Source organism: Pseudomonas sp. JQ170C (assembly GCF_035581345.1).
In the GTDB taxonomy this organism is placed as follows: domain Bacteria; phylum Pseudomonadota; class Gammaproteobacteria; order Pseudomonadales; family Pseudomonadaceae; genus Aquipseudomonas.
Window position 1 is genome coordinate 2,235,298 of the sequence record NZ_CP141608.1, and the last position, 461,373, is coordinate 2,696,670.

386 protein-coding genes, 1 tRNA gene and 3 pseudogenes (2 of these 390 cut by a window edge) are annotated in these 461,373 nt (G+C 62.9%); 220 read left to right on the forward strand and 170 right to left on the reverse strand.

Features of this window, described 5'->3' with window-relative positions; translation table 11 throughout:
- The 4 genes from U9R80_RS10525 to U9R80_RS10540 all read left to right on the forward strand — a co-directional run.
- Positions 1–1,748, forward strand: the 3' portion of a protein-coding gene (locus U9R80_RS10525; protein WP_301839727.1) for an efflux RND transporter permease subunit. It extends 670 nt beyond the left edge of the window; only the last 1,748 of its 2,418 coding nucleotides appear in the window; its start codon lies beyond the left edge, outside the window; its stop codon occupies positions 1,746–1,748.
- Between the two features lie 203 nt (positions 1,749–1,951).
- Positions 1,952–3,187: a helix-turn-helix transcriptional regulator gene (locus U9R80_RS10530; RefSeq protein ID WP_301839726.1), complete on the forward strand. Its 1,236-nt coding sequence runs from the start codon at positions 1,952–1,954 to the stop codon at positions 3,185–3,187.
- Positions 3,188–3,256: 69 nt separating this feature from the next.
- Positions 3,257–4,024, forward strand: coding sequence for an SDR family oxidoreductase (locus U9R80_RS10535; RefSeq protein WP_301839724.1), 768 nt, complete (start codon positions 3,257–3,259; stop codon positions 4,022–4,024).
- Between the two features lie 11 nt (positions 4,025–4,035).
- Entirely contained in the window at positions 4,036–4,869 is an 834-nt protein-coding gene (locus U9R80_RS10540; RefSeq protein WP_301839723.1) for an SDR family NAD(P)-dependent oxidoreductase, read from the forward strand.
- Positions 4,870–5,255: 386 nt separating this feature from the next.
- On the opposite strand, the gene U9R80_RS10545 is transcribed toward U9R80_RS10540, so the two are convergent.
- The 5 genes from U9R80_RS10545 to U9R80_RS10565 all read right to left on the reverse strand — a co-directional run bounded on the left by U9R80_RS10545 (position 5,256) and on the right by U9R80_RS10565 (position 9,470).
- Complete coding sequence (locus U9R80_RS10545) at positions 5,256–5,663, reverse strand: ACT domain-containing protein (RefSeq protein WP_301839722.1); 408 nt, start codon at positions 5,661–5,663, stop codon at positions 5,256–5,258.
- Between the two features lie 178 nt (positions 5,664–5,841).
- Positions 5,842–6,864, reverse strand: a complete 1,023-nt coding sequence (gene dmpG / locus U9R80_RS10550) for a 4-hydroxy-2-oxovalerate aldolase (protein ID WP_301839721.1) — start codon at positions 6,862–6,864, stop codon at positions 5,842–5,844.
- Between the two features lie 10 nt (positions 6,865–6,874).
- On the reverse strand, positions 6,875–7,801 hold the full coding sequence (locus tag U9R80_RS10555) for an acetaldehyde dehydrogenase (acetylating) (protein ID WP_301839720.1): 927 nt from the start codon (positions 7,799–7,801) through the stop codon (positions 6,875–6,877).
- 30 nt (positions 7,802–7,831) lie between these two features.
- Positions 7,832–8,623 carry a fumarylacetoacetate hydrolase family protein gene (locus tag U9R80_RS10560; protein WP_301839719.1) on the reverse strand — a complete coding sequence of 264 codons (792 nt, stop codon included), beginning with the start codon at positions 8,621–8,623 and terminating at the stop codon, positions 7,832–7,834.
- Positions 8,624–8,696: 73 nt separating this feature from the next.
- The gene (locus U9R80_RS10565) at positions 8,697–9,470 is read right to left on the reverse strand and encodes a glucose 1-dehydrogenase (protein ID WP_301839717.1); all 774 of its coding nucleotides are present in this window, start codon (positions 9,468–9,470) and stop codon (positions 8,697–8,699) included.
- A 481-nt stretch (positions 9,471–9,951) separates the two neighbouring features.
- Here U9R80_RS10565 and U9R80_RS10570 point away from each other — a divergent pair, with 481 nt between their 5' ends.
- The 5 genes from U9R80_RS10570 to U9R80_RS10590 all read left to right on the forward strand — a co-directional run bounded on the left by U9R80_RS10570 (position 9,952) and on the right by U9R80_RS10590 (position 16,837).
- On the forward strand, positions 9,952–11,139 hold the full coding sequence (locus U9R80_RS10570; protein ID WP_301839715.1) for an acyl-CoA dehydrogenase family protein: 1,188 nt from the start codon (positions 9,952–9,954) through the stop codon (positions 11,137–11,139).
- Positions 11,140–11,195: 56 nt separating this feature from the next.
- Complete coding sequence (locus U9R80_RS10575; protein ID WP_301839714.1) at positions 11,196–12,218, forward strand: ferredoxin--NADP reductase; 1,023 nt, start codon at positions 11,196–11,198, stop codon at positions 12,216–12,218.
- A gap of 5 nt (positions 12,219–12,223) precedes the next feature.
- Complete coding sequence (locus U9R80_RS10580) at positions 12,224–13,843, forward strand: FadD3 family acyl-CoA ligase (RefSeq protein WP_301839713.1); 1,620 nt, start codon at positions 12,224–12,226, stop codon at positions 13,841–13,843.
- A 128-nt stretch (positions 13,844–13,971) separates the two neighbouring features.
- Positions 13,972–15,603 carry a DUF1302 domain-containing protein gene (locus U9R80_RS10585; RefSeq protein ID WP_301839712.1) on the forward strand — a complete coding sequence of 544 codons (1,632 nt, stop codon included), beginning with the start codon at positions 13,972–13,974 and terminating at the stop codon, positions 15,601–15,603.
- Positions 15,604–15,619: 16 nt separating this feature from the next.
- Positions 15,620–16,837, forward strand: a complete 1,218-nt coding sequence (locus U9R80_RS10590) for an NADH:flavin oxidoreductase (RefSeq protein ID WP_301839709.1) — start codon at positions 15,620–15,622, stop codon at positions 16,835–16,837.
- Between the two features lie 730 nt (positions 16,838–17,567).
- Here the strand turns inward: U9R80_RS10590 and U9R80_RS10595 are convergent.
- On the reverse strand, positions 17,568–18,401 hold the full coding sequence (locus U9R80_RS10595) for an alpha/beta fold hydrolase (protein ID WP_301839706.1): 834 nt from the start codon (positions 18,399–18,401) through the stop codon (positions 17,568–17,570).
- 262 nt (positions 18,402–18,663) lie between these two features.
- On the opposite strand from U9R80_RS10595, the gene U9R80_RS10600 reads away from it, so the two are divergent.
- From U9R80_RS10600 to U9R80_RS10610, 3 genes are read left to right on the forward strand one after another with little or no spacing between them, the layout of a single operon-like run.
- A complete protein-coding gene (locus U9R80_RS10600) occupies positions 18,664–19,407 on the forward strand; it encodes an SDR family NAD(P)-dependent oxidoreductase (RefSeq protein WP_301839705.1) in 744 nt (247 codons plus the stop codon).
- A gap of 10 nt (positions 19,408–19,417) precedes the next feature.
- Entirely contained in the window at positions 19,418–20,191 is a 774-nt protein-coding gene (locus U9R80_RS10605; RefSeq protein WP_301839703.1) for an SDR family NAD(P)-dependent oxidoreductase, read from the forward strand.
- Positions 20,191–20,820, forward strand: coding sequence for a nuclear transport factor 2 family protein (locus U9R80_RS10610; protein ID WP_301839702.1), 630 nt, complete (start codon positions 20,191–20,193; stop codon positions 20,818–20,820). Before U9R80_RS10605 ends, U9R80_RS10610 begins: the two co-directional genes overlap by 1 nt.
- A 68-nt stretch (positions 20,821–20,888) precedes the next feature.
- On the opposite strand, the gene U9R80_RS10615 is transcribed toward U9R80_RS10610, so the two are convergent.
- Together U9R80_RS10615 and U9R80_RS10620 are read right to left on the reverse strand one after the other, a co-directional pair.
- Entirely contained in the window at positions 20,889–22,076 is a 1,188-nt protein-coding gene (locus U9R80_RS10615) for an acyl-CoA dehydrogenase family protein (protein ID WP_301839701.1), read from the reverse strand.
- On the reverse strand, positions 22,073–23,242 hold the full coding sequence (locus tag U9R80_RS10620) for an acyl-CoA dehydrogenase family protein (RefSeq protein WP_301839700.1): 1,170 nt from the start codon (positions 23,240–23,242) through the stop codon (positions 22,073–22,075). The genes U9R80_RS10615 and U9R80_RS10620 overlap by 4 nt, the downstream gene beginning before the upstream one ends.
- 192 nt (positions 23,243–23,434) lie before the next feature.
- On the opposite strand from U9R80_RS10620, the gene U9R80_RS10625 reads away from it, so the two are divergent.
- From U9R80_RS10625 to U9R80_RS10710, 18 genes are all read left to right on the forward strand, one after another.
- The gene (locus U9R80_RS10625; protein ID WP_301839697.1) at positions 23,435–24,325 is read left to right on the forward strand and encodes a VOC family protein; all 891 of its coding nucleotides are present in this window, start codon (positions 23,435–23,437) and stop codon (positions 24,323–24,325) included.
- 11 nt (positions 24,326–24,336) lie between these two features.
- A complete protein-coding gene (locus U9R80_RS10630; protein ID WP_301839696.1) occupies positions 24,337–25,212 on the forward strand; it encodes a CoA transferase subunit A in 876 nt (291 codons plus the stop codon).
- Positions 25,213–25,224: 12 nt separating this feature from the next.
- Positions 25,225–26,022 (forward strand): CoA-transferase subunit beta, encoded by a 798-nt coding sequence (locus U9R80_RS10635; RefSeq protein WP_301839695.1) that lies wholly within the window; start codon positions 25,225–25,227, stop codon positions 26,020–26,022.
- 16 nt (positions 26,023–26,038) lie between these two features.
- The gene (locus tag U9R80_RS10640) at positions 26,039–26,959 is read left to right on the forward strand and encodes an enoyl-CoA hydratase (protein WP_301839694.1); all 921 of its coding nucleotides are present in this window, start codon (positions 26,039–26,041) and stop codon (positions 26,957–26,959) included.
- A complete protein-coding gene (locus tag U9R80_RS10645; RefSeq protein WP_301839693.1) occupies positions 26,956–28,080 on the forward strand; it encodes an NAD(P)H-dependent flavin oxidoreductase in 1,125 nt (374 codons plus the stop codon). Before U9R80_RS10640 ends, U9R80_RS10645 begins: the two co-directional genes overlap by 4 nt.
- Positions 28,077–28,829, forward strand: a complete 753-nt coding sequence (locus tag U9R80_RS10650) for an enoyl-CoA hydratase family protein (protein ID WP_301839691.1) — start codon at positions 28,077–28,079, stop codon at positions 28,827–28,829. The genes U9R80_RS10645 and U9R80_RS10650 overlap by 4 nt, the downstream gene beginning before the upstream one ends.
- A gap of 9 nt (positions 28,830–28,838) precedes the next feature.
- A complete protein-coding gene (locus U9R80_RS10655) occupies positions 28,839–30,002 on the forward strand; it encodes an acyl-CoA dehydrogenase family protein (RefSeq protein ID WP_301839690.1) in 1,164 nt (387 codons plus the stop codon).
- 9 nt (positions 30,003–30,011) lie between these two features.
- Entirely contained in the window at positions 30,012–31,070 is a 1,059-nt protein-coding gene (locus tag U9R80_RS10660; RefSeq protein WP_301839689.1) for an acyl-CoA dehydrogenase family protein, read from the forward strand.
- Positions 31,071–31,073: 3 nt separating this feature from the next.
- A complete protein-coding gene (locus U9R80_RS10665) occupies positions 31,074–32,225 on the forward strand; it encodes an acetyl-CoA C-acetyltransferase (protein WP_301839688.1) in 1,152 nt (383 codons plus the stop codon).
- A gap of 16 nt (positions 32,226–32,241) precedes the next feature.
- Entirely contained in the window at positions 32,242–33,120 is an 879-nt protein-coding gene (locus U9R80_RS10670; RefSeq protein ID WP_301839687.1) for an SDR family oxidoreductase, read from the forward strand.
- 864 nt (positions 33,121–33,984) lie between these two features.
- The gene (locus tag U9R80_RS10675) at positions 33,985–34,770 is read left to right on the forward strand and encodes an SDR family oxidoreductase (RefSeq protein WP_301839686.1); all 786 of its coding nucleotides are present in this window, start codon (positions 33,985–33,987) and stop codon (positions 34,768–34,770) included.
- A 10-nt stretch (positions 34,771–34,780) separates the two neighbouring features.
- A complete protein-coding gene (locus U9R80_RS10680) occupies positions 34,781–35,251 on the forward strand; it encodes a MaoC family dehydratase (protein ID WP_301839684.1) in 471 nt (156 codons plus the stop codon).
- Between the two features lie 8 nt (positions 35,252–35,259).
- On the forward strand, positions 35,260–36,468 hold the full coding sequence (locus U9R80_RS10685) for an acetyl-CoA C-acyltransferase (protein ID WP_301839683.1): 1,209 nt from the start codon (positions 35,260–35,262) through the stop codon (positions 36,466–36,468).
- Between the two features lie 115 nt (positions 36,469–36,583).
- A complete protein-coding gene (locus U9R80_RS10690; RefSeq protein WP_301839682.1) occupies positions 36,584–37,558 on the forward strand; it encodes a WD40/YVTN/BNR-like repeat-containing protein in 975 nt (324 codons plus the stop codon).
- A 7-nt stretch (positions 37,559–37,565) separates the two neighbouring features.
- Positions 37,566–39,980, forward strand: a complete 2,415-nt coding sequence (locus U9R80_RS10695; RefSeq protein ID WP_301839681.1) for an efflux RND transporter permease subunit — start codon at positions 37,566–37,568, stop codon at positions 39,978–39,980.
- Between the two features lie 27 nt (positions 39,981–40,007).
- Positions 40,008–41,216, forward strand: a complete 1,209-nt coding sequence (locus tag U9R80_RS10700; protein WP_301839679.1) for a helix-turn-helix transcriptional regulator — start codon at positions 40,008–40,010, stop codon at positions 41,214–41,216.
- Positions 41,217–41,304: 88 nt separating this feature from the next.
- Positions 41,305–42,705, forward strand: a complete 1,401-nt coding sequence (locus U9R80_RS10705; RefSeq protein WP_301839678.1) for a DUF1329 domain-containing protein — start codon at positions 41,305–41,307, stop codon at positions 42,703–42,705.
- 138 nt (positions 42,706–42,843) lie between these two features.
- The gene (locus U9R80_RS10710; protein ID WP_301839677.1) at positions 42,844–43,884 is read left to right on the forward strand and encodes a Rieske 2Fe-2S domain-containing protein; all 1,041 of its coding nucleotides are present in this window, start codon (positions 42,844–42,846) and stop codon (positions 43,882–43,884) included.
- A gap of 1,190 nt (positions 43,885–45,074) precedes the next feature.
- Here the strand turns inward: U9R80_RS10710 and U9R80_RS10715 are convergent.
- Complete coding sequence (locus U9R80_RS10715; RefSeq protein ID WP_442964948.1) at positions 45,075–45,968, reverse strand: LysR family transcriptional regulator; 894 nt, start codon at positions 45,966–45,968, stop codon at positions 45,075–45,077.
- Positions 45,969–46,116: 148 nt separating this feature from the next.
- Between U9R80_RS10715 and U9R80_RS10720 the strand changes: the two genes are divergently transcribed.
- The 5 genes from U9R80_RS10720 to U9R80_RS10740 are packed head-to-tail and all read left to right on the forward strand — an operon-like array spanning position 46,117 to position 51,940.
- Entirely contained in the window at positions 46,117–47,304 is a 1,188-nt protein-coding gene (locus U9R80_RS10720) for a 3-hydroxyacyl-CoA dehydrogenase NAD-binding domain-containing protein (protein WP_442964970.1), read from the forward strand.
- The gene (locus U9R80_RS10725; protein WP_301839674.1) at positions 47,301–49,091 is read left to right on the forward strand and encodes an acyl-CoA dehydrogenase C-terminal domain-containing protein; all 1,791 of its coding nucleotides are present in this window, start codon (positions 47,301–47,303) and stop codon (positions 49,089–49,091) included. The genes U9R80_RS10720 and U9R80_RS10725 overlap by 4 nt, the downstream gene beginning before the upstream one ends.
- A 42-nt stretch (positions 49,092–49,133) precedes the next feature.
- Positions 49,134–50,297 (forward strand): iron-containing alcohol dehydrogenase, encoded by a 1,164-nt coding sequence (locus U9R80_RS10730; protein WP_301839673.1) that lies wholly within the window; start codon positions 49,134–49,136, stop codon positions 50,295–50,297.
- Between the two features lie 9 nt (positions 50,298–50,306).
- Positions 50,307–50,738, forward strand: a complete 432-nt coding sequence (locus U9R80_RS10735) for an acyl-CoA thioesterase (protein WP_301839672.1) — start codon at positions 50,307–50,309, stop codon at positions 50,736–50,738.
- Between the two features lie 17 nt (positions 50,739–50,755).
- Positions 50,756–51,940: an acetyl-CoA C-acyltransferase gene (locus tag U9R80_RS10740; protein WP_301839671.1), complete on the forward strand. Its 1,185-nt coding sequence runs from the start codon at positions 50,756–50,758 to the stop codon at positions 51,938–51,940.
- A 6-nt stretch (positions 51,941–51,946) separates the two neighbouring features.
- Here U9R80_RS10740 and U9R80_RS10745 read toward each other — a convergent pair whose 3' ends face one another.
- Both U9R80_RS10745 and U9R80_RS10750 read right to left on the reverse strand, forming a co-directional pair.
- Complete coding sequence (locus tag U9R80_RS10745; RefSeq protein WP_301839669.1) at positions 51,947–52,966, reverse strand: AraC family transcriptional regulator; 1,020 nt, start codon at positions 52,964–52,966, stop codon at positions 51,947–51,949.
- Positions 52,963–53,883 (reverse strand): LysR family transcriptional regulator, encoded by a 921-nt coding sequence (locus U9R80_RS10750; RefSeq protein WP_301839855.1) that lies wholly within the window; start codon positions 53,881–53,883, stop codon positions 52,963–52,965. Before U9R80_RS10750 ends, U9R80_RS10745 begins: the two co-directional genes overlap by 4 nt.
- A gap of 97 nt (positions 53,884–53,980) precedes the next feature.
- Here U9R80_RS10750 and U9R80_RS10755 point away from each other — a divergent pair, with 97 nt between their 5' ends.
- The 3 genes from U9R80_RS10755 to U9R80_RS10765 all read left to right on the forward strand — a co-directional run bounded on the left by U9R80_RS10755 (position 53,981) and on the right by U9R80_RS10765 (position 58,129).
- The gene (locus tag U9R80_RS10755; RefSeq protein WP_301839667.1) at positions 53,981–54,838 is read left to right on the forward strand and encodes an AraC family transcriptional regulator; all 858 of its coding nucleotides are present in this window, start codon (positions 53,981–53,983) and stop codon (positions 54,836–54,838) included.
- A gap of 115 nt (positions 54,839–54,953) precedes the next feature.
- Positions 54,954–56,777, forward strand: coding sequence for a DUF1302 domain-containing protein (locus tag U9R80_RS10760; RefSeq protein ID WP_301839666.1), 1,824 nt, complete (start codon positions 54,954–54,956; stop codon positions 56,775–56,777).
- A 14-nt stretch (positions 56,778–56,791) separates the two neighbouring features.
- On the forward strand, positions 56,792–58,129 hold the full coding sequence (locus U9R80_RS10765) for a DUF1329 domain-containing protein (RefSeq protein WP_301839665.1): 1,338 nt from the start codon (positions 56,792–56,794) through the stop codon (positions 58,127–58,129).
- Positions 58,130–58,961: 832 nt separating this feature from the next.
- Here the strand turns inward: U9R80_RS10765 and U9R80_RS10770 are convergent.
- The 5 genes from U9R80_RS10770 to U9R80_RS10790 form a co-directional block, all read right to left on the reverse strand.
- Entirely contained in the window at positions 58,962–60,944 is a 1,983-nt protein-coding gene (locus U9R80_RS10770) for an alkyl/aryl-sulfatase (protein ID WP_301839664.1), read from the reverse strand.
- 104 nt (positions 60,945–61,048) lie between these two features.
- The gene (locus tag U9R80_RS10775) at positions 61,049–62,761 is read right to left on the reverse strand and encodes a diguanylate cyclase (RefSeq protein ID WP_301839663.1); all 1,713 of its coding nucleotides are present in this window, start codon (positions 62,759–62,761) and stop codon (positions 61,049–61,051) included.
- A gap of 88 nt (positions 62,762–62,849) precedes the next feature.
- Positions 62,850–64,283 carry a coniferyl aldehyde dehydrogenase gene (locus U9R80_RS10780; protein WP_301839662.1) on the reverse strand — a complete coding sequence of 478 codons (1,434 nt, stop codon included), beginning with the start codon at positions 64,281–64,283 and terminating at the stop codon, positions 62,850–62,852.
- A gap of 3 nt (positions 64,284–64,286) precedes the next feature.
- Complete coding sequence (locus U9R80_RS10785) at positions 64,287–65,906, reverse strand: GMC family oxidoreductase (RefSeq protein WP_301839661.1); 1,620 nt, start codon at positions 65,904–65,906, stop codon at positions 64,287–64,289.
- A gap of 43 nt (positions 65,907–65,949) precedes the next feature.
- Complete coding sequence (locus U9R80_RS10790; RefSeq protein ID WP_301839658.1) at positions 65,950–66,636, reverse strand: OmpW/AlkL family protein; 687 nt, start codon at positions 66,634–66,636, stop codon at positions 65,950–65,952.
- A gap of 134 nt (positions 66,637–66,770) precedes the next feature.
- On the opposite strand from U9R80_RS10790, the gene U9R80_RS10795 reads away from it, so the two are divergent.
- Positions 66,771–67,820, forward strand: coding sequence for an AraC family transcriptional regulator (locus U9R80_RS10795; protein WP_301839657.1), 1,050 nt, complete (start codon positions 66,771–66,773; stop codon positions 67,818–67,820).
- A gap of 517 nt (positions 67,821–68,337) precedes the next feature.
- Here the strand turns inward: U9R80_RS10795 and U9R80_RS10800 are convergent.
- From U9R80_RS10800 to U9R80_RS10815, 4 genes are read right to left on the reverse strand one after another with little or no spacing between them, the layout of a single operon-like run.
- A complete protein-coding gene (locus U9R80_RS10800) occupies positions 68,338–69,906 on the reverse strand; it encodes an FAD-binding oxidoreductase (RefSeq protein ID WP_301839656.1) in 1,569 nt (522 codons plus the stop codon).
- 11 nt (positions 69,907–69,917) lie between these two features.
- On the reverse strand, positions 69,918–70,610 hold the full coding sequence (locus U9R80_RS10805; RefSeq protein ID WP_324804923.1) for a hypothetical protein: 693 nt from the start codon (positions 70,608–70,610) through the stop codon (positions 69,918–69,920).
- Positions 70,611–70,620: 10 nt separating this feature from the next.
- A complete protein-coding gene (locus tag U9R80_RS10810) occupies positions 70,621–70,956 on the reverse strand; it encodes a c-type cytochrome (RefSeq protein ID WP_301839654.1) in 336 nt (111 codons plus the stop codon).
- A gap of 37 nt (positions 70,957–70,993) precedes the next feature.
- Positions 70,994–72,469 (reverse strand): aldehyde dehydrogenase family protein, encoded by a 1,476-nt coding sequence (locus tag U9R80_RS10815; RefSeq protein WP_301839652.1) that lies wholly within the window; start codon positions 72,467–72,469, stop codon positions 70,994–70,996.
- A gap of 330 nt (positions 72,470–72,799) precedes the next feature.
- Between U9R80_RS10815 and U9R80_RS10820 the strand changes: the two genes are divergently transcribed.
- Complete coding sequence (locus tag U9R80_RS10820) at positions 72,800–74,638, forward strand: sigma-54-dependent Fis family transcriptional regulator (protein ID WP_301839651.1); 1,839 nt, start codon at positions 72,800–72,802, stop codon at positions 74,636–74,638.
- Positions 74,639–74,651: 13 nt separating this feature from the next.
- On the opposite strand, the gene U9R80_RS10825 is transcribed toward U9R80_RS10820, so the two are convergent.
- Positions 74,652–75,575, reverse strand: coding sequence for a SphA family protein (locus U9R80_RS10825; RefSeq protein WP_301839649.1), 924 nt, complete (start codon positions 75,573–75,575; stop codon positions 74,652–74,654).
- Positions 75,576–76,285: 710 nt separating this feature from the next.
- On the reverse strand, positions 76,286–77,170 hold the full coding sequence (locus U9R80_RS10830) for a helix-turn-helix domain-containing protein (RefSeq protein ID WP_301839648.1): 885 nt from the start codon (positions 77,168–77,170) through the stop codon (positions 76,286–76,288).
- 187 nt (positions 77,171–77,357) lie between these two features.
- Here U9R80_RS10830 and pobA point away from each other — a divergent pair, with 187 nt between their 5' ends.
- Both pobA and tatA read left to right on the forward strand, forming a co-directional pair.
- Entirely contained in the window at positions 77,358–78,545 is a 1,188-nt protein-coding gene (gene pobA, locus U9R80_RS10835) for a 4-hydroxybenzoate 3-monooxygenase (RefSeq protein WP_301839647.1), read from the forward strand.
- A 17-nt stretch (positions 78,546–78,562) separates the two neighbouring features.
- On the forward strand, positions 78,563–78,751 hold the full coding sequence (gene tatA / locus U9R80_RS10840) for a twin-arginine translocase TatA/TatE family subunit (protein WP_036990060.1): 189 nt from the start codon (positions 78,563–78,565) through the stop codon (positions 78,749–78,751).
- Between the two features lie 25 nt (positions 78,752–78,776).
- On the opposite strand, the gene U9R80_RS10845 is transcribed toward tatA, so the two are convergent.
- Entirely contained in the window at positions 78,777–79,409 is a 633-nt protein-coding gene (locus tag U9R80_RS10845) for an ankyrin repeat domain-containing protein (RefSeq protein WP_301839852.1), read from the reverse strand.
- 123 nt (positions 79,410–79,532) lie between these two features.
- Between U9R80_RS10845 and U9R80_RS10850 the strand changes: the two genes are divergently transcribed.
- A complete protein-coding gene (locus U9R80_RS10850) occupies positions 79,533–80,414 on the forward strand; it encodes a LysR substrate-binding domain-containing protein (protein ID WP_301839634.1) in 882 nt (293 codons plus the stop codon).
- Positions 80,415–80,435: 21 nt separating this feature from the next.
- On the opposite strand, the gene U9R80_RS10855 is transcribed toward U9R80_RS10850, so the two are convergent.
- The 4 genes from U9R80_RS10855 to U9R80_RS10870 all read right to left on the reverse strand — a co-directional run bounded on the left by U9R80_RS10855 (position 80,436) and on the right by U9R80_RS10870 (position 83,960).
- Positions 80,436–81,050: an START domain-containing protein gene (locus tag U9R80_RS10855; protein ID WP_301839633.1), complete on the reverse strand. Its 615-nt coding sequence runs from the start codon at positions 81,048–81,050 to the stop codon at positions 80,436–80,438.
- 159 nt (positions 81,051–81,209) lie between these two features.
- The gene (locus U9R80_RS10860; RefSeq protein ID WP_028944847.1) at positions 81,210–82,046 is read right to left on the reverse strand and encodes a bifunctional allantoicase/(S)-ureidoglycine aminohydrolase; all 837 of its coding nucleotides are present in this window, start codon (positions 82,044–82,046) and stop codon (positions 81,210–81,212) included.
- Between the two features lie 159 nt (positions 82,047–82,205).
- Entirely contained in the window at positions 82,206–82,802 is a 597-nt protein-coding gene (locus U9R80_RS10865) for a hypothetical protein (protein WP_301839631.1), read from the reverse strand.
- A 30-nt stretch (positions 82,803–82,832) separates the two neighbouring features.
- On the reverse strand, positions 82,833–83,960 hold the full coding sequence (locus U9R80_RS10870) for a hypothetical protein (protein ID WP_301839630.1): 1,128 nt from the start codon (positions 83,958–83,960) through the stop codon (positions 82,833–82,835).
- A gap of 291 nt (positions 83,961–84,251) precedes the next feature.
- Between U9R80_RS10870 and U9R80_RS10875 the strand changes: the two genes are divergently transcribed.
- The 3 genes from U9R80_RS10875 to U9R80_RS10885 all read left to right on the forward strand — a co-directional run bounded on the left by U9R80_RS10875 (position 84,252) and on the right by U9R80_RS10885 (position 88,504).
- Complete coding sequence (locus U9R80_RS10875) at positions 84,252–85,805, forward strand: DUF2272 domain-containing protein (RefSeq protein WP_301839628.1); 1,554 nt, start codon at positions 84,252–84,254, stop codon at positions 85,803–85,805.
- A 180-nt stretch (positions 85,806–85,985) separates the two neighbouring features.
- Positions 85,986–87,686 (forward strand): amidase, encoded by a 1,701-nt coding sequence (locus U9R80_RS10880; RefSeq protein ID WP_301839626.1) that lies wholly within the window; start codon positions 85,986–85,988, stop codon positions 87,684–87,686.
- Positions 87,687–87,769: 83 nt separating this feature from the next.
- Positions 87,770–88,504, forward strand: a complete 735-nt coding sequence (locus U9R80_RS10885; RefSeq protein WP_301839625.1) for a phytanoyl-CoA dioxygenase family protein — start codon at positions 87,770–87,772, stop codon at positions 88,502–88,504.
- 123 nt (positions 88,505–88,627) lie between these two features.
- Here U9R80_RS10885 and U9R80_RS10890 read toward each other — a convergent pair whose 3' ends face one another.
- From U9R80_RS10890 to U9R80_RS10910, 5 genes are all read right to left on the reverse strand, one after another.
- The gene (locus tag U9R80_RS10890) at positions 88,628–89,863 is read right to left on the reverse strand and encodes a saccharopine dehydrogenase family protein (protein WP_301839624.1); all 1,236 of its coding nucleotides are present in this window, start codon (positions 89,861–89,863) and stop codon (positions 88,628–88,630) included.
- Positions 89,864–89,889: 26 nt separating this feature from the next.
- Positions 89,890–90,987 (reverse strand): carboxynorspermidine decarboxylase, encoded by a 1,098-nt coding sequence (locus U9R80_RS10895; protein ID WP_301839623.1) that lies wholly within the window; start codon positions 90,985–90,987, stop codon positions 89,890–89,892.
- A 186-nt stretch (positions 90,988–91,173) separates the two neighbouring features.
- Complete coding sequence (locus U9R80_RS10900) at positions 91,174–92,961, reverse strand: IlvD/Edd family dehydratase (RefSeq protein ID WP_301839622.1); 1,788 nt, start codon at positions 92,959–92,961, stop codon at positions 91,174–91,176.
- Between the two features lie 33 nt (positions 92,962–92,994).
- On the reverse strand, positions 92,995–94,383 hold the full coding sequence (locus U9R80_RS10905) for an MFS transporter (RefSeq protein WP_301839621.1): 1,389 nt from the start codon (positions 94,381–94,383) through the stop codon (positions 92,995–92,997).
- A gap of 48 nt (positions 94,384–94,431) precedes the next feature.
- The gene (locus U9R80_RS10910; protein WP_301839619.1) at positions 94,432–95,613 is read right to left on the reverse strand and encodes a fumarylacetoacetate hydrolase family protein; all 1,182 of its coding nucleotides are present in this window, start codon (positions 95,611–95,613) and stop codon (positions 94,432–94,434) included.
- A 115-nt stretch (positions 95,614–95,728) separates the two neighbouring features.
- Here U9R80_RS10910 and U9R80_RS10915 point away from each other — a divergent pair, with 115 nt between their 5' ends.
- From U9R80_RS10915 to U9R80_RS10940, 6 genes are all read left to right on the forward strand, one after another.
- Positions 95,729–96,688: a LysR family transcriptional regulator gene (locus tag U9R80_RS10915; RefSeq protein ID WP_301839618.1), complete on the forward strand. Its 960-nt coding sequence runs from the start codon at positions 95,729–95,731 to the stop codon at positions 96,686–96,688.
- 97 nt (positions 96,689–96,785) lie between these two features.
- On the forward strand, positions 96,786–98,369 hold the full coding sequence (locus U9R80_RS10920) for an aldehyde dehydrogenase (NADP(+)) (RefSeq protein WP_301839617.1): 1,584 nt from the start codon (positions 96,786–96,788) through the stop codon (positions 98,367–98,369).
- 85 nt (positions 98,370–98,454) lie between these two features.
- Positions 98,455–99,831 (forward strand): MFS transporter, encoded by a 1,377-nt coding sequence (locus U9R80_RS10925; protein WP_301839616.1) that lies wholly within the window; start codon positions 98,455–98,457, stop codon positions 99,829–99,831.
- Positions 99,828–100,568 (forward strand): SDR family oxidoreductase, encoded by a 741-nt coding sequence (locus U9R80_RS10930; RefSeq protein WP_301839615.1) that lies wholly within the window; start codon positions 99,828–99,830, stop codon positions 100,566–100,568. Before U9R80_RS10925 ends, U9R80_RS10930 begins: the two co-directional genes overlap by 4 nt.
- A gap of 28 nt (positions 100,569–100,596) precedes the next feature.
- Positions 100,597–101,445, forward strand: coding sequence for an ureidoglycolate lyase (locus tag U9R80_RS10935; protein WP_301839614.1), 849 nt, complete (start codon positions 100,597–100,599; stop codon positions 101,443–101,445).
- Positions 101,446–101,454: 9 nt separating this feature from the next.
- On the forward strand, positions 101,455–102,363 hold the full coding sequence (locus U9R80_RS10940; RefSeq protein ID WP_301839613.1) for a 2-hydroxyacid dehydrogenase: 909 nt from the start codon (positions 101,455–101,457) through the stop codon (positions 102,361–102,363).
- Positions 102,364–102,395: 32 nt separating this feature from the next.
- Here the strand turns inward: U9R80_RS10940 and U9R80_RS10945 are convergent, their stop codons facing one another.
- A complete protein-coding gene (locus U9R80_RS10945) occupies positions 102,396–102,947 on the reverse strand; it encodes an AAA family ATPase (protein WP_301839612.1) in 552 nt (183 codons plus the stop codon).
- 400 nt (positions 102,948–103,347) lie between these two features.
- Between U9R80_RS10945 and tssB the strand changes: the two genes are divergently transcribed.
- The 8 genes from tssB (at position 103,348) to vgrG (ending at position 116,139) form a co-directional block, all read left to right on the forward strand.
- A complete protein-coding gene (gene tssB / locus U9R80_RS10950; RefSeq protein WP_301839610.1) occupies positions 103,348–103,851 on the forward strand; it encodes a type VI secretion system contractile sheath small subunit in 504 nt (167 codons plus the stop codon).
- A gap of 34 nt (positions 103,852–103,885) precedes the next feature.
- Complete coding sequence (gene tssC, locus U9R80_RS10955) at positions 103,886–105,424, forward strand: type VI secretion system contractile sheath large subunit (RefSeq protein WP_301839609.1); 1,539 nt, start codon at positions 103,886–103,888, stop codon at positions 105,422–105,424.
- 22 nt (positions 105,425–105,446) lie between these two features.
- The gene (tssK, locus tag U9R80_RS10960; RefSeq protein WP_301839608.1) at positions 105,447–106,802 is read left to right on the forward strand and encodes a type VI secretion system baseplate subunit TssK; all 1,356 of its coding nucleotides are present in this window, start codon (positions 105,447–105,449) and stop codon (positions 106,800–106,802) included.
- On the forward strand, positions 106,799–107,479 hold the full coding sequence (gene tssL / locus U9R80_RS10965; RefSeq protein ID WP_442964949.1) for a type VI secretion system protein TssL, short form: 681 nt from the start codon (positions 106,799–106,801) through the stop codon (positions 107,477–107,479). The genes tssK and tssL overlap by 4 nt, the downstream gene beginning before the upstream one ends.
- Before the next feature lie 10 nt (positions 107,480–107,489).
- Positions 107,490–109,229, forward strand: coding sequence for an OmpA family protein (locus U9R80_RS10970; RefSeq protein ID WP_301839605.1), 1,740 nt, complete (start codon positions 107,490–107,492; stop codon positions 109,227–109,229).
- A gap of 15 nt (positions 109,230–109,244) precedes the next feature.
- On the forward strand, positions 109,245–109,736 hold the full coding sequence (locus tag U9R80_RS10975; protein ID WP_301839604.1) for an Hcp family type VI secretion system effector: 492 nt from the start codon (positions 109,245–109,247) through the stop codon (positions 109,734–109,736).
- A gap of 152 nt (positions 109,737–109,888) precedes the next feature.
- Positions 109,889–112,558, forward strand: a complete 2,670-nt coding sequence (gene tssH / locus U9R80_RS10980) for a type VI secretion system ATPase TssH (protein WP_301839603.1) — start codon at positions 109,889–109,891, stop codon at positions 112,556–112,558.
- The gene (vgrG, locus tag U9R80_RS27310; protein WP_442964950.1) at positions 112,555–116,139 is read left to right on the forward strand and encodes a type VI secretion system tip protein VgrG; all 3,585 of its coding nucleotides are present in this window, start codon (positions 112,555–112,557) and stop codon (positions 116,137–116,139) included. Before tssH ends, vgrG begins: the two co-directional genes overlap by 4 nt.
- A gap of 183 nt (positions 116,140–116,322) precedes the next feature.
- Here the strand turns inward: vgrG and U9R80_RS10995 are convergent, their stop codons facing one another.
- Complete coding sequence (locus U9R80_RS10995) at positions 116,323–117,249, reverse strand: LysR family transcriptional regulator (RefSeq protein WP_301839602.1); 927 nt, start codon at positions 117,247–117,249, stop codon at positions 116,323–116,325.
- 128 nt (positions 117,250–117,377) lie between these two features.
- Here U9R80_RS10995 and U9R80_RS11000 point away from each other — a divergent pair, with 128 nt between their 5' ends.
- Positions 117,378–118,505, forward strand: coding sequence for an alkene reductase (locus U9R80_RS11000; RefSeq protein ID WP_301839601.1), 1,128 nt, complete (start codon positions 117,378–117,380; stop codon positions 118,503–118,505).
- Here the strand turns inward: U9R80_RS11000 and U9R80_RS11005 are convergent.
- Positions 118,490–119,311, reverse strand: coding sequence for an alpha/beta fold hydrolase (locus tag U9R80_RS11005; RefSeq protein WP_301839600.1), 822 nt, complete (start codon positions 119,309–119,311; stop codon positions 118,490–118,492). The genes U9R80_RS11000 and U9R80_RS11005 overlap by 16 nt on opposite strands.
- Before the next feature lie 138 nt (positions 119,312–119,449).
- On the opposite strand from U9R80_RS11005, the gene U9R80_RS11010 reads away from it, so the two are divergent.
- The 3 genes from U9R80_RS11010 (at position 119,450) to U9R80_RS11020 (ending at position 121,621) form a co-directional block, all read left to right on the forward strand.
- The gene (locus U9R80_RS11010) at positions 119,450–120,064 is read left to right on the forward strand and encodes a dihydrofolate reductase family protein (protein ID WP_301839599.1); all 615 of its coding nucleotides are present in this window, start codon (positions 119,450–119,452) and stop codon (positions 120,062–120,064) included.
- A 97-nt stretch (positions 120,065–120,161) separates the two neighbouring features.
- On the forward strand, positions 120,162–120,590 hold the full coding sequence (locus U9R80_RS11015) for a TOBE domain-containing protein (protein ID WP_301839598.1): 429 nt from the start codon (positions 120,162–120,164) through the stop codon (positions 120,588–120,590).
- 218 nt (positions 120,591–120,808) lie between these two features.
- Complete coding sequence (locus U9R80_RS11020) at positions 120,809–121,621, forward strand: class I SAM-dependent methyltransferase (RefSeq protein WP_301839597.1); 813 nt, start codon at positions 120,809–120,811, stop codon at positions 121,619–121,621.
- Between the two features lie 65 nt (positions 121,622–121,686).
- On the opposite strand, the gene U9R80_RS11025 is transcribed toward U9R80_RS11020, so the two are convergent.
- From U9R80_RS11025 to U9R80_RS11045, 5 genes are all read right to left on the reverse strand, one after another.
- Complete coding sequence (locus tag U9R80_RS11025) at positions 121,687–122,895, reverse strand: MFS transporter (RefSeq protein ID WP_301839596.1); 1,209 nt, start codon at positions 122,893–122,895, stop codon at positions 121,687–121,689.
- Between the two features lie 73 nt (positions 122,896–122,968).
- Positions 122,969–124,015, reverse strand: a complete 1,047-nt coding sequence (locus tag U9R80_RS11030; RefSeq protein ID WP_301839595.1) for a heme-dependent oxidative N-demethylase family protein — start codon at positions 124,013–124,015, stop codon at positions 122,969–122,971.
- Positions 124,016–124,032: 17 nt separating this feature from the next.
- Positions 124,033–124,998, reverse strand: a complete 966-nt coding sequence (locus U9R80_RS11035) for a PDR/VanB family oxidoreductase (protein ID WP_301839594.1) — start codon at positions 124,996–124,998, stop codon at positions 124,033–124,035.
- The gene (locus U9R80_RS11040) at positions 124,995–125,600 is read right to left on the reverse strand and encodes a dimethylamine monooxygenase subunit DmmA family protein (RefSeq protein WP_301839593.1); all 606 of its coding nucleotides are present in this window, start codon (positions 125,598–125,600) and stop codon (positions 124,995–124,997) included. The genes U9R80_RS11035 and U9R80_RS11040 overlap by 4 nt, the downstream gene beginning before the upstream one ends.
- Before the next feature lie 237 nt (positions 125,601–125,837).
- Positions 125,838–127,262: a gamma-aminobutyraldehyde dehydrogenase gene (locus U9R80_RS11045; protein WP_301839592.1), complete on the reverse strand. Its 1,425-nt coding sequence runs from the start codon at positions 127,260–127,262 to the stop codon at positions 125,838–125,840.
- 251 nt (positions 127,263–127,513) lie between these two features.
- Between U9R80_RS11045 and U9R80_RS11050 the strand changes: the two genes are divergently transcribed.
- Positions 127,514–128,266 carry a FadR/GntR family transcriptional regulator gene (locus U9R80_RS11050; RefSeq protein WP_301839591.1) on the forward strand — a complete coding sequence of 251 codons (753 nt, stop codon included), beginning with the start codon at positions 127,514–127,516 and terminating at the stop codon, positions 128,264–128,266.
- Positions 128,267–128,323: 57 nt separating this feature from the next.
- Complete coding sequence (locus U9R80_RS11055; protein ID WP_301839590.1) at positions 128,324–129,073, forward strand: PDC sensor domain-containing protein; 750 nt, start codon at positions 128,324–128,326, stop codon at positions 129,071–129,073.
- Positions 129,074–129,596: 523 nt separating this feature from the next.
- Here U9R80_RS11055 and U9R80_RS11060 read toward each other — a convergent pair.
- Entirely contained in the window at positions 129,597–130,043 is a 447-nt protein-coding gene (locus U9R80_RS11060; protein WP_301839589.1) for an NUDIX hydrolase, read from the reverse strand.
- Between the two features lie 111 nt (positions 130,044–130,154).
- On the opposite strand from U9R80_RS11060, the gene U9R80_RS11065 reads away from it, so the two are divergent.
- From U9R80_RS11065 to U9R80_RS11080, 4 genes are all read left to right on the forward strand, one after another.
- Positions 130,155–130,820 (forward strand): ABC transporter ATP-binding protein, encoded by a 666-nt coding sequence (locus U9R80_RS11065; RefSeq protein WP_301839588.1) that lies wholly within the window; start codon positions 130,155–130,157, stop codon positions 130,818–130,820.
- Positions 130,820–133,282, forward strand: a complete 2,463-nt coding sequence (locus U9R80_RS11070) for an ABC transporter permease (RefSeq protein WP_301839587.1) — start codon at positions 130,820–130,822, stop codon at positions 133,280–133,282. Before U9R80_RS11065 ends, U9R80_RS11070 begins: the two co-directional genes overlap by 1 nt.
- On the forward strand, positions 133,272–134,333 hold the full coding sequence (locus U9R80_RS11075) for a lipocalin-like domain-containing protein (protein WP_301839586.1): 1,062 nt from the start codon (positions 133,272–133,274) through the stop codon (positions 134,331–134,333). The genes U9R80_RS11070 and U9R80_RS11075 overlap by 11 nt, the downstream gene beginning before the upstream one ends.
- A 486-nt stretch (positions 134,334–134,819) precedes the next feature.
- Positions 134,820–135,248, forward strand: coding sequence for a glycine zipper domain-containing protein (locus U9R80_RS11080; RefSeq protein ID WP_301839585.1), 429 nt, complete (start codon positions 134,820–134,822; stop codon positions 135,246–135,248).
- An 11-nt stretch (positions 135,249–135,259) separates the two neighbouring features.
- On the opposite strand, the gene U9R80_RS11085 is transcribed toward U9R80_RS11080, so the two are convergent.
- The 5 genes from U9R80_RS11085 to U9R80_RS11105 all read right to left on the reverse strand — a co-directional run bounded on the left by U9R80_RS11085 (position 135,260) and on the right by U9R80_RS11105 (position 138,047).
- Positions 135,260–135,766 carry a GNAT family N-acetyltransferase gene (locus U9R80_RS11085; protein ID WP_301839584.1) on the reverse strand — a complete coding sequence of 169 codons (507 nt, stop codon included), beginning with the start codon at positions 135,764–135,766 and terminating at the stop codon, positions 135,260–135,262.
- Positions 135,757–136,137, reverse strand: a complete 381-nt coding sequence (locus U9R80_RS11090) for a hypothetical protein (protein WP_301839583.1) — start codon at positions 136,135–136,137, stop codon at positions 135,757–135,759. Before U9R80_RS11090 ends, U9R80_RS11085 begins: the two co-directional genes overlap by 10 nt.
- Before the next feature lie 12 nt (positions 136,138–136,149).
- Positions 136,150–136,692: an ATP-binding protein gene (locus U9R80_RS11095; RefSeq protein ID WP_301839850.1), complete on the reverse strand. Its 543-nt coding sequence runs from the start codon at positions 136,690–136,692 to the stop codon at positions 136,150–136,152.
- Between the two features lie 80 nt (positions 136,693–136,772).
- The gene (locus tag U9R80_RS11100; RefSeq protein ID WP_301839849.1) at positions 136,773–137,363 is read right to left on the reverse strand and encodes an HD domain-containing protein; all 591 of its coding nucleotides are present in this window, start codon (positions 137,361–137,363) and stop codon (positions 136,773–136,775) included.
- A 126-nt stretch (positions 137,364–137,489) separates the two neighbouring features.
- Positions 137,490–138,047, reverse strand: a complete 558-nt coding sequence (locus U9R80_RS11105; RefSeq protein WP_301839582.1) for a helix-turn-helix domain-containing protein — start codon at positions 138,045–138,047, stop codon at positions 137,490–137,492.
- A 239-nt stretch (positions 138,048–138,286) separates the two neighbouring features.
- Here U9R80_RS11105 and U9R80_RS11110 point away from each other — a divergent pair, with 239 nt between their 5' ends.
- Positions 138,287–139,381: a DUF3616 domain-containing protein gene (locus U9R80_RS11110; protein WP_301839581.1), complete on the forward strand. Its 1,095-nt coding sequence runs from the start codon at positions 138,287–138,289 to the stop codon at positions 139,379–139,381.
- Between the two features lie 135 nt (positions 139,382–139,516).
- On the opposite strand, the gene U9R80_RS11115 is transcribed toward U9R80_RS11110, so the two are convergent.
- Entirely contained in the window at positions 139,517–140,413 is an 897-nt protein-coding gene (locus U9R80_RS11115) for a LysR family transcriptional regulator (RefSeq protein ID WP_301839577.1), read from the reverse strand.
- A 99-nt stretch (positions 140,414–140,512) separates the two neighbouring features.
- Between U9R80_RS11115 and U9R80_RS11120 the strand changes: the two genes are divergently transcribed.
- Complete coding sequence (locus U9R80_RS11120; RefSeq protein WP_301839576.1) at positions 140,513–141,511, forward strand: cyclase family protein; 999 nt, start codon at positions 140,513–140,515, stop codon at positions 141,509–141,511.
- A 251-nt stretch (positions 141,512–141,762) separates the two neighbouring features.
- Here the strand turns inward: U9R80_RS11120 and U9R80_RS11125 are convergent, their stop codons facing one another.
- The 13 genes from U9R80_RS11125 to U9R80_RS11185 form a co-directional block, all read right to left on the reverse strand.
- On the reverse strand, positions 141,763–142,575 hold the full coding sequence (locus U9R80_RS11125) for an enoyl-CoA hydratase-related protein (RefSeq protein WP_301839575.1): 813 nt from the start codon (positions 142,573–142,575) through the stop codon (positions 141,763–141,765).
- A gap of 51 nt (positions 142,576–142,626) precedes the next feature.
- A complete protein-coding gene (locus tag U9R80_RS11130) occupies positions 142,627–144,174 on the reverse strand; it encodes a class I adenylate-forming enzyme family protein (protein ID WP_301839574.1) in 1,548 nt (515 codons plus the stop codon).
- A 261-nt stretch (positions 144,175–144,435) separates the two neighbouring features.
- A complete protein-coding gene (locus U9R80_RS11135) occupies positions 144,436–145,950 on the reverse strand; it encodes a nucleobase:cation symporter-2 family protein (RefSeq protein WP_301839573.1) in 1,515 nt (504 codons plus the stop codon).
- Between the two features lie 136 nt (positions 145,951–146,086).
- Positions 146,087–147,445 carry an 8-oxoguanine deaminase gene (locus tag U9R80_RS11140; protein ID WP_301839572.1) on the reverse strand — a complete coding sequence of 453 codons (1,359 nt, stop codon included), beginning with the start codon at positions 147,443–147,445 and terminating at the stop codon, positions 146,087–146,089.
- A gap of 861 nt (positions 147,446–148,306) precedes the next feature.
- Positions 148,307–150,706, reverse strand: a complete 2,400-nt coding sequence (locus U9R80_RS11145; protein ID WP_301839571.1) for a TonB-dependent siderophore receptor — start codon at positions 150,704–150,706, stop codon at positions 148,307–148,309.
- A gap of 79 nt (positions 150,707–150,785) precedes the next feature.
- A complete protein-coding gene (locus U9R80_RS11150) occupies positions 150,786–151,766 on the reverse strand; it encodes a FecR family protein (RefSeq protein ID WP_301839569.1) in 981 nt (326 codons plus the stop codon).
- A complete protein-coding gene (locus U9R80_RS11155) occupies positions 151,763–152,260 on the reverse strand; it encodes a sigma-70 family RNA polymerase sigma factor (RefSeq protein ID WP_301839568.1) in 498 nt (165 codons plus the stop codon). The genes U9R80_RS11150 and U9R80_RS11155 overlap by 4 nt, the downstream gene beginning before the upstream one ends.
- Positions 152,261–152,506: 246 nt before the next feature.
- Positions 152,507–153,382 carry a universal stress protein gene (locus U9R80_RS11160; protein WP_301839567.1) on the reverse strand — a complete coding sequence of 292 codons (876 nt, stop codon included), beginning with the start codon at positions 153,380–153,382 and terminating at the stop codon, positions 152,507–152,509.
- A gap of 138 nt (positions 153,383–153,520) precedes the next feature.
- A complete protein-coding gene (locus tag U9R80_RS11165; RefSeq protein WP_324804954.1) occupies positions 153,521–153,787 on the reverse strand; it encodes a PLD nuclease N-terminal domain-containing protein in 267 nt (88 codons plus the stop codon).
- Between the two features lie 59 nt (positions 153,788–153,846).
- Complete coding sequence (locus U9R80_RS11170; RefSeq protein WP_301839565.1) at positions 153,847–154,677, reverse strand: alpha/beta fold hydrolase; 831 nt, start codon at positions 154,675–154,677, stop codon at positions 153,847–153,849.
- 335 nt (positions 154,678–155,012) lie between these two features.
- Positions 155,013–155,660, reverse strand: coding sequence for a hypothetical protein (locus U9R80_RS11175; protein WP_301839562.1), 648 nt, complete (start codon positions 155,658–155,660; stop codon positions 155,013–155,015).
- Positions 155,657–156,016 (reverse strand): hypothetical protein, encoded by a 360-nt coding sequence (locus tag U9R80_RS11180; RefSeq protein ID WP_301839561.1) that lies wholly within the window; start codon positions 156,014–156,016, stop codon positions 155,657–155,659. Before U9R80_RS11180 ends, U9R80_RS11175 begins: the two co-directional genes overlap by 4 nt.
- A gap of 266 nt (positions 156,017–156,282) precedes the next feature.
- Positions 156,283–157,433, reverse strand: a protein-coding gene (locus U9R80_RS11185) for an IS3 family transposase (RefSeq protein WP_301843448.1) whose coding sequence is annotated in 2 segments (ribosomal slippage) — positions 156,283–157,196 and positions 157,196–157,433 — 1,152 coding nt in all. Because the reading frame shifts where the segments join, the coding sequence is not laid out codon by codon here.
- 248 nt (positions 157,434–157,681) lie between these two features.
- Here U9R80_RS11185 and U9R80_RS11190 point away from each other — a divergent pair.
- Positions 157,682–158,158: a hypothetical protein gene (locus U9R80_RS11190; protein WP_301843427.1), complete on the forward strand. Its 477-nt coding sequence runs from the start codon at positions 157,682–157,684 to the stop codon at positions 158,156–158,158.
- Positions 158,159–159,076: 918 nt separating this feature from the next.
- Entirely contained in the window at positions 159,077–160,210 is a 1,134-nt protein-coding gene (locus U9R80_RS11195; RefSeq protein WP_301843428.1) for an aminotransferase class V-fold PLP-dependent enzyme, read from the forward strand.
- A gap of 22 nt (positions 160,211–160,232) precedes the next feature.
- On the opposite strand, the gene U9R80_RS11200 is transcribed toward U9R80_RS11195, so the two are convergent.
- The gene (locus tag U9R80_RS11200) at positions 160,233–160,850 is read right to left on the reverse strand and encodes a hypothetical protein (RefSeq protein ID WP_301843429.1); all 618 of its coding nucleotides are present in this window, start codon (positions 160,848–160,850) and stop codon (positions 160,233–160,235) included.
- Positions 160,851–161,020: 170 nt separating this feature from the next.
- Here U9R80_RS11200 and U9R80_RS11205 point away from each other — a divergent pair, with 170 nt between their 5' ends.
- Both U9R80_RS11205 and U9R80_RS11210 read left to right on the forward strand, forming a co-directional pair.
- Positions 161,021–161,746, forward strand: coding sequence for a tellurite resistance TerB family protein (locus tag U9R80_RS11205; protein WP_301843430.1), 726 nt, complete (start codon positions 161,021–161,023; stop codon positions 161,744–161,746).
- A gap of 241 nt (positions 161,747–161,987) precedes the next feature.
- Entirely contained in the window at positions 161,988–163,448 is a 1,461-nt protein-coding gene (locus tag U9R80_RS11210; protein ID WP_301843431.1) for a flavin monoamine oxidase family protein, read from the forward strand.
- A gap of 865 nt (positions 163,449–164,313) precedes the next feature.
- On the opposite strand, the gene qhpR is transcribed toward U9R80_RS11210, so the two are convergent.
- On the reverse strand, positions 164,314–165,324 hold the full coding sequence (gene qhpR / locus U9R80_RS11215; protein ID WP_301840430.1) for an AraC-like transcriptional regulator QhpR: 1,011 nt from the start codon (positions 165,322–165,324) through the stop codon (positions 164,314–164,316).
- Between the two features lie 264 nt (positions 165,325–165,588).
- Between qhpR and U9R80_RS11220 the strand changes: the two genes are divergently transcribed.
- Positions 165,589–167,031, forward strand: a complete 1,443-nt coding sequence (locus U9R80_RS11220; protein ID WP_301840431.1) for an arylsulfatase — start codon at positions 165,589–165,591, stop codon at positions 167,029–167,031.
- Between the two features lie 124 nt (positions 167,032–167,155).
- A complete protein-coding gene (locus tag U9R80_RS11225) occupies positions 167,156–167,527 on the forward strand; it encodes a c-type cytochrome (RefSeq protein ID WP_301840432.1) in 372 nt (123 codons plus the stop codon).
- Positions 167,528–167,629: 102 nt separating this feature from the next.
- Here the strand turns inward: U9R80_RS11225 and U9R80_RS11230 are convergent, their stop codons facing one another.
- The 5 genes from U9R80_RS11230 to U9R80_RS11250 form a co-directional block, all read right to left on the reverse strand.
- Complete coding sequence (locus U9R80_RS11230; RefSeq protein WP_301840433.1) at positions 167,630–168,202, reverse strand: hypothetical protein; 573 nt, start codon at positions 168,200–168,202, stop codon at positions 167,630–167,632.
- A 211-nt stretch (positions 168,203–168,413) separates the two neighbouring features.
- Positions 168,414–170,882: a TonB-dependent siderophore receptor gene (locus U9R80_RS11235; RefSeq protein WP_301840434.1), complete on the reverse strand. Its 2,469-nt coding sequence runs from the start codon at positions 170,880–170,882 to the stop codon at positions 168,414–168,416.
- Between the two features lie 99 nt (positions 170,883–170,981).
- The gene (locus U9R80_RS11240) at positions 170,982–171,938 is read right to left on the reverse strand and encodes a FecR domain-containing protein (RefSeq protein ID WP_301840435.1); all 957 of its coding nucleotides are present in this window, start codon (positions 171,936–171,938) and stop codon (positions 170,982–170,984) included.
- Positions 171,935–172,441: a sigma-70 family RNA polymerase sigma factor gene (locus U9R80_RS11245; protein ID WP_301840436.1), complete on the reverse strand. Its 507-nt coding sequence runs from the start codon at positions 172,439–172,441 to the stop codon at positions 171,935–171,937. The genes U9R80_RS11240 and U9R80_RS11245 overlap by 4 nt, the downstream gene beginning before the upstream one ends.
- Before the next feature lie 97 nt (positions 172,442–172,538).
- Positions 172,539–173,213 (reverse strand): NADPH-dependent F420 reductase, encoded by a 675-nt coding sequence (locus tag U9R80_RS11250; RefSeq protein WP_301840437.1) that lies wholly within the window; start codon positions 173,211–173,213, stop codon positions 172,539–172,541.
- 279 nt (positions 173,214–173,492) lie between these two features.
- On the opposite strand from U9R80_RS11250, the gene U9R80_RS11255 reads away from it, so the two are divergent.
- The 4 genes from U9R80_RS11255 to U9R80_RS11270 all read left to right on the forward strand — a co-directional run bounded on the left by U9R80_RS11255 (position 173,493) and on the right by U9R80_RS11270 (position 178,260).
- Positions 173,493–175,034 (forward strand): DUF3300 domain-containing protein, encoded by a 1,542-nt coding sequence (locus tag U9R80_RS11255; protein ID WP_301840438.1) that lies wholly within the window; start codon positions 173,493–173,495, stop codon positions 175,032–175,034.
- Between the two features lie 14 nt (positions 175,035–175,048).
- A complete protein-coding gene (locus U9R80_RS11260) occupies positions 175,049–175,939 on the forward strand; it encodes a DUF2950 domain-containing protein (protein WP_301840439.1) in 891 nt (296 codons plus the stop codon).
- Between the two features lie 130 nt (positions 175,940–176,069).
- Positions 176,070–176,453 carry a tautomerase family protein gene (locus U9R80_RS11265; protein WP_301840440.1) on the forward strand — a complete coding sequence of 128 codons (384 nt, stop codon included), beginning with the start codon at positions 176,070–176,072 and terminating at the stop codon, positions 176,451–176,453.
- A 247-nt stretch (positions 176,454–176,700) separates the two neighbouring features.
- A complete protein-coding gene (locus U9R80_RS11270; protein WP_301840443.1) occupies positions 176,701–178,260 on the forward strand; it encodes a diguanylate cyclase in 1,560 nt (519 codons plus the stop codon).
- Positions 178,261–178,330: 70 nt separating this feature from the next.
- Here the strand turns inward: U9R80_RS11270 and U9R80_RS11275 are convergent, their stop codons facing one another.
- From U9R80_RS11275 to U9R80_RS11300, 6 genes are all read right to left on the reverse strand, one after another.
- Positions 178,331–178,768, reverse strand: a complete 438-nt coding sequence (locus U9R80_RS11275; protein WP_301840447.1) for a nuclear transport factor 2 family protein — start codon at positions 178,766–178,768, stop codon at positions 178,331–178,333.
- Between the two features lie 307 nt (positions 178,769–179,075).
- Complete coding sequence (locus U9R80_RS11280) at positions 179,076–179,693, reverse strand: hypothetical protein (protein WP_301840449.1); 618 nt, start codon at positions 179,691–179,693, stop codon at positions 179,076–179,078.
- 34 nt (positions 179,694–179,727) lie between these two features.
- Entirely contained in the window at positions 179,728–181,029 is a 1,302-nt protein-coding gene (locus U9R80_RS11285) for an OmpP1/FadL family transporter (protein WP_301840450.1), read from the reverse strand.
- Between the two features lie 69 nt (positions 181,030–181,098).
- Entirely contained in the window at positions 181,099–181,773 is a 675-nt protein-coding gene (locus U9R80_RS11290) for a DUF3313 domain-containing protein (protein WP_301840452.1), read from the reverse strand.
- 112 nt (positions 181,774–181,885) lie between these two features.
- The gene (locus tag U9R80_RS11295) at positions 181,886–183,838 is read right to left on the reverse strand and encodes an alkyl/aryl-sulfatase (RefSeq protein ID WP_301840453.1); all 1,953 of its coding nucleotides are present in this window, start codon (positions 183,836–183,838) and stop codon (positions 181,886–181,888) included.
- Positions 183,839–184,414: 576 nt separating this feature from the next.
- Entirely contained in the window at positions 184,415–184,759 is a 345-nt protein-coding gene (locus U9R80_RS11300) for a DUF6124 family protein (protein ID WP_301840454.1), read from the reverse strand.
- A 691-nt stretch (positions 184,760–185,450) separates the two neighbouring features.
- Between U9R80_RS11300 and U9R80_RS11305 the strand changes: the two genes are divergently transcribed.
- The gene (locus U9R80_RS11305) at positions 185,451–185,867 is read left to right on the forward strand and encodes a RidA family protein (protein ID WP_301840456.1); all 417 of its coding nucleotides are present in this window, start codon (positions 185,451–185,453) and stop codon (positions 185,865–185,867) included.
- A 401-nt stretch (positions 185,868–186,268) separates the two neighbouring features.
- Here U9R80_RS11305 and U9R80_RS11310 read toward each other — a convergent pair whose 3' ends face one another.
- Positions 186,269–187,192 (reverse strand): LysR family transcriptional regulator, encoded by a 924-nt coding sequence (locus U9R80_RS11310; RefSeq protein ID WP_301840458.1) that lies wholly within the window; start codon positions 187,190–187,192, stop codon positions 186,269–186,271.
- Positions 187,193–187,442: 250 nt separating this feature from the next.
- On the opposite strand from U9R80_RS11310, the gene U9R80_RS11315 reads away from it, so the two are divergent.
- Together U9R80_RS11315 and U9R80_RS11320 are read left to right on the forward strand one after the other, a co-directional pair.
- Positions 187,443–188,753 (forward strand): MFS transporter, encoded by a 1,311-nt coding sequence (locus U9R80_RS11315; RefSeq protein WP_301840459.1) that lies wholly within the window; start codon positions 187,443–187,445, stop codon positions 188,751–188,753.
- Between the two features lie 30 nt (positions 188,754–188,783).
- The gene (locus tag U9R80_RS11320; RefSeq protein ID WP_301840460.1) at positions 188,784–189,929 is read left to right on the forward strand and encodes an alpha-hydroxy acid oxidase; all 1,146 of its coding nucleotides are present in this window, start codon (positions 188,784–188,786) and stop codon (positions 189,927–189,929) included.
- A gap of 5 nt (positions 189,930–189,934) precedes the next feature.
- Here U9R80_RS11320 and U9R80_RS11325 read toward each other — a convergent pair whose 3' ends face one another.
- The gene (locus tag U9R80_RS11325) at positions 189,935–190,309 is read right to left on the reverse strand and encodes a hypothetical protein (RefSeq protein ID WP_301840461.1); all 375 of its coding nucleotides are present in this window, start codon (positions 190,307–190,309) and stop codon (positions 189,935–189,937) included.
- A 635-nt stretch (positions 190,310–190,944) separates the two neighbouring features.
- Between U9R80_RS11325 and U9R80_RS11330 the strand changes: the two genes are divergently transcribed.
- Positions 190,945–191,715 (forward strand): DUF3313 domain-containing protein, encoded by a 771-nt coding sequence (locus tag U9R80_RS11330; RefSeq protein ID WP_301840463.1) that lies wholly within the window; start codon positions 190,945–190,947, stop codon positions 191,713–191,715.
- 54 nt (positions 191,716–191,769) lie between these two features.
- On the opposite strand, the gene U9R80_RS11335 is transcribed toward U9R80_RS11330, so the two are convergent.
- Both U9R80_RS11335 and U9R80_RS11340 read right to left on the reverse strand, forming a co-directional pair.
- The gene (locus U9R80_RS11335; RefSeq protein WP_301840464.1) at positions 191,770–193,065 is read right to left on the reverse strand and encodes a DUF1254 domain-containing protein; all 1,296 of its coding nucleotides are present in this window, start codon (positions 193,063–193,065) and stop codon (positions 191,770–191,772) included.
- A 26-nt stretch (positions 193,066–193,091) separates the two neighbouring features.
- Positions 193,092–194,519 carry a DUF1254 domain-containing protein gene (locus tag U9R80_RS11340; RefSeq protein WP_301840466.1) on the reverse strand — a complete coding sequence of 476 codons (1,428 nt, stop codon included), beginning with the start codon at positions 194,517–194,519 and terminating at the stop codon, positions 193,092–193,094.
- A 366-nt stretch (positions 194,520–194,885) separates the two neighbouring features.
- Between U9R80_RS11340 and U9R80_RS11345 the strand changes: the two genes are divergently transcribed.
- Positions 194,886–196,514 (forward strand): sulfatase-like hydrolase/transferase, encoded by a 1,629-nt coding sequence (locus tag U9R80_RS11345; protein ID WP_301840468.1) that lies wholly within the window; start codon positions 194,886–194,888, stop codon positions 196,512–196,514.
- 208 nt (positions 196,515–196,722) lie between these two features.
- Here the strand turns inward: U9R80_RS11345 and U9R80_RS11350 are convergent, their stop codons facing one another.
- Positions 196,723–197,370, reverse strand: a complete 648-nt coding sequence (locus tag U9R80_RS11350; RefSeq protein WP_301840469.1) for a glutathione S-transferase family protein — start codon at positions 197,368–197,370, stop codon at positions 196,723–196,725.
- 112 nt (positions 197,371–197,482) lie between these two features.
- Between U9R80_RS11350 and U9R80_RS11355 the strand changes: the two genes are divergently transcribed.
- Positions 197,483–198,049, forward strand: coding sequence for a TetR/AcrR family transcriptional regulator (locus tag U9R80_RS11355; protein WP_301840470.1), 567 nt, complete (start codon positions 197,483–197,485; stop codon positions 198,047–198,049).
- 125 nt (positions 198,050–198,174) lie between these two features.
- Here the strand turns inward: U9R80_RS11355 and U9R80_RS11360 are convergent, their stop codons facing one another.
- The 4 genes and pseudogenes from U9R80_RS11360 to U9R80_RS11375 form a co-directional block, all read right to left on the reverse strand.
- Positions 198,175–198,744, reverse strand: coding sequence for a DJ-1/PfpI family protein (locus U9R80_RS11360; protein ID WP_301840471.1), 570 nt, complete (start codon positions 198,742–198,744; stop codon positions 198,175–198,177).
- Positions 198,745–198,866: 122 nt separating this feature from the next.
- Entirely contained in the window at positions 198,867–199,631 is a 765-nt protein-coding gene (locus tag U9R80_RS11365) for an aminoglycoside phosphotransferase family protein (RefSeq protein WP_301840709.1), read from the reverse strand.
- Between the two features lie 5 nt (positions 199,632–199,636).
- Positions 199,637–199,834 (reverse strand): annotated as a pseudogene (locus U9R80_RS11370) (acetoacetate decarboxylase (ADC)); the annotation flags it as partial.
- 192 nt (positions 199,835–200,026) lie between these two features.
- Complete coding sequence (locus tag U9R80_RS11375; RefSeq protein ID WP_301840472.1) at positions 200,027–200,887, reverse strand: CAP domain-containing protein; 861 nt, start codon at positions 200,885–200,887, stop codon at positions 200,027–200,029.
- Between the two features lie 220 nt (positions 200,888–201,107).
- Between U9R80_RS11375 and U9R80_RS11380 the strand changes: the two genes are divergently transcribed.
- Together U9R80_RS11380 and U9R80_RS11385 are read left to right on the forward strand one after the other, a co-directional pair.
- The gene (locus U9R80_RS11380) at positions 201,108–201,980 is read left to right on the forward strand and encodes a GNAT family N-acetyltransferase (RefSeq protein ID WP_301840473.1); all 873 of its coding nucleotides are present in this window, start codon (positions 201,108–201,110) and stop codon (positions 201,978–201,980) included.
- A complete protein-coding gene (locus U9R80_RS11385; RefSeq protein WP_301840474.1) occupies positions 201,980–202,873 on the forward strand; it encodes a polysaccharide deacetylase family protein in 894 nt (297 codons plus the stop codon). The genes U9R80_RS11380 and U9R80_RS11385 overlap by 1 nt, the downstream gene beginning before the upstream one ends.
- A 289-nt stretch (positions 202,874–203,162) precedes the next feature.
- Here U9R80_RS11385 and U9R80_RS11390 read toward each other — a convergent pair whose 3' ends face one another.
- The 4 genes from U9R80_RS11390 to U9R80_RS11405 form a co-directional block, all read right to left on the reverse strand.
- Positions 203,163–203,693, reverse strand: coding sequence for a glyoxalase superfamily protein (locus U9R80_RS11390; protein ID WP_301840475.1), 531 nt, complete (start codon positions 203,691–203,693; stop codon positions 203,163–203,165).
- A 327-nt stretch (positions 203,694–204,020) separates the two neighbouring features.
- Positions 204,021–204,917, reverse strand: coding sequence for a serine hydrolase domain-containing protein (locus U9R80_RS11395; protein ID WP_301840476.1), 897 nt, complete (start codon positions 204,915–204,917; stop codon positions 204,021–204,023).
- Between the two features lie 7 nt (positions 204,918–204,924).
- Positions 204,925–206,619, reverse strand: coding sequence for a DUF262 domain-containing protein (locus U9R80_RS11400; protein WP_301840477.1), 1,695 nt, complete (start codon positions 206,617–206,619; stop codon positions 204,925–204,927).
- A 123-nt stretch (positions 206,620–206,742) separates the two neighbouring features.
- The gene (locus U9R80_RS11405) at positions 206,743–207,660 is read right to left on the reverse strand and encodes a LysR family transcriptional regulator (protein WP_301840478.1); all 918 of its coding nucleotides are present in this window, start codon (positions 207,658–207,660) and stop codon (positions 206,743–206,745) included.
- 125 nt (positions 207,661–207,785) lie between these two features.
- On the opposite strand from U9R80_RS11405, the gene U9R80_RS11410 reads away from it, so the two are divergent.
- From U9R80_RS11410 to U9R80_RS11435, 6 genes are all read left to right on the forward strand, one after another.
- Positions 207,786–208,544 carry a 5-oxoprolinase subunit PxpA gene (locus U9R80_RS11410; RefSeq protein ID WP_301840479.1) on the forward strand — a complete coding sequence of 253 codons (759 nt, stop codon included), beginning with the start codon at positions 207,786–207,788 and terminating at the stop codon, positions 208,542–208,544.
- 69 nt (positions 208,545–208,613) lie between these two features.
- Positions 208,614–208,859, forward strand: coding sequence for an acetyl-CoA carboxylase (locus U9R80_RS11415; protein ID WP_301840480.1), 246 nt, complete (start codon positions 208,614–208,616; stop codon positions 208,857–208,859).
- Between the two features lie 10 nt (positions 208,860–208,869).
- Positions 208,870–210,243 carry an acetyl-CoA carboxylase biotin carboxylase subunit gene (locus U9R80_RS11420; RefSeq protein ID WP_301840481.1) on the forward strand — a complete coding sequence of 458 codons (1,374 nt, stop codon included), beginning with the start codon at positions 208,870–208,872 and terminating at the stop codon, positions 210,241–210,243.
- Positions 210,240–211,112, forward strand: coding sequence for a 5-oxoprolinase subunit B family protein (locus U9R80_RS11425; protein WP_301840482.1), 873 nt, complete (start codon positions 210,240–210,242; stop codon positions 211,110–211,112). The genes U9R80_RS11420 and U9R80_RS11425 overlap by 4 nt, the downstream gene beginning before the upstream one ends.
- Entirely contained in the window at positions 211,109–212,083 is a 975-nt protein-coding gene (locus U9R80_RS11430) for a biotin-dependent carboxyltransferase family protein (RefSeq protein ID WP_301840484.1), read from the forward strand. The genes U9R80_RS11425 and U9R80_RS11430 overlap by 4 nt, the downstream gene beginning before the upstream one ends.
- Positions 212,084–212,213: 130 nt before the next feature.
- Positions 212,214–212,690: an isochorismatase family protein gene (locus U9R80_RS11435; RefSeq protein ID WP_301840486.1), complete on the forward strand. Its 477-nt coding sequence runs from the start codon at positions 212,214–212,216 to the stop codon at positions 212,688–212,690.
- 8 nt (positions 212,691–212,698) lie between these two features.
- On the opposite strand, the gene U9R80_RS11440 is transcribed toward U9R80_RS11435, so the two are convergent.
- Positions 212,699–213,472 (reverse strand): ParA family protein, encoded by a 774-nt coding sequence (locus U9R80_RS11440; RefSeq protein WP_301840488.1) that lies wholly within the window; start codon positions 213,470–213,472, stop codon positions 212,699–212,701.
- Between the two features lie 214 nt (positions 213,473–213,686).
- Between U9R80_RS11440 and U9R80_RS11445 the strand changes: the two genes are divergently transcribed.
- Genes U9R80_RS11445 through U9R80_RS11455 form a run of 3 tightly spaced genes read left to right on the forward strand, consistent with a single transcriptional unit; the run spans position 213,687 to position 216,482 of the window.
- Positions 213,687–215,003, forward strand: a complete 1,317-nt coding sequence (locus tag U9R80_RS11445) for an alpha/beta hydrolase (protein ID WP_301840489.1) — start codon at positions 213,687–213,689, stop codon at positions 215,001–215,003.
- Positions 215,004–215,017: 14 nt separating this feature from the next.
- Positions 215,018–215,422: a hypothetical protein gene (locus U9R80_RS11450; RefSeq protein WP_301840490.1), complete on the forward strand. Its 405-nt coding sequence runs from the start codon at positions 215,018–215,020 to the stop codon at positions 215,420–215,422.
- Positions 215,406–216,482, forward strand: coding sequence for an alpha/beta fold hydrolase (locus tag U9R80_RS11455; RefSeq protein ID WP_301840491.1), 1,077 nt, complete (start codon positions 215,406–215,408; stop codon positions 216,480–216,482). Before U9R80_RS11450 ends, U9R80_RS11455 begins: the two co-directional genes overlap by 17 nt.
- Before the next feature lie 122 nt (positions 216,483–216,604).
- On the opposite strand, the gene U9R80_RS11460 is transcribed toward U9R80_RS11455, so the two are convergent.
- Together U9R80_RS11460 and U9R80_RS11465 are read right to left on the reverse strand one after the other, a co-directional pair.
- A complete protein-coding gene (locus U9R80_RS11460) occupies positions 216,605–217,399 on the reverse strand; it encodes an SDR family NAD(P)-dependent oxidoreductase (protein WP_301840492.1) in 795 nt (264 codons plus the stop codon).
- 72 nt (positions 217,400–217,471) lie between these two features.
- The gene (locus U9R80_RS11465) at positions 217,472–219,181 is read right to left on the reverse strand and encodes a response regulator (RefSeq protein WP_301840493.1); all 1,710 of its coding nucleotides are present in this window, start codon (positions 219,179–219,181) and stop codon (positions 217,472–217,474) included.
- 151 nt (positions 219,182–219,332) lie between these two features.
- On the opposite strand from U9R80_RS11465, the gene U9R80_RS11470 reads away from it, so the two are divergent.
- Positions 219,333–223,535: an autotransporter outer membrane beta-barrel domain-containing protein gene (locus U9R80_RS11470; RefSeq protein ID WP_301840494.1), complete on the forward strand. Its 4,203-nt coding sequence runs from the start codon at positions 219,333–219,335 to the stop codon at positions 223,533–223,535.
- A gap of 64 nt (positions 223,536–223,599) precedes the next feature.
- On the opposite strand, the gene U9R80_RS11475 is transcribed toward U9R80_RS11470, so the two are convergent.
- A complete protein-coding gene (locus U9R80_RS11475) occupies positions 223,600–224,817 on the reverse strand; it encodes an MFS transporter (protein ID WP_301840495.1) in 1,218 nt (405 codons plus the stop codon).
- A gap of 110 nt (positions 224,818–224,927) precedes the next feature.
- On the opposite strand from U9R80_RS11475, the gene U9R80_RS11480 reads away from it, so the two are divergent.
- Entirely contained in the window at positions 224,928–225,698 is a 771-nt protein-coding gene (locus tag U9R80_RS11480; RefSeq protein WP_301840496.1) for an AraC family transcriptional regulator, read from the forward strand.
- 16 nt (positions 225,699–225,714) lie between these two features.
- Positions 225,715–226,194, forward strand: coding sequence for a VOC family protein (locus U9R80_RS11485; protein WP_301840497.1), 480 nt, complete (start codon positions 225,715–225,717; stop codon positions 226,192–226,194).
- 700 nt (positions 226,195–226,894) lie between these two features.
- Here the strand turns inward: U9R80_RS11485 and U9R80_RS11490 are convergent.
- Together U9R80_RS11490 and U9R80_RS11495 are read right to left on the reverse strand one after the other, a co-directional pair.
- Positions 226,895–229,195: an Ig-like domain-containing protein gene (locus U9R80_RS11490; RefSeq protein WP_301840498.1), complete on the reverse strand. Its 2,301-nt coding sequence runs from the start codon at positions 229,193–229,195 to the stop codon at positions 226,895–226,897.
- Between the two features lie 34 nt (positions 229,196–229,229).
- On the reverse strand, positions 229,230–230,621 hold the full coding sequence (locus U9R80_RS11495) for a hypothetical protein (protein ID WP_301840499.1): 1,392 nt from the start codon (positions 230,619–230,621) through the stop codon (positions 229,230–229,232).
- A 697-nt stretch (positions 230,622–231,318) separates the two neighbouring features.
- Here U9R80_RS11495 and mnxG point away from each other — a divergent pair.
- Complete coding sequence (mnxG, locus tag U9R80_RS11500; RefSeq protein WP_301840500.1) at positions 231,319–237,105, forward strand: manganese-oxidizing multicopper oxidase MnxG; 5,787 nt, start codon at positions 231,319–231,321, stop codon at positions 237,103–237,105.
- Between the two features lie 785 nt (positions 237,106–237,890).
- Here the strand turns inward: mnxG and U9R80_RS11505 are convergent.
- Together U9R80_RS11505 and U9R80_RS11510 are read right to left on the reverse strand one after the other, a co-directional pair.
- The gene (locus tag U9R80_RS11505; protein ID WP_301840501.1) at positions 237,891–239,690 is read right to left on the reverse strand and encodes a hypothetical protein; all 1,800 of its coding nucleotides are present in this window, start codon (positions 239,688–239,690) and stop codon (positions 237,891–237,893) included.
- A gap of 127 nt (positions 239,691–239,817) precedes the next feature.
- A complete protein-coding gene (locus U9R80_RS11510) occupies positions 239,818–240,972 on the reverse strand; it encodes a GGDEF domain-containing protein (protein WP_301840502.1) in 1,155 nt (384 codons plus the stop codon).
- A 261-nt stretch (positions 240,973–241,233) separates the two neighbouring features.
- Between U9R80_RS11510 and U9R80_RS11515 the strand changes: the two genes are divergently transcribed.
- Positions 241,234–242,520, forward strand: coding sequence for an OmpP1/FadL family transporter (locus tag U9R80_RS11515; protein ID WP_301840503.1), 1,287 nt, complete (start codon positions 241,234–241,236; stop codon positions 242,518–242,520).
- A gap of 28 nt (positions 242,521–242,548) precedes the next feature.
- Here U9R80_RS11515 and U9R80_RS11520 read toward each other — a convergent pair whose 3' ends face one another.
- Positions 242,549–243,217: a class I SAM-dependent methyltransferase gene (locus U9R80_RS11520; protein WP_301840504.1), complete on the reverse strand. Its 669-nt coding sequence runs from the start codon at positions 243,215–243,217 to the stop codon at positions 242,549–242,551.
- Positions 243,218–243,301: 84 nt separating this feature from the next.
- Between U9R80_RS11520 and U9R80_RS11525 the strand changes: the two genes are divergently transcribed.
- Both U9R80_RS11525 and U9R80_RS11530 read left to right on the forward strand, forming a co-directional pair.
- Complete coding sequence (locus U9R80_RS11525; RefSeq protein ID WP_301840505.1) at positions 243,302–243,688, forward strand: GFA family protein; 387 nt, start codon at positions 243,302–243,304, stop codon at positions 243,686–243,688.
- Positions 243,689–244,731: 1,043 nt separating this feature from the next.
- A complete protein-coding gene (locus U9R80_RS11530; RefSeq protein WP_301840506.1) occupies positions 244,732–245,883 on the forward strand; it encodes an HPP family protein in 1,152 nt (383 codons plus the stop codon).
- Here the strand turns inward: U9R80_RS11530 and U9R80_RS11535 are convergent.
- Positions 245,857–246,720 (reverse strand): LysR family transcriptional regulator, encoded by an 864-nt coding sequence (locus U9R80_RS11535; RefSeq protein WP_301840710.1) that lies wholly within the window; start codon positions 246,718–246,720, stop codon positions 245,857–245,859. The genes U9R80_RS11530 and U9R80_RS11535 overlap by 27 nt on opposite strands.
- A 281-nt stretch (positions 246,721–247,001) precedes the next feature.
- Entirely contained in the window at positions 247,002–247,652 is a 651-nt protein-coding gene (locus U9R80_RS11540; protein WP_301840507.1) for an HAD family hydrolase, read from the reverse strand.
- Positions 247,653–247,728: 76 nt separating this feature from the next.
- On the opposite strand from U9R80_RS11540, the gene lexA reads away from it, so the two are divergent.
- From lexA to U9R80_RS11560, 4 genes are read left to right on the forward strand one after another with little or no spacing between them, the layout of a single operon-like run.
- On the forward strand, positions 247,729–248,349 hold the full coding sequence (gene lexA / locus U9R80_RS11545) for a transcriptional repressor LexA (RefSeq protein WP_301840508.1): 621 nt from the start codon (positions 247,729–247,731) through the stop codon (positions 248,347–248,349).
- Positions 248,349–248,966, forward strand: coding sequence for a translesion DNA synthesis-associated protein ImuA (gene imuA / locus U9R80_RS11550; RefSeq protein ID WP_301840509.1), 618 nt, complete (start codon positions 248,349–248,351; stop codon positions 248,964–248,966). Before lexA ends, imuA begins: the two co-directional genes overlap by 1 nt.
- 6 nt (positions 248,967–248,972) lie before the next feature.
- Positions 248,973–250,385 (forward strand): Y-family DNA polymerase, encoded by a 1,413-nt coding sequence (locus U9R80_RS11555; protein WP_301840510.1) that lies wholly within the window; start codon positions 248,973–248,975, stop codon positions 250,383–250,385.
- Positions 250,361–253,468, forward strand: a complete 3,108-nt coding sequence (locus U9R80_RS11560) for an error-prone DNA polymerase (protein ID WP_301840511.1) — start codon at positions 250,361–250,363, stop codon at positions 253,466–253,468. Before U9R80_RS11555 ends, U9R80_RS11560 begins: the two co-directional genes overlap by 25 nt.
- A gap of 75 nt (positions 253,469–253,543) precedes the next feature.
- Here the strand turns inward: U9R80_RS11560 and U9R80_RS11565 are convergent, their stop codons facing one another.
- Both U9R80_RS11565 and U9R80_RS11570 read right to left on the reverse strand, forming a co-directional pair.
- Positions 253,544–254,371, reverse strand: a complete 828-nt coding sequence (locus U9R80_RS11565; protein WP_301840512.1) for an aldo/keto reductase — start codon at positions 254,369–254,371, stop codon at positions 253,544–253,546.
- Entirely contained in the window at positions 254,359–255,264 is a 906-nt protein-coding gene (locus tag U9R80_RS11570; protein ID WP_301840513.1) for a LysR family transcriptional regulator, read from the reverse strand. The genes U9R80_RS11565 and U9R80_RS11570 overlap by 13 nt, the downstream gene beginning before the upstream one ends.
- A 137-nt stretch (positions 255,265–255,401) precedes the next feature.
- On the opposite strand from U9R80_RS11570, the gene U9R80_RS11575 reads away from it, so the two are divergent.
- From U9R80_RS11575 to U9R80_RS11590, 4 genes and pseudogenes are all read left to right on the forward strand, one after another.
- Positions 255,402–256,100 (forward strand): CoA transferase subunit A, encoded by a 699-nt coding sequence (locus tag U9R80_RS11575; protein WP_301840514.1) that lies wholly within the window; start codon positions 255,402–255,404, stop codon positions 256,098–256,100.
- Positions 256,101–256,136: 36 nt separating this feature from the next.
- Positions 256,137–256,793, forward strand: coding sequence for a CoA transferase subunit B (locus tag U9R80_RS11580; RefSeq protein ID WP_274114310.1), 657 nt, complete (start codon positions 256,137–256,139; stop codon positions 256,791–256,793).
- A 110-nt stretch (positions 256,794–256,903) separates the two neighbouring features.
- Positions 256,904–257,110: pseudogene (locus tag U9R80_RS11585) on the forward strand (TIGR00366 family protein); the annotation flags it as partial.
- 66 nt (positions 257,111–257,176) lie between these two features.
- A complete protein-coding gene (locus U9R80_RS11590; protein WP_301840515.1) occupies positions 257,177–258,718 on the forward strand; it encodes a recombinase family protein in 1,542 nt (513 codons plus the stop codon).
- 279 nt (positions 258,719–258,997) lie between these two features.
- Here U9R80_RS11590 and U9R80_RS11595 read toward each other — a convergent pair whose 3' ends face one another.
- Positions 258,998–259,612, reverse strand: a complete 615-nt coding sequence (locus tag U9R80_RS11595; RefSeq protein ID WP_301840516.1) for a hypothetical protein — start codon at positions 259,610–259,612, stop codon at positions 258,998–259,000.
- Between the two features lie 124 nt (positions 259,613–259,736).
- Here U9R80_RS11595 and U9R80_RS11600 point away from each other — a divergent pair, with 124 nt between their 5' ends.
- Positions 259,737–260,120: a Rap1a/Tai family immunity protein gene (locus U9R80_RS11600; RefSeq protein ID WP_301840517.1), complete on the forward strand. Its 384-nt coding sequence runs from the start codon at positions 259,737–259,739 to the stop codon at positions 260,118–260,120.
- A 295-nt stretch (positions 260,121–260,415) separates the two neighbouring features.
- Here the strand turns inward: U9R80_RS11600 and U9R80_RS11605 are convergent, their stop codons facing one another.
- Positions 260,416–260,988, reverse strand: a complete 573-nt coding sequence (locus U9R80_RS11605) for a recombinase family protein (RefSeq protein WP_301840518.1) — start codon at positions 260,986–260,988, stop codon at positions 260,416–260,418.
- A gap of 450 nt (positions 260,989–261,438) precedes the next feature.
- Here U9R80_RS11605 and U9R80_RS11610 point away from each other — a divergent pair, with 450 nt between their 5' ends.
- Positions 261,439–261,846, forward strand: coding sequence for a hypothetical protein (locus U9R80_RS11610; protein ID WP_301840519.1), 408 nt, complete (start codon positions 261,439–261,441; stop codon positions 261,844–261,846).
- 87 nt (positions 261,847–261,933) lie between these two features.
- Here U9R80_RS11610 and U9R80_RS11615 read toward each other — a convergent pair whose 3' ends face one another.
- The 9 genes from U9R80_RS11615 to U9R80_RS11655 all read right to left on the reverse strand — a co-directional run bounded on the left by U9R80_RS11615 (position 261,934) and on the right by U9R80_RS11655 (position 268,734).
- Positions 261,934–263,151: a hypothetical protein gene (locus U9R80_RS11615; protein ID WP_301840520.1), complete on the reverse strand. Its 1,218-nt coding sequence runs from the start codon at positions 263,149–263,151 to the stop codon at positions 261,934–261,936.
- Between the two features lie 147 nt (positions 263,152–263,298).
- Positions 263,299–263,562 carry a hypothetical protein gene (locus U9R80_RS11620; RefSeq protein WP_324804995.1) on the reverse strand — a complete coding sequence of 88 codons (264 nt, stop codon included), beginning with the start codon at positions 263,560–263,562 and terminating at the stop codon, positions 263,299–263,301.
- Between the two features lie 46 nt (positions 263,563–263,608).
- The gene (locus U9R80_RS11625; protein WP_324804997.1) at positions 263,609–265,864 is read right to left on the reverse strand and encodes a hypothetical protein; all 2,256 of its coding nucleotides are present in this window, start codon (positions 265,862–265,864) and stop codon (positions 263,609–263,611) included.
- The gene (locus U9R80_RS11630) at positions 265,861–266,256 is read right to left on the reverse strand and encodes a hypothetical protein (RefSeq protein WP_301840523.1); all 396 of its coding nucleotides are present in this window, start codon (positions 266,254–266,256) and stop codon (positions 265,861–265,863) included. Before U9R80_RS11630 ends, U9R80_RS11625 begins: the two co-directional genes overlap by 4 nt.
- On the reverse strand, positions 266,243–266,530 hold the full coding sequence (locus U9R80_RS11635) for a DUF7375 domain-containing protein (RefSeq protein WP_301840524.1): 288 nt from the start codon (positions 266,528–266,530) through the stop codon (positions 266,243–266,245). Before U9R80_RS11635 ends, U9R80_RS11630 begins: the two co-directional genes overlap by 14 nt.
- Positions 266,527–266,691 (reverse strand): hypothetical protein, encoded by a 165-nt coding sequence (locus U9R80_RS11640; RefSeq protein ID WP_301840525.1) that lies wholly within the window; start codon positions 266,689–266,691, stop codon positions 266,527–266,529. Before U9R80_RS11640 ends, U9R80_RS11635 begins: the two co-directional genes overlap by 4 nt.
- A 59-nt stretch (positions 266,692–266,750) precedes the next feature.
- Complete coding sequence (locus U9R80_RS11645) at positions 266,751–267,224, reverse strand: hypothetical protein (RefSeq protein ID WP_301840526.1); 474 nt, start codon at positions 267,222–267,224, stop codon at positions 266,751–266,753.
- The gene (locus tag U9R80_RS11650) at positions 267,212–267,472 is read right to left on the reverse strand and encodes a hypothetical protein (RefSeq protein WP_301840527.1); all 261 of its coding nucleotides are present in this window, start codon (positions 267,470–267,472) and stop codon (positions 267,212–267,214) included. Before U9R80_RS11650 ends, U9R80_RS11645 begins: the two co-directional genes overlap by 13 nt.
- A 545-nt stretch (positions 267,473–268,017) precedes the next feature.
- Positions 268,018–268,734 carry a hypothetical protein gene (locus U9R80_RS11655; protein WP_301840528.1) on the reverse strand — a complete coding sequence of 239 codons (717 nt, stop codon included), beginning with the start codon at positions 268,732–268,734 and terminating at the stop codon, positions 268,018–268,020.
- Between the two features lie 68 nt (positions 268,735–268,802).
- Between U9R80_RS11655 and U9R80_RS11660 the strand changes: the two genes are divergently transcribed.
- Both U9R80_RS11660 and U9R80_RS11665 read left to right on the forward strand, forming a co-directional pair.
- Positions 268,803–269,444 (forward strand): hypothetical protein, encoded by a 642-nt coding sequence (locus tag U9R80_RS11660; RefSeq protein ID WP_301840529.1) that lies wholly within the window; start codon positions 268,803–268,805, stop codon positions 269,442–269,444.
- Between the two features lie 9 nt (positions 269,445–269,453).
- Positions 269,454–270,686, forward strand: a pseudogene (locus tag U9R80_RS11665) (TIGR00366 family protein); the annotation flags it as partial.
- Between the two features lie 60 nt (positions 270,687–270,746).
- Here the strand turns inward: U9R80_RS11665 and U9R80_RS11670 are convergent.
- Together U9R80_RS11670 and pdxR are read right to left on the reverse strand one after the other, a co-directional pair.
- Entirely contained in the window at positions 270,747–271,184 is a 438-nt protein-coding gene (locus U9R80_RS11670; protein WP_301840530.1) for a carboxymuconolactone decarboxylase family protein, read from the reverse strand.
- A gap of 91 nt (positions 271,185–271,275) precedes the next feature.
- Positions 271,276–272,718 carry a MocR-like pyridoxine biosynthesis transcription factor PdxR gene (pdxR, locus tag U9R80_RS11675; protein ID WP_301840532.1) on the reverse strand — a complete coding sequence of 481 codons (1,443 nt, stop codon included), beginning with the start codon at positions 272,716–272,718 and terminating at the stop codon, positions 271,276–271,278.
- 167 nt (positions 272,719–272,885) lie between these two features.
- Between pdxR and U9R80_RS11680 the strand changes: the two genes are divergently transcribed.
- Entirely contained in the window at positions 272,886–273,140 is a 255-nt protein-coding gene (locus U9R80_RS11680) for a DUF2790 domain-containing protein (protein ID WP_301840533.1), read from the forward strand.
- On the opposite strand, the gene dkgB is transcribed toward U9R80_RS11680, so the two are convergent.
- Positions 273,137–273,940: a 2,5-didehydrogluconate reductase DkgB gene (gene dkgB / locus U9R80_RS11685; RefSeq protein WP_301840534.1), complete on the reverse strand. Its 804-nt coding sequence runs from the start codon at positions 273,938–273,940 to the stop codon at positions 273,137–273,139. The two genes, U9R80_RS11680 and dkgB, sit on opposite strands and share 4 nt — an antisense overlap.
- A 149-nt stretch (positions 273,941–274,089) precedes the next feature.
- On the opposite strand from dkgB, the gene U9R80_RS11690 reads away from it, so the two are divergent.
- Positions 274,090–274,710 (forward strand): TetR/AcrR family transcriptional regulator, encoded by a 621-nt coding sequence (locus U9R80_RS11690; RefSeq protein ID WP_301840535.1) that lies wholly within the window; start codon positions 274,090–274,092, stop codon positions 274,708–274,710.
- Between the two features lie 71 nt (positions 274,711–274,781).
- Here the strand turns inward: U9R80_RS11690 and U9R80_RS11695 are convergent, their stop codons facing one another.
- Entirely contained in the window at positions 274,782–275,261 is a 480-nt protein-coding gene (locus U9R80_RS11695; protein WP_301840537.1) for a GNAT family N-acetyltransferase, read from the reverse strand.
- Positions 275,262–275,354: 93 nt separating this feature from the next.
- On the opposite strand from U9R80_RS11695, the gene tam reads away from it, so the two are divergent.
- Positions 275,355–276,119: a trans-aconitate 2-methyltransferase gene (gene tam, locus U9R80_RS11700; RefSeq protein ID WP_301840538.1), complete on the forward strand. Its 765-nt coding sequence runs from the start codon at positions 275,355–275,357 to the stop codon at positions 276,117–276,119.
- On the opposite strand, the gene U9R80_RS11705 is transcribed toward tam, so the two are convergent.
- The 4 genes from U9R80_RS11705 to hydA all read right to left on the reverse strand — a co-directional run bounded on the left by U9R80_RS11705 (position 276,100) and on the right by hydA (position 280,769).
- Positions 276,100–276,465: a DUF2784 domain-containing protein gene (locus tag U9R80_RS11705; protein WP_301840539.1), complete on the reverse strand. Its 366-nt coding sequence runs from the start codon at positions 276,463–276,465 to the stop codon at positions 276,100–276,102. The genes tam and U9R80_RS11705 overlap by 20 nt on opposite strands.
- 134 nt (positions 276,466–276,599) lie before the next feature.
- Entirely contained in the window at positions 276,600–277,874 is a 1,275-nt protein-coding gene (gene preA, locus U9R80_RS11710) for an NAD-dependent dihydropyrimidine dehydrogenase subunit PreA (protein ID WP_301840540.1), read from the reverse strand.
- Positions 277,875–279,242: an NAD(P)-dependent oxidoreductase gene (locus U9R80_RS11715; protein WP_301840541.1), complete on the reverse strand. Its 1,368-nt coding sequence runs from the start codon at positions 279,240–279,242 to the stop codon at positions 277,875–277,877.
- An 81-nt stretch (positions 279,243–279,323) separates the two neighbouring features.
- On the reverse strand, positions 279,324–280,769 hold the full coding sequence (gene hydA, locus U9R80_RS11720) for a dihydropyrimidinase (protein WP_301840542.1): 1,446 nt from the start codon (positions 280,767–280,769) through the stop codon (positions 279,324–279,326).
- Between the two features lie 345 nt (positions 280,770–281,114).
- Between hydA and U9R80_RS11725 the strand changes: the two genes are divergently transcribed.
- Both U9R80_RS11725 and U9R80_RS11730 read left to right on the forward strand, forming a co-directional pair.
- Complete coding sequence (locus U9R80_RS11725; protein ID WP_301840543.1) at positions 281,115–282,602, forward strand: NCS1 family nucleobase:cation symporter-1; 1,488 nt, start codon at positions 281,115–281,117, stop codon at positions 282,600–282,602.
- Between the two features lie 43 nt (positions 282,603–282,645).
- Positions 282,646–283,929, forward strand: a complete 1,284-nt coding sequence (locus U9R80_RS11730; RefSeq protein ID WP_301840545.1) for a Zn-dependent hydrolase — start codon at positions 282,646–282,648, stop codon at positions 283,927–283,929.
- Positions 283,930–283,993: 64 nt separating this feature from the next.
- On the opposite strand, the gene U9R80_RS11735 is transcribed toward U9R80_RS11730, so the two are convergent.
- Positions 283,994–284,863 (reverse strand): LysR family transcriptional regulator, encoded by an 870-nt coding sequence (locus tag U9R80_RS11735; RefSeq protein ID WP_301840546.1) that lies wholly within the window; start codon positions 284,861–284,863, stop codon positions 283,994–283,996.
- Positions 284,864–285,143: 280 nt separating this feature from the next.
- Here U9R80_RS11735 and U9R80_RS11740 point away from each other — a divergent pair, with 280 nt between their 5' ends.
- The 4 genes from U9R80_RS11740 (at position 285,144) to U9R80_RS11755 (ending at position 290,755) form a co-directional block, all read left to right on the forward strand.
- Positions 285,144–286,460, forward strand: coding sequence for an MFS transporter (locus U9R80_RS11740; RefSeq protein ID WP_301840549.1), 1,317 nt, complete (start codon positions 285,144–285,146; stop codon positions 286,458–286,460).
- Between the two features lie 20 nt (positions 286,461–286,480).
- Positions 286,481–287,872 carry an FAD-dependent oxidoreductase gene (locus tag U9R80_RS11745; protein WP_301840551.1) on the forward strand — a complete coding sequence of 464 codons (1,392 nt, stop codon included), beginning with the start codon at positions 286,481–286,483 and terminating at the stop codon, positions 287,870–287,872.
- Positions 287,873–287,967: 95 nt separating this feature from the next.
- Positions 287,968–288,675, forward strand: a complete 708-nt coding sequence (locus tag U9R80_RS11750; RefSeq protein WP_301840552.1) for a YebC/PmpR family DNA-binding transcriptional regulator — start codon at positions 287,968–287,970, stop codon at positions 288,673–288,675.
- A gap of 190 nt (positions 288,676–288,865) precedes the next feature.
- Positions 288,866–290,755 (forward strand): propionyl-CoA synthetase, encoded by a 1,890-nt coding sequence (locus tag U9R80_RS11755; RefSeq protein ID WP_301840553.1) that lies wholly within the window; start codon positions 288,866–288,868, stop codon positions 290,753–290,755.
- A 21-nt stretch (positions 290,756–290,776) separates the two neighbouring features.
- Here the strand turns inward: U9R80_RS11755 and zapE are convergent, their stop codons facing one another.
- Entirely contained in the window at positions 290,777–291,880 is a 1,104-nt protein-coding gene (zapE, locus tag U9R80_RS11760) for a cell division protein ZapE (RefSeq protein ID WP_442964971.1), read from the reverse strand.
- Between the two features lie 249 nt (positions 291,881–292,129).
- Here zapE and U9R80_RS11765 point away from each other — a divergent pair, with 249 nt between their 5' ends.
- The 9 genes from U9R80_RS11765 to U9R80_RS11805 all read left to right on the forward strand — a co-directional run bounded on the left by U9R80_RS11765 (position 292,130) and on the right by U9R80_RS11805 (position 300,717).
- Positions 292,130–292,618: a Csu type fimbrial protein gene (locus tag U9R80_RS11765; protein ID WP_301840712.1), complete on the forward strand. Its 489-nt coding sequence runs from the start codon at positions 292,130–292,132 to the stop codon at positions 292,616–292,618.
- A gap of 35 nt (positions 292,619–292,653) precedes the next feature.
- Entirely contained in the window at positions 292,654–293,187 is a 534-nt protein-coding gene (locus U9R80_RS11770; protein WP_301840554.1) for a Csu type fimbrial protein, read from the forward strand.
- Between the two features lie 15 nt (positions 293,188–293,202).
- Positions 293,203–293,736, forward strand: coding sequence for a Csu type fimbrial protein (locus tag U9R80_RS11775; RefSeq protein WP_301840556.1), 534 nt, complete (start codon positions 293,203–293,205; stop codon positions 293,734–293,736).
- A gap of 3 nt (positions 293,737–293,739) precedes the next feature.
- A complete protein-coding gene (locus U9R80_RS11780; RefSeq protein WP_301840558.1) occupies positions 293,740–294,243 on the forward strand; it encodes a Csu type fimbrial protein in 504 nt (167 codons plus the stop codon).
- Positions 294,244–294,303: 60 nt separating this feature from the next.
- Positions 294,304–295,074, forward strand: coding sequence for a fimbrial biogenesis chaperone (locus U9R80_RS11785; protein ID WP_301840713.1), 771 nt, complete (start codon positions 294,304–294,306; stop codon positions 295,072–295,074).
- A 92-nt stretch (positions 295,075–295,166) separates the two neighbouring features.
- Entirely contained in the window at positions 295,167–297,488 is a 2,322-nt protein-coding gene (locus U9R80_RS11790) for a fimbria/pilus outer membrane usher protein (protein ID WP_301840714.1), read from the forward strand.
- Complete coding sequence (locus U9R80_RS11795; RefSeq protein ID WP_301840560.1) at positions 297,479–298,450, forward strand: Csu type fimbrial protein; 972 nt, start codon at positions 297,479–297,481, stop codon at positions 298,448–298,450. Before U9R80_RS11790 ends, U9R80_RS11795 begins: the two co-directional genes overlap by 10 nt.
- 102 nt (positions 298,451–298,552) lie before the next feature.
- Positions 298,553–300,235 (forward strand): nitrite/sulfite reductase, encoded by a 1,683-nt coding sequence (locus U9R80_RS11800; protein WP_301840562.1) that lies wholly within the window; start codon positions 298,553–298,555, stop codon positions 300,233–300,235.
- Positions 300,223–300,717, forward strand: a complete 495-nt coding sequence (locus tag U9R80_RS11805) for a DUF934 domain-containing protein (protein ID WP_301840563.1) — start codon at positions 300,223–300,225, stop codon at positions 300,715–300,717. Before U9R80_RS11800 ends, U9R80_RS11805 begins: the two co-directional genes overlap by 13 nt.
- Here U9R80_RS11805 and U9R80_RS11810 read toward each other — a convergent pair.
- Entirely contained in the window at positions 300,714–302,330 is a 1,617-nt protein-coding gene (locus tag U9R80_RS11810) for an inorganic phosphate transporter (protein ID WP_301840564.1), read from the reverse strand. The genes U9R80_RS11805 and U9R80_RS11810 overlap by 4 nt on opposite strands.
- Before the next feature lie 113 nt (positions 302,331–302,443).
- Here U9R80_RS11810 and U9R80_RS11815 point away from each other — a divergent pair, with 113 nt between their 5' ends.
- The 6 genes from U9R80_RS11815 (at position 302,444) to pgsA (ending at position 306,952) form a co-directional block, all read left to right on the forward strand.
- The gene (locus U9R80_RS11815; protein WP_301840565.1) at positions 302,444–302,827 is read left to right on the forward strand and encodes a DUF488 domain-containing protein; all 384 of its coding nucleotides are present in this window, start codon (positions 302,444–302,446) and stop codon (positions 302,825–302,827) included.
- 29 nt (positions 302,828–302,856) lie between these two features.
- On the forward strand, positions 302,857–303,282 hold the full coding sequence (locus tag U9R80_RS11820) for a GNAT family N-acetyltransferase (protein WP_301840566.1): 426 nt from the start codon (positions 302,857–302,859) through the stop codon (positions 303,280–303,282).
- Between the two features lie 124 nt (positions 303,283–303,406).
- Positions 303,407–303,793: a helix-turn-helix domain-containing protein gene (locus U9R80_RS11825; protein ID WP_301840567.1), complete on the forward strand. Its 387-nt coding sequence runs from the start codon at positions 303,407–303,409 to the stop codon at positions 303,791–303,793.
- Positions 303,794–303,892: 99 nt separating this feature from the next.
- The gene (gene gacA, locus U9R80_RS11830) at positions 303,893–304,531 is read left to right on the forward strand and encodes a response regulator transcription factor GacA (protein WP_301840569.1); all 639 of its coding nucleotides are present in this window, start codon (positions 303,893–303,895) and stop codon (positions 304,529–304,531) included.
- Between the two features lie 4 nt (positions 304,532–304,535).
- Positions 304,536–306,359, forward strand: a complete 1,824-nt coding sequence (gene uvrC / locus U9R80_RS11835; RefSeq protein WP_301840571.1) for an excinuclease ABC subunit UvrC — start codon at positions 304,536–304,538, stop codon at positions 306,357–306,359.
- Between the two features lie 32 nt (positions 306,360–306,391).
- Entirely contained in the window at positions 306,392–306,952 is a 561-nt protein-coding gene (pgsA, locus tag U9R80_RS11840) for a CDP-diacylglycerol--glycerol-3-phosphate 3-phosphatidyltransferase (RefSeq protein ID WP_301840574.1), read from the forward strand.
- A gap of 75 nt (positions 306,953–307,027) precedes the next feature.
- Here pgsA and U9R80_RS11845 read toward each other — a convergent pair whose 3' ends face one another.
- Complete coding sequence (locus tag U9R80_RS11845) at positions 307,028–308,041, reverse strand: ABC transporter substrate-binding protein (RefSeq protein WP_301840576.1); 1,014 nt, start codon at positions 308,039–308,041, stop codon at positions 307,028–307,030.
- 202 nt (positions 308,042–308,243) lie between these two features.
- Between U9R80_RS11845 and U9R80_RS11850 the strand changes: the two genes are divergently transcribed.
- Positions 308,244–308,319, forward strand: a tRNA-Gly gene (locus tag U9R80_RS11850).
- A gap of 179 nt (positions 308,320–308,498) precedes the next feature.
- On the forward strand, positions 308,499–308,714 hold the full coding sequence (locus tag U9R80_RS11855) for a DUF3079 domain-containing protein (protein ID WP_301840577.1): 216 nt from the start codon (positions 308,499–308,501) through the stop codon (positions 308,712–308,714).
- A 25-nt stretch (positions 308,715–308,739) separates the two neighbouring features.
- Here U9R80_RS11855 and U9R80_RS11860 read toward each other — a convergent pair whose 3' ends face one another.
- From U9R80_RS11860 to U9R80_RS11870, 3 genes are all read right to left on the reverse strand, one after another.
- Positions 308,740–308,988: a hypothetical protein gene (locus U9R80_RS11860; protein WP_301840578.1), complete on the reverse strand. Its 249-nt coding sequence runs from the start codon at positions 308,986–308,988 to the stop codon at positions 308,740–308,742.
- 180 nt (positions 308,989–309,168) lie between these two features.
- Positions 309,169–309,690, reverse strand: coding sequence for a lactoylglutathione lyase (gene gloA, locus U9R80_RS11865; RefSeq protein ID WP_301840579.1), 522 nt, complete (start codon positions 309,688–309,690; stop codon positions 309,169–309,171).
- 214 nt (positions 309,691–309,904) lie between these two features.
- Positions 309,905–310,264 carry a histone-like nucleoid-structuring protein, MvaT/MvaU family gene (locus tag U9R80_RS11870; RefSeq protein WP_301840715.1) on the reverse strand — a complete coding sequence of 120 codons (360 nt, stop codon included), beginning with the start codon at positions 310,262–310,264 and terminating at the stop codon, positions 309,905–309,907.
- A gap of 364 nt (positions 310,265–310,628) precedes the next feature.
- Here U9R80_RS11870 and U9R80_RS11875 point away from each other — a divergent pair, with 364 nt between their 5' ends.
- Both U9R80_RS11875 and cobF read left to right on the forward strand, forming a co-directional pair.
- Complete coding sequence (locus U9R80_RS11875) at positions 310,629–311,918, forward strand: OprD family porin (protein ID WP_301840580.1); 1,290 nt, start codon at positions 310,629–310,631, stop codon at positions 311,916–311,918.
- A gap of 67 nt (positions 311,919–311,985) precedes the next feature.
- Positions 311,986–312,735: a precorrin-6A synthase (deacetylating) gene (cobF, locus tag U9R80_RS11880; protein WP_301840581.1), complete on the forward strand. Its 750-nt coding sequence runs from the start codon at positions 311,986–311,988 to the stop codon at positions 312,733–312,735.
- Here cobF and U9R80_RS11885 read toward each other — a convergent pair.
- Positions 312,701–314,014, reverse strand: coding sequence for a glycosyltransferase (locus U9R80_RS11885; RefSeq protein ID WP_301840582.1), 1,314 nt, complete (start codon positions 314,012–314,014; stop codon positions 312,701–312,703). The two genes, cobF and U9R80_RS11885, sit on opposite strands and share 35 nt — an antisense overlap.
- Before the next feature lie 114 nt (positions 314,015–314,128).
- Entirely contained in the window at positions 314,129–314,470 is a 342-nt protein-coding gene (locus tag U9R80_RS11890) for a response regulator (RefSeq protein ID WP_301840716.1), read from the reverse strand.
- Positions 314,471–314,761: 291 nt separating this feature from the next.
- On the opposite strand from U9R80_RS11890, the gene U9R80_RS11895 reads away from it, so the two are divergent.
- From U9R80_RS11895 to U9R80_RS11915, 5 genes are read left to right on the forward strand one after another with little or no spacing between them, the layout of a single operon-like run.
- Entirely contained in the window at positions 314,762–318,256 is a 3,495-nt protein-coding gene (locus U9R80_RS11895; RefSeq protein ID WP_301840583.1) for a response regulator, read from the forward strand.
- Positions 318,253–319,074 carry a CheR family methyltransferase gene (locus tag U9R80_RS11900; RefSeq protein ID WP_301840584.1) on the forward strand — a complete coding sequence of 274 codons (822 nt, stop codon included), beginning with the start codon at positions 318,253–318,255 and terminating at the stop codon, positions 319,072–319,074. The genes U9R80_RS11895 and U9R80_RS11900 overlap by 4 nt, the downstream gene beginning before the upstream one ends.
- Positions 319,071–319,646, forward strand: coding sequence for a chemotaxis protein CheB (locus U9R80_RS11905; protein ID WP_301840585.1), 576 nt, complete (start codon positions 319,071–319,073; stop codon positions 319,644–319,646). The genes U9R80_RS11900 and U9R80_RS11905 overlap by 4 nt, the downstream gene beginning before the upstream one ends.
- Entirely contained in the window at positions 319,640–320,866 is a 1,227-nt protein-coding gene (locus tag U9R80_RS11910) for a hybrid sensor histidine kinase/response regulator (protein WP_301840586.1), read from the forward strand. Before U9R80_RS11905 ends, U9R80_RS11910 begins: the two co-directional genes overlap by 7 nt.
- A gap of 44 nt (positions 320,867–320,910) precedes the next feature.
- Positions 320,911–321,288 carry a response regulator gene (locus U9R80_RS11915; RefSeq protein WP_301840587.1) on the forward strand — a complete coding sequence of 126 codons (378 nt, stop codon included), beginning with the start codon at positions 320,911–320,913 and terminating at the stop codon, positions 321,286–321,288.
- Positions 321,289–321,302: 14 nt separating this feature from the next.
- Here U9R80_RS11915 and U9R80_RS11920 read toward each other — a convergent pair whose 3' ends face one another.
- Genes U9R80_RS11920 through U9R80_RS11930 form a run of 3 tightly spaced genes read right to left on the reverse strand, consistent with a single transcriptional unit; the run spans position 321,303 to position 323,957 of the window.
- On the reverse strand, positions 321,303–321,896 hold the full coding sequence (locus U9R80_RS11920; protein WP_301840588.1) for a TetR/AcrR family transcriptional regulator: 594 nt from the start codon (positions 321,894–321,896) through the stop codon (positions 321,303–321,305).
- Between the two features lie 10 nt (positions 321,897–321,906).
- Positions 321,907–322,755: a 3-hydroxybutyryl-CoA dehydrogenase gene (locus U9R80_RS11925; RefSeq protein WP_301840590.1), complete on the reverse strand. Its 849-nt coding sequence runs from the start codon at positions 322,753–322,755 to the stop codon at positions 321,907–321,909.
- Between the two features lie 17 nt (positions 322,756–322,772).
- Positions 322,773–323,957 (reverse strand): acetyl-CoA C-acyltransferase family protein, encoded by a 1,185-nt coding sequence (locus tag U9R80_RS11930; RefSeq protein ID WP_301840592.1) that lies wholly within the window; start codon positions 323,955–323,957, stop codon positions 322,773–322,775.
- Between the two features lie 168 nt (positions 323,958–324,125).
- Between U9R80_RS11930 and U9R80_RS11935 the strand changes: the two genes are divergently transcribed.
- On the forward strand, positions 324,126–325,139 hold the full coding sequence (locus U9R80_RS11935) for an AraC family transcriptional regulator (protein ID WP_301840594.1): 1,014 nt from the start codon (positions 324,126–324,128) through the stop codon (positions 325,137–325,139).
- Between the two features lie 9 nt (positions 325,140–325,148).
- Here the strand turns inward: U9R80_RS11935 and U9R80_RS11940 are convergent, their stop codons facing one another.
- Both U9R80_RS11940 and U9R80_RS11945 read right to left on the reverse strand, forming a co-directional pair.
- Positions 325,149–326,033, reverse strand: coding sequence for a dihydrodipicolinate synthase family protein (locus U9R80_RS11940; protein WP_301840596.1), 885 nt, complete (start codon positions 326,031–326,033; stop codon positions 325,149–325,151).
- A 44-nt stretch (positions 326,034–326,077) separates the two neighbouring features.
- Entirely contained in the window at positions 326,078–326,860 is a 783-nt protein-coding gene (locus U9R80_RS11945; RefSeq protein ID WP_301840598.1) for an aldolase, read from the reverse strand.
- Between the two features lie 158 nt (positions 326,861–327,018).
- Here U9R80_RS11945 and U9R80_RS11950 point away from each other — a divergent pair, with 158 nt between their 5' ends.
- On the forward strand, positions 327,019–327,564 hold the full coding sequence (locus U9R80_RS11950) for a helix-turn-helix domain-containing protein (protein ID WP_301840600.1): 546 nt from the start codon (positions 327,019–327,021) through the stop codon (positions 327,562–327,564).
- Positions 327,564–328,349 (forward strand): AraC family transcriptional regulator, encoded by a 786-nt coding sequence (locus U9R80_RS11955; RefSeq protein ID WP_301840602.1) that lies wholly within the window; start codon positions 327,564–327,566, stop codon positions 328,347–328,349. The genes U9R80_RS11950 and U9R80_RS11955 overlap by 1 nt, the downstream gene beginning before the upstream one ends.
- Here the strand turns inward: U9R80_RS11955 and U9R80_RS11960 are convergent.
- Positions 328,338–328,925 (reverse strand): LysE family translocator, encoded by a 588-nt coding sequence (locus U9R80_RS11960; protein ID WP_301840604.1) that lies wholly within the window; start codon positions 328,923–328,925, stop codon positions 328,338–328,340. The genes U9R80_RS11955 and U9R80_RS11960 overlap by 12 nt on opposite strands.
- Before the next feature lie 273 nt (positions 328,926–329,198).
- Here U9R80_RS11960 and U9R80_RS11965 point away from each other — a divergent pair, with 273 nt between their 5' ends.
- Positions 329,199–330,770, forward strand: a complete 1,572-nt coding sequence (locus tag U9R80_RS11965) for a TerC family protein (protein WP_301840606.1) — start codon at positions 329,199–329,201, stop codon at positions 330,768–330,770.
- Here the strand turns inward: U9R80_RS11965 and rarD are convergent.
- Positions 330,733–331,620, reverse strand: coding sequence for an EamA family transporter RarD (gene rarD, locus U9R80_RS11970; RefSeq protein WP_301840609.1), 888 nt, complete (start codon positions 331,618–331,620; stop codon positions 330,733–330,735). The genes U9R80_RS11965 and rarD overlap by 38 nt on opposite strands.
- A 63-nt stretch (positions 331,621–331,683) precedes the next feature.
- Positions 331,684–333,243, reverse strand: coding sequence for a cyclic diguanylate phosphodiesterase (locus U9R80_RS11975; RefSeq protein ID WP_301840610.1), 1,560 nt, complete (start codon positions 333,241–333,243; stop codon positions 331,684–331,686).
- Between the two features lie 310 nt (positions 333,244–333,553).
- On the opposite strand from U9R80_RS11975, the gene hppD reads away from it, so the two are divergent.
- Positions 333,554–334,630, forward strand: coding sequence for a 4-hydroxyphenylpyruvate dioxygenase (gene hppD, locus U9R80_RS11980; RefSeq protein ID WP_028946128.1), 1,077 nt, complete (start codon positions 333,554–333,556; stop codon positions 334,628–334,630).
- A 56-nt stretch (positions 334,631–334,686) separates the two neighbouring features.
- Here hppD and U9R80_RS11985 read toward each other — a convergent pair whose 3' ends face one another.
- Both U9R80_RS11985 and U9R80_RS11990 read right to left on the reverse strand, forming a co-directional pair.
- The gene (locus U9R80_RS11985) at positions 334,687–335,487 is read right to left on the reverse strand and encodes a CSS-motif domain-containing protein (protein ID WP_301840611.1); all 801 of its coding nucleotides are present in this window, start codon (positions 335,485–335,487) and stop codon (positions 334,687–334,689) included.
- A 113-nt stretch (positions 335,488–335,600) separates the two neighbouring features.
- Positions 335,601–336,305, reverse strand: coding sequence for a type 1 glutamine amidotransferase domain-containing protein (locus tag U9R80_RS11990; protein WP_301840612.1), 705 nt, complete (start codon positions 336,303–336,305; stop codon positions 335,601–335,603).
- Between the two features lie 149 nt (positions 336,306–336,454).
- Here U9R80_RS11990 and U9R80_RS11995 point away from each other — a divergent pair, with 149 nt between their 5' ends.
- Complete coding sequence (locus U9R80_RS11995; protein WP_301840614.1) at positions 336,455–336,913, forward strand: nucleoside deaminase; 459 nt, start codon at positions 336,455–336,457, stop codon at positions 336,911–336,913.
- A gap of 22 nt (positions 336,914–336,935) precedes the next feature.
- Here U9R80_RS11995 and U9R80_RS12000 read toward each other — a convergent pair whose 3' ends face one another.
- The 10 genes from U9R80_RS12000 to U9R80_RS12045 all read right to left on the reverse strand — a co-directional run bounded on the left by U9R80_RS12000 (position 336,936) and on the right by U9R80_RS12045 (position 351,730).
- Positions 336,936–337,895, reverse strand: a complete 960-nt coding sequence (locus U9R80_RS12000) for a lysylphosphatidylglycerol synthase domain-containing protein (protein ID WP_301840616.1) — start codon at positions 337,893–337,895, stop codon at positions 336,936–336,938.
- Positions 337,892–339,103, reverse strand: a complete 1,212-nt coding sequence (clsB, locus tag U9R80_RS12005) for a cardiolipin synthase ClsB (RefSeq protein WP_301840618.1) — start codon at positions 339,101–339,103, stop codon at positions 337,892–337,894. The genes U9R80_RS12000 and clsB overlap by 4 nt, the downstream gene beginning before the upstream one ends.
- On the reverse strand, positions 339,100–339,882 hold the full coding sequence (locus tag U9R80_RS12010; protein ID WP_301840620.1) for an endonuclease/exonuclease/phosphatase family protein: 783 nt from the start codon (positions 339,880–339,882) through the stop codon (positions 339,100–339,102). Before U9R80_RS12010 ends, clsB begins: the two co-directional genes overlap by 4 nt.
- Positions 339,879–341,516 (reverse strand): ATP-binding protein, encoded by a 1,638-nt coding sequence (locus tag U9R80_RS12015; protein ID WP_301840621.1) that lies wholly within the window; start codon positions 341,514–341,516, stop codon positions 339,879–339,881. The genes U9R80_RS12010 and U9R80_RS12015 overlap by 4 nt, the downstream gene beginning before the upstream one ends.
- A 120-nt stretch (positions 341,517–341,636) precedes the next feature.
- Positions 341,637–342,692 carry a tetratricopeptide repeat protein gene (locus U9R80_RS12020; RefSeq protein ID WP_301840622.1) on the reverse strand — a complete coding sequence of 352 codons (1,056 nt, stop codon included), beginning with the start codon at positions 342,690–342,692 and terminating at the stop codon, positions 341,637–341,639.
- A gap of 1,559 nt (positions 342,693–344,251) precedes the next feature.
- Positions 344,252–345,676 (reverse strand): efflux transporter outer membrane subunit, encoded by a 1,425-nt coding sequence (locus tag U9R80_RS12025; RefSeq protein ID WP_301843001.1) that lies wholly within the window; start codon positions 345,674–345,676, stop codon positions 344,252–344,254.
- Positions 345,673–348,852 (reverse strand): efflux RND transporter permease subunit, encoded by a 3,180-nt coding sequence (locus U9R80_RS12030; RefSeq protein WP_301843002.1) that lies wholly within the window; start codon positions 348,850–348,852, stop codon positions 345,673–345,675. The genes U9R80_RS12025 and U9R80_RS12030 overlap by 4 nt, the downstream gene beginning before the upstream one ends.
- A 12-nt stretch (positions 348,853–348,864) precedes the next feature.
- Positions 348,865–350,106, reverse strand: a complete 1,242-nt coding sequence (gene mexE / locus U9R80_RS12035; RefSeq protein ID WP_301843003.1) for a multidrug efflux RND transporter periplasmic adaptor subunit MexE — start codon at positions 350,104–350,106, stop codon at positions 348,865–348,867.
- Between the two features lie 398 nt (positions 350,107–350,504).
- Positions 350,505–350,801, reverse strand: a complete 297-nt coding sequence (locus U9R80_RS12040) for a hypothetical protein (protein WP_301843004.1) — start codon at positions 350,799–350,801, stop codon at positions 350,505–350,507.
- Between the two features lie 65 nt (positions 350,802–350,866).
- Entirely contained in the window at positions 350,867–351,730 is an 864-nt protein-coding gene (locus U9R80_RS12045) for a LysR family transcriptional regulator (RefSeq protein WP_324805220.1), read from the reverse strand.
- Between U9R80_RS12045 and U9R80_RS12050 the strand changes: the two genes are divergently transcribed.
- The 14 genes from U9R80_RS12050 to lipA all read left to right on the forward strand — a co-directional run bounded on the left by U9R80_RS12050 (position 351,650) and on the right by lipA (position 369,859).
- Entirely contained in the window at positions 351,650–351,856 is a 207-nt protein-coding gene (locus tag U9R80_RS12050) for a hypothetical protein (protein WP_324805290.1), read from the forward strand. The genes U9R80_RS12045 and U9R80_RS12050 overlap by 81 nt on opposite strands.
- Positions 351,857–352,083: 227 nt before the next feature.
- A complete protein-coding gene (gene speB / locus U9R80_RS12055; protein WP_301843006.1) occupies positions 352,084–353,055 on the forward strand; it encodes an agmatinase in 972 nt (323 codons plus the stop codon).
- Between the two features lie 14 nt (positions 353,056–353,069).
- Positions 353,070–354,578 carry an aldehyde dehydrogenase family protein gene (locus U9R80_RS12060; RefSeq protein ID WP_301843007.1) on the forward strand — a complete coding sequence of 503 codons (1,509 nt, stop codon included), beginning with the start codon at positions 353,070–353,072 and terminating at the stop codon, positions 354,576–354,578.
- A gap of 97 nt (positions 354,579–354,675) precedes the next feature.
- On the forward strand, positions 354,676–354,855 hold the full coding sequence (locus U9R80_RS12065) for a hypothetical protein (RefSeq protein WP_301843008.1): 180 nt from the start codon (positions 354,676–354,678) through the stop codon (positions 354,853–354,855).
- Positions 354,852–356,321 (forward strand): cytosine permease, encoded by a 1,470-nt coding sequence (locus tag U9R80_RS12070; RefSeq protein WP_301843009.1) that lies wholly within the window; start codon positions 354,852–354,854, stop codon positions 356,319–356,321. Before U9R80_RS12065 ends, U9R80_RS12070 begins: the two co-directional genes overlap by 4 nt.
- 4 nt (positions 356,322–356,325) lie before the next feature.
- Positions 356,326–358,017 carry a choline dehydrogenase gene (betA, locus tag U9R80_RS12075; protein WP_301843010.1) on the forward strand — a complete coding sequence of 564 codons (1,692 nt, stop codon included), beginning with the start codon at positions 356,326–356,328 and terminating at the stop codon, positions 358,015–358,017.
- 384 nt (positions 358,018–358,401) lie between these two features.
- Positions 358,402–359,820: a D-serine/D-alanine/glycine transporter gene (gene cycA, locus U9R80_RS12080; RefSeq protein ID WP_301843011.1), complete on the forward strand. Its 1,419-nt coding sequence runs from the start codon at positions 358,402–358,404 to the stop codon at positions 359,818–359,820.
- Between the two features lie 81 nt (positions 359,821–359,901).
- Positions 359,902–361,431 carry a sigma-54-dependent transcriptional regulator gene (locus tag U9R80_RS12085; RefSeq protein WP_301843012.1) on the forward strand — a complete coding sequence of 510 codons (1,530 nt, stop codon included), beginning with the start codon at positions 359,902–359,904 and terminating at the stop codon, positions 361,429–361,431.
- 263 nt (positions 361,432–361,694) lie between these two features.
- Positions 361,695–362,072: a glycine cleavage system protein GcvH gene (gene gcvH / locus U9R80_RS12090; protein WP_301843013.1), complete on the forward strand. Its 378-nt coding sequence runs from the start codon at positions 361,695–361,697 to the stop codon at positions 362,070–362,072.
- Between the two features lie 14 nt (positions 362,073–362,086).
- A complete protein-coding gene (gcvP, locus tag U9R80_RS12095; RefSeq protein WP_301843014.1) occupies positions 362,087–364,957 on the forward strand; it encodes an aminomethyl-transferring glycine dehydrogenase in 2,871 nt (956 codons plus the stop codon).
- Positions 364,958–365,071: 114 nt separating this feature from the next.
- Positions 365,072–366,325 carry a serine hydroxymethyltransferase gene (gene glyA / locus U9R80_RS12100; protein ID WP_301843015.1) on the forward strand — a complete coding sequence of 418 codons (1,254 nt, stop codon included), beginning with the start codon at positions 365,072–365,074 and terminating at the stop codon, positions 366,323–366,325.
- 27 nt (positions 366,326–366,352) lie between these two features.
- Positions 366,353–367,729: an L-serine ammonia-lyase gene (locus U9R80_RS12105; protein ID WP_301843017.1), complete on the forward strand. Its 1,377-nt coding sequence runs from the start codon at positions 366,353–366,355 to the stop codon at positions 367,727–367,729.
- A gap of 9 nt (positions 367,730–367,738) precedes the next feature.
- Complete coding sequence (gcvT, locus tag U9R80_RS12110; protein WP_301843018.1) at positions 367,739–368,863, forward strand: glycine cleavage system aminomethyltransferase GcvT; 1,125 nt, start codon at positions 367,739–367,741, stop codon at positions 368,861–368,863.
- A gap of 24 nt (positions 368,864–368,887) precedes the next feature.
- Positions 368,888–369,859 (forward strand): lipoyl synthase, encoded by a 972-nt coding sequence (gene lipA / locus U9R80_RS12115; protein ID WP_301843019.1) that lies wholly within the window; start codon positions 368,888–368,890, stop codon positions 369,857–369,859.
- Positions 369,860–369,889: 30 nt separating this feature from the next.
- Here the strand turns inward: lipA and soxR are convergent, their stop codons facing one another.
- Positions 369,890–370,360, reverse strand: coding sequence for a redox-sensitive transcriptional activator SoxR (gene soxR / locus U9R80_RS12120; protein ID WP_301843020.1), 471 nt, complete (start codon positions 370,358–370,360; stop codon positions 369,890–369,892).
- A 123-nt stretch (positions 370,361–370,483) separates the two neighbouring features.
- Between soxR and U9R80_RS12125 the strand changes: the two genes are divergently transcribed.
- Both U9R80_RS12125 and U9R80_RS12130 read left to right on the forward strand, forming a co-directional pair.
- Positions 370,484–371,581: an efflux RND transporter periplasmic adaptor subunit gene (locus U9R80_RS12125; RefSeq protein WP_301843022.1), complete on the forward strand. Its 1,098-nt coding sequence runs from the start codon at positions 370,484–370,486 to the stop codon at positions 371,579–371,581.
- The gene (locus tag U9R80_RS12130; RefSeq protein WP_301843024.1) at positions 371,578–374,661 is read left to right on the forward strand and encodes a MexW/MexI family multidrug efflux RND transporter permease subunit; all 3,084 of its coding nucleotides are present in this window, start codon (positions 371,578–371,580) and stop codon (positions 374,659–374,661) included. Before U9R80_RS12125 ends, U9R80_RS12130 begins: the two co-directional genes overlap by 4 nt.
- A gap of 23 nt (positions 374,662–374,684) precedes the next feature.
- Here U9R80_RS12130 and rimI read toward each other — a convergent pair whose 3' ends face one another.
- On the reverse strand, positions 374,685–375,830 hold the full coding sequence (gene rimI, locus U9R80_RS12135; RefSeq protein ID WP_301843026.1) for a ribosomal protein S18-alanine N-acetyltransferase: 1,146 nt from the start codon (positions 375,828–375,830) through the stop codon (positions 374,685–374,687).
- Positions 375,831–375,922: 92 nt separating this feature from the next.
- On the opposite strand from rimI, the gene U9R80_RS12140 reads away from it, so the two are divergent.
- Positions 375,923–377,509: a RimK family protein gene (locus U9R80_RS12140; protein ID WP_301843027.1), complete on the forward strand. Its 1,587-nt coding sequence runs from the start codon at positions 375,923–375,925 to the stop codon at positions 377,507–377,509.
- 29 nt (positions 377,510–377,538) lie between these two features.
- Positions 377,539–378,549, forward strand: a complete 1,011-nt coding sequence (locus tag U9R80_RS12145; RefSeq protein WP_301843030.1) for a magnesium transporter CorA family protein — start codon at positions 377,539–377,541, stop codon at positions 378,547–378,549.
- A 181-nt stretch (positions 378,550–378,730) separates the two neighbouring features.
- Here the strand turns inward: U9R80_RS12145 and U9R80_RS12150 are convergent, their stop codons facing one another.
- Together U9R80_RS12150 and U9R80_RS12155 are read right to left on the reverse strand one after the other, a co-directional pair.
- Positions 378,731–378,889: a winged helix-turn-helix domain-containing protein gene (locus tag U9R80_RS12150; RefSeq protein ID WP_324805039.1), complete on the reverse strand. Its 159-nt coding sequence runs from the start codon at positions 378,887–378,889 to the stop codon at positions 378,731–378,733.
- A gap of 95 nt (positions 378,890–378,984) precedes the next feature.
- Positions 378,985–379,365, reverse strand: coding sequence for a YkvA family protein (locus U9R80_RS12155; protein ID WP_301843033.1), 381 nt, complete (start codon positions 379,363–379,365; stop codon positions 378,985–378,987).
- 164 nt (positions 379,366–379,529) lie between these two features.
- Between U9R80_RS12155 and U9R80_RS12160 the strand changes: the two genes are divergently transcribed.
- The gene (locus U9R80_RS12160) at positions 379,530–380,978 is read left to right on the forward strand and encodes a sensor histidine kinase (RefSeq protein WP_301843034.1); all 1,449 of its coding nucleotides are present in this window, start codon (positions 379,530–379,532) and stop codon (positions 380,976–380,978) included.
- 4 nt (positions 380,979–380,982) lie between these two features.
- Here U9R80_RS12160 and U9R80_RS12165 read toward each other — a convergent pair whose 3' ends face one another.
- The gene (locus U9R80_RS12165) at positions 380,983–381,426 is read right to left on the reverse strand and encodes a MerR family transcriptional regulator (protein ID WP_301843035.1); all 444 of its coding nucleotides are present in this window, start codon (positions 381,424–381,426) and stop codon (positions 380,983–380,985) included.
- A gap of 67 nt (positions 381,427–381,493) precedes the next feature.
- On the opposite strand from U9R80_RS12165, the gene U9R80_RS12170 reads away from it, so the two are divergent.
- From U9R80_RS12170 to U9R80_RS12190, 5 genes are all read left to right on the forward strand, one after another.
- Positions 381,494–382,312: a cation transporter gene (locus tag U9R80_RS12170; RefSeq protein ID WP_301843058.1), complete on the forward strand. Its 819-nt coding sequence runs from the start codon at positions 381,494–381,496 to the stop codon at positions 382,310–382,312.
- A 218-nt stretch (positions 382,313–382,530) separates the two neighbouring features.
- Positions 382,531–384,387 (forward strand): DUF1302 domain-containing protein, encoded by a 1,857-nt coding sequence (locus U9R80_RS12175; RefSeq protein ID WP_301843036.1) that lies wholly within the window; start codon positions 382,531–382,533, stop codon positions 384,385–384,387.
- 24 nt (positions 384,388–384,411) lie between these two features.
- Entirely contained in the window at positions 384,412–385,779 is a 1,368-nt protein-coding gene (locus U9R80_RS12180; RefSeq protein ID WP_301843039.1) for a DUF1329 domain-containing protein, read from the forward strand.
- Positions 385,780–385,929: 150 nt separating this feature from the next.
- Positions 385,930–388,350 carry a LuxR C-terminal-related transcriptional regulator gene (locus tag U9R80_RS12185; protein WP_301843041.1) on the forward strand — a complete coding sequence of 807 codons (2,421 nt, stop codon included), beginning with the start codon at positions 385,930–385,932 and terminating at the stop codon, positions 388,348–388,350.
- Positions 388,351–388,437: 87 nt separating this feature from the next.
- The gene (locus tag U9R80_RS12190; protein ID WP_301843042.1) at positions 388,438–389,859 is read left to right on the forward strand and encodes an MmgE/PrpD family protein; all 1,422 of its coding nucleotides are present in this window, start codon (positions 388,438–388,440) and stop codon (positions 389,857–389,859) included.
- A 56-nt stretch (positions 389,860–389,915) separates the two neighbouring features.
- On the opposite strand, the gene U9R80_RS12195 is transcribed toward U9R80_RS12190, so the two are convergent.
- Positions 389,916–392,663, reverse strand: a complete 2,748-nt coding sequence (locus U9R80_RS12195; protein ID WP_301843044.1) for a LuxR C-terminal-related transcriptional regulator — start codon at positions 392,661–392,663, stop codon at positions 389,916–389,918.
- A gap of 328 nt (positions 392,664–392,991) precedes the next feature.
- Here U9R80_RS12195 and U9R80_RS12200 point away from each other — a divergent pair, with 328 nt between their 5' ends.
- The 19 genes from U9R80_RS12200 (at position 392,992) to U9R80_RS12290 (ending at position 412,579) form a co-directional block, all read left to right on the forward strand.
- Complete coding sequence (locus tag U9R80_RS12200) at positions 392,992–394,680, forward strand: GMC family oxidoreductase (RefSeq protein ID WP_301843046.1); 1,689 nt, start codon at positions 392,992–392,994, stop codon at positions 394,678–394,680.
- Between the two features lie 180 nt (positions 394,681–394,860).
- Entirely contained in the window at positions 394,861–396,417 is a 1,557-nt protein-coding gene (locus tag U9R80_RS12205) for a long-chain-fatty-acid--CoA ligase (protein WP_301843047.1), read from the forward strand.
- A gap of 34 nt (positions 396,418–396,451) precedes the next feature.
- On the forward strand, positions 396,452–397,636 hold the full coding sequence (locus tag U9R80_RS12210) for a lipid-transfer protein (protein WP_301843048.1): 1,185 nt from the start codon (positions 396,452–396,454) through the stop codon (positions 397,634–397,636).
- A gap of 28 nt (positions 397,637–397,664) precedes the next feature.
- Complete coding sequence (locus U9R80_RS12215; protein WP_301843049.1) at positions 397,665–398,108, forward strand: MaoC family dehydratase N-terminal domain-containing protein; 444 nt, start codon at positions 397,665–397,667, stop codon at positions 398,106–398,108.
- 10 nt (positions 398,109–398,118) lie between these two features.
- Positions 398,119–398,535 (forward strand): MaoC family dehydratase, encoded by a 417-nt coding sequence (locus U9R80_RS12220; RefSeq protein WP_301843050.1) that lies wholly within the window; start codon positions 398,119–398,121, stop codon positions 398,533–398,535.
- Positions 398,536–398,552: 17 nt separating this feature from the next.
- Positions 398,553–399,386, forward strand: coding sequence for an SDR family NAD(P)-dependent oxidoreductase (locus U9R80_RS12225; RefSeq protein ID WP_301843051.1), 834 nt, complete (start codon positions 398,553–398,555; stop codon positions 399,384–399,386).
- A gap of 78 nt (positions 399,387–399,464) precedes the next feature.
- Complete coding sequence (locus U9R80_RS12230; protein WP_301843052.1) at positions 399,465–400,613, forward strand: acyl-CoA dehydrogenase family protein; 1,149 nt, start codon at positions 399,465–399,467, stop codon at positions 400,611–400,613.
- A 25-nt stretch (positions 400,614–400,638) separates the two neighbouring features.
- On the forward strand, positions 400,639–401,439 hold the full coding sequence (locus U9R80_RS12235; protein WP_301843053.1) for an enoyl-CoA hydratase/isomerase family protein: 801 nt from the start codon (positions 400,639–400,641) through the stop codon (positions 401,437–401,439).
- 29 nt (positions 401,440–401,468) lie between these two features.
- Positions 401,469–402,881, forward strand: coding sequence for a coniferyl aldehyde dehydrogenase (locus tag U9R80_RS12240; RefSeq protein ID WP_301843054.1), 1,413 nt, complete (start codon positions 401,469–401,471; stop codon positions 402,879–402,881).
- 29 nt (positions 402,882–402,910) lie between these two features.
- Positions 402,911–403,879 (forward strand): NAD(P)H-dependent flavin oxidoreductase, encoded by a 969-nt coding sequence (locus tag U9R80_RS12245; RefSeq protein ID WP_301843055.1) that lies wholly within the window; start codon positions 402,911–402,913, stop codon positions 403,877–403,879.
- 19 nt (positions 403,880–403,898) lie between these two features.
- Positions 403,899–404,366 carry a PaaI family thioesterase gene (locus U9R80_RS12250; RefSeq protein ID WP_301843056.1) on the forward strand — a complete coding sequence of 156 codons (468 nt, stop codon included), beginning with the start codon at positions 403,899–403,901 and terminating at the stop codon, positions 404,364–404,366.
- Between the two features lie 31 nt (positions 404,367–404,397).
- Entirely contained in the window at positions 404,398–404,694 is a 297-nt protein-coding gene (locus U9R80_RS12255) for a hypothetical protein (protein WP_324805048.1), read from the forward strand.
- A 667-nt stretch (positions 404,695–405,361) separates the two neighbouring features.
- Positions 405,362–405,754, forward strand: coding sequence for a Zn-ribbon domain-containing OB-fold protein (locus U9R80_RS12260; protein WP_301843432.1), 393 nt, complete (start codon positions 405,362–405,364; stop codon positions 405,752–405,754).
- Positions 405,751–406,902 carry a thiolase gene (locus U9R80_RS12265; protein ID WP_301843433.1) on the forward strand — a complete coding sequence of 384 codons (1,152 nt, stop codon included), beginning with the start codon at positions 405,751–405,753 and terminating at the stop codon, positions 406,900–406,902. Before U9R80_RS12260 ends, U9R80_RS12265 begins: the two co-directional genes overlap by 4 nt.
- Positions 406,903–407,074: 172 nt before the next feature.
- Complete coding sequence (locus U9R80_RS12270; RefSeq protein WP_301843434.1) at positions 407,075–408,271, forward strand: acyl-CoA dehydrogenase family protein; 1,197 nt, start codon at positions 407,075–407,077, stop codon at positions 408,269–408,271.
- Between the two features lie 15 nt (positions 408,272–408,286).
- Entirely contained in the window at positions 408,287–409,429 is a 1,143-nt protein-coding gene (locus tag U9R80_RS12275) for an acyl-CoA dehydrogenase family protein (RefSeq protein ID WP_301843435.1), read from the forward strand.
- Between the two features lie 52 nt (positions 409,430–409,481).
- Positions 409,482–410,234: an electron transfer flavoprotein subunit beta/FixA family protein gene (locus U9R80_RS12280; RefSeq protein WP_301843436.1), complete on the forward strand. Its 753-nt coding sequence runs from the start codon at positions 409,482–409,484 to the stop codon at positions 410,232–410,234.
- Positions 410,231–411,172, forward strand: a complete 942-nt coding sequence (locus U9R80_RS12285; RefSeq protein ID WP_324805053.1) for an electron transfer flavoprotein subunit alpha/FixB family protein — start codon at positions 410,231–410,233, stop codon at positions 411,170–411,172. Before U9R80_RS12280 ends, U9R80_RS12285 begins: the two co-directional genes overlap by 4 nt.
- A gap of 75 nt (positions 411,173–411,247) precedes the next feature.
- Positions 411,248–412,579: an MFS transporter gene (locus U9R80_RS12290; RefSeq protein ID WP_301843425.1), complete on the forward strand. Its 1,332-nt coding sequence runs from the start codon at positions 411,248–411,250 to the stop codon at positions 412,577–412,579.
- Between the two features lie 191 nt (positions 412,580–412,770).
- Here U9R80_RS12290 and U9R80_RS12295 read toward each other — a convergent pair whose 3' ends face one another.
- Positions 412,771–414,747 carry an alkyl/aryl-sulfatase gene (locus tag U9R80_RS12295; protein WP_301843424.1) on the reverse strand — a complete coding sequence of 659 codons (1,977 nt, stop codon included), beginning with the start codon at positions 414,745–414,747 and terminating at the stop codon, positions 412,771–412,773.
- A gap of 586 nt (positions 414,748–415,333) precedes the next feature.
- Between U9R80_RS12295 and U9R80_RS12300 the strand changes: the two genes are divergently transcribed.
- The gene (locus U9R80_RS12300; RefSeq protein WP_301843423.1) at positions 415,334–417,769 is read left to right on the forward strand and encodes a membrane-bound PQQ-dependent dehydrogenase, glucose/quinate/shikimate family; all 2,436 of its coding nucleotides are present in this window, start codon (positions 415,334–415,336) and stop codon (positions 417,767–417,769) included.
- A 969-nt stretch (positions 417,770–418,738) separates the two neighbouring features.
- Positions 418,739–420,031, forward strand: coding sequence for a carbohydrate porin (locus U9R80_RS12305; RefSeq protein ID WP_301842267.1), 1,293 nt, complete (start codon positions 418,739–418,741; stop codon positions 420,029–420,031).
- Positions 420,032–420,090: 59 nt separating this feature from the next.
- Here the strand turns inward: U9R80_RS12305 and U9R80_RS12310 are convergent, their stop codons facing one another.
- The gene (locus U9R80_RS12310; protein ID WP_301842268.1) at positions 420,091–421,326 is read right to left on the reverse strand and encodes an aromatic ring-hydroxylating oxygenase subunit alpha; all 1,236 of its coding nucleotides are present in this window, start codon (positions 421,324–421,326) and stop codon (positions 420,091–420,093) included.
- A 252-nt stretch (positions 421,327–421,578) separates the two neighbouring features.
- On the opposite strand from U9R80_RS12310, the gene U9R80_RS12315 reads away from it, so the two are divergent.
- From U9R80_RS12315 to U9R80_RS12345, 7 genes are all read left to right on the forward strand, one after another.
- On the forward strand, positions 421,579–422,631 hold the full coding sequence (locus U9R80_RS12315) for a hybrid-cluster NAD(P)-dependent oxidoreductase (RefSeq protein WP_301842269.1): 1,053 nt from the start codon (positions 421,579–421,581) through the stop codon (positions 422,629–422,631).
- An 84-nt stretch (positions 422,632–422,715) separates the two neighbouring features.
- Positions 422,716–423,612 (forward strand): LysR substrate-binding domain-containing protein, encoded by an 897-nt coding sequence (locus tag U9R80_RS12320; RefSeq protein ID WP_301842271.1) that lies wholly within the window; start codon positions 422,716–422,718, stop codon positions 423,610–423,612.
- A 329-nt stretch (positions 423,613–423,941) separates the two neighbouring features.
- A complete protein-coding gene (locus U9R80_RS12325; RefSeq protein ID WP_301842272.1) occupies positions 423,942–425,249 on the forward strand; it encodes a spinster family MFS transporter in 1,308 nt (435 codons plus the stop codon).
- Positions 425,246–425,587, forward strand: coding sequence for a hypothetical protein (locus U9R80_RS12330; protein WP_301842275.1), 342 nt, complete (start codon positions 425,246–425,248; stop codon positions 425,585–425,587). The genes U9R80_RS12325 and U9R80_RS12330 overlap by 4 nt, the downstream gene beginning before the upstream one ends.
- Before the next feature lie 7 nt (positions 425,588–425,594).
- A complete protein-coding gene (locus U9R80_RS12335; protein WP_301842276.1) occupies positions 425,595–426,926 on the forward strand; it encodes an NAD(P)/FAD-dependent oxidoreductase in 1,332 nt (443 codons plus the stop codon).
- A 24-nt stretch (positions 426,927–426,950) separates the two neighbouring features.
- The gene (locus tag U9R80_RS12340) at positions 426,951–427,907 is read left to right on the forward strand and encodes a LysR substrate-binding domain-containing protein (RefSeq protein WP_301842277.1); all 957 of its coding nucleotides are present in this window, start codon (positions 426,951–426,953) and stop codon (positions 427,905–427,907) included.
- A 122-nt stretch (positions 427,908–428,029) separates the two neighbouring features.
- Positions 428,030–429,349, forward strand: coding sequence for an OprD family porin (locus U9R80_RS12345; protein WP_301842278.1), 1,320 nt, complete (start codon positions 428,030–428,032; stop codon positions 429,347–429,349).
- A gap of 108 nt (positions 429,350–429,457) precedes the next feature.
- On the opposite strand, the gene U9R80_RS12350 is transcribed toward U9R80_RS12345, so the two are convergent.
- The 5 genes from U9R80_RS12350 to U9R80_RS12370 form a co-directional block, all read right to left on the reverse strand.
- Positions 429,458–431,842 (reverse strand): efflux RND transporter permease subunit, encoded by a 2,385-nt coding sequence (locus tag U9R80_RS12350; RefSeq protein ID WP_301842279.1) that lies wholly within the window; start codon positions 431,840–431,842, stop codon positions 429,458–429,460.
- On the reverse strand, positions 431,839–432,939 hold the full coding sequence (locus U9R80_RS12355; protein ID WP_301842280.1) for a WD40/YVTN/BNR-like repeat-containing protein: 1,101 nt from the start codon (positions 432,937–432,939) through the stop codon (positions 431,839–431,841). The genes U9R80_RS12350 and U9R80_RS12355 overlap by 4 nt, the downstream gene beginning before the upstream one ends.
- 63 nt (positions 432,940–433,002) lie before the next feature.
- Positions 433,003–434,352 (reverse strand): DUF1329 domain-containing protein, encoded by a 1,350-nt coding sequence (locus U9R80_RS12360; RefSeq protein WP_301842281.1) that lies wholly within the window; start codon positions 434,350–434,352, stop codon positions 433,003–433,005.
- A 14-nt stretch (positions 434,353–434,366) separates the two neighbouring features.
- Positions 434,367–436,232 carry a DUF1302 domain-containing protein gene (locus U9R80_RS12365; protein WP_301842282.1) on the reverse strand — a complete coding sequence of 622 codons (1,866 nt, stop codon included), beginning with the start codon at positions 436,230–436,232 and terminating at the stop codon, positions 434,367–434,369.
- A gap of 120 nt (positions 436,233–436,352) precedes the next feature.
- Positions 436,353–437,693 (reverse strand): serine hydrolase domain-containing protein, encoded by a 1,341-nt coding sequence (locus tag U9R80_RS12370; RefSeq protein WP_301842283.1) that lies wholly within the window; start codon positions 437,691–437,693, stop codon positions 436,353–436,355.
- A 152-nt stretch (positions 437,694–437,845) separates the two neighbouring features.
- Here U9R80_RS12370 and U9R80_RS12375 point away from each other — a divergent pair, with 152 nt between their 5' ends.
- The 4 genes from U9R80_RS12375 to U9R80_RS12390 all read left to right on the forward strand — a co-directional run bounded on the left by U9R80_RS12375 (position 437,846) and on the right by U9R80_RS12390 (position 442,982).
- Positions 437,846–438,757 carry a LysR family transcriptional regulator gene (locus tag U9R80_RS12375; protein WP_301842284.1) on the forward strand — a complete coding sequence of 304 codons (912 nt, stop codon included), beginning with the start codon at positions 437,846–437,848 and terminating at the stop codon, positions 438,755–438,757.
- Between the two features lie 109 nt (positions 438,758–438,866).
- Positions 438,867–440,414, forward strand: a complete 1,548-nt coding sequence (locus tag U9R80_RS12380) for an AMP-binding protein (protein ID WP_301842285.1) — start codon at positions 438,867–438,869, stop codon at positions 440,412–440,414.
- 20 nt (positions 440,415–440,434) lie between these two features.
- Positions 440,435–441,598, forward strand: a complete 1,164-nt coding sequence (locus U9R80_RS12385) for an acyl-CoA dehydrogenase family protein (RefSeq protein WP_301842287.1) — start codon at positions 440,435–440,437, stop codon at positions 441,596–441,598.
- Between the two features lie 67 nt (positions 441,599–441,665).
- Complete coding sequence (locus tag U9R80_RS12390; RefSeq protein ID WP_301842288.1) at positions 441,666–442,982, forward strand: MFS transporter; 1,317 nt, start codon at positions 441,666–441,668, stop codon at positions 442,980–442,982.
- Here the strand turns inward: U9R80_RS12390 and U9R80_RS12395 are convergent.
- The gene (locus U9R80_RS12395; RefSeq protein ID WP_301842289.1) at positions 442,958–443,899 is read right to left on the reverse strand and encodes a LysR family transcriptional regulator; all 942 of its coding nucleotides are present in this window, start codon (positions 443,897–443,899) and stop codon (positions 442,958–442,960) included. The genes U9R80_RS12390 and U9R80_RS12395 overlap by 25 nt on opposite strands.
- Positions 443,900–444,079: 180 nt before the next feature.
- On the opposite strand from U9R80_RS12395, the gene U9R80_RS12400 reads away from it, so the two are divergent.
- The 6 genes from U9R80_RS12400 to U9R80_RS12425 all read left to right on the forward strand — a co-directional run bounded on the left by U9R80_RS12400 (position 444,080) and on the right by U9R80_RS12425 (position 450,853).
- A complete protein-coding gene (locus U9R80_RS12400; protein ID WP_301842291.1) occupies positions 444,080–444,460 on the forward strand; it encodes a YidH family protein in 381 nt (126 codons plus the stop codon).
- Complete coding sequence (locus U9R80_RS12405) at positions 444,457–444,768, forward strand: DUF202 domain-containing protein (protein WP_301842292.1); 312 nt, start codon at positions 444,457–444,459, stop codon at positions 444,766–444,768. Before U9R80_RS12400 ends, U9R80_RS12405 begins: the two co-directional genes overlap by 4 nt.
- An 854-nt stretch (positions 444,769–445,622) precedes the next feature.
- The gene (locus U9R80_RS12410; protein ID WP_301842293.1) at positions 445,623–446,741 is read left to right on the forward strand and encodes a CaiB/BaiF CoA transferase family protein; all 1,119 of its coding nucleotides are present in this window, start codon (positions 445,623–445,625) and stop codon (positions 446,739–446,741) included.
- Positions 446,742–446,883: 142 nt separating this feature from the next.
- Complete coding sequence (locus U9R80_RS12415; protein ID WP_301842294.1) at positions 446,884–447,399, forward strand: sigma-70 family RNA polymerase sigma factor; 516 nt, start codon at positions 446,884–446,886, stop codon at positions 447,397–447,399.
- Positions 447,396–448,316, forward strand: a complete 921-nt coding sequence (locus U9R80_RS12420) for a FecR domain-containing protein (protein WP_301842295.1) — start codon at positions 447,396–447,398, stop codon at positions 448,314–448,316. The genes U9R80_RS12415 and U9R80_RS12420 overlap by 4 nt, the downstream gene beginning before the upstream one ends.
- 116 nt (positions 448,317–448,432) lie before the next feature.
- Positions 448,433–450,853 carry a TonB-dependent siderophore receptor gene (locus U9R80_RS12425; protein WP_301842296.1) on the forward strand — a complete coding sequence of 807 codons (2,421 nt, stop codon included), beginning with the start codon at positions 448,433–448,435 and terminating at the stop codon, positions 450,851–450,853.
- Between the two features lie 38 nt (positions 450,854–450,891).
- Here U9R80_RS12425 and U9R80_RS12430 read toward each other — a convergent pair whose 3' ends face one another.
- The 9 genes from U9R80_RS12430 to U9R80_RS12470 all read right to left on the reverse strand — a co-directional run bounded on the left by U9R80_RS12430 (position 450,892) and on the right by U9R80_RS12470 (position 460,872).
- A complete protein-coding gene (locus U9R80_RS12430; RefSeq protein WP_442964972.1) occupies positions 450,892–451,716 on the reverse strand; it encodes a nucleoside-binding protein in 825 nt (274 codons plus the stop codon).
- Between the two features lie 21 nt (positions 451,717–451,737).
- Positions 451,738–453,129, reverse strand: coding sequence for an amidohydrolase family protein (locus U9R80_RS12435; protein ID WP_301842299.1), 1,392 nt, complete (start codon positions 453,127–453,129; stop codon positions 451,738–451,740).
- Between the two features lie 30 nt (positions 453,130–453,159).
- On the reverse strand, positions 453,160–454,500 hold the full coding sequence (locus U9R80_RS12440) for a nucleobase:cation symporter-2 family protein (RefSeq protein WP_301842301.1): 1,341 nt from the start codon (positions 454,498–454,500) through the stop codon (positions 453,160–453,162).
- 176 nt (positions 454,501–454,676) lie between these two features.
- Positions 454,677–455,744: a CobW family GTP-binding protein gene (locus U9R80_RS12445; protein ID WP_301842304.1), complete on the reverse strand. Its 1,068-nt coding sequence runs from the start codon at positions 455,742–455,744 to the stop codon at positions 454,677–454,679.
- Positions 455,741–456,364 carry a UbiX family flavin prenyltransferase gene (locus U9R80_RS12450; protein WP_301842305.1) on the reverse strand — a complete coding sequence of 208 codons (624 nt, stop codon included), beginning with the start codon at positions 456,362–456,364 and terminating at the stop codon, positions 455,741–455,743. Before U9R80_RS12450 ends, U9R80_RS12445 begins: the two co-directional genes overlap by 4 nt.
- Positions 456,357–457,757: a UbiD family decarboxylase gene (locus U9R80_RS12455; RefSeq protein ID WP_301842306.1), complete on the reverse strand. Its 1,401-nt coding sequence runs from the start codon at positions 457,755–457,757 to the stop codon at positions 456,357–456,359. Before U9R80_RS12455 ends, U9R80_RS12450 begins: the two co-directional genes overlap by 8 nt.
- Before the next feature lie 150 nt (positions 457,758–457,907).
- Positions 457,908–458,813, reverse strand: a complete 906-nt coding sequence (locus U9R80_RS12460) for an amidohydrolase family protein (protein WP_301842307.1) — start codon at positions 458,811–458,813, stop codon at positions 457,908–457,910.
- 4 nt (positions 458,814–458,817) lie between these two features.
- On the reverse strand, positions 458,818–459,747 hold the full coding sequence (locus tag U9R80_RS12465; RefSeq protein ID WP_301842308.1) for an amidohydrolase family protein: 930 nt from the start codon (positions 459,745–459,747) through the stop codon (positions 458,818–458,820).
- Between the two features lie 186 nt (positions 459,748–459,933).
- Positions 459,934–460,872, reverse strand: a complete 939-nt coding sequence (locus U9R80_RS12470; protein ID WP_301842309.1) for a LysR family transcriptional regulator — start codon at positions 460,870–460,872, stop codon at positions 459,934–459,936.
- Positions 460,873–461,100: 228 nt separating this feature from the next.
- On the opposite strand from U9R80_RS12470, the gene U9R80_RS12475 reads away from it, so the two are divergent.
- Positions 461,101–461,373, forward strand: partial view of a LysR substrate-binding domain-containing protein gene (locus U9R80_RS12475; RefSeq protein ID WP_301842310.1) — the beginning only. The gene runs 675 nt beyond the window's last position; the window shows 273 of its 948 coding nt (coding positions 1–273); the start codon lies at positions 461,101–461,103; its stop codon lies beyond the right edge, outside the window.

Consider the following 461,373-nt stretch of genomic DNA (forward strand, 5'->3'; position numbering starts at 1 on the left):
TGGGCGATGTGGTGGAAGGGCTGATGACGGTGATCGGTTTCTTCGTGGTGGCCTTTGTGATTACCGCTGTGCTGCTGTGGATCTACTCGCGCTCGTTGCGCCTGACCGTAGTAGCCCTGGTGGTGGCGTTGCTGCCGGTGGTCTGGCTGCTGGGCCTGCTGCCGTTGCTGGGCCTGGGCATCGACCCGATGTCGATCCTGGTGCCGTTCCTGATTTTCTCCATCGGCGTCTCCCACGCGGTGCAGATGACCAACGCCTGGAAGCAGGAGGTGATGGCCGGGCGCAATTCGGTGCAGGCGGCCCACGGGGCGTTCTGCAAGATCTTCATCCCCGGCTCCCTGGCCCTGCTGATGAATGCCCTGGGCTTTGCCGTGATCATGTTGATCGACATCCCGATCGTGCATGAGCTGGGGGTCACTGCCTGTATCGGGGTGATGCTGATGATCGCCACCAACAAACTGATGCTGCCGGTGATCATCGCCTACCTGCGCCTGGAGCCTTCGGTGCTGGCCCGGGCCAAAGCCGACGACGGTAGCCGCCATCGGCTGTGGTGGCGGCTGTCGGCGCTGGCCGAGCCCAAGCCTGCCCTGGGGGTGTTCGCCCTGAGCCTGTTGCTGCTGGCGGCGGGTGCCTACAAATCCCGCGACCTGGCCGTGGGCGACATCGGCACCGGGGCGCCGGAGCTGCGTGCCGATTCGCGCTACAACCTCGACAACCAGAAAATCGTCGACAGCTACTCCATCGGCCTGGACGTGCTCTCGGTGTTCGTCGAGGTCAACGGTATCGAGGAGGGGTGCCTGTCGCCTGCGGTGATGCGTGCCGTGGAAGCCTTCGATTTCCGCATGCGTGCGGTCAATGGCGTGCAGTCGGTGCAGAGTGTGGCCGGCAAGGGCAAGGTCGTGATTGCCGGCAACAACGAAGGCAACCCGCGCTGGGCGGCCATCCCGGGCTCGGCCCGCGGCTTGAGCCAGGGCGCCCGGGCCTACATGCCCGACGACGGCATGGTGACCGACGGCTGCCAGCAAATGGAGATCCTGGTGTTTCTGGCCGACCATGAAGGCGCCACCATCAGCCATGTGCTGGGCGAGGCGCAGCGCATCATCAAGCAGATAAGCACCCCGGAACTGACCTTCTACCTGGCCGGCGGCAACGTCGGGGTCATGGCGGCCTCCAACGAGGCGGTCAAGCATGCCGAGGTGTTCATGCTCGCCGCGCTGTTCGGTTCGGTGGCGCTGTTCTGCTGGCTGACCTTCCGCTCCTTGCGTGCCGTGCTGTGCATCCTGGTGCCGCTGGCGATCGTCGCGATCCTGTGCAATGCGCTGATGGCGATGCTGGGCATCGGCCTCAAGGTCGCCACCCTGCCGGTGATGGCTTTGGGTGTCGGTGTCGGGGTCGACTACGGCATTTACCTGTACGAGCGTATCCAGCACGAGATGGCCGCCGGTGCCGACCTGCGCGAGGCGTTCTACCAGGCCATGTGCCAGCGTGGCACGGCGGCGGTGTTCACCGCCCTGACCATGTCCATCGGGGTGATTACCTGGGCGTTCGCACCGCTCAAGTTCCAGGCCGACATGGGCGTGCTGCTGTCGTTCATGTTCCTGGTCAATGTGCTGGGGGCGATCTTCCTGTTGCCGGCCCTGGCGGCCTGGTTCAACCGTGGCCGACGACTGGTCGTGGCCAGGCCTGCAGCGAAGCAGGCGCCGCAAGGGGAGTACAGCCTGAAGTCGAGCCCGGCGGCGCGAAAATAAACATGGCTGGGCTACTTGTGGAGATGTTGGTGGCACTGGAGACTGGGAGCTCTTCGCGGGGCAAGCCCGCTCCTACAGGGGCCTTTCGCGGGGCTAGCCCGCTCCTACAGAGGTGGTGGTGGCGGGCTTGCCCGTGATCCCGGCCGAAATAATAAAAATAACAAGGGAAGGCCACCGGGCCTTACCCGAGCAAGGAGACGACTGTGGAAAATCCCGTGTTGACTCACGCTGCACTGGCCGAGCTGGGCCTGGACCTTGCCGGCTACGACCGCCTGGTTGGCGACATCTATGATGGCGCCCTCGATCCCAGGCCCATGGCGCACACCCTCGAGAACCTGCGCCAGGCGTTTCAGGCCAACTACGTGACCCTGATTTTGCGCGTTCCCGACCAGCCCGACATGGGCGTGATGATCGTCGCCGGCGACATCGAGGGCGAAGGCGAGGTCATCTACATGGCCTACCCCCAGGCCCATACGCCCTTCAGCGGTCAGCCGCTGGACCAGGTGGTCACCATCGACGACATCATGACCTCGGCGCAGTGGGAGCAGGACCCTTACTTCAAGATGTACTGCAGCCAGCAGAACGTCTACCACGTGATGGGCGTCGATATCTCCACCCCCGACAGCGGCAAACTGCGCTTTCGCGTGACCCGGGCCAAGACATCCCCCAACTTCTCGCTCAGTGATCGGGCACTGTGCGCAAGCTTCATTCCGCACCTTCGCCGGGCCCTGAACATTCATAACCTGCTCGATCGCAGCGAGTCGATCAGCGAGCTGTATGCCCAGGCCATCAGCCGCCTGTCGGTGGCCACCCTGGTGCTGGACGAGAGCGGCAGCGTGCTGCGGGTCAACCCCGTGGCGCAGAGCATCCTTGCCAGCGGCGATGGCCTGAAGCTAGTGGGCGGCCGCCTGGAGGCCACCTACCCGAGCGACAACCGCGAACTGCAGCGCCTGATCCGCTCGGCCTTCTCCGAAGATACCCTCAAGACCGCCGAGGCCATGTCGGTGACCCGGCCTTCGGGGCAGGTGAACCTGGGGCTGGTGGTCGAGCCCATTCCGTCCATGGACTGGGCCGACGAGAAGGGCAAGCCGGCGGCGCTGGTGTACATCCGCGATGCGGCGAGCAAGTCGCTGGCCAGCGAGGTGGTCACCAAGCAGCTGTTCAACCTGACCAAGGCCGAAACCGCCCTGGCCATGGAGCTGGCCAACGGCCTGTCGCTGGAGGAGGCCGCCGAGATTCTCAACATTCGCCGCAACACGGCCCGTGCGCACCTGCGCTCGATCTTCTCCAAGACCGGTGTGCGTCGCCAGACAGAGCTGGTGCGCATCCTGCTCAACAGCGTGGTGGCGCTGGGTAAGCCCCAGGCGACCCTTAAGGTCGCGGCAAAACCCAAGGTCCAGGTGCCCCCCTTGGCCCTGGCCAGCCGTCGCCAGGCGTAGTCCGCACGGACGATGCCGGCGCAGGGCAGGGCTTTGGATACTGCCTGCACCCCTCATGGAGATTGATCTATGCCAGTTACAGCTATCACCGGCAGCGCCTCGGGTATCGGCGCTGCCGTCAGCGCCGCGCTGCGCGCCGCCGGCCACCGGGTCATCGGTATCGACCGGGCCAATGCCGAAGTGCTTGCCGACCTGTCCACCGCCAGTGGCCGTCAAGCGGCCATCGCCGCCGTGCTGGAGCAGAGCGAAGGCGTGCTCGACGGCCTGGTGTGCTGCGCCGGCGTGGGCGTCACGGCGCCGTCGTGCGGCCTGATCCTGTCGGTCAACTACTTCGGCGTCAGCCAACTGCTCGACGGCCTGTCCGGCGCGCTGGCCAAGGGCGCTCAGCCGGCGGCGCTGGTGATCGGCTCGGTGGCCTCGACCCAGCCGGGCGCGGACCAGCAACCGATGACCGAGGCGCAGTTGGCCGGCAACGAAGCCGACGCCTGTGTCCTGGCCGACAGCCTCGGCCAGCCCCACGTGGCCTATGCCAGTTCCAAATACGCCATCACCCAGCACGCACGCCGCCTGGCCAAGCCGTGGGCCGAGCAGGGCATCCGCCTCAACGTGGTCGCCCCCGGCGCGGTACAGACGCCCCTGCACCAGGCCTCGCTGGACGACGCCCGCTTCGGCAAGGCCGTGCGCGACTTCGTCGCCCCGCTGGGGCGCGCCGGCACCCCTGAAGAAATCGCCAGCCTGGTGGCCTTCCTGCAATCGTCCAAGGCGGCCTTTATCCACGGCAGCGTGGTGTTCATCGACGGCGGCATGGATGCTATGGTCCGCCCGCAACGCTTCTAGAAGGAAACCCCATGAACAAGGTGGCATTCATAACCGGCGCCAGCCGTGGCATCGGCCGTGAGGCAGCGCTGGCGTTCGCCCGTGCAGGCTTTGACCTGGCGATCAGTGCGCGCACCGTCGACGAGGGCGAGCAGCATGAACACGCCCTTCGCGATGCGGCGGGCGAGCCGCTGGCCGGTAGCCTCAACAGCACCGCGGCGGCCATTCGCGAGTTGGGCCGGCGCGTGCTGGTGATACCGATGGACCTGCTCGACAGCGCCTCGGCCCTGGCGGCGTGTGCACAGGTGATCGCCGAGTTCGGCCGCATCGACGTGCTGGTCAACAACGCGATCTACCAGGGGCGTGACCTCAACAGCGGCTTTCTGGCCTTGCAACCGCAGACCCTGGAGCGGGTGTTCCAGGGCTACATCCTCACCCCCTTCCTGCTGACCCGGGCGGTGGCGGAGCACATGCTGGAGCAGGGCGGCGGGGTGGTCATCAACGTCACCTCCGGCGCCGGCGAGAGCGATCCGCCGGTGGCGGCCGAAAAGGGTGGCTGGGGCTATGCCTATGGCGCAGGCAAGGCAGCGGTGTCGCGGCTGGCGGGCGTGATCGCGGCGGAGCTGGGTGAGCGGGGTATTTGCGCCTACACGATCAACCCGGGCGTGGTGAGCACCGAAGCATTGAAGGCGACCATTGGCGACAAAGGCGTCATTGCCTTGCGCGCGGGCATTGCGCCGCCACAGGTGCCGGCGCAAGTGATGCTGTGGCTGGCGACCTCACCCGAGGCGCCGCGTTATCAGAAACGCACCATCGCCGCCCAGCCGTTCGCCCTGGAGCAACAGATAGTGGCGGACTGGCGCTAACGCTGTGGAAGCAGCATTGGCGACTGCTACGCAGTCGATCGCAGCCTGTCGGCAGCGGCTACGGCGATGTAGCCGCTGCCGAGGTACGAGGCTGCGATCGGCCGCGCAGCGGGCGTAGATCGTTTCCCGGACTGATCGCAGTGGGAGCAGGCTTGCCCCACGATGCGACGGAACAGGACGACGCTATCGCGGGGCAAGCCCGCTCCTACAGATTCGCGCAGCGCCTGACATCACCGCATTGGCGACTGCTACGCAGTCGATCGCAGCCTGTCGGCAGCGGCTACGGGCGGTGTAGCCGCTGCCGAGGTACGAGGCTGCGATCGGCCGCGCAGCGGGCGTAGATCGTTTCCCGGACTGATCGCTGTGGGCTTGTATCGGGATGATCGCTATCGCGGGGCAAGCCCGCTCCTACCTAGCGCTTCCAGTACCTCGACGGCCCGCTGGGCATCCGCTTTTGCGACAAAAATATGGTCATGGTAGTAAGCGGCAATCACATTGCAGCTGATCCCTGCATTGCCAAGCGCGGTCGCGAACGCAGCCGTCAGCCCCACGGCCTCCAGGGCCGAGTGGATGGTCAGGGTGATCCAGGCCGCCACGTAGCTGTATTGCAGGCCCAGCGCCTCGGCCTGGCTTCGCTCCAGAATGACCGTCAGCCCTTCTTTTTCCCGGAAGCTACCCAGCACCTCTGCCTCCAGGCGCGTGCCCGGTTCGAGTGTGCAGAACACGTAGTCGCCATCGTTGAGTTCGGGCTTCATGCCGCTCAGGAGTTTGGACAGGGATTTTTCGCCGGACATTGGCACGCCTCAGTGGAAGGATGAGGCGTCAGTGTGTCGCAAAATCGCCATAAGCCCAGTTAATTGTGATGATGATGGATTAGCCAGGCTAATGGGGCTGTAGGAGCGGGCTTGCCCCGCGATAGCGTTTTTCCTGACACAACGCTATCGCGGGGCAAGCCCGCTCCTACACGCGCGATCACGCGCGCAAGCGCGCCAGGGTCATTGCGGTGTCTTCGATCATGTCTTCCTGGCCACCGACCATCCCGCGCCGGCCCATTTCCACCAGGATCTCCCGCGCCGGCACGCCGTACTTCTGCTCGGCACGCTTGGCGAACAGCAGGAACGAGCCATACACCCCGGCATAACCCATGGTCAGGGCATCGCGGTCGCTGCGGATCGGGAAGTCCATGATCGGCACCACCAGGTCTTCGGCCACATCCTGAATGCCGAACACGCTGACGCCGGTTTCGATACCCATGCGGTCGCACACCGCCACCAGCACTTCCATCGGTGTGTTGCCGGCACCGGCACCCAGGCCTGCGCAGGCCGCATCGATGCGGTTGGCACCCGCGGCGATGGCGGCGATGGAGTTGGCCACGCCCATGGACAGGTTGTGGTGGCCATGAAAACCGATCTCGGTCTCAGGCTTGAGCGCCGCCCGCATGGCCGCCACCCGGGCGCTGACGTCATGGGGCAGCAGGTAACCGGCCGAGTCGGTCAGGTAGATGCAGTTGGCGCCGTAGCTCTCCATCAGCAGGCCCTGCTTGACCAGGCCCTCGGGGCTGTTCATGTGCGCCATCATCAGGAAGCCGACGGTGTCCATGCCCAGGTGGCGGGCGTGGACGATGTGTTGCTCGCTGACATCCGCCTCGGTGCAGTGGGTGGCCACGCGGATAGTGTTGACCCCCAGCTCATGGGCCATTTTCAGGTGATCGACCGTGCCGATGCCCGGCAGCAGCAGGGCCGAGACTTTGGCGTTGTTCATCAGCGGGATCACCGCCGACAGGTATTCCTCGTCGCTGTGCGCCGGAAAGCCGTAGTTCACCGAGCTGCCGCCCAGGCCATCGCCGTGGGTGACTTCGATCAGCGGCACACCTGCCTGGTCGAGGCCGCAGGCGATGTCTTTCATCTGCTGCAGGCTGATGCGGTGGCGCTTGGGGTGCATACCGTCACGCAGGCACATGTCGTGGACGGTAATTTTCTTGCCGTTAAGTTCCATGGGCCGTTCCTCAGGCAATGGCAGATTCGGGGGTGGCGCGCAGCACCAGTTCGCCCTTGAGGATTTCCTCGGCGAACATCTCGGCGGTGCGGGCGGCGGCGGCAGTCATGATGTCGAGGTTGCCGGCGTACTTGGGCAGGTAGTCGCCCAGGCCTTCGACTTCCATGAAGATCGACACCCGGTTGCCGTCGAACACCGGGCCGTTGACCAGCTTGTAGCCGGGTACATAGCGCTGCACTTGCTCGATCATCGCGTCGATGGCGGCACGGATGGCCGGCTCGTCCGGGGTGTCCGCGGTCAGGCAGTGCACGGTGTCGCGCATGATCAGCGGCGGCTCGGCAGGGTTGACGATGATGATCGCCTTGCCTTGCCTGGCGCCGCCCACCTGTTCCACCGCGCGGGCGGTGGTGCGGGTGAATTCGTCGATGTTCTTGCGGGTGCCCGGGCCGACCGACTTCGATGCGGCGGTGGCGATGATCTCGGCGTAGTCCACCGGCTGCACGCTGGACACCGCCGCCACCAGCGGGATGGTCGCCTGGCCACCGCAGGTGACCATGTTGACGTTCATCGCGCCGCGGGAAAGGTTGGCCTTGAGGTTGACCGGTGGCACGCAGTAGGGGCCGATGGCGCAGGGGGTGAGGTCGATCATCAGCACACCGAGGGCATTGAGCTTGCGCGAGTTCTCGGCGTGGACGTAGGCGGAGGTGGCGTCGAAGGCGATCTGCACCTGGTCTTCCAGCACATGGGGCAGCAAGCCGTCGACACCGTCGGCGGTGGTCTTGAGACCCAGCTCACGGGCGCGCTGCAGGCCTTCGGAGCCGGCCTCGATGCCGACCATCCAGACGGGCTCCAGCACGTCGCTGCGCATCAATTTGTAGAGCAGGTCGGTGCCGATATTGCCCGGCCCGATCAGCGCACATTTGATCTTCTTGCTCATGGTTCATCGCTCCTGAAAATAGGAAAGGCGTCAGGCGACAAAGCGCAGGCTGGCGTTGCCCAGGCCGCTCATCGACAGATTGATGCGATCGCCCGGCACCAGCGGCACCAGGGGCGCCAGCGCGCCGGAAAGAATGATTTCGCCCTGGCGAAAGGGGATGCCCAATTCACCCAGAGTGTTGGCCAGCCATGCCACCGCTTCACACGGATGGCCTTGCACCGCCGAACCTAGGCCGCTGCCGGCCGGCTGGCCGTTCTTGAGCATGTGCATCTCGACCCGGGCCAGGTCCAGGTCGCGCGGGTCGATGCGCTGCTCGCCCAGGGCGAAGACCCCGCACGAGGCGTTGTCGGCCACGGTGTCCTGGATGCGGATCTGCCAATTGTCGATCCGCGAATCGACGATCTCGAAGCACGGCGCCACGGCCTTGCTCGCCGCCAGCACGTCTTCAGCGCGGATGCCGGGGCCCTTGAGGTCTTCACCGAGGATGAAGGCGATTTCGCCCTCGGCCCGGGGCTGGATCAACTGGTACCGGGCAAAGCTGACTTCGCTGCCGTCGTCCACTTGCATGGCATCGGTGAGAAAGCCGAAGTCGGGTTGGTGGACGTCGAGCATCTGTTGCACGGCGCGGCTGGTGACGCCGATCTTCTTGCCGATGACGCGCTCGCCCAGGGCCTCACGGCGCTGCAGGAAACGCAGGGAAATCCGGTAGGCCTGGTCCAGGCTGATGGCCGGGTGGCGTTGGGTCAGCGGGGCGAGGGTAGTGCGCCCGCGCAGGGCGTTGAACAGTTCATCGCCCAGGGCGGTGATCAGAGAGGCATCCATGGTGGTTTCGCTCTGTGCAGGGGAATAAAAAAGCCGGTCCCAAGGGTCCAGGGCACCGGCAAAAAGGGGGGTGTCAGCCGGGCCAGACGCTGCTGTCGGCACCGCCATCGACGTCGATGATCTTGCCGGTGACCCAGGCCGATGCCGGGCTTGCCAGGTACAGGGCGGCTGCGGCGATGTCTTCGGGGCTGCCCAGGCATTTGAGCGGGGTGTTGGCCTCCATCGCCTCGCGCATGGCGGTGGGCATGACCTTGTTCAGGGCTTCGGTCAGGGTCGGGCCCGGGGCCACGGCGTTGACCCGCACCTGGGGGGCGAAGTCCTGGGCCAGCAGGCGGGTCAGGTGACTGAGGGCGGCCTTGGCGGTGCCGTAGGCGCTGAAGTGCCGCTGGGCATAGCGTGCCGCCACGGAACTGATATTGATGATGTTGCCGCCGCCGGCCTCGCGCATCAGCGGCACGCACAGCTGGCACAGGGCGTAGGCGCTGGAGACGTTGAAGCGCAGGATGTCCTCGAACTGTTCCGGGGTCATCCCCAGGGCGTCGTTGGGGCCGCCACCGCCGGCGTTGTTGACCAGGTGGGTGATGCGGCCGAAGTGTTCCTGGCTCTGGCGCACCAGGGCCTGGCGCTGTTCGCTGTCGTTGACGTCGCAGGCAATCGCCAGGGCGCGGCGGCCGAGGCTGCGCACTTCGTCGGCGACGCGCTCGATGTCCTCAGGGCTGCGGGCGCTGCAGATGACATCGGCGCCGGCTTCGGCGTAGGCCAGGGCGATGGCGCGGCCAATGCCACGGCCGCTGCCGGTGACGATGGCGACACTGCCGGGGAGCTGGAATCGTTGCAGGATACTCATTGGCTGGTTTTCCTTGAGCGTGAGTGGACGCATGGCAGCAGTATTTCCCCGGGGTTGGTGAGGGGGCATCGTCTCAATGGACTAAGGCTGGCCCCGGTATTGGGAGAGATGAAAGCACGACCGCTGCGCGGCCGATCGCAGGCTGACGCCAGCGGCTACGGGGCCGGGTCTGCACTTGTAGCCGCTGCCGAGGCACGAGGCTGCGATCGACTGCGCAGCAGTCGCCTTTCAGTCACGGGCTCAAGCCCGCGGACCAAAGCGCGTGCTGGCCTGCGCCTTACCCGGTAGGAGCGGGCTTGCCCCGCGATAGCGGTGTGTCAGGGAAAACGCTATCGCGGGGCAAGCCCGCTCCTACTGTGTTCCAGTCGTCGCCCAGGTGGTGCAGGCTCTAGTCCGCTTTGACGATGAAGTCACCGCTGTGCAATCCGATCATCAATCACGGCTCGCGCATTGGCGCTACGAGATTGGGAGAACAAGAAGGATGCACAGCATGCGAGAAAAGACCCAGGACGAAATCGAACTGCTGGAACGGGCGCGGCGCCTGGTGCCGGCGCTGCGCGAGCGCTCGGCGCAAGGGGATCGCGACCTCAGGGTCGCGGATGAAAACATTGCCGAGCTGAAGTCGGCCGGTCTGTTGCGCGCCCTGCAGCCGCGGGCATTCGGCGGCTATGAGGTCGACCCGCGCACCTTCTTCGAGATTCAGATGACCCTCGCCGAAGGCTGCATGTCCACCGCCTGGGTCTACGGCGTGATGGGTGTTCACCCCTGGCAGTTGGCCCGCTACCCGGTCGAGACCCAGCGCGAAGTGTGGAGCGACGATCACGACACCCTGGTGTCGTCTACCTATATGCCCACCGCCAAGGTGACCGTGGTCGAAGGCGGCTACCGTATCAGCGGCCGCTGGGGTTTTTCGAGCGGCAGTGAGCACTGCCAATGGGTGCTGCTGGGTGGCATTCTGCCGCCTGACGGTGAGCTGGCCGCCGAGCACGGCACCTTCCTGCTGCCGCGCGCCGACTACCAGATCCAGCGCAACTGGGACGTGCTCGGCCTGCGCGGCACCGGCAGCCACGACATCGTCGTCGAAGACGCCTTTGTGCCGGCGCACCGGGTGCAGCGCACCAACAACTGCACCCTGGACGCCACCCCGGGCCGACTGGTCAACACCAACCCGATCTACGCCATTCCGTTCGCCCAGGTGTTCTCCCGTGCGGTGTCCACTTCGGCCATCGGCGCGCTGCAGGGGGCCATCGACCTGTTCCGTGCCAACGCTGCGCAGCACATCGGCAAGCACGGCGCGCGCACGGCAGACGACCCGGCGGCGCAAACTGCCGTGGCCGAGGCCACGCTCACCGTCGACAGCCTCAAGCTGGTGCTGGAACGCAACTACGAGCACCTGATGCAACTGGCCCGCGCCGGTGAGTACCCGGATGTGGAAACCCGCCTGCTGTACCGCTACCAGTCGGCCTATGTCACCAACCTGTGCGCCGAAAAGGTCAACGAGCTGCTGCGCTGCATGGCGGCTTCGGGGCTGTACAACAGCAACCCGGTGGCGCGCCTGTTCCGCGACCTGCACCAGGCCCGCGGGCACATCGCCAACAACTATCAGGCGTATGGCCGCACGCTCGGCGCGGTGCAGCTGGGCCTGCCCAACCCGGACCCTTACGTCTGAAGCCATCGCCCGTCCACCTGCCCGCGTGCCGGGCAGGGGACTTTGAGAGTTGAGCCATGAATGACTTTGTTGCCTTGCGCGTGGCGCGGGTGGTCGAGGAAACGGCCGATGCCCGTTCACTGATCTTCGATGTGCCCGAGCACCTGGCCGAGCGCTTTCGCTACCAGCCCGGGCAGTTTCTGACCTTGCGCATCCCTTACGGCGACGACTGGCTGCCGCGTTGTTATTCGCTGTCGAGCACGCCGCTGCTGGACGAGCCGCTGCGGGTCACGGTCAAGCGTGTGCGCGACGGGCGTGCCTCGAACTGGTTGTGCACCGATCTGCAGGAAGGCCAGACCGTGCAGGTGCTGCCACCGGCCGGGGTGTTCGTGCCGCGCAACCTGGACGGCGACCTGCTGTTGTTCGGCGGCGGCAGCGGGGTGACGCCGGTGCTGTCGATCCTGCGCTCGGCATTGCTGGCCGGGCAGGGACGCATTCTGCTGATCTACGCCAACCGTGACGAAAGCTCGGTGATCTTTCGCGACGAGTTGCGCTTTCTCGCCAATGCCCACCCGGAACGCTTGCAGATCGTTCACTGGCTGGACTCGGTGCAGGGCATTCCGCTGGCTGCGCAACTGGCGGCACTGGCGCAACCGTTCCTGGATGCCCAGGCCTTTATCTGCGGCCCCGGGCCGTTCATGGACACCGCCGTCAGTGCGCTGAAAAGCCTGGGCGTGCCCAGTGAGCGGGTGCATGTCGAGCGCTTTGTCTCCTTGCCTGGCGAAAGCGAGGTGGCCCATGTGGTCGCCAGCGAGGCGGCGGTAGCCGCGCAACTGGCGGTGCGCCTGGATGGCGAGGATCACACCCTGGCCTGTGACAGCGGCGAGACCCTGCTGGCGGCAATGGAGCGGGCTGGCCTGAAACCGCCAAGCGCCTGCCGCGTCGGGGGCTGTGCCTCGTGCATGTGCACCCTGGAAAGCGGCGATATCGAGCTGTTGATCAACGATGCGCTGGACGCCGACGAACTGGCCGAGGGCTGGATCCTGGCCTGCCAGGCCGTGCCGACCAGCGCGAACCTGCGAATCCGTTTTCCTGAGTGATGCCGATGAACGAAATGACTTCACCGCGGGTCGATGCACCCACCACCATCGCCCGGCTGCTGTTCGACAGCGCCCGGCGTTTTGCCGGGCGCACGGCCATTGAAGACGAGGGCGTGTGCACCGATTACGCCGAGCTGCCGGCCCTGGCCCTGACCGTCACCCGTGGCCTCATGGCCCTGGGTATCCAGCCCGGCGACCGGGTGGCGGTGTGGGCGCCCAATGGCCGCGACTGGATCATCGCCGCCCTGGGCATTCAGTGTGCAGGCGCCGTGCTGGTGCCGATCAACACCCGCATGAAAGGCACCGAGGCGGCCGACGTCCTGGCGCGCAGCGGTTGTCGGGTGCTGTTCGTGCAGCAGCGTTTTCTCGAGGTGGATTACCCCTCGATGCTTGAGGCCCATCGCCCCGACACCCTCGAGCACCTGGTGGTGTTCGCCAGCGACTCGCCCCGCGCGGCCTGTGACCTCAGCTACGAGCAGTTTGTCGCCGGGGCCGCGACCGTCGAGGTGCTCAAGGCCGAGCGCCGGGCCCTGGCGGTGCAGCCGGAGGCGGTCTGCGATCTGCTGTTTACCTCAGGCACCACCGGCAAGCCCAAGGGCGTGATGAGCGGCCATGGGCAGTGCCTGCGCGCCTTCAGTGAATACGTGCGGGTGATCGGCCTGGTGCCGGGCGATCGCTACCTGATCGTCAACCCGTTCTTCCATGCCTTTGGCTACAAGGCCGGCTGGCTGACCTGCCTGATTGCCGGGGCGACCATCCTGCCCCATGCCGTGTTCGATGCCGAGGCCGTGTTCCAGCGCATCGCCGATGAGCGCATCAGCGTGCTGCCGGGGGCGCCGACCTTGTACCTGTCGCTGCTGGCCCACCCGCGTCTGCAGCAGACCGACCTGTCCAGCCTGCGCATCGCGGTGACCGGCTCGGCAAGTATTCCCCCCAGCCTGATCGAACGGATGCGCAACGAGCTGGGCTTCAGTTGCGTGACCACCGCCTATGGCCTGACCGAGTGCGGCGGCCTGGCCACCTTGTGCGACCCGCAGGATTCGGCAGAAGTGATCGCCGGCACCAGCGGCCGGCCGCTGGCCGGCACCGAGGTGAGCATTCGCGATCCGGACAACCAGGCACTGGCCACCGGCGAGACCGGGGAAATCTGCCTGCGTGGCTTTCATGTGATGCAGGGGTACTTCCAGAACCCCGAGGCCACGGCCGAAACCATCGATCAGGACGCTTGGCTGCACACCGGCGATGTCGGGCGCCTGGATGCGGCGGGCAACCTGATCATCACTGACCGGCTCAAGGACCTGTTCATTGTCGGCGGCTTCAACTGCTACCCGGCCGAGATCGAAGCGGCGCTGATTGCCCACCCGGCCATTGCCCAGGTGGCGGTGGTGGGGGTGGCTGACGAACGCATGGGCGAGGTGGGGTGTGCCTGTGTGGTGCTGCGTGAGGGGGAGCAATTGCAGGCCCAGGAACTGATCGCCTGGAGCCGTGAGCGCATGGCCAATTACAAAGTGCCGCGCCAGGTGCGGTTCATGGACGCGTTGCCGCTGAACCCGTCGGCCAAGGTCGCCAAGAACACGTTGCGGGCGCTGGTGGCAGGGGCGGGCTCGCCCCGCGAAGCGGTGTGATTGGGGGGCGCGATCGCGGGGCACGGCCGCTCCTACGCCGATGGCCTAGGCCATATGGATGATGTTCGCGCCGCCGCCGCGTTTCACTCTGCGCACGTCAACCACAACAACAAGAAAAGGAATGCTGCATGTCTAGGTTCAACGCGACTCACGGCGGGCTGTTGCTGACACTGACCGTGGCCTGTGCCCACGCCAACGCCGGTCCCCGGATCGAGCTGGGCGAGGACACCACCCTCGACTCATCGCTGACGGTCAACTACACCGCCTCGATGCGGACCGCCAAGCCCGCCCACCAATACCTCAATGACATCAACAATGACGACGGCACGCGCAACTTCGATCGCGGCGCACTGATCACCAACCGCGTCAGCCTGTTCGGCGAATTGCTGCTCAAGCACAACAACCTCGGTGCGGTGCTGCGCGGCAGCCATTTCTACGATGACGTCTATCACAACCGCAACGACAACGACTCGCCCGGCACGGTGAACAAGATCGGCCGCGCCGACGGCTTCACCGAGGACACCCGGCGCCTGAGCGGCAGCAAGGCGCGCTTGCTCGATGCCTATGTGTACGGCAACTTCGACGTTGCCCAGAGCCAGTACTTGTCGGTCAAGGCCGGCCGCCACCTGGTGGCCTGGGGCGAGAGCCTGTTCTGGGCCAACATCAGCCAGGGCCAGGCGCCGGTCGACGCGACCAAGTTCAACGTCCCCGGCACCGAAGCCAAGGACTCCTACCTGCCGGTCGGGCAGATATCGGCCTCCTGGGCGCTCAACGAAGACCTGGCCCTGGTCGGCTTCTACCAGTACGAGTGGGAGAAGACCCAGCTCAACCCGGTGGGCGACTATTTCGGCAGTGACACCTTCGGCCCTGGCGCCGAGTTCTATCGGCTCGGTGCCGGGGTGATCGACAGCCTGCCGGACAACACCTTCACCGCCGTGACCTATGCCGGCGATGTCGAGCCCCGCGACAGCGGCCAATGGGGCCTGGGCGTGCGTTACCGGCTGACCGAGAACACCGAGGTCGGGCTGTTCCACTACCGCTACCACGAGCGGGTCGGCGCCCTGTTCTTCGACTTCAGCGGCCAGACCCAGTACTCCTCGCTGCACAGCATCGGCAACTACGCCGCCGCCGGCAGTGGCCCGGTGTATCGCCTGGGCTACTTCGACGATGTCGAACTGACCGGCGTGAGCTTCAGCTCCAAAGTGGGCGACTCGGTGCAGTTCGCCGGTGACCTGAGCTACCGCGACGGCGCCGCCGTGTACCTGGACAACGGCGCCCCGGCCCGTGGCCAGATCTGGCAGGGCAACCTCAACGGCAGCTACATCATCGGCCCCAGCTTTCTGGCCCAGCAGACCACGGTCATGGCCGAAGTGGTGCACCAGCACATCGACGGCGTCGACACCCTGCACATCACCGGTGGCGGGCCGGGCGTGGATGGCAGCTTCGACAACTTCGAGTCCGAGACCCAGACCCGTGGCCAGACCCTGCTCGGGATCGGCACCTACATGGACTACCTGGGCATCGCCGACGGCCTGGACCTGACCACCCGCGTGGTGTGGACCCAGAACGTCGACGGCAGCGCCTACCAGGGCCTGGGCCGTGACGAAAAACGCCTGACCGTGGGCGGCGACTTCAAATACCTGGGCAACTTCCAGGTCGGCCTGACCTACGTTGCCTACCTCAGCTCACCGGACGTCGCCCAGGGCCGCATGCTGGCCGACCGCGATTACCTGTCGTTCAACGCCAAATACACTTTCTGATCAAAAGGGCCCTGCCATGCACACGTCTCCCTTCAGCCCGATCCAGATCGGCCCGCTGACCCTGAAAAACCGCTTTATCAAGGCGGCCACCAACGAAGGCATGAGTACCCAGGGCCTGCCTTCCAAGCAGTTGGTCAAGCTGCACGCCGGGCTTGCCCGGGGTGCGGTGGCGCTGACCACCGTGGCCTACTGCGCGGTCAGCAAGGATGGGCGCACCTTGCCCAACCAACTGACCCTGACCCGTGAAAGCCTGCCGCACTTCAAGGCCCTGACCGATGCGGTGCACGGCGAGGGCGGGCTGGCCAGCGCACAGATCACCCACGGTGGCTGCTTTACCTTCCTGCGCGAACGCGCCACTCGCTACCCGCTGTCGGCCAGTGGCGGCTTCAACAAGATAGGCATGATGAGCGGCATGTTCTTCAAGCAGGCCATGACCGAGACCGACATGCGCCAGGTGGTCGAGGACTTCGCCCAGGGCGCGCGGCTTGCCCGCGAGGCCGGCTTCGATGCGGTGGAGATCCACATGGGCCATGGCTACCTGCTCAGCCAGTTCATCTCGCCGATGTACAACAAGCGCCGTGACCAGTACGGCGGCACGCTGGAGAACCGCCTGCGCTTTCCGCGTCGGGTGCTGCGCGCAGTGCTCGATGCAGTGGGGCGCGACATGGCGGTGATCTGCAAATACAGCGTTACCGAGGGTGCGCGTGCTGGCAACAGCGCCGAGGATGGCGCTCGCATCGCGCGCATGCTGGAGCAGGAGGGTGCGCACCTGCTGGTGCTCAGTGCGGGTATGAACGTTGAGTCGATCACCACCATGTTCGGTTCCTCGTTCCCCAAGGAAAACCGCGTGCAGCAGAAGAACCCGATCATCGTCCTGGCCATGAAGATCCAGCGCCTGCGCGACCCGGTGGTGGAGTTCCACGAACTGTACCTGCTTGAACATGCCCGCAAGGTGCGGGCGGCGGTGAAAATGCCGCTGGCCTACCTGGGCGGTGCGAAGAGCCTTGAAAGCATCGAGCAGGTCATGGCCGAGGGTTTTGACCTGGTGGCCATGGGGCGGGTGTTGCTGGCTGAATCGGACTACGTCGAAAAACTGGCCACTGGCGCCAGCACCGACTCCATCTGCACCGCCTGCAACCGCTGCGTGGCCATGATGTACACCCCGGGCGGGACATCGTGCGTACTGGGCAAGCCCGGCAATGCCGAACTCAACCGCCTGCCAGCGGCGTCCTGACCGGGGTGGTTGGGTGGCGACAGCCTGCGGGTGGGAGCAACTGTCTTCACCATGCCATTCATCATCGCATTGGCGACTGCTACACAGTCGATCGCAGCCTGTCGGCAGCGGCTACGGGCGGTGTAGCCGCTGCCGAGGTACGAGGCTGCGATCGGCCGCGCAGCGGGCGTAGATCGTTTCCCGGACTGATCGCTGTGTGCGGGCTTGCCCCGCGAGAGGCCGGTACAGCCAACAGAACGGGTGTTGCCTGAACGATTGATCGCGGGGCAAGCCCGCTCCTACCGGGCCAGGTTGAACCTGCCAGAACACCCGCCGTAGCCGCTGCCGCCAGGCTGCGATCGGCTGCGCAGCAGTCGTGGTTCTGTGCCAGTCGCCACCTTAGGGTGGTGGGCTTGCCCCGCGAGAGGCCGGTACAGCCAACAGAACGGGTGTTGCCTGAACGATTGATCGCGGGGCAAGCCCGCTCCTACCGGGTCAGCCGGCGGGGGCGACACACCTTTGGGCCTGGCAATGCCTAGGTCAATCTGCCGACCGGGTTGCGACTGCTGTGCAGTCGATCGCAGCCTCGTTTCTCGGCAGCGGCTACAGCGTGCAGGCCAGGCTTGGTACTGGGTAGGAGCGGGCTTGCCCCGCGAGAGGCCGGTACAGCCAACAGAACGGGTGTTGCCTGAACCATTGATCGCGGGGCAAGCCCGCTCCTACCGGGCCGGCCGGTGGGAGCGAATCACCTTCAACCGTGCTGCAGGAACTCCACGCAACTACGGTTGAACAACTCCCGATGCTCCACCTGCACCCAGTGCCCACACCGGTTCAGCACGATAAACCGCGCAGTGGGCGCGCCATCGATGATCCGCTGTGCACCGCTGACCGGGTTGAAGTTGTCGTTGCTGCCCCAGAATCCAAGGATCGGGCACTGCACCTCGCCCAGACGCGATTCCATGTTCGGCACCTGCATGGTGCTGAACAGGTTCTTGGGCTGTGTCACCGCCACCGCCACCCGCTCCAGCAACAGGCTCTCAGGCAGGATCGAGTCATCGAACAACTGCAGGCGCATCATGCTGCGCATTTCATCAAGTCCGATGGGCCCGGCATTGAACAGTGTCACCATGCGCACGATGCCTTCCATCTTGAAGTAGGCCTCGCGCTCTTCGACGCCACCGGGCGCCAGCAGGATCAGACGCTCCACTCGCGAAGGCAGGCGCAGCGCCAGGCCCAGGGCGATGGCGCCGCCCAGGGAATTGCCCAGCAGCGTGCAGCGCTCGATGTCCAGGCCATCGAGCAGCGCGGCGACGTTGTCGATGAAAAAATCCAGGTGGTACTGCACATCCTCGGGCTTGTCCGAGCGCCCGAAGCCCGGCAGGTCGAGGACGATGTTGCGGTAGCCGGCCTCGACAAACTGCGGGTAGTTGCCCTTGAAGTTGCTGAAGCCACTGGCGCCCGGGCCGCTGCCATGCAGCCAGACCACCACCGGGCCGCTGCCTTCATCCAGGTAGTGCAGGCGCAGGCCGCTGGGTGTGGTGAAGTAGTGGCCGGTGGGTAGCGGCAGGTCGGGGGTTGAGGTCATGGCGAGTCTCCAGTGTCGACGATAGGGGAGCGCGTGCGCAGGCCGCGTTGGGCCTGAAGGGGCGAAGGTGCCGGGCCTGGTTCGCGCAGGGTCGATCCTCCATCGCCGCCACCCCGGCGGCATCGTCCATTCAGACCACACCCTGGTGGCCGTCGGTAGTCCTATCGGACGATGCCTGTTCAGGGCCTCGGCCCAATCATGCAGGTGACCGGCCTGCTGTGTTGTCAGTGGGCTTCTACGCACTGCACGGCAGGAGAACGCTATGAAGTTGCTGAACAAAGTCGCCTTTGTCACAGGCGCAGGGCAGGGAATGGGGCAGGCCATGGTGCGCCGCTTCGTGGCCGAGGGCGCCAAGGTGGTGGCGGTGGACCTCAACCAGGAGGCCCTGGCCAACAGCCTCGCCGATCTGGCCGACCTGAATGATCGGGTCCTGGCGCTGGCCTGCAACGTCGCCGACGCCGCCTCCGTGGCCGATGCCATGGGGCAGGTCGAGGCGCGTTTCGGCGGGCTCGACATTCTGGTCAACAACGCCGGTGTCGGCGCCTTCGACAGCTTTCTCGACACCCCGGACGAAAACTGGGCGCGGGTGATCGGGGTGAACCTGGGCGGCACTTTCCTGTGCTGTCGCGAGGGCGCGAAGCTGATGGTCAAGGGCGCACGCAAGGGAGTCATCATCAACCTCTCCAGCACCGCCGCGCTGACCGGTGAAGGTCCAAGCCACTACTGCGCCTCCAAGGCCGGGGTCATGGGCTTGACCCGTTCGATCGCCCGCGAACTGGCCCCCAGCGGCATCCGCGTCAACAGCCTGGTACCGGGCCCGACCAACACCCCGATGATGGCCGGCGTTGCCGACGAACACATGCAGGCGATGCTCAAGAACGTGCCCCTGGGCCGCTTGTGCGAGACCGACGAAATCGCCGGGGTCGCGGTGTTCCTGGCCGGCGACGACGCCAGCTTCATCACCGGCCAGAACATCGCGGTCAACGGCGGCATGGCCTTTATCTGAGGGGAATTCGATGAGCAAACGATTAGCAGGCAAGATTGCCTTTATCACCGGGGCCGGCTCCGGCATTGGCCAGGCCACCGCGCTGCGCTTTGCCGAGGAAGGCGCCATGGTGGTGCTCTGCGGGCGACGCGAGCAGCCTTTGCAGCAGGTGCTGGAACTGATCCAGGCCGCAGGCGGGCAGGGCGACATCGCCGTGGCCGATGTGAGCAACGAGCAGGCCTATGTCGGCGCCCTGGAAGACGCCGCCCGGCGTCACGGGCGCCTGGACATCCTGGTCAACAACGCCATGGCCTACACCTGGGGCGGCGTCGATACGCTGTCGACCGCCGACTGGCACGCCAACTTCAGCACCACCGTCGATGGCACCTTCTTCGGCACCCGCACCGCCATGCGCCTGATGAAAGACCAGGGCGGCGGCGCCATCGTCAACATCGCCTCGATCTGCGGCCTGTTCGGCACCGCCTGGATGGCCGGCTACTCGGCGGCCAAGGCCGCGGTGATCAACTTCAGCCGGGCAGTGGCCAGCGAAGGCGCAGCGCACAACATTCGCTGCAACGTGGTCATCCCGGGCGTGGTCGACACCCCGGCCACCGCGGGCATGCTCAGCGACGCGAAAACCCGTCGCAACACTGAAAAGGTCATCCCGATGCAGCGGGTCGGCCTGCCGGTGGAACTGGCCAACGCGATCCTGTTCCTGGCCAGCGACGAAGCCTCCTATGTAACGGGCGCCAGCCTGGCGGTGGATGGCGGGCGCAGCGCGGACCTGTACACGGTGCTGGAGTGATGGACATGGACGCGCTGCACGCGCGCATCGACCGCCTGGAGTCGCTGGATGCGATTCGCCAGCTGGCCGGCAAGTACGCCCTGGCCCTGGACATGCGCGACATGGATGCCATGGCCAATTGCTTTGTGCCGGACGTCAAAGTCGGCCGCGACAAGCACGGCCGCGCGCACTTCAAGGCCTGGCTGGACGACACCATGCGCCGCCAGTTCCACGGCACCTCCCATCACCTGGGCCAGCACATCATCGAGTTCAGCGATGCCGACCATGCCACGGGCGTGGTCTATTCCAAGAACGAGCATGAGACCGGTGCGGAATGGGTGATCATGCAGATGCTGTACTGGGACGACTATGAGCGGGTAGACGGGCGCTGGTGCTTCCGCCGGCGCCTGCCGTGCTACTGGTACGCCACCGACCTGAACAAACCGCCGATCGGCGGCATGAAAATGCGCTGGCCGGGGCGTGAGCCGTACGCCGGCAGCTTTCATGAACTGTTCCCGTCGTGGGATGCCTTCTGGGCGCAGCGGCCGGACAAGGACGCCTTGCCGCAGATTGCCGAGCCTGCGCCGCTCGAGGAATTCCTGCTGACCCTGCGCCGGGGTGCGGGTGAGCCGAGGATTCGCGTGCGCTGAACCGGCCATCGCGGGGCAAGCCCGCTCCTACCGAGGTAGGAGCGGGCTTGCCCCGCGATGACTTTCTGTCAGGCCCGCACCTCGCGCGGCATGCCCAGCGCCCGCTCGGCAATGATGTTGCGCTGGATCTCGTTACTGCCGCCATACACCGTGTCAGCCCGGCTGAACAGAAACAGCGCCTGTAACCGGCTCAGTTGATACGGCGCCGCTTCGAGCACTTCCGCTTCATCCCCCAGCACATCCATCGCCAGCTTGCCCAATGCGGCATGCCAGGTGGACCACGCCAGTTTGTAGATCATCGCTTCACGCCGCAGGCTGCCATCCTGGGCACCGGAGAGCATGCGCAGGGAGTTGTAGCGCAGCACTTTCAACCCCGCCCAGGCCTGGGCGATGCGCTGGCGCATGAGCGGGTCGCGCGCCGCGCCATTGCGCTTGGCCACGGCGATCACCTCCGCCAGCTCGTTGTGAAACTGCATCTGTTGCCCCAGGGTCGAGGCGCCGCGCTCAAAGCCCAGCAGGGCCATGGCGATTTTCCAGCCTTCGCCAGGCTGGCCGATCATGTTGTCGACCGAGGTGCGGGCCTGGTCGAAGAACACTTCGTTGAACTCGCTGCTGCCGGTCAACTGCTCGATCGGTTGCACGCGAATCTGCGCCTGGGCCATCGGCACCAGCAGGAACGACAGGCCATGATGACCACGGCTGCCCGGCTCGGTGCGGGCCAGTACAAAGCACCAGTCGGACTCATGGGCCAGGGATGTCCAGACCTTTTGCCCGCTGATCAGCCAGTGCTCGCCGCTGTCGTCCAGGCGGGCGCGGGTCTGGACGTTGGCAAGGTCGGACCCCGCGCCGGGCTCCGAGTAGCCCTGGCACCAGAACTGGGTGCCGTCGAGGATGCCCGGCAGGAAGCGCTGTTTTTGCGCCGGGCTGCCAAAGGCGGCCAGGGTCGGGCCGACCAGGCCTTCGCCAATGTGCCCCATGCGACCCGGCCCGCCAGCACGGGCGTACTCCTCATGAAAGATCACCTGGCGGCTAAGGCTCAGGCCACGGCCGCCGTCTGCTTCAGCCCAGCCCACGCCGACCCAGCCGCCTGCGGCCAGTTCGCGTTCCCAGGCTTTGCGCTCTTCTGGAAAGCTGTGCTCGTCGCCGGGGCCGCCGCGAAAGCGCAGGGCCGCAAACTCACCCTGCAGGTGCTCGCCGAGCCACTGGGCGACCTGGGCGCGGAAGGCTTCGTCGTCGGCGTTGAATCCTATTTTCATGAGGTCTCTCCAAAAAGCTGCGTCGCCAGGCGTTCGCGGTGCAGGGCAGGGCTGCCCAGCAGCTGTTCGCTGGCGCGGGCGCGTTTGAAATACAGGTGGGGGTCGTATTCCCAGGTAAAGCCCACGCCGCCGTGCAACTGGATCGACTCGGCGGCGCAGGTGAAGAACGCTTCGCTGGCATGGATCTGCGCGGTGGCCGCCGCTTCCAGCAACTCGCTCGCCACCCGCGCGTCGCCTGCAGGATCAAGACGCTCCTGGGCCACGCAGGCGGCGTACCAGGCGGCCGAGCGGGCGCATTCCAGTTGCAGCATGAGGTCGGCGCAGCGGTGCTTGATCGCCTGGAAACTGGCGATGGCGCGGCCGAACTGATGACGCTCGCTGATATAAGCCAGGGTCAGGTCGAGAGTCTGTTGCGCGCCGCCGGTCTGTTCGGCGGCAAGGCCGATGGCGCCCAGCAGCAGGACATCGCGCAGCAACGGCCAGCCTTGGCCGACCTCGGTGAGCGCGGTGGCCGCAGGTACCTGCACATCCTGCAATTCGATGCGCGCCAGGCGGCGGGTCTGGTCGAGAGTGGGCAGGGTGTGGCGGGTGATGCCGGGGCAGTCTGCCGGCACGGCAAACAGGCTGATGCCCGTGTCGCCCTGGCTGCCCGGCGTGCGCGCCGCGACGATCAGCAGCTGGGCCTGGGCACCATCGATCACCTGCAGGTACTGGCCGTTCAGGCGGTAGCCGTCGGCTGTCGGAGCGGCCACGGCCTGTACGCTGTCGGCCTCAAGCCCCGGCGCACTGGCAAACGCCAGGGTGGCGGTGGCGCCGCTGGCAATCGCGCCCAGCCAGTGGTCCTGCACCGCAAGGTTACTGGCCAGCAACAGGGCCGGGGTGGCCAGGCAGGTGGTGGCAAACAGGGGGGCACACAGCAAGTGGCGGCCACTCTGTTCCAGCAGGATCGCCAGCTCCACAAACCCCAGCCCCAGGCCGCCGAAGCGTTCCGGGATCATCAGGGCCGGCCAGTACAGTTCTTCGCCGATGCGCTGCCATAGGGCCGGGTCGTAGCCCTCGGGGCGGGCCATGGCGGCACGTACCGCCTGGGAATCGCTGACCTGGGCCAGAAAGCGCGCGGCGCTGTCCTGGATCATCAATTGTTCTTCGTTGAATGCGAACTCCATAAGCGTCGACTCGGTCAAGGCGGGTAGAGGCCCGAGTCTAGGAGCGGGGCTTTTGTCGCCGAATCATTGAAACGGACTAGTCTGCAAGCCGCCCGCAGCACCAGGGCGCGTAGTCTCAACGGACGATGAGGTCGATCAGCGCGCTTCGCACAATGGCAGCCAGTACCGGATTTGCCATTCAGGAGCAGCGGCATGATCGAGATTCGCGGTTTGAGCTATTTCGTCGCCATGAGCGAGAACCTCAGCCAGTGGCAGCGCTACGCCGAAGACGTCCTCGGCATGCAGGTGCAGCCAGCGCCTGCAGGCGGGCTGTACGTGAAGATGGATGAGCGTCCGTTTCGCATGCTGATCGTCGAAGGCAGCGAACAGCGCTACGTGGCCTCGGGCTGGGAGCTGGCCTCGGAGCAGGCGTTCGAGGCCGCCCTGGCGCACTTGAGCGGCCTGGGCATCGAGTGGCAGCGCGGCACGGCCGAGCAGATCGAGCAGCGCGGCGTGCAAGCGCTGGTCAGCCTGGTCGACCCCTCGGGCAACTGCCACGAGCTGAGCTGGGGCCATCGCTCCGACTGCCAGCCGTTCGTTTCGCCCCAGGGCGTGCCGCGCTTCATTACCGGTGACATGGGCCTGGGCCACACCGTGCTGCCGGCCCCGAACTTCGACGCCACCCTGGCCTTTGCCAAGGAGGTGCTGGGCTTCGAGCTTTCGGACATCTTCAACTTCCGCCCGGATCCGTCGGCGCCACCGATCCGCATCCACTTTCTGCATTGCCGCAATGCCCGCCACCACAGCCTGGCCCTGGCCGAGTACCCGGTGCCCTCGGGCTGCGTGCATGTGATGGTCGAGGTCGACTCGATGACCGAAGTCGGCCGTGCCCATGACCGCCTGCTGGCCCACGACGTGCGCCTGTCGGCGACCCTCGGCCAGCACCTGAACGACCGCATGACCAGCTTCTACATGAAGACGCCGTCGGCCTTTGACCTGGAATACGGCTTTGGCGGCCTGCAGGTCGACTGGGCCGAGCATTCGGCGTTCGAATTCACCCGCGTGAGCATCTGGGGGCACGACTTCTCGGTCGGCCAACAGTAAGGAACCTGCACATGAACAAACAACTGACGGCGGCCGATGCGGTCGCACAACTGCGCGATGGCATGACCATCGGCTTCGGTGGCTGGGGGCCGCGGCGCAAGCCCATGGCCATTGTCCGCGAGATCCTGCGCTCACCGGTCAAGGACCTCACCGTGGTCGCCTACGGCGGCCCGGAAGTCGGCATGCTGTGCGCCGCCGGCAAGGTGCGCAAGCTGATCTTCGGCTTTGTCACCCTCGACGCCATTCCACTGGAACCCTACTACCGCAAGGCCCGCGAAGCCGGTGAGCTGGAGCTGCTGGAGCTGGACGAAGGCATGTTCCAGTGGGGCCTGCGCGCCGCCGGCATGCGCCTGCCGTTCCTGCCGACCCGCTGCGGCCTGGCCACCGATGTGACGGCGCTCAACCCCGCGCTCAAGACCATCGCCTCACCCTACGCCGATGGCGAGGTGTTGCTGGCCATGCCGGCGCTGGAGCTGGACGTGGCCTTCCTGCACGTCAACGTTGCCGACCGCCTGGGCAATTGCCTGGTGACCGGGCCCGACCCGTATTTCGATCACCTGTTCGCCCGCGCCGCCCAGCAGTGCTTCGTCTCGTGCGAGCGCCTGGAAGAGCGCCTGTCGCTGGATGCCGAGCAAGCCCGCTTCAACACCTTCGAGCGTTACCTGGTGACCGGTGTGGTGCACGCGCCGCTGGGCGCCCACCCCACCTCGTGCCCGTCGGACTACGGCTGGGACCTGCAGCACCTGAAGGGCTACGTCGCCAGCAGCCAGCAAGAGCAGGGCTGGGAGCAGTACGTCGCTACCTACGTGGCAGGCGGCGAGCAGGCCTATCAAGACGCCAACGGCGGCGCCGCACGCATGGGCACCTTGCCCCTGCCCGTGTTCTGAGGAGGATGAAAAATGTCTGCAACGTGTGAGTTCACCCTCGCCGAACTGATGATCGTCGCCGCGTCCGAAGCCTGGCGCGGTGACGGCGAAGTGATCGCCTCGGGCCTTGGCGTGATTCCGCGCCTGGGCGCGAGCCTGGCCAAACTGACCCATAGCCCGCAGCTGTTGATGACCGACAGCGAGGCGTTCCTGGTCGAAGAACCGATACCGCTGGGCCCACGGGACGGCTACCAGCCGCGCTATTCGGGCTATCTGTCGTTCGAGCGGGTGTTCGAGTGTGTGTGGGGCGGTCGTCGCCACGCCATGATCGGCCCGACCCAGATCGACCGCTGGGGCCAGACCAACTTGTCGTGCATCGGCGACTACCAAAAGCCCAAGAGCGCGATCCTCGGCGTGCGCGGCCTGCCGGGCAACAGCATCAACCACCTCAACTCGTTCTTCGTACCCAACCACAACAACCGCGTGTTCGTCAGCGGTGAAGTGGACATGGTCTCGGGCGTCGGCTTCAAGGCCGAGCGCTGGCCTGAGGGCGCGCGCCGCGACCTGATGGACATCCGCCGGGTGGTCACCGACCTCTGCACCCTGGATTTCGATGGCCCCAACCGCGCAGCCCAGGTGCGCACCCTGCACCCGGGCGTGAGTTTCGATGAGGTCCAGGACAAGACCGGCTTCCCGCTGCTCAAGTCGCCGCTGCTGCAGGAAACCGCGCACCCCACGGCCGAACAACTGGCCGTGATCCGCCGGCTCGATCCCCACGATTACCGCGCTGCGGCAATCAAGGGCAACCCGCCCGGCATTCGTACCGCCTGATCCGAGGAGCGCCAACATGCACAGCAGCGACAGCCAGTTCGTGGAACGTGAAGACCGTGCGGTCTACGAGACCGAGGCGCCCGTGCTCTATAGCGTGGCCGAGCACATCGCCACGCTGACGCTGAACCGGCCGACCTTCAACAATGCGCAGAACTCGCAGATGACCTACGCGCTGGATGCCGCGCTGCGCCAGGCGGTGGACGATGACCAGGTCAAGGTCATCGTGCTGCGCGGGGCCGGCAAGCATTTTTCTGCCGGCCACGACATCGGCACGCCGGGGCGCGATATCAACAAACCGTTCGAGCGCGCGCACCTGTGGTGGGACCACACCAACAAGCCCGGTGGCGAGCAGTTGTATGCCCGCGAGCAGGAGGTGTACCTGGGCATGTGCCGGCGCTGGCGCGAGTTGCCCAAGCCGACCATCGCCATGGTCCACGGCGCCTGCATTGCCGGCGGCCTGATGCTGGCCTGGGTGTGCGACCTGATCGTTGCCAGCGACGATGCCTTTTTCCAGGACCCGGTGGTACGCATGGGCATTCCGGGGGTGGAGTATTTTGCCCACCCCTATGAACTCAACCCGCGCATCGCCAAGGAATTCCTGTTCACGGGCGACCGGATGACGGCCACCCGTGCCTATGAAATGGGCATGGTCAACCGCGTGCTGCCGGCCGCCGAACTGGAACAGGCCACCTACGCCTTGGCCGCCAGCATTGCCCGCCAGCCGCGCATGGGCCTGGCCCTGACCAAGCAGGCGATCAACCACGTCGAAGACCTGCAAGGCAAGCGCACGGCCATGGACGCGGCGTTCGCCTGGCACCACTTTGCCCATGCCCACAACGAACTGTTGTCGGGCGACAAGCTTGGCGGCTTCGACGCCAAGGGCATGGCCGATGCCAACCGCCAGGCGCACGCCAACCGCCAGGAGCAGTCGTCATGAACACCTGGATGAACACGGCGCTGACCGAGGCCCTGGGCTGCCGCTACCCGATCGTGCAGACGGCGATGGGCTGGGTTGCCGACGCCAACCTGGTGATCGCCACCAGCCGCGCCGGAGGCTTCGGCTTCCTGGCCGGGGCGACCATTGCCGGCAAGGACCTGGAAGGCGAGATCCGCAAGGTGATCGATGCCACCGGCGGCAGCAATTTCGGCCTGAATTTCCATATGTTCCAGGACAACGCCGCCCAGTGCGTGGACCTGGCCATTCGTTACCGCCTGCGTGCCGTCAGCTACGGGCGCGGCCCGGATGCGCAGACCATTGCCCGCTTCAAGGCAGCGAACGTGCTGTGCATCCCCACGGTGGGCGCCGTCAAGCATGCGCAGAAGGCCCAGGCCCTGGGCGCCGACCTGATCACCATCCAGGGCGGCGAGGGCGGCGGGCACACCGGCGGTGTGCCCAGCTCGATCCTGCTGCCGCAGGTGCTGGATGCGGTCAGTGTCCCGGTGATCGCCGCGGGTGGATTTGCCACTGGGCGCGGCCTGGCCTCGGCCCTGGCGGCCGGCGCCAGTGGCATCGCCATGGGCACGCGGTTCCTGATGACCCGCGAATCGCCGACCCCGGCCTCGACCCTGGCCCGTTACCTGAAGGTCAATGACCCGCAGCAGGTGAGGGTGACCACCGCCGTGGACGGCATGCGTCACCGCATGATCGAAAACCCCTTTATCAACCGCCTGGAGCAGGCCGGGCCGTTCGGCCGCCTGCGCATTGCCCTGGGCAGCGCCTGGCAGTGGAAGCAGCACACCGGCATGAGCCTTGGGCACATGCTCGGGGTGTTCATGCGCGGCCTGCGTGAAGACCCGGCGGCGTTGTCGCAAGTGGTGATGGCCGCCAACCAGCCGGTGCTGCTGCAACGCTCGATGGTCGATGGCCTGCCCGACGAGGGCATCTTGCCCAGCGGCCAGGTGGCCGCCGCCATCGACGAGCTGCTGAGCTGCCGCGAAGTTATCGAAGGCATTGCCGAAGAAGCCGAGCGCTGCCTGAACGCGCTCGTGGCCCGGCGCGAGCCGGCCTGTGAACCTGCCCCCTCAATTCGCCTGGCGAATACTGGAGAAACCCTGTGAATCCTGCCTTTACCTCTGAACTCAACGCCGGGATCGCAGAACTTGTGATCGCCAATCCTCCGGTCAACGCCCTGGACAGCCAGCAATGGCAGGGCCTGGCCGACCATATCGAAGCCCTGGGGGCCAACCCCGAGGTGCGCGTCATTGTCATTCGTGCCGAGGGCCGGGGCTTTTGCGCCGGTGTCGACATCAAGGAACTCGACGCCCATCCCGAACGCATCGTCGCGGTCAACGCCGGCAACTACGCCACCTTCAAGGCCGTGCACCGCAGCCCGGTTCCGGTGATTGCGGCCGTACACGGCTATGTGCTCGGCGGTGGTATCGGCATTACCGGCGCGGCCGACATCGTCGTGGCCGCCGAGTGCGCAAGCTTTGCCCTGCCGGAAGTCGACCGCGGCGCCATGGGCGGCGGCGCGCACCTGCAGCGCCTGTTCGGGGTGCAAAAGGTCCGCTACCTGTTCTTCACCGGCGACAGCATCGGTGCCCGCGAGGCCAGCCAGTACGGCTTTATCGAGCGTGTGGTGCCCCGTGAGCAACTGCGCGAAACCGCCCTGGAGATTGCCGGGCGCATCGCCAGCAAGAGCCCGCAGATGATCCGCATCGCCAAAGAGGCGCTCAACGGTATCGAAGACGGCAACCTGGAAGACAAATACCGCTGGGAGCAAGGCTTCACCCTGCAGGCCTACAACAGCCCGGACTCGGCCGAGACGCGCCGGGCCTTCGTCGAAAAACGCGACGCCAAGTTCTGAGGGAACGCCATGGAACTTACTTACACGCCTGAACAGATCGCCTTTCGCGCCGAAGTGCGTGCCTGGCTCAAGCACAACCTTCCGGCCGCGCCGCTGGCCAGCTACGACACCCGCGAAGGCTTCGAGCAGCACCGCGCCTGGGAGGCCAGGCTGTTCGACAGCCGCCTGTCGATGGTGATGTGGCCGGCCGAGCTCGGCGGGCGCGGTTGCGGCCTGATCGAGTGGCTTATTTTTGAAGAGGAATACTACGGCGCCGGCGCGCCGATGCGGGTCAACCAGAACGGCCAGCTGCTGCTGGGGCCGACCCTGATGGAGTTCGGCACCGAGCAACAGAAAAAGCACTTCCTGCCACGCATGGCGGCCAGCACCGACATGTGGGCCCAGGGCTGGTCGGAGCCCAACGCCGGCTCCGACATGGCGGCGATCACCAGCAAGGCGCTGCTCGACGGCGACCACTACGTGCTCAATGGCCAGAAGACCTGGTCGACGCGGGCGATCTACGCCGACTGGCTGTTCGGCCTGTTCCGCAGCGAGCCGGGTTCGAGCCGTCACCATGGCCTGTCGTTCCTGATGGTGCCGCTCGATGCCCCCGGTGTGAGCATCCGTCCGATCAAGGCCCTGAACGGCAAGGACGCCTTCGCCGAAGTGTTCTTTGACGACGTGCGGGTGCCGGTGGCCAACCGCATCGGCGCCCAGGGCGAGGGCTGGCACGTGGCAATGGCCACGGCCGGTTTCGAGCGCGGCCTGCTGCTGCGCTCGCCAGCGCGCTTCCAGTACACCGCACGCAAGCTGGTGGAGCTGTACCTGGCCCACCAGGCCAGCGCCGACCGCGACCCGGGCCTGCGCGACGCCGTGCAGGACTGCTGGATGGGCGCCGAAGCCTATGCCCTGTCGGCCTACCACACAGTCGGGCGGCTGAGCCAGGGCGCGCAGATCGGGGCCGAGTCGAGCATCAACAAAATCATCTGGTCGGAGCTGGACCTGAAGATGCACGACACCGCCATGCGCCTGCTCGGCGCCCGCGGCGAACTGCTGGCCAGTGCCCCGGCCGCAGGCGATGCCGGTGGCTGGCTGGAGGGCTTCCTGTTCGCCCAGTCCGGGCCGATCTATGCCGGCACCAACGAAATCCAGCGCAACATCATTGCCGAGCGGATGCTCGGTTTGCCGAAGTAGGAGCAGGCCATGGACTTCACCTTTAGCGATGACCAGCTGACGTTCCGCGAGGCCATCAGCCGTTTTCTGATGACCGAAGCGGCGCCGGAAATGCTCCGGGAAATCTGGGACACCGACGCCGGGCGCTCCCCGGACTTGCGCAACAAGATCGCCTCCCAGGGCCTTACCGCCTTGTCGGTGCCCGAGGCCGAAGGCGGCCTGGGCATGGACGATGTGGCCTGGGCCTTGATGACCCAGGAGCTGGGTTACTACGCCATTCCCGATTCGCTGGCCGACACCGCCTATGTGGCTGCCGGGCTGCTGGCGGGCCTGCCGGCCGGTCACCCGGCCCGTATCGGCTTGCTGCCGCGGATTGCCGAGGGCAGCGTGCGCCTGGCCATCGGTCACCCGGTCAACCCGCTGGTCAGTGATGCGCAGTTGGCCGAAGTGCTGATCCTGTGCGACGGCGACGCCATCCATGCGGTGCCGCGTGCCGAAGTGGATGTCGAGGCCAACCCCAGCATCGACGCCTCGCGGCGCCTGGGCCGGGTCAGTTGGCAAGCCACGCCGGCGACCTTGCTGATCGACGGCGAACAGGGCCGTGCCCTGCAGGCGCAGTTGCTCGACCGCGGCGCGCTGTCGGTGGCCGGGCAACTGCTCGGGCTGGCCCAGCGCATGCTGGACCTGTCGGTGGACTACGTGGCCCAGCGCAAGCAGTTCGGCAAGCCGATCGGCAGCTTCCAGGCGGTCAAGCATCACCTGGCCGATGTCGCCCGCCAGATCGAGCAGGCCAAGCCTGTGCTCTACCGCGCCGCCCACGGCCTGGCCCGGGGCGATGCCAGTGCCGGGCGCTGGGTGTCGCAGGCGCGCCTGGCCTGCTGTGAAGCCAGCTGGCTGGCGGCGCGCAAGGGCATCCAGGTACACGGCGCCATGGGGTACACCTGGGAAGTCGATCTGCAGATGTTCATGAAGCGTGCCTGGTCGCTGGACGCGGCCTGGGGCGACCGTGGCTTTCATAAATCCCGCGTTGGCGACTACCTGTTCGCCGCCGGTGCCCGGCTGGGTCCGGGCCACACTTTCGAGGACTGATCCATGCCCCAGGCTTATATCGTTGATGCCCTGCGCAGCCCCACCGGCAAGCGCAAGGGCGCACTGTCGGAGGTTCACGCCATCGACCTGGGTGCCCACGTGCTCAAGGCGCTGGTGCAGCGCAACGCCATTCCCGCCGAAGATTACGACGATGTGATTTTCGGCTGTGTCGACACCATTGGTGCGCAAGCGGGTGATATCGCCCGCACCAGCTGGCTGGCCGCCGGCCTGCCGCTGTGCGTGCCGGGCACCACGGTGGACCGTCAGTGCGGCTCGTCCCAGCAGGCCGTGCATTTTGCCGCCCAGGCGGTGATGAGCGGCACCCAGGACGTGGTCGCGGTGGGCGGTGTGCAGACCATGACGCGGATTCCCATCAGCTCGGCGATGCTGGCAGGCCAGCCCCTGGGCTTTCCCGATCCGTTCAGTGGCAGCGTCGGCTGGCGCACGCGCTTTGGCGATCAGCCGGTGAACCAGTTTTACGCAGCCCAGCGCATTGCCGAGCACTGGCAACTGAGCCGCGAGCACATGGAGATGTTCGCCCTGCAAAGCCACCAACGGGCCCTGGCGGCGATTGAAAGTGGCCGGTTCGATCGCGAGATCGTGGCCTTCGGCGAACTGCGCCAGGATGAAACCCCGCGCCAGACCAGCCTGGAAAAAATGGCCAGCCTGGAGCCGGTGGACCCGCAGTTCCCATCGATCACCGCAGCCGTTTCCAGCCAGACCTGCGACGCATCGGCCGCGTTGCTGGTGGTGTCGGAGGCGGCGCTCAAGCGTTATGACCTGACCCCACGGGCGCGTATCCATCACCTTACGGTCATGGGCGACGACCCGATCTGGCACCTCACCGCGCCGATCGCCGCCACCCGCAAGGCCCTGCAAAAGGCCGGCCTGCGCATGGCCGATATCGACCGGGTGGAAATCAACGAGGCCTTTGCTTCGGTGGTCATGGCCTGGGCCAAGGAGCTGGACTACGACCCGGCGCGCACCAACGTCAACGGCGGTGCCATCGCCCTGGGCCATCCGCTGGGCGCCACCGGCGCGCGGTTGATGACCACGCTGCTCAACGAGCTGGAATGCACGGGCGGCTGCTATGGCCTGCAGACCATGTGCGAAGGCGGCGGCCAAGCCAACGTCACCATTATCGAACGTCTCTGAATATCAGGAGTGCCTCATGGCAATGTGTAGCGGTCGTACCGTAATTATCACGGGCGCAGGTGGCGGTCTGGGCCGCGCCTACGCCCTAGCGTTTGCTGCCGAGGGCGCGAATGTCGTGGTCAACGATATTCGCGATGAAGCCGCGCGTGATGTGGTCGGGCAGATCCAGGCGGCGGGGGGGCATGCCATTGCCAACAGCGATGACATCACCACCCTGGACAGCGCCCAGCGCATCGTCGATGCCGCGCTGGCGGCTTTCGGTGAAGTGCATGTGGTGGTGAACAATGCCGGGGTGCTGCGTGACCGACTGTTCCTGAGCTTGTCGGAAGATGACTGGGACACGGTGATGCGGGTGCACCTGAAGGGGCATTACTGCCTGGCCAATGTGCTGGCGCGGCGTTGGCGTGATCTGGCCAAGGCGGGTACGCCGGTGGCCGGGCGGATCATCAATACCAGTTCCGGGGCGGGGTTGCAGGGGTCGATCGGGCAGTCCAACTATTCGGCGGCCAAGGGCGGGATTGCCTCGCTGACGTTGGTGCAGGCGGCGGAGCTGGGGCGCTATGGGGTGACGGCCAATGCGTTGGCGCCGGCGGCGCGCACTGCGATGACCGAGGGGGCGATGCCGGAGTTGGTGAAGAAGCCGGAGGATGGCAGTTTCGATGCCTGGGCGCCGGAGAATGTGGCGCCGTTGGTGGTGTGGTTGGGCAGTGAGTTGTCCGGGCATGTGAGTGGGCAGGTGTTCGAGAGTCAGGGCGGGCGGATTTCGCTGGGGGATGGTTGGCGTACCGGGGTGACCCGGGACAAGGGGGCTGCCTGGCGGGTGGAGGAGGTGGGGGCTGTTGTGGATGAGATTCTTGCCGAGGCGCCTCGGGGGCAGAAGGTGTGGGGTAGCTGATCGCTTGTAGGGGCGGGCTTGTTGTGGGAGCGGGCTTGCCCCGCGATGGCCCCCGAGTCGTGCACATTGGGTAGGACCATCACCGGCCTCGCGATGAGGTGTTGGTGTTGGTGGTCTTATCCATTGGCCAGGGTGACGCTGAGTCACCTTTGCGCCCTTACGGCGCCTTACTTTTTTTCAGTCGAAAAAAAAGTAAGCAAAAAATTCTCGCCCCACCAGGGGCCCTACGCTGCGCTTCGGGTCCCCTCACTGCGGTGTCGCTACGGGGCATTGCGAGCTACGCGTTGCAAGCAACGCTACGCTTCGCAACTTCGGCATTCGCCGAAGGCGCTGCGCGCTAGCCCCTCCACGACACCTCCGTTCGGCCCTTCTGGTTAACGGGGCGGGTAGATCAAGATCAAAAGCACAATTCGCTGCGCTCTTGCTGGCCTGCGCTGGCTGTGGGAGCGGGCTTGCCCCGCGATGGCCCTCGAGTCATGCACGTCCAGATGCAACGGCGAAGCGGGGTCACCGGCAGGCATGAATCTATCCGCAGGATTCAAGATCCATCGCGGGACAAGCCCGCTCCTACAGCTAGGGCCCTTGTAGCCGCTGGCGACAGCCTGCGATCGGCCGCACCGCGGCCGCAATCCAGGCGACATTGTTTCTGTTGGCTTGCCCCGCGATTGCCCTCAAGTCATGCACATCCAGGTGCAACGGCGAAGCGGGATCACCGGCAGGCATGAATCTATCCGCAGGATTCAAGATCCATCGCGGGGCAAGCCCGCTCCTACAGCTAGGCCCCCCATACCCCGTTTTGACGATGTCCCCTCCAGGCCAAGGCTTTATACCTGTCTGTGTATAGAGCCCCTGGAGATTACCGCTGTGAATCAAGCTCCCCCTTATGTGCCCGGTCACCAGTTGTTGGCCGGCAAGTCTGTGCTGATCACTGCCGCCGCCGGCGCCGGTATCGGTTATGCCGCCGCTCGGCGCAGTGCCGAAGAGGGCTGTCGGGCACTGATGATTTCTGACGTGCATCCACGCCGTCTGGAGGAAGCCGTGGAACGGTTGAAGGCCGAAACCGGTCTGCAGGCGGTCTATGGCCAGTTGTGCGATGTGACCTGTGAGGAGCAGGTCCAGGCCCTGGTGGCCAGCGCCGAAAGTGCGCTGGGCGGGGTCGATGTGCTGATCAATAACGCAGGCCTGGGCGGGCAGAAGCGTGTGGTCGAGATGACCGATCAGGAGTGGGCGAAGGTGCTGGATGTCACCCTCACCGGCACTTTCCGGATGACCCGCGCGATGCTGGCGCATATGCAGCCACGCGGTGCCGGGGTGATCGTCAATAACGCGTCGGTGCTCGGCTGGCGCGCGCAGAAGGAGCAGGCCCACTACGCCGCCGCCAAGGCCGGGGTGATGGCGCTGACCCGTTGCAGCGCGCTGGAGGCCGCCGAGTTCGGTGTGCGTATCAATGCCGTGTCACCGTCGATTGCCCTGCATGACTTTCTCAAGAAGGCCTCCAGTGAAGAACTGTTGGCCAGCCTGGCCGGGCGCGAGGCATTTGGCCGCGCCGCCGAGGTCTGGGAGGTGGCCAATGTGATGATGTTCCTGGCCAGTGACTACGCCTCCTACATGGTCGGCGAAGTGCTGTCGGTCAGTTCCCAACAAGCCTGAGGACGTGCCAATGCCCCATGTATTCACCAGCGCCCAGGCGCTGCTCGAGGCCCAGGGCATGGACCTGGGCTGCACCGACTGGCTGACCATCAGCCAGGAGCGGATCAATCTGTTCGCCGAGGCCACGGGCGATCACCAGTGGATTCATGTCGACCCCGAACGCGCCGCCAGCGGCCCGTTTGGCCGCTGTATCGCCCACGGCTACCTGACCCAGGCCCTGGCCAATCTGTTTCTGCCGCAGTTGATGCGCGTCGACAACCTGGCCATGGGCGTGAACTACGGCTGCGACCGGGTGCGCTTTCCGGCGCCGGTGCCGGTTGGCTCGCGGGTGCGCGGGCGCGCCGAGGTGCTGCGCAGTGAGGCCATCGGCACTGCGGTGCAGCAAGTGGTGCGCGTGAGCATCGAGATCGAGGGCCAGGAGCGCCCGGGCTGTGTGGTCGACACCATCAGCCGCTACACCTTCAACCCTGTCAGTGAGTGAACCCGTCCATGGACCAGCATGAAGTTGTTATCGTCGCCACCGCCCGTACGGCGCTGGCCAAATCCTTTCGCGGTTCGTTCAACGACACCGAGGCGCCGGTACTGGGTGGCCATGTGGTGCGCGCGGTGCTTGAGCGCGCCGGTCTCGAGGCCGATGCCGTCGAGGATGTGATCATGGGCGCCGCGGTGCAGCAGGGCACCCAGGGCTACAACATCGGCCGCTTGTGTGCCTACACCGCAGGCCTGCCCGACAGTGTGCCGGGCATGGCCCTGGACCGCATGTGCGCCTCCGGCCTGATGAGTATCGGCGTGGCGGCCAAGGGCATCCTGGCCGGTGAGATGAACATCGCCATCGGCGGTGGCGTGGAGTCGCTGTCGCTGACCCAGACCCGGCACAAGAACAGCTACCGGGCGCGCTCCGAAGCGGTGCTGGAGGTGATGCCCAGCGCCTACATCCCGATGATCGAGACGGCCGAGATCGTTTCGCGGCGCTACAACATCAGCCGCGCCGCCCAGGATGAGTACAGCCTGCAAAGCCAGCAACGCACGGCCGCGGCGCAACAGGCCGGGCTGTTCGATGAAGAGATCGTCGGCCTGACGGTCAATAAGCTGTTGCTGGACAAGGAAGGTAAACCGGCCGGGCATGAGGCGATCTGGGTCGACCGTGACGAATGCAATCGCCCCGGTACCCGCCTGGAAGACCTCACGGCGCTCAAGCCGGTGTGGAAGGACGGGCAGTGGGTCGAGCAGGGCGAGTTCGTGACCGCCGGCAATGCGTCGCAGTTTTCCGATGGCGCCGCTGCCAGCCTGCTGATGAGCCGCGCCGAGGCCCGCCGCCGGGGGCTGACGCCCCTGGGTATCTACCGCGGGATCGCCGTGGCCGGCTGCGCCCCGGAGGAGATGGGCATCGGCCCGGTACTGGCAGTACCCAAGCTGCTCAAGCGCTTTGGCCTGACGGTGGCCGATATCGACTTGTGGGAAATCAACGAGGCGTTCGCCTGCCAGGTGCTGCATTGCCGCGATGCCCTGGGCATCCCGCCGGAGCGCTTGAACGTCAACGGCGGCGCCATTGCCATTGGCCATCCGTTCGGTATGTCCGGTGCGCGCATGGTCGGTCATGCCTTGCTCGAAGGCCGCCGTCGTGGCGCGCGCTATGTGGTGGTGGCCATGTGCATCGGCGGCGGCATGGGCGCGGCAGGGCTGTTCGAGCTGGCCTGACTAGGCCATTTGGACGATGTTGGGCAGGTGGGGCGAGCTGATGATCCTGTCAACAATAACAACAGGATCAACGCCCCATGTGCCTCCTTTCACGACTCAATTCCCGGAGCCCGGTATGCGCCAGCTGATCGGATACGCTGTCAGCGGCGTGATCCTGGCCGCCGTGGCCTTCGCCTTCGCCCCGCGTAACCCGGCCCCGCTGGCCGCGACCCAGTTGCAGGTCGACCGGGTGCAGATCAATGCCTTGCTGGTCAACGGCCCGCAGCTGTTGGCCGCAGGCGAGCGCGGTACCTTGCTCAGCAGTCTCGACAGCGGTCGCTCATGGCAGGCTGCGCGGGTTTCGGCCGAGCGGGAGGCGACGCTTACCGGGCTGATTGCCCTGAGCCCCGAGGTGCTGGTGGCGGTCGGTCACGACGGCTGGATTCTGCGCTCGGACGACAGCGGCAACAGCTGGCAGGAAAGCCACTATGACGCCGAACTCGGTGAGCCCTTGCTGGGTGTGTGGAGGGGCGAGGGCCAGCAGGTCGTGGCCTACGGCAGCTACGGCAAGTACCTGGAGTCCAGCGATGCCGGCCAGCACTGGCAAGCGCGGGAACTGCCAGGTGACGGCGCGCATTTCAACGGCATGGACGGCGACCGCCAGGGCCGGCGCATGCTGGTGGGCGAGCAGGGCTTGGTGCTGCGCTCGGACGATGGCGGGGTGACCTGGCATCAACTGCCGGTGTTCTACAGCGGCTCTTTGTTTGGTGTGGTCAGCCTCTCGGCTTCGCACTGGGTCGCCTATGGCATGCGTGGCCAGGTGTTCCGTACCGGGGACTTCGGCGACAGCTGGCAGCATGTCGAGCTCGACAGTGCCCAGCCGATCTACGGCCATGCGCGCCTGCCGGGCGAGGCCGGGGTGGTGCTGGTGGGGGCCGGCAGCCAGCTGGTTCACCTCGATGTCCAGGGGCGCCTGCTCGACAGCACCCGGCGCAGCGGCCTGGGTACCCTGACCTCGGCCGTGGCCCTCAATGCCCGGCACCTGTTGGTGGCCGGCGAACGCGGTGTTTCCCAGGGACCGGACAGCGGCCTCGCCGCCCATGCACAGTGAGCTTGCCATGACTTCGACCACTTCCCGGCTGCAGCGCTGTGTGCAGGGCTGCGCCGATCTGTTGCTCAACCACCGCCGTGCCTGGTTGGCACTGTTCCTGCTGCTGAGCCTGGGCCTGGGCTACAGCGCCACCCAGGTGCGCCTGGACCCGGGCTTCAACAAGCAGATTCCGGTGCGCCATGAGTACATGCTCAACTTCCTTGACTTCAGCCGCGTGTTCACCGGGGCCAACCGCCTGCTGGTGAATGTGCGCTGGAAAGGCGAGGGCGACATCTACAACCCTGAATTTCTCGCGGTGCTGCAGAAGGTCACCGACGATGTGTTCTTCATTTCCGGGGTCAGCCGCCCCAGCGTGACGTCGCTGTTCACCCCCAACGTGCGCTATGTGGAAATCACCGAAGAGGGCTACGTGGGGGATCTGGTGGTGCCGCCGCAGTACGCCGGCACCGCCGAAGACCTGGCCAAGGTGCGCAGCAACGCGGCCCGGGCCGGGCAGGTGGGGCGGCTGCTGGCCAACGACCAGCGCTCGGCGCTGGTGCGCGCCGACTTGCAGGACACCGACCCCAAGACCGGCCAGCCGGTCTCGTATGTGGAGATCGCCCAGCGCCTGGAAGACATCCGCGCCCGCTACAACAGCGACACCATCGAGATCAACGTGGTGGGCTTCGCCAAGCTGGTGGGCGATGTGGTCGAGGGGCTGAACACGGTGCTGATGTTCTTCGCCGTGGCCTTTGTGATCACCGCCGCGTTGCTGTGGCTGTACACCCGTTCCCTGGCCCTGACCCTGGTGGCCCTGGTGGTGGCGTTGTTGCCGGTGGTCTGGCTGCTGGGCCTGCTGCCGTTGCTGGGCCTGGGGATCGATCCGATGTCGGTACTGGTGCCGTTTCTGATTTTCTCCATTGGCGTGTCCCACGCGGTGCAGATGAGCAATGCCTGGCGTCAGGAAGTGCTGGCCGGCAGCGACGCGCGCCAGGCGGCGCACAAGGCGTTCTGCGCGATCTTCATTCCCGGCGCCCTGGCCCTGCTGATGAATGCCCTGGGGTTTGCCGTGATCATGCTGATCGACATTCCCATCGTCCATGAACTGGGGGTGACCGCGTGCATCGGTGTCATGCTGATGATCGTCACCAACAAGATGATGCTGCCGCTGATCCTGGCCGGTCTGAAGCTGGCGCCGTCCAGGCGCGCGGCCACTGTGCAGACCCGCCGTCATGCCCTGTGGTGGCGCCTGTCGGCCCTGGCCGAGCCGCGTCCGGCGCTGGCGGTGTTCGTGGTCAGCCTGGTGCTGCTGGGCGCCGGTGTGCTCAAGGCGCGTCAGCTGGAGGTGGGTGATATCGGGGTGGGCGCGCCGGAGCTGCGCGCCGACTCGCGCTACAACCAGGACAACCAGCGCATCATCGGCAGCTACTCCATCGGCCTCGATGTGCTGTCGGTGTTCGTGCAGACCAACGCCGGCACCGAGGCCTGCCTCAATCCGCAGGTGATGCGCGCCGTGGAGGCCTTTGATTTCCAGATGCGCGCGGTAGCCGGCGTGCAGTCGGTGCAGAGCGTGGCCGGCATGGGCAAGGAAATGATCGCCGGCAACAACGAAGGCAACCCGCGCTGGTCGGCCATTCCGGGTTCGTCGCGGGGGCTGCAGCAGGGCTCGCTGGCCTATTCGCCCGATTCGGGGCTGGTGACCGAAGGCTGCCAGCGCATGCAGATCCTGGTGTTTCTCAACGATCACGAAGGGGCGACGGTGTTCCATGTGGTCAACGAGGCCAAGCGCATCATTGCCGGGATCAAGGCGCCGGAGGTGGCGTTCAAGCTGGCGGGCGGCAACGTCGGGGTGATGGCGGCGTCCAACGAGGCGGTCAAGCATGCCGAGGTGATCATGCTGGCGGCGCTGTTCTGTTCGGTGGCGTTGTTCTGCCTGCTGACCTTCCGTTCGCTGCGGGCGGTGCTGTGCATTCTGGTGCCGCTGGGGGTGGTGGCGATCCTGTGCAATGCGCTGATGGCCATGCTCGGCATTGGCCTTAAGGTCGCCACCTTGCCGGTCATGGCCCTTGGGGTGGGCGTGGGCGTGGACTACGGCATTTACCTGTACGAGCGCATCCAGCACGAGATGGCCGATGGCGCCGACTTGCGCGAGGCCTTCTACCGGGCCATGTGCCAACGGGGGACGGCGGCGGTGTTCACGGCCCTGACCATGGCCATCGGTGTCGGCACCTGGGCGTTTGCGCCGCTCAAGTTGCAGGCCGACATGGGCATCCTTCTGGCGTTCATGTTTCTGGTCAACGTGCTTGGTGCGATATTCCTGCTGCCGGCCCTGGCGGCCTGGTTCAACCAGGGCCGGCCGCTGGTCAGCAGGAGCGGCCCGCGAAGCACAGTGATTGAAGCACCGCATCGCGGGGCAAGCCCGCGCCTACAAGAACAACAATAAATTCAACGCAGTGCCATGGGGGTGTCTATGCAAAGCCGTATGTCCAATTCGCAGGTTCTGGCGCAGATGGGGCTGGACATGGAGACGTATGAGCAGTTGATCGGCGAGCTCTACGATGGCGCCCTGGATACCCGCCGGGTGGCCGAGTCGTTGCGCAAGCTGCAGCTGCTGTTCCAGGCCAACATCGTTACCTTGATCCTGCGCGCCGTGGATGAGCCGTACCTGTCGCCGATGCTGGCGGTGGGGGAGGTCAGCGGCGCCGGTGAGATCCACCACTACGCCTATTACAGCAAGTCGACACCCTTCAATAACCTGCCGCTGGACCAGGTGTTCACCATCGACGACCTGATGAGCGAAGCCGAGTGGCTGGGCTCTTCGTTTTATCTGTTGTACTGCCAGCCTTATGGCTGCTTCCAGATGCTCGGCGCCGATATCAGCATGCCCGACGGCGGCAAGTTGCGCATACGCATCAACCGCCGCCGCGACCAGCCGCGCTTCAGCGACTGTGAGCGGGCGTTGTGCGCGATGTTGCTGCCGCACCTGCGCCGGGCCTTGCACCTGCATGCGCAGCTGGACCGCAGCGAGTCGTTGGGCAGTTTGTATTTTCAGGCCATCAGTCGCTTGTCGGTGGCCACCATCGTGCTCGATGAAAGCGGCAGTGTGCTGCAGCTCAACCCGGTGGCACGGGACATCCTCGACAGCAACGACGGCCTGAAACTGGTCGGCGGGCGCCTGGAGGCCACCTATCCCAGCGACAACCGCGAGCTCACGCGCCTGGTTCGCGATGCCTTCCAGCGCGGACGCCAGGGCGATGTCGGCCATTGCAACGCCGCCGCGCTGTCGATTTCAAGGCCCTCGGGGCAGGTCAACCTGGGGGTGGTGGTGGAGCTGATCCCGTCCCAGGAATGGGTCGAGGGCAAGGGCCAGCCGACGGTGGTGGTGTATGTGCGCGATGCGGTGGGCAAGTCGCTGGTCAGTAACCTGGCGACCGCGCAGCTGTACAACCTGACCCCGGCGGAAACCGGCCTGGCCATGGAGCTGGCCAACGGCTTGTCGCTGGAGGAGGCCTCGGAGGTGTTGAACATTCGCCGCAACACGGCCCGGGCGCACCTGCGCTCGATCTTCTCCAAGACCGGGGTGCGGCGCCAGACCGAGCTGGTGCGCATTCTGCTCAACAGCGTGGTGGCCCTGGGGCCGCCCGGGGCCTTGCCGCCGGTGGTGAAAGCCGCGGGGTAAAAATGCGTTAGTCCGAGCAGACGATGTCCGGGCTTTAGCCCGCTGCCAATACTGGGCCACCGCTACCGGAAAACCACGGAGAACAACAATGACCGAGCGTAATCCACCCCACCTCAAGGCCCCTGGCCATCGCCAGCGCTGGCTGCTGGCCGCAGTGCTTGGCGCCGCCTGTGCGGGGCCTGTACAGGCCGCCCCGGAAGACGCGGCGCGCCTGGGCAGCGAGCTGACCTGCGTTGGCGCCGACAAGCGCGGCAATGCCGACGGCAGCATCCCGCCCTACAGCGGCCAGTGGCTGGGGGTACCGCCCCAGGTGCAGTTCAAAGGCACCGGTCATCATCCGGTCGACCCTTACCCGGACGAAAAGCCGCTGTTCGTGATCACCTCCGCCAACCTCGCCCAGTACGCCGAGTACCTGTCTGACGGCCAGAAGGCCCTGTTCAAGCTGTACCCGCAAACCTACAAGATGCCGGTCTACCCCTCCCATCGGGATTTCCGCTTTGCCGACTCGGTGTGCGAGGCGACTCGCGAAAACGCCACTGTCGCGCGCCTGGTGGATGACGGCGAAGGGGTGGTGGGCAAGACCGGTGGCACGCCGTTCCCGGTGCCGCGCAGCGGCCTGGAGCTGCTCAAGAACGCCTCGACCTTCACCCTGCGGGCCTGGACCGAGGAATACGTCTCCGACAACGCCTACGTGCTCAAGGATGGCAACATCAACTGGGGGCGGGTGCATTCACGCAACCTGGCGCCGGCGCTGCAGCCGGGCAAGGTCGGCGACACCGTGGGCAACTCCTCGTTCTACCTCAACGAAACCCTGTTGCCCCAGCGTGACAAGGGCGAGATCAACACCGGCACCGAGTTCTGGAACGACAAGACCGAGCCTCGCCAGAGCTGGCGCTACGACCCGGGCACCCGTCGCGTGCGCCAGTCACCGGGCTATGGCTTCGACATGGCGTTCCCCGGTTCCGGCGGCTCGATCACCGTGGATGAAGTGCGCCTGTTCAACGGCTCGGGCCAGCGCTACGACTGGAAGATCGTCGGCAAGCGCGAGATGTTCATCCCCTACAACACCTACCGCCTGCACGCGGCCAACCTCAAGTACGCCGACCTGCTGACCCCGGGGCACATCAACCCCGAGGCCATGCGCTACGAGCGTCATCGGGTGTGGGAACTTGAGGGCACCCTCAAGCCCGGCTATCGCCACCTGTACGGCAAGCGCAAGTTGTACATCGACGAAGACACCTGGTTCCCGATGCTGGCCGACAACTACGACAACCGTGGCGAGCTGTGGCGCACCTCGATGGTCAACTACTTCTACGCCTACGAATCCCAGGTGCCCCAGGCCGGGGTTGGCCTGTACCACGACCTCAACGCCGGCAGCTACCTGGCCTTCAACCTGATCAACGAACAGCGCAACGGCTACATGCTCAACAAGGGCGGCTTCAACCCGCGTGACTTCGGGCCGGAGGCTGCACGCCGGGCGGGGCAGTAGGGCGGTGTTGTCCATCTAGTCCGTTTGAACGATGAGCAGCCCGCCAGGGCTGCTCAATGATGTCGGGTAGGGGATTGTGCCGGCTGCCTGGTCCGGCATGGCTCGACCCGGAGTTTCCACCAGAGGAAGAACAAGAACATGACGAAACTCGCTGAATTAAGCATCGAAAACACCCAGCGCACCCACCGCTACGCGCGTGGCTGGCACTGCCTGGGCGATGCTGCTGACTACCGTGATGGCAAGCTGCACACCCTGAACATCTTCGGCACCCGCCTGGTGGCGTTCGCCAACAGCGAGGGCAAGATCAGCATTCTTGATGCCCACTGCCCGCACATGGGCGCCGACCTGTCCCAGGGCACCATCGAGAACGACACCGTGGTCTGCCCCTTCCACCACTGGAAGTACGACACCACCGGCAAGTGCGTGGAGATTCCGTACTGCAAGCGCATCCCGCCCAAGGCCAAGACCCGCAGCTGGCTGACCTGCGAAGAGAACAGCCTGCTGTTCGTGTGGAACAACCCCGAGGGCCGTCCCCCGAAAGAGGGCGTGGTGATCCCGCACCTGGAAGAGATGGACAGCGACGAGTGGATTCATGAGTGGAACATCGACACCATGCTCATCGAGACCAACCCGCGCGAGCTGGTCGACAACCTGGTCGATGCCCAGCATTTCGGCCCGGTGCATGGCACCCCGACCAAGTATTTTGCCAACATCTTCGAAGGTCATATCGGCCATCAGATTTTCCACGGCGACTCCGAGCGTTTGGGCGGTGACCTGATCGCGCCGTCGGCCTACTACGGCCCGGCCACGCACTTTACCCACCTGAGTTCGATGTTCGGTGAGGTGCGGGTGCATGCGATTTTGCTCAACAGTCATGTGCCGGTGACGCCAGACAGTTTCGAGCTGCGCTTTGGCTGCATGGTCAAGCGTGTTCCGGGCTGGAGCGAGGAGCAGAACCGTGAGGTGGCCCAGGCGTATGTGATGGGTAACCGGGCGTCGTTCTATCAGGACGTGGACATCTGGAAGCACAAGATCCGTATCGACAAGCCGGTACTGGCCGAGAATGACGGCCCGGTGTATCAGCTGCGCGAGTGGTACCAGCAGTTCTTCACCGATGAAGACCTGGTGCCGGCGAGCATGGCCGAGCGTCGCGAGATTGTGACGGTCGACGAGCGTTGAGTGGCGGCCGGCCCCGGGGCGACCTGGGGTCGGTGTGTTGCGTTTGCTTGGTTGCGGGAGTGCCGATAATGAAAATAAAAAGCCTTCGAGCCTACTGTGTTCCGTTGTTGAGTGTTGTGATTGTGATGTATGCGGCGTTGACGGTGACGCCGCCCAAGGATCGCAGTTGTCCGGCGTGTGTGATGATGCCGAGTTTTCAGGGGTTGCAGACGGTGCGCTAGGTTGTGTAGGAGCGGGCTTGCCCCGCGATGGCCCCTGAGTCGTGTATATCCTTTAGGGTCATCACCGACCTCCGCGATGAGGTGTTGGTGTTGGTGGTCTTATCCATTGGCTAGGGTGACGCTGAATCACCTTTGCGCCCTTACGGCGCCTTACTTTGGCAGTCGCCCCAAAGTAAGCAAAGGGCTTGCCCCACCAGGGGCCCTACGCTGCGCTTCGGGTCCCCTCACTGCGGTGTCGCTACGGGGCATTGCGAGCTACGCGTTGCAAGCAACGCTACGCTTCGCATCTTCGGCATTCGCCGAAGGCGCTGCGCGCTAGCCCCTCCACGACACCTCCGTTCGGCCCTTCTGGTTAACGGGGCCGGTGGATCAAAAGCCAGATCAAGATCAAGAGCAAGAGCACAATTCGCTGCGCTCTTGCTGACCTGCGGGAGCGGGCTTGCCCCGCGATAGGCCCCAGAGTCATGCACATCCAGGCGCAACGGCGAAGCAGGATCACCAACAGACATGGACCTGTCGCCAGGATTCAAGATCCATCGCGGGGCAAGCCCGCTCCTACAAGACCACGGCTAGGCCCTTGTAGCCGCTGGCGACAGCCTGCGATCGGCCGCACAGCGGCCGCAATTCAGGCGACTTTGTGTCTGTTGGCTTGCCCCGCGATGGCCCTCGAGTCGTGCACATCCAGGTGCAACGGTGAAGCGGGTCACCGGCAGGCATGAATCTATCCGCAGGATTCACGATCCATCGCGGGGCAAGCCCGCTCCTACAGACCACGGCTAGGCCCTTGTAGCCGCTGGCGACAGCCTGCGATCGGCCGCACAGCGGCCGCAATTCAGGCGACTTTGTGTCTGTGGCTTGCCCCGCGATGGCCCTCGAGTCGTGCACATTCAGGTGCAACGGTGAAGCGGGTCACCGGCAGGCATGAATCTATCCGCAGGATTCACGATCCATCGCGGGGCAAGCCCGCTCCTACGGTATGGCGAGGATTTGGTTTACCAGCCATTCCAGCGCCCGTTCGCGTCCGCGTTGGGCCAGGTAGACGAGGTCCAGTTCAAATGGCTCCAGCGCGAATGGCAGGTCAAACAGTTGCAGTGGCAATAGCGCCGCGAACTGGCGCGCCACTTGGGTGGGCAAGACCACGCACAGGTCCGTTGCGGCCACCAGGTGCGCGGCCTGGAGGTAGTTGGGTGTGGTGTAGACGATCTGCCGTGAAAGGCCTTGTTCCCCCAGCCATTGATCCACCATGCCCCGGGTCTGGCCGCCATACACCCAGAGGTGTCGCAAGCTCAGGAAGGTGTCCAGGTCCAGCGCACCCCGCACCTGCGGGTGATCGCGCCTGACGGCGATTTGCAAGGTTTCGCGGCGCCAGTGGTGACGCGCGAAGCGCGCCGGGACTTCGTCGAAGCGGCCCAGGACCAGGTCCAGGCTGCCGCGGTCCAGGGCATCCACCGGCAGGCTCGGCGCCAGTGTCGCCACGTCCAGGCGCAGGTTCGGGGCGCAGTCCTGCAGCCGGCACAGCAGGGTAGGCATGCTCAACTGCTCGACAAAGTCGGTCATGGCCAGGCGAAAGTGCTGGCGGCTGTGCAGCGGGTCGAAGCTTTCGCCCACGCTGAGGGTCTGTTCGATCTGCAACAGCGCGGCGCGAATCGGGCCTTCCAGCGCCAGGGCCCGGGGCGTGGGCTGCATGCGCCGGCCAACGCGTACCAGCAACGGGTCGTCGAGCAGTTCGCGCAGGCGCGCCAGTGCGTTGCTGACGGTGGGCTGGCTCAGGGCCAGGCGCTCGGCCGCGCGCGAGACGTTTTGCTCGCGCAGGAGCACGTCGAGGATGCGCAGCAGGTTCAGGTCGAAGGTGGATATATTCATTTGACCAATATGAGGCATATGAAAATGAAATTTCTCAAATAGTAGGCAGCTGCTTAGGGTGTCGGCAATCCTTCTTTTCGATTTGGGAGTGCCAGGTGTGAGTAACGGATTCGTAGTGCAGCAGGCAGCAGTGGTGGGGGCCGGAACCATGGGCCGGGGTATTGTCATTAGCCTGGCCAGTGCCGGCATCCCGGTATTGTGGCTCGACAGCGACGCGCAGATGGTCACGGCGGGCCGGAAAGTGGCCGCCGACACCTGGGCCCAGCAAGTGCTCAAGGGGCGTATCAGCGAGGCCCAGGCCGAGGAAAACCTGGCCCGGGTCCAGCCGGTGGACAGCTATGCGGCGCTGGCCGATGTCGATCTGGTGATCGAGGCGGTGTACGAGAACCTTGAACTCAAGCAAAGCATCTTCAGCATCCTGGACAACACCCTCAAGCCCGGTGCGATTCTGGCCAGCAACACCTCTGCCCTGGATATCGATGCCATCGCCGCGGTGACCTCGCGTCCCGAGCATGTACTGGGCCTGCATTTCTTCAGCCCGGCGCACATCATGAAGCTGCTGGAAATCGTGCGTGGCGCGCACACCGCGCCGGCGGTGCTGGACGCGGCACTTGCCCTGGGCAAGCGCCTGGGCAAGGTGGCGGTGGTGTCCGGCAATTGTCACGGCTTTATCGGCAATCGCATGCTCAAGCCCTACGCCGATGAGGCGCGCAAGATGCTGCTCGAAGGCGCCTTGCCGCACCAGGTGGACGCTGCGCTGCAAGCCTTCGGTTTTGCCATGGGGCCGTTTCGCATGTACGACGTGGTCGGTATCGACCTGGAATGGCGCGCCCGACAACTGGCCGGCCAGGGCATGGACAGCCCGCTGGTGCAGGTCGACAACGCGCTGTGCGACCTGGCCCGCTTCGGCCAGAAAGCCGGTCGCGGTTACTACCGCTACGCCGAGGGCAGCCGTGAAGCGCTGCACGATGCCGAGGTCGATGCCCTGGTAGAAGAAATCGCCAATGGCCTTGGCGTGCGTCGGCACGCCATCAGCGATCAGGAAATTGTCGAGCGCTGCTTGCTGGCCCTGGTCAACGAGGGCGCGAAGATCCTCCAGGAGAACATTGCCGCCAACAGCCACGACGTGGATCTGGTCTACCTCAATGGCTATGGTTTTCCGGCTGCCGTCGGCGGGCCGATGACCTGGGCCGACGGCCAGGGCCTGGCGTCGATCCAGGAGCGACTGGAGCGTTTGCAGCGCATGCTCGGTGAACACTGGAAACCCGCACCCCTGATCGCCCGACTGGTGGCCGCCGGCAAGGGCTTTGCCCACGTACAGGAGGGCCGGGTATGAGCTATCAGGCACCGCTGCGCGATATGCGATTCGTGCTTCATGAACTGTTCGATGTGCAGGGGCACTGCGAGCAACTGGGCAATGGCCTGGACCGCGAGACCATCGATGGCGTGCTGGAAGAGGCGGCGCGCTTTGCCGCTGAGGTGGTGGCGCCGCTCAACCGCAACAGCGATGAACAAGGCTGCCACTTGCAGGACGGCAAGGTGACCACCCCGGACGGTTTTCGCGAGGCCTATCGGCTGTATGTCGAGCAGGGCTGGGCGAGCATGACCGGGCCGCTGGATTTCGGCGGCCAGGGTTTCCCGCAGATGGTCTCGGCCAGTTTCCACGAGATGCTGATGGGGGCATCGCTGTCGTTCCGGGCCTATTCGGGATTGACCGAAGGGACGGTGGTGGCGCTGGAGCGCCATGGCAGCCCCGCGCTCAAGCAGGCCTACCTGGCGCAACTGGTCAGCGGCCAGTGGGCCGGCACCATGTGCCTGACCGAACCCCAGGCCGGCACCGACCTGGCGCTGCTGCGCACCCGCGCCCAGCCCCAGGCCGACGGCAGCTACCAGCTCAATGGCAGCAAGATTTTCATCACCGGCGGCGAGCAGGACCTGAGCGAGAACATCATTCACCTGGTGCTCGCCCGCTTGCCCGACGCACCACCCGGGGTCAAGGGCATCAGCCTGTTCCTGGTGCCCAAGCGCCTGCTGGCGGCCGACGGCACGCCGGGTGAGCACAACGCCCTGGGCTGCGGCGCGCTGGAGCACAAGATGGGCCTCAAGGGCGCATCCACCTGTGTGATGAATTTTGACGGCGCCACCGGCTGGCTGGTGGGTGAACCCAACCAAGGCCTGGCGTGCATGTTCACCATGATGAACGACGCCCGTTTTCAGGTCGGTTTGCAGGGCCTGGGGATCGCCGAGGCGGCCTTCCAGGGCGGCCTGGCCTATGCCCGCGAGCGCTTGCAGTCGCGCGGCCTGGCAGGTGCCGTGGCGCCGGACAAACCGGCCGACCCGATCATTGTCCACCCCGATGTGCGGCGCATGCTGCTGACCCAGAAAACCCTCAGCGAAGGCTGCCGCATGCTCGGCGCCTACGCCGCCCGCCAGCTCGACCTGGAACACGCTGCCAGCGATCCGGCCGAACGCAAGGCCGCGGCACGGCGCGCGGCGTTGCTGATTCCCATCGTCAAAGCCTTTTTCACCGATGTCGGCCAGGAGGTCGCCAGCCTCGGGGTGCAGCTGTACGGCGGCCACGGGTTCATTCGTGAGTGGGGCATGGAGCAGTTGATGCGCGACAGCCGCATCACCCAGCTGTACGAGGGCACCAACGGTATCCAGGCGCTGGACCTGATCCGGCGCAAGGTGCTGGGCGATGGCGCTGCCGAGCTCAACGCCATGATCGAAGCGCTGGCCGCGCAGGTCGAGCAGGCCGCGCAAGATCCGGCACTGGCGCAAATGGCCGCCGTGGTCAGCCAGCGCCTTGAGCAATGGCGGGCACTGGCCGATTCGGTGCTGGCGGCCTGCGCCCGTGACCCCCAGGAGATTGGCGCGGTGTCGGTGGATTTCCTCGCGTACTCGGCCTATGTGTTGTTGGCGGCCCTGTGGCTGCAGGCGGCGACCAAGGCCCGTGCCGCGTTGGTTGCCGGCAGCGAAGAGGCGGCGTTCTACCAGGCCAAGCTGCAGTCGGCGGACTTCTACCTGCGCCGGGTGCTGCCACGGGCCGGCGCCCATCGCGAGGCGCTGCTGGCCGGGGCCGATTGCCTGATGGCGATGGCCGAGGGGGACTTCGCCTTCTGATTCATCACTGCGGACCATCACAACAACAATGAGGAACGCCGCATGCAGTCATTCAGTTTTGCCACCACCGCGCAGATCCTCTGCGAGGCCGGTGGCGCCCTGCGCCTGGCCAGCCTGTGCCGTGAGCGCGGCGCACGCTCGGTCTTGATCGTCACGGACCCGGGCATCGCCCGCCTGGGCATGCTTGAACCGCTGTTGCCGGGCTTTGCCGAGCAAGGGCTGACGGTGCAGGTGTTCGATCAGGTGCTGGCCGATCCGCCCAGCACCTGCGTGCTGGAGGTGGTCCGTCAGGCGCGGTCGCAGCACGCCGACCTGATCGTCGGCTTTGGCGGCGGCAGCTCCATGGACGTTGCCAAGCTGGTGGCGTTGCTGGCGCACCCCGAGTGCCAGCAGCCACTTGAAGCCGTCTATGGCGTCGACCAGGCCCGTGGCCGGCGCCTGCCGCTGATCCAGGTGCCGACCACCGCCGGCACCGGCTCGGAGGTGACGCCGATTGCCATTGTCACCACCGGCGAGCACACCAAGATGGGCGTGGTGTCACCGCTGTTGTTGCCCGACCTTGCCCTGCTCGATGCCGACCTGACCCTTGGCCTGCCGCCGGCCGTCACCGCCGCCACGGGTATCGATGCCATGGTCCACGCCATCGAGGCCTACACCAGCAAGCTCAAGCGCAATCCGCTGTCCAGCCTGCTGGCCCGCGAAGCGCTGCGCCTGCTGGCCGGCAACCTCGATGCGGCGGTACATGACGGCGCCAACCGCGAGGCGCGCCAGGCCATGTTGCTGGGCGCCTGCCTGGCCGGGCAGGCGTTTGCCAATGCGCCGGTGGCGGCGGTGCATGCGCTGGCCTATCCGCTGGGTGGGCATTTTCATATTCCCCATGGGCTGTCCAATGCCCTGGTGCTGCCCCATGTGCTGCGTTTCAACGCCAAAGTGGCAGCGCCGCTGTACGCCGAGCTTGCGCCGTTGCTGTTGGGCGCGCGGTTGCGGCCGGGCGATCCGCACAGCCTGACTGCACAGTTCGTCGATGAACTGGCCGCGCTCAGCCCGCGTTGTGGCCTGCCTGATCGCTTGCGCGATGCGGGTGTGCCGCACGACAGCCTGGAGCAACTGGCGCGTGATGCCATGCAGCAGCAGCGCCTGCTGGTCAATAACCCGCGTGAGGTCAGCCAGGACGATGCCCTGGCGATCTATCGCGCCGCCTATTGAGATGAACCTGTGACGAACCCACCGCTGCGCGAAGCGTTCACCTATTTCCAGCCGATCACCACGCGCTGGCACGACAACGATGTGTATGGCCACGTCAACAACGTCGTCTACTACAGCTTTTTCGACAGTGCGGTTAACACCTACCTGATCGATGCCGGCGGCCTGGATATCCACCAGGGCGAGGTGATCGCCTATGTGGTCAATTCCTGCTGCGACTACTTCGCTGCCATCGCCTTTCCCGAGCACATCGAAGTGGGGGTGGCGGTGAGCAAGCTGGGCAACAGCTCGGTGCATTACGCGCTGGGCATTTTCAAGGCCGGGGAGCGGCAGGCGTGTGCGGCGGGGCGGTTTGTCCACGTCTTCGTCGAGCGCGCCAGCAATCGCCCCGTCCCGATTCCTGAACCTGTGCGGGCGGCATTGGGCCGCTTGCTGTGTGACTGACCCTGGAGTGCTTTGCCATGCAAGATGCCGTGATTGTCTCGACCGCCCGCACACCGATAGCCAAGGCCTTTCGCGGGGCCTTCAACGACTTCAAGTCGCCGTCGATGAGCGCCGTGGCCATTCGTGCTGCCGTGGAGCGCGTGGCGATCGAGCCCGGGCAGATCGATGACCTGGTGATGGGGACCGCCATGCAAGGCGGTACCGCCTCCACCAACCTTGGGCGCCTGTCGGCGCTGGCGGCGGGCCTGCCACTGTCGGTCAGCGGCCAGACCATCGACCGCCAGTGCGCCTCCGGCCTGATGGCCATCGCCATCGCCGCCAAACAGATCATGATCGACGGCATGCAGGTGGCCATCGGCGCCGGCCAGGAGCAGATCAGCCTGGTGCAGAACGCGCATATGAAAGCGGCAGGCGCCGAGATGGACGAGACCGTGGTGCGCATGGCCGAACATGCCTACATGCCGATGCTGCAGACCGCCGAGATCGTCGCCAAGCGCTACAGCATCAGCCGCGAGGACCAGGACGCCTATAGCCTGCAGTCCCAGCAACGCACGGCCGCCGCGCAGGCAGCCGGGCTGTTTGCCGAAGAAATCGTGCCGGTGACGGTGCGCAAGAAAGTCGTCGACAAGGTCACCGGCGCCATCAGCCATGAAGAGGTGCACCTGACCCGCGACGAAGGCAACCGCCCGCAGACCACCCTGGCCGATCTGCAGGCCCTGGCGCCGGTACTCGAAGGCGGCTGCATCACCGCTGGCAATGCCAGCCAGTTGTCGGACGGCGCCAGTGCCAGCGTGCTGATGAGCGGCACCCTGGCCTCGCAACTGGGTATCCAGCCGCTGGGCCTGTACCGCGGCATCACCGTGGCCGGCCTGGCACCGGAGGAGATGGGCATCGGCCCGGTGCTGGCGATCCCCAAGCTGCTGCGTCAGCACGGCCTGACGGTGGATGACATCGGCCTGTGGGAAATCAACGAAGCCTTTGCCTGCCAGGTGCTGTATTGCGCCCAGACCCTGGGCATCGACATGGCCCGGCTGAACGTCAACGGCGGTGCCATCGCCATTGGCCACCCCTACGGCATGAGCGGGGCGCGGATGGTCGGCCACGCCTTGCTGGAAGGCCGCCGCCGTGGGGTCAAGTACGTGGTGGTGAGCATGTGCGTGGGCGGCGGCATGGGCGCTGCCGGGCTGTTCGAAGTGCTTTGACGCCGCTCAGCGCGTCCGGTAGGTGCCGGGCGCGCAGTCGAACCAGCGCAGGCAGGCACGGTGAAAGCTCTGCACGTCGCTGTAGCCGAGCTGGTCGGCAATCTGCACCAGTTCAAGGTCGCTGCCCTGCAGCAAGTCTTCGGCGCGGTAGCGCCGGTATTCGTCCAGCAACTCGCTGAAACCCCAGCCCAGTGCCTTCAGGCGCCGGGCTGCGGTGCGTTCGAGCAAGTGCTGGCGCTGGCAGAAGTGCGGCCAGCGGTCACTGTCGGCCAGGTGCACGGCCAGATGATCGCAGGCAAGCTCCAGCAAGGTCGGGCGGCTGTTGTGCAGGGTTTGCTGCAGCAGGTCCACGAGCATCTGTTCCAGCGCCTGGTTACCCGGCGTCAAGGCCAGGCAGAACAATTGCGGGTTCAGCTCGATGCCGTGTTCGGCATGGCCCCAGCTCACCGGTGCGCGCCAGGCCTGTGGGTGCGCGGCGGTGTTGGCGGGCGGTGGGTGGGCCAGGCTGATGGCGAGGATCGGGTCTTGCTCCACGCCGCTGGCCAGCAGTTTGCGCCGCAGCATGCTGAGCAGGCTGGTGAGGATGTAGTCGGTGATCGGTGCACTGGCCTTGAGGCTGCCGCAATCGCGCAGGTGCAGGGTGACGCGCTGGTCGCTGCGTTCGATGCGGGCGCGAAAGTGGCCGTTGAAGAACGGGAAGTACTCGACAAAGTAGTTGCAGGCACTGTCCAGCGAGGCGGCCACATCGAACAGGTAGGTCAGGCCGTTGGTGGCGGTGGAGACAAAACGCCGGCCGGCCGCCAGGCCAATCAGCGGGTCGTCGGTGTGCGCCAGGGCCAGGGCCCAGAAGCGCCGCGACATCATCAGCGGCACCCGCAGGAACGGCGTGCGCAACTCGAACAGGCTGCGGCGAAACACTGCCTCGATCAATTCCAGCGGCACGCCCCGGGCCTGCAGCTCTTCGATGGCCGGCAACAGCGTGGGGGCGTAGAACGCATTGGGCGGTGGCGCAGGGTGTTGGGTCATGGATGGCTCGCGAGCAGTTGCTGATCCACGCGCAGGATCGTGTCGATCATAGCCTGCGCCGCCGGCGTCAGGGAGTCGCCGGCGCGGCTGACGATGCCGTAGCGCAGCAGCAGGTCTTCTTCGCGGATGTCCCTGTCGGTGAAGCTCAGCAGTTTGATTTCGCCCGTCGCCACCCACTCGGCCAGGGATTCTTCGGTGGCCAGGCCAACGGCGTCGGAATGTGTGACCACCCGGCGGATGGCATCGAACTGGGCACACTCCACACGGGTGACAAAGTCTTCGACACCTTGGGCACGGGCGAGAATCTTGCGAATCATCGGCGGGATGCGCGTGCCGGCGACGGGGTAGTCGAGCAGGGCACTGAGCCTGAGCGCGCCCAGGTCGGCCAGGGGGTGGCCGGCACGGCAGAAAAACCGACCGCGACGACGGCGCAGCAGTTGTACCTGGTAGCGCGGATCGTCGACGAAGTAGCGCGAGTCGGCAACGAAGAATTCGATGTGTTGCTCCTTGAGCCAGGTGCCCAACTGCTCCCAGTCTGCCTGGTGAAATCGCGTGCGGATCAAGGGGTGGTCGTTGATGAACTGGGCCAGGGCCTCGGGCACCAGCAACTGGGCCGGGTAGGGGCCACTGCCAAAGCTCAGCTCACCGCCCTCAAGGCCGTTGTACTGCAGCAGTTCGCTTTGCAGGGTCTGGCTGCCGGCCAGCAGGCGCCGGGCGTGTTGCAGCACCAGTTGGCCTTGGCCCGTGAGGCGGAACTCGCGGCTGCCACGCTCGACCAGGGTGCAGTCCAGGTCGCGCTCCAGGGTCTGGATGCTGCGGCTGAAGGCCGGCTGGCTGAGGTTGACGGCATCGGCAGCGCGCACGAAACCACGGTAATCGGCCAGGGCCACGAAGTGACGCAGTTGTCGAAGGTCCATCATGCACCTGTTGCATATTGCAGATACTTATTATGCATTTGATGGATAGTTGAGCGGCTGGCATAAGTCAAGGCCAGACTCACTCTCGTGACGTGCCATGCTCGCTTGTGCTTTTGTTTCCAGTGCCTTTACCTCCACCCTCGTTGCCCATGCCAAAGGCTGTGGCCTGCCTGTCGAACAGCTGTTGCAACGGGCCGGCATCGACCCGGCCTGGCTCAACCAGCATCGCCAGATACCGGCGTTGCAGGTCGAGCAGTTGCTGCTCGAGTGCGAGGCGGCGGGCGCCGGGCCGACCTTTGGGTGTGAGCTGGTGCCGGGCATGGCCACCAGCTCCTTGCAAGGCCTGAACATTCTGCTGGACTCGGCCGCCACGGTGCGAGCCAGCCTCGAGTGCTTCATTCGTTACCTGCCGCTGGTGACCAACTGTGTGCTGGTGACCCTGGACGACTCGGAACCCGGGGCGATGCTGCATGTGCGCAGGTTCCAGCATCAGCCCCATCACTACATGCTCGATGCCGCGGTGCTGAGCCTGGTGCGCAACATCGCCCGGCGTGCTGGCAGGACGCCCGCGCAGATGTTCACCCGGGTCCGGCTGCTGGCGCAGCAAGCGGCGGGGGCCTGGTTGCAGGACTGGGGCGTGAGCACCGGCGAAGGGCAATGGCTGAGCCTGCACCTGGCGCCCGGGGCGCTGGAGTTGCCGTTACCCGGCGCCAATGTCTTCCTGCACCAGAGCATGTTGCGCCAGTGGCAAGGCGGGGCCTTCGACGATGGCCGCAAGGACAGCCTGCACATGGCCCGGCACTGGCTGGCGGCGGGGGACCAGCCGATCGAACGGATTGCCGAGCGCCTGGGGTATCGGCAGCCGAGCAATTTCATTCGCGCCTTTCGCAAGCAGTTCGGGATCACGCCCAAACAGTTTCGGGTAGGCGCGGGCGTGCCCCGCGAAGCGATCTAACGGCCAGGCCGCCATCGCGGGGGGAAGGTGAATATTTTTTGTCGTTCACCGCTTGTGTCCAGCGCCGGGTGCTTGGGCATGGTGATCGAGCTGCTAATCCTCATGGAGCTCGATAATGACAACAACAAGCTCAGCAATGGCAGGCGCACGCCTGTGTTCCAAACCCCACCGTAAAAGGCCGTCCCCCCTGTTGCTGGCGGTGCTGGCCAGCGTCGCCGCACCGCTGCAGGCCACTACGTTCGACATCAATGACGACTGGAGCTTCACCACCCGTACCACCTTGAGCCTGGGCAGCAGCTGGTCGACCCAGCACCCCAACCGGCACCTGATGACCCGCGCCAACGCCCTGCAAGCCCAAGGCGTGACGGCCGATGGCTCAAGCGTGAGCGCCGATGACAACCGGCTGAATTTCGAGAAGGGCGATCCGATCTCCCAGACGTTCAAGGGCCTGACCGACCTCGCCCTCGACGGCCAGGGCCAGGGCGCCTTCCTGCGCCTGAAGTACTGGTACGACCACGCCTATGAAACACGCGATGGCCGCTTCAAGGACTTTGACGACAGCGGCTGGGACGACCTGGCCAAGTTCCAGGGCTTCGAGGCGCTCGATGCCTACCTCTGGAAAGACGTTGAGGTCGGTGGCCATCCGCTCAACGTCAAGGTGGGCAAGCAGGTGTTGTCCTGGGGCGAAGCGCTGTTGATCCAGAACGGGATCAACGTGATCAACCCACTGGACATCACCGCCTTCAATCGCCCGGGCGTCGAGATCAAGGAAGGCCAGTTGCCGGTGGAGATGCTGTCGTTCAGCCTGGGCATTTCCGACACCCTCAACCTGGAAGGTTTCTACCAATACAACTGGCGCCCGAGTGTGCTCGATGGTTGCGGTACGTTCTTTGCCGCCAGCGATGTGATCCAGCCAGGGTGCGGGCCGCTGTACCTGAGCCAGGTGCTGAGCGACCGGCAGATGCAGGCCAGCGGGCTGTACGCCACCTCGCGGGGCAACGACTCACCGTCGGACACCGGCCAGTTCGGTTTCGCCATGCGCCAGATGCTGCCGGCGCTCAACGATGCCGAGGCGGCGCTGTACTTCATCAACTACCACTCGCGCCTGCCGTACCTGAGCCTCGACGCCCGCAACGTCAGCCTGCCGGGCACCTTTCCCGGTGGCGGCCAAGGGCCGTCGTATGCAGCGGCCTTTCCCGAGGACATTCGTCTGTATGGCGTGAGCCTCACGGGCGTGGAGCCCTACAGCGGGATCTCGCTGGCCACCGAGTTGAGTTACCGGCCGAACATGCCCTTGTCGTTCAACGCCCCGGATGTCGTCACCGCCGTGGTGTCGGGAGCGCCCGGCAGCTCGTGGCTGCAATTGCCAGCGGACTTCAACATCCGTGCCGGTGACCGCCTGGACGCCTGGGAGCGCAAGGGCGTGTGGCAGTGGACCGGCTCCGCCACCCAAGCCATCGACAACGTGCTCGGAGCCACGCGCCTGAGCCTGTTCGGCGAGGTGGGGGTGGTGCATATCGACGACCTGGGCGATGAGCGTCTGGGGCGCAATGCCGCCTTCGGCCGCAGCGCGCCACTCAATGGCACGGCCTGCAATACGCCAGCCTCGGGGGTGACCAACCGCTACTGCACCGACAAGGGCTTTACCACTGACTGGTCGTGGGGCTATCGGCTGCGCGCCAGCCTTGAGTACAGCGATGTGCTGCCGGGGGTGAATCTGATTCCGGCCGTCAACTGGCGTCATGACGTCGAGGGCTATTCCTACGATCCGGTCGGGCCGTTCCAGGAAGGCCAGCAAGCCCTGGGCTTGAGCCTGACCGCCAACTACCTCAACGACTACAGCGTGGAGCTTGCCTACAACAGCTTTTTTGGCAGCAACGACTACAGCACCCTGGATGACCGCGACTTCGCCTCGGTCAGTTTCAAGGTCGATTTCTAAGGAGAACAATAACAATGCGTATTCATCCCCTGTTGTTGGCCCTGACGTGCGTCAGTGCCCTGGTCCAGGCCAAGAGCAACGACCTTGGTGCGTTGGACAAGACCCTCACCCCCATGGGCTCGGAGCGCGCAGGCAATGCCGACGGCAGCATCCCGGCCTGGACCGGCGGCCTGGACAAGAGCGCCGGCAGTATCGACAGCAATGGCGGCTACAGCGACCCGTTCGCCAGCGAAAAGCCGCTGTACACCGTGACGGCGCAGAACCTGGCCCAGTACCAGGCGTTGCTCAGCCCGGGCCAGGTGGCGATGTTCAAGCGCTATCCGGCCAGCTTCCAGATGCCGGTGTACCCCAGCCATCGCACGGCACGGCTGCCGGCGCCGGTGCTGGCCGACAGCCGGGTGAACGCCGGCAAGACCACCCTGGCCGATGGGGGCAACGGCCTGCATGACTACGTACGCGGCATTCCCTTCCCGCTGCCCACCGAGGGTATCGAGGTGATGTGGAACCACATGACCCGCTGGCGCGGGGGCAGCTATGAGCGATTCAGCAGCATTGCCCTGGTGCGCGAGAACGGTGCGGCGAGTTTTATCCGGGCACAGTCGTTGGTGAGTTTTGCCGAAGCGGTCAATGGCCTTGAGCCGACGTCCAATGTGCTGTTCATGTTCAAGAGCCGGATCCTGGAACCGGCGCGCCTGGCGGGTGAAACCGTGCTGGTGCATGAACCGGTCGACCAGGTCAGCGAGCCGCGTTCGGCCTGGCAGTACCTGCCGGCCCAGCGCCGGGTGCGCCGCGCGCCGATGCTGGCCTACGACAACAGTGCGCGCTACAGCAATGGGCTGATCACGGCTGACAACATTGATGGTTTCAACGGCGCACCGGATCGCTTCGACTGGAAGCTGGTGGGCAAGCAGGAAATGCTGATTCCCTACAACAGTTACCGGCTCGGGAGTCGTTCAGTGAGCCTTGCGCAGTTGGTAACGCCCAATCACATCAACCCGGCCTATACCCGTTACGAGAAGCACCGTGTGTGGGTCGTGGAGGCCACGCTCAAACCGGGGGCGCGGCACATCTACAGCAAGCGTCGCTTCTACGTGGATGAAGACAGCTGGCAGATTGCCCAGGTGGACCAGTACGACAGCCGTGGAGAGTTGTGGCGCAGTTCCGAGTTGCATGCGATCCAGCATTACGACCATGACTTTACCTACAACGTCCTGGAGACCTCCTACGACCTGATCTCGGGGCGGTATTACGCGGGTGGATTGAGCAACGAAGAAAAAGCGCCGATGCGGGTTGGGTTCACCGCGAAGACGGATGACTACACACCGTCTGAATTGCGGCGGTGGGCCAAGTAACTGCAGAAAACCACGACCGCTACGCGGCCGATCGCAGGCTGGCGCCAGCGGCTACAGGGACCCGGTTTGCAGAGAACGTCTTGCCCGTCACCGGGCAAGTGCCGATTTGGACCGGTAGGAGCGGGTTGAGCTGGCACAGAAGCACGACCGCTACGCGGCCGATCGCAGGCTGGCGCCAGCGGCTACGGGGACCCGGTTTGTAGAGTTCGTCTTGCCCGTCACCGGGCAAGTGCCGATTGGGACCGGTAGGAGCGGGCTTGCCCCGCGATCAATGGTTCAGCCAACACCTGTTCTGTTGGCTGTACCGGCCTCTCGCGGGGCAAGCCCGCTCCCACTTGAGCCCAGCACAGAGCCACGCCCCAGGCTATCGCCAGCGGTTACGAGGGGCTGGCCAGATGTGTAGCCGCTGTCGAGGAACGAGGCTGCGATCGACTGCGCAGCAGTCGCCGGTTAGGAGAGATTGCACAGGGATATAGCGTTGTGTGCGTGTTCCATTACGACCGCTGCGCGGCCGATCGCAGGCTGGCGCCAGCGGCTACGGGGACCCGGTTTGCAGAGACCGTCTTGCCCGTCACCGGGCAGGTGCCGATTGGAGCGGTAGGAGCGGGCTTGCCCCGCGATCAATCGTTCAGCCAACAGCCATTTTGTTGGCTGTACCGGCCTCTCGCGGGGCAAGCCCGCTCCCTCTCTGAGCCGGTTGAGCTGGCACAGAAGCACGACCGCTGCGCGGCCGATCGCAGGCTGGTGCCAGCGGCTACGGGGACCCGGTTTGTAGAGTTCGTCTTGCCCGTCACCGGGCAAGTGTCGATTGGAGCGGTAGGAGCGAGGGGGATCAGGGGGTGACGATGTTGAACTGCGGGCTGAAGGTGTCCAGTGTCCCCAGCAGTTCGGCAAATTTCTGGCCGTTGCCTTCCAGTTTGATCAGGCCTTTTTGCATGGCGGTCGGGAAGTCCAGTTGTTTGAGGCTGATCTGTTCCAGGGTCGCTTTGCTCATGGTCAGGCCGGCATCGGCCTTGGGGTTCAGGCCTTCGCGGTGGGTCAGGACGCCGTTGCGCAAGGTCAGGTTGAATGCCTGGTCCGGTTCGCTGAAGCGCCAGTTGAGGTTCATGTCGTGGCCCACGGCTTTGTCGACATCCACGCGCACTGCCATGAAGTCGAAGAACATCTGCGGGGTGAGCGCGCGGACCATGTCCGCCGACACCGAGCTGCCCGGGTTTTTCGGTACGCCGTTACGCAACTCCATGGCACCGGTCAGGTAGATGTTGCGCCAGTTGGCGTTCTCGCTCTGGTAGCCCAGTTGGTCCAGGGCTTCGGCCTGGATGGCGCGGGCCTTGGGGTTTTGCGGTTCGGCAAACAGCAGTTGGTTGCCCAGTTGCGCAGCCCAGCGGTATTCGCCCTTGTCCATTGCCGTGCGGATTTTGCCCAGCACGGCTTCGCCACCGCCCATGGCCTCGACCGTCATTCGTGCGCTCTCTACCGGCGGCAGCGGGTTGAGGTTGGCCGGGTTGCCGTCGTAGAAACCCATGTAGCGCTGGTACACGGCCCGCGAGTTGTGGCTGAGCGAGCCGTAGTAGCCCTGGGTGTACCACTTGTTCTGCAGCTCGCCCGGCAGCTTCTGCATGTTCTGGGCGATTTCCATGGGCGTCAGGCCCTGGTTGAGCAGGTGCAGGGTGCGGTCGTTGAGGAAGGCATACATGTCGCGCTGGTCGGCCAGCAGGGTGCGTACCGATTCGCCGCCCCAGGTCGGCCAGTTGTGCTGGCCGAACAACACCTCGGCCTTGTCGCCGTAGCGCCCGAGGCTGGCATCCAGGTACTGCGACCAGGCCTTGGCATCACGGACCTGGGCACCGCGCGGGGTGAGGATGTTGTGCATGGTCTGCGAGGCGTTTTCGGCAATGCCCAGGGCCTTGAACGCGGGCAGATAGAGGTTCATCTCCGACGGTGCTTCGGTGCCGGGGGTGAGCTGGAATTCAAGGTCGATGCCGGCGATGCGGCGGGTCTCGTAGGGCTGGCTGATCAGGTCGGTGGGCGGGATCAGGGTGATGGTGCCGCCGATGGCCACCGCCTTGCCGATGGCGGCGTCCACCTGGCCCTGCTCGCCGCGCGGCAGGTACAGGCCGAACTGGTACTGGGCGCGGCGGCTCATGGCGTTGCCCGCGTAGACGTTCTCGCTCATCACGTGTTCCATGAACCCGGAAGGCGCCAGCACCTTGACCTTGCCGGCCTTGACGTCGGCCTCGTCGATCACGCCGCGCACCCCGCCGTAGTGGTCGGTGTGGGTGTGGCTGTAGATCACCGCCACCACCGGTTTGTGCGGGCGGTTCTGGTAGTACAGGTCGAGGGCGGCGCGGGCGGTTTCCGTGGTAGTGAGCGGGTCGATGATGATCAGCCCGTCGTCACCCTCGATGATGGTCATGTTGGCCAGGTCCATGCCGCGTACCTGGTACAGGCCCGGCGTCACTTCAAACAATCCGGCGTGATTGTTCAGTTGGGCCAGGCGCCAGAGGCTCGGGTTGACCGTGGCGGGGCTGTCTTTGTGGTTCAGGAAGTCGTAGCTGGCCAGGCTCCAGACCGGCTTGCCATTGGCGTCCACCACCTGGCCCTTGAAGGGGGCGAGCAATCCACGGGTGACGGCGGCGTAGTCGGCGTCGTTGCTGAACGGGCGCTGCTGGAGTACGGCGGCATTGCTGTTGGTGGTCTGGGTGCTGGCCGGGGTGGCGCTGCTTGCAGGGTCGGCATACACCGGCTGGCCCAGGCAGGCGAGGGCAATCAGGCTCGCCAGGCGAGCCCGTGGGAACAAGGTGGGAAGGGGCATGGTGTCTCCGTTTTATTGTCGTTATGGCACACCCGGCCGAGCGTAAGGCTCGGGTTTTGCGGCCCAGCAAGCCGCAGACGACAAAAAACATGCAGGCCCGTTGCTCAGTCGTGATTGACCACGCGGTTGCGGCCACTTTTCTTGGCCGCGTACAGGCGCCGGTCGGCGGTGGCGACCAGGTCTTCCAGGCCCTGGCAGCCATCGACGCGCAGCTCCGCCACGCCGATGGAGACGGTCAGGTGGATTTCCAGCGACGGCGCGCTGACCAGCAGGGTGCTGGCATCGGGCACGCACACCGACTGGGCGGTGGCGCTGCGCAGTTGCTCGGCCACCCGGGTGGCGTCGGCCAGTGAAGTCTCGGGCATCACCACGCAGAACTCCTCGCCGCCGTACCGCACCACCAGGTCCTTGTTGCGTACCAGCGCTCGCAGCAATGTCGCCAGGTGCTTGATCACCTCGTCGCCGGCACTGTGGCCCCAGCTGTCGTTGATGTTCTTGAAGTGGTCGATGTCGAGCATCCACAGGGCCACCGGCTGATCACTCTGCAGGCGCTGGAGCAGACCGCCGAAGTCGGCCTGCAGGCGCCGGCGGTTGGCCAGCTGGGTCAGGCTGTCGACCAGGCCTATTTCGCGCAGTTGCCGGTTCAGGCGCAACTGGCCCTTGAACAGCCGGTCGACGATGTACAGGGTGAGCCCCATCAACAGGGCCAGCAGCGCCCAGACGCCGAGGAACAGGATGTCCATCTGGCCGTTGACCGCCGTGCGCAGGTCGGCGGCGCTGATGTAGTTGACCAGCATCAGGTCGATGCCTTCGAGCTCGCGGTACTGCAGATAGCCTTGATCGAGCTCCACCGTGCCGTGGTCGCGCTGGAACAGGGTCGGCAGCGCCACCGGCCTGGGGCTGGCCGGCAGGGTGGTCAGCCAGTTGCCTTCATGGGGGGTGAAGACCTGGTCGCTGGAGGCGATCAGGTTGCCCTGGTTGTCGATCAGGGCGTGGTGTTCGTCTTCCTCGGTGGTCTGGTACAGGTATTCCTGCACCTTGTTCTGCGGGAGGTCGTAGATCAGCGCCCCGCGCATCACGGCGTTCAGGTACACCGGCGAGCTGAGCAGCAGGTGCGGGATCTTGTCGAAGTCGCCGCCGGGCAAGGGGTAGAAGGTGATGTCCAGGTCTTCGCTGTAGGCACGGCCCAGGTGCATCAGCGGGGAGCTGGTGAACTTGCGCAGCACGGCCTCCAGTTGATCGTCTTCGATCCCGGGGTAGGCGATGACGATGCCGGAGGTGGTCAGGAACAGGATTCGCTCAAGGTTGCCGCCGCTCTGGAACTGTGCCGGCAACACCTGGCTCATGGCCCGCGACAGGTGCAGGTCTTCGACCAGCTGTTCATGGTCGCGACTGAGACCGTGAATGGTCGCTACCTGGGCATCGCCGATGGCGCGGATCGGTGCATCCGATTTGGGTACCGGCAAACCCCAGACCGGCTGATGGCTGTTGCGCACGGCCAGGTCGATCGCGTCGTTGCGGCGCATCGACGGCTGGTTCTGGGCCTCGACCAGCACCCGCTCGGCGATGCTGCGCAAGAACTGCAGCTGGCTCTTGCCGTGGTACACCACCGTCTCGATGGCCAGCGCTTGCAAGTGCAGGTTGTGCTGGCGGTCTTCCAGTTCACGCTGATGCAGTTGCCAGTACTGGCGCCCGGCAAGCACCAGGGTGATGGCGAAGGCTGCCAGAAAACACAGGATTACCGTGCGCCGGGGGCGTGGGCAGGCCAGTGGCAGAAACAGGCGGGAACGCGACGCGGGCGATGGCTTGGGCTGCATCGGGTGTATCCACTGCTGAGGAAGCTGTGATTATAGATCGAAGCCGCCCGCCTGCCGGGTGCCCCACAGCCAGGCTGTGGGGCATGTCTCACGGTTTGCCCAGGTAGAACCTTACGGCCAGGCGTTGCACCCAGCGGCCATAGGGCGGATAGAACAATTGCGTGGGGAACCAGCGCTGGCGTTTGAGCACCGCCTTGCCATGGGACAAGGCCCGAAAGCCTTCTTCGCCGTGGTACGAGCCCATCCCCGAGTTGCCGATGCCGCCGAAGGGCAGGTCGTGCTGGAAGGCATGCCAGGCCCAGTCATCCAGGGTCACGCCGCCGCTGTGGGTCTGTTCAAGCACATGCTCGTTCTGCCGTGCATCCAGGCCGAAGGGGTAGAGCGCCAAAGGCCGGGGGCGGGCACGGATGTAGTCGATGGCCTGGTCCAGGTCGCGGTACTCGATGACGGGCAGCAGCGGGCCGAAGATTTCTTCCTGGGCCACGCGCATTTCGTCGTTCACCCCGGTGATCACCTGTAGCGCCAGGCGCCGAGGTGAGCTGGAGGTGTTTCGGCAGCTCGTGACTTTCGCGCCTTTGCTCCGGGCGTCGTCCAGCAGTGCCTGCAGGCGCTGGGCATGACGGTCGCTGATGATGCTGGTGTAGTCGGCGCTGTTGGCAGGGTCGGGGTAGAGACCCTCGAACGCCTGCTTGAGCGCTTGGGCAAATCCCTGGGCCTGGCCCTGGGGCACCAGCACGTAGTCGGGGGCGACGCACACCTGGCCCGCGTTGAAGCCTTTGCCGTGGGCGATGCGCAAGGCGGCGTCCGCAAGGTTGGCGTGCTCGCCGACCAGCGCTGGCGACTTGCCGCCCAGCTCCAGGGTGACCGGCACCAGGTGCTCGGCGGCGGCGCGCATCACGTGGTGTCCCACTTGTGGCGCACCGGTGAACACCAGGTGATCGAGGGGCAGGGTAGTGAACGCCTGGGCGCTGGCCAACTGGCCGCCAAACACGGCCACTTCGTCTTCATCGAACAGCTCGGCGAGCATCGTCTGCAGCACCTGGCGGCTGTGCGGGGCGAATTCCGAGACCTTGATCATCGCCCGATTGCCGGCCGCCAGGGCCGTCACCAGCGGCCCCAGGGTCAGGTACAAAGGAAAATTCCAGGTGCCGACGATGCCCACCACGCCCTTGGGCTGGTATTGCACCCAGGCCTTGTTGCCGAAAAACAGCAGTTCGGTCTTGCGCCGCTCAGGCTTCATCCAGCGCCGCAGATGGGCGATGGCATGGCGTGCATGCAGCACCGGCCCGAGCACTTCGATCTGCAGGGTCTCGAACGCGGCGCGGCCCCCGAAGTCGGCATCGACGGCTGCGACGATGCGCTGTCGGTAGCGGCGCAAGGCAGCGATCAGGCGCTTGAGGTTGTTCAGGCGAACGTTCAGCGGGGCGTGGGGCTGCGCGTCGAACGCCTGGCGCTGGCGTTGCAGCAGGTGGTGCATGCGCGCGATTTCTTCGGTGTCGGGCGCGTGTGACAGATCGTTCATGGCTTATCCCTCCTGACGGCTGCGCAGCAGCAGGGCGGCGGCCTTTTCGCCGATCATGATGCTGGGGGCGTTGGTGTTGCCGCCGATCAGTGTCGGCATGATCGAGGCGTCGGCCACGCGCAGGCCACTGATGCCGTGTACGCGCAGTTGATCGTCCACCACGGCCAGCGGGTCGTGGCCCATCTTGCAGGTGCCCACCGGGTGGTACTGGGTGTCGGCGCGGTTGCGGATGTCCTGCTCCAGGGCCTGACGATCCTGTTGGACCAGCGGGTACAGCGGCTTGCCACGGTAGGGCGCCAGGGGCGGGGCGTCGAGGATGGCGCGCTGGATATCGGTGCCGCGCATCAGCACCTCCATGTCCTGGGGATCGCTGAAAAAGCACGGATCGATCACGGGCGCTGCGCTGGGGTCGCTGCTGGCCAGGGTGACCGTGCCGCGGCTCTTGGGGCGCAGCAGGGTCAGGTGGCAACTGAAGCCGTGCCCCGGGCGCATCTTGCGCGCATGGTCATCGACGATGGCGGGGACGAAGATCAGTTGCAGGTCGGGCACTTCGAGCGCGGGGTGACTTTTGAAAAAGGCCCCCGATTCGGCGAAGGGCGAGGTGACCAGGCCCTTGCGTTCGCGCTTCCACTGAGCCATGGCCTTGAGCATTTTCCAACTGAAGGTGGGCGAGAAACCGAAGGTGTCGCGCTTGTCGTGGCTGCGGTAGGTGAACACGTAGTCGATGTGGTCCTGCAGGTTCTGGCCGACGCCGGGCAGCTCGTGGGCAACCTGGATGCCGTGCTTTTGCAGTTCATGGCGCGGGCCGATGCCCGAGAGCATCAGCACCTGGGGCGAGCCGAAGCTGCCGGCGCTGAGCACCACTTCGTGGCGTACCTTGAGGACGATGCGCTCGCCGCCGTGGCGCAGTTGCACACCGACGGCCCGGGCACCTTCCAGCAGCACCCGCTCGACCGTGGCACCGGTCAGCACCTTGAGGTTGCGGCGGTCGAGGTTGGGGGTCAGGAAGGCTTTGGCGGCGCTGCAGCGCTCGCCGTTGCGCTGGGTGACCTGGTACATGAACGCGCCTTCCTGCTCGACGCCGTTGTAGTCCGGGGTGCGGCCAATGCCGTTGAGCGTGGCGGCCTGGATAAAGGCAGCGTTGAGGGCGCTGGGGCAGCTCACCTCGGTGACACTGAGCGGGCCGTGCTGGCCGTGGTACTCGTCGTTGAGGCTGTGGTTCTGCTCCGACTTGATGAAGTAGGGCAGTACCTCGTCGTAGGACCAGCCCTGGTTGCCCAGCGCTGCCCAATGGTCATAGTCCTGGCGATGGCCGCGCACATACAGCATGGCGTTGATCGAGCTGGAGCCGCCGAGGGTCTTGCCCCGTGGCTGGTAGCCGCGCCGGCCGTTGAGGCCTGGCTGCGGCGCGGTCTGGAACGCCCAGTTGTTGATGCGCGTGGGCAGCATGGCAACCATGCCCACCGGGGCGTGGATCAGCACGCTGGTGTCGGCGCCGCCGGCTTCGAGCAGGCAGACGCTGAGGGAGGGATCTTCGCTCAGGCGGCTGGCGATCACACAGCCGGCCGAGCCGCCGCCGATCACGATGTAGTCGAAGGTGCTGTTGATGGGTTCAGTGGTCATGTGTGGCGCTCCGTTAGTGCGCGGGCAAAAGGCAGGAGGGGGATCAGAAGCGGTAGCCGATGGTCAGCGAATAGACGTCTGGATCAGCCTCGACGTCGATCTTGCGGGTCACCTGGCCCAGGCCCGGGGTCTGGGTCTTGATGGTGGCGGTGGTGTCGATCCAGTAGCGCGCGTAGGAGAAGCCGGCCGTCCAGTTGCCGATCAGGGGAACCTCCACGCCGACCTTGGCCACGGCCCCCACCGAGTCATCCAGCTTCGAGCTGGAGGGACCGCCGAAGGCGGTGTTGTAGGCAGCGGTCATTTTCTCTTCGCTGAACCAGGTGTAATTGACCCCCACGGCGATGTAGGGCTGGACGCCGAGCACGTTGAAGTTGTAGGCCAGCAGCACGGCCGGGAACCAGGCACGGGCGCTGCCGACCTTGCCCAGTGGTGCGGCGGAGCCTGCGCCGTCGAAGTCAATGACCGGCGGTGCGCCGGACTGCACGACCAGCGACCAGGGGCCACCGAGGCTGCGCTCATAGATCAGGGCCAAGGTGCCGCTGTCGCGCACCGTGGCCTGAATGTCATCAGGGGTGGTGCCCGGCATGCCGGTCATGTCGCCCGAGTCGGTGTTGAACTGGATGTCGGCATAGCCGATGCGCACGATATTGAGCGGTGCGTCGCTTGCCAGCGACGGCAGTGAAATCAGCGGCACGCACGCGGCCAGCGTGGTAGCAAGCAGTCGTTTCATGAAAGCCTCAGGTTTTATTATTGTTGTCGAGTGGTGCAATGGTGCTGATGCTGCAACGCTGTGTTGCGCGGCGGGAGGTTGTAATACGCCAGTGCGGGGGTTAATTTCTGCCACCGGAAAAGGGAGACCCTGTGATGACTCAGCTAATCGTTGGCGCCTACGGCACGTCCCTGGATATTCCGCAGCACAACATGCTCGGCTTGCCGGCCCTGGTGGCCGAGCTGCAGAGTCAGGATGTGGACCCGGTCGGCCTGCTGCAGGGCAGCGAACTTTCGCCGGCGCAGATGCTTGACCCCAACACCCGTATCTCGCACCGCCAGAAGCTGGTGATCTTCGCCAATATGCAGCGCCTGATGCGCCATGCCGACAGCGGTCTGCGCGCCGGTGGGCGGCAGCGCCTGAGTGATTTCGGCATCTTTGGCTACGCCATGATGAGCAGCGAAACCTTTGGCCAGGCGGTCGATTTCGGTATCCGGCATATCCGCCTGCTGGGGCCGATTTTCGAGAAGTCGTTTCGCCTGGAGGGCAGCGAGGGGGTGTTCAGCGGCCAGGGTTTTTTTGCCCTGGGCGAGTTGATGCCCCTGGCAACGGAGTTCTGGTTTGCCTCGATCCACTCGCTGGTGCAGTGCGTGCTGGAAAAGCCCTTTCCCTCGGTCCGGCTGTTGTTGCCCTATCCTGCGCCAGAGCACTGGCAGTGTTATGAGGCGGTGTTTCGCTGCCCGGTGGTGTTCAACAGCGAGGTGATGGAGTGGCGCTTCGACGCGAGCGTGCTGCAACTGCCTTGCCCGAATGCCAACCCGATTACCTCGGCGATGACCATGGGGTTCTGCCAGCAGTTGGTTGCCAGCCTGCCGGATGAGTCCGACCTGATCGAGTCGGTGCGCATGGCCTGTCTGAGCCGCAGCGGACGTTTCCCGGGGGTGGACGCGGTGGCCGAGGCCCTGGGCATGTCGACCCGCACGCTGCACCGGCGCCTGGCTGAACAGCAGCGCACTTACCAGAGTGTGCTGGATGAAGTGCGCTGCGCCCTGGCCATCGAGTTTCTGCAGCAGAGCGATATGCCCATGGATGAACTGGCCGCCCAGGTCGGTTTCTCCGAGGCCGCCAACTTTCGCAAGGCGTTCAGGAAGTGGACCGGCCAGTCGCCGGGGGACTATCGCAAGGCCCTGCGCAGCGGCCTGTAGGAGCGGGCTTGCCCCGCGATCAATCGTTCAGCCAACACTTGTTCTGTTGGCTGGACCGGCCTCTCGCGGGGCAAGCCCGCTCCCACTTGAGCCGGTTGAGCTGGCACAGAGCCCCGACCCAGGCTATCGCCAGCGGCTACAGGGACTCGGTTGGTAGAGGTTGGACCGGTAGGAGCGGGCTTGCCCCGCGATGCGGCCTTCAACCCTGCAAACATACCCATTCCATGCCGCGCCCCCACTTCACCTTTGCGCCTGTACGCACCGAAGGGCCGTCCCTGGCCCTGCGGTGCTTGCAGGCCATCCATGGCCTGCACCCGGCTACGCAACGCCTCCACTCAGCCTACTGACGGGACGATTTGTGGTGGCTGGGTTGGCGGTGTGCGAAGGGCAAAGGTAGGCAATGCTGCGGATCTGGACATGGTTGCGGCATTCAGGGGCTTTCGCGGGGCAAGCCCGCTCCTACAGGTTGTCAATATGGGGGGAGGGGCCCGCCAGGTGGGGCTGGCGGGCGGGATGGTTAGAAGGGGTTGGCCAGGTCGATGCCGGATTTGCCCGGGGCAAGGATGTTGTTCGGGTCCAGGGCGCGTTTGAGGGTGTGCTCGAGTTTGCGCTTGACCGTCCCGTAGCTCTGCGCCACCCGCTCCTGGAAGGCGGTGTTGACCCGGTACACGGCGTAGCCCGCCTCCTCGAACACATCCAGCAGTTCAGCAAAACAGGCGTTGGCGCGTTGGGTTTCCTCGGGGCTGGTGCGGTCGTACAGCACGTCGATCACGTGGTGCATGTCACGCCAGCCGACGATGAATTCACCGACATAGTCCAGGCCATGCTTGTTGAGGATTTTCTTGGCCAGCGCCTGCTGTTTGTCGCACTCGCTGCCGCGGGCCTGGCTGACCGGCGCGAACCACATCGAACCGCCACCGCCACGCCAGTTGTACAGGCCGAACTCTTGCAGGTTGGGCACCCCGGACATCAACTGGGCGCGGTATTTGAACGGCTGGGTATCGCCGGCCTCTTCCTGGGTGACGATGCGGCCCTTGCCCAGTTGTTTGAGGGCGCCGGTGACGATCTTCCAGTTCACATCGACCTGTTCCTGGGTGCCGTACAGCGCGGCGTAGACGTTCCAGGCGCCGAGGTTCTTGTCTTTCTGGATCTGCTTGAGGATGGCGTCGGGGGTGGCGCCGGGCTCCAGGGTGTAGTCGCTGCGCCGGGTGTTGCAGGTGGAGGCCTCCCACAATACGCCGGCGATGACCACCGAGTTGGGAATGACCTGGGCGATGCGCAGCGGACGGATGAATTCGACGATTTCGGCGATATCGGACTGGTTGTCGAATTTGATCTCGAACGGCTTGAACACGGGCGGCTTGGGCATCAGCCAGAAGCCCATCTTGGTGCAGATGCCGTAGTTGGCCTGGGTGAACATGCCGTCCAGGGTCGGGCCGTAACCCCACTTGAACACTTGCCAGGCGTTGTCGCCTTTGACCCCGCCCATGCCGGTGCGGTACAGGTCACCGTTGGCCAGTACCACTTCCATGCCGCACTGCATCAGGAAATGCTCGCCGTAGGGGGTGTAGCCCACGCCGCGGTCCATGGTATTGCCCAGGGGGCCGGCGATGGCCGACGGCGCGGAGAACGACAGCATCAGCGGCAGGTTGTGCTCCTGGATGTAGTCGTAGAGTTGCTGGTAGGTGACGCCGGGTTCGACCAGGGCGGTGCACAGCTCAGGGTCGACGTGGAGGATCTTGTTCATCTTTTTCAGATCCAGGATCACCTGGCCGCGCTGGCCGGGAGCGGCCGAGCCGTAACCGAAGTTGCGGCCGGTGGAGATGGTCCAGACCGGCACCTTGAACTGGTTGCAGATCTTCACCACGCCTTGCACCTGCTCGACGGTGGTGGCAGTGACGGCGGCAGACGGTGCGTGTTCGGCGTTGTCCACGGCCATCATGATCTTGTTGTAAGGGATCAGCTGCTCATCCTTGACCAGCACATTCTCATCGCCCAGCAGGGCGCGGAACTGGGCGATGGCTTGCTGGAAGTTGGCGTCGTTGACGCCACGGGGCAACAGGGTGTTGGCGGTTGCTTGGCTCATGTTGGAATCCTTCAGACTGCGATCGAGAACGACACGTAGGTGCCGGTCAGTGCCGGTGGACGGTGGGCAATCAGCGGCGCCTGGCCCGTGTCGGTGCTGCCCAGTACGGCCAGGGCGTAACCCAGGGTGGCGGCCCATTGGTCACCGCTTTGGGTGCGACTGGCGGCTGCCACGTCCAGGGTGGGTGCCGGGCTGTGCAGGCGCTGTTCGTGCAGGCTGAAACCCTGGCCGCAGGCATTGAGGTGTTGGCCCAGGTGCAGGGCGCAGCCGTGTGAAACCTGGGCACTGAGCAAGCGGTGCGCCGAGCGCCCCTTTGTGGCGCTGTGCTGGCCCAGCCACTGCAGGCGGGCGCCGGCACTGCGGGCGACGTCAACAATCAGCGCGGCGCTGGCATCGTCCACCAGGCCGACCAGGCGCTGGCCCTTGCCGTTGGCCAGGCGTTGCTGCAGGCCGAGGACAAACGCCAGTTCCAGGCCCGTGGGCAGGACCTGGATTTGCGGGCTGGCCGGGCTTGCTTGCAGGCCCCGGACAAAAGCCGAGCCTGCGACCTCGGGGCTGATAATGGCCAGGCTCGCACCCTGCGCCGGGACGCTGCGGCCCAGCACCGTGCCGGCCAGGCCCAGGCCTGAACTGGCCATGGCCACGCCGGCCACTCCACCCACGGCCATGCCCTTGAGCAACGCGCGACGTTCGATAGTCATCATGCTCGGGCCCTCACGGTTTGGCTGCAGGGGCAGGGGATTTGGCCAGGTACTCGCCCACCTGCTGCAGGGCGTTGTCGTCGATGAACGAGGCCGGGAACGCCGGCATGGCCCGGAAGCCGTTGCGCACCACGGCGCTGATGTACGCCGGCGGCAGTTGCCGGCCCTTGATTTGCGGGCCGACCTGGCCTTCGTGACAGTGGCCGCAGACTTTGGCGTAGACGTTCTCGCCGCCTTTCCACACACCGTCGCCATCGGCGGCGGCAGTGCCGGCAAGCAGGATCAGGGGCAGGGCAAGGCAGGCATTGACGGTCCGTCGCACAGCCGGGCGGTTGGGTAGTAGGGACATTGGGGACTCCTTATTGTTATGGGTAGAGGCAAGGCAATCAGAATGGATAGGCCCGAGGGCGGTGCTGCACGGTGATCCAGTGGTCGGTGGTGAACTCCTCGATGGCCCAGTCGCCGTTGAAGCGCCCGAGGCCCGAGTTCTTCTCGCCACCGAACGGTGCGTTGGGTTCGTCGTTGACCGGGATGTCGTTGATGTGGGTCATGCCGGCATGGATCTGCTGGGCGAACTGCACGCCGCGTTCAAGGCTGGCGGTGAACACTGCGCTGGACAGCCCGTACTCGCTGCGGTTGGCCAGTTCCAGGGCATGCTCGGCATCGCGGGCGGCCTGGATGCCCACCAGCGGGCCGAAGATTTCGGCGTGGGCGATGTCCATGTCGGCGGTGACGCTGCCGAACACATGGGGGGGCAGCACATTGCCCTGGGCCTGGCCGCCGGTGAGCAGCTGCGCACCTTCGGCCCGGGCGGTGGCGATTTTTTCTTGAAGACCGGCCAGTTGCCGTGCATTGATGACCGGGCCAATCACCGTGCCGGGCAGGCTCGGGTCGCCACATGGCAGGGCCTTGACCCGCTCGACGAAGCGTTCGGTGAAGGCCGCCAGCAGCGGTTGCTCGACGATGATGCGGTTGACCGCCATGCAGATCTGGCCCTGGTGCAGGAACTTGCCGACCACGGCGGCATTCACCGCCTGCTCCAGGTCGGCATCGGCCAGCACCACGAACGGGCTGTTGCCGCCCAGCTCCAGGGCCAGGTGCTTGAGGTGTTCGCCGCCGCTGGCGATGCGGCCGATGGTGCGACCCACCTGGGTCGAGCCGGTGAAGGAAATGAACGCCGGCACCGGGTGCTCGACAAAGGCGTCACCGATCTCGGCTCCGGCGCCGACCACCACGCTCAGGGCACCCGCCGGCAGGCCGGCTTCTTCAAAAATGCGCGCCAGCAGCAGGCCGCCGCTGACCGGCGTGTCGCTGGCGGGCTTGACCACCACGGTATTGCCCAGGGCCAGGGCAGGGGCCAGGGAGCGGGCGGTCAGGTGCAGGGGGAAATTCCATGGGCTGATCACCCCGATCACGCCCAGGGGCTTGCGGTACACGCGGCTTTCCTTGCCGGGGATGTTCGAGGCGAGGATACGCCCGTGGACGCGACTGGGCAGGCTGGCCGACTCGAGGATGATCGCGCGGGCGGCGCCCCATTCGATTTGGGCCTTGATCCGCGTGCTGCCCGATTCGCGGATGATCCAGTCGATGATCTCTTCGCGGCGTTCATCAAAAATACGCGCCGCTGCCAGCATCACCTGGCTGCGGACGGCCGGGGCTTGTGCGGCCCATTCGGCCTGTACCTGCCGGGCGCCCCGGTAGGCGGCGTCGAGGTCGTCGCGGGTGGCCAGGGGAATGTGCAGCAGGGCCTGCTGGTTGAAAGGGTCGGTCACCGTCAGCGAGCGCTCGGCACTGCCGGCGCGCCACTGGCCGGCCAATGGCTGCAGATGAAGGTTCTGGTAGGCAGGGCGGGTAGGTGTCATCGGCTTCTCTCTTTTGTTGTGACATTGCGATGAACAGCCCTTAACAACTATCGTGCCATTTCGGTTTTATGGATAAAAAGTCCGTAAAAACAATAGCTTGGATGTATGTGTGGGGTTTTTAAGCCATGGCAGTCGCCGCCTGGGTGCGAAAATTTATGCAGAGAATCCGGCGTTTGCAGAAAGCTCGGCAGCGCGGCGGGGTCGGGAAGAATCCGTGCGGTTATCGGACGTTTTCCGCTGTTGCCTGCGCGCCGCGACTGCCTGCCGATTGACCCCGCCGGGGCGGGGGGCATACTGGAGGCCTTACCTTCTGCCTTGCACTTATTGCCTATGACTCCTACAACACCTGGCAAATCGGGTCGGCCCGTGGACGAAGCGTTTTTCAAGCAGCTGCTGGGCCGGCACAAGCGCGTGATCGTCGATCGCACCAATCAATTCGGCAGCACCGGCCTGCCTTCGGCCGAGCAACTGGCCGAGTCGGTGGCCTTTGCGCCCCAGGACGGTAGCATCTGGCTGTGTGGCCAGCGCATGATGCTGCTGCAAGGCTCGGCTTTTGGTGCCATTCGCCACGAGCTGATCGACGCCCTGGGCCTGGACAAGGCCCGTGGCCTGCTCACCCGCATTGGCTGGCAAGCCGGTGCCCGCGATGCCGCCCAGGTCAGCGAGCAATGGCCCGAGGGCGACCACGCCAGCCTCTATAGCGCAGGCCCGCGCCTGCACATGCTCGAAGGCATGGTCAATGTCGAGGTGGTGCGCTTCGAGATCGACTCGAGCATCGGTCATTTCTATTCCGAGTTTCTCTGGCACAACTCCCTGGAGGTCGATGAGCACATTGCTGCCTACGGCCTGGGCGGGGAGCCGGCGTGCTGGATGGAGATCGGCTACGCCAGCGGCTATGCCTCCTCGTTGCTCGGACGCCTGGTGGTGTTTCGCGAGCACCAGTGCCGGGCCATGGGCCACGGCGCCTGCCGGATCGTCGGCAAGCCTGCCGAGCAGTGGGACGACATCGACATCGACCTGGCTTACCTGGACCCCGGTGATTTTCTCAGCCGCAGTGCCTATCACGCGGGTGTCGAGACACCGGTGGCCGACCTTGAAGTGCCTGCCGACGGCAAGCAGTTGGTGGGGATCTCGGCAAGCTTCGTGGCGGCCAGCCAATTGCTGCATCGGGTAGCGCCGACCCAGGCCACGGTGTTGCTGACCGGTGAGTCGGGGGTGGGCAAGGAGTTGTTCGCCCGTACCCTGCACCAGGCCAGCAGTCGCCAGCACATCCCGATGGTGGCGCTCAATTGCGCGACCCTGCCGGAGAACCTGGTGGAGGCCGAGTTGTTCGGGGTCGAGCGCGGTGCCTTCACCGGTGCCGAACGCTCGCGGCCGGGGCGCTTCGAGCGGGCCCACGGCGGCACGCTGTTCCTGGATGAAATCGGGACCTTGAGCCTGCATGCGCAAAGCAAGATCCTGCGCGCCCTGCAAGAAGGCGAAATCGAGCGGGTGGGCGGCAGTGCGCCGATTCTGGTGGATGTGCGGGTGATCGCCGCCACCAACCTGGACCTGCGTCGTGAAGTGGAGGCGGGGCGCTTTCGTGAAGACCTGTTCTACCGCCTGAATGTGTTCCCTATTCACTTGCCGCCGCTGCGTGAGCGGCGTGAAGACATCCCGCTGTTGATGAGCTACTTCCTGCGCACCTTCAGCCAGCGTCACGGCCGCCAGTTGACGGGCTTCAGCATGCGCCTGGTCAATGCGCTGCTGACTTACCGTTTTCCCGGCAATATTCGCGAGCTGCAGAACCTGGTCGAGCGCGGCGTGATCGCGGCCAGTGATGGCGAGGCAATGGACGTGGTGCACCTGGCCGAAGCCGGTGCGCCATTGATGGAGGCTGCCATCGGCCTGACCACGGAAGGGCGCCTGGCCATGGGCAAGGTAGCGCCTGCACCGCTGCCGGCGACTGAAAGTGGCGCGGCGCACATGGCCGATGGCGGGGCGCCGGAGCTGGCCAGCCTGCAGGCGTTCTTCAGCGGCCAGCAGCGGGTGCTGGGCACCTCGCTGGAAGAGATCGAACGGCGCCTGGTGCAACTGGCACTGGAGCGCTCCGGTGGCAATGTCACCGCCGCCGCGCAGATGCTCGGCATGAGCCGCGCCCAGGTCAGCTACCGGCTCAAGGGCAGCTGACCGGACGCTCGCGTCAGAGCGCGGTGGTGAACTTGAACCAGTAGGTCTGGCCTTCGGTGCGGTTGCGCACGCCGGAGTCATCCTGCCATTTGGCGCTGAACATCCAGCCCTGCTTGCTGCTGTACTGCACGGCGGGGCCGATGGAGAAAGAGCGGCCACGGTTGCCGTCGCTGGCATCGACCAGGGCGGCGGCGTCGCAGTCGCTGGCGCTGCATTTGTCGTCGCTGATCTGCTGATAGGCATGCCCGCCAACGCCCACCACCCAGCCATTGCCAAGGCCCCAGCCCAGGGTGTAGTCGGCGTGCAACTCGCGACCGGACTGGTAATGGGTCGCGCGGTTCTCGAAGTTGTAGTCGTGCATCAGGCGGATGTCGGCGTTCAGGCCGTCGGGGTCCAGGTAAGTCATCGCCAGCACGGCTTGCACGGTGTAGTAGTGGTTGCCCAGGTTGATCAGGTCGTCCTCGTCGTATTCGCTGGCGGTGGGCAGGACGAAATCGACGCCGGTGGCGATGTGCAATTTTTCGCTGGGGTGAAAGCCGATCACCGGGCCCAGGTGGGCATCGCCGATGCCGCGCTTGTGGTCGTGGGGGCCGTTCTTGACGTTCAGGCGCATGTCGTTGAGCGGCAGCAGGGCGTGAAAACCCAGATCGCCGCCGAATACCTTTTGCTCGGTGACCCAGACAAAGCGCGGTGCCAGGGTGGTGACCCGCAGGTCGATGTCGGCAGCCTTGTCACCGCTGTTGTCGCGCAGGCTGTCGGCCAGGTAATTACCGACGAAGAGTTGGGCGTAGGTGCCTGGCGGCGGCAGGATGCCCATGCCGTAGATTTCGATGCCATTGGGCCAGGAAGAAATGCCGCCTTCGGTGGCATGGGCGTGCAAGGCGCAGGTGCTCAGGAGCAGGCCGGCGGTGAGGTGGCGAGGGGAGCGTTTGAACATGAGAGGTCAGCCTTATTGTTATGAGTGATTCGCTCGGGACCCTCTCAATATGCGTGCCAGGTTTTATCTCCTTATTTATCAATCAGTTAACTAACTGATCGGGTTTTGCTTGGCGGGATTTATTAAGAAAATTCAGCAAGATGAATAAAACTCTCGGTAGGAGCGGGCTTGCCCCGCGATGGCCTCCGAGTCGTGCACATCGGGTAGGACCATCACCGGCCTCGCGATGTGGTGTTGGTGTTGGTGGTCTTATCCATTGGCCAGGGTGACGCTGAATCACCTTTGCGCCCTTACGGCGCCTTACTTTTTTTCAGTCGAAAAAAAAGTAAGCAAAAAATTCTCGCCCACCAGGGGCTCTCCGCTGCGCTGCGAGTCCCCTCACTGCGGTGTCGCTACGGGGCATTGCGAGCTACGCGTTGCAAGCAACGCTACGCTTCGCAACTTCGGCATTCGCCGAAGGCGCTGCGCGCTAGCCCCTCCACGACACCTCCGTTCGGCCCTTCTGGTTAACGGGGCGGGTAGATCAAAAGCCAGATCAAGATCAAGAGCACAATTCGCTGCGCTCTTGCTGACCTGCGCTGGCTGTGGGAGCGGGCTTGCCCCGCGATGGCCCCCGAGTCGTGCACATCCAGCCGCAACGGTGACGCGGGTTACCGGCAAGCATGAATCTGTCGGCAGGATTCGAGATCCATCGCGGGGCAAGCCCGCTCCTACGGGCCGGTGGAGGCGGACTGGCGGAACGCATTGGGCGTCTGCCCGCACAGCCGCCTGAAGAACCGCGAGAAGTAGGTGGGATCGCTGAAGCCCAGGCTGTCCGAGAGCTGGCTGATGCTCATGTTGGTGTAGATCAGGTTGCGCCGGGCTTCGAGCAGCAGGCGTTGGTGAATGATCTGCAAGGCTGTCTGCCCGGCCAGCTCGCGACAGAGGATGTTCAGGTGCACGCTGGAGATGCCCAGGCGGTGGGCGAAGTGATCCACCGACAGGTGCTCGCGGTAGTGCTGCTCCACCAGTTTGATGTAGCGCCCCAGCAAGTGCTGGTTGCGCTCGTCGCGGTTGCCCGGGTGGATGTTTTGCTGGCGTTGGCGGCTGATCCAGACCATCAGGCTGGTAATCAGTGAGTGCAGCAGCACCTCGCGCGCCGGGGCGCTGCCTTCGTATTCTCGGTGCAGCACATGAATCAAGGTGTGCAGGGCCTGGCGGTCGCGGCCCAGGGGGTAGCAGCCAATCGACGCCAGGACGCTCAGCGGCGCGCCCAGTTGGGCCTCCAGTTGCGCCACCAGCGGGGCGCCCAGGGTCAGTACGTAGCCATCGATGTCGGCGGAAAACTGAAAGCCATGCACGGTCATGGGCGGGATCACCTGGATCGCTGCCTCATGCACGTCGCTGCGCTTGCCTTCGATTTCCAGCCGGGCGTGGCCGCGTCGGACATACAGCAATTGGAACAGGTCGGCGTGGCGGTGCGGTTTGATCTCCCAGTGGTGCAGGCTGCTGCGCTTGGGGATGGATTCGCAGTGCAGCAAGTCGGGTGTCGGCCAGGCCTGGTTTTCACCGTACAGCTTGAACACGGGGATTCTGGGAAGGCTGGATCTTGTCATTGTGGGCAACCTGCCGGGTAGCATGGCGTTGTTCGATAATCGAACCGAATGTTCAAAAGTGCAATTAACCGGAGCAATATCACCTTTTCTGGCGGTTTTTGTCAGCAAAAATGCAGGGGTCAATAACAACAAAAGCTCCAAGATGCTGCCCAGGCGGCGTGTGGAGCCCCCAAGCGAGACAAGAACAATGAAGACTCAGGTAGCCATTATTGGTGCAGGCCCTTCCGGGCTGTTGCTTGGCCAGTTGTTGCACAAGGCCGGTATCGACACCGTGATTCTCGAACGCCAGACCCCGGACTACGTGCTGGGCCGCATCCGTGCCGGGGTGCTCGAGCAGGGGACGGTCGATCTGCTGCGCGAAGCCGGTGTCTGCGAGCGCATGGACGCCGAAGGCCTGGTGCACGATGGCGTCGAACTGCTGGTCGGCGGCAAGCGCATCCGCGTCGACCTCAAGGCGCTCACCGGCGGCAAGACGGTGATGGTCTACGGCCAGACCGAAGTCACCCGTGACCTGATGCAGGCCCGCGAAGCCTGCGGCGCGCCGATCATCTATTCGGCCGACAACGTCCAGCCCCATGAGATGAAGGGTGAGCAGCCCTACGTCACCTATGAAAAAGACGGCCAGAGCCACCGCATCGACTGCGACTACATTGCTGGCTGCGACGGTTTCCACGGTGTCGCGCGCAAGAGCATTCCCGCGTCGGTGCTGACCCACTACGAGCGCGTCTATCCCTTCGGCTGGCTCGGCCTGCTGTCTGACACCCCGCCGGTCAATCATGAGCTGATCTATGCCCACCACGACCGTGGCTTTGTGCTGTGCAGCCAGCGCTCGCTGACCCGCAGCCGTTACTACCTGCAAGTGCCGCTGACCGACCATGTCGATGACTGGTCCGACGAGCGCTTCTGGGATGAGCTCAAGGCGCGTCTGCCCGAGGACGTCGGTGAGCGTCTGGTGACCGGGCCGTCGCTGGAAAAGAGCATCGCGCCGCTGCGCAGTTACGTGGTCGAGCCGATGCAGTACGGCAAGCTGTTCCTGGTGGGCGATGCCGCGCACATTGTTCCGCCGACCGGTGCCAAGGGCCTGAACCTGGCGGCCTCCGACGTGTGCTATCTGTACCGGATCCTGGTCAAGGTGTATGGCCAGGGGCGCACCGACCTGCTCGACAAATACTCGGAACTGGCCCTGCGCCGGGTATGGAAGGGCGAGCGCTTCAGCTGGTTCATGACCAATCTGCTGCATGACTTTGGCGAGCACAAGGACGCCTGGGACCACAAGATGCAGCAGGCCGACCGCGAGTACTTCTTCAACTCCCACGCCGGCCTGGTCAACATTGCCGAGAACTACGTGGGCCTGCCCTACGAAGACATCGAGTAAGCGAAGGAGGGTGGATCATGGGCGTATTCGACTGGAAACACTGGGCGGTGCTGTTGGTAGTGGTGTTGCTGGTGTTCGGCAGCAAACGCTTGAAAACCCTGGGTGCTGACCTGGGCGAGTCGATCAAGGGCTTTCGCCGTTCGGTGAACAGCGATGAGGAGGCGACGCCGCCGGTGGCGGTGGAGCGCCAGCCTCGCCAGGACTAGCGCTATGGGTGACGGTGCCCGCCGATCAGGCGCGGGCGCCCGCCGCCAGCAGTATCTTCTCGATCGCCGTGTAGCCGCGCTGGCGCGCATGGGCCAGCGGGGTCACGCCATCCTTGTCGGCGATGTTCACGTCGGCCCCGGCCTTGACCAGCAGCGCGACGATCTCGACATGCCGGGCGCCACCATCGCTGAGCACGATGGCCTCCATGAGCGCCGTCCAGTGCAGGCGGTTGATGTGGTTCACATCCACCCCGGCCTCGATCAGCGTACGCACCGTTTCGACATGCCCCCGCTCGGCGGCCGGTATCAGTGCCGTGCCGCCATAGCGGTTGGTGCTCTTGAGGTCGGCACCGTGGTTCAGGGTCAGTTGCAGGATCTGGTTGAGGCCGCGGGCACCGGCGTACAGGTACGGGCTGTCGTCGATGGAGTCCTTGGCGTTGACGTCGGCGCCGGCTTCGATCAGCACGGTTGCCGCCTCGATCCGGTTGCCGTGGGTGGCCAGCAGCAGCGGGGTACGGCCCTGTTTGTCGCGGGCCTCGATGCTGGCGCCCTGGTCGAGAAGGGTTTTTACCTGTGCAGCATTGCCACGCTCGGCAGCTTCGCGCAGCTGGCTTTCGAGCACGCCACCTTCGGCGTTGGCCGTGAGCGAGGCGAGCATGGCAAACAGACAGGCGAAGAAAACGTTGAAGTGTTCCAGGCGCATTCGGCGGTCTCCGTGAGTTGTTCTGTGAATGGGCGCATGATAGAAATCGAGTCACCCATTTAGAAGCTAAATATTCATATGAATATCAGTGTAAAACCGAATAGGTCCTTGTTCGACCTGGACTTGTTGCGCGCCATTGTCGTGGTGGCCGACTGCGGCAGCTTCACCACGGCCGCGGCGCGGCTGCATTCCACTCAATCGACGGTGAGCCAGAAGGTCCGGCGCCTGGAAGACATGGTCGGCCACCGCTTGCTGGTGCGTGGCAACCGGGACGTGTTGCCCACCGATGCCGGGCAGACGCTACTGGGTTATGCCCGGCATATGCTCGCCCTGAACGACCAGATGCTTGAGGCGCTGGCGGGCGCCACGGTCGGGGTGACGGTGCGGTTGGGGGTGCCCGAGGACTTTGTCGGCGGACGCACCACCAATGCCTTGTCGGCGTTCAACCGCAAGTACCAGCAGGTCAAGCTGGAAGTCACCAGTGGCCTGTGCCGCGACCTGAGCCAGAGCTACGACAACGGCGAACTTGACCTGGTGCTGCTCAAACAGCGGCGCAACAGTCGTGAAGGCGTGGCTTGCTGGCCGGAAGAACTGCAGTGGATCGACAGCGCCAGCACGCCCTCCATCGACCTGGACCCGATCCCGCTGGTGACCTTCCCGCCGCGCGGCCTGTACCGCGACGACATGATCAACGCCATCGAAAGCATGGGCCGGCGCTGGCGCATCAGCTTCACCAGCTCGAGCCTGAGCGGTATCCAGGCGGCGGTGGCCGACGGCATGGGCATCAGCCTGCTGCCCCCGCGTGCGGCCACGCGCGAGCATGTGGTGTTGGGGCAACAGAACGGGCTGCCGGAGATCGACAGTTATGAAATCGTCATCGTCCATCGGCCCACGGCCGATCCGATGGTCAAGGAGCTGGCGGGGGTGTTGGCGGGTTTGCTTGAGGCGCATGAGGTCTGATAACGCCGTGCCCGGTGTGTTCTAGTCACGCACCCCCTGACGCTCCGCCACTGCCCGCAAGGTGCGCAACGACACCATCGGCGCGTCGATCACGAACTGGTTGGCCAGCCATGACGGGATGTCGCCGGCAGGTTCAGCCTCCAGTTGGTACGTCACTTCCGTCAATTGCTCGCCCTTGGGCACCAGGGCCCACAGGCCCTTGAGCTGAGTGACGCGGATCAGCCCCGGCACCTGCTCGGCCTTGTCGGCCTCGGCACTGAGGCGGCGGATCATCCCGCCATCGTCGGTGCGCTCGGTCTGTACCCGGATCACCATGTCCCGCGGGCTGGCCGGCCAGGGCAGGTCAGTGGTCAGGTACACCCAGGTACTGTCGCCCTCGACCTCCAGCAGGCGCATCGAGGCGCAGCCGTAGAGCCATTTGCACGCCACTCGCAGGTTCTCTTGCAGATCGCTCAGGGTCAGCACGCTGGCCTTGATCAGCGCCACACCGCGAAAACGCTGGTAGTGGGAGCCTGCAACGTCATCCAGATACACCTGGATGCCGTCTTCGTCCTTGGCCAGGTGCCAGGAGTCGGCGTGGGGACTGCTGCAGAGCAGCAGGACCAGCAGGGCGGTGCACAGGGGGATGGGTTTCATGGAGCAAGCATAGGCCAGCCCCGCAAACCCTGGTAGGAGCGGGCTTGCCCCGCGATTGCGGTTGCCTGGCAGATTGCAATCGCGGGGCAAGCCCGCTCCTGCAACACCCACAAAAAAGCCCGCCAATAACGGCGGGCTTTTTGTACATCGAGCCTGGACTTAACGCTGTGGGTTCAGCACCAGGTTCATGTGACGGTTCACATCTTTGTACAGCAGGTAGCGGAACGGGCCTGGGCCGCCGGAGTAGCAGGCTTGCGGGCAGAAGGCGCGCAGCCACATGAAGTCACCGGCTTCGACTTCGACCCAGTCCTGGTTCAAGCGGTATACCGCTTTGCCTTCCAGTACGTACAGGCCGTGTTCCATGACGTGGGTTTCAGCGAACGGAATCACGCCGCCTGGCTGGAAGGTCACGATGTTGACGTGCATGTCGTGGCGCATGTCGGCCATGTCGACGAAGCGAGTGGTGACCCACGCGCCGTCGGTGCCCGGCATCGGGATTGGCTCGATGTCTTTTTCGTTGGTAACGAACGCTTCCGGCAGGGCCAGGCCTTCAACCACTTGGTAGTGCTTGCGGATCCAGTGGAAGGTGACGTTCTTGCCGCTGGTGTTGCGCAGGCTCCAGTCGGCCGCCGGCGGAATGAAGGCGTAGCCGCCTTCCTTCAGGGTGTACGGCTTGCCTTGCAGGGTGATGTCGACTTCGCCTTCGACGACGAACAGCACCGCTTCGGCATTCTTGTCCAGCTCAGGACGCTCGCTGCCGCCTTCTGGCGCCAGCTCGACGATGTACTGCGAAAAGGTTTCCGAGAAGCCGGTCAGCGGACGGGCGATGACCCACATACGCATCTTGTCCCAGAACGGCAGGTGGCTGGTGACGATGTCACGCATCACGCCCTTGGGGATCACGGCATAGGCTTCGGTGAACATGGCACGGTCTGTCAGCAGCTCGGTCTGAGCCGGGTGCCCACCGTGAGGGGCGTAGTAAGAGGATTTCGACATGGACAGTCTCGACTTGTTGTTGTGTCCCCGTGCCTGGCAGCGCCGGCCGGCGCTGCGTGGGGATGCATTGACACGATATAGACAAGCTCCTGCTATCCACAAATTAAATGTTGAAATACCCGGTATTTGATTCCTGAATGCCGATCCTGTGTATCCGCGTCACTTGGGTTGTTGCAGTCGCCAGACCGCCAGCGCCGCTGAAAACAAGGCGGTGGTCAGCAGCATGATCAAGGCAACGTAGTAGCGCTCCAAGGTGCTGATGACCTTCAAACGGGAGTCTTCAGTCCACAGAATCCCCATGGCATTGACGTCATCGGGCCCGCCCAGTTGATTGACTGCCTCGGCCAGGGCCATGCCCTTGACGCGCTCGCGACCCTTTTCATGCAACTCACCGCGAATGTGCAAGCTCTGGCCGCTGTGGGCCTGGGAGGAGGGTGGGTAGCGGTAGATATAGGTGCGGCTGAAGTCGCGGTAGGGAAAGTAGACGAGCACCGCCAGCAGAAACAGCAGGCAAGTGAAAACGGCAAGGGTACGGGTTTGAACGGCGGTGAGCTTGCGGCGAATCAGCAGGCTCAGGACCAGCAACACGATGACGGTACCCAGGGAGGCAAACCCCACGGTCTGCTGGCTGTTGTCGATGGGCGGGACCAGTTCGGTCAGCAGCGAATTGAACAAGCCGAAAACCACCCCCACAGCGGCAACCGCCGAGGTCACGATGCCCATGGGACCGGCAAAAAAATCTTTGACGCTGGCCATGACGGTACCTCTGCTCAGGCGCGATGCGGCCTAGGGTTTGACCAGGTCGTCGGGCATGTTGAAGACCAGATCCAGGGTAGGCTGCAGCATGTTCGGATCATGGATGGTGCGGTACTTCTTCAGTTGCTTGTGTTTGATCAGTTCGGCCATTTGCGCGTGCTGGAACTTTTCACCGACCCACACACGGGCGTCGAATATGGCCACGTTCTGCACACTGGGCGATGTCTCATCGATGAAGCTGAAGCGGTTGAGGTAGGTCAGGATGTCGGCATCCGAAAACAGCTGCGGGTCATCCACGATGCCGGCCGGCAGCACATAGACCTGCAACCCCTTCACGTCTTGCGTGGTTCCCTGTTGCACCACGCTGACCTTAACCCTCCGCAGCGGCATGGGGGTCTGGCCCGAGAGCATGCGTGCCGTCATCGTCTTGGTAGGGGCGGCCGCCTCTTGGGCCGAGGTGATGTCCCAGGCACTGATTGTGCCGACCTCGGCGGCTTTTTCGTTGAGCTGCGCCGCCCACCGACTGGCGTACTCGATCTGGTACTGGGCGACGGCAAGATCGGCCGAGCTCATGGTATCGGCCTTTGCCTGAAGGACTTGCGCGGCTTCGTCGATGTCCGAGACGACCTTCTTGTGGACGTTCCAGTCCGCGCCGTTTTCATAGACGTTGGGTGACAGCTCGTAGGCCGCCTTGCGGGTGCTGGCGACTTCGGCCACTTGCTCGCGCACCGCCCATTTGCCCACGACGGGGCTGTCGAACGTCATGCCCAGGCCCTTGATGTCGGTCTTGTCCGCCGGGTCTTTGATGGTGGGGGTGTACAAATCAATTTTGGTCCCGGCCGGTATCTGGCCGCTGGAAAAGTCCTTGTCCGGGTTCATGCGCTTGAGCATGTCGAGGGTCGTGGGGTCATCGGACAGGCCGTTGTAGCGCAGGACGTCACTGACGCTTGCAGGCTCTTTCAGCACTTGTGTGTGAAGCTTGATATTGATGTTGGCGGGCGCTTTGATCAGTTGCCCCGTGGGACTCTTGATCAGCAACTCGGTGGCGGGCTTTTGCTGCAGCTGCAATTGCACAGCGGCGGGTGCGGTGGGAGCACCCCCCTGTGCCCACGCCGAGGTGAGCACAGGCAGGGTCAGAATAACGGCCAGGACGCGCATGTTGAGCCTCCGCCAGTGTTCCTCTGCACAGCTAATGTTGAAGCGTAGCCAGCTTATCAATGCAGTCAATGGGGGCGTCCAGCGGCGTGGCAGCCCCAGGCGCCGTTGGCTATCGTCATGAGATTGGCACCACGCCTTTGAGCACCGAGCCATGGACGATGACCGGCCCTTGCCGGACTGCATTGTCAACTTTCCTGCAGACGATGGGAAAAACGCGAAGCTGCAGCAGCCCAGGGACTTCAAGTTGAGCGAGTACTGTTGATTTTCTCCGAACGCGCGAGAGGTGAACGTATGTCGTACAAAGAAGATTTCTCCAATCCCGAAGGCTGGACTGCAGTAGACCTGAGCTCCCGGCTCAACACCACGGCAGGCAAGGCCTTCCTGGCGTTCTTGCGCAGCAGGGGTGCCGACACGGTTATCCGCTACTACGCAAGTTCCGCAAGGCCAAAAACCATCACCGCCGCTGAAGCGAAGTTCCTGTCCAAAGAAGGTTTTGCAATCTTGCCGGTGTATCAGGACAGCAGCCGCGACATCAGCCATTTCTCTACCCAGCAAGGCGTCGACAATGCCAAGAGCGCCATGGATTTTGCCAAGCTGGTCGGTCAACCCAAGGGCAAGGGCAGCACCATTCTTTTTGCGGTGGACGCCGACTACAGTTCCCGGCAGATCGACGGGCCGATACTGGACTACTTCAGGGCGGTCAAGAACGAGATCGGCAATGCCTTCGCCATTGGTGCCTACGGCAGCGGTGCGGTCCTCTCCAAGTTACTGGCCGAAGGCTTGATCAGCGTGCCCTGGATCTCGATGTCGCGGGCGTTCCTGGGGACCGAGCAGTTTTTCTATTCCAGCCGTTGGGCGATGCGCCAGGTGCCGCCCGATGTCAGCCATGAACCCTCTGGCGTCAATTACGACCGCAACGTGGTGCGGGTGTCCGCCAAGGACCTGGGTGCCTTTGTCGTCGATGAGAGCGGTAACGGCCGGCTGGCCTGGGACGAAGACCTCGATGCCACGCTGGGTGGGCGACCGCTGGTGCCGGTCGCTGAACCGTTGTCGGGTACTGACCGGTTCGTCACCACCGAAGGCTTGCGCCTGCGGCAGACGCCCAACGGCATTATCGTCCGTGACTTGACCCTGGGTGAGCGGGTGGTCGACCAGGGCGCCTCGACCGAAGCCGGTTGGCGCAAGGTCAGTGTCGGCGCCGAGCAGGGTGTGGTGTTTGGCAAGTACCTGCGAGCCCCCGTACGCCCGGAAGTCGAAGCGCTGTTGCGGGCAGCGCTGGATGAGTGGCTGCGTTTCGACAAGGGACGCGCCGATGAACGAACCGATCCTTACTACAAGTATGTTCGGGACATGTGGGCTGCAATCGGTGAGCCCTATGACGGTCGCAGTCGTTACGCCAATGGGACGGAGGTGCCCTGGTCGGCGGCGTTCATTTCCTGGGTGGTGCGCCAGGCGGGCCCGGCCTATGCGAATTTCAGCTTTGCCTCGGGGCACTCGGTGTTCGTCAATAATGCGATCAAGGCGCGCATTACCAGTCGGCTGGACAAGCCGTTCTGGGGGTACCGCATCAACGAGCAAAAGCCCGAAATCGGCGACATCATTCAACGCAATCGCGAATCCGGCGTGTTCACCTATTCCTATGCCGAGAACCACGAACGCTACATCAGCCACTCGGATATCGTCGTGGAGGTCACCCCTGACGTGGTGCGGGTGCTGGGTGGCAATGTCAGCGATACGGTGACGCTGAGCGGCGATCTCCAGGAATATCAGCTCGATGCCAATGGCTACCTTGAGCCCGGCCAGCGGATCATAGCCTTGCTCAAGAACCGTGCGGGTCTTGCCTGACAGGCCGGCAACTGGCGCTGGGTGCCCGTGCGCCTCGGGCCCCAGCGTCTGTCGGCTGCTTTGCGGGTTTTCCCACAGCCTGCGATGCCCGTTACACTGGCATCCCTGCGCCCGGCCCAGGGCTGATGCGCACAGCAGAGCAACAAGAACTGACATGAACACCCATTTTGAGATAACAGCATGATCGAGGTCACCGAGGTTTCCATTGCCGAGTTGCGCGCAGCGCTCGAATCTGGCCAGACAACGGCAGTTGAGTTGGTCCAGGCCTACCTGGCCCGGATCGACGCCTACGATGGCCCAGACACTGCCACTGCCCTGAACGCAGTAGTGGTTCGCAACCCCGAGGTGCTCGAGGAAGCCCGGGCCAGTGACGAGCGTCGTGCCAAGGGCCAGACCCTGGGCCCACTCGATGGCATTCCTTACACCGCCAAGGACAGCTACCTGGTCAAGGGCCTCACCGCAGCCTCCGGCAGCCCGGCCTTCGCCAACCTGATTGCCTATCGCGATGCCTTCACCATTGAACGCCTGCGCGCCGGCGGGGCGATCTGCCTGGGCAAGACCAACATGCCGCCGATGGCCAATGGCGGCATGCAGCGCGGCGTCTACGGCCGGGCAGAGAGCCCGTACAACGCCGCCTACCTCACGGCGCCCTTTGCCTCGGGTTCATCCAATGGCGCCGGTACGGCCACGGCGGCGAGCTTTGCCGCCTTCGGCCTGGCGGAGGAGACCTGGTCGAGCGGCCGGGGCCCGGCCTCGAACAATGGCCTGTGTGCCTATACGCCTTCGCGTGGGGTGATCTCGGTGCGCGGCAACTGGCCGCTGACACCGACCATGGACGTGGTGGTGCCGTTTGCCCGCACCATGAACGACTTGCTGGAAGTCCTCGACATTGTCGTGGCCGACGACCCTGACACCCGTGGCGACTTGTGGCGCCTGCAACCCTGGGTACCGATCCCGAGCGTCGAAGCGGTGCGTCCGGCCTCTTACCTGGAGCTGGCCGTAGGCGCCGGATCGCTGGCGGGCAAGCGCCTGGGCATTGCGAAGATGTACATCAATGCCGACCCTGAGGCCGGTACCTCCGAGGCGCCGGGTATCGGTGGCCCGACCGGGCAGCGCATTCATACCCGTCCTTCGGTGATCGAGCTCTGGGAGCAGGCGCGCAAGGCGCTCGAGGCTGCCGGTGCCGAAGTGATCGAAGTGGACTTCCCGCTGGTGTCCAATTGCGAGGGTGACCGCCCGGGTGCACCGACGGTGTTCAACCGTGGCCTGGTGTCCAAGGAGTTCCTCCACCATGAACTGTGGGACCTGACCGCCTGGGCATTCGACGATTTTCTCCAGGCCAATGGCGATCCCAAACTCAACCGCCTGGTTGACGTCGACGGCCCGCAGATTTTCCCGCACGACCCGGGCACGCTGCCCAACCGTGAAGGCGACCTGGCCGCCGGCATGGACGAATACGTGAAGATGGCCGAGCGCGGCATCACCCCGTGGGACCAGATCAGCACCGTGCCCGATGGCCTGCGTGGGCTGGAGAAGACCCGCAAGATCGACCTGGAAGACTGGATGGACCGCCTGGGCCTGGATGCGGTGCTGTTCCCGACCGTTGCCGATGTGGGCCCGGCCGATGCCGATGTCAATCCGGCCTCTGCCGATATCGCCTGGAGCAACGGTGTGTGGGTGGCCAACGGCAACCTCGCCATTCGCCACCTGGGCGTGCCGACGGTCACCGTACCGATGGGGGTGATGGCGGACATCGGCATGCCGGTGGGGCTGACCTTCGCCGGGCGTGCCTATGACGATTCGAGCTTGCTGCGCTTGGCGTCGGCCTTCGAGTCGACCGGCAGCAAACGGATGATCCCGCCGCGTACCCCGGCCTTGTAGGAGCGGGCTTGCCCCGCGAGGCGGTGTGTCTGACAGGCCGCCATCGCGGGGCAAGCCCGCTCCTACAGCAAATGGACAATTGCATGAATACAGGGATGTTGGACTTTGCCTCCCAAGGCTATGCCGTTATCACCGGGCTGTTGGATGACAACGGCCTGGCCACCGCGCGGACGTTGGTTGATCGCGTGGTGAGTCAGCATCGTGCTGGCGCTGCAACCCATCTGGCGTGTGGCGTCAGCATCGCCGATGTCACCCGCCAGCACCCAGGGCGTAATCCTGATATCGACCCGCAAGCGTGGGCTCATGAGCCGTTCATCATCAGCGATCTGATAGCGCTGGATGGCGGTTTTGCCGCGTTGTTCCACACCGAATCCCTCTGGCGCTGTGCGGCAAGGCTGCTTGAGTGTGAGCCGGCCGACGTGGTTTTCCATTTCTGCAATCTGACCCGAAAACCCCGCGGTATTGGCCCGGCTGTGGGGTGGCACCGGGACGCGGGCAATCAGTATTTCGCCAGCGAAGACAACCGGACCCTGCGGCTGCTGCTGCCGCTTCAGGGCATGCGCGCGGACAACGGTGCAACGGCAGTGGTGCCGGGGTCTCATGTTGATCCAGGCGCGGCTGTCGACAATGCGCTGATTCCTGATGTCCCTGCAGGTGCAGGCCTGGCATTGCATGCGGCCGTACTGCACGGCGGCTCGCCCAATCGCAGCACGCAGGACCGGGACGTTATCGTGATTCAGTTTGGTGTGCGCGGATCGACGCTGAGTCATCAGGCCGATGAGGCGCTGGCGTTGGCGGGAACGGAGGCGTTTGCGTAGGAGCGGGCTTGCCCCGCGATGCGGTGTTTCTAATAGGCCGCCATCGCGGGGCAAGCCCGCTCCCACGGATAGCAAAATGCGCCCATCAGGGCGCATTTTGTTGTTACCGGAACTTAGAACAACTCAGTTCCAGGGACGATCACCGTTCTCGTCCTTGACGCGGGTCGGCAGGCCCATCACGTCCAGCGCCTTGAGGAACGGCTCGGCTGGCAGCTCCTCGACGTTGACCATGCGCTGTACATCCCACTCGCCACGGGCGACCAGCAGGGCAGCGGCCACCGGCGGCACACCGGCGGTGTAGGAGATGCCTTGGCTGTCGGTTTCGGCGTAGGCTTCTTCGTGGTCGGCCACGTTGTAGATGAACACTTCGCGTGGCTGGCCATCCTTGGTGCCTTTGACCAGGTCGCCAATGCAGGTCTTGCCGGTGTAGCCCGGTGCCAGCGAGGCTGGGTCAGGCAGCACGGCCTTGACCACTTTGAGCGGCACCACTTCCAGGCCTTCGGCTGTCTTGACCGGTTGCTCGGAGAGCAGGCCAAGGTTTTTCAGCACGGTGAAGACGTTGATGTAGTGTTCGCCAAAGCTCATCCAGAAACGCACGTTCGGCACGTCGAGGTTCTTCGACAGCGAGTGCACTTCGTCGTGGCCCGTCAGGTACAGGTTTTGCGAACCTACAACCGGCAGGTCGTCGGTGCGCTTGACCTCGAACATGGTGTTGCTGGTCCACTGGCTGTCCTGCCAGCTCCACACCTGTCCGGTGAACTCGCGGAAGTTGATTTCCGGGTCGAAGTTGGTGGCGAAATATTTGCCATGGGAGCCCGCATTGACATCGAGAATGTCGATCGAATCAATGCGGTCGAAATACTGTTGTTTGGCCAGGGCCGCATAGGCGTTGACGACGCCCGGGTCGAAACCCACGCCCAGGATGGCGGTAACGTTCTTTTGTTGGCATTCCTCGAGGTGTTTCCACTCGTAGTTGCCATACCAGGGCGGCGTCTCGCAAATCTTGCCCGGTTCTTCGTGAATGGCGGTGTCCAGGTAGGCAACGCCAGTATCGATGCAGGCACGCAGCACCGACATGTTGAGGAAGGCGGAACCGACGTTGATGACGATCTGCGATTCAGTCTCGCGGATCAGCGCCTTGGTCGCCTCGACATCCAGAGCATTGAGCGAGTAGGCCTTGATGTCGGCCGGCTGCTTGAGGCTGCCCTTGGCCTTGACGCTATCGATGATGGCCTGGCATTTGGAGATGTTGCGCGACGCGATAGCAATACGACCGAGTTCGTCGTTGTGCTGCGCGCACTTGTGGGCCACCACCTTGGCGACACCTCCTGCACCAATGATAAGAACGTTCTTCTTCAATTTCTCTATCTCTCCTTTCTGTCCGCTTACGAGAGGCTGGACAGGTAGTCTTCAAACCCGAATTCACGAACCACCTCGACTGTACCGTCGAGTTGTTTCACTACGATGGACGGCATTTTCAGGCCGTTGAACCAGTTTTTCTTGACCATGGTGTAACCCGCTGCGTCAACAAACGACAGCCGATCGCCGATGGCCAGCGGACGATCAAATTGGTATTCGCCGAAAATATCGCCGGCAAGGCAGGACTTGCCGCACACCATGTAGGTGTGTTCGCCCGCGCTTGGCGCCAGTTTGGCGTTGAGGCGATAGATCAGCAGATCGAGCATGTGCGCTTCGATGGAGCTGTCGACCACGGCCAGGTGCTTGCCGTTGTACAGGGTGTCGAGCACGGTGACTTCCAGCGAGGCGCTCTGGGTGATGGCAGCTTCGCCCGGCTCCAGGTAGACCTGCACGCCGTACTTTTCCGAGAAGGCCTTGAGGCGCGCGCAGAAGGCGTCCAGCGCATAGTCTTCGCCGGTGAAGTGGATACCGCCGCCCAGGCTGACCCATTCGACCTTGTGCAGCAGGTGGCCGAAGCGATCCTCGATGGTGCACAGCATCTGGTCGAACAGGCCGAAGTCGCCGTTCTCGCAGTTGTTGTGGAACATGAAGCCGGAGATCTGCTCGATGACCTGCTCGACCTTGACCGGGTCCCATTCGCCCAGGCGGCTGAACGGGCGAGCCGGGTCGGCCAGCAAGTAGTCGGAGCTGCTGACTTGCGGGTTGACCCGCAGGCCGCGGACCTTGCCTTCAGACTGCTCGGCAAAACGCTGCAACTGGCCGATGGAGTTGAAGATGATCTTGTCGCAGTTCTCGAGCATCTCTTCGATCTCGTCGTCGGCCCAGGCCACGCTATAGGCGTGGGCTTCGCCCGCGAACTTCTGGCGGCCGAGCTTGAGCTCGTACAGCGACGAGGACGTGGTGCCGTCCATGTACTGCTCCATCAGGTCGAACACCGACCAGGTGGCGAAGCACTTAAGTGCCAGCAGGGCCTTGGCCCCGGACTGCTCGCGCACGTAGGCGATCTTCTCCATGTTGCGCAGCAGCTTGGTTTTATCGATGAGGTAATACGGCGTTTTGATCATTTCGAGGCCTCCGGCAAGGCCGGCCAAAAAAAGGACACGCATTGTGCCTTCACTTGGCCTGAATCGAAAGGTCAGAGAGCGGATTTCGTTGGGGGGGTAGGGGTAGGCAGCGGTGTAGGAGCGGGCTTGCCCCGCGATGGCGGCCTGTAAGACACACCGCATCGCAGGGCGAGCCCGCTCCTACAGTCAGTGGGAATGGCGCGGCATGCCACCTTCGCGGGCGATGATGTTCATGTGCAAGGTCGCAGGCTCCAGGCAACCGCCGGTCGACAATTGCCCCACCAATTGGCGGTACAGCTCTTGCCACGGGGTTTGCGAAGGTTTGATGTTCGGCTTCCAGGCCGCGCGTCGACGGGCCACTTCTGCTTCGTCCACCAGCAAGTCGACGCGCCGGGCATTGAGGTCGACGCGCAGCCGGTCGTTGGTTTGCAACAATGCCAGGCCACCGCCCACCGCTGCTTCCGGCGACATGTTGAGGATCGACGGGCTGGCCGAGGTGCCGCTCTGGCGACCGTCACCCAGGCACGGCAAGGAGTCGATGCCGCGTTTGATCAGCGCCGCGGGAGGCGCCATGTTCACGACTTCCGCGCTGCCGGGGTAGCCGACGGTACCGGCGCCGCGAATGACCAGGATGCAACGCTCGTCGATATCCAGTGCCGGGTCGTCGATCCGTGCGTGGTAATCCTCCGGCCCCTCGAAGACGATGGCCCGTGCCTCGAAGCTGTTCTCGGCGCCCGGCTCGGAGAGGTAGGTCTTGCGAAACGCATCGCCCACCACCGACATCTTCATGATCGCGCTGTCGAAGAAGTTGCCGCTCAGGACGATGAAGCCGGCGCCGTGCTTGAGCGGCGTCTCGTAGGGCAGGATCACCTCGGTGTTGCTGGTGACGGTGTCGCGCACCACTTCGCCGATGGTCTTGCCGCTGACCGTGGCGCAGTGGTCGTGCAGTTGTCCGGCCTTTTGCAGTTCATGCATCACCGCCGGCACGCCGCCTGCGCGGTGGAAGCCCTCGCCCAGGTATTTGCCGGCGGGCATGCAGTTGACCAGCAGCGGCACGTTTTCGCCCACTCGTTGCCAGTCGTCCAGCGACAGTTCAATGCCCATGTGCCGGGCGATGGCGATCAGGTGCGGCGGGCAGTTGCTCGACGCGCCCAGGGCCGAGGCCACGGCGATGGCGTTCTCGAAGCTGTCGCGGGTCATGATGTGCGAGGGGCGGACATCTTGCAGCACCAGCTCGCAGATGCGCTTGCCGGTGGCATAGGCCATTTGCCCGCGTTCGCGGTAAGGCGCAGGAATACTGGCGCACCCAGGCAGGGACATGCCCAGGGCCTCGGCCAGGGCGTTCATCGACAGGGCGGTGCCCATGGTGTTGCAGTGGCCCACCGACGGCGAGGCCGCGGTGGTCATCTCCATGAACCCTTCGTAGTCGATTTCACCCGCCGCCAGCAGGTTTCGGGCATGCCACAGCACGGTGCCGGAGCCGATCAGTTGGCCCTTGTGATGGCCGTCGAGCATCGGCCCGCCAGACAACACGATGGCCGGCAGGTCGGTGGTGGCGGCGGCCATCAGGCAGGCCGGGGTGGTTTTGTCGCAGCCGGTGGTCAGCACCACGCCGTCCAGCGGGTAGCCGTGCAGAATCTCCACCAGGCCCAGGTAAGCCAGGTTGCGGTCCAGGGCCGCGGTGGGGCGGCGGCTCTGTTCGGCGATGGGGTGGACCGGGAACTCCATGGGAATGCCGCCGGCATCGCGGATCCCGGCCTTGACCCGCTGGGCCAGTTCGATGTGGTGGCGGTTGCACGGGGTCAGGTCGCTGCCGGTCTGGGCGATGCCGATGATCGGGCGGCCGGACTGCAGCTCGTCGCGGGTCAGGCCGTAGTTCATGTAACGCTCCACGTACAGGGCGGTCATGTCGGCGTGGCTCGGGTCGTCGAACCATTGTTGGCTGCGCAGGTGGCGTTTGGGCGTATGGCTCATGGGTGGTCTCTCTTGTAGTTGAAAAGCGCAGCTTCAGCGTTGCCAGGCCGGGGCGCTGGCGCCGGCCTTGAGGGTGGCGCCACGGCCAACGGCGTCATTGAGGTCGGTCAGGTCGCGGCCACGGGTTTCGGTCGACAGCAGGGTGCCCAGCAGGGTCAGGCAGGCTAGCACCATTGTGTACAGCGCCAGTACCCAATACGCGCCGCCGGCGAGCCCCACCAGGAAAATCCCCAGGATCGGCGCCAGGCCTCCGGAAAGCATGGCGCCGACTTCCCGCGCCAGGGCCACACCGGAGTAGCGGTAGCGGTTGCCGAACAATTCGGTGAAGTGCGCGCACTGGGCGCCGAGCATGCTGTTGGCGCCGAAGGCAAAGCCCCCGACCACGGCGATGCACACCAGCAGCGGCTCACCGCTGTCGATCATCCACCACGACGGGAATGCCCACAGCGCGCAGAACAACGCACCTCCCCGGTAGACCGCGAGGCGCCCGAAGCGGTCCGACAGTGCACCGAACAGTGGCGTGGTGAGTACGCTCAGAATGCTCGCCGCCAGTACCGCATTGGTACCGATACTGGTCAGGCTGTCGCCGCCGTTGGTCAGATGACTGCTGGCGAAGCCGGTGAGGAAGGCGATGGACACCGTGGCATAGAGCGTCGAGCAGCCGGTTTCGGCCATGCGCATCAGGGTGGTGGCGGCCAGCGGGCGACGGGCGTTGCGCAGCACTTCGCGCATGGGTGATTCGATCACATGCTGGCTCTGGCTGAGCTGCTGGAACACCGGGCTCTCCTTGAGCTTCAGGCGAATCCACACGGCCATGCCGATCAGCACCACGCTGGCCAGGAAGGGCAGGCGCCAGCCCCAGTCCAGTAGCTGCTCGCGTGTCAGCGAGGCATCCAGTACCCGGAAGGTGATGGTGGCCAGGGCCAGGCCGCTGAACACACCGATAAAGGGCAGGGCGGCATAGAAGCCGCGCCGCTTGCGCGGGGCCAGCTCGGCCATCAGGGTGGCGGCGCCGGTTTGCTCGGCGCCGGCGCCAAAGCCTTGCAGCAGGCGCAGCAGCACCAGCAGCACCGCACCCACGGGGCCGGTCGGCAGCAGGCCGATCAGGGTGGTGGCGGTGCCCATCAGGGCGATGGTCAGCAGCAACACCAGCTTGCGCCCCTTGCGGTCGCCCAGCGAGCCGAAGAACAGGCCGCCGAAGGGGCGCGCCAGAAAGCCTGCACCATACGTGGCAAAGCTTGCCAGCAGGGCGCCGGTGGTCCCCAGCGAGGGGAAGAAGATGTGCCCGAAGACCAGCGCCGAGGCCAGCCCGTAGATGGCGAAGTCGTAGTACTCCAGGGCACTGCCGATGGCTCCGGTGTAGATCGCCCGGCGCAGTTGGCGCGGGTCCGGCGTGGGGGAGACCTTGGCCTCGGTAGTCATATCAAGCCTCGCTTTTATTGTTATGAGTGCGTCTCGCGGGTGGCGCAATCAGCGTTGCAGCAGGCCTCGCTCGGCCAGGTTGCGCATCAGCGCACCGACCCCGAAGGTCCAGGGCGCGGCCTGGTCGCTGCCGGTGACCTGGTTGTGCAGGGCGCCCAGCAGCGGGCTGCTGATGCTCACCCGGTCGCCCGGCTTGTGGGTGAAGCCGGCGCCAGGGTGGTCGCGGTCTTCGGTGGGGGCGAACAGGGTGCCGAGAAACAGCAGGAAGCCGTCGGGGTACTGGTGGTTGGCGTTGAGGGTCTGCTGCACGATGTCCTGCGGGTCACGGCTGATCTGGTCCATCGAGCTGGTACCGGCCAGCACAAAGCCGTCGGCGCCTTGCACCCGCAGGTCAACCACGCACTGGCGGACCGCGTCGAGGTCGAAGTCTTCGTCGAACAGGCGGATGAACGGGCCGATGGCGCAGGAGGCGTTGTTGTCCTTGGCCTTGCTCAACAGCAGCGCACTGCGGCCCTCGAAGTCGCGCAGGTTGACGTCGTTGCCCAGGGTGGCGCCGTGGATGCGTCCGCGGCTGTCGACCGCCAGCACCACTTCGGGCTCGGGGTTGTTCCACTGCGAGCCTGGGTGTACGCCGATCAGGTTGCCGCTGCCCACCGCCGCCAGGATCGGCGCCTTGGTGAACACCTCGGCATCCGGGCCGATGCCCACTTCCAGGTACTGCGACCACATGCCTTGCTCGATCAACAGGGCCTTCAGAGCCATGGCCTGGTCCGAGCCCGGCTTGACCGTGCGCAGGTTGTCGCCGATCACCGCTCGCACGGTGGCCCGCACCGCTTCGGCGCGGGCCGCATCGCCACCGGCCTGTTCCTCGATCACCCGCTCGATCATGCTCGCCGCAAAGGTCACGCCTGCGGCCTTGATCACTTGCAGGTCGAGCGGCGCCAGCAGATAGGGCTGTTCAGGGTTGGCATGGGAACCGGTATTGGCCAGCAACGCCTCGACGCTGCACACGAACGTGCCGGGGGTGGCGCGCAGCGCCTGCAGCGGGTGGTCCTGTTCCAGCAGCTCGCTCAAGGTGGCGAAGCGTTGCGACAAGTCGAACACGCCGTCGGCGCGCAGCACGATGGGCGAGGGGCCGGCCACTTGCCCGGGGATCCAGGCGCGGCCGATCAGCATGCCGGCGAGGCCGTCGGTGGGCAGGGTGTTTTCTGGGGTCAGGGTTAGCGGCATGGCGGGGCATCTCTGGGCTGTAGAAAGCTGCACGCTAGGTAAGAGTGGCGATAAACTCCAATGGCATATTCTCACCATCCGATAACAACAGGTTATTGCACCAAAGGCGGATTCCATGACGGACCTTTCCTTCTCGCATTTCTGCAACTGGCTCAAGTTCCGCCACCTGGTACTGATCGACACCCTCGGTCGCACCCGCAACATGCACCTGGCCGCGCAGCAGATGAACCTCAGCCAGCCGGCGATCAGCAAGATGCTCAAGGAGATCGAACACTTGCTCGGCTTTGCCCTGTTCGAGCGCCAGCCGCGCAGCATGCCGCCCACGGCACTGGGTGAGCAGGTGCTGCGCTACGCCCAGGTGGCCTTGAACGATGCGCGCAACTTCGTCGACCAGATCGGCAGCCTGCGCGAGGGCGGGCATGGGCATTTGAAGGTCGGCGGGATTTTTGCCGCCACCGCCGTGGCCCTGCCGGACGCCATCGTGCAGATCAAGCAGCGCTGGCCGCTGTTGTCGATCGAGGTGGTGGAGCAGACCAGCGATCACCTGATGGCCATGCTCGATGAAAAGATCCTGCACCTGGCCGTAGCGCGCTTTACCGACGAGGCCCAGCGCCAGCGTTTCGACTTCCAGCCGCTGGCCCCGGAGCCGTTCTGCTTTGTGGTCAATCACCTGCATCCGCTGGCCGAAGCGGGGGCGGTCACCCTGCAGCAACTGCTGGAATGGCCGTGGATTCTCTACCCCAAGGGCACGCCGATCCGCGGGCGCATGGAGCGGGCTTTTGCCGAGGCCGGGGTGGCGGTGCCGCGCAATACCATCGACACCATCTCGATGCAGACCTTCCTCAAGGTGCTCCAGGGCGGCCCGATGATCGGCATGCTGCCCCAGGCCATGGTCGAGCCGCACCTGCACAGCGGTGTGCTGCGTACGCTGGAGACGCCCTTGCACCTGGCCCCCCAGGACTACGGCATCCTCACCCGCAAGGGCGAACCGCTGGTCGGCCCGGCCCTGGAGTTTGCCGAGATCCTCATGGCCGACGCACGCAAGGCCCGAGAGCGCTTGGAAGCGGCTCGATAACCTTGGGTTATCGCTCGATCCACAAATGCCATTGGGAAAGAATCGCTCGCCTGCCTAGATTAGCGACCAGTCTCTTCAACAGGCTTCAGGAGCGTTCATGACTCAACATGCCGGCCACAACTTCATTGGCGGTGCCCGTAGCGCCGCCGGCCACCTGACCTTGCACAGTGTCGATGCCAGCACCGGCGAGCCGTTGCCCATCGACTTTTACCAGGCCACCGCTGACGAAGTGGATGCCGCTGCCCGCGCCGCTGCCGCCGCCTATCCCGCCTATCGCGCCCTGGCGCCGCAGCGCCGCGCCGAGTTTCTCGACGCCATTGCCAGCGAGCTCGATGCACTGGGCGACGATTTCATTGCCACCGTGTGCCGCGAAACCGCCTTGCCCGGTGCCCGTATCCTGGGTGAGCGGGGGCGCACCAGCGGCCAGCTGCGCCTGTTTGCCCAGGTGCTGCGCCGGGGCGACTTCTTTGCTGCGCGTATCGACCGGGCCCAGCCACACCGCCAGCCTCAGCCGCGCCTGGATATCCGCCAGTGCCGCCTGGGCCTGGGGCCGGTGGCGGTGTTCGGGGCCAGCAATTTCCCCCTGGCGTTCTCCACCGCCGGTGGCGACACCGCCGCCGCACTGGCGGCCGGATGCCCAGTGGTGTTCAAGGCCCACAGCGGCCATATGGCCACGGCCGAGCAGGTGGCCGCAGCCATTGTGCGCGCCGCCGAGCGCTGCGCGATGCCGGCCGGGGTGTTCAACATGATCTTCGGTGCCGGCGTGGGTGAAGCGCTGGTCAAGCACCCGGCGATCCAGGCGGTGGGCTTCACCGGTTCGCTCAAGGGCGGCCGCGCCCTGTGTGACCTGGCCGCCGCCCGGCCGCAGCCGATTCCGGTGTTTGCCGAGATGAGCAGCATCAACCCGGTGATCGTCATGCCCCGGGCCCTGCAAGCACGCGGCGATGCCATCGCTCGCGAGCTTGCCGCCTCGGTGGTGATGGGCTGCGGGCAGTTCTGTACCAACCCCGGGTTGGTGCTGGGGGTACGCTCGCCGGCATTCACCGCTTTCATCGAGCAACTCAAGGCACAGATCGCCGATCAGCCGCCACAAACCATGCTCAACGCCGGTACGTTGCGCAGCTACAGCCACGGCGTTGCCGCGCTCAAGGCACACCCCGGCATCCAGCACCTGGCAGGTGCTGCGCAGCAGGGCACGCAGGCCTGGCCGCAGGTGTTCCAGGCCGAGGCCCGGCTGCTGCTGGCGGCCGACCCGCTGCTGCAGGAGGAAGTCTTTGGTCCGGCCACCGTGGTGGTGGAGCTGGCCGACCACGGCGAACTGCTCCAGGCCCTGCACGCACTCGGCGGGCAACTGACCGCAACGCTGGTGGGCGAAGCGGATGAGCTGGCCGGGGCTGCGGACCTGGTGGCCGTGCTGGAGCACAAGGCCGGACGCCTGTTGATCAACGGCTACCCGACCGGTGTCGAGGTGTGCGAGGCGATGGTGCATGGCGGCCCTTATCCGGCCACCTCCGACAGCCGTGGCACCTCGGTGGGCAGTCTTTCGATCGACCGCTTCCTGCGCCCGGTGTGCTACCAGAACTTCCCGCAGGCGCTGCTGCCGCAGGCCCTGCAGGATGCCAACCCGCTGGAACTGATGCGCCTGGTCGACGGCCAGCCAAGCCGCGAACCGATCCGTTAATTGCTGCAGCACCGGGCGCCTGGCGCCCGGTGACCCGATCCATAACAACAATCAGGCATGCCCGACATGCCCAGGGGTCACACCAATGCACACCTCAACCGAGCACCTTGCCTCAACGGCCCGCGACCCGGGTTTCGAGGACCGTACCTACCGCAAAGTCATTCTGCGCATCCTGCCGATCCTGTTGCTGTGCTACATGGCTGCGTACCTTGACCGGGTCAATATCGGCTTCGCCAAGCTCGATATGCTCAATGACCTGCAGTTCAGCAACACCGTCTACGCCCTGGGCGCGAGCATGTTCTTCTGGGGCTACTTCTTGTTCGAGGTGCCGAGCAATCTGCTGCTTCACCGCTATGGTGCGCGCTTCTGGATTGCGCGGATCATGGCCAGTTGGGCGATCATCTCGATGGCCGTGGCCTTCACCGTGCCGCTGGCCAAGCTGTTCCATGTCGAAGCCAGCACCATGTTCTATGTGCTGCGCTTCTTGCTCGGGATCTGCGAGGCCGGCTTCTTCCCAGGCGTGATCCTCTACCTCAACTACTGGTTCCCCACCCATCGCCAGAGCCGGGTGATGTCGGGATTCCTGATCGCCATGCCCATCAGCCTGACCCTGGGCGGCGTGCTGTCCGGCTGGCTGATGACCAGCCTCAACGGCTGGCACGGCATGGCCGGTTGGCAGTGGATGCTGTTGATCGAAGGCATTCCCTCGGTACTCATGGCCGTGGTGGTGTTCACCTGCCTGTGCGACAACATCGACAAGGCCGCCTGGCTGTCGAGCGAAGAGAAGCAGATGCTCAAGGCCAACTTGCAGCAAGACAACCACGGCAAGGCCACGCGCCTGAGCGAGGTGTTCTTCAACAAGCGGGTGTGGCTGTTGGTGTTCATCCTGCTGACCTTCAATACCGGCTTCTATGGCCTGGCCTTCTGGATGCCGTCGATCATCAAGAGCGCCGGTATCACCAGCAGCCTTGAGATCGGCCTGCTCACGGCCATCCCCTATGGCGTGGCGGTGGTCGCCATGCTGCTCAATGCGCGCCACTCCAACCGCACCGGCGAGCGCCGCATGCATGCTGCGATCCCGGCGTTCATCGGCGGTTGCGGGCTGATCCTCAGCGCCTTTTTCGCCGACAACCTGGTGCTCTCGGTGCTGTTCCTGAGTGTCGCCGCCTCGGGCATCCTCAGCCTGATGCCGATCTTCTGGACCTTGCCGGGCACCGTGCTCTCCGGCGTTGCCGCCGCTGCGGGCATCGGCATGATCAACGCCATCGGCAACCTCTCGGGCTTTACCGGTTCGATGATCACCGCGGTGGCCGAGACCCTTACCGGCAATATCAATAACGGCACCTACGTGCTGGGCCTGTGCCTGTTTGCCAGTGGCCTGCTGATCCTGTCGATCCCGGCGTCGATGCTGGGGCGCCAGGGCACCGAGACCGCCACCGACCTCAAGCTGGAGACCGCATGAACACCGCGCCCAAACGCGTACTGATCACCGCTGCCGGCCAGGGCATTGGCCTGGCCAGCGCAAGGGCCTTTGCCGAGGCCGGGTTCGAGGTCATCGCCACCGACGTGCGTATCGACGCCCTGGCTGACCAACCCGGCATCCAGGCGCGGGTGCTGGATGTCACCGATGCGCAGGCCATCGAGTCGCTGGGCCAGGCGCTGGGCGGGATTGACGTGCTGTTCAACTGTGCAGGCTACGTGCACAGCGGCAGCATCCTGGGCTGTGACGAAGCTGCCTGGGAGCGTTCGCTGGCCATCAATGTCACCGCCATGTACCGGACCATCCGCGCCTTTCTGCCGGGCATGCTGGCCCGTGGCGGCGGCTCGATCATCAACATGTCTTCGGTAGTCTCGAGCGTCAAGGCTGTGCCCAACCGCTTCGCCTATGCGGCGAGCAAGGCGGCGGTGATCGGCCTGACCAAGGCGGTGGCGGCCGACTACATTGGACAGGGCATTCGCTGCAATGCCATCTGCCCCGGCACGGTGGAATCGCCCTCGCTGCATCAGCGCATCGCCGAACAGGCCGCCGCCCAGGGCCTGGGTGCCGATCAGGTGTACCAGCAATTCGTCGCCCGCCAGCCCATGGGCCGGTTGGGCAGCGCCGAGGAAATCGCCCGGCTGGCGCTGTACCTGGGCAGCGATGCGGCGGCCTATACCACCGGCGGCGTGCATCTGATCGATGGCGGCATGAGCCTCTGAACTTCTTTGAATCGAGCAGGAGACCCCCATGAAACTGTTGCGTTATGGCGACAAAGGCGCAGAAAAACCCGGGTTGCTGGATGCCCAACAGCGAATCCGTGACCTTTCGGGAGTGATCGACGATGTGGCAGGCAGTGTGCTCGACCCGGCAAGCCTGGCCCGGCTGGCCAGCCTCGATCCGCACAGCCTGCCGCTGGTGGCGGGCAACCCGCGCATCGGCCCGTGCGTGGGCAATGTCGGCAAGTTCGTCTGCATCGGCCTGAACTATGCCGACCACGCCGCCGAAGCTGGCATGCCGGTACCCACCGAGCCGATCATTTTCAACAAATGGACCAGCGCCATCTGCGGCCCCCATGACAACGTCGAAATTCCCCGCGGCTCGCGCAAGACCGATTGGGAAGTGGAATTGGGCGTGGTGATCGGCAAGGGCGGACGCTATATCGATGAAGCCAACGCGATGGACCATGTTGCGGGCTACTGCGTGATCAACGATGTGTCCGAGCGCGAGTGGCAACTGGAGCGTGGCGGTACCTGGGACAAGGGCAAGGGCTTTGATACCTTCGGCCCGATCGGCCCGTGGCTGGTAACCCGCGATGAAATCGCCGATCCCCATGAGCTGGATCTGTGGCTTGAGGTGGACGGCCATCGCTACCAGGACGGCAATACCCGCACCCTGATCTTTCGCATCCCGCAGCTGATCGCCTACCTGAGCCGCTGCATGAGCCTGCAACCGGGTGATGTGATTTCTACCGGGACGCCGCCCGGCGTAGGCATGGGGATCAAGCCGTCTCCGGTATTCCTGCGTGCCGGGCAGACCATGCGCCTGGGTATCCAGGGCCTGGGCGAGCAGCGCCAGATCACCGTCCAGGCCGACTGAGGAGCCACGATGAAAGCCGATCTGCTGATGCTGGCGCCGCTGCTGCCGGAGTACGAGGCGCAACTGGCCGAACATTTTCACCTGATCCGTGTTCACACACATGCAGAGCAACAGGAACTGCTGGCCGATCGCTCCTCGCGCATCAGGGCGTTGGTCACCAATGGCGGGGAGGGCGTAAGCCCGCAGCTGATGGCCGCGCTGCCCAGCCTTGAACTGATCGCCGTCAACGGCGTGGGGCTGGACAAGGTCGACCTGGAGCAAGCCCGCGTCCGGGGTATTCGCATCGCCACCACCGACGACATTCTCACCGATGCAGTGGCCGATCAGGCCGTGGCGCTGTTGCTGGCGCTGCTGCGCCAGGTGTGCCAGGCCGACCGCTTTGTGCGCCAAGGCCACTGGCGTGAGGGCGGCTTCACCCGCTTGGGCACAAGCCTGCGCGGACAGCGGGTGGGCATACTCGGGCTGGGCAAGATCGGCGCCGCCATCGCCGAGCGCCTGCAGCCTTTCGGCGTGCACCTGGCGTATCACAATCGCCGGCCTGTGCCCGGTTGCCCGTACACCTACCACGACGATCTTGGCGCACTGGCCCAGGCCAGCGACATCCTCATCGTGGCGGCGGCTGGCGGCCCGGCATCGCGGCATCTGGTCGATGCCCGGGTGCTTGACGCACTGGGGCCTGAAGGGGTGATTGTCAACGTCGCCCGTGGCAGCGTGATCGATGAAACGCAACTGGTGTCACGCCTGGCCGACGGACGCCTGGGCGGCGCGGCGCTGGATGTGTTCGAGCACGAGCCGCAGGTGCCTGAAACCCTGTTGGCGCTGGACAACGTAGTACTGCAGCCGCACCTGGGCAGCGCCACGCTGCAAACCCGTCGGGCCATGGCCGCGTGTGTGGTACGGGCAGTGCTGGCGGGGTAACGGCACGGGAGGGATGAGAGTTCCTCCCGGGTTCACACGTGCTGGTTGGCCTGGGTGCCTTCATCGCCGTGTTCTGGCAGTGCCCGCAGGAACTGCTCAATCTGCTGCACAGTGCGCAGGTGGACGACCGGCACCAGCGCGCCCACCCTCAACCGCATCGCCTCGATGGAGGGGCGGTAGCCCCGGTCAAATTCCCAGACAAACTTCAGAAAGGTCAAAAAGGCCTTGTCCAGCTTCTCGCTGCAGCCGGCGGGCAGGTCTGGGCGTGGTTTGTTCAACACGCTGCGCATGAACACCCGCCGCAGGCAGGTGAGGCGCGGGGTGTCCAGCCAGATCACCAGCTCGGCCCGCGGCAGGCGCAGGTCGAAGGTGCGCCGCGAATAGTTGCCTTCGCAGACCCAGGCGTCTGAAGCAACCGCCTCCTTGACCCGGGTCCGGAATGCCTCGGCGTCGGGCTCTACCCAACCGGGCTCCCAGAACAGTTTGTCCAGGTGAACCACCGGGACCTGCAGGCGCTTGCCAATGGCGCGGGCCAGGGTCGACTTGCCGCTGCCGGCGTTGCCCAGGATGACGATGCGTTGCATGAGAGGGGCCTCCTTGGCGAAAAAAGTCGGCCATTGTGCAGCGTTCGGCGCAGCAGTCAAAGCCGTCGCGCAGTGACTCTTTTGGATGTCTATCAACTTCTTGTTTGTTTCAAGACTTCTCTAGAGCACTTTTCAGGGTGCTTTAATAAACTTTCTAACAATTTTTAGTTTTTCTTGAAATATTTGTTAGTGAATACCTTAGTTGGTTTCCGAAACAGATGTAGGAAATTTCCCCGCGTTGCTTTAGAGGGTGGAATTGTTTGCAGGAGTGCTTCAGTGTGACGCCCCTATATCGGTGAGCACCCAATAGGCGGCGTTATTTGCGTCTGTAAAAGGAATTTAACCGCATCGGCACGAAGAGCTCGATTCTGATTGTGCTGCGCAGGCATCTGGAGGAGTTATGGCTTCAAACAGTTTTCAAAACGAAGTACCCAAGGCCCGGATTAATATCAAACTTGATCTGCATACAGGGGGCGCGCAAAAGAAAGTCGAATTGCCGCTCAAGTTGATGATGCTGGGGGATTACAGCAACGGTAAAGAGCAACGCCCGCTGTCTGAGCGCAGCAAACTGAACATTGATAAAAACAATATCGACAGTGTGCTCTCCGACTACTCGCCTGCATTGAAGCTGGCGGTGGAAAACACACTGGCCGCAGACGGTACCGACACCAGCGTCGAGTTGAACTTCCAGCGCATGAAGGACTTCGAGCCTGAGCAAGTGGCGCGGCAGATCCCACAACTTCGTGCCTTGCTGGCCATGCGTAACCTGTTGCGCGACCTCAAGTCCAACCTGCTGGACAACAGCACGTTCCGACACGAGCTGGAGCGCATCCTCAAGGACGACGCGCTGAGTGATGAGTTGCGTGCCGAACTGGCTGCCCTGGCTGCCCAAGAAGACCGCTGATCCATCCCGGATCGTCTAAAAGGAAGTTTGCCCAATGTCCGTAGAACATTCTCAAGCGTCGTCCGGCGGCGCTGAAGCACTGACCCAGGATTCGCTCAGCGTTTATGGTGCCCTGTTCAGCAAGATCAACCTCAACCCCATCAGCGAAATGGGCGGCATCGATGTGTATCAAAGCACCGATGCACTGGCTGAGGTTTCAGCCGATGAGCGCGTAACCGCGGCAGTCAGTGTGTTTCTGGAGTTGATCGAGCAATCGTCGCAAAAGGTCGAGCGCCTGGACAAGACCCTGCTCGATGAGCATATCGCCTCCCTCGATGCACAGATCAGCCGGCAACTGGATGCTGTTATGCACCACCCCGACTTTCAGCGCGTGGAGTCGACCTGGCGTGGTGTGAAGTCACTGATCGACCAGACCGATTTCCGCCAGAACGTGCGTATCGAGCTGCTGGATATCAGCAAGGACCACCTGGTGCAGGACTTCGAGGATGCACCGGAAATCGCCCAGAGCGGGTTGTACCTGCACACCTACACCCAGGAGTACGACACACCCGGTGGCGAGCCGATCGCAGCGGCCATCTCCAACTACGAGTTCGACCGCAGCCCCCAGGACATAGCCCTGCTGCGCAATATCTCCAAGGTGTCGGCGGCCGCGCACATGCCATTCATTGGGTCGGTAGGCCCGGCGTTTTTCGGCAAGTCGTCAATGGAAGAGGTCGCGGCCATCAAGGACATCGGGAACTATTTCGATCGTGCCGAGTACATCAAGTGGAAGGCGTTTCGCGACAGCGACGATTCCCGCTATATCGGCCTGACCATGCCGCGTGTGCTGGGGCGCTTGCCCTATGGGCCAGACACCGCGCCGGTGCGCAGTTTCAACTACGTCGAAAACGTCAAAGGGCCGGACCACGAGAAGTACCTGTGGACCAACGCCTCGTTCGCCTTTGCGGCCAACATGGTCAAGAGCTTCATTGCCAACGGCTGGTGTGTACAGATCCGCGGGCCACAGTCCGGCGGCGCCGTCACTGACCTGCCGATCCACCTGTACGATCTGGGCACGGGCAACCAGGTGAAAATCCCTTCCGAGGTGATGATCCCGGAAACCCGCGAGTTCGAGTTCGCCAACCTCGGTTTCATCCCCCTGTCGTATTACAAGAACCGTGACTACGCCTGCTTCTTTTCGGCCAACTCGGCCCAGAAGCCGGCGCTGTACGACACCGCCGACGCTACCGCCAACAGCCGTATCAATGCCCGCCTGCCATACATCTTCCTGCTGTCGCGCATCGCCCATTACCTGAAGCTGATCCAGCGCGAGAACATCGGTACGACCAAGGATCGCCGTCTGCTTGAGATGGAGCTGAACAGGTGGGTTGGCGGGCTGGTCACCGAGATGACCGATCCGGGCGATGATCTGCAGGCGTCCCATCCGTTGCGTGAGGCGAAGGTGATTGTTGAGGACATCGACGACAACCCGGGCTTCTTCCGCGTCAAGTTGTTCGCCGTGCCGCACTTTCAGGTCGAAGGCATGGACGTCAACCTTTCGCTGGTTTCGCAGATGCCCAAAGCGAAAGCCTGACCCCTCGTAGGAAACACTAGCCATGAAAATCGACCGCCCCTTGTGGGCCGCGGGAGCCCTGTTGTGCCCGCAGCAGTTCCAGCAGCAGGCACGCTGGGAGGCCTGGGCCAACGAAAATATTGCCCAGTTGGCCTTGGTACACCCCTGGGGCGTGCGAGCGGTGGCATTCGATCCCCACGCCCTGCACCTGGGCAAACTCAAGGCAACCCGGATATGCATGCGCATGCCCGATGGCACGCTGATCGACAGCGATAACGTCGATCAGTTGCCGCCCGCCCTGGAACTGGCGCGGGTACTGCCTGAAACCAGCCAGCAGGCCACCTTGTTGCTGGCATTGCCGCTGGAGCAGGCCAATGGCAACAACTGTGTGTTTGAAGGCAAGCAGGCTGAGCGGCCGACGCGCTATCGGCAGGTCTGGCGCCAGGTCCAGGATGCCTACGCGGACGAGACGCAGTCGATGGGCGTGCTGGAGCAGGCACTGAGCCTTCGCCTGAGTAGCGATGACAACGGTGACTACCTGACCTGTCCGGTGGTGCGCCTGATACGTGACGGGCAGGGCGCCTGGATTCTTGACCCTGAGTACGTGCCGCCGTTGCTGAGCTTTGCCGCCCACCCTGGGCTCGTGAACGAACTGGACAATCTGCTGACGCAGCTGTCGGCCAAACGTCAACGCTTGATGGGCATGCGCCGTGAAAGCAACCAGCGCATGGCTGACTTTGCCGTGGCGGACGTGTCGCTGTTCTGGCTGCTCAATGCCTTGAACACCTACCAGCCGGTACTGGCCGATCTCAAGGCGTATCCGGACCGACACCCCGAGCAGGTTTACCTGGAGCTGGTAAAGCTGGCCGGCAGCCTGCTGACGTTTTCCCTGGACCAAGATCTGGACAGCATTCCCGCGTACCGGCATGACGCACTTGAACACGTGTTCATGCCGCTGTTGCGCACCCTTTCCAAATTGCTGGAGGCCAGCCTGCCATCGCGCGTCATCGCCCTGGACCTTGAGGCAGTCGATGCCAACCGCTGGCAAGCAAGGCTCAGTGATGCGCGCTTGCGTGAGCCGCAAGGCGCCGACTTCTACCTCTCGGTACGTTGCGCTCTGCCGGCCGCTCAACTGCAGAGCCAGTTCCCGCGGCTGTGCAAAGCTGGTGCGCCGGACGATGTCGCCCATCTGGTCAACGCCGCGCTCGATGGTGTGCCTCTCAAATCGCTCAGTCATGTGCCGGCGGCCATCCCGTTGCGCCTGGAGAACCAGTATTTCGCCCTCGACCTAAGTCACCCCAAAGGCCAGGCAATGCTCAACGCAGGTACCTGTGCCTTCTATGTGCCGAGCACCTTGGCCGATGTGAAGCTTGAACTGTTCGCGGTGCTGCGCACATGAATACGACAGCCATGAACGTACGATCCACGACGGTGGATATAGATGCATTGCTGCAGGACAGCTATCTGCTGGTGGTGGAGCTGCTGCAGGGCGCATCGGCTCAGAACAGCGAGGACCTTTGGGCGCACTGCGTCAAGCAGGTAGAGCGGGTGCGCGAAGGCTTGAAGGCTGGCGACGTGGCCGAGCGCAGTATCGATCTGATCAGTCACGCGCATTGCGCATTGCTGGATGAGACCGTGCTCAGTCGTGCCAAGGACGTAGCCCATACCCAGTGGGCCAGCGAGCCGCTGCAGGCGAAATTCTTCAGCCATCACCAGGCGGGTGAGTCCCTGTACGAGGACATGCGCGAAGTGCTGCGCCAGCCTGCACCTGACCTGCTGGTGCTCACAGCGTTCGAGCGTGTGCTGATGCTGGGCTTTCGTGGGCGTTACCGCGACATTGACGCCCCGGAGCGTGAGCAACTGCTCACCGCACTCACGGCACGGGTCGCACCCCTGCGAGTGTCGTGTGGACTGACCACCCGCCGGGTTGGCAGCCGGAAGCTTGGCGTGCCGGGTTGGTTGCAGATGCCCCTGAGCCAGGTTGCTGCAGCTGCATTGTTGCTCGGTGCTGTCTGGTGGGGGCTGGATCATCTGCTGGGCGGTGTGATCGCAACGCTGCTCTCGGGGCAGGCATGAGGACGCGCCGATGACCTTCAAGCACAAGCAAGGGCTTTGGCTATGGGCTGGGTCGCTCGGCTTGGCACTGCTGGCGATTGTCCCTGCGAGCGGTTGGGCTCGGGCGGTGATGGCGCTGGTGATTGTGCTGGTCGTCACTCGCACCTGGGGCCGCCTGCGCAAGGCAAGCAAGACTGTAACCCAGTCACTGGTAATGGCCGACGGCTCGCGTCTGCCGTCACTGGCCTACCGGCAACCCGTGGTCCTGGTGTGTGGCGACGGGCTGGACGCTCTGTTCGGCGCCTTGCCAATCGAGCACCTGGCCGTGCGCAGCACCGCTCATGGTTGCTATGTGCGCGTACCCGGTATCGATCAATTTCCGTTACTGGTTGCAACCCTGCTGAGCGAACGTCCGCACTGGGGGGCGCAGCTCAGCGTCATGTGGGTCACCAATGCGGATGAGCACAGCGATGGCGCTGTCTTGGCAGGCCAGCTGCGAGCCTTCGGCTATCAACTCGCGCAAGTTCGCAAACGTGGCCTCGCATTGCCGCTGATGCTGACCAGCTACCTGCAAGCCACGCAAGGTGAAGGCCCGTGGTTCAGTTGGGAGGCAGGGTTGGCCCAACCCTGTGTACGGGATGCAAACAGCTGCGTGAGCCTTGATCAGTGGCAGCGGCAGGCGGCTGATATTGCGACCCAGGCGGCGCGCGTACAGCTCAGTGTAAAGCTGGGCGGTGTAGCGGCCTGGCTGAACGAGTGGGTAGTGCCGCAGTTGTTGACCGAGCAGGTGCGCACACCTGTCGGCCTGCCGCTGGCCTGTGCGATCACAATGGTGCCCACCCCCGGCCCGGTGCAGCAGGGAAGCCTGTGGCGGCAATGGCTGCGAGACCGACTGGGGTTGCTTGATATCCGCAGCGCCGAGCAGGCAGCAAGCAGCTCGCTGCCGTTTCCGGATCCGCTGCTGGAGTTGTTGCCCGGCGGTAACCGGCGCTCATCATTGCAGGGCGCGCCCGTGGCTGCGATGTGGATGCTGGTGGTCGCCGCGATCATCGCCTTGTGCAGTTCAGCGTGGCAAAACACCTTGCTGGCGCGCCAGGTGACAGACGACCTGCGCCGTTATCACATGGTTTTCCCTTCCAGTCACGTCGATCGGGCTGGATCTGCCGTGCACGAGGAAGCGCTTGGGGTCTTGCGCGAGGATGCGGCGCGCCTGGACGGCTATTACCGCCAGGGCGCGCCCCTCAGCCTGGGGCTGGGTTTGTATCGGGGCGACCAACTGCGTCCCCCGGTACTTGCCACCATCGCCGGTCATCGCCTGCCATTGGCTGCGCCCGCGCCGCAAACAAACGCCGATCCGGTGCGCCTGGACAGCCTGTCGCTGTTTGCCATCGGCAGCGCACAGCTCAAGCCCGAATCAACCCAGGTGTTGATCAACGCCCTGGTAGGCATCAAGGCCCAGCCCGGCTGGTTGATCGTCATTGCCGGGCACACCGATGCCACGGGCAATGCTGACCAGAACCTTCAGTTGTCCCGTGCCCGAGCCGCTGCGGTGCATGAGTGGTTCAAACGCATGGGTGAGATCCCCGACAGCTGTTTTGCAGTGCAGGGCTTTGGCGCCAGCCAGCCGATCGCCAGCAATGACACCGAGGCCGGGCGCGCGGCCAATCGACGCGTAGAAATCCGCCTGGTGCCGGATGCGGACAGCTGTGTGCTGTCCGTGCCCGGGCCGGGCACATCCCCTGCTGCCGCGACTGCGGCAGTTATGAACTAAGAAAAGGAGCTTCACATGGCAATTCCGGTTTACCTGTGGCTGAAAGACGATGGTGGTGCGGATATCAAAGGTTCGGTGAATGTGCAGGGGCGCGAGGGCAGCGTCGAAGTGATTGCCCAGGACCACGGCGTGTTCATCCCCACCGATAACAATACCGGCAAGCTGACCGGTGCGCGGATACATGAACCGTTTCTGTTCACCAAAGAAATCGATGCCTCCAGCCCCTATCTCTACCGGGCAGTCAAGTCCGGGCAGACCCTCAAGAAAGCTGAGTTCAAGTGGTATCGCATCAACGATGCAGGCCAGGAAGTCGAGTACTACAACACCACGCTGGAGAACGTGAAAGTGGTGAAAGTCGCCTCGAAAATGCACAACGTCAAAGACCCCGTGACCGAGAAGCTCAACCACCTGGAGTTGGTCGAGTTGCGCTACGAGAAGGTCACCTGGACGTTCAAGGACGGCAACATTGTCCACTCCGACTCCTGGAACGAGCGAGAAAGCGCCTGACCCAGCTGCACTCGCGGGCGATGTTCGCCTGCGGGTGCCTGGTCTGCTGGGGGAGCGCCTGTACGCGGGCGCTCATCCCAATACATCGACCTTCACGACTACCGCGAGCAGCTTCGGCTCCCTGCCGAACATCCAGGACAAGGACGCACCCCATGGCACATTCCTCCACCCGATTGCTACGCCGCCTCAATCCTTACTGCGCCCAGGCGCTGAGTGCGGCGGCTTCGTTGTGTCAAGGCCGTGCCCACGGCCAGATCAGCATCGAGCACTGGCTGCTCAAGTTGTTAGAGCAGGGCGAGGGCGACCTCACCGTGATCGCCCGGCGCTACGAATGGGACATGGACACCTTGTGGCACGGTCTGCTCGAGCATCTGGACCGTCTGCCGCGCAGCGTTCAGAGCAAGCCGCAGTTGTGCGGCAAGTTGCAGCAATTGATCAGCAACGCCTGGCTGAATGCATCGCTGGAAGACAACAGCGACACCCTGCGGTCGGCCCACCTGCTCAGTGCGCTGATCGAGGCGCCCGGCTTGCTGGCCTGCGAAGCCGCTTGGCCGCTGCTGAGCATAAGCCCGGTGCAGTTGCAAAATCTCGTTGCGCTACTGGACCAGCATTCCGAAGAGCGCCCCCAGATACAGGCGCAAAAAGCCCTCGCCGGTACGGACGCAATCACGGACGCATCGGCAACCGTAGTCGGTCATTCTGTGAGCGATGCCCGGCATGAGGTGCTGGACAGATTCACTCAGGACATCACCGCCAAGGCCGGGGCAGGGCAGATCGATCCAGTGTTTGGCCGGGACGATGAAATCCGGCAGGTCATCGACATCCTGAGTCGCCGACGCAAGAACAACCCGATTCTGGTCGGCGACCCCGGGGTCGGCAAAACCGCGCTGGTCGAAGGCCTGGCGCTGCGTATTGCCCAAGGCACCGTGCCGGACAGCCTCAAGGCGGTCAGTGTGCGCACACTTGACCTTGGGCTGTTGCAAGCCGGGGCTGGCGTCAAGGGCGAGTTCGAGCAACGTCTGAAAAATATCATCGATGCCGTGCAGCAATCGGCCAACCCGGTGCTGCTGTTCATCGACGAAGCTCACACTCTGATCGGAGCCGGCAACCATGCAGGCGGCGGCGATGCCGCCAACCTGCTCAAGCCAGCCCTGGCCCGGGGTGAGTTGCGCACCATCGCCGCCACCACCTGGAGTGAATACAAACAATACTTCGAGCGCGACGCTGCGCTGGAACGGCGCTTTCAAGTGGTCAAGGTCGACGAGCCCGATGACGCCAATGCCAGCCTCATGTTGCGTGGCCTCAAAGCGCGTTACGCCAGCCATCACGGCGTGCATATCCAGGATGCCGCAGTGCAGGCCGCGGTCATCCTGTCGCGACGTTACCTGACCGGGCGCCAGTTGCCGGACAAGGCCGTCGACCTGCTCGATACCGCCAGCGCCCGGGTGCGCATGAGCCTGGACTGCGAGCCCCAGGCGCTGGTGCGGGTCAAGTCCCGGCAGGCTGCCCTGGCGCTGGAGTGCCAGGCGCTTGAGGATGACCAGCGCCTGAGCGGCCTTGGCAGTGACGAGCGCTTGGCAAACATAGCGGCGCAACACGCGTCGCTCGATCACCAACGCATCGAACTGGAGCGCCAATACCACCACGAGCTCGAGCTTACCCAACAGTTGCTTGACGCCCGTCAGGCCGAGAGTCCGCAGCCGCAAGCCTGTCAGGACCTGCAACAGCGGCTGGACCACGTGCAGGGCAACCGCCCGTTGCTATCGCTGGATGTCACTGCCCGCAGCGTGGCCGAAGTCATCGCCGACTGGACAGGCGTCCCACTGGGCAGCCTGCTCAAGGATGAACAGGCCGGTCTGTTGACCCTGGAGCAGCAACTGGCCGAGCGGGTGATAGGGCAGGCGCCTGCTTTGGGCGCGCTGGCCCAGCGGCTGCGGGCGGCGCGCACCGGTCTTACCGAAGAGTCGGCGCCCCAGGGTGTGTTCCTGCTGGTGGGCACCAGCGGTGTCGGCAAGACCGAAACCGCCCTGGCGCTGGCAGATTGTCTGTTCGGCGGTGAACGGTCGCTGATCACCCTCAACCTCTCCGAGTACCAGGAAGCCCACACCGTCAGCCAGCTCAAAGGCTCTCCGCCGGGTTACGTAGGCTACGGCCAGGGCGGGGTGCTCACCGAAGCGGTGCGCCAGCGTCCCTACAGCGTAGTGCTGCTCGACGAAGTGGAAAAGGCCCACCGCGACGTACTCAACCTGTTCTATCAGGTTTTCGATCGCGGCTTCATGCGTGACGGCGAAGGGCGCGAAATCGACTTTCGCAACACCGTCATCCTGATGACCTCCAACCTGGGCAGTGATGAACTGCAGGCTTGCCTGCAGGCGCAACCCGATGCGCCGGAGAGCACCTTGCACGAACTGCTGCGGCCAATCCTGCGCGAGCATTTCCAGCCGGCGTTGCTGGCAAGGTTCCAGACCCTGATCTACCGCCCGCTGGATGCCGACGCACTCAAGCGCATCGTCATCCTCAAACTGGCCAAAGTCGCCCGCCGCCTGCAGCACCATTACGGCCTCGATTGCCAGCATGACGAGCACTTGAGTGATGCCCTGGTTGCCGCCTGCCTGTTGCCCGACACCGGAGCGCGCAACATCGACAGCCTGCTCAACCAACAAATACTGCCGGTACTCAGCCAGCAACTGCTGCAGCGTCAGGCGGCCGGGCAGCGCATCAGCGGCGTGACCCTGGGTTACAGCGAAGAAGAGGGCATCACCTTGCAGTTCAGCGATGCGCAGCAGGTTGCCGCGTCCTCTGATAGCGAGGCCCAGGCATGACCATGGCCCTCCCGAGCTTCTTCGACCACAGCCGGCACAAACTGCAGGTCCGCAATGTCAGCGCAACGCTGGACGTACTGGCCTTCACCGGTGAAGAACACCTGAGCAAACCGTTCAGCTACCACATCGAGTTCACCTGCGCCGAGCAGGACCTCAGTGCCGAGCAACTGCTCAACCAGGACGCGACTTTCAGCCTGCACGCTGCCCCCGAAAAAGCGCCGTTCCTCGGCCTGCCCGTGCCCGAGGTCAAGCCGCTGCGCACCCTGTACGGGGTCGTCAGCGCCTTCCAGCGCCTGTCTGCCTCACGGGACGAAGCCCGCTACCAGCTCACCCTGCAACCGCGCCTGGCCCTGCTCGACCGCGGCAAGCAGTACCGCATCTACCAGTACAAATCGGTGCCGCAGATCGTCGAGCACATCTTGCGCAGTCGCCACGACTTCCTCGGCCAGGACTTCATCTTCACCCTGGTGCGCGAGTACCCCGTGCGTCACCAGGTGATGCAGTACGGCGAAAGCGACCTGGCCTTCATCACCCGCCTGCTGGCCGAAGTGGGCATCTGGTTTCGCTTCACCATCGACGAACGCCTGCGCATCGACGTCGTCGAGTTTCACGACGACCAGCGCCACTACCAGCGCGTCGACGCGCTGCCATGCCGGCCGCAGTCGGGTCTGAACAGCAACGACCAAGACTGCGTGTGGGGCCTGCAGACCGAGCACAAGGTGGTGGAAAAACACATCAACATCCGCGCCTACCACCACCGCGACATCACCGCCGCGCTCCACGGCGAAGTCGACCAGACCCGTGGCGCCAGGACCACCTACGGCGAGGCCTACCACTACGCCGAGCCCTACACCGAGCGCGGTGATCCGATCGACCAGGACGAAGACCTGCTCAGCGAAAGCGGCTATTTCTACGCGCGCCTGCGCCACGAGCGCTACCTCAATGGCCAGACCCGCCTGCGCGGCATCAGCAGCAGCGCCGCCCTGGCGCCGGGGCAATGGCTGAAAATCGCCAACGGCGCCCCCCAGGCCTTCGCACCGGGCGCGGTACTCACCGGCCTGCGCACCCGCGCCGCCCGTGACAGCAGCTTCGAGGCCCACTTCGAGGCGCTTCCCTACGTCGAAACCGTGTGCTTTCGCCCCGAACTGCAGCCCAAGCCGCAGATGGCCGGCACCGTACCGGCGCGGGTCACCAGCACCCACCCCAACCACCCCTACGGTCACGTCGATATCGAAGGCCGCTACCGGGTCAACTTCCTCTTCGACCGCGACAGCTGGAACGCCGGCCAGGAAAGCGTCTGGCTGCGCCTGGCGCGGCCTTACGCCGGTGACACCTACGGCCTGCACCTGCCGTTGCTGCCCGGCACCGAAGTGGCGGTGGCCTTCGAGCACGGCGACCCGGACCGCCCCTTCATCGCCCACGCCCTGCACGACAACCGCCACCCCGACCCCGTCACCTTGCGCAACTACAAGCGCAACGTCCTGCGCACCCCGGCCAACAACAAATTGCGCATGGAGGACACGCGGGGGCAGGAACACATCAAGCTCAGCACCGAGTACGGCGGCAAGAGCCAGGTGAACCTGGGGCATCTGGTGGATGCCGAGAAGCGAAAGCGCGGGGAAGGGTTTGAGCTGCGCACGGATGATTGGGGGGCGATTCGTGCGGGGAAGGGGGTGTTCATCAGTGCTGACCAACAGCCCAAAGCCAACGACACGCAACTGGACATGGCCGCTGCCATTTTGCAACTGGAAAGCGCCCTGTCCCTGGCCCGCTCGATGCAGCAGGCAGCACAGAGCGCGCAAGTTACCCCTGGCGATGCGCAAAGCATCCAGCGCCTGACCGATGCCTTGAAAGGCCTGGAACAACCCGGGGTCCTGATGCATGCGCCCGGCGGCATCGGCGTACTCAGCCAGGAAGCGCTGTGCTTGTCTTCGGGCGCCGAAAGCGTCGGCATTCTGGCCGCGCACAACACCGACATCAGCGCCGGGCGCAGCATCACCGCCGTTGCCGAAGAATCCGTGAGCCTGCTCGCCAGTCAGGCCGATCTGCAACTGAAGGCGGCCAAAGGCAACGTCCAACTGCACGCGCAAAAAGGCGCACTGCATGCCCTGGCAAAAAACGACCTCAAGATCGAGAGCGTGGATGGGCGGATAACAATCAGCGCTGCGCAGGAACTGGTGCTCAACTGTGGCGGGGCGTACATCCGCCTCAAAGACGGTGAGATCGAACTGGGCGCCCCAGGCAACCTCTACCTGAAGACCGCCAACGTGCAAAAGCTTGCCGCTGCCAGCCTCGACATGCCTGCCACACCATTGCCCAGCGGCTACGCCGGCACCTACGACCTGGCCGACTCGGGGCAGGTGTCCAAGCCCTTCGCCCGATACCAGATCACCACTCAGGAAGGCGGCGTATTCAAAGGCGTAACCGACCGCCATGGCCAGACCATGAGTGTTCACACCTTGCTGCCGGGCGCGATGACCATCGCGTTCCCCGAGGCCACCGGCTTTGACGAACAACTGCGCCTGCTGGGGCGCAGTGGAGAAATTGCCAGCCATGTGAAGTACTCGGCGACCCTGGCGGACGGCAGCAGCATCGAGGGCGTAACCGATGCATTGGGCCTGACCGAACGCATTGTGACTAAAGAGGCCGTGCAGATCACCCGGCTGACCCTCTTTCCCCCTGAACAGGCTGAACTGATGTGCTGCGCAGCGCAGAACACCCAGTCACCTCTGGTCATCGACCTTACCGACAGCGACATCGTCACCAATGAAGAGGAGGTGGGGCACTCCTCACTCACCGTGAAGTTGCCCAAGGGCAAAAAGCGCGGGTTGACGCCGGGTGAAATCGACATGGCCAGAACCGTGTTGCCGGCACTCGTTACCCTCAATACCGCGCTCGCGCGGCTGAACGCTGCGCTTGAGGGCCAGGTGCAGGCACCCTTGCTCACCTTGCAGGCGCTGCGCCACCAGGTGGCGAGCTTCATCCAGCGCGTGCAGCGCATGAGCCCCATCGGTGAAGCACTGCCGGTGGCGACGAATTTGCCCGAGCCAACATTGGTGCGGCCTGTGGTGATATTGCCACCGACCCGTTTGCCACCCTTGACGCCTCGTAAACGCAAAACAGGCCTGTGGCTGTGTGCATTGGGCGCACTGCTGGTTTCCAGCAGCGCAGCCTGGTGGTGGGAACGCGCACGCTCCTTTGAACCTCCGCCTGTGCCCGCGCCGGTGCAACTGGACAGCCTGCAGTTGTTTGAGGCCGGCAGTGCCGCGCTGACGCCGGGCTCAACCAAAGTGCTGATCAACGCGCTGGTGGATATCAAGGCCCGTCCCGGCTGGTTGATCGTTATCTCCGGGCACACCGACACCACCGGTAACGCCGGGCAAAACCTGGCGCTCTCCCATACCCGTGCCACTGCCGTGCGTGACTGGATGCAGCGCATGGGGGACATTCCCGACAATTGCTTTGCCGTTCAGGGTGGGGCAGCCAATCAACCGATTGCCAGTAACGAGACGCTCGAAGGCCGTTCGGCCAACCGGCGTGTGGACATCCAGCTGGTGCCACACGAGGGGGCCTGCGGCTAACCCCGTAGGCGCGGGCTTGCCCGGCGATGGTCCTCAAGTCATGCACATCCCGGTGCAACGACGAAGCGGGATCATCGGAAGGCATGGAGCTGTCGGCAGGATTCCAGGTCCCTCGCGGGGCAAGCCCGCTCCTACCGGCGTTGTAGGAGCGGGCTTGCCCCGCGACCACCCCCCAAAAAGCCCTCAGCTCAAGTCGTCCCAATACGGCGGCGAACCAATGGCGTCGAGAAAGTAGTCCCACACGCGTCGCACTTTTTGCGAGCGAAGGCGGTTTTCCGGGGAGATCAGGTGGATCTGGCTGGGCGTTGCATCCACCGAGCCGTCCCAGTCGGGCAACAGCGGGATCAAGGTCTTGTTCCTGAAGTGCTCGTGGTCGAACAGCCAGGACGGAAAGAACACGATCCCCCGGCCTGCCAGCGCCGCTTCCACCAGCACCTGGGCATTGTTGCTGCGCAGCGGGCCTTGTACGTCAATGATCGTTACGGCCTCGCTGCCCGGGCGGCGGAAGTGCCAGCGCTGGGCGCCACCGGTGCCTTTGTAGACCAGGCAGCAATGCTGTTGCAGGTCCTGGGGCGTTGCCGGTCGTCCGTGCTGTTCCACGTAGCCGGCGCTGGCGCACAGGACGAACCGCTGGTCGCAGAGCTTGCGCCCGATCAGCCCGGAATCCTGCAGGTGACCGACGCGGAAGGTAAGGTCGGCGCCTTCCTGCACGGGGTCGATGTAGGCATCGGTCACCGTCAGTTCGACCGTCAGTTCAGGGTACAACCGGTACAAGCCGTCGAGCAGCTTGACGATGTGGAGGTGACCGAACGCGACCGGGGCATTGATGCGTACCAGGCCGCGAATGTCGCCGGCCTTGCCGCTGATGTCTTCATTGGCGGTGTCGAGCAGCTCCAGCACTTCGCGGATCTGTGCGTAATAGCGCTCACCGGCGTCGGTCAGTTTTACCGCCCGGGTGTTGCGGTACAGCAGCTGTTGCCCCACCTCACGCTCCAGCGCGGCTATGAAACGCGACACCGAAGAGGCGGGAACCTGGAAGTGGCGGGCGGTGGCAGAAAAGCTGCCGGTTACCGCCACCATGGCGAAGAAACGGTGGGCCTTGAGGTGCATTGCAGGGGGCTCTGGTTGCTGTAATAGCAATAGTGTTTTGCTTTAAGGCTTGATTGTGGCTGTTTTGGCAAGATCCTACCATGGCCTCATCACTTCCCAGGCGTAAGCCGATTCAAGAGGCCCGATTCATGATTGACCTGTTTGCTCCTTACCACCTTGCCGGATTGGCGCTGAACAACCGTTTCGTCATGGCCCCGATGACCCGTTCACGGGCGCCGCAAGACATCGCCACCGAGCAGGTGGCGCTGCATTACACCCAACGTGGCACGGCCGGCCTGATCGTTTCGGAAGGCACGCCGATCTCCCGTGAAGGCCAGGGCTATCTGTTCAACCCGGGGATCTACACCCCTGAGCAGATTCAGGGCTGGAAGCTGGTCACTGACTCCGTTCACAGCGTTGGCGGCAAGATGTTTGCCCAGCTCTGGCATGTGGGGCGCGTGTCTCACACCTCGATCCAGCTCGACGGCAAGGCTCCCGTCAGTGCCACCAGCAAGGTTGCCCAGGGGGCAGTCGCCTTCGGCTATACCCCCGAGGGTGAGCCGGGCTTTGTCGCCACTTCGACGCCACGCCCGTTGACCACCGAGGAAGTCGCCCGGGTGGTCGAAGACTTTGCCCAGGCCGCGCACAACGCCATTGAAGCCGGTTTCGATGGCGTTGAAATCCATGGCGCCAACGGCTACCTCGTCGAGCAGTTCCTCAACCCCCTGGTCAATGACCGCACTGATCGCTATGGCGCCGATACGCTGGAAGGTCGCCTGCGCTTTGTCTTTGAAGTGGTTGATGCGGTCATTGCCAAGATTGGCGCCCATCGAGTGGGGATTCGCATCTCGCCTTACGGGCAGTTGTTCGACATGCCGCTCTACCCTGAGATCGATGAAACGTATGCGGCACTGTGTGCGGGCATGGGCGCCCGTGGCATCGCCTACGTGCACGTCATGGACCAGACCCACTTCTTCCTTGCCAGTGAGAGCGCCACCGCCAAGGATCAGGCCCTGCGCAATTTGCTGGAACAGTGCAAGGCGCAGTTGGGCGACACGGCGTTGATCCTGGCCGGCGACATGACCCTGGAGCGTGCCCAGGACCTGGTAGACGCCGGGCTGATCGACCTGGCCGGCTTTGGCCAGCCGTTCATTGCCAACCCTGACCTGGTCGCCCGCCTGAAAAACGGCTGGCCCTTGACCGCCCCGGAGCGCGACAGCTACTACGGCGGTACGGGCAAGGGGTATGTGGATTACTCGCCTTACGTGCCTGCCTGAAGTCCGGGATGGGCATCGAGGAAGCGTCCCACGGCCGTGAGCACGACATCAGGTACTTCCCGGTGAGGCACGTGATGGCAATCGTCCAGGATCAGGCATTCACTCGGCGCACTCGACAGCATGGCCAATTGCTGCGGGTGCGCCACTGAGCCGTATTCGTCGTGCTCGCCATGGAGGACCAGCAGGGGGCAATGAATGGCATCGACCGAGTGTTCGATGGTCCAGTGACGGTAGTTTTCGCCCAGCCAGGTCTGGGTCCAGGCGTTCAATACCCAGGGCGCCTTGGCGCCATGGTATCGCTCCAGGCGCGACATCTGCCCAGGTTGGGCGAACTGCACCTGGGCCTCGCGGATGCCTTGCAACGTGCGGTCTTCGACAAAGGCCTGGGCCGCAAGGGTGATCAATGTCGTGCACTGCTGGGGATAGCGTGAAGCACAGGCGGCTGCCATGGCGCCGCCGACGCTATGGCCCAGGGCAACGAAGCGTTCGAGCTGCAGGGCCGCTTTCAGGCAAGCAAAGGAGCCTTCGGCCTCATCGCGTATGAAGGTCAGTGGCAGTGGCCCCGGATGCACATCGGATTGGCCGAAGCCGAGGCGGTCATAGGCGATCACCTCGCGGCCGGTGGCCTGGCACAGCTGCTGGGGAAAATCCCGCCACAGGGCCACGCAGCCCAACGAGTCATGGAAGAGGATGATCGGCGGCTTCTGGCCGTCGCCCAGGTCGGGGGCGGGGAACCAGCGATTGACAAACAGCCGTCCGTGCGGCGTGTCGATCCAAAGGGTTTCAGTGTGGGTGGACAATGGCATGCAAGACCTCGGTAGATGGCTCGGCGCATTAACTGAAGGCGCAGGGTAACAGGTGGCGCCGGCTGCGCTGTCGATTTTGCCGCGGCGTGTTCGACTACCTTTACGTGCATCTGCACCCGTACGAATGAGGAGAACACCATGCGCAAGCTCACCGTTGCCGCGTTCACCAGCCTCGACAGTGTCATCCAGGGCCCGGGTGGGCCTGAAGAAGACACCAGCGGCGGATTCCGTTTTGGCGGCTGGATCGTGCCTTATGCAGATGCTGTGTTTGGCCAGGCCATCGACGCACTGTTCTCGCAGCCTTTCGAGTTGCTGCTGGGGCGGCGCACCTACGACATTTTCGCGGGGTACTGGCCGCACCAGACCGCGCCCGAGAATCAGTTCATCGCCACGTTGTTCAACCGCGTACCCAAGCACGTCGCCACCCATCATGCCGATACGCTGGAGTGGCACAACAGCCATGGACTGCAGGGCAACCTGGCCGAGGCGATCACTGCGCTCAAGCAACAGCCGGGCGACGACTTGTTGACCCAGGGCAGCGGCGACCTGGTACGCCAGCTGCTGGCGGCCGGGCTGGTGGATGAGCTGCGCCTGATGATCTTTCCCATCGTGCTGGGGCACGGCAAGCGCTTGTTCGATGACCACGCCCAACCGACAGCCTTTACCCTGGCAGACTCGATCTGCACGCCAGGCGGAGCGCTGATCACCCATTACGTGCGCAGTGGCGAGGTGCGTACTGGAACGTTCGACTGAACAAGGGAAGGGGAGGCGCTGTAGTTGAATCTATACTTCGCCGCGAGCGACTATGTGCGCGAAAACCTAACCCAAAAGTCAAGAAAAGGGATCGAAGATGAAAGTCAGCGCACGCAATGTATTCAAGGGAACCGTCAACAACGTGCAGCCGGGCGCTGTAAACGCGGAAATCGGCCTGACCTTGCCGGGGGGTGAGCAGCTCGTCGCCGTGGTGACCATGGAGAGCGTCAAGAACCTGGGCATTGCCGTGGGTAAAGAGGCGATTGCCTTGATCAAGGCGCCTTGGGTAATCCTGATGACCGAAGCCAGTGGCATCCGTCTCTCGGCACGCAATTGCCTGGAAGGCACGGTGGTGAATGTCAACGATGGGGCAATCAATGCTGAAGTGGTGCTCGCGCTGGCGGGTGGCACCAAGGTGCATGCCACCGTCACACGCGATGCGGTCGCAGAGCTGGGCCTGGCGCCGGGCGTCAAGGCGACGGCGGTCATCAAGGCTTCGCATATTGTGCTGGGCGTGGCGTCGTAACGGGCGGGGAGTGGAGGGGTATATTCGCTCAGGTTATAGGGATGTATCCAAGTGGTCTTGTGCGGCAGGCGCCAATGCTTGCCGGTTTGCGGGGTTAGCGTTTAGCTGGTCGGTGGCGTTGGCCCACGCCACCGCCTCGGCTTGATAACCCCAATAACAACACATGGCGCGTTGATCGACTCAGGGTGAGGCGCGCGCCGATGACCAAGGTGCACGTCATGAGCACACCCCTGGATTTGAATGCGTTGAAAACACGTCAGCAGGCTGCCTGGGCCAGCGGGGACTACGCCGTGATCGGCACAACCCTGCAGCTGGTTGGCGAACGCCTGGCCGAAGCCTGCGATTTGCGCTGGGATGAACAGGTGCTGGATGTCGCGGCCGGCAACGGCAATGCCACGCTGGCGGCGGCGCGCCGCGGCTGTCGGGTTTTATCGACGGACTACGTGCCCGAGTTGTTGAAACGAGGTGAAGAGCGCGCGCGGGCAGAACACCTGAGTGTCGAGTTCCAGGTGGCCGATGTCGAAGCCTTGCCGTTTGGCGATGGTGCGTTCGATGCGGTGGTGTCCACTTTTGGGGTGATGTTCGCCCCGGACCAGGCGCAAGCGGCGAAAGAGCTTGGCCGTGTCTGTCGCTCGGGCGGCCGGATTGGCCTGGCCAACTGGACGCCACAAGGCTTTGTCGGGCAGATGTTCAAGACCCTCGGGCGTCATGTGCCGCCCCCCGCCGGTGCGCAACCTCCGTCGCGCTGGGGTGACGAGGAACAGCTGCGCAGCCTGTTCGCCGATACCCTCGGCAAGATCACGGTGAGCCGCCAGCAATTCAACTTTCGCTATCGCTCGGCGGCCCATTTCATCGAGGTGTTCAGGACCTGGTATGGCCCGGTGCATAAAGCCTTTGCGTCATTGGACGCGGCCAACGCCAGTGCCCTGGAAACCGACCTGACCCAATTGCTGAACGATCACAACGTGGCAGGCGCTTCGTCACTGGTGGTGCCCAGCGAATACCTGGAAGTGGTGATCAGCCGGCGCTAGCAGGGCGATCCGAAACCTGTGTGGGAGCCGGCACGGCCGGCTCCCACCCTTGCTGCGCAAAGCCTTTAGAGCGCTACCGCGGGGGCCAGGGTGACCGACTCCCGGCGAATGCAACCCAGTGGGACGATCACCAGCAGCAGGGTCAGGATCACGGTCACGGCAATGCCCCACGCCGCCAGGGTGAAGCCACCCAGCGAGATCAGCCCGCCAGAGATGGCTGGGCCCACGGCCAGGCCCAGGCTCAGGAAGCTGCTGGCCGCAGCGACGACCCGACCCTCGCGGTCCAGGGCTGCAGCCAGGCCGGTCAGGTAGCTCAGGGCATAGAAGTAGGTAATGCAGATGGTCATTACACCGGCGGTGTACAAGGTCTTGGAGTGCTCGCCCAGCACATAGGCCAGGCTGGTGCCGCCAGTCAGCAGGATCGCCAGGATCACCGGGGTGCTCATGCCGAAGCGCTTGCCGATCATGGCCGCGATCAGCGGTCCGATCAGGCCGACGAACGACTGGAAGGACAGCAGCATGCCCAGTTCGTCGCCGCTGTAGCCGACCATGGTGCCGATGCGTTCGACGAACGCCCAGCCCATGGTGTCGCGGGCCTGGAACACGAACATCGCCAGCATCATGCAGATCGCCGGCAGGCTCAGCAGGATGTTGCCCGAGCCTTTACCGGCAGCGTGGGCCATCGGGCAGGGTTCGGCAACGGGTGCGCGTTGGGCCATCGCCGGGATAGCCAGCAGCATCACCGCCATGGTCGCGGCCATCGCGTAATACAGGCCCGACAAGCCGTACAGCGCCATGACCTTGGCGTAGCCGAGCATCACCACGATCATCAGCAGCACCGACAGCACGTTCATGTGCCCGGCAATGCGGTCCGGGTGCTTGGCGCTGGACACCGCGGCGTTGCCGCAGGCCAGGGCCAGGCCGGCGCCCAGGCCCGCCAGGCAGCGCACGGCGGCCAGGGTGTAGATATGTTCGATGTTGGCGCTGGCGATGTTGGCGGCAATGGCCAGCACGGTACCGGCCAGTGCCAGGGTACGCCGGGGCGCGCGGCCCATGAACGGCGCGATCAGCAACGAGGCCAGCATGGTGAAGCCGAATTCGGCCGACATCAGCAGCCCGGCCTGGGCTTCATTGAGTTGCAGGTCGTGGATGATGGCGCTGATCAGAAAAGGCAAGGCCCACAGGCCGAGCAAGCCGACTCCGTAGGCGGAACCGGCGGCGGAGAACACCAGACTCCAGCTCTCAGGCAGGAAGTTTCGTATTGTTGTTTTCATGAGGTGATCCGTGAGTGGCTAGGCACGTCGTGGTTAGAAGCGCGCCCCCAGGGCGCGCTCGCAGGGTGTTGTGTTACTGCTGGCTTTCATCGACCGGGGTGCCGTCGTCGTACTGCGACAGCCAGCTGACCATGGCATCGCGGTAGCGGGTAAAGCCCTTGTAGTCGACCAGCTCCTGGTCCAGGTCGCGGATGACCCGGTGCATGCGCTTGGCCCACTGCGGGGCGAACTCGGCCAGTTGCTTGAGGCTGACCAGGTAGGTGCGCACCGGGAACAGCACGGCGTTGCTGCGTGGCAGGCGGTGCAGCGGCTGCAGCTCGATGCGCAGGTTGACCAGGTCACCGGCGTTTTCCGGGGTGACGATGGTGCGCTCCGGTGCCCAGTCCGGCAGGGTCTCGGCCGATGTCTCAAGGCGTGGGTTGACGGTGATCGACCAGTTGGTGCGGCGCACCGGATGGCCAGGACGCAGGCGCAGCAGGAATTTCAGCGCCCGTTGCAGGATGCCCATTTCATGCAGTTTCGGTACCGGGCCGTGGAACTCCATGAAGCTCATGCCCAGGTTGAAACGCAGCGAGTAGTCCGCGCGCTGGGTGGCCATGCCGGCACCCATCACCAGGGTTTCGTCGCGCTCTTCGAGGAGGATGAACTCGCCCTGGGCCTGGCGGGTGATGTACTCCATCGGGTCCATCGGCAAGGTGGAGGGATCGCCGAAGGTGAAGGTGTCGTCGATCTGCAGCGGGCGGTTGATCCAGTGCCACTGGCTGCCGTTCTTCTCCAGGGTGAAGTGCTCGGGAAAATCGCGCGAGTACGACTCCATCAGCAGTTCGAGCAGGTCCCACTGGGCTTCCATCATGTGCGGCAGCGCGGCGTAGTGAACGCCCGGCGCACTGTCGAGGGTCTGGGCGCGGTGGTGGCACTCGGAGATGTAGTGCTCGTCGATGTCGAACTGCGCCCGCAGCGCGCCCAGGCCGAACGGTACATGGGGCTCGACGTTCATCGAGTACATGTACTGGTCTTCCGGGTAGGGGAAGGGCAGGCGCAGGATCGCCTCGCGGCTGTTGCTGTAGGTGTGGTCGCTGCCGGCGTCGGCGTAGGTTTCGATGGGCTTGAATGCGGTCATTTTATTGTTGTCCTGTTTCAGAGGTCTACGACCAGGCGGCTGCAGTTGGCGCGGGAGACGCACGGCATGAATTTGCGCTTGCTCAGCTTGTCGTCCTCGCTGAGCCAGTCATCGCGATGGTCGAGCTCGCCATCGACTTCCAGTACTTCGGTCTCGCAATAGCCACAGGCACCGCCCCGGCACAGGTACGGCACCTTGTAGCCGGCCTGTTCGGCGGCTTCGAGCAGCGATTGCTCGGCCGGCACCTCGATCGTTACGCCCTGGCGCGCAAGGGTGACGCTAAAGGGCTGGCCTGTGGAGCCTTGTTCGACGAAACGCTCGTAGTGGATATGGCTGTCGGTCCAGCCCAGGGCATGGGCGCTGTCGAGGGTGTCGTCGATCATGCTGTCCGGGCCGCAGACATAGACGTGGCTGCCCAGCGGACGACCGGCCAGTACGCTGCGGATATCCAGGCGCTGCTGGCCCTGTACGTAAAGGTGCACGCACTGGCCGTAGCGGGCCTGCAGTTCCAGGCCCAGGGCGGTGTGCTCAGGGCCGCGTACGGCCAGGTGCAGCTCGAAGGTGGACTGCTTGACGTGCAGCTCTTCCAGCTGCGAGTACACCGGGGTGATGCCGACGCCACCGGCGATGAACAAATGCTGGCGGGCGTGCTTGGCCAGCGGGAACAGGTTGGCCGGTTGCAGGATCTGCAGCAGGTCGCCTTCGCAAACCTTGTCGTGCATCAGGCGCGAGCCGCCACGGCCATCGCTGACGCGGCGCACGGCGATCTGGTAGGCGCTGGAGTCGTAGGGCGAGCTCATCAGCGAGTAGGCGTTGCGGTGGGTCTTGTCGCCGTCTTCCAGTACCACGACCACATGGCTGCCGCCGGAGAATGCAGGCAGGTGCTTGCCGTCGGGGTCGACCAGGGTGAAGCGCTTGATTTCAGGGGTCAGTTGCTCGATCCGGGCGACGCGCACGCTCAAGGTGCCGTTATGGGTATTCATGTGTCGAGCTCCTCGGCAGCTGGCAGTTCGCCTGGGACTTCGCCGTCGGCCTTGATGCCCTGGAACGCGGCCAGGCGACGGGAGTAGTGATCGCGCACCACCAGGTTGAGCTGGCAACCGGGGCAGGTGAACACGCGTTGGGTAACGTTTTCGGTGTAGGTGTCGCAGTGCGCGCACCAGACACGGCGCACCAGGGTGCCGCTGTGCTCGCGCAGCACTTCGTCGCGGTTCAGGTCGACGGCGTTGGCGGCCTGCATGGCGGTGCCGATGAAGCTTTCCGAACCACTGAGGTACAGGCGGGTACCCATGTGTGCATCACCCAGGCGTTCGCGCAGGGCGTCGATCAGGGCCTGGTTGCTGGCGAACACTTCCAGCCCGGCGGCGTCTGCATCTTGCAGGGCCTGCAAGTGGCTGTGGCCCGAGAACGACTCGGTGGAGTACAGCAGGGTGCTGTTGTGGCGCTGGGTCTCGGACATGTCCGCGAGCAGTCGCAGCATGGCCTCGCCGCCGCTGCCCTGGCCCGCGATCAGGTGGCGCAGGCCGCCTGTCATGGGTTGCAGCCGGTCGTAGACCGGGCGGCTCTTGATGCCGGTGATAAGCATGGTGGTACACCTCGTAAGCCGTTACCGCCGCTGTGCCGAACGGTAACAATGACGGCTGGTTTCAGACGCAGGCAGGGGTGAAAGCAGAACCCATGCCATATTGCCTATGGTTTTATATGTTTTATGTCGAGGGCCCATTTCGGGCGGTTTCATCAGGCGCTACTGTGCAATCGGTATTGCTGCCAATGCCTTGGCGTAGTGCGCGGCGCCCCGTTCAAGGGCGCCGCGCGCCGGGTTTCAATGCTTGAACATGACGTGGCGCACGCAGGTGTAGTCTTCGAGCCCGTACATGGACATGTCCTTGCCGTAGCCGGACTGCTTCATGCCGCCGTGGGGCATTTCGCTGATCAGCATGAAGTGGGTGTTTACCCAGGTGCAGCCGTACTGCAGGCGTGCCGCCAGGCGGTTGGCACGGCCGACATCGTTGGTCCAGACCGACGAGGCCAGGCCATAGTCCGAGTCGTTGGCATAGGCCAGGGCCTGGGCTTCGTCGGTGAAGGGGGTGATGCTGACCACCGGGCCGAACACTTCCCGCTGGACGATTTCGTCATCCTGGCGGGCGTCGGCCAGCACCGTCGGCTCAAAGAAGAAACCTGGCCCTTCGGCGCGCTTGCCACCGGTGATGACGCGGATGTGCGGCAGGGCCTTGGCGCGTTCGACGAAACCTTCCACGCGCGCCAGGTGATCGCGGGTGATCAGGGGGCCGAGTTCGGTCTGCGGATCGTCCTGCAGGCCCATGCGCAGGCTGCCCACGGCGTCGCCGAGCTTGCTGACAAAGGCATCGTAGACGCCTTGCTGTACATACAGGCGGCAGGCGGCGGTGCAATCCTGGCCGGCATTGTAGAAGCCGAAGGCGCGGATGCCTTCGACGGCGGCGTCGATATCGGCGTCATCGAAAATCAGCACCGGCGCCTTGCCGCCCAGTTCCATGTGCGTGCGTTTTACGCTGCTGGCGGTGCTGGAGATGATGCGTGAACCGGTGGCCACCGAGCCTGTGAGCGAGACCAGGCGCACCTTGGGGTGGTTGACCAGTGGCTCACCCACGCTTGGGCCGCGACCGAAGAGGATGTTGACCACACCGGCGGGGAACAGGTCGGCCATCATGTGCCCCAGCTCCAGTGCGGTGAGCGGGGTTTGCTCAGAGGGCTTGAGCACCACGCAGTTGCCGGCGGCCAGGGCAGGCGCGAGCTTCCAGGCGACCATCATCAGCGGGTAGTTCCAGGGGGCGATGGAGGCCACCACGCCCAGTGGGTCGCGGCGAATCATCGAGGTATGGCCCGGCAGGTACTCGCCGCCGGCAGAGCCGGACAGGCAGCGGCTGGCACCGGCGAAGAAGCGGAACACGTCGGCAATGGCCGGAATCTCGTCGTTCAGGGCGGCCAGGTAAGGCTTGCCGCAGTTCTGCGATTCCAGGCGGGCGAGGGTCTGCGCCTGGGCTTCGATGCGATCGGCCAGTTTGAGCAGCAGCTGCGCGCGCTCCTTGGGTGGCGTTTGTGACCATGCATCAAACGCCTGGTCGGCGGCTTGAACAGCGGCATCGACCTGTTCGCTGCTGGCTTCGGCGATGTTCACCAGCAACGACCCCTCGCTGGGGTTGTAGACGGCGTAGGGGCTGCCTTGGCCTTCGACCAGCTGGCCGTTGATCAGGAGTTTGGTTTGCATGGCGTATTCCTTGGTCGTTTTGTAATTGGAAAATCGCTGGGCAGGCTCAGCAGTGTCCGTGTTGGCCTGCTATACATATGAAACCATATCTTAAAGTTTGATGTTTGCCAACTGCCCTGAAAATGGCCATTCGTGCCAAAAAAAGGGCAATTAATCGGTATCGGACGACTGGCGGTTCGCTATAAGATGCAAAAATGAATCTTTTAGCCCGGCATGCGCCACGCCTGGCAACGGCTTGATAGGGAGAGGCAATGACTGCCCTGAATACTGCACGTAATACCGCCTTCATCCGGTTGCGCCAGGAAGGGCGTACCGATGAGGTGGCGCGAAGGTTGGTGGAGGCCATTGAACTGGGCCTGTTTGCCGAGGGGCAGCAGTTGCCGAGCGAGTCGGAGTTGGCTCTGCAGCTAGGGGTCGCCACGGTGACCTTGCGCGAAGCCCTGGTGGTGCTGCGCCAGCGCGGCCTGATCGAGACCCGGCGTGGCCGCAACGGCGGCAGTTTTGTCTGCGCGCCGGTGGAGTTGCCCGAAGCGTTGCTGCTGCAAAAGCTGCGTGACATGAGTGGCCCGGACCTGCGCGACCTGGGCGACGAGCAGACCGCAATTTCCGGTACGGCGGCGCGCCTGGCGGCCAAGCGCAGCTCGCCCGAGCAGCATGCGCGGATCGCCCAGCACATCGAGACCCTCAAGCAGGCCGGCTCGCGCCTGGCGCGCCACCGCGCCGATGCGCGCTTTCACATCGAAGTGGCGGCCGCGGCGCAATCCTTGCGCCTGACCCACACCGAGATGCGCCTGCAGTCCGAAGTGGGTGAGCTGTTGTGGCTTGAGGCGGCCGGTGGGGGCGAGGTAGCGGTGGTCGAACAGGAACACCGGGCCATCCACCAGGCCCTGGTTGCAGGCGATTCGGTGTTGGCCGGCGCCCTCGCCGAGGCCCATGTGAGTCGCGGCATCAAGCGCCTGATGAGCTTGCGCCTGGAGCTGCTGGCCGAAGCGGAAGTGGTCTGAACAGCATTGCGTTGCAGCGTCCATAAGAACAAAGCCGAACCTGCGTGAGGAAATGCCATGTTTGCCCTGAGCGATAACGACCCCCTGTTTGCCTGCGCTCAGCAGTTAGACAGCACCCTGGGGACCATCTTCAGTCAGGTCCGCCAGTTGGTGGAAGAAACCCGAAATCTGTGGGAGCGGATCCTGAGCGAGGGGCGCCAGCCCGCTGCCCGTGACCTGGCCTCGTTGCGCCCGGCCATCGACCAGCAACTGCTCGCCACCGGGGCCTTTGGCTGTGGCGGTGGGGTGATCGTCGAGCCCAACTGCCTGGCCGACCGGGAAATGCACCTGGAGTGGTGGTACCTGGCCGATGGCGGCAAGACCCTGCCGTTGCGCCCCAACTTCGACCGCCGCCGGGAGAACTTCTACGACTACACCGAAATGCCCTGGTACCGGCGGCCCCGCGATACCGGCAAGAGTGTGGTCGAGGGGCCCTACGTGGACCTCTACGGCACCAACATGTATGTGCTGACCTTCACCATGCCGATCCACGTGCAAGGGCGGTTCATTGGTGTGGCCGGGCTGGACCTGTCGTTGCACAACGTCGAGCGCTTGTTGGTGCGCAGCCTGATGCGCCTGGAGCATGAGGCGGTATTGGTGTCGGCCGACGGCCGGGTGATTGCGTCCAACACCGCCAACTGGATGGTCGGTGACCTGGCCCAGGCCCTGCTCAATACCTTGCCGGTCGACGGTGTTCGCCTGGCCCTGGCGGAGTCTGAGGCGGGGTGGTCGCTGGTACGCCTGCCAGCGTTGCGCAAGGTGGTTTGATCAGCGGCTACCCATTACGGGCCTGGCGTCCATGGAATGACGACCGCTGCGCGGTCGATCGCAGCCTCGTGCCTCGGCAGCGGCTACAACGTGCAGGCGAAACCCCTTAGCCGCTGGCGTCCATGGAATCACGACCGCGTTGCGGTCGATCGCAGCCTCGTTCCTCGGCAGCGGCTACAACGTGCAGGCGAAACCCCTTAGCCGCTGGCGTCCATGGAATCACGACCGCGTTGCGGTCGATCGCAGCCTCGTTCCTCGGCAGCGGCTACAACGGCAGGCCAAACCCCGTAGCCGCTGGCGTCCATGGAATGACGACCGCGTTGCGGTCGATCGCAGCCTCGTTCCTCGGCGGCGGCTACAACGGCAGGCCAAACCCCGTAGCCGCTGGCGTCCATGGAATGACGACCGCGTTGCGGTCGATCGCAGCCTCGTGCCTCGGCAGGGGCTACAACGGCAGGTCAAACCCCGTAGCCGCTGGCGACAGCCTGCGATCGGCCGCGCAGCGGCCGTGGTGCCGAGTACATCAGCGCAACACGGGCCGCAGCATCTCAATCAGCCCTTGCGGCCACACCGTCTGTTCAGTGCTACGCAGCTCCTCCACCGACCACCAGTGATGCTCGGCCATCACTTTCACTTCATGGGCGGTCCAGTCGGCACGCGACAGTGTCCGGTCTGCTACCTGCACGACAAAGTACTGCTCGACCGAGTACACCCACTCGCCACTGGGCAGCAGCATTTCAAACCGGCGTTCAGCAACCGGCTCGCCCACCGAGTCGACCTGGATGCCGGTCTCCTCGCGCAGTTCACGCAGTGCAGCCGCCTGAAAGGTTTCGCCTTCCTCAAGCCCGCCACCCGGCGTAGCCCAGTGTTCGCTGCCGGCCAGGGCATCGTCCGTGTGGACGAACTTGAACAGCAGCACCTGCTGTTCGGGGTTGATGACCAGCAATCGCGCCGATTTACGTTCACGCATTCAAAAAGTCTTCCCTGAGGTTTGTAAGGTACGCGGGGGCGCGTACTTTCGCTGCGTTCGACGGGCTTGGCAACTACGCTGTGAAGCACACCGGGTAAGGGGTGGCCGTAGATGCTGGTCGTCGAACAGTTGCGCAAATCGTTTATCACCGCCCAGGGTCCACTGGCAGTGCTGCAGGGCGTTGACCTGCAGCTGGCGCGCGGGAGCAGCCTGGCGCTGATGGGCGAGTCGGGCAGTGGCAAAAGCACCTTGCTGCACCTGGTGGCGGGCCTGGATCGGGCGGACAGCGGGCGCATCCTGATCGACCATCAACCGCTGGACAATCGCTCGGAGTCGGCACTGGCGCGCTGGCGCCGGGAAGGCATCGGGCTGGTGTTCCAGCAGTACAACCTGATCAGCAGCCTGGATGTGGCTGCCAATCTTGCGTTTCAGGCACGGCTGGCCGGCCGGCATGATCCGCAGTGGGTGGCGTACCTGGCCGGGCGCCTGGGCCTGCTGGACGTGCTGCAGCGTTACCCGGAGCAACTCTCGGGCGGCCAGCAACAGCGCGTTGCGATCGGCCGCGCATTGGCCGGGCGGCCCGCGCTGTTGTTGGCCGACGAACCCACCGGCAGCCTCGATGAGGCCAGCAGCGATGCGGTGTTGAGCCTGATGCTGCAGTTGGTCAGCGAGGTGGGCAGCAGCGTGTTGATGGTGACCCACAGTCACCGCCTGGCGGCGCACCTGCAGCAGCGCTGTGTTTTGCAGGCCGGTCGCGTGCAACCCGAGCCCCGCTGATGAGCACGTTGCCGATTGCCCTGCAGGCGCTGCTGAGCCATTGGCGGCGCCATCGCCTGCAGTGCTTCAGCATTCTGACCGGGTTGTGGCTGGCCACGGCACTGTGGACCGGTGTTCAGGCGCTGAACAGCCAGGCACGCAGTGACTATGCCCGCGCCAGCGCAGTGGTGGCGGGGCCGCTGCACGCGCAACTGGTACCGCGTGACGGCGAACGGTTCGACCAACCCCTCTACCTGCAACTGCGCCAGCTGGGCTGGCAGGCGTCGCCGGTACTGGAGGGGCGCTTGCGCTTTGCCGGCGAGCCGCCGCGCAGTGTGCGCGTGCTGGGTATCGAGCCGCTGAGTTTGCCAGCGGCAACGGCGGTTGCCGGCGCGCGCCCGGAGGACTTCGACTTGCAGGCGTTCATCGGCACGCCCGGGCAGGCCTGGATCGGTCCGGATACCTTGGCGCAACTGGGCATGAGCGCCGCCGATCCTGCGGTCAGCAGCGAAGGGCAGGCGTTGCCCCCCTTCGTCCTCATGCCGCAACTGGCGCCGGGGGTGATCGTGATGGATATCGGTCATGCCCAGGTGTTGCTGCAGGCACCGGGGCAGTTGTCGCGGTTGCTGCTGGCGGGACAGCCTGGGCCTTTGCCTGCCGCCATCAGCGCACGTCTTGAACTGCAACCGCCCGGCGATGACGGAGGCCTGCAGCGGCTGACCGACAGCTTCCACCTCAACCTCACCGCCCTTGGCCTGCTGGCCTTTGTCGTCGGGTTGTTTATCGCCCATGCCGCCATCGGCCTGGCCCTTGAGCAACGGCGTGGCCTGATCCGCACGCTGCGTGCCTGTGGCATCAGCTTGCCCATCGTGCTGGCCGGGCTTGCGCTGGAGTTGGGGGTGTTCGCGGTGTTGGGCGGTCTGGCCGGTGTGGCCAGCGGCTATGCACTGGCAGCGATGCTGTTGCCCGACGTGGCTGCCAGCCTGCGCGGCTTGTATGGCGCCCAGGTCGCCGGGCAGTTGAGCCTGCCGGCCTGGTGGTGGTTGGCGGGGGTGGTCGTGAGTGTGCTGGGGGCGCTGCTGGCTGGCGTCAGCAGTGTGCTGCGCGCGGCCCGCTTGCCGTTGCTGGCCCTGGCGCAGCCTCAGGCCTGGCGCCTGGCGCAAGGCCCCTGGCTGAAGCGCCAGGCGCTGGCGGCGGGGCTTTTGTTGGTGGTGGTGCTTGGCTGTTGGCAATTGGGCAACAGCCTGCTCAGCGCCTTTGTCCTGCTGGCGGCACTGTTGCTGGCGTCGGCGCTGTTGTTGCCTGCCGTGCTCGACGCTGCGCTGGCCTGGCTGGCGCCCGCGTGCCGGCGGCCCTTGAGCCAGTGGTTCATCGCTGACAGCCGGCAGCAACTGCCGGCGCTGAGCCTGGCGCTGATGGCCTTGCTGCTCGCCCTGGCCGCCAGTGTGGGCGTGGGCAGCATGACCGAAGGCTTTCGCAAGACCTTCGTGGGCTGGCTTGACCAACGCTTGTCTGCCGACCTGTACATCACACCCAAGGACACCGCCCAGGCCCTTGAGGTGCGTGACTGGCTCGAACAGCAACCGCAGGTCAGTGCCGTGCTGCCAAGCTGGCGGGTCGAGTTGCACCTGCAGCAGTGGCCGGTGCAGGTCCAGGGCATCATCGCCCATCCCGGCTATCGCACGCGCTGGCCATTGCTGGAGCAAAGCCCGGACGCCTGGACGCAACTGGCAAGCGGTCGGGCGCTGATGCTCAGCGAACAGTTGGCCCGGCGCCTGGGGGTGAAGCTGGGCGATGCCCTGGAGCTGCCTGCAGGTTCCGGGCAGGCCATGACGGTGGTCGGGGTGTATGCCGACTATGGCAACCCCAAGGGGCATGTGCTGGTCAATGCCGATTGGCTGCGCAGGCACTGGCCACACGCGGCCTTGACCGGCGTGAGCCTGGACCTGGCACCCGGGCAACTGCCGGCGCTCAAGACGGCGCTGCAGCAGCGCTTTGCCCTGGACGACAGCCGCGTTGTCGAGCAGTCGCGCTTGAAGCGCTGGTCGACCGACGTCTTCAACCGCACCTTTGCCGCCACCGCCGCCCTCAACAGCCTGACGCTCGGGGTGGCCGGCATCGCCTTGTTCATCAGCCTGCTGACCCTGGGCCAGAGCCGCCTGGGCCAACTGGCGCCGCTCTGGGCGCTGGGCGTGCAGCGCCGGCAACTGGTGTGGTTGAGCCTTGGCCAGACCATGATGCTCAGCAGCCTGACCGTGCTGTTGGCGATCCCCCTGGGCTTGCTGCTGGCCTGGTGCCTGGTGGCCGTGGTGAACGTGCAGGCGTTTGGCTGGCGCTTGCCGTTGTACGTGTTTCCCGGCCAGTTGTTGCAGCTGGCGTTGCTTGGCGTGTTGACCAGCCTGCTGGCCAGCGCCTGGCCGTTGTGGCAGCTAAAGCAGCGTCAACCGGGCGAGCTATTGAGGCAGTTTGCCGATGAAGCGTGAAGCGTGGGTGATGATGTTCCTGCTGCTGGGCGGGTGTGATCAGCCTGCGCCCGCGCCCAAGGGCTATGCCGGGCTGGGGCAGGACGCGGCTGCATTCAGGCAGGTGATCCGTGACCATGCGCTGGTGTTTCCCCGTGACCACGGTGCCCACGATGGCTTTCGCATCGAGTGGTGGTACATCACCGCCAACCTCAAGGATGCACAAGGGCACGACTGGGGCGCGCAGTGGACCTTGTTCCGCTCGGCCTTGCGCCCGGGGCCGGAGATTGCAGGCTGGAACAGCCCGAACCTGTGGATGGGCCATGCGGCCCTGACCGGGCCGGGAGGCCATCAGTCTGCTGAAACCCTGGCACGGGGTGGCATCGGCCAGGCTGGTGTCGAGGCCCGGCCATTTCGGGCGTGGATCAATGACTGGTCGCTACACGGCAGCGATGACCTGGGGCAGTTGCAGATGCATGCACGCGGCCAGGGCTTTGCCTACCGCCTGGACCTGGTCAGCACGGGCCCGCTGGTGCTGCACGGCGCACAGGGCTACAGCGAAAAATCCGGCAAGGGGCAGGCTTCGTACTATTACAGCCAGCCGTTCTACCGCGTCAGTGGCGAGGTGGAGCGCGACGGTCGGCGTGTCGCGGTCACAGGCCGTGCCTGGCTGGACCGCGAATGGAGCAGTCAACCACTGGCGGCCGGGCAATCGGGGTGGGACTGGTTTTCCCTGCACCTGGCCAGCGGTGCCAAGCTGATGTTGTTCCAGGTGCGTGAACAACAGGGCAAGCCTTACCGCGCAGGCACTTGGGTCAGCGCCGAGGGGCAGGCGCAGGCACTGCAAGGTGAACAGATCCAGCTTGAAGCGCTGCGCTGGACGCCGCAGGAAAACGGCAAGCAAGTACCGACGCGCTGGCGGGTGCGGGTGCCGGGGCAGGGCGTGGATGTAGAGGTTGAGGCGGTGGAGCCCAACGCCTGGATGCACACCCGCTTTGCGTACTGGGAAGGGCCGGTGCGATTGAAGGGGAGCGAAGGGGGGAGTGGCTACCTGGAAATGACCGGGTATTAGGGGTTGCGTCGTAGAAAAAAATCGCGCCCGTAGCCGCAGGCAGGTCCATCCCGCCGACTGGACCGGTAGGAGCGGGCTTGCCTCGCGATCAATCGTTCAGGCGACAGCCATTTTGCTGGCTGTACCGGCCTCTCGCGGGGCAAGCCCGCTCCTACCCTGAGGTGGCGACTGGCACAGAACCACGACCGCTGCGCGGCCGATCGCAGCCTGGCGGCAGCGGCTACGACGGGTGCTCTGGCAGGTTCAACCTGGACCGGTAGGAGCGGGCTTGCCCCGCGATCATTCGTTCAGACGACAGCATTTTTCTAGCTGTACCGGCCGCTCGCGGGGCAAGCCCGCTCCTACCTGATTCAGTCGCATAAGCGATAGACGGTGGCATTACTCGCCCATCCATTGACCTGTATTCATGAACAGCCGGATCTGCGTTGACCCGGCTGTTTTGCATCCAACAGACTTTCACCTTCGATGAATCCGGAGGTGAGTACGATGCGTAGAACATTCCCCTTATTTGCAGTCATCCTGCTGGCATCGCCGTACGCCATCGCGTCGGAAGTCACCACCACTGCTATCGGTGGCGGTGTCGGCGGGGCGTTGGGTAGCGTGGTGGGGCAGGCGGTCGGCGGCAGTACGGGTGCCGCCATCGGCGCTGGGCTCGGCGGTGCGGCGGGCGGTGCCATGACGGCCAAGGATGGCAAGAAAACCGAAACAGCCCTGGGGGGCGGCCTCGGTGCGGCCGGCGGGCAGGTGATTGGCAACAGCGTAGGCGGCTCGACCGGCGGCGCCATCGGTGCTGGCCTGGGCGGTGCGGCAGGCAGTGCGGTCGGTAACAACCTGGCCGATGACAACGATCACCACCACAACAACCAACACAAGGGCCATTCCCGGCACAAGCATAAACACAAGCATCACGACTGAAGCCGCAGCCCTCACGCAGTGGCTTCAAAGGCCTCGTGGTACGTCACGGCACCTGTCGGCACGTCGCCGCCAAACGACAGCGCCTGGAAGTACTCGGGCGGTACGCCGTCCAGCGTGAGGCCAGGGTGGGTTTGAAAGCCGAAGCGGCCATAGTAGCCAGGATCGCCCAGGACCACGCAGCCGGCAGCGCCGAGCTGCTGCAGCTGCGCCAATGCAGCCTTCATCAACGCCGAGCCGATGCCTTGCCCCTGGCGCTCCGGCCATACGCTGATCGGCCCAAGGCCATACCAGCCCGTGATGCCGGTGCTGAGGGTGACCGGGGAAACGGCAACATGGCCGATGATCGCGTCATTTTCTTCCGCTACCAGGGAGACGGTCAGTTGGCCGGCGCGCCGCAGTGCCGTGACGATGAAGTGCTCGGTGTGGCTTGAATGCACCTCGTTGCGAAAGGCGGCTTCGGTCAGGCGGCTGATGGTGTCGATGTCGTCGGCGTGTTCAGTGCGGATGTTCATGTGCATACGGGTTCCTGTGCAAATTCTATGTAGCTCGACTCCCCACCCCCGGTCGCACCCGACAACCAGCCCCAGACAAAGCTCAGTGTGGTCCGGCCCAGGTGATCGACCCCCACGCTGCCACGGGACCAGCCGGCCAGCATCTCTCCTTCTGTTGTCAGGCATTGAAACAGCAGCTCGATGGAGTCGGGGCCTGTCACGCGGCCGATTTGAGTGCCGCTGCGGATCCGGCCGCCCTGGTAGGTACTGAAGATCGCATCGCCCTCGACCTGATAATGAAACACAGTGCCTGCGCCGGATAATCCGCTGGCGTTGTTCGCTACCGTGAATCGGCGATTGTTCAAGCGTTCAGTGATGGGGGAGAGCGGGGATTGCATGAATGTCGCCTCCTAGCGCGAAGCGTGCGGCAGCGCCTGGATGACCTCAGCCGCCATCGTTTCAGTGCTGTTTACCCCGTCAATCTTTAAAACCGCAGACGTTTGCGCTGATAGCCACCGTTCGTGCCAGGCCCGGTTGCGGCCTGAAAAATTCGGGTCATCGTACTGCGAGGCCCACTCTCTGAAGGCCACGTGAATCTCATGCATGTCACCACCGGGCGCGATGCGGTCGCCGAAGCGTGCCTTTTCACGTGCGGCCAGCCGTTCAAGGCGAACGGGTGTTGGTGTGACCACGAACACCGTCAGATCGGCTTGAGCAATCAGGGCATCCCCCCACACCATGCAGGACCCGGTCAGCACCCAACCGTCCTCACCCAGTGCTTGCTGGATCAACGGCACGCGTTCGCTGACAGGACGCTTGGTGGTGAAAGGAGGGTCTGTGGGCATCCAGAAAAAGTCATCGACGTCGGCATGTCGCACACCGAGCTGTGAGGCGAGGTTCTGGCCCAAAGTGGTCACGCCCGCGCAGGATGCGCCTGTAATGTAAATCCGCAATTGATCCTCCATGAATACACGCCGGGTTTCGGGGGCAGCAAGATAGCTCATGACCGTCTGGGGATCACCTTTTACTCCACTCATCCATTCTCTGAGTCCAGGCCGACCTGGGAGATTTTTTCTTGGGTGTCCTGGTCAATGAGGTTGCGAAGTGCCTCAAACAGAGGGTCGCTGTCGGTGTATTGCTTGCCGTAGGCCAAATTGAACTGGTAATCGAAGTCGGGCGGATTCTTGCCCTGGTTATGCTGAAGGATGGTCTCCAGCTTGTCGAGCGCCTTGACTGCTTTTGCCTCGGGAGAACGTGCATGTTCGTAGTCATCCCAGAGCGTCACTATCTCCGTTTTCAGTGGCTCATCCAGTGCATGAGTCAGGAGAAGGAGATCGTTTCTCTCTTGCTCGCTCTTGTTGGGGAACGACGCTTTGTCGACGGCGGGAATGTCACCATTGATGGCTTCCCCCAAGTCATGAATGACGCACATTTTGAGCACTTTCAGCACATCGAGACTGGCCAGTTGATCTGCAAAAACAATGGCCATCAGGCAAAGGCGCCAGCTGTGTTCCGCTGTGCTTTCGGTGCGTCCGCAAGAGGTGTGTGCGCTTCTGAGCACGTCCTTGAGTTTTTCCGCCTCGCGCAAGAATTCGAGGCGCCCTTTGATTTTCTCGATGTCCATAATCCACCCGGATAGATTCAACTGACTGCTGTTGCGGCAGGTAGTCTCGATTGTGGTCACCAGACTAGGTCCGGCGGCACACATCGTCCACGCATAAAATATGCAGGCCTGATGAGCGTCAATCGGTCAGAGGGTTTCGACCAGGCGTGCTGCTGTTCCGTCAGAGAGGGGGATGCGGGTCCAGCGACAAAGACTCGGGTGGATGGGTACGACGCATGAGTCGTTACTGCCGGTTGAGAACTCCAGCGCGGAGGGGGCTTCAGTTTCCCGCCATCCCATGTTATCCAGCGCCGCCTCCAGCTTCAGGATCTCCGGGGTTGCAAAGCGCCATAGCGATTGGCCCAGAAGCTCACCCAGCGGGTTGGAAAACTGTGCGGCACGTGACGCAGAGCAGGCCAACAGGCGATGGGTCAGATCACACACCAGATGCACTGGCCGCGGACTCTCGTTGACCAGTCGCGCGAGGGCTTGATCGGCGGCGGTATCGAGGCGAGCCGCCAATAGCTGCTCAAGCCGCTTGTATGCTGCGGGTTCCATCGCCTGCACGCCACTCTCCCAGCGGGAGATGGTTGATTGCGTCACACCAAACATCTGCGCAGCGTGGGTTTGCTTGACGCGGTGCAGCAGGCGCCAGCGCCTGAGCGCAATGCCGTGCAAGGCGGGCTTTAGCAGGATGTCAGGCATTCTGGGACCGGAGAGGCAGACGGGGCGGGTATTTTGATGAATGCCGCGTTGCCCTGCAAACGGGCTGGATGAGTGGATATTGATAGACCGCTCAGGGGCGGCGAGGTTGTTGCCGGCTATGCTCCGGCGTTCTATCGGCTGTGAAAAAACGGACTAGCGAATGCCTTGATTGTCGTCGGCCAGCCACTAGCCTCGAAAACAGCGTTTTCGCTTCACCCCGGCACGGCAGGAGAGCACTCATGAGCGAGCGAAGCAAAGCGGTGATGCTGCACTTTGATCCGGCGCTTGCGTCGTTGCGCGATGGCCTTTCCGTTGCCCTGCAGATGGGCAACACACTCTGGCTGGCCAACGATGAAACCACGAGCCTGGAGCGCCTGACTATCCAGGAGGCGGCGTCAGGCGACGTGGTGATCTGCGATGAGCATCAGTCATTTTCCCTGTTGGAGTACCTGGACCTGCCCCTGGCGCAGCCAGACGCCGAGATCGACATCGAAGGCCTGGCCTATGCCGCTGACAGCGGTTACCTCTGGGTGGTGGGCTCCCATAGCCTCAAGCGCAAGAAGGCCGAGGCGGGCAAGTCTGCGCAGAAGAACATCAAGCGCCTGTCGACGGTGGAGGCGGACGGCAATCGCTATCTGCTGGCGCGCATTCCCGTGGTACAGCAGAACGACAGCTATGAACTGGCAAGCAAGGCAGAGCCCGGCAAGCGTACGGCGGCGCAGTTGCAAGGCAATGTGCTGGGTAATCAGCTAACCGCTGAAATTGCCAAGGACAAACAGCTACAAGCCTTTCTGCAGATTCCGGGTAAAGACAATGGTTTCGATATCGAAGGCCTGGCGGTCATCGGTTCGCGCCTTTTGCTGGGGTTGCGCGGGCCGGTGCTTCGCGGTTGGAGCGTGCTGCTGGAGATCGAGCCCGAGCTGGACAGGGGGTCGAGCGACACCCTGGTGCTGAAGAAAATCGGCCCGGACGGGTGTCGCTATCGCAAGCACTTTTTAGACCTGAACGGCCTGGGCGTGCGTGACCTGTGCCCCAGTGGCGACGATTTGCTGATTCTGGCGGGCCCGACCATGGACCTGGATGGACCGGTGACGGTGTTCCGCTGGCGGGGCAGCGTGGCTGCCGACGAAGAAAGCGTGGTGTTCACCGATCAACTGGAGACGGTGCTGGAGGTGCCGTTCGGGCATGGCGACGACCATGCCGAGGGCATGTGCCGGTTCGATTCGGGCGGGCAGGGCGAGGAGGTGCTGCTGATTGTCTACGACTCGGCAGCAACGTGGCGCAAGCACGGTGAAGCCGGTGTGGAGGCCGACCTGTTCACACTGAAATCGTAACCGTGCGATCGGCTCAAATCGCCACCCCGGGGGTAGGAGCGGGCTTGCCCCGCGAGAGGCCGGTACAGCCAGCAAAACGGGTATTGCCTGAACGCTTGATCGCGGGGCAAGCCCGCTCCTACCTGGCGATAGTGGTTACGTTGCCGGTGTCGGCAGTGCATTGGCGAGGAAGTCGACAAACACCCGGACTTTCTGCGACACATGCCGATGGCTGGCGTACAGTGCATAGATCGAGCGCCGAGGCATCGACTGCCCAGGGAGTAGCTGCAGCAACTGGCCGCTGTCGAGCAGGGGCCTGGCGATGAACGAGGGCAGGGCGCCGATGCCCAGGCCGGCCAGCAACAGGTCACTGAGCATCAGGCTGTTGTCTACCGCCAGGCGCACGGGCAGTTCCAGGCGGCTGCTGCCTTGCGGGCCTTGCAGGTGCCAACTGCCGGGGTGCTCGGCCAGGCGATAGGCCAGGCAGCTGTGCTCGCGTAGCTCATCGACGCTCTGCGGCGTGCCGTTGGCCGCCAGGTAAGCCGGCGCGGCGCAGATCACTTGTTCGACGTCGCCCAGGCGCCGGGCGATCAGGGATGAGTCCGGCAAGTGGCTGCGAATCCGCAGCGACACATCAAAGCCCTCGCTGACGACGTCCAGCAAACGGTCGTCGAGGGTCAGCTCGACCTTGAGCTGCGGATAGCGCTGCATGAACGCCACCAGGATCGGCGACAGCACCTTCAGACCAAACGACAGCGGTGCGTTGACCCGCAGACGGCCACTGGGTTCGCTGGCGCCGATTTGGGTTGCACGCTCCAGAGCGTCCAGTTCGTCGAGCAGGTGGCAGCATTCGCTGAAGTACGCCTGGCCGGCCTCCGACAGGCTCATGCGGCGGGTGGTGCGCAGCAGCAAGAGGCTGCCCAGCCGTTCCTCCAGTTGCCGAACCTGCTTGCTCACCGCTGCTGTGGATTGCCCCAGGTCGACGGCAGCCAGGCTGAAGCTGCCGCGCTCGACCACGCGGCGAAAGGTACGCATGGCCACCAACACATCCATATATTTTCTCCTGGGTTGAATATCTATCAACGAAACGCCTGATTATCTATGAATCGGCAGCCAATAACATGACCGCTCCCCCCTTACAGGAGTCATGTCATGTTGCCGCGTTCGTGGATCAAGGATTTAACCAAACTGGCCGTCGTGCCGCTGCTCGGCGCCCTGTGCAGTGCGGGTGCGCTGGCCAAGCCCGAGGTCGGTATCAGCCCCTGGGGAGCGCAGGACGAGATCGGACGCCTGAACCTCATGACCCCGCAGTCGCAGGCGGCGATCATGGCCCGGGTCAACGGCGCCCAGGCTTACGACCTGGCGGTGGAGTACTTTGTCGGCATGCCCAGCTGGCAAGCGGCGGGTGACCCGCCTTACCAGATGTGGATGACCCACACCCCACACGGCAATGTCATCGCCGACCCGATGAAGGTCGGCGAACCGATGAACCAGCACGTCAGCTACAGCGGCTCGGCCGTGTCCATGTATGCCCACATGGGCACGCATATCGACGCGCTCAATCACTTTGGTCTCGACGGCAAGATCTGGAACGGCTTTCGCGCCGATCAGCACCTGGGCGACCGCGGCTGGAATGTCACCGGCGCAGAAAAGCTGCCACCGATCATTGCGCGAGGGGTGATGATCGATGTCGCCGCGGCCAAGGGCCTGGAGCAATTGGCGGACAACTACCGAGTCACCCGCAGCGACTTGCAGCAGGCCTTGGCCAAGCAGCGCGTGGCGCTGGAGAAAGGCGACGTCGTGCTGATCCGGACCGGGCGCATGCGTGACTATGAAAACGCCCAGGCCTACATGGCCAACCCGCCAGGCCTGAGCCTGGATGCGGCGAAGTTCCTGGTGGAAGAGGGCGGTGCGATGGTCGTGGGTGCCGATAACCTGAGCTTCGAGACCTTCCCTTCGGAAGTCGAGGGCAACTACCTGCCACTGCACACCTATCTGCTGGCCATGCAGGGCGCGCCAATCATTGAGCTGGTGAACCTGGAAGGTCTGGCCCGGGACCGTGTTTACCAATTCGCGTTCGTGGGGGCCTCGTTGAAGCTGCGCGGCGCCGATGCAGCGCCGATGCGGCCGATAGCCCTGCCGGTACGCTGACAGGTGGATAAAAAGTAGGAGCAGATTTTTCGAGGGAGGAGGGTGACCGCCCGCACCCGCGAAAATGTGCCTGCTCCTAGGCTCTGTATGAAAAGTGTTGAGACCAAGGTCAGGCAAGGCGAAAACAGCCGAGGAACGGTCGGAGTCGCGCTCGACTTTACGGGTCGTAAATGAGCATTCCGAGGCTGTTTTCACCGCAGCATCACCGAGTATCAAGGCTTTTCGTACAGAGTCTACGAAGTTGATCGGGCCTAGGAGGGATTGCCTCGGCCCGGAAAGTTGGGTGCACGTTTTCCAAAGAAGGCCGCCACGCCTTCGTCCAGGGTCGGCAGCTTGAACATTTCGCCCTGGCGCTCGGCCTCATATTCCAGCTGCGTGCGCAGGTCATTGTGTTCGGCAGCGTCGAACATCCGGCGCGCTTCGACGATGCCATGGGCCGGCAGGCGAGCCAGTTGCTGCGCCATCTCCATCGCCGCCGCCTGCAAGCCTTCGCCCTCGATGCAGGCATGGATCAGCCCCCACTGCTCGGCCTTTTCCGCCGGCAGGCGTGAACCGGTGAGGCTCAAGGCCAGCGCCCGGGCGCTGCCGATTCGCCGCTGCAGGAACCAGGACGAACCGCCATCAGGCACCACCCCCAGTGCCTTGATAAAGGGCAGGTAAAAGTAGGCGGTCCGGGCGGCGAGGATGATGTCCCCGGCCAGCGCCAGGCCAACGCCGGCGCCGACTGCCGCACCGTTGAGCGCCATCACCACCGGCACCGGCAGTTCGCGCAGTTCGGCGATGAGCGGGTTGAGCAGGCTGCGTATGGCGTGGGCAATGTCCGCGCCGCGCGTGGCTCTGTCTTGAGCGAAGCCGTTGCCATGCAGGTCGGCGCCGCTACTGAACACCCTGCCGTTGCCGGTAATCAGCAAGGCACGCACACGCGTATCGGCGCGCACCCGGGCGAGTGCATCGAGCAGTTCGCCTATCGACTGGGCATTGATCGGGTTGAGTCGCTCCGGCTGGTTCTGGGTGATGACGGCAACCGCGCCTTCGCATGTGTACGTGATCGTTTGATAGCTCATCTTGGATTACTCGTAGTTTGTTGTTGTTTTAACGAGCGATTTCGACAGCAGTTAACGTGTACGTGTGGTGGAAGTGTAGCGCTCGACCAGGCGGAATTTCTGCACCTTGCCGGTCGGCGTGCGCGGCAGTGCATCGCTTTGCTGCAGGACGGACTTGGGCGTCTTGAACCCGGCCAGGCGGGCATGGCAGAACGTGATCAGTGCGGCTGCGTCGATGGGGTCGCCAGCGGGTACCACTACCGCCGTCACCGCCTCGCCCCACAAGGGATCGGGCAGGCCAATCACCGTGCAGTCGGCAACGCCGGGATAGGTGAGGATCAATTCTTCAATTTCGGCGGCATGAACGTTCTGCCCACCGGTGACGATGACTTCCTTGAGCCGGCCGCTGATGAACAGATAGCCCTCGTCATCGAGGTAGCCGATATCGCCGGTGTGGACCCATCCGCCCTGGAAGGTTTCGGCTGTCTTGGCCGGACTGTCGTAATAGGCGGTGACCGCATTCGGCGAGCGGCCGTAGATTTCACCCGGCTGGCCGGCGGGCAGGTCGTTGCCTTGGGCATCGACGATACGCACGTTTGAGTACAACACCTGGCGGCCCGCAGACGCCGGTTTGCGCTGGCGATCTTCAGGCGTGCTCAAGGTCAGCGCGCCACTCTCCTGCATACCGTAGTACTCGTAGACGTTGGGGCAGAGTCGGGTCTGGACGCTTTCGCGAATCGACTCGGGCAATGACGAACCGGCGAACACCAGCACCCGCAGCGCCTCCAGCCGGGTACCTTCCAGGTGAGGGCTGGCCAGCAGCATCGCGGCCATGGTCGGCACCAGGTTGACGGCGGTGACGCCTTCCTCCTCTATCAGGCGCAGCACCGTCTGGGTTTCAAAGTTGACCAGGACATTGCGCAGGCCAAGTTGAACCGTAGCCAATGCCCATCCAAAACCGACTCGACCGAACATGGGGAACACGGTCATTGCCACGTCGCGGCGGGTCAGGTCATAGCTGGGGAACAGGCTGTTGCCGGCGGTGCAGTTGTAGTGGTTGATCACGTAGCACTTGGGCAAGCCGGTCGTGCCCGAGGTGAGGTTGAAGTAGAAGGGGTCGTCCTCCTCGACCTCGACTTGCGGTTCGCTGACCGCCGAGCGCGCCAGCAGCGCCTCGTAGTCATTGCCCAGTGCGGTGCCTTCGCCAAAGCTGATGCAGTGAGCGATCTGCGGCAGGTCAGGCATCAGCGGCACCAGCGCGTCACAGAAGCGGCGCTCGGCAATCAGCGCCACAGCGCCAACGGCACGCATCAGTTCCAGCATTTCCACCGGCGCCAGGCGATAGTTCAGCGGCAGGCCGACCATCCCGGTCTTGGCGAGGGCAAAGTAGATTTCGACCATCTCGGCGCGGTTACTGCTGAGGAAGGCGACCCGGTCGCCCTTGCGCAGGCCCAGCTCGCCGAGTCCGTTGGCCAGGCGATTGCACCGTTCGTTGGTCTGCTTGAAGGTAAAGCGACGCTCCGTGGAGGAGCAGAGGAAGGATTCACGTTCGGGGAAGCGGATTGCAGCGTTGCTGAGAACGTGACCCACCACCATCTTGCCCATTGCTAGCCGTGTCATGGAACTTCTCCCTGGACGCACCATTGCCTGGCGACAATGGCGGGCCCTTCTGGCATTGATTTTTGTTATTGGCCGAAGTTGGCAACGCGCCGGGTACGGCAGTGGCTGCGTGCTGCGGGCATCTTAATGGGCGCGGTTTTCAGCGACTGCCCCCCACGAGGAGTGGGGGCAAGGGGGGCGGGGCAAGGGTGCAATCGGGGCGTTGTTTCAGGAGCCAGGCAACGCGGCGCCTGTGCGTCGCATTGCCTGGCGCCTGGCCGGTCAGTGCACCGGTTCGAGGTGGTTGTTACGCGGTGCAGAGGCTGGGGCATGGTCGTCGTGTGCTTCCACAATCGGCACTTCGTTGCCGTCGCAGTCGAACAGCTTGCCATCGCGGAACACGTCACCCTCGTTGAGCCCAGCGATATCCCGGTAGCGCAAGGTGCGCTCGCTGGCGGCAACGAACACCGATTGCTGGTCGGAGTTGCCGGCCCGCAGATGGTTGAACAACAGGTTCAGCAGGATGGCCATGATCGCTGCCGAGCTGATGCCGGAGTGGAAAATGGTCTCGAACCAGGCCGGGAAGTGGTGGTAGAAGCCTGGCGCGGCAATGGGGATCATGCCGAAGCCGATCGAGGTGGCGACGATGATCAGGTTCATGTTGTTGCGATAGTCCACCTGGGCCAGGGTGCGGATACCGCTGGCGGCGACGGTGCCGAACAGCACCAGGCCAGCCCCGCCGAGGACGGCGGTGGGCACGGCGGCGACCAGGCGGCCCATGACCGGCAGCAGCCCGAGTGTCACCAGGATCAGGCCGGCGGTGGCCACCACATAGCGGCTCTTGACCCCGGTCACGGCGACCAGGCCGACGTTCTGCGCAAAGGCGCTCTGGGTAAAGGAGCCGAACAGCGGCGCCAGGGCGCTGGAGATCATGTCGGCGCGCAGGCCGTTGCCGAGGCGTTTCGAGTCGACTTTGGTTTCGATGATCGCGCCGACCGCGAGAATGTCGGCGGAGGTTTCGACCATGGTCACGATAATCACGATCAGCATCGACAGAATGGCCGCAACCTGGAACTGCGGCAGGCCATAGTGCAGCACCTCCGGTAGGGCGACCAGCGGCCCTTCAAGGGTTTGCGAGAAGTCGGCCATGCCAGAGGCGGCGGCCGCCAGCGTACCAATGATGATCGCCAGCAGGATCGACAGTCGCGAGATGCTGGCACTCCCCAGCTTGCTGAGCAGCAGCACGGTGACCAGCGTGAACGCCGCCAGGCCGATGTTGGCCATGCTGCCGAAGTCGGCGGCCTGGCTGTTGCCGCCCATGGCCCAGCGTGCCGTGACGGGCATCAGGGTCAGCCCGATCGTGGTAATGACGATACCCGTCACCAGCGGCGGAAAGAACTTGATGATGCGCGAGAACAGCGGGGTGATCAGCAGGCCGATCAACGACGACACGATGACCGCCCCGAACACCACCGACAGGCCGCCAGTGCCGTCATTGCCGATGATCGCGACCATGGTGGCGACGCCGGCGAAGGACACCCCCTGAACCAGCGGCAGGCGACAGCCAAAGAAGGGAATGCCAAGGGTCTGCAGCAATGTCGCCAGGCCGCCGGCGAACAGCGATGCGGCGATCAGCAGGCCGACCTCGGCAGACGAAAGGCCGGCGGCCTGACCGATGATCAGCGGAACAGCGATGATGCCGCCGTACATCGTCAGCACATGCTGCAGTCCGTAGGCCAGGTTGGCGCCAACGCCAAGGTTCTCGTCCTCTGGGCGAGATGAAGCGGGAGATGTCATGGTGAGTAGCTCGCTTTTGATATTTTTATGCGTCTAACAGCACGGTCTCAGTCGCAGTCGATGCGTTCTGTGGGGTAGAACGGGGGGTGTCCTGCCGCTGCGCCCAGGGTTGAGCGCAACGGCTTGAACGAGGGGGTCAGTCGCCGATCACCAGCTGACGGGCCAGCTGGTTATGGCGCTCCAGCACCAGGGGCAGGTCGACGGTAGTGATGCGGCCATCCTTGACCACTACGCGGCCATTGATGACGCTGGTGTCGACGTGGGTCGGGGTGCAGAACACCAGCGCAGCCAGGGGGTCGTGATGGGCGCCGGCATAGGCCACATGGCCCAGGTCGAAGGCGACGAAGTCGGCCACCATGCCCGGTGCCAGGGCACCGATGTCATTGCGGTTGAGCACCTTGGCGCCGCCAAGGGTGGCGATTTCCAGGGCCTCGCGAGCGCTCATCGCATCGGGGCCAAAACCGACCCGCTGCAGCAGCAGCGCCTGGCGCACTTCACCGATCATGCTGGCGCCATCGTTGGAGGCCGAGCCGTCGACACCCAGGCCTACCGGCACACCGTGGTCGCGCATCTTGCGGATGGGCGCGATGCCCGAGGCCAGGCGCATGTTCGAGCACGGGCAGTGGGCGACGCCGGTACCGGTACGGGCGAACAGTTCGATGCCGTGCTGGTCGAGCTGCACACAGTGGGCGTGCCACACATCGTGGCCGACCCAGCCCAGGTCTTCGGCGTACTCGGCCGGCGTCATGCCGAACTTCTCGCGGCTATAGGCGATATCGTTGACGTTCTCCGCCAGGTGGGTGTGCAGGGACACGCCGTACTGGCGTGCCAGCACCGCAGCTTCGCGCATCAGGTCGCGGCTCACCGAGAAGGGCGAGCAGGGCGCCACGACCACGCGCAGCATCGAGCCATGGCGCGCGTCGTGATAGTCCTCGATCAGGCGCTGGGACTCCTTGAGGATGTCGCTCTCCTTCTCCACCACGGAGTCGGGCGGCAGGCCGCCCTGGCTGCGACCGACGCTCATGCTGCCGCGTGCAGCATGGAAGCGCATGCCGATTTCCTCGGCGGCGTGGATGCTGTCGTCGAGCTTGCAGCCGTTGGGGTAGATGTACAGGTGGTCGCTGGAGGTGGTGCAGCCAGACAGGATCAGCTCAGCCATTGCCGTCTGGGTCGACACCGCGATCATCTCAGGCGTCAACCGTGCCCAGATGGGGTACAGGTTGGTGAGCCAATTGAACAGCTCGCCATCCTGGGCCGCCGGCACGACGCGGGTGAGGCTCTGGTACATGTGGTGGTGGGTATTGACCAGGCCTGGAATGACCACTTTCCCGGTCATGTCCAGCACCACATCGGCGTGCTGCGGCAGCGTCTCGCTCGGGCCGACCTGCTTGATCAGGTTGTCCTCGATGTACAGGCCACCGCGCTTGATCTCCCGGCGTACGCCATCCATGGTCACCAGCAGTTCGGCGTTCTTGACCAGTAATGTCTTGGGCATGCGTATTCCTCTCCCGATTGGAGTTGGCTTTCAACGTGGTTCAGTTGCAGGCACGGGGGTTGGCTTGCGTAAAGCCCTGGCACTCCGGCACTGCGGGGAAGCTTGCTGGTTGGATCGATCAGTGCCTTCGCGCGCGCAGCGGCGCTGCCAGGGAACGTGTCCTGGGCTGGGCCGAGCAGAGGCGCGAAGTGACGGGCACAGGATCCGGTCCACCCTGCCAAACCTGGCGCAACGGCAGGCCTTCAAAGGTGGTCCAGGAAGTAGTGGGGGTATACGAGACGAAGGCGTCGTTGAACGACGTTCGTGGATGACGCTCGGCAGGTGCGAGCAGCAATGGGTGTTGCATGGCTTTGGACCGTCGCAATACGCACCGGCGATTACCGGTGTCGTAGGCGTGGCGTTATGTAACCAGAGTTGTTTGTTTTTGTATACAGAAAATGAGACTGCGAAACGAACTTCTGCAGAGCGTGCTGACGCCACCCCAGGGTAGGAGCGGGCTTGCCCCGCGAGAGGCCGGTACAGCCAGCAGAATGGGTGTTGCCTGAACCATTGGTCGCGGGGCAAGCCCGCTCCCACCGGTCCACTCGGCGAGATAAATCTGCCTGCGCAGCAGTCGCAATGGAGTCCGCGCATATTCAACAGCTGTGGCCGCTTCGCGCCCAATCGCAGCCTATCGGCAGCGGCTACACATCAGGCCAGCCCCCGTAGCCGCTGGCGATAGTCTGCCCACCTCAGGGTAGGAGCGGGCTTGCCCCGCGAAAGGCCGGTACAGCCAGCAAAATGGGTGTTGCCTGAACGATTGATCGCGGGGCAAGCCCGCTCCTACCGGTCCGATCGGCGGGAGTGGGCCGGCGCGTCGACCTAGAAGTCGTACTTCAGGCCAAACGTCGCGTTGCGCGGGGTGCCGTAGTAGCTGCTGCCTGCGGTGTTGGTGTAGTACTCCTTGTCGAACAGGTTGTTGACGTTGAGGGTGGCGCTCAACTGGCGGGTGATCGGGTAGCGGGCCATCAGGTCGACCAGGGCGTAGTCGTCCTCGGTGAAGCGCACGCGGTTCGGGCCCTGGTTGTCGCTGTAGATCTTGCTCTGCCAGTTCACCCCACCGCCCAGGGTCAGGCCGTTGCCGACGCTGCGCAGGGTATAGGTGCTGAACAGTTTGAAGGTGTTCTGCGGCACGTTGGTGTTGAGCTTGCCGCCATCGGCGTTCTGCACAATGTTGCGGCTGAAGCTGGCGCTGGCCTGCCAGTCGGTGGCCAGTTCCCCGCTCATTTCCAGCTCGAAGCCGCGGGTCTTGGTGCCGGACTCGGCACGGTAGGCGAAGCCACCGCCAGGTACCGGGACGTTGGGCTGGATCAGTACGGCCAGGTTGTCCTGCTTGATTTCGTACAGCGCCAGGCCGATGTTCAGGCGGTCATCGAAGAAGGCGGCCTTGCTGCCTACCTCGTAGCCGTCGCCTTCGAGCGGGTCGATGTACTGGCCGCTGATGTCCTTGTTGCTTTGCGGTTTGAAGATGCTGGTGTAGCTGGCATACACCGACCAGTTCTGGTCGAGGTCGTAGACCACGCCGGCAAACGGGGTGACGACACCGGTTTCCTGGCGGCGCTCGTCGGTGTCCGGCGTGTCGTCGTAGTAGTCGGTCTTGACGGTGTTTTTCCAGTCGTTGACGCGGGCGCCGAGAATGAGCGAGAGGTCGTTGCTCAGGCGCAGGCGAGTGCTGCCATAGGCCGCGGTCTGGTCTTCCTGGTAGTCGATGCGGCTGGTGGCCGGCAGTGGCGGTTTGCCGGGGGTGTCGCCGTCCCAGGTGTAGATGTCCGAGATGGCATTGCTCCAGTCATCGAACCACCACAGTGGGTAGCCGTTGGTGCGGTACTCGGTGTGCTGGCGGGTATAGCCGAGCACCGCGTCGTGTTCCAGGCCCCAGAGGTCGAAGTTGCCTGCGATGTTCAGGTCGACGCTCGTTTGCACAGGCTTGGCCTCCCAGCGCCCGGCCCACAGATTGACCCCGGCGCCAGTTGCCGGATTGGGGTTGCCGCCAGCGGCGTAGCCGAGCACTTCGTCGTACTCGTAGCGGTCGCGGTTCAGGGTCAGCTTGGCCTTCCAGCGCTCGCTGAGGTTGTGCTCGAGGGTGGCGAAACCGGTGGTGAAGTGCCGGTCGGAATAGGCCCAGCTGGCGGCCGCCGAATCGGAGCGGGACCATTTGGCCCGCGAGCCGTCGCTGTTGAACAGCGGGCGGCCGCTGCGGGCGTGGTCGTCGGCTTCATGGGACTGCGAGTCCATGCCGAAGGTCAGCAGGGTGTCGGGTGTCAGGTCGGCCTCGATGACGCCGTAGAACACCTTCTTGCGCTCGTTGAAACGGTCGATGTACGACTCGTTGTCCTGATAGGCGCCGACCACACGGCCACGCAGGGTGCCGCTGTCGTTCAACGGGCCGCTGACATCGACCTCGTTGCGCTGATAGTTCCACGAACCGGCCTCCACCGAGACGCTGCTCTGGAAGTCGGCAGTCGGGCGCTTGCGGATCAGGTTCACGGTGGCACCGGGCGTGCCCACGCCATTGGTCAGGCCGGTGGCGCCGCGAATGATCTCGACGCGGTCGTAAAGGACCATGTCGTTGCTCTGGGCCACGGATTTATAGTTGCTGTCCAGGCGCTGCAGGCCATCGATCTGGTAGTTCTCCACTTGAAAGCCGCGGGAGTAGATCTGGCTGGAGTCGGAGCCGGCGTTGCCGCCCTGGTTGACGCTCAGGCCCGGGGCCTGCTTGACCACGTCGAGCAGCTGGGTGAGGTTCTGGTCTTCCATGCGCTGGCTGGTCATCACGCTCACCGCCTGCGGTGTTTCGCGGATCGACAGCGGCAGTTTGGTCGCGGTAGCGGTCGAGCCGGTGGTGTAGGAGCCGGTGCCTTCGGTGGTGGCGCCCAGGGAGGAATCATTGATGCTGGTGGCACCCAGCTCCAGGGCATCCCCGCTCGGCTGGCTGACGATCAGTGTGTTGCCGCTCTGCTGATAGCTCAGGCCGCTGTCGGCGAGCAGCAGGGTGATCGCGTTGCGCACCTCCAGCTGGCCACTGACTGCCGGGGCCTGGCGGCCCTGGACCAGGCTGCTGTCGACGGCGATGGTCAGGCCAGCGGCTTCGCCGAGCTGACGCAGTGAAGTGGCCAGCGGCTGGGCTGGCAGGTCGAGATCGATGGGCGCGGCCAGGGCCTGGGTGGCCAGCGTCAGGGCCACTGCGGCCGACAGGGCGCGCAGGGTCGATTGCATCGGCATGCGGGTAATTCCTTCTTGTGTTTGATTGCTCTAGCACTAACGCGCGAGGGTGGCTTTACCCTGATGTTGTGATTGCGAATTATTTGCGATGCAGACGAGCGGTCGTTTTGCTGAGGTCCGCCTGGGCCAGAAGAGGCTGCAGAACAGTGGCGCCCGCTTCATGCTTTACGTTCACCGGCACCACCTGGGGAAGTGACTGGAGGAAGCCTTCGATATCGCTCAGTTGCACTACTGCGCTGATTCGAGGGCTTTTGCCGGCGCCGGCCCGCACCGGTGTCTGGCGGTAGCGCGACAGGCTGGCGGCGACTTCCGCGAGGTCGGCCTGGTCGAACACCAGGCGACCGAACTCAAAGGTGAAGGCGTCGTTGGCGGCGCGGGCCACGCGGTGCAGACGCCCGTCGGCGCTCACCTCGGCGACTTCGCCGGCCTTCAACACCTGGCTTTCGCCGGGGCGCGAGAGGCTGTCGACCTGGACCCGGCCATGATCGACGCTGATCCGCAGGCGGTCTGGCAGGCGGTTGACCACAAAGCGGGTACCCAGCACGCGGACCTGTGCCAGGCCGCCGTCGATGACGAAGGGCCGCTCTGGCTGGCGGGCCACCGAGAAAATGGCCTCGCCGCGCAGGAGTTCGACCTGACGCAGGTTATGGTCGAAATGCAGGTGCAGGTGGGTATCGGCATCGAGCATCAGTTCCGTTCCGTCACGCAACTGCTGCACCTGCCGCTCACCGATGCCGGTCGCCAGATGAAGCTGCAGCGCACCGTAGCGGTGGGTATGCCAACCAAACGCGCCAGCCACCGTCAGCAACACCGCCAGTACGCTGCCGTGGAGCAGCCGCCGGCGCGGTCGCTGACGGTTCTGTTCCATGGCCTGGGCCAGCGCTTGGCTGCGGCGGGTGCAGGAAAAGTCGCCCCACAGCTCGGCCAGTTCACGGTATTCGCTCTGGTGGAGCGGGTCGGCAGCCAGCCAGGTCTCGAACTGCGCGCGTTCAGGATGGTCGGCAGCAGCGTTGTACAGGCGCGCGAACCACAGCGCGGCCTGCTCGCGAGCGGTACTCATGGGCCCAGCAGTTCGCGGGCGTTGCGCAGGTCGACCAGGGCGCGGGCCATGTGCCGTTCAACCATGTTCAGGGTGATACCCAACTGCTGGGCGATCTCGCTCTGCGCGCAACCTTCGATGCGCGCCAGCCAGAAGACCTCGCGGCAGCGCGGTGGCAGGCAGTCGAGGATGCGCTGCAAGGCGATCAGCCGCTGCTGGACGTCCAGCAGGTGTTCGGCGGACGGGGCGAAGTGCGTGTCGTCGGACTCTTCATGGTGCTCAGGCAGTGGTTGCACACGGGCGTTGCGGCGGAAATGGTCGACCAGCACCGATTGGGCGACCTGCCTGAGGTAGGCGTTGGGCTGGGTCAATGGCTGGGCGGGGCGGGCCAGCGCGAAACGCAGGAACGCGTCATGCAGCACGTCATAGGCGCGTTGCACGCATCGGGTCTGGCGACTGAGACTGAGCAGCAGGTCACTGTAGGCCCAGCGCAGATCGATGTCCTGCCAGTTCACCGGCGGGTTTCGCAGACTGGCGGGGTGGAGGGGACAATCGGCACGATCGGCTGCTCTCTGATACGACCGGGCTGGTCGCGGCAGCAAGCTTAATTATTTGTCAATTCCAAGTAAATAAGAAGTATTACTATTTGTGCTTGTCTAGACAAAATGCGTCGCAGTCATATCCTGTAGGAGCGGGCTTACCCCGCGATAGCGATGTAGCTGTAAGGTCGCTACGCGGGGCAAGCCCGCTCCTACACGCTCCTACAGTGACACCAGCACATCACACTGGGATTCGTTGAGCACATGCTTGGTAATGCTGCCGATCAACAGTTCTTCCAGCGCGCTTTCGCCCTGTTTGCCGATCACGATCAAATCGCAGTCCAGTTCCTGTTCCTGCTCAACGATCCGCCAGGCCGGGTCACCGTGGACCACGATCTGCCGGGCATTGACCAACCCGGCGGCCTCGCTCAATGCCGCGAGTTTTTCCACGGCGTCTTTCTTGATGACATTGCGGTAGTGGGTGAGGGTGTCCTGGTCGATGTGGGCAAAGCGCATGCTGCCCTCGAAGGGCGCTTCGTAAACGTGCAGGAGAATGATCTCGGCTTGCGGGGCAACGGACTTCGCCAGCTCGATGGCGCGAAGTGATGAAGGCGAGAAATCAACGGGGACCAGCAAGGTGCGGTAGGCATCGCGAGGGGCGTGCTTGACCACCAGCATCGGGCAGAGCATACGGTTGAGCATGCGTTGCACGGTAGAGCCCAGCAGCAGGCGACGGGCCAGGCTATACCCCTTCGCCCCGCACACCAGCAGGTTGGTGCGTTTGTCCTGCACCACACGGGTGATTTCCGTGGTGACCGAGCCAGAGGCGACCTGAACGCCAGCGGCGATGTCGTAGCGCTGGAACAGCAGGCTTGCCAGCTCGTGGGTTTTTTCGCTTGCCGTCTCCAGCGCACGATTCAACAAGTTGTCATCAGGTACCACGACCTGCTTGAGACGCTCGTAGGGTGCCGGGTTGGCGACGTAGAGCAGATCCAGCGAGGCGTTCTGCGCCTTGCTCAATTGAGCCGCGCGCTCGGCTGCGTTGCGGGCAGCGCTGGACAGGTCGGTGGCAACCAGGATGTGGTTCAGCGGGGACATAAATAGCTCCTTATGCAGTCCTTGCTTTGAGCCATCCTCTCGCGAACCGCGCCGCGTGTCTTGACCTGGGTCAAGCATGCCGCCCCGTCCCCGTCCTTGAGGCGCCCACAACGGCAACACAACGCCCCCAGGGCGTAGTCAGCCTTCCCGTGAAATCGGCACGCCCGGGCTGGATTTAGGTCCGGCTGCAGCCCAGACGATTAGCCCCAGCACCGGCACAAAGACAATGAACACGATCCACAACATCTTGCGGTCCGCCCGGCTTTTGCTGCCGATGATGCGTTTGATGGCCCAGAGTTCGACCAGGGTGATCAGTACCGCGAGAGAGATCCAGATATGACCGTTTTCCATGTAAGCCTCCAGTAGGTTCTGGGCGTTGGGCTCAGTGAGGCGGTCAGGGTTCATTCTGATAGGGCGGGTGAAGCGGGGAAGGGGAGCAGGATCATTACCCGCTCCCCCATTGATCAACCTCGAACGAATGCGAGTAGATCGGCGTTGATGGTATCGGCGTGGGTGGTCGGCATGCCGTGTGGGTAGCCCGAGTAGGTTTTCAGCGTGCTGTTGTGCAACAGCTTGGCTGACAACAGCCCGGAGTTTTCGTAAGGCACGATCTGATCGTCATCACCATGCATCACCAGCACGGGGATCGTGATGCGTTTCAAGTCTTCGGTGAAGTCGGTCTGGGAGAAGGCCACGATCCCGTCATAGTGGGCCTTGGCGCAGCCCATCATGCCTTGGCGCCACCAGTTACGGATGATGCCCTCGGAGGGCTTTGCACCGGGGCGGTTGTAGCCATAGAAAGGCCCGGCTGGCACGTCGTGATAGAACTGCGCGCGGTTGGCTTGGAGCTGTGCCTGCAAGTCATCGAACACCGACTTTGGCAGGCCGCCAGGGTTGCCTGGGGTCTGAACCATCAACGGCGGCACGGCGCTGATAATGGCGGCTTTGGACACACGGTCTTCGCCGTGGCGGGCGATGTAATGAATGACTTCGCCACCGCCGGTGGAATGCCCCACATGCACGGCACCCCGCACGCCAAGATGATCGACCACGGCCGCGACGTCGTCGGCGTAGTGATCCATGTCGTGCCCGTCCCACACCTGGCTGGACCGCCCGTGGCCCCGCCGGTCGTATGCAACTACCCGGTAGCCGTTGGCCAGGAAAAACAGCAACTGCGCATCCCAGTCGTCGGAACTGAGCGGCCATCCGTGATGAAAGAAAATGACCTGGGCATCGCGCGGGCCCCAGTCCTTGTAAAAGATCTCAACACCGTCCTGCGTAGTGACATACCCCATGTTCGCATCTCCCGAATGAAATGGAGGCCATGACCAGGAGCGTGTCCCGATCGCGTCTTTTTTTGAACAAAGTGCAGCCCAGCCTGAAGTCAGCTTGAAGGTCATCGGTCTTTTTGGGTGGACTATGAGAATAGGCGAATTGGCGAAAGGTAGGAGCGGGCTTGCCCCGCGAGAGGCCGGTGCTGCTTTGCAGCCGATCAGCGGCTACAAACTGCAGGCCAGGCCGGAAATGTCACGAATTCGGATCGACGGTTTCAATTTCTCGACAGAGATCATTTGACTGAGCCAAAGAAAGCCCCGGCCTGAGCCGGGGGCTTTTGGATGCTGTGTGGATCTTAGGTGCGTGGAGCCAACTTTCCGAAGATAGGGTTATCCGACACCCACGATTCAAACCGCATACGCATGATAGTGCGTTGGATAAAGCTCAGCCGGCTATCACGCTCGAGGCTTGCATAGATCACACCACTTGGCAGGATGCCACGCTTGTAAGTCGTGAACTCAATGTGATCAAAGTCGGTGATCGCAACGTTAAACGCCATGCAGCCTTTGCCAGCGCTCGTGAAGGTGAGCATGCCTCTCTGCATATGCAGGTTCTCAGGGTTGAGTCCTACGCTGTTAGAGGTGGTTCTAACACCTTTCAGCTCGCAGAAGCCGTCCTTGAACCTCCAGTGATCCTCGCTCACAACGAAGTTGTCTTGTAGGCCCAGCGACTTGAGAACCTGGACGTCTTTGCCATCAAACGCCAATCGAACACCCGTATTGTTTTCGACTTGAGGCCGCTTGTTGATAACGAAGCCACCTTCCAACATGTCCAGGGTCATGGTCGCGTCGATAGGGTTGGCTTTCCCGCCATTGATGATTGCGACACTACCGGTAAAACGGTCATCGATAGGGTTACGGATGAAGCCCGTCACAACTTCGGCGATGAGCCAAAATCCGATAACAACCGAAGCCGCCTGCTTGAATGTACGCTTCTTGATCACTGTACTTGGGCCCTTGCTTGGCGGTTAAAACGAGCATCAACTTTGTCGACAAAAGGCGGGCTGACAAAAGCGAAAAAGACGAAAGTCAAGATCACGCCGATGTGTTCCCAGAGCATCTCGCCAGCCATTACTGCCAGAGAGCTAGTTGCTGGTAACAGTTGAGCGACATATGTCACTACATAGCAAAGTGGGTGTGCCAAAGCATAAGGAAAATAAAACATATCCTGCATTGCACCTTGAACCACTCCTCGCGCTTCTTCGTAGCCAATGCCGTCGACAAAGCCTGCAAGGATGAACGCGGGAGCCATTACCAGCACCATCAGCGCAAACCATAATACTCTATACAGCTGCCCCACTTGACCTCCTAGTCAGCAATGATGGCTAAATGATATCTTTGCGGATGAATCGTAAAGCCTTTCCACATAAAAGTCACTAAGACATACGGGCTAGAGCCTTGCAGTTCATGCTTAAAATATCCTAATGAGCATCAAGTGTTATGTGTCGTCGAATGCCGACAGCTAGAACATCAACTACCCCGATCCCCGGAAAATCAATTCTGCATCCTCAGCAGAGGGTTTGCTGTAAACAGATAATATCTATAAGCTGAATCGCCCCGGGTTTTCTAGACACCTTGCAAGCTCTTTGCGTAACGCTTTTCAAACTCTATCGGTGACAGCTGATTGTTGAAGCCATGCCTGCGTTTTGCGTTGTAGAACATCTCGATGTAATCGAACACATCACTACGAGCGTCATCCCGCGTGGTGTAGATTTTCCGCTTGATTCGCTCCCGTTTTAGAAGCTGGAAAAAGCTCTCGGCCACAGCATTGTCATGACAGTTGCCTCGGCGACTCATACTGGCAACCAAATTGTTTGCCCTCAAAAAACTGCGCCAATCGGAGCTACTGTACTGGCTGCCTTGGTCGGAGTGAACCATCACCTCCTGCTTCGGTTTTCGTCTCCACACCGCCATTAATAACGCATCAATGGCCAAATCACTGGTCATCTGCGGCTTCATTGACCAGCCAACGACCTGACGCGAAAACAGATCCAGCACCACAGCCAAATACAACCAGCCCTCATACGTACGAATGTAGGTGATGTCAGTGACCCAAACTTTGTTGGGCTCTACGACATCGAACTGGCGCTTCAGCAAATTGGGTGAGGCGACCGCTGGCTTACCGCCGTGCTTTCCAGGGCGTCGTCGATATCCTGTCTGAGAGCGCAGACCTTCGAGACGCATCAGCCTCGCCACACGATGCCGACCACAATCCTCACCAACCTCGCGCAGATCATCATGGATTTTGCGATAGCCATAAACTCCGCCGCTCTCAAACCATGAATGCTTGATCAAACCCAGCAATCGCTGGTCGTCTTTGGCGCGTGCAGATTGCGGCTCAGACAACCAGGCGTAATAACCACTGGGATGGACCTTCAGCGTCAGGCAAAGCCGTCGTATGGAATAGTCGCCCGCTCGCTGCTTGATAAAGGCGTACTTCAGCCGCACTCCTTGGCAAAGTACGCGGCGGCCTTTTTTAATATGTCTCGCTCTTCGGTGACCCGCTTGAGCTCCGCTCGCAGGCGACGCAGTTCAGCGTGCTGATCATCGTCCTGCTGCCGCTCTTCTTGAGGTTTGCTGTAGCGCTTTATCCAGGCATAGAGGCTATGTGTCGACACACCAAGACGTGCTGCCACATCAGCGACAGGCAGCTTCTTTTCAGTCACTTGATTGACCGCTTGGATTTTGAATTCTTCGGGGTAACGCGGGTTGCTCATGGAACCTCCTAATTGGCCTCAGTTTAAGGCAAAGAGGTGTCTACGAAACCCGGGGCGATTCAAGCCTCCATCGCGAGTGCGATAGCATAAATTGCAAAATCTACGACTGATCTTTTGTAGTACCCCTTCACGTGAGGCGCTGAACAGTTTCCGACATGCCAACACCCATTCGGCGTCCTTATAGCTGTCGGAGTGTTTGTCGTCACACGGCGTTGTCAGTGGCTCGTGGGCAGTGATAGCTTGCGACCATGATAAAACCTGTGTTCGATCATGACTTTTCACGCGTAACCCGTGAGCACTACATCACGGGCAAAGCTGCGGTCAACTTTCCCACTCCAGGTGTTACTACGGGAGGCTGGCATTTCATGTCGTACTGGAATCGTGATTCAGGTGTGTGCAAGGTCTCCCTCGCTGGCATCCATTTTCCGGAAACCACATCCTTCTTCGGTGACGATGGGATCGTGGATGTCACTCAGGTGCTGTCTGAGCGTGGCTGGCATGCTAAAGGGAAAGTCATCTGGATGGCTGATCACTTCAGAGCGGCAGCAGACATGGTCGTCCGATGGGCGATGAGTGAGTCGCGACACTGCAATGTTGATATGGATGACTGGTTCCCCGCTGAGGAAGATAGGCTGCGGTTTCTCAATCTCCTAGCCACCGCTTTGCCAGAACTTCAGGCACTGGGACAGTCAGAGAAAGTCGAGCGTTGGTTGCTTAGTCAGTGACTCAGGCAGGATTTCGGGGCGCTGACTTTGATGTAGCACCTACCATGGGTCTCAATGAAAATATCGGCGACTAAAACCCAGGTCTCATCCGAGAGCTCGTAACGCTTCGCCATCACCTCAATAAACCAAGCCGTCGGTCACCTACAGCCCTCCTTTTTCCCCAAGGGTTCAAACTGCGAGATGCGACTCTAAACGGAGGCGTATGACAATGAGTATCACCATACGAAGCGCGATGACCTTTTTCCTACTTACGGCATCGTGCATGACAGCGTTTGCAGACTCCTACGACGCTGTCGACGACGAATCTGGGTATGCCCAGACAGTCGGGAGAAATGGTTCACACTCGATGCATCCCAACGCGCCTATAGCAGCCGCGCAATTCGCTGACAATGACGCGTTTGGATATACCCAGATAGTCGGGAGAAATGGTTCACACTCGATGCATCCCAACGCACCTGTAACAGCCGAGCATTTCGCTGGTGATGACGTACAGGTGTTACAGCAAACTGGAGCTGAATAACCGGAGGCTCCCAGGAGCACCTGAGACCACCGCATGAGTGCTCGAAGCCCGCAGCCGCCAACGGCCATTGCTGGAGTGACAATCTTCCAGCATGGCACCCAACAATCCGGCCTTCGCGGGCTTCGATCACTCGAGGTTCAACGTCCAACGTCGGTCGCATTGGCGGTGCTCGCTGGCAAACGGGATTCAATCGTTTCCATCCAACTCGTGCATAGGCAATTGCCGGCTGTTTACCGTTGTATTTCCTGTGCGCGATCTGCGCAGCCAGAACGCGTTGTCTCCTACTGCTGATGTCAGCCCCTCGATAGAAGCCGCAATCAATCCCGAGCAATCTTGTCTTTTGCCAAGGCTTAGGGCAGGGTCGATTCCACTGACATCTCTGCCAAAGGAGTCACCCCATGTCAAAGCTGTATCCCAGTATCGATCCTGAGGGGCTGGTCGAGTACTCGGTGGTCTACACCGACCGCTCGCTCAACCACATGTCGCAGTCATTTCAAGGCGTGATGAAGAACATCTCCAGGACCCTGAAACAGGTCTACAACGCCCAGGCAGTTGCGGTGGTCCCGGGCAGCGGCACATTTGGCATGGAAGCGGTGGCGCGGCAGTTTGCCACCGACCAGCAATGCCTGGTGATACGCAACGGCTGGTTCAGTTATCGCTGGAGCCAGATCCTTGAGATGGGCAACATCCCGGCGGCCACCACGGTGCTCAAAGCCCGACCGGTGGAAACGGGCCGCCAGGCGGCCTACGCGCCACCCCCTCTGGACGAAGTGCTGGCAGCCATTGAGACTTCGAGGCCGCAGATCGTCTTCGCCCCCCACGTTGAAACTTCATCAGGAATTATCCTGCCCGACGACTACCTGCGGGCCGTCGGCGACGCCGTGCATGCGGTGGGTGGCCTGTTCGTGCTGGACTGCATCGCCTCAGGCACGCTGTGGGTTGATATGCACAAATGCGCAGTCGACCTGCTGATCAGCGCACCGCAGAAAGGCTGGAGCGCCTCACCTTGCTGCGCCCTGGTGATGTTCAGTGCGTTGGCCCTCGAGCGCATTGAGCAGACGCACAGCACCAGCTTCGCCTGCGACCTGAAAAAGTGGCTTCAGATCATGCAGGCCTACGAACAGGGCGGACACGCCTACCATGCGACCATGCCCAGCGATTCCCTCGCGCGATTTAACGACGTGATGAAAGAGACGCAGGCCTACGGTTTCGATAAGGTCCGTGGCGAGCAGCAGGCGCTGGGCGATAGGGTGCGCGCAATGTTGACCGGCAAAGGCATCAAAAGCGTGGCCGCAGCCGGCTTTCAGGCCCCTGGCGTCGTGGTGAGCTACACCGATGATGCCGACATCAAGAACGGCAAGAAATTTGCCGACCACGGCCTGCAGATCGCCGCCGGAGTGCCGTTGCAATGCGACGAGCCGGCCGACTTCCAGACCTTCCGCATCGGTCTGTTCGGGCTCGAAAAGCTGCGCAATATCGAGCGCACGGTCAGCACCCTCGAGCAGGCACTGGACGAGGTGATGGTGAGCTAAGCCTTCATCTGGCTAAAGCGGCCTAACGTGATTTTTGGGGCGATTCCGAAACCGGCAGCGAGGCGTCACCGACGATTCGTTTGACCAGCACAGCATGACCGCTGGCATCGTCACCGCGGGAAATGACCTGGATGACCGCCATGCGATCGCCGGAGCCGGCGATAAAGGTGCTGTTCAAGGTCTTGCCGCCGCCCAGGGTCGCCGTACTGTCGATTTGTCGTACACCCAGGCCGTTGCGGTTAAGGCGCGTTTCGCCGGTTTGTCGGAAGTCCGGCAGCCCGGCGCTCTGGCGGTCGACGAAACCACTGACGGCGCCGTCGAGGAAGGCGTCGTCGTTGTCGCCAGGGCGAGACGCTTCGGGGAGCGGTTTCTCGATCACCATGACCACGCGCTTTTCCTGCGCATTGGCATACAGGGTACCCACGGCGCCGGCACCTTCGCTGCTCTGTTCATCGGCGCTCAGGGGGCTGGCGTTGAAGCCTGCCGGCAGGGTGAAGCTGAACTTGCCGCCAAGCACCGCAACGTTTACCTCAGGTTGCGGCTTGGCGGCGGGTTTGTTGGCGGCATGCAGATTCGACAGCCCTAACAGGCCGACGACGGCCAGGGTCAGCGTCAGGGTTCTTTTGTTGAAAATCGACATACAGCCTCTCATCGGGCAGGGGTAGGGGGCATGGCAGGCTGGATATGCTCACATAAACCTGCCTGGTCGGTAAGCCCCGGGTTTCCCGTCGGCCAGACGGTCATGGCAGATCGCCTTGAGGGGACTATTGTTGCTTTTCCGGGCAACGACTACCAACGGAGGGCGGTGCCATGAACACGAGCGATTTACTTGAACAGTTACTTCGGGCCGGGCAGGGTTCGCAAGCGCAGCAAGGGGGCGGCGGCATGTCATCGCAAGGCGGCCTGGGCGATTTGGGCGGCTTGCTGGGCGGTCTGCTTGGTGGCGGCAGTGCAGCGGGTGGCGGTAGTGGCCTGGGTGGTTTACTGGGCGGCCTGTTGGGTGGCGCTGGCGGCAGCGGCGCTGGCGGCTCTACCCAGGGGCGCTCCGCGGGTGGCACCAATTATGCGGCCCTGGCGTCGTTGGGCATGATGGCGTTCCAGGCCTATCAAAGCTGGCAGCGCAGCCAGGCGGCGGCCCCGCAACAGGCGGTGCGTACGGTCGATCAATTGTCCGGCCCCGAGGCCGAGGATCACAGCCATGCAATCTTGCGTGCGCTGATCGCGGCAGCCAAGGCTGACGGTCGCATCGACAAGCAAGAAGAACAGTTGATCTACGCGGAAATCAAACGTCAAACCAGCGACCCGCAACTGCAGCAATGGCTGGATGAGGAAGTCAGCAAGCCACTCGATGCTGCCGAGGTGGCTCAGTCGGCCCAGGACCCGGCCATGGCCGCGGAAATGTACCTGGCCAGCGTGATGCTGGTGGATGACCAGCAGGACGCAGAGCGTGCCTACCTTGACGAACTGGCCGGCGCACTGCAAATCGATCCGGATTTGCAGGTGCATCTGGAACAGCAGGCCAAGGGCACCGCCTGACCGGGCTGAGATGCCTGCGCGCTTCAGCAATCTGAAGCCAGCGCAGGCAGGGCCCGGGAGAGTGCACGCACGCTCATCTCTGACGGGTTGCACGCCGAAACCTGAAAGGGGCATACGCCCAAACCCGCTTGGCATCGAATGGTAAATCGTTGGCACCCCCTGACAATTGCTCCGCCCCGCCTTCTGGCATGTTTGCCCGAAGACTGCCGACAGGCATCACGTCAATGTGCAAGGGTGGGGTATGACGAATAAGCAGGGTGACGGCGTAAGTCGCCGCAAGTTTCTGAGAAATGCCGGTGTGGTCGGTGCCGCAGGGGCGGCGATTTCGGCCGGGGCGGTGTCCGCTGGCATGGCCGTGGCCGCCGACACGCAAGGCGCCAAGTGCAGTGACTGCGATTACGATGTGGTGGTCATCGGCGGTGGTTTTGCCGGGGTGACGGCGGCGCGCGACAGCATGAAGAACGGCTACAAGACGCTGATTCTGGAAGCCCGCAACCGCCTCGGCGGGCGCACGTTCAGCAGTGAATTCGCGGGCCACAAGGTCGAGCTGGGCGGTACCTGGATCCACTGGACGCAGCCTTTCGTCTGGGCCGAAGTGCAGCGCTACGGCCTGAAACTCAAGGAAACCCCGGAGCCGTTTGCTGAAGAACAACAGACCGTGCGCATCATTCACGAAGGCAAGTCGGTCGAGCCGACGCTCGAGGAAATGATCGGCATCTCCAAGGCGGTCAAGGCTTACTTCGCCGATGCGCCCAAGCTCTGGGAACGCCCCTTCGACGCCAGGCACACGTGGGAGCAACTGCTGGCCGTCGATGGCATGACGGGCGCCGATCGCTTTGCCCAGTTGAAGCTCACACCGCTGGAGCGCAGTTTCGTCGATGCCTATGTTGCCGGTATCGCCCACACCACCAGCGACCGCACCTCGTACCTCGAAATCGCCCGCTGGTGGGCGCTGCCGGGGGGGAACATGACTGCGTTCGTCGATGCCTGCGGTCGCTACAGCTTCAAGGACGGCACCATCAGCCTGATCAACGCGATGATCGACGAGGGCAAGCCGCAGGTGCGCCTGTCCACGCCCGTGGCCAAAGTCCAGGAGCAGGGCAACCGGGTGTTGGTCACCACCGAGGGCGGAGAAGTGATTCGTGCCGCCGCGGTGATCGTGGCCGTGCCGATGAATGTGTTGCCGCGCATCGACTTCAGCCCGGCACTGGATCCGGCGCTGGTCCAGGCGGCGGCGGAGAAGCATACCGGCAGCGGGGTCAAGGTCTTCGTCCGCACCAAGGGCAAGCTCCCGGGGGAGGGCAAGCGCATTGGCGTGGCCGGCTCCAGTCATCCGATCAACCTATTGGCGACCTATGCGAAGGCGGACGATCACACGATTTTCGTCGGCTTCGGCGCCGATCCCGAGAAGCTCGACATTCAGGACCGGGACGCGGTGCAGGCGGCGGTCAGCACCTTTTATCCGGACCTGGAAGTCGAGTCGTGCTATGGCTACGAGTGGACGCTGGACCCGTATGCGCGCGGGACCTATTGCAGCTACAAGCCGAAGTGGCTGGGCAAGTACTACGACCACTTCCAGAAGGATCGCGGTCGGGTGGTGTTTGGCCAGGGGGACCATGGTGAAGGTTGGCGCGGCTTCATTGACGGCGCCATCAGTGCCGGCAGTCAGGCGGCGTTGCGCACGCATAAATTGTTGGGCTGAATGCTGTGCCGGCGGGGTGCGATGGCACCCGCCGGCTTTTTTTTGGTTCTTCACGGATTTACGGGTTTGATGTTCTTTGTGGCTTTGTGGCTTTTAGTGCTGCGGGCTTATCCGTTTGCCAAGGCGGCGCTGAGTCACCTTTGCGCCCTTACGGCGCCTTACTTTTTTTCAGTCGAAAAAAAAAGTAAGCAAAAAATTCTCGCCCCACCAGGGGCCCTGCGCTTCGCTCCGGGTCCCCTCACTCCGGTGTCGCTACGGGGTATCGCGGCCTACGACTTGCTTCGCCAAGTCTACGTCTCGCGACTTCGGCTATCGCCGAAGGTGCTTCGCACTCACCCCTCCACGACACCTACGCTCGGCCCTTCTGGTTAACGGGGCAGGTAGATCAAAAACAAGATCAAAAGCAAGATCAAAAGCAAGATCAAAAGCAAAAGAGCAAAAGAGCAGAAACAAAAGAGCGGTGCCTACTGATTCACCGGGGTCCAAAAGCAAGAGCGCAGCGAATTGTGCTCTTGATCTTGATCCACCGGCCCCGTTAACCAGAAGGGCCGAGCGTAGGTGTCGTGAAGGGGCTAGCGCGCAGCGCCTTCGGCGAATGCCGAAGTTGCGAAGCGTAGAGTTGCTTGCAACTCGTAGCTCGCAATGCCCCGTAGCGACACCGTAGCGAGGGGACCCGAAGCGAAGCGTAGGGCCCCTGGTGGGGCGAGAATTTTTTGCTTACTTTTTTTTTCGACTGAAAAAAAGTAAGCCGCCGTAAGGGCGGAAGGGGCCAGTGGCGTCACCCCACAAAATGGATAAGCTCACCATCACCATCACCATCACCACCCAAGCCAAACGTTCCCAACAATCCGTGAAGACCCTTTTTTTACGCATTGTTCTGCTGGCGGAACTCCCGCGGCGTCACCCCGACCCAGCGCCGGAAGGCCCGCGTGAAAGAGCTGGCTTCGTTGTAGCCCAACCGCTGGGCAATCGCAGTCAGGCTGTGCGAGGACTGGCGAACGAGGTCGATGGCCAGTGCCTGACGTATCTCCTCCACCAGCTCGGCAAACTCCACGCCTAGCTCCTGCAACCGCCGCTGAAGGGTCCGCTTGCTCATGCACAGGTGGCGGGCGACCTGATCAATACCAATCTGGCCGCTGCTGACATTGGCTTCAATCACCAGGCCGATGCGGGTGGTCAACTCGGTATCCGCCAGGCGCCGAAGGCGTTCTGCCTCCAGCCCCGGCAACAATGCCTGGAACAAACGCGGGTCGGCAGTCACCAGGGGTTGGTCGAGTATCTCTGCTGGCCAGACCATGACGTTGCCCGCCTGATCGAAGCGCAACGGACACTCGAACCCCGAGCGGTGCAGGCTGATGTCCGTCGGTTGCCCATGGGCAAAGTCGACACGCAGCGGCGCGAAACGCTCGCCAGTGACTTCGCGCAGCAGGGCGTACAGCGCTCCCAGCGCGAACTCGGCGTCCTGGCGCCGGTGCTGGACGCTGGGGTCGGTGACCTGATAGCTGATGTCCAGCCGACCGGCATTCAGGCGCCAGTCCAGTTCGCAGGCCTGGGCATGCACCACAAGAAAGCGGCTGGCGCAGGCGAGCATGGTGCGAACGTCCGGTGCGCTGCGGGCGATATGACCGACGCCGCCCATCAGGCTGGTATTGGCGGGGATGCCCAGTCGACGCAGGCCCATGCGCAAACCAAGGCTGGGGTCGCAGTGCTCTGCGGCGACTTCCAGCAGGGCGTTGTATTGGCTCAACGGGATCTTGGCGTCCGGCTGATGGAGTATCGCTTCGTCGAGGCCAACCGCCGCCAGGTAGGGGCGAAAAATGTCGGCGTGTCGCTGCAGCAAGGCTTCGGCATAAACGGTGTGTTTGAAGCGGGACATACACGTGCGCTCCTGACCCGACGGTTCGTTGTTGTTCACTTGAATTCAGCGTGTGCGCGCAACGGCGGCATGCAGACTTCGCCATCTCAATCCTAACAAGGTGAACCAGATTCCCACCCCCCTCTTTAAGTGGGGCACGGGAAAGAATGGCGCTGTATGAACAGTCTCTGGCACCCGCGGACAATTCGACGGGGCACGGGCCAGCCTAAGGTCTGGTCAGGCTGGCGAGGGTCATGCCGGCAACCCACAGCACTGGAGATCACTATGAGAAGCCTGTTGTCATGCCTGGCGTTGCTGGGCGTTCTGTTGGCCAGTCCGTTGACCCAGGCCGCTGCGCCGAACATTGTCGTCATCCTGTTCGACAACCTCGGATACGGCGAGCTGGGCGTCTATGGCGGTGGCGTGTTGCGCGGGGCCGAGACGCCGCGCATCGATCAGTTGGCCGCAGAAGGCATACGTTTCACCAATTTCAACGTCGAAGCGCAATGCACACCGTCACGGTCGGCGCTGATGACCGGGCGCTTTTCGATCCGCTCCGGGACGTACAAAATCCCGCGCCCCGGCCAGCCGGACGGCCTGACCCTGTGGGAAATCACGCTGCCGGAACTGCTGGCGGACCAGGGCTACGCCACGGGCATCTGGGGCAAGTGGCACCTGGGCAGCAGCGAAACACGCTTGCCGACCCATCAGGGCTTCGATGAGTGGTACGGCGTGCCACGTACCTACGACGAGTCCATGTGGTCGGCTTCCGACGAGGCCAGCGGCCTGATGCCGGCCATTGGTCACAAGCAGGGCTGGGATGAAACCCTGGCGCCAGCGCCATTCATTTACGAGGCGCGCAAGGGGGAGGCGGCACGTCCAGTCAAGAAGCTCGACCTCGATACCCGGCGTACCCTGGATGAAGAAATCACCACGCGAGCCACCGCGTTCATCAATCGCAACGCCCAGGCCGGCAAGCCGTTCTTTGCCTATGTGTCGTTCTCGCAACCGCACATGCCCACGCAACCCAATCCTGCCTTTGTCGGCAAAACCGGCAACGGCTCATGGGCGGATGTTCTTGCGGAAATCGACTCCCGCACCGGCCAGGTCCTCGATGCCCTGAAAGCGGCGGGTGTCGATCAGAACACCCTGGTGGTGCTGGCCAGCGACAACGGCGGCGAGGCCACCTATCCCTGGCAAGGGGCCAACGGCCCCTGGCGCGGCACCTACTTCACGGCCATGGAGGCGAGCCTGCGGGCGCCGTTCATCCTGCGTTGGCCCGGCCAAGTGGCGAGCGGCAAGGTCAGCAACGAGGTGGTTCACATCGTCGATCTCTACACCACCCTGGCCCATGCGGGCGGCGCACAGGTGCCCAGCGACCGCGCCGTGGACGGCGTCGATCAGCTGGCGTTCTTCACCGGTAAACAGCCGAACTCCAATCGCGAAGGCTTCCCGGCCTATGTCGCCGAGCGTCTGTCGGCGGTCAAGTGGCGCAACTGGAAGATGCACTTCTTTCTCCAGGACAACATGTACGATCCACCGCAGCAGCTACCGTTGCCGCGCTTGTACAACCTGCTCACCGACCTGCGCGAAGAGCACAACGTGGCGGCGGAAAATACCTGGGTGTTCCAGCCGATGATGAACATCATGGGGGCGTTCAAGGCGAGCCTGGCCAAGTACCCGCCCATCGAAAGCGGCACGCCTGATCCTTATTCCCCGGCACCCTGACGGCCGTGGCGATTGCGGGCGTCGATTGGCGCCCAATGGCAAAACTCTGGCGTTGGCCAGCGATTAGTCGATCCCCTCGAATGTCACCTTAGGTTCACCACCAATCGGTTCGGGGAACCTCAAGATGCATTACCTGTTTCAAACACTGGCCGGCGTCTCGCTACTGGCGCTCAGTCATGCCATTCAGGCCGCCGACTGCGATGCCGGCGCCGGGCAACAAGCCTTTCAGACCAAGTGCGCAGCTTGCCATGCCCTCGATGCTGATCACGTCGGTCCGCGTCTGGCGGGCGTGGTGGATCGCCCTATCGGGTCGGTGCCGGGCTTCAAATACTCAAAAGACCTGGCAGGAGCGAACAGCACCTGGTCGGTCGAGCAGCTCGATCGCTGGCTGTCTTCCCCGGCAAAAATGTTCCCTGATACGGCAATGGCCTTTGGGGGGCTGCGCAATGCCAATGAGCGCCAGGCCGTGCTGTGTTTTCTGCAAGAGCAGAGGTGAGCCGACCTAGTGGTCAGCCGCAAAAATAGCGTCAAGCGGTGTAGGGTATGGAAAGGGTCTGGGAGAAGGATTTGATGCGTTCTGGTTTGGTCTCCAGCGCCCTCAGGCGTGGGGCTTCAGGCTTGCGATCATGTTTCTTTCTTGAACTACTGTTTGCGGATCAAAGGTGGTGTTGCGTTCTTTACTAAAGTGCTCCATGACGAATATCTGCGCCTCGCACAATTCGATCAAATTGCTTTTTAGTACCTCGACTTGAGACTGGATCGCATTCCTGACCCGTCCATCACTTATCTCGGTGGTTGTTATCAGGCAGTGAATGACGCTTTGCAACGACTTCATGTTTCTCTGCACTGCTGAATACGACGATATATACCTTTCATAGATGAACGTCTGCTTCGGAGTGAGTTCTGAAAGGCGCACTGCAATATTCTTGGGAAGGTCGTCTAATGCATAGGTAAAGCTTGCGTATTCACCTGCTCTGTACGCATCAATTATGGTGTTCAAACCCTTAAGATCACTGGCAAGGCCTAAATTTTTGGTGCTGAAGATTCGCCATAGTGATTCCTTTTTTGCTTTGGTCTCAAGCAGCCGGGCGACGTGGTAGTGAATCCAGATCAACGCAATTGAAAAGATGAAAGGGATGCATAGCTTTAGCGTATCGTCCCAGGTCAGCATCTTTTTATTCCTATTGGGAATTAACAGATTCAATATGGGTTTTGCCGTTTGAATAAAGCCTAGAAGAAACGTGTCTGAAGGCAAGATCGGCACAGCGATGCGAAGTAGGAGCGGGCTTGCCCCGCGATAGCAATATCGCCGATACATCGTATCGCGGGGCAAGCCCGCTCCTACGGGTTCGTTTGTGACCCAAGGCGGGCGTTCATGTCGGTTAGAAGTCGTATTTCAGGCTTGCCATGATGTTGCGGGGCTCGCCGTAGAAGGTCGAGGCGTAGCTGCCCATGCCGCTGAAGTATTTGCGGTCGGTCAGGTTGTTGAGGTTGAGGTTGCCACGCAGGTTGTTGCTGAAGTCATACGCCGTCATCAGCCCGACGAGGGTGTAGGGCTTCTGCTCGAAATGGGCGTCGAGGGTGTTGGTGCCGAACCCCAAGGTGGTGTCGTAGTAGACCTTGCTCTGCCAGGAGACATTGCCGCCAACGGTCATGCGGTTGAGGGCACCCGGCAGCCGGTAGGTGGTGGCCAGGCGGGCGATCTGCTCGGGCTGGGTGGTGCTGACCTTGTTGCCGTCCTTGTCTTCGGAGTGGCGGTAGGTGTAGCCGCCATGCACGTTCCAGTCGGGCATCAGTTCGCCGGAGACCTCAACCTCGAAACCGCGGGTCGAGACCCCGGAAGCAGCACGGTAGGCGGTGGCGTTGGGCACATCCAGGCGCAGGCCATCGGCTTCGGCGACGTTGTCCTGCTCCGATGCGAACAGTGCAAGGCTTGCGTTCAGGCGGCCCTCGTAATACTCGCCCTTGATCCCCAGCTCATAGCTTTCACCCGTCAGCGGGTCGATCGGCGTGCCGTTGCGGTCCGGGTTGAAGGGCTGTGGCTTGAAGATGTCGGCATAGCTGGCATAGAGGGTGTGGTGTTCATCCACATCGTAAGTGATGCCGGCATAGGGGGTGACCACGCCACTGTCGCGGGTGTTGTAGTGCACGTTCGGGTTGGGCAGCGGCGGGATGACCCCGTCCTGGTCCCAGTAGTGGTCGGTCACCCGGGTACCGAGGATCACGTTGAGGTCATCGGTAGGCTTGAATATCGCGGCGGCATAGGCGGCCCGCTCCCTGGCCACGGTGTCGTAGGGCACGGTGTACAACGGCGCCTCCGGTTTGACGGGGTCGTGGTTCCAGTTGAAGAAGTCGTCGACCCGGTAGCTGCCGAACGAGATGGTCGCCGATTCGTTCTCGTTACGCGCCCAGTTGACCCCCATCACCATCTCATGGGTACGGCCGAACAGCTGGAATGGCCCGTTGGCATAGGCCGCGAAGTCGAGCTCTTTGGAGGTCGAGTGGTATTTGCTGGTAAACGCGTTGGCCGAGTGGTCCACGGCGTTGATCTGGCCGTTGACCGACGAGGTCAGGTTGTCGACGTCGTAGCGGCGGAAGTTGGCTTCCAGCTTGACCAGCCAGTCGTTCTGCAGATGGTGTTCGATGCTGGTGAAGAAGCGCTGGGTCTCGGTGTCGCTGTAAGCCCACTTGGCACCGGAGTTGGTCGAGCGCGACGGCTTGACGGTGGCACCGTTGGAGTAGAACGCCGGCAGGTTGGAGTTGGTCGAGCCATCGGCGTGACCTTTCTGGTAGTCCAGGCCGAAGGCGAGGGTGGTGCTGTCGTTCAGATCGGCTTCGACAATGCCGTAGAAGATGTGGTCCTCTCGGCGCAGGTAGTCGATGTAGCTGTTCTCCTCCTGCGTGGCGGCGACCATGCGGCCGCGCAGGTGCTTGCTGTCACTCAGTGGCCCGGACAGGTCCAGTTCACTGCGGTACTGGTCCCAGGTGCCGGCGCCAGCGGTGACGTGCCCCTGGAATTCGCTGGTCGGGCGCTTGCGGACGAAGTTGACCACGCCCGAGGGAAAACCGGTGCCATTGAGCAGGCCGGCCGAACCGCGCAGTACCTCGATGCGGTCGTAGATGGCGGTGCCGATCAATCCGTAGTTGTCGCGTAACGGCGCATTGGTGCTGAGGCTGGGCAGGCCATCGAACTGGAAATTGGTGATTTCAAAGCCGCGGGCATAGAAGGAGTTGACCTCGGTGTTGTCCTGGCTGACCGTCACGCCGGGTGTCTGGTTGAGCACGTCGGCGATGTTCAACAGCCCCTGGTCCTCGATTTGCTGGCGGGTGATCACGCTGACCGATTGCGGGGTGTGACGCAGGGACAGGTTCATCTTGGTCGCGGTGCTGGTTGCGCCGGTGGTGTAGGAGCCGGTCCCTTCGGTGGTAGTTCCCAACCCGGTACCGGAGATAGTGGTTTCGCCCAGCTCCAGCGCATTGCCCTGGCTCGCGGCCACTTCCAGCACATAGTTGTTGCCTGCCTTGACGGCCCTCAGGCCACTACCGGCCAGTAGACGCGCCAGGCCTTCATCGACGGAGTAGGGCCCGTTGAGCCCGGCGCTGCGCTTGCCGGCGGTCAACTGGGCATCGGCCGAGAGCAGGATGTTGGCCGCCCGGGCAAATTGGTTCAACGCCTGATCAAGGCTGCCGTTGGCAATGCTGTAGGTGTGCATCTGTTCGCTGGATGCCGCGAGGGCCTGCGGAGCCTGGGTGCCGAGCAACAACGGTGCGCCAACCAGCACGCTGGCAAACAGGACAGGGTGAAGCCTTCGGTTCAGGCGGGAGCGGGGGGAAGTGGGCAGATACGGCATTCAATAAGGTCCTCTTGAGAATGCGTCTTTATTGAGTTCAAGAGGTATCCCGGACGAGCGCTCGAATCCTACAAGGGGCAACCGATTTTTTTTGCGGCGCTATCCAGGCAGTACGGTCACCCAGTAACGGGTGGCACGGTGGACCTTCACCGGCAGTGATTGCTGCAGAGCCGTCAAGACGCGATCGGTATCGGCCAGGGGGAACACACCGGTCAGCGGCAGCAGGGCAATGCTCGGGTCGCAACGAAGCACGCCGGGGCGATGACGGGACAGCTGCTCCAGGAATTTCCCCAGTGGCATGCGTTCGGCCACAAGGCGACCGTCCTGCCAGGCGATGCTGTTGGCATCGGCGACCGAGAGCGCGCCCAGGTGTGTGGATGAAAACCAGCGACGCTGCCCTGCGGCAAGGCGTGTGGTTGGGGCATGCCGAGGGCGCAGTTCCAGCGCGCCCTCGAACAACTCGACCTGGCTGCCGCCGTCGTGTTGATACACGCAGAAGCGGGTGCCAAGCGCCTGGATTTCTCCGGCCGTGGTTTCCACGATCAAGGGGCGCCGGGCGGCATCATGGCCACTGTCCAGCAGTATTTCGCCGTCGAGCAAGCGGATGCGCCGCTCAGTGTCGCTGAAGGCAATGTCTACGGCACTGCCGCTGTTGAGGCTCATGCGGCTGCCGTCGGGCAGGGTGCGGTGCAGGGTTTGCCCCGTGCCCGTGCGCACATCGGCCCATGCCTCCCGCCAGAACGGCTGAGCTTGCACAAGGTAGCCGCTGCCACCGGTCACCAGCACCAGGCTGAGCAACTTGAGAACCTGGCGCCGTTTTGCATCGGGCATGTCGCGCAGGACCGTTCGCACGGTATCGCCAGGCACACACGCCAGCGTGCTTTGCATCTGCTCCAGTCGCTGCCAGGCGCGACGATGTTCGGGGTCGGCTGCCTGCCATTCGGCGAAGCGACGCTGTTGCTCTTCGTCCAGCTCGCCACCCCATAGCAGCATCAGCCAATGACTGGCCTGCTCGACGACGGCGGGCGCGATGGGGCCTTCGTTAACGTGGGTCATTCGGCGTAAAGCACCTGATAGCTGGCGGTGATGGCGCGCACCATGTACTTCTGCACCGCACTGACACTGACCTGCAGGCGCTCGGCGATCTGCGGATAGGTCAACCCCTCGAACTGCGACAGCAGGAAGGCCTCGCGCACCTTGGCGGGCATGCTGTCGAGCATGGCGTCGATCTGCATCAGGGTTTCGATGACCAAGGCGCGTGTCTCCAGTGAAGGTGTTTGCGGTTCCGGTCGGGCGGCGAGGCTCTCCAGGTACGCCTGCTCGATACGCTGGCGGCGCCACTGGTCGATCACCAGGTTGCGCGCGATCTGCGTGAGAAAACGTCGCCCGTCTCCACGTTCGGGCAGGCGTTGGCTCACCAGCAGGCGCAGGAAAGTATCCTGGGCGATATCGGCAGCCTGCTCGCGGTTGCCCAGGCGCCCACGCAGCCAGTTACGCAGCCAGCCATGATGAGTGCGGTAAAGGGTATCGAGCAGGTGAAGCGAGGCGTCCGATGGCACCGGCCTTTCCTATGAATGATTTGCAGATGAGAATTTGTCTCGATTGTAGAGCGGTCTGCCGGCTTTGGGAACACCCGCGTGGGCTGCGAAGCGCTCGCTAGAGCCCCGCCTTGCCCTTGAGCTCCGCCTCCTGCCACACCCCGCTCAGCGGTCCGCCCGGCAACCCTTCATTGGCGCGCTCCAGCGTAAAGACCACCGGAATGAACCCGGCCTCCCGTACCAATCGAGCCCCCACCTCCCGGGCTTTGGCGTCGTCCGCAAAAATCGGCAGGGCCTTGCCGCTGCCGGACTGATCTTTCATGGCGCCATAGCCGAGGGCATTGAACGCCCGCACCAGGTGCACACCGGGCAGATACTGCCGGTCAGCCAGTGCAACACCCGTCTCCAGCGCCGAGCGCCCGACTTCACCGTCGCGACCACTGAAGGGATTGCTGGTGCTCAACACGACCTTGCCGTCCAGCTTGCCCTTGAGCTGTTCGGCCAGGGTCGGCATCGCGCCGTAGGGCACGCTGATCACTATCACCTCGCCCCATGTCGCGGCTTCGCTCACCGAGCCGGCCTTGGCATTGGGGCCGGCGCTGCTGACCAGTTCCGTGAGCGTCTCGGGATGTCGCGACGAAAACATCACGGCGTGCCCAGCCTTGGCCCACAGTGTGCCCAGCGTACCGCCGACCTTCCCGGCACCGATCACGCCGATCCTGAGGGAGTCGGCCATGGCTTGGCCGGTGCACAGCACCAGGCCGGCGATCATCAGCAAAAGGATTCTGGCCATGTGCTGCGCTCCTGATTGAACGGTTGAGTAGTCACCGTAGTAGAGCCAGCCGTTGAAAGAAAGGCGTGTGCCGTTGCCGCCGCGCGTTCACCGGGTGTGCGAGTGTTCGGGGTGGCCTGTGTCGCACATCTATTCATCCGGCAGCGCATTTTCTCTTCTACGCTGTTACTGGTTATCCGCTGCGCAGGGCGTTGCGGGTGTCACTTGCCGAGTCGGTAACCCGTTGGGTGTCAGGGCGCCAACGTTCCGTTCTGCCGTTTCTCCCAGAGGACTATCGTCATGTCTGCCTGCCTCTACCGGGCGATCCTACTCACTATCGCCATGTTCGCGCTCTCGGGTTGTTCCGATGAGGATTCGCAGGCCAAGCCATCGGCCGCGGCGCCCGCATCGGCCACTCCGGCCGCTCCCGTTACTCCAGCCGCGCCAGCCGCTCCGGTCACACCGGTCACGCCACCTGCGCCGAGCGAGGCGGTGTTCAGCACCGAACAGCTTGATCAGATGCTGGCACCCTTGGCGTTATATCCGGATGCGTTGCTGGCGCAGGTGCTGATGGCCACCACTTATCCGGGCAATGTCGCCGACGCCGTTGCCTGGTCCAAGGCGCATCCGAAGGCCAGCGGTGATGCCGCCGTCAAGCAGGTCGCCGACCAGCCCTGGGACCCCAGCGTGCAGTCGCTGGTGGCGTTTCCGCAGGTGCTCGCCACCCTCGGCCAGGACCCGGTGTGGGTGCAGCGAGTCGGCGATGCGTTTCTGGCCCAGCCCGACGCGGTCATGAATTCGGTGCAGCGCCTGCGCGCCAAGGCCAAGGCCGCCGGCCACCTGGAGTCGAACGAGCAGCAGACCGTCATCGTGCAACCGGCAAGCGCCCCCGCGGGCGGTACGACCACGGTGGTGCAAGGGGCCGCGCCGGCACAAACCATCGTGATCCAGCCGACCAATCCGCAGGTCGTGTACGTCCCGAGCTACAACCCCACTGTGGTGTATGGCAGCTGGCCCTATCCGGCCTCGCCACCGGCGTATTACCCGCCGTCGCCGGGTTATGCCATCGGCACGGCGTTGGCCACCGGCCTGGCATTCGGCGCTGGCGTCGCCATCGTCAACTCGCTGTGGGGGGATTGCGACTGGGGGCACAATGACGTCGATATCGACGTCAATCGCTACAACAACATCAACGTCAACCGCAGGATCGATGCCAATCAGAACAACTGGCAGCACAATCCGCAGTATCGCAACGGCGTACCGTACCGCGACCAGGCCAGCCGAACCCAATTCGACCGACGCTTGCCCGGCAGCGAACAGCGCACCGCCTTGCGGGGTGACACGCCAGCCCGTGTCGCAGACCGCCAGCGTGCCCGGGAAAGCCTCGCGCAGCGTGGCATCGAAGCACCGGCCACCAGTAACCTCGAGGCCCGCCAGCGTGTGCAGAGTGCCGACCGCGAGCGCGCCCAGCAAAGCCTGGAGCAACGCGGCATCGGCCAGTCCGGTAGCGCACGCGAGCGTGCCCAGGTTGCCGACCGCCAACTGAAAAATGACGGTCAGGCCCGCCAGCGTGCGCAGGCGACCCAGCAGAATCGCCAGAACAAGCCGTCAGCGCACAACAACCAGCAGGTGCGCAAGCAGGTGCGTCAGCAACATGCTGGTGCCCAGGCGCCGCGCAACAATGCGTTGGCCGGTGCGCGTGATCCTGCGCAATCACGCCTCGCGAGTAATCGCGGACAGGTCAGCCGCCAGAGCTTCAGCCGACCCTCCGGGGCGTCTGCGGGCCACGCGGTGCAACGACCGGTACGGATGCAATCCCACGGTGGCGGCCGTCGCCGTTGAGAGGAGAGTCAGTCATGAATGCTGCAGGTCGATGTGCACTGGTTCTGCTCCTGTTCTGGACATCCGGCAGTTTTGCTCAGCAACACTTCCCAAGCGCGGAGGACGCCGGCGCGGCGCTGGTGCAGGCTCTTGGCAGCGAGAGTAGCGAAAGCCAAGCGCTGGCGAAGCTGCTCGGCAACGACTGGAAGAGCTACATCCCAACCGAGCACGTCGACCGCGAAGATGTCGACGCCTTTCTGGCCCTCTACAAGGAAAAGCATCTGATTCAGCCCGACAGCCCGGATCGTGCGCACCTGGTCGTCGGCGAAACAGCCTGGGTGTTCCCGATTCCCATCAAGCACGTTGCCAGCGGCTGGACATTCGACACCAAGGTCGGTGCCGAAGAAATCCGCCTGCGCCGCATCGGCCGTAACGAACTGGCAACCATTCAAGCGGTGCGTGCCTATCACGACGCGCAGATGGATTACGCCGAGGTTGATCGCAACAACGATGGGGTTCTGGAGTACGCGCAGAAGTTCATCAGCAGCGACGGGCAGTTCGATGGCCTGTACTGGCCTGAAGAGGAGGGCATCGAGGAAAGCCCCCTCGGGCCGCTGTTCGGCGATGTCGCGATTGGCGACGACTGGCACGGCTATCACTACCGCATCCTCACCGCCCAAGGCCCCTCGGCACCCGGCGGCGCCTATGACTACAAGATCGACGGACGCATGACCCGCGGCTTTGCCGTGATCGCCTGGCCGACGAAGTACGGAGACACCGGCGTGATGAGCTTCATGATCAGCCACGACGGTGAAGTATTCGAGAAAGACCTCGGCCGAGACAGCACCAAAAAGGCTGCAGCCATTACCCGTTTCGACCCCGATAGCAGTTGGATCGAAGTCAAGGACGAGGACGACGCGCCCTGAACCAGGCGGCCCTGCAACTCGACTGTAACCCGAGATCGCCGCCTTTCTGGACGGCTGGATTGAGAGCGTCCGTTTCGACCGCAGCAGCCGGACGGTGCCTTGGGCACGGCCCAGAGCAAGAGAGATATCCATGCCATTGGTTCGCATCGACATCAGAAAACATCCCGACCCCGAGCACATCCAGAAACTGGGCCGGATCGTGTACCAGGCCATGAGGGACACGATCAACGTCCCAGACCATGACAACTTCCAGATACTCACCGAGCACGACGGCAACCGGCTGGTGAACGATCCCGAATACCTGGGTATCCGGCGTTCGGAGGGTCAGGTGTTCATCCAGATCACGCTCAACGAAGGCCGCACGACCGAGCAAAAGAAAATGCTCTACCAGACCATCGCCAAGGGCTTCAATGAGGCGGCGGGCGTGCGCATGGAAGACGTCTTCATCAGCCTGGTGGAGGTCAAGCGGGAGAACTGGTCATTCGGCAACGGCATTGCCCAGTACGCCGAGTAACCCGCCTCGCGTTGACCGTCATCGCCTGCTGTGCCTCTGCCCACAACGCCGTCGGTGTATAGAGGCCCAGTGGGAGCGGGCTTGCCCCGCGATTCTGGCGATCGGCAATGTCTGCCATGCTGCCGTGAGTCTGTCGCGAAGGGCCACAATTCCAGTTGGGAAAATGAGTACTCCGCCGCCAGGCCACCCATGCCCAACCCGAACTAACCTTTAGAACGTGACTTCGGCGACCTCTTCAGGATGTGACATGAAGCGCTTATGGCCTCTGCCGCTCGATTTGCGCGCACTCATACTCTTTTTTGTTCTGCTGTCAGTGCTTGCCACGCTCTGCAACAGCTTTATCGTCGCCTACCGGGTCCAGCGCGATGCGCTGATTCATTCGACGCTCGAATCCAATAACGCTTATGCCGCCAAGCTGGCATCGAGCATTGGCGCGTTTCTTCAGTCGGCCCAGGGGCGAATGAAATACAGCGCGGATGTCCTGGCTGCTCATTGGAATGAACCGCAAGCGCTTCGTGCTGAGGCAAATCGTTTGCAACGCCAGGATGCGGACCTGAATGCCATTGCCATAATCGACGCCAGTGGCAGGGTTCTCCAGACGGCACCGGAGGTCTTGAAAACCGAGGGTTCAACGCCGGATTCAACGACCCTGCAGCAGGCCCTCAGGGAGCACAGCCCCTTGGTCAGCTCGGCTTATACAGCGGCATCCGGCCATTTGGTCATCTTCATTTCTCAGCCCATCGTCACGGCATCGGGCCAGTTTCTCGGCGTGATCGGTGCCTCCGTCTATCTCACGCAGGAGAGCGCCTTACATACAGTGATCAGCAGGCACTTCCACCACGAAGGCACCTTCGTGTTCGTGACCGACGGGAGCGGGCGGCTGCTGTATCACCCCGACCAGCAGCGAATCGGCGAAATCCTCGGTCGAAGCAGTGCAGTGGATGCGGCTTTGCGGGGCGAGACCGGGTCAATGACTGTTCCAGACGACAAAGGGGGGCAGTTGCTGGCCGGCTACGCACAGGTACCGGATGCCAATTGGGCCGTGATAGCCATGCAATCTCGGGAGCGAACGCTCGCCCCTCTCACCCCCCTGATGGAGCACATCATCATGGGAATGATTCCGGCAGGCATCGTAGGGTTAGGGTTGATCCTGGCCGGCACTGTTCTGATCGCACGGCCGCTTCGCCAGCTATCGATCGCCGCGACTCAGTTGATGGCGCCGGAAACCGAGACCCGATTGCTGCGCGTACACGTCTGGTACCGCGATGCCTCTGCTATCCGACGGGCCCTACTCAGCGGCTTCAAACTCCTGCAGCAAAAGCTTGGCCATCTCAGTCATGAAGCGCAGAGTGATGCGCTGACGGGGCTTGCGAATCGAAGGGCTATGGGGGGGCTTCTCGACATGTTGACGCAGACGGAACAGCCATACGCCGTACTCTCGCTCGATATAGATCACTTCAAGCGCATAAACGATACCTTTGGCCACGACACGGGTGATATCGCGATCAAGCATGTTGCCGAGGTCTTGAAAAGCAATTCGAGGATCAACGATCTGGCCTGTCGTGTCGGCGGCGAAGAGTTTGTCCTGGTTATGCCAGATACGTCTAAAGCCATCGCGATCATCATCGCGGAACGAATCAGGGAAAACATAGCGAGTAGCGATGTGCCTACGGTAGGCAAGCTGACGCTGTCCCTTGGGGTGGCTTGTCGAGAGGAGGCATTGACGTCCGTGGCGGTTTTGAAACTGGCCGATGAGAGGCTTTACCTGGCCAAGCAGGGCGGGCGAAACCGAGTGGTGGCGTCCTAGACCGCTGTCTATGTGCTCCCTGGGGCGTCAGCCCGTGATCAGCCAGAAACGGGCGTTGGCGTTCAGACGCTTACAGGCCCTTGAGGTGAAAGCTCAGGTCGCCCGTGAACTCCAGCAGGGAGTAATCGCGAAAGCAAAAACGCCACGCCTGGTGGACGCGCTCGAATTCGTCGTGGTAACGGCCCGCAGCGATTGGCTGAAGAGCGAGTTCGGTGGTTTGCTGGAGGACGGTGTAGCAGGAACGTATCGTCGCCTTGCCGGAGGTTTCATCGACTTCGATGATCGGATTGGTGATGACATGCTTTGTGCGCGGAGTCCCGCATGGATAGATTTTTACGTGTTGCTTCCAGAGCCGCAGCAGGTCAGCGGCATCAAGAAAGTCTTCGCGGCTCTGGACTTTGATACGTGCATGTCGAAAGAGCGCTGCGGCACCTTCCAGGTCACCTGCGTCCATGCTCTCGGCGTAGCGGTAGAGCAGATTGGTAATTTCAATGGCGCTATTGCTCATTACTCACCCTTTCTCACGAATGGCCGCTTGGCCTGATGGACCGTGGGACCCGATTGGGCGCCTGGTACGAACACCAAGAAATCATCGCCAACAAGGGGAAATGAGACATCGTCCTTATGGAGGGTCCTCTAGCGTGTTTCGAGTGAGTTGCCTCGCCGATGCATAAAGGCTCTGTGGGAGCGGGCTTGCCCCGCGATTGCGATCTGTCTGTCAGATTGTCTCGCGGGGCAAGCCCGCTCCCACAGCAAGCCCGTTTGTGTCTGGCGACAGGGAAGGTCAGGAACGGGTTTTGCCTTCTTGGCGCGGTCTATTCGGATTTCACCGCTTGTTTTTCATCCTCATCCAGAATCATCGCCGCCAGCTCCAGCGTTCCGCGGCCTCCACGGCGTAGGCAGGCAATCAGCGACAACCAGGGGATGTCCGTGATGCGTACCTGTGAGCCCGGTATTGCGCGAACTTCGCCAGCGGTTCCCCCGGCAGGACCGCCGTCAGGCAAATAGACCAATAGCCAATCACCGCGGCTCTCCAGCACCAGGCCGAAACGAAAACCCTCACCCTCACTGATCATTCCCACCCGGGCACCTTCGATGTCATCCAGGCCGGCGAAACGGGCGGTGGCGTCCTTTAGCAGTTGGTAACCCGGCAGGTTGCCCAGCAGCCGATTTTCCAGCGTGCCCAGGGCCCGCGAGGCTATTGCAGTCTTGGCGAGCAAACCCGCGAGAAAGCAAACAAGCCCCAGGAGGATCACCGTGGCCAGTGTCACTGACGTCACACCGGCAACGCTGAAACCACTGAACCACGGCACCACTTTCTGCACGGGACCGCTGAGTAAGTGGATGGCCTTTTCGATAAGGATGAACACCAACACCAGCGGCAGTATCAGCAGTAATCCGCCGGCAATCGTGGTCTTGATGAAGCTGAACATGAGGCCTCCTGCGCTGGGCTGTTCGGGGGCAGGCTTAGAATCGCCAGGTGGCACCCGCACCGAGGATATGCAGTGCGGCATTGCGATAAGTGCCCGACAGGGTGGTGCCTGATCGCGCCTTGGTCTGATTCACATCCATGTCGCCAAGCCAAATCAGTGTGTAGGCGGCGTGCAGGTCCAGGCCTTCGTCCACCTGATAGTTGACCCCCGTAGCCAATCGCCAGGCTTCTCCCATGGGGTTGTCAACGGTGCGATCCTTGTCGTCCACCGCCGAACTGTCATAGCCCAAGCCCATGTTCAGGCGCAGGCGCGGGTTGATCTGGTACTGGGCCCCCACGGAGGCATGCCAGGTGTCCTTGTACTGGCGGTCGACGGTGCGACTGACGCCCAAGGCGTCTGCATCCACCTCGACGCCGATGTTGCCGAACTCGCTCCAGTCTTGCCAGCCAAGGCTACCCAGCAGCTTCCACTGGGCATTGAGGTCGTGGGCGACGCTCAGCAATGCGGTTTGTGGGACCGCCATGTCCAGCTCCAGAGAGTCGGCTCCCAGGCGGTTCAATGCCGTGTTGATGATCAGGTTGTCGACCTTGTGCACGCTCGGTTTGTCCTTGAACTCCAGGTCGATCTTGCTGGTGTAGGCGAAACCGATTTGCGTGCGTTCGCTCAGTTTGTACAGCAGCCCCAGATTGACCCCGGTGCCGACATCCGTGTCTTTGTATTCGAGCTGGCCATCGGGACGATCCAGCAGTCCGAGCAGGTTGTTGTTGATGGCCATCTCGTTGCGGTAGTAGGCAACCATGATGCGCGGGCCAATGCCCATAGACAGGTCATCGGTAAATTTGTACGCCAACGTCGGTTGGAACGACACGCCGATGATCGCCGCTTCCTGGTTGAAGTAACGCCCCGCCCAATCGTCGTCGTAGTCCAGGGCCAGGCCAAAGTTGCCGTACATGCCAAAGCCAATCGCCGAACGCTCGTCGATCTGGTGACTGATGAACAGACTGGCACCGGGCAGGTACTGCAGGGCGTTGCCGCCTTCGTTGCCGTCGAACTGGTTGCGACTGTCGCGGGAAAAACCCATGTCGCCGAGGATGACCTGCGCATTGGCGCTGACCTGAGTGCCCTGCAACTCGACGATACCCGCGGGGTTGCTCATCAATACGCTAGGGTCGGTTGCCAGCGCGGCCGCGCCGGCGTTGGCAAGGCCATTGCTTTCTTGCCCGGCCTCGTAGATCAGAATCCCACCGGCCAAGGCGTCACTGCTCAGTACCCACAAGCTGAACGCCAGACCGGTAAGGCGCAAGCCATGGTTGAGATCACGCGTGGTTGACTTCATCAAGCCTCCTCAAGGTCAATCCGTTGATGGCGACCTGCCGACAGCATCGGCAGGCCGAGGGGCCAGGTCTTAGTGTTTGGTCTTGAGCTGCTCGAACGATTTGACGATGTCGATCGCCCAGCCATCGAGCACTGCCTTGGCGTCTTTGGCGGTCATCACCTGATCGGAGTTGTCGAGGTCGGCACCGGCACCTTTGCGCACCACCTGGGCAACGACTTTGTTGTTGCTGGCATCGAGGAACTGCGCTTCAGTCGACAGGCTGGTGTCCTGATCGCGAATACCAGTGGCAGTGCTGACACCCGCAGCGAGCAGTGCGATCGGGATCACTTCATACGGGCGCAGGCCCTTGGTCTTGGCGCTTACCGCGGTAATCGCCGGCCGCACCACCAACACACCTGGGCCTGGGCCTTTAGCCAAAGGCAAGACTTTGGAGAACTGGGTTTGCAGGGCCTGGTTGTAATACTGGGTGATGCCTTGCAAGGTGGAATCCGGGATCTTCTCCGTCGCCTGTGGCTTGGGGTAGAGCTGGCTTGGCTCGACATAGACGCTGCTGAACTTGTTGGCGTCGATTTTCGGGTCGATCCAGCGCATGACCGCTGCACCCGACGGTGATTTTTCTTCCTTCAGGGCACTGTAGTCCTTGAGAAAACCGGAATACTGGTCGGGCTCGACATATTTGCTGGCGCAGCCGGAGAGCGCCAGGGAAGCCACACACAACGCTGCAGCAAAGGATTTAACCTGCATGGTAGAACTCCGATTTAACTAACTGGTTTAAGTCTGAAACGGCAAACATCAGCGACTCTATGGCGTGGCGGCAGCAATCCATTTGCCGCCGCCACGCGCCGTAATCAACGCATTACGGCGTCACGATGTTGAACCAGAAGTCGAAGTTGTCCATGTAGCTCATCAACTCCTCAAGCTTGCCCTCGTTGCCTTCAACCTTGATGTCACCCGAACCTTTCGCGTCTTTGAGCGTGGTCTGTTTGAGCATCAGATTGTTCAGCGTGTCGCGGGTAAGGGTGATGGTTGCGTCGGCATCTTTCGATTGCACGCCTTCGGTGTGGTTGAGTACACCGTTGACCATCTCCAGCGTGTATTTCTGCTTCAGATCAGTGAAGTCGAGGTTGAGGGTGATGTGCTTGCCTTCCACCTCAGGCGCTTTCAGGCGCATGGCCAGGTAGTCGAAGAACAGGTCCAGGTCCATCGCCTTGACGGTGTCGGGGCTGGCGGTGTCGGGCGTCGGCAGTTTCTGCACGCCGTTGCGAAGCTCCTGTGCGCCGGTCAGGTAGAAGTTGCGCCACGGTCCGCTTTCGGCCTGGTAGCCCAGTTGCTCTAGGGCGTCGGCCTGCAGGTTTTTCGCCGCCTGGTTGGTGGGCTCGGCGAAGACCACGTTGTTTACAACCTTGGCCACCCAGCGGAAGTCACCCTTGTCGTAGTACTCCTTGGCTTTTTTCAGCACGGCATCGGCGCCGCCCATCATCTCGACAAAACGCTTGGCCTCTTCTTCCGGCGGCAGTTCCCACAGCGTGGCGGGGTTGCCGATGAACCAGCCCAGGTGCAGCACGTAGGTAGCCTTGACGTTGTGGTTCAGCGAGCCGTAATAGCCGCGGTTGGAGAAGCGGTTGGCAATCGACTTGGGCAGTTTCACCTGCTCGGCGATTTCGGTCATGGTGTACCCCTTGTTGGCCAGACGCAGGGTTTCGTCGTTGATGAAGCGGTACATGTCACGTTGCGAGGACAGCTGGTCCTTCACTTCCTTGTTGCCCCAGACCGGCCAGTGGTGCATGGCATACATCACCTGAACGTCGTCGCCCCACATCTTCAGCGCTTCGTTGAGGTACTTCGACCACGGCAGCGGCTCGCGGATTTTCGCGCCACGCAGCGAGTAGGTGTTGTGCAGGGTATGGGTGGAGTCTTCGGCCGTGTTGAGGGCCTTTTTCTCCTTGATGTAATAGAGCATCTCGGCCGGCGCCTCGCTGCCCGGCGCGTAGAGGAACTCATAGGTGAGGCCGTCGATAACGTGCTTCTCGCCGGTCTTCTCGATGATGTCTGTCGGCGGGATGAGGGTCACGGTACCGGCAGAGGTGGTAGTACCCAGGCCTGCGCCCAACTGGCCGGTGGCATTGGGTGGCAGCAGGTTACCGTACATGTAGCTGGCGCGACGGCTCATGGCGGTACCCGCCATGACGTTCTCCGCTACCGCGTGCTCCAGGAAGCCCTTGGGTGCATAAACCTTGACCTTGCCGGCCTTGACGTCTTCTTCGTTGATCACACCGCGCACACCGCCGTAGTGGTCAACGTGGCTGTGGGTGTAGATCACCGCCACCACGGGCTTTTTCGGCCGGTGCTTGTAGTAGAGCTCGAGCGCCGCCTTGGCGGTTTCGCTGGAAATCAGCGGGTCGAAGATGGTGATACCGTCCTTGCCTTCGACGATGGTCATGTTCGACAAGTCGTAGTTGCGCACCTGGTAGATGCCATCGGTGACTTCAAACAGACCAGAGATGTTGATCAGTTGCGATTGACGCCAGAGGCTGGGGTTGGTGGTATCAGGCGCTACTTCGCCTTCCTTGATAAACGCATACTTGGCCGGGTCCCAGATTACATTGCCTGACTTGCCCTTGATGACCTCGGAAGGTAGCGGGGCAATGAAGCCTTTATGGGCCAACTCGAAAGATGTCTTGTCATTGAACGGAAGTTCCTTGAGCAAGGCGTTATTGGCCGCCTTAGTGGCCTCCGTCGCGGGTTTCGGTTGCTCTGCCGCCATCGCTTCGGTGGCCAGCGCGAGCGCTACGACCAGTGAGCAGGTCATGCCCGCCACTTTGCGTGTTTTCGACCCACCAAGAGGGAAGAATTGCCCTAACGTCATCTCCAAACTCATCTCTATGCTCCTGCTAGTCGGAAATCGCACTACCAAACCGGTAAACGCGAGCACAGGTAAACCTAGTAGTTTCTCGATGAATGGCGAATTTTCTGACGAGAAAGTCAGAACCGTAACTGTCAGAGTTTTCGGGTGAGCTCAGTGCGCACGACTGAAGAGCGCAGTAAAAGCTGAAGGCTAAAACGTTTAAGCCCGTGCAGGAAAAATAATGCTTTTGTTGTTCGACAGCGCATTGCCCAATTGAGACTTTAATCACATCTGGGTGTAACCCTGAGCCAGTTACTCAGCGTTGGCAGCCGGTTATTGGCGGTGAAGTTTGGCGCGTGATATTAGTTGGCCATATTGCTAATGGCGCTCTAGAGTTGGTCTTTAGCGTTGCGGTTACCTTGTTATTCAGCTCCCTGTTGTAGGACTTGTTCAAGTTCCCCAACCCCGCATCCTGTGTGTCTGCAGAATCTAAAGTCATCTTGCAAAGGGCCGCATCGGCGGCCCTGGGTCAACCGACCGTCACTCCTTCACTGCAGCGTGAACGGCCTGCACGGAGCGACGCAGCACCGCAGACGTCGCCGCCCGCGCTTCCACTTCATCCAGCAATGCCTCGATCAGCGCAAGGCTCATTTCCAGCGTGTGCTGCGAACCCCAGAGCAGGTTGCGAACCTCGGGCTCGACCCGCTCACAGGCTTGGGCGGTGGTCTGGTAGGCACTTTTGATCAGGATGGAGGCATGGACCAGGGCGTCTTCGGACGAGACACCGGCACGTACAGCGAACAGCGGTTCGTGGCTGCCGTTGCAGGAGCCGAAGGTGGTGGAGGTCTGGGTGGTGAGGGGAGGGTCAGGAACGGGTTTTGTCATTGTGTAGCTCCTTGATTGGTGGAGCCGCCACGTATCGCTACCAAACGAATGGGTGGCGGCTGTACGCAGGTTGGTAGACCGGGAATCAAGGAAACCGGCGCGCACGAATGCGCCCTACGCACAGCCGCCATAACACGAAAAAGCGGGCACAAAAAAAAGCGCCAGCTGAATCGGATGGGGCGCTTGTGCGCCTTGATTCTCTCCCGGGCTACCAAACCCGGTCGCTGGATTTACAGCGACAGCGAGGAGGGTAGCGGGGTCGGGGGAGGGATTCAAGGGGCAGGGTATGGCGTCAGCGAATTGAACAGCATCACTTCGTTTCTGCCGCGCGCGCCTTCTTGGCACGGTCTGTTCGGATTTCACCGTTTGTTTTTCATCCTCATCCAGAATCATCGCTGCCAGCTCCAGCGTTCCGCGGCCACCTCGGCGCAGGCAGGCAATCAGCGACAACCAGGGAATGTCCGTGATGCGCACCTGTGAGCCCGGTATTGCGCGAACTTCGCCAGCGGTTCCCCCGGCAGGACCGCCGTCAGGCAAATAGACCAATAGCCAATCGCCGCGGCTCTCCAGCACCAGGCCGAAACGAAATCCCTCCCCACCCTGGCACCTTCGTTGTCGTCCATGCGGGCATCCTTGACCTCAAGTTGACTTGAGGTCGCAGACTACCAACCCTTGCATCTGGAGTAGTCCCATGTCCGTAGATTCTCGTCTCGCGTTCGAGCTTTCCAACCCGCCAGGGCTGTATGACCCGAGCAACAACGGGTATTCCCACGTCGCTGCAGTGGCACCTGGGGCCAGGCTGCTGTTTATTGCAGGGCAGGGTGGCGAGGACGTCGACGGGCGACTGCCAGCCGCGTTCTCCGAGCAGGCAAGGCAGGCGCTGGTCAACCTGAACACTGCACTCCAATCGCAGGGCTCGAGCTTGCAACAGGTGTTCAAGCTGACCTTATTGATCGTCGATCATGATGAGCATCGCTTGCGCGATTGGGTTGGGGAAGTGAATCGGGTCTGGAAGGTCAGGCATCCGGTCTGCACTTTGATTCCGGTACCACGGCTGGCGCTGGATGGCATGCTCGTGGAGATCGAGGCGGTGGCTGCTTGCAGCTAACCGGCAAACCTTATTCACTCGCTCCGACCCGCTTTCAGTGTTTCGCGATAGCCCGGTACGCTTGGTTATCTGATGCAGCGACAGCTTGCCGCGAAAATACATCCGCCGAACTTTGCCCATCATTATCCATGCTGATCACCCTGTGTTCTCCTGCTCAAAATTGAGCAGGAACAGTTGAGCACCTGTCAGTTTTTCAATCAGCGCCAACAGCACTGCGTGCTTTGGGAAATTTGCTTATGGGGCTCGAAGGGCTGCGACCTCGAGACCTGCTCAATGCACAAACACGAGGACGTAGGTGATTGGCTTGACCACAAGCATCTGAACCTAGCGCGTTTAGAGCCGGGCGCAAAACCCCGTGACCAAGGGGGCGACGCCACGCGTTGGAACGCTCGTCAATCCTGTCAATCCACGATTGAACCAGCCTCCTCCTGCTGTTTGAGGTAGGGCTGAATAAAATCGAGGAATGCTTGAGCAGCTGGCGTAAGGGTGCGATCACATGGAACGTATATCGACATTTCTCTAATGATCTCAGGCTCTTCAATCCGTCTCATTACAAGGCCCATGGCGCGAGCCTGTTTCGCTAGAAACCCCGGGCACAATGACAGCATCACCGCCAGATCCGATGTCGCCAGTCCAAGGGCTGTAGAGATGTTATCTACAACATAATCCGGCTCGAATTGCTGGTCTGCGGTCAAATACTGCAACGCATCAGTGAAGTAAGTTTCATAGTCTTTTCCTGTCGTGATGACCGAGTGATCATTGAGCATGCCCCACGTGATTTTGGGGCTGACTGCCAAGGCATTGGAAGCCGCGCACAACATCATCCAAGGACTTCTATACAGCGCGATACGTTTAACTTTATTGCCAGTTTTTCGGTCTGCACCAAAGGCTATGTCGACGCGATTACTGGCCACAGCATCCGCCAGCTCGTCCACGGAGCAGTCGATGAGGCGGACGACGACGTCGGGCTTGTGCTTTCGGTAGACGGCTAAGGCTGTCGGCAATAGTGAGCTGGCGGCGAGCAGCGGAGCGGCAACCCGGACGATACCAGTCGATAGGTTTTTGATGGTATTGACTGTCCGCATCGCAGATTGAATCTCGTGCATGACTTTTTCGGCCGCAGGGCGAAACTCCTCCCCCGCTTTAGAAAGCACCATGGACCGCGTCGTACGGTCGAACAAGGAAAAGCCGAACTCCTGTTCCAGCTCCTTGATGATCAGACTTACAGCTCCAGGCGTCACATGCAGATGCTGGGCAGCATGGCTAAAGCTCTGGGCGTCGGCCACGACGAGGAATGTCCGTAATTGCTTGAAAGTGAAATTCATCTGGGCCCTTGCGAAGGTGTGGACTGCCCCTGAACTGCCCCCGGAAAGGTAGATATCTTTGGCCGGTGCCTGGAGGTCTCCACCAAATCAGGGGCGACTCATCGGGGGAGGGCTCCAATCTACGAGGTTTATTAACGAATGGGCAAAAATAATTCGATTGTCGCTATAGCAGTGTGGCGCTCAGACTCCATCGGAGGGTCGCCCCTCTGATAGCTCACGCGCAATCCATTAAAATAATAAGAGAACGCCTATGACTAGTCTCTCTCCGTTACCACTGCCTACCTATGAAAAATCAGCTGAAAATCGGCTTTATGCCAAAGTTACCTGGCGGCTAATTCCTTTCCTGTGTTTGTGCTACTTCTGCGCTTATTTGGATCGGGTGAATGTGGGGTTTGCCAAGCTGCAGATGCTGGATGACCTGCAGTGGAGCGAAACTGTATATGGCTTGGGTGCTGGCATTTTCTTTGTTGGCTACATACTCGTCGAAGTACCGAGCAACATCCTGCTGCAGCGTGTGGGGGCCAAACGATGGATTGCGCGAATCATGATTACCTGGTCGCTACTTTCCGCCGCCACCGCTTTCGTCACAACACCTGCGATGTTTTATGTCATCCGTTTTCTGCTGGGCGTCGCAGAGGCCGGATTTCTTCCGGGAATCATTCTTTATCTGACGTATTGGTATCCGGCTGACCGACGCGCCAAGATTACTGCGTTTTTTTATTGTGCCATTCCTCTTTCTGGCGTGATTGGCGGCCCCCTATCAGGCTGGATCATGAGTGCGTTTACCGGTGTATCCGGTCTGCAAGGCTGGCAATGGCTGTTTCTCCTCGAGGCGGCACCTTCCTTATTGGTCGGTATCGCTGTGCTGTTCATTCTGGACGACGGCATTCGGCACGCGCGGTGGCTGACCCCCATGGAGAAAAGCATTCTAGAACGAAACATCCAAAGCGAGTCGGATGACAAACTCCACCACTCCATTGCTCAGGCTTTCAAAGACTCCCGGGTTTGGCTGATGGGTTTGATCTTTTTTACCTGTGCCATGGGCATCTACACCTTCAGTTTCTGGTTGCCGTCTCTGATTAAGGACGCTGGCGTCAAGGATGTCCTGAACGTGGGTTTGCTGGTCGCTGTTCCTTACGCCTTTGGGATGGTTTCAATGGTCTTATGGGCACGCCACTCTGACCAAACCCGAGAGCGTCGATGGCACCTCGCGATCGCCATGGCAGTCGGTGCAGTTGGGCTGGCATTGAGCACCCTGACAGGGTATGGCATCTACTTTGTTCTGCCTGCGTTAACACTTGCATCTGTCGGTATCCAGGCCATGGCACCTATTTTTTGGAGCATGCCCACAGCATTCCTTGGGGGGGCTGCGGCAGCGGCTGGTATTGCCTTGATCACCGCTATCGCCAACATCGGTGGGCTCACCAGTACCTATCTGGTCGGCTGGATCAAAGACCTCACCGGCAGCGCCGAGATAGGACTCTATGCAGTCGCGGCGGTACTCGTCGCCGGAAGCGTTATTACGCTCGCCGCCGTGCCCGCCAGGTTGGTAAACAAATAACGCCTCCATGCCTTTTAAGAGAAGTACTCGATGGCCACGCCTATAACTTGTATCGAAGACCTGCGCGTCTTGGCAAAAAAACGCATCCCACAAATGTTTTATGACTATGTCGACTCCGGCTCCTGGACAGAATCTACGTACCATCTGAACGAATCGGATTTCCAGGCGATAAAGCTACGTCAACGCGTTGCTGTCGATATAGAGAAACGCAATTTGCGCACCACGATGGTTGGGCAAAACATCGCAATGCCTGTTGCCCTCGCGCCAACGGGACTCGCTGGGATGATGCATGCCGACGGCGAAATACTCGCGGCTAAAGCGGCAAAAAAATTTGGCGTTCCCTACACGATGTCAACGATGAGTATCTGCTCTTTGGAAGACATTGCCGAACACGTCGCCGCACCGTTTTGGTTTCAGTTGTACATGATGCGCGATAGGGATTTCATTGAACGCCTGATAAAGCGTGCGATTGCTGCGAACTGCAGTGCATTGGTGCTGACGCTCGATTTACCAATCTGTGGACAGCGACACAAAGATATCAAGAATGGCCTGTCGGCGCCGCCACGTCTGACCCCGTCCAACCTGCTCAACATGATGACCAAGCCGAAGTGGTGCCTAGGCATGGCATCCACCAAGCGTCGTCAGTTTGGCAACATCGTCGGACACGTCCAGAATATCAGCGACATGTCTTCACTCTCTTCCTGGATCCAGGAGCAGTTCGATCCGAGCATGAGTTGGGCCGATATTGCATGGGTGCGTGAACGCTGGCCAGGAAAACTCATTTTAAAGGGCATTCTTGACCCGGATGATGCACGCGTCGCGGCGGAAATTGGAGCTGACGCACTCATTGTTTCCAACCACGGCGGACGCCAGCTAGATGGTGCCCAATCAACTATTAGCGCATTACCGGCCATCGTCGATGCGGTGGGTGATCGGATCGAGGTATGGATCGACAGTGGTATCCGTAGTGGCCAAGACGTGCTGAAGGCCATAGCACTGGGTGCCAAAGGCACTTTGATCGGTCGAGCATTTCTTTATGGCTTGGGCGGCTTGGGTGAAGCAGGTGTGACCCGCAGTCTGGAAATCATCGCCCATGAACTGGATGCCTCAATGGCGCTCTCCGGTCAAATCGACATTAACCACGTCGATAGAAATATTTTGCTCACTCCTAACTAATAAGCTCAAGTGCCACTGGCACCGGATTGAACCAAATCGCCATCACCCCCTATTCCCATTGGGCATGCTAACTTGATGTCATCGTTGTCATCGAGTTCTGGGTGGGGTAGGGGAGTATCTAAAAATTTAGTACTAATAAATATAGGGATGCTCCGATCAACTTGATGGCATATCCACTGTGCTAGAACTCGTGGGCGACCGTGATCGTCTTTGATCGCTAGCTTCTCTGGAAGTGAACATTCGTTGTTCTTACGGAAGCGGGATTTGCTGATGTAGCCCTCTGCTTCGAGCGTTTTTATCTTGCGTATGACCTGACGCATCGCTGATTGCAAAATTGCACTCCACTTGCCCCCCCTGATTGCATCGGATTTGATCAACACGCTTAGTAACCATGATCATCTGAAAGCTGCGCATTGTTGCCGGTGGCGACAGGCAGAAACCGGCCACAAGCGGTCTTGCACCAGTGGGAGCGGCGGTGCGACGCTTCGACTTGCCCCGCGACAGAATCATGGCAGTTGGTAGACATTGCCCATCGCCAGAATCGCGGGGCAAGCCCGCTCCCACTGAGCCTCTATGTACCGACGGCTTTGGCTCGACTCCTGCCCTTCGCGTCAGGCAAAAATCGGCCAGAAGCGGTCCTTCGGAAGCGTCTACGGAAGAAGGACCGATTCAGTGTAACCTCGCGCCAATTACTAAGCGTTGGCTGTGAAGTTTGACGTGCAGTGTTAGTTGGCCACTATTCATGGCTCTCGAGCGTCGGGCTTTCCCGTTGCGGTTATTTTGTTATTCAACGCTCAGCCGTAGAACTTGCATAAGTTGCCCAGTCTGTGTGTCTGCAGAAGTGAACGCTCGAAAGGCCCAGCGCGGATGCTCACACATGGCAGCCGGCGTAGAGAACATCAGCATCCTCAACACCCCACGCGCATCCCTTGGGTAATTTATGTCTACACTTTTTACTGCTTTGGGGCGGGCAGTTGCCGCGAAAAAATTCGATGTGAATAGGGAGTTTTTCTGCATGACAAAAACCTTCAATACCCTGGTTCTTGGCAGTGCGCTGGTGTTGCTGGCCGCCTGTGCTTCAACATCCCAGCCCGGCAGAAGCACGACGCTGGCCGAGAACGTCAAGGGTTCAGGCTTCATGCCCGACGTTTATCCAATGATGAAACCAGGTAAAGAAGGGGAGTCGTTGCTGCTGTACCGCAATCCCAAATTCGCTTCGTCTCAGGCGTTTTCTCGCTACAACAAGATCTATCTTGACCCGGTCAAGTTGTATGGCGACGCCAACTCCAAGTTGCATGACGCGCCCCAGGAACAAAGCGCCGCCATTGCCCAGGGCCTCTACGATCAATTGCATGAACAGTTGGGCAAAGATTATCAAATGGTCAATCAGGCAGGCCCCGACACCCTGCATTTGTCGGTGGCGATCATCGACGCGCAAGCGTCTGACTCTTCGATGAAGGCGATGTCTTATGTGCCCATTCCATTGGGTGTTCCCGGGGCCAAGATGGCAACGATGCAGACGTTGTCGCATACCACCGGCAAGCCGCCCTTCGCGGGGCAGGTGACGGTCGAAGGGAAAATGGCGGACGCCGGGACCGGAGAGGTGATTGCCGCGATGATCGATCGCCGTGTGGGCGCCCGCAAGCCCATCATCGGTCTGTTTGAAAGCAGTACCTATGATTCATGGAGCGATGTCAGCGAGGCCGAGCGTTACTGGGCCGAGCAGATGCGTTATCAATTCTGCATGCGCCGCGCAGCGGGTAATTGCACGAAAGCCAGTGAGTAGTTGAGTAGTAACGGCTAGTTCTCCCTCCCATCGGGAGGGAGAACACCGGATCAATCAGGGCTTTACCACTTCAACGGCAGGGAACTTGTAGCCGCCGGCCTGCACTTCCTTGCTCGGGCCATACATCCTCAACACGATATAGACGTCTTTTTCCGGGATGGGCAAATAGTTGGGATTGCTCGCATCGCCCTTGGCGCTGAGTTCGATGGTGTAGTTGCCGTCGGCGTCGGGTTTCAAGGTGCGGTCGCCGCGGCTGTGGCGGTTGATTTCGTTGTGCGCCATGAAACGGTTGTCGCTGCCGTACACAGTGAAGGACCAGAACTCGCTGACGTCCGGCGCCTTGAAATGCATGCGATACGCTTTGCCATTGGCGCCATTGATGTTCTTGCCATCGCTGCCTTTGACGGCCTGCAGGTAGATGGTTTCGTCCGGCGGCAACCCCCACTGGCCCAGGTAGGTTCCCTCGGCGAACAGTTCACGTGGGTCGTCGCTCAACTGCGCGCGAGTTCCAAGCAGCTTGCCGGCATCCGTTAAGGTCGGAGCCAGTTCCTTGATGTGCTTGATGCCCAGTTCCTCGCCTTTCTTCGCAGCGGCAAGCTGGTCTTTGGTGAAGTCTTCCTTGCAAGGTTCAAGACCCACGGTCTTGAATTGCTCCAGCCATTTTTTGTCGGCTTTGCCCATGGTTCCATCGCACAGCACGTAATTGACCCGTTGCAGCCAATTGGTTTTCGCCGGGTCAAGGTAAGTGCGTTGTTTAGGCTTGGGACCGGCGACGCCCAGGTAAGCCGAGAGCGTCCTGACGTTCCAGTCATCCATGTAGTTCAAGGCCGTTTTTTCGTCTTCCGGGCCGGTGGCCATGATCCGGCCCATGAGTTTCACCAGGTTGGAATCGACGCGGATCACTTCGTCGACGCTGCCTGGAACTTCGCCTTTCCAGTCCTGGGTGGCGAACATGAAGTGGCCGCCTTTGTTGCCACGGGTACGAGAGCCGATCATGGTCACGGTGTAGTGCCCCATGTCCATGGTGTGCAGGATCCAGTAGCGGCCCTTGTCCATGTCCGGCACGGTCACGATGACCGGTTCGGCGGCGACATCGAGCCAGCCCATCAGGTGCAGGGTGTCGTTGTTGATGGTTGGGTGATCGGTGTACTTGTCGTCGGCCAGGTGGCGGATGTTCTGGAAGCGGTTGAGCGGTGTGTCGGTCTTGACTGCCGTCTCATAGAAGAACTTGTACGCTTCGTCGATGGAGTAGCCGTAGGTATAAGCGTCGGCGGCCAGTTTGTCTGGTATCTGCGCAAAGGCCGGTACCGTCAGCGAAAGCAGCGTTGCCGCAAGGGTCAATCGTTTCATGAGCACTCCAGTGGGGCAGAGAAAAGTCAGGGATTGACCTGCTCGAAGTCAGGCATCTTGAACGTCTTGTTATTGAACGCCTCGGTCGGTCCGTAGAAACGCATGGTGGGCATCGGGCGTTTGTTCTGCGTGGGTATCCAGTTGGACTCCAGCCCCTCGGGTGCTTTCGGACCGACATAGAGCGTGATGCTGCCATCGGCGTTCTTCTTCATCTTGTCGAGGTCGAACGACGACAGCGTGGTGCGGTTGCTGTCGCTGTAAATGAAAGAGAAGGTGGCGCGGTCGTAGACTGTCAGCGCCCAGAACTGCTTGACCGGCACTTTGGCTGGAACATTCACCGAGTAGAGCTTGCCGGCTTCCAGCGGCTTACCGTCCTTGTCCGCCAGCGCCACCATGTAGGCGGTGGCGGGTGAGTCGCTGAGTGCCTTGGGCATGTAGGTGCACCAGAAGTACTCCGCCGCGCGCTCGATCAGGTCGATCTTGTCGTCATACTTGAACGTGAATTGGCGATTGGCATCGGTCTGCAACAACGAGACGTAGTGGCGATCCGGCCAGTAAACGCGCTTGACCATTTCCTTGTCGAACCAGCCCTGCAAATAGAACCAGGCGTCGATGGCCGCCTGGTGCATGGCGCGTTTGGCAGTTTCGTCCGGGGCGAAAGGTTTGCCTTTCTCGATGCCCAGGGACTTGAGCATGCCCATCATCACCTTGTCGTGCTCCCTGACCGGCTCGACGCTCATGATCTCGTACATGTCCTGGAAGTGCCGCTCATCGTAGAACGGCAGCGTCGGATAACGCTGATGGCTGGGGTCGATGAATTTTTGCTGTGGCGGATTCTGCGCCTGAGACAGGGAATACATGCGCAAGCGCTTGGCGTATGCGTAGGCGTCAGCAGCCGTTTTGCCGGCTGGCGGTACCGACCGGAAAGCAAAGGCGATGCGATAGTTTGGCGAGCTGACGTGGAAGTAGCCTTTGGGGATCGCACCTTTGTAATCGGGCGCGGTAAACAGGTATTTGCCACCCTTGCCTTTGTCGAGCCCGGCAGGCCCGACGTCGGCGATGGTGAACTGCCAGGCGTCCACCACCTGGCCGTACAGGCTGCCGTCGGCCCCGGCAGGTGGAATTTCCAGCACCACGGGGCCCTTGCGCAAATCGGTGTAGGCGGCGATGTACGGCGTGGTGCTGTTGGCGGTCAGGGCTTCGAGTTGTGGGGTGGCCGTCGCCGAGTAGGCGATGATGTCGTTGTCCTGGTAGCCCAGGTGCTCGAAGGCGGCACGGCGGAACGAGTAGATGGAGATCGCCGGCATGTTCCACAGTACAGCTTCAAAGGCGCGCTGGTACTTGATCTGGTAGTCGAAGTCCTTCACTGAGGGGGCCGCGCCTGGCGGTGGCTGACCTCCCAGGGGTTCAGTGGCTGCCTGTAGTGAAGCGGCGCCGCAAGCGGCGAGCGCCATCGTCAGCAACCTGGGTAAAAGGGCGTTGGCAACATTCAGGCCTTTGCGTGGTGGGAGCATACGAGTCATCAATCCTTCTACGGCTCTCATGGCGGCTCCAGGTACAAGCATGATGTCGGGGCTGATGTCCCGACACGCACAGTCGCTTTAGCCATTGGAAACAGGCACCCGCGCAAGTGTAGTTCACCGCTATGGGGCCGCTCGCCATGGCAGTTCTCGTAGGAACCCGCGAACGCCTGTACAGCAGGGGGGGAGGTTTTCATGTCTACACTCACTCCTGCGCAATCTCCTGGGGTCTCCGGTGCCCGTCGTCAGCACAGCGCAGCACACGTTGCCGTCATGACATCAGCACGAAGGAGCGCCCCCATGCACAACCGATCCGGCTTTGCATTACTCATTGCAGCGTTCAGTTGCACAGCGGCGCTGGCCGTAGATGAAGCACCCACCGCAGATCAATCGACGCTGGCCAATGGGGCTTACCCTGCTTCGCAATTGAGTCGGGCGGTCGTTCAACAAGACAACATGCAGCCCGCTATTCCCCGGGACGCGCAAGACAAGGCAGCCGATGAAAAGCTCGACGCGTTGCTGAAAAAAACCAACAAGCGCCCCAACATCGTCTGGTTGGTCATCGATGACCTCGGCTTTGGCGACCTCGGGGGGCCTTGGGGGGGAGGCGCTCACATTGGTGCTGCAACCCCCAGCATCGACAGGATTGCCGCGCAGGGCCTGCAACTGACGACGACCTATTCCCAGCCGACCTGTACCCCGACGCGCTCTGCCATGATGATTGGCCGCCTGCCCGCGCGCACCGGCCTGATTCGCCCGATTCTGGCCGGTGACAAGGTGAAGAAGAACCCGTGGGCCGATGAGCACAGCATTGCGCAGCTGTTATCCAGCGTGGGGTACTACACGATTTTGACGGGCAAATGGCATACCGGCGAGCTTGAAGGCATGCGGCCGTGGGAAGTTGGCTTCGACGAGTTCCAGGGGTATTACGCGTCACAGAAGGAACTGACTCAGCAGTTCGACGGCAGGCGCTATCCCGACCTGGTGTACGACGCGGAAAAGCTTGCACGCTTCAAGAAAGTGGGCGGCAAGATTGACAGGTACTACGGCGCCAAGGGCCAGGGTGAAAAGGTCGTAGAGAAAACCACCAGCATCGAGCAGTTCGCCGAAGCGGACCAGGCACTCGCCCAGTTCACGATTGACCGCATCCAGACACTGGCCAAGGGCGACAAGCCATTTTTCATTGCCCATAACTTTATGCGGGTGCATGCAGATAACCATCCGAGCAAGGCGTTTCTGGGGAGCAGCGCCAGTAAGTACCCGTACAAGGACAATGTTGTCGAAGTCGATGCATTGGTAGGTCGCATTGTCGATGCCTTGGACAAGGCCGGCGTGCTGGAGAACACCTTCGTGTTCATCACCTCGGACAACGGTCCGCAGATGGACAGCTGGCCGGATTCCGGCTACACGCCGTTTCGCGGTGCGAAGGGCTCAGCCTGGGAAGGGGGAGTGCGCGTTCCGGGGATCGCCTACTGGAAAGACATGATCAAGCCGCGCGAAAGTGCAGAGATGTTTGACCTGATGGATCTGTTCAATACCAGTCTGCATTTCGCGGGTGCCAGCGACAAGCTGCTCAAGGACCGCTACTACGACGGTATCGATCAGGCCTCTTTTCTCATCGTCGATAATGGCCAAAGTAAACGGGAAGCCGAGTACATATGGAGCGGGGCGAACCTGGCGGCGATCCGGATGCGCGAATACAAGCTGCATCTGCGGATGACGCAGGAACAGGCGCCGCATATGACGATTGATTACAGCACCACTGAACAGGTCGGGCTTTCTCCGTGGCTGTTCAATCTCTATATCGACCCGAAGGAATCAATGCCGTTGGGACACCGACTCAATCCCTGGCTGGCCTCCTTGCTGTCGGAAGCTCAGGCCCACATGGCCACCTTCAAAAAGTACCCTCCAAAGAAAATAGGGCTGTAAGTCCGTGATGCTCGATTTTTCCTGAAGGCCCTGCGCACTGCCCCGGGTTGAAGCCGGTCTTTTTCGTGGTGTTCATTGATTCGGTTTGCTTCAACGGCTGAACGCAGAGAGCAGAGCCTTGTTGCAAAGGGCCGCATCGGCGGTCCTGGGGCAACCCGCAGTTACTCCATCACCGCAGATCAGCGGCCTGAGCCCAGTATTTTCTGCATTAACTAAAGTTCGGCTCGGTCAACACATTGCGCCCTGACGGGCGCAATCGCATGCGAAAAAGATAATCGCGAAGGTTGGAGGTTTGTTTCAGCCATTGCGCACTTTCGGGCACGCGTTCCAAGTAATCGAGCATAGGCGTGAGGATGGCGTCCGCCATGCTGTAGTCGGCCCCACAGAAAAACGGCTGCCCGCCCAAATGCTTCTCCAGCAGCCCAAGTGTTTGGGTAGCCACTGGCTCGGCGTTAGCCACAGCGTCTCTATCGACAGGGCGTGACGGTTGCGCAGGTGAAACCAGCAATAAGAGATAACGACGTATCAGTCGATCATCGGCATACATCGCCAAGGCAGCGGACCACTGATCGACCTTTACCTTCTGGGCCAAGTCGGTGGGCCTTAGAGAAGTGTGCGCAAAGGCATCATCCAGGTAGCGGCAAATGGTGGTTGTTTCAAATACGCTCCGCTCACCATGCAGTAATACCGGGACCTTGCCAAAAGGATGCAGTGCCTTGTGCTCAGGGCTGTGGAGCGTGATCGTTTTACCCTCCACGTGCATCCCGTGTGTGTAATCGAGCGCTTTCTCTTCGCAGTAAAGTCTGACACTACGCACGAAGGTGCTGAATCCAGGTCCCAGTATGTGCAATTTCATAAGTAGCTCCTTGAGGAAAGAGCCGGCAATTCTGGTCGGTATGACTTTATGTTCAAGAACATAAAGTCCCGTTTTGTCATACTCCTCCCACGCTTTACTGAGGAGAAGACGTATGCCCTGGCCTGCTACACAGCGCCCATCCACTCGACAAATGATTTTGGATAGCGCAGCACGACTCTTCGCACTAGAAGGTTTTGAAAAAGTCAGTATCGACTCAATTATGAAGAATGCCGGGCTGACCCGGGGGGCCTTCTATAGTCACTTCGCATCCAAAACGGAGCTTTACACCGAAGCGATCAGAAATGCCGCGAACGCGGGGGGCGCGATACTGGAAGACGCGGGTAAAGACGGTTTGCAGCAGGTAGTCAAAGACTATCTGCGCATGGACCATCGGGATGCAAGCCGTATGCACTGTCCGTTGGCCTTCATGGTCAATGATGCGGCTCAACAAAGCGGAGCCATCCAGGAGAGCTATACCCACGTGCTCGCAGCGTTCATTACACGTTTGGAGTCCGGACTGAAATCGACGACAGCGACAGATACACGCCAGCAGGCTTTGCAAATTGCCGTAGGGATGATTGGTGGTTTGGCACTAGCTCGCGCTGTGGCAGATGACCAATTGGCGCAAGAGATTCTCACAGCCTGTCAGCAGGGGTGTTTGCAGCTCGCTGAGCCATGACATGCCTTGGCAAGGGACGAAACGACCGCATTGGGGCGATAGCGGTCAGTCGCGAATGTCCGTTATCGGCCAGAAACGGACACCCGAACGCATCACCTGATCGGCTATTTTGTAGGGCGAAGCAGTTACCCGTGTTCCGCTGCCAACAATGACCTGAACTGTGAAACGATCTCTGAAGAGAGTCCGGCAGCTTCGAAAACTGCGCAGGTAAAGCTAACGGGTGCAGGGCCTGGTGCAGTTATGATGCGGTCGGCAACCACGGCTACTTGGCTGCTTTGATAAAGCGCGATGCCTTCATAACCTACGGCATTCTGTTGTAAGAAGTCTGCTGTGTTCGAGGTATGAGAAACCGAGTCGAGCAGCCCAGCCCTCGCGAGTGCCAGTGTTCCCCCACAGATACCGGCAATTGTCGCTCCACTTGAACGACTGGCATGAAGAAAGTCCCGAATGTCCGGTGCATCTGCATGCTCCCAGATCATTCCACCGATGACGACAACAACGTCCGGCTTCCAGTCCAGGCATTGTTGCAAGTTGCTATCCACAACTACAGTCAGTCCCCCCTGCGAGCGGAACTGCCCCGTAGCAGCGGCGAAAAACCTGACATCGATCCCGTAAAACGGGGATGCGGTCCCTGCAATGAAAGCATATTCCCAGTCCGCAAAACCGGGGGTCAGTATCAAGCCCACGCGTGCCATAAATCAGAATCCTCCATGAAAACGACCAACATAAAGCGATAACAAATAGATCTCAACGGCTGCTTCGAGTCGAAAACGAACTCCCGATAGCACCGCGACCTACAGCTATTGGTCGATATCTCTTAGACGCCAATATTGAGTGCCGAAGCTGCCAGTCTCGCCACTTCAAGCCTACTGTCTGGCTCAGCGCCGTCTTCGAGCATCCAGGTTGCCGACAACCCTGCCCATGCAAGCACCCATTGCAAAAGTCTTCGGCGATCAATCTTAGAAGCACCCGCGATGAGCGCTATTCGCCGCGCGAAGCATCCAGGAGCAAGCGCGCTTGCGTCGTCGGGATTGCAGAGAGTATTCGCGTAGTCGAAGCCCCGTTCGCCGTATAACCCTTTGGGATCAATGGCGAGCCATCCGGGCTGGCCGAAATCGAGCACATTGCCGTGATGGATATCGCCGTGCAGTACCGCGACATCGCGCGGATCAGCCAAAAGCTCGCTTGCAACCCTTGCACAGTGCTCAAGAATGCCGCCGTGAGTAAGCGCCATGCTCCATAGCGCTTCAAACCATTGCACTAGCGGAACCAACTCCGGGATCGGCTTGGCGCGTGGCACATGAAGGCGGACAGCTACCGCACAGAGGATGCGGGTGGCCTCGTCATCCTGGCCACATTTGACCATTTGCGCGAGCGAGGCCGCCCCTTGCGCGCGCTCCATCAGCAAGGCCCCACCATCATGGGCCAGCACGGGCGCCGCGCCATCGCCGTCCCACCAAGCCATGAGCTGGTTGCCTGCTTGCTCCTCCGGCTCTTGCGAGATTTTGAGCATGGCTGGCAAGCCACGTTGACGAACGGGAAGCAGATTCCCGTTCAGAGAGACGAAAGCCTCGCCATCAATGGTTAATCTGCTGCGATCACCGACAACGGGGGATTGGAGCGAAAGCGATCGTACAAGCCACCCTTGACGACGGGCACCAGGTGACCGGCTATATCGATCACGGTTGTGTCGTTCTGGCCGGGCATTTCAGGCAATTGCGCCCACGCATGGCTGGCAAATGTGGTGAACAGCAATCCTGTTAAAACGGCGCTTGCGAGTTTCAATCTGTCTCTCTCCAGGTGATTTCATTGGCTTGATGGCGTCGGCCAGGGCAGGCCCCTGAGGCCTGCCTGAAATGACCTTAACGTTAAACTCAACTTTAAGGTCAAGCACCGGGAAAACAGATTTGGGAGTTGCCAGGGTCAGTTGTCTTCAAGGTCGAAAACAATGAGGAGCTAGCCGGGGCTCGCTCCCCCTCAAGGCGCGCCGAACAGCATCGTCCAATACACACCCTCATCGCTGCGCGAGTTCGCGGCGTAGGCCGCACCCACCTGGGTAAACATCGGATTCATCAGATTGGCGCAATGCCTGGGGCTGGCCAGCCAACCTGCCATCGCCTTGCTCGCTGAGCCCTGTCCGGCGGCGATGTTCTCGCCGATCTGGCGGCCACGGTAGCCGGCGTCCCTCGCCCGGTCTGCCGGCATATCACCGTCGGGGTCACGGTGTGCGAAGTAATTGCTGTTGGCCATCGTCCGGCTGTGTTTCTGCGCCGCCGCCCCCAGGGCGGTATTCCAGGTCAACGGACGTGCCGCGGCGAAGCGCTGGCGACCACACAGGCGCGGCTTCGCCCGTGCTGCGTTGACCTGTGCCAGCAACGCTTTGCTCGCGGATCGCCCATCGCCGAGCTGAGCATCGAGCAAGGGGCGCGCCAGCACCACCCGCCACTCGTTCCGGGCGCGACTGACGCCGATATCGGCAAATTGAGTATCGAGCAGGGCTGCGCAGTAGTCGCTCTGGAGCATGTCAAAGGCCTCCTCGGCATCTTGCGCGCCGACCAGACGGATGCTGCGCACCGCCACCGCCTGATAGCCGGCAGCCTTCAACCTTTCCCGCAAAGCGCCGCCATAGCCGACCGGCAACGCCAGGTTCGACTTCAACACCAGCGGCGTCGAGACCCGAACCACACGCCTCTCACAGCGCTGGGGCTCGGCGCGGTAGTCGTTGATGGCCTCCACCAGTTGCCTTTCCGCGCTGGCATGGGCGGGGCTGGCGAACAGGGGGAACAAAGGAATGAGGCAGAGCGAGACAAAGCGGGAGCAGCGGACGGCTTGGCGCATGGGGCGGACAGCTCTGATGGGATGACGGCGGTAATGCCGATAAAAGGGCTCGGCTAAGACTGCGGCCTTCAACACAAGGTTCACGAGCAAAGGGTGCAAATTTATTGTTGGAGCAAGGGGACGTGACGGCCTGGATCACTACTCGGATTGAAGCTATACCGAAAGGGTTCAGAGTGGTGATGGAGCACATGCTTGATTAGCAACTGAGGAGAGCCTCGCGGTGTCGAATGAGCTGGTCATACGCAACATGACACGTCCCGAGCTGGACGAGCTCGTCGATTGGGCTGCCCGTGAGGGGTGGAATCCCGGTCTTCACGATGCCGAGTTGTTCTGGGCTACGGATCCTGCCGCCTTCATCGCGGCGTCCCGCGGTGACGAGTTGATCGGCGGCGGTGCAATCACCTCCTACAATGGCGAATTCGGTTTCATGGGTTTTTTCATCGTCCGGCCTGAATATCGCGGTCAAGGTCTGGGCAATACCCTCTGGCACGCACGCCGCGAGCGACTCCTCGCCCGCCTCCGCCCAGGCTCGAGCATCGGCATGGACGGCGTCTTCGCGATGCAGGATTACTACGCCAAAGGTGGTTTCGTCTTCTCCCATCGCAACATGCGTTTTCGTGCCGAGATTACCGAGCGCCCGGCGCCCTCACAGGCAGACGATCAGGACATCGTCCCGTTGGCCACCTTCCCGTTCGATGAGGTTGTCGATTACGACCGTACCTGTTTCCCCGCCGCGCGTGAAACCTTCCTGAGCGGGTGGATGGCCCAAGCCGACGCACTCGCCGTGGGTTGCCAGCGCGAGAGCAGGCTAAGCGGCTACGGTGTAGTAAGGCGCTGCCGGCAAGGTTACAAGATCGGCCCCTTGTTCGCCGATGACGCCCTGGCAGCCAATGCCCTCTACGCGCGCCTGGCGGAATTTGCCGAGGGTGGCCCGCTGTTTCTCGATGCCCCGGAGAATAACCCCGCCGCGATGGCGCTCGTGCGCCAACAGGGCATGATCGAGGTTTTCGGCTGCGCACGCATGTACCTCGGCCCCCCTCCGGCGATCGCGCACGAACGTGTGTTCGGCGTCACGACCTTCGAGCTGGGCTGATGTCCGCTCGCGACCTCATCGGTTATGGCAGCTGCCCACCCCACCCGCGATGGCCTGGTGAAGCGCGCGTCGCGGTCCAGTTCGTACTCAATATCGAAGAAGGCGCGGAATCATGCATTGCCAATGGCGATGCACAGTCGGAGGCCTGGCTACATGAGCTACCGGGCCGCCCGCCGCGTGTGGGGGAATTGGACTTGAGCGTCGAGGGCATGTACGAATATGGATCGCGCGCAGGTGTGTGGCGCATTCTGGAGCTGTTCAGCGCCCGAGGCTTGCCGCTGACCGCCTTCGCTGTCGGTCGAGCACTGGAACTCACCCCGGCGATTGGCCATGCGCTCTGCGCTGCCGGGCATGAGATTGCCGGGCATGGCTACCGTTGGCTGGACTATCGCGACATACCTGAAGACCAGGAGCGTCGCCATATCCGCCTCACCCTCGACGTGATCGAGCAGATCTGCGGTAAACGCCCGGTAGGTTGGTACACCGGAAGGGTCAGCCAGAACACCCGCCGCCTGTTGCGTGAGGAAGGTGGGTTTCTCTATAGCTCGGACGCCTACAACGATGACCTGCCCTATTGGCTCCCAGGCTCGCCCGCCCACCTGGTGATCCCTTACACACTGGTCAACAACGACGCCCGTTATCTGCTACCGAACGGTTTTGCCTGCGGTGAAGACTTCTTCCAGTTGCTCAAGGATGCTTTCGACCTGCTGTGGCAGGAAGGCGCGCAGCACCCGAAAATGATGAGCGTCGGCCTGCATGGGAGGATCAGTGGCCATCCTGGTCGGGCGATGGCGCTGGCGCGCTTTCTCGATTACGTGCAAGGCCACAATGCGGTGTGGATCTGTCGGCGCGAAGAAATTGCCAGGCACTGGATAACCCAGTTCCCCGCGTGAGCGGCCAGAGGTTCGAAACGGCCTGAGTCACGCTGATGTACCCCGTTCGAAGTCAGGTTTGCTCAGACTGCATTGCACTGTCTTGGCAAGGAACACCTGAACTTCTGGCTCCAGGCTTTTTTCGCCACTCTATATTGGCCAGAAGCGACCTGAACCCGCCGCTGGCGACAGGCATATATCCGCCCCATAGATACCCGTTGCAATAGGCAGCTATCGGCCAGAAGCAGCCGTTCATGAACGACCGCTCCGACTCAAAAGCAGACGGGGTGACCCCGTCCGCAAAGTACGATCAGCTTTGGCAAAACCGGATTCGATTGCCGAATGGGTCATACACTTCTAGAACTTGGCCCCAGCCCTGCTGAACAATATCCGGACGTCCATATCCGTAACGTTTGCCCTGCAATTCGTCGCGGAGCAATTCAATGTTTTGCATCGGGACAAATATCGTCGATCCCGGGCTCGCATCGCCATGATGTTCAGAAAGATGGAGGTGCAGACCGTTTCGGCTGATACCGAGGTAGAGCGGTAGATCAGTTTCAAATCGGTGCTCGAATTCGACGCTGAAGCCCAGAAAATCAAGATAGAACTCGCGCGCCTTGATTTCGTCAAACATCCGCAGTATCGGAATGGTTTTGTCGAATGTAATCGCGGGCTGAGTGTTTTCCTGAGGAAGAATCGCTGACGCAGTGTTCCAGTCCTTGTACCCCAGCTGGTGCGCTACTGTTTCCAGCGCCGTGGAATGAGTCACGGCTTGATTGCGCGACTCTAGCGAGGCACGCAGCCTCTTCGCCATCTGCTTGGCTTGCTCGATTGAAAACATAGTTTCTCCTGTAATCGAGGCATTTTGGTGCTCGCGTTGCCAAACCTCGACTTTCAAGAGATGCGACTGGATTTGGGAAGAGAAAAAAATGCTTTCACCTTTCCTTTCGGAAGCGAGCGGCAGGCAGCATCAGCCTGCGCAGATGATACATACCGGCTTAAGTCAGCGGAAGCTCTCTCGGTTGCAAGTCTCCTGCGCGATTCATCGTCCCTATGGGTCGCTTTTAGTCGGTCGCGAGCAGCAGCTATGGGTCGATAGCGGTCAGTCGCGAATGTCCGTTATCGACCCAATGTAATCGGATAGATATCCGGCTGGCCCCAAATGAACTTAGACGCCTCCACCCCCTCGCCGCAGAACCCGCACAAGTTCCCCAACAACAACCCCTTCAACAGCCCCTTCAGTAGCACCTGCCTCAAACACCGCACAACAAGCCGACGCATCGCCGTCACAAATACGGTAAACGGCAACGACACTCCCAGGCCCGCACCCTGTGTGTCCACAGAGCGTAAAGCCACCCTCAATCTCACCCTGCATCAAACCAAGGCCATAGCCCGGGGTAAGCCATGGACGTCCCGGAATCGGGCCGCCCAGTGTTTTTGCTGTCTGCATTTCCTGGAGCAGGCCTGGGGGAAGGAGATGCCCGGCGAGCAGTCGGTCCAGGAATAGGGCGGCTTGGGAAAGGGGGCCGATCAGCAAGCCGTGGTATACCCAGGCGGGATCGTAATTTGCTGTGTCGCCGAGGTGGGCACCTTGTAAGTCTGCTCGTGTTTTGGCGAAGCGAACGCTGGAAAGGCCCAATGGCGTCAGTGCGCGTTGACTCACTGCCTCTTCAAGCGACAGTTCAGTCACTTGCTCGATCAGCTTGCCAATGAGGTAGTAACCAACATTCGAGTAACGCCATCCGGTGCCGGGGCTGTAGCGAAGCCGGGCTCCCTCGAGGCGCTGCATCATTTCGCCTGCCGACCAGGCGGCCTCATTGTTGGCGACGGCGGTGTGATAGTCCGCAAGTTCGCTGTAATCGGCGAGCCCGGCTTCATGCCGCAGCAGTTGGCGCAAGGTGAAGGGTTGATCCAGAACCGCGTCGTCCAGCCTGATCCGCCCATCACGGACCAATGACAGGGCGGTAGCGGCCAGGACCGTCTTCGTGAAGCTCCACCACGGCACCACCACGTCTGAGCGATCGGACGTCAGTGGCTGGCCATTGAAGATGAGTGAACTCGGCATTGGAGAGTCAAAGCATAGTTATCAGGGCAGCGACGATCTTCTCATGCCGCGCCTGAATGGCGTCTTTGCCCCACACCCGGCCATCGCTCACGAAGTGCGTGATCTCTCGCTGTTGGAAGTAGTGGGTGTAGGTTGCCAGTTTCTGCTTGAACGGGATGTTGCCCACCGCACAGTTATGGGGTTTGGACAGCAGCAGGTAGTTGCCGAGACAGTTCAGGTATTCCTGTTTGAAGGTCTCGTCGTAGGTGCCATAGCCGTGGGGTTGGGTCGAGGGTTCGGTAGAAGGGGCAATGTGCTCCAGCTCGGGGCGTTCAATGTCGCTGTAGCGCCGCGGTGTGTAGCCACGGTAGCCATCGCCTTCCAGGTGGACTTCATATTTCCAGAGCAGGTGCTTGGCGGTTCTGTGGTTGATTTCACCGTCCAGGGCAGCCAGCAATTTGTCGTTGTTCCAATAGGCCCACCACCAGTCACTCGCAGTCTTGAGGCGTTCGATCCGATCAAGGATCGGCTCTATCGACGACGCCTCGGTGGAAAATTGCTCGTAAACATGACTGATGCGGGAAGTGATCTCCGCACGCGTGCCAATCAGGCGATGACGGATGATCAGGCTCTCGAAGGCCACGCAGAGTCTGTTCTTGTCAGCGAGGCTCAGGCCAAACCGATAGGCTTTGAGGATGAACGGCAGGGCGATAGCGATCCCGCCCAAGCTCACCAACGAGTGGATCGGGAAGTTGTTGCGTTCGTCCTCGCCAAAGAACACGGACAAGTGCTCGAAGCTGATGGCCAGGGAGTCGGTAAATGCCTGTACGAATTCCAGGGGTGACGGCCCGGCCAGCATGGCCTCGACTTTGTCCAATGCGCCGCTCTCCCACAGGGAGTTGAAGTGAACGCGCAGGGTGTACTGCAGTACATCGTCTTCTTTGATTCGGTACTCAATCGCCGATATGGATTTGTAAATGGTCTCGAAGCGGTTTTTGACTTCCTCGATCAGGCTGTCTTTTTGCTGTTGATCTTCGCCGTGCAGATGGATGGCATACATGAACTGCGCTTTCACCACCTCCAGGTTGGAGGGGCGTTTGCCGCGGTTGTTCTGGAAAATGAACATCTGAATGGCTTCGGCTTCATCCCGAACCGGGTGCGTGCTGCACGATGCCTGAGACACGATGGTCAGCATGTCGGTCAGGTACGCTTCGGATTGGTCGCTTAGCGCTTTCTTGAAGTACTCGAAGGCCGTGATCAGCCGCTGGGCTGAAGTGGTCTTGAAGGTTTGGGCGTCTTTTCTGGACTGGTTGATCACATAGTCGACAAAGACTTGGTTGTCATAGTCCACGGTCTTGAAGCGGATCTGGCTATCGCGCTTGATGAGGTCCTTGTAGCAATCCTGCTCTTCTTCGGTGAGTGCCCGCTTGCCCTGCAGGCAATTGAACAGGGCCGCCAGGAAGAGACTGATCGTGGTCAGACGTTGCTGGCCGTCAATCACACGAAACTCACCTTGCGTCTCCTCGAACAGGAAGTGGCCGAAATAATAAGGACTTCGGGACTTGCTGCGGCGGTACGCCTCGAGGTCCAGGAGGAACACGTCCGTCTGCGTGGTCCGGTTCGAGCCTTCGGTAGGCGTTTCCCAGGCATAGGCGCGTTGGTAGGCAGGAACCACGATTCGGTTGTTGGCCATCATGTTGCGGATGGTCGTCGAAGCTTTCACTGAGCATGTCCTTATGGATAGTGGCGTTGTGCCAATGATCGCTTGAGTTGCGCATTTTTGCACGGTGGATATTCGGGGGCAGGGTGTGGCTGGGGATCGCGGGGCAAGCCCGCTCCTACCGTGTCAGCGCCGGGCCGATAGCTGCTGGGGCGCCAGAAATGCATCATGAAAGTAGTTGCGAAACGCATTCATCGCCGGGCTGAACTCCCGCTCCCGGTGCCACGCCAACCCCACACTCATCGGCGTTACCTTGTCGGTAATCGTCAGGGTTTCAATCCGCTTGCCTTCCAGCGACCAGGGCCGGTGAACCAGGTCCGAGAGAATCGCCACGCCACTGCCATTGGCCACCATGCTGCGCACCGCTTCCACCGAGCTGGTGCGCACCCGCACGTTCGGGCGTTGGTGCGCGTGTTCCCAGTAGCGCATGGCGCTCTGTTCGGCTTCGTCGACGGTGAGCAGGATGTAGGGCTCCCGGGCCACGTCGGCCAGGCTCACGGCCGACTGCTCGCACAGCGGATGGTGGCTGGGCAGCCACAGCCGGCGTTCGGAGTTGAACAGGGTTTCGGAGACGATGTCCGGGTGGGTGAGGTTGGACGTAAGTACCACGGCCATGTCGAACTGGCCCTCCAGCAGGCCTTGTTCGATGGACTCTCGTTCCTGTTCGTGCACTTCGATGGCGACGTCCGGGTGCCAGTGCTCCAGGCGTTGCAGGTGGTGCGGGAGGAAGTAGCCGATCACGGTGTAGCTGGCGGCCAGGCGCAGCAGGCCGCTGGCGCGTACGTCGGGCAGCGGGCTGTTGAGGGCGTCGTCGACGCTGCGCTGGATCACGTAGGCGCGGTTGAGAAAGTGCCGCCCGGCATCGGTCAGGCTCATGCCCTGGGCCGAGCGCTGGAACAGCAGGGTGCCGAGCATGGCTTCCAGCTCCTTGATGGCGGTGGTCACCGCCGATTGGGAGATGTTCAGGTGGATCGCCGCCTGGGAGATCTGGCCGATCTCGGCGGTGGCGACGAAGTAGCGCACCTGGCGCAGGGTCAGTGACATGCTCGCTCCGGTCGGGCAGGTATCTGTTTTTCAGAAGATGCCCTATCTGTTAATAGATCTTCCCAAGGGGTGAGGGGGAATCTAACGTGGCCTGCAGGTAGTGACAAGTGTCAGGAGCAAGCACCATGCAGGCAGTAGATTTCAATTCGGACATGGGCGAAGGCTTTGGCCCATGGACCATCGGCGATGGCGTCGACACGGAGCTGATGGGCTTCATCAGTTCGGCCAATATCGCCACCGGTTTTCATGCCGGCGACCCCGGCACCATGCGCCGCACGGTCGAGCAGGCCAAGCGCCTGGGCGTGGCAGTGGGGGCGCACCCGGGCTTTCGTGACCTGGTCGGCTTCGGCCGCCGCCACATCAATGCGCCGGCCCAGGAGCTGGTCGACGACATGCTCTATCAGTTGGGGGCCCTGCGTGAGCTTGCCCGGGTTCAGGGCGTTGCGCTGCAGCACATCAAGCCCCACGGCGCGCTGTACATGCACCTGGCCCGGGACGAAGAGGCGGCGCGCTTGCTGGTGCAGAACCTGCAACGCCTGGAGCCTGAGCTGCTGCTGTATTGCATGCCCGGTTCGGTGATCTGGCGGGTCGCCACCGAGCTCGGCCAGCCAGTAATCCGCGAGTTCTACGCCGACCGCGAGTACGACCTCAGCGGCTCGATCGTCTTTACCCGCAACGTGCGTGCCTATGACCCGGCCCAGGTCGCTGCGCGGGTGCTGCGTGCCTGCCAGGAAGGGGTGGTGCGCGCGGTCGAGGGGGAAGACCTGGCAATCGAGTTCGACTCCATCTGTTTACACAGTGACACCCCCGGCGCCCTGGCGTTGGTCGAAGCCACACGCAAGGCGCTCGACAGCGCGGGGATCACGGTGCGCGCGCCGCGCTGAAGCCGGCGCCAGGGTTTACCCACTTATTTTTTGCCTGCCTTTCTACAACTAATTCCAAAAGGAACAGACATGGCCGAACACAGCGTAATTACCCCATTGCCCGGGACGTTCTACCGCAAGGCTACCCCTGATGCGCCGGCGTACGTCGAGGAGGGGGCACAGGTCAGCGCCGACACCGTGATTGGCCTGATTGAAGTCATGAAGCAGTTCTCGGAACTGACCGCGGGGGTGGAGGGACGCCTTGGCGCCTTCCTGGTGGAAGACGGCGATCCGGTGGAGCCGGGTCAGGTCATCGCCACGCTCGATAACGTGTGAGGGCGCGACCATGAGCCAAGCCATTCGTAAATTGCTGATCGCCAACCGCGGCGAGATCGCCGTGCGGATCATCCATGCCGCCAAGGCGCTGGGCATTCCCACCGTGGCCGCGTGCAGCGAGGCGGACATCGACTCCCAGGCGGCGCGCCTGGCCGATGAAGTGCATATCCTCGGGCCGGCCCGTGCCGACAAGAGCTACCTGAATGTCGAGGCCTTGCTCGGCGCCTTGCAGGCCACCGGTGCCAACGCGGTGCATCCGGGCTATGGCTTTCTCTCGGAAAACGCCGACTTCGCCGAGGCGGTGCTCGCGGCCGGGGCGATTTTTGTCGGCCCGAGCCCGCAGACAATCCGGCGCATGGGTGACAAGGCCGAGGCACGGCGCACCGCACAAGAAGCGGGTGTGCCGGTGGTGCCGGGCTCGCCGGGTGAGCTGTTCGACGTCGATTCGGCACTCAAGGCTGCCGAGTCCGTTGGCTTCCCGCTGCTGATCAAAGCCTCGGCCGGTGGCGGTGGGCGCGGTATTCGCCTGGCGGAAAACGCCCAGCAACTGAGCGAAGAATTCCCGCGTTCCCAACGCGAGGCCCAGGCGGCATTCGGCAATGGCGCGGTGTACCTGGAGCGCTTTATCAGCAAGGCACGCCACATCGAAGTGCAGGTGTTGGGTGATGGGCAAAACGCGGTGCACCTGTTCGAGCGTGAGTGTTCGCTGCAGCGTCGGCGGCAGAAAATCTTTGAAGAGGCGCCATCGCCGGCACTCAGTCAGCAGCAGCGCGAAACGCTCTGCGCCAGTGCCGTGCGCTTGACCGAAGCCCTCGGCTACCAGGGCGCCGGGACGCTGGAGTACCTGTATGACGACGTCACCGGCGAGTTCTTCTTCATCGAGATGAACACGCGGATTCAGGTGGAGCACCCGGTCAGCGAACTGATTACCGGCATCGACCTGGTCCAGGCGATGCTGCGCATTGCCGGTGGCGAGCCGCTCGGTTTCACGCAACCTGACATTCAAATCAACGGCGCCGCTCTGCAAATGCGCCTGAACGCCGAAGACCCGGCCCGGGATTTCTTCCCAAGCCCCGGGCAGGTAGACGCCCTGGTGTGGCCGCAAGGGCAGGGGGTGCGTGTCGATAGCCATCTCTACCCGGGTTACCGCGTGCCGCCTTACTATGACTCGCTGCTGGCCAAGCTGATCGTCCATGGCAGCGACCGTGCCCAGGCACTGGCCCGTGCGCGCCTGGCGGTGGAGCAGACCACGCTCACCGGCATGGCCAGCACCTTATCGCTGCACGGCGAGCTGCTGGAACAACCCTGGCTACACAGCGCCGATTTTCATACCGGCACCCTTGAAACCTGGCTGGCCGAGCGCCGTAGCGGAGGTAACGCATGAGCAGTCCAATCCGTTACAGCTTTGGCGCAGATGAACATCTGTTTGCCGAAGTCAGCGACAGCATGTCGCTTGAAGCCTTCTTCAAAGGCATGGCGGTAACGCGCGCGGTAGAGCGCCTGGCCCTCGATGGCGTGCTCGATGTGTGCCTGGCCAATGCCTCGTTCCAGATCCGTTTCGACCCGGACCGCATCGCCCCGCAGGCGTTGCTCGACGCGGTGAAAGCCGCAGAGGCCGAGGCAGTTGCGCAACGCACCCTGCACACGCGGATCATCGAGATCCCGGTGCTGTACAACGACCCCTGGACCCACGAAACCCTGATGCGTTTTCGCGACCGCCATCAAGACCCGAGCGTGACTGATCTGGAATACGCCGCCCGGGTCAATGGCCTGGCGGATGTCGAGGCGTTCATCGCCGCCCACAGTGGTGCGCCGTGGTTTGTCTCGATGGTGGGCTTTGTCGCCGGGTTGCCGTTCATGTTCCAGATGGTCGAGCGCGAGCGCCAGTTGCAGGTGCCCAAGTACCTGCGTCCGCGCACCGATACGCCGAAATTGACCCTGGGCCACGGCGGCTGCTTTGGCTGCATCTACTCGGTGCGCGGGGCCGGTGGCTACCAGATGTTCGGCGTCACGCCGGCACCGATCTACGACCCGCAGCAGAACCTGGCGTACCTCAAGGAGCACATGGTGTTTTTCCGCCCGGGCGACATCGTGCAGTTCAAGCCGATGGATCGCGAGGCCTATGACCAGGCAGTGGCCGAGGTGGAAGCGGGGCGTTTTGACCTGCGCATTCGCCCGGTGGAGTTCTCGCTGGATGCGTTTCTGGCCGACCCGGTCGGTTATCCCAAGTCGTTGCAGGAGGTGCTGGCATGATCAAGGTACTCAAACCGGGCCTGGCCACCTCTGTGCAGGACCTGGGACGCGAAGGCTACTACCACCTGGGCATCCCGCCTTCCGGTGCGCTCGACCAATACGCCTTGAGCGCGGCCAATCAATTGGTCGGCAACCCGGCGGGCGCGGCGGCGCTGGAGTGTACGCTGCTCGGCCCTGAGCTGGAGTTCCAGGCGGATGCCCTGGTGGCGGTGTGCGGCGCGCACATGACGCCGAAGGTCGATGGCGTCGACATGCACCCCGATACCGCCTTCACGGTCAAGGCCGGGCAAGTGCTGCGCTTTGATTTTCCCAAGGCCGGGGCGCGTGCCTACCTGGCGGTTGCCGGCGGCATCGATGTGCCCGTGGTGCTTGGCAGTCGTTCGACCTATGCGCTGGGCGCCCTGGGTGGTTTCCAGGGGCGTCGGCTGATCGCCGGGGACGTGTTGCCGGTGGGGGTTGCCAGCGGCAAGGGCCGGGCCGGCGCCAGCCTGCCCATGGCCTTGCGTCAGTCACTGGGTGGCGAGATCAGCCTGCGCGTGGTGCCGGGCCTGTATTACGAGCGCCTGAGCGCGTCGGCAGCGGACAGCTTTTTTGCCGAAGCCTGGACCGTGGGTTCGGAGGCCGACCGTATCGGCTACCGCTTCAAGGGTGGCAGTGCGCTGAGCTTTCAGCCCCGTGAGCAGCCGTTTGGTGCCGGCTCCGATCCGTCGAACATCGTCGACAGCTGCTATCCGATTGGCTCGATCCAGGTGCCGGCCGGGCTTGAGCCTATCGTGCTGCACCGGGACGCGGTGTCGGGTGGTGGCTACGCCATGATCGGCACCGTGATCAGCGCCGACCTCGACCTGATCGGCCAGATGCAACCGAACCAGAAGGCCCGGTTCGTTGCCGTAACCCTTGAAGAAGCGTTGGAAGCGCGCCGCTCCTACAAGAAAAAGCTGGCATGCCTGAGCAAACTCTTCCCGTCCTGAAGCCTGTAGGAGCGGGCTTGCCCCGCGATGCGCTGTGACTGGCTGACCGCTATCGCGGGGCAAGCCCGCTCCTACCCTGGGGTTACCCGGCGTATACTCCGCGGCCATATCAAGCGCCGGGGAGACGTTCATGCGCCAGGTTTTGCTTATCGTTGATGTCCAGTCCACCTTCAGCCCGCCCGAATGGCTGGTCGATGGTGTGCGGGCGTTGTCCGCGAGGATGCCGGCGGTCGCGTCGGTCGAGTTGCATGATGAGCAGGTCACGCCCTTCGACAAGCAACTTGGCTGGCACCCGGCAGCCGAGGACGAAAGCCTGGTCGAGGCCGATCAGGTGTTCATCAAGCACGGTTACGGCCAGAGCGCCGAAGCCATCGCGTACCTCAAGCAGCTCAATGTCGAGCGCGTGCTGGTCTGTGGCATCCAGACCGAAACCTGTGTGCTGGCCGCCGGGTTTGCGCTGTTCGATGCAGGGCTCAACCCGACGCTGATCACCGACTTGACCGTGGGCTCGTCCCTGGACAGGTCCGGCCAGCTGGGGATCAATCTGTGGAAGCATCACTTCCGCCAGGTCACCACCCGCGCCGAAGTCGTCGCCGAACTGGAGTAGGCGCGGGCTTACGCAGCCCGTTCCAGGGCGCCGAGTAAATCCACGAACTCCAGCGAGAGTTTGTTGCGCGGGGCCAGGCGGACCAGTGGCACCGACGCTTCGTGGGACTCGCGCATTTTCACCGAGCTGCTCAGGAACGTCGGCAGAACGGGCAGGCCTTCGGCGAGCAATTGGTCGATGAGCGTTTGATGCAGGGTGGTGCGCCCGGAGAACTGGTTCACCACGATCCCCTCAAGCAACAGCGATTCGTTATGGTCCAGGCGCAAGTCCTCGACCTGGGCGATCACGCTGTACAGCGCCTGGCGGGAAAAACTGTCGCAGTCGAAGGGAATTAGCAGCCGGTCGGCCGCCACCAGGGCACTGAAGGTATAGAAGTTCAGCGAGGGCGGGGTGTCGATGTAGATGCGCTCGTAGTCCTGGGACAGTTCGACCAGCAGCCTGCGCAGCTTGTTGATTTTGAACTTGCTCTCAAGCTTGGGCTGGATGTCTGTCAGGTCTGGGCTGGCGGTCACCAGGTGGAGGTTGTCGTAGGCCGTTTCGGTGACGGTCACGCGCGATTTCTTGCTGGCGGGGCCGCTGGACAGCGTCTGCTTGAAGAAATCCGTGATACCGGACGGAATGTCGTTGTTGAGAAGGCCGGTCAGGTAGTGCGTTGAGTTGGCCTGAGGGTCGAGATCGACCAGCAGAGTTCTGTAGCCTTCGGCGGCGCTGACCGCGGCGAGGTTACACGCAATACTGGATTTGCCCACTCCACCTTTCTGATTGAATACAACTCGACGCATGAGGCGCTTGATCCTTGAGTAGGTCTACGACGGAATAAAATCAGCAGCAGCGCTTAATTTATTACCAAGATGTTTCAGAAATAAGTCACGGCGGGCCACGTGTCGGTTTTCAGGCACCCCCAGGCAACCCCCCAACGTGGGTAGCCGCAGAAACCCAGGCGTTTCAGTAGTTTATTGCTGAGCGTGAAACACCGGTTTCTGCAAGGGAGTGGCAATGAAAAACAACCAAGATCCAGAGGCGCCCCCCGGGTTGCAGGCCATTGGCATGCCTCGCGTGTTGCGCGCCTTTCAGCCCGACCGAGAGGCACGGGCCTTTCTGCGCCTGGTGAACCTCTCCACCCGCCTGCGGCCCGCCGAAAACTACTCGCTGCCGCGCTTACGCCAGGGCTGGCGCTTGACGGCGCTGGCGCTGGGGGTCAATCCGCCCGTGGCCTCGGTCAGCGAGCAACTGATCGATGGGCCCGACGGCGAAATTGCCTTGCGCATCTTCAAGCCCGCCAATGCCCAGGCCTTGCAGCCGGCGTTCCTGTGGTTTTTCGGCGGCGGCTTCATCATTGGCGACCTGGACACGGCCGACGGCATCTGCCGCAGCATTGCCCTGGCCGCTGATTGCATGGTGATCGCGGTGCGTTATCGCCTGGCCCCGGAGCACGATCTGTCGGCAGGCCGTGCCGATGCCCTGGCGGCGTTGGAGTGGGTGGCCAGGCACGGCGCGCAGTTGGGCGTCGATACCACGCGCCTGGCCATTGGCGGCGATTCGGCGGGCGGCAACCTCAGTGCTGCCGTCGCCCAGGAAAGCCTGCGCCGTGGGGGGCCGGCGCTGAGCCTGCAAGTGCTGGTCTACCCGGCCACCGAGCTGGTGGAGAAATTCCCGTCCTATGCGCAGAACGCCTTCGGCCAACACCTGCTGACCGACCATGCGGTGAAATGGATCGAACAGACCCTGGCCCCGTCACTCGCCACCCTCGACCTGCTCGATCCGTGGTATTCGCCACGGCGCAGCCCTGACATGCACGGCCTGGCGCCGGCCGTGATCGTCAGTGCCGGCTTTGACCCGATCCGCGATGACGGGCTGGACTATGCCGCCCGCCTGCGTGCTGCCGAGGTGCCGGTGGAGTTGTTGCACTACCGGGGCCAGTTCCATGGCTTTCTCAATTTCGACTCGGTCAACGGCGCCAGCCGCGATGCCTTGCTGCGGATCGGCGAGGCACTGCGCAGGGCGTTCAACCGCCAGCCGGCTGCCGACAGGACTATCGAGATCGCTGATCGCCTGCCACGCAAGCAATCGCGCCTGCGCGCCAGCGCCGACGAACTGGCGACCTCGACCTTGACCACCTGGGTGCTCACCGAGCGCTGGGGTATCGCCTTGCTGCGTTTGCTCGCGCCCAGGACCGCCAGCGCCTGCCGCTTGCTGATCAGGCCCTGGCTGTTGCCCACGGTAATGCTGCGACGCAAGGCCATTTCCGGCCTTGACCGGTTGGCCGCACGGCAAACCTGGCCCGCAGAGAAACGCCGCACTGTAAAACCCTGATCGAGGAAAACGTCATGGCATTACCTGATCCGTTGAAACTGTATCGCGAGACCATTACCCGGTTTGAAAACGGCATCAATACCCTGGCCGCCCGTCACCTCGACTCCAAAGAAGTGGGCCTGGTGATCGACCAGTACGCCAGGGTCTCACACGGCTTGCAGCACCTGTCGCAGACGTCGCTCGATCGTCTGTACAAGCGCATGGACCTGCCCAGCCGTGCCGAAGTCGACGCCCTGGCCAGGGCCTTGCGGCGGGTCGAAGACAAGCTCGATCAATTGCTGCCGGCCGTTCACAGCGGGGCGCTTGCACCGCGCCCGCCGCGCACGCGGCGCCCCGTGGTGGAAGCGCCCCCGGTGCCGGTCAAACCGGCAGCCAAACGTAAACGCAAGGCAGGAAGTGACGATGACTCGGCCACATGACACCAAGGTCGTCGACGCTTCGTTGACGGGCCGACTGCGCTCGGAGCTCGGCATGATGGTCCAGCGCGGCATCAAGGGCCTTGAATACCTCAGCACGCCACCGCCCGCCGTTGGCATGACCCCCAGGACGCTGGTGCACCGCCGCGGCACCTTGTGCCTGTACCACTACCACGCGACGGCGGACGAGATTTATCGCGTGCCGTTGTTGTTGGTCATGGCGACGACCAGCAAGGCGGCGATCTTCGACCTGGCCAAGGGCCAGAGCCTGATCGAGTACCTGCTGGCGCGGGGGTATGACGTCTACGTGATGGACTGGCATGCGCCAAGCCCGGAAGAGGCGCACTTGAAGCTTGAGCACTATGTGCTCGACTTCATTCCCGACTGCATTGGCCGGGTTCAACAGGCTACCGGCGTGGACGATGTCACGCTGATTGGCTACTGCATGGGCGGTGTCCTGGCAACGCTGTACGCCGCCTTGCATCCCGGCGGCCCGCTGAAGAACCTGGTGTGTTTCACCACGCCCGTGGACTGGACGAAGATGCCCCTGGCCAAGCAACGTCACCTCAATCCCGAGCGCTTGATCGGTGCGACGGGGCTGGTGTCGCCGCAGACCATTATCAGGGCGATTGATCTGCACCGTCCCGCCGGTCGCATTGCCGGCAAGGCGCGGCTCTGGGACAACTTGTGGAATGACGACTACGTCCGGGGTTTTCGCATGATGGCGCGTTTCAGTGACGAGACCCTGCCGCTACCCGGCGAGTACATGCGACAGCTCCACCGGGAGCTGGGGCAGAACAACTCGCTGTGCGAAGGTGGCCTGCGCATGGGTGGCAAAGAGGTCGATCTGAAGAATATCGAAGTGTCGCTGCTGCACATCATTGCCCAGTACGACTCCCTGGTACCGCCGGACTGCGCGCAACCGCTGGTGGCGCGTGTGGGTTCGCGGGACAAGGAAGAGCTGTTGCTGCCGGGAGGGCATGTGAGCCTTGTGGCGGGACCGGCTGCGGTCAAGCGGATGTGGCCCAGGCTTGACCGGTGGTTGGGCGAACGGTCGGTTTGAAGGCCTGCCTGGGGCCAAGGAAGGCGAGCGGCTACCAAACCTCGTAGCCGCTGGCGCCAGCCTGCGCTCGACCGCGTAGCGGTCGTGGCGTGGCGGTTTGCACGGCAATGTACAAGGCAAGGTCAAGCCAGTGTATCCACCACCCCGCCATCCACACGCAAGGCTGCACCGGTCGTGGCCGACGCCTGCCTGGACGCCACATAGACCACCAGGTTGGCCACTTCCTCGACCGTCGCCGCCCGTTGAATGATGGAGCTTGGGCGGTGCTCCATGACGAACGCGGCGGCGCATTCCTCCAGGGACTTTCCGCTTTCGGCCACCTCATCCTTGAGCATTTCAGCCACGCCCTCGGACAACGTCGGCCCGGGCAGCACCGCGTTGACCGTGACCCCGGTGCCGCCCAGACGCTTGGCCAGCCCGCGGGACACCGAGAGGTTGGACGTCTTGGTGAAGCCGTAATGAATCATGTCGGCCGGGATGTTCAATCCCGATTCCGAGGAAATGAACACGATGCGACCCCACTGACGCTCGACCATGCCCTGGGCATAGGCTCGGGACATTCGCACCCCGGACATCACGTTCACCTCGAAAAAGCGCTGCCAGACCTCGTCCGGAGTGTCGAAAAAGTCTTGCGGGCCATAGATACCGACGTTGTTGATCAGGATATCCACCTGCGGCACCTGGGCGACCAGCTGCGCGCAGCCGTCGGCATTGCCGAGATCGGCGGTCACGCCGGTTACCGTTGCCGCCGCAAAGGCTTGCTTGATGGCCGCCACCGCAGCATCCACCGCTTGCCGATTGCGGCCGTTGACGATGACCGCGGCGCCTGCCTCGGCCAGGCCCCTGGCGATGGCGAAGCCGATACCCACGGTGGAGCCGGTCACCAGTGCAGTCTTGCCGCTCAGATCAATGTTCATGGCTGACATCTCGTAGAGAGGGTGTGGGTGAAATCTAGCAGCAATGCACTGCGACACCTGCTCGCTGCGCACTTACAGGAAGGGCAGCGCTTGTGGCAGGTCCAGTTCGAGCAGCCAGCGATCATGCTGGTTATCGACCTGCGCCTTGGCCTGCAAGCGCAGCAGCAGTCGCTGGATGGCGGTATGGGCCAGCACGGCGGGGGTGTCCTGGGGCTTGGGTTCGGGCCACGGCGTCAGCGTCAGGCTCAGGCGCAGCAGGCCGCGGGGCTGGAGGCTGGTGGCCAGGTGCAGGTCGATCCGCTCAGGCAGGGCGCTCAGTTGCAGGTAGCTGAGCAGGCTGTCGAGCAGTTGGCGGTAGTGGCGGGCATCGATCCAGGCGCTTTGCAGGGCGCGCAGGCCCGGGCCCAGGTCCAGCGCGCACCCCTGGGCCGCGAGCCGCGGGTACCAGGGCGCGAGTATTTCTTCGGTCAGGTCGCCCAGGTGGTGAGCCTCGGTCTGTGACTCCTTTTCGTGGGCATCCAGCGCCATGACTTCATCGACCCTAACCAGGGTCTGGCGCATGTCTTCGATTTGCCGGGACAGCGCGTTGAGCCTGGGTTGCGGGTCGTCGGCACCGGGTAACAACACCTGGTCGAGGTTCTGCTGCATGCCCGCCAGCAGCGCTTGCAGTTCGTGGCTGACGGCCACCAGCGTGGTGCTCTTGAGGTGGCTGGCAAAGCGCGCCTCGGCGCCTTCCTGGCGCAGGGTGGAGAGCATTTTGTCGCGCTCGGTCAGGTCGCGCATGCCACCGAGCATGGCGACCAGCGTGCCACTCTCGTCGCGAAAGGGTGTGCACCAGTAGTGCATGGCGGTGGGCACCCCCGCGAGGTCGACCACCGCTTCGGCCATGAAGGGCTCTTCGCGGATCACCGCCTCGCGAAAGCGCTGGCATGAACGCTCGCGCATCAGCGTCGGTAGCCACAGGGCCTGGTCCAGGGTGGTGCCGCGGATCATCTCGAAACTCTCGCCGGTGTAGGTCAGGTAGCGGCGGTTGCACATCAGCAGGTGGCTTTCGAGGTCACGCACGAACATGGGGTAGGGCGCCGAATCGAGCAACGCCCGCAACAGCCCGTACTCGCGCAGTAATTGCGGGTCCAGGGGCGTGCCCTGTACCCGGGCGGTGTCGTCACCGGCCACCAGGCCATGGCTGCGCGCCACTTCCAGCAACTGGAAATCACTGTCGACCTTGAGCTTCTGGTGCAGGCGCGCCTTGTAGGTGCTGACGGTCTTGTAGCTCAGGCTCAGTTGCCCGGCGATGTCCTTGTTGTTCAGGCCCTGGCTGAGCATCTGCAGCACCGTCAGCTCGCGGCCGGAAAGTTGCTCCAGCTCGCTTTCGGACTCGTTGGCGTCCTGGCGGGTCGCCTCGCGGGGAAAGTAGCTGCGCCCGTGGCTGACGGCCTGCAGGGCATGTTCCAGCTCTATCAGCGCCTCGGTCTTGCTCACGTAGGCATCGGCCCCGGCCTGCAGCGAGCGGGCGGCGTACAGGCTGGCCTCCTGGACGCTGTACACCAGCAGCTTGATGCCTTCGTGGCTGGCGCGCAGGCGGCGCAGCAGGTCCAGCCCGCCCAGGCGCGGCACCAGCAGTTCGAGGATCACCAGCTCCGGGCGCAGCTGGCGGCATTTGTCCAGCGCATCCTGGCCGTTGTCGACCTCGGCCAGCACCTGGTGGCCGGTGCGTGCAAGCAAGGCCCGCAGCCCGTCGCGGACGATGGGCAGGTGGTCCACGAGCAGGACGGTGCTCATGTGCAGTTACCTCCATGGCGGTCTGCGCCCAAGCATAGTCCAGCCCGGTCGAGAGTCACTCCTACAAGGGCATTGACCTTGCTCCGACATAAGCACCGCGGCCATCCGCGCAGACTTCAGGCATCCCATTACCCAAGCCTGCGAGGCTGCCATGAAAACCTTCACCCGCCATCCAGCACGCCATCCCAAGTTCCAGCGCACCTGCCTGGGCCAGGCCATCGGCCTGGTACTGGCGGGACTGTTCAGCCTCAACGTGATTGAAGCCGAAGCCGAAGACAACGCCGTCGAGCCACCTGCCCAGGACGTCGACCCACCCTCGGCCGCCGGCGTCATGGCCAGCCCGTCCTACCTTGCGATCGCCCTGCAGGCCAGCGAAGACGCCCCACGGGTGTTTGCCGCACGCCTGCTTGGCGCACCCGCACCGATCAACGTGATCGTGCCGGACAACATCGGCATTGCCACCGCCGGCGCCCATGACGACACCGTCGTCAACCTGGCTGCCGCCCGTACCATCGGTGTGCTGGCCCAGGGCGCAAGCAGCGTCGGTTTCAACGGCGGCACCGTCAACAACAGCGCACAGAGCGCCGCCAACGCCGCCGGCCAGACTGGCCTGCAGGCCAGCAACGGCGGCCAGCTCAGTGGCAACGGGGTAACCGTCAACCTGGTGCCCAAGACCGCCAGCAGCGCGCTTATCACCGCCAGCAACATGACCGGGGTCAGTGCCAAGAGCGGTGGCCAGGTGTCCCTGCGCGACAGCAGTGTCACCCTGGGCGGCAACGTCGGCGGCCTGAACAACCAGGGCCTGGTGGCCAGCGGCAGCGGCAGCCACATCGACTTTGTCGGTGGCAGCGTCAGCACCCTGTCCAAGGGTTCGGTGGGTGTGCTGGCGCAGGACGGCGGTACCATCAGCCTGAGCCAGGGCAGTGTGATCAGCACCACCGGTGCGACCAACGGCGTCAACGCCAGCCACGGCCTGAAGGCCACCGGCGCAGGCAGCCGGATCGAGGCGAGCGAGGTGGCGGTCAACCTGGGCGCCGTGGCGGCCAGTGCTGCCCGTGCTGAAGACGGCGGCCACATCCAGCTCGAGAGCAGCGTCCTGGCCAGTACCGCCGCAGCCACCAGCACCACCACGACCGCCATGCTGCATGCCCTCGGGGGTGCCACCATCGAAGCGGATAAAACCAGCGTCAGTGCCATCGGCAACTACATCGGCGGCGCCCGCGCCGACGGCGCCGGCAGCCAGGTCACCGTCAAAGACAGCACCCTGGCCGTCAAGGGCGCCGGCAGCGCCACGGACTTCACTTCCGGCGCCCGCGCCATGAACGGCGGCGCCGTAGCCCTGCAAGGCAGCCTGGTGTCGGCCCAAGGCACCTTCAGCCACGGTGTCTCGGTCGAAGGCAGCGGCTCCCGGGCGGATGTCTCGGACAGCCGCATTGATGTCATCGGTGCCCGCTCCCATGGCGTCTACGTCAAGGATGGCGCCAGTGCCGAGGTGAACAGCAGCAAGATCAGCCTCGACGCAGCCCCCGGCGCTGTCGGCCCCTGGGGCCTGGGCGCGCTGGTCGAAGGCAGCGGCTCGTCGCTGATCCTCAACGACACCGAGGTGAGCACCACCCAGAAAACCAGCTTTGGCGTACGCGCCCTGGCCGGCAGCGACCTGCTGATCAACAACGGCAAGATCGACACCCTGGGCAACTACTCCACCGGCCTGAGCGCCGGTAGCTCGACCGTGGTGGCCCGTAACCTCAGCATCACCACCGCCGGTGACGACAACGCCATGGGCGTGGTCGCCGACACCAACGCCACCGTCACCCTGTACGGCGGCTCGGTGACCACCACCGGCAACGGCTCGCCGATCTCATCCAACCTGACCTTTCCCCATGCCCTGGCCTCCCGCAACCCCGGCGCCCAGCTCAACGTCCATGGCACCAGCGTGCTCACCACGGGCACCCAGGCCTATGCCGCTGCGGTGGACGATGGCGGCAGCATGCTGCTCGATGGCGTCTCGCTGCAGACCCAAGGCCAGTATTCCGTGGGCCTGTACGCCGGTATCGGCAGGGTCAAACCTGCGCCGGTGAGCCTGATTGCCCACAACGTCAGCGTCGAAACCCACGGCGACCAGGCCCCTGGCGCACTGGTCAGCCGCCAGTACCAGGCCGATGAAGCCAAGCTGGAGCTGTTCGATTCGACTGTCAGTACCCACGGCGTGCGCTCCCACGGCTTGCAGGCGGAGTCGGGTGCACAGCTCGACGCCAGCAACACCTCGGTCACCACCAGCGGGGTAAACGCCCTGGGTGCCCTGGCCAACAACACCGCTCGCGTCGACCTCGACCAGGTCGGGGTGAACACCAGCGGCGACCTGGCCCACGGCGCGGTGGCCAAGAACGGCGGCGTGCTCAGCGCCAGCACCAGCGTGATCAGTGCCAGCGGCGAACAGGCCGCCGCGCTCTTCGCCCAGGGCACCGACGCCCTCAAGGGCCAGGCAAACGTCAATAACAGCGTGCTGCACAACCGTGACGGCGCCACCGTCGGCGTGGCCGGTGTGGCCGATATCAGCCTGATCGACACCATCGTCGGCGGCAGCGGCCAGTGGCTGAATGTCGACAGCGCGGTGGCCAGCGACGGCACCAGCATGCCCGACATGGGCACCGGCCAGTGGCAGGGCGTCGGCAGTACCCTGGCCAGCGCCGGTAATGCCCGCATCGATGTCTCGGGTTCGGTGCTCAATGGTTCGGCACGCACTGCGGCCGGCAGCGACTCCAGTGTCAGCCTGCGCGATACCAGCATCTGGAACCTCAGCGGTGAGTCGAACCTGGGCAACCTGCACAACGAGGCCAGCCTGATCGACTTCAGCGCCCCGGTGGGTGGCAGCTTCAAGAACCTGACCGTCAACAACTACCACGGCGCCAACGGCACCATCGCCCTGAACACCTACCTCTACAAGGATGACTCGCCTTCGGACAAGCTGGTGGTGGATGGCGGCAAGGCCGACGGCAGCAGCAACCTGATGATCAAGAATGCCGGCGGCCCCGGCGCCCTGACCCAGGGCAACGGCATCATGGTGGTCGACGCGGTCAACGGCGCCACCACCGACACCGAGGCTTTCCGCCTGCTCAACCGGGTCAAGGCCGGCCCTTACGAGTACACCCTGCACCGTGCCAGCCAGGACGGCAGCAACGGTGAAGCCTGGTACCTGCGTTCGACCAAGGATGCAGACCCTGTGGTTCCTGTAGACCCCGTGGTACCGGTTACCCCGGTAAATCCTGTGACCCCAGTGACGCCTGTGACCCCAGCGGCCCCGGCAGATCCTGCCGCCCCGGTGTTCAACCCGGTTGCAGACATTCCGGCACGTCCACAGGTGCCCAACTACCGCCCTGAAACCTCGTTGTACCGGGCACTGCCTTCGATGCTGCTGCACTACAGCCACGCCATGGTCGACACCCTGCACGAGCGTGTCGGTGAAGAGCGTCGCCTGGCCACCGACCCGCTGCCGGGTGAGGCCGTCGATACCTACGGCCCGAGCCTGGGCTGGGGTCGCCTGATCTACCGCAAGGGCGAACAGGACCTGGGCGAGGGCGCCAGTGCCGACTACCGCATCCATGCCTTCCAGGTGGGTGCCGACCTGTACCGTAACGACGACGTCGACGGCAGCACCGACCAGGCCGGCCTGTCGCTGAGCATTGGCCGCATCGCCGGCAGCGTCGAGCACAACGATGGTGTCAATGCCGGTGATGACCTGCTGCGCGCCTACGGTGTGGGCGGCTACTGGACTCACTTCGGGCCGGAAGGCTGGTACCTCGATGGGGTGCTGCAGTTCAACCAGTTCGACATCAAGACCAGCCCCAACGACCTGGACGGCCTCAAGACTCGTGGTCGTGGCGTCACGGCCTCGCTGGAAGGCGGCTACCCCTTCCATGCCGAGAAAGACAAAAACCTCCACGTAGAACCGCAAGCCCAGGTGATTGTCAGCCGGATCAAGGTCGACGACAGCCATGACGATGCCTCGGATGTGCGCTTCGACGACGTCGACTCGCTGACTGGCCGCATTGGTGTACGCATCGACAAGGACTGGTTCCGCGAAGACGACAAAGGCAAGATCCACCGCACCAACGCCTGGGTTCGCCCAAGTGTCTGGCACGAGTTCAAAGGCAAAGCCAAGACAGAGTTCTCCTCGGCCGATGGCTACATCCCCTTTGGCACGGACATGAGCGGCACGTGGGGCGAGATGAACATGGGGGTTGATTACCAAGTCAACGAACGCACGACGGTGACAGGTTCGCTGGGCTACCAGAAGGCGTTTGGCGAGGACAGCAGAAGCTACGAGGGCATGATCGGCATCAAGGTCAAGTTTTGATTCTGAGCGGCATCGCGGGGCAAGCCCGCTCCTACGGTAGGAGCCGACTTGCCCCGCGATCAGCTCACACCCCTTTGGTCGAAGGCAGCAGAATCGTCAACACCCCCAACAACGGCAGGTAAGCGCACAACCGGTACACCGCCTCGATTCCCTGGCTGTCCGCCAAGTGCCCCAGCAGCGCCGCACCAATCCCGCCAAAGCCGAACATCAGGCCGAAAAACACCCCCGCAATCATGCCGACGTTCCCCGGCACCAACTCCTGGGCAAACACCACAATGGCCGAGAATGCCGAGGCCAGGATGAAGCCGATGATCATGCTCAGCACGCCGGTCCAGAACAGGTCCACGTAAGGCAACGCCAGGGTGAAAGGCGCAGCCCCCAGGATCGAGAACCAGATCACCGCCTTGCGCCCGATCCTGTCGCCAATCGGCCCGCCAAAGAAGGTGCCCGCCGCCACCGCCCCCAGGAACAGGAACAGGTACAGCTGCGAGTTGGCAATCGATACGTCGAACTTCTCGATCAGGTAGAAGGTGAAATAACTGGTCAGGCTGGTCATGTAGAAGTACTTGGAGAACACCAGCAACGCCAGTACCACCAGGGCAAAGGTCACTCGGCCCTTGGACAGCCCGTGGGTCGCCTGGCTGCCCTGCTTGAGCTTGAACAGGTCCAGGTGGTGGCGGTACCAGCGGCTCAGGCCGTACAGCACGGCAATGGCGAACACGGCGAACAGGCCGAACCAGGCGACATGGCCCTGGCCATAGGGAATGACGATGGCTGCCGCCAGCAACGGCCCGAAGGCGCTGCCGGCGTTACCGCCCACCTGGAAGGTCGACTGCGCCAGCCCGTAGCGGCCGCCGGAGGCCAGGCGTGCCACCCGCGACGCCTCCGGGTGAAAGGTCGAGGAGCCGATGCCCACCAGCGCCGAAGCCAGCAGGATCGCCGAAAAGCTGCCGACGAAGGCCAGCATCAGGATGCCGACCAAGGTGCACAGCATGCCGGTGGGGAGCAGCCAGGGCTTGGGATGGCGGTCGGTGTGATAGCCCACCCAGGGCTGTAGCAACGAGGCGGTGAGCTGGAAGGTCAGGGTGATCAGGCCGATCTGGGTGAAGCTCAGGCCATAGTTGGCCTTGAGGATGGGGTAGATCGACGGCAGCACCGCCTGGATCAAGTCATTGATCAGGTGGGCGAGGGCACAGGCACCGATGACCCGCATCACCAAGGGGCTGGCTTGGCGGGCAACCGAGGCGCTGGCCACGGCTGGGTTGAGGCTGGTGGAGGACATGCTGGGGCTTCCGCAGGCAAGGGATTCAAGGTTGCAGCGTTATCCTAGGGGCGGCAGAATTGCCTGTCTCACGCTATTAGGGCAACTACCCTCGCAAAAAGGGCATGACGATGAAGCCGCTGGCTGTATTCCTGCAAGAAATCGACGACGGCCCCTGGGCGGTGCGCAGCAGTGCCACCGACTACCCGGAAAACCGCTTCATCGCGCCCCACTCCCACCAGAAGCATCAGCTCATCTATGCCATTGAAGGCGTGATGGTGGTGCATTCGGCCCTGCATCAGTGGACGGTGCCCCCCAGCCGCGGCCTCTGGATGCCCAGGGGGCACGTGCACTGGATCCGCTGCATTGGCGAGGTGAAAATGCGCAGTGTGTTCGTGCAGCCTGACGAACGGCTCGACCTGCCCGGCGAAACCCGCACGGTGAGCATTTCACCGCTGCTCAGCGAGCTGATCAAAGCCTCGGTCGACATCGCCCAGCCTTGTGCGGCCGACTCGCGCGAGGCCCGGGTGCTGCGCCTGATCCTCGATGAACTGCAGGTGCTGCCGACCTTGCCCCTGCACCTGCCCCAGCCGACCGACCCGCGCCTGGAGCGCATCTGTTCTACCCTGCAACATGATCCGGGCGACGGATCGACCTTGTCGGACTGGAGCATCCGCTTGAACCTGGATGAAAAAACCATCCAGCGGCTGTTTCGCAAGGAGACCGGCATGACCTTCGGCCAGTGGCGCCAGCAAGCGCGTCTGCTACTGGCACTTGAGCGGATTGCGGTGGGCGGGAAGATCATCGATGTGGCCACCGAGCTTGGCTACGACAGCCCCAGCGCGTTCACCACCATGTTCAAGAAGCAGTTCGGCACGACCCCCAGCCATTTCTTCAAATAAAGAATGGAGCACCAGGATGACCAGCAAAAACACCATTTGCCTCTGGTACGAAGGCGATGCACTCGAGGCTGCAACGTTCTACGCCAAGACCTTCCCCGACAGCGCCGTCGGCGCCGTCCACCTGGCCCCGGGGGACTACCCGGCCGGCAAGCAAGGTGATGTGTTGACGGTCGAGTTCACGGTGATGGGCATTGCGTGCCTGGGCCTCAACGGCGGGCCGATGTTCAAGCACAGCGAGGCGTTCTCGTTTCAGGTGGCCACTGACGATCAGGCCGAGACCGACCGGCTGTGGCATGCGATCGTCGACAACGGCGGCGAGGAGAGCGCCTGTGGCTGGTGTCGGGACAAGTGGGGGCTGTCGTGGCAGATCACTCCGCGGGTGTTGACGGCGGCCTATACCCATTCCGATCGTGCTGCGGCCAAGCGGGCGTTCGAGGCGATGATGACCATGACCAAGATTGACATTGCCACTATCGAGACTGCGCTCAAGGGGTGAGTGGTTTGCCCCGGGGATTGTGATGTTTGTGGTGGGGGCTGTGGTGGTGTTGCTGCTGTGGTGTGGGTTTATCCATTTCATGCGGCGAGGCTGCCGGCCCCTTCCGCCTTTACGGCGGCCTACTTTTTTCCTGGAAAAAGTAGGCAAAACCGCCTGCCCCACCAGGGGCCCTACGCTGCGCTTCGGGTCCCCTCACTGCGGTGTCGCTACGGGGCATTGCGAGCTACGCGTTGCAAGCAACGCTACGCTTCGCAACTTCGGCATTCGCCGAAGGCGCTACGCGCTAGCCCCTCCACGACACCTCCGTTCGGCCCTTCTGGTTAACGGGGCAGAAGATCAAAAGCAAGATCAAGAGCACAATTCGCTGCGCTCTTGCTGACCTGCGCTGGCTGTAGGAGCGGGCTTGCCCCGCGATAGGCCCCAGCGTCATGTACATCCAGGCGCAACGCTGAATTGGGATCAGCAGCAGGCATGGATTTATTGGCAGGATTCTAGAGCCATCGCGGGGCAAGCCCGCTCCCACAGCCAGCATTCGGTGGGAGCGGGCTTGTCCCGCGATGAGGCCGGCTGGCCTATCCAGTTTTCAGGGCAGGGCGGAAGGGGAAAGTAGCGGCGCGGCATGGAGCGGATTATCTTGCAGCCTCGAAAATCCGATCGTCGAAAAAGGCCCCGCCTCCGATGAAGGAGGCGGGGCGATTGGCTATTGGACCACCAACGGTGCCGTGCGTACGGTGCCGAGCGATGATCGGATGGTGACCGTTGGGTTGGCGCTTGGCACAACGGTCGTGGTGGTTGCCGACAGCCGCCAGCGGCCGGTGATCGGGACGGTAGCGGTGCCCACCGTGGCCAGGCCGCTAGCGGTGGAGACCTGAACGGTGATGGTGTTGCCGACCACCGCCGAGGTGGTGCCGGAGAGGTCCCAGGTCAATCGGTTATTGGCGCGCGCTCGTACCTCGGCGGTGGTGACCACCAGGTTTTCCTGCGTGACCAACGGTGTGACTTGCACGGTGACGGTGGCGGGTGCCGAGAGCGCTCCAAGCGAATCGCGCACCTGGTAGGTGAAGGTGGTGGTAAAGGCACTGCTGATGTTCTGCGGTGCGGTGTAGGTCACTACTGTACCGTTGGTGCTGACACTGCCCTGGCCCGTCGCTGGCTGGCTCAGGAGGATCACGCTCAAAGGCGTGTTGCCTTCAGGGTCGGAGTCGTTGAGCAAGACGTTAAGCGTCAGCGTTCCTCCTTGGGTGCTTGCAGTGTCGTTGTTGGCGACAGGGACCTGGTTCGGGCTCACGTTGACCGTGACTGTTGCCGGCTCTGATGCCAGGCCTTTGCTGTCCCTGGCGATGTAGCTGAAGGTCGCCTGCAGCGGGACATTGGTCGCCGGTGGTGTGTAGATCAGGCTGGTGGTGCCATTGAGCGCTACCGTACCCTGGCCTGCCGCCGGCGGTACGAAGCTGTCGATGGCCAGCGGCGTGTCTTCGTCGGGATCGCTGTCATTGGCCAGTACGTTGATGGTGACGGGGACGCCCGAGCTGGTGCTCACGGTATCCGCTACGGCCAGAGGTTTCCGGTTTTCGGAAGGGCCTTCGACGATGCCGGTAACGGTCACCGGTTCGCTGTCCGCACCGCCGGCTGCCGATTTGACCGTAACGCTTTCCGGTGGCTGGGTCAGGTCATTGACCACCAGCGTTCCGTCGCTTGGCAGAGGACCGTATCCCTGGGCGACGAGGCCAGGTTTAAGGACCTTGTCGCTGGAGGTCGCCTTGATGGTCAGGCGGTGATGCTCCGGGTCGTATTGCGCCGAAGTGACTTTCACCACATCGACGGGCGTGCGCGATACCGAGGTGGGTTTGCTTGCGCCACCCAATTCGCTGGCGGTCACCACCACCACGGATGGCGGGGCGGTTGTCGTCGCGAAGCTGGTGTAGAAGTAGCCGTTGTTGTCCGTCAACAGGTTCGCGCTCGGCAGGCACGGTCCCGGTGGCGTTCCGGTGAGGGTGAGGGTGGTGCGGTAGCAGATCGTCGATGCAGCCGGCGTCACGGCGTGGGTACTGCTGTTGGTACGGTGCGAGTCGGCAAATATCTCAACCCGCGAGCCGTTGCTGTCACGCTGGTAGGTGACGCGCTCCACCTCCACCGGCGTCTGGGTGCGGTCGTCGTAGATCTTGCCTGAGACCGTGAACAGATTGGTGCGCAGAGTGCCCGCGGGACCTGAGATCTCCAGATAGTTTTGCGGGTTGCCGTGATCATCGAGAACCGGGCTGCCGCGCACTTGCTCAGCGAGGTTCGGGTCGCCGACGAATTTCTCCTGCAGGGCGGTTTCCGGGTTGGTCTCGGTGTAGTAGCGGGCGACTTCCGTGCCGGCTTCGTTGGTCAGGCTATTGGGGGCAGACACGCTGTACAGGAACGGCCCGAGGGCTCCCTGCAAGGCGCCCGAGTAGTTGAGCGTGGCGATACCGATGTCACTGGTGTCGTTGATCGCCCGCCGCCCGGTGGTGGAAACGACGTACACCTTGGTACCGTAAGGATGGCGCACGGTGTACATACCCGCGGTGGGGACTGCGGCGCGGATACGGATGCGGGCAAAGTTGTGCTGTTCCCCATCGACGATCTCGCCTTCGCCGGCCACCGCTTCCAGTGCTGCAACGTACTGCTCGATGCCGTAGGTTCTGTCACCGACGGTGCCGTCAGCGATGAACCAGAAGCTTTCGCCTGGCCAGTTGTTGGGGAAGATGATGGGCTCGGCGGGGTTGAATCCGCCTTCTGCGGGAATGGTGCACATGTAGCCGGGGGCGGCTGCGGTGCCCGGCGCGCGGGTGCTGACGGCCTTGGACAGGCAGAGCTCCAGCTTCACATTGTTGAAGTCCTGATACCACATGGGGAACCGGCCGGTGGCCAGGGTGTAGGGCCCCGGGTCGAAACTCTGCAGGGCTGCGTGGGCACCGCCTGCCATCGCGATGGACAGGCTCAGTGTGTTGAATATGAAACGTGGCCACTTGTTCATGTTACCTCCTGGCTCTTGATCCGAATTCGCTGGGTCACTGGACGATGACCACTTCTTCTGTATCGCTGCCGCCGTTCGCCGAGGTCACCCGAATGGTCGCCGGAGGGACTGTGCCGGCGGTAGGCGACAGGGACTTGTCGGCGCCGCCGGAAAGCTCACCGATCAGCGCACCACTCCTCCCGGCGTAAGCGGTCAGGTTTGGAGGCATGGTGCGGTCGCTGGTCGAGGCCTCGATGGTCAGTCGACCGGTGCCGCGGCTGTATTCGGCCTTGTTGATGGTGACCAGATCGGTCAGTGGTACGGGCACGGTGGTGGGCACATGGAGGGTAGGGATCGCCACATGGTTGTCGACCGTCACTTGCAGGAGCGCCGGGATGGTCGGGTTGACGGTCGACTGGCCATACCAGCTTCCGGTCGAATTGGCTTCCGTCATGGTCACGGCAGTGCCCGCGCTGTCCAGGAAGTTGGCCGTGCCGGGTGGCGGAGGGGCCATGGTGAAGACATCCTGGTACGCGACCACACCCTCGGGCGTGTTTCCCCGCGAGTAGGTGGCACGCTGGACCAGTGCAGGGGCTGGCAGGTCCACGGCGCTGAGCTTGCCGGACACGGAGAAGGTGTCGCTGCGCGTATCGATGCCGTTGGGGCCCTGGATACGCAGGTAGTTGGTATTGAAGGGGCTGCCCGTCACTTGCTCCTCTATGTTCGGGTCGCCGATGTATTTCTCCTGCTGGCCGGTTTCCGGGTTGTTCTCGGCATAAGGGCCATTGACGCTGCGCAGGAACGGTCCGATGTCTCCCCTGAGCGCGCCGGTGTAGTCGCCGGCTGGGCCGATGCCGATATCGCGGGTCATGTTGATTGCCCGGGTGCCGCCGGTGTCGGCGAACTCTTCCGGCGTGACGTTGAACACGTCGACGCCATAGGGGTGGGTGACCGTGTAGACGCCAGGTGCGGGCACATCGACGCGAATGCGGATACGGGCGAAGCTCAGTTGGTGGCCGTCAGCGACCTCGCCGTTGAACGCGGCTTCGATGGCCGCGCCAAAGTCCAGGTCGATGCCGCTGGCGGCGTCGGTAATGGCGCCGTCCGCGGCGAACCAGAACGTTTCATCGGGATAGTTGGTCGGGAAGACGATCGGCTGGGTGTCATCGAACTCCCCAGGTGCCGGGTTGAGGATGCACATGTATGCCGGCGCCCCGGGGGTGGGTGCTGCGCGCGAGCTGACCGCCTTGCTCAGGCACAGGTCCAGGGTACGGCCGTGGGTGTCCTGATACCAGGCGGCGTAACCGGTCTTGTTTCCGCTGTCGAGGGGGTAGGGGCGTTCTCCAGGGACACCTGGATCTACGGCGTAGAGTGCTGCCTGCGCCGTCCCGCCACTTATTGATGCAAGCAGAATTGAACTTGCCAGTAGGGACAATCTGTTGTGCATGATTCAGTCCTCTCAAAAAGACACAGGCTGGGTGGTACAGCTCGGTCAAAAAGGTTCTGAATCGGTATCAGCAATGATCGTGCCGATTTAAGCCGAAAGTTGTATGAGCGATGTCGTCAGCAAAAGGATTGATGTCTTGTTCGGTAATGAATACTGCCGTGTCAAAGCCGCGCACGTTGTTCAAGGCGTCATGAAGACTGCCTGTATTTCATGCTGCAACTGTGTACCTCGTCCCTGGGCTTTTATCGAGCCAAAGCGGGTTCGCCAGGGTGTCGAGGGACGCTCATGCTTGTCGAAACGGGTACGGGTGGGGCATTACACCCACTGGCGGGGGAACTTTGCGCCGAACTGCAAGTGCTGCCTTTACAGCGTGCGGGCTGTTCAGCGGGGATGCGACAGGCAAGAGAAGTATGACTCTGGTTGTCGAGGCCTTGCCCGTGACAACCATCTTCGCGTGCGCGCGCGATATATATTAGTTCTCTATACACAATTTGAAACAAGTGCGGGGAAGTTCGGGATATAAGTGGGGGAAGTATCCCCCGGTTATGGGCGTTAACTTCTCAACTGCTTGAATTCAAACATCATTTTTTTTGGCGCGATATTTGCGGGCTCGAACTCCACCTAAGTGTGTGTGCTGACTTGGAGGCCTGTCCAAATGATCCGCGCCCAACTGCACTCTCAAATAGACGTTGATGGCATGCGTCGCTGGTTGAGGAAGCCGCAAGGATTGGCCTTGCTCGCAGGCGTATGGCTCGCCGGTGGCGAGCTGGCCGAGGCGGCGGTGCAGTGCCAGCGCACCCTGGTGGCCAATGTCGTGGCCATGGACCAGCCGTTGATGTTCAACCGGCTCGGTGCGCATAACCCCAACGGCATGATGTTCGCCCTGCGTGCGGATGTGGTGGACACCCAGGGGGTGTTGATCACCCAGGGCGGTAGCGCCACGCCAGGTCAAGTCACCTTGCGCCCGGACAAGCGGCCGCGCCCATTGGTATTGCGGGTCGCTGCCGGAGAGTGCCTGACGGTCAATCTGCAAAACCTGCTGGCGTTCCAGGCCAACCCCAATGGCCAGGGCAACGACCACGAGAACGCCGCCAACGGCGAGTTGCACGTCGACGCTCAAGTCGCCGACCGCCATGTCGGTTTCCAGGTCAACGGCCTACAGGCCTTTGGCTCGATCAACGATATTTCCGCCAACAGCGGACGCAACGACAACACCTTGCTGGCACCGGGGCAAAGTCGCACCTATACCCTCTACGCCGAACGCGAAGGCACGTTCGTAGCGACCAGCTACGGCGCCACCTTCGGCAGCGAGGGCTCTTCCGGCAACGTCGGCAACGGCCTGTTCGGCCAGGTTGTGGTGCTGCCCAAAGGTGGGCAGGCCTATCACAACACGGTCACCGAAGAAGACTTGCGCCTGGCTACGCGCGGGCGGACACCGGCCGGCCAGCCGATCATCGACTACCAGGCTCGCTACCCGGTGCTGGAACCCTGGATCGCGGAAGGCAAGGCAGGCAAACCGATCCTGAGCATGGTCGACGGCAATGAAATCATTGCCAGCAATGCCGACGCGGTGGTCATGGGGCCGAATGACGATGGCAGTTTCCCACCCGCCACCTATCCCCTTGAAAGCCAGGGTAAGCGTAACCCCAGCCTGCCCAATCGCCTGGAGCCGTTCCGCGATTTTGCTGCGGTGTTCCACGATCAGTCCGCTGTCGTCCAGGCGTTTCCAGGGTTCTGGGGCGACCTGGCGTTCGGCCAGATGCTCGATCCGACGCGCGACGCCTTTATGGTCAACTACGGCTCCGGTGGCATGGGCGCCGAGGTCATCGCCAACCGTGTGGGTGTGGGCCCCATGCATGATTGCTTGTCCTGCGCCTATGAAGAATTCTTCCTCAGCGCACACACCACCGGTGATATCGCGATGCAGGTGGACGTGCCGGCCAACATCGGTCTCGAGCAACTGGCACCCGGCCAGGTTCCGCCGGCCGACAGTGTCGGTATCAAGGCCAGCATGGCGCTGTATCCGGCCGAACCTTCCAACGTCGCTCACAGCTACCTGGGCGACGCGGTGAAGTTTCGCAATATCAGCGTGGGTTACGAGCAACACGTTTTCCATCTTCACGGTCACCAGTGGTTGTTCAACCCCAACGATGACAACTCCGACTACATGGATGCCCAGGGCGTCGGCCCCGGCTCGGGTTACACCTACGAGATCGCCAATGGTGGCTCCGGCAACCGCAATCGGGTGGTCGGCGATGCGATCTATCACTGCCATTTCTACCCGCATTTCGCCCAAGGCATGTGGGCCATGTGGCGCATCCATGATGTGTTCGAGGAGGGCACGCGCCTGGCGGTGAGCCAGGAGGGCGACAACGACTTCCATGCGCAGCCGTTTGCGCTGCGCAGTGGCTTGCCGGCCTCGGGCGCCCGGGCCTTGCCTGATGGTGAAATCGTCGCCGGCACCCCCATTCCGGCGGTCGTGCCCTTGCCGGGCAAAGCCTTGCCGCCGATGCCGGGCAAAGTCGTGGTGGTGCCGAAAATGAGTGGTGAAACGCAGACCGCAGACGCTGAAGCGGGTGACGACAGCGACACGCCGAGTGCGCAGAAAGTCGTCGGTTCGCTGGCGCTGGTCGATCGCAGTGAAGCCAACCGCAATGCCGATGGCAGCCTGAAAAATCCTGGTTATCCATTCTGGATCGGCGGCGTCGAAAGCACCGTCGGCCAACGGCCGCCGACGCCGCCTCTGGACATGCTCGATGCGCAAACGGCCACGGCCTTGAAGGGCAGCGGCAATGCATTGTGGGCGGCGCTGGATCCGGCTCAGGCCGGTGGCTGGGATGGCGGCCTGCCACGTCATGGCCTGGATGGCTGGTCGGCTGGCGGTGAAGCGCAGGTGACCACCTCTTTGCTGGACATGACCAAGTCCCTGGAGCGCGCCAAACCGGTGTACCTCCCCGAGGAGGGTACCGATGTCGAACAGTCGGCCATGGCCTTCCACGCCAAGCCCTCACATGCCAGCTTCGCCGTGCTGCCCAATGGCCAACTGCTGCCGCGCGACTTTCTCACCAACGGGGCCCCTCCGGTCGCGGGCGCGCCGTTTTTCGAGCCCTGCATGGACGACCGGCAAAAACGCCTGACCCGCAGCGCCGGAGCCGGCTATTTCAACAGCGGTGAGCGTCTTGACGCGCAGACCTTCAGTGGCACCTCGATGTTCAGTGCCGATCACCCGCGGGTTTACAAAGGCGCCAATATCCAGTTTGACGCCGTGTTCAACAAGATCGGCTATCACTTCCCGCAAACCCGAATCCTGACCCTGTGGGAGGATGCGTGGCCGGTGATCAACAAGCAGCGCCCACCTGAACCGTTGGTGATGCGCATGAACACCTTCGACTGCACCATGTATCACCACACCAATCTGGTGCCGTCAGCCTACGAACTCGACGATTACCAGGTGCGTACGCCTACCGACGTCATCGGCCAGCACATTCACTTGCCCAAGTGGGACCTGACTGCCGCCGACGGCTCGGCCAACGGCTGGAACTACGAGGATGGCGTGCTCTCACCGTCCACCGTGGTCGAGCGCATCCACGCCATTCGCCGGTTCAACGATTGTCAGAACGGCGACCCCCGCGAAGGCACCGGGGATTGCCCGGTGGCCAAACAGCACCCGTACTTCGGGCGGTTCAATCGCGCTGACTGGCTGGGCGCGCGCACCACGCTGCAACGCTGGTTCGCCGACCCTGTGCTGAACGTGCACAACATCGACCGCGGCCTGGGCAATATCTTTACCCACGACCACCTTGGCCCTTCGACCCACCAGCAAGTCGGCATGTACGCCACGGTGCTGGCCGAGCCTGCCGGTTCCAAGTGGTACCACGCCGAAACCGGCGAGCCCCTTTACAACGGTAGCGGGCGTGAGGACGGCGGCCCGACGTCGTGGCAAGCGGTGATCGAGACCGGTGATCTCAACGGCGACAACAAGAACGACAGTTTCCGCGAGTTCTTCCTCGAGTTCAGCGACTTCCAGCACGCCTATGAAGCCGGTGTCTACGTCGGCGCGGGCCCCGATGGGGTTCCCGATGCGCAGGCCTACCCGGCCACAGCGGACAGCTTCCGCTACGCCATCAATCCGCCGGGACGCAAAACGGCCGCCAACTTGCTGGAGTCGGTCGTGGAAGCTGCCAGTGGCGAACTGCTGACGTGTCCGTCGCGGCCGTGCCCGCAAGCGATTTCGGCTTCGGACCCCGGCATCTTCGTCGTCAACTACCGCCATGAGCCCCTGGGCCTGCGCATCTACGACCCGAACAAGGTGGCGCCGGACGGCAAGCGGGGCATGCAGGCCGACGGCCTGGCCGGTGACCTGGCCCATGCCCTGCAAAACCGGACCGACCGCATGATCCCCGCACTCAACCTGGCCCCCAGCGCTATCACCTCGGCGACCGGCCCCACCGGCGGGGTCACGCTTTTGCCCAAACACATCAACCGGGGGGACTTGCCGGGCGATCCGTTCACGCCGACGTTGCGCACCTATACCGGCGACAACGTGCGCCTGCGGGTCAATGCCGGCGGCCACGAAGAGGAGCACAACGTTACGGTGCACGGGGTGAAGTGGCTGCATTCGGGCAGCGGCTTCGGCAATAGCTCCAACACCGGCTGGAAGGCGTCGCAAATGGTGGCGATTTCCGAGCAGTTCGGCTTCATGGCGCCTGTAGCGATGATGTCCAGTGCGGCCAGCGATACCGGCGATTACCTGTATGCCATGGATGCTTCCCTGGAGGGCTACTGGAGTGGCCTGTGGGGCATCATGCGCAACTATTCGCAGAGCCGCAGTGACCTGTTCCCGCTGCCCAACAACCCCAGGCCGGTGGCCGCGCGCAACACGGTGAATTTCAATGGCGTGTGCCCGCGCTTCAGCCCCAATCCCAATGGCATCGGCACCCGGGCGACGGTGCAGCGCAACTACGAGGTGGTGGCGGCGCTGGCCAACGATATCCTCGCCAACCCCTTGGGCCTGACCCTCGGCGACCCGGCAGGTGCCGGCCAGCATGTCGGCGGCCCGCTCAACCCGAACGGCGGCACCCTGGTCTACAACCCAAGGCCGGTGACGGTGCCGCAGGTAACGATCTTCGACCCTGAAGATGGCGAGACTTTTACCATTGGCGGACAGTCCGGCCCGTTGCACGACCCGACGGCCATTCTTTATGTGCGCAAGGCCGACCTGGACCCGGTCAGTGGCAAGCTCAAGCCCGGGGTGCCCGTCGAGCCGCTGGTGCTACGTGCCGCCGCCGGCGATTGCATCAACATCACCCTGGAGAACCGCCTGCCGTTGATGATGCCGGATCTGCCGAACTACGCAGTGATGCAAGGCACGGTCAAACGTGACCGTTCCGGTGCGCAAGGCTCGACCACCTTCAACAACAACCTGATGCGGCCCTCCAGTCACGTTGGTCTGCACGCCCAGTTGCTGACCTACGACGTCAGCAAGTCCGATGGCTTCAACGTCGGCAGCAACCCGGTGCAGACGGTGGCGCCACGGGCAGGCAATACCGGTGCATGGCCAAGCCGCTCCTATCAGTACTATGCCGGGCACCTGGAGCGTGCCGGTCAGCCGGTGGCGTCTCAAGGGGGACGCAACGTCGACACGATCGAGGCGACCCCCATCGAGTTCGGTGGCCTTAACCTGATGCCGGCCGACCCCATCAAGCAACCACAGAAGGGCCTGGTGGCGGCCATGTCGGTGACGCCGGCGGGTTCCACCTGGCAGGAGGATGCCGCTTCCCGAGCGTCGGCCACGGTGCAGGCACCCGGCGCCAGCAGTTATCGCGACTTCATGATGGTTTGGCAGAAGTCCCTGAACATGCGCTGGGCCAACGGCTTGCCCGTGGAGAACATGTCGTCCGAAGGGCCGGGCATTCCCAACGACCCGAAAGACAACTCGGACATGGCGATCAACTACAAGAGCGAGCCCCTGTGGTACCGCTTCGCCCGTGCGCCGAACGCACCGTTCGGACAGGCGGGTGGCAATGGTTTGGGCGCAGTGCCCAATGCCCACATGGCCTACAGCAATGCCCTGGTCGGCGGCGATCCGGTCACGCCGATACTGCGGGTCAAGCCCGGGCAGCCGTTCCGCACCCATGTGCTGATGCCTTCGGGCGGCAGCCGGGGCGCGACCTTCCAGCTCGACGGTCATGTCTGGGCGTTCAATCCGTTCCAGGCCGAAAGGGTCGATCTCTGGGGTTACCCCATGAAAGACGCGGGGATCGGTTCGGTGCGCTTTGGCTACAACCCCATGGCCATGTACATCGGCGCGCAGGAAAGCGTGCTCCCGGCAGCGCATTTCAGTTTCATGTTCCCCAGCGCTGGTGGTGCCAATGCGGTACCTGGTGACTATCTGTATCGGGACTATGCGGCGTTCGGCAATCTGGGCGGGATCTGGGGGCTGCTGCGGGTCAGCGATGAGCCTGCGCCGACTACTGCGCAGTAACGGGGTAGGCTGGCAAGGAGGGGGAAGGGGGGTGTTGCTGCTGTGGGCTAATCCATTTCGTGTGGTGACGCTGGCGGCCCCTTTTGCCTCTACAGTGGGGGGCCTTTTGTCTGGTGTATAGACCAGAGAGCGGGGACATGGTGGACACGTTATGGTTTCTGGGGTGTTGCGGCTGCGGGTTTATCCATTTCTTGCGGTGAGGCTGGCGGCCCCTTCCGCCTTTACGGCGGCCTACTTTTTTCTTGGAAAAAGTAGGCAAAACCGCCTGCCCCACCAGGGGCCCTACGCTGCGCTTCGGGTCCCCTCACTGCGGTGTCGCTACGGGGCATTGCGAGCTACGCGTTGCAAGCAACGCTACGCTTCGCATCTTCGGCCTTCGCCGAAGGCGCTGCGCGCTAGCCCCTCCACGACACCTCCGTTCGGCCCTTCTGGTTAACGGGGCAGAAGATCAAGATCAAAAGCACAATTCGCTGCGCTCTTGCTGGCCTGTGGCGTTCTTTCGGGCTGTTGTAGGAGCGGGCTTGCCCCGCGATAGGCCCCTGAGTCGTGCACATCCAGGTGCAACGCTGAAGCGGGATTACCGGCAGGCATGGATTTGTTGGCAAGATTCACGATCCATCGCGGGGCAAGCCCGCTCCTACAGCAGGTATTCGGTAGGAGCGGGCTTGCCCCGCGATGCGGCCGGCTGGCCTATCCAGTATTCAGGGTGATGCCGATTCACCGTGCCTCCGGGATGCGGTGAATAACCCCCAAAAAAAAGCCCCCTGTCGGAGGGGGCTGTTGGATCAGAAGTTCATCTTGAGGCGATGCTTGTGTACCCAAAGCTTGCTGGCCAGTTTGTACCGCACCAGCGCCACGCAGAGCGAGGTGATGAACATTGCCGGCATCATCGAGAAGGTGCCGCTGATGGCCTGGCTGATCCGTGCCCCCGTCGGCATCCAGCCTGGCGGAAAGAAGTAGAACGTGGTGGTAGGCGCCAGTGCCAGCAATACCGCCAGTGTCGCCGACCCGGTCACCAGCAGTACGGGCGCCCGCAACCACAGGCTATCGGGCCAGTGGTCGATCTTCGGCCATACCCTGGGTACGATCCTCGACCCGGCAAATAGGCTCGCCAGTATAAATGTCCAGAGGGTCCAGCCACCGTATTCAAGCGCGATGCGATACGGCAGCAGCAGTTTGTCGAACACCTCGGCAGGAAACCGGAGCAGGGCAATGACCCCTTGGGTGGCCCCTGGCTGAACTTTGCCGAGCAGGTTGACGCCCAGGTAGAACAGGGTCAGCCAGACGAAGATCGACCACGACAAGCGCAGTACCGCGCGCAACTTGAAGGTGTTCCAGCTCTGGAAAAGGTGGTTTCTGGCCTGCTTGCGAAGCTCAAGGAACTGCTCGGCCTGCTCCAGGGTAATGACCCCCGATTTCACCGGCGTCGATGCCTTCACCTCGGCGCTGTCCTGCTCGACTTCCTTGATCAGCGCCGACGCGATGGTGTGGGAGGAGGCCTTGTGAACGGCGCGGAGCTTCTTGGGGTTTGCCAGCTGTTGCAGCACATGGACGAAGTTGCCCGACAGCACACCGCCAAGATTGACGGGTACTGCCGTTTCGCCCAGGAACTGGCACGCGGCGCTGCGTCCCTTGTAGGTGACGGTGGCTGTGGCACCGTTGACGTAGCCTTTACCCGTCAGCCGGAAGGCATCTTCATCCCCGGTAAAAAGCGAACTGACCTGGAACACCGACGGGTAGTTGGCCTCGTCGTTGACTGCCGCCTTCAGGTGTTCGGACATCCACGGCTGGGCACCGGGCCAGTGATAGGTGATCTCCGTTTGCGCATAAATGTCGTAATGCCATTCATAGGTCAGGTTGCAGGCGCCATCGCAGGTATCGCAGGTGATCCAGCCACGGTTGCATTTGCTGCATTGTTCCGTGGTGGTACCTCGGCAGCGCGAGCAGGCAACCTTGCCGCTGGCGGCACAGCTTGGGCATTGGTGGCCACTGCCACCGCGGCCTGCGCAGCCGTTGCAGCGCTGACCCGCGTGCACCCCTGATCCACCGCAATAGACACAGTAGCGTGGGCCTCCGACCCAGCCCGAGGCATTGCATTGCCAGCACTGCTCCTGGCCGGAGCCATAACAGCCGCCGCAACTCACGGCGCCGCGGCCGTGGCAGCTATGGCAATGAATGGTGCCGTCGCCGGCGCAGCCGTGGCAGGCCTGCCAGCTGTAGTAGAAGTGATCGTCGCTGGCGATCTTGAATTTTGCCGGTTTCCTGATGCGCAGCGGATTGGCCTTGAGGTGGTCGATGACCAACTGGCGAAACGCCTGGCCCGGGTTCGACATCAAGGCGGATTGCCGGGCCTGGAGTGCGGCGCGGGCGCCTTCCAGGGAAAGCGGTGTAGTGTTTACGCGCACGGGGCGCGAGATGACCTCCAGGCTGTAGCTTGTGCGAATCGCGTAGTCGACGTCGGCGGTGTGATGTTCAACGTTCGCAACGGCTACCGCATTTTTCGCGCTTTTACCAAAGGCGCGTTCGGCACGTTGATTGACCGCGTCGGAAATGACCCTGGCGCTGATGCTGCTTCCCGGTTGCATGCTGATCTCGCAAGTCTCTGCAGCCGTTCAGGCTGCATGGTTGTTGGCTTGGGGCAGCTTTATACAGCGACTGGGCTATTGTTTCACGTCAAAAGATGGCTATTTGATGTCATTGTTGTGATCGGCCTCACAGCGTGGTCCGGTCAACCACGCGGATGCTGTTGCGCCCGCTGCGCTTGGAGGCGTACAGCGCCGTGTCGCTTTGCTCGATCAAGCCCTCGAGGCTGGCCGGCGGTTGGTCGAACAGGCTGGCGCCGATACTGAGCGTCACGGGCAGGGGCGTGGTGAAGGTCTGTGAGGTGGTGGCGAGGAACGGCTCGCGCAGTTGGCGGCCAAGCTGTTCGATTCGCGCGCTGGAGGCGTCCTTGAACACGATGATGAACTCGTCGCCACCGAGCCGGGCGGCGAGGGCGTCCTCGGGCAGCACCGCCCGAATCAGTTCGCTCAACGTCACCAGCAAACGGTCGCCTGCGGTATGGCCGTAGAGGTCGTTGACCAGCTTGAAATTGTCGATATCAATCAGCAAGACGGCGCCGGGGCGGGCGCTGCAGACGCCCTTGAGCAGACGCGGTGCCCGTACCTCCAGGGCCCGGCGGTTGAACAGGGCGGTCAATGGATCATGGGCGGCCAGCTGTTCGATTTGCTGTTCACGGCGGTGGCGCTCGGTGCCGGTCATCGACAGCGCGATCAGCATGATCGCCATGGCGCCTTCGACCAGCGAGACCTGGATGATTTCGCCCCGGAACGCGGCGAGGTCGATCAGCGTGCCGGGGATGATGGCCGTCAGGGATTTGATCAGGTAGAACACCCCATGGGCCAGCAGTACATAGCGCAACTGCACGGCGCCCACGCTCAAGGATTTACCGTGGGGGCGCAGCAAGAAACTGGCCCTGAGGGCGAGCACCGCGACCAGCAACGAATTGACCAGCAGCGTGACCTTCGACCACGGTTGCTCGCCTGGCAACAGCAGCAACGCCAGCCAGGCGACGAAGATCAGGTACCAGGCAGGCGAGAGCCGCGTCTGGGTGAAGCGTGCAACGCCGAGCAAGAACAGCCAGTGGGCCGTGACCAGCAAGCCGTTGGCGAACCAGATGCCGATGAACAGCAGGCCACTGCCGCGCAGCAGTGCCAGTGTCGAGCCCACGGCAATGGTGGCAAAGCCCGCACTCCAGAACAGCAGCGAAGGCTCGCGAATACTCCGCCATTCGATCGCCAGGTACAGGGCCGCGGCCGCTGCCAGGGCGACGGAGAGCGTCAACAGGGTCGAGGGATCGAGCGTCATAGCCTCACGAGACAGTCAAGTGGGTGGGAGAGGCGGCTGATTGTAAGCGTTTGAAGTGATTTTTCGCAGATATGGATTGCACGGCCAGGCAGGTCCGCCATAAGCGCGCTCCGGGAGCATAGCGGCCACTCCTCACTCGTTCTATGCCTGCACACTCGACTACCCGCAAAGACCTACTATTTTTACCCTGCTGGTCGCCTGTGGGCTGGCCAGGGCTTGAGTTGATATTCCTCGTTTGCCCATCGTCACAGAGGACGTGCCATGCCTCGCGTTTATCGACCGTACGCTACCCTGCTGGCCCTGAGCCTGGGCCTGGCTTCAGGCAATACCTGGGCTGGCGGCATCCTGATCTATGAAACCGGGCAAGAGAGCAATGGCCTGGCCAATGCCGGCGCCGCGGCGCTGGCCACCGACCCCAGTGTGCTGATGAGCAACCCGGCCGGTATTGCCCGGTTGCAGGGCACCCAGATCAGCGCCAACGCACAAGTGATTCTTGGCGACCTGCGCTTTTCCCGTGACAGCAACAATCAGTTCTCCGGCAACGAAGGCGGCAACGCCCTTGAGTACCTGCCCGGTTCCAGCCTGTTCGTCAGCCACCAGCTCGACGAGCGCTCGGCCATCGGCTTCGGCATGTACGGCAACTTCGGCCTGGCGCTGGACTACGATGACGACTGGGCGGGGCGCTATTTCAACCAGGAGGCGGCGATCATCGGCGTGTCGTTCCAGCCAACCCTGGCGTACACCTTCACCGATGACCTGAGCGTGGGCATCGGCCCGCGCATCGTCTATGCCTATTACCGCAACGAACTGGCCATCAACAACAACCTGCTCGGGCTGCTCGACCGCCCTGACGGGCAACTCGAATACAAGGACAGCGACGTTGGCGTCGGGGTCAACCTCGGCCTGATGTACCGCCTGAGCGAGCGCACGCAAATCGGCCTTGCCTATACCAGCAAGGTCGACCTGGAATTCGAGGACCGCCCCAGCGTTCACAAGGTCGACAACCTGATCATCAATGCCGCGCTCCGGCGCCTGGACGTCGACAGCCTGGAACTGGACATGTCGATACCGCAGACGGTGCTGTTCAGCGTTGCCCACGACCTCGATGCGCAGTGGAAGCTGCTGGGTAGCCTGGGTTGGCAGGACTGGAGTGAATTCGGCGACATTGGCGTGGAGGTCGACGCCGATGTACTGGGTGTCAGCCGCACCGTAGACCGCAAGTACAAGGACACCTGGCATGCCTCGCTCGGCGCCCAGTACCAGGCCACCCCGCGGCTGCGCTGGAGCATGGGCCTGGGTTACGACAGCTCGGCGGTGGACGACAAGGACCGTACCGTCGACAACCCCATGGGCGAGGCCTGGCGTCTGGCCGCCGGGGTGAACTACCAGCTCGACGAAGGCCTGGACCTGCACCTGGCCTACACCCTGGTGTGGCTGGGAGACATGGACGTCGAGCAGACCAAGGCGCGCTCGGGCGACACGCTGTCGGGTACGTATGACAATGCGGCCCTGCACATCATCGGCGGCGGGGCCACCTGGCGCTTCTGATCACGGCAAATGCCGGTATCCCCAACGGCTACCGGCGCTCGGCAACCACCAGCAATGACTGCGGCACGGGGCTTTGCGGGTGTTGCGGCTCTTGCAGGGTGGCCAGGGTGAAGCCGGCCATGTCCAGTGCGTTGATCCAGCTGGACAAGGTGCGCATGTACCACGGCATGGGTTGCCACTGCCCCGGGAACCCGGCAAAGGTCTCTTCGCGCCAGCCATCCTGGTAATCGCCCGCTGCCACCGCCCAGGGATGCAATGTCTGGATCACCAGCGTGCCTGCGGGTGCGAGCAGGGCGTGCATGGCGCTCAGCAGCGGGATGATGTCCTGGTGCAGCAGGGCGAAGTTGGCGCAGACCAGGTCGTAGTCGTGGCCGATGTCCACGCTTGCTGCGGCCAGCGCGTCATAGCTGGCCACCTGCACATGCCTGGAACCTGCTGCTTGCGCCGCCTTGACCAGGGTGGCGTCGCCATCCACACCAACCGCTTCGATGCCGCGATCCGCCAGCGCCCGCAACAGCCAGCCCTCGCCGCAGCCCAGGTCCAGCACGCGCCCAGGCTGGCGGCCCAGCACCGCCAGCAGGATGGCCTGGTCCGTGACCTGGCGGCGGCTTTCGATGGCGCCGCTGCGCACGGCGTCGATCCAGGGCTGGGCGTTGTGGTGCCAGCTTTGCAGGAGGGTGGCTTCGGGGCTGGGCATGTCGGTGTCCGGGGCAGGTGGGTGGGTTCAAGCATAGGCTGCTATTTTTACAAGCTCCGCTCTACACCCGTTTGTGAGGTCAGCATGGACCGATTCACTGGTGGTTGCCTGTGCGCCAATGTGCGCTTCGTGGCGTCCGGTCAGCCCTATCGGGTGGGCATCTGCCATTGCCTGGATTGCCGCAAGCATCATGGTGCGTTGTTTCATGCCAGCGCGATTTTCCCCAAGGCGGCGGTAACGGTCGAGGGCGAGACACGCGCGTACGCCGGGCGTTATTTCTGCCCACGGTGCGGGTCGTCCGTGTATGCCCGCACCGCCGATGAGATCGAAGTGAACCTGGGGTCGCTGGATGCGCCTGATCAGTTGATGCCGACCTACGAGAGCTGGACTGTCCGACGCGAGTCCTGGTTGCCGCCGTTTCCGCTTGCTCGGCGATACGCACGTGATCGTGAGGAGAAAGGGCGGTCTTAGGCGCTTCACCTCAAAATAAATGCACTCAGCCTTCACTTTTTTGAATTACCGCTACTCGGCCCATCCCCGGCAAAATCCCTGCCACGTTAGACCCGTTCAAAATTCCATCTCCACGGACGGAGCCCATTAGGTATTGCCCTCGCGATACTCAGCCCAGCCGCCTTGGCCGGGCTTTTTTTAGGTTCTTCGTGGATTGTCGGGAAGGTTTGGATTGGATTGGATGGTGATGGTGGGCTTATCCGTTTTGGAGGGTGACGCCACTGGCCCCTTCCGCCCTTACGGCGGGTTCCTTTGGCAAACGCCCCAAAGGAACACAAAGGTCTCGCCCCACCAGGGGCCCTACGCTTCGCTTCGGGTCCCCTCACTCCGGCGTCGCTACGGGGTATCGCGGCCTACGAGTTGCAAGCAACTCTACGTCTCGCGACTTCGGCTATCGCCGAAGGTGCTTCGCACTCACCCCTTCACGACACCTCCGTTCGGCCCTTCTGGTTAACGGGGCCGGTGGATCAAGATCAAGAGCACAATTCGCTGCGCTCTTGCTTTTGGACCAAGGTGAGTCAGTAGGCACCGCTCTTTTGCTTTTGCTTTTGCTTTTGCTTTTGCTCTTTTGCTTTTGATCTTGCTTTTGATCTACCTGCCCCGTTAACCAGAAGGGCCGAGTGGAGGTGTCGTGTAGGGGCTAGCGCGAAGCGCCTTCGGCCGTGGCCGAAGTTGCGAAGCGTAGACTTGGCGAAGCAAGTCGTAGCTCGCAATGCCCCGTAGCGACACCGTAGCGAGGGGACCCGAAGCGAAGCGTAGGGCCCCTGGTGGGGCGAGAATTTTTTGCTTACTTTTTTTTTCGACTGAAAAAAAGTAAGGCGCCGTAAGGGCGCAAAGGTGACTCGGCGCCGCCTTGGCCAATGGATAAGCTCACAAAAGCCACAAGCCACAAGCCACAAGCCACAAGCCACAAGCCACAAGCCACAAGCCACAAAGCCACAAACAACATCAAACCCGTAAAACCGTGAAGAACCTTTTTTTACTGCCAGGTACCCGATTTCCCCATGTCTACCCGCGGTCTGTTCCACCGGCTGCTGCCGGCCCCACTGAACATCCCCTTTAAAGAATGTGTACGCGCAAGCATCGGTGCACTGCTCGGCCTGTTGCTCGCAGGCCTTGCCTGCAGCCAGGCGTTCGGTGCCACCGTGGCGCTGCACTTGCTCGGCCCCCTGGCGGCTTCGGCTGTGCTGTTGTTTGCCGTGCATTCCGGCGCGCTGGCACAGCCTTGGCCGTTCGTGGGCAGCTATGCCTGCGCCACCGTGGTCGGGCTGGCGTTGCACCACTGGTTCGGCTCGGCGCTGTGGGTGGCGGCCCTGGCGTTGGGGCTGGCGATTGTAGTGATGTGCCTGCTGCGCTGCCTGCATCCGCCCGGGGGCGGAGTGGCGGTGAGTGTGGTGCTGGCGGATTCCTCCCTGGCCTCCATGGGCAACCAGGTGTTCGAGCCGATCATGCTCAACGCCCTGGTGCTGGTGGCGGTAGCGGTGATCTATAACCGCCTGACGGGGGTGCGTTACCCGAAAACGGCGGCGCCGCGCAAAGACCTGCACCACACCGCCGATACCGTGCCCGCCGAGCGGGTCGGGGTCAGCGGGGCGGACCTGGACCATGCCCTGGAGGAGCTGGGTGAGTTTGTCGATGTGACCCGCGATGAACTTGAGCGGATCATTCTGGCCACCGAGCAGCATGCCTTGCAGCGCAGCCTTGGCGGGATCACCGCGGCGTCGGTGATGTCCCGCGATGTGCAGCAGGCCACGCCGAAAACCACGTTGCAGGAGGCCTGGCAGCAGCTGTCGAGCCACCACTTGAAGACCCTGCCGGTGCTGGATGAAACCCGTCGGTTGGTGGGCATTGTCAGCTTGAGTGACCTGGTCGGCCCGGCGATGGCCCAGTCACGCTTCAGCTGGCGCGGGCTGTTCGGGCGTCAGCCGAAGGTGGTGCTTGAGCAGATCATGAGCCGGCCGGTGGTCACCGTCCGCCGGGATGAACCCGCCGTGGCGTTGATTCCGCTGCTCAGTGAGCAGGGGCTGCATTGCCTGCCGGTGATGGACGGCGAACAGCTGGTCGGGGTGATTACCCAGACCGACCTGATCGCCGGGCTCAAGCGCCACGTGCTCAGCACCCCGGCGCGTTCAGATGACCGGGTCCCAGCGCTGTGACCAATCGCTCTCACTGGCGACCACCTGCTGCAGCACGCTGATGGCTTGCTGCAGCGCCTGGCTATCGCGCTCGCGGGCGTAGACCAGGTAGGTGGGGTAGGTGAATTCCGGGGCTTGCGGCACCCGCTCGAACACGCCGCTGTCCAGGTAGGCCTGGACCACCCGGGTACGGAAGTAGCCACTGCCGCCGTGTTCGAGGATGTACTGCAGCGCCAGCGGGCCGAGGTTGAAACTCAGGGCCGGGCGCGCGCACTCGGGCAGGGCCGCGTCGTGCTGGCGGCGAAAGGCCTGGCCCCAGTCGATGTAGATGTAGGGTTCGGGGTTGTCCCTGCGGCGCACGCGTATCAGCTTTTCTTCCATGAGCTGCTCCACTTGCAGGCCTGGGCCATAGGTGGGCTGATAGACCAGCACGGCGTCGAGCACACCCATTTCCACCTTGCGCAGCAATGATTCGCCGTCGCTGACCTCGCTGCGAATGGCATGGCTGGGCATTGCCCGGTGCAGGGCGCTGACCCAGCCAAGCACCATGGGATTGCCCAGGCTCACTTCGCCCCCGATGTGCAGCACCTGGTGACAACCCTGGGGTAGTGGCAGGTCGCGGCGGGCTGCTTCCCAGGTTTGCACCAACTGATTGGCATAGACCACGAAGGCTTCACCATCGGCCGTGAGGCTGGCACCGCTGCGGCTGCGGATGAACAGCTGGCAGGCCAATTGTTGTTCGAGTTTTTGCACCCGGGCGGTGATGGCGGTCTGGGTGACATGCAAGCGTTCGGCGGCGGAGACCAGGCTGCCGCTGCGGACGATTTCTAGAAAAGTGCGGGCCAGCTCGATATCCATGGAGGTTGCCGGGTGGGAAAGGTTGCCCATTCTAGTGCCTTTGCACCGAAATAGGGCTGCCGAACCGTAGGAGCGGGCTTGCCTCGCGATAGCGGTGTGTCAGACAGATTGCTATCGCGGGGCAAGCCCGCTCCTACAGCGCAGTGGATGGTGTACGGGTCAAAGGCGGGCGGGTGATGCTGCAGGGGCTGGACATGCGCAGCCGGGATCTCCGGCAGGAGCGGGCTTGCCCCGCGATAGCGGTGCGTCAGACAGATTGCTGTCGCGGGGCAAGCCCGCTCCTACAAGGCCTGAATCAGTTTCCACAGCCGGGCATCCTCGAAATCCGCCACCACCAGCTGCGCCCCGGCGGCCTGCAAGGCTTCGGCGGTCTGGCTGGTCGACACCCCCACCGTGAAGATACCCGCCGCGCTGGCAGCGGTCACCCCCGGCACCGAGTCCTCGAACGCCAGGGCATGGGCCGCCCGCGCGCCAAGCCGCTCAAGGCCGGTGAGGTACGGCAGCGGATCAGGCTTGGCCCGCGCCAGTTCTTCAGCCACCAGCACATGGGCGAAACGCCCACCCAGCGCCATGGCGCCGAGCATGTGCTCGGCATTGGCGCGCGGCGCATTGGTGACCACGGCCATGCCGATGCCGTGCTGTTCGGCATGTGCAAGCAGGCGCAGCAGGCCAGCGGTGGGCTGCAGGGTCGGCGACAGGGCACGAAAGCGCGCCTCCTTGAGGTCGGCGAAGGCCTGGTGCTCGGTGAGTGGCCGGTCGGGAAACAGGTAGCGGCACAGGTCGGCGTTGGCCCGACCGCTGACGTGGGCGTCGAATTCGGCTTCGGTCAATGTCCGGCCCTGTTCGCGCAACAGCTGTTGCAGGGCCAGCAGATGGAATCTGTCGGTATCGGTCAGGGTACCGTCGAGGTCGAACAACAGGGCTTCAAGCATGTCGGGGTCCGCTGCAAGGGCCGCCCAGCATAACCCGATCAAGGGGGCTGGTCAGCGGGATACGAAAAGAGTACAAATGTACTCCATGAATACTTTATCGCCCAAACGCAGCGCCATCCTCACGTTCATCCGCGATCGCATCGCCGACCACGGCCAGCCGCCGAGCCTGGCCGATATCGCCACGGCCTTCGGTTTTGCCTCGCGCAGCGTGGCGCGCAAGCACATCCAGGCCTTGAGCGAGGCCGGGTTCATCGAGGTCACGCCCAACCAGGCCCGGGGCATTCGCCTGGCCGGTGCCTTGCGCCGCCCCGAGGTGCTGGAGATCCCGGTATTGGGCCAGGTGGCGGCGGGGCGGCCGATCGGCCCCGATGTCGACATCCACGAACAACTCATGCTCGATGCCCACCTGTTCAGCCGCTCGCCCGACTACCTGCTCAAGGTGCGCGGCGACTCGATGCTCGGCGACGGCATCCTCGACGGCGACCTGGTCGGCATCAAGCAGCAGGCCGAGGCCCGCGACGGGCAGATCATCGTCGCCCGCCTGGAGGGTGAAGTGACCATCAAGCGCTTCGAGAAGGTCAGCGCCCAGCATTACCGCCTGCTGCCACGCAACCCGGCCTATGCGCCGATCGACATTGGCCCGGGCCAGGACTTCGTCATCGAAGGCGTGTTCTGCGGCCTGGTGAGGCGCGGCTGATGGGCGCGGTGGTCAGCCTCGACGGGCTGCTCGACCAGCAACGGGTCTGGAAGGGCCGCCCCCAGGCGCAGCCCCAGGGCCTGCAGCCTACCGGCCATGCGCTGCTGGATGCGGCGCTGCCGAGTGGCGGCTGGCCAGCGGCTGCGCTCACCGAGGTGCTGCTGGCCGCCGAGGGCTGTGGCGAGCTGCACTTGCTCTGGCCGAGCCTGGCGCGCCTGACCGCCGCTGGCGAACGGGTGGTGCTGGTCGCACCGCCCTTTGTGCCCTACGCACCTGCCTGGCAGGCCGCCGGGGTCGACTTGCAGCACATTGCCCTGATCCAGGCGCAACCTGGCGAGGTGCTCTGGGCCGCTGAGCAGTGCCTGCGCTCGGGCAGTTGTGGCGCGGTGCTGTGCTGGCCGCACAAGGCCGACGACCGCGCCTTGCGCCGTTTGCAGGTAGCCGCCGAAAGCGGCCAGACCCTGGCCTTTGCCTTGCGCCCGCTGCAGGCGGCGCTCAATCCGTCGCCGGCGGCGTTGCGCATTGCCGTCGATGCCCGCCCGGCCCAGTGGCGGGTGCTCAAGTGCCGGGGCGGGCTGGCCCCGGCCACGCCCATTGCCTGCCCCGGGCGAGGCTGATGGATCATGCTCTGGGCCTGTATCCTGCTGCCGCAGCTGGCACTCGACGCTGTGCTGCGCGGGCGCGACGACCTCGACACGCCGCTGGTGCTGCTCAGCGGGCCGCCCCAGCGCCGGGTGCTGCAGGCGGTCAATCCGGCCGCCAGCGCCCTGGGCCTGCGTGCCGGCCAGCCGTTGACCACCGCCCAGGCGCTGGCGGGGCATTTCACCTGTGTGGACCACGACCCGGCCGCCATCGAGCCGCTCCAGCAACTGCTTGCCGCCTGGGCCTACCGCTTCAGTTCCCAGGTCAGCGTGCACTACCCGCGGGTGCTGCTGCTTGAGGTCGAATCCAGTCTGGGGCTGTTCGGGCCGTGGCCTGCGTTCGAGGCGCGGCTGCGGGCCGAATTGAGTGCCCTGGGGTTTCGCCACCGTATCGTGCTGGCCAGCAACCCGGTGGCCGCGCGCATGCTTGCTAACTGTCACGATGGCCTGGCGCTGACCTGCGCCGAGCAAACCCGCGCCGCCCTTGAGCAACTGCCCATCGAACGGGTCGGCTTGCCAGCGGAGGCGGCCAGCGCGTTTGCGCGCATGGGCCTGCACCGGCTCGGCCAGGTCATGGCGTTGCCGCGCCAGGCCCTGGCCCGGCGTTTCGCCGCCCCGGTGCAACTGCACCTGGACCGCCTGCTGGGGCTGCGGCCCATGGCCTTGGCGTTCTACCTGCCGCCGGATCGCTTCGATGCCCGGCTTGAACTGAATTTCGATGTGGAGTCGCACCAGGCCTTGCTCTTTCCGATGCGCCGCCTGATCAACGACCTGGCCGCGTTCCTGGCCGGGCGCGACAGTGGCGTACAGCGCTTCTGCCTGCACCTGGAACACGCCGAGGGCCCCGACACCTGCGTAAACGTCGGTCTGCTGGCTACCGAGCGCGATCCGCAGATGCTCTTCGAGCTGGCCCGCGGGCGCCTGGAGCAACTGCAACTGGGCGCGCCGGTGCGCAACCTGCGCCTGCTGGCCGAAGACCTCCCGGCCTTTGTGCCGCAACACCGTGAGCTGTTCGACCCGCGTGCGCAGCAGAACCAGCCCTGGGAGCAGTTGCGCGAACGCCTGCGCGCACGCCTGGGCGATAGCGCGGTGCGCAACCTCGCGGCCCAGGACGATCATCGCCCCGAGTGCGCCTGGCGCCTGGACAGCGCCGCCACGTTGCCACCGGCACCCACGGCGCCGCGTCCGGGCTGGCTGCTGGCTGAGCCCCAGGCCTTGCCGGGGGCCGGCGTGCAGCTGCTGACGGGCGCCGAGCGGATCGAGTCCGGCTGGTGGGATGGCGGTGATATACGCCGCGACTACTACCGGGTGCAGACCCCGACCGGGCTGTATGCCTGGGCCTACCGCAACCTGGGTGAGGACGGTCCGTTGTGGCTGCAGGGCTGGTTTGCATGAGCACGCCACAGGCTTACGCCGAACTGCACTGCCTGTCTAATTTCAGCTTCCAGCGCGGTGCCTCCAGTGCCCGTGAGTTGTTCGAGCGTGCCCGCCAGCACGGCTACCAGGCCCTGGCCATTACCGACGAATGCACCCTGGCGGGTATCGTGCGGGCCTGGCAGGCGGCCAAGGCCGCTGGCCTGGCCCTGATCATCGGCAGCGAAGTGCGCCTGCACCAAGGGCCCAAGCTGGTGTTGCTGGCCGAAAACCTGACCGGCTACCAGCACCTGTGCCGGCTGATCACCCTCGGCCGGCGGCGGGCGAAAAAGGGCGAGTACCAGCTGCTGCGCGAGGATTTCGACAGGCCGCTGGAGGGCCTGCTGGCCCTGTGGGTGCCTGATGGCCACGCGGATGACCTGGCCACCGGGTACTGGTTGCGCGAGCGTTTCGCCGAGCGCCTGTGGCTGGCGGTGGAGCTGCACCGTGGCGCCGACGACGGGCTGCGCCTGCAGCAGTTGCAGGCCCTGGCCGAGGCGTTGCAGGTCCGCGCCGTAGCGGCGGGCGATGTGCACATGCACGCCCGGGGGCGACGCGCCCTGCAGGACAGCATGACGGCCATCCGTCACCACTGCACCGTGGCCGAGGCCGGGCAGCGACTGTTCGCCAACGGGGAGCGCCACCTGCGCCCGCTGGCGCAACTGGCCGAGCTCTACCCACAGGCCTTGCTCGATGAAACCCTGCGCATCGCCGAGCGCTGCCGTTTCGACCTGAGCCAGTTGCGCTACCAGTACCCCCGCGAGCTGGTCCCGGCCGGCCAGACGGCCAGCAGCTGGTTGCAACACCTGTGTGAACAGGGGCAGCGCTGGCGCTGGCCCGGGGGCATCGAAGCGAAGGCGCGCCAGGCGCTGGAGCATGAGCTCGAACTGATCGCCGAGCTGAACTACGAAAGCTATTTCCTGACGGTGCATGACATCGTCCAGTTTGCCCGTGGCCAGGGCATCCTCTGCCAGGGGCGGGGCTCGGCGGCCAACTCGGTGGTGTGTTACGTGCTGGGCATCACCGAGCTGGACCCGATGCGCAGCCATCTGTTGTTCGAGCGTTTTCTGTCGCGCGAGCGGGATGAGCCACCCGACATCGATGTCGATTTCGAGCACGAGCGCCGGGAAGAAGTGCTGCAGTACGTCTTCAACCGCTACGGCCGCCATCGCGCGGCCCTGACGGCCGTGGCCAGCACCTACCATGCCGCCGGTGCGGTACGCGATATCGCCCGGGTGCTGGGCTTGCCGGTGGCGCAGATCAATGCCCTGGCCGACTGCTGCGGACGCTGGAGCGATCGCCTGCCGCCGCCCGAGCAACTGCGCGAAGCCGGTTTCGACCCCGACAGCCTGTTGCTGCGCCGGGTGCTGGCGCTGACCGGCGAACTGATCGGCTTCCCCCGGCACCTGTCCCAGCACCCGGGCGGTTTTGTGATTTCCGAGCAGCCGCTGGACAGCCTGGTACCGGTGGAGAACGCGGCGATGGACGCAAGGACCGTGATCCAGTGGGACAAGGACGACCTCGACCTGGTCGGCCTGCTCAAGGTCGACATTCTCGCCCTGGGCATGCTCACGGCCTTGCGCCGTTGTTTCGACCTGCTGTATCGCCACCGTGGCCGTGAACTGACCCTGGCGACCATCCCCGCGGACTGCGCCGCGACCTATGAAATGATTGGTCGCGCCGACACCGTCGGGGTGTTCCAGATCGAGTCACGGGCGCAGATGGCCATGTTGCCGCGGCTCAAGCCCAAGGACTTCTACGACCTGGTGATCGAGGTGGCTATCGTGCGCCCGGGGCCGATCCAGGGCGACATGGTCCACCCGTATTTGCGCCGGCGCCAGGGCCTGGAGCCGGTGAACTATCCGTCACCGGCACTGCAGCAGGTGTTCGAGCGTACCCTGGGTGTGCCGTTGTTCCAGGAACAGGTCATGGAGCTGGCGATGGTCGCCGGTGGCTACTCGGCGGGCGAGGCCGACCAGCTGCGCCGGGCCATGGCCGCCTGGAAGCGCCACGGCGGCCTTGAGCCGCACCGCGAGCGGCTGATCAGCGGCATGCGTGGCAATGGCTACAGCAGCGAGTTCGCCGAGCGCATCTTCGAGCAGATCAAGGGCTTTGGCAGTTATGGTTTTCCCGAGTCCCATGCCGCGAGCTTCGCCTTGCTGACCTATGCCAGTTGCTGGCTCAAGTGCCATGAGCCGGCGATTTTTGCCTGTGCGCTGATCAACAGCTGGCCGATGGGCTTCTACAGCCCTGACCAGATTCTCCAGGACGCCCGTCGCCACCACATCGAGATCCGTCCGGTGGATGTCTGCCACAGCGACTGGGATTGCAGCCTGGAGCCGGGGGCAGGGCAGGCCCTGGCCCTGCGCCTGGGGTTGCGACAGGTGCGCGGCTTTCGTGAGGCCGATGCCCGGCGCATCGAACAGGCCCGCACCGCGCAGGGTTGGCGGGATGTCGGCGACCTGTGCCTGCGGGCGCAGCTCGATGCCCGGGCCCGAGCGCTGCTGGCCGACGCCGGTGCCTTGCGCGCCCTGGCCAGCGACCGCTACCAGGCCCGCTGGCAGGTGGCGGCGGTGCAGGCGCAGCTGCCGCTGTTCGCGGCGCTGGAACCTGTCGAGGAGCTGGCGGTGGACTTGCCGCAGCCCTCGATCAGCGAAGACATGTTCGCTGACTACGCCAGCGTCGGGACCACCCTGGGGCCGCATCCCCTGACCTTGCTGCGCCGTCGCCTGAATGCGTTGGGCTGTCGCAGTTCAAAGGCGCTGGAGGCCGCCGGGCATGGCGACAAGGTCAGCGTGGCGGGATTGGTCACCGGGCGCCAGCGACCGGGGACCGCCAGCGGCGTGACCTTCGTGACCCTGGAAGATGAGTTTGGCAACGTCAACGTAGTGGTCTGGCGCGACCTGGCCGAGCGCCAGCGGCGGGCCCTGGTGGGGTCGCAGCTGTTGCGGGTGAGCGGAAAGCTCGAGAGTGAAAGCGGGGTACGGCACTTGATCGCACAGCGGCTGGAAGACCTGAGCCCGCTGTTGCAGGGGCTGGACGTACGCAGCCGGGATTTCCGGTAGGCGCGGGCTTGGCCCGCGATAGTGGTGCGTCAGACAGATTGCTATCGCGGGGCAAGCCCGCTCCTACCGGAGGACTCAAACCATTGCCAGGTGCTGCTTGCGCGTTGGCGGCGGGAAGGCGCGGTCGATGGCGCGCAGGTCTTCGCTGCTCAGTACCAGGTGGGCAGCTGCTGCATTCAGGCGTACATGTTCAGGGTCCACCGCTTTGGGAATGGCGATCACGCCGTCCTCGCGGGTCACCCAGGCCAGGCTCACCTGGGCAGGCGTCGCGCCATGGCGCTCGGCAATCTCGGTCAAGGTCGGGTGGTTGAGCAAACGCCCGGCCTGGGCCAGCGGGCAGTAGGCCATGGTTGGCAACTGGCGCTTGTGGCTCCAGGGCAGCAGGTCGAATTCGATGCCGCGCTGGGCCGGGTTGTACAGCACCTGGTTGGCGGCGCAGTGGCTGCTGTGTTCATGCAGTTCGCGCAGGTCGTCGACATCGAAATTCGACACGCCCCAACGGCCGATCTTGCCGGCCTCACGCAGGCGCTCGAACGCCTCGACGGTTTCGTCCAGCGGGTACTGGCCGCGCCAATGCAGCAGGTAAAGGTCGATGTAGTCGGTGCCCAGGCGTTTGAGGCTGCGTTCGCAGGCCGCCGGCACGCCGGTGCGGCTGGCGTTGTGCGGGTAAACCTTGCTGACCAGGAAGACCTGGTCGCGGCGCCCGGCGATGGCGTGTCCTACCACCTGCTCGGCGCCGCCTTCGGCATACATTTCGGCCGTGTCGATCAGCGTCAGGCCCAGCTCGATCCCCTGTTGCAACGCAGTCACTTCGCGGCTGCGCTGGCCCGGGTCTTCGCCCATGTACCAAGTGCCCTGGCCAATGGCAGGCACGTGTTGGTCGGCAAGCTTTACTGTACGCATGTCACCTCCTGGAGTCGGGAATGTTGCTGCAGCACTTCAAGCAGCGCCTGGGCCGCTGCCGAGAGTTTATGGTCAGCCAGCAGGCTGACGCCAATACGGCGTTCGATACTCGGCTCGACCAGCGTAACGCAGCGCGCGCCAAGTTCTTCCATCTGGCCGATGCACAGGGCCGGCACCGCGCTGACGCCCAGGCCATTGGCAACCATGCGGCCGATGGTCGACAGCTGGTGGCTCTCGAAGGCCACCGCCAGCTTGCCGTGTTCGGCGGCCAGGTGCTGCTCCAGCAGCAGGCGCACCGCCGAAGGGCGTTGCAGGGCGATGAAGTCTTCGGCGAGCAATTCGCGCCAGGTCACCTGTTGTTGCCGGGCCAGGGGCGAGTCGGCCGGCACCACGGCGACGAAGCGGTCCAGGTACAGCGGCTTGAATACCAGCGGCTCGCTGGCCTCCGGTTCAAAACCGATGCCCAGCTCGACGCGCCGGTGGCGGACCAGCTCCAGTACCTGTTCGTTGATCACGTCGTGCACGGTGACGTTGACCCGCGGGTAACGTTGGCGAAACACCTTCAGCGCCGCCGGCAGCAGGTTGCCGGCATAGGCGGGCATGGCGGCAATGGCCACCCGCCCCAGTTGCAGGGTAAAGCGCTGGCGCAGCAGTTCTTCGGTGTTGTCCCAGTCGGCCAGCAGCTGTCGGGCCAGGGGCAGCAGCACTTCGCCCTCGGGGGTCAGGCTGACGCTGCGGGTGGTGCGGCTGAGCAGGGCGCCGCCCAGGTTGTCTTCCAGGGCCTTTATGGTCAGGCTCAGGGCCGGCTGCGACAGGTGCAGGTGCTCACCGGCCTGGGCAAAGCTCTGGTACTTGGCAACGGTGACGAAGGCGCGCAGCTGTTTGACGTTCATGGGAGTGGTCTATTCTTTTAAAAAATTTATCAAACGATCATAAAAACAAAATTAACAAATAAGTCTATTGGGGTGAAGATGCGTCAAACGCTTACCGACACCCCTGTCGGTTCAACAACTACAAAAGGCGGATCACCATGGCCGGACTGGACAAGCGCGTAGCAACCTATGAACAGGCCCTTGAAGGCCTGACCGACGACATGACGGTACTGGCCGGTGGTTTTGGCCTGTGCGGCATCCCGGAAAACCTCATCAACGAGATCAAGCGCCGTGGCGTCAAGGGCCTGACCGTGGTCTCCAACAACTGCGGCGTCGACGGCTTTGGCCTGGGCGTGCTGCTCGAAGATCACCAGATCCGCAAGATGGTCGCCTCCTATGTGGGCGAGAACGCCGAGTTCGAGCGCCAGTTGCTCAGTGGCGAGCTGGAAGTCGAGCTGACCCCCCAAGGCACCCTGGCCGAGAAAATGCGCGCCGGCGGCGCCGGTATCCCGGCCTTCTTCACCGCCACCGGCTACGGCACCCCGGTTGCCGACGGCAAGGAAGTGCGCGAATTCAATGGCCGCAAGTACATCCTTGAAGAAGCCATCACCGGTGACTTCGCCATCGTCAAGGGCTGGAAGGCCGACCACTACGGCAACGTGGTGTACCGCAACACCGCGCAGAACTTCAACCCGCTGGCCGCCACCGCCGGCAAGATCACCGTGGTCGAGGTCGAAGAGATCGTCGAGCCGGGTGTCCTGCTGCCCACCGAGATCCACACCCCGGGTATCTACGTCGACCGGGTGATTGTCGGCACCTTCGAGAAGCGTATTGAAAAACGCACCCTCAAAGCCTGACCCATCCCCGAACAGAACAACAAAGAGATCCTGACCATGGCACTTACCCGCGAACAAATGGCCCAGCGCGTCGCCCGCGAACTCAAGGACGGCTACTACGTCAACCTCGGTATCGGTATCCCCACGCTGGTGGCCAACTACGTCCCGGCCGATATGGATGTGATGCTGCAATCGGAAAACGGCCTGCTGGGCATGGGTGAATTCCCCACCGAAGCACAGCTGGACGCCGACATGATCAACGCCGGCAAGCAAACCGTGACCGCCCGCCGTGGCGCGTCGATCTTCAGCTCGGCCGAATCCTTCGCGATGATCCGTGGCGGTCATGTCGACCTCACCGTGCTCGGCGCCTTTGAGGTGGACGTGGAAGGCAACATCGCCTCCTGGATGATCCCGGGCAAGCTGGTCAAGGGCATGGGCGGGGCGATGGACCTGGTGGCCGGTGCCGACAACATCATCGTGACCATGACCCACGCGTCCAAGGATGGCGAGTCCAAGCTGCTGCCACGCTGCAGCCTGCCGCTGACCGGTGCCGGTTGCATCCGCAAGGTGCTGACCGACCTGGCTTACCTTGAGATCGAAGACGGCGCCTTCATCCTGCGCGAAACCGCGCCAGGCGTGACGGTTGAAGAGATCATCGAGAAGACCGCCGGCAAGCTGATCGTGCCGGATGATGTGAAAGAAATGACGTTTTAAGACGTTTACAAGGGCCCCATCGCGGGGCGAGCCCGCTCCTACGGTAGGAGCGGGCTTGCCCCGCGATGGGGCTTTGCTGTTCCAGATAAAACCAATAAAAGGAAAACCCCGTGGCCGCTGATATCCAAGACAGCCGCTCCGCCCGCTTTGCCCTGCGTTGCTCCAACTGGGCCGAACGCTGGTTCCCCGACTCCTGGGTGTTCGCCGCCCTGGCCGTGGTGCTGGTTTCGGTCGCTGCCCTTGCCATGGGCGCCAAGCCCACCGACACCGCCAAGGCCTTCGGCGACGGTTTCTGGAGCCTGATTCCCTTCACCATGCTGTAGGCTGCAATACCGTAATAAGGCTGATAGGCTATTCCCACTAGCCTTGTATCGGTCACGCATATGAAACGCCACGCCATCAGTTACATACGCTTCTCCAGTGCACCACAGGCCAAAGGTTCCAGCCGGTACAGGCAGACAGCTATGGTGCAAACGTGGCTCGACAAGCACCCCAACTATGTTCTAGCAGACCTGAGCTTTGAAGACTTGGGCAAGTCTGGCTGGAAAGGACATCACATCGAGGGGGGCATGGGGGAGCTACTAGCTGCTGTTGAAGCAGGGTTCATCCGATCCGGTGATTGCGTTCTTGTCGAAGCCCTCGACCGTGCGGGACGGCTTGAAACAATGGAAATGCTATCCAAGGTGATAAGCCCTATCCTGCAGGCCGGGGTCACGCTGGTGACGCTGGACGATGGCACGGAGTATACGAAAGCCAGCCTCAATGGTGGGCACATCTTCCTGTTGGTTGCGAAAATTCAAGCGGCAAACCAGTTCTCCGAAAACCTGAGCCGACGTGTGAGAGCTTCGTACGAAAAGCGTGAACAGGAAGCCAAGGCCGGGAAAGTCCCAAAGCGCCGTACACCTTTGTGGCTCAACTCCGAGGGGCAGCTTGTTGAACACATCGCCCCGCATATCATGACTGCATTCGAGCTGTACGCTGATGGATTTGGCGAACGCACGATACTGCGAAAGCTCCAGGCTACCGGCGTCGAAGAATTCAAAGACCTTTACGGCTCCACGCTCAAGCGTTGGCTGATAAATCCAATTGCAATAGGCAAGTGGAAAGACATTCCCAAGGTGTATCCCGCTGTGGTGAGTGATGAACTGTTTTATAGGGTTCAGCAGAAGATCAGCTCCAATCGCACCACACGACCATCCAGCCCAACCAAGCATCACCTTACCGGCATTGTGAAATGTGCTCATTGCGGGCGAAATTTCAACTATCACGTATTCAAGGATCAACCCACTGTGCTCCAGTGCTCCAATCGCTTCATGAGCACGGCGGACAAGTGCGAGAACTCCAAAAGCATCCCGCTGGGAGTGCTCAATAGAATTGTCTTGATCACGAGCGTGGGTGCAGATATGGAGATTGCTCAGGCCAAAAAGCTGTCAGTGAATCAGAAGCGAATCATCGTGATTGATGGTGAATTGGAAACCCTGGCTGTAAGGCTTGCAGGTCTTGCACAGGCCATTTCTCAAGTAGGGCCGATGACCGAACTGCTGGAGCAGATAACGGCGTTGAAAACGGAGCAGGAGAAGTTACAAGCGGAACATGCCCTGCTAACGGCAGGCGAAATACCGTTGACCTATCCTGACTTCATTGAGCACGTAAAACGGGAAGACCCTGACAAGATGCTCTGGAACAAAGACCTCCAGCTTATTGGCTACACCATCACCTGCGACAAGAGCGGGAAGCTCGTAACCTCGCACGGCAATGACAGGGTATTCCAATACACTGGGTACATCAGGAAGACTAAAAATTATTCATTCACAATCGAAGGGAAAGAGAAGGTGTACATGATTCCTGTCCAGCAGCCAACCATCACCATCCCGAAGAAGATTGTGATTCCGAAGGCAGTGATGGAAGGGATGAAGAGGCGATGAGCTGTACACACCGATGCTATGCACAGAAAAGCAAAAGCTATAATTCATGTTGATGTTATTTGTTATGGGCGTCCGACTGGAGAAATCAGGGATGCTGCTGACGCAGTAAAGCATTATATGGTTCACCGGAATCTTGTCAAGAGAAACTCTTGCTTTTTCCGAAAAAAGAGTATAGGTGCCTTAAATTTCGCACACCGAAAACCACAGCAACGCCCAAGTAACACAAGGCTCCCAGCCTGTTCTGTCCGTGTAACTACCTAGCGTCAGCGCCACTAAAAATCATCTACCCACAACCCTATGTTCTATATAGTAGGCCCGTCCCTGAGGCGTGAGTTCATACACAGGCCCACTATCCGTGCCGTATACCTGAATCATCTTCCTATCTTTCAGGATGTCGATAGCCGCGTGGGCCTCAACCCAGCCGACACCGAGTGAGGTCCCGACATGCATTAGCAGAGGGTTGATACCACTGTCTATTAGCAATGCAATGGAGTTGAGGGCATTGAAGGCTGAAATCGGAAGCGGCTCTTCAAGCGCTTTCCGTGGATTGGAAAGATCCTCAATTTGCTGCTCTAGCTCTTTACAGCGGAACTGAGACTTTTCGAGACTGAGTTTCAAACGGTCGCTGTAGTCATACATCTTGGCCAGTTCCCGGCTCTGGAGCCACGTGAGCAGATACGCCAAGGAGCCTAGGACCACTACGGGCAGCAGAATGATCCAGGCGCTGAGTGACACCGATGTAGCTAGAAACTCCGAAGTGAACGAAAAGGCACGGGATAGCCATGCAGGGAACTCACCATGCTCTACAGCATAAACAATCAAAGCTGTGGCGGCAGCACCTAGGGCTAGCTTCGGCCAACTGAAAACCTGTTTCCATGTGAGCTTCACGTACATAGAGTCCCTGGTCCAAAGCCATAGCGTACCAGAGCTAGGCGGAGGATTGACGGAGCCCTGTCACGTTCGCACGCAGGGTGGTAGCGATGCTATATTGCCGCCACGCTCAAAGGACTGTTGTGCCATGAAAAGACGAATTTTAGCTGTAGCCCTCTCCGCATTCTCCGTCGCAGCAATTGCAGAACCCGGCAGAGTGACAAATGGACAAGACCTGCTAACCGCCTGCAAGGACTTCATAGACAATCCATCAGGCCCGCTCGCTGAGCAATTCAATATGGGGTACTGTGCGGGCATGATCCCTGCCGTAGGCAATTCATTCATACTCTACAAAGCGATCAACCCAGAAAAGCCGGTGGTCTGCATACCTGAACAGCAGTTCACGCAAGGGCAGGCTATCAGGGTTGTGATCAAGTATCTTGAAGATCATCCCGAGTCTTTGCACAAGAGTCCGATGGAGCTCACAAGCCTTGCCTACCTACAAGCCTATCCCTGTAAAGGTAGCTCCTAGAGCGGGACACTTATAGACGATTTTCCAGTCACCGAAATTTTTCAGGATGCACTTCGAGAGTGGATTGGAATTCCAGTTGAAAAAATAATATAGCGACTTGCCCGTGCTTCTTAGCAGGGCGTGAGAGGGGAAAATAGAAACCGTTTATTCCTCGAAATAACCTGTGGTGCTCAGGCATCGTAGCCACCAACGAAAACGCCTCACCACAGCCCCAGAAAGAGCCATAGCAAGGCGATTGATTACTTTGTATGAGTGGGTATTGGTTGCTAGATGGCGCCCCCAATCGAAGGTCTGGTCACGCTGCTTTGTTCCAATGGCGCTTGGTGGTGGCCAAGCTGATACCAAGCTTCTCAGCAGTTTGGCTCTGGCTCAAACCATCCGCCTTACACTCCTGCACATCCTTGGTAGTCCCTACCGCCTCGGGGCGCCCTAGCTTCTTGCCTTCGGATTTTGCACGGTTGATGCCTGCATGGGTGCGTTCGATCAACAGGTCACGCTCAAACTCAGCTACGGCACTCAGCACTTGCATGGTCATCTTGCCTGCTGCACTCGTGAGGTCTACGCCCCCCAGGGCGAGGCAGTGAACACGGATACCAGCGTTAGACAGAGATTCGACAGTGGTGCGGACATCCATTGCATTCCGTCCAAGGCGGTCAAGCTTGGTGACAATCAACACATCACTCTTCTCCATCCGCTCTAGCAGCTTCTGAAAGCCGGGGCGCTCGCTAGCCTGTGTGCTGCCACTGATTGTCTCAGCAATCACCCGATGATCCTGCACATCGAATCCAGCCGACCGGATTTCAAGCAACTGGTTGTCAGTGGTTTGGTCACTGGTGGAAACACGGGCGTAAACGAAGGTGCGAGACATGGTTGGCTTCCTGCTGTGCTCATCAAGTGTGGTGTCATTTTATCAGCGGTGTCACCAAATAGAAAGCACATTTTATGACACCAATTTTAGGCAGTTTCTGCTGGTATCGTCTAACGGACGATTGTTGGCACCAAGCCAAGTGCACCAATGACTTGAATGCGGAACTCAAACCGTTCCGATGAGATAAGTGGAGAAACCATTGACAACCCCCTCTATTGGTGAGTTTGAAATGGATTTCTCACCGTTTTCTTTCAGAAACTGAAAATTGGCTATGGAGAACCGCCTTTGCTACACAACCGAGTGAGTGAAGCCACGTAGAATCAGGGCTGTAGAGGTGCTGCAAGGTTTCCCATTTGAAAGATGACCCGGAAACCTGACGTTTTCAGCAGGTTGTTCGAGAGTTTCTGAGGGTTTCACAGGCGCTTTCTTTAAAAGACTTCGCGTCGCAAAATGGCCTATCTAAAATCGCAAGGAAAAGGCAAAGGGATGAACGGGTGGCAAAGGCTTTGGGTGGTGATCTGCCTAGTTATGGCAATTCTCATCGGTTGGTACGCACAGGTGGTCATGCCCACCGAGGAAAGAACCACGTATTACCATCAGACAACAATGGATCAGTTGACCCGCTATCTAAAGGAAGCTACGGAATCGTCGTATTCAAATGACTACATCACTGGCTTGAAAAAAGACATTCAAAAAGAAAACGAGGATTATGCAAAAGCACTGGCGGCGCTCCCTAGCGAACGAACGGAGACTATGACTACAGCGCTGGGTATTTGGCTTGGACTGAGCGTAGGGCTCTACATTGCTGGCTGGTTGATCGGCTGGATTTACCGGGGCTTTCGCCCCAGGCAGCAATGATTGAGTGCTTTGCACGCACACTGAAACACCCCTCTAGCCCTTGTAATACGTGGCTTGCAGGCTGATTCCACCGTGTGGATCACATCCCTACCTGCACGAGCGAACTATGAACTGTGGTTCCTCAACTGGCCCTGATGGGGCAGCAAGGAGAGCAGCAGGAGCAACGTGCTCCATCAAGCTATCCAGTTCTTCAAGGAAGGACAGAGTGATGCTTGTGTGCGATGCGACCTTGTGAGCTGCTGGACCCTGCCCGGCTGGAGCGGCTCGCAGGAGGGCTTCGGTTGGCTGGTACATCACGGGCGATGCAAGCGCTTCGGCATACATGGCGTCAATCGTGGAGTCCACTGTGTAGGCTGGCCTGCCGTGGAGCATGTCGAAAACCAACTGTTTGTCGATTGCATCAAACTGCAAGCGGAAACGATGGCTGGTGTTGGTATCGAGGAATTTCAGGCGCTCAAGGGCGGGCAAGATTTCAGGGCGATGCGCTTTCCCTATGCGTTCCCACTCGGCTAGCAGAACGCTGGTGTCATCGTCGAACCACTGGAATACTCGAAAGTCAGTCGCTTTTTCCTTTCCTTGCACTTCTTGTTTTATCCCCGCAAGTACCCGAGCTGTCGCCGTTTCAATCGTTGTCAGGTGCTTGGCATGATACGGGTTTGCTGGATCGAGGTTATCGACTAGCCACGAGTACAGGGCCTGTCGCTTGGATGGTTGAATTTTCTTCGACTTTACCACGGCCATAACAACCTTCTCACCAATGAGCTTGATGATACGTTGAATCACCTCAGCGTGATTTGCCTCTTTCTCCAGGGCGAAGCGTGGAGATAGATCAGCCGTGGGGATTGATGCACCACCAGCAAAATGCTTGTTGCTGTGAGCACGATTCAACGCCATTGGAGCAATCACTAGATTATCAGCACGGAATAGACCGACAGAGCTTTTACCTCGCACCGGGGCAATGTGGCTGATTTCAAACTGAGCTTCACCGTATTCTTTACGTAGGCCATAACCATTCATTTTCTGGCAGGCGGCGTACACCTCATAAAGTGCTTCAAGTTGTTCCTGCGAGAAATCCTTGTAGATCAGAAGCGTTCTCGCACGGATAGCCTGACGGGCCAGCTCTTGGAAGAATGGGGAGTTTGTAGCATTGAATAGATACTTTACGCGGCGTGTTTCATTGTTGCCATTGGTGCGGCAGACTGTCGAACAAAATTTTGCTGTCTTGCTAGCTGTACGAAAACGCTTCTTGCACTGTGGGCAGGTCGGTTGACGCTTAGTGGCGGGTTTGGCTGTTGCTGATTTCATGTGTATTTGCTCCATTATGGGTGGCGTGGATTGGGTTTTGAGCTTTTGGATTCATTGGATCGGAGTGGAAGCAGAATGCGTTGCAGTAGTGTCGACGTTTGGGTGCCGAAAACACATGACCGCAATAATTACAGGTACAAGTTTTATTCATGGATTTTTCTCCCAGTGACTTTGGTTGTCGAATTTGTTAGGGGTTGCTCGCATAATTTCTACGGAAACGATTTTTCGCGCTTGCTCTTCGTTGAGCGCCCTATCTTGCGAACGTTCTATCTGGAGTCTGTTATATGTTTGCCGGTTCAGCTCTATCGACTGTTGCCGGATAGATTCAATTTCAGAAGCTTGATTGAAGTGCGATAGTGCAAAAAGCATCCAGGTCAAACAAAGGACGAGCGCTGTCTTACCGATGTACATTGGCATGGGTTCTGTGAGTTTTAGGGGATGGCCCGAAGGCCATCTGTTATTTGAGTTCTTTCAAGCCTGAAGAGGCACGGGCGATTTGGTCTTCAAACGACCTGCGTGCAATTTCTGAGATTTCACCAGCAGCACGTTGGATAATTTCAGATTCCTGAGTGACACCATGGAAGTTCAGCTCAAGCTTGACTTCAGTTGGTGCCTGAACACCAAGGTTGGTTTTGCCAGAACTGATGGTCGCAGCTAGTTTCTCATAGTCAAAATCAGCGTATGAATGCGTTTTGCCTTTGTGCACTGGAGGAGCTTTGTAATAGTCTGGAATATCCATCGCAGGTATGTTCATAGCTGAAATCCGCCGCTGCAAACTATCGGCTGAATTTTGCACTTCTACAGGGTTGAGACTGGCCCCACCCAATGGCTTTGGAGTATCCCATTCATGGCCCGGCTCTGGCGTCTTCGTCATATACTGATTGCCAGTTTCGGGCGCTGTTGTTTCGGCCTTCGCTTCAGCAATTTTCTTTTGCTCCGCATCTGGCTTGAGTATCCCCGCCGCAATCAATACAGCTCGAATTTTCTCAATGGCAGAATCGATAACACCAAATGTTTCACTGGCTAGGTTGAGAACGTCAGCGATACGGTTCAAAAGGAAGGACATGACATCCCGGGAACCATCATCCCCGAAGATACTTTGCCAAAGCTTCTTCAACGTGTCGAAATGATTGGTCATTGAATCGCCAAAGGCATTCCAGGCTTGTTTGAACTTCTCAATCGAATCTGGACTAAAGTATCGCTCCATTGCTTTCGGGTCAGGACTATTGAGGGTATCAATCACCTCTTTGGCTAGTTTCAGAATTCTAGTCAAATTATCCAGTGTGTCAGCAGAGAAGCTAGCAAACTGATCGAACTGAGGCCCTAGTGACTTCAACAGCTCTTGCTTTGCTGAGGTGTACTCGCCAATCGAGGTTTTCAGCTTTCCATTGTTTGACTCGTAGGCTTGTACCATTTGATTGTCTAGCTGATTGTTAAAACGATTGGTACGGGATTCCTGCGTACTACGAGCAACATCGAGGGCGCCGCCATCGTTCGCATGCTGCTCCATGATTGACCCGAGGTGCTCAAAGAACTTCGTAACGACCTCGCTACCCTTGATCAATTTCTTTTCACGGGCATCGGAGAACGCCTTCTCGGCAGCATCACCTTGAAGTTTGCCCCCGACAGTACGTTGCCAAGCTTCAGCACCAAATTGGTTAGCGTTTGCCCCCATGTGCTCTGAAATCTGACCTGTCCATTCCTCGCTGTAGAGCTGGTTCTTACCGAGCGCTTGAATGATGCCGCGGTTCATGTTGGACAAGTCGTCTTGAGACATGCCTTGTGACTTACCAAATGCCATGATTCCGCGTGTTGTCTCTTCGGCCTTCTGGACACCCATACGTTTTGCAAAGGCACCAGTCACTTTGGCGTAGTCTCTGCCACCTTCTTTCGCATTCAACCCAAGGAAATCAGCAAGCGTCTGATAGCTCTTTTCCATTCTGATTCCGCCTTCTCTACTGCCTGCGGCGGCGGTGAAGGAAGCCAATCGCGTATCTCGGGCGTTAGCCGTCCTTTCTGCACTTGAAGCGAATGCGAGAGTTGCAGCAACAGCGGCGGCAGCCATTGCACCAATTGCGACAGCAGCACCAGCGGCAGCGCCTCCCAAGCCGACCATTGGCCCCATCGAAGGCACCATAGACATTCGCCCGGCCATTCCGCCAAGACCATGGCCACCACGGTGAACACTACCGCTTGAACGTTGATAGGACGCCCGTTGTGCTTGTCGTTCAAGGGCCTTCTGGCGCTTCTCCTGCTGCTGTTGAACGAATGCCTCAGCTCGCCCCAGGGCTGTGCGGGAACGTGCCTCAGCGGCTGAGGTATTGGCTCTCTCACGTTGCATACGCTGGGCGTGTACTTCAGCCCTCATGTTGTGCTGTTGGGCGGCTTTGGCCACCTGAGATTGCTTCAGGGCTTGCTTTGTCTGTTCTATCGAAAGGGCAGTTTGAGCTTTCGCATTTGCAAGGGTGAATTTGCTTGCTTGCAACTGAGCCGTGAACTGTTCTTTCGATAGAGCAGCATTTTGTTTCAGTTGCTTATGTAGATTCCCTGCATCGGCACACACCTGTAGTTTCAGTTTCTTGTTAGCCGCCTTACCAAACTCTTGAAGTCGACGCTGTAGAGCTGCAAGCTTTTTCTCAAAGGCAATCATCTGTCGCATATCGACATCAAGTGACAGCTTGCCAGTGAGTCTAACGATTTCCTGGCTCATCATGCTGATTCCCCCTTGGGCAGTACAGAACCGCCATAGGAGCGCTGGCCGGGCAAACTGATATAAACCTTTCGGAATGTATTCAAGACTCTCAGGAGCGCTTTTGAACCATTGCCTTTGTATTGACGCTCCGACTCGCCATAGGTTGGCTGAGGTGTAGTGAAGAATTCATCAAGTGCTTCGACTGATTTCCTGTCACCAGCTACTGCTACGACTAGCCCAACCTCAGTGGCGAACCAGAAATATCGATATTGATATGTACATCCAGCGTGGTGATTTACATAACCCCGCATCGCACTCGGTAGCCGTTTGATGTTGATACGGCCTGCGAGGCAGTGCACTGAGAAGGCAGGCCCGCCTTCACTCATGGCTTGAATATATTCAGGTAGCTTCATCTGTTCTCCTAGTGACTTCTGTTAGCGTCTGCGTAATGGCAGACATCACGGCTTGATATTCCTCGCTCCGCAAGAAGCGATCAACTCGCTTCAATGCGGGAAAATCCACGTGCTGCAACAATGATGTGCCGTACTCGCTCACCAGAGGTGTGAGGTCAGTGCTAGTCAAGAATTCGTCAATTTCATCTGGTGACTTCACTCCCTCCATCGTGGATCGAAGTGCATCCTCTACAAATTTGGTGAAAAATTTCTGTTGTGCTTTTGTGAGTTTCATTGAACATCCCCTAGGGAAATTTCAGTGATGCCCTCAAGTACAGAGGTAGAGGCTTCCAACAAATCAATAGCTTCGTTGTACTGTCGTACCATCAATTCAAGGGCAATGGTCATGCCATCCAGCTTCGATTGCAGTTCGTCTTTTTGTGCCAGCAAAGCCATCAGTTCGCTCTGAGTTGGAGGGATGTAACGTAGATCGGTGAATACGCTATTAGGGTCTATCATTTCGATAGCTCTGCACGAATACGCTGCTCAATTGCAGCACGCTGGGCTAGGCGCTCTGCTGCAAGCTCTTTTTCTACCTGACGATCAATTGCCGCTTGTTCGAGTTCGACTTGTCGAGCAATGGTGTCGTTATTCTCTCGCTCGATTGCCGCTCGATAATCAGCTTCGACTTGTGCGTGGATTGCTCTCAGATCGGCTTTTTGCTCAGCTTGTGGCTTCTTCATGTAGAAGGTGAAATGTGAACCAAGCTGTTGTGGATCAATGTCGCTGTGTGCGTATCCATCAGCTAGAAGCTCATCACGCTTCTTGAAAGCCGCGTTGAGGCTCGACACAATAAAAGAAACCTGACTCACGGTGGCCCGTGTGGTTGGGATAGCAAGCGCGTCGCAAAATCCGCCCTCATAGAATCGCGTGGCGTTTTCTTTTAGCGATTGAAAAACTGACTTATCAAAAGATTTTAGGATAGACATTCGTTGATTTCCTTACGGTTGGATTTTTGCAGTAGTAGGTTGAGGTATTGCTGAACGATGGCCTTGCTTTCTTCAAATACTTCGATTGGCGACTGATCAGACTGATCGTCAAAACCGGCTTGTTCATTTGGTGTCATTGGTTCTGCCTGTTGGATAGGGGTATCGGTAGACTGCTTGGGTTTCGCTCGATAGCGCTGCATGTAGCAACGATGCGAGCATGTTTGTTTTGTTGGACGTTGCGTTTTCATGGGGACTCCGCAGACCACGCAGGGGCGTTCGAGGATCAAAGCCATTTGGCCTCCTATAAATTTAGTTGTGAGAATAGTGGGTGGCAGATGCGAAAAAGGGCCGCAAGGCCCTTATCTAGATCACTGCTAAAATTGTTACTGTTTCCACCCCCGACAGTAAGCGAGTCTATTGAACAAATGGTGATGAACCATTTATTCTGGTGTACCAGTTTTGCCAACGCTACTGGATAGAACGAGAGGAAGCGGGGAAACAGTCCGCTTTGGCGTCTCAAGTATTCTTTGAAGAGTTTTTGAGGGATAAGGATCAGCTACGTAGAGCGTAGCTCGCTCACCATCACAGAAGGATTCTAACATTGATGGTGAGAAGGGGAAGATGGTGCGCAAGGAAAGCTGAGCCAGAAAAAGAACATTCTCTTGCTACAGGAAAATTATACCACGACTTGCTATATTGTCAACTAAAACTTGCAAAGTTATTTGAAATAGTTTAATGGAATTAGTGCGATAGCCCCGTATCACGGGGCCGTCTTGTACCAATGAAGTGACAACTATTCCAACAGCTTCGGACCAGCATCCTGACCAATCAAAGGGTTCTCAGCATCGGTTTGCAGTTGCTCTGCTCGGGCTTGCGACTTCCAAGCAATCCCGGCCAGCTCTTTGATTGCTTCAACAATCGGTTTCGCGCCTTCGCCAAGCTTGCCAAGGGCTACACCAGCATCCCCCATCAACTCATAGAATTTGCTGATATCCGACATTTTCTTATGAAGCTCTGACTGCATTTTCTCCAGTCGTTTGAGCATGCGTTGCTTGTGCCCAGCATCCAGCTCTGTATTTGCGGCTACCAACTCACGAAGCTGGTTTATCAATTGCTGAATACGCTTCAAATCCCCGTCAGTGAATTCGTAACCAAAGCCACTGGACACCGAGATAGCGAATCGCTTTTTGAGGCTATCGAGCTTGCTTGCCGAAGTCTGCCCTACCAATTCTTCCTGTGCATCCTGTAGAAATCTCCGCAACTCGTTGCAAACGACCCCCATGCTCCCGTCTACATCGGGATGACGTACCCTATGCGAAATCAGTTGGTCTTCCTCAAGCTGCAAAAGTAGTGCAGCTCCCTCAAGCAATAAAGCGTGTTCATCTTCTGACCAGTTGCCTGATGAGCCAGTCATCATCTCGATTCGCGTCAGAACAAAACGACACGCCGTCAATGCACCATCAATAGGATTGTCGCGTACTTTCTGAAGGACATCATTTGGGATCGCCATAGCTCATCCATCATGTGAGTGAATGGCTATCACTTTGCCACACGGCTCAGGATGGGTGGAAGCTGCTCATGAACGAAGCGCAGGAGCACATCGGCAATACTGGCCTGTGCCCGCTCGCGGCCTGCCATCACCCGTTAGCCTCTGATAGCATCTGGCTTTCATCAGGTTATTGGGCGAATGCGGTGAAGAAAGTATTCGGGTGGGTGCTTGGTACTGTGCTGGCGGTGCCTATAACAAAATGGGTTGAGGGTGAGCTGAATCTGTCGTTTTTCAGTCCCGCAATTTCGGGGCTTTGGGGCTGGCTCAAGGGTATTGCCAACTGGTTTGCGAGAGACGTTTCTCTCCCGTTCTGGCTGCTGATGCTCATGATCGTACTCATGGTGGCCTTGGCCGTACCTGTTGGGCTGCTGATTTACGCCCGGTATGAAAAGGGAGAGGCTCCGGCTGGTGCGCCCCTGACAGACGACCAAAACCTCGCATTCGTTATCATCGGGAAAGCGATTCAAGAAGGGTATGAGCCTGGGTTTGACGATGTGCTCAGGCACTCGCGGCTGTCCAGAATTGCAACGCAGAACGCTCTAGAGCACCTTACAGCCGTGGGACTCATCCGTCCTGTAAGTGCTCCTTTTGGGCGGCGATATGCGGAACTGACCGCACTTGGCCGTAAGCACTTCCTTGAGCTGGAAGCTTCGAGCAAATCAGACTACTAAATTGCAGCTTTTTATATGCAGATGGCCTTCGTGGTCATCGGCGGTTATGTGGTGGCCAGTTCGCCCCCTGCGGTCAAGCTGATCGACCGCCTGGCGCGCATCCCCAAGAACGGCCGTTCGGCGGTGTGCTGGGTGGCGTTGATCTCGATGGTGGCCTCGTTGCTCAACTGGGGCCTGTCGCTGGTGTTCGGCGGCCTGCTGGTGCGCGCCCTGGCGCGGCGCACCGACCTGCACATGGACTACCGCGCAGCCGGCGCTGCCGCCTACCTGGGCCTGGGTGCGGTGTGGGCCCTGGGCCTGTCGTCCTCGGCGGCGCAGTTGCAGGCCAACCCGGCCAGCCTGCCGCCTTCGATCCTGGCGATCACCGGGGTGATCCCGTTCACCGAGACCATCTTCCTCTGGCAATCCGGCGTGCTGCTGGCCGCATTGGTGGTGGTGTCGCTGGTAGTGGCCTATGCCACTGCACCGGGGCCAACCAGTGCCCGTAGCGCCGAGGCCTGCGGTGTGGACCCGAGCTTTTCGGCCCCGCCACCGCCCAAGCGCACCCGCCCGGGCGAATGGCTGGAATACAGCCCGATCCTGACCCTGCTGCTGGTAGCCCTGGCCGCCGGCTGGCTGTACAACGAATTCGCCACCAAGCCTGCAATCACGGCGATTTCCGGGCTCAACACCTATAACCTGCTGTTCATCATGCTCGGTGCCTTGCTGCACTGGCGCCCGCGCAGTTTCCTCGATGCGGTGGCCCGCGCAGTACCGACCACCACCGGCGTGCTGATCCAGTTCCCGCTGTACGGCTCGATCGCCGCGATCCTTACCCAGGTCAAGGGCGTGGATGCCGAAACCCTGGCCCACCATATCTCGACCTTCTTCGTGCAGATCGCCTCCCACGACACCTACGCGCTGCTGATGGGCATCTATTCGGCGGTGCTGGGCTTCTTCATCCCCTCCGGTGGCGGCAAGTGGATCATCGAGGCGCCGTACGTGATGCTGGTGGCCAATGACCTGCAGTACCACCTGGGCTGGGCGGTGCAGATCTACAACGCCGCCGAGGCGCTGCCGAACCTGATCAACCCGTTCTACATGCTGCCGCTGCTGGGTGTACTGGGCCTGAAGGCGCGGGACCTGATCGGTTTCTCCTTCGTGCAGTTGCTGGTGCACATTCCGCTGGTGCTGTTCCTGTTGTGGTTGCTGGGCACCACCTTGCAGTACACGCCGCCGGTAATGCCGACACCGGCTGGCTGATTGCATTGCCGCAAACGAAAACGCCCTGCAGTGCAGGGCGTTTTTCATGGGGCGTGGGACTCAGCTCGGGATCATCGCAAAGCCGACGCCGAAACGGTTCCAGGCGTTGATGGTGGCAACGGCCAGGGTCAGGTTGGCCACTTCGGCCTCGCTGAAGTGCTCCAGCAGCTCACGGTACTGATGCTCTGGCGCGCGCAGGTCGGGCAGGCGGGTCAGGCTTTCGGTCCAGGCCAGGGCGGCGCGCTCGCGGGGGCTGAAATAGGCGGTTTCTTCCCAGACGCTCAGGGTCTGCAGGCGGGCCTCGGTTTCGCCGGCCTTGCGGGCATCGTTGGCGTGCATGTTGACGCAGTAGGCGCAGCCGTTGATTTGCGAGGCACGCAGGCGGATCAGCTCCAGCAGCGAGTTTTCCAGCCCCGACTTGCCCAGGGCCATTTCCAGGCCGACCATGGCTTTATAGGCCTCGGGTGCGTGTTTGGCCCATTCGATTCGGTTGCTCATCTTGCTTGCTCCAGTCAGGTCCGCGTCAGGCGGCGATGGCACTACCTTAGCGCTGTGCAGGCCATGCCCGAATAGCCAATTGCGGCGAATGTCAGGAGGCCAATCCGTCGAGGCGTTGCAGGGTATCGCGCAACCGGTCCAGGGCCGGGTCGATGTCCAGCAGTTCGATGGCGCCAAAGCCGATCAACAGCCCCGAACGCGGCGGTGCTCCGGCATAGAAAGGCGCCAGCGCATACAGCCCGACTTCGACCTTGCGCGCCATGTCGATGACGAACTGCACGTCCAAGTCGCCCTTGGCCAGGGCACTGAGGTGGTAGCCGGCGGTGGCTGGAATCACCTCGAACCAGGGTGCCAGGTCGCCTTGCAGGCGCTGGACGATCCGCGCGCGCCGTGCGGCGTACACCTCATGCACACGGCGGATGTGCTTGAGCAGCGAACCCTCGCTGATGAACCGGGCCAGGGCCCACTGGTTCAGGGTCGGGGTGTGCCAGTCGGTCAGTTGCTTGGCGATGCACAACGCCTCGCGCAGCGCCGGCGGTGCAATGGTGTAGCCCAGGCGCAGCTCCGGCAGCAAGGTCTTGGAGAAGGTCCCGACATAGGCCACCAGGCCGTGACGGTCCATGCTCTGCAACGAGTCGGTAGGCCGGCCTTCGTAGCGGAACTCGCTGTCGTAGTCGTCTTCGATGATGATCGCGCCCAAGGCCGCCGCGCGTGCGAGCAAGGCCTCGCGACGCGCCTGGCTCATGGGCATGCCCAGCGGGAACTGATGCGAAGGGGTCACGTAGATCAACCGGGTTCCGTCGCGGATCTGGTCGACGCACAGGCCCTCGCTGTCGACCGGCACATATTGAAGCGCGGCGCCCTGGGCCAGGAACAACTGGCGCACCGGGGTGTAGCCGGGGTCTTCCATGGCCACCTGGCAGCCGGGCTCGATCAGCACCCGGGCGATCAGGTCAAGCGCCTGCTGGGCGCCGTTGCACACCAGCACATCGGCACTGCTGCAGCGTACGCCCCGGGCGAAGGCGATGTGCCGGGCGATGGCTTCGCGCAGCTCCGGCAGGCCCTGGTGGGCGGCGTAGCGGGCACTGCTGGTGCGGATCTGGCGCAGGGCGTACTGGTTGCAGCGGCGCCAGTCGTCGAAAGGGAATTGTCCTTTGCTCGATGCGCCGCCGATGAAGTCGTAACGCAGGGTGGCCGAGCGCATGTCGGCCAGCGGATTGGCCCGGGCCAGCCATTTTTCCAGGGCCTGGGTGCTGGCCAGGGCAATGGACGAGGCAGGTGCCGGTGCGTGGGTGAGGGCGGGGGTGATGAAGGTGCCTTTGCCCACCTTGCCGCTGAGCAGGTTGTCGTAGGTCAGGCGTGAATAGGCCTCGGCCACGGTCTTGCGTGATACCCCCAGTTGCTCGGCCAGCAGCCGTGTGGGGGGCAACTGGGTGCCGGCCGCCAGGCGGCCGCTGTCGATACCTTCGCGCAGTTGTCGGTAGAGCTGCTCGGCCAGGCCTTTGCTGCCGTGCAGGCTGATATGAAGTTCCATGCTGGGGTGAATCCACGCGCCATTGACTGACGCCGAGAGTAACCGATTTGCCCCGGCACTGCCGTTGATCCCCTCGGCCGACGCCAGGCCAATCGCACGCCACACTTTAAGGGTCGGGGTTCTCCGGCACGCCGGTGAACCTCTTGCACTCAAACAGGAGCGTCGCCATGTACCTGCGAACTCTGTCGGGCCTGGGCTTGAGCCTTGGCCTGTTGCTGACCGCCAGTGCCCAAGCCGATTCACCTACCGCGGTGTACCACTACGGCATGCCGCTGGACATCGCCCACGTGCTGGACATGAGCGAGCCTGCCACTGAACTCTGCGACGTGGTGCAGGCGCGCATGGTCTATGTCGACTCGGCAGGCCAGCAACACACGCTGCAGTACCTGAAGTTGGCGCAGGTCTGCAGCGACCACGATTAGTCCCAGGCGGGTGCCAGGCTTTCGGGATTGGTCAGGCGCAAGCCGCTGTCCAGCGTCGCGATGCGAGCCATGTCCTCGTCGTTCAGTGTCAGTTCGCGGGCCTTGAGGTTGCCGGCCAGGTTTTCGCGACGGGTCGAGGACGGGATCACCGCATAGCCCAACTGCATGGCCCAGGCCAGGGTCACCTGCGCCGGGGTGGCGTTGTGCAGCCTGGCGATCTGCTGGATCACCGGGTCCTGCAGGACTTTGCCGTAGCCCAGGGTCATGTACGAGGTCACGGCGATGCCCTGGCTGTGCATGAACTCGACCAGGGTGCGGTTCTGCAAGTAGGGGTGCAGTTCGATCTGGTTGGTGGCGATCGCCTCCTTGCCGACCACCGCGATGGCCTGGCGCAGCAGGTCGATGGTGAAATTGGACACGCCGATCTGGCGGGTCAGGCCCTGGGCACGGGCTTCTGCCAGGGCCCCCATGAACTCACTGACCGGCACCGCCCCCTTGGGCGACGGCCAATGGATCAGGGTCAGGTCCAGGTAGTCGGTGCGCAGCTTGCTCAGGCTGTCCTTGAGGCTTGGGATCAGTGCGTCGGCGCCGAGGTTCTCAGTCCAGATTTTGCTGGTCAGGAACAACTGCTCGCGGGGGATGCCGCTGGCGGCCACCGCCTGGCCGACCTCGGCTTCGTTGCCGTAGATCTGGGCGGTGTCGACGGCACGGTAGCCCAGCGCCAGGGCCTGGCTGACCGAGTCGATGACGACCTGGTCCTTGAGGCGGAAAGTGCCGAGGCCCAGTAGGGGAATGGACATGGGAAGGCTCCTTGGGAAGTGAGGCGTGCAGTATTGCGACTGTTCGACGTGGGAAAAATCCCCGTTACAACACAACTTTTTTGCCTGCGCCGCACGAATCCGCCAAGCCTGGTGGTAGCCTTGCAGGGTCTGTCGCAATGGATTTGGTCATGACCCGGCACAAGCTCAGCATTCGTCAACGCAATGTTGACAACATCCTCCTGGCGGCCGAACAGGTCTTCGCCGAAAAAGGCTTCGCCGGCACGGCCATGGCCGACATTGCCGAGGCGGCGCAATTGCCGCGCAGCAATGTGCATTACTACTTCAGCACCAAGGCCGAGCTGTACCAGGCGGTGCTGTTTGGCCTGCTTGATGTGTGGAAGCAGGATGCCTTGTGCTTCGAGCTCTACGATGATCCGCGCATCGTGCTGTCGAGCTATATCCGCGCCAAGATGATTCATTCGCGGACCCGGCCGTATGGCTCCAAGGTGTGGGCCAACGAGATCATCCATGGTGCGCCGAATCTTGGCGCGGCGCTGGATGATCCGCTGTATGGCTGGGCGAAGATGAAAGAGGCCAAGATCCGCCAGTGGATCGAGGATGGCCGGATCCTGGCGGTGGAGCCGTCGGGGTTGTTGTACATGATCTGGGCGTCGACCCAGCACTATGCGGATTTCAGCCACCAGGTGGGGTTGCTCAACGATCACCAGCCGCTGACCGACCTGCAATTCGAGCGGGCGGTGCAGACAGTCACCAGCGTGATTCTGCGCGGAATCGGGCTTGAACCGTAGGAGCGGGCTTGCCCCGCGATAGCGGTGTATCAGTCACATCGCATCGCGGGGCAAGCCCGCTCCTACCAGGGTTATCGGCCGGCGAATGCTTTCAGGCCTTCGCCTTCCAGGCGGTAGCGCACCCATTCATCCTGGGGCTGGGCACCCAGTGAACGGTAGAACTGGATCGCCGGTTCGTTCCAGTCCAGTACGCTCCATTCCAGGCGCCCGCAGTGGTTGTCGCAGGCTTCCTGGGCGATGTGGCGCAGCAAGGTCTTGCCCGCGCCACCGCCACGCTGCTGCGGGGTGATGTACAGGTCTTCGAGGTAGATGCCGTTGCGCCCCAGCCAGGTCGAGTAACTGTAGAAGTACACCGCGTAGCCAATGGCCTGGCCGTCGCGCTCGCAGATCAGGCTCTTGGCCTTGGCGCCATCGTCGAACAGGGTGCGCTCGACATCTTCTACCGAGGCGACCACTTCATGGCGGGCACGTTCGTAGTCGGCCAGTTCAGTGATGAAGGCAAGGATGCGAGCAGCGTCTTCGCGCCGGGCAGGGCGGATGTGCAGGGTCATGGCGGGCGTCCGTGTGGGGCTGGAAAGGCGTTTATCCTACAAGGTAGGCGCGGGCTACAATCGCATTTCACACCGATTACCAAGGACCCTGCAATGACCTGGTCAGCCGAGCAATACAGCACCTTCGAGAACGAACGCACCCGGCCGGTGCGCGACCTGGTGGCAGCACTGCCGAAACGGGCCGTTCGCACCGCCATCGACCTTGGCTGTGGCCCGGGCAATTCGACCCAGGTGCTGGCCGAGCGGTATCCCGAGGCGGCCGTCACGGGGCTGGACAGTTCCCGGGACATGCTCGCCGCCGCCCGCCAGCGCTTGCAGGGCATTGAGTTCGAGCTGGGCGATATCGGCACCTGGACAGCCCCTCAGGGCATGGACGTGATCCTGGCCAACGCCTCGTTGCAGTGGCTGCCCGATCACGCGCTGCTGTATCCGCATCTGGCCAGGCAACTGTGCCAAGGGGGCAGCCTGGCCATCCAGACCCCGGACAACCTCGACGAGCCGGCCCACCGCCAGGCCCGGGAGATTGCCAGCCGTGGCCCCTGGGCCGACAAGATCGGCGCGATCAAGCACCCGCCACGCCATAGCGCCGCCTTTTACTACGATGTGCTCAGCCCGCACTGTCGCCAGGTCGATGTCTGGCGCACCACCTATTACCACCCCCTGATGGGCGGTGCCCAGGCGGTGGTGGAGTGGTTCAAGGGGTCGGCGCTGCGGCCTTACCTGGCGGCACTGGACGAGCAGGAGCAGGCGGATTTCCTCCAGCTTTATCTGCAGGCCATGGAGCACGACTACCCGGCGGCGGCCGACGGCAAGGTGCTGCTGCCGTTCCCACGCCTGTTCATCGTCGCCACGCGCTGAAGCACAGCCACAGGTAGATCACCGCATTGACCAGCACCACCACGCCCCCGAGCAGCCACTGGATGCCCGGGGTCAGGCCGGCAGGGTAGATGATCGGCCAGATGTAGTGCTCGACAAAGCCGCCCGCATAACCTGCCAGGCCGGCGGCCTCGCGCAGGCTGTTTTCCCAGTCGGTCAGCGGGCAGGGCAGGTGCAGGAACTCCACGGCGATGCCCCAGCACATCGCCGGCAGGTGCCACCACACGGCGCCGCGCCACTTGAGTGCCAACAGGCCACCCAGCAGCACGAACACAATGAACAGCAGATGAAACAGCACCAGACCATCGGCGCCCAGGCGGTAGAGCATGGCAATGGGTTCCACGCGTCTTGGGTGTGTACGCACCATCATAGAAGCATTCACCCACGGCACGCTGTGTTCCGGTCACAGGCAAAACGACGAGGGAGGATCAATGATCCTCCCTCGTTTTTTACACCCGCGGGTCAGGAGGCTTCGCGGTAGGGGTTTCGCGGATCATGCTGCCAGTCAAGGAACGGCTTGCCGGTGTCCTGGGGCACCATCTCGATGCAGTCCTCTACCGGGCAGGTGATCTGGCACAGGTTGCAGCCCACGCACTCGGCGTCGATCACCTCGTAGCGGTGGCTGCCGTCGGCCTGCTTGAGGTTGGCGATGGCCTGGTGCGAGGTGTCTTCGCAGGCGATGTGGCAACGGCCGCAGCCGATGCACGCCTGTTGGTCGATCTTGGCGATGACCTGGTAGTTGATGTCCAGGTACTTCCAGTCAGTGGTATGGCCCACGGCGCGGCCGCTGAAGTCTTGAAGGCTGCGGTAGCCCTGGCTGTCCATCCAGCGCGAGAGACCGTCCTTCATGTCCTCGACAATGCGAAAGCCGTGGAGCATGGCCGCCGTGCACACCTGCACGGCGCCGCAGCCCAGGGCAATGAACTCGGCCGCGTCACGCCAGCTGCCGATACCGCCGATGCCGCTGATGGGCAGGCCGCGGGTGGCCGGGTCGCGGGCGATTTCGGCCACCATGTTCAGGGCAATGGGTTTGACCGCCGAGCCGCAGTAGCCGCCATGGGTGCTCATGTCGCCGACGATGGGCAGGGCGACCATGCGCTCAAGGTCGACGCTGGTGATCGAGTTGATGGTGTTGATCAGCGACACCGCATCGGCGCCGCCACGGTGTGCGGCGCGGGCAGACTGGCGGATGTCGGTGATGTTGGGGGTGAGCTTGACGATCACCGGCAGCGAGCAGTGCATCTTGCACCAGCGGGTGACCTGCTCCACATACTCCGGTACCTGGCCGACCGCCGCGCCCATGCCGCGCTCGGGCATGCCGTGGGGGCAGCCGAAGTTCAACTCGATGCCGTCGGCACCGGTGGCCTCCACCAGCGGCAGGATGGCTTTCCAGGATTCCTCCACGCACGGCACCATCAACGACACGATCAGCGCGCGGTCGGGCCAGTCCTTCTTCACCTGGGTGATTTCCCGCAGGTTGATCTCCAGCGAGCGGTCGGTGATCAGCTCGATGTTGTTGATGCCCATGACCTCGCGGTTGACCCCGTAGTGGGCCGAGTAGCGTGAAGACACGTTGACGGCGGCCGGGTCTTCACCGAGGGTTTTCCAGACCACGCCACCCCAGCCGGCCTGGAAGGCGCGGACCACGTTATAGGCTTTGTCGGTGGGCGGTGCGGAGGCCAGCCAGAACGGGTTGGGCGCCTTGATGCCAGCGAATTCGATCGACAGGTCAGCCATTTATGCAGCCTCCACATTGAGCATCAGTTGGGCATGGATGGCCTCGGCGGCCAGCTTGCCGTGCTGCACGGCCTGGACGGTAAGGTCCTGGCCCAGGTGGGTACAGTCGCCGCCGGCATACACCCCGGGCAGGCTGGTGCGCATGTGTTCGTCAACGCGGATGCGATCGCCGTCGCGGGCCAGGGCCTGGGCGCTGGTGTCGCTCAGGGCCTGTTCGTCGAAGGCCTGGCCGATGGCCTTGAAGATTGCATCGGCGGCCAGCTCGAAGGTTTCGCCGGTGGTTTGCAGGCGGCCTTCGACCCTGCGCGTGCGGGCAAAGCGCATGCCGCGCACCCGGCCCTCGTCGTCCAGCAGTACCTGTTCGGGCTGGGCCCAGGTCAGCAGGCGCACCTGGTTCTCCTTGGCAATGTGCTGCTCATGTTCGGTGGCGCCCATGTCCTCGATGCCGCGGCGGTACACCAGGTTGACGTCGCGGGCGCCAAGGCGGGCCATCTGCACGGCCATGTCGATGGCGGTGTTGCCGGCACCGAGCACGATGCAGTGGTCGGCCAGGGGCAGGGCACTGAGGTCGCTGGCCTGGCGCAGTTCACGGATGTAGTCGGTGGCGGCCACCAGGCCCGGGGCGTTTTCGTCGGCCAGGCCCAGCTGGCGGCTGGCGTTCAGGCCAAGGCCGAGGAACACCGCGTCGAATTCCTGCTGCAGCTCGGCCAGGCTCAGGTTCTTGCCCAGCACCTGGTCATGACGCAGTTCAATACCGCCGATCTGCATGACGAAGTCCACTTCGCGCTGGGCGAAGTCGTCGACCACCTTGTATTTGGCAATGCCGTACTCGTTCAGGCCCCCGGCCTTGGGCCGGGCCTCGAAGATCACCACGTCATGGCCGTGCCAGGCCAGGCGGTGGGCACACGACAAGCCGGCAGGCCCGGCACCGACCACGGCAATGCGCTTGCCGGTGCTGGCGGCCCGCTGGAACGGATGCTCGGCAAACTCGGCGTGGTCCAGGGCGTAGCGCTGCAGCTGGCCGATCAGCACCGGCGCGCATTCCTGGTGGTGGTTACGCACACAGGCCTGCTGGCAAAGAATTTCGGTGGGGCAGACCCGCGCACAGCTGCCGCCGAGAATATTGGCCTCGAGAATCTTCTGCGCCGCACCCTGGATGTTCTCCTGGTGGATGTTGCGGATGAACGAGGGAATGTCGATGTCGCTGGGGCACGCGTTGACGCAGGGCGCGTCGTAGCAATAGAGGCAGCGCGAGGCCTCCAGGGCGGCCTGGCGGGCGTTCAGCGGTGGCGCCAGGTCACTGAAATGCTCGGCCAGGGTGGCGTTGTCGGTGGTCGGTCGGGGGAGGTGGTTGAGGGAGTCGATCACGGTGGGTTCCTCATTTTTTATTGTTTTTTTCGCGGGGCCAGCCCGCGCCTACCGGTAGGCGCGGGCTGGCCTCTCGATGCATCAACGCTTGACTGCAGTCGGACGCAAATGCTCGGCCCGCTTGCTCAGCAGATCGAACACCGCCGGGTACGCCGGTCGCTCGATATACCGGCCGGCACCGCGCTCGGCGCGCAGGTCGCCGTTGGCCCAGACCAGCTTGCCCTGGCTGATGGTGTGGCTGGGGATGCCACGCACGGTCTTGCCTTCAAAGATGTTGAAGTCCACTTGCTGGTGGTGGGTGGCAGCCGAGATGGTCCGGGTGCCTTGCGGGTCCCAGAGCACCAGGTCGGCATCGGCGCCCACGCGCAGGGCGCCCTTGCGCGGGAACAGGTTGAAGATCTTCGCGGTGTTGGTGGAGGTCAGCGCAACGAACTCCTGCATCGACAACTTGCCGCTGTTCACCCCTTCATCCCAGAGCACGGCCATGCGGTCTTCGATGCCGGCGGTGCCGTTGGGAATGCGGCTGAAGTCATTGCGCCCGGCGGCTTTCTGTTCGGCGCAGAAGCAGCAGTGGTCGGTGGCGGTGGTGTGCAGGTTGCCCGATTGCAGGCCGCCCCAGAGTGCTTCCTGGTGACCGTCCTTGCGTGGGCGGAACGGGGGGCTCATCACATAGCCGGCCGCCGTTTGCCAGTCGGGATGGCGGTAGACGCTGTCGTCCAGCAGCAGGTGACCGGCCAGCACCTCGCCGTAGACCGGCTGGCCCTTGGCACGGGCATAGCTGATTTCATCGAGCGCTTCGCGGGTGGACACATGCACCAGGTACACCGGCGTGCCCAGGGTTTCGGCAATGCGGATGGCGCGGCTGGCGGCCTCGCCTTCCACTTGTGACGGACGCGACAGCGGATGCGCCTCGGGCCCGGTGATGCCCTCGGCCATCAGCTTGCGTTGCAGGTGATAGACCAGCTCGCCGTTCTCGGCATGCACCGTGGGCACCGCGCCCAGTTCCAGGCAGCGCTCGAAGCTGGCGACCAGGGTGTCGTCGGCGGCCATGATCGCATTCTTGTAGGCCATGAAGTGCTTGAAGCTGTTGATGCCGTGCTGGCTGACCAGCTCGCCCATCTCCTGGCGTACCTGCTCGCTCCACCAGGTAATGGCGACGTGAAAGCCGTAGTCGGAGGCCGACTTCTCGGCCCAGCCGCGCCACTGGTGAAAGGCTTCGAGCAGGGATTGCTGGGGGTTGGGGATCACGAAGTCGATGATCGAGGTGGTGCCGCCGGCAAGGCCCGCGGCGGTGCCGCTGTAGAAGTCTTCGCTGGCTACCGTGCCCATGAAGGGCAGTTGCATGTGGGTGTGGGGGTCGATGCCGCCGGGCATCAGGTATTGGCCGCTGCCATCGAGTATCTCGCAGCCGGTGGGAATGTCGAGGTCGGTGCCGATGGCCTTGATCACCCCGTCGGCACAGAGCACGTCGGCGCGATAACTTTCCTCATGGGTAATCAGGGTGGCGCCACGAATCAAAAGCGTCATCAGATGCTCCTCGCAGGCTTGACCGGTTGTTACCGGTTCTAGGTTTTGTACTCACCACAGCGTAGGTCAAAACCTGTCATCGCTGTCAGGAACTGAATCTAGTCGGCGATTCTGGATAGGGCAAATAATAAAAAAATAAGCTTATAACAAAGTTAAATTACTGATTTAGTTAGGTTTTATAGTTTTTTGTCTGTTCAGGGAAAACGACCAGTGGTCCTGTCGTTCTTGACAGGTTGTGGAAATGGTCAAGATTTCACATGGGCAGCCGTGATTGCCCGCAATGCCCGTGCAAGTACTCCAGCCATCCTCAGGATGAGTAAAAAACACAACAACAGTGGAGCGGCCATGCAGCAGACCAGATCGCAAGTGAGCGAGCGCGACGGCTTATATGAACTCGAGGCCGGCAGCGACGTCCTCGACAGCCCCCGCTACAACCACGACATCGCCCCGACCAAGGTGCAGGAGCGCACCTGGAACAAATGGCACATCACGGCACTGTGGGTCGGCATGTCGATCTGCGTGCCGACCTACACCCTCGGCGGGGTGCTGACCGCCTACTTCGGGTTGACGGTGGGGGAGGCGCTGCTGGCGATCCTGCTGGCCAACACCGTGGTGCTGATACCGCTGACGCTCAATGCCTTTCCCGGTACCAAGTACGGCATTCCCTTCCCGGTGCTGCTGCGCTCTTCCTTCGGCATCCTCGGCTCCAACGTGCCGTGCCTGATCCGCGCCCTGGTAGCCTGCGGCTGGTTCGGTATCCAGACGATGTTCGGCGGGCTTGCCATTCACCTGTTCCTGGGCTCGCTGTCGGCTGACTGGAAGGCGTTGGGCGGCACGGGCGAGGTGATCGGCTTCATGCTGTTCTGGTGCCTCAACCTCTGGGTGGTGCTGCGCGGCGCCGAGTCGATCAAGTGGCTCGAAACCCTCTCGGCGCCGCTGCTGGTGCTGGTGGGCGCCGGCTTGCTGGTGTGGGCGTTGCCCAACGTCTCGATCAGCGAGCTGATGGCCCAGCCGCCGAAACGGCCGGAGGGGGCCAGCGTGTACGGCTACTTCTTTGCCGGGCTGACGGCGATGGTGGGTTTCTGGGCCACCTTGTCGTTGAACATTCCCGACTTCAGCCGCTACGCCAAGAGCCAGAAAGACCAGATCCTGGGGCAGATTTTTGGCCTGCCACTGACCATGTTCCTGTTCGCCGCCCTGGGTGTGGTACTCACCGCCGCCTCCGCCTCGCTGGTGGGCGAAACCGTCTCCGACCCGGTCACCCTGATCGGCCATATCCAGAGCCCGATGTGGGTGGCGTTGGCCATGGCGCTGATCATCATCGCCACGCTGTCGACCAACACGGCCGCGAACATCGTCTCGCCCACCAACGACTTTCAGAACCTGGCACCCAAGTGGATCGGCCGAACCCTGGCCGTGCTACTGACCGGCCTGGTCGGGCTGCTGCTGATGGGCCACGAGCTGCTGAAAAAGCTTGGCTGGATCGTCAGCGACGTGAGCCTTGAAAGCGTCTACTCCAACTGGCTGCTGGGCTACTCGAGCCTGCTGGGGCCGATTGCCGGGATCATGGTGGTGGACTACTTCCTGATCCGCCGGCAGACCCTGGACCTGGCCGGGCTGTACCGCGACGACGTCTATCCGGCCTGGAACGTCGCCGGCTTCATCGCTTTCGGGGTGCCGGTGGTGCTGACCCTGCTGTCGCTGCAAAGCCAGGCGTTCAGCTGGTTCTACGACTTTGGCTGGTTCACCGGCTCCGCCCTGGGGGGCTTGATCTACTACGCCCTGGGCACGCTCAAGGCGGCGCGCACGGCCAGTCTCAAACCCACTGTGTAACGCCCATGGCCACTAGAAGCCAGGCACCTGATGGAGGTAACCCATGCAAAGCACACAGGACGTTCTGCAATCGAGCGTGCGGCATATCAACGGTGAGCGGCTCTGGCAGTCACTGATGGACCTGGCCCAGCTGGGCGCCACGGTCAAGGGCGGCGTGTGCCGCCTGGCCCTGACCGACCTGGACCGCCAGGCCCGCGACCTGTTCGTCAAATGGACCCAGGAGGCCGGCTGCACCGTGAGCATCGACGGCGTGGGCAATATCTTTGCCCGCCGCCCGGGGCGCAACCCGCAACTGCCCCCGGTGATGACCGGCAGCCACATTGACACCCAGCCGACCGGGGGCAAGTTCGATGGCTGCTTTGGCGTGCTGGCCGGGCTTGAGGTGATGCGCACCCTCAACGACTTGAAGATCGAAACCGAAGCACCGCTGGAAGTGGTGGTGTGGACCAACGAGGAGGGCTCGCGCTTTGCCCCGTGCATGATGGGGTCAGGGGTGTTTGCCGAAAAATTCACCCTGGCCGAGACCCTGGCCAAGACCGATGCCGAGGGCGTCACGGTCGGTGCAGCGCTCAACGCCATCGGTTATGCCGGGCCGCGCGCGGTCAGTGGCCACCCGGTGGGGGCGTATTTCGAGGCGCATATCGAGCAGGGGCCGATTCTCGAAGACCAGCGCAAGACCATCGGTGTGGTGCTGGGAGCGCTTGGCCAGAAGTGGTTCGACCTGACCCTGCGGGGTGTCGAAGCCCATGCCGGGCCGACCCCGATGCACCTGCGCAAGGATGCCCTGGTGGGCGCCAGCGCCGTGGTGGCGGCGGTCAATCGCGTGGCCCTGGAGCACCAGCCCCATGCCTGTGGCACGGTGGGTTGCCTGCAGGCCTACCCGGGCTCGCGCAACGTGATTCCGGGCGAAGTGCGCATGACCCTGGACTTCCGGCACCTGGAGCCTGCGCGGCTGGATTCGATGATTGCCCAGGTCAAGGATGTGATTGCCAGCACCTGCGAGCAGCATGGCCTGAGCCACACCCTGACACCGACGGCCGACTTCCCGCCGCTGTATTTCGACACAGGCTGTGTGGAGGCGGTACGTACTGCGGCGCAGGGGTTGGGGCTTTCGCACATGGACATCGTCAGCGGTGCGGGGCATGACGCGATCTTCTTGGCCGAGCTGGGACCGGCGGGGATGATCTTTGTGCCGTGCGAGGGCGGGATCAGCCATAACGAAATCGAGAATGCCGCGCCCGAAGACCTGGCCGATGGCTGCGCGGTGCTGTTGCGCGCGATGCTGGCGGCGGCCCAGGCGGTGGCGCGGGGGAGGGAGGCGGCATAATGGCTGTTCGCGGGGCAGGCCCGTTCCTACAGGCAGGAGCGTGCTTGTGCCGCGATGCGGCAAATCAAAGACTGTCCCGCACCATCTGCAAAAAGGTCGCCACCAGGCGTCGCGAACTCTGCTCGCGCAGGCACACCAGTGTCTCGGTCAGCCTGCGCTGGCAGTCGACAATCGGCAACGCACACACCCGCGCATCGGCCCCGAACTCGGCCGCCGACACCACCCCCACGCCAATCCCCACCACCACGGCTTCGCGCGCTGCTTCGCGGCCCTCGACCTGAATCGCCGGGCGGATGCGCAGGCCCGCCCGCTGCATTTCTTCTTCAAGGGTCTGGCGGGTCACCGAGCCCGGCTCGCGCAGCACGATCGGCGTGTCATCAAGGTCGGCCAGGCTGATCGAGCCACGGCTGGCCCAGGGGTGGTTATGGGACACGAACGCCACCATCGGGTCGCTGCGCATCGGCACACACAGCAGGCGCTCGTCGTCGACATCGCGACCGAGCAGGGCAAGGTCGGCCTGGTAGTTGAACAGCCGCAGCAGCGATTCATCGGTGTTGCCGGTTTCGATCTTGACGTGAATGCCGGGGTATTGCTGACAGAACTGGGCGATCTGCGGCAGCACGTGCACCGGCGCATCCACCGCCAGCACCAGCGTGCCGGTCTGCAGCGCGCGTGAATCCTGGAGCAATTCGTGGGCTTCGGCCTCGCACACGAACAGGCGCTGGGTGATGGCCAGCAGGCGCTCGCCCAGATCGGTCAGTTGCACCGAGCGCTTGTTGCGGTGAAACAGCAAGACGCCGAAGCGCTCCTCCAGTTTTCGCACCTGGTCGGAGATCGCCGGCTGGGTCAGGAACAACCGTTCGGCGGCACGGGTGAAGCTGCCGTGGAGGGCAACGGCATGGAAGGCTTTCAACTGAGCGTGGGAAACCGACATCGCAGCACCTGTTACAAGCTGAGCTTATTTGTGAAATACGATAAATCGATTTTATTTATCAGTCAGTAATTGTTTCTATCTCTTTCAGCCCGCTGCGTCTCTTGCAGTGACCAGTGGGTCATGGACCTGGCTGACAGCGCATAACAATACCCGCATGCTCCAGGTTCCATCTGACCAGGTGTCGACCCTGACCGGTCGTCACGCAGTGCGCAACACAAGAACAACACAGGCGTTTTTAAAAATTCTGCCGGCACACTCAAGCTCCGAGGTCAGAGTCACCATGAATAAATACAGTGCAGATATAAAGCGTTGGCGCGTGCAGATCTTTGCCATCACCTGGATTGCCTACGCCGCGTTCTACTTCACCCGCAAAGCGTTCTCGGTGGCCAAGCTCGGCATCGGCGAAGACCCCAGTTTTACCCTCGACAAAATGGCCATGGCCAACCTCGATGCCATCTACCTGGCGGCCTATGCGGTAGGGCAGTTCACCTGGGGCATGCTTGCCGACCGCTTCGGCCCGCGGGTGGTGGTGCTGGGCGGCCTGGTCATCTCGGCGGCGGCGGCCCTGGTCATGGGCAGCTACGCCACCTTCCCGATCTTCGCGACCTGCATGCTGGTCCAGGGCCTGGCGCAGTCCACCGGGTGGGCGGGGCTGTGCAAGAACATCGGCAGCTTCTTTCCCTCGTCACAGCGCGGGCGGGTATTGGGGCTGTGGAGTTCATGCTATGCCTTCGGCGGCCTGGTGGCTTCACCGTTTGCCGGATGGTGGGCCTACACCCTGATCGGTACCTGGCATGCGGCGTTTTTCTCCAGTGCCGCGGTGGTGGCGGTGGTGGCCGTGCTGTTCTTCTTCCTCCAGCGCAACAAGCCTGAAGACGTCGGCCTGCCCGCGGTAGAGCCGGAGCCTGAAAGCATGGTGCCGGGCAGCACGATCTGCAGCGTGTGGGCGCCACTGCGCGAGATCCTGCGCAACCGCACGGTGCTGACCCTGGGCCTTGCGTATTTCATGCTCAAGCCTGCGCGCTACGCCATTCTGCTGTGGGGGCCGGTGATCGTCTTCGAGCAGATGCCCTCGGTGGGCAAGGTGGGTGCGGCGATCATTCCTACCGCGTTCGAGCTGGCCGGCCTGCTGGGCCCGATCATGATCGGCCTGGCTTCCGACAAGCTCTTCGGCGCCCGGCGCATGCCGGCCTGTGTCATCAGCCTGCTGGTGCTCACCGTGGTGCTGGCGCTGTTCATGGGGGCGATGCAAAGCGGCAGCGTGATGCTGGTGGTGGCCCTGCTGTTCGTGATGGGCCTGACCCTGTACGGGCCGGACTCGATGATCAGCGGCGCGGCCGCCATCGACTTCGGCACGGCCAAGGCCGGTGCCACGGCGGCGGGCTTCGTCAACGGCTGCGGCTCGGTGGGCGCGATCCTCGGTGGGCTGCTGCCGGGCTACTTTGATGGCGTCACGGTGTTCATCGTGTTTGCCGCCTGCGCCCTGTTCTCGGCGCTGGTGCTGGTGCCGCACTGGAACAGCCGTCCGGCCACGGCCGAGCATACCCCGGCGGTCGCACCCAACACCGCCATGGCCATCAAACCCCTGCGTACCTGAGACTTTCGAGGAACCCGACCATGAGACCCTTCTGGCTGCAACAGGCGCTGGATCAGGAAGATGCGCCCGCGTGCCCACCACTGGCTGCCGATACCCGTGCCGATGTCTGCATCGTTGGCGGTGGCTATACCGGGTTGTGGACCGCGCTGATGCTCAAGGAACAGAACCCGGCCCTGGACGTCGTGCTGATCGAAGCCGACATTTGCGGCGCCGGGGCCAGTGGGCGCAACGGGGGTTGTGCGTTGTCGTGGTCGGCCAAGTATTTCACCCTCGAACGCCTGTTCGGCCTCCAGGAGGCGGTGCGCCTGGTGCAGGCGTCGGAACAGAGCATCCATGCCATCGGCGACTTTTGCCGTGCCCATGGCATCGATGCCGACTACCGCCTGGACGGCACCCTCTACACCGCCACCAACCGCGCCCAGATGGGCGCCACCGATGGCGTGATCGCCGCCCTGGAACGCCAGGGCATCAACTCCTTCCAGCGTTTGCCGGTGGAGCAGGTGCAGCGCATGGCGGGGTCGGCCAAGCACCTGGAAGGCTGGTTCTCGCCGGCCGCGGCCACGGTGCAGCCGGGCAAACTGGTGCGCGGCTTGCGCCGGGTTGCCTTGCAAAAAGGCGTGCGGATTTATGAAAACACCGCGATGACCGGCCTGCAGGAAGGGCCGCAGGCGGTGGTGGAAACCACCCGCGGCGGCGTTCGTGCAGACCGGGTGGTGCTCGCCCTCAATGCCTGGATGGCGCGGGCCTTCCCGCAGTTCGAGCGCAGTGTGGCGATTGTCTCCAGCGACATGATCATCACCGAGCCACGGCCGGAGCTGCTGGGGCAGATGGGGCTTACCAGCGGTGTGAGCGTGCTCGATTCACGGATTTTCGTTCACTACTACCACAACACCAGCGATGGCCGGCTGATGCTCGGCAAGGGCGGCAATACCTTTGCCTACGGCGGGCGGATGCTGCCGGTGTTCGATCAGCCGTCACCCTACGAAGGGCTGCTGCGCCGCAGCCTGGGCGAGTTTTTCCCGAGCCTGGCCCAGGTGCCGGTGGCCGCCACCTGGAATGGCCCCTCTGACCGCTCCGTCACCGGGTTGCCGTTTTTTGGCAAGCTCGGTGCCCAGGGCAATGTGTTTTATGGCTTTGGTTACTCGGGCAGTGGGGTGGGCCCGTGTCACATGGGCGGGCAGATCCTCTCGTCGCTGGTACTGGGCGTGGACAACGCCTGGACCCGTTCGCCGCTGGTCAACGGCCCGCTCGGGTATTTCCCGCCCGAACCGATCCGTTACCTGGGCTCGCTGATGGTGCGCAATGCCATTCGTCGCAAGGAGCAGGCCGAGGACCATGGTCACCGGCCGCGGCGCCTGGATGTGCGCCTGGCCCGCTTTGCCGCGGCGGCAGGTAAAGCCGACAAGGCCTGAGCAGTTTTTTTGTCGATTGCCACAACGAGGATGTATAAACTGCACCCACTTTGCCGGTCGCTACCTGAACCGGCACCTGAAACAAGAGAGTCGAGATGGGCGCACAGTGGAAAGCCAAGCATAGAGAAGCAGCAGCCAACGCCAAGGGCAAGGTCATGGGCAAGCTGTCCAAAGAGATCCAGATCGCTGCCAAATCCGGCGCTGACCCGGACATGAACCCGCGCTTGCGCCTGGCGATCGAGCAGGCCAAGAAGGCCTCGATGACCCGCGAGACCCTCGAGCGGGCGATCCGCAAGGGTGCAGGCCTGGATGGCGATGCGGTGCAGTACACCCTGGTGACCTATGAAGGCTTTGCCCCGCATCAGGTGCCGCTGATCGTCGAGTGCCTGACCGACAACGTCAACCGCACCGTGGCGCAGATTCGTGTGCTGTTCCGCAAGGGTCAACTGGGCGCTTCGGGCTCGGTGGCCTGGGACTTCAACCATGTCGGCTTGATCGAAGCGGCGCCGGCCAGCGCTGATGCAGACCCGGAAATGGCGGCGATCGAAGCCGGTGCGCAGGACTTCGAGGAAGGTGAAGAAGAGGGTTCGACCCTGTTCATCACCGATACCACGGACCTGGATGCCGTGCAGAAGGCCTTGCCGGAGTTTGGCTTTACCGTGAGCTCGGCGAAGATCGGCTACACGCCGAAGAACCCGGTCAGCGGCTTGAACGACGAACAGATGGCCGAGGTCGAGGCGTTCCTGCATGCCATTGATGACAACGATGATGTGCAGAACGTTTATGTAGGCCTGGCAGGCTGATTCAACACTTACGGCTGTATCGCGGGGCAAGCCCGCTCCTACTGGTAGGAGCGGGCTTGCCCCGCGCTGTTTTCCGGTCGCGACATTTGTGCATGTCTGATGAGACTTTAGTCGCCTGGCACCCCGGCCGTTGATGGCCATAATCGTTATTCGCCCTTTTTAATAACAACAAGCTCAGGGTTCAGTAACGATGACTTATCAGCACAGCCACGCCCACTCCATTGCCGACCCCGCCGCTTTCTGGGCCGAACAGGCCGATCGCTTGGCCTGGTACCGCAAGCCGCTCAATACCCTCAGTGAAAATGCCGATGGCACCCATCAGTGGTTTGCCGACGGGCGCCTGAACAGTTGCTACCTGGCCCTGGATCATCAGATCGAGCAAGGCCGCGGTGAGCAGACGGCGCTGATCTACGACTCGCCGGTGACCGGCAGCCAGCAATCCTTCACCTATGCCCAGTTGCGCGACGAAGTGGCGCGCCTGGCCGGGTTGCTGCGTTCGCTGGGCGTGGAGAAGGGCGACGGGGTGATCATCTACATGCCGATGGTGCCCCAGGCGGCCATGGCGATGCTCGCCTGTGCCCGTATCGGTGCGGTGCACTCGGTGGTGTTTGGCGGCTTTGCTGCCAACGAGCTGGCGCTGCGCATCGACGATGCCCGGCCCAAGCTGTTGCTGACGGCCTCCTGCGGGCTGGAGTTCGATCGGGTCATTGAATACAAGCCGCTGGTCGACCGCGCCCTGCAACTGGCCAAGCACCAGCCACGCCAGGTGTTGGTGCTGCAGCGGCCCCAGGCCCAGGCGAGCCTGGTCGAAGGCCGCGACCTGGACTGGCAGGCGGCAGTGGCCGGGGCAAGCCCGGTGGCGCCGGTCGAGCTGGCCGCCGCCGACCCGCTGTACATCATGTATACCTCCGGCACCACCGGCAAACCCAAGGGCATCGTGCGCGAGAACGGCGGCAATGCCGTGGCCCTGGGCTTTGCCATGCGCCACATCTACGGCATGCAGACCGGTGATGTGTGGTGGGGCATTTCCGATGTCGGCTGGGTGGTTGGCCATTCGCTGATTGTTTATGGGCCGTTGATGAACGGCTGCACCACGGTGTTCTATGAGGGCAAGCCCATCCGCACCCCCGACGCCGGCGCCTACTGGCGGGTGGTGGAACAGTACCGGGTCAATGGCCTGTTCTGCGCGCCGACGGCCATGCGTGCGATCCGCAAGGAAGACCCCGAAGGCGAACTGCTGCGCCGCTACGACCTGAGCTCCCTGCGCCAGTTGTTCCTGGCCGGCGAGAAGCTCGACTCCAGTACCCATCAGTGGCTGGAAAGCACCAGCGGCAAGACGGTGCACGATCACTGGTGGCAGACCGAAACCGGTTGGCCGGTGACTGCGCCCTGTGTCGGCCTGGACGGCTGTGCTGCGCGACCTGGGTCGAGCAACCGCGCGGTGCCGGGGTATCACGTGCGCGTGCTGGACGACGAAGGCCAGTTGCTCGGCGCCAACCAGCAAGGCTCCATTGTGATTGCCTTGCCACTGCCGCCAGGTTGCAGCCAGACCCTGTGGGGCGATCACCAGCGTTACCTGGACGCCTACCTCACCGCGTATCCCGGCTACTACCACACCGGTGACGGCGGTTACCTGGATGAAGACGGCTTTGTCTACATCATGGGACGCACCGACGACGTCATCAACGTCTCGGGCCATCGCTTGTCCACCGGTGAAATGGAAGACCTGGTCGCCCGTCACCCGGCGGTGGCCGAGTGCGCGGTGATTGGCGTGCATGACGAGATCAAGGGGCAGGTGCCCTTGGCCCTGGTGGTGCTCAAGGATGGCCAGGGCATCAGCGAAACAGCGTTGCAGAGCGAGTTGGTGGCCAGTGTGCGCGAGCAGATCGGCGCCCTGGCGTGCTTCAACCGGGTGCGGGTGGTCAAGCGCCTGCCCAAGACCCGCTCCGGCAAGATCCTGCGGGCGGTGTTGCGCAAGATCGCCGACCAGCAGCCCTACACGCCGCCTTCTACCCTGGATGATCCGGCGGTACTGGAGGAAATCGAGGCGGTCCTGGCCAGTCTCGCCCGGGCGGGCTGAGGTGCTTGGCCTGCCCGGTGATCAGGCCGGGCAGGCCGAGGCCTGTCGCTGGCGCAGCTGACCCAGTCGACTGCGGGTGCGCGCAAGGTCCGCGGCCCTGCCAGCCAGGCTCTGCTCAAGCGGCTCGGCGCCGATCAGCACCAGGTGTTTGTCCTGGTCGTACAGCACATCCACCAGGTTGATGAAGCGTTGCTGGGCAGCAATCGAGCAGTCTTCCAGCCGTGGCAGGCCGTCGATGATCCAGTGCTCGTAGTGCTGGGCCAGCTCCAGGTAGTCGATTACTGCCGTGGGCTGTTCACAGAGTTCGGCAAAATCAAAACCGACCGTATCTTGCTGGCTGAACCAGGCGGCCACCTCACGCTTGCCCACTGGAATCTTGACCGGTGCCTCACTCGCGGGCGGCACGCCGAGTGCCTGGCGCTGGGCAAGGCTGCCAGGCCAGAGGTAGTGCCCCTGGGTGAAGCGTTGTTGGCTGGCGTGGGTGGGCAGGCTGCGATAGTCCTGCTCGCCACCGACCTCCAGCACCTGCATGCGGCTGTTGATCAGGCGGATCACCGGCTCGAATCGCTGGTGGTAGAGCGGGTTGGGCAGCAGGCCTTCGGGCGCGTAGTTGGAGGTCACCAGGAGGAAGATGCGCCGCGCGAACAATGCCTGGAACAGGCGGGTGATCAGCATGGCGTCACCGATGTCGTGGACGTGGAACTCATCGAAGCACAGGACCTGGCACTCATCGAGCAATTGATCGAGGGTGCAGGCCAGGGCGTCGTCCTGGTGGCGGTGCGCGAACATGCCCTGGTGCAGGCGGGCGAAAAAGTCGTGAAAGTGCAGCCGGCGTTTATGCGCCTGGGGCAGGGCCTGGAAGAAGCCGTCCAGCAGCCAGCTTTTGCCGCGTCCGACCGCCCCATACAGGTACAGGCTGCGGGCCTGTCCGCTATCGATCCGCGCGGCTTGGGTTGCGAGGTGCTCGATCACCTGCAATTGCCCGTGGCTGAGGGTGTAACCCTGTGCCGAGGCCTTTTCGGTGAAATGCTGACGAACGGTATCTGCCAGATCACTGTCGCCGGGTTGCAGGTCATTCCGGCCGTGGGCGAAGGTGCGCAGCGAACGTATCCAGTGAGGCAGCAGGGTCAGCAAACAGGGCTCCTTGAGGGCGTCGGGACTCAAGAAACGGCTTGAGCGAGCGCGGCTAATTTAACCAATCACATCCGTGACGGCCAGCGCTCCCTGCGGCCTGGTGTCTGAATTCCGGCGCCAAAAAACTGTAACTTGCCTGGCAGGTTCTACTTCGACTGCTACCCTGACTTTCAGATTTATCCTGCTTCAAAGGAAGAAAATGTGAAGGGAAGCTGTCTGGCAGTGCTGTTCGTGTCGATCATGGCCAACAGCGCAACCGCCGCCGATTTCATGGTTGAAGTCAAAGTGGATGTGCAGCGCGGTTGTGTGCTGATCCATCAGCCCCGCGATGCCGGCGCCCAGGCCCTGGGGGTACTGGACTTTGGCAGCACCGCCCGCCTGGATGACCCCGCCGGCCCGCTGAGCAGCCAGTTACTTGCCCTGCGCCCACCCCGACTCGAGTGCAACCCCGACACGGCTTACCAGGTCAAGGTCGACGGCGGACAGCATGGTGGGGTGGGTGAAGTGCGCTACCTGGCCAGCAATCAACCGTCGGCGCGGCCGATTCCCTACCGCTTGTATCAGGACCCGGCCTGGCGCTTGCCATTGCCGGTCAATGTCGCGCAGCACGCCCGGGTGCCGGATTCAGGCTCGGTGGACTTGCCGCTGTACGCGCGTATCGACCGCCTGGCCCAGGTGCCGCATGTGGGCGGCTACTCGGACCTGCTCAAAGTCACCGTGACCTGGTAAGGCCAGGCACGGCGCCTGCTGAAGGAACTGGCCGTATGAAACGACTCCTGCTGTTGAGTGCTGCGCCCTTGATGTTGGTCAGCCCCGATGCCTTCGCCGCCATGAGCGGGCATGTGCAGGCCCGGCTGGTGATCAGCAGTGCCTGTCAGATCAGTGGCGATCCCGGCGCCGGGGTGGTCGAGTCGCCCGGTGCGGGGGTGCTCGACTTTGGCAGCCAGGGGCCCAGTTGGACGACGCCGTTGCGCTCGCACCTGGACGAGTCGGCGGGTGATGGCAGCCTGCAGGTGCGTTGCAACCCCGCCGTGCGGGCCTTCACCGTGAGCATCAATGGCGGTGCCAATGGCGATGGTGCTACCCGGCGCCTGAGCAATGGCCGGGTGCTGATTCCCTACGAGCTGTCTGCCGACCCTACCGGGCGCGCCCGCTACGACATCGGCCAGACCCTGAATTTTTCAGTCAGCAGCGGTGCCCACGTACCGATCCCGATCTACGGCGCGGTGGTCGCCCACCCCAAGGCGCTGCCGGCCGGCATTTACCGCGACACCCTGATGGTGACCCTGGACTGGTAACACAAGGAGTGACTCATGCATCCGTACATTTCCCGCTTCATCTTCGCCGGCGTCGGCCTGGCGCTGTGCAGCCAGGCGCAGGCCGGCACGGTAACCGGCAACATCAACGCCACCCTGACGCTGATCGCCAGTTGCCAGGTCAATGGCGGTAGCGGCAACACCGGGCAGGACTTCGGTACCCTGGATTTCGGCACCCAGGAGGCCTTGTTCACCACGGCGAACGCGCAGGTGCTGGGCGGTGCCGGTGGCGCAATGCGCATCCTCTGCTCCAGCGGCACGATACCGGCGATCAAGGTGAGCAGCGGGGCCAACGACAACCAGTCCGCCGGCGGCACCCGGGCACTGGCCGACGGTAACGGCAACTACGTGCCTTACGACTTTTATACCGACGCAGGTCGTACCCAGTTGCTGCCCATCGACGGGGTGATCACCTTGCCGACCAGTACCGGCGTGGAGCAGACGGTGGACCTTTACGGCCAGGCCGTTGGCAAGCCGGGGCTGCCGGCCGGGGCGTACACCGATACGGTGGCGGTCGAGCTGAGTTTCTGAGCCATGCGCCGGGCGTTGCCCAGGCTGTTGGCACTGTCGCTGTGCGGCGCAAGTGCGCCGCTGGATGCGGCGCTCACCAGCACCTTTCAGGTCAGTGCCATGGTGGTTGCGGGGTGCCTGGTGGTGGGGGGCACAAGCAACTACGGGACCCTGGATTTCGGCACTTACCCGGCACTGTCCACCGGCAACGTGACCACCGCGTTGGGGGGAGCCACAGTGACCTTGCAGTGCACCCCGGGGGTCAGCCTGAGTATGAGTGTCGATGCCGGCCAGAACAGCGCCAGCGGTACCCGCAACCTCAAGCGCAGCAGCGGCGCATCGCTGGTGGCCTATCAGCTGTTTCGCGATGCCGGTTTCAGCCAGGGCCTGGGCATCAACCAGAACGTGCCGGTGACCTACAGCGATCCGGCCGCCATCAAGCTGCCGGTGTACGCCCGGGCACAGCTGACCGGCAACGTACCCGCCGGCAGCTACACCGATGTGGTGCAGGTGGTGCTGACTTTTTAACGCCCGGTCAAAGGACGCTACAACAACAAGGAGCAAGGCATGGGGGCTAGCGCGGACGATATGCGCAAACGAATCAACGGCTTGGCCTGTGGCCTGGCACTGCTCTGCAGTGCGCCGTTGCAGGCGGCGACTTCGGTGTTGATCTGGCCGATCGACCCGGTGCTCGAGGCGGGCCAGAAGGCGGGGGCCTTGTGGCTTGAAAACCGCGGCAGCGAGCCGGCCAACCTGCAAGTGCGGGTGTTCGCCTGGCGCCAGGGCGAGTTCGACGATCAGTACCAGGCCCAGCGCGAGATCATCGGCAGCCCGCCGGTGGCCAACATTGCCCCGGGGCAGAAACAGCTGATCCGCCTGACCCGCACCGGCACCTCGCCGGTGGGCCAGGAGCAGGCCTACCGCATCATCATCGATGAGATCCCTCCGGCATTGCCGCCCGCGGCCAGCGCCGACAAACCCCAGGCGGCGATCCGCTTTCAGATGCGTTATTCGGTGCCCTTGTTTGTCTATGGCGAAGGCTTGTGGGGCAAGACCGATGCCAGCGGCCAGCGCGGCGGCGCCGGGGTCGGCAAGCCGGCACTGAGCTGGCGGCAGGTGACGGTGGGGGGTAAGCCCTATGTGGAAATCCGCAACACCGGGCCGGTGCATGCCCGGCTGACCGATGTGGTGCTGCAGCAGGGCGGCCAGAGCCGGCCGCTGGTGGAAGGCTTGCTGGGCTATGTGCTGCCCGGTGCCAGCATGCGCTGGCAGGCGCCGCAGCCGACGACGGCAGCCACCGTACTCAAGGGCCGGATCAACGGACAGGAACCGGCGCAAGCCCTGAATCAAGGGCAGTGAGTACCAGCAAGTAGCACCACATCAGGGGCCAGGGAGGACCCGGTAATGGTCGGATATTGTGTGTGAGCGTTTCTCTGGCCGCGACACGCCGCCTGGCGCTGAGGGCTTGCGGCTTGACCGTACTGGGCTGTGGGCCGCTGTTCGGCGGCGAACTGCCGCCGCCCCCGGCCTCCCTGGAGGCGGTCGCCGACGCGCCGTTGTTTCTGGAGCTGGTGGTCAATCAGATGAGCAGCCCTGAGCTGGTGTCGGTGCAGCAACGCGCCGGGCGCCTGTACATGGCCGCCGCCGACTTGCGGGCTGCCGGCATCGACTTGCCCGGCGAGCATGGCGCCGAGGTTGCACTGGACAGTATTGCGGGCCTGCACAGCGACTACGACAGCCAGGGCCAGCGGCTGCTGGTGCAGGTGCCGCCGGCCTGGCTGCCGACCCAGCGCATCGGCGGTCGCCAGCTGTCGCCGGCCAGCGAAGCGCACAGCAGCTTCGGCGCGTTGTTCAACTATGACCTGTACCTGAACGACACCGATGATGGCGGCCGCTACCTGGCCGCCTGGAACGAGCTGCGCCTGTTCGACGGCTGGGGCACGTTGTCGACCACCGGGCAATGGCGCCAGGCTTTGGGCGGCGATCAATTCGACGACAGCCAGGAAGGCTTTCGCCGCTACGACACCACCTGGCGCTACACCGATGAAGTGCGCGTGCTGACCCTGGAAGCCGGTGACGTGCTCAGCGGCGCCTTGCCCTGGACCAGCTCGGTGCGTCTGGGCGGCCTGCAACTGTCCCGTGACTTTGGCGTGCGCCCGGACCTGGTCACTTATCCGCTGCCGGCCTTTGCCGGTGAAGCCGCGGTGCCTTCGTCGGTGGATCTGTTCATCAACGGCTACAAGAGCTCCAGTGCCGATCTGCAACCTGGCCCCTACACCCTGACCAATGTGCCGTTCATCAACGGTGCAGGGGAGGCGGTAGTGGTGACCACCGACGCCCTGGGCCGCCAGGTGTCGACCACCTTGCCGTTCTATGTCACCAGCGCCCTGCTGCAACAAGGCCTGGCGGATTTCTCGGTGGCAGCCGGCAGCCTGCGCCGCGACTACGCGATCCGTGATTTTGCCTATGGCCCGGGTGTGGCCGCCGCCAGCCTGCGTTATGGGCTCAGCGACGTCATTACCCTGGAAAGCCATGCCGAGGCCGCCGAGTCCCTGGCCCTTGGCGGGCTGGGCGCGAACGTGCAGGTGGGCAACTGGGGCGTGGTCAACGGCGCCGTGAGCCAGAGCAGCTTTGACAGCCGCAGCGGTCAGCAAGTGAGCCTGGGGTATCAGTACAACAGTCGCCGGCTGGGCTTTAACTACCAGCGGCTGCAACGCCACGGCGACTATGCCGACCTGTCGCTGGTCGACAGCCCCGACACGCGCCTGAGCCAGCGCAGCGAGCAAGCCACGCTGAGCCTGAACCTGGACCAGTACGGCAGCCTGGGGGCCGGCTATTTCGATGTGCGCGCCGGTGACAACAGCCGCACCCGGTTGCTCAACGTGAGCTGGAGCAAGTCGCTGTGGGCCAACAGCAGCCTGTACCTGTCGGCCAACCGCGAGATCGGCGATAGCCAGTGGGCGGTGCAGGCGCAACTGGTGATCCCGTTCGACCTGCGCGGCACCCTGGCCATGAGCGTGGAGCGCAACCAGGCCGGGGAAAACCTGCAGCGGGTCAATTACAGCCGTGCAGTGCCAAGCCAGGGCGGTGTGGGTTTCAACCTCGGTTACGCCGATGGCGACCGCGAGGCGTACCGGCAGGCCGACCTGACCTGGCGCCTGCAATCGGTGCAACTGCAGGCCGGGGTGTATGGCAGCGACACCAGCACGACCCGCTGGGCCGATGCCAGCGGCTCGCTGGTGTGGATGGATGCCGGGGTGTTCGCCGCCAACCGCATCGACGATGCCTTTGTGGTCGTCAGCACCGACGGCTTTGCCGATGTGCCGGTGAACTACGAAAACCAGCGGGTGGGCCGTACCGACAAGAACGGTCACCTGCTGGTGCCCTGGAGCAGTGGCTACTACCGGGGCAAGTACGAAATTGACCCGATGGAGCTGCCCAGCACCGTGCGGGTGCAGCAAGTCGAACAGAAGGTGGCGGTGCGTCGTGGCACAGGCTATTTGCTGGAATTCCCGATGCGCAATGTGGTGGCTGCCAGTCTGCAGTTGGTGGATGCCAGCCAGAAGGACCTGCCGTTGGGGAGCCAGGTGCTGCACGAGCAGAGTGGCGCCCAGGCGGTGGTGGGCTGGGACGGGCTGGTCTATCTGGAGGGGCTGGCGCCCGACAACAGCCTTGAGGTGGCGCTGGCCGGCGGTGGTCGTTGCCGGGTGCAGTTCACGATGGACGGCGATCAGCAGCAGGTGCCGCTGATCGGGCCGCTGGTATGCCGGTGAAACGCCTGCTGGCGAGCCTGGCCGTGCTGGCCAGTTCCCAGGCCTATGGATTGTGCGCCGTGGTGTCGTCGGCACCGGCAAGCTTTGGCTCGGTGAGTTCCTCCCTGGTGCTCAGTGCGGTGCAGTCCGCGTCGACCACCAATGCCGGCCTGCAATGCACCGGCTCGCTGCTGACCTTGCTGCGCAGCGACGACCACTTCTTCGCCACGTTCAAACCCATTGCCAACACCACCGGGCTGGTGGGGCCGAGCGGCGATGTCATCCCCTACACCCTGTACGCCAACAACAGCCTCAGTTTCCCCATTACCCGCAACGTCGCCTATGACTTCGCCCGCAACGGCATCATCGATGCCTTGGGGCTGCTGAACGGGACCACGCCCAAGTCGGCGCCGATCTACCTGAAGACCCAGGTCGGCGCCAATGTTGCCGCCGGCCTTTATCAAGAGACCCTGTCGGTGTACTGGAATATCGACTACTGCTGGGGCATTGGCGTGGGGAGCCTGTGCCTGGGGCGGCAGAAGCTCGAAGGTACGACCAACCTGACGATCAGCCTGACAGTGACCAACGATTGCCAGATCACCACGCCGAACATCAGCTTTGGCAGCGCCCCGGTGGTGGCGGGCTTTGGCACCGTCAACGGTAACGTGAACATTGCCTGTACCAAGGGCAGCTACTACTCCGTGGGGCTGGACGATGGCCAGAATGTGGCAGGGGGGCGACGGCGGATGAAATCGGCGGCCAGCAACTACCTGGCCTACGACCTCTTCAAAAGTGCCGGCACTGTGCGCTGGGGCAAGCTCACCAGTGCGCGCCGTGCCAGTACCGATGCCGACATCAACCCAGGTGCCGGCACCGGTATCGGCAGCCAGGTGTTCAATTACAACGCCAAGGTCTACACCGACCAGGCCACACCGCCGGCCGGGGCCTATCAGGACAGCATCATTCTCGATGTGCAGTTCTGACACCGGCCGCCGCCGCTGATCCGTATAAATCCCCCAAACCTGAATCTGTAACTCAGTACACCCGAACGCCATAGTAAGGGCCTTCGTGATGAGGTCCGAACCATGTATCAATATGACGAGTATGACCGTGCGCTGGTGTTCGAGCGCGTGGCGCAGTTTCGCGATCAGGTGCAACGTTTCATGGGCGGCGAGCTGTCTGAAGAAGAGTTCCTGCCCCTGCGCCTGCAAAATGGCCTGTACCTGCAAAAGCACGCCTACATGCTGCGGGTGGCCATTCCCTACGGCACCCTTGGCGCGCGCCAGATGCGTACCCTGGCGATGATCGCCCGTGAGTACGACCGCGGCTACGGGCACTTCACCACCCGCCAGAACATCCAGTTCAACTGGATCGAATTGGCCCAGGTGCCCGACATCCTCCAGCGCCTGGCCGAGGTCGAGATGCACGCCATCCAGACCTCCGGCAACTGTGTGCGCAACATCACCACCGAGGCGTTCGCCGGGGTCGCTGCCGACGAGTTGCTCGACCCGCGCCCGCTGGCCGAGATCTTGCGCCAGTGGTCGACCATCAATCCTGAGTTCCTGTTTTTGCCACGCAAGTTCAAGATCGCCATCTGCTCGGCCCGAGAAGACCGGGCGGCGATCATGATGCATGACATCGGCCTGTACCTGTACCGCGACGCCCAGGGCCAGATGTGCCTGCGGGTGATGGTCGGCGGTGGCCTGGGGCGCACGCCGATCCTGGGCTTGCAGATTCGCGAGGGGCTGCCCTGGCAGCACTTGCTGTCGTATGTCGAGGCGATCCTGCGGGTGTACAACCGCCATGGCCGGCGTGACAACAAGTACAAGGCGCGGATCAAGATCCTGGTCAAGGCCCTGGGGATCGACGCCTTTGCCCGTGAGGTGGAGCAGGAGTGGCAGCACATCAAGGATGGCCCGGCGCAACTGACCGAGGACGAGTTCCAGCGAGTGTCCGCGGCGTTCGAGCCGCCGGCCTACGCCAGTGTTATCGACGAAGCGCTGGCCTATGAAACCCACCTGGCCCAGGACCATGCCTTTGCCCGCTGGGTGGCCTGCTGCGTCAAGCCCCACAAGGTGCCGGGCTACGCCAGTGTGGTGCTCTCGACCAAGCCGGGCGAGGCTTCGCCGCCAGGCGACCTGACGGCCGCTCAGATGGAGGCGGTGGCGGACTGGTCGGAGCAGTTCGGTTTCGGCGAGATCCGCATCGCCCATGAGCAGAACCTGATCCTGCCGGATGTGCGCAAGCAGGACCTGCACGCACTCTGGCGCCTGGCCTGCGAACGCGACCTGGGGACCGCGAACATTGGCCTGCTGACCGATATCATCGCGTGCCCTGGCGGGGACTTCTGTGCCTTGGCCAATGCCAAGTCGATCCCCATTGCGCAGTCGATCCAGCGCTGCTTCGACGACCTGGACTACCTGCACGACCTGGGTGAGCTGAGCCTGAACATCTCGGGGTGCATCAATGCCTGCGGCCATCACCACATCGGCAATATCGGCATCCTGGGCGTCGACAAGAACGGCAGCGAGTGGTACCAGATCACCCTCGGTGGGGCGCAGGGCAAGCACAGCACCCTGGGCAAGGTGATCGGCCCCTCGTTCAGCGCCGCCGAGATCCCGCGGGTGATCGAGCAGATCATCGCCACCTACTGCGCCTACCGCGAGCTGGACGAGCCCTTCGTCGATACCGTGCGCCGGGTGGGGCTGGAGCCGTTCAAGGAGCGGGTCTATGGCAAACGGCCGGAGGCGCTCATATGCGTAATGTGATTGCCTTGCGCAACGGTGAGGCACAGCTGCTGGCCGACGACGGCTGGCAGTTGCTGCGCCACGTTGAACAACTGCTGCCCGAAGGCTTGCTGATTCTGCCGCTAGCCGACTGGCTGGACCGCGAAGCGCAACAACCAGCCGGCCGTGACGGCCTGTGGCTGGGGCCGGACGATGAGATCGAAGCGCTGGAGCCGTGGTTGGCGCAGGTGGCACTGATTGCCATCGACTTCCCGAGCTTTCGTGACGGGCGCGGTTACAGCCAGGCGTATCTGCTGCGTACTCGCCTTGGCTGGCAGGGCGAATTGAGGGCGGTGGGGGATGTGCTGCGCGACCAGCTCAGTCATATGCGCCAATGCGGTTTCGACAGCTTTGCGGTGCGCGAAGACAAGTGCGCCGAGGATGCCTTGAAGGGGCTGGCGGGAATGAGCGTGCTGTACGGCCGTTCGGTCATTGAGCCAAGGCCGCTGTTCCGCCGCCGCTAGAACACCTGGCGCAGGAGCCAGTACAGCCCGCCGGCCATCACGATCGCGGCAGGCAGCGTCAGTACCCAGGCCATCATCAGGTTGACGATGGTGCGCATCTGCAGCCCCGAGCCATTGGCAACCATGGTGCCGGCCACCCCTGATGACAGCACATGGGTGGTCGAAACCGGCATGCCGTACATGTCGGCCACGCCAATGGTGCACATCGCCACCAGTTCTGCCGAGGCGCCCTGGGCGTAGGTCAGGTGGGTCTTGCCGATTTTTTCCCCGACCGTGACCACGATGCGCCGCCAGCCGACCATGGTGCCCAGGCCCAGGGCAATGGCCACGGCAATCTTGACCCACAGTGGAATGTAGCGGGTGGCGTCATCGAGCTGGCGCTTGAACAGTTGCACCTTGTCCTGGGTGTCGGGGGTGAACGTGACCAATTGGTGCTTGTTGATCAGGCGGATGGTTTCGCTGGTCAGGTACATGTCGTTGCGCACATTGGCCATGGCTTCGGCAGGCACGCGGTTCAGGGAACCGTAGCCTTTGACTTCCTCGCCGATCGAACCGGCCAGGGCCGCCAGGGCCGGGACCAGCTCAGGGCTGGCGGCAGGCTGGCGAATGAAGTCGCTCAAGGTCTGTCGTGGGTCAGCCGTCAGGTGTTGCGGGGCGCTGCGCTGCAAGGCGTGTTGGGTGACTTCGGCGACCGCTGCGAACTGCAGCGATTGCTCGGCCGGCATGGTGCGGTTCAGGGCATAGGCCATGGGCAAGGTGCCCACCAGGATGAGCATGATCAGGCCCATGCCTTTCTGCCCATCGTTGGAGCCGTGGGCAAAGGACACGCCGGTGCAGGTCAGAATCAGCAGGCCGCGAATCCACCAGGGCGGCGGGGTGTTGCCTACGGGGGCCTGGTACAGGTCCTGGCGCTTGACCAGGTGGCGCAGCGCCAGCAGCAACAGCGCGGCGCAGGCAAAGCCCACCAGGGGCGAGAGCAACAGTGAATACCCGACTTTTGCCGCCTGGGACCAGTCCACACCGCTGGTGCCGTCACGGCCGTGCATCAGGGCGTTGGCCACGCCAACGCCGATGATCGAGCCAATCAAGGTATGCGAGGAGGAGGCCGGCAGGCCCAGCCACCAGGTGCCCAGGTTCCAGATAATGGCCGACAACAGCAGGGCGAAGACCATGGCAAAGCCTGCCGAGGAGCCGACCTTGAGAATCAGCTCGACCGGTAACAGGGCAATGATGCCGAAGGCCACGGCACCGCTTGAAAGCAGCACCCCGAGGAAGTTGAAAAATCCGGACCAGACCACCGCCACCGAGGCGGGCAGCGAGTGGGTGTAGATCACCGTGGCCACGGCGTTGGCCGTGTCGTGAAAACCATTGACGAACTCGAAGCCCAGGGCGATCAGCAGGGCCACTCCCAGCAGCAGGAAGGGCGTCCAGGTGGTGATGACCGTGCCGGTGGCGTCGATGTCGCGAAACAGGCTCCAGGCGGTATAGAACAGTCCACCCAGCAGTAAGCCGAAGAACAGGATCAGGGTATTGCGGCCGGGCTTGTGATGCAGGCGTGGCCGTGGATCGGCTGTGGCCAGCGTTGGGTGGCTGGTCAGCGTCGGGGTAGTCATGATGACTCCGGGTTACGTTACCTCAGGCCTCCAGCATAAGAACTGTGCATGACGTCGACATGACCTCGGTCAATAAATGCCTCTACGCTGACAGGATCAATGGGAGAAATCCGATGATCCGTTGCAAGCGCGTCTATGATCCCCTGGCACCTGAAGACGGGCAGCGCGTGCTGGTCGATCGGCTGTGGCCACGCAATAAACGCAAGGACCAGTTGCAGGCGCTGTGGCTGCCGGAGGTTGCGCCGTCGACCGCGTTGCGCCAGGCCTTTCATGGCGGCGAAGTGGACTTCGCCGGGTTCGCCGAACGCTATCGACAGGAACTGGCCGCCCGGCCCGAGCACTGGTGGAAACTGCTGGGCATGGCCGAGCAGGGTGAGCTGACCTTGCTCTATGCCGGCAAGGACACCGAGCACAACAATGCACAGGTACTGGCGGCGTGGCTGGAAGAAGAGCTGGACCGGCGTGGTCCATCGAGTTCACCGGTCTGCTACTTGTAGGCGCAGGCCTGTTCCCACGGAATTGATTGATGACCCTGACTCCCGCCACCGATCAGCATTGCGCTTTCGCCCGCGACCTGACCCGCCGGGCAATGCTGCCGTACTACCACGAGTTTGATTTGCTCTGGATCGAGGAGGCCTTCAACCAGGCCTGGAGCTGGCGCGAGCAATGGCTGGTTGTGGAGGACGGCAGGGTGGTGGGGTTCTGCAGCCTGAGCCAGGACCGGCACGCCCTGTACATTCGCGAACTGCACTTGATCGAGGCGGCGCGAGGGCATGGCATCGGTACGCAGGTGCTGGCGCAATTGGCCGATTGGGCTCGCGAGCGTCGCTTGCCCCAGGTGCGTTTGACGGTGTTCAAGAGCAACCCGGCCCAGGGCTTGTACAGGCGCGCGGGCTTCGTGGCTGTGGGCGAGGATGAGTGCTTTGTGCGCATGCAGCGGCAGGTCGATTAGCACAGTCGGACGCGGATGCTGGCTTGTGTCGGCGTTGTGAACCCGTGCATAGTGCCGGTCTTCAAGGGCCGGTGTGGTTTGAGGCCGGCCCGTTCGGACGATGTACGGGAGACAGTGAAATCGCATGAACGGAATCGGATCGCGGCTCAGGGAAGAACGAGAGCGCCTGGGTATGACCCAGCGGGTGTTCGGGGATATCGGTGGTGTAGAGCCCAATGCCCAGGGCAAATACGAAAGCGGTGAGCGCACGCCCAAGGCCGATTACCTGGCGGCCGTGGCGGCTCGTGGGGTCGACAGCCTGTATGTATTGAGTGGGGTTCGTACACCGATACCCCAAGGCAGCCTGAGCGCTGAAGAAGATCGCTTGCTGGGGTGTTTTCGCAGCCTGCCTGCGGCCGACCAGGCGGCGGTACAACAGTTGTTGGGCAGCCTCGCCACGGCACTGCCAGGCGCCTGCGTGCCGATCAGCGGGCATGAGCGCAACCTGGCCGGGCGGCTGTCGGGAAAATGAAGCCGGGTGGTGCACAAAGATGCGTTCCGTTAGCTCTACCGCGCGATTTTTTGCTAAGGTGGCCGGATCCAATTTTTCGCCGTCGTGCGAGGTGTCTGCTTGATTAGGGTCCTGGTGGTCGATGATCACGATCTGGTGCGTACGGGCATCACCCGTATGCTGGCCGATATCGATGACTTGCAGGTAGTGGGCCAGGCCGACTCCGGCGAGGCATCGCTCAAGGTCGCACGTGAACTCAAGCCCGATGTGGTCCTGATGGATGTGAAGATGCCTGGCATCGGTGGCCTCGAGGCCACGCGCAAGTTGCTGCGCAGTCACCCTGATGTGAAAGTCGTGGCCGTCACCGCGTGCGAAGAAGACCCGTTCCCCACGCGCCTGCTGCAGGCCGGTGCCGCCGGATACCTGACCAAGGGCGCAGGCCTGGATGAAATGGTCCAGGCCATTCGCCTGGTGTTTGCCGGTCAGCGCTACATCAGCCCGCAGATCGCCCAGCAACTGGCGCTCAAATCGTTCCAGCCCCAGGGCTCACCCTTCGACGCCTTGTCGGAGCGGGAAATCCAGATCGCCCTGATGATCGTCGGTTGCCAGAAAGTGCAGATCATCTCCGACAAGCTGTGCCTGTCACCGAAAACGGTCAATACTTACCGTTATCGGATCTTTGAAAAACTCTCGGTCACCAGCGACGTCGAACTGACGCTGCTGGCGGTCCGCCATGGCATGGTTGACGCCAGTCTCTGAGCTCATGACCCCTGTGTTCGATTCAAGTGCCTTCCTGGCGACCTGCAGCGGTCGCCCGGGCGTTTACCGGATGTTCGACGGCGACGCCCGGCTGCTGTATGTCGGCAAGGCCAAAAACCTCAAGAAACGCCTGGCCAGTTACTTTCGCAAGACGGGCCTGGCGCCGAAGACGGCTGCCCTGGTGGGCAGGATCGCCCAGGTCGAAACCACCATTACCGCCAACGAGACCGAAGCGCTGCTGCTCGAGCAGACGCTGATCAAGGAATGGCGCCCGCCCTACAACATCCTGCTGCGTGACGATAAGTCCTATCCATATGTGTTTCTCTCGGACGGCGCGTTTCCCCGTCTGGGGATTCATCGTGGCGCCAAGAAACAGAAGGGCAAGTACTTCGGCCCTTACCCCAGTGCCGGTGCCATTCGCGAAAGCCTGAGCCTGTTGCAGAAAACGTTTTTCGTGCGCCAGTGCGAGGACAGCTACTACAGCAACCGCACGCGGCCGTGCCTTCAGTACCAGATCAAACGCTGCAAGGCCCCCTGTGTGGGGTTGGTGGAGCCTGAGGAATATGCCGTCGACGTGCGTCACTCGGTGATGTTTCTCGAAGGGCGCAGTCATCAGTTGACCAACGAGCTCAATGCCGAGATGGAGCAGGCCGCCATGGCCCTGGAGTTCGAGCGGGCGGCCGAGTTGCGCGACCAGATCGCCTTGCTGCGCCGGGTCCAGGACCAGCAGAGCATGGAAGGCGGCAGCGGCGATGTGGATGTGGTGGCCGCGTTCGTCAACCCGGGGGGGGCCTGTGTGCACCTGATCAGCGTGCGAGGCGGACGGGTACTGGGCAGCAAGAATTTCTTTCCCCAGGTGGGTATCGAGGAGGAGGTGGCCGAGGTCATGGCTGCGTTCCTGTCCCAGTACTACATTGGCAACGCCGAGCGCGACCTGCCGGGCGAGTTGATCGTCAACGTGGTGCACGAAGACTTCGAGGCCATCAGCGCAGCCATCGAAAGCTTGCGCGGCCGCGAACTGAGCATCAGCCATCGGGTCCGCGGGACCCGGGCACGCTGGCAGCAATTGGCGGTGACCAATGCCGAGCAGGCGCTGATGGCGCGCCTGGCCAACCGTCAACACATGGCCTCGCGCTTCGAGGCGCTGGCCAAGGTGCTGGACCTGGATGAAACTCCGCAACGCCTGGAGTGCTATGACATCAGCCATTCCAGCGGTGAGGCGACGGTCGCCTCGTGCGTGGTGTTTGGCCCGGAGGGGCCGCTGAAGTCGGACTACCGGCGCTTCAACATCGAGGGCGTGACGCCGGGTGACGACTATGCCGCCATGCACCAGGCCTTGACCCGGCGTTTCGGGCGGATCAAGGACGGCGAGGGCAAGCTGCCGGATGTGCTGTTGGTGGACGGTGGCAAAGGCCAGCTGAACATGGCCCGGGAAGTGCTGCAGGAACTGGCCGTCCCTGACCTGATTCTGATCGGCGTGGCCAAGGGCGTGACCCGCAAGGCCGGATTCGAAACCCTTTACCTGAACGATGTGGCCCATGAGTTCACCCTCAAGGGTGACTCCCCGGCGCTGCATTTGATCCAGCAGATCCGTGACGAAGCGCACCGGTTTGCCATTACCGGGCACCGGGCCCGGCGCGGCAAGGCCCGGCGTACCTCAAGCCTTGAAGATGTGGCCGGCGTGGGGCCAAAACGGCGGCGTGACCTGCTCAAGCACTTCGGTGGCCTGCAGGAATTGTCACGCGCCAGCATCGAAGAAATTGCCAAAGCACCGGGAATCAGTAAAAAGCTTGCCGAGTCGATTTATGCCAACCTGCATAGCGAGTAGAATGCCCGCTCACTTTGCAGCCAGTTGTGCCGATGAATATCCCAAATCTACTTACAGTTCTTCGCGTCCTGCTCATCCCGATCTTCATTTTGCTGTTTTATGTTCCGTATCACTGGAGCTATATGGCAGCGAGTACGGTGTTCGCCATCGCTGCGGCGACTGACTGGCTTGATGGTTACCTGGCCCGTCGCCTGCAGCAGAGCACGCCCTTTGGCGCATTCCTCGACCCCGTGGCCGACAAGCTGATGGTCGCCGTGGCCTTGGTCATGCTGGTGCAGAGTCATGCCAACCTCTGGCTGACCCTGCCGGCGGTGGTCATCATCGGTCGCGAGATCGTAGTGTCGGCCCTGCGCGAGTGGATGGCCGAACTGGGGGCGCGGGCGCACGTCGCAGTGTCGAACCTGGGTAAATGGAAAACGGCGGCGCAGATGCTTGCCCTGGTGATTCTGCTGGCCAACCCGGCCACGTTGAGCTTCTGGGTCGTGGTGGGCTACACCTTGCTGATGATCGCCGCAGGCCTGACCTTGTGGTCGATGGTGCACTACCTGCGCGCTGCCTGGCCGCACTTGCGGGAAGGTTCGGAAAAGAAGTAACGCATCGTTGTGAGTAAAAAAGCGACCTTGAGGTCGCTTTTTTCGTTTCTGGCGCTGTGCTTCTTGCGCAGCGGGCTACTGCATCGCCCGCAGGGCGGCGCTGACGAAGTCGTTGGTCCAGGTGCCTGCAGGGCTCAGCGCCATTTCCTGCAAGGTCGGGTCAAAGGCTTGCAGGGCCTGCCGCGAGAGTGCCGGGCCTTGTGCGGGAAACAGCCCGGTGCTGGAGAGTGCTGGCTGGATATTTCGATAGGCCTGCTTGTACAGGTCTGGATCATCAAGCAGGTAGGCGGTGGGCACCAGGGCGGCGACGTCGTCGGCACTGGCGTCGTGCAGCCAGTGCAAGGCCTTGACCATTGCGTTGGTCAGGGCCTGGATGGTTCTGGGGTTTTCCTCGATGAACGAGACCTTGGCATACAGCGTGCCGGCAGGCACCGGCCCGCCGAACAGGGCCCGCGTCCCGTGGGGGTGACGGGTGTCGGCAATGATGTGGATGGCCTGTTGTTTTTCCAGCAGGCTGATGACCGGTTCGGTGTGGGCAATGGCATCGATCTTGCCGCTGTGCAAGGCCTGCACGGCATCGGCAGAGGCGCCCACTTCGACGAAGGTAACCTCATCGGCACCTACACCCGCCTTGGCCAGGACCAGGTTGGCCAGCATCTGGGTCGAGGAGCCTGCGGCACTGATGCCGATTTTCTTGCCTCGCAGGTCGCTCGCCATGCAGTACTCGGGCAGGGACCGGGAAGAGACTGCCACGACCACCTGGGGTGCCTCGGCAGTCAGCACGAAGGCGCGCAGGGCATGTCCACGCGCCTGCATCCTCAGCGTGTGGTCGTAGGCGCCACTGACGACATCGGCATTGTCGGCAATCAAGGCCTGGAGCGCCTGGCCGCCGGCGCTGAAATCGACCACCTCAAGCTCAAGTCCTTGTTCTTTGAAGTAGCCTTTTTGCAGCGCGACCGTCAATGGCAGGTTGTAGAGGCCGGCCTGGCCGCCGACGGCCAGGGTGAGTTTGGGGCGCTCCAGCGCCGGCACGCTTGCCGGTACCAGGAACGTCAGGCACAGCGCCACGCTTCTGAAAAATAGGGTCATGAGAGCTTCCTTGCACAGTGGGGTAGCGAAGCTAATCAGGGTGGGCGGCGTGGGCAATGGCTGAAGTCTGAGAAGGGCGTGGGAGGTTTCGTTCCCTGGCACTTTGCAAGTGGCCACGTGGTCATGGCCAACTTAATAAAAGTTTTTTGAATCAAAGGCTTGACGCCATTTATTGATTCTATAGAATGGCCACCACCAAAACGCGGGAATAGCTCAGTTGGTAGAGCACGACCTTGCCAAGGTCGGGGTCGCGAGTTCGAGTCTCGTTTCCCGCTCCAAATCTGGCGCTGCAGGTTTTCTTAAAGCCTACAGTCCGCGAAAAAAGGACCTTCGGGTCCTTTTTTTGTTTCTGGCTATCCGCTGCCTTCCCGGGCGGCAGTGAGTCTGCTTGACCTGTATCAAGGAAGGTTGCCGGCAACGCGGTAAGTTGGACCTGTCCAACCACCGGCTGCTCATCATGACCAAGCCCTTTCCAATCAATCCCAAACACCCCGAGCGCATCTGCTGGGGCTGCGACCGCTATTGTGCGGCCAGCGCGCTGGCGTGTGGCAACGGTGCCGATCGCACCATGCATCCTGCCGAAATGCTCGGCGACGACTGGTACCTGCACGGCGATTGGGGCTTCGAGCCGCCGATCACTCAGGACGCAGCGGTGGATGGCCGCCCCGGATAGTTTGAGCGGCCGGGCAGGCGTTCAATCAGAACAGGTGCTGGCGCTTGTCCAGTTGCTGATCGACCAGCCATTTGCCATGGGCCAGTGAGGCGTGTTGGGCGTTCTCGAGATCGGCAAGGAAGGCCATCTTCAAGGGCAGCGGCAGGCGCCGGCTGGTGTGGCCTTCGGGATCGGTAATCAGGCATCCGGCGGCAAAGGGGGTGGGAATGCCGTCATGGGTTTCGACGCTGGCGGTGATGGTGTGGTTGCGATGCACGCATTGAAGGGTATTCATCGTCCTGACCTCGCTTGCTGGGGTATCGAATGTATCCTCGCTCAGGGTGCAGGCTGGGCTGCTCTTTTCGGGTATACCACAGCTACAGGGTGCAGGCGCCGGGGAGCGACGAACGTCATCCAGTGCGAATGAGAAACGAAAACGGCCGGGATAACCGGCCGTTTTGTTGTGCAGCGTTGTTTAGAACTCGGTGGGCTGGATGATCTCGACCCAGTAGTCGTCCGGGTCCTTGATGAAGGCCAGGTGCTTCATGCGGCCGTCGCTCAGACGCTTCTGGAAGGTCACGCCCAGTTGCTCGAAACGCTCGCAGGCGGCGCGGATGTCCGGAACGGAAATGCAGATATGGCCAAAGCCGCGTGGGTCGGTGTTGCCGTTGTGGTAGGCAAAGTCCGGGTCGTTCTCGCTGCCGTGGTTGTGGGTCAGCTCGAGAATGCCGGGGATCGACTTCATCCACTCGGTGCGCTTGGCGGCATCGGCTGGAATCTGCGCCTTGTCGACCAGGGCCAGGAAGTACAGGCTGAATTCGGCTTCGGGGAAGTCGCGTTTTTCCACCAGGCTGAAGCCCAGCACGCGGGTATAGAAGTCCAGGGACTTGGCAACGTCCTTGACCCGCAGCATGGTGTGGTTGAAGACGAAGTTCTGGGTCGCGGCATCCGGTTGCGCGGTGACACCGGGGAGGGTGTCGAGATGGTTCAGGCTCATGGGCACTCCGCATAAGAAGCTGGCAGCATGGCCAGCAAAAAACAGTCAGGGCGACATGATACGGAACTGATGCGATAGCGCAAACGGTTTGCGCCCCGCCGGGAAGGGCGAGGCGCAAGAATTAGAAGCCCGCCGAAGCGGGCGTATGGGGCGCTAGTCCGTTAGCAGCCTCCATCCTGATAGAGTCGATGTGAAAAAAGTGTGAAGGGTTTCTTCACCCGCGCAACCAGCTGTCGACCGTCTTCGCGCCGTACTGTTCTTTCCAGGCTTTAAGGCCGCGGTGGTTACCGCCCTTGGTTTCGATCAGCTCGCCGGTATGGGGGTTTTCATACACTTTCACCACCCGGGCGCGGCGCGTTTTCGGCGCAGCAGCGGGGCCTTTGGCCGGGGCTTTGGGATCAAGGATGGAAATGATATCGCGCAGGCTCTTGTCATAGGTTTTCATCAGGTCGACAAGTTTGCGCTCGAACTCGATTTCGCGCTTGAGGCCGGCGTCCTTTTTCAACGCCTCCAGTTGCGCCATCTGTTCTTGAAGCGCTTTTTCGGCAGCACGAAACTCTGCAAGTCTGGACACTGTCATCACTCCTTTATGTCTGAAGTGGCCCGGCATGCGTGTACATGTGGAGTAATCTGAATGACGCAGCCGCCACCGGGTTGGGCACAACATCGCACTAATAAAGAGTGTAGTAGTCTCAAAGCAGCGGGTAAACAATTAACTTTTAATTGCGCTTTGATGGAACTTTCTTATTTGTTCGCGCGTTACTGCGAGCAAACTAAACGCCGGCCTGGAATGCGCCTTAGACGATGGTCCAATGGCCCGTCCTAGAGCGGTTGCGCGATGATGGTCGGTCAGCCCAGACCTTCGTTGGCGCTGGTCGCATTACCGGCATCTGGATGGTTGCCGGTTGTTTTTGTCACTCTTTCGGATTGTGCTTCTCATGTTTGCCCCAACCCCTCTCGCGCCCGGGCGCAGCCTCACTGGCCTGCTCGCGATGTTGGCTGCCACTTCGACTCAGGCTGCCGGTTTTCTTGAAGACAGCAGTGCCAAACTCGAAGCGCGCAATGTCTATTTCAATCGCGACTTTCGCGATGGCCATGTCAGTTCCAGCCAGGGCGCTTCAAAGCGCGAAGAATGGGCACAGGGTTTTATTCTCAATGTGCAGTCCGGTTATACCCAAGGACCTGTGGGCTTTGGTGTCGATGCCCTGGGTATGCTGGGAGTTAAACTCGACTCCAGCCCGGCCGACAGCAACAGTGGACTGTTGCCCTCCAGTGGTCGCGACCCCCGTCATTCGGTAGATCAATATGCCAAGTTGGGATTGACCGGCAAGGTGCGTTACTCGAACACCGTGCTCAAGTACGGCTCGATGTTGCCCGACATGCCGCTGCTCAAATACAACGATGGCCGTTTGCTGCCAACGATGTTCCAGGGTGCGCTGCTGACCTCCGAAGAGATCAACAACCTCAAGTTCCATGTTGCTCGCCTGGACAAATACACCGCACGCGATTCCACCGATCGCCAGGACATTCGCGTGCACTGCAAGAACAAGCGCTATGCCTGCGACATCACCGCTGATCATTTCGACATGGCCGGCGTCGACTACAAGTTCAACGATCGCCTCAGCGCCCAGTACCAGGTCGCCAAGCTTGAGAACATCTATCGCCAGCACTTCTTCGGTGTGGTGGCGAGCCAGCCACTGGATGTCGGTAGCCTGTCGGCGGACCTGCGCCTGATTAAGAGCGATGACATTGGCAATGCGCGGGCGGGCGACATCGATCACCGCGCCTTCAGTGGCATGCTCGGCTACAGCCTGGGTGGTCACAAGGTCAGCGCAGGCTGGCAGCGCATGTATGGCGACAACTCCATGCCGTACCTGGATGGCAGCAACCCGTACCTGGTCAACTACGCGCAGGTCAACGACTTTGCCGCGGCCCAGGAACGCTCCTGGCAATTGCGATACGACTATGACTTCAAGGCCCTGGGCGTCCCCGGCCTGACCTTCCTTACCCGTTACATCAGCGGTGACCACGTCAAGGTGCCGGGCAGCCTGGACGAGGGCAAGGAGTGGGAGCGCGACACCGAGTTCAAGTACCAGGTACAGAGTGGCACCTTCAAGGATGTCAGCGTGCGCCTGCGTAACTCGACATTCCGCAGCAACTACGAGAAGTACGCGCGCGACATGGACGAGACCCGTGTGATCGTCAGCTACAACTTCTCGATCTGGTAAACCGCGCATTGCTACTGTTGTTCGCCCGGTCGACAATGTCGGCCGGGCGAACAATGGGCCAACTGCAATGAAACAGCTGTTATTGATCGGAATCGGGCCGGGCAATCCGCGCCAGATTACTGTTGAAGCCATCGATGCCCTGAACCGTGCGCACGTGTTCTTCGTCCTCGACAAGGGCGCGGTCAAGGACGAGCTGCTGCAACTGCGCAAGAACATCCTCGAACGCTACATCCGCCAGCCAGGGTTCCGGGTGGTACAGGTCGACGACCCCCAGCGTGCGGGGGAAGCCAGCGACTATGTCGGTGCCGTGCACGACTGGCACCAGCAACGTGCGGCGCTTTATGCCCGCCTGCTGGAAACCGAGCTTGCCGAAGGGGAGTGCGGGGCGTTCCTGCTCTGGGGCGAGCCGACGCTGTACGACAGCACACTGCGTATTCTCGACCTGGTCCAGGCCCGGGGGCTGGCATTCGAGCTTGAAGTGATTCCCGGCATCAGCAGCGTCCAGGCCCTGGCGGCGCGCCATCGTATCCCCCTGAACCGCATCGGCGAGCCGTTGACCGTGCTGCCGGGCCGACGCCTGCCCGCGCAGGCGAAAATCGACAACCTGGTGGTGATGCTCGATGGCGGATGTGCATTCGCCGACCTGGATGACCCGGCGCTGCACATCTACTGGGGGGCCTACCTGGGCACCGCGGACGAAATCCTCGTCAGTGGCCCCTTGCAGCAGGTCAAGGCCCGGATACTTGAGCTGCGCGCCCAGGCACGGGCGCGCAAAGGCTGGATCATGGACACTTATCTGCTGCGTCGGCCGCTGTAGCCAGGCGGTTCTTGGCTTCGATCCACTGCGCCATGTACTGGGTGCTCTTGTGCTGGTGATGGCGCAGCATGGCCCCGGTGAAGTTGAACAAACGGTGCTGGTCCAGATCGCTGAGCGCGTACTCGATGCGCTCCACCAGGGCAGCGGCGTGCTGGCGCCGGTCATAGCGCGCAGCGAGCAATTGCAGGCCCTGTTGCTGGGCCTGCAGCCAGCGCGACTCGTCGTTGTACAGCTGCGCTGCGGCTTCGGCCAGGCCTTCGGCTGTGCTGGCCACCGCACCCGGCCAGGGCAGGGCGCCGTGCATGGCTTCGGCACCCATTGGCGTGGTGACGCTGGGGGTGCCGCACAGCATGGCATCAGTCAGTTTGCCCTTGATGCCGGCACCGAAGCGTAGCGGTGCCAGGCAGATGCGGGCGTTGCTCATCACCTCCAGGGCGTCTTCGGCCCAGTTCATGATGTGAAACCCTTCGGCCGGCTTATGCAGCGCCGTCGCCTTGGGCGGCGTGTAGGCGCCATAGATGTGCAATTGGGCCTGGGGCAAGCGTCGGCGGATCATCGGCCAGAGGCTGTTCTTCATCCACAGCACGGCATCCCAGTTGGGCGCATGGCGGAAATTGCCGATGCTGAGGAAGTTCGCACGCGCAGCACAGGGCTTGAACGGCTCGCTGGGGATGTCGACCATCAGCGGGCACCAGTGCAGCAGGTGCTCAGGAACGCCGAAGCCGTTGATCAGCAGGTCGATCTCGACGTCGGAAATCATCAGGCTCAGGTCGCTGCGGTAGATGGCCGCCAGTTCGCGCAGGGTGACGTCGGCCGAGGCCATCTGCCGATACAGCTCGGGGCCGGGCGTTGCGAACAGGGCGCGAAAATCATTCGGGTCCAGGCCTTCGATCAGGCGTCGGCGCAGCAGTTGCTGACGCGCATCGCGCAGGCTTTGCAGGTCGGAGGTTTCCAGTACGCGCAGGGCGTTGGGGCAGTGTTTCTCCACGCGCCAGCCAAACTGCTCCTCCATCATGAAGCGGTCGAACAGCACGACATTCGGTGCCAGTTCACTGACGAACTGATCGAAGCTGCTGTCGTTGAGGGTGATGGCCTGCTCGGCGATGCCAAGGCTTGCCAGGTCCGCCTTGTGCTCGCCCACGGTCGCCGGGCTGCTGAAGGTGACGCGGTAGCCTCGCTGCACGAAGCTTTCAAGGATCTGCATCATGTGCCCGCCGGCGGCCGAAGAGCGGGGTTCGGGCCAGACGTAGCCGATGACCAGGACATTGAGGGTGGGCATGAGTGCTGAGGGCCTTGGCAAAAAAACGCGTATTAAACCAGATCCCGGGTAGGAGCGGGCTTGCCCCGCGATGCGATGCAACTGAGCGATCGCTATCGCGGGGCAAGCCCGCTCCTACAGGATGCTTTGGACCTTGTCGCGCAGCTGATCGATGCTGAACGGCTTGCCGATCAGGTGCATGCCTTCGGGGACCTGGATGTTTTCGGCATAGCCACTGGCGAACAGGATCGGCAGCAACGGCCTGGCTTCCCGCGCCTTGGCCGCCAGGGCCTTGCCGTCCATGTCCGGCAAGCCGACATCGGTCATCATCAGCGCCAACGGCTGGCCGGCGTCTTCAAGGATCGCCAGGGCTGCGCCGGCGTCCTGGGCCTCGATCACCGCGTAGCCCAGCTCGCCCAGTACTTCGACGATCAGCATGCGCACGATATCGTCGTCTTCGACGATCAGCAGCGGCAAGGTAGGTGAGGGCATGGCGAGGGTCCTGTGCAGGTGGGTGTTCATATTCTGTAAGCCGGGTGTTGCCTGAAGTTCCCTGCGTGCTCTGCAGAATAACGATCTGTGCCTCGGCAGGGAACGATTGCCGTACACAGGTCTCAAATGCTGGCTAAATGCCCTGCCAGAAGTGGCAAAGCTGTTTAGACTTCATGACAAGCAGGCCTGCAACGGCCGGTGTCGCGGAAAATAGAATAATTACTCGAAAATTCCGCCACACTCTTGTGTTTGATTCACTTGCCTGGACTTTCTGCAATGACTCAACCCGCCTCGATAGATCAGCAAAGTTTTCGCAAGTTGCTGAGCCGCAACATCGGACTGCCTTTGGGGGTGGGCCTGCTCAGTGCCCTGGTGTTCGTGGCGGTGATCAGTTACCTGTTGTCGGCCATCCAGTGGGTCGAACATACCGACCGGGTCATCAACAACGCCAATGAAGCGGTGAAGCTGTCGATTGACATGGAAACCGGTATGCGCGGTTTCCTGATCACCGGCGAAGAGCGCTTCCTGGAACCCTATGAGCTGGCCAAGCCGCAGGTGTTGTCCGGGCTCAATGGCCTGAAGCAGCTGGTGACGGACAACCCGCAACAGCTTGACCGGCTGAACCGGCTGATCGGCCTGCAGCAGGAGTGGAATGCATTTGCCAGCGACATGATCACCCTGCGTCGCGAGGCTGGCGACTACGGCGAGTCGATTCGCAGCGGTCGCGGCAAGCGCATCACCGACGAAATCCGCAAGGAGTTCGACGCCTTCATTGCCATGGAGCAGCAGTTGCGGGTGGCGCGCAACGAGCAGGTCAGCAGCAACACCGTGTTGGCGATTTGCACCTACCTGGTCTTTGTCATCCTCCTCAGTGCCTTGTTGGCCTTCCTTGGGCGCCGGGACCTGCTGGCACTGTCGGCCAGTTACTCCAGTAATCTGCAGGCCCAGCAACGCGCCAACCAGCGACTGGAACAGCAGGCCTGGCTGCGCAGCGGCCAGACTCAATTGGCCGAACAGGTGCTGGGCCAACTGACCTTGCCGATGCTGGGCAACAACATCCTGCGTTTTTTTGCCAATTACCTGGGCAGCGTGGTCGCCGCGCTTTATGTGCGCGATGAGCACGGTGGCTTGCGCCGGGTGGCCAGCTATGGCTTTTCCCGTGAGCAACAGGCGCGCGAGCAGGTAATCGGGCACCAGGAAGGCGTGTTGGCCCAGGCCGTGAACCAGGGTCGCCTGCTGCGTCTGGATGACGTGCCTGCAGACTATTTCAAGGTTTCCTCGGGCCTGGGGGAAGGCCTGCCGCGCAGTGTGCTGGTGATGCCGGCCAGCAACGACGGCCAGGTCAACGGCGTGGTCGAGCTGGGTTTCCTGCGCGCCCTGACCGACCGCGACATCGAGTTCCTCGAGCGGGTCGCCGACAACCTCGGCACCTCCATCGAGAGCGCCCGCTACCGCCAACGCCTGCAGGAAGTGCTGGCGGAAACCCAGCAGCTCAATGAAGAACTGCAGGTGCAGCAGGAAGAGCTGAAAACCGCCAACGAAGAGCTCGAGGAGCAATCGCGGGTGCTCAAGGAGTCCCAGGCGCACCTGGAAACCCAGCAGGCCGAGCTTGAGCAGACCAACGAGCAACTGGCCGAACGCACCGAGGCCCTGGCCCAGCAGCGCGATGCGCTGGATCACAAGAACGGCGAGCTCAACCGCGCCCAGGGCGAGTTGCAGGAACGTGCCGAAGAACTGCAGCGTTCGAGCAAGTACAAGTCCGAGTTCCTGGCCAACATGTCCCACGAGCTGCGCACGCCGCTCAATAGCTCGCTGATCCTGGCCAAGCTGCTGGCCGAGAACAGTCAGGGCAACCTCAGCGAAGAACAGGTCAAGTTTGCCGATTCGATCTACTCGGCCGGCAACGACCTGCTCAACCTGATCAACGATATCCTCGATATCGCCAAGGTCGAGGCCGGCAAGCTTGAAGTCAGGCCGCAAACCACCCAGGTAGCGCGCCTGGTCGAGGGCCTGCAGACCCTGTTCGCACCGCTGGCGAGCGAGAAGCGCCTGGACTTCAACGTGGTCATCGAGCCGCAGGTGCCGGCGACCCTGTACACCGACCGCCAGCGCTTGGAGCAGATCCTCAAGAACCTGTTGTCCAACGCGGTGAAGTTCACCGAGAAAGGCCAGGTCAGCCTGACTGTCAGCGCGCAGCCGGGCACCGGTATTGTCTTCTCGGTACGCGATAGCGGTATCGGTATTGCCGCCGACCAGCAACAGAGCATTTTCGAGGCCTTCCATCAGGCCGATGGCACCACCAACCGGCGCTATGGCGGCACCGGCCTGGGGCTGTCGATTTCCCGCGACCTGGCACAGCTGCTGGGCGGGCAGATCAGCGTCGACAGCAGCGAAGGCAAGGGCAGTGTGTTCAGCCTGATCCTGCCGGAACACTACGAGCCGGTGGACAGCCAGGCCCCGGCGGTGATCATCAACCAACCGCTGGTGTCGATGCGCGAGCCCGAGCCGCAGGCGCCTGCCAGCGTGGCCGTCGCTGTGCGCCGCGCACCGGCCTTTGCCGATGACCGCGAGCTGGCACCCTTCAGTAACCGCTGCATTCTGGTGATCGAGGACGAGCCCAACTTTGCCCGCATCCTCTTCGACCTGGCGCATGAATTGGGGTACAGCTGCCTGGTCGCCCAGGTGGCCGACGAAGGCTTCGAGCTGGCGGCCACCTTCATCCCCGATGCGATCCTGCTGGACATGCGCCTTCCGGACCACTCAGGCCTGACGGTGCTGCAGCGGCTCAAGGAGCAAGCCAGCACCCGGCACATTCCGGTGCATATCATTTCTGTTGAAGACCGGATGGAGGCGGCCATGCACATGGGCGCGGTCGGGTATGCCGTCAAGCCCGCCAGCCGCGACGAGCTCAAGGCGGTGTTCGCCCGCCTCGAGGCCAAGCTGACGCAGAAGCTCAAGCACATCCTGCTGGTCGAAGACGACGACTTGCAGCGCGAAAGCATCGCCCGCCTGATCGGCGATGACGACATCGAGATCACCGCCGTCGGTATGGCCCAGCAAGCACTGGAACTGCTGCGCGAGAACATCTATGACTGCATGATCATCGACCTCAAGCTGCCCGACATGCTAGGCAACGAGCTGCTCAAGCGCATGTCGGCCGAGGACATCCGCGCCTTCCCGCCGGTGATCGTCTACACCGGGCGCAACCTGACCCGGGACGAAGAGGCGGACCTGCTCAAGTACTCACGCTCGATCATCATCAAGGGCGCACGTTCGCCGGAGCGCCTGCTTGATGAAGTGACATTGTTTCTGCACAAAGTCGAGTCGACGCTGTCCCATGAACGGCAGCGCATGCTCAAGACGGCGCGCAGCCGCGACAAGGTCTTTGAAGGGCGCAAGTTGTTGCTGGTCGATGACGATGTACGCAACATCTTTGCCCTGACCAGTGCCCTGGAACACAAGGGCGCAATCGTCGAGATCGCTCGCAACGGCCGCGAAGCCATCGAGCGACTGGAGCAGCATGCCGACGTCGACCTGGTGCTGATGGATGTGATGATGCCGGAGATGGACGGTTATGAAGCCACCCGCTTGATTCGCAAGGACCCGCGCTGGCGCAAGCTGCCCATCATAGCGGTCACCGCCAAGGCGATGAAGGACGACCAGGAGCGTTGCCTGCAAGCGGGGGCCAACGATTACCTGGCCAAGCCTATTGAACTTGACCGACTGTTCTCGCTGATCCGTGTCTGGCTGCCGCAACTGGAGCGAATTTGACTATCGAACGTAACACCGACATTGAAATACGGCTGTTGATCGAGGCGATCTACCTCAAGTACAGCTATGACTTTCGCGACTACTCCGGCGCCTCGATCAAGCGCCGGATCCAGCATGCCCTGCGCCAGTTCGACTGCAAGACAGTCTCGGCGCTGCAGGAGCGGGTGCTGCACGACCCGGGCATGTTCATGCAATTGCTGCAGTTCCTGACCATTCCGGTCAGCGAGATGTTTCGCGATCCCGAGCACTTCCTCGCCCTGCGCCGGGAAGTGGTGCCGCTGTTGCGCACCTGGCCGTCGCTGAAGATCTGGATCGCCGGCTGCAGCACGGGCGAGGAGGTCTATTCGATGGCGATCCTGCTGCGCGAAGAGGGCCTGCTGGAGCGCACCATCATCTATGCCACCGATATCAACCCGAACTCCCTGGAAAAGGCCAAGCAGGGCATCTATTCGATACAGAACATGCACGCGTACGCCGAAAACTACCGCAAGGCCGGCGGGAGCCGTGACTTCAGCGAGTACTACACCTCGGCCTACGGCAACGCCATCGTCGACAGCAGCCTGCGCGACAACGTGACCTTCGCCGACCACAGCCTGGCCACCGACAGCGTGTTTTCCGAAACCCAGCTGATCTCTTGTCGGAATGTGCTCATCTACTTCAACAAGACCTTGCAGGATCGCGCCTTCGGCCTGTTCCACGAGTCGCTGTGCCACCGCGGCTTTCTGGTATTGGGGAGCAAGGAATCGCTGGACTTTTCGGCCTACGCCGACCGCTTCGAGGCGCTGGTCAAGCCTGAACGGATCTACCGCAAATCATGAACGGCATCCAGGCGATCACCCTGGGCGCCTCGGCCGGCGGCGTCAGCGCTATGCTGCATGTGTTCCATTGCTTGCCGGCCGATTTCCGGATTCCAGTGGTGTGCGTGCTGCATCTGCCCGATGACCGTCACAGCCACCTGGCCGAGGTATTCAGCCGCAGGCTCAAGCGCCCTGTATGCGAGGCCCGGGACAAGCAGGCACTGGCCCCGGGCATGATCTATTTCGCCGGTCCCGGCTACCACTTGTCGGTGGAGCAGGACCGCAGTTTTTCCCTGAGCCAGGAGGAGCGTGTGTATTTTTCCCGGCCGTCGATCGACGTGTTGTTCGAGTCCGCCGCCGACGCCTATGGCCCGGCGCTGCTGGGTGTGCTGCTGACCGGCGCCAACGAGGACGGCGCCGCAGGGTTGGCGCGAATCAAGCGCCTGGGCGGGCATACCATTGTCCAGGACCCCCAGGAAGCGCAGGTCGCGACCATGCCGCAAGCGGCGCTGGCCTTGCACCGTCCTGACCATATACTGCCTTTGAATGGCATCGGGCAATTGCTCGCCAAGCTGGAGCCCACTGAATGTTGAGCCATATACAAGCCAAGTTGCTGATCGTCGACGACCTGCCGGAAAACCTGCTGGCACTGGAGGCACTGGTCAAGGGCAGCGACTGTGAAGTGCATCAGGCGCAATCGGCCGACCAGGCGTTGTCGCTACTGCTCGAACATGAGTTCGCCCTGGCCATTCTCGATGTGCAGATGCCGGGCATGAACGGTTTTGAGCTGGCCGAACTGATGCGCGGCATGGAGAAGACCAAGAACATCCCGATCGTGTTTGTCAGCGCCGCCGGGCGTGAGATGAACTATGCCTTCAAGGGCTACGAAAGCGGGGCCGTGGACTTCTTGCACAAGCCGCTCGACCCTCACGCGGTCAAAAGCAAAGTGGCCGTGTTCATCGACCTGTTCCGCCAGCGCAAGGCGCTCAAGCAACAGCTGGAGGCCATAGAGCGCAGCCGCGAAGAGCAGGCGCAGCTGCTGGCCCAGTTGCAGATCACTCGCGGTGAGCTTGAGCACGCGGTGCGGATGCGCGATGACTTCATGTCGATTGTCTCCCATGAGGTGCGCACACCGCTCAACGGCCTGATCCTCGAGACCCAGCTGCGCAAGATGCACCTGGCCCGCGACAATGCCGATGCCTTTACCCTGGACAAGATGCGCGCCATGGTCGAGCGTGACGAACGCCAGATCAACAGCCTGATCCGCTTGATCGAGGACATGCTCGATGTGTCACGGATACGCACCGGCAAGCTGTCGATCCGCCCCGGCACGTTCGACTTGTCGCAGTTGGTCGGTGGCCTGATCGAGAACTTCGCCGCCCAGGCCATCGCTGCCCAGTCGTCTATCGACTTCAGCGCCGAGGCGTCGTTGAGCGGTGTCTGGGACGAGTTTCGGATCGAGCAGGTCGTGGCGAACCTGTTGACCAATGCCTTGCGCTACGGGGCGAGAAGCCCGGTGCATGTGCGCACGTTCGAGCAGCAGGGCATGGCCTGCGTCGAGGTCAAAGACCAGGGCATCGGCATCAGCGAGCAGAACCAGCAGCGCATCTTCCAGCAATTCGAGCGCGTGGCGTCCAGCCAGAGCAGTGCGGGGCTGGGCCTGGGGTTGTATATCTCCGAGCAGATCGTGCTGGCCCATGGCGGCAGCATTGGTGTACACAGTATCGAGGGGCAGGGCGCGACCTTTACCGTTCGCCTGCCGCTGACCCGGCTGCGACAAGAAACAGACCAGCAGCAGGCAACCTCGGCGTAAGGCCGGGGTCGTAGTTTGAACTTATTGAAAAACAAGGCGTTGGCATGAGTGAAGATGCGCAGGATGTGGTGCTGGTCGTTGAAGACGACGACACCATTCGTATGGTTCTGAGGGATTACCTGTCGGGTGAGGGTTACCACGTGCTGGTGGCCGAAGACGGTGAGCAAGCGTTCGAAATCCTCGCCAGCAAACCGCACCTGGACCTGATCGTCACCGATTTTCGCCTGCCGGGCGGGATCTCCGGCGTGCAGATCGCTGAGCCTGCCCTGAAGCTGCGACCGGACCTGAAGGTGATTTTCATCAGCGGCTACCCGGCAGAGATCCGCGAATCGGGCAGCCCTATCGCCTTCAAGGCGCCCATCCTGGCCAAGCCCTTTGACCTCGATACCCTGCGTGACCAGATCCAGGCGCTGTTGCGCTAGGGCCCGGCGAGGGCTCAGGCCATTGAGTTGAGGCTGTCACCGCGCAAGGTTCGTTCGATCCCGCCCATCAGCATGCTTTCCATCAAGGCCAGGCCCTGGGCCTGCGGCAACTGCGAGGCCTGCAGCCAGCCGGGCAGGCTGTTGAGCAGGTTGGCGATGACATGCGCCGAGGCTTCCAGTGCCTTGCCACGCAAGGTGGCCTTGGGCACGAGCAGCCGCAGCAGCGCGGTTTCATATTGCTGGCGCAGTTGGCCGATGCGCGCCTGCTGATCCGGGCTCAAGCAGCATTGATCCCGCTCGGCCAGGCGAAACTGCAGGGGGCGCTCGGCATGCAGCGCCCAGTGCGCGGCAATCACTTGCGCCAGGGTTTGCTGGTGTGCACGGCGCCCTTGGTTGAGGGCGGCCAGCAGCTCTTCGTACAGCTCCTCGATCAGGTCGTACAGCAGGTCCTGCTTGCTGGGGAAGTGGTGGTACAACGACCCCGCAGTCAGGCCCAGGTGGCTGGCCAGCTCACGCATGCTGACCTGGCCAAACCCTTTCTCGGCAAAGAGCGTCAAGGCCCTGTCACGCCGCTCTTCAAAGCTCGTACAGCGCAAAGCGGCGTCCATGGTCAGGCCCTCAGTAGGTGTAGAAACCGCGACCGCTCTTGCGACCCAGGAAGCCGGCGGCGACCATTTCCTTGAGCAGGGGGGCAGGGCGGTACTTGCTGTCGTTGTAGCCCTCATGGAAGGCTTCCATGATGGCCAGCAGGGTGTCCAGGCCGATCAGGTCGCCCAGGGCCAGCGGGCCGATTGGCTGGTTGCAGCCAAGGCGCATGCCGGTGTCGATATCCTCGGCACTGGCCAGGCCTTCCTGCAGCACGAAGATCGCCTCGTTGATCATCGGCACCAGGATGCGGTTGACCACGAAGCCTGGACGGTTGCCGGCGGTGATCGGCGTCTTGCCGACCTGCTCGGTCAGCGCCAGGGCCTTGGCGTAGGTGGCGTCGCTGGTCTGCAGACCGCGGATGATCTCCACCAGGGCCATCATCGGCACCGGGTTGAAGAAGTGCACACCGACAAAGCGCTCAGGGTTGCTGATGGCCGCGCCCAGCTGGGTGATCGACAGCGACGAAGTGTTGGTGGCGATCACGCAGTCGCTGCTGACACTCTCGGCGATCTGCTTGAGGATGCGCAGCTTGAGGTCGAGGTTTTCAGTCGCCGCTTCGATCACCAACTGCGCCGAGGCCAACTGGGCGTAGTCGGTGCTGGTGCGGATACGCGCCACTGCCGCCTGGGCGTCTTCAGCGCTGAGGGTCTGCTTGCTGACCTGGCGCTCCAGGTTCTTGCGCAGGGTGGCCACGCCGCGCTCCAGCGCAGCGTCGGACACATCGATCAGGGTCACCTGGTAACCGGCTGCCGCACACACCTGGGCAATCCCGTTGCCCATGGTGCCCGCGCCGATCACCGCAATGTTTTCAATACTCACTGTGATGATTCCTTGGTTCAGACGCGTTCAAAGACGACAGCGATGCCCTGGCCGCCACCGATGCACATGGTCGCCAGCGCGTAGCGGCCTTCAATGCGTTGCAGCTCGTGGATGGCCTTGGTGGCGATGATCGCGCCGGTAGCGCCCACCGGGTGACCCAGGGAAATGCCGGAGCCGTTGGGGTTGACCTTCTCGGGGTCGAAGCCCAGCTCGCCGGAAACGGCGCAGGCCTGTGCGGCGAAGGCTTCGTTGGACTCGATGACGTCCAGGTCGGCAACGCTGATACCGGCCTTCTCCAGCACCTTGCGGGTGGCAGGTACCGGGCCCAGGCCCATCAGTTCAGGTTCGACGCCGGCGTGGGCGTAGGCCACCAGGCGGGCCAGCGGACGCAGGTCGTGACGCTTGACGAAATCAGCGGTGGCCAGCACCAGGGCGCCGGCGCCATCGTTCAGGCCGCTGGCGTTGCCGGCGGTGACGGTACCGTCTTTCTTGAACGCAGGCTTCATGCCGGCCAGTTGCTCGGCGGTCACTTCGCCGCGGACATGCTCGTCGACCTCAAAGCGTACGGTGCCTTTGCGGCCCGGGATATCAATCGGCACGATCTGGCTGGCGAAGCGGCCTTCGGCGATGGCACGGGCGGCGCGCTGCTGGCTGACCAGGGCCAGGTCATCCTGCATTTGTCGGGTGATGCCATTGCGCTCGGCGACGTTCTCGGCGGTGATGCCCATGTGGAAGCCGGCGAAGGGGTCATGCAGCACGCCGAGCATGTAGTCGACGCCTTTGAGGTCGCCCATGCGCGCACCCCAACGGGCCTGTGGCAGCAGGTACGGGCCACGGCTCATGGATTCGGCACCAGCGGCGACGACGGCTTCGGCTTCACCCAGCAGCAGGCTCTGGGCTGCCGAGACAATGGCTTGCAGGCCCGAGCCGCACAGGCGGTTGACGTTGAACGCCGGGGTTTCCTTGGGCACGCCGGCATTCATCGCCGCCACTCGGGCGAGGTAGGCATCGCGAGCTTCGGTCGGGATCACGGTGCCCATGACCACATGGCCGATCTGCTCAGGCGCCACACCGGCGCGCTCGATGGCGGCGCGGGTCACGGTGCTGGCCAGGTCCGCCAGCGGCAGGTCCTTGAGGGTGCCACCGAAACTGCCGATTGCCGAGCGCACGGCGCTGACGACGTAGATTTCTGGGGTATTCATGATCGACTCCATAGGCGAAAGCGTGGCGGGGCATAGGCAGGCTCTGCCAGAATGCACACCGGGCCAGGTTCAGGTAGTCATCGAGTCTAGGCAAAGGCTGCAGCCGGGCCTATGCCTTAACTGCTCAGTGAAACTGGTATTTTTTGCCATACCCTTGCGGAATCCGCCATGCGGGAAAACGATACAGTCGCGGTCTATTTCGTCCATTCCATGCTCCATTCCCTGCGCGACCAGCCGCTGCGGGGCGAGGCACTGTTGCGTGAAGCCGGAATCGATCCCGGCGTCCTTGGCACGCCCGGCGCACGGGTGCAGGCGTCGGCTTTTGCGCGGCTGTGGCTGCTGTTGATCCAGGACCTCAATGACGAGTTTTTCAACCTCGACAGCCACGGCATGCCGGTGGGCAGTTTTGCCCTGATCTGCCGGGGGCTGATCCAGGAGCCGACCCTGGAAAAAGCCTTGCGCCAGTGCCTGAGCAATTTTGCGCTGTTTCTGCGGGACATGCGCGCGAGCGTGACCCTCAAGGGCGGGCGGGCCGTGATCAGCCTGCGCTCGAACATCGACGACCCGGTCGCCCGGGTGTATGCCGAAGAAACCTTCCTGGCGCTGGTCATCAGCCTGCTGTGCTGGCTGGGCGGGCAACGCCTGGTGATCGACCGCACTGCGCTGGCCGACAGGCGTCCGGCGCAGGATGACGATCCGCTGCTGTGGGGGCCGAACCTGCAACTGGGCGCCGGGTGCACGGAGATCGAATTTGCCGCCGACTACTTGCGCCTGCCGGTGATCCAGGACCTGGCCGGGCTCAAGACTTTTTTGCGCAGCGCTCCCCAGTGGCTGGTGATCCGCTACCGCAACCAGAACGGCCAGGTGGCCCAGGTCTACCGATACCTGCGCGAACGCGAGCAGGGCCAGTGGCCGACACTGGTCGCCATGGCCAAGCGCCAGGGCCTGAGCGCCAGCAGCTTTCGCAGGCTGCTGGAACGGGAGGGGCGCTCGTTCCAGCAGATCAAGGATGAGGTGCGCCGGGCCATGGCCTTTGAGTGCCTGCGCGAGACGGACATGAGCATTGCCGAGATCGCCGAGCGCACCGGTTTTCAGGAATCCAGTGCGTTTCACCGGGCCTTCAAGAAGTGGACCGGTGAAAGCCCTGGCAGTTATCGCCTGCGCATGGCGGCCTCGCGCTAGGGCCGGGACTCAGCGCAGTGTGTGCAGCAGTGCCTTGAGGTAGTCCTGCCCGGCCTGATCCAGCGCAAATACCGGCCGGCGTGGTTCACCCACCTCAAGCCCGGTCATGGCCAGGCCTGCCTTGATAGTGGCGGGCAATCCCCCCTTGAGGATGAAATCCAGCAGCGGCAACTGGCGGTAGAACACGGCCCTGGCGGTTTTCAGATCGCCCGCCAGCACCGCCTGGTACAGCTGCTGATTGAGGACGGGAATCAGGTTCGCCGCTGCCGTGCACCAGCCGCTGGCACCGGCCACGAACGCCTCCAGGGCCAGGGGGTTGCAGCCGTTGTAGAACGGCACCTGGCCTTCGCCCAGCAGTTGCAGTTTGTGCATGCGCTGAATGTCGCCGGTACTCTCCTTGACCATGGTCACGTTGTCGACTTCGCGCACGATCTTGAGGATCAGCTCCACCGACATGTCCGTGCCGCTGGTGGCCGGGTTGTTGTAGAGCATGATCGGCACGTCGATGCTGGCACCGATGGCGCGGTAGTGCTGGATGATCTCGGCTTCGCTGAGTTTCCAGTAGGCGGCCGGCAGCACCATCACCGCATCGGCACCGTGGGCCTGGGCAAAGCGCGCACGGCGGATGGCGCCGGCGGTGGTCAGGTCCGAGACGCTGACGATGGTGGGGACGCGCCCGGCAATGTGCGCCAGGCTGAACTCGGCGACCTGCTGCCACTCAAGGTCGCTGAGGTAGGCGCCTTCACCGGTGCTGCCCAGCGGGGCGATGGCGTGCACGCCGCCGGCAATCAGGCGGTCGATGGATGTGCCCAGGGCGGGCAGGTCGAGCTGCTCGCCATCGTGGCTGAACGGGGTGATGGTGTAGCCGATGATGCCGTGAAAGGTCGTGGACATGATGAACTCCGCAAGTAAGGCAATTAGGGCGAAATGGGCAGCAATCAGTTCATGCAGTCGGCATGCACCCGCAGGCACTGGCGCGCATAGTAGTTGAAGGCGGCGCTGTGGCGTTTCGGACGCGAGATCCAGTCATGGGCTTCGCGGCCCAGTGCCGGTTCGATCGGCTTGACTTCGCCGGCGGCCATGGCCAGCAGTTGCAGCTTGGCGGCGCGCTCGATCAGTTGGGCGATGACACAGGCTTCCTCGATGCTGGCGCCGGTGGAGAGCTGGCCGTGGTGCGAGAGCAGGATGGCGCGCTTGTCGCCCAGGGCCGCGCTGATGATCTCGCCTTCTTCGTTGCCCACTGGTACGCCCGGCCAGGCTTGAAGAAACGCGCAATCTTCATAGAGCGGGCACAGGTCCATGTGCGACACCTGCAGCGGCACTTCGAGCATCGACAGGGCGGCGACGTGGGTGGGGTGGGTGTGGATGATGCAGTTCACGTCCGGACGCGCCCGGTACACCCAGCTGTGGAAGCGGTTGGCCGGGTTGGGCATGCCGCTGCCTTCGAGTACTTCCAGGTCTTCGTTGACCAGCAGCAGATTGCTGGCGGTGATTTCGTCAAAGCCCAGGCCCAGTTGCTGGGTGTAGAAGGTACCAGGCTGCGGACCCCGGGCGCTGATTTGCCCGGCAAGGCCCGAGTCGTGGCCGTTGTCGAACAGAATTCGGCAGGTCAGGGCCAGCTTTTCACGCACAGTCCACGTATTATCGGCAAGCGAGCCTTGCATCTGTGTGAGGGCCTGCTTGATCAGCTGGTCCTTGGGCAATGCCATTGTCTTGGCCATGGGGATATCCTCATTGGTGGGAAAAATGTCAGCGCTGGGTTGCCCGGTTACTTGGAAGGTGGCGGGCGGCTCGGCGTGATGACACAAACAAGGCTAAATGACACAATGTGTCATTAGCAAGAAAAAACTTGCCCGTGGCATTGGGAAAATCGCGTCGCATGTCTATCCGATTGAAATTACTAAGAAAAAAACTAGGGATTACCCTGGAGGTGCTGGCCGAGAAGTCCGGCATGACCAAGAGCTACCTGTCCAAGGTGGAACGGGGCCTGAACACGCCCTCGATCGCCGCTGCGCTGAAACTGGCGCGTGCGCTCAGCGTCAATGTCGAGGAGCTGTTTGCCGAGGATGAGCCAGGCCAGTCGCGTTACAGCCTGGTGCGCAGTGGCGAGCGCCAGGCGCTGTCGGGCAGTGCCCAGGGCCCGGGCTATGCGGTGCTGGCCAGCCATATCGGCAGCCGCAGCCTGCTGCCCTTTATCATCAGCCCGCCGCGGGATTTCAGCGACTCGACCTTCAAGGAGCACCTTGGCGAGGAGTTCCTGTTTGTGCATGAAGGGCAGGTGGAAGTCGACTTCATGAACGAGCGGGTCATCCTCGAACGGGGCGATGCGCTGTACTTCAACGCCCAGACCCCCCATCGCCTGCGCTCGCTCGGCGAGGTGCAGGCGCAGTTGCTGGTGGTGGTCCACGATGCCGAAGGGCCGTGATGAGCAGCGCCTCGCGGTTCTGGCGTGACCCGGCACTGCCGTTCATCGAGGCGCGCAGGGTCGAGGATGGGCGCAAGGTCTGTTATGCACCGCATTCCCACGAGGGCTTCTCCATCGGCGCCATCACCGGCGGGCGCAGCACCTACGTGAGCGGTGAAAGCCATCAGTTGGTGTCGGCGGGCACAGTCGTGATGATGAACCCGGGCGTGGTGCATACCTGCAATCCCATTGACGGTGAGCCCTGGTCGTACCTGATGCTGTACGTCGATTCGAGTTGGCTGCAGGCGCTGGGCTTCCAGCCCTTCGAGGCGATCAGCAGCCGCTCGCAATCCCTGTACCAGGCCTTGTGCCAATTGTTCGAGACGCTGCTGGACGATCACGGCAGCAGCGCCGGCAAAGCGGCGGCGCTGCGGATTTTCTTCGGCGCGCTGATCCAGCAGTTTGATGCCGGCAGCCCGGGGGCGGGGCCAGGCAATCCGCGTGTGCTGGCCGCTGCCGCCTTTATCCGTGAACACTGCACCCAGCCGTTGCGCCTGGAGGACATCGGCCAGGCTGCAGGCCTGTCGACGTCGTACCTGATCCGCGCCTTCAAGCAGCATTTTGGCCTGACGCCCCACGGCTACCTGCTCGACCAGCGCGTGCAGTACGCCCGCGCACAACTGCGGCGCGGACGCTTGATCGCCGAGGTCGCACTTGAAGCCGGCTTTGCCGACCAGGCGCACCTGCAACGCGCCTTCAAGCGCCACCTGGCTGCGACGCCAGGGCACTATCGCTCAGCTCACTAGCAGGTAGAGCGCACTCGCCACCAGCAACCCGGCCAGAACGCGGTTGAACACCCGAACCCGACGAGGGTTGCCCAGGTAATGGCTGATCACGCTACCGGCCCAGGCCCAACTGGCGATCGACAGATAGCAGATGACGAAGTAGATCGCCGTGAACTGCCACAGCAAGGCCGTCTCACCTTCGCCGACATACGCACCGACACCGGCCACACAGGCCAGCCAGGCCTTGGGGTTGAGCCACTGCAAGGTCGCACCGGCAAGCATCGACGGCGCGCCTGCGTCGCCAGTGCTGCCCAGTTCGCCGCGGTCGCTGGCCAGCTTCCAGGCCATGAACAGCAGGAAGGCCACACCGGCGGCATGCAGGACCCGGGTCAAGGCCGGCCAATGGCGCAGCAGTTCGTGCAAACCCAGGCCAATCAGCAGCAACAGCAGGCTGAAGCCCAGGGTGGCGCCGGTGACGTGCTTGAGGCTGGCACGCAGGCCGTGCCGGGCGCCGCTGCCCAAGGCAACGATGTTCACCGGGCCGGGGGAGATGGAGGCGGCCAGGGCAAAGGCGGCCATCGAAAGCATCAGGCTCATGGGGGTGGGTCCTTGGTGTGAAGTTGACCCAGTCTGATGGCCCGGACGCGGTGGGGTATTGAAGAAAATCACCCTGGTGGGCGGCCAATTTCCTACAATATTTGAAACATTTTCACGCTGTGTGAAAAGCCTGCTGAAATTATAGGATTCTCCCCCCAATTGATTTCAGGTTGATATGACTTCGTTCTCGGAGCCTCCCAGTACCTGGCCGTCCCGGCCGTTCTCCCGTCCTTGTGACGTTTCCCCCCTGTCTGACCAGTTGAGTACCTGCGCATGGAATGGCTAGCCGACCCCACGGCCTGGCTGGGCCTTGCCACGCTGATCGTGCTCGAACTGGTACTGGGTATCGACAACCTGGTGTTCATCGCCATCCTGGCCGACAAACTGCCGCCGCATCAGCGCGACCGTGCGCGGGTGATCGGCCTGTCGCTGGCGTTGATCATGCGCCTGGGCCTGCTGGCCAGTATTTCCTGGATGGTGACGCTGACGGCGCCGCTGTTCGAGGTGTTCGACAAGAGCTTCTCCGGGCGTGACCTGATCATGCTGTTCGGTGGTGTGTTCCTGCTGTTCAAGGCCACCATGGAGTTGCACGAGCGCCTTGAAGGGCATGTGGTCCAGGCTGGCGGCAACGCGCGCCATTCGGCGTTCTGGCCCATCGTGGCGCAGATCGTGGTACTTGATGCGGTGTTCTCGCTGGATGCGGTGATCACGGCGGTGGGCATGGTCGAGCACCTGTCGATCATGATGATCGCGGTGATCTTCTCCATCGGCATCATGATCGTTGCCAGCAAGCCGTTGACCCGCTTCGTCAACAATCACCCGACCGTGATCATGCTGTGTCTGGGCTTCTTGTTGATGATCGGCTTCAGCTTGACCGCAGAAGGCCTGGGTTTCCATATTCCCAAGGGCTACCTGTACGCGGCCATCGGCTTCTCGATCCTGCTCGAAAGCTTCAACCAACTGGCCCGTGCCCGCCGCAAGCGCAGCATGCAGCAGCACCGGCCGATGCGTGAGCGCACAGCCCACGCGGTCATGCGCATGCTTGGTGGCCGCCGGGTCGAGGCTGACGAAGTGGGCGAGGAGATCGCCGATCTGGTCGAGGGCGCAGAAGAGCAAGTGCTGTTCGACCGCCGTGAGCGAGTGATGATCAGTGGCGTGCTCAACCTGGCTGAGCGTCCGATCAAGACGCTGATGACGGTGCGTGCCAAAGTCGATGTCGTCGACCTGGCGCAGCCGCCCGAAGTCATTCGCAAGACGCTGATGCATTCGTCCTATTCGCGTCTGCCGGTGATTCGCGGGGGCCGCATCGAAGAGCCGCTGGGCTTCGTACACAAAAAGGAGCTGCTCAAGGAGCTCCTGGCCGGTAGCGAGCCCGACCTCGAAACCCTGGTGCGTGCACCGCTGAACCTGCTGGAGAGTTTCAGCATCCTCAATGCCCTGGAGCAGATGCGCAGTCAGTCGACTCACATCGCCTTTGTGGTCAACGAATTCGGTGACTTCACCGGCATCCTGACCATGACCGACATCCTCGAATCCATTGCCGGCGAGCTACCCGACGCCAGTGAGGTCGAGGGGCCGGGGATTGTCGAAGATGGCGAGGGCTATGTAGTCAGTGGCGCCCTGAACCTCAGTCAGGTCCAGGCGCGTATCGGCTTTGTGGCCAGGCCCACCGAGGATTACCAGACCGTTGCCGGGCTGGTCATGAGCTTGCTGGATCGCTTGCCGGTGGTGGGCGACAACCTGCAGTTCAATGACTGGCAGCTGGAGGTGGTCGCCGTGGAGGATCGACGGGTGCGCGAGGTGCGCCTCAGGCCGAACGCCGTTGCTGACGCAGCAGGTGCTTGACGCCTTCAAGGATCAGCACCAGCACTGCCAGCCAGATCGGCAAGTACGTCAGCCACTGGTCGGGACCGATGGTCTCGCCCAGTAGCAGGGCTACCCCGACCAGCAGCACCGGCTCCACATAGCTGAGCAGGCCGAACAGGCTGAACGCCAGCAGGCGGCTGGCCAGCACATAGCAGATCAGCGCCAGGGCGCTGATCACCCCAAGCAATGGAATCAGGCCGTACAGGGCAGGGTGTTCGGCCAGGTCCTGGGCGCTCATCGGCCCCTGGATCACGAAGTACAGCGCAGCCGGCACCAGCAGGCACATGTCTGCCCACAGGCCACCCAGGTGGTCGGTGCGGCATTTGCGGCGCAGGACGAAATACAGCGGATAGCCGATGGCGACCACCAGGATTTCCCAGGCGAAACTGCCGTGCTGGTACAGCTCGTGGCCCACGCCGGTGGCGGCGCAGGCAACGGCGATTTTTTGCAGGTGTGACAGGCGTTCGCCATAGACCAGACGCCCGGTCAGCACCATGGTAAGCGGCAGCAGGAAATACCCCAGCGACACTTCAAGGCTGCGCCCGTGCAGCGGCGCCCAGAGAAACAGCCAGAGCTGAACCCCCAACATCGACGAAGTGCCCAGCTGACCCAACAGCAACAGGGGGTTGTGGCGGATGCGTGCGAGCAAGCCGGTCACCAGGTTCCAGTCCTTGCTCAGCAGCAGGAAGACGGTCAGGCAGGGCAGCGTCAGCAGGGTACGCCAGCCAAACACTTCCTCGCCGTCAAGGGGCGTCATCAGCGAGGTGTAGAAGTACATCACGGCAAACAGGCACGAGGCCATAACCGATGAAACAATGCCTTTGGACACGAGGGCCTCTGTAGCAGGAATAAGGAGGGGGCGGTCAGCCGCCCATGGTCTCAGCTCCCGGCCTCAGGAGGCAATGTTGTGCAGCCGCACTTGCGCTTCGAGGGCCAGGATGAAGTCTGGGGCCGACATCGGCCGGGCGAACAGGTAGCCTTGCTGGAAGTCGACGTTGTGCTGGGCCAGGTAGTCACGCTGTGCTTCGTTTTCCACCCCTTCGGCCACGATCCCCAGGCCCAGCTTGCTCGACAGTTCAATGATGCTGTCCAGAATGTGCAGTGACAGGGCATCTACCCCGATCATGGCGACGAAACTCTGGTCGATCTTCAGGTAGTCGACCTGGAACTGACGCAGGTAGGCCAGGCTCGACTGGCCGGTACCGAAGTCGTCCAGGGCAATCATCACCCCCAGCTCATGAAGCTTGGCGAACAACGCCTGGGTGATGTCGGTCGGGATGATCAGCTTGCGCTCGGTCAGCTCCAGGGTGAGCAGGACCTGGCCCTTGGGAAACGCGGCAAGGAACTGCTGGCAATCATCGAACAGCGCCATGTCCTGGCAATGGTCGGCCGTGATGTTGATACCGATATGAAAGCCCTCGCCGAGCAGGTCGGCATAAGGCGCCAGCACCTGGGCGGTGTGCTGCATCAGCTGGCGAGTCATGGGCACGATCTGGCCAGTGTGTTCGGCATAGGGGATGAACAGGTCGGGACGCACCAGGCCTTCGCGTGGGTGCTGCCAGCGCATCAATACCTCGACGCCGGCCCAGCGGTAGTCGCCCTTGCGCACCACAGGCTGGAAGTAGGGGACGAACTCATTGGCTTCCAGCGCCCGTTGCAACTCTGCCCGCGAAGAGCCGGCGCGGCGCAGTTGCCAAAAGCAGGTGACCCCGGCAAGGGCGCCGAGCACCACCAGCAAGGCGAGCAGGGCCGGAAATTCGCTGCGCATCAGTTGGCCGACCTTGTCCGGGCCATAGCCACTGTGGATCGAGAACGGGTAGCGCGTCGATGTTATTTCTACCGGGGCGATGTCGGCCATCGGCGGCTGGCTGTCCTGCACCTGGCCGCTGCTATCCATCCAGTACCGACCCACTTGCAGCACCAGGCGGTTATCCGGGTCCAGCTGGCGCAGGACATTGAGCAAGTGTTCGCCGTCCACTGTGCTGATGGCGCCACGCTCACCCTCGTGGGCGCGGTACACCAGCAGGGGATGCCCCGGGGTGACCGAGTTGCCACTCATCAGCCAGAGCATGCCCTGGGTGTAGTCCGCAGCGTTGACCGGTTCGGTGAACGGGCCGAACAGCGAGCTGCAATACAGCTCGCCCTTGTACTCAAGGTTGGTGGAGCGTACGAAAGCGCGCCGGGTGACCTGGTCGCGCAGGGCGAGTTTTTCTTCCAGGCATGGCAGGCCGGCCAGGGGGAGCAGGTCCTTTGCCGCGGCCGAGATGTCGTCGAGGATGTGTTCGATCTGGTTCGCGGCATGCCGCGCGTTGCCTTCGCTTCGACTCAGCAGCTCTCGGTCGGCCTGCCAATGCATGACCAGCAAGCCGCAGACCAGGGGCAGCGCGCCCACCAGCCAGGGCAGCGCAATGCGCAAGGGGCGGCGGGGGCGGCGTTTTACCGAAAGGGGCATGGCGACTAACCTGAAAGAACAGACCAGTGCAGAGGATAGCCGTTCGTCGGCTTCGCGCTTGAACTTAAAGTGCGACAAATTGGATTACGCAATGTAGAATCACCTTACGCATACAATAATAAGGTTCCTCGCGCCTTGAGGAATCAACCCGCCGAGAATGGGTCCCTATGAAGTGTCTTGGGTTCAAGCTGATCTATGGTGACTACCTCGCACGCAGTGTGAGGGGCATCTCCTGCGCGCCGCCATCTTCGCTCGACATCGATAGCAAGTAATCACTGTTTTTAGCGCTTTGATGATGAGGTAACGAGTAATGGCTGACATCTTTGAAAACCCGATGGGCCTGATGGGCTTTGAGTTCATCGAGTTCGCATCGCCGACCCCTGGCGCCCTTGAGCCGATCTTCCAGATCATGGGCTTCACCAAGGTCGCGACCCACCGCTCCAAGGACGTACACCTGTACCGTCAGGGCGGTATCAACCTGATCCTGAACAACGAACCGAAAAGCATCGCCTCCTACTTTGCCGCCGAGCATGGCCCGTCGGTGTGTGGCATGGCCTTTCGCGTTCGCAACGCTCATCAAGCCTACGCTCGCGCCCTGGAACTCGGTGCCCAGCCGGTTGAAATCGAGACCGGCCCGATGGAGCTGCGCTTGCCGGCGATCAAGGGCATCGGCGGTGCGCCGCTGTACCTGATCGACCGTTTCGAGGAAGGCAGCTCGATCTACGATATCGACTTCAACTTCATCGAAGGCGTCGACCGTCATCCGGTGGGCGCGGGCCTGAAGATCATCGATCACCTGACCCACAACGTCTACCGCGGGCGCATGGCCTACTGGGCCGCGTTCTACGAGAAGCTGTTCAACTTCCGTGAAATCCGTTACTTCGACATCAAGGGCGAATACACCGGCCTGACCTCCAAGGCCATGACCGCACCCGACGGCATGATCCGTATCCCGCTGAACGAAGAGTCCTCCAAGGGCGCCGGGCAGATCGAAGAGTTCCTCATGCAGTTCAACGGCGAGGGCATCCAGCACGTGGCGTTTCTCACCGACGACCTGCTCAAGAGCTGGGATGCGCTGAAGAAGATGGGCATGCGCTTCATGACCGCGCCGCCAGAAACCTACTACGAGATGCTCGAAGGGCGCCTGCCAGGTCACGGCGAGCCGGTTGGCGAGCTGCAGGCCCGGGGCATTCTGCTCGACGGCTCTTCGCAGCCGGACGACAAGCGCCTGTTGCTGCAGATCTTCTCGGAAACCCTGATGGGGCCGGTATTCTTCGAGTTCATCCAACGCAAGGGCGATGATGGCTTCGGCGAAGGCAACTTCAAGGCCCTGTTCGAGTCGATCGAGCGCGACCAGGTACGCCGCGGTGTGTTGAACGCCGAGTAAGCGTCACGGTAAACAAAAAGGCCATTGAGGGTTTCCTCAATGGCCTTTTTTGTACCTCAGCGCAGGTGAGGGGCAGGGGCTCGTTTTCTCCTGAACATGGCCCAGTAGCCAGCGGCAGAGGTCATGATGCCCACCAGCAGCAGCGAGGGCAGCGTCGCCGTGATCGCCTGCAGTATGGCGCGCCGGGTATGGGTGTCCGGGTAGCCGGCATGCACGCTGTAACCGTATTGCCTGGAAACGACCTGCAGCGTGTCTTCTTCGTGATCCGGTGCCTGCTCCAATGTGCCGTTGCCAGTGGCCCAGACATACTGCGGGCCGAACTGCAGGATCAGCACCACCCCGTTCTGGAATCCCAGCAGCTCACGTTGCAGCACTTGAAGGTTGGCCAGCGCCAGCACGCCATAGGGGTATTCCTGCAGCCGATAGATCAGCACGCCGGTGTCAGGTGTGGCCTCTCGACTGAGGTCTACGCGCAGCCGTCTATCGAGAAAGGTGCCCGGATCGATATCCCATTGATAATCGCCGTACAGCGTGCTGCAAAACGCGCGGTTTTCCTTAACCAGCATCAGCGACCGGACATTGGGCTGCTGGATGGCGGTCTTGCGCAGTTCGGGGAGGGCCGCATCGCACGATTGCTGGGCCAGCACCAGTGCCTGGCTGCTGGTCGCATGCAGCGTACTCATGATGTGATCAATGGCGTAGATCGCTTCGCGTGCAGTCACTTCGATTGTTTCATCCTGCTTGCGGTCGACTTGCAGGGACAGCACCAGCAAGCCACAGGCAACAGGGGCCAGGCCAATCAACAGCGTTACAAGGAATTCGACCAGACTGCGGCCGGCGTAGGAGTGGGGAGCCATAAACGTTTCGCCTTCATGCCAGAGTGTAAGCCCTGAGCATAAAGTCGCGGACAATGGGCCGCCTGTAGGCACCATTGTCCGTCCTTGTAGTCTTTTTCTGCATAACGCTGTCGTCAGTTGCCCTTTGCTCCTGTCAGCGCTTTGATCACCAGGTTTGCCACGGCACCACCGGAGGCCGGGTTCTGGCCAGTGATCAGGCGGCCTTCCTTCTGGTCGGCAATGGCAAAGGACTGCCAGGGATCTTCTGCCTTGCGGTAAAGCCCGCCTCTGGCACCCAGCTCGGTTTCGGTCAGGTAGGGCACGACCTTGTCGAGTTCGGCCAGTTGCTCCTCGACGTTGGAGAAGCCGGTCACTTCGCGGTCCTTGACCAGCAACGTATTGTCGCTGAGCTTGATATTGAGCAGCCCGACGGCGCCATGGCACACCGAGGCCACCACACCGCCGGCCTCGAAGATCTTGCGCGCCAGCTCCTGCAGGCCGGTGTTCTCCGGAAAGTCCCAGATCACGCCATGACCGCCGGCATAGTAGATGGCCACATAGTCCTGAGCCTTGACCTGGCCGGGGCTCAAGGTGGTACCCAGGCGGTTCATGAACGCCTTGTCGTTGTACCAGGCCCAGTCAATATCCTGGGCCATGCTCAGGCTATGCGGGTCGATGGGTATGTAGCCGCCGGCCGGGCTGACGTAATCGACCTTGTAGCCCGCTTTTTCGACTTTCTCGACGAAGTGCACGGCTTCACCCAGCCACAGCCCGGTGGGGCGCTTGATCGTCGGGTATTTGGCCGTATTGGTCAGGACTACCAGCATTTTCTTGCTCATCACCAGGCTCCCTTCACTGGATCGGACCCGGTACGCCCGGATCACGGAGGAAAACCTCTACAGCATAGTAGTGACTGGCCCGGACGCCATTGCCGGGCGCTATGCTAGCCTTCACCCGTCCAACGTACCCACGCGAGAGTTGAACCACTATGAGCAACCCGGCAACGCAAACGGATGAATTCATGCAGGCGGCCATCGACGAAGCCCGTCAGGGACTGGCCGAAGGGGGCATCCCCATCGGCTCGGTGATCGTGCACCGGGGGCGCATCATCGGTCGCGGGCACAACCGCCGGGTGCAGTCCGGCAGCGCGATCCTGCATGGCGAAATGGACGCACTGGAGAATGCCGGTCGTCAGCCAGCCACGGTGTATGCCGAATCAACCCTGTACACCACCTTGTCGCCCTGTGCGATGTGCAGCGGCGCCATCCTGCTGTACGGCATCAAGCGGGTGATCGTGGGCGAGCACCAGACGTTCATGGGCGAGGAAGACCTGCTCAAGTCCCGGGGCGTCAGCCTTGAAGTCCAGCACAATGCGGCCTGCATCAGCATGATGAACGATTTCATTGCCGCCCGGCCCGAACTCTGGAACGAAGACATCGGCCGCTAGGGCCGGCACCCGGTGGGCGCGGTCAGCCGATGCTGCCCGACCGCGCCGCCCGGGAACGCTGGCTGGCCAGGCGCTCGAGCACCAGGTAGACCACACCCGCCACCATCAACGGCAATAGAAAGTACACCGCCCGGTAGCCGATCAGTGCTGCCAGCAGGGTGCCCTTGCTGAAGCTGCCTTGCAGCAGGGTAAGGAACACCGTTTCCAGCACACCCAGTCCCGCCGGAATATGGGTGATCACCCCAGCGATACTGCTGATCAACAGCACCGCCAGGATCGTCGGGTAACCGACCTTGTCCGGCAGCAGGCTGTACACCACCAACGCCATCAGCGCCCAGTTGCAGGCCCCCATCACGGCCTGCAGCGCCGCCATCCTCAGCGATGGCAAGGTGATCTCGTGGCCGCGCACTTGCCAGGTGCGGCGCCGGGCAAAGCGGCAGGCCAGCAGATAGGCCACGGCCACTACGAGCAACAGCGCACCGATCAGGCGCAGGCCATTGCTGCCGATCTCCAGCCCCGCAGGCAGGCGCGGCAAGCCGCAGACAAACAAGGTGCCGGCCAGGATCAAGTAACCGAGCCAGTTGGTGACAAGCCCCAGGCTGAGAATCCGGGTGATGGTGCTCACCGGCAGGCCAAGGCGCGAGTACAAGCGGTAACGCAAGGCAATGGCCCCCACCCAGGCGCTGAGGTTGAGGTTGAACGCATAGCACACGAAGGCCAGCGGCAGCACCTGGCGCGCCGGCAGCGAATGGCCGGTGTAGCGCCGGCCGATCAGGTCGAAGCTGCTGAACAGGGCAAAACTGCAGGCGCTGATCAGTACGGCCAGCGCCAGAGTCTGCCAGCGGTAGGCGACCAGGGCGTGGCGTACTTCCTGCCAGTCCAGGTTCCTGAGCAACGAGAACAGCAACACCGGCACAAGGATGAAAAAACCCAGGGTCAGGACCTTCCGGGCCCGTTGCCAGTGCTTGCTGTGCATGCTCATGTGGTCTTGCCTGCGGGTTGAGGGTTGGCGTGCAAGGCCCTGAGGCGCAGTACATGTGCGGGCAGCCAGCCGACCATGGCCGGGAAGTGGCGGATAAAGTGAAAGCTCAGGAAGATCAGCGGCGCACGCCACCAGTAACCGCGCAGGACACGCTGCAGGCTCACCGGCTTGCAGCGGTGCAGGCACAGCTCCTGCAAGTGTTCGTGCAGACGCTCATTGAGCGCCTGATCGCGAATCATCAGGTTGGCCTCAAGGTTCAACGACAAGCTCAAGGGGTCGAGGTTGCTTGAGCCCACCGTTGACCAGTGGCGGTCAATCAGGGCCACCTTGCCGTGTAAAGGGCGTTCGCAGTACTCGAAGATCCGCACGCCATCGCGCAGCAGGTAGTTGTACAGCAGCCGCGAACACAGACGCACCAGCGGCATGTCCGGCATGCCTTGCAGCACCAGGGTGACCTTGACCCCGCGTCGGGCGGCATTGCGCAGGGTGCGCAGCAGGCGATAGCCGGGGAAGAAATAGGCATTGGCAATGATGATGCGCTCGCGCGCGGCGCCAATGGCCTTGAGGTAATGGCGCTCGATGTCGTTGGGGTGGTCCAGGTTGTCGCGGATGCTCAAGGTCATGCTGGCCTGGTTGCTGTCGGCGGCCAGGGGCAGGGCACGCTGCCACCAGCGATGGCTGCGACGCCGCAACTGGGCGGATTCGGCCAGCAACGTCAGGGTGGCCTGGCGCAGGTCGGCCACGATGGGGCCGCGTACTTGCACGGCGTAGTCCTGCTTGGCCATGGGCCCGAAGTCGGCCAGGTGATCGGCGCTGTAGTTGATGCCGCCGACAAAGCCGACCTCGCCGTCGATCACCAGGATCTTGCGGTGCAAGCGACGGAACAGATTGGTGCGCATGCCCAGGCGTTTGGGGCGTGGATCGAATGCCAGCAACTGCACGCCGGCATCGTACAGGGCCTTGAGGTAATCGTGGCTGAGGTCGGCGGTGCCATAGCCATCCACCAGCATCTGCACCCGTACGCCACGGCGGGCGGCGTCGATCAGCAGCTGTTGCAGTTGGCGGCCAACCTTGTCTTCGAAAATGATGAAGGTTTCCAGCAGGATCTCTTCGCGCGCCTGCTCAATGGCGGCGAAGGCGCTGGGGAAGTAGTCCTCGCCATTGATCAGCAACTGGACCTGGTTATCGGTACGCCACTGTTCGCTCACCAGCGCACCTCCACGGCCAGCGGCAAGTGATCGGACAGGTGCGTCCAGGGCTTGCGGGCCATGACCTTGGGTGCATGGGCCCGGGCATTGCGCAGGTAGATTCGGTCCAGGCACAGCAGCGGCCAGCGCGCGGGAAAGCTGCGGGCCGGGCGCCCATAGGCCTGGGTGAAGACTTCATGCAGGCCGCAGCCTGCCAGGGCTGCATCGGCACGCTGGCGCCAGTCGTTGAAGTCGCCGGCAACAATCACCGGCGCCGCCGGGGGCAGGCTGTCGAGCAGCCGGCACAACAGGCGTAGCTGTTGCTGGCGCTGGCGTTCGTCGAGGCCCAGGTGCACGCAAATGGCATGAAGCTCCTTTGCGCCGGGCAATGTCAGCACCGAGTGCAGCAAGCCACGCTGCTCGCTGCCTTTGACACTCACATCCAGGTTGGTGTGGCGCAGGATCGGGTACTTGGACAGCAGGGCGTTGCCGTGCTCGCCATCGGGGTACACCGCATTGCGCCCGTAGGCGAACACGGGCCAGAGGCTGTCGGCGAGAAACTCGTATTGCGGTACATCCGACCAATTGCGGTGTCGGCGCCCGTGTTGGCGGTGGCTGCCAAGCACTTCCTGGAGAAACACCAGGTCAGCGTCCTCGCTGCGCACCGCTTCGCGCAGTTCGGGCAGTACATAGTGGCGGTTCAGGGCGCTGAACCCCTTGTGCACGTTTACCGTCAACACCCGCACATGGTCCACGGCGGGGGCCGCGGCCAGCGATCCTGTGGGCAGCGCCTGGCTCATGGCGCAGGCACCTTGCCCAGCATCTGCGCGACCTTGGCGGCCAGCTGGGAGAAGTCGAATGGCTTGCTGATCATCTGCATCCCGGGGTCCAGAAAACCGCCCCGGGCGAGGGCGTTCTCGGCGTAGCCGGTGATAAACAGCACCTTGAGACCCGGGCGCAACTTGCGGGCGATTTCGGCCAGTTGCCGTCCATTCATGCCCGGCAGGCCGACATCGCTGACCAGCAGCATCACCGCGGCATCGGAGCGCAACAGCGTCAGGGCGGCATTGGCCGTGCCCACGGCAACACAGGGGTAGCCGTGTTCCTCAAGGGCCTGCTGGACCAGTGCGCGCACCGTAGCGTCGTCTTCGACGATCAGCACGCTGCCGCTAGGGGGCTTGTTCACCGACGGCACCGGCGAGGGTTCGGCTGCTGCAGGCTGCGCTTCGTCAGGACGGGGCAGATAGAGATCGACCCGGGTGCCATGGCCAATCTGGCTGTGGAGGACGACGTGCCCCCGGGACTGTTTGCTGAAGCCGTACACCATCGACAGCCCCAGGCCTGTGCCCTGGCCGATGGGCTTGGTGGTGTAGAACGGATCAAAGGCGCGGTCCAGGGTGCTTTGCGGCATGCCAAAGCCGTTGTCGGCGATGCTCAGGCGTACGTAGTCACCGGCGCACAGGGCGTGGCCGCCAAACTGGGTGCCATCGAGGTGCTGATTGCTGGCCCTGATGGTCAATTCGCCGCCGTTGGGCATGGCATCGCGGGCGTTCTGCACCAAGTTGTTCATGACCTCCTGCAGCTGCAGCGCGTCGACCTGGACGGGCCAGATGTCTGGTGCATACTCGACCGACACGTCAATGTGCTGTTCCAGCAGTGGCGTGATCCGCTGGCGCTGGAGCAGATCGGGCAACTGCACCGGGTGGGCATCCAGGGACTGCCGACTGGAAAACGCCAGCAGGCTATGAGTCATGCTGGCGGCACGGCGCACGGCCTGTTGGCTCAGGTCAAGCAGCTTGGGCAACGCCTCGTAGCGGCCCTGCTGGACGCGTTTGCCGATCAGTTCGAGGCTCCCGCCGATGCCCGTCAGCAGGTTATTGAAGTCGTGGGCGACGCCGCCGGCCAACTGGCCGATGGCTTCCATCTTCTGGGCCTGGCGCAGGTAGTGCTCGTCTTCGCGCAACTGGCGCAACTGCTCTTCCACCCGGCTCTGCAGGCTGCTCAGCGCCAGCCCGTGACTGCGGGCCTGGTACTGGCGGCGGCGGGCGCGCAACGAGGAGTGGGTCAAGGCCAGCAACGAGCCAGGGTCGAACGGGCAGGGCAGCAAGAACAGGTTGCCCAGGGCGCTGTGGCTGTTCTGGGCGGGCGTTTGCAGGTCGTCGTGCTGGCCGGTCAGCAGGACCACGGGCAGGTCGGACCAGTCGGGCTGCTGGCCTATGTAGTGGTGCAGGGGCGATTGGGTGGTGCCATCCAGAACGCTGTCGGCAACGATGGCCAGCCCGGCACCCTGGCCCAGCGCAGTGCCCAGTTCGTCCATGGTTTGCGCGGCCAGGGCCTCGATACCCGCCTTGTCGAGCAGGTCCAAGGCCAACCGGCTCAGCCGGGCGGGTGCCAGGATCAGTGCACGTTCGCCGTAGGGCATTGAATCGGCCACAGGGATCTCCTTTGACAGGACACAGGCATCCACCGCGGTTGCGGTTATTGTCACTGCATGATCACTTGACCACGGGGGCGATGCGGGGGTTCAACCGAAATGCCCGATGGTGGTGGCTGCCTAGAGGCCTTGCTGCACCAGGGGGTCATCGGGGTTCAACTGCTCAAGCTGGGCCAGCAGGATCTGCACGTTCTGCAGTTGACCGGTCTCTTTCCAGTACTCGATGAGCAGCACGCGGGCTTTGCGGTTGGCCGGGTCGTGGACAAGGATGGTTTCCAGCTGCCGCTGCGCGGCATCCACTTGCTCCAGCTGATGCAGGCTGGTGGCCAGGGTGTAGCGGTAATCGTTGTTGTCGGGTTCAAGCTCCAGGGCGCGGGCGAAGGCCAGCAGGGCATATTCGTCCTGGCCGTGACGCAGCAGCCAGCGGCCAAGCTCGTGCTGCAGGAACGCCGAGTCCGGTCGTTGCTGCAACGCCTTGGCCAGCACCTGGCGCGAGGCGTCGGTCTGGTCCTGGCGCTCCAGCAGTTCTACCTGCATGGCCAGGGCCTCCAGGTTTTCAGGGTCCAGTTGCAGGGTGCGGTCCAGCGCGCGGGCAGCCTCCTGGTAACTGTTGTCGTGGAGGTAGAGGCGGGCCAGGTGAAGCTGCGCCGCGGCATCGTCGGGCTTTTCGGCCAGTTCGTGCTGGTAGCGCTCCAGGGTGTGTTGCAACGGGCCGAAGTACAGGCCGATCTCGTCCGGCCCCAGGCCCAGCAGGGCATCGACCACGGCAAAGCGCACACCTTGATCTTCATCGTCGAGCAACGGGCCCAGCACCAGGCTGCGCTGGGCCCCGGGCAGCATCGCCTGAATACTGGCGACAGCGGCGCGGCGCACCATCGGGTCGTCATGTTGCAAGTCGCGGCTGGCCAGCTTCAGCGCCAGTGGCGAGGGATAGTTCGGCAGCTCGGCATACAGGCTGGCCCGGCGAATGGCCGACAGATCGCTGCGCCCTAGCTGTTGATACAGCACCCTGGCTGCGCCCGGCTGGCCGTTGTGGGCCATGGCCAGCGCCTTGGTGTAGCTGTGCTTGAGAGCAGGAGTCGGCGCTGGCGTGTCGTCACGCCAGAAATACCCCCCAAGGCCCAGAATGACGAGCAGGGCCAGGCTGACGAAGGTGTATTGGCGTTGTTTCGACATGGATGGATCCGGGACACGCGGCGAGCAAAGGCGTCAGCTTGTGTCAGTGGGGGGCTGGCGTCAAATCGGTGGTGCGAACCGACGTAGCCGCTGCCGCCAGGCTGCGATCGGCCGCGAAGCGGTCGTAACCCTTACAAGCGACTGCTGTGCAGTCGATCGCAGCCTGGCGGCAGCGGCTACCACAGGCCATAAAAAAGGTTCTTCACGGAACTCCGGAGAGTGTGCTTTTGGTGTTGGTGTTGGTGTTGCGGGCTTATCCATTTCATGTGGTGACGCTGCCGGCCCCTTCCGCCTTTACGGCGGGTCCCTTTTGTCTTGGCAAAAGGAACCAAAACCGCTCGCTCCTGCATCCGGCCCTACGCTGCGCTCCGGGTCCCCTCGCTACGGTGTCCTCCAGGGGCCTCGCGGCCTACGACTTGCTGTGCCAAGTCTACGGCTCGCGACTTCGGCTACGCCGAAGGGTGCTACGCACCTGCCCCCTCCAGACACCTCCACTCGGCCTCCTGAAGTCGCGAAGTTACGGGCGGCGCCTGGGAGGACGCATCTTCGAGATCAAAGTCCACTGCCAACAGCCAGGTAGGAGCAGGCTCGGTGGGAGCGGGCTTGCCCCGCGATAGTCCCCTGAGCCGTGCACATCCAGCTGCAACGCTGAAGCGGGATTACCGGCAGGCATGAATTTGTCGGCAAAATTCAAAATCCATCGCGGGGCAAGCCCGCTCCCACCGACGGGTGATGCCCGCGGCCCGGCATGTTGTCGATCTCGGGGTAGGAGCGGGCTTGCCCCGCGATAGGCCCCTGAGCCGTGCACATCCAGCTGCAACGCCGAAGCGGGATCACCGGCAGGCATGAATCTGTCGGCAAGATTCAAAATCCATCGCGGGGCAAGCCCGCTCCCACCGACGGGTGATGCCCGCGGCCCGGCATGTTGTCGATCTCGGGGTAGGAGCGGGCTTGCCCCGCGATAGTCCCCTGAGCCGTGCACATCCAGCTGCAACGCTGAAGCGGGATCACCGGCAGGCATGGATCTGTCGGCAAGATTCAAGATCCATCGCGGGGCAAGCCCGCTCCCACAGATTGGGCCTGTTCCCACTGGCGGGAGCCCGCTTTTGATCTTGATCTTCATGCACGAACGTTCAGACGCCGCAGAGTGCGACTTCAGGAGGCCGAGTGGAGGTGCCTGTAGGGGCAGTGCGCAGCACCTTCGGCGTAGCCGAAGACGCGAGACGTAGACTTGGCGAAGCAAGTCGTAGGCCGCGTGGCCCCGGAGGGCGCCGGAAGGAGGGGACCCGGAGCGTAGCGCAGGGCCGTATGCAGGAGCGAGCGGTTTTGGTTCCTTTTGCCAAGACAAAAGGGACCCGCCGTAAGGGCGGAAGGGGCCGGCAGCCTCGCCGCATGGAACGGATAAACCCACAGTCGCAACACCAACACCAACACCAACACCAACACCAACACCAGAATCACACTCCCCAGGACTCAGTGAACAGCCCACAAAAAAGCCCCGCGAGCGGCAGCAGGCGGGGCAAAGGGCCGGTCAGAAACCAACCAAAGGAGGCGTTGAATCAGTTCACGGCAGCAACGCTTTCAGTCTGCCAGCCACCACCCAGAGCCTTGTAGATGGCGACGATGCCACGGTACAGGTCAACCTCGCCCTGGGCCTGGGCATCTTCGGCGCTCAGGCGTTCGCGTTCGGCATCGAGCAGCACCAGGTAATCCACCGTGCCTTCGCGGTAGCGGATCGAGGCGAGGTCGGCGGCCTTGCGGCTGGCTTCGCTCTGGCGCAGCAGGGCGAGCAGGCGTTGCTGGCGCTTGCTGTAGTCACTGAAGGCGTTTTCAGACTCTTCAAGGGCCAACAGCACCTGCTGCTCGTAATTGGCCAGCGCACCCTCGGCATCGGCATTGGCGCCCCGCAGGCGTGCGCGCACGCTGCCCAGGTCAAAGGCCGCCCAGGTAATGCTCGGGCCCAGGGCCCAGGCCTGGGCGGCAGACGAGCCCAGTTGCGAGCCACGGGCGGCGGTAAAGCCGAGGAACCCGCTCAGGCTCACCCGTGGGAACAGGTCGGCGGTGGCCACGCCAATGTTGGCGGTCGCTGCGGCCAGTTGGCGCTCGGCGCTGCGAATGTCCGGGCGGCGCTTGAGCAGTTCGCCCGGATCACCCACCGGCAGCGCCTTGGCGATGGCCGGCAGCTGCGCCGGCGACAGGTCGACGCCCAGGGCGTCGGGGCGCTGGCCCAGCAAGGTGGCGATCCGGTTGCGTGCCCGTACCTGTTCGGCCTGCAACTGCGGTACGGTGGCTTCCACTTCGGCCAGGCGTGCATCGGCGCGCACCACGTCGAGGTCATTGCCCACGCCGGCATCGCGCAGGGTTTCGGTGATGCCGCGCGAATCCTCCTGGGTCTTGAGGTTGGCCAGGGCGATTTTCTCGCGCAGCTGTGCGCCACGCAGTTGGCCGTAGGCATCCACCAGTTCGGCGATCAGGCTGACCTGCAGTTGTTGCAAGTCGGCCTGGGCCGCGTCCTGCTGGGCTTCACTGGCCTCCAGCTGGCGCTGGATGCGGCCGAACAGGTCCAGTTCCCAGGCCATGTCCAGGCCCAGGTCATAGCGCTCGCTATTGACCCGGTCCTCGGTCTGGCCCGGAACCTGGCCTTTGCCCAGGTCGCTGCTGACGCGGCTGGTGACGGTGGGCAGGGCATCGTTGCTGACGTCGTCGCGAATCGCCCGGGCGGCCTTGAGACGGGCAAAGGCCACACGCAGTTCACGGTTGCCCTGCAGCGACTGACTGACCAGTTGATTGAGCACCGGGTCGTCAAACTGCTTCCACCAGATGCTTTCAAAGCGACTGCGGTCGAAGGCGGTCTTGGCGGTCGGCTCATTGGCGGCGGTCAGTTGCGCCGCCGCGGTGTCCGGCGTCTTGTAGTCCGGGCCGACGGCGCAGGCCGCCAGCGCCAGGACCAGCAGGCTGGGCGCCATCAGTTTCAGGTGGTTCATGCGTGGCTCTCCAGCTTCAGCACACGGGCCGCCTTGCGGGCCTGGCTGCGTTCGACATAACGGCGGATCAGAACAAAGAACACAGGGGTCAGCAGCAGGCCGAAGAAGGTCACCCCGATCATCCCGGAGAACACCGCCACACCCATGGCGTGACGCATTTCGGCACCGGCGCCGGAGGAGAACACCAGCGGCACCACACCCATGATGAAGGCAATCGAGGTCATCAGGATCGGCCGCAGACGCAGGCGGCAGGCTTCCAGCACCGCAGCCAGCGGGTCGAGGCCCTCGGCCTGTTTGTCCTTGGCGAACTCGACAATCAGGATGGCGTTCTTGCACGCCAGCCCCACCAGTACGATCAAGCCGATCTGGGTGAAGATGTTGTTGTCACCGCCCGACAGGATCACCCCGGTAATCGCCGAGAGCAGGGTCATCGGCACAATCAGGATCACCGCCAGTGGCAGGCTCCAGCTTTCGTACTGGGCCGCGAGCACCAGGAAGGCCAGCAGTACGCAGAGGGGGAACACGAACAGCGCGGTGTTGCCGGAAAGGATCTGTTGGTAGGTCAGTTCCGTCCATTCAAAGGTCATGCCGTTGGGCAGTTCTTCCTTGAGCAGTTTCTCGATGGCCTTTTCCGCCTGGCCGGAGCTGTAGCCCGGGGCCGCGGCGCCGTTGATCTCGGCGGTGATAAAGCCGTTGTAGTGCATCACGCGGTCAGGCCCGGAGGTGTCGCTGACCTTGATGAAGGTCGCCAGCGGGATCATCTCGCCCTGATTGTTGCGCACTTTCAACTGGCCGATCTGCTCGGCTTCGAGGCGGAACTGCTGCTCGGCCTGGACGTTGACCTGGTAGGTGCGGCCAAAGCGGTTGAAGTCGTTGGTGTACAGCGAACCCAGGTAGATCTGCAGGGTGTCGAAGATATCGCTGATGGCCACGCCGTGGGTCTTGGCCTTTTCCCGGTCGATGGCGGCATCGACCTGCGGCACGTTGACCTGGTAACTGGTGAACAACCCGGCCAGCTCCGGCACGTTGTGGCTCTTGGCGATGATGTTCTGGGTTTCCTTGTACAGCGCTTCGTAACCCAGGTTGCCCCGGTCCTCGATCTGCAGGCGGAAACCACCGATGGTGCCCAGCCCCTGTACCGGCGGCGGCGGGAAGATGGCGATGTAGGCATCTTCGATATCGGCGAACTGTGCGTTCAGCGCGGCAGCAATGGCGGCGGCCGACTGGCTCGGGTCCTTGCGCTCATCGAACGGCTTGAGCGGGGTGAACACGATGCCGCTGTTCGGGCTGTTGGTGAAGCCGTTGATCGACAGGCCCGGGAAGGCCACCGAATCGGCCACGCCTGGCTGCTTGAGGGCGATCTCGCTCATCTTCTTGATCACCGCCTCGGTGCGATCGAGGCTGGCCGCGTCCGGCAACTGGGCGAAGGCCACCAGGTACTGCTTGTCTTGCGCAGGCACGAATCCGGTCGGCGTCGAGGAGAAGCCCAGCCAGGTCATGACAATCAGGCCGCCATACACGAACAGGGCAATGCCGCTGCTGCGGATGACCCGGCCGACGGTGCCGACATAACTGTGGCTGGCACGCTCGAAAAAGCGGTTGAACGGGCCGAACAACCAGCCACCGAACAGGCGCTCCAGCACACGGGAGAAGCGGTCCTTGGGCGCATGGTGTTCCTGCAGCAGCACCGCGGCCAGCGCAGGCGACAGGGTCAGGGAGTTGAAGGCCGAGATCACCGTCGAAATGGCGATGGTCAAGGCGAACTGCTTGTAGAACTGCCCGGTAAGGCCGGAGATGAACGCCGCCGGCACGAACACGGCGCACAGCACCAGCGCCGTGGCGATGATCGGCCCGGTCACTTCGCCCATGGCCTTTTGCGTAGCTTCCAGGGGTTTGAGCCCCAGGCCGATGTTACGCTCGACGTTCTCCACCACCACGATGGCGTCGTCCACCACGATGCCGATGGCCAGCACCAGGCCGAACAGCGACAGGGCGTTGAGCGAGAAGCCGAACAGGTGCATCACCGCGAAGGTGCCGATCAGCGAGACCGGTACCGCCACCAGCGGGATGATCGAGGCGCGCCAGGTCTGCAGGAACAGGATCACCACCAGCACTACCAGCACCAGGGCCTCGAACAGGGTGTGAACCACCGCCTCGATGGAGCCGCGCACGAACACGGTCGGGTCATAGACGATGCTGTAGTCCATGCCTTCGGGGAAGTCCTTCTTCAGCTCGGCCATTTTCGAGCGCACTTCATCGGAGATCTCGATGGCATTGGAGCCCGGGCGCTGGAAGATCGGGATGGCCACGGCCGGCTGGTTGTTGAGCAAGGAACGCAGGGCGTACTGGCTCGAGCCCAGCTCGACCCGGGCGATGTCTTTCAGGCGGGTAATCTCGCCATCGGCACCGGCGCGGATGATGATGTTCTCGAACTCTTCTTCACTGACCAGGCGGCCCTGGGTGTTCACCGACAGCTGGAAACTGGTGCTGCCGGGTGCGGGCGGGGCGCCGAGCTGGCCAGCGGCCACCTGGCGGTTCTGCTCGCGAATGGCGGCGACCACGTCGCTGGCGGTGAGGTTGCGCGATGCCGTCTTGTTCGGGTCCAGCCATACCCGCAGGGAGTAGTCGCCCATGCCGAACAGCTGCACATCGCCGACACCGCCCAGGCGCGCCAGCTCGTCCTTGATATTGAGGATCGCGTAGTTGGACAGGTAGAGCATGTCGTAGCGATTGTCCGGCGAGGTCAGGTGCACGACCATGGTCAGGTCGGGCGAGGCCTTGTCGACGGTGATACCGATCCGGGTGACCTCCTCGGGCAGCTTGGGCTGGGTCCGGGTCACGCGGTTCTGCACCTGTACCTGGGCGTTGTCCAGGTCGGTGCCCAGGGCGAAGGTGATGGTCAGGGTCAGCTTGCCGTCAGCGGTGGACTGGGAGGACATGTACAGCATGTTCTCCACGCCGGTGATGGCCTGCTCCAAAGGCGCCGCGACGGTTTCGCCGATCACCTTCGGGTTGGCCCCGGGGAAGTTGGCCCGCACCACGACGGTGGGCGGTACCACTTCCGGGTATTCGCTGATCGGCAGCTGGAACAGCGAGATGCTGCCGGCAATCAGGATCAACAGCGACAGCACCGCGGCGAAGATCGGCCGGGTAATAAAGAACTTGGAAAAATTCATCGGACCGATTCCTTAACCGCGCGGTGCCGAGGCACTGGCGAGCTTGACGGTGGCAGGGGCAGCAGACTTGCCCGGGTTGCTGGCTTCCAGCGCCTGGCGTTGTTGGGCGAGGGCGGCGATGGTCGCTTCGCTGGCCATCGGGGTGTCCTGCGGATCGACGGGCGAGCCTGGGCGTACACGCTGCAGGCCCTTGACCACGATGCGGTCCTCCTTGCTCAGGCCGCTGCGCACGATACGCAGGCCCTCAAGCTTGGGGCCCAGTTCGACGGCGCGGTATGCGGCGTTGTTGTCCTTGTCCATCACCAGCACGAACTTCTTGCCAAGGTCGGTGCCCACGGCTTCGTCGTTGATCAGCACGGCCGAGTAGGTCGCGCTGCCCACCAGCTTGAGGCGCGCATACAGGCCCGGGGTGAACTGGCCGTCACTGTTGTCGAACACCGCGCGGCCACGGATGGTGCCGGTCTTGGGGTTGACCTGGTTGTCGACGAAGTTCATCTGGCCCAGGTGCGGGTTGCCGGTTTCGTTGGACAGGCCGAGGTACACCGGGGTGCTCTGGCCGCGCTGGCCGTCGCGGGCCAGCTGGGTGTACTTGAGGTACACGCGCTCGTCGGCGTCGAAGTAGGCGTAGACCTTGTCGGTGGACACCACGCTGGTCAGCGGGGTGACGTCAGCGGTGACGATATTGCCGGCGGTGAACAGGGCACGGCTGACCTGGCCGCTGATCGGCGCGGTGACGCGGGTAAAGCTCAGGTTCAGGCGGGCCAGGTCCAGTTGTGCCTGGATCGCGGCGACACCGGCGCGGGCCTCGGCGGCGGCGCTGGTGCGCGACTCGGCCAGCTCGGCAGAGATGGCGTTGCTGGTGCGCAGGCGCTCACCGCGGCGTGCTTCGTTCTCACTGCGGCTGGCGGTGGCACGGGCTTGCTGCAACTGGGCTTCAAGGCGGCGGACCTCGGCCTGGAACGGACGCGGGTCGATCTGGAACAGCAGATCGCCTTTCTTCACCTGAGCGCCTTCGGTAAAGGCAACCAGGTCGACCTGGCCGGAGACCCGTGGGCGGACCTCGACCGTCTCGGGTGCCTCGAGGCGACCGGTGAACTCGTCCCATTCATTGATCGGTTGTTCCAGCACCTTGGCCACGCTGACCTTGGCCGCCGCCGGGGCCTGGACGGCCTCCGGGGTGCGACCACAGGCACTCATCACCAGTACTGCCAATAGAGCCAGGGGGTATCGCAAAGGTTTGAGTGACTGTTCCATGGGGTAATCCGCCAATTTATTGAGAATGGGCGGATTCTGCGATTTGTAACTATTAACAACGAATCGAACGGGGCGAAGGTAACTATCACTGGGAATGATAGGAAACGGAGTGGGGGAACCGGTGGGAGCGGGGGGCGATTTGAGTCGAGGGACGATTTCGCCGATGGGCCCGGTAGGAGCGGGCTTGCCCCGCGATCAAGGGTTCAGGCAACACCTGTTTTGTTGGCTGTACCGGCTTCTCGCGGGGCAAGCCCGCTCCTACCCCGCAGGGGGGCGATTTGAGTCGAGGGGGCGATTCCGCCGATGGGCCCGGTAGGAACGGGCTTGCCCCGCGATCAAGGGTTCAGGCAGCACCTGTTTTGTTGGCTGTACCGGCCTCTCGCGGGGCAAGCCCGCTCCTACTTGCACTCGGCCAGTACCACTTTGCAGGTGTGCGGCGTGCCGCCGGAGCGTCCGGCATAGCGGATGCAGTTGTTCAGTGATTTTTGTCGGGCGATGGACAGGCTGTTGCCCCAGGCCAGGCCGCCCTCGCCAGCACTGGGCACGGCTTTGGCGTAGCAGGCCGAACCTGTGTTGGCGGCCTGGTAGCGGGCCTTGGGTGATTTGCTGGAACACCCTGCCGTCAACGCCAGGCTGATGGCGAGCAGGGAGGGGATCAGCAGCGACGAGCCGCTGAAAGACGGGTGGGAAGTCATGATGTGTTCTCTTCGCAAGGCCCGTGGCTGCACAGGGTATTTCTCAGTGTAACTGCTCCATGCCGTCAGGCGAGCCCGGGCTGTTGCGTGCAGGCGTTCAGGTCTTCGAGGAACGCGCGCAGTATCGGTGGTGGCGATACGCCGCGTCGGGTGATGACGTCGAAGGGTGAAGTCAGGTCCAGCGCGCTGGCACCCAGGCGGCGCATTTCTCCGGTCTTGACCCACTGCTCGGCGAAATGCACGGGGAGAAAGCCGATGTAGGCACCCGAGATGATCAGGATCGCTGCCGCCTCGATGTTCTCGACGGTGGCTGCGGCCTTGGTCATCCCCAGTTGCTCCAGGTCGTACTCATGCATGTAGCCACGCACGACGATACGGCAGGCGCGAACCTCCTCGAGCAGTCGGCCGTTCGATGCCTTGCTCGCGTGCAGCGGATGGCGGCGGCCACAGTAGAGTCCCAGGGCTTCGTTGTAGAGGGGCAGGTAGGACAGCCCTGACACGCGCAGGGGGAAGTGACCGATGGCCAGGTGCAGGCGACCGTCCAGCACACGTTCCTCCAGCTCGGCGGGGGCACCGATGTAGATGTGCAGGTGGGCGTCGTGGCCGCGCGAGACAAAGCGCTGGGTGGTACGCGGCAGCGGCGAGTCGGGGTCGGTCAGGGTGGAGTCGATGATGCCCAGGTTGAGCTTGCCGCTGATGTGCTGCTTGAGCACGTCGGCGTCCAGGCAGAAGCTCTCGACCGCGCTGAGCAGGCGTACGGTGGCCTCATGGATGGCAACGCCTTGCTCGGTGAGGCGAAAGCCGCTGCGTCCGCGCTGGCAGAGCTTGACCCCCAGGCGGGTTTCCAGGTGCGTCATCTGTTCGCTGATCGTCGACTGACCGGCATTGAGGGCGGCCTGCGCCGCGGAAAAGCCACCGCACCTGACAATGGTGGTGAAAACCCTGAGCAGTTTCAGGTCGACATCGTGGAGCTGGATCACCATCGCCTCCCGACCGTGCGTCACATCGCGGCTGCTGATATGAACGCGCCGGTATTGTTGTTTTTTCCAAGCTAACACAGGGGCATGTGTGGTCCGCAATGCTTGGTGTCTGAAATTGCTCCCGGCCGCAGTACGGGCGTTTTGCCGGCCACCGACATCCGTACGAATACTTCGGGTTCGGCGATGTATGCATCTGCACTTGCGGATTTTTCCCTGCCTGGCCTGGCGCCATAGTGGCTGCAACGGCGGTCGAGCAGTCGCCCCGTCTCCTGACCAGAACAATAATGTGGAGAAACTCGAACATGGCAAAGCACGGTTATGAATCCGGCCGTCTGAACCTGCCCTTCGTGGGCCATTGCACCTTCGCCAAGTCACCCATTTGCACGGACTGGGCGGCCATCGACGCCGACGTGGCGATCCTTGGCGCACCCAACGACATGGGTACCCAATGGCGCTCAGGGGCACGTTTCGGACCACGCGGCATCCGCGAGGCATCGACGCTGTTCTCGTTCGGCCATGCCGGCGCCTACGACTTTGAAGATGACGCCACCTACCTGACCGATGACCAGTTGCGCATGGTCGATGTCGGCGATGCCGATATCGTCCACACCGACATGGCCACCAGCAACGCCAATATCGAGGCGGCCGTGCGCCAGATCCTCGCGGCAGGTGCCATGCCGGTGGTCCTGGGCGGTGACCACTCGATCCACGCACCGGTGATCAAGGCCTTTGAAGGGCGCGGGCCGATCCACATCGTGCATTTCGATGCTCACCTGGACTTCGTCGATGAGCGTCACGGGGTCCGCTACGGTCACGGCAGCCCGCTGCGCCGCGCTTCGGAGCTGGATCACATCGTCGGCATGACCCAGATGGGCATCCGCAACGTGTCTTCCTCCAACCGCGACGACTACGATGCTGCCCGCGACGCCGGGTCGCAGATTCTCTCGGTGCGCGACGTACGGCGCCTGGGCTGCGAAGGGGTGATGGCGAAAATCCCCGAGGACCGTGATTATTACATCACCATCGACATCGACGGTTTCGACCCGTCCATTGCCCCCGGCACGGGGACCCCGAGTCATGGCGGTTTCTTCTACTACGAAGTGCTGGAAATCATCCAGGCGCTGGCCCGGCGCAGCAAGGGCCGGATCGTCGGCATGGACCTGGTGGAAGTGGCGCCGGCCTATGACCCGGCCGGTGTCACCTCGATCCTCGCCGCGCAATTGCTGATGAACAGTATCGGCTTCATCTTCCACGCGCGCGCCAACGCTCGCTGATCCGGAGAATCCCAGTGGACAACAAGGTAAAAGCCTACCTGCAGGCCTTCGGCGTCAGCGAGGCGACCCAGCGCTTTCTCTCCAAGCCCCAGCGCATGTTCATCGGTGGTGCCTGGCTCGAGGCCAGCGACGGCGCCAGCGCCGAGGTCATCGAGCCCTCCACCGAGGGGGTGTTGACCCGTATCCCGATGGGGACCTGCGAAGACCTCGACCGCGCGGTGCACGCCGCCCGGGCACAGTTCGACGGCGGCCCCTGGAGCCAGCTCAAGCCGCTGGAGCGCGAGCGTCTGATTCATCGCCTGGCGGATTTGATCGACGCCAATGCCGAGGAACTTGCGCAAATCGAATCCATCGACATGGGCAAGTCGGTCGCCCAGGCCCGTGCCGTGGATATCCAGGGCACCATCGACACACTGCGCTACTTCGCCGGGTGGGCCAGCAAGATCCACGGCCGCACCGTCGAACCCTCGCTGCCAGGCAACTACCTGGCCTACACCCGCAAAGAGGCCGTGGGTGTGGTCGGGGCTATCGTGCCCTGGAACTTCCCGCTGCAGACCATGGCCTGGAAGCTCGGTGCGGCCCTGGCGACCGGCTGCACGGTAGTGGTCAAGCCGGCCGAGCTGACCTCGCTGTCTGCCCTGCGTTTTGCCGAGCTGGTCCAGGAGGCAGGGATTCCCGACGGCGTGCTGAACATTGTCACCGGGCGCGGCAGTGTGGTGGGCACGGCGATGTCCAGCCACCCGGGCATCGACAAGCTGAGCTTTACCGGCTCCACGCCAGTGGGTTGCTCGGTGGGCAAGGCGGCCATGGACCAGATGAAACGCCTGACGCTCGAGCTGGGCGGCAAGTCGCCGGTGATCGTGTTCGCCGATGCCGATATCGAGGCGGCGGCCGAGGCGGTTGCCAACGGCGTATTCTTCAACTCCGGACAGGTGTGCGATGCGGGGACCCGCGCCTATGTCGAGCGCAGTATCTATCCCGCATTCCTCGAGGCGCTGGCCAGGTACACGGCCACCCTGAAGATTGCCCCGGGCCTGGACCCGGACTGTTTCATCAGCCCCATGGTGTCGCGTCAGCAACAGCAGCGGGTGCTGGAATACATCGCCGTGGGCAAGGCCGAAGGGGCGCAGCTGTATTACGGCGGCGAACCGATCGAGGGCCCTGGCTTCTTCGTGCAACCGACGATCTTCGCGCACTGCAACAACGCCATGCGTATCGTGCGCGAAGAAATTTTCGGGCCGGTACTGGTAACCATGCCTTTCGATAGCCAGGAGCAGGCGCTGGCCCTGGCCAACGATTCCGCGTTCGGCCTGGCGGCGGCGATTTACTCCAATGACCTGGGCAAGGTCCACGGCTTGATTCCGCAGTTGCGGGCCGGGACCGTCTACGTCAATGCCCACAGCACCCTGGACCCCTCCATGCCGTTCGGTGGCTACAAGCAATCGGGCTATGGCAAGGACATGGGCGCCGAACAACTGGAGTTTTTGCTGGAGACCAAGGCGGTCTGGATCACCTTGCCCTGAGGAACAGGGCAAACCTGCGTCGCTGATGGTTGGCGGGCGGCGCGGGTTTTACACATGCATCGTATTTCAAGAACAAGAACCTACCGAGGTGATGCCCATGAACAGCCAAGTGGATGTAGAGCGTGCGCAAGACCTGGACAGGCGCATACGCGCCTATGAAGAACTGGAGAGGAGGGCGGACTGGCCCGGAGCGTTGACGGCGGTCGATTTCGTCGCGCTGACACTGCTGACGCTGGTGATGGTCGCCGGCGCTTATTTTCTGGGAGGCCATCCATGAGCCAGTCCAGAGAGCAGGAATTTCGCCTGGGCGCCGAACGTGGCGATACGCCCTTGCTGCCCAGCGAGCGGGTGTGGGGCTTCTGGGGCTTTGCCTACGCCAACTCGGCGTTGGCGGTGGCCACCTGGGTGTTCCTGATCGGCGGCGCGACCGCGCTGTTCGTCGGACCTTTGCAGGGCATCAGTGCGATCGTCATCGGTAACATCATCGGCGTGATTCTCGCGGCATCGTCCACCTGCCTGCCGTGCGGCAAATACGGCGTCGAGCAATTCACCTACTTGCGCAGCATGTTCGGCCTCAACGGCAGCCGCCTGGTCTACATCCTGTCGGTGGTCGTGCTGACCATGGGCTGGCTGGCGGTGCTGGGGCTGATGTGCGGGCGGGCGCTGGACAACCTGGAGACCCTGGTGCAGCACAGCCAGCCCGACGGCGACGGCTGGCTGGTCACAGGGGGCGCCTTGCTGGCCATCGGCCTCGCGGCGCTGGTCGCCATGCGTGGGCCCGACATGATCCGTCGCTTGAGCGCGGTGATCGCACCCAGCCTGATCCTGCTCATGCTGGCGCTGATGTATTTCATTTCCCAACGCTTCAGCTTCGCCGAACTGCTGGCCATGCCGCCGTTGCAGCCGCCCTTTGCCGATCAGCGCGTCAACTACATGATCGCGGTGGAAATCAATATCGCGGCCGGTTTCTCCTGGTGGCCCTACATCGGCAACCTGTCACGGTTGTGCAGCAACCAACGCACGGCGTTCTGGCCCAACCTGGTGGGCATCTTCGGCGCCGCCGCACTGGGCGAAACCGTCAGCCTGTTCGCCGCCTCCACCCTGGGCAGCAGCGACCCGACCACCTGGATGCGCCTGGCGGGGGGTGTGGGGTTCGGCGTGGTGGCGCTGGGGTTGATGGCGCTGGCCAACCTGACAGGCATGGTCAACATCCTCTACACGGCGGTCATCGGCCTGCGCCAATTGGCCGGGGAGCGCTTGCGCAGCGTGCGCTGGGGGGCATTGATCGGGTTGTTCTGCGTGATCCCGATCATCATCGTGCTGTGCTTTCCGGGCATCTACGACGGCTTCTTCATCTTCCTGGTCTGGACCTCTGCGCTGAACAGTGCGCTGGCGGGCATCGGCATCGCCGATTACTTCTTCCTGCGTCACCAGCGGGTGAACCTGCGCCATATCTATGCCGCGCAAGGCACGTCGCCCGTGCGTTTCTGCAAGGGGTTCAACCCTGTCGCGCTGGTGGCGCTGGTGGCGGGGTTCGCGATCTACGTGGTGGTGTTCAACCCACAGACGCTGGCCTACACCGACTTCTTCACCTTCGCTACCGCATCGCTGCCGTCCTGTCTGCTGGCGGGGCTGGTTCACTACGGGCTGACCCGGCTATTGGCAACGCGGCTGGGCTGGGGCGGCTACCCCAAGGGCAATGAACGCACCATCGAGGCCGCAGGCTTCGGCGCAAAGGACTAAAACCATGAACAAGCATTATGACTACATCATCATTGGTGCAGGCTCGGCTGGCTGCGTGCTGGCCAACCGCCTGACCGAGGACGCCGGCACTTCGGTGCTGGTCCTGGAGTTCGGCGGCAGCGACCGCAGCGTGCTGATCCAGATGCCCAGCGCGTTCTCATTGCCGATGAACACCAAGAAGTACAACTGGCGCTACGAGACCGTCGCCGAACCGCACCTGGACGGTCGACGCCTGCACTGCCCACGGGGCAAGGTGCTCGGCGGTTCCTCCTCGATCAACGGCCTGGTCTACATCCGTGGCCATGCCTGTGACTTCGACGAATGGGAAAGCCTGGGCGCGAAAAACTGGGGCTATCGAAATTGCCTGCCGTACTTCAAGCGCGCCGAGACCTTCAAGTTCGGTGGTGATGACTATCGCGGCAGCGCGGGGCCGCTGGCCACCAACAACGGCAACAACATGCAGAACCCGTTGTACGGCGCCTGGGTAGAGGCCGGTGCCGAGGCCGGCTACATCAAGACCGACGACTGCAATGGCTACATGCAGGAAGGCTTCGGGGCCATGCACATGACGGTGAAGGACGGTGTGCGCTGGTCCACCGCCAACGCCTACCTGCGCCCGGCCATGACCCGCCCCAACCTGACCGTCGTCACCCATGCGATGACCCGGCGCATCCTGCTCGAGGGCAAGCGTGCGGTGGGCGTGGAGTACGACGAAGGCGGCGTGACCCACAAGGTCTACTGCAACCGCGAGGTGCTGGTATCGTCCGGCCCGATCGGCTCGCCGCATCTGTTGCAGCGTTCGGGCATCGGCCCTCAAGCGGTGCTGGAAAAGGCCGGTATCGAGGTGCGCCACCACCTGCCGGGGGTCGGCGAAAACCTTCAGGACCATTCGGAAATCTACATCCAGTACGCCTGCAAGGAACCGGTCACGCTCAACGGCAAGATGAGCCTGCTGGGCAAGGCAATGATCGGCCTGCGCTGGTTGCTGTTCAAAGACGGCCTGGGTGCCAGCAACCACTTCGAGGCGGGCGGATTCATCCGCTCGTCCAAGGGCCTGCGTTGGCCGGACATCCAGTTCCACTTCCTGCCGGCGGCGATGCGCTACGACGGCGACAAACCATTCAAGGGGCATGGCTTCATGGTGCTGACCGGGCCCAACAAGCCCAAGAGCCGTGGCCATGTACGGGCGCTGTCGGCGGACCCTTACCAGCACCCGGAAATCCGCTTCAACTACCTGGAGAGTGAAGAGGATCGCGAGGGCTTTCGCCGCTGCGTGCGCCTGACCCGGGAAATCATCGCCCAACCGGCGATGGACCGCTTCCGCGGCGAAGAGCTGGCGCCGGGGCCGCAGGTGCAGACCGATGAACAGATCGATGCGTTCGTGCGCGCCAACATGGAAAGCACCATGCACCCCTGCGGTTCCTGCCGCATGGGCGAGGATGACATGGCGGTGGTCGACTCCTCACTGCGTGTCCGTGGCCTGCAGGGGCTGCGAGTGATCGACTCGTCGGTGTTCCCCAGCGAGCCCAACGGCAACCTCAACGCACCGACCATCATGCTCGCCGAACGTGCCGCCGACCTGGTGCGCGGGCGCGAGCCGCTGGCGCAGGCTGACGTGCCGGTTGGCCTGGTCGAGGGGTGGGAAGAGCAACAGCGCAGTGGTGCGCCCAAACGCAAAGTCCATACGGTTCGATAGGAACGGGCTTGATGTGGGAGCGGGCTTGCCCCGCGATTGCGATCTGTCTGTCAGGTGGTCTCGCGGGGCAAGCCCGCTCCTACAGCAAGCCCCACAGCAAAGCCAATCTTGGCTGCTGGCGTGCGGACTGAATGCGTTCCATTGGAACGAAACCGCTACAGCGGCCCCGCGCTCGGGGTTTACGACGCTTTAACGCCGCTGGGGTGCCTGAATAACCACTTTTCTTGGAGCGACTTCATTACACCGAATAACGACAACACCGCCTGAAACCGCGCATTTTCGCTTGGCATAGACCTTGCTCTTTCATGGGGACTCAGCCGCACGGGCTGAGGTGTTTGAACTTGTGACGTTATAAAAACAATTAAACTAGCAAGGTAAAGCCTCATGAAAAAAACAATACCGGGTCCGCCTGACGGCGAAGCGCACGAACTCCAACGCAATCTCTCCAACCGGCATATCCAGCTGATCGCCATCGGCGGCGCCATCGGCACTGGCCTGTTCATGGGCTCGGGCAAGACCATCAGCCTGGCAGGGCCCTCGATCATCTTTGTCTACATGGTCATCGGCTTCATGCTGTTCTTTGTCATGCGGGCAATGGGCGAGTTGCTGCTGTCCAACCTCAAGTACAAGTCGTTCATCGACTTCTCCGCCGATCTCCTGGGCCCCTGGGCGGGCTTTTTCACCGGCTGGACCTACTGGTTTTGCTGGATCGTCACCGGCATTGCCGATGTCATCGCGATCTCCGCCTATTCACAATTCTGGTTCCCGGATATTGCGCAATGGTTGCCGGCGCTCAGTTGCGTGGGCCTGTTGCTGTCGCTCAACCTGATGACGGTGAAGATGTTCGGTGAACTGGAATTCTGGTTCGCCATGATCAAGATCGTGGCCATCTGCGCCCTGGTCTGCACCGGCCTTTACATGGTGGTCGCGGCCTATCAGTCGCCGGCTGGCAATGTCGCGTCGCTGACCAACCTCTGGAATGACGGCGGCATGTTTCCCCACGGCGCCATGGGCTTCTTCGCCGGTTTCCAGATCGCGATCTTTGCCTTTGCCGGGATCGAGCTGGTAGGTACCACGGCAGCAGAAACCAAGAACCCCGAGCGCAACCTGCCCCGGGCGATCAATTCGATTCCGCTGCGCATCATCGTGTTCTATGTGTTTGCGTTGATCGCCATCATGGCGGTTACGCCCTGGCGTGATGTCGTTGCCAACAAGAGCCCCTTTGTCGAGTTGTTTGTCCTGGCGGGCCTGCCGGCGGCGGCCGGGATCATCAACTTCGTGGTGCTCACCTCTGCCGCGTCCTCGGCCAACAGCGGCGTGTTTTCCACTAGCCGCATGCTCTACGGCCTGGCGGTGGATGGTGATGCGCCTGGCAAGTTCAAGGCCTTGTCCCGCCGTGCAGTGCCCTCCAACGGCCTGATCTTTTCCTGTATTTGCCTGTCAGCCGGGGCGCTGGTGATCTACCTGGTGCCGAACATGCTCGACGCCTTCACCCTGATCACTACGGTGTCGGCGATCCTGTTTATGTGCGTGTGGTCGATGATCCTGTTGTCGTACCTGGCGTATCGCAAGCAGCGGGAGCACCTGCATCGTGCCTCGAAATACCGGATGCCGGGTGGAGTCTTCATGAGCTGGACCTGCCTGGTGTTCTTCGCGGCCATGCTGGTGTTGCTGGCGCTGGAAGATGACACCCGCCAGGCATTGGTCTTCGTGCCGGTGTGGTTTGTGATCCTCGGCCTTGCCTATCGCTCGATCCGCCAGAAAAAGATGGAGGGCGCGCAGTTGTCCTACGACGCGGACTGATCGCTACAGCCAGGTTTTCACTCGGGGGGACAGCACAAGCGGGCTGTCCCCCCGTCGTCTTTGCACCACGAGGGAGTCGTCATGCGCATCCACGTCACTTTCATCGACCGCGTTGGCATTACCCAGGAGATCCTGGCTTTGCTGGGCGCGCGAAACCTCAACCTGGACGCGGTGGAGATGATCCCGCCCAACGTCTATATCGATGCACCGGCGTTGTCACAGGCGGTGCTCGACGAGCTGAACGACGCCTTGCTGCGGGTGATCGGGGTCCAGGCGGTGGAGCTTGTGGATTTTCTCCCCGGCCAGCGCCGGCACCTGCAATTGGAGGCGTTGCTTGCGGCGATGAGCGATCCGGTACTGGCGGTGGACCCTTTTGGTCATGTGCTGCTGGCCAACCCCACGCTGGTCAGCCTGGTGGGCCGCGAGCCCGCCGGTGAGCCGTTGTCCTTGCTGTTCGCCGAATCCGATCTGGCACAGACCCTGATTACCAAGGGCTTTCGCCTGCCCATGTGCGAGGTGAGCTTGCAGGGCCAGGCGCTGTTGCTTGAAGCCACGCCCATCAGTGGCGGGGCCGATGCCTTGGTCGGCGGCCTGCTGACCCTGTATCCGCCCAGCCGTATCGGTGAGCGCCTGGCGTCGCTGCTGCACGATCATGCCGAGGGGGTGCAGGCGCTGCTGGGCGAGTCGGCGCCGCTCAAGGAACTCAAGGCGCGCCTGCACAAAGTGGCGAGCCTGGAGGCGCCGCTGTTGATCCAGGGGGAAACCGGCACCGGCAAGGAGCTGGTGGCGCGAGCCTGCCATGCCTTGAGCGCGCGTCGCGATGCGTCCTTCCTGGCGTTGAACTGCGCGGCCTTGCCGGAGAGCCTGGCCGAGAGCGAATTGTTCGGCTATGCCGCGGGGGCGTTTACCGGCGCTCAGCGGGGCGGCAAGCCGGGCCTGCTGGAACTGGCCGACGGCGGCACGGTGTTCCTGGATGAGGTGGGCGAAATGTCGCCTTACCTGCAAGCCAAGCTGCTGCGCTTTCTCAGTGACGGCAGCTTTCGCCGGGTCGGTGGTGGTGGCGAGGTGCAGGTGAATGTACGGGTGGTCTGCGCCACGCACCGGAACCTGGAAAGCATGGTGGTCGAGGGCAGCTTTCGTGAAGACCTCTATTACCGCCTCAATGTGCTTAACGTGAGGGTGCCCCCGTTGCGCGAGCGCGGCCGGGACATTCTGATGCTGGCCGAGCATTTCCTGCGCCAGGCCTGCGCGCAGATCCAGCGCGCGCCGTGCCGCCTGGCCCTGGCGACCCATCCACTGCTGCTGGGCAACCACTGGGCGGGCAACGTTCGCCAGTTGCAGAACGTGATCTTCCGTGCCGCGGCCATCAGCGAAGGCGAGGTGATCGACTGCGACGACCTGGAGCTGGCGGGTACGGCCCTGAACACCCTCCAGCCCGACACACCGCACGTCACCAGCCTGGAAGCCGCCGTGCAGGGCTTCGAGAAGTCGCTGCTGGAGACGATGTACGCAGCCTATCCCTCGACCCGGCTCCTGGCCGTGCGCCTGCAGACATCCCACACCGCCATCGGCCAGCGCTTGCGCAAGTACGGCATCGCCAGCCGGGTCTAGCCGCGGCCCGGATTGAATACGCTCCACTGGAGTGATTGTGCTCCAGCGGGGCGTGAGCCAAGGCTTCATTGGCCGACCCCGTGGGGGGACGCTGCCGGGCCGGTTAAACGGAGCGATTTCGCTCCAGCACCCAGGCTGTGGATTCACTGCTTTTGTCGTTTAACTCATTGAAATACATGAATATTTAATAGTTGGCATTGCCCTTGCTCTTGTATCAATCAGTCCTGCACCAGGGCGCATCTGATAACAAGAGAGGAAGATCCATGAGCACGCTGCGTTTTACTCCCGAACACGAATGGCTTCGCCTGGAATCGACCGGCGAACTGACCGTCGGCATCACCACCTACGCGCAGGAGGCCCTGGGTGATGTGGTGTTCGTACAGCTGCCGGAGCCGGGCGAGTACGGGGAGGGCAATGAGGTCGCGGTGCTGGAGTCGGTGAAGGCCGCCAGCAACATCAGCATGCCCCTGAGCGGGACCGTGGTGGCGGTCAACCAGGCCCTGGCGGATGACCCCGAGCTGGTCAATGCCTCGCCGATGCAGGATGGCTGGTTCTTCCGCATCCAGGTGGCCAACCTTGCCGACCTCGACACCTTGATGGACCAGGAAGGCTACGACCGCTTCCTGGCCGACAACGCCTGAGTCAGGGGGCCGACATGACGCATGCATCCATCCCACTGAAAACCGAAAACGAGTTCATCGCCCGTCACATCGGCCCGCGCGAGGGCGACATCGACGCCATGCTGGCACTGACCGGCCATGACACCCTCGACAGCCTGATCGACAGCGTCATCCCCGACAGCATCAAGGGCACCAGCGTGCTCGAGCTGAGCAAGGGGCAGGGCGAGGCCGAGGCACTGGCCTCGCTCAAGGCCATCGCGGCGAAGAACCAGCTGTTTCGCAATCACATCGGCCAGGGCTATTACCCTTGCCACACCCCCACGCCGATCCTGCGCAACCTGTTGGAGAACCCGGCCTGGTACACCGCGTACACCCCGTATCAGCCGGAGATTTCCCAGGGCCGGCTGGAAGCGCTGCTGAACTTCCAGACCCTGATCAGTGACCTGACCGGTATGGAAATTGCCAACGCCTCGCTGCTTGACGAGGCCACCGCCGCGGCCGAAGCCATGACCTTCTGCAAGCGCTTGGCGAAGAGCAAGGCCCCGGCCTTTTTCGTCTCCCGGCATTGTCACCCGCAAACCCTCGACGTGCTGCGTACCCGTGCCGAGCCGCTGGGTATCGAGGTGGTCATTGGCGATGAGTCGGCGCTGGCGAACCAGGAACTGGACGGCTATTTCGGGCTGCTGCTGCAGTACCCGGCCAGCACCGGAGCGATTGCCGATCATCGCGCGCTGGTAGAGCGCGCCCATGCAACCGGCGCGCTGGTGGCGGTGGCCGCTGACCTGCTGGCCCTGACCCTGCTGACGCCGCCGGGTGAATTCGGTGCCGACGTGGTCGTGGGCAGTGCCCAGCGTTTTGGCGTGCCGCTGGGTTTTGGCGGCCCGCATGCGGCCTACTTTGCCACCCGTGACAGCTTCAAGCGGGACATGCCCGGGCGCCTGGTCGGGGTGTCCATCGACCGCTTCGGCAAGCCGGCCTTGCGCCTGGCCATGCAGACCCGCGAGCAACACATTCGCCGTGAGAAAGCCACCAGTAACATCTGCACCGCGCAGGTGCTGCTGGCCAACATCGCCAGCATGTACGCGGTCTACCACGGCCCGCAGGGCCTGGCGCAGATCGCCCGGCGTGTGCATCGCCTGACGGCGATCCTGGTGCGGGGGTTGCAGCAACTCGGCCACCGGGTCGAACAACAGCACTTCTTCGACACCGTCAGCGTGGTGCCCGCAGGCCCAGTGGCCGAGGTCCTGGCTGCCGCCACGGGCGCACGCCTGAACCTGCGGCGGATCGACGCGCAACGCGTCGGCCTGTCGCTGGATGAAACCTGCGAGCAGGGCGCCGTCGAGGCCCTGTGGCAGGTCTTCGGCCAGCCTGGCCAGGCGCTGCCGGACTTCGCCCGATTGGCGGGCGACACCGGCGATTGCCTGCCCGCGCAACTGCTGCGCGAATCGCCATTCCTCCAGCATCAGGTGTTCAACCGATACCATTCGGAAACCGAGCTGATGCGCTATCTGCGGCGCCTGGCCGACAAGGACCTGGCCCTGGACCGCAGCATGATCGCATTGGGCTCATGCACCATGAAGCTCAACGCCGCCAGTGAAATGATCCCGATCACCTGGCCCGAGTTCGGTGCCTTGCACCCGTTCGCCCCGGCCGAGCAGTCGCTGGGCTACCGCCAGCTGACCGATGAGCTGGAGGCCATGCTCTGCGCGGCCACCGGTTATGACGCGATGTCCCTGCAGCCCAATGCCGGCTCCCAGGGCGAGTACGCGGGCCTGCTGGCGATCCGCGCCTACCACGCCAGCCGTGGCGAGGCGCAGCGTGATGTCTGCCTGATTCCGTCGTCGGCCCATGGCACCAACCCGGCCACGGCGCAGATGGCGGGCATGCGTGTGGTGGTGGTCAACTGCGATGAGCGCGGCAACGTCGATGTGGCAGACCTGCAAAGCAAGGCCGAGCAGCACTGCAACCGCCTGGCGGCACTGATGATCACCTATCCCTCGACCCACGGTGTATTCGAGGACGGTATCACCCGGATCTGCGACATCATTCATGAGCACGGCGGCCAGGTGTACCTGGACGGCGCCAACATGAACGCCATGGTCGGCCTGTGCGCCCCGGGCAAGTTCGGCGGCGACGTGTCGCACCTGAACCTGCACAAGACCTTCTGCATTCCCCACGGCGGTGGCGGCCCGGGCGTTGGCCCGATCGGCGTCAAGGCGCACCTGGCGCCGTTCCTGCCGGGGCACGCGCACATGCCGAGCAAGCACGGCGCGGTCAGCGCAGCGCCCTATGGCAGCGCCAGCATCCTGCCGATCACCTGGATGTACATCCGCATGATGGGCGGGGAAGGGCTCAAGCGCGCATCGCAGCTGGCGATCCTGAGCGCCAACTACATTGCCCGGCGCCTGGAGGAGCACTACCCGGTGCTCTACACCGGCGAAAACGGTCTGGTTGCCCACGAATGCATCCTCGACCTGCGCCCGCTCAAGGACAGCAGCGGCATCAGCGTCGAAGACGTGGCCAAGCGCCTGATCGACTTCGGCTTCCATGCCCCGACCATGTCCTTCCCGGTGGCTGGCACCTTGATGGTCGAGCCGACCGAGAGCGAGTCGAAGGAGGAACTGGACCGCTTCTGCGACGCCATGATCTGCATCCGCGAGGAAATCCGTGCGGTGGAAAACGGCACCCTGGACGCCCTCGACAATCCGCTGAAGAACGCCCCGCATACCGCCAGCGAACTGGTCGGCGAATGGCCTCATCGCTATGGCCGGGAACTGGCGGTGTACCCGCAGGCGGCGCTGCGGGAGAGCAAGTACTGGCCGCCCGTGGGGCGTGTGGACAACGTCTACGGCGACCGCAACCTGGCATGTGCCTGCCCGCCGATGTCGATCTACCAGGACGCTTGAAGACCCTCACGTAGGAGCGGGCTTGCCCCGCGATGCGATCTGACTGGCTGCACGCACTCGCGGGGCAAGCCCGCTCCTACCGATGCTTGAACACTAATAACAAGGAAAACCACCATGTTTCATAAAAGCCTGTCCCTCTCCGATTTCGACCCTGCACTGTCCGCCGCCATCCGCAGCGAGGCGCGCCGCCAGGAAGACCATATCGAGCTGATCGCCTCGGAAAACTACACCAGCCCGCAAGTGATGCAGGCCCAGGGCACCGAGCTGACCAACAAGTACGCTGAAGGCTACCCGGGCAAGCGCTACTACGGCGGTTGCGAGCACGTCGATGTGGTCGAGCAACTGGCCATCGACCGTGCCAAGGCGCTGTTCGGCGCAGGCTATGCCAATGTCCAGCCACACTCGGGGTCCCAGGCCAACGCTGCGGTCTATCTGGCCCTGCTGCAGGCCGGCGACACCCTGCTGGGCATGAGCCTGGCCCATGGCGGGCACCTGACCCACGGTGCCAAGGTCAGCGCCTCCGGCAAGCTCTACAACGCGGTGCAGTACGGCATCGACGCCAACGGCCTGATCGACTACGACGAGGTTGAGCGCCTGGCCGTCGAGCACCAGCCGAAGATGATCGTGGCGGGCTTCTCGGCCTATTCCAAGACCCTGGATTTTCCGCGTTTCCGTCAGATCGCCGACAAGGTCGGTGCCTATCTGTTCGTCGACATGGCCCACGTCGCCGGCCTGGTCGCGGCGGGCGTGTACCCCAATCCGCTGCCGTACGCCGATGTCGTCACCACCACCACCCACAAGACCCTGCGCGGGCCACGGGGCGGGCTGATTCTGGCCAAGGCCGATCCTGAGCTTGAGAAGAAGCTCAACTCGGCGGTGTTCCCCGGCGGCCAGGGCGGGCCGTTGATGCATGTGATCGCCGCCAAGGCCGTGTGCTTCAAGGAAGCACTGGAGCCCGGTTTCAAGGATTACCAGGTCCAGGTCATCCACAACGCCCAGGCCATGGCGGAAATCTTCCGTCAGCGCGGTTATGACGTGGTTTCCGGCGGCACCGACAACCACTTGTTCCTGGTCAGCCTGATCCGCCAGGGCATCACCGGCAAGGATGCCGATGCCGCGTTGGGCCGCGCGCATATCACCGTGAACAAGAACGCCGTGCCCAACGACCCGCAATCGCCGTTCGTGACCTCGGGCCTGCGCATCGGTACCCCGGCGGTGACCACCCGCGGCTTCCAGGTGCCGGAGTGCCGCGCCCTGGCGACCTGGATCTGCGACATCCTCGACCACCTCGGCGATGCCGACGTCGAGGCCCAGGTAGCCCGGCAAGTGGCCGAGCTGTGCAAGCTGTTCCCGGTTTATTCGGCCTGAACCCAGGGTGTGATGGCGGAGGCGTGTATGTCGCTGAGTGTTTTTGATCTGTTCAAGGTGGGCATCGGCCCGTCCAGTTCCCACACGGTCGGCCCGATGCGCGCGGCGGCGCGCTTTGTCGAAGGGCTCAGGGACCAGGGGTTGCTGGCCCAGGTGCACGGCGTGCGCGCCGAGCTGTATGGCTCGCTCGGCGCCACCGGCAAAGGTCACGGCAGTGACAAGGCGGTGCTGCTGGGGCTCGAGGGCGAGCACCCGGACACGGTCGAGACCGACAGGGTGGCCGATCGCCTGGGGGTGATCCGCGAGAGCGGAATGCTGTCGCTGCTGGGCGAGCAGCGCATTCGGTTCGTTGAGAAAGAGCACCTGGCGATGATCCGCAAGCCCTTGCCCTATCACCCCAACGGCATGATCTTGCGCGCCTTCGATGCGGCCGGGTTGCAGCTGTGCAGCCGCGAATACTACTCGGTGGGGGGCGGCTTCGTGGTGGACGAGGCGGCGGCAGGCGTGGATCGCATCGTCGAGGACCGCACGCCGTTGCGCTTCCCGTTTCTGAGCGGCCGCGAGCTGTTGGCACAGTGCGCCCAGCACGGGCTCTCGATCAGCCAGCTGATGGCCGAGAACGAGACCGCCTGGCGCGACCCGGAGCAGACGCGCCAGGGGTTGCTGCACATCTGGCAGGTGATGCAGGACTGCGTCAAGGCCGGTTGCCGCACCGAGGGCATCATGCCGGGCGGGCTCAAGGTCAGGCGCCGGGCGGCGGCGCTGTACCGGCAGTTGAGCGCCAGCCCTGAGGCGGGCCTGCGCGACAGTCTCTCGGTGCTCGACTGGGTCAACCTCTATGCCCTGGCGGTCAACGAGGAAAACGCCAGCGGCGGGCGGGTGGTCACCGCGCCCACCAACGGCGCGGCCGGAATCATCCCGGCAGTGCTCCATTACTACACGCGCTTCGTGCCGGGGGCCAACGAGGACGGGGTGGTGCGCTTTCTGCTCACCGCCGCCGCGATCGGCATTCTGTACAAGGAGAACGCCTCGATCTCCGGTGCCGAAGTCGGTTGTCAGGGGGAGGTCGGCGTGGCCTGTTCGATGGCAGCCGGCGCCTTGTGCGAAGTGCTTGGCGGAACCGTGCAGCAAGTGGAGAACGCCGCCGAAATCGGCATGGAGCACAACCTCGGGCTGACTTGCGACCCGATTGGCGGGCTGGTCCAGGTGCCTTGCATCGAGCGCAATGCCATGGGCTCGGTCAAGGCCATCAATGCCGCGCGCATGGCCCTGCGCGGGGACGGCCAGCACTTCGTCTCGCTCGACAAGGTGATCCGCACCATGCGCCAGACCGGCGCCGACATGAAAAGCAAATACAAAGAGACTGCCCGCGGCGGGCTGGCAGTCAACATCATCGAATGCTAGGAGTCACCCATGTCCACAGAACAACTACAACATACCCCGTTGCATGGCCTGCACCTGGAGCTGGGCGCGCGCATGGTGCCGTTCGCCGGCTTTGCCATGCCGGTCCAGTACCCGCTGGGGGTGCTCAAGGAACACCTGCACACCCGTGAACAGGCCGGCTTGTTCGATGTTTCGCACATGGGCCAGATCCGCCTGCGCGGTGCTGGTGCTGCCAGGGCCCTGGAAGCCCTGGTGCCGGTCGATATCATCGACCTGCCGGTGGGCATGCAGCGTTATGCGGTATTCACCAATGACGAGGGCGGCATCCTCGATGACCTGATGGTCGCCAACCTGGGCAATGACGAGCTGTTTCTGGTGGTCAACGCCGGCTGCAAGGATCAGGACCTGACCCACTTGAAGCAGCACCTGGAAGGGCAGTGCGAGGTCGAGTCGCTGTTCGACTGCCGCGCCTTGCTCGCCCTGCAAGGGCCGGCGGCGGCCAAGGTACTGGCACGCCTGGCGCCTGAGGTGGGCCAGATGACGTTCATGCAGTTTGCCCCTGTGAGGTTGCTCGGCGTCGACTGCTACGTCAGCCGCTCCGGCTACACCGGCGAGGATGGTTATGAAATTTCCGTGCCGGTGGAGGCAGCACAAATGCTGGCCCGTTCGCTGCTGGCCGAGGACGAGGTCGAGGCAATCGGCCTGGGTGCCCGTGATTCGCTGCGGCTGGAGGCGGGATTGTGCCTGTACGGCCATGACATGGAGCAGGGCACCACGCCGGTGGAGGCCAGCCTGACCTGGGCCATTTCCAAGGCCCGGCGCGTCGATGGCGCACGCGCCGGTGGCTTCCCCGGTGCCGAGCGCATTTTTGCGCAGCAGCGCGATGGCGTGTCGAGCAAGCGCGTCGGCCTGCTGCCCCAAGAGCGGGTGCCGGTACGTGAAGGTACGCTGATCGTCGATGCAAACGCCCAGGTGATCGGCCGTGTGACCAGTGGCGGTTTCGGCCCGAGCCTCGCTGGCCCGCTGGCGATGGGCTATGTGCAGAGCGAGTTCGCGGCGCTGGAGACCGAGGTCTTTGCCCAGGTGCGCGGCAAACTGATACCGATGGTCGTGGCCCGCACGCCGTTCGTGGCGCAACGTTACTACCGTGGCTGAAGGCCTGACTGGCGGAGCATGAACATGAATGAATCCCTGACTGTCACCCCACGGCCACAGCCCCTTGAGGCCGGGATAAAACTGCGCGGTGCCGAGAAAGTGGCCCGTATCCCGGTGAAGATCCTGCCCACCGAAGAGGTGCCGCGCAAGCCGGCCTGGATTCGCGTGGAGATCGCCACCTCACCGGAGGTGGCGCGGGTCAAGGCACTGCTGCGCAAGCACAAACTGCACAGCGTCTGCGAGGAAGCCTCGTGCCCGAACCTGGGCGAGTGCTTCTCTGGCGGCACGGCGACCTTCATGATCATGGGCGATATCTGTACCCGCCGATGCCCGTTCTGCGACGTCGGTCACGGCCGGCCCAAGCCGCTGGACGTCAACGAGCCACGCAACCTGGCCATCGCCATTGCCGAGCTGGGCCTGAAGTACGTGGTCATCACCTCGGTGGACCGCGACGACCTGCGCGACGGGGGCGCCCGGCACTTTGTCGAATGCCTGCGCGAAATCCGCGCACGCTCGCCGGGCATTCGCCTGGAAACGCTGGTGCCCGACTACCGGGGGCGCATGGACGTGGCCCTGGCGATCACCGAGCAGGAACCGCCGGATGTGTTCAACCACAACCTGGAGACCGTGCCGCGTCTGTACCGGGCGGCACGGCCAGGGTCGGACTTCGAGTGGTCGCTGGACCTGCTGGAGCAGTTCAAGCGGCGTGTACCGGGGGTGCCGACCAAGTCCGGGCTGATGCTCGGCCTGGGCGAGCGCGACGAGGAAGTGATCGAGGTGATGGAGCGCCTGCGCGAGCACCAGGTCGACATGCTGACCCTGGGGCAGTACCTGCAACCGTCACGCAGCCACCTGCCAGTGCAGCGCTTCGTGCATCCCGACACCTTTGCCTGGCTGGCTGAGCAAGCCTTGGCAATGGGGTTTCGGAACGTGGCGTCCGGGCCGCTGGTGCGCTCGTCCTATCATGCCGACCAGCAAGCGGATCACGCGGGGTAGCGCGGCTGCCGCCCAGGTGCTCAAGCGGCCTCAGACAATCCCGGTACCCTCCAGAATCCTTGGCCCCGGCCCGTCCTTGCCCAAGGCGTCGCCGGGGTTGCGCAACGGGCAATCCTCCAGAGACAGGCAACCGCAACCGATGCAGTTGTCGAGGCTGTCGCGCAAGGCCTCCAGGGTCCTGATTCTGGCGTTGAGGTTTTCGCGCCAGGCCGACGACATTTCGCGCCATTGGGCGGCGCTCAGTTTGCTGTTCGGGGGGTAGCGGCCCAGCGCGCTCTTGATTTCCTCGAGCGGGATGCCGGTGCGCTGCGCCACTTTGATGATGGCAATGCTGCGCAGCACCAGGGCAGGATAACGCCGTTGATTGCCGGCACTGCGCGTGCTGGCGATCAATCCTTTCGATTCGTAGAAGTGCAGGGTAGACACCGCTACGCCGCTGCGCCGGGCCACCTCGCCGACCGAGAGCGAGCGCAGGCCATCAAGGTTCTTTTCAACTGCCACGCCTGTTGACCTCAAGTAAAGTTGAGGTTTTATAGTCCCGCCCGATCTTTCCTGCAACAGTTTTCCACCGCCGGTGCGCAATGCTCCGCGCGGTGAGCACACCAAGGTTGAATGGAGCCAAGCATGGGCAAACGGATGTTGTTGGGCGTGGGTGTCGCGGTGTTAGGTGCACTGGTCATCCTCATTGCACAGCCCGCACAGGAGTCTTCAGCCCGGGCAATGACGGCGTGGCCCTTGACCAAAGTGGCGCTGGCCACGGTCACGCAGACGGCGGCGCCACGCGAGGCGTTCGCCGCCGGCGAGCTGGAGGCGGCCCACCAGGTGCAGGTGGCGGCAGAAACACCGGGGCGCATTACCCACATCGCCTTCACGTCCGGGCAAGCGGTCAAGGCAGGGCAGCTGCTGGTGCAGCTCAATGACGCGCCGGAGCAAGCCGAACGCTTGCGCTTGCACGCAGTGCTGGTCAATGCCCGGACGCTGTTCCAGCGTTCGCATACGTTGCGGGCGAAAAATGCCGTTTCCCAGGAGGCGCTCGACAACGCCACGGCGACCTTTGAGATGGCCAAGGGTGAGCTGCAGAAGATTGACGCGTTGATTGCGCAAAAGGCCATCCGCGCACCCTTTGCAGGGAAAGTCGGCATTCGCCGCGTGCATCAAGGCCAGTATGTGCAGGCAGGCGAGGCTGTCGTCAGCCTGGTGGACGCCCGGCATCTGCATGTGAATTTCACCCTGCATGAAAAGGCTGCGGCTGATCTTCGTGTCGGGCAGGGGGTTGAACTGAGTGTCGATGCGCTGCCCCATCGCGAGCTGTCCGCCCAGGTCAATGCCATCGACCCGATGATCGGCAAGTCGCGTTCGGTGCAGGTTCAAGCATCGCTTGCCAATCCGGATGGCCAGTTGCAGGCCGGCATGTACGCCAGCGTGCGCCTTGGCGCAGCGGTGCCGACGATGGTCGTGGCGGTGCCGGAAACCGCGGTGACCTACACCGCCTACGGGCAAACGGTGTTCCTGGCCAGCGAGGGCGCGGACCGCAGCCTGACGGTCAGCCGCATCCAGGTCACCACGGGCGAGCGCTGGAACGGCCAGGTGGAAGTCACCTCGGGGTTGAAAGCGGGCGATCGGGTCGTGGTCTCCGGCCAGCTCAAACTGAGTGATGGAATGCCGGTCGAAGCGGCCGCTGAGGACAGCTTGCAGGCGGCCGTGGGGAGTCGTGAGTCATGAAGGTCACTGACATCTTTGTGCGTCGTCCTGTGCTCGCCCTGGTGGTCAGCAGCCTGATCGTGCTCATGGGCCTGTTCGCCCTGGGCAAACTGCCGGTGCGTCAGTACCCGTTGCTGGAAAGCTCCACCATCACGATCAGTACCGAGTACCCCGGCGCCTCTGCCGAACTGATGCAGGGCTTTGTGACCCAGCCGATCACCCAGGCGGTTTCTTCGGTCGAAGGCATCGACTACCTCTCGTCATCGTCCGTACAAGGGCGCAGCCTGGTGACCCTGCGCATGACCCTGAACCGTGATTCGACCCAGGCATTGGCCGAGACCATGGCCAAGGTCAACCAGGTGCGCTATCGCTTGCCCGACGATGCCTACGACCCTGTGGTCGAGCTGTCGGCAGGCGACTCCACCGCCGTTGCCTATGTCGGTTTTTCCAGCCAGACGCTGTCTATTCCCGAGCTGAGCGACTACCTGTCACGGGTGGTGGAGCCGCAGTTCGCCGGCATCGAGGGTGTTGCCAAGGTGCAAAGCTTCGGCGGCCAGAACCTGGCGATGCGCTTGTGGCTGGACAGCGACCGCATGGCCGGGCGGGGGGTGACCGCCGCTGATGTCGCGCAAGCGGTTCGCCGCAACAACTATCAGGCGACGCCCGGCCAGGTGCGCGGCCAGTTCGTGCTGGCCGACATCAGCATTGATACCGACCTGACCAGCGTCGAGACCTTCCGCGAGATGATCATTCGCAACGATGGAACGGCCCTCGTGCGCCTGCGCGATGTCGGGACCGTCGAGCTAGGTGCCTCGGCCACCCGCACCAGTGCGTCGATGAACGGTGAGCCGGCCGTGCACCTGGGGCTGTACCCCACGCCTTCCGGCAACCCACTGGTGATTGTCGACGGCATCCGCACGCTGCTGCCGCAGATCCAGAAAACCCTGCCGCCCGGGGTGCAGGTCGCCTTGGCCTATGAGACCGCGCGCTTTATCGAAGCCTCGATCGAGGAGGTGATGACGACGTTGCTGGAGGCCGTGCTGATCGTCGTGCTGGTGATCTGGCTGTGCCTGGGGTCGCTGCGCAGCGTGGCGATTCCGGTGCTGGCGATTCCGCTGTCGATACTGGGCGCAACCGGCCTGATGCTGCTCTTCGGCTTCAGCATCAATTTGCTGACGCTGTTGGCGATGGTGCTGGCCATCGGTCTGGTGGTGGACGATGCCATCGTGGTGGTGGAGAACGTCCACCGTCATATCGAAGCGGGCCTGTCGCCCGTGGCTGCAGCGCTGGTCGGGGCCCGCGAGATCGCCGGGCCGGTGATCGCCATGACCCTGACGCTGGCCGCGGTGTATGCCCCCATCGGCCTGATCGGCGGACTGACGGGCACGCTGTTTCGCGAGTTTGCCCTGACCCTGGCGGGTGCGGTGATCGTTTCCGGCGTCGTCGCGCTGACCTTGTCGCCGGTGATGAGTTCGCTGCTGTTGCAGGCCGGGCAGCAGGAGGGGCGCATGGGCCAGTTGGCCACAAGGATGTTCGCCGCCCTGGCGGCTGTTTACGGGAGGGGGCTGGCCTATTCGTTGTCTCGGCGCTGGATCAGTGGTGCGGTGGTGCTACTGGTGTGCCTGAGCCTGCCGTGGCTGTACCTGACGCCGCAGCGGGAGCTGGCGCCGCCCGAGGATCAGGCAGCGGTACTCACGGCGATCAAGTCGCCCCAGTACGCCAACCTCGACTACGTCGAGCGTTTTGCAGGCAAGCTCGATCAGGTCATGAAAAGCCTTCCGGAAACCACCGATACCTGGATTATCAATGGCACCGACGGGCCGGCAGCCAGTTTTGGCGGCATCAACCTCAGCCTGTGGCAGGCACGGGAGCGGTCGGCCGATCAGGTCCAGGCCCAGTTGCAGCAAGCCGTGGGCGATGTCGAGGGCAGTAGCATCTTTGCCTTCCAGGTCGCGTCGTTACCAGGGTCCAGTGGCGGCTTGCCGGTGCAGATGGTGCTGCGCAGCGCACAGGACTACCCGGTGCTCTACCAGACCATGGAAACCCTCAAGCAGCAGGCCCGCAGCAGCGGCCTGTTTGCCGTGGTGGACAGCGATCTGGACTATAACAACCCGGTGGTCAACGTCAGTGTCGACCGCGCCAAGGCCGCCAGCCTGGGCATTGGCATGCAGGACATCGGCGATGCCCTGGCGGTACTGGTGGGGGAGCAGTACATCAACCGCTTTGCCTTGTATGGGCGCTCCTATGACGTGATCCCGCAAAGTACCCGCGACCAGCGCCTGACGCCCCAGGCACTGGCCCGGCAGTACGTGCGCACCGACAGCGGCGAGTTGATCCCGTTGTCTACCGTGGTCAGCCTGAACATGGCGGTGGCGCCCAACCGGCTGTTGCAGTTCGACCAACAGAACGCCAGCACCCTGCAGGCCATTCCCGCGCCCGGTGTCTCCCAGGGGCAGGCGGTGGCGTATCTGCAGGCGCTTGCCGAGCAGTTGCCGCCGGGGTTCAGCCACGACTGGCTATCGGAGTCGCGTCAGTATGTACAGGAGGGCAATGCGCTGGCATTGGCGTTTCTCGCCGCGATGGTGGTGATCTACCTGGTACTTGCCGCGCAGTACGAGAGCCTGGTCGATCCGCTGATCATTCTGGTCACCGTGCCGTTGTCCATCTGCGGTGCGCTGCTGCCGGTGGTGCTGGGCTGGGCCACGCTCAACATCTATACGCAGATCGGGCTGGTCACCTTGATTGGCTTGATCAGCAAGCACGGCATATTGATGGTGGAGTTCGCCAACGAAATCCAGGTGCGCGAGCAACTCGATCGGGCCGCGGCGATCATGCGTGCGGCGCAGATTCGACTGCGGCCGGTGCTGATGACCACGGCGGCGATGACCTTCGGTGTCGCACCGTTGCTGTTTGCCAGTGGCGCCGGAGCCAACAGCCGCTTTGGCCTGGGTGTTGTCATTGTCTGCGGGATGTTGGTCGGCACCTTGTTCACGTTGTTTGTGCTGCCCACGCTCTACTGCTGGCTGGCGCGCGATCATCGTGTGTACAGCGCGCGCCACCAGCAACTGGCACAAGCGGAGCACGACCTGGGTGTCGCTTGACCGTGGCAGGGCGACATTTGCCATCAAGCAGAGGAGTGAAGAGCCTGAACCTGCGCGCTGCTTGTCTCCTCGCAAGGTGGACGATAAAGCACTACAGCAGCGCGCAGCTTGTTACCGCCGAAAAGACTCATGCGCTGAAACTCCTGGTGGCTTACCGGAATGTGTTGGCAATCCAGGGCGTGACGATGCCGGCTATGGTCGATATCCGGATCATGCAGGTAAACAAAGTCTTCATCGCATCCGGTCACCATTACCCAATGGGGTGCTTTGCTTCGGGTCATGCGAAAGCAGCTGATCAGCACCAGCGGTTGTCCGCCCGCGGCGAGTAGAGCCGCTATGTCGATTTTCTTGCTGTGCACCTGTACCACGTCGCTGTTTTGCAGCTCAGTGCAGAGTTCCTCGTGTACCAGGCGGATCACGGCTTTTTTGTTCTCACTGCGCACGCCATTGAGAAACAGCGGGCCGTCGACACTCACCTGCAAGGTCACCCGAAACCCTCTGCGCCAGGCCGCCAATGCAAGCCCCTGCGGGCTGCAGCCGCCATGCCCGGAGGTCATGAATACCGTGGTTGCTTCGCGCCACAGCTGAACCTCTTCACGCCTGGCCAGCGCCCGCCCGGGTTGCAGCGCCGCCATGGCCATCAACAGGCAGGCCGGGCCACAGGTAAAGTCTGTGGTCTGTTGGTAGTAGGGTACCCGCCGCGCATTGCCGGACGGCTGCTCGATGATGCGTTTCTCATAGCGCAGGGCGTCGGCGTGATCCTGATAGTAGTCGTTGATGACTGCGAAGCGTCGATAGCCCACGCCTTCATAGAGCCTGATGGCTGTCTGGTTGTCGGGACGGACCTCAAGGCGCATGTAGGCGCAGTCAACGCTGCGCGCGGTGTGTTCCGCTTCTGCCAGCAGTCGCTTGCCCAGCCCTTGACCGCGAGCGGCGGGAGAAATGGCGATGGAGTAAAGGCGCGCAAGGGATGTTCCGCGGTGAAACAATAGCAAGGCGTAACCCATCAACTGCCCGGCGGCCTGAGCGACGATCAGGCTGGCGTGAGCCCGGCTGATCATCCATTGAAAACTTCGTGGCGATAGCCGGTCATGCTCGAAACACTGGTTCTCCAACGACAGTAACGAGGGCAGGTCTTCGGCACTGGCGTTGCGAAATATAAATTCCATACAGGTCACCGTAAAACTTTCGTAATGAAGCGGGACTTTTGCAAGTTTCCATGCTTAATAGATAACCACTTGGTCCTCGTTAGGCACTTGAGATGACAATGGCACAGTTTGGTTTGCGCGAAGTATTGGGCAGAAATATTGAATCGGCAATAGTCAATCAACCGGCCGGCACAATTGAAAACAAAGGCTCCAGTCAACTTGTTATCATCGTTGAGCGCAAGGAAGATTGGAGTAAATACTTTCCAAGTGAAGATCTGGTGACGGCCCAGGAGTACCTGGAACGACCGCGGGATAACGAGTCTGGCAAGCGTGTACAGGTCATCAATCTGTGTCGCAGCTACAAGTATCTCGGTCACGGTTATTACTGCTCGCTCTTGGCCGAGGCAAGGGGTCATAAAGTAATTCCGTCGGTCAAGACCATAAGTGAGTTGGCCAGGAAGTCACTCTATGGTCTGGCCCTGGATGATATGGAAAAGACCCTCGAGAAGAGCCTAAACAATAATGTTTATGCCAGTGCTGAAGGCTTTACTTTGAGTCTTTATTTTGGCTGGACTCATCTGGAACCCTTGCAGTCCATCGCCCGCCAACTGTTTGAGGCTTTTCCCTGCCCGATACTTCTGGTTGAGTTTCGCAAGGCCGATGGCTGGCAGATCGCCGGGGTAAAAGCCGGGTCCATGCACAAGTTACGCGAAGATCAGGAGGATCAGTTCGCCAATGCCCTGGACGGATTCAGTCGCAAAATCTGGCGTGTGCCCCGATCCAGGCGCATGGCGCGCTACGATCTGGCCATCCTGCATGACCCCGAGGAAGCGTTACCCCCCTCGAATGCCAAGGCACTGGAGAGTTTCGTGCGGGTCGGCCGCGGCATGGGTATCGATGTCGAGATGATCGAACGCAAAGACTACTCGCGCCTGGCCGAGTATGACGCACTGCTGATCCGCGAAACCACCAGCGTCGACAATCACACCTACCGCTTCGCTAAAAAGGCCGAGAGCGAAGGGCTGGTGGTGATGGACGACCCAACGTCGATTCTGCGCTGCACCAACAAGGTTTATCTCACCGACCTGCTGCGCAGCAACAAACTGGCGATGCCGGCCAGCGAGATTCTCTACAAGGACAACCCCCAGGAACTGCAGCAAGTGGGTGAACGTCTGGGCTTCCCGCTGGTAGTGAAAATCCCTGACGGTTGTTTCTCCCGGGGCGTGATCAAAGTGGAGAACCAGGAGCAATTGCTGCGGGCGACGGCCGAATTGTTCGAGCACTCGGTGCTGCTCCTGGCGCAGGAGTACCTCTACACCGAGTACGACTGGCGCATCGGCATCCTGAATCGAAAACCGATCTTCGCCTGCCAGTACTTCATGTCGAAAGGTCATTGGCAGATCTTCAACCACAAGGCCCAGGGTGCCGATGTCATTGGCGAATGCCGCACGTTACCCATCCACGAAGTCCCTCGGGCAGTGGTAGAGCTGGCGGCAAAGACAGCCAGCCTGATTGGCGACGGGTTGTACGGTGTGGACCTCAAGCAGGCAGGTGACAAAGTGGTCGTCATCGAAGTGAACGACAACCCCAACCTGGACGCCGGCATCGAGGACGCTTACTTGCAGGACGACCTCTACACCCTGGTACTGGAAGAGTTCGTGCGCCGGCTGGAGCACAAGCGCCGTGGCCAGATCTGGTAGACAACCGGCACACATCCGGGAGAGCCCCGATGATAAAAAGTTTCCAGCTCGCCCAAGGGGCGCTGTACGCGAGTGAAAGCCTCGACAGCCAGGTGTTGCTGTTCGTCGATCCGGACACTGCCGAGCGCGAGCTGCTCAAACGCCGGTTCCGCATTGATGAGCATGCGCTGGCGTCAGCGCTGGATCCCGATGAGGTATCACGTATCGAGTTCCACCCGGACAGCCTGTTCCTGATCTGGAAGCGTCCGGAGAATTACTCGGGCGGAGACAGTTTCTCCTTTGAGGTGTCCTCTTTCGGTCTATTGTTGCAGGCAGAGCGCCTGGTGCTCATCGCGCCAGACGACTCGCAAGTACGAGGTCTGGGTACCCGCCATGACTTGCAGGCACCGCTGGATGTGTTGCTGGATATGCTGTTCAGCAACATCCATCACTACCTGGGTCACCTGAAGGTGATCAAGATGGTTGCCCGCGAGCTGCAGCAGCGCTTCAACAGCTCGATGCACAACCACCACCTGATACAGATGTTCAATCTCAGTGAAAGCCTGATCTATTACATCAACGCCATCCACAGCAATGGCACGGTGCTTTCGCGGTTGCGTAACCATGCGCAAAAAAACCACTTTGATGCGCAGCTCATCGAGTTGATCGACGACCTGATCATCGAGAACACCCAGTGCTACAAGCAGGCGGAGATCTACTCCACCGTGTTTGCCGGCCTGATGGACGCGCGCGGCAACCTGGCCAACAACACCATGAACGAAATGCTGCGCAAGCTGACGTTGATCAACGTGGTGTTCCTGCCCCTGAACCTGATCGCCAGCATCGGCGGCATGTCCGAATTCAGCATGATGACCAGTGGGGTGCCGTGGTGGCTGGCCTATCCGGCACTGGTCATGGCGATGCTGTTGTTGGGCGGGGTGATGGTGTTGTTCCTGAAACGCCTGGCCCGGGATTTTCGTGGAGGGCATCCCGTGGGCGCGGTGAGTACAGCCTCGCGTCCGGGCGCTGCAAAACGATTTTTCACCCGCGTGTTCTCGTGATGGGTGCAGGGTTCTGCCAAGGAGATGTAGATGAACAATACCGTGATGGGTTTATTGGTGGTCACCGCGATCCTGCTGGTGGGCGCTGTGGGCTTTTACCTGGATTTCATCAGGAACAAGGACAAGCCTAATTGAACGCCGCCGTTCATACCGCGCAGGGGCGTTGGCCATCTCGTCTACATCACGGGATGAACCGATAGCCAGCGCCGGTTTCAGTCACCAGATGGCGTGGCTGCGAGGGATCGGCTTCGACTTTCTTGCGCAGCCCGCCCATTAACACCCGCAGGCAGGGCGTGTCTGTCGTGTGTGAAAGGCCCCAGACCGCTCTGAACAGTTGCATATGGGGCAGCACCGCGGACACGGGCAAGCAACTCCCCGGTCTGTATCGCTGAACGCCGTAAGGAGTGGGTGTTTTTTTAAGTATTGATGTATTTATTACGCCATCCATATGCCGAGCAATAGCAGTGCCCAAAACACGATGATGACCAGGGCAGCAATTTTATTAACAGGTCGCCCGGTCTGTGATTTTTCCCATTCAATGGCCTTGATTTCGCACGCTGCCAGCACCTGTGACGGCATCAGATAGATCGCGAGCCAAATACCCATTGGCAGAATGATGAGATCATCCAGATAACCAAGTATCGGGATAAAGTCGGGAATCAAGTCGATCGGGCTCAACGCATAAGCGACCACCAGCATGGCAATAAATTTAGGTAACTTTGGCGTCTCCGGGTGGTGGCAACAGAACCAAAGCACCATGGTTTGTTTTTTAAGCGTTTTCGCCCACCGCTGCAGTCGTTTGAGGATGCTATTCATGGCAGAAAAATCCGGGGTGCTGGGAAGGCTCGGGTCAGCCAGGTAGCCCGGTCGATGGGAGCGCAATCTACGTCTAGAGTCTAGGTAAAGTGGGTGTGACTGTCCTGGCCGCCACCTCTCAGGGACGATGCAATCACTGACGTTCACATCTGGCGGGTTTTTCTATGAGTGCAGAGCCGTTCTGGTCCAGGTACCGACCCTTTCGAGGTATCGCATCAATCGGCTCTACCGAGCCGTTCGATTTGCTGCACGGGTTCTCGATTATCAGCTTCCTGATTATCGGTGTCGTTGCCATTGGCCTGGGGTCGCTGTCGACCCGCTTCCTGATGAATGAGAGCCTTGAGCGCGATGCGCTGTTGTCGGCTCAGTTCATTCAGTCCGTGGCTATTGGGGAAATCCGCCATCACGACCTCTCCGGCATGCAGATGGGCGCGGTTTTGGCGCCCTCGGTGTATAGCATGTTGAATGAAGAGACAGTGCGTAACCGGGGAAGAGCGCGATCCGAATTTCTCGATCACCTCGCCCATCTTCCAGACATTCTATTAGCGACAATCTATTCGCCTGAGCGTGTGGTTGTGTGGTCAACCAATCCGGCCCTGATAGGACGCACGGTTGTTGCAGATGCGGCGTTGGACGCGGCCTTTATATCCACGGGGAGTGTTTCGGCGAGATACAACGATGTTCAGGATGGGCGGATCGAACAGCAGTTTGTCCGTGCGCCGCAGGAGTTCTTCGTTGAGAACTACATTCCCTTGATTGATGATCAAGGGAATGTCCTGGCGATGGTGGAAATCTATAAAGAGCCCGTGGATTTAATCGAGCGGGTAAATCGAGGCTTTCGTTTGATCTGGATGGCCACCGCGCTGGGTGGCCTGGGCATTTACTTCGGGCTGTTCTGGATCGTGTGGCGTGCATCGAAGTTGTTGGCGTCCCAGCAGGACCAACTGGTCGCTAACAAGACCTATGGCGGGCTGGTCGAAATGTCGACTGCGGTGGCGCACAGCATGCGTAACCCACTGGCAAGCATCCGTACCAGTGCCGAGTTGGCGCAAAGCATGGAGGGGCAGCCGGCGAGGAAAAACATTGCGGATATTGTCAGCCAGGTTGACCGCATGTCGATTTGGGTGAGGGATCTGCTGTTGTGTTTGCGTCCATTGCGAGGCGAGTCAGAGCAGGTCGATCTGGTCGGTGCGGTTCATTCGGTACTGAGCTCTTTCGAACAGCAACTGGCTTACTCGAAAGTCAAGGTAGCGTTCGTTTCCGGGCCAATCCCGCTGGTGATAAGTCATCAACTGCTACTGGCCCAGGTGCTTAACAGTGTGATCGCCAATGCCATAGAGGCGATGGCGGAGGGCGGCCGGCTGGATATCAGCACCACCCTGTCCGCGGATGGGCAAAAGCTCTACCTCTCGATCAACGACACTGGTAAAGGCATGACTCGCCAGCAGGAGATGATGGCCTTCAAATCCTTCTACACCACCAAACTGGGCGGACTGGGTATCGGCTTGATCATGGTCAAACAGATCATGGAGCGCTTTGGCGGGGAAGTTAGTCTCAGTAGCGAAGAACAGGCGGGGACCCGTGTTTGTCTCTGTTTCAAAGTTGCTAGCTGACCCTTTACTGAGACACCTTGTCCGTCGACGCTGCACGCACAGCATTTCGATTCGATAAGGACTCGATGATCCGACATTCTTCAATCACACCACCCTGGCAGCACGCGATCAATCGTGTCAGCTCGCTTTCCAGGCCTTGTAGATCACGGATGCGGTCCCTTACTTGAGCAAGTTGTAGTTCGACTTTGGCATCGACCGCTGCGCAGGAATGTTCCTTTCGATCAGCCAGGCCGAGCAATTCGCGCACATCGTCAAGGCTGAAACCCAGCCCACGGCTGCGGCGAATGAACAGCAGCCGATCACGCTCCGTCTCCGTATAGAGGCGGTACCCAGCGGGCGTCCTGGCAGCTAAAGGCAGCAACCCTTGCTGTTCGTAATAACGGATCGTCACTGCCTTGGTGTCTGTGGCCTTGGCCAACTGACCTACGGTGTAGGTTGATTCAGTCATGGTGCTTGACCTTATAGTTGCTAGAACCTTCATGCTATCGCAATCGATCATGCGTGAGGATGGGAAAATGGACAGCTGCTGCGAAAACAAAGCCGGTGAACTGGCGCAGTTGCGCGCCCGACAAAGTCGCATCCTCTACATCGTTCTGGCCATCAATGCAGTGATGTTCGTGGTGGAGTTTGCCGCCGGTCTGATTGCGGGCTCTACTGCGCTGCTGGGCGATTCGCTGGATATGTTTGGTGATGCCTCGGTTTATGCGGTGACACTGTTTGTGTTGCACCGAAGCGTCCGAGCACGCGCCGGCGCTGCCTTGTTCAAAGGTGGCTTTATGCTGCTCTTCGGGCTCGTGGTGGTCGCCGATGCTGCACGCAAGCTGATCCTGCAAGAAGTACCGGCAGCGGACTGGATGGGGGTGGTCGGGCTTATCGCATTGATTGCCAATGGTATCTGCTTCTATCTGCTGTTCAGTCACCGCAGTGATGACTTGAACATGCGCTCGACCTGGCTGTGTTCACGTAACGACCTGATTGCCAATAGCAGTGTGATTGTCGCGGCCGGCCTGGTGGCCCTGACGGGTAGCCTGTGGCCTGATATTGCGGTGGGCCTGGCCATTGCCGCACTGTTCCTGCATTCCGCTGGACAGGTTCTTCGCGAAGCCTGGCATGAATGGAAGGTCAATCCGCAGCCGGAGGTGGTAGCCGGGCCTGCGCAATGTTGCGCAGCGGAATCTACCGAACCTGCTGCTGCCTGCTGCGCTCCCGCTTCCAGTGCGGCCTCAACCTGCGCGGGGTCAAAGCCTGTGTTGGTAAGCCTCTGTGAGCCCGGACAATCCCCGGCAGAACCGGCTGAGGTCAAGTCGTGCTGTGGGCCCAGGCAGTCGACCTGACCGGCTACAACATTTGCATAGGCATGATGCAACGAATCGGACGATCGCTGGCTGCACGCGTCTGGCATCAACCGGGAGAGCGTGCCTGAACCTGCGCTCCGGGCTCACCCGCACTACCCGCAAGGGTAGGTCGCAAAACTACCCCTTCAGGCAATATTGCTTCGCGTTTTACCTGCATAGCATGGGCTTTCCATCTGATCCAACTCCTGGAAAGCCGCATGCAAACAATAATAAAGCGCGCAAACCTGCACCCCACCGTGTTGGCGACCGCCATCGCGCTGGCGTGGGGAACGCAGGCTCAAGCCGTGAACTTCACGCTCGGGGAAATCGAAGGCACCTTCGATTCGTCACTGTCCATCGGCGCCAGTTGGGCGACCCAGGACGCCGATCCAGACTTCATTTCCAACTTCAACGTCATGGGCGAGGAGGGCCGTGCCGCCTCTCGTACCGCCGATGACGGCCGCCTGAATTTCAAGAAGCACGATGCCTTCTCGAAAATCTTCAAAGGCATCCATGACCTGTCGCTCAAGTATGAAGACTCCGGTGTGTTTGTCCGCGGCAAGTACTGGTACGACTTTGAGCTCAAGGACGGCGATCAGGACTTCTACGACATCGACGACCACGGCCGTGACCGTTCGGCCAAGGCCTCGGGTGCGGAGTTTCTCGATGCGTTCGTCTACCACAACTACCAGATCGGCGATTTGCCCGGCAACGTGCGCCTGGGCAAGCAAGTGGTCAGCTGGGGTGAAAGCACGTTCATCCAGAACTCGATCAACGCCATCAACCCGATCGACGTTGCCGCGCTGCGCCGTCCGGGTGCCGAGGTCAAGGAAGGGCTGATTCCGGTCAATATGTTCTACCTGTCACAAGGCCTGACGGAGAACCTTACCGCTGAAATGTTCTACCAACTGGAGTGGGACAAGACGGTCACCGACAACTGTGGCACCTTCTTCGGTGGCGACCCGGTGTCCAAGGGCTGCAATGACCGCCTGGTGATCACCGGCCCCGATTTTGCCCCCGGTGTGGCAAGCAACAGCCTGAACATTCAGGCGATTGCCCAGGGCCTGGATAACGCCTACATCCCGCGGGCCAAGGATCACGAACCAGGCGACAGTGGCCAGTTCGGCCTGGCCATGCGCTGGTTCCTGCCGGAGTTGAACGACACGGAAGTGGCGGCCTACGCGATGAATTACCACAGCCGCAGCCCGTACCTGAGCTTCACCCGCACCACCGTGGCGGGCGCACCGACCACTGCCAATACGCCGGACCGGGTGCGCACCGCCAGCTACTTTGTCGACTACCCCGAGGACATTCGTCTGTATGGCTTGAGCTTCCAGACCAACGTGTCTGGCGTAGCGCTCGGCGGGGAAGTCAGCTACCGCCCGAACATGCCCCTGCAGATCAACACGGCGGACCTGAACCTGGCCGCCGTCAACCAGATTGGCCTGATCAATGGCGTACCCGGTGCGGTATCGCCGGTGTTCGTCGACGGATTTGCCACCAATGCCCCGGGCGCTGCGATTCCAGGCTACAAGCGCATGCCGGTGACCCAGGTCCAGGTGACGGCCACCAAATTTTTCGACCAGGTACTGGCGGCAAGCCGCCTGACGCTGGTGGGCGAGGTGGGCTACAACCGTGTCTCGGGCTTGAGCACCGACACCGGTGATGTGCGCTTCGGTCGAAGCCCGACCTACGGTGCGGGCGCGCTGGTCGACAACGGCGCGGTCTGCACCGGGACGGCTGCCGGCACACCCACGGCCAGCAATCCGCAGCAGGAATGCAACAACAAGGGTTATTACACCAGCGACTCCTGGGGCTACCGCGTGCGCGGCAAGCTGGACTATCCCAACGTGATTGCCGGCATCAACTTTTCGCCGAGCCTGGCCTGGTCCCATGACGTCAATGGCACCGGCGTCAGCTTCGAGGAAGGCGCCAAGGCGGTCAGCCTGGGGCTGGATGCCGACTACCAGAACACCTACACCGCAAGCCTCAGTTACACCAACTACTTTGGCGGCGACTTCAACACGCTGGTGGACCGTGACTTCATGTCGCTCAGCGTTGGCGTGAACTTCTAAACCTGATTCCGTGGAGAGCTGAAGATGAAACCCATCACTTTTTTTCAGGGTGCGGCGCTGACCCTTACCTTGCTGGCCACCGGCGCCATGGCTGCGGTGTCGCAGCAGGAGGCCGACAAGCTTGGCACCACGCTGACGCCACTGGGCGCGCAGAAGGAAGGCAACAGCGACGGCAGCATTCCGGCCTGGACCGGCGGGCTCAAGCCCGGTGCGGCGAAAGTCGAGAAGGGCTTTCTGGGCGACCCGTTCGCCAATGAAAAACCGCTGTTCGTCATCAATTCGCAGAACGCCCAGCAGTACAAAGACAAGCTGACCGACGGGCAGATGGCGATGTTCAAGCGTTACCCCGACAGCTACCGGATTCCGGTGTTCACCAGCCATCGCACCGCGGCAAACCCGCAGGAAATCTACGATGCGGCGAAGAAAAGCGCCCTGAATGCAGAGGCCCTGGCCGGGGGGAATTACGTCGGCAACCTTGTCGCCTCGCGCTTCTATGCCTTCCCGCTGCCGACCAGCGGCATCGAGGTGTTGTGGAACCACCTGACGCGCTACCGCGGCAAGAACTTCCGCCGCCTGACCGCTCAAGCGACGCCGCAGACCAACGGATCGTTCACCGCGGTGGAGTTGAGCGATGAAGTCGGCTACCCGCAGTACATGAAGGACGCCGAAGGGAAAAAGGCCGATAACGTGCTGTTCTACTACAAGCAGGAAGTCACTGCGCCTTCGCGCCTGGCCGGCGGCGTGACGCTGGTGCACGAAACCATCGACCAGGTCACGGAACCGCGCATGGCCTGGGTCTACAACGCAGGGCAGCGCCGGGTCCGCCGTGCGCCCCAGGTGGCCTATGACGGCCCGGGCACCGCTGCCGACGGCCTGCGCACGGCCGATAATGCCGACATGTTCAACGGCGCGCCGGACCGCTACGACTGGAAACTGGTGGGCAAGAAGGAGCTGTACATCCCTTACAACAACTATCGCCTCGCTTCGCCGCAGCTCAAGTACAAGGACATGCTCAAAGCGGGGCATATCAACCCGGACTACACGCGCTATGAGCTGCACCGGGTATGGGAAGTGGTTGCCACCCTCAAGCCTGGCGAGCGCAACATCTACGCCAAGCGCCATATGTACTTCGATGAAGACACCTGGCAGTTGGTGGAGGTCGATCACTACGACGGCCGTGGCCAACTGTGGCGGGTTGCCGAGGGCTTTGCCATGGTTGACTACGAGCAACGCCTGGGCAACTACGCCGCCATGGTGATCAACGATCTGGTCGCCGGTCGCTACCTGGTCATGGGTCTGTCCAACGAGGCGCCACATGGCACCGAATATGGCACCAACCCGACCATGGCCGACTTTACCCCGGGTGCCTTGCGCAACGCCGGTATCCGCTGAACCCTGCGCCGCGATCGAGCCTCGATCGCGGCGTTTTTGTCTTCGGCCGGTCACAGGAACTAGTCCCTACGACCGATTGTGAAGGCAGGCCCCTGATGATTTGCTAGGCCCACTGTGCCGCCTGGCCAATAACAATTATCAGGTGTTGTCATGACCAGTCTTACGCTCAAGACACTGCATTCGCTGCCCCTGTCTTTGCCCAACTTGCCCGCACGGCACTTGCCCCGCCAGCATCTGGTTGACCTGTTGCTGGAAAAGCCCCAGCGCCTGCGCCTGCTGTGCGCGCCGGCCGGCTTTGGCAAGAGCACGTTGCTGTGCGAGGCCCTGCGCCAGCTGTCGCCACGGCACAGTGCCTGGGTGGCGATGAGTGGCCAGTGGCTGACCCTCGGGGCGTTCTGCCAGCAGATCGGCACCGCGTTCGGCGTCGCACCGGCGATCTACCGCGATGCGGATGCATTGCTCGTGTGGTTCAGCCAGTGCCAGCAGCCTCTGTGGCTGGTGCTCGACGACTTTCCCAGCCAGGGCCCCGACCCGATCGGCCAGTGGCTCGACCTGCTGCTGGGGCTGCCGGGCTGCACCTTGCAAGTGCTGGTCAGCTGCCGCCAGCGACCGCACCTGAACCTGTCACGCTTGCTGCTCGACGATGAACTGCTGGAACTGAACAGCCGCCAGCTGGCGTTCAGTCAGGAGGAGTTCGACCGCTTGATGGCCCTGCTGGCGCCCGATCGCTGTGCCAGCGACAACACCCTGCTCTGGCAGCAATCGCTGGGCTGGTGTGCCGCCACGCGGCTGCTGTGCGAGGCCTCGCAACAGCAGGGCTGCGCGTGGCTGCGCGAGTACCTGCAGCACGAGGTGCTGTCGCGCCTGACCGAGCGACAAGTGTCGGTACTCTGTGCCCTGGCCCACCTGCCCAGGTTCAACGCAGCGCTGTATGCGCACCTGTGGGACGACGACAGCGGCACCGATGCCTTTGAACGGATGCTGCGCACCAATGCCTATTTTCAAGTGCTGGATGCGCCAGGGCAGTGGTACAGCTTGTTGCCCGCGGTCGCCAATGCCTTGCGCGACCAGCTCAAGGGGCCTGCGCTGCAGCAACTGCGGCTGCGCGCGTGCCATTGGCTGAGCGCCGCCGGGTGCATTGACGATGCCATCGAGCTGGCCTTGTGTGCAGGCCAGCCGGACCTTGCGGCCAACCTGATGGATCGGCTGGGTTTTGACTGGCTGTTTGCCCGCCAGCATTTGCACCAATGGCTGGGCTGGTACGACAGGATGCCGCCGTCACTGCTGCTCGGCTCGCCGCGCTTGATCTTCCAGAGCGCCCGGGCCTTGCTGTTGAGCTGGCGTCTGGACGAAGCGCACAGCTGCATTGCTCGCCTTGAGCGGTTCCTGCCGCATCCCGACCCGGTGCAGCACCAGCGCCTGATTGCCAATTGGCAGGCACTGTGCGGCAGCCTTGAGGGCTTGCGTGGTCATGCGCAGGCGGCCCGTGAGCATTGCCGGCAGGCGCTGGCGCACCTGGGCAGTCATGACTGGCGCTCGGCGATTCTGTGTTGTTCGACCCTCGGCCGGGTCGAAATAGCCCTTGGCAACAGTCAGGACGGCCGCCAGTTGCTCCAGGACGCAGTAGAGATTGCACGGCGCCATGGTTGCCTGGCCAACGAAGTGCTGATCAACACCGATCGTATCCGCCAGGCGATTCTCTGCGATGAGCTGACCCAGGCCGAAGCGCTCCTGAACCAGAGCCTGGAGCTGACCCGCGCCGACACACGGCCAAGCCTGCTGCTGGGGCGCTTGCACCTGCTGCAAGGCGAACTGCACCTGTTGCGCGGCGCGGCAAGCGAGGCCGCCAAGGCGTTTGAACTCGGCATGGGCCTGGCGCGGGAAAGTGCTGACCCGTTCAAATTGCTCGGCTATATCGGCCTGGGCGAAATGGCCGCCAGACAAGGCGACTTCGACCAGGCAAGCCGGGCAATTCACGACGCCGAGCGGCACATGCATTGCCAAAAGGCCCAGGCCAGCTGCTATCAGTTGCTGCTGGACTTCCAGCGCCTGCGCTTGCTGGCGCACAAAGGCGAGTGGCACGCAGTCATACCCCTTGCCCTGGCCATGCAGGCACGGCTCAACCCGGAATCCGGCCGTATCGCACCTTTGCACACGCCGTCGTTGCCGCTGCGTATTCAGCTGGTACTGGCGCTTGCGTACCGCGGGCTTGGCCGCGTGGAGGAGGCGCGCACGGCGCTGTTGGCACTGCTCGAGCACTGTGGCCGGTTCACCTTCAACACGCTGGGCAAAGAGGCGCGGGTGCTGCTTGAAACGATCGAAGGCCAAGGCGATTTACCGTCGGCCAATCCTGCAGCCACCAAGGCCTCGCGCGTTGAACTGTCGAGCCGCGAGCTGTCGGTACTGAGCCTGCTGGCCACCGGCCTGACCAACCAGGAGATCGGCGACAACCTGTTCATCTCCCTCAATACCGTCAAGGCCCATACCAAGAACATCAACGCCAAGCTCGGGGTCAAGCGACGCGCGCTGGCGGTGATGCGCGCGCAGGAAATGGGCCTGCTGGTGCCATGAACCGAACTCATGCTGTTACCCCCCCCCATCCGCACAAGAAGGCCGGGCATCTGCTCGAGCCGCCACGCCGCTACAGAGGAAATCACTGTGAGTCATACCCGTACACTGGCTGCATTTCTGGCCGAGCTGAGCTACAACCAATTGCCCGACGCCGTGCTGGCACGCACCGAAGACCTGTTCCTGGACTGGCTCGGCTCGGCACTGGCCAGCCAGGGCGCGCACCCGATTCCGTTGTTCGAGCGCTATGCCGCGAAGATGGGCCCGGCTGACGGCAGCGCCAGCATTCTGGTCAACGGCCAGCGCAGCTCGCCGTACTTCGCTGCCCTGGTGAACGCCGCTTCCTCGCACCTGGTCGAGCAAGACGATCTGCACAACAGCTCGGTACTGCACCCGGCCACGGTGGTGTTCCCGGCAGCGCTGGCCGCCGCCCAGGACCTGGGCAAGAGCGGGCAGGAGCTGCTGCTGGCGTCGGTGGCAGGCTACGAGGCGGGCATCCGTATCGGTGAATTCCTGGGGCGCTCGCACTACCGCATCTTCCACACCACGGCAACGGTCGGCACGCTGGCCGCAGCGGTCGCGGTCGGCAAGCTGATGGACTTCGACGAAGAAGCCTTCATCAACCTGCTTGGCAGTGCCGGCACCCAGGCTGCGGGGCTCTGGGAGTTTTTGCGCGATGCGGCCGACTCCAAGCAACTGCACACCGCCAAGGCGGCTGCCGATGGCCTGCTGGCGGCCTACCTGACAGCTGATGGCCTGACCGGCGCACGCAATATTCTCGAAGGCGAGCAGGGCATGGCGGCGGGCATGTCCAGCGATGCGCGTCCCGAGTGCCTGTCTGATCGCCTCGGCAGCCGCTGGGCACTGCTGGAAACATCGTTCAAGTTCCACGCCTCGTGCCGTCACACCCATCCGGCCGCTGACGCACTGCTGGCACTGATGCAACGCGAAGGGCTGCAGCACGACCATATCGAACGGGTGATTACCCGCGTACACCAGGGGGCGATTGATGTACTGGGGCGGGTGAGCGTTGCGCAAACCGTCCACCAGGCGAAGTTCTCCATGGGCACCGTGCTTGGGCTGATCGCTGTCCACGGCAAGGCGGGCCTGACCGAGTTCGACCACTACGCCCTGAGCGATGCGCGGGTCGCCGCCTTTCGCGACAAGGTAACGATGCAACTGGACGCCGAAGTCGATGGCGCCTACCCACAGCGCTGGCTGGGTCGGGTCGATGTGCTGAGCATCGACGGACGCATCCTCCACGCCGCCATCGACTCGCCCAAAGGCGACCCGGACAACACCCTGTCGCGCGACGAGCTGGAGGACAAGTTCCGTCGCTTGCTGGCCTATGCCGGCGTGCATGGCGCCGACCAGGCCGCCACCCTGATCGAGCGCGTCTGGAACCTGCGCAACACGCCGAACCTCAGCGACTTGATGGCGACCGGCCAGGGCGGCGCAGGCGCACACGCCAAGGCCGCTGAGCGTTGCACCCTCGGGTCGGTCGCGGGTTGAAGTGGAGAAGTCGACGCGCCGGTGTCAGACCGGGCGCGTCGATGCCTGGCCCAGGGTCAGTCGAGCAGCCCCCTGGCCCGGGCAATGGCCACCGCCTCGGTGCGCCCTTGCGCACCGAGCTTGGCGTTGATGTTGCGCAAGTGGGATTTCACGGTGAACTCGGACAGGAACATCTTCTGGGCAATCGCCCGGTTGCGCAGTCCGGCGGCCAATAGCTGGATGACCTGGATTTCCCGGGTGGTCAGCGCTTCCCGTGCATCGCTATCGCCTGGCACCGCAGCACCGCTGTCGCCACCGCTGCCAGCGCGTTGCAGCAGGCTGGTCAGGAAACGTGTCTCGATGCCCAGGCTGCTGGCGCGGGCCTGATGGGAGACCGCCCAGCGCTGGAGCAGTTCGGCCAGCCGCGGCCCCTCATCGAGGAAGGTGCGCAAGAATCCTTCGTGGCTGGCGAAGCGCAGTGCCTCGGTCAGCTGTGCAAAGCCATCGTCCTGTTGCCCTGCGCCGTCCAGCGCCATGGCCAGCAGCAGGCGCAGTTTCAACGCCCGGCGATACTGCTGGCACTGATTGGCCTGAGCGATGGCGTCCTGCAGTTGCGGGGCGGCTACCGCGCCGTTGCCCTCGGCAACGTGCAGGCGCAGGCGAGCAATTGACGGCGTATCGACATCGCTGCCGTAGAAGTGAATGCCGGGACGCTCCCAGCTGCTGATCAGGTTGGCCGAGCGCAGGGCCTGCGCGGCAACGTCCAGGCGGTTCTCCAGGGTGGCGATGCGGGCCCGCTCCAGCCAGGCCGAGCACACCACCCGGTCCGAACCGGACTGGCGGCCGATCTGTTCAAGCTCGGCCAGGTAGCGCAGCCAGGTGTCTCGCTCGCCTTTCAAGTAGGCGATGCGTGCCAGCAGCACATGGCTGGAAATCAGCGAATCCGGCGGGCTGCCGTCTTTGGCGTGAGGCAGCGCCTCGGCAAGGTTGTGCTCGACTTCTTCCAGGGCATCAGCCTCATACAGCGGCAGCGACAAGGTGATATCCAGCGAGATCTTGCCGCCGAATGCGCTGCTGCCGTTCTCGGTCCATTGCCGCTGCGCCGCCGCTTGCAAGCGCGCCAGGGCGTTGCCCAGCCGCCCTTGAGTCAGGTCCAGAATGCCTTCGATGCAGCCAGTGACCAGCGTCAGGTAGGTCGCGCGATCGGGCGAGCTGCGTTTGACCGCCCGTGCGAACAGCTGGCGTGCTTCTTCATAGCGCCCGGTCACGAGCATGCTGAACGCCAGCGAGTTGACGACCACGCCGTACTGGAACGCTTCATCGAGCGGGATCTGGTCAATATGCTCAAGGCCGGCGACGTAGCACTCATCTATCTGGTCGGTGATGGCCAGCACCATGCAGCGAATGGTCCTGGCTTCCAGCTTGAACAGTTCGCGGGCGTCATCTTCTGCGCGCGCTTCCAGCTGTTCGACGATTCTCAAGGCGTCGCGGTAGCGGCGGTGCAAGGCCAGGGTCCAGGCGTAGGCCACATTGAGATTCGGGTGCAGCGCCAGGTATGTCGAGGGAATCCGATCGAGCCAGCTGAGCAACAGGCGCGAGCGGGCTTCGGCCATCAGTTGCCCGGCGTAGATCGCCAGACGGCTGGCCGCTTCGGCCGTGGCACCGGCTTGCAGCAAGTGCTCGATGGCAGGAATCGGCCGGTCGGCGGCGAAATACCACTGGGCTGCGGCGTGGTGCAGCGCTGCGGCGCGTCCAGGGTACTGCCGGTTCAACGCGCCCTTCAGGTAGCTGGCGAACAGGCTGTGGTAACGGAAACTGTGATGCTCGCTGTCCAGGGGGAAGATGAACAGGTTGCTGCGCTCAAGGTGCTCGATCATGGCCCGGCTGTCGTTTCGCCCGGTGACCGCATCGCACAGGGGCGCATTGAGCTGGTCGAGAATGCTGGTGTGCATCAGGAACAGCCGGCAGTCCTCGCTTTGCCTGGCGAGAATGTCTTCGGCAAGGTACTGGGCCAGTTCCTGGTTCGAGCCCGAGAAGGAGGCGACGAACGCCGCAGGGTCGGTGCGGCCCTGCAACGAGAGGCTGGCCAGGTAGATGGCAGTGATCCAGCCCTCGGTGCAGCGAAGCAGCGTGGCTATTTCATTGTCGCGTAGCGTCAGCTGGCGCTTCTCACGGATGAATCGGGTGGCCTCTTCCAGGGAAAAACGCAGTGCGGCGGGGTTGATTTCCACCAACTGCCCGCGTGCGCGTATACGGCCCAGGCCGATGTCGGGGGTGGTCCTGGAGGCAATCACCAGCACCCCGCACGGTGGCAGGGCGTCTATGAGGCGTTGAATGAAGTCTAGGACCGACGGGTTTTCAATGGCTTCAAACTCGTCAAGGACGATAGAAAACGGTTTCACGCAACTGCTGACGCGCTCCAGAATTTCCTGCGACTGCTCGGCCGCCGTGAGGCTGGCCAGTTGTGAGTCGCTCTCAGGGGCGTCACCGGCGGGCAGGTCGCGGATGCCGATGAACAAATGGCTGATAAGGCGTTGAATGTCGTTGTCGGCTTTATCCAGGTTCAGCCACAGCACACTGCGTCCGGCGGCCAGGCAGCGGTCGCGGTACTGCAGGAGCAGGGTGGTCTTGCCGAACCCGGCAGCGGCGCGCACCAGGATCAACCTGGCGTTCGCCACGGCGTCCATGGTGTCCAGCAAGTGGGCGCGGACAAGATGGCTCGGTGCGGCAATCGGGGCTGAAAGCTTGGCGTGCAGTACCTTGGCGCGGCTGATATGGCCAAGGTCCGTGGCGGCTGAGTCTTGGTGCTCCAAAGCGTCGGGCATACACATCTCCAGCAAGCGGGCTAGAGGGGGGGCGCGCAAAAACGCCGCCATGTTTCCGCTTTTATTGTTTTTTGAGTCTTGCATTGTGCCACGGCAAGTGTGGCAGGTATGCCGTTCGATCGAACTAGTTCACCGGACTACCGCTGCTGTGCTGCCGTTTGCCGGCAGCCGCGGGCTGCGCCGCGCCAACAAAGGGACTAGTCAGCGTTTCACCTCTTTGAACGATTGTTCTCGTTGGCCGCCGGCATAGGCTGGGACCTGTATGTAGCAACGGCTTGCCGTTAACGGCTATGCGATTTTCCGACAATAAAATAACAAGGGTGACGCAATGGAACAGGCTTACGATTTCATCGTGGTCGGGGGAGGCTCGGCCGGTTGCGCAGTGGCAGGGCGACTGGCGGATGCCAAGTGTGGCGAGGTGGCCCTGCTGGAAGCGGGCGGGCATGACCATCGTCCACTGGTGACGACGCCGGTCGGCATTGCGCTGGTGATCCCGCGTGCCGGTGAATTCAATTACGCCTACAACAGCCTGCCTCAGCCTGGCATGGCCGGTCGTGCCGGCTATCAGCCGCGCGGCAGGGGCCTGGGTGGCAGTTCCTCGATCAACGGCATGGTCTACATCAGGGGCCGCGCCTCGGACTACGACCACTGGGAACGCATGGGGGCCGAAGGCTGGGGCTGGAAGGACGTGCTGCCCTATTTCAAGCGCTCCGAGTGCAACGAGCGGGTCGCCGGCCGGGATGACGATCCCTTGCATGGCGGTAGCGGCCCGCTGCACGTGACCGACCCGCGCTCACCCTGCGCCATGGCCCGGCACTTCCTTGAGGCGGCCAGCAGCGCCGGGCATGCCTATAACCACGACTTCAATGGCCCCACCCAGGAAGGCGTCGGCTACTTCCAGGTGACCCAGCGCAACGGCGAGCGCTGGAACGCGGCCCGCGCCTACCTGCACCAGGGCAACACGGGCGATGGCCAGCTCAATGGCGGTCGCGCCAATCTGCATGTCCACGTGAACACGCAGGTACTGCGGGTGCTGTTCGAGGGGCACCGGGCAGTGGGTGTCGTGGTGCTCAAGGATGGTCGCGAATACGTGCTGCGTGCCCGCAAGGAGGTCATCCTCAGTGCCGGCAGCCTGATCTCGCCGCAGCTGCTGATGGTCTCCGGTATCGGCCCGGCAAAGCACCTGCAGGACAACGGCATCGAGGTGCTGGTCGACGCGCCGCAGGTCGGCAAGAACCTGCAGGAGCACGTCGATGTGATTTTGCACAAGCGCCTGTTCCGCACCGAGCTGTTCGGGGTTTCGGTGCGTGGCGTGTTTCGCTATCTGTGGGAGCTGATCAAGTACCGCGGCCGGCGCGAAGGCATCTTCACCCGCAGCTTCACCGAGGCCGGGGGCTTTCTGAAAACCGACCCGGCGCTGGCCGAGCCGGATGTCCAGCTGCATTTCGTGATGTCTGCCGGTGACAACCATGGGCGCAAGTTCCGCTACGGCCACGGCTATTCGTGCCATGTCTGCGTCCTGCACCCCCATAGCCGGGGCGAGGTGCGCCTGGCATCGGCCGACATGCGTGACGCGCCGCTGATCGAGCTCAATATGCTCGCCGATGAGCGCGACATGGACGTCATGCTCAAGGGCGTGCATCAGGTCCAGGACATTCTCCAGCAGCCTGCGCTGGCGCGCTTCGGTGGCAAGGCGCTGCACTTTGCCGGGCTGAAATTCGACGGCAGCGATGACCGGCAGATCAAGCAGATCATCCGCGAGCGCGCCGATGGCGTGTATCACCCGGTGGGCACCTGCCGGATGGGCAGTGACGCGGCGTCCGTGGTCGATCCGCAACTGCGGGTACGCGGGGTCCAGGGGCTGCGCGTGGTCGACGCCTCGGTGATGCCAAGGGTGGTCGCCGGCAACACCAATGCCCCCTGCATGATGATCGGTGAAAAGGCTGCAGACCTGATCATCGCCGACTGCCGCGCGCCTGCCGCCGCGGGCGACAGATCACGACCAGCGCTGGCCTAGCCGCCACGATCCACGTGCCGCAAACCGTCCTGGTCTGCGGCACGTGCACCCTCGGGAACTCCCCTAGTTCATTCGGACCAGTGCAAATCCCCGGTCAGGTTCATCCCTTTGATCGACGCTGATCGGTCGCACTCTCCTTAGTATCAAACCCACAAGAACAACAGCTTCAGGAGCTCGACCATGTACCTGACCCAAGGCTTGCAGCGCATGCTGCAACAAGAGCCGGACCAACTCGCCACGATCTACCGTGGCCGCCGCCAGACCTATCGCGAGCTCGGGCAGCGGGTCAGCCGGCTGGCAGGCGCGTTGCGTGCGCTTGGGATGAACGGCGACGATCGTGTGGGCATGCTCGCACTCAACTCCGACCGCTACCTGGAATACATGCTGGCCACCTGGTGGGGTGGCGGTGTGTTGAATCCGGTGAATATTCGCTGGAGCGTCCCGGAGATCGTGTTCTCCCTGGACGACTGCGATACCGGCATCCTGATCGTCGACGATCACTTCCTGCCGATGGTCGAGCAGATCTGCGCCACGGCCCGTCGCGCACCGATTGTCATCCATGCTGGCGACGGCCCGGCGCCGGAAGGCATGTACGCCTACGAGCAACTGATCGCTGAAACCGCACCGATTGCCGATGCGGGGCGCGGTGGCAACGACCTGGCGTCGATCATGTACACCGGCGGCACCACGGGCTTGCCCAAAGGTGTCATGCAATCGCACATGAACCTGTGGTCATCGGCCATCGCCCGCGCTGCGCAGTTTCCGTCCCTGGAAAACAGCCGGGGCCTGCATGTCGCACCGCTGTTTCACACCGAGGCCATGGCCCGTGCAGTGGGGATGTTCGTGGTCGGCGGCACCCATGTGCTGATTCCAACTTTCGACCCATTGGAAATCCTGCAAACCATCGAGCGTGAACAAGTCAACGAGATGCTGCTGGTGCCGACCATGCTCCAGGCGGTGGTCATGCACCCGGACTTCGCCCACTACGACTTGAGTTCGTTCAAGCGCCTGGCCTATGGCGCATCGCCCATTTCGCCAACCTTGCTGGATAAGGCCATGGCGGCACTGCCCGGCATTGAGTTCATGCACGCCTACGGGCTGACCGAGGCCGCGCCGGTGGTGTCGGTCAGCCCGCACTCCAGCCATGGCCCCGAAGGCATTGCCAGCGGTCGCGTGCGCAGCGTCGGGCAGGGTGGCTACGGCGGCATGGTCCGAGTGGTCGATGAACATGGCAATGAAGTTCCACGCGGCACCGTGGGTGAAATCGTCGCCTGCGGCCCGAACATCATGCAGGGCTACTGGAACCGTCCGGAAGAAACCGCCAAGGCCCTGAAAAACGGCTGGTTGCACACCGGTGACGGCGCTTACATGGACGAGGACGGCTATCTGTTCATCGTCGACCGCCTCAAGGACATGATCGTCACCGGCGGCGAGAACGTGTTCTCCGCCGAAGTCGAGAACGTCATCGCCCGCCATCCCGCAGTCGCCATGTGCGCGGTGATCGGCATTCCCCACGAGCGCTGGGGTGAGGCAGTGCATGCGGTGGTGGTGCTCACCCCAGGCAGCGAACTGACCGAAGCCCAGGTGCGTGAACACTGCGCCAGCCATATCGCCGGCTTCAAGTGCCCGAAATCCGTGGACTTCGTGGCGGCATTGCCGCTGTCGGCCGCCGGCAAGATCCTCAAGCGCGACCTGCGCGAACCCTACTGGAAAGACCAGGCCCGAGCAGTCAACTGATCCCGGCCAACCCTTGACCCTGATGGAGTAAGACATGAGCAATAAAGTTGTGGTTGCCGGCGTCGGCATGATCCCGTTCACCAAGCCGGGCCAAAGCGATACGTATCCGGTCATGGGTGCCAATGCCGCGAAGCAGGCACTGGCCGATGCCGGTATCGACTACGCCCTGGTACAGCAAGCCTACGTCGGTTACGTGTTCGGCGACTCGACCTCGGGTCAGGCTGCCATGTATGGCGTAGGCCTGACCGGCATTCCGGTCGTCAACGTCAACAACAACTGCGCCACCGGCTCCACGGCCTTGTTCCTGGCGCGTCAGGCGGTGCAGAGCGGCGCGGTGGAGTGTGCCATCGTCCTGGGCTTCGAGCAGATGGTCCCCGGCCCACTGAAAGGCGCGTGGACCGATCGTCCAGGCCCGATGGAGCGCTTCGCCTCGGTCATGACCGACCTCCAGGGCTTCGACCCGCAAGCCCCGCGCGCCGCGCAGTTCTTCGGCGGTGCAGGCCGCGACTACATGCGTGAGTACGACATCAGCCCGGAAATCTTCGGTCGCATCGCGGTCAAGGCTCGCAAGCACGCCGCCAACAACCCGTTCGCCGTATTTCGCAACCCGCTGAGCCTGGAAGAGATCATGGCCTCGCCGACGGTGTTCGACCCGATGACCCGCCTGCAGTGCTGCCCACCGACCTGCGGCGCCGCTGCCGCGGTGCTCTGCACCGAAGCGTTCGCCAAGAAGCACGGCCTGGATACCCGCGTGGTGATTGCCGCCCAGGCCATGACCACCGACCGCAACAGCAGCTTCGACGAAGGCGACATGCGCAAAGTGGTGGGCTACGACATGACCCGCAACGCCGCGCTGAGCGTGTACGAGCAAGCCGGTGTGGCGCCGACCGACATCAACGTGGTCGAGCTGCATGACTGCTTCACCGCCAACGAGCTGATCACCTATGAAGGCCTGGGCCTGACCCCGGAAGGCAGCGCCGAGAAGTTCATCCTCGAGGGCGACAACACCTACGGCGGGCGCGTGGTCACCAACCCGTCCGGCGGCCTGCTCTCCAAAGGCCACCCCCTGGGGGCCACCGGCCTTGCGCAATGCGCCGAGCTGACCTGGCAACTGCGCGGCGCCGCCGAAGCGCGCCAGGTGGAGGGTGCGCGTCTGGCCCTGCAACACAACCTGGGCCTGGGTGGCGCCTGTGTGGTCACGCTGTACCAGCGTCAGTGACCTGCGCCCCTGAACCGGAGATGTCTGCATGATCGACAAAAGTCATATCGGCACCGTGGTGTCGAGTCACAACGTCAGCGTGGAAGCCGGTCGCCTGCGCTTCTTCGCCAAGGCCACCGGCCAGCGCGACGCGCGCTACACCGACCCGGCTGCGGCGCAGGACGCCGGCTACCCGAACCTGCCGGTACCGCCGACCTTCCTGTTCTGCCTGGACATGGAGGCGCCGAACCCGCGCGCCACCATGGACTTGCTGAACATCGACATCGGCAAGGTGCTGCACGGCGAGCAGAGCTTCAAGTACCACCAGATGGCGTATGCCGGCGATTGCCTGCATTTCGAGTCGCGGATCGTCGACATCTACGACAAGAAGGGCGGCGCCCTGGAGTTTGTCGTGCGTGAAACCCGCGTCACCCGGCAAAGCGGTGAACTGGTCGCCGAGCTGCGTAACAGCCTGGTGGTGCGCAATGGATAAGGAGTCAGTGATGCAGCCGGTCAAATTTGCCGATGTGCAGCCAGGCAGCCAATTGCCGTCGTTCACCAGCGAGCCGATCAGTCGCCTGGCGCTGGCCCTGTACTGCGGCGCTTCGGGTGACCACAACCCGATTCACGTCGACCTCGACTTTGCCCGCAAGGCCGGTATGCCCGATGTGTTCGCCCACGGCATGTTGTCGATGGCCTACCTCGGTCGCCTGCTGACCGAATGGGTGCCTCAGGAAGCGATCCAGCACTTTTCGGTGCGCTTTGTCGCCATCACCCAACTGGGCGACGCGGTGACCTGCTCGGGCACCGTGGTGGAGACGGATGCAGCGACCGGCACTGTGCGCCTGGAAGTCACCACCCGCAATCAGGCAGGCGAAATCAAACTGTCCGGCGAAGCCATCGTGGCCCTGGGCGCATGAACAACAAGGAGCACAACATGAGCAATAAACTTCAAGACCAAGTGGCTATCGTTTCTGGCTCCGGCCGTGGCATCGGTCGCGAAATCGCCCTGAAACTGGCCGCAGACGGTGCAGCCATCGTGGTCAACGACCTGGACGCAGCGCCGGCCGAAGAAGTGGTGGCAGAAATCATCGCCGCCGGTGGCAAAGCGGTGGCCTGCGTTGGCAGCGTGACCGACAAGGACTTTGGCGACCGCTTCGTCAAGACCGCACTGGAGTCCTTCGGGCGCCTGGACATCATCGTCAACAACGCCGGCTACACCTGGGACAACGTGATCCAGAAAATGACCGACGAGCAGTGGGAAGCGATCATGGACGTGCACGTCAGCGCCCCGTTCCGCATCCTGCGCGCCGCCAGCGACTACTTCCGCGAAAGCGCCAAGCATGAAGCCGAGGCCGGCCAGGAAGTGTTCCGCAAAGTGGTCAACATCTCCTCGGTGTCGGGTGTGATGGGCAACGCCGGCCAGGCCAACTACTCGGCAGCCAAGTCGGCCATCAACGGCCTGACCAAGGCCCTGGCCAAGGAATGGGGTCGCTACAAGGTCTGCGTCAACAGCGTTGCCTTCGGCCTGATCAAGACCCGCCTGACCGAAGCCACCGCCGGTGAGGGCAACACCTCCACCCTGGACATCGACGGCAAGCAGATCAAGGTCGGGGTCAACCCGCAATTGATGAAGAACATCGAGTCGATGATTCCCATGGGCCGTGCCGGCACCCCGCAGGAAGCCGCAGGCTCGGTGTACCTGTTCTGCATCCCCGAGTCCAACTACGTGTCTGGCCAGGTACTGGTCGTGGGCGGCGGACGTCCGTAACTGACCTGCGAGCTGCCCTGCATCGGCGGGGCGGCTCACGCCTTTTCTGTGGTTTGACCGAATTGCCGAGGAGCTTTCATGAGTGCGCAAACCTCTCCCTGGATCACCGATGAACTGGTGATCTTCCAGGACTCGATCCGTCGCTTCATTGCCAATGAGCTGACCCCGCACGAAGAGCGCTGGGCCAAGCAGCAGCACGTCGACCGTGAAACCTGGCTCAAGGCCGGTGAGTTTGGCATGTTGCTGCCGAGCATCCCGGAAGAATACGGCGGCGGCGGTGGCACCTTCGCCCATGACGCGATCGTGACCCTGGAGCAGAGCCGGGCAATCAGCACCAGCCTTGGCACCAATGTGCACAGCGGCATTGTGGCTCACTACCTGCTGCGCTATGCCAGCGAAGCGCAAAAGCTCGATTGGCTGCCGAAGATGGCCCGCGGTGAGCTGGTGGCTGCCATCGCCATGTCCGAGCCGGGTGCAGGCTCCGACCTCAAGAGCATCAAGTGTCGCGCCGTGCGTGATGGCGACAGCTATGTCATCAACGGCTCCAAGACCTTTATCAGCAACGGCTACCACGCCGACCTGATTCTGGTGGTGACCAAGACCGATCCGGAAAAAGGCGCCAAGGGCGTTTCGATCATCGTCGTCGAAACCAAGGACCTCAAGGGCTTCCGCCGGGGCCGCATCCTGGAAAAGATCGGCCAGAAAGGCCAGGACACCACCGAGCTGTTCTTCGATGACGTGCGCGTATCGTGCGCCAATCTGTTGGGGCCGCAGGAGGGCAAAGGCTTTACCCAGCTCATGCAGCAACTGCCCCAGGAACGCATGATCATCGCCCTGGGCGCGGTCAGCACCATGGAGCGTGCAGTCGAAGAGACCGCTGAGTACGTGCGCCAGCGCAAAGTGTTCGGCCAGTCGTTGCTGGACCTGCAAAACACCCGCTTCAAGCTGGCCGAGTGCAAGACCATTGCCACCGTCGCGCGCCGCTTTGTCGACGACTGCATGGTCAAGGTGCTCAAGGGCGAGCTCGACCCTGAAACCGCCGCCATGGCCAAGTGGTGGTGCACCCAGCAGAACTGCAATGTGATCGACGAGTGCCTGCAGTTGCACGGTGGCTACGGCTACATGACCGAGTACCCGATCGCCCGTCTGTACGTCAACGCGCGCGTTGGCAAGATCTTTGGCGGTTCAAACGAAATCATGAAGGAACTGGTCGCTCGCACCTTGTAGGTGCGCGCGTGGCGAGGGTACAGGCATGAATACAACCATTGAAGTGGGCGTTGACCAGGGTCTGGCAACGCTGGTGATGTCCCGCCCCGAGCGCAAGAACGCGCTGACGGCGCAGATGTTCGCCGAACTGCTTGAGGCACTGGCGGCCCTGCGCCGCGACCCCACGGTCAAGGCACTGCTGCTGACCGGTGCCGGCAGCGATTTCTGCTCGGGCGGCGATCTGGGCAGCATGCAAGGCGCGGTCGAGGCCGACGCGATACGCCAGCGCATGGTCGACAACAATCGGTTGCTCAGTGCCCTGGCCGACTTTGATCGCCCGGTTGTCGCGGCCGTCGATGGCGTTGCCTTCGGCGCGGGCTTCAGCCTGGCGCTGGCGGCGGATTTTGTCATCGCCTCGCAACGGGCGCGGTTCTGCATGGCCTTTGCACGGGTCGGGCTGGCACCAGACCTGGGCGCTTCCTACTTTCTGCCGCGCATTGTCGGCCTGCAGAAAGCCAAGCAACTGGTGTACTCGGCGGCTGAAATCGGCGCCGAGCAGGCATTGGCGCTGGGTATCGCGCTGGAGGTGCAACCTGCCGAGCTGTTGCACAGCCGTGCCGAGGAATTGGCGCGTGGCATGGCGAACATGTCTGGCTGCGCCTTTGGCATGACCAAGCGGCTGCTGGGACGCTCGTTCGAGAGCGATCTGGCCACCCAGCTCGACGCTGAAGCCAGCAGCCAGGCCGTGGCCATGAGTTCCAGCTACCTGCAACAGGCCACGGCGCGCTTTGCCAGCAAACAGCCGCCGTTGTACCGGTGGCCGCTGGCACAGCCCGGCAACCGGTAAACGACAGTCATCACCACAGGAGGTGTGCCATGAGCAGCATTGAGAACACGAGTCCGCTTGCCATTCGTTCGATCCTCGACAAACAGCGCGCCAGCGTGCTGGCGCAGGCACCCCTGAGCGCCGCCCAGCGGATCGAGCTGATCGACCGCGCAATCGGCCTGCTGGTGGATTTCCAGGAAGAAATCGTCGAGGCGGTGTGTGCCGATTTTGGCCAGCGCAGCAAAGACTTCAGCCGCGTGGCCGAAGTGCTGTCGCCCTTGATGACGCTCAAGCAGACCAAGGCCCAGCTCAGTGAATGGATGAAACCCGAGCCCCGCCACACCGACCGTGGCGAGGCCTGGGTGCAGTACCAGCCGCTGGGTGTGATCGGCATCCTCAGCCCCTGGAATTTCCCGGTCAACCTGGCCTTTGGCGGCCTGGCCGGCGCCTTGGCGGCGGGCAACCGGGTGATGATCAAACCGTCTGAATTCACCCCGCATACCTCGGCCCTGATGGCGCGGATGATCGCTTCGGTATTCAGCGAAAGCGAAGTGGCGGTGGTGACCGGTGGGCCCGAGGTCGGCCAGGCGTTCTGCGCCCAGCCGTTCGACCATCTGTTGTTCACCGGGGCGACCAGTGTCGGCAAGCATGTGATGCGCGCCGCTGCCGAGAACCTGGTGCCGGTGACCCTGGAGCTGGGCGGTAAATCGCCGACGATCATTTCACGTTCAGCCGATTTCGACGCCGCCGTCACCAAGATCATCACCGGCAAGCTGCACAACGCCGGGCAGATCTGCCTGGCCCCGGACTACGTGTTCGTCCCCGAAGAGTCGCTGCAGGACTTTATCGTTGCGGCCCGGCGCGTGGTGGCCACGTACTTCCCGCGCTTGCTGGACAACCCCGACTACACCTCGCTGATCAATGCCCGGCATTTCCAGCGTTTGCAGGGCTACCTGGAGCAGGCGCAAGCGGCCGGTGTCGAGCTGATCGAGCTGAACCCCGCCGGCGAAGACTTCAGCCAGCAAGCCCACCACAAGATGGTCCCCACCTTGCTGAACAACCCCGGCGACGATCTGCTGGTGATGCAGGACGAAATCTTCGGCCCGCTGCTGCCGATCAAGCCCTACAAGACCCTGGCCGAGGTGCTCGCCTACATCAACGCGCACCCGCGTCCGCTGGGCCTTTACTACTTCGGCAGCGACCCGGCCGAAGAGCAACTGGTGCTCAGCCGTACCACCAGCGGCGGGGTCACGCTGAACGATGTCATCCGCCACGTCGGTGTCGAGAGCCTGCCGTTCGGTGGCGTCGGCCCCAGCGGCATGGGGGCCTATCACGGCCGGGACGGCTTTCGCACCTTCAGCCATGCCAAGGCCGTGCTGCGCGCGGCCGACGGCCCGGACCTGATGCGCCCGCCGTACGTTGAACAGGTTCGCCATCTGGTGAACTCGCTGATTAGCCGCTGAGCCAGCGCCCACGAAGACGAGAGACGCTTATGAAAACGCGCATTACCGAGTTGCTGGGCATTCGCTACCCGATCATCCAGGGCGGCATGATGTGGGTTGGCCGGGCCGAGATGGCGGCCGCCGTCTCCAATGCCGGGGGCCTTGGGATACTCACCGCACTGACCCAGCCTACGCCTGAAGCACTGTCTGCCGAAATTGCCCGTTGCCGGGAAATGACCGACAAGCCGTTCGGGGTCAACCTGACCTTGCTGCCGTCGATCAATCCGCCCCCTTATGGGCTGTACCTGCAGGCCATTATCGACAGCGGCGTGAAGGTGCTGGAGACCGCCGGCAACAACCCGGGCGAAATCATCACCCGGGCCAAGGCGGCCGGGCTGACCGTGATCCACAAGTGTGTGGCGGTGCGTCACGCCCTGACCGTGCAGCGCCTGGGCGTCGATGCGGTGTCCATCGACGGCTTCGAGTGTGCCGGGCACCCCGGCGAAGACGATATTCCGGGGCTGGTGCTGATCCCGCTGGCGGCTCGCCAACTGAGCGTGCCGGTGATCGCTTCGGGGGGTATCGCCGACGGGGTCGGCATGGCCGCCGCGCTGACCCTGGGGGCGGAAGGCGTGAACATGGGCACGCGTTTTTGCGCCACCCGCGAAGCGCCTATTCACGACGACATCAAGCAGGCCCTGGTGGCCGCCAGCGAACGCGATACACGGCTGATTTTCCGCACCTTGCACAACACGGCACGGGTGCTGCGCAACCCGATTTCCGAAGAGGTGGTGAGCATCGAAAAGCGCGGCAATGCGCAGTTCGAGGACATCCGCCACCTGGTGGCGGGTGCCCGTGGGCGTGCGGCGCTGGAGTCCGGGCAGCACGAGGACGGGATCATCACGGCCGGCCAGTGCGTTGGCCTGATCGATGATGTACCGACCTGCGCCGAGCTGATCGAACGCATGGTCCGCGACTGCCGCGACAGCCTGCACCGCGCCCAGGGCTTGATGGGCTGAGCCTTTGGAAGGAGCTGTCATGGATACCCCCGCACTTCACACCCGCCCTGCCACAGAGCAGGGCAACGATGTACCGGAAGGCTTCGAGCCGATGCAGGGCAGCGGTTTCGTCCCGTCGATCGGTGCCATTTACGTGAATCGCCAGCGCCGCAGCATGGGCGCCCGTATCGAGCAGCGTCACTTGAATCCGCTGGGTTTTGCCCATGGCGGCATGCTCGCGACCCTGATCGACACCTCCTTCGGCATGGCGCTCAAGTTGACCGCGCAAGCTGAGCGTCCGCCGGTCACGGTGAGCCTGAACATCGAATACCTGAGCCCGGCGTACCCCGGGTCCTGGATCGAGTCCACGGTCGAGATCCAGAAGATGGGGGCGCGCCTTGCCAACGCCAGTTGTGTGCTCAAGGACGGCGAGCGCCTGATTGCCAAGGGCAACGCGATTTTCGTCGCCGCCGCAGGCGTGCCGACGAGCAAACCCGAAATCACCTGATTTATGGTTCTTCATGGATTGTCGGGAAAGTTTGACTTGGGTGGTGGTGGTGGTGGTGGTGGTGGTGGTGGTGGTGGTGGTGGTGGTGGTGGTGGCTGTGAGCTTATCCATTTTGTGGGGTGACGCCACTGGCCCCTTCCGCCCTTACGGCGGCTTACTTTTTTTCAGTCGAAAAAAAAGTAAGCAAAAAATTCTTGCCCCACCAGGGGCCCTGCGCTTCGCTCCGGGTCCCCTCGCTACGGTGTCGCTACGGGGCATTGCGAGCTACGAGTTGCAAGCAACTCTACGCTTCGCAACTTCGGCCACGGCCGAAGGCGCTTCGCGCTAGCCCCTTCACGACACCTCCGCTCGGCCCTTCTGGTTAACGGGGCGGGTGGATCAAGATCAAGAGCACAATTCGCTGCGCTCTTGCTTTTGGACCCCGGTGAATCAGTAGGCACGGCTCTCTTTTGCTTTTGCTCTTTTGCTTTTGCTTTTGCTCTTTTGCTTTTGCTTTTGCTCTTTTGCTTTTGCTTTTGATCTTGCTTTTGATCTACCTGCCCCGTTAACCAGAAGGGCCGAGCGTAGGTGTCGTGTAGGGGTGAGTGCGAAGCACCTTCGGCGCTAGCCGAAGTCGCGAGACGTAGACTTGGCGAAGCAAGTCGTAGGCCGCGATACCCCGTAGCGACACCGGAGAGAGGGGACCCGGAGCGAAGCGTAGGGCCCCTGGTGGGGCGAGAATTTTTTGCTTACTTTTTTTTTCGACTGAAAAAAAGTAAGGCGCCGTAAGGGCGCAAAGGTGACTCGGCGCCGCCTTGGCAAATGGATAAGTCCGCGAAAGCCACAAGCCACAAGCCACAAGCCACAAGCCACAAGCCACAAGCCACAAGCCACAAGCCACAAGCCACAAAGCCACAAAGCCACAAAGCCACAAAGCCACAAACGACATCAAACCCGTAAATCCGTGAAGCACCTAATTTGTCCACCTAATTGATCCACCTCATTTGGAGCATTTCATGAATGAAATCCTAGCCACTGCAGCGGCCGCGCTTGGCCCACAGGAGCAGTACCTCGAGTTTCTGAGCCAGGGTCGCTTCATGCTGCAGCGCAGCCTGTCCAGCGGCCGCTATGTGTTTTACCCGCGGGTGCTGATTCCAGGCACCGGCGAAACCGACCTGGTGTGGGAAGAAGCCCAGGGCACCGGGACCATTTATGCCATCACCGTCAACCGGGCGCGGACCGGCAGCCACAACGTGGCACTGATCGACCTCGACGAAGGCCCGCGCATGATGTCGCGCATCGAAGGCCGTGAGACGGCACCGATCGGTAGCCGGGTAAAGGCGCGGATTATCGAGGAGGAGGGCGTCGCCATGGTGGTGTTCGATGTGTTCGAGGAGGTAGCGGCATGAACCAGGCCATTCGCGGCAAGACCGCCATTGTCGGCATCGGCACCGCTGGTGTAGGTGAAGCCAAGGGTTTCAGTGCCATGGAGCTGCTGGGTCAGGCATCGCTGCAGGCGATTGCCGATGCCGGCCTGCAGTTGCAGGACATCGACGGCATTTTTGCCGCCACCAGTTCCCATGCCTTCCCGACGCTGTCGGTGGCCGAATACCTGGGGATCAAGCCGTCCTATGTGGATGGCACCAACATCGGCGGCTCCAGCTTCGAGATGCACCTGCTGCAGGCGACCCTGGCGCTGGAAGCCGGCCTGTGCAATGCCGCACTGGTGTGCTACGGCTCGAACCAGCGTACTGCCGGTGGCCGCCTGGTCTCGATGAGTGAACCGCAGTGGCACGAGGCGTTCTACAAGCCGCGCCATCCGATCACCTCCTACAGCCTGGCGGCCAGCCGGCATATGCATCAGTACGGCACCACCCGGGAAATGCTCGGGGAAGTCGCGGTATCGGCGCGCCAGTGGGCCAACCTCAACCCGGAGGCCTTCGCCCGCGGGCCGTTGACGCTGGATGATGTGATGGCCAGCCGCATGGTCAGTGATCCGCTGTCGTCCGCCGACTGCTGCCTGGTGACCGATGGCGGCGCCGCGTGTGTGCTGGTACGCGCCGACCGTGCCCGGGACTTGCAGCGCAAGCCGGCCTACTTCCTGGGCGCTGCCGGCGCGCAGTGGCACCGCTCGGTGGTGGCGATGCCGGACCTGACGGTAACGGCGGCCTCCGAAAGCGGGCCACGGGCGATGGAAATGGCCGGGGTAAGCCATGCCGACATCGACCTGGTGATGCTCTATGACGCCTTCACCATCAATACCATCCTGTTCCTCGAAGACCTGGGCTTTTGCCCCAAGGGCGAGGGCGGGCGCTTTGTCCAGGGCGGGCACATCGCCCCGGGCGGCGGCCTTGCGGTGAACACCAATGGCGGCGGACTGTCCTGCGTTCACCCGGGCATGTACGGCCTGTTCCTGATCATCGAGGCCGTGCGCCAGATTCGCGGAGAGGCAGGTGCGCGTCAGTTGAAGAAAGCCGACATTGCGTTGCTGCATGGCAACGGCGGCACGTTGTCGAGCCAGGTGACCGCCTTCCTGGGCAGCGAAAACGCACTCTGAGTGCAGGCCCGGGAAAGGGAGTACGGGCGCAAATTGGTCCGAACGATCTAGAGCCTCGACAGGTGAGCCATTCAATACTCGCCGCAGGTTCGCACAACAACAAGAAACCACGCGCAGGCGGCCCTTGTCGCCGAGGGCCTGCCTGTGCGTCTCGACGGCTCGAGGAGTCTCAATGGACATCCATTTCACCCCCGATGAACTTGCCTTCCGTGAGGAGGTAAGAAGCTTTTTGCGTGAAAAACTGCCGGCTAGCCTGGCAGCCAAGGTCAAACTCGGCAAACGCCAGTCCAAGGCCGATATCTGCGGCTGGATGAGCACCCTCAACGAACGCGGCTGGTACGCCAACGGCTGGCCGGTGGAGCTGGGCGGTACCGGCTGGAGCGTTATCCAGAAGCACATTTTCGATGAAGAATGCGCCCAGTTCGGTGCGCCGCGGGTGCTGCCGTTCGGCGTTGTCATGGTCGGGCCGGTGATCATCAAGTTCGGCACGCCCGAGCAGAAAGCCCATTACCTGCCACGTATCCTCGACGGCACCGACTGGTGGGCACAGGGCTACTCGGAGCCCGGCTCGGGCTCTGACCTGGCCTCGCTGAAAACCCGCGCCGTGCGGGACGGCGATCACTATGTGGTCAATGGCCAGAAAACCTGGACCACGCTGGCCCAGCACGCCGACTGGATCTTCTGCCTGGTGCGCACCGACCCTGAGGCCAAGGCGCAGCGGGGCATTTCCTTCCTGCTGATCGACATGAAGACCCCGGGCATCACCGTGCGCCCGATTGTCACCCTCGATGGCGAACACGAAGTCAACGAAGTGTTCTTCGACAACGTGCGGGTGCCGGTGGCCAACCTGGTGGGTGAAGAGAACCAGGGCTGGACCTGCGCCAAATACCTGCTGACCCACGAGCGCACCGGCCTTGCCGGCGTCGGCTTCTCCAAGGCGCTGATTGCACAGCTCAAGGTGATTGCCCAGGAGCAACTGTGCGACGGCAAGCCGCTGCTGGATAACCCGCTGCTGCGCGCCCAGATCGCCGAGGTGGAGATTCAGCTGAAGGCGACCGAGATGAGCAACCTGCGCATCCTCGCCGCCAGCCAGGAAGGTGGCGAAACCGGCGCGCAGAGCTCGCTGCTCAAGGTCAAGGGCACCGAAATTCGCCAGGCCATCACCCATCTGTTGCGCAAGGTCATCGGCCCGTACGCCCTGCCGTTCCTGGAAGAGGAGCTGGAGCAGAGCTATGCCGGCGAGCTGTTGCATACCGACTACAGCGCAACGTTGGCCAGCCAGTATTTCATCATGCGCAAGCTCTCGATCTACGGCGGCTCCAACGAGATTCAGAAGAACATCGTCTCGAAAATGATTCTCGAACTGTAAGGGGTTGCTCCGATCATGGATTTCAAATTGACTGAAGAGCAGCAAATGCTGCAGGACACCGTGGCCCGTCTGGTGCGCGAGGGTTATGGCTTTGAACAACGCGAGAACTTTCGCGCCAGCGAGGCGGGATTCAGCCACGCGTTCTGGGCGCAACTGGGTGAGCTGGGGCTGACGGCGGTACCCTTTGGAGAAGCGTTCGGCGGCTTTGGCGGCGGCGGTGTCGACACCCTGCTGGTCATGAACGAGCTCGGCCGCGGGCTGTGCCTGGAACCCTATCTGCATTCGGTGATCTTTGCCGGTGGCCTGCTCGAGCAACTGGGCAGCGATCAGCAGAAGGATCAACTGCTGACCCAGGTCGCCAGTGCCCAACTGCAACTGGCCGTGGCCTTTGAAGAGCCACAGAGCCACTACCACCTCAACGATGTACAGACCCGCGCCCAGGCCGTGGACGGTGGCTGGACCCTGTCGGGCCACAAGGCGGTGGTGATCGGCGGGCAAACGGCTGGCCTGATCCTGGTGTCGGCCCGTTCGGCCGGCGGTGGCCGTGACGAAGACGGCATCAGCCTGTTCCTGGTCGATCCACAAGCGGCCGGTGTGACACGTCGCGTGTACCCCACCATCGACGGTGTGAAGGCCTGCGAGTTGCTGCTCGACGGTGTCTTTGTGGCCAACGACAAACTGCTCGGCCAGGCCGGCAAGGCGTTCGGTGCACTGCGTTACCAGCAGGGCCGGGCCATCGCCGCGCAGTGCGCACAAGCGGTGGGCAGCATGGAAGAAGCCTGCACGCTGACCCTGGACTACCTCAAGACGCGCAAGCAGTTCGGCCAGCCCATCGGCAGCTTCCAGGTTTTGCAGCATCGCATGGTGGACATGCGTTCGGAGCTGGATCAAGCCACTTCCATGGCGATGTTGGCCGCTTGCGCCGCCGACCAGGCCGACAGCGATGAACGCAGCCGTACCCTGGCTGCAGCCAAGTACGTGGTCACCCGCGCCGGCCGCTTCATCTGCGAACAGGCTATCCAGCTGCACGGCGGCATCGGCCTGACCCAGGAGTATGTGCTTTCGCACCATGCCAAGCACCTGGTGATGATCAGCCACCAGTTCGGTGACGATGATCATCACTTGCAGGCCTACGCCCGGTTGCTGCAGGTCGCCTGAGCCTGACGTCTTGTTTGCCGGGCCTGCGGGCCCGGCCTTTTGGAGTGCTGTGATGAAAGTCCTCGTAGCCGTCAAACGCGTAGTCGATTTCAACGTCAAGGTTCGCGTCAAGGCGGACAACAGTGGCGTTGACTTGAGCAACGTGAAAATGGCCCTCAACCCCTTCTGCGAAATCGCCGTGGAAGAGGCCGTTCGCCTGAAAGAGCAGGGGGTCGCCAGTGAAGTGGTGGTGGTCTGTGTCGGCGCTGGCGCCGCGCAGGAGCAACTGCGCACTGCATTGGCACTGGGCGCTGATCGCGCCGTGCTGGTGGAGTCGGCCGATGAACTGGGCTCCCTGGCCGTGGCCAAGCTGCTCAAGGCTGTGGTCGACAAAGAACAACCGCAGTTGGTGATCCTCGGCAAGCAGGCCATCGACAGCGACAACAACCAGACCGGCCAGATGCTGGCGGCGCTGAGCGGTTTTGCCCAGGGTACCTTTGCCTCCAAGGTCGAGGTCGCGGGCGACAAGGTCAACGTCACCCGTGAAATCGACGGTGGCCTGCAGACGGTTGCCCTGAACCTGCCGGCGGTGGTCACCACCGACCTGCGCCTGAACGAGCCACGCTACGCGTCGCTGCCGAACATCATGAAGGCCAAGAAAAAGCCGCTGGAGATCGTCACCCCGCAAGCGCTCGGTGTCAGCACGGCATCGACCGTGACCACCTTGAAAGTAGAGGCGCCGGCGACTCGCAGTGCCGGGATCAAGGTCAAGTCGGTGGCTGAACTGGTCGAGAAACTAAAGAACGAGGCGAAGGTAATCCAATGACAATCCTGGTTATCGCTGACCTTCTACAAGGTCGGGAAAACACTGCCGTAGCCCCGGCCACCCTGAACACGGTGGCTGCTGCCGCCAGGATCGGTGGCGACATCCACGTGCTGGTCGCAGGCCAGAACGTGGGGGGTGTAGCTGAAGCTGCAGCGAACATCGCTGGCGTTGCCAAGGTCCTGGTTGCCGATAACGCCGCTTACGCTCACCAACTGCCAGAGAACCTTGCTGCGCTGGTCGCTGAGCTGGGCAAAGGCTACAGCCACGTGCTGGCACCTGCCACCTCCAACGGCAAGAACATCCTGCCGCGCGTTGCTGCCCTGCTGGACGTCGACCAGATCTCCGAGATCATCTCGGTTGAATCGGCTGACACCTTCAAGCGCCCGATCTACGCCGGTAACGCCATCGCTACCGTGCAATCGAACGCTGCCGTCAAGGTCATCACCGTTCGCGCCACCGGCTTCGATGCCGTTGCCGCTGAAGGGGGTTCGGCTGCGGTTGAAGCCGTTGCCGCTGCCCACAACGCTGGCACCTCGGCGTTCGTCGGCGAAGAACTGGCCAAGTCCGATCGTCCTGAGCTGACCGCTGCCAAAATCGTCGTTTCCGGCGGTCGCGGCATGCAGAACGGCGACAACTTCAAGCACCTGTACGCCCTGGCCGACAAGCTCGGCGCTGCCGTCGGCGCTTCGCGCGCTGCGGTCGACGCAGGTTTCGTACCCAACGACATGCAGGTCGGTCAGACCGGCAAGATCGTTGCCCCCGGGCTGTACATCGCCGTCGGTATCTCCGGCGCGATCCAGCACCTGGCGGGGATGAAGGACTCCAAAGTGATCGTGGCGATCAACAAGGACGAAGAAGCCCCGATCTTCCAGGTGGCCGACTACGGCCTGGTGGCTGACCTGTTCGACGCTGTTCCCGAGTTGCAAGCCTCTCTCTAAATCGACGTTCCCGTCCTTGGCCGCTGGCGTCTGCGACGTCGGCGGCCTGCGCAACTGTCAGCCAAGGAGTGCTCCATGAATGATGCCGTCGTACTGCCAGCCGCGGCCGAGCAGGATGAGCAGCAAACCCGCGCGGTGTACCGCAAAGTCATCCTGCGCCTGTTGCCGTACCTGTTCCTGGCCTATGCCATCAACACCATCGACCGCCTGAATGTGTCCTTTGCCAAGCTGCGCATGGCCGAAGACATCGCCCTTACCGACGCGGCCTACGGCATCGGTGCGGGGATTTTCTACCTGGGCTACATCCTCTTTGAAGTGCCGAGCAACATGTACCTGCAGCGCATCGGCGCGCGCGCCACGCTGACCCGAATCATGGTGCTCTGGGGGGCGGTCACCGTGGCAACGGCCTTTGTCACCACGCCGGGGCAGCTGATTGCCGCACGGTTTCTGCTCGGGGTTGCCGAGGCCGGATTCTTCCCGGGCGTCATCCTCTACCTTACCTTCTGGTTCCCACCTGCGCTGCGAGCGCGCATCACGGCGGTTTTCCTCATGGCGGCGATGATCGCCGGGATCATCAGCGGGCCGCTGGCGGGCTACATCATGAGCCACTTCGGCGGCTTCATGGGCTTGCGGGACTGGCAGGTGTTGTTTGTGCTCGAGGGTGTACCAGCCATGTTGCTGGGCTTGTTTGGCTGGTTCTGGCTGGTCGACAAACCGGCCGATGCCACGTGGCTGAGTCGCCAGGAGAAGCAGCTGCTGGCCAGCGCACTGGCCCAGGGGCAAACGGCCGGCAGTACCCATGCCAGCCTGGCCCAGGTGCTGCGCAACCCACGGGTGTATATCGCGGGGCTGGTGTTCTTTTGCCTGTACAGCGGCTCCAACACCGTGTCGTACTGGATGCCCACGCTGATACGCGGCTTTGGCGTGGATAACCTCAAGACCATTGGAATGCTGGCAAGCATTCCCTACGTGCTGGCGCTGGTGGGCATGTACCTGCTGGCCCGCAGCTCCGACAAGCGTCTGGAGCGGCGCTGGCATGTGGCAGTCACCGTGCTGGTGGGCGCAACCTGCTTCTTTCTGCTGGAGCCGGCGCAAGGCAACCTGGTGGCCTCGGTGGCGTTGATGAGTGTCGGCGCGGCTGCGGCAATGACCTCGCTTTCGCTGTTCTGGACCATTCCGCCGGCGTTGCTCACGCCTGCAGCCGCGCCGGTAGGGATCGCGGTGATCAGTTGCATCGGTGGCCTGGCGGGGGTGGTCAGTCAGATTGTGGTGGGCGCGATCAAGTCGGCGACGGGCGATCTGTACCTGGCGTTTGAACTGATCGGCGTTGTATTGATCGTCGGCGTGCTGGTCCTGCTGCTGGCGATACCCGCACGGCAACTGACGGAACGGGCAGACCCACGGTAGGAGAGGGCTTGCCCCGCGACAGTGATATGGCAGTCAGATCGCATCGCGGGGCAAGCCCGCTCCCACAGGCCCAAGCCGATCCCACGCAAAATCACGTCCTGCGCGCAGGCCGACAACCCCGGTAGGAGCGGGCTTGCCCCGCGAAGGAAGCGCAACGGCATCGCGGGGCAACATGCCCCGCGAACTGGCCCTCAAGGGGTGACGATGTTGAACGAAGGCGAGAAGGTATCGAGCATACCCAGTAGTTCGCCGAGCTTTTTGCTTTCACCCTGAACCTGGATATCGCCTTGCTTGATGGCAGACGGGAAGTCCAACTGGCGCAGGGTGATCTTATCCAGCGTGGCCTTGCTCATGGTCACGGTGAGCGCAGCTTGCGGGTTCTGGGTGCCGGCACGGTGGGTCAGCACGCCGTTACGCAAGGTCAGGGCAAAGGGCTGATTGAGGTCGCTGAACACCCAGTTCAAGGTCATGTCGTGGCCTTGGGCCCTCTGCGAATCCAGGCGCACGGCGAGGTAATCGAAGAACATGGACGGCGACATCGCCTGGATCATGTCCGGGGAGGCGGTGCCACCCTGGTATTGCGGCACGCCCTGACGCAGCTCCATGGCCCCGGTCAGGTACATATTGCGCCACAGCGCGTTCTCGCTCTGATAGCCCAACTGCTCCATGGCCCGGGCCTGAAGTTCGCGAGCCTCTTTGTTGTCAGGGGCGGAGAACACCAGGTTGTTGCCCAGTTGCACCGCCCAGCGGTACTCGCCGTTGGCCAGTGCCTCTTTCATTTTCTCCATGGCCGGTGCAAGGCCACCCAGGGCTTTCACCCAGTGCTCGGCGGCCTGTTCTGGCGGCAGTGGGTTGAGGTTTGCCGGGTTGCCGTCGTAGTAGCCAAGGTAGCGCTGGTACACGGCCCGCGAGTTGTGGCTCAGGGAGCCGTAGTAGCCGCGGGTGTACCACTTGTTCTCCAGCTCGCCCGGCAGTTTCTGCATGTCCTGGGCAATTTCCGCTGGCGTCAGGCCCTGGTTCAGCAGATGCAGGGTGCGGTCGTTGAGGAAGGCATACATGTCACGCTGGTCGGCAAGCAGGGTACGCACGCGCTCGCCGGTCCAGGTTGGCCAGTTGTGCGAGACGAACATGACGTCGGTCTTGTCGCCGTAGCGCTCCAGGCTTGCATCGATGTACTGGGCCCAGGCCTTGGCATCGCGCACCAGGGCGCCGCGCGGGGTGAGGATGTTGTGCATCATCTGCGTGGTGTTCTCAGACATGCACAAGGCGCGCAGCTGCGGCAGGTACAGGTTCATCTCGGACGGTGCTTCGGTGCCGGGGGTCAGCTGGAACTCGACATCGACCCCGTCAATGCGGTGGGTTTCGTAAGGGTCTTTGATCGACACGGTGGGCGCGATCAGCGTGAACGTGCCGCCAGAGGGGGTCGCTTTGCCCATGCCGGCATCGACCTGGCCCTTTTCACCGCGCGGCAGCAGGCTGCCGAACTGATACAGGGCACGACGGCTCATGGCGGTGCCGGCGAAAATGTTCTCGCTCACCGCATGTTCCATGAAGCCACTGGGCGCGTAGATTTTCACCTTGCCCGACTTCACGTCGGCGTCCTCGACAATGCCCTTGACGCCGCCAAAGTGGTCGGCATGACTGTGGCTGTAGATCACGGCAACCACCGGCTTTTTCGGGCGGTGCTGGTAGTACAGCTCCAGGGCGACACGTGCGGTTTCGGAGGCGGTCAGCGGGTCGATGATGATCAGGCCCTGATCACCTTCGATCACGGTCATGTTCGAGACGTCCATCCCGCGCAACTGGTAAATGCGCTCGGCGACCTGGAACAGGCCGGCATGGCTGTTCAACTGGCCCAGGCGCCACAGGCTCGGGTTGACACTGTCTGGCACCGTGTCGTTGTTGAGGAACCGATAAGCCGTGGTGTCCCAGATGATCTTGCCGTCGGTGCGCTTGATCTGTCCGTCAAACGCGGCGATCAAACCGCGACCGACTGACTCGTAGTCGGCGCGATCGGTAAAGGGCAACCGGCTCAGCACTGCCTTGTTGCTGCTGATCGTTTGGCTTGAGGCCGGTTGGTTGATGGCCGCTTCGGTTGCGTACAGCACCGGGCTGTTGATGGCTGCGATTGCGGCGGCCAGCAACAGGGGTTTGAAGACGTATTTCATGACTCCACCTTGGTTATTGTTATGCGTAACGGGTGTGTTCACCCAACTTGATGTCGCAGGTCTTGGACGCTGCACACTAAAGGACGGGGTGGGCAATGGCAGTAGATCGAACGAACCATACGCGTCGTTTGCGTCTTGCATGTCATTGCGGCCGCGCGTGATAGATCGCGCGTTGGCTGGGCTGAAGCCAGTCTTCGATTGTTACTGATTCATCAATATTGTTTTCCAGACTTTTGGGCATATCCGGAAAAAGCATCGCGATAAACTATCCCCCGCATTTAGCCGCCTCTGCACGACACTGAATGGATAGAGGCTTTGTTGATATGCGCCTGCATAACGAACTCGCGTTGAGTTTCGCTTCCAGACTATCGGGGTACAGCCAACTAATGTCCGTACCCGGGCCTTCACCCTAGTGGCGGTAATGTGCGTCGCTGATCTTTCAAGCTGACTTGCCTTCGGCAGGGTAGTGCAGAGGGAATTTGAACTAACCACGCTTAGCCAGATACGGGGCGTACGGCCCTTTTCGCCGGTGTGCTCACTCACCGTGGGCGCCGTTCTGTATTTCACCTTTAAGGCATATTTACTTATGACGGATGACACGCTTTCCCGCACGGGAAGACGCTCAATCAGCAATATTGCGAGGGTGCTGTTTTCCTTGCTGGTCTTTATCGTATCGCTTGCGTTGATCTACGGCGGGGGCAAATTGCTTGCCCTGGGTGGATCAAGTTATTACCTGTTCGCGGGCTTGGCTTATTTGCTGTTGGCCGCACTTTATCTGCTCCAGAAGCGAAGTGGCCTTGTGCTGTCTGTCGTTATATTCCTGGCCACTTGCGTCTGGGCGTTCTACGAAGTACGCCAGTTCAGTTACTGGCAACTGCTTCCACGCCTGGTCGTCCCGGCCGTTATCCTGACGCTCAGTCTGTGGGTTAGCGCAGCGCTTGCTGGCACGTCGTTGCGCACGCAGCGCCTGGCTAACCGTTCTGGTTTTGCCGTGTTCCTGGGGCTGATCGCCACCTTCGTTGCGGCGTTTTTCCCGCACGGTACGATCTCCAACCCGGTTGCCGCAACTGGTGCGTCCGCACCCGAGGCGCAATCGTCGGCGCCGGAAAACTGGGAGTTCTTTGGCCGCAATGCGTCGGGAACACGGTTTGCGCCCTACACGCAAATCACCCCGGAAAACGTTAACGAGCTGCAAGTTGCCTGGACGTACAGAACGGGCCGCAGAACCACTGGCGCAGGCGCAGGCGTGGACGAAAACACCCCGCTGCAGATCGGCAGTGTTTTGTACTCGTGCACGCCGGAAAACCTGATCACCGCGCTCGATGGTGACACCGGCAAGCCCCTCTGGAAGTTCGATCCGCAGGCTAGAAGCGAAGAGCACGTTACGTGCCGCGGCGTCGGTTACTACGACATCGACAAGGACGACAGCCTCGGCGCCGAGGTCAAGGCCGCTTACGGCAATGAGCAGCAATGCCGCCAGCGCATTCTGGTGTCGTCGGTGGATGCCCGCCTGTTCGCGCTCGATGCGCATACCGGTAACCTTTGCCCGAGCTTTGGCGACAGCGGCTATGTCGATCTCAAGAAAGGCATGGGCCCGACAGAGAACAGCAAACGCTATCACCCAACCTCGCTGCCGGTGGTCATGGGCCACCTGACGGTCGTGGGTGGCTGGGTGCGCGATATCGTGGCAAACGAGCCCTCTGGCGCTGTGCGTGCCTTCGATGTGCTGACCGGTGCGTTGGTGTGGGCCTGGGATGTCGGTGCGCCCGAGCGCGCAGATGCTGCTGCCGCCGATCACCAGTTCACGCTCGAAACGCCGAACGTCTGGACCATTCCTACCTACGACAAAGCGCTTAACCTGGTGTACCTGCCAACCGGCAACGGTCCGCCGGACTATTGGGGCGGTGATCGTAACCAGGTCAAGGAAAAGTACGGCTCGGCAGTCGTCGCCGTCGACGCTTCGACAGGCAAGGCCAAATGGGTCTACCAGATGGTCCACCACGATGTGTGGGACTACGATCTGCCGTCGCAGCCGGTTCTTTATGACATGAAGAACGCCCAGGGCGAGAAAACCCCGGTCTTGATCCAGACCACCAAGACCGGTCATATCTTTGTGCTGGATCGCCGTACCGGCAAACCGGTTACCGAAGTTCAGGAGCGTCCGGTGCCGACCTCGCCAGCGGCAGAAGGCGAGCACCTGTCGCCGACGCAGCCGTACTCCGTGGGTATGCCGGTCATTGGTGCCGAACCACTGACTGAAGCGTCGATGTGGGGTGTGAGCACCTTCGACCAACTGTATTGCCGGATCATGTTCAAGGACTCGGTCTATGTGGGTCCATTCACGCCGCCTACTGAAAAGCCATACATCGAATGGCCCGGCTTGTTGGGTGGCATGAACTGGGGTGGCATCTCCATCGACGAGAACACCGGCATGATGTTCGTCAATGACATGCGTGTGCCGCTGCGAATGTCCTTGGTCACCCAGGAAAACACCAAGAAATTCAAAGTGTCGACTGATGAAGTGCCGGGTTTCATGGGGACTATTCGTCCGCAAGTCGCTGGCATCTATGGTGGTGTCAGAATCGACATTCTGCAGTCGCCACTGGGCGTGCCGTGCAACAACCCACCGTTCGGCAGCATGAGTGCGATTGACCTGAATACGCAGAAGCTGGTCTGGCAGGTTCCGTTGGGAACCGTCCAGGACACCGGACCGCTGGGTATCAAGACAAAAATGCCGATCCCGCTGGGTATGCCGACACTCGGCGGTCCAACCTCGACGGCGTCCGGCCTGGTGTTCTTTGCCGGTACCCAGGATTACTACCTGCGTGCACTCGACTCGGCAACAGGCAAGGAGGTGTGGAAAGCGCGCTTGCCAGTGGGCGCTGTGGCGGCCCCGCTGATCTACAAGTCGCCCACGACAGGGAAGCAGTATGTGGTGATCTCCGCCGGTGGCATGAGCCATTCGCCTGATGTAGGCGATTACATCATTGCTTATGCGCTGCCCGACAGTGTTAGCAAGTAACGCTTCGGCTGACGTTGTTTAAACAGTAATCCCCGTTTACGGGGGTTACTTTTGGTTCTTCACGGATTTACGGGTTTGATGTTCTTTGTGGATTTGTGGATTTGTGGATTTGTGGATTTGTGGATTTGTGGATTTGTGGATTTGTGGATTTTAGTGCTGCGGGCTTATCCATTTGCCAAGGCGGCGCTGAGTCACCTTTGCGCCCTTACGGCGCCTTACTTTTTTTCAGTCGAAAAAAAAAGTAAGCAAAAAATTCTCGCCCCACCAGGGGCCCTACGCTTCGCTACGGGTCCCCTCTCTCCGGTGTCGCTACGGGGTATCGCGGCCTACGACTTGCTTCGCCAAGTCTACGTCTCGCGACTTCGGCTAACGCCGAAGGTGCTTCGCACTCACCCCTTCGCAACACCTCCGCTCGGCCCTTCTGGTTAACGGGGCAGGTAGATCAAAAGCAAGATCAAAAGCAAAAGATCAAAAGCAAAAGATCAAAAGCAAAAAAGCGGTGCCTACTGATTCACCGGGGTCCAAAAGCAAGAGCGCAGCGAATTGTGCTCTTGATCTTGATCCACCGGCCCCGTTAACCAGAAGGGCCGAGCGTAGGTGTCGTGGAGGGGCTAGCGCGCAGCGCCTTCGGCGAATGCCGAAGTTGCGAAGCGTAGACTTGGCGAAGCAAGTCGTAGCTCGCAATGCCCCGTAGCGACACCGTAGCGAGGGGACCCGGAGCGAAGCGTAGGGCCCCTGGTGGGGCAAGAATTTTTTGCTTACTTTTTTTTTCGACTGAAAAAAAGTAAGCCGCCGTAAGGGCGGAAGGGGCCAGTGGCCCCACCACACAAAATGGATCAACTCGCCACCGCCACCGCCACCGCCACCGCCACCGCCACCGCCCAAGCCAGCCTAGCCAAACGTTCCCGACAATCCGTGATCAACCTTATTTTTGCGCCATCCACCTCTTTGCAATGGAGCACCTCCCGAATGTCTTTTTCTTTCCGCGCACTGCTGACCAGCAGCCTGTGCAGCGGTCTGTCGCTATTTCTCTTGCCCCCGTCCTCAGCACAGGCTGACACCTCCGATCTGATGAGCCGTTCGACACTCACCGGCGACTGGGGTGGCGAACGCCAGAAGCTGGCCGACGCGGGGATCAAGCTGAGCGGTGACTACAGTTCTGAAACGATTTCCAACCTGCACGGCGGGATCAAGCGCGGCACCCGCTATGCGCAACAAATACGCATTGGCGCACAGTTCGACCTGAGCAAATTACTCGACACCCCTGATGCCGGGCGGGTGCAGATCATCGTCAATGACCGTCGCGGGCACAGCGCTACTGAAGACTTGCTCGGCAACCGCCTGTCAGCGCAAGAAAACTACGGCGGCCAGTACACCCGACTGACCGAGTTCAGCTATCAGCGCACGCTGTTTTCACCCGACGTGTCGACCAAGGTCGGCTTCATGGTGATGGGCACCGAGTTTGGCGGCATGCCCATCCTGGCCAACTTTGTCAGCGCCGGCTTCTGTGCGCACCCGCTGACCATGGGTAGCGGCAGTGGCTGGGGCAATTACCCGACGGCCCATTGGGGAGGGGAGCTGCGTTACGACGTAAGCCCCGCACTGACACTGCAGACGGCTGTATTCCAGGTCAACCCGGAGTACAACATGCGCTCCTCCAAAGCCTTCGCCATGCCCAGCAACGGTACGACCGGCGCAATTTTGCCACTGGAAGCGATCTTCAATAACGACGCCTTCCTGGATGGCCAATACAAAGTCGGTTGGTACTACGACACCTCCAACGCCCCGAAAATTGGCAGCACAGAAAAAAGCAATAACCGCACCGGCGCATACGTGTTGATGGACCAGGCAATCTGGAGGGATGAGCAAGACCCGCAAAGCGTGCTGCGCCTCTTTGGCCAGGCGGCTACCAGCAACGCGCAGACCTCGCCGATGCGTCGCTGGTACTCGCTAGGGCTGGTCAAGCAGAAGCCGTTTGCCAGTCGCCCGAACGACACCATCTCCTTCGGCTATGGCCGTGCCGTACTCAACCCGCGCACGCGGGACGTGCAGGAAGCGGCGGCGAGCAACCCCGGCGAATACGACATGATCGCTGGCCTCGACAACGGCGAGCAGATGCTGGAGCTCAACTATGGCGCGCAAGTCACGCCTTGGCTGATGGTGCGTCCCGATCTGCAGTACTACATCGAGCCGGGTGCGTTCTTCGGCAAGAGCCGAGGCAATGCCCTGGCCGCAGGCTTGCAGATCAAAGCGACGTTCTAGAACGCAATTGCCAGCCCCAGGCCTGAGTTGAATCAGGCCTGGCGCCTCACCTCACTGCGTCAAGGTCGCAGGTAGCGCTCGACCGTATCGAGGTACCAGTCAACGAAGTCGATGACCTTCTTTTCGTCATTTTCTGAATAGGGCCCCGGCACATACCCGGCGCCCTGCACGCCGAGGAAGTTGTTTTCTGCCAGCCACTTGTCCTGCTCGTTGGTGGCGTTCCAGAGCGCGGTGAGGTGGGCCACATCGTAGTCGCGACCTTCCTGCGCGTCCTTGTGCACCAGCCATTTACCGCGCACGTGGGTGGTGCCGGCGTCGATCGGCCAGGCCTCGAAGGTGAAGGCGTGGTCCCGCAGCGCATGGCTGAACGCGCTCGGTTCGGTGGCCCAGCGCAGGGTGCCGATATTGCCTTCGCCGCCCGGAATCAACAGCTTCGTGCAGGCCAGACGGCCATCCAGGGTCAGGGAATGGACGCCGTCCTTGATCGGGAAGCGCAGGATGTCGAACCAGGCACCCTCGGCCGGGCCATTGATCAGCCCGTTGGCATGGCAGGTCGCCTCAAAGTCCAGCATCCATTGCGGCTGGCCGTCGAAGTAGTCGTCCTCGGTGGGGTCGCGGAAGGAGGACAGCAGCTCGGGATGCCGCGCGCTGCAGTGGTAGCACTCGCGGCCGTTTTCCATCACCAGTTTCCAGTTGGCGTGCTCGGGCAGCACCGCTGCATGGGCGACCTTGGCGTTCTCCAGGTCGTGGGGGGACAGCATCGGTTCGAGTGCCCGGCGAAACTCGCCGAAGTCGGGCACGTCGTCCGACAGGGCGATGAAGATCACCCCGGCCACCACTTCGCAATGGACCGGCATCAGGCTGTGCCGGCCCGGGTCGAAGTCGGCGGGCATGTTGCGGGCGAAGAGCAGGTTGCCTTTGAGGTCGTAGGTCCACTGGTGATAGGGGCAGACCAGGCGCCGCGCCGAGCCCTTGTCGGCGGTGCAGATCAGCGCGCCACGGTGACGGCAGGTGTTGAAGTAGGCACGGACCGAGCTTTCCGCTTCGCGGATGATCACCACCGAGGTCTTGCCCAGTTGCACGGTGATGTAGTCGCCGACCCGGGGCACTTCGGCCAGGTGCCCGGCCTGCAGCCAGGCGCGGGCGAAGACCGCTTTCATCTCGAAATCGAACACGGCCTGGGAGGTGTACAGCGCCTGCGGCAAGGTATGGCCGCGCTGGCACTGGCCGTAGAGATCGGCCAGCGCAGTGAAGGGAAAGTCGGTCGGGGTGGTGCCGTGGCTGCAGCCTGCCATGTGCGGTTCCTCATCGGGTGTCGCCCGTTCGGGCGTGTTGTTATGGGTGGCCGGGGTTCTTATAGGGCAGGGCCGGGGGGGCCGCCAAACGAAACTCCGGCATGACCGCCATTCCTTTTTTCATGGGTATCCGGGGCCATTCCACGGTGGCACCGGCCCATGCCGAAACATCCTTTGCGGCGCCCGGCGCAACCCCTCGATACTCGGGCTCGCAGCCTCTGCGGCAGAACAACAATAACCAGCGGGACCGATATGAATACTTTCGTGCAACCCACCCCTTCGCGGATCTGGAGCAATGGCCGGCATGCCGTCCGCTGCGTCGCCATCGTCGAGGAAACCCATGACGTTCGGACCTTCTGCTTCAAGGCCGAAGCCCCGACGCTGTTCTCCTTCAAGCCCGGGCAGTTCGTCACCCTGGCGCTGGAAATCGAGGGTGAACAGCTCATGCGTTCCTACACGCTCAGCAGTTCGCCGTCGCAGCCGTACAGCTTTTCCCTGACCATCAAGCGCGTGCCGGGCGGCAAGGTGTCGAACTGGCTGCACGATCACCTGAAGGCGGGCGACGCGCTGGTCGTCCACGGCCCGGCGGGGCAGTTCAATGTCATCGACTTCCCCGCCGACAAGGTGTTGCTGCTCTCCGGCGGCGTCGGCATCACCCCGGTGATGTCCATGGCCCGCTGGCTGTTCGACACCCATGAGCCGGTGGATGTGGTGTTCGTGCACAGTGCTCGTACGCCCAAGGACATCCCCTTCCACGACGAACTGCGGCGCATGGCCGCCCGCAGCCAGGCGTTCACGCTGCACCTGGTGTGCGAGCGCGACGCACAAGGCGAAGCCTGGTCCGGCTATCGCGGCTATTTCGCCCGGCCGATGCTCGAACTGATGGCGGCCGATTTTCTCCAGCGGGAGGTCTTCTGCTGCGGCCCGGCGCCCTACATGACGGCGGTCAGGCACATGTTGCAGGACGCAGGGTTCGACATGAGCCGCTACCACGAGGAAGCCTTCGTCGCGCCGGTGACGCCCGTGTCGTCGGGGAGCGGTGTCGGCCACCAGGTCACCTTCTCCCGCAGCGGGCACAGCGTTCGCGTCGCCGCGGGGGAAACCCTGCACGCGGCGGCAGGCCGGGTCGGGCTACACATTCCCAAGGCCTGTGGCATGGGTCTGTGCGGCACCTGCCGGGTGTTGAAACTGGACGGCGAGGTGGCGATGGCACACAACGGCGGTATCAGCGAGGAAGAGCTGGCCGAGGGCTACGTCCTGTCCTGCTGCGGTATCCCCCAGGGGGATGTGATCCTCGATTGCTGAGTGCCGCGGCAAATTGCCTGGCCGCAGGTTTGCCGCTACCCTCGGACGCTTCCGATACAGCGCCTGACCGGGGGAACACCGTCCATGAGCACAAAGAAGCTGCCGCCCCTGAGTGCCGTCGTGGCCTTCGACGCGGTGGTGCGGCTGGGCACCTTCACCCGGGCGGCCAGCGAACTGCATCTCACCCAGAGCGCGATCAGCAAACAGATCAAACGCCTTGAACAGAGCCTCGGCACGCCGCTGTTCGAGCGCAAGGGCAACGAGGTGATTCTCACCGCCAGCGGCGCCGTGCTGTACCGGGCGGTGACCCAGAGCCTGCAATGCATCAAGGAAGCGGTGCAGCAGATCGACAGCGCGCTGGCGCCGAGCCTGTCCATCAGCGCCAGTTCCGGCATCGCCAGCTACCTGGTCATCCCGCTGATGTCCCGCTTTCGCAAGCTGTACCCGCAGATCAACGTGCGGGTGGTGGGCATGGAGGATCGCCTGAAGCTGGATTTCACCGATACCGATTTCGCCATCCTCTACGGCGACGGCCAGTGGAAAGACCTGCGCGTCCAGCGCCTGGCCGAGGAAGCAATCTTCGCCGTCTGCACCCCGCAGTTCCGCGCCGCCAACCAGATCCAGGGGCTGGCCGACCTGGCGCGCTGCGACCTGATCGAGCTGGAGTCCAACGACCCCGCGACCCTTTCGACCCGCCAGTGGATGCGCCAGGTGGGGTGTCAGGAGCCGCACCGTGGCTCGATCATTCGCGTCTCCAGCTACGAGCTGGCGATCAAGGCGGCGCTGGCCGGCGAGGGCGTCGCATTGGCCTGGGCCGAGGCATTGCCCGACGAGTTCCACAGCCAGCGGCTGTGCCGGGCCTGCGAGGAAACCCTGAAGACCGGGCAGGGTGAATACATCGCCTGTCCCGCGTCCCGCGATCTGCAGCCGATGGCGCAAACCCTGTGGGACTGGATCGCCGCTTCCCCTCCTGGCGGCTGACAGGCGTTTCTTCAGGCAAACTTCGCAACTGCCGCCTTCCCTTTGAATCTGCATGCGCCAGACGCATGCAGCGCAGGCATATATTGCGCTTTTGCCGCCCCGGAGCCCCGCGTATGTTGGACCTGTCTGCGAAACCCGCAGCCATCCCTTCCAACAAGAACAACGCACGAGGGAACTCCATGAAGTCGCACCGCCTATGCGGCCACGCCGCTGCCGAGCACCACAGACGATCAGGCTGATTGCGCCGCTTGCACTGCTACCCATTCGCCCCGCAAACAATAAAAAAGCTCGCGGCGTCGCCCTGGCGCGCCGAGCGGCTGGAGGTCTACATGTCCGTGCAGTCGAACAGTATCAGCGGCGCTCTGTCGCCCAGTAGTTCGTCCGTGGTTGCCAGTTCCGGCGCCTGGACCACGCTTTTCATCCTGACCGCGGTGTACGCGATCAATATCGCCGACCGCTATGTTCTTTCCACCCTGATCGAACCGATCAAGCACGAGTTCCAGCTCAGCGATGCCTCGGTGGGCTTTCTCACCGGCGTGGCCCTGGCGATCTTTTATGTCGCTGCCGGCCTGCCGCTGGGCGCTCTGGCCGACCGCACCAACCGCAAACGCATGATCGGTACGGCGGTGGCGGTATGGTCGGCGATGACCGTGCTCTGCGGCCTTAGCAGCAATTTCTGGCAATTGCTGCTGGCCCGTGTCGGCGTCGGTGTCGGCGAGGCGGGCGGAACCCCGCCCAGTCACTCGATCATTGCCGACAAGTTCCGTCCCAAGTTGCGCGCCTTCGCCCTGTCGGTCTACGGCATCGGTGCCAGTGTCGGCGCCTGGTTCGGCGCGTCGGGCGCGGGTTACCTGAACGACGTCTACGGCTGGCGCACCACGCTGTTGGTGTTCGGCCTGTGCGGGCTGCCGTTCGCCCTGCTGGTGTGGCTGTGCATCCGCGAGCCAAAGCGGGTGCATGACGAGGGCGAGCCGCGCGACAGCGATGCCACCAGTTTTCGCCAGGCGCTGCGCTACACGCTCCGGCACCGCGCGCTGTTTCACCTGATCGCCGGGGCCACGGTCGTGACCTTCTGGGGCTGGGGCATTCTCTGGTGGGCCACCTCGTTCCTGGTGCGCACCTACTCGATGACCGTGGGCGAGGCGGGCGCCATGCTCGGCCCGATCCATGGCATCGCCGGCACCGCCATGATGGTCATCACCGTGCTGGTGATGCTGCTGCTGCGCAGCAAGGCCATGTACCAGCAATCCAGCTTCGTGGCCTGGACCACGCTGCTGGGCACGCTGTTCTCCATCGCCCTGTTCGCCACCACCCGGCTGGAGCTGGCCCATGTGCTGCTGTGGCTGTTCGTGCCCATCACCTACATCTACATCGGCCCCTCCATTGGCCTGCTGCAGAACCTCTATCCCGCCGGCATGCGCGCCAAGGGCTCGGCGATCCTGCTGTTCACCGCCAACATCGCCAATCTGGCAATCGCCCCGCAGCTGGTGGGCCTGCTGTCGGACGTGGTCGCGCCACGCCTGGGCAATCCCCAGGAGTCGCTGCGCTACGTGCTGCTGGGCTGCGCCTTCACCGGCTTCTGGGCGACCTATCACTACTGGGCCTGCGCCCGTCACATGAAAAGGGAAACACGATGAACCAGCCACTGCGCGTCAACGCGGCACAGGTGCTCTACAGCCAGCGCCCGCTCTCCGGCAATTCACGGGTCGAGATGGGCTGGTCCATCCCCGAGGATGACGAGGGGCCGCTACTGGCCGGCTTCGCCCGCTGGGACGGTGACGAGTCACCGTACAAGACCCTGAACTACGACGAGGTGCTGATCGTGCTCGAAGGCACTTTCGGCTTTGAGCTGGAATCCGGCGAACGTTTCGAGGGCGGCCCCGAGACCACCCTGCGAATTCCCAGGAACACGGCGGTGAAGTACTTCGGCTCACAGGCGAAGGTGTTCTTCGTCATCACCCCGCCGCAGGCGTGAGGCAACCATGGAAGCGACTCGGATGGACATCACCCTCAGACCCCACGACGACCACACCAATGGCTGGTCGGCGATCCTGCCGCCGCGGCGTCCCCACGCGCCGCTGCGTCAGCAGCTGGACGCCGACTGGCTGATCATCGGCGCCGGCTACGCCGGGCTCGCCGCGGCCCGGCGTCTGGCGCACAACCGCCCCAATGAGCGCATTGTGGTGCTGGAAGCGGGCGAGGCCGGCGACAACGCCTCCGGGCGCAACTCCGGCTTCGCCATCGACGTGCCGCACAACGTCGGCAGCTCCACCGCCGAGTTGGAAAAGGCGGCCAACTACAAGCGCCTGATGAAGGCGGGCATTGCCTGGCTCGACGGCATCGTCAGGGAGCGGGGCATCCAGTGCGACTGGAGCGAGAAGGGCAAATACCATTGCGCCGCCGCGCCGCACCTGGCCGAGACCCTGCTGCGCCAGCACGCCCACGAGCTGGAAACGCTCGGCGAACCCTACACATGGCTGGAACAGGCGGAACTGGCGCGGCGCCTGGGCACCTCGTTCTTTCACGCCGGAATCTACACACCGGGGTGCATCCTGCTCAATCCGGCGGCATTGACCCGCGGGCTGGCGGACTCACTGCCCGATAACGTCACCCTGTTCGAGAACAGCGCGGTGACCCGCCTGGAGCGCGGTCGGACGATTGTCGCCAGCACTGCGCAGGGCGCCGTCAGCGCCCGCCAGCTGATCCTCGCCAACAATGGCAGCGCCTCGCAGTTGCCCGGCTTCGAGCGGCAGATGTTCAACGTTGCCTCCTATGGCAGTCTGACCCGGCCGCTGACGGCGCAGCAGCGCGCGCGCATCGGCGACGTCGAGGAATGGGGCGTGACCCCGGCCAACGCGGTCAGCGGCGCGACCATGCGCTATACCCGCGATCACCGCCTGCTGATTCGCCAGCAATTCGATTTCACCCCGGGCATGCGGGTCGACGAGCGTGTGCGCGGGCGCATTCGCGAGCAGCACAAGGCGGTTTTCCTGGCGCGCTTTCCCGAGCTGGGTGACGTGGCGATGGAACATTTCTGGATGGGTTTTTTCAGCATCACTCGCAATGGTGCGCCGCGCTGGGGCAAGATCGAGCCCAACGTCTTCGCGGCGGTGGGCTGCAACGGTGTCGGGATCGCCAAGCAGACCATCGCCGGCATGACCCTGGCCGATCTGGCGTGCGGCGAGGAGAATGCGTTGATCGCCGATATGCTGGAACTGGGCGCGCCCAGCAAGTTGCCGCCCAGGCCTTTGCTGGATATCGGTGTGAAGGCGTATCTGGCCAAGGAGCGCTGGGTCGGGAGGCAGGAATATTAACGAGCGAGACCCACGGGTGCGGCCATGAGCATTTCACGAAAACGACTCCCTCCGCTGCAGAACCTGGAAGCCTTTGAAGCGGCCGCCAGGCACATGAGCTTCACCAAGGCGGCAGAGGAAGTGAATCTTTCGCAAAGTGCCGTGAGCCGGCAGATCAAGCACCTGGAAGAGAGCATGGGCGTGCGTCTGTTCACCCGCACCCACAAGACCCTCGACCTGACCAAGGCCGGCCGGACGCTGCTGGGCGGGATCGAACGCAGCCTGGCGGAGTTGCGCCGCACGGTGGAAACCATCGAGAACGACCGCAGCCCGACCGTCACCATCAGCGCCAGCATGGCGATCGCCAGCTTCTGGCTGCTGCCGGGGATCGCCGAGTTCAAGGACCGTCACCCGGACATCCGCGTCCGGGTGATCGCCGGCGACGGCGAGGACTACACCGCCATCCAGAACAATGAAACCGACTTCACCATCCTCTATGACCAGGGGCAGCGGGGCGGCTTCGTCTCCACAGGCCTGTTCGAGGAAGTGATCTTCCCGGCCTGCACGCCGGCCTACCTGAAGGGCCGTGGCATCGACAGCCTTGCAGACCTGTCGCGGGAAAAACTGATCGACTTCGAGGTCAAGCACCTGCGCACGGTCAAGGGCTGGCCGGACTGGTTCAGCCGCGCGGGCTGCGAGACCCGGGGCATCGACTACACCCTCTCGGTGTCCAATTACGACCTCGCCTGCCGGGCGGCCTTTGCCGGGCAGGGGGTGGTGCTGATGTGGGCCTACGTCGCGCCGCTGGCCGACTTCGCCAACGGCACGCTGCTGCGCCCGGTGCGGGACGTGGTGAACACCGGGCACGTCGAGCACCTGGTCTACGCCAAGGCGCTTGAAGACTCGCGTCCGCACATGGTGTTCAAGGACTGGATCCTCGACTACGCCCGGCGCACCAACGAGGCCACCCGCGGCTTTCTCGGGCTGGCCGCCCAGCCCTGAAAGACCCTGTTGTTGCATGCAAATCCGGCATGCACTGCACTGAAAATGATCGTTTGTCCGGCCTTGGCCGGCCCGGCAACACTGGCGCTTCCTCATACAAGAACAACAAGAGGTTCGCCGCCGTGTCCCAACCGATCCGTATGCCACGCGCGTTCTGCGCAAGTGCCCTGATGCTGTGCTGCCTGCCCCTGATGGCCGCCGACGAACAGGGTTTCGTCGAAGACAGCACGCTGAAACTGATAAACCGCAACTTTTACTTCAACCGGGATTTCCGCAGTCGTGGCGATGGTTTGTTCAACGCCCGCCAGCAGAGCTATCGCGAAGAGTGGGCGCAAGGTTTCCAGGCATTCTTCAGCTCCGGCTACAGCCAGGGGACGGTGGGCGTCGGTGTTGACGCCCACGGGCTGCTGGGGTTGAAGCTGGACAGCGGGGGCGGCACCTCGGGCACCAATCTGTTGCCGCTGGACAGCCGCAACCGTGCCGAGGACGACTACTCGGCCGCCGGTGGCGCGCTGAAGCTGCGCGCTTTCGACACCGAACTGAAGGCGGGGGACCTGTTTCCGGTCACGCCGGTGTACCGCTACGGCGACGGACGCTTGCTGCCGCAGAGCTTTCGCGGCGTCTCGCTGCGCAACACGGCCATCGACAACCTGACCCTGCAGGGCGGCCATCTGCACGCGGCGCGCAACAAGGCCAGCAGCAACCACGACGGCGACCTGAGCACCGAGTACGGCGGCACCCGCTACCGTTCCGCCAGTTACCTGGGCGGTGACTACAGCGTCGCCGACGGGGTGTCGCTGAGCCTTTACCAGGCGCGTTTCGAGGATGTCTGGAACCAGACCTACATCAGCGTGGACCAGGCCATCGCCCTCGGTGATCATCGCTCCCTGAGCGTGGGCGCCAACCTTTACCGCACCCGTGACGAAGGGGCTGCCCGGGCAGGCAAGGTCGACACCGACAGCTGGAGCGCCTACGCCCGCGTGCTGTTCGGCGGGCATTCGCTGATGCTCGCGCATCAACGTATCCACGGCGACGAACCGTTCGACTACCTGGGGGACGGAGACTCCATCTACCTGGCCAACTCAGTCCTGTACTCGGACTTCAACTCGCCCAATGAGCGCTCATGGCAACTGCGCTACGACTTCAACTTTGCCGCGCTCGGCGTGCCTGGGCTGGGCTTCATGACGCGCTACCTTCGCGGCTCCCATATCGATAACGCGAAGGTCGATCCGACGGGTGCCTACGCCTATTACGCAAAACTCGGCAGTGGCGGGCGGCATTGGGAAAGGGATTTCCAGCTGCAGTACGTGATTCAGAGCGGACCGGCGAAGAACCTCTCCCTGGTTGCGCAGCAGACGATCCACCGGGCAAACGCGGCGCAGTCCGACGGTGACGTTGATCAGGTGCGGATCATTATTCAGTACCCGCTGGACCTGTTCTGATCGGGTACGGCCCCTGCTGCCAGGGGCCGGGTTCGGCCTGTGGACGCAGGGGCACCGGGTTGCTGTCAGTGAACCTGCGTACGGCTCATTGCCCTTGTGTCCAATGGATCACGGCGTGATGAGCTCATCGTGTTCCCGTGCTGGAGGGCTGCGTTTTTGCAGCAGGGAAATTAGCGCGGGCATCAGGACCAGGGCGCCAATCATGTTCCACACGAACAGCAGTACCAGCAACACGCCCATGTCGGCCTGGAATTTCAACGACGAGAACGCCCAGGTGCTCACGCCCAAGGCCAGGGTAATGCCGGTAAAGGCCACGGACGTGCCGGTCGTCTTCAGTGCTTCGAAGTAGGCGCGGCGCAGGTCCATGCCCTGCAACAGGAAATTTTCCATGCGGCTGTACAGGTAGATGCCGTAGTCGACGCCAATGCCCACGCCCAGGGCGATCACCGGCAAGGTGGCGACTTTCACGCCCAGGCCCATCTTGGCCATCACCGCCTCGCACAACACTGTCGACAGGTACAGCGGCGCCATCAGGGCAAAGGTCACTTTCAGTGACTTGAACTCCCACAACACCACAAGCGAAATGATCACAAACACCAACACCAGCATGACTTTTTCCGAGTGCCGGATGACGTTGTTGGTGGCCGCTTCGATGCCGGCGTTACCCGCCGCCTGGAGCAGCCTGTAGTCGCCGCCGCCATGGTGCTGGTCGAACTGCTCGACGGCAGCGCTGACGCGGCTCAGGGTCTGGGCCTTGTGGTCACGCAGGTACAGGCTGATGGGCACCAGGCTGCAGTCGCTGTTGAGCTGTTCGGCGGGCACGCCGGAACGGGCATTGTTCATCACGTACTGGTCGCGGGATAGCTCCGCCCATTTGGGGTTGCCTTCGTTGCGGGCGAGGATGTTGAAACGCATGGTGTCGTACAGCGACTGCACCGACTCCACACCTTCGATATCGCGCATGTGGCGCTGGAACTGATGGGCAAGGTCGGCGGCGGCAAAGCGCGAGCATTGTTCTGCCGGGGTGGTGAACATCACCACATAGACATCGGTGCTGGTGGTGTAGTGACCGAGCAGGTAGGCGTTGTCCTGGTTGTAGCGCGCCTCGGGGCGGAACTCCGGTGCGCCGCCGTCCAGATCACCAATCTGCAGGTCTTTGCGTGCCTGGTAGCCGATCGTCAGGAGTACCAGGCTGGCAAGCACCAACGGTATGGCCAGACGCGGTTCGACCACTGCCGCCAGGCGCCGGAATACCGGCCAGGACGCGTTGGCGCGGGCGTGCTGGCGGGCGATGGCCGCCGGGCTGACGCCGACATAGGACATCAGTACCGGCAACAGGAACATCTTGGTGAAGATAGCGACGAACACCCCGATGCTGGCGGTGATCGCCAGTTGCTTGATCACGCCGATGTCGATGACCAGCAAGGTGATAAAGCCCACGGCGTCGGCCAGCAGCGCGGTCGTCCCGGGAATGAACAACGCCCGGAAGGTGCGCCGCGAGGCGTCAATGGGGCCATGGCCCTGCGCCGCTTCACTGACCATCAGGTTGATGTTCTGCACGGCGTGGCTGATACCGATGGCGAAGATCAGGAACGGGACCAGGATCGAGTAGGGGTCCAGGCCATAGCCGAGCAGGCTGAGGATACCCAACTGGCAAACGACGGTGAGCAGGCAGGTCGCCACGGTGACGGCAGTGCTGCGCCAGCAGCGGCAATAGAGCAGGAGCAGGGCGCTGATCAGCACCACGGTGAAGGCAAAAAACAGGGCAATGTTGCTGGCCGCCGCCAGCAGGTCGCCGATGATCTGCGCGAAACCGATGACGCGGATGGTCACGCCTTTGCCGGCGAAGTGTTCGCGGACCTGCTGTTCAAGGGCCTGGCTGAAGACCCCATAGTCCAGCGGTTGCCCGCTTTGCGGATCGCTATTGAGCAGTGGCACGCGGATGATGGTCGAGCGCAGGTCGTTGGCCACCAGGCTGCCGAGCAGGTTGGCGCGCAGGATGTTCTGCCGGACCTGTGCCAGGGCGCGCTCGCTGCCGTCATAGCCGTCGGGAATCACCCGACCGCTGCGCACACCGTCGGTTGTCACCTCGGACCATACGGCGTTCGGGGTCCACAACGACTTGAGTTTGCCGCGGTCGACGCCGGGTATGTAGAAGACCTTGTCGGTGACTTCGCGCAGCGTTTCCAGGAATGCCGGGGTGAAGATGTCGCCTTCGGGGTTTTCGACGATGATGCGCAGCACATTGCTTTGCGGCCGCAGAACCTCCTCGAAGCGCAAGTAGTTCTGGATGTAGGGGTGGCTGGTCGGGATCATCCGCGTGAAACTGGCGTCGGCCCTGAGGGACAAGGCTTTGTACCCCAGCAGCAGCGTAGCCAGCAGGAACAGCAGCAGCACAGGCACGCGGTTGTGGAACAAGGCCCGCTCCAGGCCATTGAGCAATCGCGTTTCACTTTTCTGCAGTTGTGGACGGTGTTTGGCCTGGGCATTCATTGCACGTACTCCTTGAACTCGTCGCGCGCGAGCAGGCGCAATCCGCGGTTGCCGACAAGGGCCAGCGAGCCGTCGGGCAACAGCGCCGCACTCAACCACACGGCCTTGTTGCGCGGCTGCAGGACCTGCAAGTGCTGCATGTCAGTGCTGTGCACCAGCCCGGCCTGGCCGGTGAACAGCACACTGTTGTCGGGCAGCTGCGCAGCGTTGTAGAGGCTGGTGGCGGTTGGCAGGGGGAGGGGCCGCCAGTGCTGGCCAGCGTCCAGGCTGCTAAACAGCGCGCCACCGAATCCCATCGCCAGGACCTGGCCGTCGCGCAACTGCACCAGGTTGTAGAGGGAGGCCGGGGTCAGCACCTGTGACTGCCACTGGCCCGCAGAGCGGCGATACAGCTTTCCGCCTTCTCCCGCGATCAGCAGGTCGCCGTTGGCGAGTCCCAGTACGGCGTTGAGGTGCAGGCGGTCGGGGTTGTCCAGGCCTGGGACATAGGCCCAGGTGTTACCGCCATCGGTGGTATGCAGGACAGTGCCGTAGGCGCCGACCACCCAGCCTTCGCGTGCACTGCGAAACCAGACGTCCAGCAATGGGCGCGAGGGGCCGGCGTCGGCACCGGCGCTGATGTCATCGAGGGCAAAGCGGGCGTTGTCCAGCGCCGTTTCATCGGCGCCTGGGGTCGCCTCCAGGTGATCCACTTCGTCCTGGGCCCATTTGAGCAGCAGGGCATTGAGGGTTCGGCCGTCCAATTGCTTGGTCCAGGTGGCGCCGCCATCCTCGCTGTGCAGCACCACCCCGTCGTGACCCACCGCCCATCCCTGCCGATCGTCGACGAAGTACAGGGCAGTCAGCAGCAGGTCCACCGGAACCTTGGCCTGATCGACCTGGCCGGTGGCCTGGCGCACCAGGATATGACCCTCGGCGCCGACCATGACCACGCGACCCGCCACCGCTTGGGCATCGGTCAGCGGCCCATGCTGGGCCTTGGCTGTCAGGCGGGCAGGGCGTTCCAGTCGGTCCGGTAACGTCGCCGCGAAGGTGGGCGACAGCAGGCAAGTGAGGCTCAAGGCTAGGCCGTAGCGAACAACGGTAGGCATCTTCATCGGACACATCTCAAAAGCGGAGAAGGATGGCCACAAGGCCATCCTGATGGTGCGCAGGTGGCATCAGCGTCCCGAACGACGCAGGGCCGATGGGCTGAAGTCAGCCAGTTTGGCGGTCAGGCCAAACCGCGTGCTGCGCTCTTCGTTTTCCAGGCCGTAGGCCACGTAGCGACGCGCTTGCAGGTCGTAGACCACTTCGCTGACATGGATGGCCGAGAGCACGTCGTAGCGCTGCAGGCTATGCGCCTCCTGAACCCGCCACAGCTCGCCACGGCCGTCGTACAGGTCGGCGCCCAGGATGCCCCAGCTGTCTTCATCGACGTAGAACACCCGCTTGGCATAGATATGCCGTTCGCCCGGTTTCAGGCTGGCTTCAACGACCCAGACACGGTGCATCTCGTAGCGCAGCAGGTCCTGGTTGAGGTGGTTGGGCTGGAGGATGTCCTTGTACTTGAGGGCGCGGCTGGCCAGCTTGTAGGTGTTGTAAGGCACCAGCATTTCTTTCTTGCCCACCAGCTTCCAGTCGTACTTGTCCGTGGCGCCGTTGTACAGATCAATGGTGTCGTAGGTGCGCAAGCCGTCGGAGGTGCCCAGCGGTGAGTCATAGGCGGCTTCTGGCGCCCGCAGCACGCGGCGCTGGCCGGGGTTGTAGGTCCAGGCCAGGCGGGCTTCGCCGGTCTGGTCGATGGGTTCGTGGATCAGGGTCTGGCTACCGGCGACGCTTTCCGGCGAGGTCACCTTGCCCAGGTAGTAGTAGAGACGGTTGGGCTCGGGGTTACCCATGGCCGAGGCCATCACCGCTTTTACTTCACGACGGATCGGGGTGAAGCTGCCATTGCTTTGCACCACCATCTCGGTGGGGTAGTACAGATAGCCCCCGGTGCGGTAGCGCACGAAGTGGTTGAACAGCACTTCCACGCCGGACGTGGGAAGGGGGAAGGGCACACTGCTCTTCTCGTAGCCCGTCAGGCCATTGCCGCCGTTGGCCAGGCTGACGCTGGCCGCCTCTTGACGGATTTGCGCGTATTCGCTCTGCGGCAGCGCCGCGGTGCGATGGCTGGGATACACCGGCATGCTGAAGTCCGGGTACTTCTGCAGCATCGCCCGGTAGCCCGGGGTAAGGTGCGCCGCGTACTGCTTGAGGTTGGCAGCGGTGACGGTGTACAGCGGTTTCTCGCTGGCAAACGGATCGACATAGCCCTGGCCGGGGGCGAAACCGGCAGGCGCCTGGGTCAGGCCACCGGTCCAGGCGGGGATGCTGCCGTCGGCGCTGGCGGCTTTTTCGCCGCCGGTGGGGGTGAGGTCCTGGCCCAGGCGGTCCAGGTCGGCGCTGCTCACCTGGGCGAGGGCGGCGTGGCTGGCCAGGCTGAGGAAGCTGCCCAGGGCAGCAGCGCGAAGCAGAGTGGTATTCATGGTAGACCTCACGTTTAGAAACCCATGCGCAGGCTGAGGGAAACAAAATCCTTGTCGGTGGCGGCGAAGGGGGTGTTGCCGCTACCGGACCAGGACAGCTCTGCAGAATATTTCTGCAGGTAATCGAACTTGGCCCCCACCGACCCCAACAGGCGGTCCTCGGAGAACACGCCGTCGTACGACCAGCCCTTGATGTCCTGGCCAAAGGCGATGAAGGGGGAGACGTTGGCGCCGGCAACCAGCCCCGGGTAGTTCAACTGCGCACGCAGCCGGTACCCCCAGGAGAACGTGCTGGTGTAGCCGTCGCTGGAACAGCCGAGCTTGCGGTACTTGGCCTCGCTGACACCCAGCGCACAGCCCCGGGCGTTGCCGGCGGACAGGTCCGAGCCATAGGTGTCGGGACGGGCATAGCGGCGCTCGTCGAGCCCCGGCAGATCGTGCATGTACTTCATGCCCACTTCGCCGATCAGGTTGAGGCTGTCGGCACCCAGTACCTGGGGAATGGATTTGATCGCACCCAGCGACAGCTGCGAAATCTTGCGGCGGTCATAGCCGTTGTAGGCCGAGCCCGGCGTGGCGTTGATCGCATCCTGGCCAAGGGTGATGTCTTCACCGATCAGTTGACCGAGCTGGCCGGGGTTGCCGGCAAAGGCCGGAATCAGGTCACCGGTGGCCAGTTGCACGGGTTGGTTGGGGCGAAAGCTGTATTCGCCGAACACCGAGGTGCCCCACAGGTTCGTGGAAAAGCTCAGGCCGAAGATGCGGATGTCTTCCGGAAAATCGGCAAAGTAACGACCGTTGGTGGCTTGCTGGCCCGGCAGCCAACCCGCGCCAGGCCCCGGACGCAGGTCGGTGAGCAGGCTGGAGTAGGGGGTGCGCGAATGAATGTTCATCGCATAGGCCCCGAACTCGGTATCGATACGGTCGGCAAAGTAGCGCAGGGCCAGGCCGAACTGGCCGGCGTTGGAGGGCTCGTTGTCGCCGGCGCGCTGGATGATCAGGTCGTTGGCAAAGCTGACCGGGTCATTGGCGCCACCCCGTGGCACGCCAAAACACCCTTCGGGGATGAAGTCATTGGTCGAGAAGTAGGTGCCGCAGCCTTCGAGCACCGTGCGGCGCCATTGCAGTTGGTAGAACGCCTCCAGGTTGAGGTTGTCGGTGAGGCCGAGGTTCCCGTACAGCATGGGCACCGGCAGCAACGCTTCCTTGACCTGCGAACCCGGCCGGCGCAGGGCGGCGACGTCGATCGGGTTGATGGCGTTGATGCCGTTCTGAAAGTACAGGCCTTCGCCCCAGTTGATCACCTGGTTGCCGACCCGTGCGTTGAGCGGGTGATCGGCGATGTTGAAGTCGCCGAACACATAGGCGTCGAGCAAGGCCAGGCCCTGGAACTTGGCCAGTTCGTCGAAGTGGCTGTCGTCCAGTTTGCTGTTGGCCTTGTAGCCGTTGGAGGAATGGCCGAAGTCCACCTCGCGATTGCTCAAGGTGTAGTCGTACCAGGCCTTGCCGCGAATGAAGGCGCCGTAGTTGCGCCAGTTCAGCTCCATCTCGCCAAGCAAGGTAATGGGTGAGGACACCAGGTTGCGCTTGCGAAAGTTCAGGCGGCCATCGTCGCCGGTGCGTCCGCCGCTGGCGTTGAACTCCCCTGGGTGGCCATAACCGATGGCATCGGCGTTGCCCTGGAAGATGTTGTCGGCGCTGGGCTTTTCGGCACTCCACAGGCCGCCGACGCTCAGGCTGCCGTTGTAGCGACCGCTGACTTCGCCCCAGTGGAATTCACCCGCACTGGCATAGCTGCACAGGGCGCAGGCCAAGGGTGTCAGCAGGAACGTGGCCAACGGACGTTTGTGTGTTGTGTGACGGGCTCGGGGGGAGCTCATGGTGGCTGCCTCTTGATTATTGTTATGGATGTACCGGCAGCACGAGGCCCAGCAATGGCCGAGTGCTGTTGAATCGAAACGCAGGGTGGTGACCGGTCGCCGGACCGGTCAGGCAGACGGCTACATCAGCGCAGGGAGCAGCGCGGCGACCATGCTGTTGAACGCGGCCGTGGTGTCCGCCGCCTGGCGCGAGGTGGCCGGGGCGGCGCTGGCGCTGGTGGCGCGTGGCGCCATGTCAGGTGCCGAAGACATCTTGACGATCACCAGCTCGCGCTTGGGGTTGATATAGATGCGTTGGCCAAAGCGTCCACTGGCTTCGATCGAGCCATCGCCATCGTTCTTCTGGTACCAGTAATCGCGGTAGGCGTAGCCGGCGCGGTCCTTGGCCTTGGGGCTGCGGGCAATCAAGGCCTGGTTGTCGTTGGGTTGCAGTGCCAGGTGTACGGCGTGCGCAAAGGGGGAACTGGCGGCGGGCTTGTGCAAGGCCAGGCGAATGGCTTCGGCAAAGCGCGCGGCATCGCGCAGGGTGCTGCTCATGCCGCCGCTGGCCATTTCGGTGCCCAGGGCATCGACCTGGCTGTAGGCGTCGTCTTCGGCGAACTGCGACCAGATGCGCTCCGACACCAGGGTCGACCAGCTCTTGCCGGTGACCCGGCGAATGGCCCAGGCCACTGCTTCGGGGGAGCCGTTCTGGTAGTACCAGACCGGGGTGGCACTGGCCTGTGCGGGCAGCGTTGCGGCCTGCAGAAAGCTGTAGATGTTGTCGGGCATGTCCGGCTGACGCGGGACGATGCCGGCGGCGGCGAACAGGCCGATGTCGGGCGGCACCTTGGCCGGGTATACCGCTTCGACCTGCATGTCCAGGTTCTGCTGCAGCGTGGCTTCGCCGAACGGTGTACCGGCCAGCTCCGGCACATAGCTGGACAGCTTGGCGTCGGGGGACAGCTTGCCTTCGGCAATCAGGCCGGCGGCGAGCAGGCCGGTCACCGACTTGGTCATCGAGGCCCAGATATGGGCTTGTTCAGGCGCGAACGAGTCGAGGTAGCGCTCGTACACCACCTTGCCGCGGTGCAGGACGATAAAGCCATCGGTGAAGGTCGCACGCAGGTAGTCGGGCAGCGGCAGCGATTGTTCGCCGACGGTGAAGTGCAAGCGATCGAGTTCGACGCTGTCGCCCTGCGGCAGGGCCAATGGGCTGGGGGCGCGGCGGATACCGGTGGTGGGCGTGATCGCCCGGGCGTTGCGCAGGGCCCAGCGCAGGTTGGGCATCTCGAACGCGTTCTGTTTGGTGACGCGCTTGTCGGCGGCCGGGGGGAAGCCTTGCATCACACCCAGGCGGATCGGGTCACTGGTGTCGCTGGCGGCCAGGGCCTGGCTGCTGACAAGCCCCAGCAGCAGCGCGGGCAGCAGTCGCTTGCAAACAGTAATGACGGGTGCACGTTCAGCGGGGATGCGACTCATTGTTGTTATCTCCTGGCGGTACTGCTTTGAGGGATGCGCCGTTCCCTTGGGGTGCAGCTCAATGGCGAGCTGACATTGAATTCAGTCTGGGATGTCGATATACCTGTTCGCAATGCGTTATCAGCTATAGATCCATAGCCAGGAGGAATGCCATGGACTTGCGTGATCTGGAATACATCATTGCGGTTCAGCAATGTGGAACGGTGGGAAAGGGGGCGGAGCGACTGGGGATCACCCAGCCTTCATTGACCAAAGCAGTCCGTCGGGTCGAACGGCAACTGGGGGTGATGCTGTTCGAGCGGACGTCCACGGGCATGCGCCTGACCCAGGCCGGGGAGCAGTTTTTGATCCGTGCCCGGCGTTTGAGCCGGGATTTCGACGATGCCATGGCCGAGATGCGCAGCATCCGCAGCGGCGAGCAGGGCGGGGTGCGCCTGGGCTATACGCCGTCGCTGCCCGATGCGCTGGTGGTCGCCAGTTGCCGTCGCTTGCTGCGCGAGCGTCCGGCAGCGCGCTTGCGCATGCGCCGGCGCCTGGCCAGTGAACTGCTGGAGCTGCTGCGCAACGGTGAGATCGACGTGGCCGTGATGCCGATTTCGGCCGATACCGAAGACTTCGATACCCAGCTGCTGTACGAAGATTGCCTGGCGGTGGTGGCCGATGCCGAGCACCCATTGGCGGCCCGGAAACACGTGCAGTTGAGCGACCTGCACGATCAACAGTGGTTGCTCCCCGAGGGCCATATCCGTATTCGCCAGGCGCTGGACAACGCCTTCATCAAGCAAGGCCTGGCGCCCCCGGCCCTGCGCATCGAGGCCGACTTCAGCAGCGAAGCGTTGTTTGGGCTGATTGTCGGCACGCCGACGCTCACCCTGTCGCGCTGTGGCCGCATGACCCAAAGCGCGGGGCTTGTGCCCCTGAACCTGGAGCTGGGCGGCGTCGACTTGCGCCGACGCATCGGCCTGGTTACCCGCCCGGGTGGCTACCTGTCACCCGTGTGCAAACGCCTGGTCGAGCTGTTCCAGGACGAAGCCTGCGAGAGCAACCTTCAGGAGTGGCTGTAGGCGTGAGCCATCCCATTTTGTTATAGGGGGGCGTGCAAGAGTTGTATTGGCGGGCTTTTTTTCTCCACTTGTAAGATCGGCGCACCCCGTTCTACTTCGGAGAATAAAAGTGAACCTCGGAAAGATACTGAGCCGAAGTGCGCGTTACTGGCCGCATAACGAGGCGGTTGTCGACAGCCGCCAGCGCCTGACGTACGCGCAGCTCGAAGCCCGCACCAACCGCCTGGCCTCGGGCTTGCTGAAACTGGGCCTGGCGCCCGGCGCCCATGTGGCGATCCTGGCGATGAACCGCGTCGAGCTGGTCGAGGCGGAGGTGGCGTTCTACAAGGCGGCGATGGTCAAGGTGCCGATCAATGCACGCCTGTCGCCAGAAGAAATCGTTCGCGTGCTCAACGATTCGCGCAGTGAGGCGGTGATCACCGGCAGTGCGCCGGCCCAGGCCCTGGCGGCCAACCGCAAGGCGCTGCCGCACCTGAAATGGATCATCGTGCTGGCTGATGAAGGCGGTGACATTCCTTACCGCGAAGTGCTCGACCTTGGCGATGAGCGCACCTTCAACAGCGATCCCGACGACGATGACCTGGCGGTGCTGCACTACACCTCGGGCAGCTCCGGGGTGCTCAAGGCGGCGATGCTGAGCTTCGGCAACCGCAAGGCCCTGGTGCGCAAGAGTCTCGCCAGCCCGGTGCGTGGCGCCGGCCCCGACGATGTCATGGCCCACGTCGGCCCCATTACCCATGCCAGCGGCATGCAGATCATGCCGCTGCTGGCGGTGGGAGCCTGCAATCTGTTGATCGAACGCTACGACGATGAATTGCTGCTGCGCACCATCGAGCAGGAGCGGGTGACGCGCTTGTTCCTGGTGCCGGCGATGGTCAATCGCCTGGTCAATGTCGAGGGCGTGGAACGCTTCGACCTGAGCAGCCTGCGCCTGGTCATGTACGGCGCCGCCCCCATGGCTCCGGCGCTGGTGGAGCGTGCCATCGACGTCTTCGGGCCGATCCTGGCCCAGGGCTATGGTGCCGGCGAAACCTGTTCACTGGTGACCGTGCTGACCGAGCAGGATCACCTGGTCAGCGGCGGCGATACGCGTTTGTTGTCGTCTTGCGGGCGCTGCTATTTCGAGACGGACCTGCGGGTGGTCAACGAGGCGTTCGAGGACATCCAGCCCGGCGAAATCGGCGAGATCGTGGTCAAGGGCGACGACATCATGAAGGGCTACTGGCAAGCGCCGGAGCTGACCGCCGAAGTGATGAAGGACGGCTACTACCTCACCGGCGACCTGGCCACGGTCGATGCGCTGGGCTACGTGTTCATCGTCGATCGCAAGAAGGAAATGATCATTTCCGGCGGCTTCAACATCTATCCCACCGAAGTCGAACAAGTGCTCTATCAGATGCAGGAGGTGTTCGAGGCCGCCGTGGTTGGCGTGCCGGACGAGCAGTGGGGCGAGGCGGTGAAAGCGGTGGTGGTACTCAAGCCGGGCGCCCGTCTTGATGAGGCCCAGGTCATGGCCTATTGCGCCGAGCACCTGGCCGGTTTCAAGAAGCCGCGCAGCGTCGACTTCATCGATGAACTGCCAAAAAACCCCAATGGTAAGGTCGTGCGCCGCATGGTTCGCGATGGTTACTGGAAAAACAGTCAGCGCAAGATCTGACGCGCAGGAGCAGAACCGAAATGATTGAGCCAAGCGAAAAAGCCAAACGCGTCATCGCCCAACTGCAAGCCTTTATCCGCGATGAAATCATCCCGCTGGAAAAGAAAGAGCAGCTGCAATGGGGGGAAGCGCACCCCAGGGCGATTCTTGCCGATGTCTGGAAGCGCTCCTGTGAGTTGGGCTTCTACAACGTCATGCTGCCGGAGAGTCTCGGGGGTGCGGGCCTGAGCGTGGTTGACCTGTGTGCGGTCAAGGAGGCGGCGATTCTGACCGGCTCGATGCTGGCGCCCCATGTGCTGGGCGAACTGAGCGGCCCGCCACGCATCGGCCACCTGTTCAAGGTGGCAAGCCCGGTGCAGGTGGAGAAGTTCCTGCAGCCGGTGTGCCGGGCCGAGAAGGCGGTGTGTTTTGCCTTGACCGAAGCCGAAGCCGGCTCCGATGCCAGCGCGATCAAAACCAGCGCACGGCTGGATGGCGACCACTATGTGCTCAATGGCGCCAAGCGCTACATCTCCGGTGCGCCTTATGCCGACTTTGCCGTGTTGCTGGCAGTGACCGGGCCGGGGCAGGGCGCCGCCGGTATCTCGGCGTTCTTCGTCGACCTCAAGGGCCCGGGTGTGCAGGTCGACTCGGACTACCAGGTGATGTCCGGCGGTGGCAGCCACGGCAATATCGAGCTCAAGGAGGTGCGTGTGCCGGTGGAGAACCGCATCGGTGACGAAGGTGCCGGCTTCAAGCTGGCCATGGGGCGCATCACCCTCAACCGGCTGCTGCATTGCCCGACCATGCTGGGCATGGCCGGCCTGGCCCTGAACCTGTCGATCGACTATGCCCGCACTCGCACCCAGTTCGGCAAGCCGATCGCGATGTTCCAGGCGGTCAACCACATGATTGCCGACATGGCCACCGAACTGCTGGCGGCGCGCAGCATGATGTACGCCACCGCCGCGCTCAACGATGCCGGTGGCGACATCCGCACCCAGGCGCCGATGTGCAAGCTGTACGCCTCGGAGGCGGCCTTCCGGATCGTCGACCGTGCCGTGCAGGTGCACGGAGGCGCCGGTCTGATTCGCGGTAATCCGGTGGAGTGGATGTTCCGTGCCACGCGGATGATGCGTATCCTGACCGGCACCAGCGAGATCCAGCGCAATACCATCGCCAAGGGCATTCTCATGCCTGGCTGAGCCCCGGCTCCCGCGCCCGCCTTCATGGCGGGCGACTTCTTTCTATAACAATAATCAGAGGTATCCCATGCTCGGCATCGAAACTGGCTACCGCCCGAAAGCCGCCTGGACCATCGCGGTACTGTTGGCGGTGATGATGTTGGTGAACTTCCTCGACAAGGTGGTCATCGGCCTGGTCGCTGTGCCGATGATGGCGGAGCTGCAGCTCAGTCCTGCAGAGTTCGGCCTGATCGGCGGCGCGCTGCACTGGTTGTTCTCCCTCTCGGCGGTGCTGGGCGGCTTTCTCGCCAATCACAAGCCGACCCGCACCCTGTTGCTCGGCATGGGCCTGTTCTGGGCCCTGGTGCAACTGCCGATGCTGTTTGCCACCTCGTTGTGGACCATCGTCGCCTGCCGGGTGCTGCTGGGGATCGGCGAAGGTCCGGCCTCACCGGTGGCCACCCACGCCCTGTACAAGTGGTTCCCCGACAACAAGCGCAGCCTGCCGGTGGCCTTGCTGCATTCGGGCAGCGCCATGGGCTTGCTGGTGGCCGGCCTGCTGATCCCGTGGATGAGCGTGCATTACGGTTGGCGCAGCAACTTCGCCGTGCTCGCGGCCATCGGCCTGGTCTGGTGCGTCGCCTGGTACCGGCTGGGCAGGGAAGGGCAGTTGGACAATGTTGCCGCGGCCACGCCCGAAGCTGCCGTGGCGCAGGCGCGCATCCCGTACCGGCGCCTGCTCAGCGACCCGACCGTGATCGGCAACTACCTTGGCCACTTCGCCGCCAACTGGTCGCTGGCGTTGACCCTGACCTGGGTGCCGGCCTATCTGGAGAAGGGCCTGGGCATGGCCTCGCTGAATGCCGGGCGGATGTTCGTGGTGTTCGTGCTGGTGACCACGCCGTTGAGCCTGATCATGGCCTGGTGGTCGCAGCGCCTGTTGCGCCGGGGCCTGCCGTCGCGGCTGGCGCGTGGGGTGTTCGTCTCGGTGTGCCTGATCCTCAGTGGCATTCTCGCCGCCGCCCTGGTACTGCCGGGGTTGTCGCTGGCCGAACGCATCGCCTGTCTGACCTTGAGCGGCGGCCTGGCGCTGGTGATGTACTCGATTGGTCCGGCGATGCTTGCCGAAGTGGTGCCCAGCGGCCAGCGTGGCAGCATGCTTGCCATCGGTAATGCCTGCGGGTCATTGGCGGGGCTGGCGGCACCGGTGATCACCGGCTTTCTGGTGCAGAACGCCGAAGGAATCAACGCTGACGGCTATGCCCACGGCTTCATGGTCTGTGGCGCGGTGCTGGTCAGCGCCGGGCTGATCGGCCTGCTGACCATGAACCCGCAGCGCTCGCGCAATCAGCTCAACACCCCGACGGCGGCGCCGCTCCCTCACTCCTCTTGCGGCTCCTGCTGACGCTCGATCAGTTCACCTTTCCAGCGCCCTGACTGCACCACTTCAATTAACAGGGCGCGTACCAGGTCGCGGATGCACGAGGCAGGAAAGCTCAGGGGCCTGTGGGTCGAGTAAGCGATCGACAGGGTACGTCGTATGCTGGGTTCGACAATGCGCCGGGCCAGCTGGAGCGGGTTGTCCTCTACCGCTGGCCAGTTGCCGATGGTTGCCGCCAGCCCACTGCGTACCAGGCTGCTGACCCCTTGGGCGGTCTGTTGCTCGTACTGCACCTTGAGCTCCAGTCCGGCTTCAACGGCGGCTTGTTCCACGCGTCGGCGCAGGTGCGAACTGCTCCGTGGCGCCATCACCAGGGTCTGGCCCAAGGCCCGGGCCAGGGTGATGCTATCGTCGCTGCAGGCCGCGGCCTGCACACTCAGCCAGTACAGTTCTTCGCTGAAGATCGGCTCGACATGCACATGCTCGAGCTCTTCGGCGTTGGGCACCAGGCCAAAATCCACCTTGCCCAGTTCGATGGCTTCGCCGCCTTCCTGGCTCAGTCCGTCGCGAACGGTCAGCTCGATGCCGGGAAATTTCTCGTTGGCGCGGGTGATGATCAGCGGCAGCAGCAAGGCCGACGCGGTGACCGGAATGGCAATGGCGACCCGGCCTTTGGGGTTGCCCTTGGTCGACTCCAGCTCATCCTTGACCGAGTCGATGGTCTGCATCACCGAGCGGGCGATTTCGTACAGGCGCCGGCCGGCATCGGTGAGGTTGACGCCATCGTGAACGCGCTCAAGCAACTGAAGTTCGAGCTCGCTTTCCAGCAAGTTGATCTGCCGGCTGAGGGCCGGCTGGGCGATATAGGCACGACGCGCTGCCGACGAGAAACTCCCGGCTTCGGCAATGGCGATCAGATAACGCAGTTGTTTGAGTGTCATGGTGGAGTTCCGCGGCCATGCCGGCGTGATATAGCCCGTATTGAAAGACAATATTGGTGCATTGCCTGATGGCTCAATAGGATGGCGCCATCGCTTTCATATGACCTGTTTATTGTCTTGGTTGCAACGCTAGCGTGTTGATTTTCAACGCCTTGCGCTGAAGTTTCGGGAGTTCTCCATATGCTGCCAAATACCGCTTCGGGTGCCTTCGGCCGGTTAATGCTGGGGCATGGGCAGGAGCCCGATCCACGCTTCACCCTGGCCAACGAGCGCACCTTTCTGGCGTGGATCCGCACGGCACTGGCCTTGCTCGCCAGCGGTATCGCGGTGGAGGCCTTCACCGTGGCGCTGTTCAGCGCGGACGTGAAACGGGTGCTGGTGCTCGGCCTGCTGGGGCTCAGCCTGATGGTGAGCCTGGGGGCCTTCTGGCGCTGGCTGAGTGTCGAGCGTGCGCTCAGGCAGCAGGCACCGCTCCCTGTTTCGCCGCTCATTCCGCTGCTTTCGGGGGGCTGCGCGGTGCTCGTCGGCGGGGTGATCGCCACGCTGTGGGGGCCGTGGTGACGGATGCCGGCCTGCAGCCGGAGCGCACCACGCTGGCATGGAAGCGCACGCACATTTTGCTGGTGCTGGTGGCCTGCCTGGCCTTGCGTTGCCTGCAGCACCACCCGGTACTGAGCGTCGGCGTCATCATCCTGGCCGGGTTGCAGGCGCTGCTGATCGTGCTCGAGCAGGGTCGCTGCTATCGGCGGTCGCGCCTGGGCATGGCCGGGCAGGGCCCGACCTGCAACCCGGGGCCGCTGTTGATGCTGTGCTTGAGCACTGCGCTGCTGGCGGTGCTGACGCTGATTGCCGTTTTGATGCACGCCTGAACGTTCTTGGGCGGGCCTTTTCTCGGTTCTTCGTGGATTGTCGGGGAAGTTTGGCTTGGATGGTGACGGTGACGGTGACGGTGACGGTGATGGTGACGGTGAACTTATCCATTTTGGAGGGTGACGCCACTGGCCCCTTCCGCCCTTACGGCGGGTTCCTTTGGCAAACGCCCCAAAGGAACACAAAGGTCTCGCCCCACCAGGGGCCCTACGCTCCGCTCCGGGTCCCCTCTCTCCGGTGTCGCTACGGGGTATCGCGGCCTACGAGTTGCAAGCAACTCTACGTCTCGCGACTTCGGCTATCGCCGAAGGTGCTCCGCACTCACCCCTCCACGACACCTCCGTTCGGCCCTTCTGGTTAACGGGGCAGGTAGATCAAAAGCAAAAGAGCAAAAGCAAAAGAGCAAAAGCAAAAGAGCAAAAGCAAAAGAGCGGTGCTTACTGACTCACCATGGTCCAAAAGCAAGAGCGCAGCGAATTGTGCTCTTGATCTTGATCCACCGGCCCCGTTAACCAGAAGGGCCGAACGGAGGTGTCGTGGAGGGGCTAGCGCGAAGCGCCTTCGGCCGTGGCCGAAGTTGCGAAGCGTAGAGTTGCTTGCAAATCGTAGCTCGCAATGCCCCGTAGCGACGCCGTAGTGAGGGGACCCGGAGCGAAGCGTAGGGCCCCTGGTGGGGCGAGAATTTTTTGCTTACTTTTTTTTCGACTGAAAAAAAGTAAGGCGCCGTAAGGGCGCAAAGGTGACTCGGCGCCGCCTTGGCAAATGGATAAACCCACAGCACTCAAAGCCACAAAGCCACAAACAACATCAAACGCATAAAACCGTGAAGATCCCTTTTGTCAGGAGCAACAACATGAAACCCGCATGGTCCTGCCTCAACGATGTAAAGATCATCGATGTCAGCCAACTGCTGCCTGGCCCCCATGCCACCTCACTGCTGTTGCAGTTGGGGGCGGACGTGATCAAGGTCGAGCAACCGGGTACGGGCGACAGCTCGCGCATGCTCGGTAATGCAGTGTTTGCCCAGTTCAACCGTGGCAAGCGGTCGATTGCCCTGAACCTCAAGGACCCGGACGATAAAGCCGCGTTCCTCGCGCTGGTCCGCGATTGCGACGCCGTGGTCGAGGGCTTTCGCCCTGGCGTGATGCAGCGCCTGGGGCTGGGGTACGAGGAATTGGCCAGGGTTAACCCGGCCATTGTCCTCTGTTCGATTTCCGGCTTTGGCCAGACCGGCCCCTATGCGACCCATGCCGGGCATGACCTCAATTACCTGGCGATGGCCGGCTACTGGTCAATCCCGGTGCAGGTCGAAGACAAGGTCGCCCGGCCCAAAGTGCGGCTGTCGGACTATGCCGCCTCGGCCTACGCCGCCTTGTCGCTGTCGGTGGCGATCATGAGTGCGCGCCAGCAAGGGGTCGGCCAGCACCTGGACGTCTCGGTGCACGACTCGATTCTGTCCTGGACCGCGCACATGGCCTGGCTGTCCCGTGGCTTTGAAGACAATCCCGTCGCCTCACCGACGGTGATGCCTGAAAACGATATCTTCCAGACGCGGGACGGTCGCTACCTGGCGATGGGCATTCTCGAGAACAAATTCTGGGAGACCCTGTGTGATGCGCTGGGTGACGAGTTTGCGCCGCTCAGGGACAAGCGCTTTGCCAACCGCATGGGTCGCCTTGGCTGCAAGCAGGAGGTCAATGGGCTGCTCAAAGGCATCTTCCTCAGCCGCACACTGGCGCAATGGGCCGAGGCTTTCGCGGGGCTCGACCTGCCGTTCTCACCGCTGCTCAGCGCCAGTGAGCTGTTCGACGATCCCCATGTACAGGCGCGGGGCACGGTGCGGCCATTGCCGAACGAACGGACGATCAGCGTCGGGTTTCCGGTGAAGTTCTCCCGGGGGCTGCCGGAAAGCGACAGCACGGTCCCAGCCTTGGGTGAGTATGACGTGGCTGCTTTCAAGGCGGGCCTGTAAGGGCCCGGGCACCCAGGACGGAGGGGAGAGCGAGCGGTGCCAGGAACAACCCATTCTCACCTCACCATTCCCAATCGCGCCCTCACTGATTAGACTTGCGAAAAATTCTTATTTGCAACTGATCATCTTTCAGGGGGGCGGGATGTCCACGGTAGTTCCCGACACGGCTGCGTGCATGGGCCTGGAAACGTTGTACCGCGAGCACAGCGGCTGGCTGCGTGTCTGGTTGCGCCAGCGCCTGAACAATTCCGCGGATGCGGCGGACCTGGCCCAGGACACCTTCATCCGCGTGCTGCTGGCGCGCACTGCGGGCACGCTCAAGGAGCCGCGTCACTACCTGGCAACCATCGCTCGTGGTCTGGTCATCGACCTGTATCGACGCCGCAGCCTGGAAAGCGCTTACCTCGAAGCCCTGGCGCTGCAGCCGGAACACTATGCGCCCTCTGCCGAAACCCGTGCTGCGATCCTCGATACGCTGCTGACCATCGACCGCATGCTCGACGGCCTCGGCCCCCGCACGCGGGCTATCTTCCTCGCTGTGCAGCTCGATGGCCTGAGCTACGAGAAAGCTGCCGAGCGGGTTGGCGTTTCGGTGACCACCGTGCGCAAGCACCTGGCGCGTGCGCTGATGCATTGCTTGCTGCTCGAGGACGTATGAAGGTCATTCTTGCCGAGGCGGTGGACTGGTACGTGCGCCTGCACGACAGCCGCGTCGATGATGCCACCCGCGCGGCCTGGCAGGCCTGGTGCGCGGCCGACGTTCGCCATGCCGAAGCCTGGGTGCGCCTGGAACAGCTGCAGCGGCGTCTGGGCAACGCCCCCAGCGGGGCGGCGCTGACGCTGGAAAACGCGCGGCGGGATCGGCGCAATGCGGTGAAGACGTTGGCGCTGTTGCTCGGCGTCGGCGTGGTCGGTTGGCAGGGCTATCGCGTCTCGCCGTGGAGCGCCGAATACGCCACAGGGGTCGGCGAGCGGCGACAATTGACCCTGGCCGACGGCACGCGGCTGGACCTCAACACCGACACCCGCGTCGATATCCGCTTCGACGCCGGCCAGCGCCTGATCCACCTGCGCCAGGGCGAGATCCTGGTGGAAACCGCCAAAGACCCGCGACCCCTCAGCGTGCGCAGTCCTGAAGGCGACATCCTTGCCCTCGGCACCCTGTTCAGCGTGCGTCAGGACGCCGGCGTGAGTCATGTGGCGGTGGTCGCCCATGCGGTGGAGGTGCGACCGAACCGATCGGCCCAGGGGGTGCGCATCGACGCCGGTCAGCGCCTGAGCTTCAGCGCCGACAACCTGGGGCCGCTGCGGCCGCTGGCCGTCGATGCCCAGGCCTGGACCCGCGGCATGCTGGTCAGCGTCGACTGGCGCCTGGGCGATGTGGTCAACGAGCTGGCGCGCTATCGCCCCGGTTATCTCGGTTGCGCCGAGCAGGTCACCGGGCTGCGCCTGTCCGGCGCCTTCAACCTCGACGACACCGACGCCGCCCTGGCCAGCCTGGAGGACTCCCTGCCGATCCGCGCACGGCGTATGACGCGCTATTGGGTGCGTTTGGAACCCCGCAGCCTGGGGTAAGGTGCCCAATCGCGATTTTTTCGCATTTGGGGGTGACAGATTTCTTTCGCTGTTTCGGCTCTTGAGAACGCGCGCATCGGACGCGCTCAAGACAACCCGAACAGGAGCCCCGTTTCATGTCTGCACGCCGTTCTCCACTCGCCCGCAGCATTCGCCAGGCGACCCTGGCGTTGAGCCTTTGCAGCGCTGCACTGGCGACTTCAACCGCCTGGGCCGCACCGCAGCACTACGATATCCCGGCCGGCAGCCTGGCCGCCGCGATCAGCCAGTTCGCCGCCGCCAGCGGCGTGACCATCAGCTTCAGCAGCGAAGAAACCGCCGGGCTGCAGTCATCCGGGCTGCGGGGCAGCTTCGAGCTGGAGCAGGGCTTTGCCGCGTTGCTGCAGGGCAGTGGGCTGCGGGTGCAGCAGGCGGGAGAAAAGCGCTATGTGCTGAGCCCGGCGCACACCGGCGATGCCGTTGAACTGGGGGCGACCAGCATCGACTCCACAGGCCTGGGGGGGACCACCGAAGGCACCGGCAGCTACACCACCGGCGTGACCAGCACGGCGACCAAGATGAACCTGTCGATCCGTGAGACGCCGCAAACCATCACAGTGGTGACCCGTCAGCGCATGGACGATCAGCACTTGGCGAGCATGACCGATGTGCTGAAAAGCACACCGGGCATCACCATGACCCAGGATGGCGGCGAGCGCTTCAACATCTATGCCCGTGGCAACGCCATCAACACCTATCAGTTCGACGGCGTCACCACGGTCCAGGAAAACGTCACCCGCAACATGCCCAGCACCTTGCTGGACATGGCGCTGTATGACCACGTCGAGATCGTGCGTGGCGCAACCGGCCTGATGACCGGAGCAGGCGAGCCCAGTGGCGTGGTCAACCTCGTTCGCAAAAAGCCGACGCGTGAATTCAAATCCTACGTGCAGGGCAGTGCGGGCTCCTGGGACAACTACCGCGCAGAGGTCGACCTCTCTGGCCCGCTGAATGAGCAGAAGACGATCCGCGGCCGCTGGGTAGCCGCCAAGCAGGACAATGACTCGTTCATGGACTGGTACACCCAGGACCGTGAAATTCTCTATGGCGTCGTGGAAGGTGACCTGAGCGATACCACGCTGCTGCGTTTTGGTATCGACAATCAGAAATACAAAGCCACGGGCTCGCCCGGTGTACCGCTGCTCTACACCAATGGGCAGCCGACGGATTTCTCCCGTTCGACAAGCTCGGGCGCGCGCTGGGGCCATGAAAAGTTCGACACCACCAACTACACCGCGACGCTGGAGCAGATGCTCGCCCATGACTGGGAACTGCGCGTGGTGGGCAACTACATGAAGATCAAGCGCGACCTGGACAACACCACCTACGGTAGCCAGACCGGCCGGTCCTTCATTGACCAGGCGACTGGCGAGGCGCAAGGCTCCCACGACAAAGCCAAGGTCGATCAGGTCCAGAAAGGCGTGGATATCAACCTCAGAGGGCCTTTCGCGTTGTTCGGCCGTTCCCACGATCTGGTCGTCGGCTACAACTATGGCGATTACCACAACGATCACGTGGCGTATTCGGGCGACGTCGATTTCAATTACACCACCTGGGACAACGAGATCATCAACGCGCCGTTCACGGGCGGGCTGGATTTCGACACCAAGGTCCGCCAACAAGGCTACTTCACCGCCAGCCGCTTCAACTTCACCGACCAGCTTCACCTGATCCTGGGCGCGCGGGTATCGGACTACCGCTATGACTACTACTTGAGGGGGTATGACTTCGGTGACCCTGACGAGTTGATCATTCCGTACGACATGAAGGAAACCGGCGTGGTCACGCCCTACGCCGGCCTGATCTACGACCTCACCCCTGCGCAGTCGGTGTATGTCAGTTACACCGATATCTTCAGGCCGCAGAATGCCCGCGACAGGACCGGCAAGGTACTGGACCCGGAGGTGGGTACCAACTATGAACTGGGCTGGAAAGGCGAGTTCTTCGAGGGCCGCCTGAATGCCAATGCCGCGCTGTACTGGATCAAACGTGACAACCTGGCCGTGGATGATCCGGACGCCAATGTGCCGGGCACCAACGACCCTGCCTCCCGTGCCGAAGATGGCGCCGAAACCAAAGGCATCGACCTGGAACTGGCCGGCGAGGTTGCACCCGGCTGGAACATCCAGACCGGCTACAGCCACACCCGCACCGAAAACGCTGACGGTGTTCGCCTGACCACTCAACTGCCCATGGACACCTTCCGCTTCTGGACCACCTACCGCTTGCCTGGCGAGTGGGAGAAGCTGACCGCGGGCGCCGGTGTGAACTGGAACTCCAAGTCGTCGGTGTACTTCAGCCGCTATAGCACGCGCATTACCCAGGATGACTACGCCGTCGCCAGCCTGATGGCGCGTTACCAGATCAACGACCACCTCGCGGCTACCCTGAACCTCGACAATATCTTCGACGAGAAGTACTACTCCGGCATGGCCGGCAGTTACGGCCACTACGGGGCGCCGCGTAATGCCAACCTGACGATGCGCTATGACTTCTAACGTGAACGCGGTGCGGCATCGCCGCACCGCGTTCAACCCTAGAAACTGATCTCCATATTGAAGGTGGGCGTAGATGTCCGACTGCCACGACCGCCGTCGACACCAAACTTGTTGTGCCAATACTCATAACCCACCCCCAGCCAGAGATTGGGTTTGGTCTTCTCTCCAGGACGCAGGGCGAACAGCAACGAGCTTCGCAACAGGGTTTCGGCTGCGGTGTCCCGGTCGTTGTAGTCCTTGCCCTTTTCGCCGATGTGATTGAGCGTGCCCTGGAACTTGGCATTGTGCGTGCCGACCTGGAACGGCCTGAGCCAGGTCAGGTTCAGGGCATAGGTGCCGTCGAACGTCAGTTCCTTGTCGCGCACGCCCGGAATGCCACTCTGGTTATGCTCGCGGTAATACATCAGGCTGAGGTCCAGAACCCCGACGCTGTTGAATTTCAGCGTCGGCCCGACAACCACGGCGCGTTTGTTGGACGAGCCGAGGTTGTTGTTACGGTTGGCGTCGAAGCCCAGGGTCAAGGCGTAGTCCTTGATCAGGCCGTCACCCTTGGGAATATCCAGCACGCGCGAAGCAAACAACTGATTGCGGTAAACGGCATACACTTCACTGCTGCCATGGTCGGTGCCCTTGCGTGGATCATTGCTGTCCGATAGCAATACGTCGATATTGAGAAAGTTGCTGCCGTACCGGTAGCCGTCGGCGTGGGTGAAGGTAAAGACCCTTTTGCTGATGTAGTGGGGATTGTTGGGGTTGGTGAACTGTTTGCCATAACGAAAGCCCACGCTGTTGTTGACCCACTCGAACGCCTGAGCGGGTTGCTGGTAGAGCAGGGCTGCGGAAACGGCGGCGCTGAGTAGAATGTATTTCACGGTCAGTCCTGATCAGGGTTCGAGGCTGTCGAGCATCATGTGCCTGACGCCCTCTTGGGCGTTCTTGCGCAGTCGGGCCAGGTCCAGCCCGGGGATTTCACCCCGGTCGACGGCCACGCAGCCGTTGATGATGCTGTAGTGCACGGCTACCGGCTCGCCGGCCGCCACCGGCGCCACGGCGATGTCGTGGAAGCCGAAGAAGCGCGGGTGGTCGAGCCTGTACACCACCAGGTCGGCCGCCTGGCCAACCTCCAGGGTACCCACGGCATCCAGCCCCAGTACGCGGGCCCCTCCGGCACTGCCCCAATGAATGACATCTTCAATGGTGGTTGCCTGCACGCCTTGGGCGGCGCGGTGAATCAGCCAGGCCATGTTCGCTTCGCTGATCATGCTGCCGGACTCGTTCGAGGCGACCCCGTCCACGCCCAGCGAGATGGTGACCCCGGCGTTGGCCAGTTGCGGGACCGGGGCGATGCCACTGCCAAGGCGGCTGTTGCTGAGCGGGCAATGGGAAATGCCGGTGTTGGTTTGCGCGAGCAGGCGAATCTCGCCCGGCTCCAGGTGGACCATGTGCGCAAACCAGACATCCGGCCCCAGCCATTCGTGCTCAGCCACAAACTCGACCGGCAGGCAGTTGAACTTCTCCCGGCAGAAGTTCACATAGTTGCGGGTTTCCGAGAGGTGGCTGTGCATGCGCAGCCCCATGTCCCGGGCGCTGTGGGCCAGCTCGCGCAGCAGGGCAGGCGGCAGGGAGAAGGTCGGTGTGGTCGGTGCAACCACCACCCGGCGCATCGCCGTCGGCGTGTCCTGGTGATAGCGCGCTTTCAGCCGTTCGATATCCCCGAGCATCTGTTCCAGGGTTTCCGGGAGCAGCGCCGTTTTCGAGAAGCCAGGGTGCGCATTGGCCGACTCCAGCGCGCCGCCACGGCACAAGACAAAGCGCATGCCGAACGCTTGCGCGACATTGAACAGCAGGTCGCCGCTCTCGGTGCTGCCGTGGGCATGGTAGAGATAGTGGTGGTCGGCACAGGTCGTGACCCCCGACAGCAGCAGTTCGGCCATGCCCAGTTGCGCAGCGACATGGATGAGCGTCGGGGTAAAGCGGTCAAGGCGCGGGTAGGGCACGCTGGCCAGCCAGTCCTGCAAGTCCTGGTTCATCCCGGACGGAACCGCCTTCAGCAGGTTCTGCGCCAGGTGATGGTGGGTATTGACCCAGCCGGGGTAGACCACGCAATCGGTGGCGTCGATGACCCGTTCGCCCGGTTGAGCGCTGAGGTTGCTTGCAATCTCGGTGATCACGCCGTTGCCAATACGTATGTCCACCCGGCCTGCGCGGGCACGCGGGCCGCGCAGGCCGGTCATTACCGCGGACGATCCTTTCACCAGAATATTTTGCTGTTTCATCGCCAGATCCTTTGCGTAAGCAGTGATGGGTCAGTGACCATGGGAGGAGCGTTCCAGCACCGGCTTGGCCGAGGTGTCGACGCCATTGAGCAGGACGTTGAGCAGTACGGCGACGATGCAGGCGATCACCACGCTGCTGTGCAGGAACGGTTGGCTCCAGGCCGGCAACTGGCTGAACAGGGTTGGCGCAAGCACCGGGACCAGGCCCACGGAGATGCTGAACGCGACGATCATCACGTTGTGCCGGCTGTTCTCGTAATCCACTTTGGCCAGGGTCTGGATGCCCGCAGCCGCCACCACGCCGAACATGGCAATCGCGGCGCCGCCCAGGGCGGCCGCAGGTGTGGAGGCAATCACCGCGCCGGCTTTGGGCACCAGGGCCACCAGGCACATGATCACCCCGCTGGTGGCGACGACCCAGCGGCTGCGCACGCCGGAGAGAATCACCAGGCCGACGTTTTCCATGTGGGCAATGAACGGAAACGCAGCGAAGCAGCCGGCGATGGCACTGGACAGGCCATTGGCGCGCAGGCCATTGACCACTTCGTTCTGCTTGATCGGTTTATCGACAATGTCGCCGATGGCAACGAACAGCCCCATCGACTCGACCATCTGCACGATCATCACCACCAGCATGGTGGCAATCGGCAGGATCGCGAACGTCGGCACGCCGAAGTAGAACGGATAGGGCGCGGTGAGCCACGGCGCATCGCCCACCCGGCTGAAGTCCCCCATGCCCAGGGCGCAACCGAGCACGGTGCCGATGACCATGCCGATCAGCACCGAGAGGTTGCGCATCATCGGGTTGCCGAAGCGGTTGACCGCCAGGATGGTGACCAGCACCACGGCGGACACCAGCAGGAAAGCCGGCGCGCCGTAGTTGGCGTTGTTCTTGCCGCCGCCCGCCCAGGAATAGGCGACCGGCAGCAGTTGCAGGCCGATGACCGTGACGATGCAACCGATCACCACCGGCGGAAAATAGGGGCGCATGCGGCCCACCATCGGTGCGGCCAGCATGGTGATGACCCCGGCGCCAATCACCGCTCCGCAGATGCCGGCAATGCCGATGTCCGGGTTGGAGCCGATCGCGATGACCGGGCCGACACTGCTGAAGGCCGCGCCCTGGAGCACCGGCAAACGCACGCCGAATTTCCAGAAGCCAACGGTTTGCAGCAGGGTGGCAATGCCGGTACAGAACAGGGTGGTGCTGATGAGGATAACGGTCTCGGCGTGGGAGAGTTTCAGCGACGAGGCGACCAGCAGGGGTACGGCGACCGACCCGAGGTAACAGATCGCCATGTGCTGTATGCCGAGCGTCACCATCTGCCGCACCGGCAGTAGCTGGTCAACGGGGTGCTTGTGTGAAGTCATGATGTTGCTCCTCTGAATCTTGTTGTTGTGCTGTTAAGAGGCCTATCCATTCAGACTGTACAAATTCGACACGAGAACGCTGCACCCCGTAGGCTCGTTGCCCAGGTCGCCTTCAAGGTGGTGGGGCTGGCTGCGCCGGCGCATCGGCGCGGCGGCGCAGTTGACCGGCGGATGCCTCAACTGGCCAGGCAGGCCTGGAAACGCTCGTTCAGTGCTGCGCGGTCAAGGTTGCGACCGATGAACACGACCTTGCTCGAGCGCGGTTCGCTGCCCCAGGGCTGGGCTGCACGGAACTCCACCAGGCTGTGAACGCCCTGCAACACATAGCGTTGGTCCTGATCCTGGACCGCCAGCACGCCTTTCATGCGGAACAGGGTGTCCGCCTGTTCGGTGCGCAGTTCGCTGATCCAGCGGTGGAAGGCCACCAGGTTGATGTCCGACGACACGGAGAAACCGACCGAGGTGACACTGGCGTCATGCTCGTGCGGGTAGTCGTCGTGTTCGTTTTCGTGGTCATGTTTATGGGCGTGATCGTGGCGGTCTGCCTGCTCGGGCGTGGCGCCGATCTCCATGAGCTTCTGGGTGGCCTCGAAGGCACCGATACCGAGGATTTTCTGCAAGTCGATCTGCGCAAAACTTGAGGTCACCAGTTCAGCGGTGGCGTTCAAGCTGCGGATTTTCTGGCTCAGGTCGGCGACTTCCAGATCGTTCACCAGGTCGACCTTGTTGATCACGATGCGGTCGGCGCAGACGATCTGGTCGACCGCCTGGTTGTCGACGCCATCGAGCTCCAGGTCTTCCAGGTGCTGGGCGATGTGCTTGGCATCGACCATGGTGACGATGGCATCGAGCTCCACTTCGGCGGCAATCGGGTCGTTGATGAAGAAGCTCTGCGCCACCGGGTAAGGGTCGGCCAGGCCGCTGGTCTCCACCAGGATGTGGTCCAGGCGTTCCGGCCGCGCCACCAGTTCGCGGACGATGCGCACCAGGTCTTCGCGCACTTCGGCAGTGCAGCACACGCAGCCGTTGACCATTTCGTAGATTTCTTCGGTTTCCGAGGCCAACACCAGGTCGCCATCAATCCCCACTTCACCGAACTCGTTTTCAATGACGGCGATCTTGCGGCCATGGTTCTCGCGCAGGATGTAGTTCAACAGGGTGGTTTTTCCCGCGCCCAGGAAGCCGGTAAGAATGGTGACCGGGATCTTGGTATTGCGGGTCGGTGCCTTGAAAGTGCTGTTCATACAAGCTCCTTGGTGTTGCCAGTAAGGTCAGTTGCGGCGGGTTCGCCCCAACGCACGGCAGTGCCGGCGTCAAGCCCGAACAGGTCGAGCACCCGGCCGAGGCTGTGGTCGATCATGTCTGCAAGGTTTGCCGGTCGGGCATAGAACGCGGGGACGGGGGGCGCGATGATGCCGCCCATTTCGGTGACGGCCGTCATGTTGCGCAGGTGGGCCAGGGTCAACGGCGTTTCGCGGGTCATCAGCACCAGCGGCCGTCGCTCCTTGAGGGTGACGTCCGCCGCCCGGGAAATCAGCCCCGAGGACGTCCCGGTGGCTATTTCGCCGAGGGTGCGCATCGAGCACGGCGCGACGATCATGCCCAGGGCATGGAACGAGCCGCTGGCCACCGACGCGGCGATGTCGTCGGCGCGGTGGTAGTGGCTGGCCAGGGCCACCACGTCGGCCAGCTTGTAGTCGGTTTCATGGGCCATGGTCAGCAGGGCGGCGCGGCTGACGATCAGGTGCGTCTCGATCTTCAGTTCGGCCAGGATCTGCAGGAGCCGCACGCCATAGACAAAGCCCGAGGCGCCGCTGATACCGACCACCACGCGCCGAGGCTTGGCGCCGCGCGGGCTATTCATGATGCAGCCCGCCCAGGTAGGGTTTGATCAGCTCGCGGGCGCGGCTGCACACCTCGTCGCAGAGTTGTGCGCGTACACCCTCGAAGCCCGAGCCTCGGGTGGCGTCCAGGCCCATGCGCGATGTCGTGCCGTTGGCCGAGGACGAGGGGTCCAGCGGGCTGCCCGGCAGGCCGTCGACCATGAACTGGTCCTGGTGCGGCTGGAAGTGCGTTGCCAGCGCCCAGAGCACCTGGCTGTCGTCGGTGATGTCGATGTCGCTGTCGACGGCAATCACGGTCTTCAGGTACGGGTCCCAGCCGAGCAGCGCGAGCATGATCTGCCGGGCCTCGCCGTCGCGGCTCTGGTCGAGGGCGACATAGCAATGAAAATGCGTGCCGGAGTTGGGGTAATGCACGGCGGTCACCGCCGGGAAGCGCGCCTTGAGCTTCTCGCTCATCTCCGCTTCGCGGGGCAGGCGGGCCAGGGTCAGGTGCTCGGCATAGCGGCCGCCGACCACATCCACCAGCCAGGCATCGCGTCGGCGCATCAGGGTGTCGATGCGAAGCACGTTGTTCGTCGAGCGGTCGGAGGAATAGCCGCTGAACTCGCCGAACGGGCCTTCGTCGGCGTAGGCCATGGGGTCGATGGCGCCTTCGAGGACGAACTCGGCAAAGGCCGGTACACCAATGCCGTAGCGCGGCGTGCGCACCAGTTGCAGCGGCGCACCGAACAGGCCGCCGGCCACCGCGCGTTCATCGCTGCCAAAGGGCAGGCGTGCGGCGGCGGCGAGCATGAACAGCGGGTGAGCGCCGACCACCATGGCCACGTGCAACTCTTCGCCGCGTTCGCGGGCGGTCTGCAGCATGCGCCAGAGGTGGCCGCGCGAGTGCAGGCTGGTCGCCAGCGCCTGGCGCGCATGGCGCATCGAGCGGTGGTAGCTCATGTTGGCGACGCCGGTGACCGGGTCCTCGGCGACAATGATGGCGTTGGTAATGTAGGGCCCGCGGTCGCTGTCGAAATGCTTGAGCATCGGCAGCAAGGCCAGGTCCACGTCTTCGCCTTCGAAGATCTCATCAAGGATCGGGCCTTCCTGGACGTAGACCGGATCGATGGGCCGGTTGGCCCGGGCCTGGAAGACTTCGTGCAGTTGTTCGGGGGCCGCGCCAAAGATGCGCGCGATTCGGGTGCGTGAGGCAAACACATTGGTGACGACCGGCCCTTGCTGACCGCCGACGTTTTCACAGACCAGCAACGGGTGCAGGCCCTGCGCAGCCAGCGCATCGATGATGGCGGTGACGTCCTGGTCGGCGGACAGCGGCTCCTTGATGGTGAGCACATCGTCCGGGTACAGCGCGCGATACTGGGTGGCGAACGCATGAAAGTCCTGACATTCGCCGAGCGGTGATTTCAACATGTTGCACCTCGCAAAAAGCAGGCGCACAGCTACCTGAAGATGAAGGGGCAATCGACCGACTGGCAAAAGCCGGCCGACAGGTTCCCACCCCGTCAGCCGCGTTGACGGGTTGCACTACCAGGGCGTGCATGCGCCTGAAAGGGAGTACCGCTACAGGTAAGTCGTTGTCAGGCGAATGTCCGCTTCGACCAGATCCTTGGGTGGCTTGGTCGGCTCGATGCCCACCAGGCGGGCAATGTTGTTGCCCAGGTAGTCTTCCAGGTGATCTTCGTCGATGCCCAGGCCCTGCGGGGCCGGCGAGCAGAGCACTTCCAGTTCGCGCAGCCACATGCCCGGTTCGTTCGGTGGCGAGTCCGTGCCGAAGACGATCTTGTCGCGGGGCAGTTCCTTGGCGAACTCGACGATCCGCGACTGGAAGCACCAGCCCGATTCGCAATAGACGTTCGGCGTGTCCATCGCCATCCAGAACGCCTCGAACGAGTAGTTGCCGCCGGTCTGGATGCCGAAGTGACCAATGATGAAGTTCACCATCGGGAACTCGCGGATGATCGGGTAGAACATGGTCGGAATGGTGTACGGGCCATCACCGGTGTGGATCAGCACGACGATGTTGTACTTGGCACAGACTTTCATGGCCGGGCGCAGCCAGTCGAGGGCGCGATCCGGGCGGTAGCCGTGCATGTTGGCGTGCAGCTTGAGCATCTTGAAGCCGTATTCCTTGACATGGAATTCCAGCTCGGCGGCGCCGTTTTCCGGCCCCCAGCGCGGGTTGAAGTTGAAGTTGCCGATGAAGCGGTCCGGGTACTTGACGCACAGCTCGGCGACGTAGGACATGTAGTCGCGGATGCCTTCACGGCCGCGGCGATTGCCATCGCGGTAGCCGGTGTTGCCAGGGGGTGGCTGGATGAAGCCCATGTCGATGCGGCGCGGCTTGCCGTTGATCATGTACGGGCCATCCATCAACTTGAGCATGCGCTCGCCGGTGAAGGGCTCGCCGGTGTGGCGCCAGGCTTCATCGACCAGATTGGTAGGGTGCAGATGGGTGTCGATAATCATCGGTTCAGCTCCTGGCCAGTTGCGTGGTGACGGGGCGCTTGAGTTGCGCCTCTGCTTCGGAAACGGAACGCGGCGGGGCGCTCGGCTCCAGGCCGATCATGCGTGCGGTGTTGTTGCCCAGGTAGTCCTCGAGGGTGTCCTCGTCGAGGTTCAGGCCCTGCGGCGGCTCATGGCACAGCACTTCCAGCAGGCGCAGCCACATGCCCGGCTCGTTCGGCGGGGTGTCGGTGCCGAAGAGGATCTTGTGGGTCGGCAGGACCTTGGCGAACTCGACGATCCGCGATTGCAGGCACCAGCCGGATTCGCAATAGACGTTGGGCAGCTCCATGGCCCATTGCATCGGCTCGAACACGTAGACGCCGCCGGTCTGCACGCCGAAGTGCGCCATGATGAAGTCGACGTTGGGGAACTCCTTGATCATCGGTACCCATTCGGACGGGATGCTGTACGGCCCGTCGCCGGTGTGCAGTTTCACCGGAATACCCAGTTCGGCGCATTTCTCGAACGCAGGGCGTACCCAGTCCAGCGCCCGGTCGGGGCGGTAGGCGTGCATGTTGGCCTGCATCTGGACCATCTTGAAGCCGTGTTCCTTGACGTAGCGCTCGATGGCCTCGACGCCGTTTTCCACCCCGCAGCGCGGGTTGTAGACGAAGCAGCCGATGAAGCGGTCAGGGTAGGTCTGGACCATCTTCAGGGTGTAGGCCATGTAGGCGTCGATGGACTCGCGACCACTGAGCTCACCATCCGTCCAGGTGTAGATGGTGTTGCCTTGGGGGGGCTGGATGAAGGCCTTGTCAATTCGGCGTGGCTTGCCGTTGATCATGTAGGGGCCGTCCATCATCTCCAGCAGGCGTTCGCCGGTGAAGGGGTCACCGTCATGCCTCCAGGCGAGGTCCACCAGGTCGGTGGGGTAGCAACTGATATCGATGATCATTGTTTCGATCTCCTGATATTGCGGGGAAGGAGCGCCTTCCAGTTCGCAGTCCGTCGCTTTGTGCGTTAGGTCGTTGCTACGTGCATGGCGCACGTTCCCTCACCTGGTCGCATCGAGCACAAAGCGTTCGCTGCTTGGGCCGCAGTATCAGAAGCCCGGAGGCCGGCCGTACAATACTTGTTGCTGTCAGTCTTGATAGGTTGGCGATATGGAGGTGGCATCGCCGACCGCGACGTCAGTGATGTGCAACGATTCCTCGGCCAGTGCCTTGATCGCCGCGACGATGGGCGCGACCTGTTCGCCCTTGCCGGAGGCCCACACGGCATAGAGGTTGTATTGGGCGAGCACGCTGACGTCGGTCAGTTTGACCAGCCTTCCTGCGCGCAAGCCATCAATCGACAGCAGCCCGCGCGCCAGGCCGGCACCGACGCCCGCTTCGATCGCGGCAATCAGGTTGGCCACATTGTCGAACGTCATCGCCGCATTCGGCTCCACCGGGGGCAGGCCGGCCGCGTCCATCCAGGGAATCCACGACCTTCGGGTATAGCCGAGCAGCGGCAACTCCAGTACCCGCGGCGCCGGCAGCGGGGCCTGCAGGCCATGACGCTGCAGTAGCGCAGGCGCCGCCAGCACGGTGACCTGGTCGTCGCAGATCGACGTCATCTCGCAGTCTTCCCAGTCGCCATAACCGTAGCGCAAGGCCAGGTCGACCCGTTCAAAAGACGCGCGCTCGGCATGGGTCAGGATCACCAGTTCGGTGCCCGGCAACAGCTCGATCAGGTTCGGCAGTCGCGCATTCAGCCAGTTCTGCGCCAGCTCGTTGTCGACCCCGAGTGTCAACCGCTGCGGCACATTGCGATTTTTCACCGACCACAACGCCCGATCAATCTGCGCCAGGCCATCGGCCAGCAGCCGCGCCAACAGCTGCCCGGCATCGGTGAGCTGGCTGCCCCCGGCATCGCGCATGAACAGCGGCTGACCGATGAATTCTTCCAGCGAGCGCACTTGCTGGCTGATGGCGCTGTGGGTCAGGTGCAGCTCCCGCGCCGCACGGGAAAAACTGCCGGTGCGGGCGGCCTGGAGAAAGGCGTTCATCGACTGGATCGACGGATAGCGTTTGTTCATGGCTGTTAGCCTTACTTACAGAAGATGGCAGAAATTGTCGCTGGCTGGATGAGGCACGTCTTGCGACTATCGCCATTGTGCGGCGCAGCCCAGCAATTGCGCCACCTGTTCGCCGGGGCAGGGGGAGGGTGGCACGCCGTTGGCCCTGCCGAGGCAGGGTGACTGAAAGCGAAGCTAATAGGTTCTGTGCGCTGAAAACAAACGCCTTGGTTCCGTATAGGGGTGGAAATGGACCTGCGACTACTGCGCTACTTCTCGGTGCTGGCCGAAGAATTACACTTCGGCCGCGCCGCCAATCGCCTGAATATTTCCCAGCCACCGTTGAGCCAGCAGATCCGCTTGCTGGAAGAGGAGCTTGGCGCGCCGCTGTTCAAGCGCAGCCATCACCTGGTCGAACTGACCGCCGCAGGCCGCGTGCTGAAACAGCAGGCGCCGCTGGTATTCGACCAACTGGCGCATGCCATCGACATCACCCGGCAAGCGGCGCGCGGCCAGGTCGGC

Bases quoted from the DNA above. Each gene is read 5' to 3' on its own strand.
- U9R80_RS11360 (WP_301840471.1), bottom strand. From the start codon at position 198,744: ATGGCACGCGTGGGCTTGATACTGACCCCCGGTTTTGCGGACTGGGAA.
- U9R80_RS11050 (WP_301839591.1), top strand. From the start codon at position 127,514: ATGACTGCCCTGAATACTGCACGTAATACCGCCTTCATCCGGTTGCGC.
- U9R80_RS11895 (WP_301840583.1), top strand. From the start codon at position 314,762: ATGACTCAACCCGCCTCGATAGATCAGCAAAGTTTTCGCAAGTTGCTG.
- U9R80_RS10625 (WP_301839697.1), top strand. From the start codon at position 23,435: ATGATCGAGATTCGCGGTTTGAGCTATTTCGTCGCCATGAGCGAGAAC.
- U9R80_RS10640 (WP_301839694.1), top strand. From the start codon at position 26,039: ATGCACAGCAGCGACAGCCAGTTCGTGGAACGTGAAGACCGTGCGGTC.
- hydA (WP_301840542.1), bottom strand. From the start codon at position 280,769: ATGACGCTTTTGATTCGTGGCGCCACCCTGATTACCCATGAGGAAAGT.
- vgrG (WP_442964950.1), top strand. From the start codon at position 112,555: ATGACCATGGCCCTCCCGAGCTTCTTCGACCACAGCCGGCACAAACTG.
- U9R80_RS11780 (WP_301840558.1), top strand. From the start codon at position 293,740: ATGCGCCGGGCGTTGCCCAGGCTGTTGGCACTGTCGCTGTGCGGCGCA.
- U9R80_RS11130 (WP_301839574.1), bottom strand. From the start codon at position 144,174: ATGACACGGCTAGCAATGGGCAAGATGGTGGTGGGTCACGTTCTCAGC.
- U9R80_RS12140 (WP_301843027.1), top strand. From the start codon at position 375,923: ATGACAATGGCACAGTTTGGTTTGCGCGAAGTATTGGGCAGAAATATT.
- U9R80_RS11775 (WP_301840556.1), top strand. From the start codon at position 293,203: ATGCATCCGTACATTTCCCGCTTCATCTTCGCCGGCGTCGGCCTGGCG.
- pdxR (WP_301840532.1), bottom strand. From the start codon at position 272,718: ATGGAACTTCATATCAGCCTGCACGGCAGCAAAGGCCTGGCCGAGCAG.
- tssC (WP_301839609.1), top strand. From the start codon at position 103,886: ATGTCCGTAGAACATTCTCAAGCGTCGTCCGGCGGCGCTGAAGCACTG.
- U9R80_RS10665 (WP_301839688.1), top strand. From the start codon at position 31,074: ATGCCCCAGGCTTATATCGTTGATGCCCTGCGCAGCCCCACCGGCAAG.
- U9R80_RS11965 (WP_301840606.1), top strand. From the start codon at position 329,199: ATGGAATGGCTAGCCGACCCCACGGCCTGGCTGGGCCTTGCCACGCTG.
- U9R80_RS11655 (WP_301840528.1), bottom strand. From the start codon at position 268,734: ATGGCGATCCCAAATGATGTCCTTCAGAAAGTACGCGACAATCCTATT.
- U9R80_RS12425 (WP_301842296.1), top strand. From the start codon at position 448,433: ATGTCTGCACGCCGTTCTCCACTCGCCCGCAGCATTCGCCAGGCGACC.
- U9R80_RS12350 (WP_301842279.1), bottom strand. From the start codon at position 431,842: ATGAATGCCCAGGCCAAACACCGTCCACAACTGCAGAAAAGTGAAACG.
- U9R80_RS11580 (WP_274114310.1), top strand. From the start codon at position 256,137: ATGGCACTTACCCGCGAACAAATGGCCCAGCGCGTCGCCCGCGAACTC.
- U9R80_RS12410 (WP_301842293.1), top strand. From the start codon at position 445,623: ATGAAACCCGCATGGTCCTGCCTCAACGATGTAAAGATCATCGATGTC.
- U9R80_RS11480 (WP_301840496.1), top strand. From the start codon at position 224,928: ATGAAGCCGCTGGCTGTATTCCTGCAAGAAATCGACGACGGCCCCTGG.
- U9R80_RS11515 (WP_301840503.1), top strand. From the start codon at position 241,234: ATGCCTCGCGTTTATCGACCGTACGCTACCCTGCTGGCCCTGAGCCTG.
- U9R80_RS11195 (WP_301843428.1), top strand. From the start codon at position 159,077: ATGTCAAAGCTGTATCCCAGTATCGATCCTGAGGGGCTGGTCGAGTAC.
- U9R80_RS11940 (WP_301840596.1), bottom strand. From the start codon at position 326,033: ATGTCCACGACCTTTCACGGCATCATCGGCTACACCATCACCCCGTTC.
- U9R80_RS11465 (WP_301840493.1), bottom strand. From the start codon at position 219,181: ATGAGCACCGTCCTGCTCGTGGACCACCTGCCCATCGTCCGCGACGGG.
- U9R80_RS12370 (WP_301842283.1), bottom strand. From the start codon at position 437,693: ATGAGTCGCATCCCCGCTGAACGTGCACCCGTCATTACTGTTTGCAAG.
- mnxG (WP_301840500.1), top strand. From the start codon at position 231,319: ATGCGTCGCTGGTTGAGGAAGCCGCAAGGATTGGCCTTGCTCGCAGGC.
- U9R80_RS11750 (WP_301840552.1), top strand. From the start codon at position 287,968: ATGGGCGCACAGTGGAAAGCCAAGCATAGAGAAGCAGCAGCCAACGCC.
- U9R80_RS12305 (WP_301842267.1), top strand. From the start codon at position 418,739: ATGTCTTTTTCTTTCCGCGCACTGCTGACCAGCAGCCTGTGCAGCGGT.
- U9R80_RS11450 (WP_301840490.1), top strand. From the start codon at position 215,018: ATGGCATTACCTGATCCGTTGAAACTGTATCGCGAGACCATTACCCGG.
- U9R80_RS11420 (WP_301840481.1), top strand. From the start codon at position 208,870: ATGAGCCAAGCCATTCGTAAATTGCTGATCGCCAACCGCGGCGAGATC.
- U9R80_RS11810 (WP_301840564.1), bottom strand. From the start codon at position 302,330: ATGACTACCCCGACGCTGACCAGCCACCCAACGCTGGCCACAGCCGAT.
- U9R80_RS11595 (WP_301840516.1), bottom strand. From the start codon at position 259,612: ATGTACGTGAAGCTCACATGGAAACAGGTTTTCAGTTGGCCGAAGCTA.
- U9R80_RS10565 (WP_301839717.1), bottom strand. From the start codon at position 9,470: ATGAGTATCCTGCAACGATTCCAGCTCCCCGGCAGTGTCGCCATCGTC.
- U9R80_RS11070 (WP_301839587.1), top strand. From the start codon at position 130,820: ATGAGCACGTTGCCGATTGCCCTGCAGGCGCTGCTGAGCCATTGGCGG.
- U9R80_RS12260 (WP_301843432.1), top strand. From the start codon at position 405,362: ATGAATGAAATCCTAGCCACTGCAGCGGCCGCGCTTGGCCCACAGGAG.
- U9R80_RS11770 (WP_301840554.1), top strand. From the start codon at position 292,654: ATGAAACGACTCCTGCTGTTGAGTGCTGCGCCCTTGATGTTGGTCAGC.
- U9R80_RS11645 (WP_301840526.1), bottom strand. From the start codon at position 267,224: ATGTCTATCCTAAAATCTTTTGATAAGTCAGTTTTTCAATCGCTAAAA.
- U9R80_RS12310 (WP_301842268.1), bottom strand. From the start codon at position 421,326: ATGGCAGGCTGCAGCCACGGCACCACCCCGACCGACTTTCCCTTCACT.
- U9R80_RS11135 (WP_301839573.1), bottom strand. From the start codon at position 145,950: ATGACATCTCCCGCTTCATCTCGCCCAGAGGACGAGAACCTTGGCGTT.
- U9R80_RS11600 (WP_301840517.1), top strand. From the start codon at position 259,737: ATGAAAAGACGAATTTTAGCTGTAGCCCTCTCCGCATTCTCCGTCGCA.
- U9R80_RS11475 (WP_301840495.1), bottom strand. From the start codon at position 224,817: ATGTCCTCCACCAGCCTCAACCCAGCCGTGGCCAGCGCCTCGGTTGCC.
- U9R80_RS11125 (WP_301839575.1), bottom strand. From the start codon at position 142,575: ATGAGCTATCAAACGATCACGTACACATGCGAAGGCGCGGTTGCCGTC.
- U9R80_RS11435 (WP_301840486.1), top strand. From the start codon at position 212,214: ATGCGCCAGGTTTTGCTTATCGTTGATGTCCAGTCCACCTTCAGCCCG.
- speB (WP_301843006.1), top strand. From the start codon at position 352,084: ATGGCAAAGCACGGTTATGAATCCGGCCGTCTGAACCTGCCCTTCGTG.
- preA (WP_301840540.1), bottom strand. From the start codon at position 277,874: ATGGCTGACCTGTCGATCGAATTCGCTGGCATCAAGGCGCCCAACCCG.
- tssB (WP_301839610.1), top strand. From the start codon at position 103,348: ATGGCTTCAAACAGTTTTCAAAACGAAGTACCCAAGGCCCGGATTAAT.
- cycA (WP_301843011.1), top strand. From the start codon at position 358,402: ATGAAAAAAACAATACCGGGTCCGCCTGACGGCGAAGCGCACGAACTC.
- U9R80_RS10765 (WP_301839665.1), top strand. From the start codon at position 56,792: ATGCGTATTCATCCCCTGTTGTTGGCCCTGACGTGCGTCAGTGCCCTG.
- U9R80_RS11235 (WP_301840434.1), bottom strand. From the start codon at position 170,882: ATGCCGTATCTGCCCACTTCCCCCCGCTCCCGCCTGAACCGAAGGCTT.
- U9R80_RS12335 (WP_301842276.1), top strand. From the start codon at position 425,595: ATGGAAGCGACTCGGATGGACATCACCCTCAGACCCCACGACGACCAC.
- U9R80_RS10855 (WP_301839633.1), bottom strand. From the start codon at position 81,050: ATGAAACCCATCCCCCTGTGCACCGCCCTGCTGGTCCTGCTGCTCTGC.
- U9R80_RS12085 (WP_301843012.1), top strand. From the start codon at position 359,902: ATGCGCATCCACGTCACTTTCATCGACCGCGTTGGCATTACCCAGGAG.
- U9R80_RS11230 (WP_301840433.1), bottom strand. From the start codon at position 168,202: ATGCTGACCTGGGACGATACGCTAAAGCTATGCATCCCTTTCATCTTT.
- U9R80_RS10800 (WP_301839656.1), bottom strand. From the start codon at position 69,906: ATGAGCCAAGCAACCGCCAACACCCTGTTGCCCCGTGGCGTCAACGAC.
- U9R80_RS10720 (WP_442964970.1), top strand. From the start codon at position 46,117: ATGGGCCGGGGTATTGTCATTAGCCTGGCCAGTGCCGGCATCCCGGTA.
- U9R80_RS10750 (WP_301839855.1), bottom strand. From the start codon at position 53,883: ATGGACCTTCGACAACTGCGTCACTTCGTGGCCCTGGCCGATTACCGT.
- U9R80_RS12000 (WP_301840616.1), bottom strand. From the start codon at position 337,895: ATGAGCATGCACAGCAAGCACTGGCAACGGGCCCGGAAGGTCCTGACC.
- U9R80_RS11020 (WP_301839597.1), top strand. From the start codon at position 120,809: ATGAGCACACCCCTGGATTTGAATGCGTTGAAAACACGTCAGCAGGCT.
- U9R80_RS12170 (WP_301843058.1), top strand. From the start codon at position 381,494: ATGGACAGCTGCTGCGAAAACAAAGCCGGTGAACTGGCGCAGTTGCGC.
- U9R80_RS12145 (WP_301843030.1), top strand. From the start codon at position 377,539: ATGATAAAAAGTTTCCAGCTCGCCCAAGGGGCGCTGTACGCGAGTGAA.
- U9R80_RS12125 (WP_301843022.1), top strand. From the start codon at position 370,484: ATGGGCAAACGGATGTTGTTGGGCGTGGGTGTCGCGGTGTTAGGTGCA.
- U9R80_RS12360 (WP_301842281.1), bottom strand. From the start codon at position 434,352: ATGAATACCACTCTGCTTCGCGCTGCTGCCCTGGGCAGCTTCCTCAGC.
- U9R80_RS11080 (WP_301839585.1), top strand. From the start codon at position 134,820: ATGCGTAGAACATTCCCCTTATTTGCAGTCATCCTGCTGGCATCGCCG.
- U9R80_RS11310 (WP_301840458.1), bottom strand. From the start codon at position 187,192: ATGAATTTCACTTTCAAGCAATTACGGACATTCCTCGTCGTGGCCGAC.
- U9R80_RS11330 (WP_301840463.1), top strand. From the start codon at position 190,945: ATGACAAAAACCTTCAATACCCTGGTTCTTGGCAGTGCGCTGGTGTTG.
- U9R80_RS12205 (WP_301843047.1), top strand. From the start codon at position 394,861: ATGTACCTGACCCAAGGCTTGCAGCGCATGCTGCAACAAGAGCCGGAC.
- U9R80_RS11275 (WP_301840447.1), bottom strand. From the start codon at position 178,768: ATGAGCAATAGCGCCATTGAAATTACCAATCTGCTCTACCGCTACGCC.
- U9R80_RS10660 (WP_301839689.1), top strand. From the start codon at position 30,012: ATGGACTTCACCTTTAGCGATGACCAGCTGACGTTCCGCGAGGCCATC.
- U9R80_RS10705 (WP_301839678.1), top strand. From the start codon at position 41,305: ATGACCGAGCGTAATCCACCCCACCTCAAGGCCCCTGGCCATCGCCAG.
- U9R80_RS12465 (WP_301842308.1), bottom strand. From the start codon at position 459,747: ATGATCATCGATATCAGTTGCTACCCCACCGACCTGGTGGACCTCGCC.
- U9R80_RS10635 (WP_301839695.1), top strand. From the start codon at position 25,225: ATGTCTGCAACGTGTGAGTTCACCCTCGCCGAACTGATGATCGTCGCC.
- U9R80_RS12340 (WP_301842277.1), top strand. From the start codon at position 426,951: ATGAGCATTTCACGAAAACGACTCCCTCCGCTGCAGAACCTGGAAGCC.
- U9R80_RS11540 (WP_301840507.1), bottom strand. From the start codon at position 247,652: ATGCTTGAAGCCCTGTTGTTCGACCTCGACGGTACCCTGACCGATACC.
- U9R80_RS12330 (WP_301842275.1), top strand. From the start codon at position 425,246: ATGAACCAGCCACTGCGCGTCAACGCGGCACAGGTGCTCTACAGCCAG.
- U9R80_RS12040 (WP_301843004.1), bottom strand. From the start codon at position 350,801: ATGACTTCCCACCCGTCTTTCAGCGGCTCGTCGCTGCTGATCCCCTCC.
- U9R80_RS11030 (WP_301839595.1), bottom strand. From the start codon at position 124,015: ATGACCGCATTCAAGCCCATCGAAACCTACGCCGACGCCGGCAGCGAC.
- U9R80_RS10915 (WP_301839618.1), top strand. From the start codon at position 95,729: ATGACGGACCTTTCCTTCTCGCATTTCTGCAACTGGCTCAAGTTCCGC.
- U9R80_RS11000 (WP_301839601.1), top strand. From the start codon at position 117,378: ATGATTGACCTGTTTGCTCCTTACCACCTTGCCGGATTGGCGCTGAAC.
- U9R80_RS11280 (WP_301840449.1), bottom strand. From the start codon at position 179,693: ATGTTCAGCTTCATCAAGACCACGATTGCCGGCGGATTACTGCTGATA.
- mexE (WP_301843003.1), bottom strand. From the start codon at position 350,106: ATGGAACAGTCACTCAAACCTTTGCGATACCCCCTGGCTCTATTGGCA.
- U9R80_RS12460 (WP_301842307.1), bottom strand. From the start codon at position 458,813: ATGATTATCGACACCCATCTGCACCCTACCAATCTGGTCGATGAAGCC.
- U9R80_RS10690 (WP_301839682.1), top strand. From the start codon at position 36,584: ATGCGCCAGCTGATCGGATACGCTGTCAGCGGCGTGATCCTGGCCGCC.
- U9R80_RS10875 (WP_301839628.1), top strand. From the start codon at position 84,252: ATGTCGTACAAAGAAGATTTCTCCAATCCCGAAGGCTGGACTGCAGTA.
- U9R80_RS12225 (WP_301843051.1), top strand. From the start codon at position 398,553: ATGAGCAATAAACTTCAAGACCAAGTGGCTATCGTTTCTGGCTCCGGC.
- U9R80_RS10925 (WP_301839616.1), top strand. From the start codon at position 98,455: ATGCACACCTCAACCGAGCACCTTGCCTCAACGGCCCGCGACCCGGGT.
- U9R80_RS12315 (WP_301842269.1), top strand. From the start codon at position 421,579: ATGAATACTTTCGTGCAACCCACCCCTTCGCGGATCTGGAGCAATGGC.
- U9R80_RS12240 (WP_301843054.1), top strand. From the start codon at position 401,469: ATGAGCAGCATTGAGAACACGAGTCCGCTTGCCATTCGTTCGATCCTC.
- U9R80_RS10920 (WP_301839617.1), top strand. From the start codon at position 96,786: ATGACTCAACATGCCGGCCACAACTTCATTGGCGGTGCCCGTAGCGCC.
- U9R80_RS10775 (WP_301839663.1), bottom strand. From the start codon at position 62,761: ATGCAGCCCAAGCCATCGCCCGCGTCGCGTTCCCGCCTGTTTCTGCCA.
- U9R80_RS11255 (WP_301840438.1), top strand. From the start codon at position 173,493: ATGTCTGCCTGCCTCTACCGGGCGATCCTACTCACTATCGCCATGTTC.
- uvrC (WP_301840571.1), top strand. From the start codon at position 304,536: ATGACCCCTGTGTTCGATTCAAGTGCCTTCCTGGCGACCTGCAGCGGT.
- U9R80_RS10830 (WP_301839648.1), bottom strand. From the start codon at position 77,170: ATGACAAGATCCAGCCTTCCCAGAATCCCCGTGTTCAAGCTGTACGGT.
- gcvH (WP_301843013.1), top strand. From the start codon at position 361,695: ATGAGCACGCTGCGTTTTACTCCCGAACACGAATGGCTTCGCCTGGAA.
- lexA (WP_301840508.1), top strand. From the start codon at position 247,729: ATGTACTCCATGAATACTTTATCGCCCAAACGCAGCGCCATCCTCACG.
- U9R80_RS11910 (WP_301840586.1), top strand. From the start codon at position 319,640: ATGTTGAGCCATATACAAGCCAAGTTGCTGATCGTCGACGACCTGCCG.
- U9R80_RS11705 (WP_301840539.1), bottom strand. From the start codon at position 276,465: ATGCTCTACCGCCTGGGCGCCGATGGTCTGGTGCTGTTTCATCTGCTG.
- U9R80_RS11160 (WP_301839567.1), bottom strand. From the start codon at position 153,382: ATGTCCCCGCTGAACCACATCCTGGTTGCCACCGACCTGTCCAGCGCT.
- U9R80_RS10940 (WP_301839613.1), top strand. From the start codon at position 101,455: ATGAAAGCCGATCTGCTGATGCTGGCGCCGCTGCTGCCGGAGTACGAG.
- U9R80_RS11875 (WP_301840580.1), top strand. From the start codon at position 310,629: ATGTTTGCCCCAACCCCTCTCGCGCCCGGGCGCAGCCTCACTGGCCTG.
- U9R80_RS12220 (WP_301843050.1), top strand. From the start codon at position 398,119: ATGCAGCCGGTCAAATTTGCCGATGTGCAGCCAGGCAGCCAATTGCCG.
- U9R80_RS11350 (WP_301840469.1), bottom strand. From the start codon at position 197,370: ATGAAATTGCACATACTGGGACCTGGATTCAGCACCTTCGTGCGTAGT.
- gloA (WP_301840579.1), bottom strand. From the start codon at position 309,690: ATGAGCCTGAACCATCTCGACACCCTCCCCGGTGTCACCGCGCAACCG.
- U9R80_RS11610 (WP_301840519.1), top strand. From the start codon at position 261,439: ATGGCCTATCTAAAATCGCAAGGAAAAGGCAAAGGGATGAACGGGTGG.
- U9R80_RS11375 (WP_301840472.1), bottom strand. From the start codon at position 200,887: ATGCGCCAAGCCGTCCGCTGCTCCCGCTTTGTCTCGCTCTGCCTCATT.
- U9R80_RS12295 (WP_301843424.1), bottom strand. From the start codon at position 414,747: ATGAAATACGTCTTCAAACCCCTGTTGCTGGCCGCCGCAATCGCAGCC.
- U9R80_RS11335 (WP_301840464.1), bottom strand. From the start codon at position 193,065: ATGAAACGATTGACCCTTGCGGCAACGCTGCTTTCGCTGACGGTACCG.
- U9R80_RS12250 (WP_301843056.1), top strand. From the start codon at position 403,899: ATGGATACCCCCGCACTTCACACCCGCCCTGCCACAGAGCAGGGCAAC.
- U9R80_RS12385 (WP_301842287.1), top strand. From the start codon at position 440,435: ATGATTGAGCCAAGCGAAAAAGCCAAACGCGTCATCGCCCAACTGCAA.
- U9R80_RS10910 (WP_301839619.1), bottom strand. From the start codon at position 95,613: ATGCCGCTAACCCTGACCCCAGAAAACACCCTGCCCACCGACGGCCTC.
- U9R80_RS10820 (WP_301839651.1), top strand. From the start codon at position 72,800: ATGACTCCTACAACACCTGGCAAATCGGGTCGGCCCGTGGACGAAGCG.
- U9R80_RS11725 (WP_301840543.1), top strand. From the start codon at position 281,115: ATGCAGCAGACCAGATCGCAAGTGAGCGAGCGCGACGGCTTATATGAA.
- U9R80_RS10785 (WP_301839661.1), bottom strand. From the start codon at position 65,906: ATGACCACTGAACCCATCAACAGCACCTTCGACTACATCGTGATCGGC.
- U9R80_RS11295 (WP_301840453.1), bottom strand. From the start codon at position 183,838: ATGACCTGCTCACTGGTCGTAGCGCTCGCGCTGGCCACCGAAGCGATG.
- U9R80_RS10710 (WP_301839677.1), top strand. From the start codon at position 42,844: ATGACGAAACTCGCTGAATTAAGCATCGAAAACACCCAGCGCACCCAC.
- U9R80_RS10585 (WP_301839712.1), top strand. From the start codon at position 13,972: ATGTCTAGGTTCAACGCGACTCACGGCGGGCTGTTGCTGACACTGACC.
- U9R80_RS10685 (WP_301839683.1), top strand. From the start codon at position 35,260: ATGGACCAGCATGAAGTTGTTATCGTCGCCACCGCCCGTACGGCGCTG.
- U9R80_RS12390 (WP_301842288.1), top strand. From the start codon at position 441,666: ATGCTCGGCATCGAAACTGGCTACCGCCCGAAAGCCGCCTGGACCATC.
- lipA (WP_301843019.1), top strand. From the start codon at position 368,888: ATGAATGAATCCCTGACTGTCACCCCACGGCCACAGCCCCTTGAGGCC.
- U9R80_RS10740 (WP_301839671.1), top strand. From the start codon at position 50,756: ATGCAAGATGCCGTGATTGTCTCGACCGCCCGCACACCGATAGCCAAG.
- U9R80_RS11010 (WP_301839599.1), top strand. From the start codon at position 119,450: ATGCGCAAGCTCACCGTTGCCGCGTTCACCAGCCTCGACAGTGTCATC.
- U9R80_RS11885 (WP_301840582.1), bottom strand. From the start codon at position 314,014: ATGCCCACCCTCAATGTCCTGGTCATCGGCTACGTCTGGCCCGAACCC.
- U9R80_RS10755 (WP_301839667.1), top strand. From the start codon at position 53,981: ATGCTCGCTTGTGCTTTTGTTTCCAGTGCCTTTACCTCCACCCTCGTT.
- U9R80_RS11405 (WP_301840478.1), bottom strand. From the start codon at position 207,660: ATGTCACTGACCCTGCGCCAGGTGCGCTACTTCGTCGCCACCGCCGAG.
- U9R80_RS12365 (WP_301842282.1), bottom strand. From the start codon at position 436,232: ATGAGCTCCCCCCGAGCCCGTCACACAACACACAAACGTCCGTTGGCC.
- U9R80_RS11795 (WP_301840560.1), top strand. From the start codon at position 297,479: ATGCCGGTGAAACGCCTGCTGGCGAGCCTGGCCGTGCTGGCCAGTTCC.
- U9R80_RS11440 (WP_301840488.1), bottom strand. From the start codon at position 213,472: ATGCGTCGAGTTGTATTCAATCAGAAAGGTGGAGTGGGCAAATCCAGT.
- U9R80_RS10605 (WP_301839703.1), top strand. From the start codon at position 19,418: ATGAGCAAACGATTAGCAGGCAAGATTGCCTTTATCACCGGGGCCGGC.
- U9R80_RS10995 (WP_301839602.1), bottom strand. From the start codon at position 117,249: ATGCACCTCAAGGCCCACCGTTTCTTCGCCATGGTGGCGGTAACCGGC.
- U9R80_RS11200 (WP_301843429.1), bottom strand. From the start codon at position 160,850: ATGTCGATTTTCAACAAAAGAACCCTGACGCTGACCCTGGCCGTCGTC.
- U9R80_RS10575 (WP_301839714.1), top strand. From the start codon at position 11,196: ATGAATGACTTTGTTGCCTTGCGCGTGGCGCGGGTGGTCGAGGAAACG.
- U9R80_RS11390 (WP_301840475.1), bottom strand. From the start codon at position 203,693: ATGTTTTCAATCGAGCAAGCCAAGCAGATGGCGAAGAGGCTGCGTGCC.
- U9R80_RS10825 (WP_301839649.1), bottom strand. From the start codon at position 75,575: ATGTTCAAACGCTCCCCTCGCCACCTCACCGCCGGCCTGCTCCTGAGC.
- U9R80_RS11640 (WP_301840525.1), bottom strand. From the start codon at position 266,691: ATGGCTTTGCTGGCACAAAAAGACGAACTGCAATCGAAGCTGGATGGC.
- U9R80_RS10770 (WP_301839664.1), bottom strand. From the start codon at position 60,944: ATGCCCCTTCCCACCTTGTTCCCACGGGCTCGCCTGGCGAGCCTGATT.
- U9R80_RS11120 (WP_301839576.1), top strand. From the start codon at position 140,513: ATGTTGCCGCGTTCGTGGATCAAGGATTTAACCAAACTGGCCGTCGTG.
- U9R80_RS11860 (WP_301840578.1), bottom strand. From the start codon at position 308,988: ATGAATACCCTTCAATGCGTGCATCGCAACCACACCATCACCGCCAGC.
- U9R80_RS12020 (WP_301840622.1), bottom strand. From the start codon at position 342,692: ATGTCGAAACAACGCCAATACACCTTCGTCAGCCTGGCCCTGCTCGTC.
- U9R80_RS12265 (WP_301843433.1), top strand. From the start codon at position 405,751: ATGAACCAGGCCATTCGCGGCAAGACCGCCATTGTCGGCATCGGCACC.
- U9R80_RS10895 (WP_301839623.1), bottom strand. From the start codon at position 90,987: ATGATCAAAACGCCGTATTACCTCATCGATAAAACCAAGCTGCTGCGC.
- U9R80_RS10695 (WP_301839681.1), top strand. From the start codon at position 37,566: ATGACTTCGACCACTTCCCGGCTGCAGCGCTGTGTGCAGGGCTGCGCC.
- U9R80_RS11690 (WP_301840535.1), top strand. From the start codon at position 274,090: ATGACCCGGCACAAGCTCAGCATTCGTCAACGCAATGTTGACAACATC.
- U9R80_RS10905 (WP_301839621.1), bottom strand. From the start codon at position 94,383: ATGACTACCGAGGCCAAGGTCTCCCCCACGCCGGACCCGCGCCAACTG.
- pgsA (WP_301840574.1), top strand. From the start codon at position 306,392: ATGAATATCCCAAATCTACTTACAGTTCTTCGCGTCCTGCTCATCCCG.
- U9R80_RS12025 (WP_301843001.1), bottom strand. From the start codon at position 345,676: ATGAACCACCTGAAACTGATGGCGCCCAGCCTGCTGGTCCTGGCGCTG.
- U9R80_RS10595 (WP_301839706.1), bottom strand. From the start codon at position 18,401: ATGACCTCAACCCCCGACCTGCCGCTACCCACCGGCCACTACTTCACC.
- U9R80_RS10975 (WP_301839604.1), top strand. From the start codon at position 109,245: ATGGCAATTCCGGTTTACCTGTGGCTGAAAGACGATGGTGGTGCGGAT.
- U9R80_RS11990 (WP_301840612.1), bottom strand. From the start codon at position 336,305: ATGAGCAAGAAAATGCTGGTAGTCCTGACCAATACGGCCAAATACCCG.
- U9R80_RS11575 (WP_301840514.1), top strand. From the start codon at position 255,402: ATGGCCGGACTGGACAAGCGCGTAGCAACCTATGAACAGGCCCTTGAA.
- U9R80_RS11935 (WP_301840594.1), top strand. From the start codon at position 324,126: ATGCGGGAAAACGATACAGTCGCGGTCTATTTCGTCCATTCCATGCTC.
- U9R80_RS11210 (WP_301843431.1), top strand. From the start codon at position 161,988: ATGACGAATAAGCAGGGTGACGGCGTAAGTCGCCGCAAGTTTCTGAGA.
- U9R80_RS11765 (WP_301840712.1), top strand. From the start codon at position 292,130: ATGGCCAACAGCGCAACCGCCGCCGATTTCATGGTTGAAGTCAAAGTG.
- U9R80_RS10805 (WP_324804923.1), bottom strand. From the start codon at position 70,610: ATGATGACTATCGAACGTCGCGCGTTGCTCAAGGGCATGGCCGTGGGT.
- U9R80_RS11075 (WP_301839586.1), top strand. From the start codon at position 133,272: ATGAAGCGTGAAGCGTGGGTGATGATGTTCCTGCTGCTGGGCGGGTGT.
- U9R80_RS10935 (WP_301839614.1), top strand. From the start codon at position 100,597: ATGAAACTGTTGCGTTATGGCGACAAAGGCGCAGAAAAACCCGGGTTG.
- U9R80_RS12235 (WP_301843053.1), top strand. From the start codon at position 400,639: ATGAATACAACCATTGAAGTGGGCGTTGACCAGGGTCTGGCAACGCTG.
- U9R80_RS12070 (WP_301843009.1), top strand. From the start codon at position 354,852: ATGAGCCAGTCCAGAGAGCAGGAATTTCGCCTGGGCGCCGAACGTGGC.
- U9R80_RS12165 (WP_301843035.1), bottom strand. From the start codon at position 381,426: ATGACTGAATCAACCTACACCGTAGGTCAGTTGGCCAAGGCCACAGAC.
- U9R80_RS10570 (WP_301839715.1), top strand. From the start codon at position 9,952: ATGCACAGCATGCGAGAAAAGACCCAGGACGAAATCGAACTGCTGGAA.
- U9R80_RS11945 (WP_301840598.1), bottom strand. From the start codon at position 326,860: ATGGCCAAGACAATGGCATTGCCCAAGGACCAGCTGATCAAGCAGGCC.
- U9R80_RS12230 (WP_301843052.1), top strand. From the start codon at position 399,465: ATGAGTGCGCAAACCTCTCCCTGGATCACCGATGAACTGGTGATCTTC.
- U9R80_RS12215 (WP_301843049.1), top strand. From the start codon at position 397,665: ATGATCGACAAAAGTCATATCGGCACCGTGGTGTCGAGTCACAACGTC.
- U9R80_RS11025 (WP_301839596.1), bottom strand. From the start codon at position 122,895: ATGAAAACAACAATACGAAACTTCCTGCCTGAGAGCTGGAGTCTGGTG.
- U9R80_RS10680 (WP_301839684.1), top strand. From the start codon at position 34,781: ATGCCCCATGTATTCACCAGCGCCCAGGCGCTGCTCGAGGCCCAGGGC.
- U9R80_RS11625 (WP_324804997.1), bottom strand. From the start codon at position 265,864: ATGATGAGCCAGGAAATCGTTAGACTCACTGGCAAGCTGTCACTTGAT.
- U9R80_RS11170 (WP_301839565.1), bottom strand. From the start codon at position 154,677: ATGGGGTATGTCACTACGCAGGACGGTGTTGAGATCTTTTACAAGGAC.
- U9R80_RS11620 (WP_324804995.1), bottom strand. From the start codon at position 263,562: ATGTACATCGGTAAGACAGCGCTCGTCCTTTGTTTGACCTGGATGCTT.
- U9R80_RS11820 (WP_301840566.1), top strand. From the start codon at position 302,857: ATGACCCTGACTCCCGCCACCGATCAGCATTGCGCTTTCGCCCGCGAC.
- U9R80_RS11345 (WP_301840468.1), top strand. From the start codon at position 194,886: ATGCACAACCGATCCGGCTTTGCATTACTCATTGCAGCGTTCAGTTGC.
- U9R80_RS10865 (WP_301839631.1), bottom strand. From the start codon at position 82,802: ATGGCCAGCGTCAAAGATTTTTTTGCCGGTCCCATGGGCATCGTGACC.
- U9R80_RS11570 (WP_301840513.1), bottom strand. From the start codon at position 255,264: ATGAACGTCAAACAGCTGCGCGCCTTCGTCACCGTTGCCAAGTACCAG.
- U9R80_RS12150 (WP_324805039.1), bottom strand. From the start codon at position 378,889: ATGCAACTGTTCAGAGCGGTCTGGGGCCTTTCACACACGACAGACACG.
- U9R80_RS12180 (WP_301843039.1), top strand. From the start codon at position 384,412: ATGAAACCCATCACTTTTTTTCAGGGTGCGGCGCTGACCCTTACCTTG.
- U9R80_RS11660 (WP_301840529.1), top strand. From the start codon at position 268,803: ATGAACGAAGCGCAGGAGCACATCGGCAATACTGGCCTGTGCCCGCTC.
- rimI (WP_301843026.1), bottom strand. From the start codon at position 375,830: ATGGAATTTATATTTCGCAACGCCAGTGCCGAAGACCTGCCCTCGTTA.
- U9R80_RS11590 (WP_301840515.1), top strand. From the start codon at position 257,177: ATGAAACGCCACGCCATCAGTTACATACGCTTCTCCAGTGCACCACAG.
- U9R80_RS11225 (WP_301840432.1), top strand. From the start codon at position 167,156: ATGCATTACCTGTTTCAAACACTGGCCGGCGTCTCGCTACTGGCGCTC.
- U9R80_RS11340 (WP_301840466.1), bottom strand. From the start codon at position 194,519: ATGGCGCTCGCCGCTTGCGGCGCCGCTTCACTACAGGCAGCCACTGAA.
- U9R80_RS11385 (WP_301840474.1), top strand. From the start codon at position 201,980: ATGTCCGCTCGCGACCTCATCGGTTATGGCAGCTGCCCACCCCACCCG.
- U9R80_RS11855 (WP_301840577.1), top strand. From the start codon at position 308,499: ATGACCAAGCCCTTTCCAATCAATCCCAAACACCCCGAGCGCATCTGC.
- U9R80_RS11510 (WP_301840502.1), bottom strand. From the start codon at position 240,972: ATGACGCTCGATCCCTCGACCCTGTTGACGCTCTCCGTCGCCCTGGCA.
- U9R80_RS11315 (WP_301840459.1), top strand. From the start codon at position 187,443: ATGACTAGTCTCTCTCCGTTACCACTGCCTACCTATGAAAAATCAGCT.
- U9R80_RS11015 (WP_301839598.1), top strand. From the start codon at position 120,162: ATGAAAGTCAGCGCACGCAATGTATTCAAGGGAACCGTCAACAACGTG.
- U9R80_RS11110 (WP_301839581.1), top strand. From the start codon at position 138,287: ATGAGCGAGCGAAGCAAAGCGGTGATGCTGCACTTTGATCCGGCGCTT.
- U9R80_RS11805 (WP_301840563.1), top strand. From the start codon at position 300,223: ATGCGTAATGTGATTGCCTTGCGCAACGGTGAGGCACAGCTGCTGGCC.
- U9R80_RS11470 (WP_301840494.1), top strand. From the start codon at position 219,333: ATGAAAACCTTCACCCGCCATCCAGCACGCCATCCCAAGTTCCAGCGC.
- U9R80_RS11425 (WP_301840482.1), top strand. From the start codon at position 210,240: ATGAGCAGTCCAATCCGTTACAGCTTTGGCGCAGATGAACATCTGTTT.
- U9R80_RS10615 (WP_301839701.1), bottom strand. From the start codon at position 22,076: ATGAAAATAGGATTCAACGCCGACGACGAAGCCTTCCGCGCCCAGGTC.
- U9R80_RS11065 (WP_301839588.1), top strand. From the start codon at position 130,155: ATGCTGGTCGTCGAACAGTTGCGCAAATCGTTTATCACCGCCCAGGGT.
- U9R80_RS11995 (WP_301840614.1), top strand. From the start codon at position 336,455: ATGAGCAACCCGGCAACGCAAACGGATGAATTCATGCAGGCGGCCATC.
- U9R80_RS10645 (WP_301839693.1), top strand. From the start codon at position 26,956: ATGAACACCTGGATGAACACGGCGCTGACCGAGGCCCTGGGCTGCCGC.
- U9R80_RS12445 (WP_301842304.1), bottom strand. From the start codon at position 455,744: ATGAACAGCACTTTCAAGGCACCGACCCGCAATACCAAGATCCCGGTC.
- U9R80_RS11140 (WP_301839572.1), bottom strand. From the start codon at position 147,445: ATGCCCAAGACATTACTGGTCAAGAACGCCGAACTGCTGGTGACCATG.
- U9R80_RS11525 (WP_301840505.1), top strand. From the start codon at position 243,302: ATGGACCGATTCACTGGTGGTTGCCTGTGCGCCAATGTGCGCTTCGTG.
- U9R80_RS12105 (WP_301843017.1), top strand. From the start codon at position 366,353: ATGTCGCTGAGTGTTTTTGATCTGTTCAAGGTGGGCATCGGCCCGTCC.
- U9R80_RS10795 (WP_301839657.1), top strand. From the start codon at position 66,771: ATGACTCAGCTAATCGTTGGCGCCTACGGCACGTCCCTGGATATTCCG.
- U9R80_RS11060 (WP_301839589.1), bottom strand. From the start codon at position 130,043: ATGCGTGAACGTAAATCGGCGCGATTGCTGGTCATCAACCCCGAACAG.
- U9R80_RS10900 (WP_301839622.1), bottom strand. From the start codon at position 92,961: ATGAGCCATACGCCCAAACGCCACCTGCGCAGCCAACAATGGTTCGAC.
- U9R80_RS11565 (WP_301840512.1), bottom strand. From the start codon at position 254,371: ATGCGTACAGTAAAGCTTGCCGACCAACACGTGCCTGCCATTGGCCAG.
- U9R80_RS11320 (WP_301840460.1), top strand. From the start codon at position 188,784: ATGGCCACGCCTATAACTTGTATCGAAGACCTGCGCGTCTTGGCAAAA.
- U9R80_RS10930 (WP_301839615.1), top strand. From the start codon at position 99,828: ATGAACACCGCGCCCAAACGCGTACTGATCACCGCTGCCGGCCAGGGC.
- glyA (WP_301843015.1), top strand. From the start codon at position 365,072: ATGTTTCATAAAAGCCTGTCCCTCTCCGATTTCGACCCTGCACTGTCC.
- U9R80_RS11445 (WP_301840489.1), top strand. From the start codon at position 213,687: ATGAAAAACAACCAAGATCCAGAGGCGCCCCCCGGGTTGCAGGCCATT.
- U9R80_RS12400 (WP_301842291.1), top strand. From the start codon at position 444,080: ATGCTGCCAAATACCGCTTCGGGTGCCTTCGGCCGGTTAATGCTGGGG.
- U9R80_RS12470 (WP_301842309.1), bottom strand. From the start codon at position 460,872: ATGAACAAACGCTATCCGTCGATCCAGTCGATGAACGCCTTTCTCCAG.
- U9R80_RS12280 (WP_301843436.1), top strand. From the start codon at position 409,482: ATGAAAGTCCTCGTAGCCGTCAAACGCGTAGTCGATTTCAACGTCAAG.
- betA (WP_301843010.1), top strand. From the start codon at position 356,326: ATGAACAAGCATTATGACTACATCATCATTGGTGCAGGCTCGGCTGGC.
- U9R80_RS11680 (WP_301840533.1), top strand. From the start codon at position 272,886: ATGTACCTGCGAACTCTGTCGGGCCTGGGCTTGAGCCTTGGCCTGTTG.
- U9R80_RS10850 (WP_301839634.1), top strand. From the start codon at position 79,533: ATGAATATCAGTGTAAAACCGAATAGGTCCTTGTTCGACCTGGACTTG.
- U9R80_RS11040 (WP_301839593.1), bottom strand. From the start codon at position 125,600: ATGCTTATCACCGGCATCAAGAGCCGCCCGGTCTACGACCGGCTGCAA.
- U9R80_RS10780 (WP_301839662.1), bottom strand. From the start codon at position 64,283: ATGAACGATCTGTCACACGCGCCCGACACCGAAGAAATCGCGCGCATG.
- U9R80_RS11845 (WP_301840576.1), bottom strand. From the start codon at position 308,041: ATGACCCTATTTTTCAGAAGCGTGGCGCTGTGCCTGACGTTCCTGGTA.
- U9R80_RS12195 (WP_301843044.1), bottom strand. From the start codon at position 392,663: ATGCCCGACGCTTTGGAGCACCAAGACTCAGCCGCCACGGACCTTGGC.
- U9R80_RS10845 (WP_301839852.1), bottom strand. From the start codon at position 79,409: ATGCTCGCCTCGCTCACGGCCAACGCCGAAGGTGGCGTGCTCGAAAGC.
- U9R80_RS11145 (WP_301839571.1), bottom strand. From the start codon at position 150,706: ATGCCGATGCAATCGACCCTGCGCGCCCTGTCGGCCGCAGTGGCCCTG.
- U9R80_RS10730 (WP_301839673.1), top strand. From the start codon at position 49,134: ATGCAGTCATTCAGTTTTGCCACCACCGCGCAGATCCTCTGCGAGGCC.
- U9R80_RS11800 (WP_301840562.1), top strand. From the start codon at position 298,553: ATGTATCAATATGACGAGTATGACCGTGCGCTGGTGTTCGAGCGCGTG.
- U9R80_RS11005 (WP_301839600.1), bottom strand. From the start codon at position 119,311: ATGCCATTGTCCACCCACACTGAAACCCTTTGGATCGACACGCCGCAC.
- U9R80_RS11105 (WP_301839582.1), bottom strand. From the start codon at position 138,047: ATGCCTGACATCCTGCTAAAGCCCGCCTTGCACGGCATTGCGCTCAGG.
- U9R80_RS10540 (WP_301839723.1), top strand. From the start codon at position 4,036: ATGAACAAGGTGGCATTCATAACCGGCGCCAGCCGTGGCATCGGCCGT.
- U9R80_RS11100 (WP_301839849.1), bottom strand. From the start codon at position 137,363: ATGGACATCGAGAAAATCAAAGGGCGCCTCGAATTCTTGCGCGAGGCG.
- U9R80_RS11265 (WP_301840440.1), top strand. From the start codon at position 176,070: ATGCCATTGGTTCGCATCGACATCAGAAAACATCCCGACCCCGAGCAC.
- U9R80_RS11635 (WP_301840524.1), bottom strand. From the start codon at position 266,530: ATGAAACTCACAAAAGCACAACAGAAATTTTTCACCAAATTTGTAGAG.
- U9R80_RS12210 (WP_301843048.1), top strand. From the start codon at position 396,452: ATGAGCAATAAAGTTGTGGTTGCCGGCGTCGGCATGATCCCGTTCACC.
- U9R80_RS12030 (WP_301843002.1), bottom strand. From the start codon at position 348,852: ATGAATTTTTCCAAGTTCTTTATTACCCGGCCGATCTTCGCCGCGGTG.
- U9R80_RS11920 (WP_301840588.1), bottom strand. From the start codon at position 321,896: ATGGACGCCGCTTTGCGCTGTACGAGCTTTGAAGAGCGGCGTGACAGG.
- hppD (WP_028946128.1), top strand. From the start codon at position 333,554: ATGGCTGACATCTTTGAAAACCCGATGGGCCTGATGGGCTTTGAGTTC.
- U9R80_RS11395 (WP_301840476.1), bottom strand. From the start codon at position 204,917: ATGCCGAGTTCACTCATCTTCAATGGCCAGCCACTGACGTCCGATCGC.
- U9R80_RS11735 (WP_301840546.1), bottom strand. From the start codon at position 284,863: ATGTCGGTTTCCCACGCTCAGTTGAAAGCCTTCCATGCCGTTGCCCTC.
- U9R80_RS12440 (WP_301842301.1), bottom strand. From the start codon at position 454,500: ATGACTTCACACAAGCACCCCGTTGACCAGCTACTGCCGGTGCGGCAG.
- U9R80_RS11045 (WP_301839592.1), bottom strand. From the start codon at position 127,262: ATGCAAACCAAACTCCTGATCAACGGCCAGCTGGTCGAAGGCCAAGGC.
- U9R80_RS11520 (WP_301840504.1), bottom strand. From the start codon at position 243,217: ATGCCCAGCCCCGAAGCCACCCTCCTGCAAAGCTGGCACCACAACGCC.
- U9R80_RS10745 (WP_301839669.1), bottom strand. From the start codon at position 52,966: ATGACCCAACACCCTGCGCCACCGCCCAATGCGTTCTACGCCCCCACG.
- U9R80_RS11165 (WP_324804954.1), bottom strand. From the start codon at position 153,787: ATGAACCCTGACCGCCTCACTGAGCCCAACGCCCAGAACCTACTGGAG.
- U9R80_RS11485 (WP_301840497.1), top strand. From the start codon at position 225,715: ATGACCAGCAAAAACACCATTTGCCTCTGGTACGAAGGCGATGCACTC.
- U9R80_RS12270 (WP_301843434.1), top strand. From the start codon at position 407,075: ATGGACATCCATTTCACCCCCGATGAACTTGCCTTCCGTGAGGAGGTA.
- U9R80_RS11825 (WP_301840567.1), top strand. From the start codon at position 303,407: ATGAACGGAATCGGATCGCGGCTCAGGGAAGAACGAGAGCGCCTGGGT.
- U9R80_RS12420 (WP_301842295.1), top strand. From the start codon at position 447,396: ATGAAGGTCATTCTTGCCGAGGCGGTGGACTGGTACGTGCGCCTGCAC.
- U9R80_RS10860 (WP_028944847.1), bottom strand. From the start codon at position 82,046: ATGTCGAAATCCTCTTACTACGCCCCTCACGGTGGGCACCCGGCTCAG.
- U9R80_RS11115 (WP_301839577.1), bottom strand. From the start codon at position 140,413: ATGGATGTGTTGGTGGCCATGCGTACCTTTCGCCGCGTGGTCGAGCGC.
- U9R80_RS10715 (WP_442964948.1), bottom strand. From the start codon at position 45,968: ATGAATATATCCACCTTCGACCTGAACCTGCTGCGCATCCTCGACGTG.
- gcvP (WP_301843014.1), top strand. From the start codon at position 362,087: ATGACGCATGCATCCATCCCACTGAAAACCGAAAACGAGTTCATCGCC.
- imuA (WP_301840509.1), top strand. From the start codon at position 248,349: ATGGGCGCGGTGGTCAGCCTCGACGGGCTGCTCGACCAGCAACGGGTC.
- tssK (WP_301839608.1), top strand. From the start codon at position 105,447: ATGAAAATCGACCGCCCCTTGTGGGCCGCGGGAGCCCTGTTGTGCCCG.
- U9R80_RS11285 (WP_301840450.1), bottom strand. From the start codon at position 181,029: ATGAAGTCAACCACGCGTGATCTCAACCATGGCTTGCGCCTTACCGGT.
- U9R80_RS10590 (WP_301839709.1), top strand. From the start codon at position 15,620: ATGCACACGTCTCCCTTCAGCCCGATCCAGATCGGCCCGCTGACCCTG.
- U9R80_RS11410 (WP_301840479.1), top strand. From the start codon at position 207,786: ATGCAGGCAGTAGATTTCAATTCGGACATGGGCGAAGGCTTTGGCCCA.
- U9R80_RS11930 (WP_301840592.1), bottom strand. From the start codon at position 323,957: ATGAATACCCCAGAAATCTACGTCGTCAGCGCCGTGCGCTCGGCAATC.
- U9R80_RS11985 (WP_301840611.1), bottom strand. From the start codon at position 335,487: ATGGCTCCCCACTCCTACGCCGGCCGCAGTCTGGTCGAATTCCTTGTA.
- U9R80_RS11430 (WP_301840484.1), top strand. From the start codon at position 211,109: ATGATCAAGGTACTCAAACCGGGCCTGGCCACCTCTGTGCAGGACCTG.
- qhpR (WP_301840430.1), bottom strand. From the start codon at position 165,324: ATGTCCCGCTTCAAACACACCGTTTATGCCGAAGCCTTGCTGCAGCGA.
- tam (WP_301840538.1), top strand. From the start codon at position 275,355: ATGACCTGGTCAGCCGAGCAATACAGCACCTTCGAGAACGAACGCACC.
- U9R80_RS10970 (WP_301839605.1), top strand. From the start codon at position 107,490: ATGACCTTCAAGCACAAGCAAGGGCTTTGGCTATGGGCTGGGTCGCTC.
- U9R80_RS12375 (WP_301842284.1), top strand. From the start codon at position 437,846: ATGGACTTGCGTGATCTGGAATACATCATTGCGGTTCAGCAATGTGGA.
- U9R80_RS11150 (WP_301839569.1), bottom strand. From the start codon at position 151,766: ATGAGTACCGCTCGCGAGCAGGCCGCGCTGTGGTTCGCGCGCCTGTAC.
- U9R80_RS12290 (WP_301843425.1), top strand. From the start codon at position 411,248: ATGAATGATGCCGTCGTACTGCCAGCCGCGGCCGAGCAGGATGAGCAG.
- U9R80_RS11535 (WP_301840710.1), bottom strand. From the start codon at position 246,720: ATGGATATCGAGCTGGCCCGCACTTTTCTAGAAATCGTCCGCAGCGGC.
- U9R80_RS12395 (WP_301842289.1), bottom strand. From the start codon at position 443,899: ATGACACTCAAACAACTGCGTTATCTGATCGCCATTGCCGAAGCCGGG.
- U9R80_RS11495 (WP_301840499.1), bottom strand. From the start codon at position 230,621: ATGCACAACAGATTGTCCCTACTGGCAAGTTCAATTCTGCTTGCATCA.
- U9R80_RS11250 (WP_301840437.1), bottom strand. From the start codon at position 173,213: ATGGCCAGAATCCTTTTGCTGATGATCGCCGGCCTGGTGCTGTGCACC.
- U9R80_RS11190 (WP_301843427.1), top strand. From the start codon at position 157,682: ATGATAAAACCTGTGTTCGATCATGACTTTTCACGCGTAACCCGTGAG.
- U9R80_RS11260 (WP_301840439.1), top strand. From the start codon at position 175,049: ATGAATGCTGCAGGTCGATGTGCACTGGTTCTGCTCCTGTTCTGGACA.
- U9R80_RS11505 (WP_301840501.1), bottom strand. From the start codon at position 239,690: ATGCAACCGGGAAGCAGCATCAGCGCCAGGGTCATTTCCGACGCGGTC.
- U9R80_RS11240 (WP_301840435.1), bottom strand. From the start codon at position 171,938: ATGACCCACGTTAACGAAGGCCCCATCGCGCCCGCCGTCGTCGAGCAG.
- U9R80_RS11530 (WP_301840506.1), top strand. From the start codon at position 244,732: ATGTCTACCCGCGGTCTGTTCCACCGGCTGCTGCCGGCCCCACTGAAC.
- U9R80_RS11300 (WP_301840454.1), bottom strand. From the start codon at position 184,759: ATGACAAAACCCGTTCCTGACCCTCCCCTCACCACCCAGACCTCCACC.
- U9R80_RS10790 (WP_301839658.1), bottom strand. From the start codon at position 66,636: ATGAAACGACTGCTTGCTACCACGCTGGCCGCGTGCGTGCCGCTGATT.
- U9R80_RS10885 (WP_301839625.1), top strand. From the start codon at position 87,770: ATGAATACAGGGATGTTGGACTTTGCCTCCCAAGGCTATGCCGTTATC.
- U9R80_RS11630 (WP_301840523.1), bottom strand. From the start codon at position 266,256: ATGAAGCTACCTGAATATATTCAAGCCATGAGTGAAGGCGGGCCTGCC.
- U9R80_RS10870 (WP_301839630.1), bottom strand. From the start codon at position 83,960: ATGCGCGTCCTGGCCGTTATTCTGACCCTGCCTGTGCTCACCTCGGCG.
- U9R80_RS10610 (WP_301839702.1), top strand. From the start codon at position 20,191: ATGGACATGGACGCGCTGCACGCGCGCATCGACCGCCTGGAGTCGCTG.
- U9R80_RS10670 (WP_301839687.1), top strand. From the start codon at position 32,242: ATGGCAATGTGTAGCGGTCGTACCGTAATTATCACGGGCGCAGGTGGC.
- U9R80_RS10555 (WP_301839720.1), bottom strand. From the start codon at position 7,801: ATGAGCAAGAAGATCAAATGTGCGCTGATCGGGCCGGGCAATATCGGC.
- U9R80_RS11090 (WP_301839583.1), bottom strand. From the start codon at position 136,137: ATGCAATCCCCGCTCTCCCCCATCACTGAACGCTTGAACAATCGCCGA.
- U9R80_RS11490 (WP_301840498.1), bottom strand. From the start codon at position 229,195: ATGAACAAGTGGCCACGTTTCATATTCAACACACTGAGCCTGTCCATC.
- U9R80_RS10620 (WP_301839700.1), bottom strand. From the start codon at position 23,242: ATGGAGTTCGCATTCAACGAAGAACAATTGATGATCCAGGACAGCGCC.
- U9R80_RS11785 (WP_301840713.1), top strand. From the start codon at position 294,304: ATGCGCAAACGAATCAACGGCTTGGCCTGTGGCCTGGCACTGCTCTGC.
- pobA (WP_301839647.1), top strand. From the start codon at position 77,358: ATGAAGACTCAGGTAGCCATTATTGGTGCAGGCCCTTCCGGGCTGTTG.
- U9R80_RS11270 (WP_301840443.1), top strand. From the start codon at position 176,701: ATGAAGCGCTTATGGCCTCTGCCGCTCGATTTGCGCGCACTCATACTC.
- U9R80_RS11975 (WP_301840610.1), bottom strand. From the start codon at position 333,243: ATGCCCCTTTCGGTAAAACGCCGCCCCCGCCGCCCCTTGCGCATTGCG.
- U9R80_RS12320 (WP_301842271.1), top strand. From the start codon at position 422,716: ATGAGCACAAAGAAGCTGCCGCCCCTGAGTGCCGTCGTGGCCTTCGAC.
- U9R80_RS12435 (WP_301842299.1), bottom strand. From the start codon at position 453,129: ATGAAACAGCAAAATATTCTGGTGAAAGGATCGTCCGCGGTAATGACC.
- U9R80_RS12285 (WP_324805053.1), top strand. From the start codon at position 410,231: ATGACAATCCTGGTTATCGCTGACCTTCTACAAGGTCGGGAAAACACT.
- U9R80_RS11955 (WP_301840602.1), top strand. From the start codon at position 327,564: ATGAGCAGCGCCTCGCGGTTCTGGCGTGACCCGGCACTGCCGTTCATC.
- U9R80_RS10600 (WP_301839705.1), top strand. From the start codon at position 18,664: ATGAAGTTGCTGAACAAAGTCGCCTTTGTCACAGGCGCAGGGCAGGGA.
- U9R80_RS10760 (WP_301839666.1), top strand. From the start codon at position 54,954: ATGACAACAACAAGCTCAGCAATGGCAGGCGCACGCCTGTGTTCCAAA.
- U9R80_RS10880 (WP_301839626.1), top strand. From the start codon at position 85,986: ATGATCGAGGTCACCGAGGTTTCCATTGCCGAGTTGCGCGCAGCGCTC.
- U9R80_RS10725 (WP_301839674.1), top strand. From the start codon at position 47,301: ATGAGCTATCAGGCACCGCTGCGCGATATGCGATTCGTGCTTCATGAA.
- U9R80_RS11035 (WP_301839594.1), bottom strand. From the start codon at position 124,998: ATGAATACCCATAACGGCACCTTGAGCGTGCGCGTCGCCCGGATCGAG.
- U9R80_RS12200 (WP_301843046.1), top strand. From the start codon at position 392,992: ATGGAACAGGCTTACGATTTCATCGTGGTCGGGGGAGGCTCGGCCGGT.
- U9R80_RS11055 (WP_301839590.1), top strand. From the start codon at position 128,324: ATGTTTGCCCTGAGCGATAACGACCCCCTGTTTGCCTGCGCTCAGCAG.
- U9R80_RS11730 (WP_301840545.1), top strand. From the start codon at position 282,646: ATGCAAAGCACACAGGACGTTCTGCAATCGAGCGTGCGGCATATCAAC.
- U9R80_RS11455 (WP_301840491.1), top strand. From the start codon at position 215,406: ATGACTCGGCCACATGACACCAAGGTCGTCGACGCTTCGTTGACGGGC.
- U9R80_RS10580 (WP_301839713.1), top strand. From the start codon at position 12,224: ATGAACGAAATGACTTCACCGCGGGTCGATGCACCCACCACCATCGCC.
- U9R80_RS11555 (WP_301840510.1), top strand. From the start codon at position 248,973: ATGCTCTGGGCCTGTATCCTGCTGCCGCAGCTGGCACTCGACGCTGTG.
- U9R80_RS12155 (WP_301843033.1), bottom strand. From the start codon at position 379,365: ATGAATAGCATCCTCAAACGACTGCAGCGGTGGGCGAAAACGCTTAAA.
- U9R80_RS11205 (WP_301843430.1), top strand. From the start codon at position 161,021: ATGAACACGAGCGATTTACTTGAACAGTTACTTCGGGCCGGGCAGGGT.
- U9R80_RS12245 (WP_301843055.1), top strand. From the start codon at position 402,911: ATGAAAACGCGCATTACCGAGTTGCTGGGCATTCGCTACCCGATCATC.
- dmpG (WP_301839721.1), bottom strand. From the start codon at position 6,864: ATGGAACTTAACGGCAAGAAAATTACCGTCCACGACATGTGCCTGCGT.
- U9R80_RS11460 (WP_301840492.1), bottom strand. From the start codon at position 217,399: ATGAACATTGATCTGAGCGGCAAGACTGCACTGGTGACCGGCTCCACC.
- U9R80_RS12415 (WP_301842294.1), top strand. From the start codon at position 446,884: ATGTCCACGGTAGTTCCCGACACGGCTGCGTGCATGGGCCTGGAAACG.
- U9R80_RS12010 (WP_301840620.1), bottom strand. From the start codon at position 339,882: ATGAGCCAGGCGCTGCCCACAGGATCGCTGGCCGCGGCCCCCGCCGTG.
- U9R80_RS11755 (WP_301840553.1), top strand. From the start codon at position 288,866: ATGACTTATCAGCACAGCCACGCCCACTCCATTGCCGACCCCGCCGCT.
- U9R80_RS12325 (WP_301842272.1), top strand. From the start codon at position 423,942: ATGTCCGTGCAGTCGAACAGTATCAGCGGCGCTCTGTCGCCCAGTAGT.
- U9R80_RS11915 (WP_301840587.1), top strand. From the start codon at position 320,911: ATGAGTGAAGATGCGCAGGATGTGGTGCTGGTCGTTGAAGACGACGAC.
- U9R80_RS11815 (WP_301840565.1), top strand. From the start codon at position 302,444: ATGATCCGTTGCAAGCGCGTCTATGATCCCCTGGCACCTGAAGACGGG.
- U9R80_RS11950 (WP_301840600.1), top strand. From the start codon at position 327,019: ATGTCTATCCGATTGAAATTACTAAGAAAAAAACTAGGGATTACCCTG.
- U9R80_RS11290 (WP_301840452.1), bottom strand. From the start codon at position 181,773: ATGCAGGTTAAATCCTTTGCTGCAGCGTTGTGTGTGGCTTCCCTGGCG.
- U9R80_RS11745 (WP_301840551.1), top strand. From the start codon at position 286,481: ATGAGACCCTTCTGGCTGCAACAGGCGCTGGATCAGGAAGATGCGCCC.
- U9R80_RS11905 (WP_301840585.1), top strand. From the start codon at position 319,071: ATGAACGGCATCCAGGCGATCACCCTGGGCGCCTCGGCCGGCGGCGTC.
- U9R80_RS12065 (WP_301843008.1), top strand. From the start codon at position 354,676: ATGAACAGCCAAGTGGATGTAGAGCGTGCGCAAGACCTGGACAGGCGC.
- gcvT (WP_301843018.1), top strand. From the start codon at position 367,739: ATGTCCACAGAACAACTACAACATACCCCGTTGCATGGCCTGCACCTG.
- U9R80_RS10655 (WP_301839690.1), top strand. From the start codon at position 28,839: ATGGAACTTACTTACACGCCTGAACAGATCGCCTTTCGCGCCGAAGTG.
- U9R80_RS12450 (WP_301842305.1), bottom strand. From the start codon at position 456,364: ATGAATAGCCCGCGCGGCGCCAAGCCTCGGCGCGTGGTGGTCGGTATC.
- U9R80_RS12185 (WP_301843041.1), top strand. From the start codon at position 385,930: ATGACCAGTCTTACGCTCAAGACACTGCATTCGCTGCCCCTGTCTTTG.
- U9R80_RS11220 (WP_301840431.1), top strand. From the start codon at position 165,589: ATGAGAAGCCTGTTGTCATGCCTGGCGTTGCTGGGCGTTCTGTTGGCC.
- U9R80_RS10560 (WP_301839719.1), bottom strand. From the start codon at position 8,623: ATGGATGCCTCTCTGATCACCGCCCTGGGCGATGAACTGTTCAACGCC.
- U9R80_RS11355 (WP_301840470.1), top strand. From the start codon at position 197,483: ATGCCCTGGCCTGCTACACAGCGCCCATCCACTCGACAAATGATTTTG.
- U9R80_RS10545 (WP_301839722.1), bottom strand. From the start codon at position 5,663: ATGTCCGGCGAAAAATCCCTGTCCAAACTCCTGAGCGGCATGAAGCCC.
- U9R80_RS10810 (WP_301839654.1), bottom strand. From the start codon at position 70,956: ATGTCCCTACTACCCAACCGCCCGGCTGTGCGACGGACCGTCAATGCC.
- U9R80_RS11740 (WP_301840549.1), top strand. From the start codon at position 285,144: ATGAATAAATACAGTGCAGATATAAAGCGTTGGCGCGTGCAGATCTTT.
- tssL (WP_442964949.1), top strand. From the start codon at position 106,799: ATGAATACGACAGCCATGAACGTACGATCCACGACGGTGGATATAGAT.
- tssH (WP_301839603.1), top strand. From the start codon at position 109,889: ATGGCACATTCCTCCACCCGATTGCTACGCCGCCTCAATCCTTACTGC.
- U9R80_RS10700 (WP_301839679.1), top strand. From the start codon at position 40,008: ATGCAAAGCCGTATGTCCAATTCGCAGGTTCTGGCGCAGATGGGGCTG.
- U9R80_RS10815 (WP_301839652.1), bottom strand. From the start codon at position 72,469: ATGACACCTACCCGCCCTGCCTACCAGAACCTTCATCTGCAGCCATTG.
- U9R80_RS11960 (WP_301840604.1), bottom strand. From the start codon at position 328,925: ATGAGCCTGATGCTTTCGATGGCCGCCTTTGCCCTGGCCGCCTCCATC.
- U9R80_RS11670 (WP_301840530.1), bottom strand. From the start codon at position 271,184: ATGAGCAACCGAATCGAATGGGCCAAACACGCACCCGAGGCCTATAAA.
- U9R80_RS11695 (WP_301840537.1), bottom strand. From the start codon at position 275,261: ATGACCCTGCACATCCGCCCTGCCCGGCGCGAAGACGCTGCTCGCATC.
- cobF (WP_301840581.1), top strand. From the start codon at position 311,986: ATGAAACAGCTGTTATTGATCGGAATCGGGCCGGGCAATCCGCGCCAG.
- U9R80_RS10630 (WP_301839696.1), top strand. From the start codon at position 24,337: ATGAACAAACAACTGACGGCGGCCGATGCGGTCGCACAACTGCGCGAT.
- U9R80_RS11305 (WP_301840456.1), top strand. From the start codon at position 185,451: ATGTCCGTAGATTCTCGTCTCGCGTTCGAGCTTTCCAACCCGCCAGGG.
- U9R80_RS12175 (WP_301843036.1), top strand. From the start codon at position 382,531: ATGCAAACAATAATAAAGCGCGCAAACCTGCACCCCACCGTGTTGGCG.
- U9R80_RS11415 (WP_301840480.1), top strand. From the start codon at position 208,614: ATGGCCGAACACAGCGTAATTACCCCATTGCCCGGGACGTTCTACCGC.
- tatA (WP_036990060.1), top strand. From the start codon at position 78,563: ATGGGCGTATTCGACTGGAAACACTGGGCGGTGCTGTTGGTAGTGGTG.
- U9R80_RS12355 (WP_301842280.1), bottom strand. From the start codon at position 432,939: ATGAAGATGCCTACCGTTGTTCGCTACGGCCTAGCCTTGAGCCTCACT.
- U9R80_RS11605 (WP_301840518.1), bottom strand. From the start codon at position 260,988: ATGTCTCGCACCTTCGTTTACGCCCGTGTTTCCACCAGTGACCAAACC.
- U9R80_RS12300 (WP_301843423.1), top strand. From the start codon at position 415,334: ATGACGGATGACACGCTTTCCCGCACGGGAAGACGCTCAATCAGCAAT.
- U9R80_RS11615 (WP_301840520.1), bottom strand. From the start codon at position 263,151: ATGAAATCAGCAACAGCCAAACCCGCCACTAAGCGTCAACCGACCTGC.
- U9R80_RS11085 (WP_301839584.1), bottom strand. From the start codon at position 135,766: ATGCACATGAACATCCGCACTGAACACGCCGACGACATCGACACCATC.
- U9R80_RS10535 (WP_301839724.1), top strand. From the start codon at position 3,257: ATGCCAGTTACAGCTATCACCGGCAGCGCCTCGGGTATCGGCGCTGCC.
- U9R80_RS12130 (WP_301843024.1), top strand. From the start codon at position 371,578: ATGAAGGTCACTGACATCTTTGTGCGTCGTCCTGTGCTCGCCCTGGTG.
- U9R80_RS10945 (WP_301839612.1), bottom strand. From the start codon at position 102,947: ATGCAACGCATCGTCATCCTGGGCAACGCCGGCAGCGGCAAGTCGACC.
- U9R80_RS12275 (WP_301843435.1), top strand. From the start codon at position 408,287: ATGGATTTCAAATTGACTGAAGAGCAGCAAATGCTGCAGGACACCGTG.
- U9R80_RS12160 (WP_301843034.1), top strand. From the start codon at position 379,530: ATGAGTGCAGAGCCGTTCTGGTCCAGGTACCGACCCTTTCGAGGTATC.
- U9R80_RS11650 (WP_301840527.1), bottom strand. From the start codon at position 267,472: ATGAAAACGCAACGTCCAACAAAACAAACATGCTCGCATCGTTGCTAC.
- dkgB (WP_301840534.1), bottom strand. From the start codon at position 273,940: ATGTCCATTCCCCTACTGGGCCTCGGCACTTTCCGCCTCAAGGACCAG.
- U9R80_RS12455 (WP_301842306.1), bottom strand. From the start codon at position 457,757: ATGTTGAAATCACCGCTCGGCGAATGTCAGGACTTTCATGCGTTCGCC.